This window comes from Candidatus Blochmannia sayi (nom. nud.), from assembly GCF_059935855.1.
The window spans coordinates 57672-519044 of record NZ_CP011796.1; the positions used below are offsets into that span (position 1 = coordinate 57672).

Genomic DNA, 461373 nt, shown 5'->3' on the forward strand with positions numbered 1-461373 from the left:
AAAATTATTAGTATATTAGTCGTATATTAGCTAGTTACAAAATAGTAATCATATGCATTGTAATTATTTTTTTTTGCTAAATTTACATTTACTATTTATATATATAGTAGTAATTAACGGAGTAATAAGAATATATTAGTATCTCCGCGTACAATATTAAGTGCTATAACTGATGGTTTTTCGTTGAGTATTTTACGTAGTTGAGATACACTATGCACTTTTGTACGATTTAGTCCAATGATTACATCGCCTTTTTGTAGTCCAATGGAGTAGGCTGGAGAATCTTTAATGACTTCTTCAACTTGAACCCCTTTTGTTCCATCTTTTAAATATCCGTTACTTAATGAAGCTCCTTGTAAAGCAGGAGTTAATACTTCTTCAGTACTACTGATAGAGGCGCTATCATCTAGCAATACTGATACTATTCGTATTTTTCCGTCTCGCAATAATCCTAGTTTTATAATTTTTCCTGGGTTAGTTGTGCCCACTTTTACTCTTAATTCTGCAAAACTTTTTATTGGTTTTCCTTCTATAGATACGATAATATCTCCTGCTTGTATATTTGCTTTAGCGGCTGCAGATCCTGGTAGAACTTCGCTGACGAATGCTCCGCGTTGTGTATCTATATTAAATGCTTTAGCAATATCAGCAGTTAATTCTGTTCCTTTTATCCCTAATTGTCCTCGTTTAACTTCTCCAAATTCAATCAATTGTTGACTTAGATTTTTTACGATATTACTAGGAATAGCAAAACCAATGCCGATATTTCCTCCTCCAGGTGCTAATATAGCAGTATTAATACCAATTAGTTCTCCCTGTAAGTTTACTAGTGCTCCTCCAGAATTTCCTCTATTTATAGAAGCATCGGTTTGAATAAAATTTTCTAATCCTTCAAGATTTAAACCGCTTCTTCCTAATGCCGATATAATACCAGAGGTTGCTGTTTGGCCTAATCCAAAGGGATTACCTATTGCAACAGCGAAATCGCCGACTTTTAAAGTATCGGAATCAGCTATTTTTATTTCAGAGAGATTTTTAAATTTTAGTAGTTGAAGTAATGCTAAGTCAGTTTGTTCATCATGGCCTATTAATTTTGCGTTAAATTCTCGTCCGTCGTTAAGTTGTATTTTAATTTTATCTGCTCCATTGACAACATGATTATTGGTGATAATATAGCCTTTGTTAGCATTAATAATTACTCCTGATCCTAATCCTTCAAATTGTCTAGATCCAAAATTTCCTCCGCCAGGGATGTCTGGTCCAAAAAAATATTTAAATTCTTTAGGTAGGGTTAGTTTTTTTGCAGGTTGAATGCCTTCTACGTGTACGCTTACTACCGTGGGAAGTACTGTATCTAACATAGGAGCCAAACTTGGCATAAATCTTGAAGTTTCTGTAGAAAAAGTTGCGTGATTAGTAGAAGATTCAGAATATGAAATTCCTAGTATAAATACTATACTTAATATATTAAGTAAATGAGTTATTTTCATAAATGGTAACTTAATTAATTAACTTTTTGGTAAGAATAATTTTCTTACTAAAATACTTGTAAAACTTCAATGTCAAATTGCATATATTTACATATTTAGAGTCAATTTTTAGTTGATTCTATGATTTTAATGTTGGAAGTGTTGTATCATATATATGCGGCATGAAGTGTAAAAATAATTTATGTGATTTTTTTGAATTTTTTTATTATTTATTATCATAATGTTTTAGAGTATTTTCTGTATTATCGGAGTAATCTAATGGTGCTTTTATTGGTAATTGTTCGTCGTTCATTTTTGTTTTTTTTACATTAAATGTATACATATTATCTTTAATGTCTGTACCTGGTAAAAAAAAGTTAGCACTTTTTTTGACATTCTGATACAGACAACGGTAGTCGTCTGCCATTTTGTTCAATAATTCTATGGTATAGCTAAAATGATTGTTTAACTCTTTTTGGTATTCATTTAATTTAATTTTATTACCTTGTAATTCGTTATGTAAAATTTTTCGGTCGTTCAATAAGTAACGTGCTCTGTAATACATCATGGTAGCGCCTATAAGAACGCCAATTACCAAACTTACAAGCATATATATACATATCATGATAGAAACTCCTGAATGTATTTAAGTGAGTATATTTAAATTTGTGTTAATTGATTATGTAATATTTATTATACAATATACTTGATTTAATATGTATTTCGTTTACTGTAATTTTATTCTACTTAGTTTTCTTTATCAATAAATAAGTATTACATAGAATAGTGTTAAATTAATAAAATTAATAGTTTGATTATAATTGATGTTTTAGATAAAAATTTTAATGATTGTAAAAATGAAAATGGTGTTTGAAAAATTTATTTCTAAATAAATTTGGTTATTTTTTAAGGGAATGATATGTAATATATATTTATTCAACATCAAAAATTAACATAATAACACTTTTATCTATTTATTTTTGTAAGTAGTAATATGTAGATTATTAAGATGTTTATAAGATCAATATTAATATATATGCGTTTTAAATTTAAATAACATTGAAAAATTTTACTTTATTAATAGTAGTATTACATGGTAATATTTATTATATGGATAGATGTGTGTTTTGTAGTATTATTTTTTAGTTGATAGGATTATTTTTGTATTGGTTGAATTTTATTTATATGAAAAATTTTATGATTAAATCAAATATATTAAAGCGGACATGGTATATAGTTGACGCAAAGAATCAAATACTTGGTCGTTTATCTACTGTAATAACTAAATATTTAATTGGAAAACATAAAGTAGAATATGCTCCGCATATGGATATTGGAGATTATGTAATTGTTTTAAATGCAAAAGAAGTTTTTGTAAGTGGGCGCAAGCGTGATAATAAGATTTATTATCATCATACTGGATATATTGGAGGCATTAAACAGTCTTCCTTTAACATGATGATGCATAAATGTCCGGAGAGAGTGATTGAAATAGCGGTAAAGGGCATGCTACCTAAAGGTTCTTTAGGTAGAATGATGTATCGCAGACTTAAAGTATATTCAGGGGATACTCATATGCATTCTGCGCAAGTACCTCAGTTTATATATTTATGATAAATAAAAAAATAAAATGGGTAAATTAGGTATGACCGATAATCAATATTATGGAACTGGGAGAAGAAAGAGTGCTTCTGCTCGAGTATTTATTCAGTCCGGAAATGGGAAAATTATTATAAATAAGCGTATTTTAAATCAATATTTTTCTAAAGATAGTATGCAAGTAATTATTAAAAGGCCTTTAAAGATAACTAATTTATTTGATAAATTAAATGCATGTATTACTGTAAGAGGAGGAGGAGTATCTGGACAAGCTGGAGCAATATGTCACGGGATGACTCGTGCTCTTTTGCAGTATGATAGTAAATTGCGTGGTATATTACGTTCGGCTGGATTAGTAACTAGGGATTCTAGGGTAGTGGAGAGAAAAAAGGTTGGTTTACGTAAAGCACGAAGGCGTCCTCAATTTTCTAAACGTTGATATTTGTTTCAGTAAATATAAATTGTGTGCATATATATTCATATATATGAAGTATATGTATATTGTTTAATATTTAATACTGGTGGGCTGGATTTAGATATAAAGTATTTATTGGTTTTTTTGAAGATGAAAAGACAATGTTATTTAATTGGTTTTAAATAATAATTTTTAGAGTGTTATGTAATAGATGCATGTTAGTTAATTTTAATAAAGTATATTGTTGTTTTATTAATTGGTAGTTAATTAGTTATTGTACAATGTTTAAAAAATTAGTGTTATGGTTTTTTAGGTAATATCTAAATTATATAGTGTTTTGTGATACTGCTATACGGTGGGATATGCATGTAGTAGTAAGTCAGTAGTGTAGTTAATTTTGCGGTTAATACACATATATTTGTTACGATTTATCTTATGATCGATAAGAGCTGTGATTGGATAATAAAGGTATATGTATATATTGTAATATAATATGCGATAAAGTGTTATTTTTATCAGCTTGGGTTTATTATGTTTATATATGACGTGATAATATAAGTTAATAAAATTATATTAGTAGAAGTATTTAAGATTATAAAAAATAAAAAATATTTAGAGTAGGATGCATGTTTTATATGTATTATAACTGTTTTGTTTTGTTATTTATTAATTTTTAGTTTGAGCTTAACTCGATATGCATGAATTGGGTATTAATTATAAAAAAATAATTTGTTAGTGTCAGTATTAATAGTGTAAATTATAGGTAAATATTAAGATAATTTTTTTAAATATATTTGTTTAATAACGAAATAGGTTTTTTGTTTCATAAAATGAAGTATATAATACAATATAGGTTTTAATTATATTTTAGGTTGTTTTTGCATAAAGTATAAGAATAAATATTAAAGTTATTATATATTGTATATTTTCATGTGAGAATTTTGATAAAAAATGGTAGATTTTCATGGATATTGTATTAATTAATGAGAATTGTTTTGTTTTTCGATGAATAAATAGCGAATTGTAAATAAAAGGTAATAATTTTAATATTTTATAATTTTACTATATAATTTGTTTTGTGATATTTTATAAATAGGTCTATGATTTTTTAATAAATATTTATATGTATACATATAAATATTTATTTTTTTATGATTCTGTTGTGACTAATTGCAGTATAATTGTTTACATATGAAGTTGTGTTTTGGAAATTTATTAATATTTTTATTGATTTTTATTTAATAATAAAAATAAAAATTTTTAGTTCATATTGATTAATAGTAATAAATTTGTGTGATTTTTCTTAGACTGCAAGTAAGTAGGTATTATATATGCACATGATTATATGTCTTTTTTTGTGTGTTATGTTGTATATGTGTTTATTTTATTTAAAGGTATTTGAGTTTGTATTTGAATGATATTTGCTTATATAAATATTCAATATGGAATGAATTGAATAATTTTAGTGATTTAGAATGTATGGAGATGAAAATATACCTCATAGTTTATTGTTGATTTTAAAATTTAATAAAAGTTTTAGAATTGTAGGTTTTATAAAACTTGTGAGTGTGTATATGTTGGTTATGTTTTGTAATTTAAAACAATTTAGTGTTTGTTTTATACATCGTGCATATATAATATTTGAATTAAAAATAATTATAAAACAGTAATAGAAATGAAATTTATTGTTAAATATAAGTGTTATGGTTTAAGTGTTTATATAAATAGTAGATATGATTGATTATTTTTTATTTATGAAAATAAGTAAAAAAGAACGAATAAAAATATAATAATTATTTGTGAGCAGTATGTATATTTTATGTGTGATGAAATACAGTAAATACGTTTTTTACTCCATTTATTGAATAAGCAATTTTTTCTAAGTATCTGCTTTCTGCATGGGTGATTTTACCTATGAGAAATACTTCTTTATTTTCTGTAATTATTTTAATACAAGAGGTTTTTAGATTTCTTGTAAAAAACAGATTTAAGTATATTTGACTACTAATCCAGAAATCTTGAAAAACAGATTGTAAAGATATTGGTTGGTCTTGACGGATTGCATTATAAATGTTTCTTGTTCCGTTAATTTTCATGACTATTTTTACAGCATCTTCTGATAAGGAAATAGAAGGTGCTTGACCAGTTAATAATACATTACCTTGATATACAGTATTTTTTATTCTTGTCGATTGTTTTATATATTGGTGTTTGTTGAGAGCATGAGCAATATGAATTTTTAAAATGTTATCATCTAATTGAGTGCCTATTGTACGAGAATCATTCCATGTGGTGGTTATAAATGCAGCAGTTCCAACGGTTAACATACTAGAACAACAGGCTTGTAATATTAATATAGAAAAGAATATCAATAGTATTTGAATAATATAATTTTTAGTGTTCATTTATATTTTTTATACGTGTTTATGAATGTGAGAATTTTGAAACACAGTTTTTGTGTATGTATGTATTGAATGAATTAATAGCAGTTATTTTTACCGATATATTTACTTGTATATAAACATGTATATACTGACAGTCAGATTATAGCATGTCATTATTAAATAATCTTAATATTTTGGTTGTATTTTTTAATTTACTTTAAAATATGTAATATAAATTGAGTATTCATTTTTGTGAATGAATTTTTTATCATATAGTGATTTATTATTGTTTGATATTTTTGTATAATCTGTAACAGATTTTATTGTTGATAACAGATTGTATTGTTGTAGATATATTTTCTACTTTTAGAAGAGACAAAGCAATTATATTAATTAATTTTTTTTAATTTGTAGTATTGATTATTGTATTAATAGTGTAATTTTTTTTATTATGTGAATTGTGTATCGCATATAATTTTTAATTGGGTATATAAAGAGATTAATTTTGATTTGGTACTATAAATGTTGTAGAAAAGAATGTAGAACTCATTTTTTGATAATTAAGAAGATTTCGAGATGATTTTTAGTTGAAGTAGGTTTTTAATATTTATTTCTATATTCTATAGATATATTGTTAGAGATAATTAATTGAGTATTTGTGTTATATATAGTTCCCACTCCTATTGGAAATTTACAAGATATTACATATCGAGCATTGTCAGTACTACGTCAAGTAGATTGTATAGCTGCAGAAGATACGCGTCGTACTCGTGTGTTACTAAACTTTTTTTCTATTCGTACAGATTTGTGCGTATTACATGAATACAATGAATTAGAAAAAATACCGATATTAATTTCAAAGTTACAAGCAGGATTGAGTGTGGCTTTAGTTTCTGATGCAGGCACTCCATTGATTAGTGATCCAGGGTATCATTTAGTTCGGTTTTGTCATAAATTAAAAATTAGAGTTATTCCGTTGCCTGGTCCGTGCGCTGCTATTACCGCGTTGTGTGCTTCTGGAATGCCAACGGATAGGTTTTGTTTTGAGGGGTTTTTACCACATAAGCGCAATTTGCGTATAAGTCGTTTACGAATTTTATCCGAAGAATCACGTACATTAATTTTCTATGATTCAAAACATCGTATAATAAATACTTTAAAAGATATGGTGAATGTTTTTGGATTAAAACGCCATGTTGTATTGGTCCGAGAATTAACTAAAATATGGGAATCTATTTATGGAGCTCCTATTGGTGAATTGTTGTCTTGGGTTCAGAAAGATAAGTTTCGTATTCAAGGGGAGATGGTTTTAATTGTATCAGGTAATTGTTTAAACAATAATGAATTATCGCCTAAAATACTGAATGTTATGAAATTGTTGACATCAGAATTATCTGTAAAAAAAGCTGCAATTTTGGTAAAATATATATATGGCGTAAAAAAAAATAAACTTTATGAGAATTATTTGAGTGAAGAACAAGCTAAAAAAATCTAATAATAAAATATTGATTAATTGATGATATAATGTTAATTATGTAGATCTAATGTTTTGTTTTAGGAGTTGACTAGACAATCGCTGCTTCTTTGTATATATAGTGATTAATTAAAAGGTATTGTATGTTTTAGTTAGTTTAATTACAAATGGAGGGGAGGAAAGTCCGGGCTCCATAGGGCGGGGTGCCAGGTAACACCTGGGAGATATTTGTAAATCTACGACAAGTGCAACAGAAAGTAAACCGCCGATAATTGTTATTACAACTTATATTTTTTTATATATATATGTAATAAATATATCAGGTAAGGGTGAAAAGGTGTGGTAAGAGCACACCATATGAATTGGTAACAGTTTATATCATGTAAACTCCACTCGGAGCAAGGCTAAATAAAAGTTCTATAGTATAGCCCGTACTGAACTGGGTAAGCCGCTAAAGCTAATGTGTGAATATTAGTTTAGATGAATGATTGTCCAAGACAGAACCCGGCTTAACGGTCAATTCTTGTTAAAATGAATAATGTAGTAAATAAAAAATGAAATATAGAGTAATTTATTTATGATGCTTGATATATTTTATCCCTGTATCATGTATTATATGAGGTTATTTAATTAGTTAATTATTGAAAATTATTTTTATGATATCTTAATGGACATAGTTTTCATTTATTATAAAAGTAATTTACATAAATGATGATCCTTACTTGAAGGAGATGTTGTGATTTATTTAGAATAGATAAGTATTTATATTTGTGTGCTATATTATTGTGGTACTTTATTGAAAGTGTTTGTATATAAACATTATTTGGATATGTTATGTTATATTCATCATTACAAATATAACATTCAGAATATGTATTCGATTGGAAAGTATAAAAAAAATCTGATCTGTCTGTAGAATTTATTCAAAAATTTAGATTAATGATATTTTAATTTTTGTTATTAACAACAGTAACTGATATTATGTATCATTTTTTTTAATAAAATAAATAATATTTTTATTTTTATAGATAAGTTGATTTATTTAAATTGAATTTATTTGCCACAGAGATCAATATGATTTTTAAATTTTTTGATCATACATATTGTATATGCTGTAGAATTAGGTAAATTATGAGTATTTTAAGAGAATTAGTAAATATAATATGGCAAGATAATACTACATTTTTTCCTAATGTAAGATTGGTTTTAGTTATTTATTTATTAGTCTTTTTTATTCTTTTTTTAGAAAATGCTATTCTTCCGGCAGTTTTTTTACCCGGGGATACCTTGTTAATTATGTTAGGAGTTTTGATTGCCAAGGGTGTTTTAAATTTTATTATGACTTTAGGAATTTTAACTATAGCAGCAAGTTTAGGTAGTTGGATAAGTTATTTACAAGGTAAGTTTTTAGAGAATAATAAAAGTATAAAACATTGGTTATCTCTTTTGCCTAATAAATCTTATCAAAAGGCATATCATATGTTCAATAAACATGGATTATCTGCACTTTTTGTGGGTCGTTTCATAACACTTGTACGGACGGTACTGCCTATTATTGCAGGAGTATCTGGATTAAATTCTTGTCGGTTTCAATTATTTAATTGGATTAGTTCATTTTTATGGGTTTTAATACTTATCGTGATAGGTTTCTTATTAGAGCGATCAGAAATTATATGTTTATTTTCATATAAATGAATAAATTTAGTTTGTGATAATTAGTTATGTAGTAGTTTTGATAGTGAAAATTAAAATTAAAATATAAGTTTTGTATGTATATTGTCGTATATTTATATATATTATTAATATTTAAATATTATTATTTTCATGAGATACTACGAAAATAATACTTAATGTGCATCGTAGGTTTTATTTATATATATTGTGCGTTATTGTTATTATGTGCGATGTGTGATTGATGACCCCTGCTGGATTCGAACCAGCGACCAAGCGATTATGAGTCGCCTGCTCTAACCAATCTGAGCTAAGGGGCCATGTTTGTTTTGTTTCTGAATCACGTGCAGTAATACGTTTTGATGTCTTGATTCATATGAATTTTGTTTTTCCATTCAAGGAATTTATTCTGTATAATTTTTGTTAGTTTTATTGATGTTTATATCTAGTTACATTTTTAAATATTTTTTATTTCCGTAGTGTACAATAAATTATATATAATTAATAGAAAATTATTGTTTAGATATATATTATTTGCATAATACATTGTAAATTAGCATATGATCTTTAATTATAACGAGAACAGATTATATAATTTTTGTATTTATAAAACATAACATTCTTATTTATTTAATCATCTAGGAAGCTTCTTAAGATTTCAGAACGACTAGGATGACGTAATTTTCTTAAAGCTTTTGCTTCTATTTGGCGAATGCGTTCACGGGTTACGTCAAATTGTTTTCCCACCTCTTCTAGAGTGTGATCAGTATTCATGTCAATACCAAAACGCATACGTAATACTTTGGCTTCTCTTGGAGTTAATCCAGCAAGTACATCATGAGTAGCAGCTCGTAAATTGTCTGAGGTCGCTGAATCTAAAGGTAAATCAAGATTAGTATCTTCGATAAAATCTCCAAGATGAGAGTCGTCATCATCTCCTATAGGTGTTTCCATAGAAATAGGTTCTTTAGCAATTTTTAGTACTTTTCTAATTTTATCTTCTGACATAAACATGCGTTTTGCTAATTCTTCTGGTGTAGGTTCATGCCCTATTTCTTGCAACATTTGTCGAGATACTCGATTAAGTTTATTAATAGTTTCTATCATATGTACTGGAATACGTATGGTGCGTGCTTGATCTGCTATTGATCTAGTAATTGCTTGGCGAATCCACCAAGTAGCATAAGTAGAAAATTTGTAACCACGACGATATTCAAATTTATCTACAGCTTTCATTAACCCAATGTTACCTTCTTGGATTAAATCTAAAAATTGTAATCCTCTATTTGTATATTTTTTAGCGATAGATATAACTAAACGAAGATTAGCTTCGATCATTTCTTTTTTAGCTCTGCGAGCTTTAGCTTCTCCTATTGACATACGGCGATTAATATCTTTCACTTGTTCTATTGTTAGTCCTGTTTCTTTTTCAATTTGATGTAGTTTTAATAAACTATGTTGTACTTTTTCATTAACTTTATGTAATTTTTCTGACCATGGAGTGCGCATGGATAAAGCTGTATTAAACCAAGCTTTATTGGTTGCATTACCTGAAGAAAATAATTCTATAAAGTTTTTTTTTGGCATTTTACTAATTTCAACACATAATTTCATAATTAATCGTTCTTGTGTGCGCACTTGTTCCATTATAGATCGCATGTTATTAACTAAGTAATCAAATTGTTTTGGTACTAATCTGAATTGTTTAAACACTGTAGAAAGTTTCAGGATTTCTTTTGATGCTTGAACATTGTTGCGTCCATTATATTTAATTATTTTTCGTGTTATTTCGTGTTGTTCACGTAGTGCTATAAATTTTTTACGAGCTATTTCAGGATCAATATTATTATCATCGTTATTTTCTTCTTCAGATATTGTATCGGTAGTAGATTCAGAAGTGATATGAGTGATATGTGTGTGTGTAGTATGATGTACTGGTGTATTTTCATTTATATCAGTATCTACAAAACCTGTAATTAATTCTGAAAGACGTGTTTCACCGGTTTCTACACGTTTGTATTGTTCTAAAAGATAAGTGATTGCTTCTGGATATTCAGCAACTGAACATTGCACTTGATTTATTCCATCTTCAATTCTTTTAGCAATATCTATTTCACCTTCTCGGGTTAATAATTCTACTGTGCCCATTTCCCGCATATACATCCGTACTGGATCGGTTGTTCTAATTAAGTCTGATTCAACATTAGCTAATGCTTGTACTGCTGCTTCTGTCGCATCGTCTTCATCATTATTAGAGTTAGTATGTTCAATTAATAGAAATTCATCGGCATTGGGAGCTTCTTCCATAACTTGAATACCCATATCATTCATCATTTGGATTATGTTTTCGATTTGACTAGGGTCTATAATATCTTCTGGTAAATGATCGTTGACCTCAGAAAAGGTTAAATATCCCTGTTCTTTCCCGCGTGTGACAAGTAATTTAAGTTGTAATTGTGGGTTATGTTCCATAAAAATACTTCCACGTTTTTGAAGTAATATCTAAGGGTTTAATAGATAATGTAATACCATCTATCAATGATATGTAAAAATAAAAATTATTTAAAAGTAATTCATTCAGGAGGTATTTTCATGATTGTTTTCATTAGTAAAATTGAGTCCAAAAAAGTTTATAATTTTTTTATATTAATGTTTCGATAGTGTTTGGTTTAATAGCCATAATTCTTGACGTTCTTTCATTGTCAGGCCAGATACACGATCCCGAGCAATAAGTATTTCTTGATGTCGTTCAAGCGTTAAATTATATAATTTAGTTAGCGCATCAATAAAAGCGGTTTCTATCATATCATTTGTAATCAAGTGGTTCCAATATGCTAGTGTTTCAATTTTAGAAAAAAATTTATTCCCACGATAGTGTTCTAATAGTTGGACAGTGGTTAATTCTGGATATATTTGACATATTTGAACGAGATCGATAAATATTGATATATTGTCTTGATTTAATTGTTCTAATCCTTGTACATTCGGTACTAATTTTACAAGCCATGGATTTTGTATTAATAATCCTATCAATGTTTCTTCTATACTATGATTGATATGATGTTTTTTTGTTTTATTGGTTGGTATAATATTTTTTTTTGTGAGTAATTGGTTTAATTTGTTATCATCTAAAATTCCTATTTTGTTGCCTAATTTTTGAAGCAAGCATAACCTTAGTGTTTTTCCTGGGATTTTGTTGATCATGGGTAATATTAAGTTGCTTAATTTAATTCGTCCGTTTAATGTTTGTAAATTTATTTTTTGTGATGACGTTTCAAACAAAAAATTTGATAAATCTTGTGTTTGTGTTAATTTATTTAAGAAGTTATTTTTTCCTATTTTACGTATTAATGTATCAGGATCTTCTCCATTAGGCAAAAATGTAAAGTTTATTTGACGACCATCAGTAAGGTACGGTAGCGCAGTGTTTAATGTACGCCAGGCAGCTTTTTTGCCGGCATCGTCACCATCGTAACAACAAGTAATTTGATCGGTAATACTATATAATAATCGAAGATGATGAGTAGTAATAGAGGTTCCCAAAGAAGCAACTGCGTAATTAATTCCAAATTGTGTCAATGTGATAACATCAATATAGCCTTCCACTAAAATTACACAGGAAATATTTTTACGTTGTATATTTATTTCGTATAAACCATACAAATGATGACTTTTTTTAAAAATTTCGGTGTCTGGAGAATTTAAATATTTGGGAATTTGGTTATTCGTAACGACGCGTCCTCCAAATGCTACAATGTTTCCTGCCATATCCCGTATAGGGAACATGAGACGAGCTCGGAATCGATCGTATTTGTATTTTGAGTTTTTATTAATTAACATTCCTGATTGATCAAGTAATATTTGATCGTGTTTTGTAAGACTAAATTTTTGTATTATGTTATTCCATCCTGGCGGAGCAAATCCAATGTTAAATTTCTCAATGGTTTCTTCATTTAATCCACGGTTTTGCAAATATTTGTAAGCATACAAGTATTTTTTTTGAGTTAATATATTTTTATAGTATTCGCACAACTCATTCATTAATTTATATAATTTATTTTTTTGACAATTATTGTTTTTGTAAATGTTAGAATGTAATTGAATTGGAATTCCGTGCATGTTTGATAGTTCTTTGATAGTTTCGATAAAAGTGAGTCGGTCGTAATTCATCAAAAAATCTATTACATTGCCATGTGCTCCGCAACTAAAACAATAATAGAATTGTTTTTCTATATTGACAGTAAACGATGGGTGCTTTTCAACATGAAATGGGCAACAGGCCAGAAAATTTTTCCCTTGTTTTTTTAAAGAAATACGTTGACTGATTACATGAACTATGTCAGTGCACGATATCAACTCATTGATTATTGTTTTTGGAATACGAGTAATTGTATCTCCTTAGTGTTTTATTATTGAAGTTGTACGTTGCATTAATCCAATCTTCTCTTTTGTGATGATATGTGTATATATGACACATGCATTTAAATTTGTATTAATTATAAAAATCAATAATAAAAAATTTTCTACATATTATTAAAAGTAAAAAATATTATTTAATACAAGCGAATGCGTCGCAAGTTTTCTCGGGCTAATTTTTTAGTATGACGTTTTATTGCTGATGCCTTGGCTCGTTTGCGTTCTGTAGTTGGTTTTTCATAAAATTCTCTACGACGTACTTCGGATAAAATTCCTGATTTTTCACAAGATCTTTTAAACCGACGTAGCGCTATATCGAATGATTCATTTTCGCGTACTTTAATTATTGGCATATACCTCTCTCTACGAGTATTATATTATAATCGAATATAGTTATTTTTTGTAATGAAATAGTGTACCTTTAAAAACTATATGACATAATATCAGTTATTATGATTAAAATATAGAATTAATATGTAGCATTTTATGTTTTTTAAGTAAAATATGGAAGTGTATATGCGTGTTTTAGGTATTGAGACATCATGTGATGAAACCGGTGTAGCGATTTATGATCAACATCAAGGATTATTAGCTAATCAGCTATACAGTCAGAATGTATTACATGCTAATTATGGAGGAGTTGTGCCTGAATTGGCTGCTCGAGATCATGTACGGAAAATAGTTCCTTTAATTTTATCTGCGTTAGAAGAAGCCAATTTAGATGCTGAAGATATTGATGGAATTGCGTATACTGCTGGACCTGGTTTAATTAGTGCGTTATTAGTTGGAGCAACCGTTGCTAGAACACTTGCTTATGCTTGGAAAATACCCGCCATTGATATTCATCATATGGAAGCTCATTTATTGGCACCAATGTTAGAAAAAAACCCCCCTAAATTTCCGTTTGTAGCATTGTTGGTATCTGGCGGGCATACTCAACTTATATTGGCAACTAATGTAGGAGAATATCAAATATTGGGGACATCTGTTGATGACGCTGTTGGAGAGGTGTTTGATAAGATCGCTGTATTATTGGGTTTAAAATATCCTGGAGGTGCTTTGTTATCAAAAATGGCTCGACAAGGTGTTTCAAATAAATATGTATTTCCGCGTCCTATGATTAATCGACCAGGTTTAAATTTTAGTTTTTCTGGATTAAAAACTTTTGCGGTGAATACTATTATGTCAAATTCTAGCGATATGCAAACTCGAGCTGATATCGCGCGTGCATTTGAAGATGCAATTATCCAAACATTGGTAATTAAGTGTCGTCGTGCATTAAATCAAACTGGGTTAAAATCTTTAGTAATATCAGGGGGTGTTAGTGCTAATTATGTGTTGAGAGCGCATCTTTCTAAGATGATCCATATCTTAAAAGGAACGTTGTTTTGCTCTAGACCAGAGTTTTGTACAGATAATGGGGCTATGGTAGCTTATACTGGGTTGATTAGATTGCAAGCTGGACTGTTTAGCGATTTATCAATTTTAGTGAGACCACGTTGGTCTTTAGAAATTCTGCCTCGGATAAAATAATAAGTGTTATAACTGTTATGAAAAATATTTTTTTATATTAACTATGCCAAATATTGTGTTCTTTACGATTCCATAATCGTTTTATGTTTTCGGTGTGTTTTATTAGAATTAAACAGGATATTATGATTGTTGTAAATAGGTATTGTGATTTAAAATACCAAGCATAACAAGGTATAATTACCGCAGTAATGATAGCACCTAATGAAGAGTATCCAAATGATAGAACGGTAAATGTCCAAGTACATATCATAACGATAAAAAGATCAAAATTTATTGTAGTAAGTGCTCCAAATGCGGTGGCTACTCCTTTTCCTCCATAAAATTGAAAAAATATAGGGTACATATGACCTATGCAGGCTAAAATAGCCGTTGTTCCTAAAAAAATAGGTGGAATTTTTAGGTAATATCCCAACCATACTGGAATGGAACCTTTGAGTATATCAAATAATATTACACTAGTTGCTATTTTATAACCTGCGATTCGTAAGATATTAGTAGCACCTGGATTTTTAGAACCAAAATATCTTGGATCTGGCAAATTAAATGTTTTACAGATCAAAATAGCACTAGATATTGATCCTAAAAAATAAGCAAATATTATTGTTATAATAGAAAAAATAATCATAATTTGTTTTATTGAAAATTAAAATGTTTATTATTACATATATTTTATATTTAGTGTGTATAAAATAGTTAATATTAGTTTAATTTAAAGCTTATTAGTTTAAAATACTATCATATACTGTTATGGATATTTTATTTATCGAACGGTTAATCGTAATGGCATTTATAGGTATACATAATTGGGAAAAAAGATGTTTACAAAAATTAATTTTTGATTTGAAATTGGCATATAATGCTACATTTATTTTGGACAGTAAAAGCATGGCGTCTTATATAGATTATACTCAAGTAAGCAAGGTTATATTTGATTTAGTGAGCGAGAAGCATTTTTTATTGATAGAAGATGTTGCTAATATAACGGCAAATGTGCTAATGCAAAATTTTTCTACTTCTTGGGTTCGTATCAAGGTGAGCAAGCCTGGCGCAATTCATAGTGCTTCTAACGTTGGCGTATGCATTGAACGTGAACGGGAAAGATAAAAGAAATTTTATAATTTTTTGTGAGTGAATCAGTTTGTTAGAATCTATGTCAATAGACATATATAACGAAGTTTTTAAATAAATACAGTTATTTTATATGAATTGTGAGGTATGATAAATGTTTTGTATGCACCGAAATTGTATTTGGTTTAGTGCATTTGTATTGTTCATGTTAGGTTGTCAATGTTAGATATTCATAAATTAGTTGTTTCATTGATTTTGGGGATAGTAGAGGGTTTGACAGAATTTTTACCTGTTTCTTCAACAGGACATGTGATAATAATGGAAAATATTTTAGGTTATACGGATGATTCAGTTAAAACTTTTGCTATAATCATTCAATTGGGGGCTGTTTTATCTATAATCATGATGTTTTGGAATAGATTATATAGAATGTGTGTTGTTTGTATAAAAAAAATATTTATCAAACAACATTATGAAAATAGTCACTTATGTATTCATCATATATTATTAGGAATATTTCCTGGGATAGTTTTAGGTTTTATTTTTTATGAAAAAATTAGATTTATTTTAGAGTTGACATGCATTATGTATGGATTGGTAATTGGAGGTATATTTTTATTGATTGGAGAGTTATGTTTAACTAAAAAATCTAATGTGTCAAATATAGATCATATAACTTGTTTACAGGCGTTTTTAATAGGATGTTTTCAATGTTTATCTTTTTGGCCAGGGTTTTCTCGCTCTGGAGCTACTATAGGGGGTGGTTTATTAGTTGGATTGAATAGACGTACAGCGTCAGAATTTTCATTTTTTTTAGCTATTCCTACTGTAGTTGGTTCTGTAGTGTTGACTGTGTATCATTGTGGATCTCGTATTAGTATCATAGATGATGGGTTGCTGTTAATCAATGGTTGCGTTGTAGCATTTATTATAGCCTTGTGTACTATAGGGTATTTTTTAAAAATAGTTCAAAATATTTCTTTGATTCCCTTTGCTATATATCGATTTTTATTGGCTGGAGGTATTTATTGGGGGTTGATTGTGTAATGAAAATTGATGTTGCGATTATTTAATGTGATTTTAACTTAATACATTGAGTGATAATTAGTGTGTTTGTGTTAGATAGGAAATAATACTATTATTTTAATGTGTATGTGTGGATCATATGATAATAAGAATTGGTTCATCGTTGTTTATGTGTTTTGATAAGTAAATTTAATGAATCATTGTTAAATCGTGGTAATTTATTGCTATCGTGATGTTGTGTAATTTTTTATTTCTAAATTGGAGTATGTATTATAGATTAATATATTATTTGTAATATTTATTTAGAATTTGTTACATGTGAATGTAATTTTTTATTTTTTAATTTTCCATGTATTTAAAGCATGTAATCGTCTGACGTATAATTCTTTGCTTATATTTGATCCAGTAAATCCGTCTTTGATAATGTCTGTAGTAGAAATTTTTTTTGTAATAATAAAGGCTGTTCGTATAAAATTTTCTTGATCAGATGAGCTGTTTTTATATTTTGTATATTTCGATATATTGGATTTACTAACTAAAATTATTTGATTTATTCTTTCTGGTCGTCTCCAGCAATCAAAAACCTTGAATAAGGTCATTAACATTTCAGATGATAATACTTTGGTATTATATAAATAATGATGATATTTAGAAACAATTTTCGTAAAATTACGTATTTCATGTGGTATTTTTAGTCTATTGCATAAATTTTCAATTAGAGAAGAGGTTTCTAGTGTTTTATGATCGTGATATTTGGTATATTTATTTGTTTTGTTATGGATAGTTTTTGTTTTTAAGTTACGACATAAAATAGAAAAACGTATGCTTAGATCATCTGTTAAGCGAGCGGTTTGAGCAAGTGTCGTCATAGTGTGGTAACCAACAGTATTAATTTTTGAATTATGTTGATGAACTGAAGCAGGAATTTTAAATAATTTATCTAATTCAGGAAATAGAATTTTTAGGGCTCCGCAACGACGTAATACTTGAAAATATACTTGTGGACTTTTTGTGATTAGAGCTTTTTTTGTTTCCATCCATATACGTTCTGGAGATAGTAATAGTAATTCATGAATCATTTGTTTCATTAGTATTAATGTTTCTGGAGCTATAGTAAAATGCATATGTGCAAATCGCGCGGCAAATCGAGCTACTCTTAATACTCGTAAAGGATCTTCATTAAACGTATGGGAAACGTGTCGTAATATTCGTAATTTCATATCTTGTTGTCCATGGTATGGATCTACAAGATTTCCATGTGAGTCGTATGCCATAGCATTGATAGTTAAATCTCTACGATATAGATCTTCTTCAATAGTAATTGAAGGCGCGGTATAACAAGTAAATCCAGTGTATCCTTGTCCAGATTTTCGTTCAGTACGTGCTAATGCGTATTCTTCATGATTTTCTGGATGTAAGAATACTGGAAAATCTTTTCCGACTTGAGCATAACCTATATTCAACATTTCTTGAGGACTAGATCCAACTATCACCCAGTCTTTTTCTTTAACTGGTAGTTTTAACAACGTATCTCGTACAGCACCACCTACTAAATATTTTTTCATTATATATTCTTAAATAAAAATAATTTTTTGTTAAAAATAAATTATTTAGACATAAATACAATATTATGTAATGCATTCAATTTAAAAAAAATAATACTGTCCTATATGATATATAATAATTTTTGAGAAATATATGGTTTTATGTTTTTGTTAATTACGTTAGAATAAAAAAATCAAAGTAGTTATTTCGATAGAAATAATAGAAAAGTATATAATATACGTATGAAATATGTTGTTATAATTTTTTTTGTTAAAGATACATAAATTATCGCATTTTTTATCATAAGATATGATTATATCAATGTATGTTTACATTGTATATTTTAATTATTTAATTAAATAAATTTGGTATATTATTTTTGTTGTGAATTTAATGTACAATTGGCTATTTTTATTTATTTTAAAGATATTTTTTTTGGATAAATTATGACTGTGGTTTTTCCAGATTTTTCTAAATCTAGTGTATTGATTGTAGGAGATATTATGTTAGATCGATATTGGTATGGATCTACCGATAAAATTTCTTCGGAAGCGCCTGTTCCTATAGTTAATGTGAATCAAGTTATAGATAGACCAGGTGGAGCTGCGAATGTTGCAATGAATATTGCTGCATTAGGAGCTCGATCAAGATTATTAGGATTAATTGGAATGGATGAAACAGCTCAAATATTAGAAAGACAACTTAATGCATCGAATATAGAATGGAATTTCATTTCAAGTAGTGTATGTCCTACTATAGTTAAATTACGAGTAATGTCTCGTAATCAACAACTTATTCGACTAGATTTTGAGCAAAATTTTAAAGATATTGATACTACCCAATTAATTAGAAACATTGAATTATACCTACCTAAATATAAAGTATTAGTATTATCTGATTATGCTAAAGGAGCTTTAAATCGTATAGAAGAAATTATTAAATTAGCGCGTTGTGACAACATACCTATTATAATAGATCCCAAAGGAATTCAATTTTCTCGTTATAAAGGCGCTACTTTATTAACTCCTAATATATCGGAATTTGAAGCGGTAGCGGGATTATGTTGTAGTGAAACTGTTTTAATTAGTCGCGCACAAGAAATGATTATTGATTATAACTTATCAGCTTTGTTAATTACGCGTTCTGAGCAGGGTATGACTTTATTTACGCGAGATACAGATCCATTATATTTTCCGGCTCAGACAAAAAAAGTATGTGATGTAACTGGAGCGGGGGATACAGTAGTGGGCGTGTTATCTGCGGCATTGTCTTCTGGAAAAAGTTTAGAAAAATCGTGTTTTTTGGCGAGTGTAGCAGCTGGGGCGGTAATAGGGAAATTGGGTACTTCTACTGCTAGTGCAATGGAAGTAAAAAATATGATAAGTAACAGTGTATATACTCATCATATACCATTTGGGATTTTAGATATAAAAACACTGAAGCGAGCAATATCTTTAGTTCGTAATAGAGGAGAAAAAATAGTCATGACTAATGGGGTATTTGATATTTTGCACTCTGGTCATGTAAGTTATTTGGAGAATGCTAAAAAACTTGGAGATAGATTAGTTGTTGCGGTAAATAGTGATGGGTCAACGAAGCGCTTGAAAGGAATAACAAGACCTGTAAATGTTTTAGAAAAACGTATGTCTGTATTAGCTGCTTTATCAATGGTAGATTGGGTGGTGCCTTTTTACGAGGATACGCCTAAAAAACTAATTACGGATTTGTCGCCAGATTTTTTGGTGAAGGGTGGTGATTATCATGTTTGTGATATTGATGGAAGTCAAGAAGTATGGAACAACGGAGGAGAAGTACGTGCATTAAATTTTCAAGCTGGTTGTTCTAGTAGTAATATTATTGATGCTATTAAATTTAAGAATAAAAAAGGTGGTATAAATTAATTAAAATAATATGTGTTTTAATATATATATATATATATATATATAAAATTATGAGTGTTTAAAAAAAATGATATGTTATGTGTTATGGTAGTATGTGTGTAGATAAAAGATGTTAATCATATGTTGTATATGTAATAATTTTATTTATATATTATTTGTTTTGATATTATAAATATAAAGTATGTATATTAAAGGTTGTCTTGTTTGTGATTCAAGTTAATGTTATTTTGATTTCTTATTGGATTAAGAGATTTAAATTGATTTTTTATATTTTTATAATTGACGTATTTTTCATGATATTAATGGAAGTTTGTAATGATATGTTTAGTTTTAACTGATTAATATAGTTTCTGTTTTATTGGTTGATGTTGTAATCATTTTCGGGTTTTATTATCTGAATTGTATGTGAAATTTCGAATGTTTTAGAAATTGATTAATCATGTAGGTTATGAGTAATGTTTTAATATTTATATAGTTAATATTTTTATTATTTTTTTAGTTATTATGTGTACTAAATATAGTGATCAATGTTTATTATGATATAAAGGTTTTTTGATAATTTTTATGCGTAGCATGAAGTACATATAATGTTAAAGTGTGATGTTTTTGACTTATTTTTAAAAGGTAAAAAAATATAGTATTTGTATTTCAAGATAATTTATTATATATAGATTATATTTTTATAATGAAAGTCCCAAAAATATGTATGATTATTAGCTCAGATTTTTTTTTAAATAATAAATAGATTGAGCTGATTTTGGGATTAATGGTAGTCGTGCAAAATAAGAATATGACAATGAACAACTGTATTTATTATATGTATATTTTATTTTTTAATTATATTTTTATTTATGATAAATTTTGTCATCATTTCGGTAAGTTATAGTATTTGATAGAGTATAAATTATCATGCATCAAGATTTTTTATCTGAATTTGGGACTCCTATGGAACGTGTGCGCAATGCGTTAGATGCGTTACGTAATGGTCGTGGCGTTTTAGTTATGGATAACGAAAATCGTGAGAATGAAGGTGATATGATATTTGCCGCAGAAAATATGACGGTTGAACAAATGGCTTTAGCCATTCGTTATGGGAGCGGAATAGTTTGTTTATGTTTGACGGAAGACAGGTGCAATCAGTTAAATTTACCAATGATGGTAAAGAATAATAGTAATCGTTATAGAACTGCTTTTACCGTTACTATAGAAGCAGCGGTAGGTGTAACTACTGGCGTTTCTGCAGCAGATAGACTGACTACTATTAAAGCATCTATAAAAGAGCATGCGAAACCTTCTGATTTGAATAGACCTGGTCATGTGTTTCCTTTGCGTGCTCGAAATGGAGGGGTGTTGGTTCGTTTCGGTCATACAGAGGCAGCTATTGATTTGACTTTATTGGCTGGATTAGGTCCGTTTGGGGTATTATGTGAAGTAATAAATGAGGATGGTAGTATGGCTCGTATATTAGAAATAATTTCATTTTCACATAAATACACAATGCCAGTATTGACCATTTCGGATTTGATAACCTATCGAATTGCTGTATCTTCTTGATAATAATATTTTTATCTATTTTATTAAAATAGTTAGTTGTATGAAAAAAATAGTTTTAAATATATCATAGTATAGTTATATAAATATATGTTATTGAACATTAACAAATAATGAATGAATGATATGTTTTAATTTAAGTATTTCAGATGCGTAATGGTATGATTTTTATAACAATATTTTATGTATATAATATATATGTGTCCTATAGGTAGGAATAATTTTAGTAGTTAAATTGTTTTTGCAGGTATATTGTTATTCGTATTATTATGAATGATGAGAAAATTATGTAGATGTATTTAAACGAGTAAATTGTGAAATTAATTGTACAAATTATTAAAATAGAGAGTTTTAATTAAGGATTTAAGGGAAAGATGTGCTCGCCATTATACGTATTATTTTAGTTTTGACGTTGTCAGTGATTATTTGTATATTTGGAATCGTTTATTGTTTATTTAGACCTCGTCAACCGTATTATACTGCTTTTTTTAGTCATTTATTTGGCAGTATGGCGCCTATTTTTGGTGTTCGTATTGAAATACGGAATTCATTAGCCAATAAATTGCCAAAGCATTGTATATATGTCGCTAATCATCAAAATAATTATGATATGATAACAGTGGCGTGTGTTGTACAGCCGCGTACTATAATGGTGGGTAAAAAAAGTTTATTATGGATTCCGTTATTTGGACAATTGTATTGGTTATGTGGAAATATATTAATTAATCGCGGTCATGGTGTTAGGTCTTATAATACCTTAATTAAAATGGCTAAGACTATCAAATCGAATAATATTTCTATTTGGGTATTTCCGGAGGGTACACGCAGCTCTGGAAAGGGATTGTTGCCATTTAAAACTGGTGCTTTTCATGCCGCAATTTCAGCTGGAGTACCTGTTGTCCCTATTTGTGTTTCCAATATTTCTAATAATAAAATAAAATTAAATCGTTGGTCTAATGGTTTGGTGATCATTGAGATCATGTCTCCTATAGCAACTGGGCAATATGCACCAAATCGAGTGCGTAATATGACTAGGTATTGTTATGAAATTATGACAGTAAAGATAGATGCGTTAAATAGAGAAGTAATTGAACGTGAAATGCAGATAATTAGATGATTTTACTATTAAAATTATATTTTGTAAAATAATTTTCAATATATAATAATTAATATTGATATTTATGCATAAACATAAGATTGATTTTATAGGGTGGTTATGGAGAATAGTTATGATAGTTATATTGAATAAAATAGAATTATTTATAGAAAGTAAAAATATGTTTGTTTGTGTTATTAAATCATCATAGATTTATACGATCAAGACCGTCTGATAAATCCTGAATTAGATCAGTAGGATGTTCTAATCCTATGTGTACTCGTACTAGAGTGCCTGTGAAATCTAGAGTTCCTATAGGGCGAATAGAACGAAGCTCTTCTACTTGATTTGTTAAAATTAAAGATTCAAATCCGCCCCAAGAATATGCAATTTTAAAATATTTAAAGTGATTAAGAAAATTAGATAATTGCAAATTATTTAAACGTTTTTTTAAAATAAATGAAAATAACCCACTAGATCCACTAAAGTCTCTCATAAAGTATTGATGGCCCTTACATGTAGTTAAAGCTGGGTGATTTACTCGTTCTATTTCCGGATGTTGAGATAACCAATGAGCAACATGTAATCCGTTTTCTTCATGTTGTTTTAATCTAACATACAGAGTACGTAATCCACGTGATGCCATGTAAGCGGTATCAGCATCTACCATTTGACCCATTAAGCAAGATTGTTCACGTAACTGATCCCAGCAACGTGAGTTAGACACTGCTGTTCCTATCATAGCATCGGAATGTCCTATAATATATTTAGTGCCTGATTGCAGAGAAATATCTACTCCCATGTCTAATGCTTTAAAAAAAACTCCTGCTGACCAAGTGTTATCCAACAAGATAATGATATCTGATTTTTTTTTACGAACTGTTTTGACAATATCAGGGATATTTTGTACTTCCATGGTGATTGATCCAGGTGATTCTAATATAATTAATCGGGTGTTATGTTGAATTAAATCATAAATATCATTTCCAATTAATGGATCAAACCAGGTGGTGCTAATGCTCATATTTTTTAATATACATCGACAAAATTTTTGAGTAGGTTCATAGGCAGATCCTGTCATCAATACGTGGTCTCCTGGACGTACAAAAGAAAGTATCGTATGTGTGATAGCTGCTGTACCACATGGGTATAACATACAACCTGCTCCATGCTCTAGTTCAGTCATAGATTGGCGTAAAGAAAAATGGGTGATAGTTCCGTATCTGCCATAAAATAGGTGATTAGTTGAGTTATGGTTTTGAGCTGTTTGTTTTTGTTGTTTAAAAGAGTTAAATACCACTGAAGATGTTCGTTGAATGATAGGATTAATGGCTCCATGTGTGTATTTTTTATTTCTTCCGGAAGTAATTAATTCAGTCTCAATTTTTTTCATGATTATTGTGTTAAACAAATAAATTATAGAATTGAATTGTAATTAGTAGCTATTGTACTATTTAATAACAACTAATTATATAACAAATTTTTATAATAAATTATAGTTTTATAATTTTTATATTATTTTAGATATTTAAATGCATTTTAATGAAATTTTAAAATTAATAGTAGTTAATTATTGGCATAGTGTTATGAACAAACGTATATAAGTATAATTATGTTGTTTATTGGGATAATTTACAATAAGAATATCTCTTATATAAGATGTATATTTTTGTATTTAGTAAAAAATTATTTTTTTGTTTTTAAAAATAATCTAACACTATTTATTTAAGAAAGAGGAATAATAATGTTGTAAATATTAAGAGATTTAAGATTTTGTAAGTTAGGATATGGTTTAATTTATTTTTTTTTAAAAAGAATGTTTTTAACTAAATAATTTTTTTTAAATGGTTAAGTGATTGTTAAATTAATGTGAAACATATTTCATTTTTATAGTTTCTAGATGATTTTCATATGGAATTTATTTTGAATGTTTCGTGTATTTATGATGAAATATAATTGTTATTTTAATCTTTTTATGGAAAATGGCGATTATTATAAGTTTTATAAGTATGTATGTGAGGTAAAATGTTGTGTTTATTTATATAAGTATGTGGAAGATTTAGTAAGATATATAGATGAATGTTATTGGGTAAAGAATTGATTAATTTATTTTTATTAAAGTTAGTATATTATGGCTGATTGGTTTTGATTTTGTGAGGGTGTTTAAAACACAATTATTTAGTAGTATGAATAATATGTTGTATTAAGTAAATATAAGAATTTAATAAAAATAAAAACTATATACGCATATACTTATAATTAAGTAACTATTGAATTGATTGTTTTAAATAGTATTTATCTTTATACAATTTTTAATAAGAATTTGGTATATTGATAAATTAGTATGTTTGTGTATTCATAAAATTAAATGTAATATTTTTTATTTTTTAATATGATTTTATGTGTGAATGATGATAATTTTTATGATTTTGACTCATTTATTTAAAAAATCATATTATATTATATAAATAATATAATAAATTTGCATATAAAACTGGTGTTTATAATTATTCAAGTATATTTACTATAATGTATTTACATAAATCGTTTGTAAAGTTTTTTGTTAATATGTGTTTTAGTGTTAATAATTAATTAGATAGTGTTTTTGTGTGTTAAGAAGTAACATTATATCATTTATTGATAAAATCAATAAATGATGGTGTTTTGTTATGTGTACAATTGATTTTATTGTGAGTGAGTGATGTTGTAATAAATAATATTATGAGTAGATGTTTGTTATGTTATTTTTTTTGTAGGAAATGATTAATTTTAGTGATTTCGAATTCTTTCATAATATTTGTTTGGTTTTTATGTTTTTGTAAGTGGGGTGTGTGTTATGGTATGTGAGCATGTATGAGTATAAAAATACTAGTTTTATTTGTTTGTTTAGAATTAAGTGTTGAAAATTTGTTAATAATTTTTTAATTTTAATACTTATGTATATGCCCGGACTTGGAATTGAACCAAGGACACGAGGATCTTCAGTCCTCTGCTCTACCAACTGAGCTATCCGGGCTTTGTTAGTTTTTGTATATAAAGATAATATAAGGGTATATGTTATATATAACAACAAAAGCTTTGTTGTATTATCTGTATTCTTTTAAATTCGTCAATATATTCATTTGTTAATTATAAAATTATTTGTTTAAATTTTTCAAGTAATATCTACACTTCGGGTATAGTGTTTAGTTGAGTAGGTAGTTTTAGAGTTATATTATTTATCTGCACAGATAAATAATATAGAATTTAGTTTTTTTATTGTCATTATAATTATTGTTCATGGTAATTTAAATTATGATTTGTGTTGTCTATGACGTTGGGTATCTCATTTTGGTAAAATTAGACAGTATGCAAATTTGATTTAATTATCATTATGATAATTTTCGAGTAATTTCCTTATATTATAAATTATTAATCGTTGGTGTAAAATATTAATTTGTGTTTAAAAATGTTAGCACTGTTTCAGTACAGTAGATTGAATCCATGATAGATAGTTTGAGTCTCCATCTACAATAGGTATTACTAATAATTCTGGGACTTTATAAGGATGTAATTTTTTAATTGTATTTAATACTGGATCTTTTAAAAATCTTTGTGTTTTTATCAATAACTGTAGTTCAGTATGGTCTTTAAGAGTATTTTCCCAGTAGTAGAATGAGCGCACTTCGTGTAATAAAGTTATACATGCCGCTAATTTAGTATGTAGTAATTTTTTTGTTAAATTTAAAACGAAAGACATATCGTTTGGAGTGGTGCATAGAATGATTATCATTTTTTATAATTAATCCAAGAGTGATTCGTATTTTACAAAAATAAAAAATACTGTTTTTAATTTTTGAGTATTTGGTTGATCATGTTTCTAAATATGTATTTGAGTTATGTAACATATTATGTCTACATCATTTTATGTATTTATTATATCAACGTGCGTTGATATAATAAATACTAAGTTATATAAATATCAGTTGTTGTTTGTGGTAAATAAGTGTACTTATAGGAATTAAAATACCCTGTACGTAAAAAAAGTTCTCACTTCCCCTTGAAGCAATCTTGAATGCCCCCATTTTAAGTATTGTCCTAAGGCGATAATTTTAATGAAGTTTGCATCTAATATCCAGTGTGAAAAATTATTAGTGTAGAATACAAGTAGTTAGATAATATAATTAGGGAGCGTTAAATGAAAATTCGTCCATTGCATGATCGTGTAATTGTTAAACGTAAAGAGGTTGAATCAAAATCTGCGGGAGGTATTGTATTGACTGGATCTGCAGCGGGAAAATCTACTCGTGGCGAGGTGTTGGCTGTTGGTCATGGCCGTGTTTTGGAAAACGGAGGATTAAAGGCGTTAGATGTGCGTGTTGGTGATACCGTAATTTTCAATGACGGATATGGTGTAAAAGTGGAGAAAATTGATAATGAAGAAGTATTAATTATGTCTGAAAGCGATATCCTTGCTATCGTTGAAAAATAATTCACGACTTACTTATTAATTGAACTAAAAATTTTTAAGGAAAATGAAATGGCAGCTAAAGATGTGAAATTTGGTAATGATGCTCGCGTTAAGATGTTACGTGGTGTTAATGTTTTAGCCGACGCAGTGAAGGTTACTCTCGGTCCTAAGGGAAGAAATGTAGTGTTAGATAAGTCTTTCGGGGCTCCGGTTATTACAAAAGACGGTGTGTCTGTAGCGCGAGAAATTGAACTAGAAGATAAATTCGAAAATATGGGCGCTCAAATGGTTAAGGAGGTTGCTTCTAAGGCAAATGATTCCGCGGGTGATGGAACGACCACTGCTACTGTGCTAGCTCAATCTATAGTTAATGAAGGATTAAAAGCTGTAGCTGCTGGGATGAATCCTATGGATTTGAAGCGTGGTATAGATAAAGCAGTAGTTGCGGCGGTAGAAGAATTGAAAAAATTATCTGTTCCTTGTTCAGATCCTAAGGCTATTGCACAAGTAGGAACTATTTCTGCGAATTCTGATGAAACTGTGGGAAAGCTTATTGCTCAAGCGATGGATAAAGTGGGAAAAGAGGGGGTTATTACTGTAGAAGAAGGATCTGGTTTGCAGGATGAGTTAGATGTAGTTGAAGGTATGCAATTTGACCGTGGTTATCTTTCTCCTTATTTTGTTAATAAGCCTGAAAGTGGTACAGTGGAACTTGAGCATCCTTTCATTTTATTAGCCGATAAGAAGATATCTAATATTAGGGAAATGTTACCTATATTAGAATCTGTGGCAAAAGCAGGGAAACCATTGCTTATTATCGCTGAAGATGTCGAAGGAGAGGCTTTAGCTACTTTGGTAGTAAATAATATGAGAGGTATAGTTAAGGTAACCGCTGTAAAAGCTCCAGGGTTTGGTGATAGGCGTAAAGCTATGTTACAAGATATAGCTATATTAACCGCAGGAACTGTAATTTCTGAAGAAATTGGGTTAGAGTTAGAAAAATCAACATTAGAAGATATGGGTCAAGCTAAGCGCGTAGTTATAACTAAAGATGCTACAACTATCATAGATGGAGTAGGTAATAAATCAGCTATAAATAGTCGTATAGCTCAAATTAATCAACAACGTGATGAAGCTACTTCTGATTATGATCGTGAGAAATTGCAAGAACGTGTTGCTAAATTAGCTGGTGGAGTAGCAGTGATTAAGGTTGGAGCGGCTACTGAGGTCGAAATGAAGGAAAAGAAAGCACGAGTAGAGGATGCATTACATGCAACCCGAGCTGCTGTGGAAGAAGGTGTAGTCGCTGGTGGTGGTGTGGCTTTGATTCGTGTGGCGAATGCTATTAGGGATTTATGTGGTGATAATGAAGATCAAAATGTTGGTATAAAGGTTGCTCGTCGAGCAATGGAAGCTCCGTTACGTCAGATAATGGCTAATGCTGGGGAAGAACCTTCGGTGATCGCTAATAATGTAAGATCGGGAGAAGGAAATACTGGATATAATGCTGCTACTGAGAAGTATGGTAATATGATTGAGTTGGGCATTTTAGATCCTACTAAGGTCACTCGTTCTGCTTTGCAATATGCAGCATCTATTGCTGGTTTGATGATTACTACTGAATGCATGGTTACTGAGTTGCCTAAAGAAGATAAACCAGATTTAGGAAATGCAGGAGCTGGCGGAAATATGGGTGGTATGATGTAGTTTGTAATTATATTATTAATTATTGTTGTTTTTAATCAAACAAACCCCGATACTGTTGAACTAATTAGTGGTCTGGGGTTTGTTTGATTTTGTATTTCAACATGCAATAATTTTTAATTAATAAAGAATAATGAGTTTTTATACATTTTATTAAAAATTAATTTATTATGGTACTATATAATATTAATGAATTTAAAGCTGGACTTAAGATTATCCACGATGGGGAACCATGTGTTATACTAAATAGTGAATCTATAAAACCTGGTAAGGGACAATCTTTTAGTCGAGTACGTTTTAGGCAGATAATATCTGGTAAAAATTTAGAAAAGACTTTCAAATCTGGAGATTTTTTAGAGTCGGCTGATATTATAGAGATTGATTTAACTTACGTATATCGTGATAAGGGATATTGGTACTTTATAGACAAAAATAATTTTGAAGAGACTGCTGTTGATACAAAAATAATTGGAGACAATGCCAAGTGGATTACAGTGCAATTGGATTGTGTAGTAATTTTATGGAATACAATTCCAATTCGAGTAATTCCCCCTAATTATGTAGAATTAAAAATAACAAAGACCACTCTTGTTAAAAAGAGTAATGCTGGATCGTCTGGAATTAAATTTGCTACTGTAAGCACGGGTGCTATAGTTAAAGTTCCATGTTTTATTCACACAGGAGAGTTGATTAAAGTTAATACTCGTTCAGGTATGTATGTATCTCGAATAAAATAATGGGTTTGATTATATCATATATTTATTTTGTTGTGTAACAATTTGATTGGGAGTAGTTATAGTCAGAGTTATTTATAGATAATTGATTATTGTAAAAACATATGGGTATATACGGTAATGTTAATTTATTGTTTTGATAATATTCTATAATTAACATATGTATTTGGTGACATAAAGGCATACGAAGCTTTGTATCTGCTATGTGTATTCGTATTTCAAATACAGGAAACCCATGTTGTAGATCTACTAAATATACTTCTGGAGACGGAGTGTGTAAAGCAAAAGAGGAATCTTTTACTATTTGTAGTAAAACTTGCATCATTTTATTTATATCTATTTGTGACGGAGCAGGTACTCGTAGTACTACACGTGTTATCGTGTCTGATAAAGACCAATTAATGAATTGTTTTGTGATAAATTCTTTATTTGGAATAATAATTTCTTTGTGATTCCAGTCAGTGATAATAGTTGCGCGAGTATTAATTCGGGAAACATTTCCAGTGAGATTACGGATAGTTATGGTATCACCAATACGAATTGGTTTTTCGAACAGTATCATTAACCCAGAGATAAAATTAGCAAAAATTTCTTGCAATCCAAAGCCTAATCCTACGCCTAGTGCTGCTATTAACCATTGTATTTTAGCCCATTCTATACCTATTAATGAGCATCCTACTATACTGCCAAGTAACATTAATATATATTTAGTTAACGTAGTAATAGCATAACTCGTTCCTGGTGCAAGATCTAAATGTTGTAAAAAAGTTAATTCTAAAAATGCTGGTAAATTTCGTACTGTCTTAGTTGTGATAATAATAACTAATATAGCAATGAGAAATGAATTTAATGTTATAGGCTGAATGTTATCTACTCCTTTTATAGTAGATGTGACATCCCATAACGTAACATTTTCTAAAAAAGAAAATGCTGAATGTAGTTCGGACCATAATAAAGTCATTAATAAAAGAGCAATAAGAGTGAGAATGGATCGTATTAATTGTAATGATTGTGTGCTGATAGTATCTAAATCTAAAGTTTTTCTATTGTTTTCGCCGATAGATACCAAGTTTTTAGTTTGTAGTTGAAAAGGATTTGATTCACTGTGAGTTCTTAAAGCTAAGAGTGTAGCTCTTCTATGTTTTGCTCGTTCAAAAGCAATGCGACGTCTTTGAATGGACATCCATCTGCGAATAATATGATATATAATTAATAACATGATCCAAATAAGTAATGAAACTTCTAATCGAGCTAGTAATGCTTGAGCAGCAAATAAATAACCTAAAATACAAGAAATAGCTGCTATTATTGGCGCGCATATCATTATATTCCATAAAAAATTATTAATGATATTGTCAGAAGAATCGCTTTTGTTTAAATACAAAGGCAAATTGGAACATTTTAGATTATTGGTGATAAATGCTAAATGAACGCATAATAAAATAAAACATAAACGTCCTAGAGTATTAGAAAATTCTCTATCGTTGTAGTTATTAAACACTATGAATGTTATCATTAAAAAAATAACTATGCTAACTGACCAGATATAATGATGGGAAAAAACTTCTTGAACTCTTTTCTTTGGCCAATTAAAATGAGCGATAAATAATCCTTTTTCGGATGCAAAGTAAGCACTTACTATAAATATCCATAATATAATAGTTGTGGAATTTATTCCATCCCCGATGGCAACGGCAATAGGGTATAACCAGGCATGACTTAAACTATATCCTATTATCGTCCATAATGCTGGAATTGGTAAAGCTATTAATATTGAGTACCATACATTATGAAAAGTAAGTAAAAAATTATCTTTATTTACTTTGCCTATTTTTTCGCTGGATCGTTCCAAAAATTCTTGATAATGATAACGTATGCTAAAATAAAATCCAGTTGATGTAATGATACCTAATATTATTAATATTAGGTTTTTTTTTTCAGAGCAAACCATTTGTAATGCTGATATTATTTGATGATTAATCTTATCTTCGGTTAATAATCTGTATGCATCTTGGTAAACGTCTAATGGATAAGATATGGTAATTGGACGAACATCAGCTACCCAAAATAAGTAGCGATATGTAGCTTTTTGTACATCTTGTAACGCTTCTTTCAGTTGTTCATAGGCAATTTTTAATTTTGTTAATTCAAGAATGTGTGTATCGTAAAGATTTAGTAGCGATGTAATTAGACCACGTTGCGTGGTAAGTTGTGTTTCAAAGATATATTTTTGCTGTGGTGTGAGTGGAGTGCCGTCGTCTTGTTTGCTTTGTGATAACAACAGTGCCGATTTATTTAATTGGTTTTCGTATTGTAAGCGCTTAGCTCTTAATTGAGCCATATCATGATCTAATTGTTGAGATTTAGGCATTTTTGGTAATTTGGAAACTTGAGCGCGTAATGTTTCTCCGAGAGCTGGGGATTTATCCAACCACTGTGCTTGTTCTAGTAAATTAGTAAAGGTTTGTCTTACTTGCAACGTATGTAATGCCACTTCTTGTTTTTTTGATGCAATGTTATTTATGTAGTGTGCTTGTTGATTTAAAATAATTGAAAGATCATGATTGGTTTGTAATTGTTTTTTTATAGATTTCGGTAATGTATTATTCTGTTTGATTAATATTTTGTCAGTCTGTTCAATAGTGTCGTTAGTTTCTTTTTGATATAAATGATGTAATTGTTCTCTTAATATTTGTGACGTATTATCTAGATGATCATATTTTTTTTTAAGTAACAGTATACGAAGTCGAGATAATTCTTTGAGATTATTGGCACTCAGTTGAGCAAATTCGAGTTCGGTTATTTTTAATTGTTTAGCTGCTTGTTCTGATTGTAATGCAACGAGTTTGGTTCGTTCCAATGAAGTATTTGCATTTGCATATAACATTTGTTGTTGTTCTAAATTATTTAATATATTTTTAGTTGTGGCTTGTTGTTGTGGCAATAGTATCAATGATTCATTGATAGAACGGGTTTGATCTTGTTCTTGTTTTAGTTTTTCTGATAAATCTATTAATTGATTATGGATTTGAAATAGTTTTTGTTTTAGTTCGTAGACAGAAAGATTTTGGCGTATATCAATAATGTTATTGGATGTATTGTTATATTCATTGTGTAATTGAAGAGCTACATGTGAGAAATTTTCTATAATTTTTTGATATTCTTTGATTTTAATGTTGGAAGACTTTTTTTCAGAAATAAAATGCAATGTAGATTGGAGGTTATTTATAATAGTTTTTTGATGCGTGCTATTAATATGTTCTTCTTGTTGCGCACTTTGTAAGTCTTGTTTGATTTTGTGTTCATCTAAAAAATTAGAAGAAAGTGTTATTAGTGGAAACAACCACGCTATTGGCCATACTAGTATATATCTTAAAAAAAGATAATATTCCAAAGATATAGTTTGTTTTTGGATAATAGTCATTTAGTACAATATTATTGATATTATTATATATAATACTTACTTCTTGTGATTATAATATCCTTGCGCTAAAGGCATTCCAATGCGTACAGTATCGCGTGGTTGTAATGTTTTGTTTAAAATAACTTGTTTGTTATCAAATAAATTAATCACAGTAGATCCTAATTTAAATAGCCCCATTTCATGTCCTTTTTGTAATATAATGGAGTCTTTAGATTTTTTTGTGTTATTATTAATAATAGGAGAAGAAGGGTAATGCCAATGTTTGACAACTCCTTCTCGTGGTGGAGTAATAGTTCCTAGCCATGTAGTTTCGATGCTTCCTACGATTATAGCTCCTACTAAAATTTGAGCCATATAACCAAAATCTGTTTCGAATAAACATATTACTCTTTCATTGCGAGAAAAGATATTGGGTATGTGTTTTGTGATTTTTGGGTGTACTGAAAATAAATCACCTGGTATATATAATACTTCTCGGAGTGTTCCTGTACAAGGCATATAGATTCGGTGGCAATTTTGTGGAGGAATATAAATAATTATGAAATTTCCGTCATTAAAGTAATTAATTATATTATCATGACCTGCTAATAATCCATCTAGATGATAAGGAATTCCTTTGACTTGAAAAATATTAGTCTGGTTTATCTTGCCTATTTGGGAAACGATTCCATCCGCTGGGATGATTAATGTAGATGGATTGGTATCGATAGGTCGGGCATTGTCGCGTAATTTTCGAGTAAAAAATGAATTAAATGTTGTATAATCGGTTAAATTGGGTTTGTCGGATTCTTTTATATTTATTTTGTAGATATGAATAAATAGCATAATAGCATAACGTGTTACCCACCCTCCTTTCCATGATGCTCCTAGCCCTATTAAATAAGTAATCCAATATTTTGGTAGTAGATATTGCAATAAAATTTGTATTTTTTTCAACATAATGTGCGCTCAATTTAGATGATTAATACTTAGTTGATTATTGTTAATAACAAATTATGTATTTTATTATTAGTTTTTTTGTTACGAAATTTATGTTATTTTAAATCATAATATAACATATAATACGTTGTTAATTGTATAAAAAATATGTTTTAGTTATATTTCTAAAATGGAGTTAATTTTATTGTATGTTAGAAATTATGAAATTAAATCCTAATTTTGGTGATTGTAGAGTTATATTTAATCAGTATTTTTATGTTGTTAATTATATAACACTATACTATATAGTTTGAGGGGTATTTATTTATTATTAAAATTAAGATTAACAAGTAATGATTAATTTCGATTATGTTGCATGAAAACTATAGTTGAGTATTTTTATAGATTTGTTAGTGTTTAATTTTTATTATTTGTATAAAATTGTAAAAAATGAAATTTATGTAGTTATTAGAATACTGATGAATTATTAAAATGATATTGTGATTTATTTTTAACATTTGATGTGTATTTGTTAAATGTATTAATATTTGCGATCGTTTGATTGATTATCATTAAATGGAAGTGGTGTTTTGTGCGAGGTTTAATATAAAATGGTGTTTGTGAATTTATTTATATTTTAATATATATGAGCATGAGCAGTATTTGAATGCAGAATAATAATAATTTTTATTGGTAATTGAGTTAAATTTTTAATAATATGTTTCTGTTATATGAGTATGGTTTATATGTTTGATAACAATCTAATATGGATTGATTTAGAAATGACTGGATTAAATCCAGAACGGGATCGTATTTTAGAAATGGCTACTTTGGTTACTGATAGTAAATTAAATATTTTGTCGGAAGGGCCAGTTTTAACGATACATCAATCTGAGTCTCAATTGTTATTAATGGATGATTGGAACAAACGTACTCATGGTATTACTGGATTGTTAAAAAAAGTAAGACATAGTCGATTAGATGAGACTAGCGCATCCGATTTGACAATAGAATTTTTAAAAAATTGGGTTTCTTTTAAAAAATCCCCGATATGTGGAAATAGTGTTGCTCAGGATCGTAGATTTTTATTTAGATATATGCCAAAGTTGGAATCATATTTTAATCATCGTTATTTAGATGTTAGTACAATTAAAGAATTAATGATTCGTTGGAGACCAGACTTGATACCTGGATTACAATTGCGTAATACTCATCGTGCGTTAGAGGATATTCGTGAGTCTGTTGCAGAATTAGCTTATTATCGAGAGTATTTTATAAAATTATAATTATCATATAATAAAAACTTTTATGATATAAATGTTTTAGCTGTTTTTTTGACGTTATTGAATTAAATATATTATATTAATATATAAATTTCAGTGTTTAGTGGTAAAATGTAAGTACACTTTGATAAGTGAATAGTGTATTTTTGTGTTTGTATTTTAAATAAGCGGGAATAGCTCAGTTGGAAGAGTACAACCTTGCCAAGGTTGGGGTCGCGAGTTCGAGCCTCGTTTCCCGCTGTATTTTAGTTAGCTGATTTTTATCATTGAAATGTGTTATTTGTTGACGTGAATAAAGTTAATAAGGGTGTAAAATATTGGTGTGTTTTGAGATGATAGAGTTAAGTGCGAGTAGCAAGTTGTTTATTTTAAAATTTTATGTATTTGGTAATGATTTATATTATTAATTTTTTAAAATTTTTAGTTTTATTTCATATATCCATAATGGGTTATTTTGTATTAATGATGAGTTATATTTAATAATTTGAGAAAACGATATTTTTTGATTATTTAGTATGTCGGTTTTTTTTGCTTATGTTATTAATATTATAGGTATTTGTATAATTGTAAAGATTAAATATTGTAGGATATGTAATTTCAAAGAAAAAATGTAATTTTTATACATAATCAGTATCTGTTTGTTTGGAGTTTTGTTAATTTATTTGTTAAATTTTATAAATTTATTTTATTTCCAATGTAATAGTATATTGCGTTATTTTGTTTTGTATAAAATTTTATATATACTACATTAACTTTATTACATAAGTATTATTTGTATCATATTAATGATGAAAAGATACACAAAAGTGTTATCTAGTGAATCAAAAACTTTGTTATTAGGAGCGGCATTAGCGTCTGTTTGCGTTCAAGGTTGTGTGGTTTATTTATATGGTCATGTAGGATCAGGTAAGTCTATTTTTTGTAAAGGATTTTTGCGTGAGTTAGGATATGTGGGGCATATAAATAGTCCAACTTATACTTTGGTTGAATCTTATGTTTTGAAGCATCGACATGTGTGTCATTTTGATTTTTATAGATTAATTTCTTCAGAAGAACTTGAATATATGGGAATTAGAGATTATTTTGATGGTTGTACTATATGTTTGGTAGAGTGGCCGAGACAAGAACTGGAGATTTTACCAACAGAAGATATTTCAGTGACAATGCATTATCATGATCATCAGAATTCTAGAAGAGTAACAATGGAGTCTTGTAGTAATTTAGGTTATAAAATGCTAAGTTCTTTATTGTTAATTGGAAATTGCATACATGAAGTTAAAATATGAAATAATTTTAGCGGTGATGATCTTATCAAAATATTTGTGTATTGATTCAGTTATAGCTTCAACTCTTAATGCTATTTCTGTAAAAAATAATGAAAACCAAGCTACAGTAATACTAAATTGTGCTGTTGCTCCCGTATATATAGTGTTTTCTTTACATGATCCAGAGCGGATTGTGATTGATCTTCTTAGAACGTCCAATGTTTATTATGATAAAAATACATTTCCAATGTATTTCAATGGTGTAAATTTAGTTAAATGTATTCGGACAAATATGTCTGTTAATCATAAAAGTGTACGTATAGTACTAGATTTAATTTATTCCGCAGAAATAGGGACAGTAACACAAAAAAAAATGGGAGAAAGTTATTATGTTATATTAACAATTTTAAAAAAAAGAACACCCACTATATCTAACGTAAACATAGGTATAAAGTCAACTGTCTCTTATAACAATAAGACCAGTTTTAAAATTAATCAAGTTAAAAACAATCAAAAGAGAACAGTAGATTCGCAATTTAATATCAAACAGAATCAAGAAGATAAGAAGGTGTTATCCCCTATAGTTGTAGCTATAGATGCTGGACATGGAGGACAAGATCCAGGAGCTACAGGGAGTAATGGAATATATGAGAAAAATATTACGATTAATATAGCAAAAAAATTAAAAGTATTATTGGATTTAGATCCTAGATTTAAAGCCGTTATGACTCGTGATGGAGATTATTTTTTATCGGTTATGGAGCGTTCTAATGTAGCTAGAAAAAGAAGAGCAAATGTATTAATTTCAATTCATGCAGATTCTACTTTAAATGCTAAAGTTAAAGGAGCGTCGGTTTGGGTGCTATCTAATCGTCGTGTTAAAAGTGAAATGACACATTGGTTGCAACAATGTAGTGAAAAACATTCGGAGTTGTTAGGAGGGCTAGGAGATATACTTACTAGCTATCGTAGTGAACCATATATTAGGCATTTAGTTTTAGATTTGCAGTTTTGTTACGCTCAACGGGTAGGATACGATATTGCATTGAATGTTTTACATCAGTTAAAAAATATTACTACTCTGCATAAAAACATGCCTGAGTATTCTAGTTTTGGTGTATTACGATCTCCAGATATTCCGTCTATTTTAGTAGAGACTGGTTTTATTAGTAATATAAAAGAAGAACATCTGCTTGCTAGTAATGACTATCAAGAGAAAATGGCTAATGCATTGTATAAAGGTTTGTGTGATTATTTTATAAATTCACACAAAACATTTTTAGGTTGTGTACAGAACAAACAGGCGTACATTACTGCAAGTTAATTAGTCAATTAATATTATAAAAATTGTGTAGATTTTAAATATAGTTTTTATTTGTTCTAAGGTAAATTATTGTAAATATTTATTTGTGTATGTTTATGTGTAAAAATTACATATGTTATACTATATTGGGTGGTTGAATATTTTGATAGTTTATTAAAATAGTTTTAAAGCAGTAACACTGCAAAATTTTTGAATGAATTGAGGAATTATAGTATAAAAGATAGTAAGCCGTTAGTTATATTTTTAATGGGTCCTACAGCTTCTGGAAAAACAAGTTTAGCTATAGCTTTAAAAAAACAGAATCTAAAAATAGACATTATTAGTGTTGATTCAGCTTTGGTGTATCGTGGAATGAATATCGGAACAGCTAAACCTGTTCCTTCAGAATTAACATTAGCTCCACATAAATTAATAGATATTCGTGATCCGGTTGAACGTTATTCAGCAGCAGATTTTTATTATGATGCAAATAATGAGATGGAGAATATTATAAGATCCGGACATATACCTTTTTTAGTTGGTGGAACGATGTTATATTTTAAAGTTCTATTAGAAGGATTGTGTTATTTACCAGCTACTGATCAGGTAATGCGCGATGATTTGGAATATGAAGCACAAAAAATAGGATGGATAAATATGCATGGTTTATTAAAACATATTGATCCTGTTTCGGCCAGTAGAATTCATGTAAATGATCATCAAAGAATAATACGAGCACTAGAAATTTTTTTTATCTCGGGAAAAACTTGGACGGAATTAAAGTTAATTGCTACTCAAAAATTAAGATATAAGGTATATCAATTTGCTATTGCACCATCAAGTCGCGAAATATTGAGTAATCGTATTGAACGCCGTTTTTATAAGATGTTAGAAATTGGATTTGAACATGAGGTTGGCGTGTTATTCAGTCGATCTGACTTGCATAAAAAAGGGGGTAAGTCATCATCTATTTCTTGCGTAGGTTATCGTCAAATGTGGGAATATTTATCTGGTGATATTACTTATAATCAGATGATATTTAAAGGAATTTGTGCAACTAAGCGACTTGCTAAACATCAATTAACTTGGTTACGTAGATGGCCAAATTTGTATTGGTTAAATGGTGATTGCTTATCAATTGCGATCGATAGTATATCAAAGATTTTAATAAAATGTTCATATGATATATAAATTAAAAAATTAAGATATAAAAATTATTTAATTTTTTAAACTATTTAGTGTATTGTATAAAGTTAGTTTTAAGGAAATTGATAAATGAGTAAAGGTCAATCGTTACAGGATCCTTTTTTAAATGTGTTACGTAGAGAACGTATTCCGGTTTTTGTTTATTTAATAAATGGTATTAAATTGCAAGGAGAAATTGAATCTTTTGACAAATTTGTAATTTTATTAAGAAATACTGTCAATCAAATGATTTATAAACATGCTGTATCTACTATTGTGCCCTCTCGTGTTGTCTCATATTATGTTAATCGTATTAGTGATAAAGGTTCTTTTTAATAATTATTTTAAAAAAATTATTATATATATTTTGCATATGATTACGAAATACAATTCTGATAATATAAAGTATTATTATATAGTGTATATATAATATAGAATGTTTAGTGGTTTTTTTTGATATATTATGCATTAAATACAATTTATTATGGGATTATCATTTTTAAGTAGTTTAGGTTGTTCTGATAAACAAGCTATATTAGTTCATGTTTGTTTACATAGAAAAAAAGAAGATGTAAATTTTGATTTACAAGAATTTTTATCTTTAGCATCTACTGCTGGAATACAAGTATTAGACACAATTACTAGTAATTGCCAGGTTTGTAGTGCCAAATATTTTATTGGGATAGGAAAAGCGTTAGAGCTCAAAGGAATGATTGAAAATAATTCTGTATCTATTGTATTATTTAATTGTATTTTGTCTGCTTGTCAAGAACGTAATCTTACACATTTATTGAAATGTAAGATAATTGATAGGAATCAGCTGATTCTTAGTATTTTTGCGCAACATGCACGTACATATGAAGGTAAATTACAAATTAAATTGGCTCAGTTGCGTTATTTAAATTCTCGTTTGGTACATGAATGGAGTCATCTTGAACGCCAAAGAGGTGGTATTGGATTACGCGGAGGATCAGGGGAAATGCAATTAGAAACTGATCGTCGTTTGTTACGTAAAGAGATTACTCAAGTCCTATTGCGTTTAAAAAAAATAGAAAATCAGCGAGAACAGAGTAGACGGCATCGTTTGAGAATTGGAGTTAATACTGTTTCTGTGGTAGGATATACAAATGTTGGAAAATCTACTTTATTTAATGTAATGACTAATTCACATGTGTATACGGCAAAAAAACTGTTCGCCACTCTTGATCCTACGTGTAGGAGTATTGTATCTCAAAAGGGATACTCTAATATTGTGTTAGTAGATACAGTAGGTTTTATTAAAAATTTACCACGAGGTTTGATATCTTCTTTTAAGGCAACTTTACAAGAAACGATACAAGCGACATTATTGCTACATGTTGTAGATGTTACTGATGAAAGGTTTGAACAAAATATTGATACAGTACGTTATATTTTGAACAGTATGAATATTCGTAATATTCCAATGCTTTTGGTTATGAATAAGATAGATCGATTAAAAAAAATAGTGCCACGTATTGATCGAGATAATAATGGATGTCCAAATCGGGTATGGATATCTGCTCGAGATAATTTGGGTATTTCTTTATTAATACAATCTCTTAATGAGTTATTATCCAAGAATATGATTTCTTATGAATTACGTATACCTATCAATAACGATTTATGTCAGAAGTTACATAATTTACAGGCTGTAAAACAATATTGGGTTGAAGACGATCATTATATTAGATTAAAGATATCTTTATCTTCTATAGATTGGAATCGTTTATTAAAAAATAATAAGTTATTAATAGATTATGTTGTGTAATGTTTTTTAATAAAAGAAATAATGTGGATCGCTCATGCAACATGAGAGGTAAAATATGATTTGTAATTATTTTCGAAACTATAAGTATATTTATGATCTGTGGAGATATCATGATGAAAATGAGAAGATGAGTTCTTCGTCTAACGATAAGAAGAGATCCGCATTTAATATGTTAAATGCGGATAAATATTTAAATAAAATTAATAATAAAATAAATATATTTGGTGATTATAATAAAAATATAGAGAAATTTCCAGAGAACAGAAATATTTTAATAGTTTTAATGTTAATTATAATTTTTTTTGTGTGGATTATAAGTGGTTTATATACTATTAAAGAAGCAGAGCGTGGGGTAGTGTTAAGATTTGGTAAATATCATCATTTAGTACAGCCAGGTTTAAATTGGAAACCTACTTTTTTTGATGTTGTCATTCCTGTAAATGTAGAGTCAGTACGTGAGTTAGCAGCTTCTGGGATGATGCTAACTTCCGATGAAAATGTAGTTCGAGTAGAGATGAATATACAGTATCGTGTAACTGACCCAAGAAATTATTTATTTAATGTTACTGATGCTGACGATAGTCTACGTCAGGCTACTGATAGCGCTTTACGTGGAGTCATCGGAAAATATAATATGGATCGTATTTTAACTGAAGGACGCACAGTGGTTCGTACTGATACTAGACAGATTTTGGAAAAAACTATATATCCTTATAATATGGGTATTACTTTATTAGATGTAAATTTTCAAACAGCTCGTCCTCCAGAAGAAGTGAAAGCTGCGTTTGATGATGCTATAGCGGCTCGTGAGAATGAACAACAATATATTCGTGAAGCTGAAGCTTATGCTAATGAAGTACAACCTCGCGCAAATGGTCAGGCACAACGTATTTTGGAAGAAGGTCGCGCATATAAAGCACGTACTGTATTAGAAGCACAGGGTGAAGTGCAACGATTTTCTAAAATTTTACCAGAATATAAAGCAGCGCCTGAAATTACTCGTGAGCGATTATATATAAATTCTATGGAGCGCGTGTTAAGTAATACTAGAAAAATATTTATAAATTCAAAAAATACTCAGAATCTATTGTTATTGCCTTCAGGTCAAGTAAAACAAGTAAAAAATGATGATGAAAAAGTTAGATTCTACAATGATAGGATGGACGATGATAATAGTATGAGTGATATTTTAAAATCAGACCATATATGTGCTGCGAGTGATTTTAATAACAATCGTTCAAAGAATTTGATGTCGAAAAAAAATAATCAATTGTCTAATCATATAAATACAAATACCATCATACCTGAAGACAAAACACTAAATCAACGACAAGCTAATACACAACGTGTTGATATTGTGCGTAGAGGGAGAGAGTAATAAATGATACGAAATATTTTTTTATGTGTTGTATGTATATTAGCGGTAGTATTGTTTTTTTCTTTGTTTACGATAGAAGAGGGCCATAAAGGAATTATACTGCGTTTTGGTAAAGTATTACGTGATTCGGATAATAATCCATTAATTTATAATCCTGGATTGCATATAAAGATTCCATTCATTGAAACAATAAAGGTGTTAGATACACGTATCCAAACTATGGATAATCAAGCAGATCGTTTTGTGACTATGGAAAAAAAGGATTTAATTATTGATTCTTATGTTAAATGGCGTATTAGTAATTTAAGTCGTTATTATTTAGCAACAGGAGGGGGAGATGTTTCTCAAGCAGAAGTGTTGATAAAACGAAAATTTTCTGATCGGTTGCGTTCAGAATTAGGGAGATTAAATGTTCAAGGCATTGTTACAGATTCACGAAATAAGTTAATGACTGATGTGCGTGCATCGTTAAATCATGGAACTTCAGGAGAAGGGACTCTGGAATGTCATTCAAATGATATAAAAACATTTAATTTTAATTCAACAAAACCTGATATCTTGAAGAGAGAGGGTTATTGTGGTTCGTATGATTTAGTTAATCCAAATAGCATGGCTGCTTTGGGCATTGAAATAGTAGATGTGCGAATTAAACAAATTAATTTGCCAACAGAAGTATCAGATGCAATTTATCAACGTATGCGCGCAGAGCGCGATGCTGTAGCCAGACGTCATAGATCTCAAGGACGAGAAGAAGCTGAAAAATTACGTGCTACAGCAGATTATGAAGTAACACGTACTTTAGCTGAGGCTAAGAGAGAGTCTTTAATTATTCGAGGTGAAGCAGATTCGGAAACCGCGAAACTATATGCCACTACTTTTAGTGAAGATCCGTCATTTTATGCCTTAATACGTACTTTACGTGCATACGAAAATAGTTTTGATAAAAAAAACGATGATCTTATGGTATTAAGCTCAGAAACTGATTTTTTACGTTTTATGAAGTCACCAAAAAATATCACTTCACATTAATCATTACGTTAGTAAAATTGATTATTGTATTGATGTAAATAATTATAATCGTGTTATTTGATTTGGTATATGTATATGTTGTATTATCTATCATAGATAGATGTTCAAATTAATGGGTGATTCTAAGAAATGGTTAGAGGTTTTGTTGTATTAGGAGCGCAATGGGGTGATGAAGGTAAAGGAAAAATAGTGGATTTTTTAGCTCCACAAGTTCGATATGTGGTTCGTTATCAAGGAGGGCATAATGCTGGTCATACTATTATAGTGAATCATAAAAAAATTACTTTACATTTGATTCCTTCGGGGATATTACATAATCATGTCACTACTGTTATTGGTAATGGTGTTGTTTTATCACCGGTTTCTTTAATAAAAGAAATGGAAATGTTGCGGAAATTAGGGGTGTCAATATACAAACGTATATTTATTTCTGAATGTTGTCCTCTGATACTATCTTATCATACAGCAATGGATTTAGTGAGAGAAAAAGTCCAGGTGTCTAAAGATAAAGTTATTGGAACTACTGGATGTGGTATTGGACCGGCTTACGAGGATAAAGTTTCAAGACGTGCATTACGAGTAAGTGATCTTTATAATCTAAAAAATTTTGAAAATAAATTAAAAGATGTGGTAGATTATTACAATTTTCAGCTAGTTCATTATTATAAATCAGAATCTATTAATTATCAGATGGTATTGAATGAAATTATTTCAATATCTGATGTGTTAATTGATATGGTTGTTGATGTGCCCAAGTTGTTGAGTGATGCTTGGAAACAAGGAGATGTAGTGTTATTTGAAGGAGCTCAGGGTAGTTTGTTAGATATAGATCATGGGACGTATCCTTATGTTACAGCCACTAATACTATTGCTGGAAGTGCGAGTATTGGTACAGGAGTTGGATTAAGTTGTATTGATTATGTTTTAGGTGTTGTAAAAGCATATTCTACTCGTGTGGGATTTGGCCCGTTTCCTACAGAATTATCAAATGATGTGGGGCATTGGTTACGTATGCGCGGAAATGAATTTGGTTCGACGACTGGACGTCGTCGTCGTACTGGTTGGTTTGATGCAGTAGCGGTACGATATTCTGTAAAAATTAATTCTTTTTTTTCGTGTTGTTTAACAAAAATTGATGTTTTAGATGGTTTAGAGGAAGTAAAAATTTGTGTTGCATATCGTAAAGAAGGTGGTCAATTAATATACAATTTTCCATCTTCCATAGAAGTGTTGAAAAATTTAGAACCCATATATGAAACATTACCTGGATGGAAGGAAAATACTGCGGGTATTACTGTATTTAATCAGTTACCCACGGAGGCTCAATATTATATTAAACGTATAGAAGAAATTATTGGTGTTCCTATAAATATTATTTCTACTGGTGAAGAACGTTCTGCAATTATAGTGTTACACGACCTGTTTTAGTTCTTAACTAATAAAATAAGAGCGTATGTCCTCCTATTTTGAATAAAATATTATTATTTTTATAATAATTTTATATTTGTAATAAATAAATTAACAAAATTTTAGGTGTAATTGTTGAATCATGACGAATCGTCTTTGTAGTATGTAAATGTTTCAGACAATATATGTAGAGATAGTTATTGCAGTATGTATGTAATAACTATGTGTTTTATTTAATAGAATAGATAACATGTAATTATTTTGAAAATTAGTTAATTGTAGACAACAAGATAGTGTTTATGAATAAAATCAGTGAATCAGTGTATGGTATACATGCTGTAAAATCTGTTTTAAATAATAATCCAAGACGAATTTTATCTGTATATATTGCGCGTAAATCTAAAGATTTACGTTTGAAATTATTAATTGATCAAATAACAAAATATAATATTAGTATTCAAGAATGTGATAATCGTAGATTAGATGCTGAATCTCGGGGTGGATTACATCAAGGTATTGTTGCGACGATAACCAGACAGCAGTATTGTATGCAAGAAAATGATTTGCCATTTTTTTTAATAGGATGTAAATCAACTCCATTATTAGTGATATTAGATGGGATTACTGATCCACATAATTTAGGCGCATGTTTACGATCAGCAGATGCGGCTGGAGCTCATTTAGTAATTGCGCCACGTAATCGTTCAGCTTGTTTAAACGGGACAGTTAGGAAAGTATCATCTGGATCTGCAGATAATATACCTTTTGTACAAGTAACTAATTTAACCAGAACATTACGATTACTTCAGGAACATAATATTTGGATTATTGGTACTGTGTTAGGATCTAAACATTTTATTTTTGACAGCAAACTAATTGGTCCTTTAGCTTTCGTAATGGGTTCTGAAGAAAATGGGATTCGTCGTTTAACGAAAGAAAATTGTAATGAATTAGTTACTATCCCTATGTTGGGGAGTGTTGCTTCACTTAATGTATCAGTGGCTACAGGCATATGTTTATTTGAGGCGTTAAGACAACGTAATAGGTATAAATGAAAATAAAGAATGATTATTGATTATATTATTGCTGTATATAATATAATTTATTATTTAATGTTTTGGTTCTAAAATTGGTGTATTATTATATATTATGTACACTATATACAGTGTGGCATAGTTGTCTTATTAATAAGGGAAAGATTGAATATATAGTTTTGTAAAAAAATAGATAATTATTATAATTTTTATGTTTTTAGTAATATTGTTGGAGTTTCAATTAATAAAAAATATTTTGTAATAAAAGGAATAAATCATGCGTCACTATGAAATAGTTTTTATGATACATCCCGATTGTAACGATCAAATATCTAATATAATTAATCATTGCACAGAAGTAATTTCTAATGTTCAAGGAAAAATTCATCGTATAGAACACTGGGGTAGTCGTCAATTAGCATATTCAATTAAAAAATTAAATAAAGCCTATTATGTGTTGCTGAATATAGAAGTACCTCAAGATACTATGAGAGAATTGAATGATTCTTTTCGTTTTAATGGTTCTATATTACGTAATATGGTTATACGTACTAAATATGCGATAACTGATCCATCTCCTATGATGAAAAAGAAAGAAGAAAATCAAGAGTGTCATGTGGTTACTACATAATAATAATAATAATAATAAAATCATTGAAATATATAAGTGACGAAATTAAGATATGTAATGTATTAGAGTTAAAGTTGTTTTAGGTATTAAATGTATTTAATTGATTATTTATGAGTTTTTAATCATATTATATAATAGTAAAAAATAAAAATATAAAATATAAAATATAAAACATAAAATATATTTATTTTATGTTTGTATTGAAGAAGTATAATATAAAATAATCATAATTGGTTAATTGTGATTTTGTGTAAAATTACATAATAATGAATGGAGTTTTGTTATGGGGACGCGTTTTGTACGTAACCGTAAATTTTGTAGATTTACAGCAGAGAAATGCACTGATATTGATTATAAAGATCTTGTTACAATACAGCATTTTATTATAGAGAGTGGAAAGATTATTCCAAGTAGAATTACTGGAACCAAATCAAAGTATCAAAGACAACTGGCTCGCGCCATCAAGAGAGCGCGTTATTTATCTTTATTACCATATACTGATCGGCATAAATAATTTCTATTTTTGATTGAAATGATATGTTATATCATAAGGGGATATACTATGAAGGTTATTTTACTTAAAAATGTGGACAAACTTGGAAATATGGGATCAGAAGTGACTGTGAGATCAGGTTATGCTCGTAATTTTTTAATACCAAAATCTCAAGCAATATCAGCTACAAAAAAGAATGTTGAAATTTTTAAAACACAACAACTTGAATTACAAGCTAAGGTTATGGAGGTTCGGAATAAAGCTAAATTTTATGCAGAAACAATTAATAAATTGGGTAGTGTTACTATTAGAGCGAAATCAGGTATTGAAGGGAAATTATTTGGTTCCATTGGTGCGCGTGATATCGCAGTTGCGATCACAACGGCATCTGGTTTGAAAATTTCTAAATCTCAGATTAGATTACCTGATAATAGTTTATTGAGAACTGTTGGTACATATAATGTAAAGATTCATATTTATAGTGAAATATTTGCTGAATTAAATGTCATTGTTGTTGATTCAATATCTAAAAATAAATGAATTATAATTAATATTGTTATGGTTTATGGTACGTATTTTCATTTTAAGAATAAATTCAACAAAGGTTCATGTTTTTGTTTTTACTAATAATCGTAGGGTATATTCAGTTATCTAAACTCTAGAGTATAAGTGTAATATTGTATATTTAAATTTGATTAAATTTTTTAATTTGTGTCGTATTTTTATAAGTAATAAAAAACCAGTAGGATGTACATGATAATATTTCATTATGAAATGATTGAAAAAGTGAGTGATATTGCTCGATCAGCCGGAGCAGAAATTATGAAAATTTATAATGGGGATTTTAAATTAAATATGTCCCAGAAGTCAGATAAATCTCCTGTAACTAATGCTGATTTGTTTTCTCATGAGGTTATTGTGTATTTATTGCAAAATTTAACACCCGGAGTTCCGATTTTATCAGAAGAAGATATTACTAGATGGCAAGAATGTAGAGATAAGAGTTGTTTTTGGTTAATTGATCCTTTAGACGGAACTAAAGAATTTTTATTACGTAATGGTGAATTTACTGTAAATATTGCCTTGGTAGAATATGGGCAACCTGTTATGGGAGTGGTGTATGTTCCTGTATATAATATTTTATATGCCGCAGATAATGGAAAAGTATGGAAAGTTAATGTTCGGGGAGAACGTATAAATATTTCAGTACGTACATCTCATTCTCCAATTGTAGTAATAAGTCGTAATCATTGTAATAAGAGTAAATTGCATGATTATTTAATGAAATTAAAAAATTATAAAATCGTCAATATTGGATCGTCATTTAAATTTTGTTTAGTAGCGGAAGGTAGTGCGCAATTTTATCCGAGATTTTCTAGTACTAAAATTTGGGATACAGCTGCTGGACATATTATAGCTAAGTCTGCTGGTGCTGTAATTAGTGATTGGAATGGTAATCCTTTACATTACAAGGATATTGATCAATCTTTTTTAAATCCAGGTTTTCAAGTTTCGTTATACCAATCGTAATCGATTGTGTATTTATATTTTAAATGTTTATGTTTCAACTTACATTAATTATCGTTAATACTTAATTTAACACATGATATTTGTTTGCTTGTAGTATTTATATTATCAAGGAATATTATGAATAATTTGTGTAAAGAATATACAAACATTGATGTTTTTTATATTTTTAATGTTTGTTATTTTTATACTAATAGAAACTTAATATTTTAATTATTTTTTGATATAGTCGCTAATTAAAATTTATAAAGATGAACATACGTAATTTGAGTTTTTGAACTATTAATAATATATTATTGTGTTAAACGTATTGTGTTTTAAAAAAAATTATGTTTATGTATAAAAAATATATAATACATAATATGTAATGTATGTTTTATTTGTATATAATAATATATTATTCATAATATATTGAAATTGTTGTATTTAAAGTTTTTAGTGTATTCAAGGAATGTGCATATGTTTAAGGATTTTAAAGAGCATATTATAGTTATATTACATTTGATAATTTATTTTTTTATACCGTTATTATGTTATGCTAATCTTAGTTTAAGAATAGAGGGTTTAGATGATGAATTAGATTATAACGTGCGTAGAAAATTACATGACTTACATATTAGTACAAAAAATATTATAGATTATTCAGAGTTAAAAAAAAATTTCTGATATAGTTAGATCTGGATTACGTCCATTAGGTTATTATAATCCTACATTATCTTTTTTGTCGTTCAAATCTTTTAATAAAGAGTCTGATGATTTATTAGTTGTTAAAGTTACACCTGGAATACCAGTTATAATTACAGAGGTAAATATTTTTGTACATGGCGACGGTGAAAAAGACTCTGATTACCGAGATATGATAAAAGAAGGTAAATCTTTTGTCGGAAAACAATTAAATCATAATGATTATGAAAAATTTAAAAGTAAACTTTATAATTTAGCTTTATTTAAGGGATATTTTGATGCTAAATTTCAAAAAAGTCAACTTATTGTGATACCTTCTCGTTGTCAGAGTATTTGGAATATAGATTTTGATAGCGGACAACGTTATATTTTTGAAAAAGTTAAGTTTAAAGGCAGTCAAATTAAAGAAGATTATTTAAAGAATATATCTAATATACGTTTAGGAGAATATTATAGTACTAAATCTATAATAGAATTAAATCGTCGACTCTTTTCGACCAATTGGTTTGAATCAATATCGATATTTCCAGATTATATATGTTTTAAACAAAAAAAAAATTAATATTAGATGTTTTGCTCTATCCTCGTCCTAAAAATAGTTTTGAAATTGGATCTGGTTATACTATTGATACAGGTCTTCGAGCTAAAATTATTTGGAAAAAACCGTGGATTAATACATACGGTCATAGTTTAGAAAATAATTTTAGTTTATCTACATTGGAGCAAATTATCGATTTAAGTTATAAAATTCCACTTCTTCATAGTCCATTAGAACAATATTATTTATTACAAGGCGGATTAATACGCGAAGATACACATAATACTCAATCTAGTGTTACTACTATAAATGTAGCTCGGTACTGGAATTACTCCCATAATTGGCAACGTGCAATTCATATGCATTGGCGTTTTAATCATTGCACCCAAAATTATGTCACTAAAAACACAATGTTAATTTATCCTGGGGTAAGTATGTATCGTATTCGGAAACGTGGTGAAGTAATACCATATTGGGGAGATAGTCAGCGTTATTCAGTACATGTTTCTAATAATCGTTGGAAATCAAATATCAATTTTTTGGCTATACAAGCTCAAAATATTTGGATTCGAACATTGTTTGAAAGCCATCGTTTTTTAATCCGTGGAAATTTAAGTTGGATAGAAACTGATGATTTCTTATCTGTTGCTTCAATATTACGATTTTTTTCTAATGTAGATAGTGGTATTCGTGGATATAAATATAAATCTTTATATTTTTATGATAATTCTGAATGTTTTATAAGTTCTGCTATTAAATTGATTACTGGTACGTTTGAATATCAATACAATATAATTAATAAATGGTGGGGAGTGATTTTTATTGATACAGGAGAGATTACTCACAATATTCAATGGAATAATTTTAAATCTAGTATGGGTATAGGAGTTCGTTGGCAGTTGCCGATAGGTACTATAAAGTTAGATGTCGCGACTCCGTTGATATATCGAGGCAAAATAAATCATCAGTTTTTGTATATGTACATTAATGTAGGGCCAGATTTATGATTTTTGTAAAGAAAATCTGTCTGATTTTCTTGTTATGGGTATTAATAATGTGTGGATTTGTTATATTTTTGTTGGGTACCAATACGGGGGCATATATGACTTTTACAGGCGTTACATATATTATTCCTGGATTAACATTTGACGCAGTTTCTGGTAGTTGGGGTAATTTTAGAGTAATACATCTAGTATATCGAACACCTATAGGTATGATTGATATTGATAGGTGTAATATTTCATTAGACCTAAAATCTATATGGCATAAGCAATTGCACGTCGATCGTCTTTGTTTGCAAGATGTTGTTATGAAAATAAAAAATACCGATGTTATAAACAGAAAAAACAAAAGCTACGAAAATATAAAAATAGATAATATCCCTTTTTTCACCTCCTTTCCTGTAATACTGAAAAACGTAGTATTATACAATACCCATATTGTTTCAAAAACCATTTCAGTTGAATTAAAAAAAATAAATGTTAGTTTAATATTTCAGAATAATTCATTAATGGTTTTTCCTATGCATATTAAAGGAGCAATTTTAAAGATTCCTGACATAAATATGTCACGTATAAAAATTAATGTTATAGATATGTATAAATACGGTAATCAATGGAATATAAAGTATATATTAAATTTACTATCCAACAAATTATCAACAGTATTGCCTGTTTGTGATGCTTCTTTAAATGTCACATTCAAAGATGTGAAAGGAGAAAATTTCCATATAATTGATAGTTATCATAATTATTATACGATTAATAATTTTTATTTACAGACTCGTTTATATAATCAATCTGCAAATGTAAAATTGAATATTAGATTACCATATGGATATGTCGATATAATGGGTAACATAATATTCAAAGAATATTACCCAATGAATATAACAGTTACGTATATTTCGTGTAAGTATGATATGAATGGAGATTTTGATAATCTAAGAAAGAAGAACATAGATAATATACACTTAGTTATTACGGGGGAATTGTATAATGAAATATGTTGTCGTTGTGACTTGATAGGTGTTATTTCTGCGGTATATTTGTCATTAAAAATTAATTTAACACAATTTGGTATGCCTATAAGTATATCTATATTTGGTAGAAAGATACCACTTGGTTTTTTGGGAAAGGATGATTATTTAATAGAAGAAATTAATGTTCGTTTTAGCGGTGAGATACAAAATTATCGTATTCGAGTAAGATCACAATTGAGTAGTGTTAATTTTTCATCAGCACATATAGTTATGAATGCTAAAGGAGATCTTAATAGTTGTGTTGTTTCTAAATTAAGGGTAACAATGTTAGATAGATACTTAGATATGCAAGGGATTATTAATTGGGGTAATGTGATTAGTTGGCATAATGTATTTGTATTGAACAAAGTCAATTTTTTTCATGAATGGTTGAAACATCCAATAGAATTATCAGGTAATATTGTGACTCAAGGGCATTTAAGCTCTAATTATTGGGAAATAACAATATCTCATCTGGATATTAATGGACAAATAAAGAGTAACCATATCTTGTGTACGGGTGTATTATATAGTAATTCAATGGGTGCATGGAAAATACCTACTTTTTTAATAAAATGGGGATCTAATGTATTAGAAATTCAAGGAGAATTAAAACAAAATTTTGATTGTAACATTATACTCAAAGTATCAGATTGTAGTGTTGTAGTACCTGGTTTAAGTGGTAGTGTATTTGGAGAGTTTAAATTACGCGGGCCTGTTAGATGTCCTAAATTATCATCTCATGTTGATATGTGTTTTTTATATTGGCATGATAAAAATATTAGTTTTGATAAGGTAATAATGAATAGTGATATTTACTGTAATGATTCTATGAAAAGTAATTTTTTTTTACAAGCAGATAATATAAAACATGGAGATTTATCGTTACGTCAAGTAATTGTAGAAGGACAAGGTAATATAAATCAACATCATTTAAATTTAATAGCTCATGGTGATATATTATCAGGACAAGTGAAATTTGTTGGGGATTTAGATTTATTTCATAAAGTTTGGCGCGGTAAAATTGATAAAACAAGCATTGTTACTCCGATAGGAACATGGAAATTAATGCAGGACATTGTTTTTACTTATCAACATTTAACGCGAAAAATTATTATTAATACGCATTATTGGGATATTTTTAATTGTACAATTCCTATTCCTAATTTTTTAAAAAAAAATGTATTAATTAAATCAGAGGCAGTGTTGAAAAATTTTAATACAGTGCCTATGAGGGTGTTATTGCCAGAATTTATACATATACGTGATGTTCGTTTATATTGTGCAAATTGTTTTTGGATACTAGGAACGCCGTTGCCTCAAGGTACAATCTCATTTTCAGGAACACAGTTAAATATTCAGTCTTCTTTTGAAAAGTTGAAGCCTGTTTTAATTAAAATAAATAATCTAAAAATAACCGCTATGTTCAACCCGACTGTTTTAGACATGGTATGGTCTATAGATATTAAAGATAACGATCAAAGTCATGGGTTATTGAAAATCGCTATATCACATGATACATCTGAAATGGTAGGAAATATACAAGTCAAGGGTATTTCATTAGCATTTTTTTGGGATTTATTGGTATTGTCAAAAGAATCGATGGATGGATTATTAAATTTAAATATTCGTTTCCATAAATACGCACATGATCTAAAAATTTATGGGTCTGCTCAATTACAGCATGTTAATTTTAATAAACCTAATATACCTTTTTTCATGAAACATGGTCAACTATTTATTGGATTTTTTGGAGATCATGCAGTATTAGATGGAACTGTAGATACAGATTATGGGTGTAGATTATATTTAAATGGTGATATTATTAATTTTAATTCTATTCATAATGTACGCGCATCTTTTAAAATACGAGGAAATCAAGTAAATTTTTATATATCTCCAGAGATAAAAGTTAGAATGTCTCCTAACATTACTTGTATGATTACTTCGAAAAACATTTATATGAAAGGTAATATAGAAATTCCTTGGGCTCGTATTGAAATTAAAGAATCTTCAAAGAATATAATAGGAGTGTCTTCTGAAGAGATTTTATTAGATGAGAATATTGAGTCTTTTTTGAACAATTCTAAAAATTTACCTATTTCTATTTCTTGTAATATTGCTGTGTATTTTGGTAATGATGTTAATTTAGATGGATTAGGTTTGCATACTAAATTAAGAGGTAATTTGGAAATTGGATATAATAAGGGTAATGTGGTTTTAACAGGGAATATTGATATGCCTTCTGGTTATTTTCAAATATATGGACATAATTTAATAATAAAAAAAGGACAATTGTTATTTTCTGGCACATTAAATCAACCGTACCTTGATATTGAAGCAATTTGTGGTCCATCTCGTATTAAAGATAACATCATAGTTGGTTTGAGAATTACTGGTATGTTTAATCAGCCGAGAGTAGAGATTTTTTCTAATTCATCATCATTTTCTTCACAAGAAATGACGTATTATTTATTAGGTAATAAAAGTTTAATACTTACTAATGCGGATACTAATATAATTACATCTTTATTAATCGGAGCAAGTGTCAAGAATAGTGAAAAATTTATAAACAAGATAGGTAAAATATTTGGTGTGAGAAACTTAGAGTTAAATGCGCAAGATATTGGTGAAACACCATTGATAGCATTGAGTGGATATATTGCTCCTGGTTTGCAAATTGAATATGGAGTTAGCATTTTTGATTTATTAACAACAATAACCGCGCGTTATTGTTTATGTCCACAACTTTATTTGGAAGTTACATCTGGCAGCAGTCAAGCGTTCGATATATTGTATAAATTCGATTTTTGATTTATATAAAAACAATCACTTAAATATCTATATATATATATTTTGTAAAAATACAAATTAACAGATTATGTATTTTCCGTAAAACGTTTAAAAGCGTTTAAAATTTCTGTTTTAGCAGCTTGAATATTTTCCCAGTTTTTTATTTTTACCCATTTTTCAGAATCTAGACTTTTATAATTTTTAAAAAAATAACTTATTTGGTTACGTAATAAACTTGGCAAGTCATTTATATCTTTTATTAATGAGTATTGTTTTGATATGTTGTGATGGGGTACTGCTATTATTTTGCTATCTTCTCCAGATTCATCTATCATGTTAAGCATACCTATTGGCCGACAATGTATTACACAACCCGATTTTAAGGGATATGGAGTTGGTACTAATACGTCTATTGGGTCTCCATCCAATGATAAGGTATAATTAATATAACCGTAATTACAGGGATAGAACATAGGTGTTAATAAAAATCGATCAACAAATATTGTTCCTGTTTTTTTATCAATTTCATATTTAATTGGATCGGAATTAGCTGGAATTTCAATAATAACATATATATCTTCTGGAACATTTTTACCTGCTGGAACTTGGTTCAAGTGCATTTATATTACCTTATGTGTATAATCATAAAATAAAAATATGATAAAAATATATGTTTTATTTTAACGTATTAATTAATATCATGCCGTATATTATCTTTAATAATATAAAATATACTTATTTTAATGAAACAAAGCATATCAATTTTGACATATAATGACAACTAAAATTTTTTATGTTTTAAGTATTTTATTTTTGATATATATAAATATATTCGTTATTTTATGAAAATAATAATTAATAAATTCTTTGGATTGTAAGAGCAGCTAAACTTGCTAGTGCTTGTCGGTAAGGCGAAAGAGGTAAGACGTTTAGACAAGAGATGGCTTTGTCAATTTTTATTTCAGCGCATTGTCGAGTGTATTCTAATGATCCGTGTTGATGCATTGTATCTAGAATCAGATCTAATAAATGATGGGTATTACCTTTTTTAATGGCTTGACGTATAAATGATGCTTGTTTTGGAGTGCTATGATGGATGGCGTGTAGCAAAGGAAGAGTAGGTTTTCCCTCATTTAGATCATTCCCAACATTTTTTCCAAACGTTTTTTCTGATGCATTATAGTCTAATAAATCGTCGATTAATTGAAAAGCAATTCCTACGTATCGCCCGTAATTACGTAATGCTTTTTCTTGATAGGTATTAGCATTAGCGAGAATAGCAGGTGCTTGGGAAGCTACTTCAAATAAACGGGCAGTTTTGCTGTAAATAGTTTTCATATAATTATCTATAGTTATAGTCGGATTATTGCAATTCATTAATTGTAATATTTCTCCTTGTGCAATTATGTTCACGGCATCTGCCATTAGAGATAATATTCGTAAAGATTTTAATTCTATCATCATTTGAAAGGCTCGTGTATATATAAAATCCCCTACTAACACACTTGCAGCGTTTCCAAAGATTATGTTAGTAGTGAGTTTACCGCGTCTCATCTGTGATTTGTCTACTACATCATCATGCAATAAAGTAGCGGTATGGATAAATTCTATTAACGCAGCAATGGTAACATGTTGTGTTTTTTTGTAGTGTAATGCTCTTGCAGTTAACAAAGTGATCATTGGTCTAATTCGTTTGCCTCCGCTATTGATAATATATTGGATAAGTTCATTTATTAAGGTAACTTCGGATTTTAATCGTGTACGAATTTCTAAATTTACATTTGTCATATCTTGTTTTGTTAACTCAATTATTTGATCAATATTCATTGAAATTATTATAATTAGTAAATATTAAGTGTAGTATAATATGTGTATTATTTATGTATACTAAAATAATTCGTATTAAATTAAATTACAACTATAAACAATATATGTGATAATTTAATAATTATTATGTTGAGAAACGTTCTTCTTTAATGTATAAGAAGATGTATGGAGATAATATCAGATTATAAACAAGAGATGGATTATTATTTATGTACGCAGTTTTTCAGTCCGGTAGTAAGCAATATCGTGTTGTTGAAGGCCAAGTGATTAATATGGAACGAATGGATATTGATGTTGGGGATCAGGTTGAATTTAGTCAAGTGTTGCTGATTAAAGACGATAAATGCCTTATAATAGGCAGTCCTTTTATAAAAAATGGAAAGATTATAGCAAAGGTTATTACCCAAAACCTGAATCGAAAAATAAAAATTATTAAATTTCGTCGTCGTAAACATTTTCGTAAATGTCAAGGACATCGTCAGCATTTTATGAGAATAAAAATAATCAATATTAATAGTTGTGATCTTAATCAATTAGAATAGGGAGTAAAATAAATGGCACATAAAAAAGCTGGAGGTTCTACACGTAATGGACGAGATTCTCATGGTAAGCGCTTAGGGATTAAATGTTTTGGAGGTGAATTTGTATCTTCTGGAACTATTATTGTACGTCAACGTGGTAATACGTTTCATTCGGGGAATTATGTGGGTTGTGGAAGAGATTACACGCTTTTTGCGTTGCGATCTGGAAAGGTTTTATTCGAAAAAAAAGGAGCGTCTCGTCGTAGATTTGTTAGTATAGTTTCTAATGAATAGAACATAAACAAGGTATTAATTGTAATGTGATATATTATATATTTAGAGCGACAAATTGAAATTGTCTAATTTATATAAGTGATGAGAATTAATTACGATAAATTTGCCTTATTGATTTTTTGTGATTATAGTAGCTGATTTATATTGTTATTTTGTCGTGTATTATATGTTTTTGTATGATACTTAAAATAAAAGAAATAGTTTAAATCAAGCACTTGAATGAATATTGATTTAGTATAGAGTATATTGTTGTGTTTTGTATATATAAAATAATTTTAGTATTAATTGAATAAACTCAGATTTTATTAAGTTATATGCGTAATTATTTTGATAGTTTGTGTATGTATTAGATTATATATAAGATTGTATTTGGGTAAGATTCTGATAATTTTTATTATTTTTTAGATTATGTTTTATTTTATTTTAATAAAAATAAAATAAAATGATAGAAATGTTGATTTTTTGTAATAAAAATATGATTAAGTAATGTAAATAAATAATTTATATATAACTTGTTTAAGTAACAGATATTATTTTTATGTCTCAAGATATGAGTTGTGATAGGTGTTTTATGACGTTTGTTGATATAATAAGCATTACAGTAATTGCAGGAGACGGTGGGCGTGGATGTGTTTCTTTTCAAAGAAGAGGAAGAAAAGGTATCCTTTTGAAAAAACCTAATGGCAGTAATGGAGGAGATGGTGGTAATGTTTGGTTGTTAGCGGATTCTAATATAAATACTTTAAATTATTTTTATTCTAATCGTATTTTTAGAGCTGGTCATGGACAGAGTGGTTATGGGCGCGGTTGTACTGGTAAGAATGGTAAGGATATCATTGTGAAAGTTCCATGGGGAACCAGGGTGAGTTGTCAGAAAACAAATAGATTATTAGGAGATATGGGCAGACATAAAAAATGGTTAATGGTAGCTAAGGGAGGACGTCATGGTTTAGGGAATAAGTATTTAAAATCTTTTTTATGTCATAAAACACATTATAATACGTTCGGAAAAATAGGAGAAACCCAACATCTATTATTAGAATTACTTTTGATAGCAGATGTTGGGGTATTTGGATTGCCTAATTCTGGAAAATCTAGTTTTATTCGTATAGTGTCAGCAGCTAAACCAAAAGTAGCAGATTACCCGTTTACTACGTTAGTACCATATTTAGGTGTTGTTCAGGTTAACGCGCATGATAAGTTTGTCATAGCAGATGTTCCTGGTATTATTAAGGGTGCTTCTGATGGGTCGGGATTAGGAATGCGTTTTTTAAGGCATTTAGAACATTGTCGAATTTTATTGCATTTTGTTGATATTGCTCCGTTGGATAATTCCGATCCACTGACAAATATTATAGTTATTAAATATGAATTAGATAACTATAGTAAGGAATTAAGTTCTAAACCTTGTTGGTTAGTGTTTAATAAAATAGATTTGTTAGATGATTATGTTGTGAAAAAGAAGATTGATTATATTATTAATTCTTTACAATGGAAAAGTCATTATTATTCTATATCTTCTACACACAACATAAATATATCGTTGTTGTGCAATGATATTATGAAATTCATTATTCATTGCGCCAAAAGGTGAGATAAGTTTTTATATATATGATAATAGAAGTAGAAAATGTTGATTATTTTTATATTTAAAACAACATATGTAATGTATTATTTGTATTATTAGAGTTTTATTTAGTGATAGTGAATATATTTCTGCGTAATGCGTGAAAAATGTTATTTGTAAAATATGTAAATATATTATAAATGATTTATTTGATTAAAAAATTTTAAAATTAGATATAGTGATCTTTATTTTTTTTAAATTAAAATACATCATATTCGATAAATGATAAAATTCTGTATAGATAGTTGTTTTATTTTTTTTGAAATATATGCAATATGATAAAGGTAAAAAAATGAAGCACATACCCATGACTATACGTGGCGCTGAAAAATTAAGAGAGGAACTAGATTATTTAAAAAATATTCGTCGCCCAGAAATTATAAGAAATATTTCTGAAGCTCGCGAGCATGGTGATTTAAAGGAAAATGCTGAGTATCATGCTGCTCGCGAGCAACAAGGTTTTTGTGAAGGTCGAATTCAAGAAATAGAATTTAAGCTTTCTAATGCGTATGTTATTGATATTACGAAAGTAACTACCAGAAATGGAGTGATTTTTGGTGCTACAGTCGAGATTGAAAATTTGGATACAAAATATAGCAAAACGTATAGAATTGTAGGAGATGATGAAGCAAATCTTAAGGAAAACATGATCTCTATTAATTCTCCTATTGCTAGGGGTTTGATTGGTCATAAAGAAGGAGATATTGTCAGTATTGATACTCCAAAAGGCAAGATAACATACAAAATAGTTCGGATTAAATATTATTGATAATAAATATATTTTAGTGCAATTTTTTGAGAAAAAAAAATTAGTCATAATAGTGATTTAGATTTTTTTTAAGTTTGGTTTTGTTATGTAAATCGTCTTACATGTTAAATCTGATTTATGAGTATATAATTTAGTATTATTGTTAGTGGTTATATTTTTATTTTTGTATGTTTGGGGTGATTGTTGTATCTATTGTAGATATGTTTTTTTGTCTGAGTATGATTTTTAAATCAAGGTATAAACTGAATATATATAGTGAAATATTGGTTGTGTTATTTATGTAAAATTTTTTTGTTTTTTTATTTTTAATAAAATAAAGTTGAAGTAAATATAAATTATTATCATGAATATGAGTTTTATTGATTAAAAATGCACAATTGAGAGTTGTATAAAATAATTTAATATGAAAAATAGAAAGTCTGCTGCATGTTCCTCTGTACGGTGGGTTCAAAAATATTTTAAAGATCGGTATTCAAGAGAAGCGCGAAGACAGAAATTGCGATCACGATCTTGGTTTAAACTTGACGCGATAAATCGCACAGATAAATTGTTTGATACGGGTATGAGAGTAATTGATTTAGGATCGGCGCCTGGAGGCTGGGCACTGTATATAAAGAATAAAATAGGTAATACAGGGTATATCGTCGCGTGTGACGTACTGCCCATGCAAAAAATTTGCGGAGTAAATTTTTTGCAAGGAGATTGTGCTGATTCTAATATTTTGGAAATATTGTATACGTTGACAAGAAAACAAAAGGTTAATGTTGTTTCGTCTGATATGTCTCCTAATATAACTGGTATATCAATAGTTGATGTAAGTCAAACTATATATCTTGGAAACGTAGCGTTAGATATATGTCGAAATGTTTTAATACGCGGAGGTTCTTTTTTAGTAAAAGTGTTTCAGGGTAAGGATTTAGATAAATACTTGTGTGATGTACGCTCTTTATTTAACATAGTGAAAATTCGCAAGCCAGATGCTTCTCGAACTTGTTCTCGTGAAGTTTATATTGTAGCAAAAGAGCATAAGTATAATTAATATGTAGATGTAGACATGTCAAAGTTATTACGAATTTTGTTATAGCGCGAGGTTAATCTTTTGAGTGATATGGCAAAAAACCTGGGTCTCTGGTTGGTAATTGCAATAGTATTAATGTCTTTATTTCAGAGTTTCGGGCCTAACGACTCAAGTAGTCGTAAAGTAGATTATTCTACTTTTATGTATGAATTAAACCAAGATCAAATTAAAGAAGCTCGTATTAATGGTCGTGAAATTATAGTTATAAAAAAGGATAGTAATCGTTATACTACTTATATTCCGGTAAATGATCCTAAGTTACTTGATATTCTTTTAACTAAAAAAGTGAAAGTTGTTGGAGAGCCTCCAGAAGAACCTAGTTTGATTACATCTATTTTTATTTCTTGGTTTCCGATGCTACTATTAATTGGTGTTTGGATCTTTTTTATGCGTCAAATGCAAGGGGGTGGTAAAGGGGCCATGTCTTTTGGAAAAAGTAAAGCACGTATGTTAACGGAAGATCAAATCAAAACTACTTTTGCAGATGTAGCAGGATGTGATGAAGCAAAAGAAGAGGTAAAAGAATTAGTAGATTATTTACGTGAACCCAGTAGATTTCAAAAGTTAGGTGGAAAGATACCAAAAGGGGTATTAATGGTAGGACCGCCTGGTACTGGAAAAACGCTTTTAGCAAAAGCAATTGCTGGAGAGGCAAAAGTTCCGTTTTTTACTATTTCAGGTTCTGATTTTGTAGAAATGTTTGTTGGAGTTGGAGCGTCTCGAGTGAGAGATATGTTTGAACAAGCCAAAAAATCGGCACCGTGTATTATTTTCATAGATGAGATCGACGCTGTTGGCCGTCAAAGAGGAGCGGGATTAGGAGGAGGTCATGATGAACGTGAACAAACTTTGAATCAGATGTTAGTAGAAATGGATGGGTTTGAGGGAAACGAAGGTATTATAGTTATAGCTGCAACTAATCGCCCAGATGTACTTGACCCAGCTTTATTGAGGCCAGGTAGATTTGATCGTCAGGTAGTTGTAGGATTGCCAGACATTAGAGGACGAGAACAAATATTAAAAGTGCATATTCGTTATGTTCCGTTATCATCAGATGTAGATATATTAGTGATAGCTCGAGGAACTCCAGGGTTTTCGGGGGCAGATTTGGCTAATCTTGTGAATGAAGCTGCTTTGTTTGCAGCACGTAGTGATAAACATACAGTATCGATGATAGAATTTGAAAAAGCCAAAGATAAAATTGTAATGGGTGCTGAGCGTCGTTCTTTAGTTATGACGGAAGCTCAGAAAGAATCTACAGCTTATCATGAAGCTGGTCATGCGATAATAGGAAGATTAGTTCCAGAACATGACCCGGTGCATAAAGTAACTATAATTCCTAGGGGACGTGCTTTAGGTGTAACATTTTTTTTACCAGAAGGCGATGCAATTAGTACGAGTCGACAAAAACTGGAGAGTCAAATTTCTACATTATACGGTGGTCGATTAGCTGAAGAAATAATTTATGGACCTAATAAAGTATCTACTGGCGCATCTAATGATATTAAAGTAGCCACTTCTATTGCTAGGAATATGGTAACTCAATGGGGGTTTTCTGAAAAACTTGGTCCGTTATTGTATGCAGAAGAAGAAGGGGAGATTTTTCTTGGTCGTTCAGTAGCTAAAGCAAAGCATATGTCTGATGAAACTGCTCGTATTATTGATCAGGAAATTAAATTTCTTATTGAGAAAAATTATATTCGTGCTCATAAGCTTTTAACAGAAAACGTGGATATTCTTCATTCTATGAAAGATGCGTTGATAAAATATGAAACGATTAATGCATCTCAGATAAATGATTTAATGGCTCGAAAATCAGTCCAGCCTCCGTCTGGATGGAAAAACAATATATCTGATACTACTACTAATAATGATATAGATTCTTGTGTTTCCTCTGAAAAAGAAACTAAATCATCAGACAGTGAATCGTATAGAGATAACCCTGATGCTGCGTCATGATAATGTATGAATATACTATATATATATTTATTTATGTATTAAAAAAATAAAACATTATTTGTTATAATAATAATAATAATAGGTGAGATATTGTTTTCATATTTTATATGAATTAAAGAAGATAGATTATTTTTTTAAGTAGTATTTAGAGATGGTTTTTAGTTTATGAAATTGATTATAAATAATCGTATTTTAGATTTTTCTAAAACTCAAATTATGGGAATTTTAAATGTTACTCCTGATTCTTTTTTTGATGGAGGTAAGTATTACACTTGTTCTAAAGCGGTTGATCATGCGTCTAATATGATAGCGCATGGTGCTAGTTTTATTGATATTGGAGGAGAATCGACGCGACCTGGAGCTGACATTATCAATGATGAAGAGGAAGCAGATCGCATACTTCCTGTAGTTCGTGCGATAATACAGCGTTTTGATATTTTTGTTTCAGTAAATACATCCTCTGCTTTAATAATAAATGAAAGTGTTGCAATGGGTGCTCATTTAATTAATGATGTTCGCTCCCTTACTGCTAAGGGAGCCATTCAAGCTGCGGCATCTTGCAAATTAGCAGTGTGTTTAATGCATATGCAGGGAGAGCCTCAAACAATGCAAAATTCTCCTGTATATTCTAATGTTATAAGTGAAGTAAATGATTATTTTGTCAATCAAATTGCTCGTGTTGAATCATTTGGTATTAGCAGAAATAGATTATTACTTGATCCTGGTTTTGGTTTCGGAAAAAATTTGTCGCACAATTATCAATTATTAGCTAATTTAAAATATTTTAATCATTTTGGTTTACCGTTATTAGTAGGCATGTCACGTAAATCGATGCTTAGTGATAATAGTAGATATGCCCCTAAACAGAGATTAATAGGTAGCGTTACTTGTGCGGTCATTGCAGCTATGCAAGGCGTGCAAATTATTCGCGTTCATGATGTGAAGGAAACAGCAGAGGCTTTGCAAGTAGTGCAGAAGACTTTGTTGTCACAACAACAAAGTAAGGAAAAAAAATAGTATAGTGATGACGCGCCACAAATATTTTGGTACTGATGGTATTAGAGGTAGGGTTGGATATGTTCCAATCACTCCAGATTTTGTTTTAAAACTTGGTTGGGCTGCAGGAAAGGTGTTAAGTGGTTATGGGAGCGGAAAATTTAATCAGGTTATTATTGGTAAAGATACTCGCATTTCTGGATATATGTTAGAATCAGCATTAGAATCAGGTTTAGCTGCCGCTGGTTTGTCTGCAGCGTTAACTGGTCCTATGCCTACTCCAGCTATTGCATATTTAACTCGTACTTTTAGAGCCGAGGCTGGTATTGTTATTTCTGCTTCACATAATCCATTTTATGATAATGGTATTAAATTTTTTTCCGTTGAAGGTACTAAATTAGTTAATGAAGTAGAACGTTCTATAGAAATAGAATTGGATAAATGTTTAACATGTGTTTCTCCAAAAGAATTGGGCAAAGCTAATCGTATTGTTGATGCAGCTGGTCGTTACATAGAGTTTTGTAAGGGAACTTTTCCAGCTCACCTTAGTTTAAGAAAATTGAAAATAATTGTAGATTGTGCTAATGGAGCTACTTATCACATTGCTCCAAGTGTATTTCGTGAGTTAGGAGCTAATGTTTCAACAATCGCGTGTCGTCCAAATGGTGTAAATATTAATAAAGAATGTGGTGCTACAGATATTAGACAATTACGTGCTCAAGTATTAGCAAAAAAAGCTGATTTAGGTATCGCTTACGATGGAGATGGCGATAGAGTAGTGATGGTTGATCATTTTGGAAATAAAGTTGATGGCGATCAAATATTGTATATTATTGCGCGAGAAAAATTATATACAAAACAGTTAATTGGGGGTGTAGTAGGAACTGTTATGAGTAATATGGGGCTCGTCTTAGCATTAAAACAGTTAAATATTCCTTTTGTACGTACAAAAGTGGGTGATCGTTGTGTACTTGCAATGTTAAAAAAAAAGGGTTGGTATATCGGTGGTGAAAACTCAGGGCATGTAATACTTTTGGATAAGACTACTACGGGAGATGGTATCATTGTCGCTCTTCAAGTATTGTCTGCAATGGTGAATAATTGTGTAAGTTTATATGAATTATGTAATAATATTTATTTATTTCCTCAAATACTCATTAATATATATTGTTCTAATATTCAGCGTCCTTTAGAGTCTGATTTAATTAGACAAGAAATTAAGGTGGTACAACAAGAATTATCTGATCAAGGACGTATATTATTACGTCAGTCTGGTACTGAACCATATATTCGTATTATGGTTGAAGGAAAGCATTATGGTAAAATATTATGTTTAGCAAATAGAATGGCTTCTGTGATAAGATCAGAAATAAAGTCAATACAGTAGTAGTAGTAATTAATTTTTAAAGGTTGTTATTTGAATTGTGATTATAGTGTAGGGTGGTTGGTATTGTTTTGTTATAGAGTAAAAACTGTATTATATATAGTATGTACGATAGAGATATCGTGTGGTTGTAATCACATATGTTTATGTAACAAGGACTACAAATATTATGTATAAAACTTTTTTAGTGATATTTTTAATAATAGCAGTTGTTTTAATTATATTAATAATGCTGCAACAGAATAAAGGTAATGAGTCAGGAGGTATATTTAGTAATCGTTCTTTAAGTGATATGTTGAATCCAGGAAATTTTGATGATGGTATAACTCGTTTGATAGTAATTTTAGCTATATTATTTTTTTTGTTTAGTTTATTGTTAGGTAACATGAATAGCAAGCACAATCAACAACAGTATACTCGAAATGGTATACAAGATAGTCGATTGCAAGATAAATTAAATCATTTAAATTTTTAATTGTAGCGGTATTAAAATAATATATTGAATAAAATGTATGTGTATGTAAGAATTATACAGAAATATATAAAGTTAATAAGTAGTAATGTGGTTAAGACTGAAATTTCCAATGGAGCGCACAACAATTATGTTATACGATGGTGTAGTGTTACTTGTGATGTATATGTGACCGAGGTGGTGGAATAGGTAGACACGCTACTTTGAGGTGGTAGTTCTCTGTATTTGAGATTACGGGTTCGAATCCCGTCCTCGGTATTGTTTATGGTATAAATGGTTGCTTTTTTAGCTGTATATGATGTACAATTCCCTTTTCTTGTTAGTTTTTTATTAGTAATACAAAAGCGGGGTGGAGCAGTATGGTAGCTCGTCGGGCTCATAACCCGAAGGTCGTTGGTTCAAATCCGACCCCCGCAACCGAATTAAAGAATTTTTAAATTTGTGTTATTGAATATAGTGATACAAATAATAATAATGATAATAAAATATATTAACGTTTGTTACTGAAATAGTTATTTTTTTTGTGTTTGTCGGTTATTGTTATGATTTCTTTTGAAGGAATGTTGCTAGGTTTATCATAAAGTTTGATTATTTATTTGTTAGATAGATACGTTGTTAGTTGTTTATATAAAAATTTTCAAGATTTATGTCGAATCTATACAACATAGAATAGTTTTGATATGGATTTAATGGCAATATTTAATATTAATATGATAGTGGCTTTATTGAGATTATTAATTGTGGTGATTTTGAGTTTTAAATGAGAATAGTAATGCTAATGCATTGTTATCTACATGCATTACGTGTTTTGTTATTGTGTAACGGCTACTAATATAAATGAGATGTAGGTAGATTTGGACAACTAGATGAATAAAGAGATTCTGGCTATTATAGAGGCAGTTTCTAATGAAAAGGCTGTGCCACAAGAAAAAATTTTTGAGGCTTTAGAAGCGGCTTTAGCTGCTGCCACAAGAAAGAAATATGAACAAGATATTGAAGTGCGTGTTGTGATTGATCGTAAATCAGGGCGTATAAAAACATTTAGAAGATGGATCGTGGTGGAGAAAGTCAACCAACCTACTAGAGAAATTACCTTAGATGCTGCTCGGTTTGAAAATCCAAAAGCTCAAGTTTATGATTATATTGAAGATGTTATTGAATCTATTAGTTTTGATCGTATTACTACTCAGACTGCAAAACAAGTTATTGTTCAAAAGGTGCGCGAAGCTGAGCGAGCGATTATTATAGAACAATTTTTAAGTCGACAAGGTAATATCATTACCGGTATAGTAAAAAAGATTAATAGAGATAGTATTAATATAGATTTAGGAAATAACGCGGAAGGAATGATTAGTAGAGAAGAAATGTTACCGCGTGAAAATTTTAGATTGGGGGATAGAATTCGTGGGATTCTTTATTTGGTGCGGCCAGATTTTAAAGGTCCTCAATTATTTATAAGCCGTGCTCGTACTGAAATGTTGATTGAGTTATTTCGAATTGAAGTACCTGAAATTGGAGAAGAGTTAATTACGATTAAAGCCGCTGCTCGAGATCCTGGTTCACGATCAAAAATAGCTGTTAAAACAAATGATAAACGAATTGATCCGGTAGGGGCATGTGTAGGTATGCGAGGAGCACGTGTTCAAGCTGTTTCTAGTGAGTTAGGAGGAGAACGTGTTGATGTTGTATTATGGGATGATAATCCTGTGCAATTTGTCATTAATGCTATGTCTCCTGCTGATGTAGCGTCTATTGTTATAGATGAAGATAAACATACAATGGATATTTCGGTAGAAGAATCTAATTTAGCTCAGGCTATTGGTCGAAATGGACAAAATATTCGTTTGGTGTCTCAGTTAAGTGGTTGGGAATTAAATATTATGACAGTAGATGAATTAGAAAAAAAACGTCAAATTGAAATGCGTGCCATTATCAATATTTTTGTTAATACTTTAAATATTAGTGAAAAGTCTGCAAAAATTTTGATTGATGCGGGTTTTTCTTCTCTTGAAGAATTAGCTTACGTACCTATAACAGAGTTGTTGTCGATAAAAGAATTTGATAGACAAACAGTAGAGTTACTTAGGGATAAATCGAAAATTGCTTTAAGAAATTTTTCTATGGTTAATAATAAAGATACTAATAATAATCATCATGCTGTTATTAATCCTCTTGAGGGATTGCTAAGGTTATCTAATATTGAATATAAAATAGCATTGAAATTAGTTGAACGTGGTATTTATACATTAGAAGAGTTAGCTGAAAAGGACATTTCAGATCTTTCTGATATTGAGGGATTAACCCAAGAGCAAACTGGAGAATTGATTATGGAAGCTCGTAATATTTGTTGGTTTAAAAATGACAGTAAATAATAATGTTATCAGTAAGTAATAATAATCAAGGGATATCTATAATAGATAGGACCATGTTGTAATTTTGGTGAGAATGAAAATATCAGTAGATAGGTGAATACAACAATGACAATGATTTTAGTATATTGGAGTGTTTAGAGTTAAAATTGGTATTACGATTTAAATACAAAGGTAAATTTTATTTAAGCATATGAATGATAATGGGAATAGCGTGTCTAATAAATTAACATTGCAACGTAAAAAACACAGCACTTTACACATATCTAGCGCTGGAGGTAAAAGTAAGCGAGTACATGTAGAAATAAGAAAAAAGCTTACTTATGTACAATGTACTTTACAAAATGCAGCAGAGCTTGTTGATCTAAAAAACAAGGTGGTATCTGATTTAATTATAGAAGACAAGTCAGCAAATAAAAAAATAGATAATATTGACAATTCGCTATCATCGACGCAAATTTCTAAAAAAGATAATAAGGATTTTGGTGTAGTAAAATGTATAGTAAAAGCACCAGAGCAAATACATCATAAAGAAGTTAGAGGAGGATTGTCGCAAGTACAAGTATCAGATGCAGTGAGCCCGATTAAAAAACAGTCTGAAGATTATTGTTGGGATGTCGCTCTAAATAAAGATACAACACATGCTAAATTAGAGGATCATCATGATGATGTTGATCATAAAAAATTGAATAATGAACGATTAAATCGTTCCCGCGCACGTACCCGATATCGGAGTGGTGGAAAATCAATTAAGCAGCGTAAAAGAAATAATAGTCATCGTTTGTACGAAATCATGCCCGATGAATCCGGTAGAGAGGAAGAGTTTTATATTCAGAATCGTATAAGTAAAAATAAACGTAAACAGAGTGCATTATTACAGAGTTTTAACAAACCGATTAAAACAATTGTTCGTGATATTGTTATTGGTGAAACTATAAGTGTATCTGAACTAGCTAATAAGATGTCAATAAAAAGTTCAAGTGTTATTAAGGTAATGATGCAATTGGGTATAGTGGCGACTATTAATCAAATTATTGATCAAGAAACGGCTCAATTAGTTGTAGAGGAAATGGGTCATAGGGTTCTTTTGCGCCGTACAAACGAATTAGAAGAATTTATTATGAATGATCGTAATGCTGATACGAATTGTATCTCTGTTGAAAATAGAGCCCCAATAGTTACTATTATGGGTCATGTAGATCATGGTAAAACTTCTTTGCTTGATCGGATTCGTTCAACTAAAATAGCTTCTTCTGAAGTAGGTGGCATTACTCAAAGTATAGGAGCATATCACGTAAGAACTGATAACGGTGTGATTACTTTTCTAGATACTCCTGGTCATTCGGCGTTTACAGCAATGCGTGCTCGTGGAGCACAAGTAACGGATATTGTAGTATTAGTGGTAGCTGCTGATGATGGGGTTATGCCTCAAACTATTGAAGCAATACAACATGTGAAGGTTGCTAATGTTCCTGTAGTGGTAGCAATAAATAAAATTGACAAATCAGATGCTGATCCTGAAAGAATAAAGAGTGATCTTAATAATCATGGTTTTGTTCCAGAAGAGTGGGGTGGCGATACACAATTTGTAAATGTTTCTGCTACTTCAGGAGAAGGAATAGATAATTTGCTTGATGCTATTCTATTACAATCAGAAATGTTAGAATTAAAAGTAGCACGTCATGGTATGGCAAGTGCTATAGTTATTGAATCATTTGTAGATAAAAGACGAGGTCCTGTAGTTTCTATTTTAGTTCGGGAAGGTACACTAAAGTGTGGTGATATTGTTTTGTGCGGTACAGCATATGGACGTGTGCGTGCTATGCGTAATGAGTTAGGTCGTGATATTACTTCAGCTGGTCCGTCAATTCCGGTGGAATTATTGGGTTTGTCAGAAGCGCCTGATTCTGGAGAAATAGCAATTGTGGTTCGTGATGAAAAAAAAGCACGGGAAGTAGCGTTATATAGGCAAGGAAAATTTCGTGAAGTAAAATTAGCGCGTCAAAAAGAGTCTAATATAGAAAATATTTTTGCTAATATTAAAAATATTGATTCGGTTCCTGAATTAAATTTAATTATTAAAGCTGATACACAAGGTTCTTCTGAAGCCATTCGTGAATCTTTAGAAAATTTGTCAACTGATAACATAACGATAAAAATTTTGTATTCGTCAATTGGTGGTATTACCGAAACTGATGCTGCGTTAGCAACAGCTTCTAATGCAATGATTTTAGGATTTAATGTTAGAGCAGATTCTTCTGCTCAACGTCTTATTGAAACAGATCGATTAGATGTGCGTTATTATTCGGTGATTTATGATTTGATAAATGAAGTTAAACAAGCTATGCACGGTATGTTAGCGCCGCAATATAAACATGAAATTGTTGGTTTAGCAGAAGTAAGAAATGTATTTCGTTCTCCAAAATACGGAAATATTGCTGGTTGTATAGTTACTGAAGGGATAGTAAAGCGTCATAAAAAAATCAGAGTTATACGGAATAATGTAGTTATTTATGAAAGTGAATTAGAATCTTTACGTCGTTTTAAAAGTGATGTTAACGAAGTAAGAAACGGTATAGAATGTGGTATTGGTATAAAAAATTATAGTGATATTCACTCTGGAGACATAATTGAGGTATTTGATATCATAAAAGTACCTTATGTATAATTTTAGTATAAATAACAATTAATTATTAGATTATTCCATTAAAATGCATTTGTATATTAATAGATGGATGTTTGTTTTTGCATAAGAAAGAAAGGTAATGGAAATGTATGCTCAATGTAGTTATCGTGCGCAACGTGTTTCTCAAGAAGTGCATAGAAAAATTTCTATTATTTTACAGAATAAGATAGATGATGTACGTATAGGCAAGCCCACAATTTCTGGAGTAAAAGTTTCTAATGATTTAAAAAATGCTAATATTTTCGTTACTTTTATTGATAAAGATAAAAAAGAAGAAGTAGATACTGCTATGTTGATATTGCAACGTGCTTCGCGATTTATTCGGTTTTTATTGGCCAACACTATGTGTTTACGCGTAGTTCCTATTTTATTATTTAAATATGATTATTCATTTATGCAAGGCATAAAAATATGTAATTTGATTGCTTTATCAAAAGAGAGAAAGTTACGATAGGAAAATTAAATTAGAAATTTTTTTTGTATAAGAGATATGAGTGAAACGGTATATAGATATTTCAGGTAGAGATATTAATGGTGTTTTATTGTTAGACAAACCAAAAGGTATGTCTTCTGGTTTTTTGTCGAATAAAATAAAAAAATTGTTTTGTGCAAATAAGGTGGGACATGCTGGGACGTTAGATCCTTTAGCAACGGGAATGTTGCCTATATGTTTCGGAAAAGCAACTAAACTTTCTAAATATTTGTTAAATTCTGATAAGAGATACGAAGTAATTGCTAAATTAGGAGAAAGTACTGATACTTTCGATGCCTATGGAGTTGTTAAAAGTACGTCTTCTGTACAATTAAGTAACAGTACATTGGAAGAGTGCTTGCAATATTTTAGAGGAATACAAAATCAGATTCCTCCCATGTTTTCATCATTGAAATACCGTGGGTTACCTTTATATAAATATGCTAGAAGAGGGATAAATGTTCCCAGGCAGTCTAGAAAAATTAACATATATAGCTTAAATGTCCTTGACAGGACAGAAAATTTTATTAAATTAAGCATTCATTGTTCCAAAGGAACGTATATTCGTAGTGTGATAAATGACCTTGGAGAGCGTTTAGGTTGTGGGGCTCATGTTGTAGCATTACGTCGTTTGTCAGTGGGGCAATATATTTATACATCTATGATAAGTATTACTATTTTAGAAACTATTTTTTATAATGATTTTTTTGATGATTTTGAGGTATTTCTTAAATTAGATAAACTATTACTGCCAATGGATGCAATTAAATGTGAATACACGAATGTAATTACTGTATAACAGAACAGTTAAGACTATATAATATTATGAGTAATTATAATAAGGTTAGGTTTTACGTTGTTTTATATGGTGAATGAAATTGTAATGAGTACATATATGTTATGTATATGTTTAGTATTATGTATTGTTAAGTTTTACTGAATAGGACTATAAGGTATTGATGATTATTAATTAATAGTGTTGCCGTGTAATAAAAGTATATTTTAGGAGCTATCTCTAATTTATTTATTTCAAATTAGATAGAGTTTGAAAGAATATCGGGGTTAGTTTTTTTTTGATTTTTTGGTTTAGTTTTTAAATATTATTTTTAAATATAGGTTTTTAAAAAAAGGTGTTTATATGTCTTGGAGTGCTGCAAAAAAAATAGAAATAATTTCTAAATTTGGTCGTGATATAAAAGATACTGGTTCTACTGAAGTTCAAGTTGCTTTGTTGACTGCGCGTATTGATTATTTAAAATATCATTTTTTGAAACACAAAAAAGATTACCATAGTCGTCGTGGATTGTTGAAAATGGTTGCTCATAGACGAAGATTGTTGAGATATTTGAAAATAAGCAATGTATTGCGATATACTAATTTAATAGAAAATTTAGGGTTACGTCATTAAATTAAAATCTAAAAAATCGTAGGTTGGTAGAATATTTCGTATAGTCTTTTTTATTTGGAAGATGATAATTATAAATTTTTAAATAATGATTTTTTGATCTTATATATAGAATTATAAAATATTTTGTGGTGTATTACATGTAAATAATTTTCTGATACAAATGTAGATTTTTTATAGATTAGTTACATATGGTCATGTAAATGTATTGAAAAATTACTTGTTAAATATTAAAAAGGATATTATTTTGTCAAACCCGATGATTCATGAATTTAAATATGGGCAATATATTGTAAGATTAGATGTTGGCACTGTAGCGCGTCAAGCTAATGCTGCAGTTATGGTAAGTATGGGTGATACTACAGTGCTTGTTACTGTGGTTGGTTCTAGTCTACCAAAATTAGAACAAGATTTTTTTCCTCTTATCGTAAATTATCAAGAACGTACTTATTCTGTTGGAAAATTTCCAGGAGGCTTTTTTCGTCGAGAAGGTCGTCCTAGCGAAAATGAAACATTGACATCACGCTTAATTGATCGTGCTATTCGACCTTTATTTCCTAAAGGGTTTATTTATGAGGTACAAGTAGTTGCTACGGTAGTATCAGTAAATCCTCAGGTACATCCGGATGTTGTGTCAATAATAGGCACATCTGCTGCATTAAGTTTATCTGATATTCCGTTTTTTGGACCGATTGGAGTAGCTAGAGTAGGTTATGTAAAGAATAAATATATATTAAATCCAACTACTACAGAATTATCTAATAGCAAATTAGATTTAATTGTTTCAGGTACTAAATCTAACGTTTTAATGGTAGAATCAGAGGCGTGTTTATTAAGTGAAAAGGAAATGTTGAATGCTATTGTGTTTGGTCATGAACAACAACAAATAGTCATTAATAATATTGATAAATTAGTAAAAAAAGTTGGGAAGATCAAGTGTTCTTGGCAAGAAAAAGAAGTTAATGAATCTTTGAGAGCGTATTTATTTTCATTATATGAGTCTCGTGTAAAGAACATATGTTGTTCTCTGAATAAAAAGGAGCGTCATATTCAAATTGATGGCATGTATCAAGATATAGTAAAAACTGTTCTTAATAATTGTGATTTTAGCGCTGTAGCAGAGAAAGAAATAATATTTATTTTAAATGATTTGGAAATTAAAACGATTCGTCATCGTATTTTAAAAGACAATTTACGTGTTGATGGACGTTCAACAGATATAATTCGCGCAATAGATGCACAAGTAAGTGTGTTACCTCGTACTCATGGTTCGGCATTATTTACTAGAGGGGATACTCAAGCGTTAGTAACTGTTACACTTGGAACAGAACGTGATGCGCAGAATATTGATGAATTAACTGGAGCACGTATTGATAGATTTTTGCTGCACTATAATTTTCCACCATATTGTGTAGGAGAAATAGGTATGATGGGAGCTCCAAAAAGAAGAGAAATTGGTCATGGTCGTTTGGCTAAACGTGGTATGTTAGCGGTTATGCCTCATGCTGATGAATTTCCCTATACAATACGTGTAGTTTCAGAAATTACTGAATCTAATGGATCATCTTCTATGGCGTCTGTTTGTGGAACATCTTTGGCGTTAATGGATGCCGGGGTGCCAATTAAAGCAGCAGTCGCGGGTGTTGCGATGGGATTAATTAAAGAAGGAGATGATTTTGTGGTATTGTCTGATATCATCAGTAATGAAGATCATATTGGGGATATGGATTTTAAAATTTCTGGTAGTCGTCACGGTATAACGGCATTGCAAATGGATATAAAAATACACGGCATTACTTATGATATAATAGATATTGCTTTAAAAAAAGCGATGTATGCTAGATTAGAAATATTAGATATTATGGAACGAGTTATTGAGTTTCCTAGGAAGGAAATTTCTAAATTTGCTCCAAGAATATATAGTATTAAAGTAAATCCAGAAAAGATTAAAGATATTATAGGGAAAGGCGGTTCAATTATTAGGTCATTGACCGAAGAGACTAATACCATTATTGATATTGAAGATGATGGTACTATCAAGATAGTTGCTTTAGATTCTGATAACGCAAAACAAGCTATTCGTAGAATTAATGATATTACTGCAAATATTGAAATAGGAGTAATTTATACTGGAAAAGTTACTCACATTGTTGAATTTGGAGCGTTTGTTACCATTGTTTCTGGCAAAGAAGGATTAGTACATATTTCCCAGATTTCTGAAAAAAGAATAAATAAAATAACTGATCATTTGAAATTAGGACAAGAAGTATTAGTAAGAGTATTAGAAATAGATCGTCAAGGGAGAATTCGTCTGAGTATGAAAGGAATAAATTTATCATAGTATTATTTTACTATGATTATAGTTTTTATAATGGATGTATTTATGTATGATAGTGTGTGATTTATCATAATTAGTTTATATTAATTGATGATTGTTCATAATAATCATGAAGATGTAAATACAGAGTGTATATAGTAATAATATATATAGTTGTGCGTTGTTAATTAATATTAATGATCATAATGTATATAATGTATTTATTATATAAATAATATTAACGGTAGTAATTTATGCTGCAAGTTAAGTATGTAATTTTAAGGAAATAAATAAATTTGAATGATATAACATAGTAGTGTATACAATATATTATTGTTTAGGTGCATTATTTTATAGTACTTCAATAATTAACGTTTTTCCTTCATAAAATGGTATGTATATTTACATTAGTAAGATGATTTTCAAGAATGTTACTTAGTTTTTTATTTTTGTTTGTGGTTGCTATAGTTGATCGGATACATGTTTATATGTATGAAGAGGTTGTATTCCTTAATAATCTTAATCGTATATGCGTATATTTTTTGAAAGAATATTTTTGTAAAAATGTTTTATATAAAACTCATATAGTGGATTATTTTGTTAAACGGGAGTAACTGCAAATGTCTAAAATAGAATATTCTTTTGTAGATTTAGGATTGAATAATCATATAATAAATGTTTTGAATGATATTGGATATCAAAAACCTTTACCTATTCAAGTTCAGTGTATTCCGCATTTATTAGCTGGAAATGACGTGTTAGGTATGGCGCATACAGGTAGTGGTAAAACTGCTGCATTTGTTTTACCATTATTGCATAATATTGATATTAATAATTACTTTTCTCAAGGTTTAATTATAACACCTACTAGAGAGTTGGCGATCCAAATTGGAAAGGTGTGTTCTAATTTTACGAAATATATGAAGGAAGTAAATATTGTTACTTTATACGGAGGGCAAAGTTATGATATTCAATTACGTGCTTTGAAAAGAAGACCGCATATTATCGTAAGTACTCCAGGTAGATTAATAGATCATCTAAATCGTGGTACTGCTGATTTGTCTGCTTTAAAAACTTTAGTGATAGATGAAGCTGATGAAATGTTACGTATGGGATTTATTGAAGATGTAGAATATATTATTAAAAATATTCCAATTAAGCGTCAAACAGCATTATTTTCTGCCACTTTTCCTATGGTTATTCGTCGTATAAGTCGTAGATTTATGAGTAATCCAAAGGAAATATGTATTCGTTCTGATGTTGATATATGTACTGATATTAGACAAAGTTATTGGTTAGTAAAAGGAATAGCTAAACACGAAGCATTGATGCGTTTTTTAGAAACAGAAAATTTTGATGCGGCCATTGTATTTGTTCGTACTAAGGATGCGACATTAGAAGTTTCTAAAATATTGGAACAATTTGGTTATAATAGTGCAGCTTTAAATGGAGATATGAATCAAATAGTACGTCAACGGACGTTGGATAGATTACGAAACGGAAGTTTGGATATTCTTATAGCTACTGATGTTGCTGCACGAGGATTAGATATACATCGTATTAGTTTAGTGGTAAATTATGATGTGCCAATAAATTCTGATGACTATATACATCGTATAGGTAGAACTGGGAGAGCGGGGCGTATTGGTAAATCTTTGTTGTTTGTAGATCGTAAAGAATATCGGTTATTACGTAATATTGAGCGCAGAATTAATTCAAATATTTTAAAGGTAAATTATCCTGATTCTAAAATTTTATTTTCTTGTCGGCTTGCTAAATTTGTAAATAAAATAGAACAGCAATTGCATATTGATAGTGATTTAAATATGTATCGATCTTTATTACCCCAAATTAAACCAAAGAAAGATGTAACAATGGAAGATTTGGCAGCTGTGTTATTAAAGATAGCACAGGGAAATCGCCCATTAGTTTTACCTCCAGATCCAATAATTAAAGACAGATTAATTCGTAAAGTGCGCGGAAAAAGAAATCGTCGAAATCATCATTATCATGGTGTTGTTGGTGGTGATAATAAAATTTTAAAAACTAGGTCACAGCCTAAAATTGCGGATAATGTAGATATTTATCAAATATCAGTGGGATTGAATGATGGAATTAAAATACGTCATATCATTGAAGTGCTTTCAAATAAAATTAATAATATTCGTTATCATGAAATAGGTAATATTCGGTTATTTTCTTCTCATGCTATTATTGAATTGTCCAAAGGACTATCTAGCAGTAAAATATTGAATCAGTTATCACGTGTGCGTATTTTAAATAAACCAATAAATGTGAAGTTTTTGGGTAGTAGTGTATCTTCATAGTGTTAATGTATTTCATGATTAAAACCTTATTTATTATAGTAAGATATATGTTTTAAAAATAAATTATATTAATTCAATGAGTTTGAGTGTGCACGCAATATGTAAATGTTGTGATTAATACAAATTATTGACACTGAGTATTTCAATATCATGCTTTCAAAATAAATAAATATTACTTATTAATAATGAAAGAAAAAGACCGTAATTGTGTTTTGCAAAAATTAGGTATTACACTATGGAAGTTACGATATCCTGTTTTTTTAGATGATGAACAATCAATTAAGTTGTGGGTTCATCTTAGGTTATTATTGATATCAGATGTATTAATATCACTAAATGATCCTTTTGTTAAAGATGTTGTACGGGCTATGGGGATGAATTGTAAAGAAGTGTACGCATTGACTATTGATCAAATTAAAACTGTGATTTTCCCAATGGGATTTTCTTGTTATTGTTGGTGGATCGGGACCGAAGAAGTATCAATAGATTTCCATGGTATGTGTTTAAGTACTCCGTCGTTATCAATATTAAAGCGTGATTTTAAAGCCAAGTATAATTTATGGCAACAAATCAATAAAGTGATGCACTATGCTTAAATTATTCATAAATATCATCAACGAATAATATATAAATTATATTGAGTATAAACCATCAATTATCATTGTTATCCTAATTATTAATATCGTTAATTTTTTGTTTTATTTTGATTAATAATTATTTTAAAACATAAGAACAATTATTTTATATAATATATGTATACTTTATTAATTTAATAGTATTATTGTTTCTATCTTTTTTAAAAATGTGGTATTGTGTGGTATTTGTGTTGTAAATGTAATAAGTGTTCAGATCTGTAAGTATTGCTTTATATTTGATTTATTTTTATTGAAAAATTTTTATATATATAAATTTGAGTGAATGTTTATTTTTTGTAAAAATTAGAGATATGTATATTTGGTAATGTTTCTTATATTTACTAAATAATAATGAATGGTCTATTAAAATTTTTTATTATAAGATGGTGTTATATTAGTGTGTATAATGATATTATTAATTAAAATTTGTGCTTATTCTAATTTTTAACTATTTATTATAATGATTACTCTGAAAAGTATAGTAATAATATGAATAAATATTACTCGATATTTATATGTCTATTTTGTTGATAAAAATTTCAAATGTTCGAAAGTTATATTTAGGAGATGAAACATGCGAGTGTTGAAATTTGGAGGAACTTCGCTTTCTAATGCAAATCAGTTTATTCGTGTAGCTAATATTCTTGAAAAAAATGCTCAAGAAGAACAAATAGCAGCAGTATTATCAGCACCTGCAACGATTACTAATTATTTAGTATCGATCATTGACCACGCGTTAAATGACAATTCTATATTAAAACATATTCACAGTATAGAGACTATTTTTAAGAATTTATCAGAAGATATAGCTCAAATTCAGTCAAAATTTAATCATATAACGTTAAACGTTATATTAGAAAAAGAGTTTGTTAGTTTAAAAAATTTATTACACGGAATTTCATTACTAAAATTTTGCCCAGATAATGTAAATGCTAATATTATTTGTTTGGGAGAAAAATTGTCTATTATTTTGATGGAAAACCTACTAGTTGCAAGAGATCTTAAAATAAGTATTATTAATCCAGTAGATAATCTTGTAGCTCAAGGAGGGGGGTATTTTGATTCTATGGTAAACATTGAAGAATCTGCTAAACGTATTCATAATATGCCTGTTTCTCGTGCGAATATCATGTTAATGGCTGGGTTTACAGCAGGTAATGAACAAGGTGAATTAGTTGCTTTAGGACGAAATGGTTCTGATTATTCAGCTGCAATTTTAGCGGCGTGTTTAGGCGCAAGTCGTTGTGAAATTTGGACAGATGTGGATGGAATTTATACATGTGATCCTCATCAAGTACCTAATGCGAAATTATTACATTCATTATCTTATCAAGAGGCTATGGAGCTTTCTTATTTTGGAGCTAAAATTTTGCACCCACGTACTATTGTACCAATTGCGCAATTTCATATACCTTGTTTAATAAAAAATGTTTTTAAACCTAATGCCCCTGGAACATTAATTGGCGCAGCTCATAATGATACTATTAATATAGTCAAAGGAATTACTCATTTAAATAACATGGTAATGTTGAATATTTCCGGTCCTGGTATGAAAGGTATGGTTGGAATGGCTGCTCGTGTATTTTCTGCGATGTCTAGGGCTATATGTTCGGTGGTGTTAATCACTCAATCATCTTCTGAATATAGTATAAGTTTTTGTGTGCCGTATCAAGAATTATCAAAAGCTTGCGCAATGTTAAATGAAGAATTTCATTTGGAGTTAAAGAATGGACTTTTAGAACCAATAGATGTGACACGTGATCTTGCAATTATTTCAGTTGTAGGTGATGGTATGCGTACGCAACTTGGCTTATCTAGCAAATTATTTGGAGCGTTAGCTCGCGCTAGTATTAATATTATTGCAATTGCTCAAGGATCTTCAGAACGCTCTATTTCGGTAGTTGTAAAAAACAATGTTACTGCTATTGGTATTAGAGTAGCTCATCAAATGTTATTTAGTTCTGATCAATTGGTAGAAGTGTTTATTATTGGATCCGGAGGTGTTGGTGCTACTTTAATAGAACAAATTAGACGTCAACAGCATTGGCTAAAAAATAAATGTATTGATTTAAGAATATGTGGTATTACTAACTCACGAGTAATGTGTATCGATATAAATGGTATGGACTTGAATAATTGGAAATCTTCGTTAGAAAAAACACATGAAGTTTGCAATTTGAAAAAACTAATAGAGATTATTAAAAAAAATCATTTATTGAATCCAGTTATTGTTGATTGTACTAGCAGTGTTGATGTAGCTGATTCTTATGTAGATTTTTTATTAAATGGTTGTCATGTGGTTGCTCCGAATAAAAAGGCTAATACTGGATCTATGAAACAGTATCGGGAAATCAGGGAAGCCGTAACAGTATCACACAAAAAATTTTTATACGATACTAATGTAGGAGCTGGATTACCGGTTATAGAGAATTTACAAAATTTATTAAGCGCTGGAGATGAATTAATGAGTTTTTCAGGCGTTTTATCTGGATCTTTGTCGTTTATTTTTGGAAAATTAGATGAGGGATTATCGTTGTCCGCAGCAACTTTTTTAGCTCAAGAAAAGGGCTATACTGAACCAGATCCTAGAGATGATCTTTCCGGTTTAGATGTAGCTCGAAAATTATTGATTTTAGCACGAGAAGTTGGTTATGAATTAGAGTTACATGATATTCAAATTGATCCAATTATACCAAGTAATTTCATAACTGATAATGATTCAAATAGTTTTTTGAAAAAATTGCCTTTATTGGATGATGTTATTTTTAGTAAAGTTCAAAGAGCGTATAAATTAGGACGTGTATTACGTTATGTTGGAAATATACAACAAGGGCGATGCCGTGTGCAAATTGAGTCGATAGATGATAATCACCCTTTATTCAAAGTAAAAGATGGTGAAAATGCACTTGCGTTTTTTACACGATATTATCAACCATTACCATTAGTTTTACGTGGTTATGGCGCAGGAAATAATGTTACAGCAGCAGGAGTGTTTGCAGATTTATTACGTATTTTATCTTAAAATATCAAAAGGATGAGTGAATATGACCAAAGTTTATGCCCCAGCATCTATTGGTAATATTGGAGTGGGGTTTGATACATTAGGTATGGCAGTTGCTCCAATAAATGGTAGTTTATTTGGAGATTGTGTAATTGTTGAAGATTCTAATGTTTTTAGTTTAAAAAACACAGGATCTTTTTATAATCAATTACCAATTCAATCAGAAGAAAACATTGTATTCCAATGTTGGAAGAAATTTTGTAAAATTTTAGGAAAAACATATCCTTTAAGTATTCGGTTGGAGAAAAATATTCCTGTTTCTTCTGGTTTAGGATCTAGTGCTTCTTCTATAGTAGCTTCGTTGGTGGCAATGAATTGTCATTGCGGATATCCATTGAATAACAATCAATTGCTTACATTAATGGGAGAAATGGAAGGTAAAATTTCAGGTTCAATTCATTTTGATAATGTATTACCTTGTTTTTTGGGAGGTATGCATTTGATTTTACAAAATTGTGAGATTATTAGTCAGATTATTCCTAGTTTTAATAATTGGTTATGGATTTTAGCATATCCAGGTGTTACAATGTCCACTGCAATGTCTCGATCAGTATTACCTGATCAATATCGTCGTGAAGATTGTATTAATCACGGTCGGTATTTGTCTGGATTTATACATGCTTGTCATACTCAACAAGAATCTTTAGCAATTAGATGTATGCAGGATATTATAGCAGAGCCTTATCGGTCGCGATTGTTTCCGGTTGAATTGTCTTATATACGTCATGTTATTATGAAAAAAGGTGCTATGTCTTGTGGTATTTCAGGATCTGGATTAACGATTTTTATATTATGTAATACTCACGATGTCGTGGAAGATATTTCTGACTGGTTATCGTGTTTTTATTTACAAAATAATTCAGGTTTTGTTCAAATTTGTTCTATAGATAAATGTGGCGCACGTATTGTGGTGGAATAGTTAATGAAGTTATATAACATTAAGCAACATAGTGATCAGGTTACGTTTTCTCAAGCTCTTTGTCAGGGATTGGGAAAGAATCAGGGGTTGTTTTTTCCAGTATATCTTCCAAAATTTTCTACGTTTGAAGTTAATTCTTTGTTAGAAATGAATTTTATAGAGCGTAGTGTATATATTTTGTCTGCATATATTGGTACTGAATTATCAAAAAATAGTATTTTAAATTGTGTAAAAAATGCTTTTAATTTTCCAGTGCCATTAATCTTTATAAACAATAATATTGCAATTTTGGAACTTTTTCATGGTCCAACTTTAGCTTTCAAAGATTTTGGAAGCCGATTAATGGCTCAAATGTTGAATGAAGCGCGTTATTTACATGATAAGCCTATGGTAATTCTGACTGCTACTTCTGGAGATACGGGGGCAGCTGTAGCTCATGCTTTTTTTGAACAAAGTAATATACGAGTTATAATACTTTATCCTAGAGGTAAAATTAGTGTATTACAGGAAAAATTGTTTTGTACTTTAGGAAGTAACATTTCTACTGTATCAGTAGATGGAGATTTTGATGTATGTCAATGTTTAGTTAAACAGGCTTTTGAAGATATAAGATTAAGACAAAAATTATATTTAAATTCTGCTAATTCCATTAATATTGGTCGATTGTTAGCGCAAATTTGTTATTATTTTGAGGCAGTATCACAATTGCCGCATAAACTGCGTAATAGATTAGTGATTGCAGTTCCAAGTGGGAATTTTGGAAATTTAACTGCAGGATTATTAGCTCAATCTTGCGGATTACCAGTAAAAAAGTTTATTGCTGCTACTAATATTAATGATACGGTACCTAGATTTTTGAAATATGGTTATTGGGAGCCTCGTGTTACTGTATCGACCTTTTCTAATGCAATGGATGTGAGCTGTCCGAATAACTGGCCTAGAATAGAGGAATTATTCCGTCGAGACAATAGATCTATTAAAGAATTAAAATATGGTTGTGTTAATGATGTGTCTACTAAAAAAACAGTGCAAGAAATGGCAGAGTTGGGATATCTTTCTGAACCTCATACTGCTGTAGCATATCGCTTGTTGTTTGATCAATTGGAGTCTGATGAATTTGGTATATGTCTTGGCACTGCCCATCCTATCAAATTTAAAGAATTAGTAGAGAGTTTTTTTCAAAAGAGACTACAAATTATATTACCATTAGAATTAAAAAAACGTATGAAACTGCCTATTTTATCGTATACGATACCTAAATGTTTTTCTTCGTTACGTAATTTAATTTTAAAAATAACATCTTAAATTTTATATGAAAGATTGTATTTTCATTTATAATTTAAATGTATTTAAACTTTGTCTGTGTATTTAATTGGTATATTCATTTGTTTAATGTGTGATTAATTTAAGTAGAGAATTATATGAATATGTTTTTGATTGAAATATTTAAATGAGATAACGTAATGCAATATGTTTGTTAAAAATGGGGACTAAGATTAACTTGTTGTATAAGTGAAAGTTTGTTGTGTATTGGGTATATATAGTACTATATTTTGTAATTTATTAATGATTATTATAATAAAATATTAGGTTTGATCAAAATTTATATAATGTTATTGAAAAGTTTTTTAAACAAACTTGTTTTTAAGGTTGAAAAGTACAGTTTAGACCGCATATCAAATGCATAGTATTATAAAAAATTGATTTTCAGTGGAGATGTTTAGATGGGAAAAATTATTGGTATCGATTTGGGCACGACCAATTCTTGTGTTGCTTTTATTGAAGGTAATAAGCCTCGTGTGTTAGAAAATAGTGAAGGTGATCGTACAACGCCATCTATTATAGCTTATACGCAAGATGGTGAGATTTTGGTTGGTCAACCAGCCAAACGGCAATCTGTTACCAATCCCAAAAATACTTTGTTTGCTATTAAGCGATTGATTGGTCGTCGATTCCAAGATAGAGAAGTGCAACGTGATGTTAATATTATGCCATATAAGATAATTTCTGCTAACAATGGAGACGCCTGGTTAGAAGTGAAAGGGCAGAAAATGGCTCCTCCTCAAGTTTCCGCTGAAATTTTAAAAAAGATGAAAAAAACGGCAGAAGATTATATTGGTGAACAAGTTTCTGAGGCAGTTATTACAGTTCCGGCATATTTTAATGACGCTCAGCGTCAGGCCACTAAAGATGCTGGACGTATAGCTGGATTGGAAGTTAAGCGTATTATAAATGAACCAACTGCTGCAGCATTAGCTTATGGTTTAGACAAAGAAACTAAAGGTAATCGTACTATTGCGGTATATGATTTGGGAGGGGGGACTTTTGATATTTCTATTATTGAAATTGATGAAGTTGATGGAGAAAAAACTTTTGAGGTGTTGTCTACTAATGGAGATACTCATTTAGGAGGAGAGGATTTTGATAGTCTTTTGATAAATTATTTGGCAGATGAGTTCAAAAAAGATCAACATATTAATTTATATAATGATCCTTTAGCAATGCAACGATTAAAAGAAGCTTCAGAAAAAGCAAAAATAGAGTTGTCTTCTTCACATCAGACTGATGTAAATTTACCATATATTACTGCAGATAATACTGGTCCGAAACATATGAATTTAAGGGTGACGCGTGCAAAATTGGAATCTCTTGTAGAAGATTTAGTGAATCGTACTATGAATCCTCTTAAGGTAGCTTTAAAAGATGCTAATTTGTCTATATCTGATATAAATGATGTGATTTTAGTAGGCGGTCAAACTCGTATGCCGTTAGTTCAGAAAAAGGTGTCTGAGTTCTTTCAAAAAGAACCGCGTAGAGACGTTAATCCTGATGAAGCGGTTGCAATAGGAGCAGCAGTACAAGGGGGAGTTCTATCTGGAGATGTAAAAGACGTGTTATTATTGGATGTGACTCCGTTATCTTTGGGAATTGAAACGATGGGTGGTGTGATGACTCCATTAATCGCCAAGAATACTACCATTCCTACTAAACATAGTCAAGTGTTTTCTACTGCTGAAGATAATCAGTCTGCTGTGACAATTCATGTATTACAAGGCGAAAGAAAAAGAGCAAGTGATAATAAATCGCTAGGACAATTTAATTTAGATGGTATTGCTCCAGCAATGCGTGGTATACCTCAAATTGAAGTAACTTTTGATATTGATGCTGATGGTATTTTGCATGTATCTGCTAAAGATAAGAATAGTGGGCGTGAACAAAAAATTACTATTAAGGCTTCTTCGGGTCTAAAAGAAGAAGAAATTAAAAAAATGGTTCAAGAAGCAGAAGCTAACGCTGAATCTGATCGTAAATTTGAAGAATTAGTTCAAATTCGTAATCAAGCTGATCATTTGTTGCATAGTACTAAAAAACAATTGAAAGAAGTTGGAGACAGTATACCATTGGATGATAAAAGTTCTGTTGAAAATGCATTAAAAGAGTTGGAATCAGTCATAAAAAATGAAGATAAAGATGAAATTGAATCTAAAATTCAATCTTTGATTAAAGTATCTGGAAAATTGTTAGAAGCAAGTCAAAAAAATCAAGAGCAATCTAAATCTCAGTCTTCCAATAGCACTTCTGATCCAAATGGAGAAGTAGTGGATGCAGAATTTGAAGAAATAAAAAATAAAAAATAATGGTTTAAAAATTAAAATTTAGGATAAACAGATAGCGTTTTTGAATTATAGCACATAATATATTATTTATATGAATAAATGTATTGTTTGCTTAACGAATAGGTAAAGTAAGGGATAAAAATAAAACCATGGCTAAATCAGACTATTATGAGATTTTAGGCATTTCCAGAAATGCGGATGAGCGTGAAATCAAAAAGTCCTATAAACGCCTGGCAATGAAGTTTCATCCAGATCGTAATCCAGGAAGTATTGCTGCTGAAGCAAAGTTTAAGGAAATTAAAGAGGCATATGAAGTGCTAAGTAATTCAGAGAAACGCGCAGCCTATGATCAGTATGGTCATTCAGCATTTGAACAAGGGAATATGGGATCAACGGTAAATTCGGGGGGAGCGGATTTTAGCGATATTTTTGGTGATGTGTTTGGAGATATTTTTGGAGGAAATAGGCGGAGTCGTGCAGGTAAAGGTGCTGACTTGCGTTACAATATGGAGTTAAGTTTAGAAGATGCTGTGCGTGGAGTTATCAGAGAGATATGTATACCAACTTTATTAACATGCGATAAGTGTCATGGGAGTGGAGCAAGATCTAGTGCTTCGATAGTCACTTGTATGACGTGTCATGGTCAAGGTCAGGTTCAAATACGTCAAGGTTTTTTTTCTGTACAACAATCTTGTCCTGCGTGTCATGGGCATGGCAAGATTATAAAAGAAACTTGCAACAAGTGTCATGGACATGGGCGAATAGAACGATCTAAAACTCTTTCTGTTAAGATCCCTGCAGGTGTAAATACGGGGGATCGTATACGTTTGTCTGGGGAAGGTGAATCTGGAAAAAACGGAGCACCGCCAGGAGATTTATATGTTCAAGTACAAGTTAGAAAACATCCTATTTTTGATAGAGAAGAAAAAAATCTTTATTGCGAGGTTCCTATTAGTTTTTCTATGGCAGCTTTAGGGGGTGAGATTGAAGTACCTACCTTAGATGGTAGAGTGAAATTAAAAATTCCTCCTGAAACTCAAACTGGAAAATTATTTCGTATGAGAGGAAAGGGGGTTAAATCTGTTCGGAGCGGAGGAAATGGAGATTTGTTATGCAGAGTAGTAGTAGAAACTCCGGTTAAATTAAATAGTGCTCAAAAACAATTACTGCAAGATTTATCAGATAGTTTTGGAGCTCCTCATGGTAATCGTAACAGCCCTAGATCTAAAAGTTTTTTTGATGGTGTGAAAAAATTTTTTGATGATCTTACCCACTAATTAAGTAAAAATAATTTTCAATCCAATTTGTAGCAAATAACGTTTCTTTTTTATTTATTTCTGGTTGAATTAAGCATAGATTTAATATGTGTATATATGTTTGATTTATATCGAGCAGCTTTATTTTTATGGATCAGTCCCTTACAAGCTTGTCGATCTATTATTTTTTGCATAGAAATAAACGCAGTAATTGCAGCCATTTTATTTTTGGACTCGATTGCTGCATATGTTTTTTTTATAAAAGTACGTAACATAGATCGGCGACTTACATTAAATTTACGTTGATTTTTTGATTTTATTAAAAATTTTTTAGCAGATTTAGTATTAGCCAATATTTTATTCCCAAATGTTAAATTTTTTATTGTATCATATATTTTATATTATATTGTTGTAATTTTACATTATAATTATCATTTGTTATTTTTTTGTTTTATAGATTTATTTTAAATCTATACTGTTTGTCTTTAATTTTTATAAAATTAAACTATAGAATAAATTAATAATTTTGCATATTATACAATATACGGTATAAATGTTATCTAAGAATTCGTTTAAACTTGTTATGGAATTTGTTAGAGGACTACACAATATAAAATCTCATCATAAAGGTTGTATACTTACTATTGGTAATTTTGATGGATTTCATCGTGGACATCAAGCATTAATTTCGATATTACGAAAAAAAAGGAGAAATCTGAATTTACCCGTTGTAGTTATGATTTTTGAACCACAACCTAGAGAATATTTATCTAATATAATAGCCATACGACTAACTAGATTACGGGATAAAGTTAATTATTTATTTACTGCAGGCGTAGATGTTATTTTATGTATTGCGTTTAATAAAAAATTTGCTTCTATTGAGCCACGTAATTTTGTTAAAAATATATTGATATATAAATTAGGAGTGCAGTTTGTCTATGTGGGAGATGATTTTAGATTTGGTGCTTTTAGGAAAGGAGATTTTATTTTGTTAAAAAAAATAGGTAAAAACCAAGGTTTTAAAGTGACACGTGTTGCTACTTATTTTGATAAAAACGGACAAAGAGTAAGTAGTACTGCGGTGCGATCAGCTTTAATAGAAAATAGAATTGTAGATGCTGAACTATTGCTTGGGCATTCTTATTGTATTTCTGGTCGCGTAATACATGGAAAGGAAGTGGGTCGTAAAATTGGATTTCCTACTGCTAATATATCATTACAGGGTAAGCAATTACCTATTCATGGTGTATACGCAGTAGAGGTATATGGTTTATCTAATTTTCCGCTACCAGGTATAGCCAATATAGGGATGAGACCAACGATTACTGGAAAAAATCAACAACAATTAGAAGTACATTTGTTAAATATATCTACTAATTTATACTATTATCACATTAAAGTGGTTTTTCTCGCTAAAATACGTGATGAAAGATGTTTTGATTCTATAAAAAAATTACAATATCAAATTAAAAACGATATAGTACAGGTGAGGAACTATTTTAATAATAAGATAGTTTAAACAACAACGAAATTTATAAAATTGGAATAATTTATAAATGATTGATTATAAAAATACTTTAAATTTACCACATACAATGTTCCCAATGCGTGCTAATTTATCTGTGTGCGAGCCTGCTGCGTTGGAACGCTGGTATAAAGATGATATATATAAAATGATTCGTTATAAAAAAAGCAATAAAGAATTTTTTCTATTACATGATGGACCCCCTTATGTAAACGGAAATATTCATTTAGGTCATGCTGTAAATAAGGTTCTTAAGGATATTATTATTAAATATAAAGGATTGATGGGTTATAACGCTCCTTATATTCCTGGTTGGGATTGTCACGGATTACCTATAGAACTACAAGTAGAACGATTAATAGGTAAGCCTGGAATTGATATTGATCCAAATGAATTTCGTAATATTTGTCGTAATTATGCTTTAGAACAAATAGAAATACAGAAAAAAGATTTCATTAGATTAGGTGTGTTAGGGGATTGGACGTGTCCTTATTTGACAATGAATTTTAAGACCGAAGCAAATATTATTCGTACTTTGAGTAAAATTATATCTAATGGTTATTTTTATAAAGGAATTAAACCTGTGCATTGGTGTTTTCAATGTTGTTCTGTACTGGCTGAATCAGAAGTAGAATATAATAATCATTTTTCTCCTGCTATTGATGTTGTTTTTTCTGCTGTAGATAGCGTTCGAATTTCTGAAATATTTAATGTTAATTTATATAAACAAACGATTGAATTAATAATTTGGACTACCACTCCTTGGACATTGCCAGCTAATCAAGCTCTTTCTGTTAATCCTGATTATAGTTATCAATTAATTATGATAAATAATAATAGGTATGTAATTATTGCGGCTAATTTAGTCAACTCGGTGATGAAACGTATAAAATGTTTTTCTTGGGAGATTTTAGGAGAAACATCAGGTATCTTTTTAGAATTTTTAAGATTCACTCATCCATTTATGCTTTATGATGTTCCTGTTGTGTTGAGTTATCATGTATCGTTGGATTCTGGAACGGGAGTAGTGCATGTAGCTCCGAATCATGGTGTTGATGATTATATTATAGCGAAAAAATATAATTTTAAAACTATCGATGTAATAAACAACAAAGGTTACTATATATCTGGTACACATATTATGTTGGATGGCGTGCAAGTGTTTCAAGCGAATAATATAATAATAGATTTATTAAGTCAATCAGGTGCTTTATTAGATGTCAATATGAATTATAAGCATAGTTATCCATATTGTTGGCGTCATGCTGCTCCTGTTATTTTTAAAGCTACACCACAGTGGTTTTTAAATATGGACAAGCATAATTTTCGTAATAAATTGTTGAAAATGATACATAAAGTACGTTGGATTCCGGAAAAAGGCAAAGATTGCATTAAAACAATGATTACGAATAGGCCTGATTGGTGTCTTTCTAGACAGCGTATTTGGGGTGTTCCAATACCTATTTTCATACATAAACAAACTGAAGTTTTACATCCTAATACTATTGAATTAATGGAAATGGTTGCACAACGTGTAGAAGAACGCGGAATACAAGCGTGGTGGGATTTAAAATCAGAGGATATTCTAGGAAATGAATCAGATCAATATGAAAAGGTATTAGATACGCTTGATGTGTGGTTTGACTCTGGGTCTACTCATTGTTCAGTAATGCCAGAAAGATTGAAATCTTCTGATAAATTGTCAGATTTATGTTTGGAAGGATCAGATCAGTATCGAGGCTGGTTTATGTCATCTTTAATTATATCAACAGCAATTCAGGGTAGAGCGCCTTATAAAGAGGTATTAAGTCATGGATTTACTGTAGATGCTCAGGGACGTAAGATGTCTAAGTCTTTTGGCAATGTCATTAGTCCTCAGGAAGTAGTAAATAAATTCGGGGCAGATATATTACGGTTATGGGTTGCTTCTTCTGATTATTCTAAAGAAATGACTATTTCTGATTGTATTTTAAAACATACAGTTGATATATATAGACGTATTCGTAATACTGCCAGGTTTTGTTTGGCTAACCTTAGTGATTTTGATCCAAAACATGATTTTGTAAGTCCAGAAAATATGGTTGAGCTAGATCGTTGGGCGATAGATCGTGCTTTATCTGTGCAGTTAAACGTGATATCTGATTATAATGAGTACAATTTTCATAGCGTAATACAACGCATTATGCAATTTTGTTCAGTAGAAATGGGTTCATTTTATTTAGATGTGATTAAGGATAGACAATATACTACAAAAAAAAACAGTTTAGCACGTCGTAGTTGTCAAACTGCGCTATATCATATTATTGAGTCAATGGTGCGTTGGGTAGCTCCAATTTTATCTTTTACTGCTGATGAAATTTGGAAATATATTCCAGGTGATAGATCAAAGTATGTGTTTACTGAAGAGTGGTATGATGGGTTATTCAGTATAGATTCAACACGGATAATGAATAGTAATTATTGGAATGTTTTTTTAAGTATTAGAAACGAAGTAAATAAGATAGTTGAGCAAGCACGTCTTAGTAAAATTATTGGAGGATCGTTGGATGCTAGCATAATTTTATATGCCACTCCGGAACTAGCTGATCAGTTACGTATTTTGGACAAAGAACTATCTTTTGGATTAATGACGTCGTCAGCTATAGTTTTAGATTATCATGAATTTGATATGACTCAATATAAACCGGAAGTAATACCAGGATTACAAATTATTTTAGAGAAAGCTAAAGGAAAAAAATGTTTGCGTTGTTGGCATTATAGATTAGATGTTGATAAATATGAGAATTATAAAAATATTTGTACACGTTGTATTAATAATATAATTGGCCCAGGGGAAAGTCGTAGGTTTTTTTAATGAATAAAAAATATAATTATAAAAATTTAAAATGGTTATGGTTATCTGTATTGTTAATGTTGTTAGATATAGGAACTAAACGTTGGATAAAAATGCATTTTTTGATTGGGGAGTTATTTCCAGTGTTTCCTAATGTTAATTGTTATTATGTTTGTAATTCGGGGTTAGCTTTTGGATTGTTTACTAATGTTAATTTATATTGGCGTTACTTATTTATGTGTGTCACAATATTTGTGATTATTGTATTTATTCTAATTTTATGTAAATCAGTTGATTATTCTAAATATCATAATATGGCTTATTCTATGATTATTGGAGGAGCTTTGGGTAATTTATCTGATCGTATACTGTATGGTATGGTAGTTGATTTTATTGATGTATATGTAAAAGATTGGCATTGGCCAGTTTTTAATGTTGCAGATATAGTTATTTGTATGGGTATAACTATTTTAATAATAGAGTATTATTATGGTTTTTTTAAAAAGAATGTAAATTGAAAATATTGCTATATGTTAATAATAAGGTCTATCTATATTATAGAGAAGTGTGTTTATCGGTGTGGATTGTGTAAGTTTTTTTAAAATTAATTATTTATAAGCAGATAGATATTAAATATTTAATAATTGTTTATTTAGATATATATATTTTATAATAAGGGGTATAGATATTAAAGTTGTGTTGGCTAATCCACGTGGTTTTTGCGCGGGAGTGAATAGAGCAATAAACATTGTAGAACAAGCTATACAAATATATGGTACGCCTATTTATGTGCGACATGAATTAGTACATAATAATTATGTAATCACTCAATTATCTAAGAATGGTGTTGTTTTTGTTGAACAAATAGATGAAGTGCCAGATGGATCGGTTTTAATTTTTTCTGCGCATGGAGTGTCAAAAAAAATACGGAAGCAAGCTAAAGATAGAGATTTAATAATATTTGATGCTACTTGCCCATTAGTAAGTAAGGTACATATGGAAGTTGTACGAGCTAATCGCAATAATATGGAAGTTATTTTAATAGGTCATTCTGGTCATCCAGAGGTAATAGGAACGATGGGGCAATATGTAGCTACAAGTTCTCAAGGAGGAATATATTTAGTTGAATCTCAAGAGGATGCTCAGTCACTAGAAGTGAATAATCCAACAAATTTGTGTTTTGTTACACAGACAACTTTATCAGTAGATGATACTTCAGAAATCATTAAAATTTTATATAAAAGATTTCCTAATATCATTGGTCCTAGAAAGAGTGATATTTGTTATGCAACTTTTAATAGACAAAATGCTCTTAAAGATTTAGCTCTAATGGTTGATATAATATTTGTTGTGGGGTCTATAATGTCATCTAATTCTATGAGATTAGTGGAATTAGCACAGCACATTGGTAAGACTGCATATTTAATTGAAAATGCCAACAATATTAAAGAATATTGGTTGCGTGGTATAAATAATGTTGGAATCACTGCTGGGGCATCAGCTCCAGACGTTCTAGTACGTCAAGTTATTGAGACGTTACGTATGTTGAGTACAGATCATTTTATTATTGAAGAAATGATTGGTCAGAAAGAAAATATATTTTTTAATACACCTGAATTTTAATATTTAAAATAGTAAAGTTTTTTGTTTTATTGTGGCGGCAATCAGGTGGAATAAGAATGGGACGTAGAGAGGGAAATATATAGGGTATTATGAAAAATCATATAATAACACTGTTTTGCGTGTTATTTATTATTATGTTTTTGTCACGTAATAAGTTTTTGTCTATAAACAGGTACAGGTGTGAAGGTTTTAAATATTTGTTTTATTTATGTGTTATTTAAAAATAAATAGCGTAAATTTGTAGATATATAGTATATATTTTATGTAGGGTATGCATGAAAATTATGAGTAATGACGTGTGTCTTCGTGTAGCCGTTACAGGAGTAACGGGTCGAATGGGTAAAGAGATCATAAAATATATTATTACTGATTCGGGGGGGGTAAATCAATTTAATAAAGAAATTGTTTTGGGAGCGGCTATAGCACGTTTAAATTCTAATATTTGTGGTATAGATACTGGAATTTTAATGAAAAACGATACTTTAGGTATTACTGTGACTGATGATCTAAAGTCAATTAGAGATGATTTCGATGTATTAATTGATTTTACCGTTCCTGATATGTCTGTAGAATATTTAAAATTTTGTGTTGATAATCATAAAAATATAGTTATTGGTACTACTGGATTTAACAAGATCCAAAGAGGACTGATTAAAAGTGCATCCGAAAAAATAGGGATTGTTTTTTCTCCCAATTTTAGTATAGGAATAGCGTTGCTATCGAGGTTGTTACACAAAATTACTCAGATTATGGGTGATAATTCAGATATCAGTATTGTTGAGACTCATCATAATAAAAAACGTGATGTTCCTTCTGGCACTTCTTTAATGATGAGAGAAGTTATTACGAATACATTACGAAGTAGTGTTTCTAGTGAACTTATAGATTATAATGTTAATCATAAGACAATGTGTACACCGCTGGTGTGTTCTTGTGGTGACCTATCAATTCACTCAATACGAGCAGGAGATATTGTTGGAGAACATACTGTTTTATTTGCAAGTCCCGGGGAGCGTATAGAAATCACACATAAAGCATCAGATCGTATAATATTTGCTCGTGGTGCATTACGTTCTGCTGCTTGGTTAGGGTGTGATAAAATAGGGTTATTTGATATAAGTGATACTTTAGAAATAAATACATTACTATAATAATGTAATGGTAGAATTATAATATATTACAATTAAATATAATTGATATGTGTTAAAAGATTTTAGAGATCAATTATATTCAAATAAAATATGCGTAAGTGGAATTTACGCATATTTTATTTGAATATATACTAATGATAGTAGTAATTTTTATTATAATTCATCAATTTCCCTTAATACATTAAATATGAGTATGTATATTAAATAATTAATTTAATTTTTAAATATAGAGATGCTTTAATGAGATCAGCATTATTAGTGTTAGAAGATGGCAATCAATTTTATGGTCATTCAATAGGAGCTAAAGGAGAGGTGGTTGGAGAAATAGTATTTAATACGTCAATGACTGGTTATCAAGAAATCATCACCGATCCTTCTTATGCATATCAAATTGTAGTTTTAACTTACCCCCATATTGGAAACGTTGGTACTAATGAATTTGATAATGAATCTTCCTGTATTCAAATCAAAGGACTTATTGTACGTAATGCAACAACTATTGTTAGTAATTTCCGTCACACATTGACTCTTTCTGAGTATTTAATACAACAGAATGTTGTTGCAATTGCTGATGTGGATACGCGTAAATTAACTCGACTGATACGAGAAAGAGGAATTCAATATGGTTGTATTATTGATCATGACATACTTGATGCTGCATTAGCATTACGTAAAATTCGTGAATTTTCTGGGTTACATCATACACTGAATTTTATTCACAACAACAATACAATAAGTACTAATCAAAAATATACTTGGAATCAAGGAACCTGGAATATTAAATCTGGGATATTTATTACTCCGACAGATTTGCCTTATCATGTTATAGTATATGACTTTGGTATTAAACGAAATATAATGCGTATATTGGTAGATTATGGTTGTTTGTTAACTGTAGTGCCAGCATGTACTACCGCCCAAGAAGTAATTAATATGCAACCAGATGGTATCTTTTTATCGAATGGCCCTGGAGATCCAAATACATATGATTATGCAATTAGTACTATTCAAATTTTTTTAAATACAACTAAAATTCCATTATTTGGAATCTGCTTAGGTCATCAATTATTAGCATTAGCTAGTGGAGCTAAAACGATAAAAATGAAATTTGGTCATCACGGTTCTAATCACCCAGTTAAGGATCTAAAAACAAATAAAGTTATGATCACTGCTCAGAATCATAATTTTGTAATAGACAGAAAAACTTTGCCCAATACATTAAAAATAACTCATATTTCATTATTTGATGATACTTTACAGGGTATTCATCATATTAGTAAACCTGCTTTTAGTTTTCAAGGACATCCTGAAGCTAGTCCTGGACCTCACGATGCTACATCATCGTTGTTTAGTCATTTTATTAAATTAATTAAAAAATACCGTAATATATAATAAATCTAAGAGAACTGTAATATGCCAAGAAGAACTGATATACGGAGTATTTTATTATTAGGGGCTGGACCAATTGTTATCGGTCAAGCTTGTGAATTTGATTATTCTGGTGCACAAGCTTGTAAAGCATTGCGTGAAGAAGGATATCGTCTTATTTTAGTAAATTCTAATCCCGCTACAATTATGACAGATCCTGATATGGCCGATGCTACTTATATTGAAACAATTCAATGGGAAACAATATGTAAAATTATTGAAAAAGAACGTCCAGATGCATTGTTATCAACTATGGGTGGACAAACTGCTTTAAATTGTACTTTAGATTTGGAACGTCATGGAATTTTAAAAAAATTTAATGTAATAACAATTGGAACAACAATACATTCTATTTATAGAGCAGAAAATCGTCAAAAATTTCGAGAATCTATGAAAAAAATTGGTTTAGAAACGGCGCGATCTGGTATTGCGCGCGATATAGATACAGCCATGATGATTTTAAAAAAAATTGGACTACCTTGTATTATTCGTCCTTCTTTTACTTTAGGGGGAAGTGGAGGTGGTATTGCTACTACTACAGAGGAATTTAAAAAAATTTGCAGATATGGATTAAATTTATCTCCTAATCATGAACTTCTAATTGATGAATCTTTAATTGGTTGGAAGGAGTATGAAATGGAGGTAATACGTGATATTAAAGACAATTGTATAATTGTTTGTTCTATAGAAAATGTTGATCCCATGGGTATTCATACCGGAGATTCCATTACTGTGTCTCCAGCTCAAACTTTAACTGATAAGGAATACCAAATCATGAGAAATGCTGCAATAATGGTGTTGCGAGAAATTGGGGTAAATACTGGCGGTGCCAATGTACAATTTGCAGTAAATCCAAGTAATGGGAGACTTGTTGTTGTTGAAATGAATCCGAGAGTATCACGATCATCGGCATTAGCTTCTAAAGCAACTGGATTTCCTATAGCAAAAATAGCTGCTAAATTAGCGATAGGATACACTTTAGATGAATTATCAAACGATATTACAAATGGTCGCATTCCCGCGTCTTTCGAACCATCTATAGATTATGTAGTGACTAAAATTCCGCGCTTTGATTTTGAAAAATTTCCAGGACGACATAACAGATTGACAACACAAATGAAGTCAATAGGCGAAGTTATGGCAATTGGCCGTAGTCAACAAGAATCTTTACAAAAAGCAATACGAGCGTTAGAAATAATAGGATTAACAGGATTTAATCCTAAAATCAAGTTAGATCACCCTCAAGCGCTGAATATTATTACATACGAATTAAAAAATGCTAGTAATGATCGAATATGGTATATAGCTGATGCCTTTCGTTATGGTCTTTCTTTAAAGCAAGTGTATCATTTAACTAATATAGATTGTTGGTTTTTAAGTCAAATTGAAGAATTAATACGATTAGAAAATAATTTAATATCTATAGGTATATCATGTCTTGATAAAGATAAATTGTATTTTCTTAAAAAGAAAGGGTTCTCTGATGCAAGATTAGGACAATTGACAAGAGTTTCAGAATATCAAATTCGTGCATTGAGATTTAAGTATAATATACATCCTGTATATAAACATGTAGATGCTTGTGCAGCGGAGTTTTCTACTGATACTTCTTATATGTATTCTACTTATGATGGCGAATGTGAGTGTAAATTTAACAATAAAAATAAGACTGTTATGGTGTTGGGAGGAGGACCTAATCGTATCGGTCAAGGCATCGAGTTTGATTATTGTTGTGTCCACGCAGCATTGGCATTGCGTGAGAGCGGATATTCTGTAATTATGGTAAATTGTAATCCTGAAACTGTTTCTACTGATTATGATATATCAGATATTCTTTATTTTGAGCCAATTACATTAGAAGATATTTTAGAAATTATACGTGTTAGCAAACCAACAGGCGTAATTGTTCAATATGGAGGTCAAACTCCATTGAAATTAGCCAAAGAGATAGAAGCCTCTGGAGTGCCTATTATAGGTACTAGTTCTGATTCGATTGATCAAGCAGAAAATAGAGAGCGATTTCAATATTTAATAAAATGCTTAGGATTTCAACAACCTGACAATGTTACTGTTACATCTATAGAATTAGCTTTAAAAAAGGCTGAAGAAATAGGATACCCTATAGTGGTTAGACCTTCTTATGTTTTAGGAGGTAGAGCTATGCATATAGTATATAATAAAAAAGAATTGTTATATTGTTTCAACAATGCTATTAAAGTATCTAATAATGCACCGATCTTGTTAGATCATTTTTTAGAAAATGCAATAGAAGTAGATGTAGATGCTATTTGTGATGGAAAACAGGTGTTTATTGGGGGAATCATGGAACATATTGAACATGCAGGAGTGCATTCTGGAGATTCGGCGTGTTCTCTTCCGGCTTATACGTTAAATAAGAATATTCAAGATAAAATACGTTATCAGGTGAAAGAATTAGCATTTAAATTTTGCATAAAGGGATTAGTAAACATACAATTTGCAATCCAAAAAAATAAAATTTATATAATTGAGATCAATCCAAGAGCATCACGTACAGTGCCTTTTGTATCTAAAGCCATCGGTATAGCATTAGCAAAAATTGGGACTCGAGTAATGCTTGGACAGTCTTTATCTGATCAAGGTATCATACGGGAGATAATACCTCCTTATTTTTCAGTAAAAGAGGTAGTGTTGCCATTTAATAAATTTGCTGATATTGATCCAAAATTGGGACCGGAAATGAGATCTACAGGAGAGGTAATGGGAATAGGACGTACTTTTGAAGAAGCTTTTGCTAAAACGTTAAGCAATCGATTTTATGTGAAAAAAAATAGTTGTGTGTTATTATCATTGTCTGAAAAAGATTCAGATAGAGCGGTAGATTTAATTAACAAATTTCTTCAGAATGGTTTTATGTTAGATGTTACAGGTAGAACAGCTAAGATATTGAAGAAAATTGGTATTATTTCTCAAATGATTAGGTCGGTACATATCACTAGTCCAGAAATTAATAATAAGATTAAAAACGGTATATATAGTTATATTATTGATACCACTTTAACAAATAAAATGAATAATCATGATGATACTGCTACGTTTTTGTGTCGTGCTGCATTACAGTATAATATTAATTATAGCACTACAATGAATGGGAGTTTTGCTGCGGCTCTATCTATGACTGTTGATACTACGGAATATATAGTACCAATTCAAAGTATGTATTCTAAGATAATAAGTCAATTATAGTTGAATTATATATTATTGATATTATTTGATGATTGTTGTGAGTTTTTATTAAGTTGTACTAGTTGTTTGTATGATTAAACGTTATTTAAAAATTGTTTTATGTGATTCGGTGTATATAAAATAGTATAATAATGATTGTTAGTTTGATTTCTGCATTGACTGTAGATCGTGTGATTGGAATGGAAAATGTTATTCCTTGGTATTTGCCTGTAGATATGCAGTGGTTTAAGTATCATACTTTGTATAAACCAATTATTATGGGACGTAACACATTTGAATCTATGGGTAGAAAGCCATTGTTAAATAGATTAAATATCGTTTTAAGTCGTCGTAATTTACTAAATTATCATAATAATGATGATATTGTTGTAGTAAATAATCTAAGTCAGGTTTTGTCTTTAATAAACGATGATTTATATGAAGAAGAAGTCATGGTTATTGGAGGAGGTGCCATATATAGAGTTTTCTTGCCTTATGCACGACGTTTATATTTGACATATGTTTATAGTATTGTAAAAATTAACGGTGATACTTGGTTTCCTGATTACAATGTAAGTGAATGGAAACTTATTTTTAATAGTTATTGTAAAATCAAGGAACATGTCGTGTATTGTTTAAACTTTAAAATTCTTGAGCGTTTGTAACTAATTATGAGATTATTTAGTTTGTAATCTTTATTGATTGAATTAATTATGACAGATATTGATCTTTTGGTTTGATGAAGTTATAGTTCATTTAAAGGAATGATAATCGTCAATTATAATTATAAATTATAACAAGATGTTAATTATCTCTTATATTTTATAGACATTTAAGAAATAGAGAATAATTTTTAATATTATTTTTTAAATAAAAGTAATTAAGTGGGTGGATTACAGGGAACATATATAAATTTTTTATCTTCCCATCTTAATGTGGTAAGAGTTCCTCCCCAGCAACAACCAGAGTCTAAGTTATAGATGCCAGATGAGATTTTTATATTTTTTAATGATGCCCAATGACCAAAAATTATACTATATTCGGAGAAATTAATTTCTTTTGTTAAAGAAAACCATGGGTATATATTTTTTGGAGCGCATTTAGGAGGTCCCTTATATTTGAAATTTAATTCGCCATTTCTATAAACATAACGCATCCGAGTGAAAATATTAATATTTTCTTGTATTTGTTTTAATTTTTTAATATTTATATTATTTGTAAGAGTTATATTTGTATTGTTTATATCTTTAAAAAGCAGGTAAGAGTGATCACTTGATAGAATTTTTTCTATTTCTTGAGCATATTTCTTAGCATTATAAATGTTCCAATTTGGGTGAATTCCTGCGTGGGCCATCAAGAATTTCTTATTTTTATCTATGTACATCATAGGTCGAGTGCATAACCAGTGAATTAATTCGTCTAGATCTGGTGCATTTAATATAGAATCAAAATAATGTGTATGTTTTTTATTATTTATTTCGAAATATGTTTTTAACAGATGTAACTCATGATTACCTAATACTAGATTAGCGCTTGTATTCAACGAATAGATTAATCGTAATACTTCTAATGAACTCGGTCCTCTAGCAATTAAATCTCCAGTTAGGTATAGGAGATCAGTATTAGGATTAAAATGTATGAGGTCCAACATGGTTATTAGATTTTTATAACATCCATGAACGTCCCCGATAAAGTAAGTAGACATTTGTGATTATATATTTTTTATTTTTGAAAATTAATCAAATATACATATTTTATAATAAAAAATGTAATTTAAAAGAGTAGATATATCACATAAAATACACTTTTTATTTAATAGGATCGTTGTTGTCATATTATGTAATTATATGTTTATTTGCATTAAAATATAAAATAAATTCATTATAACATTTAGAGAGTTGAAATACAATTATAAGTAATATATGAATTATACATATAAATATATTATTATCTATTTAAGTTTTTATTGTTTAATATATTTGTCAGTATGCAATATTGGTCAATAGTAATGTTTTCTGCTCGTAATGTCGGATCAATTCCTTGTTGAATTATTTCTGTTTCATCAAAAAATGGAGATAAACTATTACGAATAATTTTACGTCTTTGATTAAACGCTAATTTTGTAAGTAAAGATAGTTGTTTGATATTAATCATTGGATATGGTGTGGTGATATGTGGAAGTAATTGTACTACCATAGATTGTACTTTTGGAATAGGAATGAATGAAGTTGTCGGTATTTCTAATAGCGGAATAACTTTATAATGATATTGAGTTATTATGCTCAATCTTCCATATTCTTTTTTATTAGGACTTGCAAGAAGTCGTTTTGCTACTTCTTTTTGAAACATAAAGTGCATATCGTAAATTACATTAACATATTTAAATAAATAAATAATTAATTCTGTGGCTATATTATAAGGTAAATTTCCTATTAATCGTAGTTTGTGTCCAACTTGACGTGATAGATTGAAAAAATTGATCGTCATTACATCTTGATTTAAAATCATCAGCTTTTTTTTGTTGAATATTTGAAGTAATCGATGAACTAAATTAAGATCACGCTCTATTAAAATTAGAGAATCAATATCGATGACATCTAAAATGTGTTTAGTTAAAGCACCTAATCCTGGTCCGATTTCTATTATTTTTTGATTCTTTTTAGGGTTAATAGCTTTGATTATAGCATATATAATATTTTTATCTTTAAGAAATACTTGACCCCATTTTTTTTGTATACGATGGTTTTTATAGTATATATTTTTCATGAATATTGTTTATCATGTTAATTGCAGTTGTGATAGCCAGTATCATGCTGTTAGGTAGCGCTTTTCCTGTTCCAGATAGTTCTAAGGCAGTCCCATGGTCTACGGAAGTGCGAATGAAAGGCAATCCAAAAGTAATATTTATCGATTGACTAAATCCAGAATATTTTAATACAGGTAATCCTTGGTCATGATACATAGCTAATATTACATCAGCATGCTGAATATATTTCGGTTGAAATATTGTATCTGCTGGTAAAGGTCCTATTATTTTATGAGCAATATTTTTTTTTAAAACATCTAAAGTAGGAATAATAATTTTAGTTTCTTCCTGTCCTATATATCCAGATTCTCCAGCATGGGGATTTAAACCACATACATAAATTTTAGGGCATAAAATATTAAAATATTTTTTTAATCCTTGAGTAAGAATAGATATGGTATCGCAAAGAGATTTTTGAGTAATTGCTTTTGGAACAGCTGATATAGGTATATGGGTGGTTACTAAAGCAACACGTAATTTGTTATTACTCAACATCATTACAGTTTTATTGGATTTGCTAATCTTGGATAAAAACTCAGTGTGCCCGCAGAATGATATATTTCCTTTATTGAGAATGGCTTTATGTATGGGACCGGTAACTAATGCTGCAAATTCTCCATTTAAACATCCTTGTGATGCCCGTTTTAAAGTATTTATAATGTAACTATTATTCTCAATATTTAATTGACCGGGAACAGATTTTTTTGGAAGTGGTATTTTTAGTATAGACAATTCTCCGGGTGCGCAAGGGGATGCTATTTTTTTAGAATGATAAGTACGTAATTTTAAAGGTAAATTTATTTTATTAGCTCTGTCTAGTAGTAAATTGGGATCTGCGCATGCAACTAATTCTGTAGGCCATATTTTTTGTGCGCTCATGATGAGTATATCAGGACCTATTCCGGCGGGTTCTCCTGTGGTGATAATAATTCGTTTTAGTAGTTTTTTGTTAGTCATTTTAATTAATAATCTTAATGTAAGATGTATGTTTTAACTCTTGAATCCAATTTTTCATAATTTCGTCAAATTTTTTATTTAGTAAATATAAATAGGCGCGTTCATGCATGACTTCAGTGTAATTTAATATATTAATATCTGTTAATTGGATCAAATAACATCCGTAAGAAGTATGTATTGGTGTGCTAATTTCATTTCTTTTTAAAGAAAGCAAAGTTTTTTGTATTGCTGGTTCAAGAGCATCTAAATCTTTCCATATCATATCTTCTTCATAATAATTAAAACACGCATCTTTTGATTTGTCTTTGATAAGCATATTAAATGTTGTGTTATTTTGTTCAATGCATTCTTTAATTTGTGATAATTGTTTTATTATATTTGCATTTGCATATGGATTTGTTGTGCCAAACATTTTTAATTTAATTTTAGTTACAGGAAATATGAATTCTTTATGACGTATATCTTGTACTTCTACAATATATATTCCATCGTAGGATAAAATTGGACCAATAATATCGCCTTTTTTTATTTGTTGTAAGTATTTATCGAAAATAATTGGTATTTCTTTCCATGAAAGCCATTCTGTTTCTTGTACTTTAATGATTTGAATAATATTTTTATTAGAATATGTATGTAATAATTTTTTAATATTATTATTACATTGTTTTTCTTTAATTAATAATTTTGCAAAGCATTCTATTTGATTTATTTGTTTTTGAGTCGGTTGCATTGGTAGTGAGAGTGTAATATATCTTAATTTAAATTGTTTGTTAAAATTGATAACATCAAATTCTTTAGTAATACTATTGATTTCATGTGTTAATATATTGGCTCTGTGATAGGCAACATTATCACATATAATTTTTTTGATAATATCTTGGTATTGTTGTAAATAATATTTTTCTTTATTTAAACCGATATTGTGTAAATATATATAAAATTGATCTGTTGTCATTCCACATAAATCTACAATACAATTAATCATATGATTAATTGTATTGTAGTTTATATTAATATTTTGTTGAGTAGCTATTTGAATAATGAGTTTATCTGTGATTAATTGGTCTAAAATTTTTTGATACCATCTGATATTTTCTAATACATCGGTGTTAGAGTAAATACTGTTATTATGAGTCATATAAACATTATTTTTGACGTCGCTATCTAAAATAATGTGATGATTAACTATAGCTACAATTTTATCTGTTATTTTTAACGTTCCAAAAATAGTACTAGTTTTGAATATACAAATTAAGATCAATATGTTCCAAACTTTCATAAGTTATTAATAGTATTATAATTTAAGAATTAAATAATCATTATCATTATATGATATATGAATTTAGAATATGTACTGATATGGTAGCATACCGGTATTTAATATTTTATATGGATCTGGTTTAGAATCCATTATAGAATTATATATTTTAATATCTAATCGTATCTTATTGTCATATATATTACTGTTTGATTGATTATTCCAATCGATGATTTTTCGTTCACAAATTACGTTAATTCCCCAGCATGAAGTACAATATTGTATCCCTATTATTTGATCAATAGGTTGATTGGTTTTTATATTATGATGGTATGAGCAATTTATTTTTAAGTTTTTAATTAATGGGTAATATGCGAGAATACCTAGTTGAGAAATGGATTTATGGTAGATCGGTGCATTAATATTTGGTAATATTTTTTTAAGATATTTATCGTTAAAATATCGGTAGTGTGTTTGTAAAACTTGATTATTTTTTCCTATATGTTCTAACATTGCAGTTCCAAATGATAGTATATGGTCTTGTGTGCTGTATTGAATGTCAGTATTTATATGCCAATAATCATTAATATTCCAATTAATTGTTCCTGAAAACAGTGTAATGTTGGGATTTATATTGTTATTTTTAATTGTTTTTGTTGTATCTTTAGAGTTGAATTGTTGAGTAAAACTCAAGATTTGACCTATAGATGCATAAAGTAATTCATTTTTTTTATCAAAACATCGTATAGTTATATTCCCTGTAATTTGATTCGCAGGTGCGATGCGATCTAAACCACTGTATATAGAGTCGTGAAATAAATTTTTGTGATCTATATGAATCAGATTAGTATCATACATACCGATTTTTTCTTGAAAACGATATGGTACATATAAATACTGTAGTCTTGGTTCTAATAAATGTTTATATTTTTTTGAGATATATTTTTTTCTTTTAAGAATTGTTTGTCCATTAATTTTAAATTGAGGAATAACACGATTGACTATATTTTGTAGAGGATAGTTTTTGTAGTGTGTTGTATTATAATGACTTATATTATTTTGTTGATAATGTGTGATGTTTAATTTTAATTCAGTATCAAAATTATTTCCATGATCATGTATCGAGAAATTTAAAGTTGGTTCTGTATGTATTCTAATTGTTTTTGGAAAGTAATAGTTTGTAGGTAAAAATTGTGTAAATTGACTAAATAGTTTTAAATTAAATGGTTTTTGATTAATATTAGTATAGTATGTATTTAGTTCTAATTGAGGTGCTGCGCTATAATCGCAATGTTTTTGTGTCGTTGTAGCGTTGTTAGTATTTGCTGTACTAAGATAAACCAAACTAGTGTTCCAATTTTCATTACTGTAGTTACACAAAAGTTTTTGGTTTACACTGGTGTTTTCAGAATACATAGATATTGGTATGTTAGTATCTTTGAAAAAATTACCATTTTGATTTATATCCGAGCAATAATTAGAATAGAAGTGCCATTTTTTCTGCATGATACCGCTATGTTTCCAATATAATTTCCAATATTTGTCATAATAATTATTAGGAGATTTTTTTTTGTGTGTTTTGTTATCTTCTATTATATCTAAAATCAATACTCCGGTCCCTGGTTGAATTGAATAATGTATTTCTGTTTCTAATTTTAATCCTAAATCAGATGTATAATATGGAGAAATACTTCCTGAAAAATTTTTTGAAAAATTAATAGGACAGGGGATTTTACATTTTAACCCATGTTTATTACTATATTTAATGCTAGGTATGTAATGTTTTAAAAAAATATTGTTTTGATGAAGAGATAGTGATAAATAAGGACTGTAGAATATTGGTATTTTTTTAATTTTAAGACAAGCGTTCCAAATATCTATGTTATGTTTATGATGATCGTAAATCATTTCTGATCCCATTATATTCCAATAATTATCACCTGCAACACAAGAAGTAAATTTTCCTTGTTTGATAATAGTGTAACGATTTTTTTCTCGTTGCATTATGGTATTTGCTGTGCCGTGAATATGTGGTTTTGATAAGTAATACGTACCTTTATGAATATCTATATTTTTGTTATTTAAATTAATCCAAGCATGAGTTCCTGTTAGTGTGATGTAGTCGTTGTTATAGTAAACATGACCGATAGCATGTAGTGTGTTATATGATAATTCATTATTCATATTATGTGATACGATTAATTTATCAGATATTAGAGTATTATTATTTTGTCTAATTTTCACATGCCCAGTAAACTGGATTTTATGAGGATAATATATTTCTAATGTGTCGGATTGTACATTGATAGATTGGTCATTAGGACAAATATTATTATTAATAATGATATTTGTATTGTTTGATGCATAAGTTAAGCAATCAAATTGAGCCTGCAATATTAACAAAATTATATTAATGATAATGTTTTTATAAAAAAAATTAATTTTATTAATATAAACTATTTTAATATGTATTTCATCAAAAAATAATAAAGTTTTTATAATTATATTAAAAATTGTTTTATATGTTGAATATATAGTTATTGTTAAATGTTATATGTTATCAGATAGTATTGTTTTAATGTTTTTATCATAAATTGATAAGTATGTATTTGTTAATTGTTTTTGTTTAATTTACTTTTATTGAAAATAGTAATGTTATATATCTGTATATATAGATATATAGAAATTTGAATATATATTTATTGTTATGTCATTAATGGTTTTAATTAATTTGTTTTATAATTTTTATTTCGTATAAAATATTAACATTTACTATTAATTTTTAGATTAATAGACAATATGCATTTAAGTAATTTAAGTAATTTAATTTTTAAATCAGCAAGATAAAAGGAAAAAACAGTAAGAAACAATTGTATTAATGGTTACTATTATTATTATTATTAATTTTTTGCTTTAATATTTATTTAAATTTACATAAAACGGCATATATTATGTCATGTAATTCTATATAAGTTATTATAGCAATTGTTGAGTAATAATAATATGAATTTTAATTGTTTTTAATTTTATCATAATTTTTATTTCATAAATATTATTTTTTTGTTATTGTGTTTATTTCAAATATGACGGTTGATTATCTTCATATTTTTTAATAGCCGCATCATGTTGCAAAGTTAAATTGACATCATCTAAGTCATTCAACATACAATGTCTATAAAAATCACTTATTTCAAATCGGTATTTTTTATAATTCGTATAAATAATTTTTTTATATAAATCTACAGTGAAGGATGAGCCTTTTTTTTGTACTGCAATTTCTTTAAATAAATTGTTTATCTGTGTTTCTGATAAAGTTATAAGTAATAAACGATTATTAAAACTATTTTTATGAAAAATATCAGCAAAACTTGTAGCTATAATAACTTTAAATCCATAATCCATGAGCGCCCATACTGCATGTTCTCGAGAAGATCCGCATCCAAAATTTTTTTGACTTAGTAAAATGCTAGCGTTTTTATAGTAGGGTGAATTCAATATAAAATTTGGATTTGGTGTTTTGTGTTCATTTTCAAGAAAACGCCAATTATAAAATAAGTATGATCCAAAATTAATTCTAGTAGTTGTTTTTAAAAATTGTTTTGGAATGATATTATCAGTATCAACATTAGCTATGTTCAATGGTAATACAACACCAGAATATTGAATAAGTTGAAACATATATTATTTCCTTATTATATTGTTATTGCAAATTTTCTAATATCTATAAAATGTCCAGCAATAGCGGCAGCTGCTGCCATTGACGGGCTTAATAAATGGGTACGACTACCGCGACCTTGACGACCTTCAAAATTACGATTACTAGTAGAAGCGCAACGTTCGCCTGAATTAAGTCTATCGTTGTTCATAGCTAAACACATGGAACAACCGGGTAATCGCCACTCGAATCCCGCTTGTATAAAAATTTTATCTAATCCTTCTTTTTCCGCTTGATCTTTCACTAATTTGGATCCAGGTACTACTATTGCTTGTGTATTATTAGCAATATGATGTCCTTTAATTACTCTTGCAGCTATGCGTAAATCTTCAATACGTGAATTGGTACATGATCCTATAAATACTTTATCAATAGGAACATTTGTCAAATAAGTATTAGATTGGAGCTGCATATAATTTAAAGCGCGTTTAGCAGCATCGCGTTCTATAGGATCTGTGAAAGATTCTGGAGACGGGATAGGTTGGTCAATAGATATTACTTGGCTAGGATTTGTACCCCAGGTTACTTGTGGTTTAACATTAGATACATTGAAATTAAATACTTGATCAAAATAAGCATTACTTTCGGAATGTAAAGTTTTCCAATATAATAGCGCTTGTTCCCAATGTTTCCCTGTTGGTACAAATTTGCGATTTTTCAGGTAATCATAGGTAATGCTATCCGGCGCTATTAAAGCAGAAGTTGCTCCCATTTCAACAGCCATGTTGCAAAGGGTCATTCGCCCTTCCATAGTTAATAAACTGATAATATCTCCGCAGAATTCTACTACATATCCAGATGCGCCTCCATGGCCGATTTTTCCAATAATTGCAAGAATTATGTCTTTGGCTGTAATTTGAGGAGCAATAACACCTGATAAATTTATTTGCATAGATTTATATCGGATTTGTTTTAAGGTTTGTGTTGCTAATACATGTTCTATTTCTGATGTTCCAATTCCGAAAGCTAAAGCACCAAAAGCTCCATGAGTAGCAGTATGAGAATCTCCACATACAATGGTCATGCCAGGTAGTGTTATGCCTTGTTCTGGGGCTAAAACATGAACTATTCCTTGATAAGGATGATTTAAATCAAACAATGTAATTCCAAAATCCTTACAATTTTTTGTTAGTGTATCTAATTGGACTTTTGCTGTATTTCCAGCGGCATTTATATTTTGTGTTGTAGTAGGAACATTATGATCCATAGTTGCAAATGTTTTATTAGGTTGTCTGACTAGACGTTTTTTTAAACGCAGTGATTCAAAAGCCTGTGGTGATGTAACTTCATGTAATAAATGTCGATCAATATATAGTATTGGAATATCATCTTTGTTATCGTATACTATATGTGAATCGTATAATTTTTGATACAAGGATTTGTCCATATTATTTTTCTCTTTTGTTTTGAATGAGCGAAGCTATAATATCGCCCATTTCATCAGTTTTAATGCTTTTTGAGTGTTCTGTCGCTATATCACAAGTCCTATATCCTAATCTTAATGTTTCAGAAACTGCTTTTTCAATCGCAATTGCAATATGATTTAATTTTAAGCTATATCTAAATAATAATGCGGCGGAGAGAATATGAGCGATAGGATTGGCAATGTTTTTTCCTGCAATATCTGGAGCGGATCCTCCAGCTGGTTCATAGAGTCCAAAGTCATGTTCGTTAAGACTGGCAGAGGGTAAAGTGCCAATTGATCCGCTAATCATAGCGCATTCATCAGATAGAATATCTCCAAATAAATTTGAACATAAAATAACATCAAATTTAGATGGGTTTTTTATTAATTGCATGCTAGCATTGTCAATGTATAGGTGTTCTAATTTAATGTCTGGATAATTGTTTGAAACCTCTGATACCACTTCTCTCCATAACATAGAAGTGTAGAGCACATTAGCTTTATCTATAGAAGATACGCATTTACGTCTTTTTTGAGCTAATTTAAAAGCAACGTGAGCGATACGTTCGATTTCAAAGCGATGATAAATTGCAGTATCAAAAGCATATTCATTTAGATTGGTGCCTGAACGTCCTTGTGGTTTGCCAAAATATATACCTCCGGTTAATTCGCGTACACATATAATATCTATTCCATTTGAAATTATTTTTGTATTTAGAGGAGATAATTTTTTTAATGTTTCAGCAAGATATATAGGTCTTAAATTAGCGAATAAATTAAAGTGTTTTCGTAAAGTTAATAATGCGCCTTGCTCTGGGTTTGATGATCCTTTCAAATGCGCCCATTGAGGCCCTCCTACAGCCCCAAGTAGTATAGCATCTGATTGTTCGCAATGTTTTAATGTACTGTCAGGTAAAGGGGTTCCTTCGCTATTAATTGCATCTCCTCCTATTTTGCATTCTGTGGTGATAATATTTATTTTAAATTGTTTTTTTATCACATTTAAAATTTTATAAACTTGTTTTGTAGTTTCTGATCCAATTCCATCTCCTGGGAGTATTGCAATATGATAATTTTTATTCATAAATATTTAAGATTTCCAAATTGTTTTAGTTATTATTTTTTTGTATACATTTTCGCTGAATTATTACTTGTTTTGCGCGCCAAATATTGTTTAAAACATGAATCATAGCTTTGACTGAAGATTCTATGACGTCTGTAGCTAATCCAACTCCATGAAAATTACGTCCTTTATATGACACAACAATGTCTACTTGTCCCAATGCATTGCGCCCATGTCCCTTTGCATTAAGTTGATATTTTTCTAAATTTATAGATAATTGTGCAATGCGAGCTAATGCTTCGTAAATTGCATCTATTGGGCCATTACCGGTTGCTGAATAAGCACATGTGTTTTCTTTGCCGCAGTATAATTTTACTGAAGCAGTAGCAATACCAAAAGAACTAGAATGTATACGAAAACATTTTAATTTAAAAAAATCTGATTGTTCTTGTTGGTTATTAATGAATGCTAATGCTTCTAAATCGTAGTCAAACACTTGTCCTTTTTTATCTGCTAATTCTAAAAAAACATCATATAATATGTCCATATCATAATCACTTTCTTGATAACCCATTTCTTTCATGTGGTATTTAACCGCTGCCCTTCCAGATCGAGATGTAAGGTTTAATTTAACTCCTTTTAACCCAATACTTTCTGGTATTAGAATTTCGTAATTTTCTCTATTTTTTAATACACCATCCTGATGAATACCTGAAGAATGAGAAAAAGCATTCGAACCAACTATTGCTTTGTTAATTGGAATAGGCATATTACATAATTGACTGACTATTTGACTGGTCCTGTAAATTTCTTGACAATGAATATTGGTATGTACATTCAATAGATTCTTTCGTACTTTAATGGCCATGATGATTTCTTCTAGTGCAGCATTTCCTGCTCGTTCACCAATACCGTTTATGGTTCCTTCAATTTGTCGTGCTCCTGCTTGTATTGCTGAAATAGAGTTTCCGACTGCCATTCCCAAATCATTATGACAGTGTACTGAAATTACAGCTTTATCAATGATAGGAACTCGATCATATAATGAAGCAATAATTTGACCAAATTCATATGGAGTAGTATAACCTACTGTATCAGGAATATTAATGGTACTTGCGCCAGATTTAATGGCAATTTCAACAATGCGACATAAATTATCGGTAGTAGTACGTCCAGCGTCTTCGCACGAAAATTCTATATCATCAGTGTATCTTCTTGCATAACGTATCGAATGAACGGTCATTTCTATGATTTGATCAAAGTTTTTTTTCAGCTTGGATTTGATATGTATTGTTGAAGTAGGTAAGAATATATGAATTCGAAAATTTTTAGCGATTTTTAAAGCTTCTGCGGCTGCATCAATGTCTTTGTCAACACATCTGGCTAAGGCACACACTAAGCTATTTTTTATATGCGTAGCTATTGTATGTACTGATTCAAAGTCGCCCGGAGAAGAGATTGGAAATCCAACTTCCATAATATCTACTCCTAATCGTTCCAGAGCAAAAGCAATTTGTAATTTTTCTTTGACATTTAAACTTGCTTGTAGAGCTTGTTCGCCGTCTCGTAGAGTTGTATCAAAAATAATGACTTGTTGACTCATAGATTATCCATATATCATATTATGAATGTTAAGAGTAAATGTGTGTAACATATATTGTGAATAGCATATTAATATTATCTAAAATACCAGATCTAATAATAATTTACTACATTAAATTTAATTTAAGTTTATTAAATATTATTTGTTAATCACTAATTCTATAAAAGTAAAATGTATTCTAAGAATAGAATTTTAATATTTTAAAATTTAAATTTTGTGTTATGCATTAAACAATGGTAGAATACTTGCGGTCTTTTAAGTTATAACAAATTATTTCTAACTATTACAAGAATATATATACATTATATCATGATATTTTGAGTATTTATGCAAATATTGAACATAGTGACATATAAAATGTTAATATTTAGTGATTTCTATTATTGGGAGTTTAATATTTGTTAACATACACATAGAATGTGTATGTATTTGTTAATTCGTTCATATTTTTAATTATTATGTATGTTTTACACACATCATAACCATCAAAGTGTTTTGTTGCATGAGGCTGTACACGCGTTGAACATTGATTCATCAGGAGTATATATTGATGGTACATTTGGTTTGGGGGGTCATTCTAAGTTGATTTTGTCTAAATTAACTAAACAAGGGCGTTTATTAGCAATTGACAAAGATTGGGCAGCTGTAAAAATTGGTAAATCCATTGCCGATCAGGATAGTAGATTTACTATTATACATAGTTCTTTTTCTGAAATAAATAAACATGTTAGAAACATGGGATTGATTGGGTCGATAAATGGTATTTTATTAGATTTGGGTATAAGTACATGTCAAATTAATGATTGTAGTAGAGGCTTTTCATTTATGCGAGATGGACCGTTAGATATGCGCATGGATATTAGTAATGGTCAATCTGCTGCCGAATGGTTATCAAGAGAAAGTCAGAAAAATATTGCTTGGGTGCTTAAAAATTTTGGAGAAGAACGATTTGCTAAAGACATTGCTAAAGTTATAGTATCTTCAAGAAAACATACGCCTATTGTGCGTTCGTTAGTTTTGTCTAAATTAATTTGTAGTACTATTCCGTATCGCAGTACTCGTAAACATCCCGCAACTAAAAGTTTTTTGGCAATTAGAATATATATTAATAATGAATTAGAAGAAATAGTAAAAATACTGAAAGATTCTTTATTCCTTTTATCTCCAAGAGGAAGATTGGTAGTAATTAGTTTTAATTCTTTAGAAGATCGATTGGTAAAGAATTTTATTCGTGATCACAGTTGTGTTTCGTATATACCTCCTAAATTTCCGTTAACAGATTATCAAATATTTAATAAATATATAAATAAATGTCAATTAATAAATATGGGAAAATTAATACCTTCAAAGCAAGAAATTGAAAAGAATATATGTGCTCGTAGCGCGGTATTACGTTGTGCTGAAAAATTAATTGTCTGAATATGAATAAAAAAAAGCGATATAATCTTGTTAGTATTATTTTTAATGATTTAAAGTCGCATGGTAAATGGCAGTTGATTTTGTTGTTATTAATATTAATGTCGGCAATGTTAATTATATTAGTAACTTATCATACTAGATATATGATAATGTATCGTGAAAGTCTTGTGTTGGAAAAAAATGTTTTGGATACTGAATGGAGAAATTTGATTCTTGAGGAGAAAATATTATCTGATCACGCGCGTATTGAGCGTATTGCTATAGATAAATTAAAAATGCATTATGTAGATTTAACTCAAAATAATATGTTGCGCTGATTCAAAAATTTGTATAACAAATAAAAGTATTATTTATATTACAATTTAGTTCATGTGGTAGCATAGTTTATATGATATGAAGTTTCAATATTATAATTTACAAATAATTTTAAGTAATAAGCGTTTTAATTTATTATACGGTTTTATTTTTTTTATATTGATTATTCTGTTATTGAGAGTAACTTATTTACAAATTATTTATTCTGATAAATTAATTAATGAAGGTAATACACGTTCATTGCGTGTACAACGCATTTCATCAACTCGTGGTATTATTACTGATAGATTAGGTCATTTATTAGCAATTAGTATCCCAGTCGATTCTGTTTGGGTTGATCCTCAAGAAATTAACAAACATGGTGGTATAATTGCTGACATAAGCCGATGGTCGGCGTTGTCTGAAATATTATCTATATCATTGGATAAACTACTGTTTCTGATTAATGATAGAACTACAGGACGTTTTTTATATTTAGCTCGACAGATTGATCCTACTGTATCTGAATATGTCAATCAACTTAAATTACCAGGAGTGTATTTACGAAAAGAATCAAAACGATGTTATCCGGCTGGTCAATCTGCTGCTCATTTAGTAGGCGTGACAAACATAGACAGTCAAGGTGTTGAAGGAATAGAAAAAAGTTTTGATACTTGGTTAGCTGGTCAACCTAGAATAAGAGTGGTACGAAAAGATAGATTTGGTCGAATAGTCGAAGAGGTGATTTTAGATGACGGTCAAGATGCTCAAAATATTATTCTTAGCATAGATGAACGCTTGCAATATCTAGCTTATAATGAATTGAATCGCGCTGTACATATAAATAAAGCAGAATCCGGTAGTATAGTATTGATAGATATTAATACTGGTGAAATATTAGCTATGACAAATAGCCCATCATATAATCCGAATAATCTGACTTTTTCTAATAAATCTATTATGCGTAATCGTGCTATTACTGATGCATTTGAACCAGGCTCGACAGTGAAACCTGTTGTCATCATGGCTGCATTAGAAAATAATATAATAACGGAAGATACTATTATAAATACATCACCTTATATGATAAGCGGACATCTAATTAAAGATGTAATATATCATAGTAAATTAACTGTTAGAGAGATATTACAGAAATCTAGCAATGTTGGTGTGTCTAGATTAGCCTTATCCATGCCTGCAACGGTTTTATTAAATGCGTATTCAAATTTTGGTATGGGAGAAGCAACCGATGTAGGTTTAATAGGAGAGAGTAGCGGAGTGTACCCATACAATAAAAAACGTTGGTCAGATATAGAACGTGCCACTTTTTCTTATGGATATGGCTTCATGATTACTCCATTACAATTAGCTAAGGTTTATGCTACTATTGGTGGGATGGGATTGTCTCGGCCTCTTTCTATAATACGAGTTGATTCTCCTTCATCAATATTAGGAAATCAAATTTTTCCAAAATCATTAGCGCGTGTTGTTTTAGGTATGATGGAAAGTGTATCATTACCAGGTAGTAGTGGTTGTCAAGCGGCTATTAAAGGATATCGAGTTGCAGTGAAAACTGGTACTGTTAAGAAAGTTGGGTCTCATGGGAAATATATGAGTAAGTATATTGCATGTACTGCTGGAGTAGCTCCAGCAAGCAATCCTAGATTTGCTTTAGCAGTGATAATAAATGATCCTAAGGATGGTCGTTATTATGGAGGCGTTGTGTCTGCGCCGGTGTTTAGTGCGGTTATGGGTAATGCATTGAGAATAATGAATGTACCGCCAGATTTGTAACAGTAATTTGAAAATAAAAATAATTTTTGATAATGTTATATGTGTGAATTACATAATTTATATAAGTTACTCATACTATGTGTTTCTGATGGGTCCGTTTGTCCTGTATTGACGGGAATACAATTAGATAGTCGTGATATTGTGTTAGGAAATTTATTTGTAGCAATCAAAGGTTATAAGACTGATGGAAGATTGTACGTTGGTAGTGCCATAAAAAAAGGCGCTTCTGTAGTTTTATCAGAATATTTCGATAAATCGGTAGAGTTTCAAAAATGTAGTTATAGCGTGAATGAAGTACCTGTTATTTATGTGAATAAATTACCGCAATATTTATCTAGTGTAGCAGGTATGTTTTATAATCATCCATCTCGTTTCTTAAATTTAATTGGTGTCACTGGTACAAACGGAAAAACTACTATAACACACTTGTTGGCGCGTTGGGTGCAGTTATTGGGGGAAAGAAGCGCTGTAATGGGGACTTTAGGTAATGGAATATTAGACAATGTAAGTTTATCTTATAATACAACATGTTCTGCTATTGACACTCAAAAAATACTAGCTCAATTTGTTCAAAATGGAATTAAATTTGTTGCAATGGAAGTTTCATCGCACGGATTAGCTCAGTATCGTGTGGATGCTTTATATTTTAAAGTTGCTATATTTACTAATTTAAGTCATGATCATTTGGATTATCATGGCAGTATCATGCGGTATTCGATGTCTAAGTGGAGGTTATTTGGCGAATTAAATGTAGAAAAATATATCATTAATGCTGATGATTTTATTGGTTGTAGATGGTTAGATCGTTTGCCTCAGGCAGTTGCAGTGACGGTATCAGGTAATTTGCCATGTTTTTGGAAAGGTAGATGGATATGTGTGATAAAAATAGATTATTATTTTTATGGCACAGATATTATTTTTAATTCAAGTTGGGGAGGAGGAGTAATTCATAGTAAATTGTTGGGAGAATTTAATGTTAGTAATTTACTGTTAGCTTTAGGCGCGCTATTAGTATTAGGATATCCTTTGTCGTTATTAGTTCATACATCATCTCAACTACAACCTGTAAGTGGTAGAATGGAAGTATTTCGTTCTGATGAAAGTCCTACAGTTATAGTAGATTATGCACATACTCCGGATGCGTTAAAGAAAATATTGATTGCAATTAGACGGCATTGTTACGGGCGGTTATGGTGTGTGTTTGGTTGTGGAGGTGACAGAGATCAAGCTAAGCGTGCTGTAATGGGTTATGTGGCAGAACGATACTCTGATTATGTGATAATTACTAATGATAATCCACGCACTGAAGAACCGCAGTCGATCGTAAATGACATTATGTGTGGTATAACATATGCAGCAAAAAACATTAAAATTATTATGAATCGTGGTAATGCTATACAAGTTGCTATGTCAAAGGCACGTTCAAAAGATATAATATTGGTTTTGGGTAAAGGTCATGAGAGATATCAAATAATTGGAAATGATTATGTATATCATTCTGATCAAGATGTAGTAAAAGAGATATTAAAGAGTAGGGCATTATCGTGATTTCGTTTAGTTTGCGTAAAATAGCACCAATTTTAAATGCTAAACATATTGGTATAGATTTAGTGATTAATGAAATTACTGTTAATTCAAATATTATTTATAAACAGTGTATGTTTATAGCATTAATAGGTAAGCGTTTTGACGGTCATGATTTTGCAATTCAAGCAGTGTTTGCGGGTGCTAAATCATTATTAGTCAATCGTCATATATTATTAGATGTTCCTCAATTAATAGTTTCTGATACTCATTGTGCTTTGATAACTTTAGCACACTGGGTACGTTTGCAAGTTTCAGCAAAAATTATTGCTATAACTGGATCAAGCGGTAAAACATCAGTAAAAGAAATGACCGCGTCCATATTAAAAAGTTGTGGATATACAACGTCAACGCAGGATAATTTTAATAATATAGTTGGAGTTCCGATTACTTTATTACGTTTGACAAAACAAAATAATTTTGCGGTTATTGAATTAGGCGCAAGTTATCCAGGAGAAATTTCTCGATTAAGTAAAATTGTCGCTGCTAATGTGGCTTTAGTAAATAATATTTATCCATCCCATTTATCGGGTTTTGGATCATTAACTAAAATAGGAGAAGAGAAAGGGAGAATTTTTTCTGATTTGGGTGTTCATGGAAAAGGTATTATAAATGCTGACAGCCATGCTTTGTGTCTATGGAGTAAAGTATTACGAGGAAAATCTGTATGGAGGTTTTCTGTATGTACTGATGTGGGTGTAGATTTTTTTGCGAGTAATATTATTTCTGAAAAAAATGGAATACGATTTATTTTAAATAGCCCATATGGAACGGCTCCGGTATTTTTATCAATGTTGGGAAAACATAATGTAGCTAATGCTTTAGCTGCTAGTGCTCTTGCGTTTTCTGTAGGAGCTGAGCTGTCAGAAGTGGTATTTGGATTAGAAAGTACAAAAAGGTTATCTGGTAGATTATTTCCAATTATTTTATCTAAAGGTAAATTATTGTTAGACGATACTTATAATTCTAATGTCGGATCTATGGTATCTGCAATTCATGTGTTAACTACAATGCCGGGTTATCGTGTATTAGTGGTGAGTGATATGTTGGAATTAGGAAAATATAAAGAAATTGAATATCATTGTTATATTGGGAAATTAGTTGCAGCGACAAATATTAATGAGATTCTTACTATAGGTAAGGTTAGTTATTTTGTTTCTAAAATGTGTAGTAAAGGAAAGCATTTTCAACATAAAAAAAAATTAATTATTTATATAAAAAAGATGTTATATAGTCATAAATTAATTAGCGTGTTAGTAAAAGGATCTCGTAATTTTGAGATGGAGAAAATAGTAACTGCTATTCAGGATGGATTTTAATGTTATTTTGGTTGGTAAAAAGCACTTTAATATTATATTCATCTAAATTTGATGTTATTAATTGTTTAATGTTTCGAGTTATTGTTAGTTTTTTATCAGCATTATTTATTTCTTTGGGAATGGGTTATTATCTAATTACACAGTTTCGGGCTTTGCGTTATTTTCAAATAGTACGGAATGATGGTCCAAAAACACATTTTAATAAAAAAGCTACACCTACTATGGGTGGGATCATAATACTTTTTTCGATTATTATTTCAGTAATAATATGGGCTGATTTATCTAATTTATATGTATGGTATGTATTATTTATACTAATGACATATGGAGTGTTAGGTTTAATTGATGATGTATTAAAAATACGAAGAAAAAATACTGTAGGTTTAAGTGTAGCATATAAATATTTTTGGCAATCATTAATCGCTTTAATATTAATAGTGATTATCTTTATATGGAGTAGAAGCATTATATCTATGCAATTAGTAGTACCATTCTTTAAAAATTTTATACCACAATTAGGTATTTGGTATATTATATTGATGTATTTTGTTATTGTTGGTGCAAGTAATGCGGTCAATTTATCTGATGGTTTGGATGGATTAGTGATTGTTCCTATAATATTGATTTCTACCGGATTGGCTATAGTTGCATGGGTGACAAGTAATATACATTTTTCTGATTATTTACATATTCCTTATATTTGTTTTGCCAGAGAATTAGTAATAATATGTGTTACTATTATTGGGGCTAGTATCGGATTTTTATGGTTTAATACTTATCCGGCTCAGATATTTATGGGAGATGTTGGTTCTTTGTCTCTTGGAGGGGCGCTTGGAGTGATTGCAGTGTTATTACATCAAGAGTGTTTATTATTGATTATGGGTGGTATGTTTGTAATAGAAACTTTATCTGTGATCTTACAAGTAAGTTGTTTTAAATTATTTGGACAACGTATATTTAAAATGGCTCCAATACATCATCATTTCGAATTAAAAGGTTATCCAGAGCCTCGAATTATAGTGCGATTTTGGATTATATCATTGATATTAGTTTTGTTTGGGTTAATTACTTTAAAAATACGATAATAAAATATGATCAATTACCGTGGATCACGAGTTGTAATTATTGGTATGGGAGTGACAGGTTTGTCTTGTGTTAATTTTTTTTTAGCTCGTGGTGTGACACCGAAAGTAATAGATACTTTTTGCACGCATCCTTCAAGAATAAATCAATTGCCGTATACTGTACAGTATTATTTAGGTGGATTTCATGACATATGGTTATTGAATGCTACGTTAATTGTAGTAAGTCCTGGAGTACGATTAGATCATCCAATTTTAATTGAAGCTTTAAAATTAGGAGTAGAAATTGTTAGTGATATTGAATTATTTGTGCGTGAAGTAACTGTTCCTATGATAGCGATCACTGGGTCTAATGGTAAAAGCACAGTAACTCAATTAGTTGCTAATATGGCTCGGAGTGCAGGTTGGAGTGTAGGTGTTGGAGGGAATATAGGTGTTCCCGTGCTTTCTCTATTAAATAAAGCATATCAATTGTATGTACTGGAGATTTCAAGTTTTCAACTAGATTCAACTTATAGTTTGCGTGCAACAGTGGCTGTAATTTTAAATATTAGTGAAGATCATATGGATCATTATCCTGGTGGATTGAAGCAATATTATCTTGCTAAACAAAAGATTTATAAAAATGCTACAATTTGTTTAATGAACGCTTTAGACCCTTTAACAGTACCTGTATCCAATGGTTGTAATTATTGTGTAAGTTTTGGAGCGCATGAGGGTTCTGCAGATTATCATTTGAAATATTATAAAGGACATAATTGGATAGTAGCGCGTAATGAATGTATATTTAATTGTTCTTTAATGAGAATTAATAATCGTATTAGTTGTTTAAATGCATTATCTGCTTTAGCATTATCAGAAATGGTTAATGTTCCTCGTTCTGCTGCTTTAAAAGCATTGTGTCAATTTTCTGGATTAATGCATCGTTGTCAACTAGTTTATAAAAATAATGAAGTAAGTTGGATTAATGATTCTAAAGCTACTAATGTTGGTGCTACTAAAGAAGCTATATGCAATTTAAGATTACTTACCGGTACATTACATTTAATGTTAGGAGGTGATAGTAAATCGGCTAATTTTTCTTTGTTGAAATATTTGATTAGACAACACGATATACATCTTTATTGTTTTGGAAAAGATGGTTTGTTGTTGACAGAATTAGGATATAGTAACATTATTTTAACATATACAATGATAGACGCAATACGTATTGTTAGTCGTCGTACGAAGAAAAAAGATATCGTTTTATTATCTCCGGCTTGTTCAAGTTTAGATCAATTTAAATCATTTAAAATGCGTGGATTAGTATTTACTTATTTTGCTCGAGAATTTGGATAATGAGTGTCTTGCAAATAAAAATTATTAATCAATTATTAGAATTATTTAAAAAAAGATCATCAAATATTGGTGTGTTATATGATCGTGTGTTTTTTTGGTTGCTGTTAGGATTGATATGTGTTGGTTTTGTTATTATTAGTTCAGGATCTATCTCTATTGGAATACGTTTAACAAATGATCCATGTTATTTTATAAAACGTATAATTTTTTATTATGGTATAACATTCTTGGTATCTGTAATTGTGTTGAGAATACCTATGATAATTTGGCAACGTTATAGTTCTATTATGTTGTTATGTAGTTTTATAATGTTAACAGTAACATTAATTTTCAATAATTCTACCAATGGAGCGTCACGTTGGATAATATGGGGTTCGTTGTGCGCGCAGCCTTCAGAATTATCAAAGTTGTCTTTTATTTGTTATCTTGCTAATTATTTAGTACGTAAATCAAAGGAAGTCTATACTACTTTTTGGGGTATATGTAAACCTATGTTAATAATGATAGTATTAGATATGTTATTGTTAGCACAACCTGACTTTGGGAGTATTATTATTCTTTTTATTACCACTTTATCTATATTATTTCTTTTTGGCGCTAAATTATGGCAGTTGGCATTTATTTTTGTGTTTAATATATTTTTAATTACGTCGTCAATTATAGTTAAACCTTATCGTATACAGCGTGTACTTACTTTTTGGAATCCATGGAAAGATCCATTTGGTAATGGTTATCAATTAACTCAATCATTGATGGCTTTTGGTCGCGGGAAATTTTTTGGAGAGGGATTAGGAAATTCTGTATTAAAATTGGAGTATTTACCTGAAGCTCATACTGATTTTATTTTTGCTATCCTTGCAGAAGAATTGGGATATTTTGGAGCAATCTTAGTATTATGTATATTATTTATTATTGTATTTCGTGCCATGGCTATTGGTTATCGTGCTTTAAATATTAATCATAGATTTTCTGGTATTTTAGCTTGTTCTATTGGCATTTGGTTTGGATTACAAATATTTATTAATATAGGAACTGTTAGTGGGATATTACCCACAAAAGGATTAACATTACCATTTATTAGTTATGGAGGATCTAGTTTTTTAATAACAGTAATGGCAAGCGTATTGTTATTAAGAATAGATTTCGAGACACGTTTAGCTAAAAATCAAGCTTTTTTGAAGAATGCGAAAAAATGAATCAAAAAAGAGAATCATGATAGTAGCAGGTGGTAGCGGAGGGCACGTATTTCCGGGATTATCGGTGGCCCATTATTTAAAAAATAATGGATATCAAGTTTTTTGGTTAGGTACTGCAGATCGCATTGAAGCTAAGTTAGTTCCTAGATATGGGATTGATATTAAATTTATTCATATTAAAAAATGGCATGGTCAGAAACTGCATGTAAAGCTTATTATGCCATTGTTTATTTTTTTTGCAATATATCAAGCATTGAAAATTATAAAATATTGGAAACCTGATGTGGTATTAGGTATGGGTGGATATGTTTCTGGACCTGGTGGAATAGCAGCGTGGATATGTGGAATTCCACTGATAATACATGAACAAAATAGAATAATTGGTTTAACTAATCGCTATTTATCTATTTTTGCCAAAAAAGTATTACAGGGATTTCCCGGTACTTTTCCTAATGCTAAAACAGTAGGTAATCCAATACGGAATACCATATTATTTGTGCCAAGCCCAATTAAACGATGGAAAGGACGTGTTGGACCCATTCGTGTTTTAGTTATTGGAGGTAGTCAGGGAGCTCGTATATTAAATGATATCATTCCACATATAGCAGTAAAATTATTTAGTAAATTGATTATATGGCATCAAGTTGGAGAACGAGATTTTGAAAAAGTAATGTGGGCTTATCAAAAAATTAAACAAAATAATCACAAGATTGTAAAATTTATTGATGACATAGACCGTGCGTATGCTTGGGCAGATATATTAATATCTCGTGCTGGAGCATTAACAGTAAGTGAGGTATCTATTGTAGGATTGCCGGCGATATTTATACCTTTTATGCATCATAAAGATCATCAGCAGCATTGGAATGCTATACCGCTGGTACAAGCAGGCGCAGCAAAAATTATTGAACAACACAATTTTACAAGTGATTATGTTAGCACGGTGATAGAGTCCTGGGATCGCAAGAAATTATTTAATATGGCGCAGCGTGCTAGGAGTATAGCTATTCCTAATGCAACTCAACAAGTTTCTCAAATAATAATTGAATACCTAAAAAAATAAATATGTGAATAATTTAATTCTTTGTTTATTTATAATAAATATAAACGAATATATTAAATAGATATGTCAAATGCGAAATTAGCTAAATTGAGAGACATAATACTAATAATGAATCGTGTCAAACAAATACATTTTATTGGTATAGGCGGAACTGGTATGTGCGGCATTGCAGAAGTGTTGGTACATGAAGGTTATTATGTTACTGGTTCTGATATTGTGCATAATGATATTATACGTCACTTACTGAAACTAGGGGTGAAAGTTTATTTTGGTCATCGATCTAATAATATAAATAAGGCCAGTGTTGTGGTTATATCTAGCGCTATTCCTTCAAATAATCCTGAGATTTTAGCTGCCAAACAGGCTAGAATTCCTATTATTCAACGTGCAGAAATGTTATCTGAGCTAATGAGATTTAGATATGGAATAGCTATTTCAGGAACTCACGGTAAAACTACTACTACAACAATGATAGCTAATATTTACGTTGAAGCAGGTTTGGATCCAACTTTTATAAATGGTGGTATAGTAAAATCAGAAGGTGCACATGCTCGTTTTGGATGTAGTCGTTATTTAATAGTAGAAGCAGATGAGAGCGATAGTTCATTTTTATATTTACGTCCTATAGTAGAAGTGATTACTAATATTGATACTGATCATATAAATGCTTATCAAAGAAATTTTGAATATCTTAAAAAAGCGTTTATTAATTTTATACATAATTTGCCGTTTTATGGATATGTCATAGTATGTATTGATGATCCGGTAATTTATAAGATTTTACCTAAAATTAATAGAAAAATAATTACTTATGGTTTTAGTAAAAATGCTGATTTGCATATTTTTAATTATCATCAATATACAGAGAAAAGTAATTTTACCGTATCACGGTTAAATAAAACAGAATTACAAGTAATCTTGAATATTCCTGGTCGTCATAATGTGCTTAATGCTACAGCTGCTATTGCTGTAGCAACTGAAGAAGGAATTAGTGATAAAAGCATATTAAGAACTATGTTAAATTTTCAAGGAACACGTCGTCGTTTTGAGAATTTAGGTCATTATTCTCTAAGTAAAATAAATGGCAAGCCAGGAAAAATTATGTTAATAGATGATTATGGGCATCATCCTGTCGAGCTACGTGTAACTATTGAAACAATCCGAAATGGATGGCCTGGTAGACGATTAATTATGGTGTTTCAACCGCATAGGTATACACGCATAAAAGAGTTATATGATAATTTTATTGATGTGCTTTCAAATGTAGATCTTCTTTTAGTATTAGATGTTTATTCTGCTGGCGAAAAACCTATTTTAGGTGCAGATAGTCAATCCTTATGTAAGTCAATTCAAAAATATGGAAAGATTAATCCAGTGTTTATATCAAATACGGAAACATTGTTAATAAAATTAGCTCAATTCTTAAAAAGTAACGATTTGCTCTTGATTCAAGGTGCTGGTACAATTGGAGAAGTTGTTCGTGGATGTATTGTTAAAAATGGTGACGATAGATCTTGTAAAGAATCATAATGACAAGTCACTTAAAATGGTGATAAATTTTAAGCATGAATAATATAATAATAAGTTCTTGTGAAAAGAAGAATAATCAAGGGATGGATTTCTTACGCGTCTCAAAAAATTATTAAATATGTATGATTATACTATATTTAAATGTTTCTTAAAATCAAGACACTATTGTAATCATCAATTATTTAATTGGATATTATCATCGATAGTTATAATTAGCATTATTTGGGGTGCTTATAGGGTAAGAAAATGGATTTATGATTTCTGTTGTTATCCTATGTCTTATGTAATAGTAACTGGACAGCGTTATTATACTACTGATGCTGATATTAATCAGGCAATAATACAATTAGGCACATTAGAAACATTTCTAACACAAGACGTTAATAGTATTCAAAAACAAATTGAATGTTTACCATGGATTCAACAAGTCAGTGTACGAAAACAATGGCCAGATACTTTGAAGATTCATATAGTAGAGCATATCCCGTTGGCGTATTGGAATGATTCACAGATAATTAGTGTAACAGGCATTATCTTTTCTACGTCAAAAGAAAATCAAGATCATTATATAAAACCAATACCAGTTTTGTATGGACCAGAAGGTAGTGAGCAAATCGTATTAGCTAATTATTATGTGTTTAATGAAATATTAAAATCTAGTAAATTTCAAATAAAATCAATAAAAATGGATGTACGTTGTTCATGGCAACTTGTTTTACAAAATAATATTCATCTAAAATTAGGTAGAAGCAATATAATTGAACGATTATATTGCTTTATTAAAAATTATCCTATTCTTCTTCAAAAAATTAATGAACAAGACAAACATATTGATTATATAGATTTACGTTATCATTCGGGTTTTGCGGTAAAATGGGTTTCTAATTCGATGACGTCTATATTTTGTGATAAATAAATAAAGGCAATCACGAAAATGATTAAAGCTTCAGATAAAAAATTGTTGGTAGGATTAGAAATTGGTACAGCTAAAGTTGCTACTATGGTAGGTGAAATCTTACCTGATGGTATCGTGAATATTATTGGATTAGGACATTGTCCATCGCGCGGTATGGATAAAGGAGGAGTAAATAATTTAGAATCAGTAATAAAATGTGTGCAATATTCTATTAATCAAGCAGAATTAATGGCAGGTTGTCAAATTTCATCTGTTTATCTTTCTTTATCTGGAAAACATATTAGTTGTAAAAATGAAATAGGTATGTTACCTATTTCTGAAGAAGAAGTAACACAGTCAGATGTAAATAATGTAGTACATATAGCTAAATCAGTTAAAGTCAACGATGAACATCGCATATTACATGTGATACCACAAGATTACGTGATTGATTATCAAGAAGGTATAAGAAATCCAATTGGATTATCTGGAGTAAGAATGCAAGCTAAAGTTCATTTGATTACTTGTCATAATGATATGGCCAAGAACATTGTAAAAGCAGTAGAACGATGTGGTCTAAAAGTGGATCAATTAATTTTTTCTGGATTGGCTTCCAGCTACGCTGTGTTAACAGAAGATGAACGTGAACTGGGTGTTTGTGTAGTAGATATTGGAGGGGGTACGATGGATATGGCAATATATACTGCTGGGGCTTTACGTCATACCAAGGTTATTCCATATGCCGGTAATGTAGTAACTAGTGATATAGCTTATGCTTTTGGCACGCCATTATCTGATGCAGAAGTGATTAAGATACATTATGGCTGTGCTTTGGAATCTTTAATTAATAAAGGAGAAAATATAGAAGTTCCAAGTGTTGGAGGGAGACCACCTCGAATTTTGCAACGTCATACGTTGGCTGAAATCATTGAGCCTCGATATATCGAGTTGATGATGCTAATTAATAAAGAAATATTACGATTACAATCACAATTACGTCAACTTAATATTAAACATCATCTTGCAGCAGGTATCGTATTAACTGGAGGGGCTTCTCTTATAGATGGATTGATAGATTGTGCGCAAAAAGTATTTCACACTCAAGTTCGTATTGCTTCTTCAATAAATATAAGTGGAATAATAAATGACATAAAAAGCCCACAGTATTCTACTGTTATTGGATTATTGCATTATGGAAAGGAATCTCATTTAAATAATGAAATAGATATAGAAAAAGAAATAACAATAAAAAATTGGATAAGAAAAATAAACAATTGGCTAAAAAAAGAATTTTAAGATTTTCATTGGTATATTAAAAATGAATGAAATCTATATAAAAAATTAATTTTTATAAAATAAATGAAGATTATTATGTGGAGAAAACTATGTTTGAACCGATGGAATTGACTAGTGATGCAGTAATTAAAGTAGTTGGTATTGGCGGTGGTGGTAGTAATGCGGTAGAACATATGTTGCGTGAACGTATCGAAGGCGTAGATTTTTTTGCTGTTAATACTGACGCCCAAGCTTTAAGAAAAATGACAGTAGGTCAAACTATTCAAATTGGGAGTTCTATTACTAAAGGATTAGGAGCGGGTGCAAATCCGGAAATTGGTCGTAATTCTGCAGAAGAAGATCGTGATGTATTGAAGGCTACCATAGAAGGTGCAGATATGGTATTTATTGCCGCGGGAATGGGTGGTGGGACTGGGACAGGGGCTGCCCCAGTTATAGCGGAAGTGGCCAAGGATTTGGGAATTTTAACTGTAGCTGTGGTTACTAAGCCTTTTAGTTTTGAAGGCAAAAAACGCATGGCATTTGCTGAACAAGGAATTTCTGAGTTGTCTAAATATGTAGATTCATTAATAACTATTCCAAATGACAAGTTATTAAAAGTTTTAGGACGTGGTATTTCATTGTTAGATGCTTTTAGCGCCGCTAATGATGTACTAAAAGGAGCGGTACAAGGCATTGCAGAATTGATTACTAGACCGGGTTTGATGAATGTAGATTTTGCAGATGTACGCACAGTAATGTCAGAAATGGGATATGCTATGATGGGTGCTGGAGTAGGATGCGGAGACAGTAGAGCAGAAGAAGCATCTAAATTAGCTATTGCCAGTCCTTTATTAGAAGACATTGATTTGTCTGGTGCTCGTGGTGTGTTAGTGAATATTACTTCTGGTTTAGATTTACGATTAGATGAGTTTGAAACCGTAGGAAATACCATACGTTCTTTTGCTTCAGATAATGCGACAGTAGTTATAGGTACTGCTTTAGATCCAGATATAAATAATGAATTACGTGTTACTGTAGTTGCAACAGGAATTGGTATTGATACACACTCAAATATTATGTTATCTAATACTAAAGAGGAAAAAAGAATGATACAAGGAAAGAATCATTATCATAATCAATCTTCTCAAGGAGTATCCACCTTTTTTAAAGAACCAAGATGTTCAGCGTCTGATACAGTAGATCAACAAAACACGGTTCTTGATAAAGATATAGATTATTTAGATATTCCTGCTTTTTTAAGAAAACCAGCAGATTGAAAAAGCTTATTTAAAATAATAATTAATTAATGCAAAATGTAATATATATTTATAAAATTTATTTTTCGAAGTAAATAGTAAGTATAATAGTCATGTGAATAAGATATCATAATTATGATAAAACAACGAACATTAAAACGCGCTGTACAAACTACTGGTGTTGGTTTGCATACTGGTAAAAAAGTAACATTAACCTTGCGACCTAATTTAGCAAATACTGGTATTATTTACCGTCGTATTGATTTATATCCCCCTGTGGATTTTCCAGTTAATGTTAAATCGGTAGGAAATACAGCATTATGTACATGTTTAATTAATAAATGTGGTGTGCAGATTTTTACTGTTGAACATTTAAATGCTGCTCAAGCAGGATTAGGTATAGACAATATTATTATAGAACTTAATGCTCCTGAAGTACCAATAATGGATGGTAGTGCTAGTCCTTTTGTATATTTATTGTTGGATGCAGGTATAGAAGAACTTAATAGTGCAAAAAAATTCCTTAGATTAAAACAAAGTGTACGTGTTGAGGATGGAGATAAATGGGCCGAATTAAGACCATTTGATGGGTTTACACTTGATTTTACTATTGATTTTAATCATCCCGCGATTAATGTTAATACACAACATTATTTTTTTAATTTTTCTTCAGAATCTTTTGTGCATAATATTAGCAGTGCACGTACTTTTGGTTTTATGCGTGACATAAAAGACTTGCAATCTCGTGGTTTTGCTTTAGGTGGAAGTTTTAATTCCGCGATAATAGTTGATGATTATCGTGTACTTAATCAAGGTGGTTTGCGTTTTAATAATGAATTTGTCCGTCATAAAATGCTTGATGCTATTGGTGATTTGTTTATGTGTGGGTATAACATCATTGGCTCTTTTATTGCTTTCAAATCTGGACATACTTTGAATAACAAATTATTAAAAACTGTTTTATCACGAAAAGATGCATGGGAAATTACCACTTTTTATAAAACATCAGATTTGCCTGTATTATTTTAATATCTATCATTTATTTTAATTAAAATACAGTAATGTTTCAATAGATTTTTAGTTATGTAATTGTGGATATATATTATTTATAACTAGGTTTGTGTATTATTATGAATTTGTAAAAGTGTATTTATAAATATATAAAGTATATATGTTAAAAAATGTTCTTAACATCAATGTCAATGAAACTTAAAAAGCATTAAAGTATGTAAATATCTTTATAATTTGTAGTAATAGATATAATAAAAATTTATATTTTAATTTATTTATCATGTGGATCGTATAGAACTATAAAACATATATAAACACTTTTTAAATATATTAGATTTGTTATATTTATAAATAATATTAATCAATAACTATCATCATATAATGGTGTTAACAATACTGATATTTATATGTACATAACATTCTTTATAAAAAAGTAAAGTTAACTAATATATAATAATATCCTGTTATTTATAATTTGCGTTTATGTAAATACTCGGTATTATCAAATTAATATATTAATATATGATAATTTTTGTTTTTATTAAGAAATTGATTTAAAAATTTTGGATGAATTTTAGATATTCTTATACTTAGTCTAGTGTACTTAAAATCTTCAATTAATGATTAAATATTATATGATATGTTTAGTAAAAGATATACACTTATATTTTATATAAGTTAGTAACCTATATTTGTTTATATTTTTAATTTTTTAGTTTGTATTATAAAAATATTTATTTTCTTATAATATATTTATTGTATAAGTGAAATGTGTGTAATATATATTATTAAATTAAGATATATAATATAACTTATGAGTATTATTAAAATGCGTGTGATATGTACATATCGCATATAATCAATAAATGTACAACAATATAATTGTTGTATTATTTATCAAATAACACATAGTGATTGTAATGAGATATAAACTACCATGATAGGACCGTTTAAGTTATTTTCTAAAATTTTTAAAAATAGAAACGAACGTGTACTACGTCGCATGGAAAGGGTAGTAGATGTTATAAACAATATGGAGAAGGATATAGAAAAATTAAGTGATAGTCAAATTTTTTATAAAACCAATGAGTTTCGTGAATCTATAAAATTAGGTGTAAGCCTTGAAGAGTTATTACCGCATGCATTTGCTGTAGTACGCGAAGCTATTAAAAGAGTATTTAACATACGTCTTTTTGATGTTCAATTGTTAGGAGGAATAGTTCTTAATAATTGCTGTATTGCAGAAATGAAAACTGGAGAAGGTAAAACTTTAACTGCCACGTTACCTGCTTACCTGAATGCATTAAGTGGAAAAGGAGTGCATATTGTTACGGTTAATAATTATTTAGCACATAGAGATGCAATAAATAATAGACCGTTATTTGAATTTTTAGGATTGACCGTAGGAATTAATTTACCAGGACAATCAATTGCTATGAAACGTGCTGCGTATGCAGCAGATATTACTTACGCTACGAACAATGAATATGGTTTTGATTATTTGCGTGATAATATGGTTTTTGTTCCGGAAGAACGAGTGCAACGTGGATTATATTACGCGTTAATAGACGAAGTAGATTCTATTTTAATTGACGAAGCTCGTACTCCATTAGTTATTTCTGGTCCATCAGATGATACTTCTTTACTATATTCAAAAATTAATGAATTAGTTTTTAGTATAATTCAACAAAATAAAAAAAGAATTAATGATTTAAAAAAAGAGGAATATTTTACGGTTGATGAAAAATCTAGGCAAGTTATATTAACTGAACGTGGATTAGTGTTAATAGAAGAGTTACTAATTAAATCTGAGATCATGAGTAAAGGTGAATCATTATATTCATCAGATAACATCATATTAATGCATCATGTAAATGCAGCATTGCGTGCTCATATTTTGTTTATGTGTGAAGTAGATTATATTGTTAAAGATGGTGAGATACTTATTATTGACGAGCATACAGGACGAGTGATGCCTGGTCGTCGTTGGTCGGATGGCTTACATCAAGCAATAGAAGCTAAAGAACGTGTAACCATTCAAAATGAAAATCAAACATTAGCTTCAATTACATTTCAAAATTATTTTCGATTATATGAAAAATTATCTGGTATGACAGGTACTGCGAATACTGAGGCATTTGAATTTCGATCTATTTATAAGTTAGATACTGTTGTGATACCTACTAATTGTCCTATGATTCGTAATGATCTTCCTGACGTGATTTATATGACGGAAAATGAAAAAATTAATGCTATTATTAATGATATTAAAGATTGCGTTAAACGTGGTCAGCCAGTATTAGTAGGAACTATATCAATTGATAAATCTGAAATTATTTCTCGTGCCTTGAATACAATTGGAATTGCTCATAAAGTCTTGAATGCTAAGTTTCATGCTGCAGAAGCGGATATTATAGCACAAGCGGGGTATCCTGGAGCAGTAACCATTGCTACAAATATGGCTGGACGTGGCACTGATATTGTATTAGGAGGAAATTGGCGCGCAGAAATAGCTGCGCTGCGTAAATCAAATGCATTTAAAATTTTACAGATTAAATCTTCTTGGGAAAAACGTCATAATGCAGTGTTAAAATCTGGGGGATTACATGTAATTGGCACTGAACGGCACGAATCTCGTCGTATCGATAATCAACTTCGTGGACGATCTGGACGACAAGGAGATGTAGGTTCATCTAGATTTTATTTGTCAATGGAAGATTCGTTAATACGTATTTTTGCTTCTGATAGGTTAGTAAGTATGATGAAAAAATTAGGTATAAGACCAGGTGAGGCTATTGAACATCCGTGGATTACTAAAGCTATTGCACGTGCTCAAAAGAAAGTAGAAAATCGTAATTTTGATATTAGAAAACAATTGTTAGAATATGATGATGTAGCGAATGATCAACGTCGTGTTATTTATGAGCAACGTGATAAATTATTGAATATGTCAAATATTAGTGATGTTATAAGCAATATTCGTTGTGATGTTGTTGATAAATTATTTAATATTTATGTTCCTTTGCAAATTGTAGAGAATAAAAGAGATCTAATAAAATTAGAAGAATGTTTAAAGAATGATTTTTATTTAGAATTGTCTATTGTGAAATGGGTAGAGATAGATCCTAAATTATATGAAGACAAAGCAAGATTATATCAGCGTATATTAAAAAAAATGATTCAACAGCACGAATATATTAAAAAAATAATTGGGACGAATACTATGTATTCTGTTGAAAAAGGAATTATGCTGAGGATGTTTGATTTACTCTGGAAAGAACACTTAGCATCAATGGATTATTTACGTCAAGGTATTCATTTAAGAGGGTATGCACAAAAAGATCCTAAGCAGGAATATAAAAGAGAATCATTTGCTATGTTTACTAAAATGTTGGACCATTTAAAATATGAAGTAATACGAGGAATTAGTGAATTATCAACAGAATCTTTTAATAAGAAAGAATCTACTTCGATTAAAAATAACGAACATTGTTACATGCAATCTACGAATTTAAAAGGAATTAATACTGAATCATCATTGATAAGTCAAATTATGTATAAAAATACACTGATTAAAAATAGAGTGATGGGTCGCAATGATTTTTGTCCTTGTGGATCTAATAAAAAATTCAAAGAATGTCATGGTAAACTTTCGTATAAATGTCATTAGTATATGAAAATAATTTAATTTTATATATTAGTTTAATAAATATAAAATTATAGGTCATTTGGTTATTGTGTTGATATTTAAAATGCTAAGGGTTTTAATTTTTGTTAAAACAAATTAATGATTATATGTTAATCAATTATTATTTTTTAAAAACTCACGTATGTGTTTACAATGATTAAAATGATATAGATTGTTTTTATTTGGTTGATTAAAAATGGTATTTTCGGGAGTTTTTATTATTTTTCATGTTCAGATAAGATTGGTGTAGTATAGAAACATATTGGTTGACTTCATTAATATTTTTATTATTTTCAATAACATCATCGGCAAAGGAAAGTCTATGTTGACGGGATGTTTGTGATAACAGAATGTTTGTGATATGCTGTTTGTTGATGTTATCTCTATTAACAATACGATTAAATTGGATATTGGTGTGAGCATCAATTACTAATATGCGATCTGCGTATTTTTGTAAGTTATTTTCTATCAGTAGAGGAACGATCCATAAAATGTAAGATGATTTATTAAGCAATAGGTTTATTGTCTTTTGAGTTTCTTTCCTAATAAGCGGGTGTAGTAGTGTTTCTAACCATCTTTTATTTTTATAATTAAAGAAAATTTTTTTTTTAAGCATAGATCTGTTTAATGATCCATTAGGAAGGAGTATATTAGAGCCAAAATATTTAGTTATAGCAATCAAAGCAATGCTACCAGGTTGTGTAACTTTTCTGGAAATTATATCAGCATCTATGACAGATACTTTTCCTTTTGATAAATTAGAAAATTTTTTAGCTATAGTGCTTTTTCCTGAACAAATACCACCAGTAAGCGCAACAATATAAGACATAATGTATTCTCGCTATAAAAATTATTTTGATAAAGCAAGATATTATATATAAATACAATCAAATTGGTATCTGAAATTTATTCATTTAATATTTATGAAATTAAGATGTAATATGTATATTATTAATTAATAGTAGTCAAGTGTTTTAATTCATAATATTTTAAATGGTTTTTTATTATATTGTATTGGTAGTGTAGTAATTAATAATATTTTTGTTTGTTAAAAACAAAAACTATTATTATGAACAGTGATAATTTTTATGTAATTATATGGGTTTTTTAAAAGTGTTATAGGTGACTTATATGTATAATTAAATTATTATTAAATTTAAGTATATTTAAGATTAAAAGTTATTATAATTTATGTATAAATCTATTTATAGGTTTTGTTATAAATATGTGTGATTATTAATCGAGTAATATTTATGTCAGATACATATAATGTTTATGTATGCATAATATATATGGTAGTTGTATATGTATAGATGTTATTGATATTGTAGATATGGGATGTTTATATGTTATTATATTGATTTAAATAAAAATTATTTTAAAAAATTAAAATTGTAGTCTAGTTGTATTTAATTAAAATTTAAATTTTATAAAGATATTGACATGAGTTGCTTTTAATATTTAGAACGGGAGCAAGTATATGCCAACAAATCCGTCAGGCAGTCGTAAAAATTCTTCTTTGAATGTATTAATCATTGCTGGAGTGACACCATATCAGCTCAAACCTGATGAAGAGTATATGAGTGTGGATCAACTTTTACATTTTAAATGTATTTTAGAGTCGTGGAGGGATCAATTGAAAAACGATTTAGGATACTCTATTTTGTGCAGTCAAAATGAAGGATCTGTTAACTTTCCAGATCCAGTAGATAGAGCGGCACAAGAAGAAGAATTTAATATTAAATTACGTAATCGCGATCGAGAACGTAGACTTATTGAAAAAATTGAAAAAACCTTAAAAAAAATAGATACAAATGAATTTGGATTTTGTACTTCATGTGGCGTAGAAATAGGTATACGGAGACTGGAAGCTCGTCCAACAGCTGATTTGTGTATTGATTGTAAAACTTTGGAAGAAATTAAAGAAAAACAAATGACTGGATAATTTATTTTAATAAAGAATCTTATATGTGTTGTTAATATACAACATATAAGATTCTTTAAATGCTATGAATATAATTTAATACAAAAATAACAGTTGATTTGTATCAGTATTGACATAATGTTATGTCTTGATTGTTATTTAGATTTTGTAATAAACGTATATAGATTAATAATTAATAGAAATGAATAATAAACTGGAACGAGTTTGGATAGGGCTAGGTAGTAATATGTTGAATCCTAAAAAACAAGCGGATCGAGCAATATGGTCACTTTCTAAGCTTCCAATGACTAGACTTATAACTTTTTCTTCTTATTATTGTAGTAAACCATTAGGACAGAAGGATCAACCTTATTTTTTAAATTCAATAGTGATACTGGATACTTATTTATCTCCAACATCTTTATTAAGTTATATGCAATATATTGAGAAAATGCAAGGACGTATACGTATAATTGGCTCTCCTTCTTGGCAGTCACGTACGTTAGATTTAGATATTTTATTATTTGGAAGACATATTATACGTAATTCAATATTAACTATACCACATTATGATATATTTAATCGAGAATTTGTAATTTACCCATTAATTGAATTAGACAGTTATTTAACATTTCCCAATGGAGAGATAATACAAGATATTGCTCAAACTGTACCTAAAAATGGTTTAATTTTTTGGAAAAATAATAATGTTAGGAATATACCTTGATAGGGTGCGCTTATTTTTGAATGAATTATTATTTTTAATAAAAATAAATTATGTAGTATAGTTTCTGTAATTGAGCATATATATAAATAATATATATGTCGTTATGTGTATTGTGTTTGTTAACGGAATAAATGTGTTTTAAGAGTTTGTTATAGATCTATTTGAAAATATGTATTTTTATTCAAGATATGTAGATATTACTGCAATTATAGTAATTACTTATAATATTGATCACAGTTTTAGTTGTTATTCTGAAACAATTATAAAAATTTAGTGTTAATATTAATTGTGTTTTATGTGCAAGAAGTAGTTGTTTTGGTATAAATATTGTATTTTAATTAGCGAATGTATATGATTATAGTTTTTCTATATTTAGTTTATATCAATACTAATACTTAGTAGAGTAATTTATGTTATAATAATTTTGAAAATTATTAATTAAGGAGCATAAATTATTTTATAATAATTATTGCTTAATTTTATTGTTGTAAAAGTTTAACAAATTAAAGAATATATCTAAATATTAGTTTTTTGGTTTACTATTTAAATTTAATGGTTTATTAATTTTTTTATCATTTTAATAAATAAAAATTTAAATTTTTAGATGTTTTCTATAGATTTAATTGATTTTTCAATTATATATATTACAAAAGTAATTTAAGTAATGAATAATATAAAGGATTTTATGTGTTTATATATATATAATAAATATTTTTATATAAAAATTTAATATGAATTATCTTAACAATAAGAAGAACTGTTTTTCTATTAAAAATTAATATTGAAGGGTTAATTCAGATAATATGTAAATGTTTGTATAAGTAATTGGTAATATTAAAAAAATTGTGTCACAACAATAGTGGCACGATATCATTGAAAATAATGGTAGTTTTAAAAAATATGATAATATTCGTGTTTGGAAAGTATGATAGATCTGATTATCGTTTGAGTAAATATATTATTATTCAATAGAATTTCTAAAAAACATTTGATTTCTCTTTAGTTGAGAGAAGATTGATGGGTTATTATAGTATATAGTATCTATTGTATAGTTTGATTTATTATTTTAACTTCAATGAAAATGTAATTCGTAATTTTGCGTTTTAGATTAATTCATTAAAAAATTGTGTATAACAAGTACTTCTATTTTTTTTATTAGAATATATTAGAATAAATATTATCTTTTATAAATTTAGATGGGTACTTTCAAACAGTACGATAAACAGAAATCATAAGTCTATTATATAAATATTATATTTATATGTATGTTATAAAATTGGGTGAATGCTGTTGATTATATATAACGAACAAATAATAAATTTAAATTTATACACATATTATACTGATTGTATTTTATATTAAGTTGATTTTGTGTCATTGTATTATTTTATAATATGAATGTATATATGTAATAAATGCTTAAATTTTGATGTTTTTAAATAAATAACGACCATGTATCAATTAAATAATCATATATTTATTTGAATATAACTGTATTAATAATATATTTTACAAATTATTATCACTATGTAGTAATGAGTATTACTTCGATGTTTATATATTTAAAAAATTAAAAATTATATGAAATTTATTCATATTCGTTTTTTTGTATTAGGTAAATCAGTAATTGATCCGTCATAGATAGATGATGCTAAAGCTATTGATTCGTATAAAGTTGGATGAGCGTGCATGGTTAAAGTGATGTCTTCTACATCGCAGCCCATTTCTATAGCCAATGCAATTTCTCCTAATATTTCACCAGCGTGTGTACCCAAAATTGTACCTCCAATAATTCTGTTTGTTTTTTTATTAAAGATTAATTTAGTCATACCTTCTGTACAATCTGCAGAAATTGCTCGACCTGAAGCTATCCAAGGAAAAATGGCAGCTTCGTAATCTATATTTTTTTCTTGAGCATCTTTTTCTGTATAACCAACCCATGCTATTTCTGGATCGGTATATACAATAGATGGAATTATTTTTGTGTCAAAATAACGTTTTTTTCCAGAAATGACTTCTGCGGCTATATGTCCTTCGTAAATACTTTTATGAGCTAGCATTGGGTGTCCAATAATATCGCCAATAGCAAAAATATGTTGTACATTAGTACGCATTTGTTGATTTACAGGAATAAATCCATGTTTGTCCACTTTTACTCCTGCATGTTCAATGTTTAATGTATTACCATTTGATGCACGTCCAATTGCTACAAGTAATGCATCATAACGATGAGTATTTTTTGATAAATTTTCTGTATTTTCCATAGTTACATAGATACCATCTTTTTTGGGTTCTACTATATTAATTTTAGTATTTAGAATTACATTAATATTTTTACTAATTATTTTGGTGAAATAATTAGTAATATCTTTATCTAGTACTGGCATAATTTGATTATATATTTCTACTATATCAATTTCTGATCCAAAAGCATGATATATTGTTGCCATTTCTAATCCTATAGCTCCAGAACCTATAATTAATAAGCGTTTGGGTATTGATTGTAAAGATAAAGCATCAGTTGAATTCCAAATACGTTTATCATTAGGAATAAATGGTAAAGATATAGAATGTGATCCTGCTGCTACAATAACGTAATTGAATGTGATGTTCAAAGTTACTTGATTGTTTTCAACTTGAATAGTATGGTCGTCAATAAATTTTCCAACTCCGTCAATGACTTGAATATTTCGCTTTTTTGCCATAGAACTCAAGCTATTTGATAGTTGAGTGATAATTTGATTTTTCCAAGAACGCGTTTTATCAAGGTCAATATGAGTTTCTCCTGGAAGTATGCCATATTTATGCAAATGTTTTTCTGTTTTAATTAATTTAGCAATATGCAATAATGTTTTAGAAGGAATACAACCAACGTTAAGGCATACTCCACCTAGATCAGGATAACGTTCTACTATTATAGTATCCATTCCTAAATCAGCGCAGCGAAAAGCCGCAGAATAACCCCCTGGTCCTGCACCTAAAACGAGAATATGAGTTTTTATTTGCATATGCATAATTTTGGCCTCTTAGATTTTAATGAAAATATTAATTATTTCATATAGTTTAATCAAATACATATAAATTTTTGTATTATTTATATAAATCTATCCTTGACAACAATCTATTATATATCTTCAGATGGATAGATTGTTGTCTATATAGTTTATAGTATAAAATTACAAATTTTCATAAAAATTTTTTTTCCAGAAATTTATTTTTATATGATTAATAATTTTACATAGATAATAGTCTGATATCAGAAATTATTTTATTAATAAGCGTTATGAATCGAGCGCCATCAGCTCCATCAATAACTCGATGATCATATGATAATGATAAAGGTAACATTAACCGTGGAGTAAACTTTTTTCCAGTCCAAATTGGTTTGATGCAGGATTTAGACATTCCTAAAATAGCGACCTCTGGGGCATTGACAATTGGAGTAAAAGCTGTTCCTCCTATTCCTCCTAAATTAGATATAGTAAAATTTCCTCCTTGTATATTAGTAGGATTCAATTGATTCTTAGAACGAGCTTTCTGTGAAAGTTCTATCAATTCTTGCGATAATGAAATAATATTTTTTTTATTTACATCTCGTAGAACAGGTACTAATAAACCTTTAGGGGTATCTACTGCTATGCCAATATTAATATATTTTTTTAAAATTAATGTTTGACCATCTTGAGATAAAGAACTATTAAATCGCGGTAATTCTTCTAGTGCTTTTGCAACTGCTTTTATAACGAAGACTAGAAGTGTAATTTTACAATTTATTTTTTTCTTTTCAATTTCAAGATTTTGTTGTTTTCTGAAAATTTCTAAATCAGTGATATCAACTTCATCAAATTGTGTTACATGAGGAATGATTATCCGATTTCTTTGTAAATTTGTGCCAGAAATTTTTTGTATTTTATTTAAAATTACAGTTTTGGTCTCGCCAAATTTATTGAAATCTACTTTTGGCCAAGATAATGTAGGTAGTAATTTTTTATTATATTGAATAGATGATGATGTCGTATCTATATGATGTGTCAAAATACTGTTTATATAATTTTGAATATCTTCTTTGAGAATACGACCTTTACGTCCACTACCTGTTATTTTAGATAAATCCACTCCAAATTCTCGAGCCATCTGACGTATTAACGGTGTAGCATGAATATGTGGCATCATGATATTAACTTTAGTATGATTATTATGATTGCTTATATTATGATGAGTATATACTATATTTTCGATGTCATTGCTTGTTACAGGGTCAGAAGAAGGAGGGGTAATATTTTTGATATCATTAGGGGATGGAAGATTGGTATGATGATTTTGAGTATTGATTAGTAAAATCAAAGATCCTGTATGCACTTTGTCTCCTACATGGACGCAAATTTTGGAGATAGTACCAGAGCAGGGAGCTGGGATTTCCATAGATGATTTATCACCTTCTATTACAATGAGAGGTTGATTAATATTGATATTATCTCCAGTTTGCACCATTACTTCCGTGACCTCTAATTCATCCTCACCAATATTTGGTATGTTAATTTCCATTGTCATCGTGTTACTACCTCTCTTATAAAAGGCGTGGATCAATTTTGTCAGGATTAATATCAAACGTTTTAATAGCTTTTATAACTATATCAGTATCAATACGACCTTGTTTTAATAATTGAGATAATGCTGTGATAACTATATAACCTGTATCTACTTCGAAATGATGTCTTAAGTTTTTTCTACTATCAGAACGACCAAATCCATCCGTACCTAAGACAAAAAAATGATTACTTGGGATAAAACCTCTAATTTGTTCTGCGAATAACTTCATATAATCGGTAGCAGCTATAGTAGGGAAATTATTTAATACAGTAGTAACATATGGTATTTTAGGAGTATCTGCGGGATGTAGTAGATTCCAACGTTTGCAATCTTGTCCATCTCGTGCCAATTCAGTGAAAGAAGTAACACTATATACATCAGAACTTATATTGTATTCTTTAGATAATATTTGAGCTGCTTCTCGGACGAGACGTAAAATAGCGCCAGATCCCATTAGTTGAATTTTTCCATTTGATCCTGATAAGGACTCTAATTTGTAAATTCCTTTCTTAATACCTTCCTCAACTCCTGTTGGCATGGTTGGCATATGATATTTTTCATTTAATGTGGTTATGTAATAATATATGTTCTCTGGATTATTGCCATACATACGTACTAGACCATCCTGTATAATAACAGCTATTTCATATGCATATGCCGGATCATAAGAAATACAACTAGGAATTGTTAATGATTGAATATGACTATGTCCATCAGCATGTTGTAATCCTTCTCCGTTTAAAGTAGTTCGTCCAGATGTTCCCCCAATTAAAAATCCTCGAGCTAGCTGATCAGCGGCGGCCCAAAAAAAATCGCCTATTCTTTGAAATCCAAATATTGAGTAATAAACGTAGAATGGGATCATAGGGAAATTATTAGTACTATATGAAGTAGCAGCTGCTAACCAAGAAGCTGCGGCGCCTAGTTCATTGATACCTTCTTGCAAAATTTGACCTTGTTTGTCTTCACGATAGTATGCGAGTAACCCGTAATCTTGTGGAGTATATTGTTGTCCCATAGGATTATAAATGCCTATTTGATGAAATAATCCTTCTATCCCAAAAGTTCGAGCTTCATCGGCAACTATAGGAACTAATCTGTTTTTAATAGGTGTATATTTTAGTAAGATATTTAATATACGTACAAATGCCAGAGTGGTAGAGATATCTTTATTTTGTTGTGTTAATAAAGGATAGAAATGATCTAATGTTGGTAATTCTAATGAATAAGTAGAATCTTTCAATCTGTTAGGAATATATCCGAATAATGTTTTACGTCGTTCATGTAAATATATATATTCTTTAGAATTTTTTTTAAACCTTAGATAGGGTAGGGATTCGATTTGGTTGTCTTTAATGAGATTTAATTCAAATCTATCTCTGACATAACGTATTCCTTGTATATTAATTTTTTTTATTTGATGTGCAATATTCATTCCTTCTATATTAGAACCCATTCCATAACCTTTAACAGTATGTGCTAGTATCACAACGGGTTTTTCAGAGCTGGTTTTAGCTTTTTTTAAAGCGGCGAATATTTTTTTAGGATCGTGTCCTCCGCGATCTAATGCCCAAATTTCAGAGTCGCTCATATCATCTACTAATGCTTTGGTTTCCGGGTATTTACCAAAGAAATGTTTACGTATATATGCGCCATCTTTAGATTTAAATGTTTGATAGTCTCCGTCAATAGTTTCATTCATCAGTTGAATTAATTTGCCACTAGTATCTTTGTCTAATAATGCATCCCATTTGCTTCCCCAAATAACTTTAATTACTTCCCAGCCTGATCCTTTAAATATATTTTCTAAATCATTGATAATTTTCCCATTTCCTATTACCGGGCCGTCTAATCGTTGCAAATTACAATTAATAATAAAAATTAAATTATTTAATTTTTCTCTAGAAGCAATATTAAGCACTCCTTTAGATTCAGGTTCATCCATTTCTCCATCTCCTAAAAAGGCATATACTGTTTGCAAATCAGTATTTTTTAAATTTCTATTTTTTAAGTATTTTAAAAACTTTGCTTGATAAATTGCACTAACTGAAGCAAGACCCATAGAAACTGTTGGAAATTGCCAAAATTCTGGCATAAGTTTTGGATGGGGGTATGAGGGAAGTCCCAAATTTTTTGATTCTTGACGAAAGTTGTTTAATTGTTCTTCACGTAACCGTCCTTCAAGAAAAGCACGTGCGTATATTCCAGGTGAAATATGACCTTGAAAATATACTAGATCACCTTCATCTTGATCGTTACGTCCTCGAAAAAAATGGTTAAAACATACTTCATATAATGTAGCTGCAGATTGAAAAGAAGCGATATGTCCTCCTAATTCTAAGTTTTTTTTCGATGCATGTAGTACCATCATAATGGCATTCCAACGAATAACAGCGCATATATGTTGTTCTATTTCTAAATCTCCAGGATATTTCGGCTCATCTTGGACTGAAATAGTGTTTATGTAATTATTTTTTATTTCGTTATTAGAAACAATTACACCATGATTGCGAGCTTCATGTATAATTTGATTTATTAAAAATTGAGCACGCTCAGTACCTTCTTTGTGAATAACTGAAGAAATAGATTGTAACCAATCTTGTGTTTCTATTGGATCTATATCATTGGATAGATAGTTTGACATTTAGTATTTCCTTTTAATTTATTTAGAATATGTAATTTATTTATATTTTTATTATATAAATATTTATACACGTCTGTGGTTACAATAAACAAAATGATTAAAATATATTGATTATATTGTTTTAGTAATTATATATATTTTTAATAAGACTATTATGTGTTGATTCGAATAAAATCATATGGTTTTTCTGTAATATTATTGTAATGATATTTTTATAAGAGCGATTCATGATGAAGTAAATAAATAAAACATAATATTCAAAAGACATTATTTGTATTTTTCTATAAACAACACTTTATAAAGTGTTGTTTATAGAAATATTAACAATAATAATAGTACAATATATGAATAAATTTTAATTTATGATTAATATTTTAATTTTGTGTATTATTTTTGTAAATATAAGATAATTAATGTTATGTTAAATATGTAATTAGCAACATATAATCATAAGATATAATTATATTTTTAGATTTTAGTAATAATATTTTAAAAAATATCATTTATTTTTAGTCATATTGTTTTTAATAGTAAAATAATTTGTGTATTATGTTAATATTTTAAATTATAATTTTAAATGCAATAAATAATTATTTATATACATTTGAGATATTTGTTAATGATAAGTTATTTATTAAATTATTATTATTATTATTATTATGTTATTATCTATTATATTCGTTAAATAATAATTTTATTAATAAATGTCATGCAATTACAATGATGTACTTATTACGGATTGTTATTTAAATGTTATTTGTTTATATTGTAAGTGTATTATACAAACAAATGGATATGTATATATCACGCGACATACAGGTATGAATAAAAAAGTAATCTATAAAATAATGTACATTATATTTTTCATATCGTAAATTTCGTTTTATATAATAATAAAATTGGATTTGATAAAATTTTTATTTTTGTATCGTGTAACAAAATAATTAAATGATTAATAATATATAGATTATATCTTAGCAAATTATAATGATAGGAACTTTGAAAGAATTATAGTTTTAATTACTGGCTTAAATACAAAATGTATTAGTTTTTGTGATGTGAGATGTGTTATATAATGTTGTAGTACATTATATGTTGTAATGTACTACATATAAGCATATGTATGAGATTTTGGTTGTTTGTAATTTATTTGATATGGATATTATATAAAATTGTTTGACTCCCTCATGGGAGTGTTTCTATTCATAAAAATATAATTTTTGTATTATTAGATCTAACAAATTATTCTTGTAACAGTCAAAAACATTACTGTTGTATTTTTTTTAAAAAATTAAAATTTTATGGGTATAAAGATATTGTTTTTGTTTTATTTTATTTACTTGATATTGATCAAGTATTTTACGCGATATTCTTGTAGATTTATATTAAAAAAATTTGTATTTTGACTTACATTTGTTTATATGTTAGTTATGGAACTTAAAATAATATCTATATGTCTCTTAAATAAATTTAATGCGTAGAATTAATATAAATTTATATGTCATATGATAGTATATTATTGTTGTATACAATGGAGAATTATATCATATATTCCAAAGTAATAATTATTTTGTTTTGATTTTGTAATGTATGTCAAAAAACAAAATTTTACAAAAAAAATCGTTATATAAGCATCGTTTTTTGACTGTGCAAAGAACTTTGTATTTTTTGTATACTGTAGTGTGTATTTTTTTATGTATTATAATTTTAATTATAATGTATGGGATTTTTTTAGATAATAAGATTAAGAGTCGTATAAATGGAAAAATTTGGAAATTACCTGCTGTTATTTATAGTCGTATGATTAATGTAGAACCCAATACAGTGTATAGTAAGCATGATATGATTCATTTATTAAAAACATTACAGTATCGTCAAGTTTCTGAGATTACTCGTTCGGGAGAGTTTACTGTTCATAATAATAATATTGAATTATTTCGCAGATCCTTTAATTTTCCAAATGGAGAGGAAAGGGAAATTCGTGTATCCTTTTTTTTTAATCAGGAAAAATTACTACGTATTTATAATCAAGATACAAAAAATAACTTTGGTCTATTTAGACTTGATCCGAAAATAATCTCTATTTTATATACTCCTAATGGACAACAAAGATTATTTTTACCAAGATCTGGGTTTCCGGATCTATTAATAGATATGTTATTGGCTGTTGAAGATCGTTATTTTTATCAGCATGATGGCATTAAGATATCTTCTATTGGACGCGCTTTTTTCATTAATATCATTTCTAGGCGTACTGTACAGGGCGGAAGTACTTTAACGCAACAATTGGTCAAAAATTTATTTTTAAATAATACACGATCATTATGGCGTAAATTTAACGAAGTTTATATGGCTATAATTTTTGACCATAGATATAGTAAAGATCATATTCTTGAATTATATTTAAATGAAATATATTTTGGTCAAAACGGTAATGATCAGATTCGTGGATTCCCTCTAGCTAGTTTTTATTATTTTGGTCGACCAGTTAATGAATTAAGTTTAGATCAACAAGCAATGTTGGTAGGAATGATAAAAGGCGCGTCTTTATATAATCCCTGGAAAAATCCACAAATAACATTAGAACGTCGTAATCTAATATTGAAATTATTAGAACATAGAAATGTTATTGATAACAGGTTATACTCTATTCTCAGCGCTCGTTCTTTGGGAGTACAATCAAAAGATGAAGTGTTAATTTTACAACCTGCTTTTACACAAATAGTACATGAAGAAATTCAAAATATTAATCAAATTCATGATTTTTCTGGAATAAAAATATTTACTACATTAGATCCTATGTCTCAAAAGTCGGCGGAAAAAGCGATGGCATTAGGTATCCGTAAATTAAGAAATTATTCTGGTATAAAAGATTTAGAAGGAGCTATAGTTATAGTAGATAGATTTAACGGGAAAATACGTGCTGTGGTGGGTGGATCAGATCCTCATTTTTATGGGTTTAATCGTGCTATATATGCTCGTCGTTCTATTGGTTCGTTAGCAAAACCAGCCATTTATTTAGCAGCTTTGAGTGATCCAAAAAAATATCACCTTAATACGTGGATTGCTGACGAACCTATTAATTTGAAACAACCAGATGGGATAATTTGGTCTCCTAAAAATTATGATCGAAAATTTCGAGGTAAAGTGACACTTATTGATGCTTTTGTTAAATCTCTTAATGTACCTACTGTTAATTTAGGATTGATACTAGGGTTGGATATTATTTCTGATATTTTGATAAAGTTGGGTGTTTCATCTGATTATATTTCTTCTTTTCCGTCTATCTTATTAGGATCTATTAATTTAACACCTATAGAAGTAGCACAAAAATTTCAAACTATTGCTAATGGAGGTCAATTTTCTGGTTTATCGTCTATTCGTTATATTGTAAATGAAGAAGGTGTAATTTTATATCAAAATTTTCCTAAGATAGAACGCGTAATTTTTCCTCAAGCAGCTTATTTAACATTATATGCAATGCAACAAGTAGTAACACGAGGAACCTCTTATATTTTATCTTCAAAATTTCCTGATGCTCACTTGGCTGCTAAAACTGGAACTACTAATAATTTTCGTGATAGTTGGATTGTTGGTATCGATGGGAAAGAAGTTACTGTTATTTGGGTAGGGCGTGATAATAATGGGAAAACTAAATTAACAGGTACTCATGGTGCGTTAACTTTGTATAGTTTTTATTTGGAACATCGCAATCCTGATCCTTTATATTTAAAACCACCTAACGGTATTAAATATGTTCCTGTAGATAATTATGGCAATTATACATTAGACGACAGTAAAAAAAAATGTTGTCAATTATTACCAATGTGGATAAATGATTGGGAAGAATTGTATCAACTACCTAAACAATCAAAGATTCTCTCATATGATACAAAATCAATGAATTCTTTAAAAAAGATGGATACATATAATACAAATAAATGGGTTGATAATATTGTTAATGAGTAAAATATTTTTATTTGCTCGTTATCTAAATATAGAATATATTTTCAGATAGTAATATATGATTTTATCAATTTATGTCACTTGTATTTTAAACAATTTTTTATTTTATTTTTTGAAACTGATTTTGTTGATAGTATAAAGTTAAATATCTATTAGTAACAGTTATAAATATTTGTATAATATATATACACAAGACATAATCAGTGTATTTGTAAAAATATATATTTGTGGTTTTTATCGCTGTTATATTAGTTAATTAAATTTTTAGATAAGTTTATACATGTCAAAAGAATAATAATTTTAATTAATTGTTTACTACTGATTAGTATATATAATGATATTTGATGTACAAGGTTGATAATTATGAGTAATGATTCAAATTTTCCTATTCAACTGACTGATATTGCGGCCAGAAAAGTAAATTTTTTTATTAAAAATAAAATGACGAAGAATACAGATTTAAAGTTGCGTATATATATTACAGGAGGAGGTTGTAGCGGGTTTCAATATGGATTTATTTTAGATGATAAAGTTTCTAATGATGATTGTATCATAAAAAATAATGGAGCTACTTTAGTGATAGATCCAGTTAGTTTGCAGTATTTATTTGGGGGTATTGTGGATTATTATGAAGGACTAGAGGGGTCTCGATTTGTTGTGATTAATCCAAATGCTAAGATTACCTGTAGTTGTGGCTCATCTTTCAGTATATAAATGATAATATATCTATAAAAGTAGGTAAAATAGTTGTGTATATTTTAAATTATATTTATACATATAAACTTTTTATTTGAAGTTGTATCGATTTTAAGAATAAAAATTTATATAATTATAATGTATAATTATATATATGTTATATACATAATAAATTATATGTATTTATGATATATGATCAAAATGTTATATTCGGTTTTAATGTACTAATGATTGGACAATCAGATATTTACTGTATTAAATGTTAATTTAATATATGAAATATTCTTTTTAAGAATAATTGTTTATTATTTTTTATCTTGAAAATATAGATACATATATAATAATGATCTATTTAGATGAATAGTTCATAGTGATTAATGGAATGGTTTAAATTATGAAAATCAAATAAAATTTGGATTGACGTGTGAGAATTAATTATATTTTTGTAACTGGTGGGGTAGTTTCGTCTGTAGGTAAGGGTATTGCGACAGCATCATTAGCTGCGGTTTTGGAAGCACGTGGTCTTAGTGTGACTATAATAAAATTAGATCCTTATATAAATGTTGATTCAGGGACGATTAGTCCTGTACAACATGGAGAGGTATTTATTACTGAAGATGGAGCAGAAACTGATTTAGATCTAGGGCATTATGAACGTTTTATTCGTACTAAAATGAGACAGCATAATAATTTTACTGCTGGTAAAATTTATGCTGATGTACTACGGAAAGAGCGTCGTGGTGATTTTTTAGGTGCTACAATACAGATTATCCCGCATGTTACTGATACTATAAAAAAATGGCTTATAGCAGGTGCTTCTGGTTATGATGTTTTGTTAGTAGAAATAGGAGGAACGGTTGGTGATATTGAGTCATTGCCTTTTTTAGAAGCTATTAGACAAATGGCAATAGAAGTGAGCAGAGAACAAATTTTATATATACATCTAACATTAGTACCTTTTATCACAGTATCTGGAGAATTAAAAACTAAACCAACACAGCATTCAGTAAAAGAATTGTTGTCTATCGGTATACAACCTGATATTTTAATTTGTAGATCTAATAAAGTCATAAGTAATAATGAACGAAAGAAGATTTCTCTATTTTGCAATGTACCTGAACGGGCGATAATTTCTCTTAAAGATGTAGATTCTATTTATAAAATACCTGCTTTGTTTAAAGCTCAAAGATTAGATGACTATATTTGTAAGCGTTTTAGCTTAAATTGTCCTGAAGCAAATTTATCTGATTGGGAAGAAGTGATTTATCGTCAAGAACATCCAATAGGGGAAGTTACTATAGGGGTGGTAGGAAAATATGTTGAGTTGATAGATGCTTATAAATCAGTGACAGAAGCTTTAAAACACGCTGGAATAAAAAATCGTTTTATTATTAATGTTCGTTTTATCAATTCTCAAGATGTGGAAGAATTAGGCATAGAAAAAACTCTAAAAGGATTGGATGGTATTTTAGTTCCCGGGGGATTTGGTTATCGTGGAGTGGAGGGAAAAATTTTATCTGCACAATATGCTAGGGAAAATAATATACCATATTTTGGTATTTGCTTAGGTATGCAAGTAGCGCTGATTGAATTTGCTCGTCATGTTGCTGGAATGCCAGACGCTAATTCCACAGAGTTCATAACTAATTGTAAATATCCAGTTATAGCTCTGATAACTGAATGTAAGGATGAAAATGGTATCGCTATTATGTGTAATAATGATAATTATGTTGATTTAGGAGGTACTATGCGTTTAGGTAATCAAGCATGTTATTTACTTCAAGGAAGTTTAACGCGTCAAATGTATGGTAAAAGTGTTGTATTGGAACGTCATAGACATCGTTACGAAGTAAATAATATGTTATTAAAAAATATAAAACATGCAGGATTAAATTGTGTTGGTTTTTCTGAAAAAAATCATTTAGTAGAAGTAATTGAATATTCAAATCACCCATGGTTTATAGGTAGTCAATTTCATCCTGAGTTTAATTCTACGCCACGTGAAGGGCATCCTTTATTTATAGGTTTTATAAAAGCTGCAATAGAGTATCAAAATCGTTATAATAAATTGATTTAATGAAATGATGTATATAATTAGTATTTATGATACTATTTTTTGTGTTGAATCAGAAAGTATGAATTAATAAGATAAAGGAAGTATGCATGTCTAAAATTTTAAATATTATTGGACGCGAAGTTATTGATTCTCGTGGAAATCCAACGGTGGAAGCTGAAGTATATATTAAAGGTGGCTCTAAATTAGCGTCGGTACCATCTGGAGCGTCTGTTGGTTCTCAAGAAGCATTAGAGCTGCGAGATAACGATAAAAATCGTTTTTTCGGTAAAGGGGTAACGAAGGCAGTTAATGCTATAAATGGACCCATTAATAAGGCATTAATCGGTGTAGATGTAATGCAACAACGTGATATAGATACTATCATGATTGATTTAGATGGCACTAATAATAAATCAAAATTTGGTGCTAATGCTATATTAAGTGTTTCTTTAGCAGCGGCGAAGGTTGCTGCGAAATTTAAAAGTGTTCCATTATATCAACACATAGCTGATTTGTATGGAAATTCAACGGATGAATTTATTATGCCACTTCCTATGATGAATATTATTAATGGCGGTAGGCATGCTGATAATAATTTAGATTTCCAAGAGTTTATGATCATTCCGGTTGGAGCGCAAACAATTAGAGAAGCAATTCAAATGGGGTCTGAAATATCATATACTTTAGGTATGATTTTAAAAAATAAGAAAATGTCTGCACAATTAGGAGATGAAGGTGGATATGCTCCTGTTGTTAATTCTCATGCTGTTGCATTAGATTTAATCAAAGAATCTGTAGATCGATCTAAATATATTTTAGGAAAGGACATTAGTTTAGCAATAGATTGTGCTGCTTCTGAGTTATTTGATACCTGTATTTCTAAATATAATATAAAAAGTGAAAAAATGTTTTTTACTTCTAAAGAATTCACTCATTATTTATTGTCATTAACACAAAAATATCCAATAATTTCTATAGAGGATGGACAAAGTGAATATGATTGGGATGGATTTGATTACCAAACAAAGGTACTTGGTGATAAAATTCAATTGGTAGGAGATGATTTGTTTGCAACAAATATAAATTTATTACAAAAAGGTATTAATAAAAATATTGCAAATTCTATTTTAATTAAATGCAATCAAATAGGATCATTAACTGAAACATTAGAGACAGTTAGGATGGCTAAAAATGCTGGGTATGGTACTATTATTTCACATCGTTCCGGTGAAACTGAAGATACAAGTATTTCTGATATAGCAGTAGGTGTTTCTGCGGGGCAGATAAAAGCCGGACCTATTCGTTGTTCTGAGCGTGTTGCAAAATATAACCAATTAATTCGTATAGAAGAAATTTTAGATAAACAGGGAAAATTCTGTAGATTTAAGAATATAACGTCTATATAACATATTTATGAGTGATTGTGTATATGTTGTAAGTGTATTTCAATACGATAGATGCTCGGTTTTTTGTTTTGTATAATATTCATAGAAATGAGTTTTTATGATTAATACTCAAAATGTTGCGGGTGAGTGGTATGTTTTGCATCGTAGTAATGATACCATAATAATAATAGTTTTCCTACAGAGAATTTGAGGATGTTTATGGTTTAAATTTAATTAATCTTTTTGTTATATGATGAGGGATTCATAGCATAGTTGGTGATGTTGTGTGTTTTTTATTTTAATTTAAATGGGTAGAGTTTTTTGTTGTTTATTGTATGTTTTTGAATTATACGATATCGTATAATGATGCTATTTTTATTTAATTGTTGTATAATATATACAAAACACAATGGTGTGTTATATACTGTGTTTTGTTTAAATAGATAAAATTCAGAGCCATAGCGCTATGTATCTCAATTAATATAATTTGAAATGTTAATAAATAATTTTAAAAATGTTATTAATCATATTTTAATAAAGAAATTGATTAGACTAAAATTTGTTAAAATTAATTATGTGATACGTATTACTTAAAATTTAAATGCAATTAAATTATATGTAAAAGTTTAAGCATATAAATGTTTATTTATGTATGCATAATAATTATAAATAGTTTTATTATCTCTGGGGTATAGGTTAGTTTAATTTTAGTGATGAAAAAAGTTATACATGACACAATAACACCGTTAACTTCAGAACAATTAGATCATATTCAATCAGTATTTGTTACTTTGTCTCATGCTCAATTGATTTGGGTATCAGGCTATTTATGGGGATTAGCAAATGTTGCACGATCCAATGTAGTAACCAATATTTCAAAAAAAAATACAATAATAGATTTTTGTACTAATAAAAAAATTACTCTTATATCTGCTTCTCAAACTGGTAATGCACGTAAGTTAGCCGAGCAATTACGTGATGATATGAATGCGGCCAATTTGAATGCTGTATTATTTAATGCTGGAAATTATAAATTTAAACAAATTGCTAAAGAAAAATTGTTAATTATCATTACTTCTACATATGGGGAAGGAGAACCTCCAGAGGAAGCAATTGCTTTATATAGATATTTATTTTCTGATAAAGCGCTTAAAATGGAAAGCACTTATTTTGCGGTATTTAGTTTTGGAGATCGATCATATAAATATTTTGCTAAAGCTGGAAAAGATTTTGATTATCGATTAGAAGCGCTTGGAGCGCATCGATTGCATGATCGAGTTGATGTTGATATTGATTTTGAAGAAGAAGCTAATATATGGAGAAAAAAAATAGTCTCGTTAATCAAGAAAAAAATGGTAGATGGTTTTATATTCAATCAAAATGATAATATTTATAGAACTGAACAGATTAAGAGTATTGTTTATAATAAAGAATCTCCATTAATTGCTTATTTGTCGGAACGACAAAAAATTACTAGTTGTAATTCACTGAAAGATGTGCATCATTTGGAAATTGATGTTACCGATTCTAATCTATATTATCAACCAGGTGATGCGTTAGGAATATGGTATGAAAACGATCCAGATCTTATTAATGAACTATTAGAATTACTGAATTTGAAAGGGACCGAGCTAGTACAAGTCAAAGGAAAATCAATGTTACTTAATGAAGCGTTAAAAAAATATTATGAATTGACACATAATACATCTATTGTTGTGAAAAATATTGCTAATATTACTCATAATAAAGAATTGATTAATTTATTAGATCATCAAAAAAATTTGAGTACGTTTATTTTAACTACTCCTATTGTTGAAATGATGCGTCGTATATCGATTAGACTGAGCCCTCAGGAGTTATTAAAAGTATTAAGTCCCATGAAACCTCGATTTTATTCTATTTCTTCTGCTCAATCAGAAGTGGAAACAGAGGTACATATTACTGTAAGTGTGATACGTTATAAGATTAATGGGCGCTTTAGAACAGGTGCTGCTAGTGGTTATTTGGTGGATCGTATAAAAGAAAACGATAAAATACGTATTTTTGTTGAACCTAATAATAATTTTAGATTACCGAAGAATTTCGATATTCCAGTGATTATGATTGGAGCCGGGACAGGTATTGCTCCATTTCGTGCTTTTATGCAGCAACGGGCTGCAGATGGTGCATCGGGAAAAAATTGGCTATTTTTTGGAAATTTACGGTTTATAGATGATTTTCTTTATCAAGTTGAATGGCAACGTTATTTTAAAGATGGGTTATTAACGAAAATTGATACTGCTTGGTCTAGGGATCAGGATTTCAAGGTCTATATACAAGATAAATTACTTAAAAATGGTGTTGAACTTTGGGCATGGATTCAAGAGGGAGCGCATATTTATGTATGTGGTGATGCTAAGTGTATGGCTCCAGATGTGGATAAAGCTTTAATTATGTTAACGTCTAAACATGGAGGAATGAATGTAGATAAGGCAAATGATTTTTGGAACGAGATGCGTATAAATAATCGTTATCAGAGAGATATTTATTGATGAATAAAAAACATAATAATAATGATGATAAAAATGTAATGTTATTATCTGACAATGAACGAATAAAACAAGTCAGTAATTTTCTAAGAGGTACCATTGCACAAAATTTAGACAATAACTTAACTGGTGGTTTTAATGCAGATGACGCTCAATTAATTAGATTTCACGGTATGTATCAACAAGATGATCGTGATGTGCGTATAGAAAGATTAAATCAAAAATTGGAACCATTAATTAATATGATGTTACGTTGTCGTTTACCAGGTGGTGTGATTACACCAAAACAATGGTTAGCTATAGATGATTTTTCAGAAAAATATACTCTATATGGAACAATACGTCTTACTACTCGGCAAACTTTTCAATTGCATGGTTTGTTAAAACCTAACCTAAAAAGTGCGCATCGTTTATTGAATAAATTAGGATTAGATTCTATAGCTACTGCTGGGGATGTGAATCGTAATGTAATATGTACTGCTAATCCAATGGAATCAGCATTACATTATCAGGTGTGGGAGTTAGCAAAAAATATTTCTGAACATTTATTGCCAAAATCTCGTGCGTATGCAGAAATTTGGTTGGATGAAAAAAAAACAGAATTTACGGATTCAGAGCCAATATTAAGTGCTACTTATTTACCTCGTAAATTTAAAATAGCAATTGCAATACCACCAATTAATGATGTAGATGTACATGCGAATGATCTTAGCTTTGTTGCTATCAAGAATGATAAATCTGACCAGATAATTGGCTTTAACGTATTAGTTGGAGGAGGATTAGCAATGACTTATGGAGATAATACTACATATCCTCGTAAAGCTAGTGAATTTGGATATATTGTTCCTCAGGATATTGTGAAGATTACAGAATCAGTGGTTATGACACAGAGAGATTGGGGAGATCGGTCTGATCGTAAACATGCTAAAACAAAATATACTTTAGATCGAGTTGGAGTGACCGTATTTAAAAAAGAAGTTGAACGTCGTTCTGGAATAAAATTTAGTTCAAGTCGTCCTTATATATTTACAGATAGGGGAGATCAGTTTAAATGGATAAAGGGTATCGATAATAACTGGCATATTACTTTATTTATTGAAAACGGGAGAATATCAAATAACGGCGGTCCTTATAAGTTGTTAAAAAGCGGGATAGCAGAAGTTGCTAGAATACATTCAGGTTATTTCAGATTAACTGCGAACCAAAATTTAATTATTTCTAGAGTATCTGATAGTAATAAATTAGTGATTGAAAATTTATTGAATAAATATGGTATTATAAATAATAATGTTACATTGCAACGAAAAGCGTCTATGGCATGCGTATCCTTTCCTACCTGCCCTTTGGCAATGGCAGAATCAGAACGATTTTTACCAGAATTTATTACTAAAATAGAGAGTATCATGTTGAAGTATAAGTTAGAGAAAGATTCTATTATCTTGCGAGTAACGGGTTGTCCAAATGGTTGTGCTCGTGCAATGTTATCAGAAATTGGGTTAACAGGAAGATCGATAGGACGTTATAATCTTTATTTGGGAGGTGATAAAGTAGGTACACGTATTCCTCGATTATATAAGGAAAATATTACTGAAAGTGATATTTTAGATATTCTTAATGTGACTATTGGACAGTGGGCTAGAGAAAGGATTGATAAGGAATCTTATGGAGATTATGTCATAAGATCTGGAATAGTTAAGGCTGTTGTAAATTCTGAAAAAGATTTTTATGAATAAATTATTAAATATTATTAATCATCGTTGGACTTTTACAGAATTTGATTCATTACATATAAATGAACAGAAAATGATATTAGTTGAAATAAATCAGTATTTAAACGCTCTAAGGGCAGAAGATAGATTCGAGTGGGCTGTAGAATATTTACCTAGACCAGCAATATTATCTTCTAGTTTTGGTATTCAGTCGTCGGTAAGTTTGCATTTAACTAATCGTTATTATCCTAACATTCCAGTTGTTTTAATTGATACTGGTTATTTATTTCCAGAAACATACAGATTTATTGATCGACTGACAGAAAAAATGCAATTAAATTTACATATATTTTCTCCGAAGCAATCTGCAGCGTGGCAAGAAGCACGATATGGTAAATTATGGGAAAAAGGAATAAAGGGTATAAAGCAATATAATGCTATTAATAAAGTCGAGCCTATGTATCGTGCTCTAAAAACACTAAGAGTAAAAACATGGTTTGCGGGGTTACGACGAGATCAATCAGATAGTCGCAAAAATCTACCAGTAATAACAATTAAAAATGGTATTTTTAAGTTATTACCTATTGTTGATTGGAATAATCTTCAAATTCATAAATATATTAAAAAACATGCTTTGGAATATAATCCATTATGGGAACAAGGATATATATCAATAGGGGATGTACATACGAGTAGAAAATGGGAGCCTGGAATGAGAGAAGAAGATACACGTTTTTTTGGTTTACAGCGTGAATGTGGTTTGCATCTTATTGATTAAGATTTATGTTTTTGTTTATATATGTTATATAGCATTTGTGAATATATAAAATTTAAATTTATAAAGTTAATATATCTTAAATATAAGAGAATATATGCGAGAATATGACTGTATTTTCTATATTTATTATTTTTGTAATGGTCATTATTTATATATTAATCGTTTTGGTATTTATTAAATTTAGTTATAAGTACAATTTTGTGGAATATTTACCGTTATTTATTGATCTAAAAAATAGGCCGGTTTTAGTGATTGGAGGAGGTAGTGTTGCTGTACGTAAAATACAGATGTTACAGAGAGCGAATGCTATTATTACTATAATAGCTCGAAGTATTTGTTCAGAGTTAAAAAAAATTATACTTATTAATCAAAACATTAACTGGATTAGCGAGAATTTTGAACCTACAATGTTAGATAAGGCAATTTTGGTAATTGTAGCAACTAATAATACTAGATTAAATACTTTAATATATCAAAATGCTGAAAAACGTCATATTTTAATTAATACTGTAGATGATAAGAAAAAATGTTCGTGTATTTTTCCTGCTATTATTGATCGAGATCCTATTATAATAGGAATTTCTTCTTGCGGAAAAGCGCCTACATTGGTACGTATTTTACGTGAGAAACTTGAATCGTTGTTACCCAAGTCTGTGAGTTTTATAGCAGAATTTGCTGGAAAGTGGCGTAATCAAGTAAAACAACATATCGTCAGTACAGTATGTAGGCGTCGGTTTTGGGAAAAAATATTTTATGATGGTTATGTTACCGCATTACTCGAACAAGGATGTTCTAAAGAAGCCAACAAGTTTTTTAAGCGTGTTCTTGAGACAGGGGATTATAATAATAAAAAAGGTCATGTAACATTAGTAGGAGCAGGACCTGGAGATTCGGGATTATTGACTATTAGAGGTTTACAGGTTATGCAGCAAGCAGATGTAGTATTATATGACCATTTAGTAAGTTCAGATGTGTTAGATTTAGCGCGACGAGATTCTAATAAAATTTATGTTGGCAAACGTGTTGGAAATCATTCAATTTCTCAGACAGAACTGAATCAATTTATGGTGCAATTAGCACAACAAGGAAATAAGGTTGTCAGACTTAAGGGAGGAGATCCATTTATTTTCGGTCGTGGAGGAGAAGAGTTGCAGGCAGTAATAAAAGCGGGCATTCCTATTCAAATAGTTCCGGGTATTACAGCGGGTATAGGAGCTGCAGCTTATACTGGTATTCCATTAACTCATAGAAAGTATGCTCATAGTGTTACTTTTATTACAGGACATAATATTAGTAATGATAACTATCAATTTAATTGGAATGCTTTGTCAATTACTCAACAAACATTAGTAGTTTACATGGGTAAATTAAATGTTAAAAGTATTAGTAATAATTTAATCGCTCATGGATTAAGTATACATACTCCGGTAGCTGTCATCAGTCGAGGAACGTATCAGAATCAAAAAAAAATAATTGGCACTTTAGTTGAGTTAGAAAAATTGGTACAAATAGCTGATCACCCTGTTTTGTTGATTATTGGAGATGTAGTGTCATTGCATGATAAAATGAATTGGTTTGATCAAGAACCGTTGGATTATTATCGAATTAATTCGATTATTCGTTTGATGTAAATTGAAAAGGATAATATATGATTCAAACCCAACAATGTATCACTTGTTTAGATAAATTGGAGTCAGAAAGCATTTATATTATTCGTGAAGTAGCTGCCGAGTTCCATAAACCAGTGATGTTGTATTCTATTGGTAAAGATTCTTCGGTAATGTTACATTTAGCACGAAAAGCATTTTATCCTAGTACGTTGCCTTTTCCTGTATTACATATTGATACTGGGTGGAAATTTCAAGAAATGTATATGTTTCGCGATAATACTGCTAAATCGTATGGTTTTGAGTTGTTGGTGTACAAAAATTTAGAAGGGATGTCTATGGGTATTAATCCATTTATTCATGGTAGTGCTAAATTTACAGATATTATGAAAACAGAGGGATTAAAACAAGCATTGAATAAATATGGGTTTGATGCAGCTTTTGGAGGTGCGCGTCGTGATGAAGAAAAGATTAGAGCCAAAGAACGTATTTATTCATTTCGAGATAAATTTCATTGCTGGAATCCTAGAAGACAGCGTCCAGAATTATGGTATAATTACAATGGGAGAATTAACAAAGGGGAAAGTATTCGTGTATTTCCATTATCTAATTGGACAGAATTAGATATTTGGCAATATATTTTTATGGAAAAAATTGATATAGTACCATTATATTTGGCTAAAAGTCGCCCTGTAGTGTATAGAGACGGAAATTTAATTATGGTAGATGATGATCGTATTAATCTTCAGCCTCATGAAGTTGTAGAAAAACGTATGATACGATTTCGTACATTAGGGTGTTGGCCATTGACTGGAGCGGTAGAATCTCAAGCAGAAACATTACCTAAAATGATTGAAGAGATGTTAATATCTAATACAAGTGAGCGTCAAGGACGTATTATTGATTTTGATCAATCTGGTTCGATGGAAAGCAAAAAACGTCAAGGTTATTTTTAAGGAATCGTTGTGACCAGCTCTATAGAAGAAGAAATTATTAATCACAGAGGTATTGAAAATTATTTATATGCACAACAACATAAAACGTTGTTGCGTTTTCTTACATGTGGTAGCGTAGATGATGGAAAAAGCACTTTAATAGGGCGATTGTTGTACGATTCTTATCAAATTTATGATGATCAATTATCTATTCTTCATGTAGATAGTAAAAAAAATAGCACTCAAAAAAATAAATTAGACTTAGCTTTGTTGGTAGATGGATTGCAATCAGAACGTACTCAAGGTATTACTATTGATGTTGCTTATCGTTATTTTTTTACTAAAAAACGTAAATTTATTATTGCTGATACACCAGGACATACAGAATATACGAAAAATATGATTACTGGTGCTTCTACTAGTGAATTGGCTATTTTATTAGTTGATTCTCGTAAAGGAATACAAAGTCAGACTAGACGGCATTGGTTTATAAGTGTACTTTTGGGTATTCGATATATTATAGTCGCAGTAAATAAGATGGATTTAGTGCATTACAATGAAGAGGTATTTCGAAAAATTAGCAAGGAATATTTAGAATTTACTAAAAATTTTTCTACTAATATATATACTAAATTTATTCCAATATCTGCTTTAGAGGGAGATAATATCACGGAATCGTCAAAAAATATGAGGTGGTATTCTGGGTCCACTTTATTAGGGATATTAGAAAACATTGATATTAATAGAATTAAAAGTAATGCTACTATGATGTGTACCAAAGAACAGGAATTGCGCTTTCCTATACAATACGTGATTCGTCATAATTTAGATTTTAGAGGTTATTCTGGTACTATCGCTTCTGGCAGTATGCATACTGGACAACATATTAATGTTTTTCCGTCAAATATTACTTCTGATATTCAACGTATTATTGTATCTGATAAAGATCAATCACATGCTTGTGCTGGAGACGCGGTGACTATTACCTTAAAAGATAATCTTGATGTCAGTCGAGGAGATATGATTACTGATACTCTTGCAATTATTACACCCGCGCAATCTGCATTAGTAGATATAGTATGGATGAGAAAAGAGGCGTTGAAAGAAGGTCAATATTTTGATATAAAGATCACCACTAAGATTATAAGAGTACAGGTAAAAGATATAAAATATCAAATTAATATATGTACTTTAAAGTCTCAAAAAACGAACTCAATTCCGCTTAATGGAATTGGATTGGTTGAATTGTTGTTTGATGAACCGTTGTTATTAGATCGGTATTCTTGTTGTCCAGTAACTGGGAGTATGATATTTATTGATTTATTGACTAACGAAACTGTAGGGGCTGGCATGGTTCGAATGCCTATAAATTGCCCGAAATCTGAACATGATAAAAATTATAGTGAATTCGAATTAGCTCTGCATGCATTAATTCGTATTCATTTTCCCCATTGGAATATTCAAGATTTATCATGATTATTACATACACTGATTCATAAGAATACTAACTATAATATGTCCAGAAATATCTTTTGGCATCCTTATCGTATTAATCGAAAGGACCGAGAATTGTTACATAAACATCGTGCTATGTTGTTATGGTTTACAGGGTTATCGGGATCTGGTAAATCGATTTTAGCTAATGTTTTAGAGGAAAAATTATATCATCAAAATATTAGTACATATATATTAGATGGGGATAATATACGACATGGATTATGTAGTGATTTAGGATTTAGTGATCATGATAGATATGAAAATATACGTCGAGCAGGAGAAACAGCTCGGTTAATGGTGGATTCTGGTATAGTAGTGCTGGCTACTTTTATTGCTCCTTATCATGCTGAACGGGAAATGGTGCGCAATATGTTTTCTATTGATCATTTTATTGAAATATTTGTTGATACGCCTTTATATATTTGTGAACAGAGAGATCCAAAGGGTTTGTATAAAAAAGCTAGATCTGGTGAAATAGAAAATTTTACCGGTATAAGCTCTCCTTATGAACATCCAAAACGACCAGATATATATTTAGATGGTCGGAAACCGATATTAGAATTAATTAATCAAATATTGCAATCATCATATTTATCTCGCATTGTTATTTAAAATGAATAATCATGTTAAGTAATATATGTAACATAGATTTATGTACGTAATGTTGTTTTTGTGAATATTGTGGTTCTTTGATAAAGTAAGTAGTATAATATTAATCATAATAAAACTATTTAGTTGTATTATCAGAAACTGTTTGTATAGTTAACTTGTAAGAAACATCTCTAAAAAATAGAAATTTTAACAATAAAAATAAATTATTACTTTAATTTAGATTTCTTTATTTTAGTATGTATAAATAGTCATATTTATGATTTAAATATTATTTATTTGGGGTAAATGTGGTTATATTTTGCTATAAGTTAAACTTATTTTTAACGAGAATAGATAATTGGAGTATATAATTAAAGTATTATGTGTTGACCTACATATCAAGTGTGATGGATTATAGTGTAGATATGAATAAACTAAGTTATTTATTATTAATGTTATTTACTTGGTTGCAATATTCATTTTGGTTGGGTAAAAATGGTGTTTTTGATTTAATATATATGCATAATACAATTAAATTATATACAAGTATGAATAACTTTGATGAAATGAAAGTTCGTAATAATAAATTGTTGCATGAAATTTATGATTTAATTCATGGATATGAATCTGTTGAAGAGCGTTCGAGATATGAACTTGGTATGATTAAATGCGATGAAACTTTTTATCAGATAGAACTACGGGAGCAATATTGATTTAATATAATAGTATTGATAATAATTTAATGATATTGTTTATTATGTAAATATGGTATTTTGCGCTAAACATGTTAGTAAAAGTAATATATCTGACATAACTGCCATTATTTTAGCAGCAGGAATTGGAAAGCGGATGAGGAGTGTGTTGCCTAAACAATATTGTACAATTGGGAATAAAACTTTGTTAGAACATTCTATTACTGCTTTGTTATGTCAACCACGTATACATCAGTATATAGTGGTGATTAATGCGCACGATCGTTGGTTTAGTCAATTATCTATTTCTTATGATCCTAGAATTAGTGTAGTTGTGGGAGGTAAAACACGAGCTGATTCGGTTATGGCTGGATTGCAACATGTGAAAAACTCAGAGTGGGTTATTGTGCATGATGCAGTACGTCCTTGTTTGCATCATGAAGATTTATTAAGATTATTTGAAATTACAAAATTTTCTCAAATAGGGGGAATTTTAGCAATACCAATTTTCAATACTGTTAAACGAACTTATTGGGGTACTAATCTTATAAAATATACTTTAAATCGTGATAATTTGTGGCACGCTTTGACACCACAGTTATTTAACTATAGTCTCTTGAAACGTTGCCTTAAGAAATCTTTAAAAAATAAAGTCATTGTTACTGATGAAGCATCAGCTATAGAATATTGTGGATATACATCGATTTTGATACACGGTCGAACAGATAATATCAAAGTTACTAATCAAGATGATTTAAAATTGGCTAGTTTTTATTTATCTGTATTAAATAAAAAAGAATAATGGAATTGTATACAATATGTTGCGTATTGGTTATGGTTTTGATGTTCATAAATTTGGAGGGTGTAGACCGCTTGTCATTGGTGGTGTAAATATTCCTTATATGCAAGGGATCATAGCGCATTCTGATGGAGATGTTATGATGCATGCATTAATTGATGCATTGTTAGGAGCTGCTTGTTCTGGTGACATTGGATCAATGTTTCCAGATACTGATGCTCAATATAATAACGTAAGTAGTCGTAAATTATTGAGAATTTCCTGGAATAAAATTATATCACAAGGATATTCGTTAGGAAATATAGATATTACTACAGTTTTGCAAACTCCCAAGATAAATATGTATATTTATCAAATGCGTCTTCATATTTCTAAAGATTTAAATTGCTCAATAACTAGTGTGAATATTAAAGCAACTACTACTGATACATTAGGGTATATTGGTCGATCTGAAGGTATTGCGTGTGTAGCAGTGGTATTATTGATGCGTTGACATTGATTTATGTAAATTATATGCTTAATAGTTTTTATGAAAAAAATGACTTATACGTTTTATAAACGTGAAGTAGTATTTATTCAAAAAGTTGATTATTTTCTTATAGTTTAGTTTTAATTGTTGGTATGAAATTATCTAATAACACACAACAAATGTGTCAATATTCATCGTTATATATGTTAGCTATTTTTTAAATTTGAAAAAATTGTTGACTTGGTGTACACACATCATGTATATGATTATAAATTGTTTTATCTTCGTATATATGAATATGAAGATACAATATAAGTGATTTTTGTAAATAAGTAAGTACTAAATCATCAGAATTTTTATAGCAAAATATTGTTTATTTATTTAATGGAAATTGATTATAATATTAGTGTGTAATAATTGTAAATATTATATGAACACTCAAAGTGTTATATCAAAATAATTATATTATTACCCCCATTTAATATAAGTATTGCATATTAATACAGGGTATCTATAAGATGTTATATGTACTTAATATAAATCTCGTAATTATATAATTTCATATATATAGTTGTAATGATTTAAATAAATCAGTTATCAATAAAATCAGTAGGGAACATAGGAGTTCCATGCATCTATGATGCTATGTAGCACATCGATAATTTACGTGGTAACTATTCTTATATTCTTAGGAGAATGTTTTAACAACAATATCCACAGATGTAGTAGCCAAGGTGTATCACATTATATGAATTCTGATGCCATTATTTATGTATCATCTCAGGATAAAAAAATAAATACGTGGCATGAAGAAGAAAAAATGTCAATTACTTCAACCCATAAATATAATAGTATTAATTATTGTTCATATCACAAACCTATCTATATAGTAAAATCTGGTGATACTCTGTTTTATATCGCTTGGATCACAGGAAATAATTGCTTGGATTTGTCAAAAATAAATAATATTAAAGATATAAATGTGTTAAAAGTAGGTCAGGTATTAAAAGTGAAGAATCGCTCGACATTATTGTGTTTTGAAAATTTTTTTAAAAAATCTTTTATTTTTTTTTGTAAAAATAGTCTTTTTTTCAAAAGAGTATTTTTTTTTATAAAAAAACAATTAGTGTTCTCATGTATACACCATAATAATAATAATATTTATTGCGATATGGATAAATTTTATCAGGGTATGCCTAATGACTCAAAAAAATCAAAATTGGTAGCATTTAAAAGTTGGTATTGGCCAGCAAATGGCGCAATTATTAATACTTTTTCTGATACTGAAAGAGGTAATAAAGGAATTGATATCTCTGGAATTTTAGGTCAACCTGTATTAGCCACTGCTAGTGGAAAGGTGGTGTATGTTGGTAATACCTTGAAAGGATACGGTAATTTGATTATTATCAAACATGATAAAAATTATCTTAGTGCTTATGCACACAATGACATAATATTAGTTACTGAACAACAAAATGTTAGAATGGGTGATAAAATTGCCACTATGGGTAGTAGCGGAACTAATGAAGTAAAATTGCATTTCGAAATAAGATACAAAGGTAAATCGGTAAATCCTTTATCTTATTTGCAAAGATAGTTAATTCGACTTTATTGTTAAATTTAAGTAGATAGCATTAAATATAAAAATTGAATATATACAATGTAATTTATATGTTTTTTAGAGTATTTTAATTATAGATAAAATATTTTTAATTTTAGTACTTGAATAATCAGGTTTATCGATATGATAAAGAATCATGTATTATTATATATTTTGTTTAATTATGGAAAATTTGTTCAATGAGTACCTAACATCGTAGATAGAATCTATAGTGTTAGATAAGTTATAAATTATGTTATATTTGTGTTATGTTTAAAAATAATTAAAAAATAAATTTTTATAAATTACAGATATGTATTGTTTAATATGTAACAAAATATTAATCAGACTGTTTGTATTATTGGCAATGGGAATTTTTAGTGCAGTTTTTATTTTTGTAAGTAAAGAATTGGAATAAATTTTAAGTATATATTCCAATCAAATGCTATGATGAGTTGAACTTAAACAAAGCGGCATACGGATTTTATAAAATAATGATCAAAATATAGTAACACATGTATTTTGAATTATAAATAATTCCGTTGGAATATTCGATGTTGAATATACATATAATATATATTATCTATATATTTTTATGTATCGTATTGTATCAATTAATGGAAACTGATTATAAATTATTGTATTTATGGTACAAGTATAAATTTTAATGATATTAAATGTGAATAAGTTTAATTTTCAAATTATTTTTTTAATCTGTCATATTTAAATATCCATTAAGTATAAATAAGTATAAAAATTATTAAATTTTATAAATTTTTATTTTTAATTTTTATTTATTTTGTAAATGAAAAGTTATTTCATTTTATTGTTATGAAAGTGAATAAATTTACATATAAATTATAAGAAATAATATTTGTGATTGTGATTTTCTATCTTTTAAAAAATTGTTATAATGCATTGGTTGTGCAGTTATATGTATAACCTTTTTATATGATGGAATTTATATGTACAAAGGTATTAATAACATTCGTCAAGAGTTTCTGAATTTTTTTAAAAAAAAGGAACATAAAATTATTTCAAGTAGCACTTTAGTTCCTGATAATGATCAAACTTTATTATTTACTAATTCTGGTATGAATCAGTTTAAAAATATATTTTTAGGTATTGATAAACCATTATTTAAGCGTGTTGTTACTATACAACGTTGTTTACGTGCTGGAGGTAAACACAATGATTTGGATAATGTTGGATACACTGATAGGCATTTGACATTTTTTGAGATGTTAGGTAATTTTAGTTTTGGGGATTATTTTAAATATGAAGCTATACAGTTTGCTTGGGAGTTATTAACTGATAAAAATTGGTTTAATTTACCTAAAAATCGATTGTGGGCAACAGTACATATTTGTGATGACGAGTCTTATGGTATCTGGAAAAAACAAATAGATATACCCAATACACATATTGTGCAGATTGGAACTGATACAAAAAATAATTTTTGTTGTGATTCTGAGAATTTTTGGCAAATGGGTCCCATTGGCCCTTGTGGGCCTTGTTCAGAAATATTTTATGATCGTGGTGATCATTTTCAAGGATCCCCTCCTGGTAGTTTACAGACATTAGGAGATAGATATATTGAAATTTGGAATTTAGTATTTATGCAATTTAATCGTCAAAGAGATGGTCGTCTTTTGTCGCTTCCCATGTTATCAGTAGATACTGGAATGGGGTTAGAACGTATTGCTGCAATATTACAGGGAGTGTGTAGTAATTATTCCATTGATATATTTGAGAATTTAATATCTTCTATATACAGAATTATTAATGTTAATGATATACCTACTACAGATAGATCTGTATATGTCATAGCTGACCATATTCGTGCGTGTGTGTTTTTGATTAAAGACGGAGTTATTCCTTCTAATGAAGGACGTGGTTATGTATTGCGTCGTATTATTCGTAGAGCTATTCTTCATGGAAAAAAATTAGGTATAAATGATGTTTTTTTTTATAAATTGGTATCTCCGCTTATTAAATATATGCAACATATAGTTGCTAAGTTATATACAAAGAAAGATTTTATAGAGAAAATTTTATTTAATGAAGAAAAGTTATTCGAAAACACTTTAAAAAAAGGATTGGCGTTGTTAAAGAAACAATTGACACAATTAGACGGAAATATTTTAGATGGAGAGATAGCGTTTTATTTATATGATACTTATGGTTTTCCATTAGAACTAACTAAAGATGTGTGTTTAGAACATGCAATATATATAGATCAGGTGGGATTTGATCAAGCTATGTTAAAACAAAAAAAATACTCAAAGGAATCAAATAAATTTTGCATAACTTTTGAAAATATGTCATTTTCAAATTTATCAAGTGTATTTGTCGGATACAATCAACTTGTTTGTAAAGCTCAAATAATAGCGTTATTTCAACAGAACAAACCAGTCGATAAAATTTATGCAGAAGAAGAAGGAATAGTGGTTTTAAATAATACTCCATTTTATGGTGAATCTGGAGGGCAAATAGGTGATTGCGGTCAATTAAAAACTATATCTGGATTTTTTAAAGTTATAAATACAAAAAAATATGGACAAGCAATAGGTCATTTAGGAACAGTTAGTAGTGGTACTATTAGCGTAGGAGAAGAAATAATAGCGAAAGTGGATCAAGGTATAAGAAAGGATATTTCTTTAAATCATTCTGCTACACATTTGTTGCGTGCTGCATTATCTCAAGTTCTTGGATTTCAAGTAATACAAAGAGGTTCATTAGTAAATAATAAATATTTACGTTTTGATTTTTCTCATCATGAAGCAATGACGGAGATACAAATTAATACAGTAGAAAATATTGTAAATTATAAAATTTGGAATAACATGCCTATCTCGGTCAAAACTATGTCAATAGAAACTGCTAAAGATAGAGGCGTGGTTATGCTCTTAAATACACAATATGATAAAATGGTTCGTGTTGTAAGCATGGATCATTTTTCTGTTGAATTATGCGGAGGAACTCATGCTACATATACTGGAGAGATTGGTATATTTATAATTACTAAAGAATCCAGTATCGCTTCTGGTGTTAGGCGTATTGAAGCAGTAACTAATAATTCAGCGTTATCTGTAATATATCGACATAAAACATTGCTTAGAAATATGTTTCAATTAACACAAAGTGATGATAAGAATATTTTAAATAAAATACATGAACTTAAATTATACTGTAAAAGATTAGAAAAAGAAATCAAACATTTAAGAAACACACAAGATATACAACAAAGTTTATCTTTAGTTCAGGACATTTATTATGTTAAAGACGTGCAAGTATTAACAAAACAAGTTACGAATTTAGCGCAAAAAACATTACTTAATATGGTAAATAATCTTAAAAATCAATTACAATCGGGAGTAGTTGTTCTTATTAATGTGAATAAGAATAACAAAATTAATTTAGTCGTAACTGTGACTAGAGATTTATTGGAATACAATCGAATAAATGCTTTAGATTTAGTGCATTATATTGTAAATAATTTTGGTGGAAAGGGTGGAGGTAAATCTGATATTGCTCAAGTTGGCATCAGCAATATAATGACTACTCGTCAGGTGTCTGTTGAAATAAACTCATTGTTGCATAAAATACTGTAATGAATTGAATAATATATTAAAATAGTTTAAAACAAAGTAATTTTGATATTTGATCAAAGTAGTACATTAATAAAAAATATAAAAAAATTTACAATATCATATAAAGTATTTATTTAGTGTTTTTATAATATAAAACATGAAATTTTAGAATTTCGGTTATTCGAATTTTTCAAGGAGTAAAGAATGCTTATTCTGACTCGACGAGTTGGTGAAACTCTTATTATTGGGGATGAAGTTACAGTAACTGTGTTAGGTATTAAAGGGAATCAAGTTCGTATTGGTGTAAATGCTCCTAAAGAGATATCTATACACCGAGAAGAGATTTATCAACGTATTAAGGCTGAAAAATCACAACAAACGTTATGTTAAATTTTGTTATTTTTAAATAATTTTTTATGTAAATCAATTGGTATTAATTAGAAATAAAAATTTAGTTGTAAACTCTATAGAAATAACGTAGTGTGATCAAAGGATTTGTTAATTGTAAAAAAAACAAAAAATTAGATAAATAGCTAAATTTATACAGTCAAGATGGAATTGTTATAATTATTCAGTGAGGTGGCCGAGTGGCTGAAGGCACTCCCCTGCTAAGGGAGTATATAGTGTAAAAAACTGTATCGAGGGTTCGAATCTCTCCCTCACTGCTAATCAAACGATGCACCCGTAGCTCAATTGGATAGAGCACTCGGCTACGAACTGAGCGATTGGAGGTTCAAGTCCTCTCGGGTGTGTTGTATATTTCGTTTAGTTATTTTTTATATAAGAAAATAATCCATACAATATTGTTTTTACAATTATGATCTTTATTTTTAGTAGAAAATTTTTATATGATTATTTAAAGGTTTTTAATTAAAAGGCAAAATATATATACTATATTGGAGATTGTCGTCAATAATTCAACTAATATAGTTTTGTATAAATTTGTTTATAACATTCACTTTTATTTTGAGCGATAGAGATGTTTGAAAAGATATCTAATAAAATATCACAATCAATACGTAAGATTATGAGTTCTGGACGTTTGACAGAAAAAAACATTAAAGATACTTTGGATACGGTTAAAGTTTCTTTATTAGAAGGGGATGTAGCATTACCCGTGATACAGAGTTTTATTAATCAAGTGAAAGAAAGTATTATTGGAAAAAATGTAAATAATAATTTAACGCCAGGTCAAGAGTTTATTAAAATAATTCATGCTTCTTTAGCAAAGACCATGGGAGAAGGGTTTAATGACTTAAATTTGAATGCTCAAATACCGGCAATAATATTAATAGTGGGCACACAAGGTGTTGGTAAGACTACTACTGTAGGTAAACTTGCGAAATTTTTAAAAGCAAAAAAAAATAAAAAAGTATTGGTAGTATCCATTGATATATATAGGCCAGCAGGCGTGCAACAGTTAAAAAACTTAATAAGATCTGAAGATATTAGTTTTTTTTCAGATTATAATATTAGCGACAAACCAATTGATATAGTTAAATCAGCAATGGTTTCATCGCAATCATTATTTTATGATGTTTTGTTGATAGACACTGCTGGTTGTTTAGATACAGATCATTCTTTACTTTCAGAGTTGACTGAGGTTCATAGAGTCATTAATCCGATAGAGACTTTATTTGTTATAGATTCTATGACGGGACAAGTAGCTGTTAATAGCGTAAATGTATTTAATAAATCTTTTTCATTGACTGGCGTTATTCTTACTAAATTAGATGGAGATTCGCGTGGAGGTGCAGCTTTATCTGTGAAGTATCTAACTGGAAAACCCATAAAATTTATAGGAACGGGGGAAAAAATTGATGATCTAGAATCCTTTAATGCTCATAGAATAGCTGGACGGATACTTGGAATGGGCGATATACTTTCATTGATTGAAGAGCTTGATAATCAATCAGAGTGGGTTAAAGAAAAAAAATATGTAAAAAAAGGTAGTATGGACTTTAATTTATGTGATTTTTTAGGTTATATAAAACAAATACGAAGTATGGGTGGAATTCATAAAATAATAGGTAGATTACCTAATTTAGGGATGAATTTAGATAGCGTTCAATCATATTTACATGATGCTACATTTATACGTATGGAAGCTATAATAAATTCTATGACTATTGAAGAACGTAGTAATCCAGACATAATCAAAGGATCTAGGAAAAAGCGTATCGCTGCTGGATCTGGAGTACATGTACATGATGTGACTAAACTATTGGATAGATTTAAGCATATGCGTACTATAATACAAAGAATAAATAAAAATGAAATATTCCGTATGATACGTACATTAAAAAATAAAATATCGTCTAAGTTTCCAATTAATTAAAATTTATAAGATATATGTATATGTGAAAATTAGTGCGTATATATACGCATTTGTGTAATTTATCATTACTCTATTTGTTTTATTGAGGTTTTAAATAAAAGGTGCAGATTTATGGTGAGAATTAGATTAGCGCGAGGAGGGCATAAGAAAGCTCCTTTTTATCACATAGTTGTTACTGATAGTAGAAATGCACGGGATTGTAGCTTTATTGAACGAGTTGGGTTTTTTAATCCAATTGAGCGTGATAATCATATGGCGCTACATATAAATACAGAACGAATAAAATATTGGTTACATAAGGGAGCTAGTCCTTCTGTACGTGTCTTAATGTTAATAAAGAAAAATATAAAAAATAAGTAAATATGCAACGTGATACAAAAGATGGATTAACGGTACCTGTTAATCCTGTAACAATAGGAAAAATTACAGGTGCATATGGTATATTAGGATGGATACGTATAATTTCATTTACTGAACAACGTGATAGTATTTTTAATTATCATCCGTGTTTTGTTATCATGGAATCTAAATGGAAATCAATTTATTTAGATAAGTGGAAATTTGTTGGAAAGTGTTATATTGCTAAAATCCGAGGAATATCAAATAGAGATTCTGCTCAACTATTGACTCATTGCGAAATTATTATAGATTCAGAATTATTATCGCATATAAATGATGACGAATATTATTGGAAAGATTTAATAGGATGTAAAGTAATAACGGTAAAAGGTATTTTTTTAGGGAATATTATTAATATAATAGACACTACTGCAAATGACGTTTTAGTCATAAGAAAGCATAAAGAAGATTCTATTAAAATAAAAGATTGTCTTGTTCCTTTTCTTTTGAAGAAAGTTGTAAAAAATATTGATCTTTCCATGCGTACTGTTATTGTAGATTGGGATCCTGATTTTTAATCATTTATTAAAAATAAAATTATTTAAAATATATGCAGTTAGGTGTAATTACTTTATTTCCAGAAATGTTTGACGCTATTATTTGTCATGGGGTAGTAGGTCGATCTGTTAGGAACAATATCATTTCTGTAAAACTATGGAATCCACGTGTATTTACATACGACTTACATCATAGTGTGGATGATCGTCCTTATGGAGGAGGACCAGGCATGGTAATGATGATTCAACCATTAAAAGATGCAATTAATCAAGCAAAAAATGAATTAGAGGGTAATGTTAAGGTAATTTATCTTTCCCCTCAAGGGAAAAAGCTCAATCAAAAACATGTACGTACATTAGCACATGATAATCAAAAACTAATTTTAGTCTGTGGTAGATATCAAGGTGTTGATGAAAGATTTATCCAAACAGAAATTGATGAAGAATGGTCTATAGGGGATTATATACTTAGCGGAGGGGAATTAGCAGCGATGGTATTAATAGATGCGATATCCAGAATACTTCCTGGTGTATTAGGTAACCGACATTCAAAGGATTCGGATTCTTTTTCTAAAGGAAAATTGGATTGTCCACATTATACACGTCCAAAAATTTTTGCAGGTATAAAAGTACCGTCAGTATTGTTATCAGGAAATCACAAGAATATTGATCGTTGGAAACAAAAACAAGCGCTGGGTCGTACTTGGATAAAAAGACCAGATTTACTTAGTGATATGCAATTAACTGATGAAGAAAAAGAATTGCTTGTTGAATTTAAAAATGAATACTTTTATTGTTTAAACAAAGATTAAGGAAATAATGTATATGCATGCATTAATAAATGATTTTGAAATAAAACAAATTAAAAAGAATGTACCACATTTACATTCAGGTTATTCAGTAGAAGTGAAGGCTTGGATAATTGAAGGTAGCAAAAAACGTTTACAGATTTTTGATGGTATAATTATTTCTGTTAAAAATCGTGGATTACATTCTGCGTTTACTGTAAGGAAGATTTCTAGTGGTGAAGGGGTAGAACGAGTATTTCAAACACATTCTCCTGTTATTGAAGAAATTAAGATTAAACGATTTGGAATTGTTCGTCGTGCCAAGTTATATTATTTACGAAACCTTAGTGGAAAATCTGCGCGTATTAGAACAAAGCACATATGATCTGATATTTCAGATAAGATTCTGTTGTTAACATTATCAGGTTACTAATTTATTTTTTTGTATATATACATATATGTATATATTGTGTTTGAGTTTTTGTGTATGTTTTGAAATCGTCCGTAATAGTATTGATTTTAAATATAATTAAAATTTTTTATATATGTCATCGATTGTCTTGACATATGGATTATCTCATGATTTTTTTTCAAACATCTATTCAATGTAAAATGTAATATTAAAAAAATAAACACAGTCTTTTATTGTAAGTATAATGTATAGATTTTTAATTATTAATTCAATATGTATATGTTTTGTATTTAATGTATCTAGTATATAGATAGAGTTCGTATTTTGAATGATAAAAATTTTAAAATAATCTATTGTCATTAGAACTTATTTTTTTATAAATCAAAAATTAAATATAGTCTAATTAATCAATTTATAATAATTTATTAACAATTATAAGTAAAAACTATATTTACATTAGTTTTATATGTGTATCATAATATGATTATATATTATCATTTTTTAATAATCATTTTAGTATTTATAGTTTAAAATACTATAAATACCTTATTATATTAAGGCTAATAATATGCAAAAAAATGAGCAAAATAACATTCATATTTACAATATACATCCAATGATTACTCCTGATCAATTAAAAAGTCAATTTCCTATAACACGTTCAGAACAACAAACTATTGCTGATTCTCGAAATGTTATTATGAATATTATTCATAGAAGAGATCCACGTTTATTAGTAATATGTGGTCCTTGTTCTATTCATGATGTTGATTCTACTGTTGATTACGCTAATAAATTGAAAATTTTATCATCAGAATTACAAGATCAATTATATATTGTTATGCGTGTATATCTAGAAAAACCTCGTACTACTATTGGTTGGAAAGGCTTAATTAATGATCCACATATGAATGGTTCTTATGATATTGAATTAGGTTTAAGAACCTCTCGAAATCTATTGATACAATTAACAAAAATTGGATTACCACTTGCCACTGAAGTGTTAAATCCAAATATTCCACAATATATTGGAGAGCTCTTTAGTTGGTCATCTATTGGAGCTCGTACTACAGAATCTCAAATACATCGAGAAATTGCTTCTGGGCTATGTACGCCTATAGGTTTTAAAAATAGTACTAATGGCAATCTTTCTAATGCAATTAATGCAATACGAACTGCTATGATATCTCATCGATATATTAGTATTAATCAGTTAGGTCAAGTATCTTTAGTGCATACTAAAGGCAATCTTAATACTCATATAATTTTACGTGGGGGGGAAAATCCCAATTATTATCCAGAAGATATTATTTATTGCGAAAAAAGAATAATAGAAGCAGGATTACCATTAGCATTAATGATAGATTGTAGTCATGGTAATTCTAATAAGAATTATCGTTATCAAATTGATGTAGCGCGATCTGTTTTGAATCAAATTAAATGTGGAAATCGTTCTATTATTGGTTTGATGTTGGAAAGTTATATTCATTCTGGTAACCAACCTGTAAATTTATCATGTTCTACAACAATACAATATGGAGTATCAGTGACTGATGCTTGTATAGATTGGGAAACGACTGAACATTTGTTACATTCTTTATATAAAGAATTAAAACCATTTCTTATTAACCGTATATCAGGAGCCGAAATGGCATGATAGAGGAATTAAATATTTTACGAAATAAAATCGATAAAATAGATCAAGATTTATTAAGGTTATTATCTAAACGACTCTCTTTAGTTTCTGAAATAGGAAAAATAAAAAACCGTTACGGATTGTTTATCTATGTACCAGATAGAGAAGAAATGATAATCGATTGCCGCAGACAAGAAGCAGTAAAATTAGGTATTTCTCCAGATTTAGTCGAAGATATATTACGTCTCGTTATGAATGAATCTTATTGTAATGAAAATGAGCAAGGATTTAAGACACTACGCCCGAATTTAGGTCCAATTGTTATAATTGGGGGTCAAGGACAAATGGGTCAGTTTTTTTTCAAAATGTTAATTTTATCAGGATATAATGTACGAATTTTAGATAAAGATGATTGGATGAATGCAAAATCAATATTGAAAGATGTTGGCATGGTGATAATTAGCGTCCCTATTCATTCAGTTGTTGATGTTGTTGATAAATTACCATGTTTATCTAACAATTGTATTATAGTAGATTTATCGTCTATAAAAGAAATATCTTTAAACGCTATATTAGCTAATCATACTGGCCCGGTATTAGGATTGCACCCTATGTTTAATCCGGATCATGGAAGTATGGTAAAACAAGTAGTAATTTATTGTGAAGGACGTCATCCAGAAGCGTATCAATGGTTATTAGAACAAATAAAACTTTGGGGTGCAAAATTATATTTGTGTGACGCAACAGAGCATGATCAATATATGAGTTTCATTCAAGGATTATTTCATTTTATTACTTTTGTAGTTGGATATCATTTGTCAAAAGAAAATATTGATTTAGAAAAAATGTTATCTTTTTCTTCGCCAATATTTCGATTAAGGTTAATAACAATAGGGCGATTATTTGCTCAAGATCCTCAATTATATGCAGATATAATTATGAATTCTAAAAATAGTCTTATGTTGATCAGACGGTATTATAAAAGGCTAGGTGGGATTTTAACATTATTGGAACGAAATAAGAAACAAGAATTTATTAATCAATTTCAAAAAATTCAAGATTGGTTTGGTATATATACTGATCTTTTTTATAAAGAAAGTCGAAAAATATTGCGTCAAATTAATCATATACAAAAATAAAGAAATGGTTTTGATAATTACTTACATAAATGATTATTATTTTTAATTTTTTAGATTGTTTTGCATTAAAATTGAAACATATATATGTTTGATAACAAAATTTGTTATTGTAAAATTAATTTTTAATTAAAAATGCTGTTTTGTATATTTGACCGCATGTTTGTATTTTTAGATATTATATTATCATGTATTGCGCGGTTATTTGTTTATTATTCATTATTGCGTGTGTTTTTTATAAATAAAACGTTTTACATGATATAAAAATATCTGAATATGATACTTTCTGAAAGGTTGTTTATACTATTTTTTCGTTGTAATTGTTAATTATATTTATGTCAGATGTAATTGGATAGCAACCTAGTATTTTTAATGAATGAGAAATTTTATTTAATTCTATGAAAATTTGTTGCACGTATATGTTGTGTATATGCGCCATTACTTCAATAATAACTATATTTTTTGATGTGTTGTGTAATAATAAACGTGATTTAAAGTAGGTTTTCTTAATATTGTAATATTGCAATATTTTTGAAATTTCGTCTAATTTTTTATATTGTTGTTCAATGGAGATAATTAGTATAGTTTTTGTAGCTATAAATTCATCGAATATTTTAATATTTGCTTTTTTTAAGATAATAAATCTAGTTATATTTTTTTGAGAATTAGATAAATTATATGTTGATAATGCACGTAATCCATAAAATTTTCCTCCTTGTATACTGCCTAAAGCTGCCAAGTTAGATTGATTGAGTGCTGCTACTGTTTTCATAGCAGTTGCGCTGCTTTCACAGAATATGATTTTCCATGTCGAGAAATGTTTTAAAAATTTACTGCATTGTTGAACAGGTTGTGGGTGACTATATATGATTTGAATTTTATTTATATTATTAGTACAGTTTTTTGTTAAAATACAATGTTTTATAGGAATAACAATTTCGTCCACTAATAGTATTTGAGTATCTAGCAATAAATCACATACTTCATCAATTAATCCAGAGTTAGAATTTTCAATAGGTACTACACCATATTCTACGTAGTTACATTCCACTAATGAAAAAATATCATTAAAATTTTTACAACTACACTCTATTATTTTATCAAAATAACGATTCGCATATTGTATGGCAGCAATATGGGAATATGAACCTTTAGGGCCCAAAAAAGCTATATGTGTTGTAGATTTATAAATCATGATTTGACTCATTTTTTTTGTGATGTTCTAATATTAGTATATTATTTGTATAATAATTGCAGTGATCGTAATAATAATAGCGCGTGTTAAAGTTAAATATTGATTTATGTAGTTTAAATAGTCGTTATTTATTCATAAATATAAGATTATACTTCATTATGCTACATAACTTTAAATATTGGTTTGATTGTACGATTGAAATAATTATAGTTAATACATTTATAAAATAATTGTTTGTTGAGAGTTAGTATATTGGATTGATAGCGATAATTTTTGCTACTTTATCAGCTTGATCAGATAAGTATATATTTTGATAAGCACGTTGCATATAATACAGTGCTTTACGGGTTGCTTGAGTATCTGGAAAATAATATAACATTTTTTTTGCACGGGTTATTACTGATATATGAGCATTTCTTTTAGAATAAAACTTTATAATAGAGAGTTCATATTCAGCTATCCTGTTTTTCAAAAATATTAAACGTTTATGTGCATCTGCAGAGTATTGACTATCGGGATATTTGCGAATAAGTTCTACAAAACTATAGAATGCTGTGTGTGCATATGTAGGATCGCGATCAAACCAATTTATATGTAAGTATTTTATTAATGTTTTATTTTTAGAATCTAAGGACATATTAACTAAACCATGCATATATAATACATAATCATAATATTTATGATTGGGATACGATTTTAGAAAATACTTAGTATAATTATTTGCTGACTTTAAATCATGTAATTTATAATAAGCGTAAATTAAATCCAAATAAATTTGCTGAGGACAGGGATCGAACAAATGTAAATTTTTTAGATTTTCTAAATTTTGTATAGCTTCTGTATAGTTAGCATTATATAATTTGTCTTGAGCGGACTTATAAATATTGTAAGTAGAATAATTTATATTATGAACAGCCGCAGTTGCATGGGAAATAACGATGATACTAATACTTGATATAATTACTGTTATGTAGAGTTTAATTCGTGTCATGATATTTTTTATTAGTATTTTATAAAAAGTATTCAAATGTTCATAAATAATATTTTACAAAACATTCATTTTAATAAACGTATTATATAACAATTTAGCTAAATTTAATATTCGATTGATGTATTGGTGATGATAAAGTTACCTGAATATTATGTTATAAAACCTGTAATAGTACACGCATCTCAATCTGGTCAGCGATTAGATTGTGTGCTTTCTGAGTTATTGCCAAATTATTCTCGTTCTCAAATAAAACGTTGGATTCTTTCTGAGAAAGTGAGCGTCAATAATAGAGTAGTTATTATGCCTAAAAAAAAAATGATGGGTGGTGAGCTTATTGAAATAAAAAATATTGTTAACATTCAAAATAATGTTGTTCCTCAAGATATACCTCTTGAAATTGTATATGAAGACGATGATATTATAGTGATAAATAAAGAGAAGAATATGGTAGTTCATCCTGGAGCTGGTAATTATTCGGGTACTGTATTAAATGCGCTGTTGTACAAATATCCATCTATTATAGATGTATTCAGAGCGGGTATTGTTCAGCGTTTAGATAAAGATACTACTGGTTTAATGGTTGTAGCTAAAAATGTTATTGCATATAATAATTTATTACAATTATTTAAAAAACGAAAAATTATTAGAGAGTATGAAGCGATTGTTTTTGGAAGTTTTTCCCATAATGATGGGATGATAGATAAACCAATTCGAAGACATACAATTCATCGCACTCGCATGACAGTAGATGTTGCGGGAAAACCAGCAATTACTTATTATTCAGTTATAGAAACATTCAGAATGCACACTAGAGTGCGTGTGCGTCTTGATACTGGAAGAACTCATCAAATTCGTGTACACATGGCTTATATTAATCATCCTTTGGTAGGAGATCAAAAATATGGGAAAATCACTTATTTCATTAAAGATAAGTCTAATGGATTAAATAGCTATTTATATCGTTTCCGTCGTCAAGCGTTACATGCTATCACGCTGAAATTGTGTCATCCTATTACTCAAATTAAAATGGTATGGAATATACCTTTGCCTCAAGATATAATAAATTTAATAAATATATTAAGAAAAAATGAATAATTTTTTAATGATATTGTTGTTCCTGTAATAAATACTGCAGATATTTCTGTTATAGTTTTTTTATTACATAGAGCACAGATTATTAATCTAAATTTATTAAATAAATTCAATATTATAAATTAACTATAATGAAATAATTAATATAATAATAAGGTTTATATTTTATATTTAGTGTTTAGAGAATCTCGATATATATGTTTTAATTTTTAGTAAATTTTAAATGCTTGAATTTTGGTGCTTAATCGCCATATCATCAGATAGCTGTGATCTATATTTTGATTGATTTGTTATATTATTGTACAAGGAAAAATATTATGCGATTAGATCGTTTTACTCATAATTTTCAATTGGCTCTTTCTGATGCTCAATCTATAGCGCTTAAAAAAGATAATCAATTTGTCGAACCTATACATGTTATGCTTGCTTTTTTGAATGATCGAAATGGATCGGTATATCAATTGTTAGTATGTGCTGGATCAAATATTTCTCAGTTAATTGCATCAATTGAGCAAGCATGTGATAATCTACCTAAAGTAGAAGGCATTGGTGGAGATATTCAATGTTCCTATGATTTAATCAAAATGCTAAATTTGTGTGATAAATTAGCACAAAAATATAATGATACTTTTATTGCATCAGAAATGTTTATTTTAGCGGCTATTGAATCTAGCGGAATATTAAGTGATTTATTAAAAAAATCTGGAATAATTACAGAAAATATGAAACAAGTAATAAATGATATACGTAATAATCATTCAGTTAATGATCAATCAGCAGAATTTCGACGTCAAGCATTACAAAAATTTACTGTAGATATAACTAAACTTGCAGAACGAGGCGAGCTTGATCCTGTCATTGGTAGAGATGAGGAAATTCGTCGTACTATTCAGGTGTTACAGAGGCGTACCAAGAATAATCCTGTTCTTATAGGAGAACCTGGAGTAGGAAAAACTGCTATAGTAGAGGGATTAGCTCAACGTATTGTTAATAATGAAGTGCCAGAAGGATTAAAAAATAATCGTATATTGGCTTTAGATATGGGATTATTATTGGCAGGAACGAAATATAGAGGAGAGTTTGAAGAACGCTTAAAAAGCGTGTTGAGTGATGTATCTAAAGAAGATAGTAATATAGTTTTGTTCATCGATGAACTACATGTTATGGTTGGGGCTGGTAAAGCTGATGGAGCAATGGATGCAAGTAACATGCTTAAACCAAGATTAGCTAGAGGAGAATTGCATTGTGTAGGAGCAACTACACTTAATGAATATAGCAAATATATTGAAAAAGATGCGGCTTTAGAAAGACGTTTTCAAAAAATATTTATTGCTGAACCTAGTGTTGAAGATACTATAGCTATTCTTCGTGGATTAAAAGAACGTTATGAATTACATCATAATGTTCACATTACTGATCCGGCAATAGTGGCTGCTGCAACTTTATCGTATCGATATATTTTTGATCGCCAGTTGCCGGATAAAGCTATTGATTTGATTGACGAAGCTGCTTCAAGCATTCGTATACAAATAGATTCTAAACCAGAAGAATTGGATAGATTGGAACGGCGAATAATACAGTTAAAATTAGAACAACAAGCATTAAAAAAAGAATCAGATGATTCTAGCATAAAACGCTTGGAAACATTAACTACTGAATTAGTACAAAAAGAAAATGATTATATTGTACTTGAAAAAGAATGGAAAAATGAAAAAACATCATTATCTGATGCTCAAAATATAAAATCTGATTTAGAACAGGCAAAAATTGCTATTGATCAAGCACGTCGTGTTGGTGATTTAGCGCGTATGTCTGAATTACAATATGGTAAAATTCCAGAATTAGAAAAAAAGCTATCGATAGTATTGCAATCTAATAATAAAAAAATACGTCTTTTACGAAATTGTGTTACTGATGTAGAAATTGCCGAAGTATTGTCTCGTTGGACTGGAATTCCCGTTTCTAAAATGTTGGCTAGTGAAAAAGATAAATTGTTACATATGGAGCATGTTTTGCATAAATTCGTTATTGGTCAGAATGAAGCAGTAAAAGTAGTGTCTAATGCTATTCGTAGAAGTCGTGCTGGATTGTCTGACCTTAAACGTCCGATAGGTTCTTTTATGTTTTTAGGGCCCACTGGAGTAGGTAAAACTGAATTATGTAAAGCGCTGTCTGTATTTCTTTTTGATACTAATCATGCGATGGTTCGTATTGATATGTCTGAATTTATGGAGAAACATTCTGTATCAAGGTTATTAGGTGCTCCTCCTGGTTATATTGGATATGAAGAAGGGGGATATTTAACTGAATCAGTACGTCGTAGGCCGTATTCTGTTATTTTGTTAGATGAAATAGAAAAAGCGCACGCGGAAATTTTTAATGTATTATTACAAGTGTTAGATGACGGACGATTGACAGATGGGCATGGTCGTACAGTCAATTTTAGTAATACTGTTATTATTATGACATCTAATTTAGGATCAGATATGATTCCAAAAAACTTTAGAATTACAGATTATCGAGAAGTTAAGTCTACGATGTTAAATGTGGTTCATAAATATTTCCGTCCGGAATTTGTTAACAGAATAGATGAAATAGTGGTATTTCATCCGTTAAATTCTGATCATCTTATTAAGATTGCTGATATTCAATTGAAAAATCTGTGTAATCGTTTAGAAGAGAAAGGATATCCTAATACTAGTATTACTGATGCAGTTTTAGTGTTTTTATCAAAAGTGGGATTTGACCCAAATTATGGTGCACGTCCATTAAAACGTGCTATACAACAATATATTGAAAATTCGTTATCTCAAGAAATATTGTCTGGCAACTTATTACCGGGTAAAAAAATTACCGTAGATGTTTCAAACAATACAATAGTTTTTGTTCAGTGATTTAATAATTAGATTTACAAAATCATTAAGTTATATTTATAAAATGAAAATTATTAAAGATTGCGTGGTTTAATGTAAGTTAGCGCAATTTTTGTTGTGAGAATTTTATAATAATTATTGTTTGTTGATTATAAAATGTGATAGATCGAAAAATTAATGTATTAGTTTTTGGTGTTATTTTGGTGTGAGTGTCTGATATAATTTTTGTGTTTATTTTATCATGTGTATGTGAAATGATTTTTTTTTGTAATTTTTAGGAAGATAAAATTCAACATTAAACAGTTAATATGTTTAAAATAAAAAAGTATACTTATTTATGTGAATAAGTGCGTGAATATAGTCTGAGCGTATATTTAATATTTTTATTAAATAGCAACGAATGTATGAGAAGTAAAATTAGATTAAAATCGTTAAATACTTTTTCGATTGATGTATTCGCTGAGCATGTAATTATAGTGCATAATGAATGTACATTATTAAAATTGTGGGAAAAAGCTTATAATCAAGGGAAACCTGTTCTTATTTTGGGAGAGGGTAGTAATGTTTTATTTTTAGAACATTATGCTGGTGTAATATTGTTAAATAGAATAAAAGGTGTTTTTATCACTGAAAATAAAACGACATGGAAGTTGCATGTTGGAGCTGGAGAAAAATGGAATAAATTAGTAATTTATACTTTAAATAAAAATATACCAGGTTTAGAAAATTTAGCATGTATACCAGGATATGTTGGAGCTGCTCCGATTCAAAATATTGGGGCTTATGGACTTGAGTTATCTCAAGTATGTGAATATGTAGATGTTATAGATTTGTGTAACGGAAAGAAAATTCGTTTCACTAATTCTGAATGTAATTTTGGATACAGAAATAGTATTTTTAGAATTTTTTTAAAGAAATACGCTATTGTGTTTGTGGGATTAACGTTATATAAAAAATGGAAGCCTGTATTAAATTATCATGAATTCAATCATTTGAATAAACGTAATATCACGCCTCGTCAAATGTTTAATATTATTTATATGATTAGACATACAAAATTGCCGGATCCTATTTTAGTGGGAAATGCTGGCAGTTTTTTTAAAAATCCAGTAATAGATGTTAAAAAAGTTAATGATTTACTTCAAAAGTATCCAAATATGCCTCATTATTATCAAAAAGATGGTAAAGTAAAATTATCAGCAGGATGGTTAATAGAGAGTTGTCAATTAAGAGGTTATGTATTTGGAGAAGCGGCAATTCATTCAAAGCAAGCTTTAGTATTGATTAATACTAATAAAATGGCTACTGGCACTGAAATTGCGGCGTTGGCTCTTTATGTGTATAATAAGGTTGCAGATAAATTTAATATTTATCTGCAACCTGAAGTTAGGTTAATTGGGAGTCGTGGAGAAATAAATCCTCAAAAATTATTTATATACTAAATAATAAATATTTTAATTATTTAGAAAAAATTCAAGAGTTAATGTTTAATTATATATATGTTTTAGAAAAATTATGAAATAAGTATCATATTTATTTTTAGAGATTAGAAGTTTTGATAAGATACAACAAAAACTATAATTTTGTCACCTCTGATTTTTTATTGGATAAATCTGAAATTTTATCACAATTACCTGAAGGTAATGTAATTGTGTTAGATGAAGTTGATTCAACAAATCAATATATAATGGATAATATTTTACATATGACATCAGGAGATGCCTGCGTGACAGAACATCAAACACAAGGAAGAGGAAGACGTGGCAAAATTTGGATTACATCCTTTGGGCAAGGTGTTTGTTTGTCTATTTATTGGAAAATAGAAAAAATACCGTTTTCAATAATTGCATTTAGTTTAATGATAAGTGTTGTCGTAGCGAGAATATTAAAACATTTAGGTGTATCACAGATTAAGATTAAATGGCCGAATGATTTGTACATTTATGGACGAAAATTAGCGGGAATTTTGATTGAAATTATAACAAGTACTGATCGAATTGCTCATGTAATTATAGGTATTGGTATTAATATATCCACCACGTACTTATCATATTCAACATTAGAAACTAAAATGAGTCCAAATTGGATTGGTTTGAAAGATATTGGAATTATAATTGATCGTAATATTTTAGTAATAATGTTGATTGATATATTGCGTCAGAAATTAAAAGATTTTGTTGTTTTTGGATTCACACCATTTATTTCTTATTGGAGTAATTTTGATTATTTATATAATAAATCGATTACTTTGTTAGTAGGTAAGCGCGTTATATATGGTACAGCATTTGGAATAAATGAGCACGGAGCATTAATAGTGAAACAAGCAGGTTTAATGCGACATTATTTAGGAAATAATATTTCTATTTATGTATCTTAGTAAGTATATGTGTAGCGTGAGGAATATTTTATAAATATATTTTAATTTATGAAATATTATTTATTTAAAATTTAGTGTTTTTGGATTGATAGAATTCGAGATATTAACAGTAGTTATAAAAAATAAAATTGTTACTTTGTTTAATTATTGTTATTTTTTAATTGAATATTATCAATCATATGGTTGGTGCCTTTTTTTAGAATTAAATTCGCACGTTCTTTAGTAGGCAAAATATTTTTTTGTAAATTGAGTCTATTTATTTTAGTCCATATTTGAGAAGTTATAGAAATTATTTCTTTTTTAGATAATTGAGAATAATGATAAAAATAAGAATGAGGATGAGAAAAAGTAGTGTTATTACAAAATTTTAAAAATCTATTGATATACCATGTTTGTAGTAAGTTTTCTGGAGCATCAATATAGATAGAAAAATCAATGAAGTCAGATATCAAAGTATTAGGTAAATTACAATATTTTTCATGGTAAGTTTGTAAGATATTTAATCCTTCTAAAATGAGAATATCTGGATGGTGAATTATTTGTTGAACATTAGGAATAATGTCATATTTTGTATGAGAATATATAGGAATAGTGATTGGTTTGGTGCTAGATTTAATTTTTAGAATAAAATTTATTAAATTGGCATAATCATAAGATTGTGGAAAACCTTTTTTTTTCATTAAATTCTGTTTTTTTAGTATTATATTAGAATGTAAAAACCCGTCAGTTGTCACTAGTTCTACAATGCGGTGTTTGGGCCATTTACTAAGTAATATTTGCAATATTTTTGCCGTAGTACTTTTACCTACAGCAACACTACCAGTAATACCAATAATATATGGTATACGTTTTTTTTGAGTACCTAGAAATTGTGCACAACTATTTTGTTGTGTCGTATTTGATGAACAAATATAAAAATTAAGGATGCTAGATAATGGTAAATAAATTTCTATTATTTCATTGATAGAAATATTATTATTTATTTTTTTTAAATTGAGAATTTCTCTTTTAGATAATATTAATGGTATCTTTTTTTGAAGAGATATCCATTCTTTACGAGAAAAAGTTAAAAACGGTATAGATGAAATATGTAGCATAATTATTTATATTATTACAAATAACAGATATTTATTTTATTTTGTAGAACTAAATTTTTATTTAAATTCTTGATCAAAATAAAGTATTTGACTATAATTATGCATTATAGTTGGAGCAATACGAAATGAATAATAGTTTTGTTTTTAGAATAAATAAAAATTTGTTTTTGTGCAAAATGTTTTAAAAAATTTATATATATTAAATGAAAATGAGTAAATTATCAAAAAGGTAATTTACAATATGTATGAATTTAAATAAATCAAATAATGTTTTATTTTTAAAGATAATTGATATAACGCCGGTGTAGCTCAATTGGAAGAGCAACTGATTTGTAATCAGTAGATCAAAGGTTCGAATCCTTTTACCGGCATATTTATAAAACTGTGATGGGGTTCCTGAGTGGCTAAAGGGAGCAGACTGTAAATCTGTCGTCGTAGACTTCGAAGGTTCAAATCCTTCCCCCATCATTTTAAATTATTTGGTCAAGTTTTATGGCACATTTATATTATAATATTGAAAATAGTGATTTTGTTAAGTAAGTGGGCATCGTATAATGGTTATTACCTCAACCTTCCAAGTTGATGATGTGGGTTCGATTCCCACTGTCCGCTTAGTAGTATAAACACTACTATTACAATTATGCTGATATAGCTCAGAAGGCAGAGCACACCCTTGGTAAGGGTGAGGTCAGCAGTTCGAATCTGCTTATCAGCATAATATATTGACGACTGTTAAATTTTAAGAATAAGTCTAATAAAAAAGTTAAATATGGTAAAAATCATTACTTAATTTTAACTAAGTGATGTATAAATAAAAATAAGTACAAGCCTAGATTAGGAGATCTTATGAAAGGAGATGACCATATTATTATTCATCTGAATAATTTATTAAGTGATGAATTTATTGCAATGAATCAATATTTTCTGCATTCAAAAATTTTCAAAAGTTGGGGTTTAGAACGTCTTAATAGTGTAGAATTTAAAGAATGTATGGATGAATTGGATCATGCAGATCTTTATTCACAACGTATTTTGTTTTTGGAAGGTACTCTTTCTTTAAGGAGTTTTGATTCGTTTAATATTAATAAAAATATTGAAGATATTTTGCGTGCTGATCTTAATTTAGAGTATCATAGTGTTAATAATTTACGTGAAAGTATAAAATACGCTGATTCAGTGCAAGATTATGTATCTAAAGATATAATGGTACGGGTACTTAGTGATGAAGAAAAACATATTGATTTTTTAGAAACTGAGCTAGATATCATGATGAAAATTGGTGTACATAATTATATACAATCACAGTTGAAAAAATAATTTTGTACATAATATTTTGTGTCTATATGGTTTGTACTGTTTTAATAATAAAAAGTAATCAGAAATGTTTTAATTTTTTTATTGTAAATTAGTCTTGTTTTTTATTCACTTATTGGTACACTGGGTGGTGCTCGGTACTTAGGTGTCAGAACTAAAATTAGTTAATATTTCATTAAGAGATAAAATAAAAAATTTTTTGAATTAGAACAGTAATAAAAGTGTTGTGTTATTAATTTAAATTATTAGATTATAGAATATAAAGAGTTCTACATATTAAATATTATTTAATCGATAACTCATTTGGAGTTTTAGATTCGTTTATGCAAAATCAAAGAATCCGTATTCGTTTGAAAGCATTTGATCATCGACTAATTGATAGATCAACTATAGAAATTGTTGAAACTGCTAAGCGTACTGGCGCTCAAGTGTATGGTCCTATTCCATTGCCTACTAAAAAAGAGAGATTTACTATTTTAATTTCTCCGCATGTAAATAAAGATGCAAGAGATCAATACGAAATACGCACGCACAAGCGTTTAATCGATATTGTTGAACCTACTGATAAAACAGTAGACGCTCTGATGCGGTTAGATTTAGCAGCAGGGGTAGATGTTCAAATTAGTCTTGATTAGTTAGTTTCGATAAACACAATAAAATAACAAATATATAAAAAAAATGATTGGTTAAAAATTTTTGTTTTAAAATTAGAAAAGAAGGAGTTGTTTTTATAGTTATGAAAGGTTTGATTGGTCAAAAAATAGGTATGACTCGATTATTTAATAAAGATGGTGTATCTATTCCTGTAACTATGATTAAAATAACACCTAATCGTGTAACACAAATAAGAAATATAGAAAATGATGGGTATTGTGCAATTCAAGTTACTACTGGTAATAAAAATATTAAACGTATTAATAAACCAAAAGCAGGTCATATGATAAAATCAGGGATTGATGCTGGTCGGGGTTTGTGGGAGTTTCGGTGTGAAGGTAAAACAAAAATATTGGTAGGTGATATTATTACTATACACATTTTTATAGATATTAAAAAAGTGGATGTTACGGGTATTTCTAAAGGTAAAGGATTTGCAGGCACAGTAAAACGTTGGAATTTTCATATGCAAGATGCAAGTCATGGGAACTCTTTATCACATAGAGCGCCTGGATCTATTGGTCAAAATCAAACCCCTGGTAAAGTATTTAAAGGTAAAAAGATGGCAGGACACTTAGGAAACGATAAAGTGACAGTTCAAAATTTAGATGTTATTAATGTTGATACAAAACTTAATTTGTTATTAGTTAAAGGTGCTGTTCCAGGAGTAATTGGTAGTAATTTAGTTATTAAACAATCTGTTAAACATAATGTAAAAGAGAGTATATAAATGGAATTAGAAATAAGAGATTTTGCAGAAATAGATGTATCGAATTCAACTAGACTTTCTGTATCTGATGAAATCTTTGGTTGTTCTTTTAATTCAGCATTGATACATCAGGTTATTTCTTCTTATTTAACTAATGCTCGTCAAGGCACTAGATCTCAAAAAAGTCGCTCGGAAGTTTCAGGTTCTAACAAAAAGCCTTGGCGTCAAAAAGGTACTGGTCGAGCGCGTTCTGGATCAGTGAAAAGTCCTATTTGGCGTTCTGGAGGAGTGACATTTGCAGCTACGCCTAAATTATATAATCAAAAAATAAATAAAAAAATGTATCGAGGAGCGATAAAAAGTATTTTATCTAGATTAGTTTGTGATAATCGTTTGTTTTTAATAAAAAATTTATCTATAGAAAAACCAAAAACTAAATTATTGTTAGAAAAGTTAAAAATATTAACTTCAAGAAAAAGTGTATTGATATTTACTGATTTTTTAGATAAAAATCTGATTTTAGCTTCTCGTAATCTTCATAAAGTAAAAATAAATACTATTCTACATATGGACCCAGTGAGTTTAATAAATTTTGATATTACTTTAATTACTGATACTATTGTAAAGAAAATTGAGAATCAATTAATATGATGTATCAAGAGCGTTTATTTAAAATAATACGATCCACACATATTTCTGAAAAAACTTCTACTAAATCAGAAAAGTATAGTACATTTGTTTTCAAAGTATTAAGATACTCGAATAAAATAGATATTAAAAATGCTATAAGTATGTTGTTTTCGGTGAAAGTAAATAATGTAAATACTGTGATTATAGCAGGTAAAACTAAAGGTGCAATTAATAAACGAGGAATTTGTAATACTTGGAAAAAAGCGTATGTTGTTTTAGAAAAAGGGCAAAAAATAAATTTTATTAATATGACAGAGCAATAATTACGGAAAATATTAAAAGATATGCCTATTATTAAATGCAATCCAACTTCGCCGGGTAGAAGACATGTTACTAAACTAGTTAATTTTGATTTGTATAAGGGCAATCCTTGTGCTTCATTATTATCTAGTAAGATAAATAAGTCAGGTGGACGTAATAATCGCGGTCGTATTACTGTGCGTCATATTGGAGGGGGGCATAAAAAACGTTATAGAATAATTGATTTTAAACGTAATAAGGATGATGTTCCAGCTGTAATAAAACGTTTGGAATACGATCCAAATCGTTCGGCGCATATAGCGTTACTTGTATATAAAGATGGAGAACGTCGTTATATTTTAGCGCCAAAAAATACAAAAATAGGAGATATTGTTAATTCTGGAGTAAATGTTCCAATAAAACCGGGTAATACTTTACCAATGAGTAGTATTCCTATTGGATCAGCTGTTCATAATGTAGAAATAAAAATAGGAAAAGGAGGACAATTAGCTCGTTCTGCAGGGTCTTATGTACAAATTATAGCCCGTGATGGAAAATACATGATACTTCGTTTACGATCTGGTGAAACACGTAAAATTCGTTGCGAGTGTCGAGCAACTATAGGAGAGGTTGGTAATTCTGAACATATGTTACGCATGTTGGGAAAAGCTGGATCTAATAGATGGCGTGGTATTCGCCCTACTGTACGTGGTACGGCTATGAATCCAATTGATCATCCTCATGGAGGTGGAGAAGGAAAAAATTTTGGAAAGCACCCTGTTTCTCCTTGGGGGATACAAACTAAAGGCAAAAAAACACGTAGTAACAAACGTACTAACAGATTTATATTATCTCGTCGTAATAAATAAAATTGTAGATTTAGGAAGGAAGTTTATGTCACGTTCTCTCAAGAAGGGTCCGTTTATTGATTTGCATCTTCTAAAAAAAGTAGAAAAAGCAATAGAAACAGGTGATAAAAAACCTATTAAAACTTGGTCACGACGATCAACAATATTTCCAAGGATGATTGGGTTGACTATTTCGATACATAATGGACGTCAACATATACCTATATTTATTTCAGATGAAATGGTCGGGCATAAATTAGGTGAGTTTGCTCCGACTCGTACGTATCGTGGTCATTCAATTGATAAAAAAATAAAAAATACTACTAAAAGGTAATTGTAATTTTGTTGCAATTAAAAATAAAAAAATAAATAAAGGATGTTCTAATATGGGAACAGTCGCTAGATGCCGTTATATTCGTTCTTCTGCTCAAAAAATGCGTTTAGTAGCCAATATGATACGAGGAATAAAAGTATCTCGGGCACTTGATATTTTAAAGTATACCAACAAAAAATCTGCTGAATTAGTAAAAAAGACTTTAGAGTCTGCTATTGCTAATGCAGAACATAATGATGGTGCTGATATAGATAATCTAATAGTGATTAAAATTTTTGTTGACAATGGTCCTAGTATTAAAAGGATGATGCCGCGCGCTAAAGGACGATCAGATAAAATTATAAAACGAACCAGCCATCTTACCATAGTGGTATCTAATTAAAAAAATTATATTTAACGGAGCGTTATAAATGGGTCAAAAAGTACATCCGAATGGAGTGCGTTTGGGTATTACTAAAGCATGGTATTCTACCTGGTATGCAAATAATAAAGATTTTTCTAATAATTTAGGTAATGATTTTAAAGTCCGTCAGTTTTTGACTCAAAAACTTTCGAAAGCTTTAATATCTCGTATAATTATTGAAAGACCCGCTAAAAGCATAAGAGTGACTGTGTATACAGCTAGACCTGGATTAATCATTGGGAAGAAAGGGGAAGATATTGAAAAATTACGTAGGAATGTAGCAAAAATTTCTGGTGTTCCAACACAATTAAATATTGCCGAAATTCGTAAACCGGAATTAGACGCAAAACTATTAGCTGATAATATTGCATCTCAATTAGAACGTAGAGTAATATTTAGACGAGCAATGAAACGCGTTGTACAAAGTGCTATACGTTTGGGAGCTAAAGGAATTAAGGTAGAAGTAAGTGGTAGATTGAGTGGGGCTGAAATTGCTCGTACCGAATGGTATCGAGAGGGCCGTGTTCCTTTGCATACTTTGAGGGCTGATATTGATTATAGTTTTTCAGAAGCACATACTACATATGGTGTTATTGGAGTGAAAGTATGGGTTTTTAAAGGTGAAATTTTAGGAGATCTATTGTTTGATACAGGACATCAGGATCAATCAATCAATAATGTTACTAAGCAAAAACATAAAACTCGCATATAAAGGATAATACGATGTTGTTGCAACCAAAGCGCACAAAATTCCGTAAAATGCATAAAGGGCGTAATCGAGGGGTAATAGTAAATGATAGTATTAGTTTCGGCGAATTTGCTCTAAAAGCTATTAGTCGTGGACGATTGAAAGCTTGTCAAATTGAAGCTGCACGACGTGCTATAAGTCGCGCTATAAAGCGTCAGGGAAAAATATGGATTCGCGTGTTTCCAGACAAACCTATTACTGAAAAACCTTTAGAAGTGCGTATGGGAAAAGGTAAGGGTAATGTAGAATATTGGGTGGCGCTTGTGCAACCAGGAAAGATTTTGTATGAAATCGATGGGGTATCAAAAGAGTTAGCATTTGATGCTTTTAAGTTGGGTGCGTCAAAGTTACCAGTTAAGACTATTTCAATAATAAAATCATGAATAACATAATAAAAAAATTGTTAAATCAAAATAAAGATAATACTACTACAGCGGCGTTACAAATAGAGTTAATAAATGTATTGCGTGAATATTTTAATTTACGCATACAAGCAAAATCAGGTCAATTAAAACAATTACATTTATTAAAAAAAGTGCGTCGTAATATAGCATCCATTAAACACTATTTATCTAAAAACAATGACGTATAAAAGGAGAGTATTACATGATGGATAATGTTCGTATTTTACGAGGTTATGTAATTAGTAATAGAATGGAAAAATCTATTGTTGTTTCTGTAGAAAGATTGGTTAAGCATCCAATATATGAAAAATTTATCAAACGTACTACTAAATTACATGTGCATGATCCTAATAACGAAACTAATATCGGAGATCTTGTAGAAGTACAAGAGTGTCGTCCTATTTCTAAAACAAAAGCTTGGATATTAACTTCTATTATTAAAAGATCTGATTTTTTTAAAGATAAAGTATTATAATGTGTCATGCGTGCATGGTTAAGGATAGGTTATTGGATGTAATTTAATGAATTTAAAATATATGTATTTAGTGTAATTAATGTACTTTTAAAAATTTTTAAATTAATTTTTACTATGGAGTGTCTTGTGATTCAAGAACGTACTGTTTTAAACGTTGCCGATAATTCTGGTGCTCGATTTGTAATGTGTATTAAGGTCTTAGGAGGATCTGGTCGTCGTTATGCTAATATCGGAGATATTATTAAAGTGACTATTAAAGAAGCGATACCACGTGCTAAAGTAAAAAAAGGTGATATATTAAAAGCTGTTGTGATACGCACAAAAAAGGGTGTACGTCGATCAGATGGTTCTATTATTAGATTTGATAGTAACGCTTGTGTATTATTAAACGATATTAATATTCAACCTGTAGGTACTCGGGTTTTTGGGCCAGTCACTCGTGAATTACGTGGTGAAAAATTTATGAAGATTATTTCTTTAGCTCCTGAAGTGCTTTGATGGAGATAATTGTATATGGCAGCAGCTAAAATTAAATGTAATGATGAAGTAATTGTATTAACTGGAAAATATAAAGGAAAAAAAGGTAAAGTGAAGCGTATTTTTCATGATAGAGGCAGAGCTATAGTAACAGGAATAAATTTAGTTAAAAAACATCAAAAACCTATCCCGAATAAAAATCAACCAGGAGGGGTGTTTGAAAAAGAAGCTTCTATTGATATATCCAATCTTGCGATATTTAATGTTACTTTAAATAAAGCAGATCGTGTAGGATTTAAAATACAAAACGGTAAAAAGATACGTGTATTTAAGTCTAGTGGAGGTACAGTAAAATGATTGGAATAATACATGAATAATTTATATGATTATTATAAAAATTATACAGTACAACATTTAATGCAGAAATTTCAGTATCGATCTGTTATGCAGGTTCCTAAAATTAAAAAAATTGTCATCAATATGGGAGTAGGTAAATCTATAATAAATAAAAAATTTTTGGAAAAATCGGTAGAAGAGTTAATGATTATTTCAGGGCAAAAACCCGTTATTACAAAAGCGCGAAAATCTATTTCTAGCTTTAAGATTCGTCAAGATCAACCAATAGGGTGTAAAGTAACTTTACGAGGCGCTCGAATGTGGGAATTTTTGGAAAGATTTATTTTTATTGCTATGCCACGTATTCGTGATTTTCGCGGATTGTCTGTTAAATCTTTTGATGGGCATGGTAATTATAGTATTGGAGTGCGTGAACAAATTATATTTCCAGAGATTGATTATGATACTGTTGATGATATGCGAGGAATGGATATTACGATTACTACTAGCGCAAATTCTGATAATGAAGCATATGCTTTATTGACTGCTTTTCGTTTTCCATTTAAAAAATAATCATATTGTTTAAAAATAGGAGAGTCGATAATGACCAAGGAATCCGTAAAGGCGCGTGAATTAAAACGTTGTAAGTTAGTTAATAAGTATTATGCGCAACGTATTGCCCTTAAAAAAATTATTGTTAATCAAAATGTTTCTATTGAGGAACGTTGGAATGCTGTTTTAAAGTTACAGACTTTACCACGTGATTCTAGTCCTTCTAGGCGACGTAATCGTTGTAGACATACTGGTCGGCCTCATGCTTTTTTAAGAAAATTTGGGTTGAGTCGTATGAAGGTGCGTGAATCTGCTATGCGTGGTGAAATACCTGGTTTAAGAAAAGCTAGTTGGTAAGTTTGTAATAACATAATGATCGATTATTTTAATATTGGAGCGATAATGAGCATGCAAGATCCAATTTCGGAGATGTTAACTGCTATACGTAATGGGCAGGTTTCTAAAAAAGAAAAAATTTGCATTCCGTCTTCTACGATTAAAGTGGCAATTGTTAATGTGTTGACAGAAGAAGGATTTCTATCAAAATATAATATTAAAAATAATACTAAGCCAATTTTAGAGGTATTTTTAAAATATTATCAAAAAAGAAAACCTGTTATTGATAGTATAAAACGTGTTAGTCGTCCTGGATTGCGGATCTATAAAAAGAAAAAAGATTTACCTCAAGTTATGTCTGGAATGGGTATTGTCATACTTTCCACTTCTAAGGGGATAATCACAGATAGTAAAGCTCGTCGACTTAATATAGGTGGGGAGATTATATGTTATGTGTCATAATACCAAAAATGTTTCTGAGTTGGATATATATAAAGTCATAATTCCTGTTCCTAATGTTGTAACAATAAAAATACAGGATCATTATGTTTTTATTACAGGGGCACTTGGTACGTTAACTCATATATTGCATAAATCGATTGCCGCGCAATTCAATGATAAAAAAAATATTTTGATATATACTGAAAATATTAATACTAAAAATAAAGCTTTAATAGGAACGACACGTGCATTAATTAACGGAATGATTACTGGTGTTACAATGGGGTTTATAAAAAAATTACAATTAATAGGAATAGGATATCGCGTAACTATTCAAGATAATATAGTGAACTTGATGATAGGATTGTCTCATTCTATCGACTATGTATTGCCTGTAGAAGTGACGGCGACCTGTCCCAATCAAACTGAAATTGTATTAATGAGCATAAATAAACAACTTGTTGGTCAGGTTGCTGCAGATTTAAGGGCGTTACGTCCTCCTGAGCCTTTTAAGGGGAAAGGTATTCGTTATATCAATGAAGTAGTATATACCAAGGATACTAAGAAAAGATAATTGTTTAAAATAATATAGAGAATAGTGTAATATGAATAAGAAAGACGCTCGTATTAGAAGAGCAGTAAAAATAAGGAAAAAGTTACATAAATTAGGTGTTTTTAGATTAGTAGTACATCGAACTTGTAAACATATTTATGCTCAAATAATTTCAAAAGATAATACGAACGTTTTAGTTGCAGCTTCTACAACAGAAAAATTAATTTCCAATCAATTACAAATAACTAATAATAAAAAAGCTGCAGCTATAATAGGGAAAATAATTGCAGAACGTGCTATAAAAATAGGTATTGCAAATGTTGCTTTTGATCGTTCTGGATTTAAATATCATGGGAAGATAAAAATATTAGCTGATCACGCTAGGCAAGGTGGATTAAGATTTTAAGAAGGTAAATGACATGAAATATTTTGATAAACAGCCTGGTGAATTGCAAGAAAAATTGATTACAGTGAATCGAGTATCTAAAACAGTTAAAGGTGGTCGTGTATTTAGTTTTACTGCACTTACTGTAGTAGGAGATACAAATGGTCGTGTAGGATTTGGTTATGGTAAGGCACGTGAGGTGCCATCAGCAATTCAAAAATCAATGGAGAAAGCGCGTCGTAATATGATACTGATCCCTTTGTACAAAGGGACTCTACAGCATTCAGTTAAAGGGGTATATACGGGGTCTCGTATTTATATGCAACCTGCTTCCGAGGGAACTGGTATTATTGCAGGGACTACAATGCGTGCTATTTTAGAGGTAGTTGGAATACATAATGTATTAGCAAAAGCTTATGGATCTACTAATCCTATTAATGTAGTTCGTGCAACTATGCACGCCTTGCAAAATATGAAATCTCCTGAAATGATTGCAGAAAAACGAGGTAAATCTATTAGAGAAGTTTTAGGTTATTATAGCTATGTTAAAAACTATTAAGCTTACTCAGATTAAAAGTTCTATTGGATGCCTCCCAAAACATAAGGCAACTTTAAATGGTTTGGGATTGCGTCATATAGGAAGTATCGTTGAAAGAATTGATACTCCTGCCATTCGTGGTATGATTAATTTAGTTTATTATATGGTAAAAATGGAGTAATAAGTTATGTATCTTAATACTATTTCTCCGTCTAGAGGATCTAAGCATTTACTTAAACGAGTAGGCCGAGGTATAGGCTCTGGATTAGGAAAAACAGGAGGACGAGGACATAAAGGACAAAAATCCCGTTCTGGGGGTAAAGTACGTCTTGGTTTTGAAGGAGGTCAGACTCCTTTATATCGTAGATTACCAAAATTTGGATTTGTATCTCGCAAATCTGTTCTTACTCAAGAAGTGAGATTATCTGTTTTATCTAGAATTACAAACAAAATAATAGATATAAATGTTTTAAAAGAACATAATATTATTAGGCGCAAAGTTAAGTTTGTTAAAATTATAATGTCTGGAGTAATCAAGCATCCGATTACGATACGTAATTTACGTGTAAGTAAAAGCGTGAAGACTATGATTCAAAGAATGGGTGGTACAATCATAGAATAATAGGGGAATATTTTTAATAAAATGATGATGACACTGGGTAATAAACAACGATCTGCATCTACTTTTCAAAGTATAAAAGGCGGTTTAAATGAACTAAAACGTAGAATTATATTTGTAATTGGAGCTTTAATTATTTTTCGAGCAGGGTCATTTATTCCAATTCCAGGAGTAGATTTAATTGTTTTAGCAAAAATTCTTGATCAACAACAAGGCACTATTATTGAGATGTTCAATATGTTTTCTGGAGGCTCTTTAAGTCGTGCTTCTATTTTTAGCTTAGGAATTATGCCGTATATTTCAGCATCTATTATCGTGCAACTATTAACTGCAGTACATCCCACTTTAATAGAAATTAAAAAAGAAGGAGAAAGTGGCAGAAGAATAATTAATAAATATATTCGTTATGCAACTTTGGTATTGGGAATACTACAATCAGTAGGTATTGTCACAAGCTTACCTACCGTGCCAGGTTTAGTAATTAATCCAGGTTTTTCTTTTTACTGCACAGCAATTATTAGTCTTGTATGTGGTACTGTTTTTTTAATGTGGTTAGGTGAGCAAATTACTAACAGAGGAATAGGAAATGGTATTTCAGTTATTATTTTTTCAGGAATCGTTGCTGGATTACCGATGGCCATAGGACATACCATAGAACAAGTGAGACAAAATGAGTTACATTTTTTTATATTAATTTTAGTTGTATGTTTGGTATTTAGTGTTACTTTTTTTGTTGTGTTTGTAGAAAGAGGTCAACGTCATATTTTAGTGCATTACGCTAAACGTCAACAAGGTCGTAGTATTTATTCTGCCCAATATAGTACAACGACACATTTACCACTTAAAGTAAATATGGCTGGGGTTATTCCTGCGATTTTTGCTTCTAGTGTAATATTGTTTCCAGGTACCATTGTTTCTTGGTTTGGTAGTAGTACTAGTTGGCAGTGGTTAACCGTTGTTTCTATATATTTGCAACCTGGTCAACCATTATATATTTTATTATATGCATCAGCTATTATGTTTTTTTGTTTTTTTTACACATCTTTAGTGTTTAATCCTCGTGAGACAGCCGATAATTTAAAGAAATCTGGGGCATTTGTGCCTGGAATAAGACCAGGAGAACAAACTGCAAAACATATTAACAAAATTATGATTCGTTTGACTTTTATTGGCGCTATATATGTTACATTTATTTGCTTAATACCAGAATTTATGAGAATTGCCATGAAAGTACCTTTTTATTTTGGAGGTACATCTTTATTGATTGTGGTAGTAGTGATTATGGATTTTATGACTCAAATACAAACTTTAATGATGTCTAGCCAATATGAATCTGTATTAAAAAAAGCAAATCTAAAACACTATCATCATTAATCAAAAATTTAAATAATTTTATTTTATATATAGGAAAATCATGAAAGTACGCACATCAGTAAAAAAATTATGTCGTCATTGTGAGATTGTAAGAAGACATAATATAATTCGGGTAGTTTGCCGTGTGGATCCGAAACATAAACAACGGCAAGGATAGTGATTATGAACGCTCAGAAAGAATGGTTAATTTTTTAGGAGTATATGAAAGTGGTACGTATAGCAGGTGTTAATGTTCCTGATAGAAAGCATACCGTTATTGCTTTAATGTCCATATATGGTATTGGAAAATCTCGTGCTCGTTTAATTTGTTCAAATGTAGGTATAAATGAACATATACAGCTTTATAAATTATCTGAAACTCACGTAGAAAAGTTACGTAATGCGGTTGATAAATATATTGTAGAAGGGGACTTACGTCGTGAAGTCACCTTGAATATTAAACGTTTGATGGATCTTGGTACTTATCGAGGATTACGTCATCGTCGTAATTTACCAGTACGAGGGCAGCGAACTCGAACAAATGCAAGAACCCGTAAAGGTCCTCGTAAATTGACAAATAAATAATTTAACAAATTAATAAAAATAAGAGAAGTAGAAATATAAAATGATTAAATCATCCAACCTTCGAGTACGTAAGCGACTTAAAAAACAAATTTTAGATGGTATAGCTCATATACATGCATCTTTTAATAATACTATTATAACAATTAGTGATAGGCAGGGTAATACTTTGGGGTGGGCTACAGCTGGTGGTTCTGGATTTCGTGGATCTCGAAAATCTACGCCGTTTGCTGCACAGGTAGCAGCGGAACGATGTGCTGAAATAGTTCAGGAATATGGAGTAAAAAATTTAGAGATTATGGTTAAAGGACCCGGTCCGGGGCGTGAATCTGCAGTGCGAGCATTAAATGCAGTGGGTTTTCATATTACTAGTATTACTGATGTTACTCCGATTCCTCATAATGGTTGCCGTCCTTCTAAAAAACGTCGTGTCTAAAAAATATTAACTAATTATTTTAAGGAAGTAATATGGCAAAATATTTAGGACCCAAACTTAAACTAAGTCGTCGTGAAGGAACAGATTTATTTTTGAAGTCTGGAATTCGTCCAATCGATTCTAAATGCAAACTTGAAAATCCTCCAGGGCAACATAATATGCGTAAATCCCGATTTTCAGATTACGGAATACAGCTGCGAGAGAAACAAAAAGTTAAACGTATGTATGGTATTTTAGAACGTCAGTTCTCTAACTATTATAAGCAAGCTATGCGTATCAAAGGTAATACTGGTGAAAATTTATTACAATTATTAGAATGTCGATTAGATAATGTTGTATATCGTATGGGATTTGGGGCAACACGCGCAGAAGCTCGCCAATTAGTAAGTCATAAATCTGTTATTGTTAGTAATCGTCTTGTTAATATAGCGTCATATCAAGTTATTCCTAGTACTATTATTAAAATACATAAAAAATCATATAATCAATCTAGGATTCGAGCTGCTTTGGACCTTGCTGAACAACATAGAGAAAAATTGGAATGGATTGAAGTTGATTCAATTAAATTACAGGGTGTATTTAAACGTTATCCGGAACGTAGTGAGTTATCTGCAAATATAGATGAGCACTTGATTGTCGAATTATATTCAAAGTAATTCAAGTTTGTGTGATGATAAAAGAGAGAGGTAATAATGCAGAGTTCTGTAACAGAATTTTTAAAGCCACGTTTAGTAGATATTGAACAAATTACTAAAACACGTGCTAAAGTTATTCTTGAGCCATTGGAGAGAGGGTTTGGTCATACTTTAGGAAATGCTTTGCGTCGTATTTTACTCTCGTCAATGCCTGGATATGCTATAACAGAAGTTGAAATTGATGGTGTGTTGCATGAATATAGTACAAAAGAAGGTGTGCAAGAAGATATTTTAGAAATTTTGTTGAACCTAAAGAAGTTAGCTATTAGAGTAGAAGGCAAAGAGCATGCAATCCTAATTTTAAAAAAATCAGGTATAGGTCCTGTCATTGCAAACGATATTTCATATGATAGTAGTAGCGTCAAAATTATTGCACCAGACCATGTTATATGTCATATAACTGATATACATGCATCTATTGATATGCGTATTAAAGTACAACATGGACGGGGTTATGTTCCAGCTTCTTCCAGATTTAATCCTGAGTCAGATGTTTTATCGGTTGGTAAGTTATTGTTAGATGCATGTTATAGTCCGGTAGAAAGAATTTCTTATAACGTAGAAGCCGCGCGTGTCGCGCAACGTACAGATTTAGATAAATTAATTATTGATATGGAAACGAATGGTACTATAGAACCTGAAGAAGCAATTAGACGTGCAGCAACGATTTTATCTGAACAACTTGAGGCTTTTATTGATTTACGTGATTTACATCAACAAGATCATAAAGAAGAAAAACCAGAATTTGATCCAGTTTTATTACGGCTTGTTGATGATTTAGAGCTTACTGTGCGTTCTGCGAATTGTTTAAAGGCAGAGTCTATTCATTACATTGGTGATTTAGTACAAAAAACAGAAGTAGAGTTATTGAAAACTCCTAATTTAGGAAAAAAGTCTTTAACAGAGATAAAAGATATATTAGCTTCTCGTGGATTATCTTTAGGAATGCGTTTAGAAAATTGGCCTCCAACTAATATTTCAGATAATTAATATGTACTATAATGGTAGTCTTTATATATAAATAAAGGTAATTTGTTATGAATCATCAAAAAAGTGGTTCTAAATTAAATAGAACTAATGCTCATCGTAAGGCTATGTTGAGAAACATGGTTATTTCATTAATAACTTACCAAATGATAAAAACCACTTTGTTTAAAGCTAAAGTATTGCGTCGTGTGATAGAACCATTAATTACATGCGGTAAGTCAGATACTGTTGCTAACCGGCGTTTAGTTTTTTCTAAAATAAGAAATAACAGCGTTGTTACAAAATTATTTACACAAATAAGTCCGCATTTTTTAAATCGTCCTGGAGGATATACTCGTATATTAAAATGTGGATTACGTAAAGGAGATGGTGCTCCAATGGCTTATATAGAGCTGGTGGAACGATCTAAAATAATAGAAAGTAACAATAAGAATAAATAATTAAATTATTTATTTTCATGAATAATATGAAATAATTAAAATATTTTTTAATTTGGTGTTAACTTAATATAGAGTTGGGTATAAACCAATTTCGATATGCGTTAAGAATGTCTCGTGCGGGTGTTTTTTTCTTTCCCGAAATCTGTAACATAGTAAGTATTAGTATTCCAGAACCAGTAATAACATGAATACCATATTTATTGGTTGTTAATATAGTTCCAGGTGTTATTGATGCACATGAATGTTCAGTTATATTATGTTTTGGATTACTTATTTCAGCGTCCCACACTTTAATACGACAATCTTTTACTTGAAAATAACTAATTGGCCATGGATTAAAAGCACGAATGCATCGTTCTAATTGAACTGCTGATAATTTCCAATTAATACGCGCTTCTTGTTTATTTAATTTATGTGCATATGTGTAATAAGTTGCGTTCTGAGGTGTAAATGTACATGTACCTGTCATAAGTTGTTCAATTACTTTTAATAATGATGTAGATCCAATATTTGCTAATCTGTTTGAAAGAGTATAACTAGTATCTTTAGGTAAAATTTTACAGGACATAGTACATAGAATATTACCGGTATCTATACCTGAATCCATTTGTATGATTGTTATTCCAGTAACGCAATCACCATGTTCTAATGAACGTTGAATTGGAGCCGGACCGCGCCAACGAGGTAATAATGAACCATGTACATTAATACACCCCAATCTTGGTATATTTAATATTTTTTGTGATAAAATTAACCCGTAAGATACAACTATTATTAGATCTACATTCATTTTTTTAATAATACATTCAATATCAGACATAGATAGACTGTTAGATCGAAATAATAATATATCATGTTTTTTTGCTATATCATGTAATGGTACAGGCGATGTATGTTCAAATGATTGTTGATTTTCTTGAGTAAATATTGCTATTATTTTATGTGCAGATAAATTAATTAATGCATGTAAATGTGATGCTGCAAAATTTGTAGTTCCAAAAAAAACAATGCGTAACGACTTCGTATTTATCATAATATATTTTAAATAGAAAATTATTTTTTAGGTATTTTAGATAATTTTTTTATTTTTTTATTGATCCTGTTGATTTTTAATGGAGACAAATAATCAATAAAAAGCTTACCAGATAGATGATCTACTTCATGTTGGATGCAAATTGCTAACAAATCATTTGCTTTTATTTCAAAATTTTTTCCGTGTTGATCTAACGATTGAACTGTTATTTCTTTTGCTCGGGGAATAGTTTCGTGTATTTGAGGAATAGATAAACAACTTTCAATGATTTTAATGATTCCTGTTTTTTTGGTAATAAAAGGGTTAATAAAAACTAAGGGTTGTTTATTTTTTGTATAAAGATCAATGACAATGATTTGTTGATGAATATTAACTTGTGTTGCAGCTAAACCAATTCCTTTTTTAAAATACATAGTGTCAAACATGTCATTGATAATCTGATTAGTATCACTAGATATTGTGACAACAGGATTAGCAATTTTTCTGAGTCGTTCATCTGGATAGTGTAATATTTCCAATATTGACATAAAGTATAAAGACTATTAAATTAAAACTTAACTTAAAATTGAATTATATATAATTTTATATTAATATTATATTAGTAAATTCGTTTATTTTTTTTAGATTCTATTTTTTATAAAATATTTTTTAATTTTTAAAATGTGTTATATTTTTGAATGTAAATGGATATACAAATCCATTGTAAACATTATAAAATAAAAAATTTTTAATACAAGATATTCAATTGTATTTGATGAGAAATATGTATATTTTTATTTACTCAAAGTTAAAATGCCTTATAATTTTATATATGAAAGTAAGTAATTAATTTTATTTGACGATTTTCAATTTTTGTGTAATTAAAGCATTGATTTTTTTAGATAAAGAAATATTACGTGATATTATTATCTATAATGTAATGAATAAATTATAATTATAATATATTATGTATGTATTAAGTATGAAAGATTTACTCATGCAATTATATGAAGGTAAGGTGATTGTTTATCCGACAGAATCAATGTTTGGATTAGGATGTGATCCTGATAATAAAAATGCAATTAATACTTTATTAAAGATAAAAAATAGATCATGGAAAAAAGGTTTAATTTTAATTGCTGCTAATTATGCGCAGTTACTTAAATACATTGACGATAGTCATTTAAATAAACAGCAACAATTACAGGTTTTTTCTACTTGGCCTGGTCCAGTAACATGGGTATTTCCTGCTAGAGCCAATAGCCCATATTGGTTAACGGGTCAATTTTATTCTTTGGCAGTACGAATCATTGATTTTGAACCAATTCGACGTCTTTGTTTGGCATTTGGAAAGCCCTTGGTGTCTACTAGTGCAAATTTATCTGGATATCCTCCTGCACGTACTATTATAGAAGTGCATAAGCAATTTGGCTATAGTATAGCTGTGATGCACGAAGATATACTTGGAAGAACTGAACCTTCGGAAATTAGAGATGTTATGACTGGAGAATTAATTCGTGGGTGATTTCTGTTATTTAAGAGGTGATAAATGAGTTCTTTTGCTGTTTTTGGAAATCCAATTAAGCACAGTAAATCAGCAGAAATTTATGCATTATTTGCAAAAGAAATTGGGATACCTAAGGAGTATGATTTAAAATTAATATCACGAGGTGATTTTGATCATTTATTATGTGATTTTTTTAAATTTGGCGGATTAGGAGCGAATATTACTTCTCCGTTTAAAGAACATGCATATTGCATATGTGATAAATTAACCGAACGAGCTAAAACTGCTCGTTCGGTTAATACAATAAAAAAACAAAAAAACGGAGTTTTATTGGGAGATAATACTGATGGTATAGGATTCATTAATGATTTAAAACGTCTTAATTGGATAGATACAGATAATAGTGTTGTTACTACAATAGATGAATCTGTAGTAACAAATATTTTATTAATTGGAGCTGGAGGTGCTGCAAAAGGAATTATTCCTGAGTTATTAACTGTCATAAAAAAATGTTATATAAATATAGTGAATAGAACATTTTCTCGTGCCCAAACGTTAACGTCTTTTTATCATAAGATAGGACATAAAAATATATCATGTATACCTTTGTGTGAATTAATTTATGATACTAATAAATATGATCTAATCATTAATGCTACAACTAGCAGTACATATAATAGTGTTCCTGAAATACCTTCATCTTTTATTACTTCTACAACTAAATGTTATGATTTGTTTTATCAACAGCAGGATACCTCGTTTATAACGTGGTGTAAAAAATATGGATCAAATTATTGTTCAGATGGATTGGGTATGTTAGTAGGACAAGCAGCTTATGCATTTTTTTTATGGCATAATGTATTTCCTTCTATTGATCCTGTATTGAATCATTTAAGATATGCATCTTATATATAACCGTATATTAATCGTGATAAAAATGATAATCACAATTGATTATAATTTAATAAATTTTTATTTAATTTAAATAAATTAGAATGTATCAATAAACAGTAATATAAATTATTTACTTTATAAAAATAAGATATTTAAAAATATTTAATTGATTATTTATTATTTATTTGTGATACTGAAATTGACTTGGCGGCGTTAGCGCGATAGTACCACCTGATACCATTCCGAACTCAGAAGTGAAATGTCGTAGTACCGATGGTAGTGTGGGGTTTCCCCATGCGAGAGTAGGGGGCTGCCAAGTGTTTTGTGAATAAATTTTAGTTAAAAATTAATTAAAAAAAAATCAAATTTACAACATAGTTGAATAAGCAATGTAATAAATAAAATCTCTAAATAGAGATTGAATTTAGTTATTTTAGGTGTGTTTAACAGTAAATTACAAAAATAATAAATATTTGTATAAGCGTAAAACAATGATTTTTACATAAAATATATAGTGTAATTAAATTTTTAACATTATTTATTTCGTTAAGTATTTATAAAATATAAAAAGATGATTTTTTATTTAAAAAATCCATCATATATAATAATATAACATTAAAATTATTATTTAATTTAGTTGATAATATTGATTGTACTTAAAATAGATCTTTTCTCTTACGCAATTCTAAAAAAATTTGCCATTCTTCTTTAAAAGTGCTTGATAAATTTAATGATTTTTTTATATCTAAGTTACTACAACGAAAAAAAGGATTAACTTTTAGTTCCCAATTTAGTGTGGTAGGAACGGTAGGTTGTCCTTTTTTATGTAGCTTAATAAGCTTATTACGATAATTTAAAATGAATTGATTTTGAGGTAATATAGAAATTAAAAAATTAACATTAGACAAAGTGTATTCATGTCCACTAAAAATCAAAGTGTTATGAGGGAGATACTTAATTTTTAAAAAGGATTCATACATATTTCGTTCAAGCCCCATACAAACTTTGCCACAACCTGAAGAAAATACAGTATCTCCACAAAATAACCAAGGCGCACTATAGAAACCAATATGACCTAATGTATGACCAGGTAAAGATAGTACTCTAAATTTTTTTTGTAATAATGTAAAACAATCGCCTTCTGATACTAATATATGGGCGCCACAGTCTTTAGTTTCTACAGGTCCATATATAGTTACTTTTGGAAAATGTTGAAATAATACATCTACCCCTTTAACATGATCAGCATGATTATGAGTTAACAAAATTGCTTGCAGAGTAAATTGAAATTTCTTCAAAATATCTAATATTTTTTTTGTTTCTCCAGGATCAATTACTATACATTCTTTCTTATAATTGTATATGATCCAAATATAATTAGTACTTAGAGCTGGAATTCTAATAATATTTATCATTTCGATATATTGTTAAATAATTTGAATGAAAATATTTAAAAAAAATTAGTAATATACAATACATGAACTATTATGTTTTTGATATTTGCGATTAAATTGTTAAACTTAAATATAATTATAATTTAATGTTAAAAATTTTATAATAATATAATTTTTTTTTAAAATATAAAAACAATATATGCAAATAGATCTATAAAATTTTCAATAAAAAAATAAAAATTATATATGATCGTATTCCAATACAATTTTGATTATTCTATTATATATAGAATAATATAATAATAATATTTTTATATGTTATTTATGCATATGATGTAATTATTTTGAAAAATTGTGTTTTTGTTATTAACAAATATCTTCTAAATAAGGATATTTAGCGGCTAGTCGAGCTAATTTATCACATCGTTCATTGTTCAAGTGACCAGTATGGCTTTTTAACCAGTTCCAATGTGTAATGTTGTGAGATTGTATTGCCGTATCTAATCGTTTCCATAAATCAATATTTTTCACTAATTTATCTTCAGCGGTTTTCCAATGATTTTTTTTCCATACATGAATCCATTGGGTAATACCATGTAATAAATATTGACTATCAGTATTCAAAGTAATTTGACATGGATTTTTAAGTGATTCTAATGCGATAATAGCTGCCATTAATTCCATGCGATTATTAGTAGTTAAGCGATATCCCATACTAAATTCTTTCTTATGTTGTTTATATTGTAAAATAGCGGCACAACCACCTGGTCCCGGGTTGCCAAGGCATGATCCATCAGTAAAAATTTCTATTTTTTTATACATACTGTAAAATATATTTGTAATGTTAATTAATCTAATTTAGTGTGACACAAATGAGGAATTATGAGCACTGATATTGTACGACAAATTGTTTTAGATACTGAAACTACTGGTATGAATAAATTTGGAATTCATTATGAAGGACATAGAGTAATCGAAATAGGCGCGGTAGAGATAATAAATCGTCGTTTAACTGATAAAAAATTTCATGTTTATCTCAAACCAGATCGTATGATTGATATTGAAGCTTTCCAAGTACATGGAATTAGCGATCAATTTTTAGAAAACCAACCAACTTTTTCAGAAATAGTAAATGAATTTATAATGTTTATTCGCGATAGTGAGTTAATTATTCATAATGCTTCATTCGATTTAGGTTTTCTTAATCAAGAATTACGTATATTTGACAAAAATTCAAAAAATATAGAATTTTATTGTACTATAACAGATAGTTTGAAATTAGCTCGTAAAAAGTTTCCGGGGCAACGTAATAATTTAGATGCATTATGTGAACGTTATTTTATTAATACATCTAAACAACGTAATTTACATAGTGCATTAGTTGATGCGCAGCTTTTAGCTCATGTATTTTTATCTATGAGCGGGGGGCAAACAGAAATAAAGTTTAGTGATATAACAGATCTGAATGTATCAGATAATAGAGTGTACAATATAATACGATCAAATAATATAAAAAATATTAAAATAAAATCATTAAAAGTTATCATTGCTAATAAACAGGAAAAATTAGCTCATTCGAAATATTTAGATTGTATGCAACGAATATATAAACATTGTATATGGCGAGAATGAAAGGACTAATAATAAATTAGTTAACTTTATTAAATAAATCAAATTAACAATAATTTGATAATCATGTAGGTTATGTTATTTTTATTGATAAATTGAGGTATTAGTAAATATATTATCAACAATAATTATGAAATTCATGTTTGTAGTTATTTTTTTTAAGAATAAAACATCATTATAATAGTGTTATTGTTTAATTATTTATATGTGTATTATTATATGGAGAATAATTATGTATTATAAAGTGATTTGCGATGAATTCAATGAAACTATAAAAATGTTGAAAACATTTATTCATAATAAATATAATATTAATGCGATAGAATTATCCGCAAAACTTATTGCTGATACTTTTAAAACAGGCGGAAAAGTATTGTCTTGTGGCAATGGCGGATCACATTGTAATGCTATGCATTTTGCAGAGGAATTAACTGGGCGTTATAGAAATAATCGTGTAGGCTATTCAGCAATAGCTATTTCTGATCCATCATATTTATCATGTGTTAGTAATGATTTTGGATATAAGTATGTTTTTTCGCGTTATGTTGAATCTGTTGGAAACGAAAAAGATATATTATTTGCTATTTCTACTTCTGGACAATCAACCAATATTTTATATGCAATAGAAGCAGCACATAAACGAAATATGAAGGTAATTTTTTTGACTGGAGAAAAAAAAGAAACTAAATTATGTAGTTCTACAGATATAGAAATTTGTGCTCCATATTCAAGTTATCCTGATCATATTCAAGAAATACATATTAAAATTATCCATTTACTTATTTTTATTATAGAGAAGGAGATGCAAATTACATCTTAAAATAGTAGGTATATGATATATGGGTAATACACCAAATAACTTTTTATATTTATATTGTATAATCAATAAACGCATGATACTTGATTTTTTACAAATGTTAGCTACAATTGTAAATCGTAACTAACATTTGTAGTAATTTATGTGTTGTTGTTTCGGTTTTAAATGCATAAAGTATACATAATCATAGCGTGTATAATGAAAAGGTCAATGCCGATATAGCTCATAGGTAGAGCAGCGCATTCGTAATGCGAAGGATATAGGTTCAATTCCTATTATCGGCACAAGAAAAAAGCTATTTTTGGTTGAAATATTTTAAAAGACTCCCTCAATTAATTCACAATTAATATAATACAACTAAATACTTCTTTAAAATTATAGAATATGATGCATGTTATAATTTAGAAAAATTATTAGCTAGATAATTAATTACTCCTGTTTGTGATGCCTCTAGTCCTTGTTTGTTTTTATCCCATTGAGCAGGACATAATAAACCATGATTTTCGTGAAATTCTAACGCATCTATCATACGAATTATTTCATCAAAATTTCTGCCAAACGGTAAATCATTAACCACTTGATGTCTTATTATTCCTGATTCATCTATTAAAAACGAAGCGCGTAAAGCAATTCCTTTGTCTGGATGCTCAATACCGTATTTTTTAACAATTTCATGTTTAATATCAGAAACCATAGCGTATCTCACTGCTCCAATTCCACCTTGATTAATAGGAGTTTGTCTCCAAGCATTGTGTACGAAGACAGAATCTATAGAAATTCCAATCACTTCTACATTTCGTTTCTGAAACTCAACGTAACGTTTATCACAAGCAATTAATTCTGACGGACAAACAAAAGTAAAATCCATAGGCCAAAAAAAAACTATTGCTCTTTTTTTATTAATATATTTTAATAAATTAAAATTATCTATAATCTCCCCGTTGCCTAATACAGCGGAAGAAGTAAAATCTGGAGCACAACGACTAACTAATACCATATCGATTTTTAACCCCTCTGTTAATAATAATAGATTTAATGTACTATTATAATAAATTATAAATATACGAATGATTTACTATGAGTAACTTATATTTATTTTACTGTTTAAATTATGTAGATGCAAACGATACTATGAATTTTTTTGATAAAATGATTTGTTTATTTGAGTAAGTATAACTATAAAATTTAAATTATTTTGTAAGTTGATAATTTTTTAGTGATTATCTATTTAATAAAAATAAATTACTAATTTATAGAATGAATAGTTTATTGCAATAAACTTATTAAATATATAGTTTTACATAATAAAATTATTTCAATATTGTAATCAAAATAAATATTTTTTTAAATTTTTATAAATATTTGTATATTTTACTTAAATTATTTAAATATTTGGTAGTTTTATATTTGTGTTTGAATATAAATTTTTATTAATTACTATACATAAAAATGATATCTATAATTATATATATATAATTATAATTATACACTTTAATGTTAATTAATAAATAATATTTCTGTGATGCATTATTTAAGTATATTACTTATATTTAAATAAAAACAAAGTTTGACAATTTTTGTTGGTATTTATTTTAACTAATTGTTATTTATAATCAAATTAATATTAATAAAAATATACGCACTATTATAAGGGAGAGATAGATACCTATCTATAATAATAAAAAATTATATTAAAATCTAAAAATGTGAAGTTATTATAATTATTGTTGTACTAGTTTTAGAAAGATTATTAAATATTGCATCTATATATGCCAAAATGATATAATTTGTCGAATTGTCTTTTAGGATATAAATAATCTAGCTTTATTGTGTTTAAGTAATTATGATTTTATCTTTTTGATAAAAATTGTTGTTAGTTTTATTTGTTAAAATTAATATGTATTTGTTAATAAAATTTTACTAATATCATCACACGTTCGTTGAACGTCATGAAATTACATTATATATGATATCTCTTTTTTATAAAAAGATGAGCTATATAACATTATATTTATTTTTTTATTTGATTAGGATAAGTAAATATCATGACATTTCAATTATTACAGACAGATGGTGATGCTCGTCTCGGTAGATTTGTTTTTAATAAAGGAATAGTAGATACTCCTGCTTTTATGCCAGTTGGAACCTATGGATCTATAAAAACATTAACTCCAGAAGAAATCAGAGAAAGTGGTACTCAAATTATTTTAAGTAATACTTTTCATTTATGGTTGCGACCTGGTTTAGATGTCATAAGATTACATGATGGATTGCATAAATTTATGAGTTGGATGGGTCCTATAATTACAGATTCTGGAGGGTTTCAGGTATTTAGTTTAAGTAAAATGCGTACAGTTACAAAAAAAGGAGTTTATTTTAAAAATCCTATTGATGGTCGTATTGTGTTTTTAACTCCAGAAAAATCTATAGAAATCCAACATAATTTAAAATCTGATATAGTTATGATATTTGATGAGTGTGTGTCTTATCCCAATACTTGGGATTATATAAAAAAATCAGTAGATGTGTCTTTACATTGGGCAAGACGCAGTCGTTTGCATTTCGATACATTACGTAATTCAAATATGTTATTTGCTATTATTCAAGGGGGTATGTATGAAAATCTAAGAGATATATCAATAAAGGAATTAATGAGTATTGGTTTCGATGGATATGCGATAGGAGGTTTGTCAGTAGGAGAACCAAAAAAAGAAATGTATAGAATTTTATCTCATACATGCAGAATGATTCCCGTAAACAAACCGCGTTATTTGATGGGCGCTGGTAAACCGGAAGATTTAGTGGAAGCTGTAAGACAGGGTATTGACATGTTTGATTGTGTTATACCAACGCGTAATGCTCGGAATGGATACTTATTTGTTTCTGACGGATCTATTAAAATCCGTAATACACGATACAAAACGGATACTTCTCCGGTAGATAGTTGTTGTGATTGTTATACTTGTCGATATTATAGTCGTTCATATTTACATCATTTAGACCGTTGTAGAGAAATTCTTGGAATACGTTTAAATACTATTCATAATTTAAGATATTATCAGCGTTTAATGGAAGAATTACGTCAAGCCATAAAAACGAAATCATTGAAAAATTTTATTGATGTTTTTTATCGACGTTTTAATCATATTATAAATTAAATTATAAATTCGATGTGTTTATTTATAACCAAATTGGATGATCTTATCATTTTATACAATGGGAAACATAAATGAATATGCTTACTAATACTGCTTGGGCAAATGTTAATTCTGATTCGCAAGGAAACCCATACTCTTTAATAATTATGTTAACAGTATTTGCTGGAATTTTTTATTTTATGATTTTTAGACCGCAACAAAAACGTAACAGGATCCATAAAGAGTTATTAAATTCTATTTCTAAAGGGGATGAAGTACTAACTACTGGAGGTTTAGTAGGTCGTGTTATTAAAATTACAGAAACAGGCTATCTCTTCATTACGCTCAGTGCACGAAATGACATGAGTAATGGTGGTAGTACAGTACTAATTAAACGTGATTGTATTACTGCGATTTTACCTAAAGGTACGATGAAAGCACTATAGTTATTTATATATTTGTAAATTTTGAGATGATATCTTGTGTTGAATTATTATTCCTTATGGAAAAATATTGTTATTATATTAATATTTGTAACTAGTATAGTTTATGCTCTTCCAAATTTATATGGAAAAAAACCCGTGATATACGTCACTCAACGTATTTCAGAAATAAACGATCAAAAGATTGATAATACTTTGTTATGTCAAATTCAAGAGATATTAACAAATAAAAAAGTAACTTATAAATCTATTTTATTACAAGGAGACAAAATTTTAATACAGTTTCTATATGAACAAGATCAACTTCAAGCTTATCGAGAATTATCCACTATTTTTTTTGAGAAATATCGAGTATTTTTTTGTACTATTCCAATTATGCCATATTGGTTATCTATAATAAAAGCTAGGCCGATAAAATTAGGATTAGATTTATGCGGTGGGATATATTTTATCATACATATAAACACAGAAACGATGTTAGATAAATTTCAAAATCAATACATTGATACTTTAAAAACTATTTTGTATGAAAAAAAAATCTCTTACACAAAAATGTGTAATGTTGAAAATCATGGTATTGAAATTGATTTCAAAAATTCTGATGATAGAAATCAAGCTATGATATCTCTATCTGCAATAGATCGTGATTTAATTTTATATAAAATTGGAATTGATAAATTGAATATCGTTTTTTCTGAAAGAAAAAAATATTCAATTTGTGAATATGCAATACAACAAAATTTGACTATCTTACAACACCGTATATATCAACAATTAAGTATCAATGAGCCATTGATACAGCGCCATGGTATTGATCGTATTATTATAGAATTGCCGGGTATTCAAGATATTACAAAGGTTAAAAAAATACTCAGTACAACCGCAAGTCTTGAGTTTCGTTTAGTTAATTCAGCGATAGGTGAATTTGAAATAAGTCATAATTTAATTCCAGAAGATTCTGAAGTAAAAATTAATGATAAAGGTTACTTAATACCATTATATAAACGAGTAGTCTTATCTGGAGATTATATTACTAACGCTAATGTTAGTGTAGATGAATATAATCGACCTCAAGTAAATGTTGCTTTAAATAAAACGGGTAGCACTATAATTTCGAATTTTACTAAAAATAATATTGGAAAAGTGATGGCTACTTTATTTGTAGAATATAAAGATAGTGGAAAAAAAAATTCTGAAGGTCATGTTATTTTAACTAAACATGAGAAAGTTATAAATATTGCTACTATTCAATCTCAATTGAGTAATAATTTTCGTATTGTTGGAATTAGTGATTTGAATGAAGCGCGCCATCTTGCATTGTTATTACGTATGGGAACGTTAGCTACACCTATTTATATAGAAGAAGAACGAATTATTGGACCTATGCTTGGTAAGAAAAACATTACACAAGGGTTAAGTGCATGTATTTTAGGAATGTTAACTTCTATATGTTTTATGATTTTATGGTACCATTATTTTGGATTAATAGCGAGCATCGCCCTTGTTGCTAATTTAATACTTATAATTAGTATAATGTCTATACTTCCAGGAATAATATTAACTATGCCAAGTATAGCAGGAATAATATTGACTTTGTCCGTAGCCATAGATGCAAATGTACTAATTAACGAGCGAATTAAAGAAGAAATAAAACAAGGAAGACCAATCCAATACGCGATATATACAGGATATAATAAGGCATTGATTAGTATTGTAGATGCGAATGTTACAACCATTATTACTTCTATTATATTATATCTAATTGGAACAGGATCAATTAAAGGATTTGCTATTACTACGATCATTGGAGTCGGAACGTCAATGTTTACATCTATTATTGGTACTCGTGCTATTGTTAATTTAATTTATGGAAAAAGACGTATTAATAAATTGTCTATTTAATTTCTTAGTTTTTATAACTATATAATTACAGCAATTTTTGCGATTGAATGCATTAAAATGAGTAATAGTTATTATGAAGGTTTATGATTTTCTCTCATGGAGACGTGTGATATTTTATTTATCAATAATTTTGTGTTTTATTGCATGCGTTACTATGATAATGCGTGGTTTTAATTGGGGGTTAGATTTTACTGGGGGTATGCTGCTTGAAATTACTTTAGAAGAAAATATAGATCTAGTTAACATTCAAAATGTTTTAATTAAATCGGGGCACAAAAAGATTGTAGTGCAATATTCAAATTCTTCTAAAAATATAATGATTAAATTACCACTAGATACAAATGAAAATAAGATCAATCAAAACGTTATAAATAATATTTTACATATTTTACAAGAAAATATAGCACAAAAATTTTTTGTTAAACAAGTAAACTGGATTGGTCCAAGTGTTAGTAATCAATTAATAAATACAGGAATAATAGCTTTGTTGGTTGCTTTAGCGTGTATGTTCATATATATAACATTTCGTTTTGAATGGAGGTTGGCAACTGGAATTGTTGTATCTTTAATGCATGATATAGTAATTATTTTAGGTGTGTTATCTTTGTTTTTCATTGAAGTAGATGCGACTATTATTGCGGCTCTCATGTCAGCAATTGGTTATTCTATAAACGACAAAATTGTTATTTTTGATAGAATTCGAGAAAATTTTTATCGTATATCTGCAGCAAAATCTGTCGATATATTTAATATATCATTAAGTCAAGTACTGAGTAGAACTATTATAACTTCGGTTACAACTATTATGGTATTACTTATATTACTCATTTTTGGAGGTGCTATGTTACAAGGATTTGCAATAACTTTATTGCTTGGTGCCATTATTGGCACAGTATCTTCTATATATATTGCTTCATCTTTGGCATTTAAGCTTGGTACTACACGAAATCATTTTGTAAAAAAAATAAGTCAAATAAATAACTCTTATTAATCAATACGATATTGATCTTAATTCATAAATTTTAATAATATAATAATATAATAATTAATATATTATTAATAATAAGTAATAACATTGTTGTATTCATTAATCATGAATAGTTGTAATTTAATGTATAAAGACTATATGCTCATATTTTTATATAATCTTTTATATTTATTTCAAAATAATATCATTACATTTGCATAATAAATATATAGATTTAATTTTTGATAAATATTAATATAATAATGGTGTATACAATAATATAAATATATCATTAAATTAATAATATAATTTTAATATTTATAATATAATTAAAAGATTAAAATAACATTGTTCTATCGGATTGAAATAAATAGTTGTTATTTTCAATACAAATCATGTATATGTAAATGTATTCAAATTTTACGATTTTGTGATTTTATAATAGATAAAATATATCATCATGCCACATGATAAAATATATTTGACGCGAGCATTGCAATTGGCATGGAAGGGACGGTTTACTACAATGCCTAATCCTAATGTAGGGTGTGTTATTGTTCTTAATAATAAAGTTGTAGGAGAAGGATATCATATGCGAGCTGGAGAGGACCATGCTGAAATACATGCATTACGTATTGCTGGAAATTTATCAAGAGGAGCAACTGCTTATATTACTTTGGAGCCATGTAGTCATTATGGTCGTACTCCTCCTTGTACTACTGCATTGATAAATGCGGGTATTAAACGTGTTGTTGTAGCGATGTTAGATCCGCATTTTTATGCAAAAGGACGTGGTTTATATTTATTACAACAAGCAGGAATTGAAGTACAACATAATAGTATTATGTTATCTGAAGCTGAATCGATAAATAAAGGATTTATTAAGCGTGTACGTACTGGGTTGCCGTGGGTTACATTAAAATTAGCTGCATCTTTAGATGGTAGAACCGCCATGTCTTCTGGAGAAAGTAAATGGATTACCTCTATTCAGTCACGTCAAGATGTGCAACATTTTCGTGCAGAAAGTGATGTTATTCTTTCTACAGCTGGAACTGTTTTAGCGGATGATCCTAAATTAAATGTTCGTTGGACCTGTTTTTCAGAAGATATGAAATATGTTTATGCAAATAATCAAATTAGGCAGCCATTACGAGTGATTGTAGATAGCTCAAATAGAGTGCTTCCAACACATCGTGTTATTCAAAATGAAGGAAAAATTTTACTTGTTCATTTAAAAAAAGATCACCGAAATTGGCCCCCATCCGTAGAACAATTATTATTATCGTCAATGAACTATAATGGTCATCGTTATGTAAATTTAACAGAGCTCATGCAGTATTTAGCATATCGCGAAATTAATAATATTTGGGTGGAAGCAGGGGCTACTTTTTCGGGAGCTCTTTTAGATATTGGATTGGTAGATGAACTTATTTTGTATCAAGCTACAAAATTTTTAGGATCTGATGCACGACCTTTATGCTTATTACCAAATATTAAATGTCTTAACGATATTAAGTCTTTTAAATTAGTGAATATAAAAAATATTGGACCAGATATTCGTTTAACATTAACACCAACAAATGTAATATGACATATTTTTATATGTTAGATTATTTAAATAATCATGTTATAATTTATTTGGTTATAAATATGAAGAGTTAATTTCTGTGATAGTTTAGTTTGAATAATAATAAGGTTTGTTATGAATGTTATTGAAAGCGATACTGTTGTGGCAAATGAGGCTAAGATTGCTATCGCCATTGCTCGATTTAATCGTTTTATTAATAATAATTTACTTGAAGGAGCTCTAGATGTTTTAAAACGAATAGGGCATGTTGAAGACAAGAATATAACTGTAGTTTGGGTTCCAGGAGCTTATGAATTACCGTTAGTCGCACAAGCATTGGCTATTAGTTATAAATATGATGCAATAATAGCTTTAGGAACAATTATTCGTGGATTTACTATGCATTTCGAGTTTATTGCGAAAGAATGTAGTTCTGGACTATCGAATATTTCTATAAACAATACGTTACCTGTTGGGTTTGGATTATTGACTACAGACAGTATTAGCCAAGCTATAGAACGTTCAGGTATTAAATCTAATAATAAAGGATCGGAAGCTGCTTTAGCTGTATTAGAAATGATTAATATATTAAAAATAATTAAAAAATAACTTTCTTATATCTTAAGTTATTTTAAAGGATTATGATGTGAGAATAATTAGCCGAAGACGTGCTCGAGTATGTGCATTACAAGCGTTGTATTCTTGGAAATTATCTAAAAACGATACTCAAGACATAGAACGTTATGTTATAAACGAACAAGATGTGCAAGATTTTAATATTTCTTATTTTCACAAATTATACATTGGAGTAATTAATTATGCTGAAGAACTTGATAAATTGATGATACCATATTTATCTAGAAATTTAGAAAAATTAGGTTATATTGAACATTTAGTTTTACGTATTGCATTGTTTGAGCTTACACACTGTCAAGATATGCCATATAAAGTTGCTATTAATGAAGCTATTGAGCTTGTTAAAATCTTTGGAGCTGAAAAAAGTCATAAGTTTATTAATGGCGTGTTAGATAAAATAACCACGCAGCTCTGTATGAATAAAAAATAATTATGTTATTACGTATAGATAGATATATTGTGTATGAAATAAAAATTAAATTTAAAACGACAATGTTTATTTTTTTTATTAGAAAAGGGTGAATAATTATTATTATATAAATATGATGCACAATAATATTCAATTGTCTAAAAAAATGTGGTATTTGATTGCTACTGGTTTTGGTTTAGGTGAAATTTATTGGATCCCTGTGGGAACTGTAGCATCGTTATTAGCAATACCAATATGGTGGATATTGATATATTTATTTCCTTATCAGTTTTATTTTTTATTCTTAATAATTGGAACAGGATTGGGTATATATGTTTGTGATAAAACTACCAAACTAATTGGAATACATGATCCTAAATTAATCGTTTGGGATGAATTTATTGGTATGTGGTTTACATTAATTGTAATTCCAAGAAATAGTTGGTTTTGGACAATTATTGCATTTGTGCTATTTAGAGTGTTAGATATTATAAAACCTTGGCCAATTTCTTGGTTTGATCGTAAAATAAAAGGTGGATTCGGAATTATTATTGATGATATTTTGGCGAGTTTTGTTGCTGTATGTATAATTTTATTGTTGATGAGTTTGTGTAATTAAAATGTTTGAATGATGTATGTGTTGTATGGCAGTTGGATTATAGAATGACTTAATTAAGTGTCAATATTTGTATTTATACAATATAATTTAATATATCCATTCTGTAATTTTTTTATAAATACCGGTGCTATCTAATCCAAGTTCAGAAAGTATTTCTGATTGTGAACCTTGTGAGATAAAAAAATCGGGCAAACCAATATTTAAAACTGGAATTGATAGTTTATGTTGCATAACAAACTCATTTACTCCACTTCCTGCGCCGCCTACTATTGTATTTTCTTCTAATGTTATAAAAGCTTGATGGGTTTTAGCAAGTGTTAATATTAATATCTTATCTAACGGTTTAACGAATCTCATATCTACTAATGTTGCATTTAACCTATATGCAACATCATAAGCTGATTGCAATAATGTTCCAAAATTAAGGATAGCGATATACTTACCTTGATGCCGTATTATACCTTTACTTAGCGGTAAAGTATATAATGTTGTATTTAAGTTACCAAGAACAGCATGTCCCTTAGGATAACGTACAACGCTAGGTCCATATCTATAACGATACCCTGTATACAACATTAATTTACATTCATATGCGTCACTTGGGGTCATTATTATCATATTGGGAATACAACGTAAATATGATAAATCGAAAGCACCTTGATGAGTTTGTCCGTCTGCTCCAACAATACCTCCTCTATCAACAGCAAATAATACAGGTAAATTTTGAATTGCTACATCATGAATCACTTGATCATATGCACGTTGTAAAAATGTTGAGTAAATAGCAACAACCGGTTTATAACCTGCTATAGCTAGTCCAGCAGCAAATGTTACAGCATGTTGTTCAGCGATCGCGACGTCAAAATATTGTTTAGGGTATTTCTGAGAAAATAAATTCATTCCAGAACCTTCTCTCATAGCAGGTGTAATCCCTATAATTTTATTGTCATAAGCCGCTATCTGACATAGCCAATCTCCAAAAATTGTCGAATAAGTTGTATTTTTAGGATTTTCTATAGGCAATGAGCCGCTTTTTAGATCGAATTTTGGTACTGCATGCCATTTAACAGGATCTTTTTCTGCTGGTTTATAACCAAATCCTTTTTTAGTAATAATATGTAAAAATTGAGGTCCTTTCATATTACGTATGTTTCTTAAAGTACATACTAATTCTAATATATTATGCCCGTTGACAGGTCCAAGATAATTAAAACCAAGTTGCGAAAATAATGAATTTGATGTGTTTAGATTTTTAATTTCATTGTCAATATTTTTAATTAATTTTTCAGTTGAAAAAGTATCAAATAATAATTTTTTATTGTTTGATTCTAAAATAGAATATATGTTTTTTGACAAAACACGATGGGTATGATAATCATTTAATGCACCTACATTTTTTGAAATAGACATTTCATTATCATTTAATATAATTAATAAATCAGGTTTTATAGATCCAGCATGATTCATTGCTTCAAAAGCCATTCCAGCGGTTATTGCCCCATCTCCAATAACACATACTGTGCGACGTCCTAACATTTCTCGTTCTGCAGCTATCGCTAATCCTAGTCCTGCGCTGATAGAAGTAGAAGAATGTCCTACTGACAGGACATCATATTCACTTTCATCGCGACAAGGAAACGGATGTAATCCATTTCGTTTTCTAATACTAAAAATACGTTCACGTCGACCTGTAAGAATTTTATGTGGATATGCTTGATGCCCAACATCCCATATCAAATAATCAAATGGAGTATTATATACATAATGCAATGCTACAGTAAGTTCTATCATACCTAATCCAGATGCAAAATGCCCACTAGATTTACTAACACTATCTAAAAGAAATTGACGTAACTCATTACACAATTTTATTAAATCATTTTCAGATAACTGACGTAATTCTTTAGGAGTATTTATTAAATTTAATATAGAATACTTAATTAAATTATAGTTCATATACAATTTATTTAATAATTATACATGCAATATTAGTTGTGACGTTTTATGATATAATGTGCAAGCGCGGATAAAATTTCAATGTCATAACCTAGTTTTTTAATATATTTTAAATATCTTAATGATTGGTAATACAAATCTTGAGCTTTATTTCGTGCCGTATTTAATCCCAAAATATTTGGATAGGTATTTTTATTATAATATTTTGATCGCGCATGTTTTTTTTTACATTTTTCATTATCATTTAAAATATCTATAATGTCGTCTTGTACTTGAAACGCTAAACCTATAGTCATAGCATAATGATCCAACAGTGTTAATATATTGTTATTTTTATTGCCTGCCGCTAAAGCTCCTATGCGAACGGCAGCGCGAATTAGTGATCCAGTTTTATATTGACATATAGTTTCTAGTTGTGTGGTTGATATATTTTTATTATTATTCTTAGCAATTAAATCTAAAGATTGTCCTAAACATATTCCGTTAGCACCGCTGGCGGAAGCTAACGTAGCAATCATTTTTAAACGATCTTGATGTGTAATAGTTGGAATATGTGCTTCAGAAAGAATAGTAAATGCTAATGTATGTAACGCATCTCCTGCTAAAATCGCAGTGGCTTCGCCAAATTTAATATGACAGGATGGGTATCCTCTACGTAATGAATCATTATCCATAATAGGTAAATCATCATGGATTAAAGAATAAGCATGCATACATTCAATAGCTGCTGCTGGAGCATCAAGATTTGATGGTCTGATGCCAAATAATTTTCCTGTTTGATATACCAAAAAAGGACGTAACCGTTTGCCTCCTAATAAAATACTGTAACGTATCGCTCGTATAAGTAGAGACATATCGTGTTTTAGAAATATACATAGATAACGTTTAATAGCAGCATCCACTTGCTGATGGTTATCATGTAGCTTATTTATAAGATCAGTTGTGGGCATAGTATTTAAATATAACCATAACAAATACAGCCTATATAAACTATATATTTAAAAATAACTATACATATATTATAACATATAATAAGGATATTTTGTGTTATTATTAATCATAGTTATTTCATAATAATATGTAATATTTATAACGTATCTTATGAGGAAAACAAGAAGTACTGATTATAATTTTTATATAATAAAATCTAATATAGATTAATGATGTATTTGAATAATTAATATTTGGATTTATTATAAAAAATTATATATTGTACGTATGTGATAATTGCAGTATGTTTTGAATTTAAAATATTTACATGAAAATAATTGTTAAATTTTCACCAGAAATTACAATAAAAAGTAAATCTGTAAGGATTTTTTTTGTAAAAGTTCTTATTACAAATATTAAAACTATTTTTAAAAAAAATAATGAGTCAATTTTAATTATAAGATATTGGGATTATCTTGAAATAAGATCTAATAATACTTTGAAAATATGTACTATATTAATTAATATTCCTGGCATTCATCATGTTTTATTAGTAAAAGAAAATATGTTCAATTCTTTACACGATATTTATGAAAAAACCATATTTAGTCTTAGTTATCATAACATGCAATTATCAAAGAAAACTTTTTGCGTACGAGTCAAGCGTAATGGGAAACACTATTTTACTTCTCAAGAAGCTGAACGTTATATAGGGGGTAAGTTGTGTCAAAATATAAATGATGTTGCAGTTAATTTGACAAGACCTGATAAAATTATATTTTTAGAAATTAAAGACAATAAGTTTTTTATAATTTTAAAACGTTACGAAGGATTAGGTGGGTTACCAATAGGTACGCAGCAAGAACTTTTATCATTAATTTCGGGAGGATTTGATTCGACTGTAGCTAGTTACATGTTAATACGTCGGGGATGTAAAGTTCACTATTGTTTTTTTAATTTCGGTGGAGTTACACATTCTATTGAAGTATGCAAAGTAATACATTATCTTTGGGAAAACTTTAGTAGTTCTCATAAAGTGAAATTTGTTTCTATTGATTTTTCAGAAGTAATTAAAGAAATTATTTCTAAAATAAAGGATAACACAATAGGAATAGTTTTAAAACGGATGATGATACGTGCCGCATCATTAATAGCAACTCGATGGAAAATTTCTGCATTGATAACAGGAGAAGTATTAGGACAGGTATCTAGTCAAACTTTGAATAATTTAACTATCATTGATAAAGTATCTGATTATACAATACTGCGTCCTTTAATTTCTTATGATAAAGAAAAGATTGTTAATTTAGCTCGAAAAATAGGTACGGAAATACTTTCAAAGAAAGTTCCAGAATATTGTTCAATAGTATCAAAAAAATCCACTACGAATACAACAAAACAAAGTGTTGAGTTTGAGGAAAATAATTTTGATTTTTCTATATTAGATCGTATAGTATCTAAATCTTACATAATAGATGTACAAAACATTCCTAGCCAAATAATAAATCAACATTTTTTTGAGATAGAAACTAAACAAGTATTGAATCATAATGATGTAATATTGGATATACGTACTGAATCTGAACAATTAAAAAATCCTCTGCATCTGACGACTGATATAGAAATAAAAAAGATACCTTTTTATCAATTAATCGATCAATTTTCTAAATTGGATCCAAATAAGATATATTTATTATATTGTGATCATGGCATAATGAGTCGATTACAGGCGACGCATTTGTACAAACAAGGTTTTCATAATGTGAAGATCTATCGACCAATTTGTAAATTGTGATCGTAACGAATGTATTTTTAAGATTTTAAGAAGATATTTTAATTTTATAATGCGAATAATCATTTAATTAATAATTATATTTCTTAAAATATTGGATTTATTATTTATAGTATTATAATACTATCTTTTTAAATGATTTAAAACATCAAAACCAGTTTTTAATTAATGATATTCTAGATCAGGATGATATAATTTTTGATAATTTCATTTTAAAGAGAGAATTATAATATATTCTATATTCGGGTAAATATAAAAATTTTTATATTTATTATAATCAATTTAACGTATTATTTACTTAGTATGACGCATAATATAGATGTAATTAAAGCAAAACATAATACTAACCATATTCCTTGTATTTCTAGTAAGAAACCACCTAAAATACCTCCAAATCCTATACCTAAAAATTGCCCAATAGAATAAATACTCATGGTGGTTCCTTTATATTTTTTGGGTGATTCTTTACTTATTAAAGTAGGTAGTATGGTTTCTATTAAGTTAAATGCTACAAAAAATAATTGTATACCACATAAAAATACTCGGTAATGATATATGTTTGTCAACATAATTAGTTCAGATATAAATAAAACATGCATACAAATAGTCAGTGTTTTTTTTATATTATCCTGATCTTCAAAATAAATAATATATGTTAATATTACTAATGCGGATATTAACATAACAATACTATAAATTTTCCAATGCATATTAGGAGCGAAGCCTAAGTTTATCATTGCTTTAGGCAAAGCAATGAAATTTAATATTAATATAGTATGTATGTAGAATATACTAATGTTTAATTTTATTAATTGTAAATGAGTTAAAATTTGTTTAACATTATTGAATGTGATATCAAAATTTTTGTTATTTTTTATAAAATTAGAATGATTTGGAGCTAATATGACATGAGCTAGTGCTATAGCTATTATAGTTAATATAGTAATGCTGTGAAACAGACCATGTAATCCAAGTATATCAGCGATGATTGGACCACAAATCATAGAAATGGCAAAAGTTATACCGAATCCCGTTCCAACTAAAGCCATAGCTTTTGTTTTATTCTGTTCTTGAACCGATTCTAATAATAGCGCTATAAGTGAACTACCAATAGCTCCTGTTCCCTGTAATGCACGCCCGATTATAAGTCCCCAAATATTATTAGTAATAGCTGCTATTTCACTACCAAGAGCAAACAAAATTAATCCTGCTATGATAACAGGTTTATGGCCAATTTTGTCAGACATTAATCCAAAAGGTAATTGAAATACTACTTGTATTACACCATATATTCCAATAGCGATACCTATTAGATGTCCGTTTGATCCTTGTAAAGAAACAGCATGAATGGTTAAAACAGGTAGAATCATAAATATTCCTGACATACGGAGTGCTAATATTATACTTACTCCTAGTGTGGTATGTAGTTCTTTTTTAGTCATTTTAATTTTATTTTATGTAATGAAAATTTTGATTATAAAATACTCAAATATATTTGCATATACGAATATTAAAAAATAAAAGTTTGTAAAACGAATAAAAATTTAATGTTTGTTATCGTTTTAAAATAATGTACATGACGAGCTTAGTATATTTTAATTCTCTATTGGATAATTGAAGATAAGAGTCAATAATATTGAATATAACATTTACTTCAATGAATAAATGTTTATATAGAAAATAAGATAAAATCTAAAGATAAAAATAAATTTATAGATACTATGGCGACAATAGAAAGTAAAAACATTTTTTTTGCCCACAAATTATCGTTATTAATTGGTTTATGGCCACATAGCCCAATACATAACCACCATAAATTTATAATGCTAATTACAATCAAAAATACATAACTAGTATATCCCATGATAGTGAACAATATAGTTGATATAATATATCCAATAATATAAAAAATTATATGATTTTTGGTTAACTCTGTTCCCTTTTTGATGGGAAAAGTTGGAATTGAAGCTATTTTGTAGTCATTGAATCGTAATATAGCAATAGAATAAGAATGTGGAATTTGCCATAAACTAAAAATCATTAATAATAATACAGCTCCCATATCAAAATTATTTGTAACAGCACAATAACCAATGACCGGTGGCATTGCTCCTGATATACTACCTACGATTGTACTATAAATAGATTTGCGTTTCATCCATAAACTATACACGCCAACATATATAAACATACCTGTTGCTGCTAAATATATTAGCAATGGTTTTTTTGTAAAACTTAAACATAAAAATCCAAATACACTTAAAGTCACTGCATATAGTATACTTTGATTTAGAAAAGTGTCGCTATGTTGTGCTAATACTCTATTTTTGGTTCTTTCCATAATGGCGTCGATATCTCTATCAATAATATTATTTAATATACAGCTAGCAGCTACAACCAGCGATATTCCTATGATTGTATTGATAAATATAGAATAATATATGTGTTCTTGTGATGCTATTAAAAAACCTCCTATAGATGACATTATATTACTGAGGACAATCCTTGGTTTTATTAAGTAAAAATAATATTTAATTATCATATCTAAAATAGATTGTTTTGTTTAAATCATCAAATTATGATGAAGATGTGTCATAATCCATATACTACCTAATACAAAAATAATAACTATAAATATTGTAAATATTAAAGATATTAAATTCCATAGTTGACGAGATATGCTTACTAAATGTAAAAAGAAAATTAAATGAACAAAAATTTGAATGATCGCACAAGATATAATTATTATTGTTGATATTTTTTTGCTTATTACATCATGTATAACTACATAGAATGGAATAATTGTTAAAATTACAGATAATACAAATCCAAATAAGTATGAATTACATGTATAACCATGTTTCATTAATTATAATACTCCCATTAAATATACTTCAGTGAATACACAGATCCATATAATATCAAGAAAATGCCAAAATATACTTAAACATTGTAATCGAATATGATTGGTAGGTGTTAGTCCTTGATGCGTAATATGTAAAATCATTACTATTATCCAGATAAGACCTGCAATTACATGCAGTCCATGTGTTCCTACTAAGGTGAAAAAAGAAGAAAAAAACGCATTTTGACATGGACTATATCCTGATTTAAGTAAATGATAAAATTCATAAATCTCCATATTAATAAAACATAATCCTAATAAAAAAGTTATTCCCATCCAAGTATTTATCTGTTTGATATTATTTGTTTTTGAATATATTGTAACTTTTCCGTAAGCTAGACTACTTAATAATAAACAACAAGTTTCTATAAACACAAAAGATAATTTAAAAGTATCTTTACCTAATGAAAAATATGCTGTGTTGTTAATTAATACTGAATATGTTGCAAATAAACTGGCAAACAAAACACAATCACTCATTATATATAACCAAAAACCAAATGTTATTTTTGTATTTGTATCATTATGTTGATGCATTGTTGGTGTGCTCAATTTCTTTAATTTTATTTGGTGATACATAGTATTCTGTATCATCATGGAATGTATGAATAACCCAAGTTGCTATTGTTCCTAATACACCTAAAATAACAAGCCACCATATATACCAAATCATACCAAATCCAAATGCTAAACTAAAAAAAGACATCAAAATACCAGAATGAGTATTTTTAGGCATATGTATAGGTTGGTATTGATCGGTATAAGAACAAATATTTCTGTTGTTTTGTACGTACCAAAAAACGTCATGATCGTTGTCTATGATGGGAGTAACTGCAAAATTATAAAATGGTGGCGGAGAAGTAGTAGCCCATTCCAAAGTAGATCCATTCCATGGATTTCCGCTTAAATCTTTATATTTATTACGGTTTAAAATACTGACTGTTATTTGTATACATTGACACATAATACCTAACCCAATTAATATAGTACCTATTGAGGCCATAATTAACATTGGTGAAAATATTGGATCAATATTTTGACTTAATCGACGAGTCATTCCCATAAATCCTAAAATATATAATGGCATAAATGCTATGTAAAATCCAATAATCCAAAACCAAAAAGCTCGTTTTCCCCATTTTTCATTTAAAGTGTAGCCAAAGGCTTTAGGAAACCAATAGGTAACTCCAGCAAAACAACCAAATAATACACCTCCAATGATGACATTATGAAAATGAGCTACTAAAAATAAACTATTGTGTAATATAAAATCAGCTCCAGGTACAGCTAACAATACACCGGTCATTCCTCCTATGGAAAACGTAATGATGAATCCAATAGTCCATAACATAGGAGAAATCAAGATAATTTTTCCGCGACACATAGTAAACAACCAATTAAAAACCTTGACTCCAGTTGGAATAGCTATCACCATAGTCATGATGCCAAAAAAAGCATTAACATTAGCTCCTGCTCCCATAGTAAAAAAATGGTGCAACCATACGCAGAAAGATAACACGGTAATAGCAACAGTTGCCCATACCAATGAAGTGTATCCAAATAGCTTTTTTTGAGAAAAGGTAGAAACAACTTCTGAAAATACACCAAATGCAGGCAATACTAAAATATATACTTCTGGATGTCCCCATGCCCAAAACAAATTGACATACATCATCATATTTCCGCCGAAATCATTGGTGAAAAAATGAGTTCCAAGATAACGATCTAAAGTTAATAATGCAATAGTAGCAGTTAATATTGGAAAAGCTACAATAATTAAAGTATTTGTACATAACGCAGTCCAAGTAAAAACTGGCATTTTCATCATTGATAGCCCTGGAGCTCGCATGTATAAAATTGTGGTGAATAAATTTATACCAGTTAGAGTTGTACCTATTCCGGAGATCTGTATGCTCCATATCCAGTAATCAACACCAACATCAGGGCTATATTCTTTGCTTGATAATGGTGGGTATGCAGCCCATCCTGTTTGAGCAAATTCTCCTATCCCTAAAGAAAGGTTTATTAAAATCACGCCTACCATGAACAACCAAAAACTTAAGGAATTTAAGAAAGGAAAAGCAACATCTCTTGCTCCGATTTGTAATGGAACTACTAAATTCATTAATCCTATTACAAACGGAGTTGCCATAAATATAATCATGATTACGCCGTGCGCGGTAATTACTTGGTTATAATGATGAGCCGAAAGAAATTCATGTGCTCCAGAAGAAGATAAAACTTGTTGTGTTCTCATCATAATAGCATCAGCAAAACCACGTATGAACATAATACATGATATTATAATATACATTATCCCAATTTTTTTATGATCTACAGAAGTAAACCATTCATTCCAAAGATATTCCCATTTTTTATAATAAGTAATGGTACCAATAAGCATTACTCCAATAAAAAAAATTATGATTATTGTAAACATAATAATTGGATCTTCGTATGGAATAGAATGTGTTTTTAATTTTCCAAACATTATCTTTGTTATCCTTATGCATTCATAGTATTGTTAAAAATATACCAATTTTATATTTTGAATATAGTTTCAATTAAACATTAAAAATATCTTGCCTATCAGTGTGTAAATTTATTAATGACGTTGTCAAACAAATCAGGTTGTACATTAGAAAAATATATTACTGGGTGGCATTTACTAGGTTGTGCTAATTTTTCATAAACTGACATGTTATTAATTTGATAGGATGATTTTTTAATTTCTTGTATCCACTGATCAAATTCAATTTTAGTTTTTGTAGCAATCGCAGTAAATTTCATTCCAGAAAAACCCTGACCGCTAAAATTTGATGAAATACCTTTATATTGCCCTGCTTCGTTGGCTATTAAATGTAATTCTGTGCGCATTCCAGCCATTGCATAAATTTGTCCTCCTAACTGAGGAATAAAAAAAGAATTCATAACCGAATTAGAAGTTACATTAAATTTTATTGGCACATATGCAGGAAAAACAACTTCATTAATAGTTGCGATATTTTGTTCGGGATAAATAAAAAGCCATTTCCAATCTAACGAGACAACGTCAATGACTATTGGTTGTTCAAAAGAAGATGAGATGGGTTTTTTAGGATCTAATTTATGAGTAGATTTCCACGTTACAGTTCCTAATAAAATAATTATTAAAATTGGTATGGACCATATTATATATTCTATTTTTTTAGAATGAATCCAATTGGGATCATATTTTGTGTGGTTAGGATTTGATGCTCGATATTTTATGGTAAAAAATATTGTCATTGTAATTACTGGTATTACTATAGTAAGCATTAATATAAATGCTATTAGTATTAATGAACGCTCTTCTATTCCAATTTGTCCTTTGGGATTTAATAAAACTAAATTGCTGCATCCATTTAATATTATTATGAGACTACATAGTAATAATGGCATATATATATTTTTGTATTTGTTTATATTGAATTTCATGTGGCACGCCTTATTTATATATAGGCATGATGTCTATAATCTTTTATCATTCTAAATTAAGTCAATATTAATGTAAATAAATTTATATACAGATACAAATTTATTTACATTAATATTGAAATAAATTTTAGATTTATGATATCAATATAAAAATTAAATAATTTAAGTATTCGAAATAATTGACTGAAATATTCATATTGTAAATTTGCAATTAGTTTTTAATCATTTCTTTATTAGTTTATTTAAAAATTAATTAAGGTAAGATTTTGTTTATCTGGGTAGTTGTTTATTCTAACAAAATAGTATTTTAATACTAATGGCATAATACTTTTAAAAATTTAGTATACGGATAAATTTTAAGAAATATCAATTATTTATTAAATATGATTTTTACATAAAATATATATATGAATATAATTTGTGTATGTTATATTTATTCTGTAACAGACAGACATGCTTTATTTTTTGATCTATAAAATCTAAAAGGTATTTATTAAATAAATGTCAGTCAAGGAACTAGCTCAAAATCAATGAAATTTAATTTCATTGATTTCATAGTAAAAAGAAATACATTTAAATTAATAATCTTACCATATTATAGTATATGGTTTTTTATAATGATACTAGAATTTTTATATTCACTATTATAGCAAAAATATATTTAAATATAAATTGATGAAGATTAAATAATATTATGATTTGAAAAATCATTTATAAAGAAAATCACTAAAATGATATTGGTATGAGTAAAACTATACGTAGTGGCTTATTATATAAATTAATAAAAATAATATTACTCTAATTAATGTTGGAGATTACATGTTTTGAACATTAGTATGATAATGAATAGTGATAATAAATTTTTTTTAGTTTAGAAGAAGATACTTAAATATAATACGAGGAAAGAATATCTTGATTATAAATGTTGATGTTTTAAAATGATCATTATTTAGAACATCTTAAAATGAAATATGTAACTTTTATTGTAATTTGATATAAGTAGGATCCTAAAATCTAAAACACTAGATCTAATTTCCATTTAAAAATTTCAATTCATGTGAAAACAAATAAGTGTAAATTTGCACAAAAATCTGAAAGCTCATTGCATATTATAATAAATAATATTTTTAGATGATATATTGCGTGCTCAAAGAGTAAATAATAAATGGTATGTTGTATTTTGACGACGTTAAGTGTCTTACATGAATAAAACTATGGGTTTATTAATAGTTTTGAATGATAATTAAAAGAGTGTATATAATACAGATAAAAAAATTAAAGTAAAGTCATTATATGGTTTTTATTTATTAAAAAATTTGATTTCGGATTTCAATTTGAGCGTTATGTATAAGTAGCGTTGTTATGTACACGTAACATTAACCAATTAAATTTAATACTGATTAAATTCCTACTTTAATCATTATTAATCATTATGTTAAATATATTTCCATATGATTTTTTTATAAAAAATAACTTAATTTATATATATATTAATGAGTTAATATGTTCTAATTATATCAATATTTATTAAAACATGGGTTATAGAATATTCCAATTTGAAAAACCAGTACTTTATTTTCTTTAAATTTATAACATTAAATCAGTAAATTAAACATTACTAGTTGACAATATTTTGCATTATATTTCATATAATATATACTAATAGTTTAGTATATGTAGTATAACAAAATATTAATAATAAATATTATTTAGTATAAAATGAGTGAATATAATTTTTTATCATGATCTTTTAATATTTTATAATTAAGAATTATCTAAGAACTGTAACTCAAAATGATGTTTATAATTAAGAATAATGTGATTATTAAATTTCAGCTTGAAATTTATAACAGACTGTATTGTATCTAAATTTTAAGAATATGTTATATAACATACATAATAACAGGAAGAATATGACGTATACTATGCAATATTCAAATAATTTTAAAACACTTGATTATCATCGTATGATAGTGATTCCAACAGTGATAGAACAAAGTATTCGTGGTGATCGCGTATACGATATTTTTTCTTTATTACTAAAAGAAAGAATTATTTTTATGACAGGAATGATAGAAGATAATATAGCTAATTTAGTTGTTGCTCAAATGATGTTTTTAGAGTCGGAGAATTCAGAAAAAGACATTCATTTGTATATTAATTCTCCAGGAGGATTAATTACTGCAGGAATGTCAATATATGACACTATGCAATTTATTAAACCTGATGTCAGTACATTTTGCATGGGACAGGCTGCATCTATGAGTGCGTTTTTATTAGCTTCTGGTACTAAAGGCAAACGATTTTGTTTGCCAAATGCTAGAATTATGATTCATCAACCGTTAGGATGTTTTCAAGGACAAGCTACTGACATTGCTATTCACACTCAAGAAATATTAAAAATTAAAAATAATATGAATGAACTTATGGCAAAACATACAGGGCAATCCATTGAGATAATAAATAAAGACACTGAACGAGATTGTTTTTTATCTGCTAATGAGGCTATGAATTATGGGTTAGTAGATTGTGTATTATCTCAACGAGTATAAAGTTTTATATGTAGTGGTAATTAGTTGTCGTTTGAATTGCATTATTCTTATTCTTAAGTTTCATTTACAAGAATAAGTTATTATTTAAATTTTAATTAATTCATGGGTCGTTTTTTTATTTTTATTGAAACAGTAAAGAAAGGATAATTCAGTTGTGAATGATAATCATAAAGAAAATGCTAAAAATACGTTGTATTGTTCGTTTTGCGGAAAAGATCAAAATCAAGTATTAAAGTTGATTGCCGGATTATCAGCTCATATTTGTGATACATGTGTTAGTTTTTGTGAGTATGTAATTCATCAGGAACTTAAAGAAAAAATAGTAAGTGAAAAATTACTTAAATTTCCTACACCTTATGAAATTAAAAATCATTTAGATGATTATGTTGTTGGACAAGAACATACTAAGAAAGTACTCGCAGTCGCAGTATACAATCATTACAAACGTTTACGTAACGAAAATATTTATATAAAAAACAGTAATAATATAAATTTATTTAAAAGTAATATTTTATTAGTCGGCCCTACAGGTAGTGGTAAAACATTATTAGCAGAAACATTGGCTCGTTTTCTTAACGTACCATTTGCTATATCAGATGCTACTACGTTAACGGAAGCTGGGTATGTAGGAGAAGACGTGGAAAACGTTGTACAAAAACTGTTACAGCGATGTAATTATGACATTAAGAAAGCACAACAAGGTATTATTTATATCGATGAAATAGACAAAATTTCTAGAAAATCAGAAAATCCTTCTATTACTCGAGATGTTTCAGGAGAAGGAGTACAGCAAGCTTTATTAAAATTAATTGAAGGAACTATAACTGCAGTACCGCCACAAGGGGGTCGTAAACATCCACAGCAAGAATTTGTACAGGTGGATACTACTAATATTCTTTTTATTTGTGGAGGTGCTTTTTTTGGTTTAGATAAAATTATACAACAACGTACTATCGGTAAACGTACAATTGGATTTTGTGTGGTAGAAGATCACGATACATCAAAACGTATAAAACGTTCATTATTAAGACAAATTGAGCCGGAAGATTTAATTAAATTTGGTCTTATTCCAGAATTTGTTGGTCGGCTTCCTATAATTTCTGTTTTAGATGAATTAGGTGAGCAAGAGTTAATTAAAATTTTAAAAGAACCAAAAAATGCATTGATAAGACAATATCAAATACTATTCCATATGGACGGAGTGAAATTAGAATTTTTAGAAACAGCATTGGTTGCTATTGCTAAAAATGCTATGAAAAGAAAAATTGGAGCACGTGGACTTAGAGCTATTTTAGAGGATATATTACTAAATACAATGTACGAGTTACCTTCCCAAAATAACATAGATCGAGTAGTGATTGATGAATCAGTGGTATTTGGAAATTCAAAACCATTACTAATACGCGGTAACCACAAATCAGATTATAATATTGAGTAAAATTTCAGTGAATTGTGTTGTTATTATGATTAAAAATTTTAGGATAGATAATATATATATATATTAATTTAAATTATAAAGTCTACAGTAATTTTGAATATAAAATTTAAAAAAAAGAATATACAAAAAAAAGACTATTTAATTATTATCGTGTAATTATTCTTTTATTATTAAATAATAATTATAACTATATGATCAAATAATCGGTTCTGTTTTGTTTATTAATTAAATATTTTTATCAAAAAATTTTTCCAAACAAAAAAAGTTGCATTTCTTTTTCCAGTATTGTTCTGTCGGATATATTCATCATATTTAGTTTGTTTTCATTTATTAAAATAGTCTGTTTGTTTTTCCATTTAGTCCATGCTTCTTTAGAGATATACTCATAAATATGTTTTCCTAATACCCCCGGATAACATGGCATATCTAATCCTTTAGCGTATTTTTTTAAATATACACAATAAATTATTCTAGACATTATTAAAATTCTCTTATTATAAGGATATTAAAAATTTAAATCTTTAAAATTATATGATTACTATATTATATTTATAATTTTTGTAATATTGTAGAAATTGGTTTAGGTAATCCAATATGTGGAGGATTAATTAAATCATACCAGATACCATCTTTCTTATAATTTAATTTTTTGTTTGTGCTAATCAGTATTGGTTTAATTTCTAAATCAATATTACTTAATTTATGTTTTAAAACGGGTAGATTTACATATTGATTCTTATGGATATTGTAATGTAATAACCATATATTTAACATATCAAGATTAGAAAATTCAGGGCAACAAAATAATCCTTCCCATATTTTTTGATGTAATCGTTTTTCAAGCCATATCATTTTTTCTTTTTGATATTGTAATAATAGTAGTAATAACCAAATGGTTTTTTTTAATAATTTTTTTTGAGGTTTTTTCTTTGGATATTTATTAACATTTTGAGTCACAAAAGCTTGGCAATTTCTTTGAAGAGGACAAGTATTACAAATTGGACGCGTATTAGTACATATCAAACGACCAAGGTTCATCATAGCTTGATTAAATGCTGCTACTTCCGTCGTAGGGAGTAGTTGTGTAATTAAAGACCATAATTTATTATTGATTTTAGATTTTTCTCTTGATAAAGAATAATCAAGAGCATAATACCTAATTAGTATTCGCTTTATATTACCATCAAGAATAGGATAACGTTGATTTAATGTTAAAGATAGTATAGCACCTGCAGTAGATTTACCTATGCCAGGCAAAGAAACAAGAATATTAAAATCTTTTGGAAAACTCCCGTAATAATGGTTTACGATAATTTTAGCTGTTTTATGTAAATTTCTAGCTCGAGCATAATATCCTAATCCGCTCCATAAGAATAATACTTCATCTAATTCTGCTGTTGCTAATTGTATAACTGTTGGAAATTTTGAAATAAATCGCTCATAGTAGTGAATTACGGTTTTTACTTGAGTTTGTTGTAACATAATTTCAGACAACCATATTGTATACATCGTTTTATTTGATTGCCATGGTAAGTTCTGTATTTTGACATTCTGATACCAAAGTAATATTTTTCTTGAAAAAATAAAATTTTGAGTCATTATATAGTAAATAGTATTGTATTGTATTGAGTTAGTTTGTTTTAAATAAAATTTAAACGTTTTGTGTATTTAGATGACATATGTGGAAAATATTTCAACAATTTTATTGTAATAAATATACCATATAGTGGTAATTAGTCTAATTTTATAAATAGAACATAAATTTTATGGATTAAAAATAAAAGCATAATTTACGATTAAATAGCAATTTGTAGATGTTTGTTTTTTTTACAAATGTAATAGTGTTAACATTTATTTAATCAAAACCATTGTCAATTAATCTAATACAACATAATTGTGCTTATATGTAAAATACATGTTGTTATGTTCATTATATCAAAGCTTTTTGTAAAAGCTAGTTTACTTTTTTATTATTAATTTTTTTGTTAATAACGAATGTTATTATATATATATATATAAAATCTTTTAATAGAATTAAATGTATGTGATTTATGTTTAATTAATAATATAAAGTATTTAATTTAAGGGTTTTATTCTTTTTATAACACTGTTTATTTTATAAAATAACGTTGATCTGCACAAGGTTTTGTAAATATTTTTAGATATTGATTATTTAATTAATAAATTTATCTAAAATATTTCAAAATTATTAAAATCAATAAGTTATATTTTATAATTCTATCAATCTTGTTAGATATATAAAATGAATAATTAAAATTTTAAAATCCTATATTAATCGTTTTTATAAATCAATGTATTTATTTAGATTTGTAAGATATAGTTGATTTCGAGATAAGATCTCATGTCAAATGATTATTGTTTTTAGTATAATATTATAATATGCTTATTTTTATAACTTCAATAAATAAGACATCTTGAAAACAATAAAATAATATTACTATTATTTTCAGTAAATCTTATATGCAAAATAAGATTTTTTAATAACTATTTATATTTTATATGTATTTAGATAAATCTAATGCGATCTATGTAAAATGAATTATTTTTTATTTTCGTATATTATCGTCTCATCTTGTAATATTACTAAAAATCTTTTAAAATACGATGATAAAAAATAAATTTTTATATTTTATTATTTTGCTATAGAATATTTCTAATAGAATTCTAATCATTATCATGATAGTAATTTAATATTTTATAATAAATAACATTTAATGTTTTTAAATTTAATTATTATTTAGCCAACTTTTTAAAATAATTCCAGCTGCGAGTGCATTAATATTAATATTTTTACAATTTCTCAAACGAGAATAATACAAGTATTTAGAAAAACAATCTACTCGTGCTTCAATTGTACTAAAACGTTCATCATGCATTTTTACTGTAATACGAAATCGATTTTTCAATTGTGTTGCAAATCTTTTTGCTAGAACGGTAATAGGTTGTTCATTTCCATCTGCTTTTAAAGGTAATCCTACTATCAATATTCCTGGTTGCCATGCATTATAAATGTTTTTTATATGATTCCAATCAGGAACTCCAGATTTTGATTGTAGTACAGTAAGAGGTCGTACTGTACGAGTTAATTTTTGACCAATAGCTACTCCTATATTTTTGATACCGAAATCAAACCCCATGATTATATCCATATTAATTTTCACGCATGACCTGTTTGACCGGTAATGCTACAAATATCAATACCTAATATTTTTGCAGCTGCACGCCAACGAGCAATAATGGGAGTGTGAAATAAAATTGTTTCATTAGCTGGAACAGTAAGCCACGTATTTTCCATCAATTCGTGTTCTAATTGACCTCTAGACCAGCCGGAGTATCCAAGAGCTACCAATATATCTTTTGGTTGATTAGGTGTACCCAAAGTTTCTAAAATATCCTTAGATGTAGTAATCATAGCATTCGAAGAAATGTTTACACTAGATCCAAAACCTTTTTTAGGAGTGTGTAAAATAAAACCTCGATCATCTAATAATGGTCCTCCAGAAAACACTGGATTGTCCAATCGAATAGATGGATCTCGAGGAGAAACAACCTTTAGATTTTTTAATATAGTTTCTATTGTACATCGTTCAACCGGTTTATTAATTACAATGCCCATTGCACCTGAATCGTTATGTTCACAAATATATACTACCGATTGTTTGAATAATGGATCTTGTAGTGTAGGCATAGCAATTAAAAAATAATTTTGTAAATTTGTTATTTCGTGTGTTAGCATAAATCACTCTACAAATGCTTTTGTTAAACATGTGAGATTAAAATGATTGTTAGTTTTTTTTAAAAAAACAGTTTATGGTTTCACTAAAAATTAGTTTATTGGTTTTATACTATATGACTTATCATTCAGTTAGTGCAAGTATTAAAATAATTTTTACAAATCCCTTACAGAAGGATAAGCTATATTTTTTATTAATACAATACTATTCATGATGAAAGTTGACAAATCAAAATAATTAATTTCATAATATTTAAAAGTTAAAAAGATTTAACCAATTAACAATAAAAATTTATCAGCATATAAGTTTTTTAAATAATGGTAATTTTTTATTTACTGTTATTGGTTTTTAATTAAAATTATCTTAATTAATTAAATTATATTATGTATTCAAAATATTTAAACTGCTAGTATAAATATCTTTTTAAGATTAAATGATTATAATAATTATTAATGTATTTTTTGATATAAAGTATGCAAATATTTTAAATTTATCATTAAATTCCTTTATTGCAAAAAAGTATATTTTCTTTTTAAGTACAAAAAGTTACATAAAAATAAATTTCGGCTAGCCATTAATTTTGATCATATAAAGCAAAAGTGTTATTCTTAGTATAAAACTATAAATTTTTATTCGTGTAAATAATTGTATAAATAAATATAAATTAATACTATTGATATAGTAATTATTTTTTCAAAAATCTAATCTGTATACAATAAATTTTTATCAATTCTATAAAAGTATGTAATACGTTGATTATTAAACTTTTTGTTTTATATAAAAAGATAATCATTACAAATGATTTACAAATAAACTATATAATATATAATAGAACATCATGAAGATGTATATTTTAAGCCTGCTGCATCACGAAGAAGTTCTGCTTTATCAACTTTTTCCCAACTAAATAGTTCACGGCCAAAATGTCCATAAACAGCTGTTTTTTTATAAATCGGCTTTAGTAAATCTAACGTAGTGATTAAAGAATATGGACGAAAATCGAAAAAATTGTTTACTAATTTGACTAAAAGTTCATGTGAAGTTTTTTCTGTACCGAAAGTTTCAATACTAATAGAAATAGGATTTGGTATACCAATTGCATAAGATACTTGAAGTTCACAACGATCTGCTAATCCAGCTGCTACAATATTTTTAGCAGCATATCTTGCTCCATAAGCTGCCGAACGATCTACTTTTGATGGATCTTTTCCAGAAAATGATCCCCCTCCATGTCGGGCCATTCCGCCATAAGTGTCCACAATAATTTTTCTTCCAGTTAAACCACAATCACTAATAGGCCCACCAACAATAAAACGACCACCAGGATTAATAAAAAATTTAGTGCTATCAGACAACCATTTTTTAGGTAATACTGGTTTGATAATTTCTTCCATAGCAGCTTCTTGTACATCTGTTAACCTTGTATCGTAATCATGTTGCATAGATAACACGACCGCGGTGATACCAATTATTTTTCCGTTTTCATAAGCAAAAGTTACTTGACTCTTAGCGTCTAATCCTAACCATGGTAATATCCCGTTTTTTCGAACTTGTGATTTTCTTGCAATTAAACGATGCGCATATGTTATTGGAGCGGGCATTAAAACATTAGTTTCATTAGTAGCGTATCCAAACATAAATCCTTGATCACCTGCTGCTTGTTCCATAATATTATCACTGTGATCTATACTATGTTGGATTTCTGAAGATTGTTTATTAATTGCGCTTAATATTACACAGGAATTTGCGTCAAAACCCATGTCTGCATTAACATAACCAATATCGCGAATAGTATTTCGCGCAATTTCTTCCATATTTATGCAAGCAGTAGTGGTAATTTCCCCGCCCATTAATACTATACCTGATTTAATATATGTTTCACACGCAACACGAGCCTTTAGATCTTGCTCTAAAATAGAATCTAATACAGCATCAGAAATTTGATCTGCAACTTTATCTGGATGTCCTTCTGATACAGATTCAGATGTAAATAAACGTTGCGTCATTTGCTGCGCGTTCCTTGAATTTAAAATTCAATAAATTTACTGTTAATAATGTTTAAATTATAATATAGTAAATATATATAAGCTCAACTTATATAAAGATTAAAAACTTTTCATGAATGTCTATGTTTGATATGATATCTTTTTTGTAATATCTTTGTTTGATTATTCAAATAAATGAATATCACTAAATTGACTTAATTATATCAATTTATTTTTATGAAAATGCTTGTTTTAGTCAGTTTGTTAAAAGTTACAAGTAATTATTTATTTGAATAATATTACGGAAATATTAAATTATCAACCTAATAAATATCAATTTTATAAAAAAATTATTCTTATTTGTTTGTATTACATACAATAAAATATTCATGTTTATAGATTTAAATTTAATTTAATTAAAAGATAAATAACATCATACTTTATTTTTACAGTCAATTATTGTAAACAAGATTAAGTTTTCAAGTTTTAAGTAATAATTCAATATATCATTAAATTATAAAAAAAAATCACATATTTTTATAAAAAAATTAGTTTTAGTTATAAATGTATTTTTTATAATTTTTTATATGAAGTTGGTTTCAATATTTTATTTTATAAATAAATGAATTATATAAAAAAATCTAGAGATACTAAATTTTATATAAATACTCCATTTTATTTGACTGAAATTATATTTCATACGTAATAAAATTATTTATCCAGTTAATCAAAATAAGGAAAATATATGTATACTTTGAATGATAAAAATGATTATTCTTTATTTTCAAATGCTTTTAGTTTTTTACGATTTCCATTGGAATTTAATCCTTATGATAGCAACAGCGATTGGGTAATAATCGGAGTTCCTTGTGACATGGCTACTTCTGGGCGTGCTGGAAGTAGGTTTGGTCCTATTGCCATTCGACAAGCATCTATTAATTTGGCATGGGAGCGTTGTCGTTGGCCTTGGAATTTTAACATACGCGAGAATTTACATATAATTGATTGTGGGGATTTAATATATAAATTTGGAGATATGCATGATTTTACAAATTCTTTACAAAATCATGCTGAACGTTTGTTAATTTCTGGAAAAAAAATGTTATCACTCGGAGGTGATCATTACATTACATTGCCTATACTACGTGCGTATGCAAAAATTTTTGGAAAAATGTCGATTATACATTTTGACGCGCATGTAGATTATTATGATAACAATAATAAATATGATCACGGAGCTATTATGTTGCATGCGCTTCGTGAAGAATTAATTGATCCCGTATATTCAGTGCAAATTGGTATTCGCACTGAATATAATAAACACGTTGGATTTACAGTATTAGACATGGAATATATTACTAGCACTAGCACAGACGTCGTTATAAATAAAATAAAATCAATTGTTAAATCTTCTTCTTTACCAATATATTTAACTTTTGATATTGATTGTCTAGATCCATCTGTAGCACCTGGTACTGGTACTCCAGTGATTGGAGGTCTAACGAGTTACTGTGCTCTAAAATTAATACGAGGTTTGCGCAACTTAAATATTATAGGTATTGATTTGGTAGAAGTAGCACCAGCTTATGATTGCGCTCAAATTACTGCTTTAGCTGCCGCTACATTAGGATTAGAAATGTTGTACACTCTCAGCCAAAATCAGAAAAAATAAAAATTAATTAAATAATATTATTTTTTTTGGATTAAATTATTATTTAATGATCTACAAAAAATAACAGCTTTAAATCGTCAAATTATGATATATCTTTAATATATGACAATAACATACAATTATTAATATCACAATATTTGATTAATTATATGAATACTTTATTAATATAACATTATAACGCTAAACACATAATTAATTATTAAATTGTCTATTTAAGTAAATCGAAACAATTATGTTTTTGTAAAATATTACGTGTATATATTTTTATATACATGGAAATTACTGTGAGTATATTATAAACTATTTGTAGCGTGTTAATTTGTAGAGACTTTATAATATGAATTAATGCATTACGGTTTAGTTTTATTCTTTGATTTTACGTATTATTATTTTTTAATTATTAAATAACAACTTAAAGTAATTGAATTATTATATAGTAAAAGAAAATATCGTCCCATATAATATATAATTATTTATATGCTTTATACATACAAGGTTGTCCATCATGACTATGATTAAAATAAATGATTTAAACCTAACGGATAAGCGTGTTTTGATTCGTGCTGATTTAAACGTACCTATTAAAAATGGAATTGTTACTTCTAATAGAAAAATTTACGCATCATTGCCTACTATTAAATTAGCTTTAAATCAAAGCAAATATGTTATGGTAACTTCTCATTTAGGTCGTCCAATAGAAGGAAATTATAATACACAATTTTCTTTACAACCTGTGGTTGAGTGTTTGAAAGAGCATTTGGTCGATCAAAATATCAAAGAAGTTCGGTTAATTAAAGATTATTTAGAAGGAGTAAATTTTACAGAAGGAGAGCTTTTAGTATTAGAAAATGTACGTTTTAATAAAGGAGAAAAGAAAGATGATGATCTTTTATCAAAGAAATATGCTATGTTATGCGATATATTTGTCATGGATGCTTTTGGAAGCGCTCATCGCACGCAAGCTTCTACACATGGTATAGGTAAATTTGTTTCTGTAGCTTGTGCTGGATTGTTATTAGAAAAAGAATTGGAAGCTTTAAGCAAAGCATTATACAATCCTGTCAGACCGATGGTTGCGATAGTTGGAGGATCTAAAGTGTCTACTAAATTGACTGTTTTAGATTCTTTGTCAAGAATCGCAGATTCTCTTATAGTAGGAGGGGGCATTGCAAATACTTTTTTAGCAGCTCAAGGAAAAAAAGTAGGCAAATCTCTGTACGAAGAAGAACTTATACCTACAGCTAAAAGGATTTTAGAAAATTGTGATATACCTATCCCTACTGATGTAAAAGTAAGTACAGAATTTTCTGAAACTGCTCAGGTCACTATGAAAGCTGTGATGGATATTAAAGATGATGAACAGATTCTTGATTTGGGTGATGAGTCTATTGCTCGAATATTAAATATTTTGAGTTATGCTAATACTATTCTTTGGAATGGTCCTATTGGGGTATTTGAATTTCCAAACTTTAGAAAAGGCACAGAAATGATATCTCATACCATCGCCAAGAGTAATGCTTTTTCCATTGTTGGAGGCGGTGATACTTTAATGGCTATTGATTTATTCGGTATTTCTGATCAAATTTCTTATATTTCTACTGGGGGTGGTGCCTTTTTGGAATTTATTGAAGGAAAAACATTCCCATCGATAAAAATGCTCGAAGAGCATGTTGTTAAGTATTAAACATATCATGTGACCATACAATAAGTAATTATATATTAATACAGGATGTTATTATGCGCGTATAAAGAGATATGACTTGTATTTGAGTAATTTCATATATATTTTTAATAAAAAAACAGAAGAGATTAAATGATTAATGTTCTTGATTCTATAAAACCAGGTGTAGTTACCGGAAAAGATGCACAAAAAATATTTGATTTTGCAAAAAAAAAGAATTTTGCTTTACCAGCAGTGAATTGCATAGGAATGGATTCAATTAATGCTGCATTAGAAGCTGCGTCTAATATGCGATCTCCGATTATTTTACAGTTTTCTAATAGAGGTTCTGCTTTTATGGCAGGATATGCTTTAGACAATAATAAAAATAGTGATTGTTCCGCGGCAGTGTTAGGAGCCATTTCTGGAAGTTTGCACGTACATCATATTTCTAATCATTATGGTGTTCCAGTTGTTTTGCATACTGATCATTGCACTAAAAAAAATTTGCCTTGGATAGATGCTTTGTTGGATTTAGGTGAGCAGCACTTTTCTAAAACTGGTAATCCATTATTTTCATCCCATATGATTGATTTATCCGAGGAGCCTTTACAAGAAAATATAAAAATTAGTTCAAAATATTTAGATCGTATGGATAAATTAGATATGATTTTAGAGATAGAACTTGGTTGTACCGGTGGGGAAGAAGATGGAATGGATCATAATTATTTAGATAATTCATTTTTATATACAAATCCGAAGGATATAGCTTACGCTTATGAAAAACTGCATATTATTAGTCCGCGATTTATTATAGCCGCATCATTTGGAAATGTACATGGTGTATATAAATCTGGTAATGTGCGATTAGATCCAAAAATTTTACAAAAATCACAAAAATATGTTTCTGAAAAATTTGGATTACCTAACAACTTTTTAAGTTTGGTATTTCATGGAGGATCTGGATCTACAGAAGAAGAAATCAAAGAAGCTATAAATTATGGTATTGTCAAAATGAATATCGATACTGATATACAGTGGGCTACTTGGGAAGGAATTTTGAAATATTATAAAGACAATAAAAAATTTCTTCAAACTCAGTTGGGTAATCCATACGGATTCGATCAGCCAAATAAAAAGTTTTATGATCCACGTGTTTGGATTCGATCAGGACAAAAATCAATGGTCAAATACTTAGAAAAAATGTTTTGTACTTTAAATGCCGTTAACCTTTTATCGTAGTAATATTGTTATATAAAGAAATTTGTAATAAATTATATTTAGTGTTGTTGTATCAATAAAATAAGAAAAATATAGCATTTGATTTCATAGAGAATATTTATTTAATAATATTTAATTTAAATGTTCAGATGAAACGCATGTATCCTATGTGTAATTAATTATATAATGTGCGGTTGTGTTTGCGTATTAAATATTATTATGATTTATATGGAAAGACTATTTGTTTGGAATCAGATACTATGAATCAAACTGGTATGCACTCAATATATGATATGATATACATTACGTATAGGCGCACAATATGACAAAAGATAAACTAAAAAAATCAGTAGGTTGGGCAGCTTTAGAATATATTCGGTCTAGCAAAATTATTGGAGTAGGAACAGGTTCTACTGTTACATATTTTATCGAAGCGTTAAACAGTATGAAAGAAAAAATAGAAGGTGTAGTTTCCAGTTCAAATCATTCATCTAATCAATTAAAAAAAATAGGTATTCCTTTATGTAATCTTAACAATTTGAATGAATTAGATGTATATGTTGACAGCGCGGATGAAATTGATATGAATATGCAAATGATTAAAGGTGGAGGTGGAGCTTTAACCAAAGAAAAGATTATTGCTGCTGTAGCTAAGAAATTTATTTGTATTGTTGATAGTAGTAAACAAGTAAGTATATTGGGACGTGGACCGTTACCAGTAGAAGTTATTCCTATGGCACGATCATTAGTAGCAAGAGAATTAGTACGTTTGGGTGGTTTACCTGAATATAGATATAATGTAATTACTGATAATGGTAATAATATTTTAGATGTGTATAATCTGAACATTACGAATGCTGTATTATTAGAAACAACTATTAATAATATTCCAGGGGTAGTAAGCGTTGGTATATTTGCGCAAAGACGAGCTGATATCGCATTAATTAGCACAAAAGAAGGTATAAAAATTATTATGTAAATCTTTTGTATTAATAAAAAAATTAATTGTTTGTATTAACTAGTATTAATTTATATTAAATTATTTACTGATAATTAAAACACACAGTATCTTTATAAAATTAAAGTATTATAAATGGTGCTCGATATTTTTGTTTAAAATATATGATATGTATCACTTGTTTAATCGATATTTAATGCCAAATGATAAGATGGGGTAATAATTTTTGGTAATTTTATGTCCCATGTCTCTACAGGAAGTAATTGGTTAGGTATTTTTTGAAAATTATATGCTAATCCTATAGGAACGTAATTGCTTTGATGTTTCCAATTTTGTAAAGTTCTGTCGTAAAAACCACCACCCATACCTAAACGATTTCCCCAATTATCAAATGCAACTAATGGAACAAATATGGTATTTATTTTTTCTATCGGCACGACAGAACTAGCATTCCATTTAGGTTCATATATATTTAGGCGGTTACGTACAAGAGGGGTAGATAATGTATATCGTAAGAACAACAGAGGTTCAGATTGTGAATGAGGTAAAACCGGTAGATATATTTTTTTGTGTGCAAATAGCAAAGTTCTGATTAGTAAAGAAGTGTCTATTTCTCCGTCGTTAGCAATGAATATTGCTATATGCGTTGATTTAGATATATAATCCATAGTCATAATTTTATTAGTTATTAATTGTGCCGCTATATATCTTTCTTCAAATGTTAGGGAACGACGTATAGCACGTATATAAGCACGAATAGATTGACGGAATAGTACTTTTTTATTAGCATGCATACATATAATTGCCACATAAATATAATATATTTGTATGTTACTGATGTTGAAACGTGAATTTTAAATAAAATATCATACGCGTGTTACACCAACAGTTCATTTATTTGAATATAAAAAATGTGAAATAATACACATTATATATATTAGTTAGAATACTCTAATGAACTACTGGAATTTTTAGCAATATGAACGTGAGCAACTAAAGCTTTTTCGATCGTTTGTTGTAATAACAATATATGTTGTTCAATGTTAGTTGCATATTTATGTGTTTTTAATTTTTCTTGATCCAACTCATAACATATATTTAGTGCTGCTATAAATACTAATTGTTCAGCATTAGTTACTTTTGTTTTAATTTTCAAATCTTGCAAACGTTTAGTTAAATCTTTTACTGCTTTATTTAATGCATCTTTTTGTTGAGATGGGCAATTAATACGCAGTGTTCGACCAAAAATTTGAATATCTATTGGTTGTTCCGACATATTTTATCCTTGGTCTCTTAGTTATATGTATTTTAATCGATCTTAAAATATAACAGTAATTGTACATATATTACATATATATGCAAATTTTTTATTTAAAAAAAATAAAAGTTCAATTAAACGTCAATAAATAATAATTTATCTTTTATTTATGAGTCAATTAATAATTATGAATGAATAAAATTTATCTTTTATAATAACATAATTTTAATATATAATTTAAAAACATATCAATATTAATACATATGAAAACTAATTATATAGTTAATTATTTATATAAAATAATAATTATGATTAATAATCAATTATCATTAAACCTAAATGGTATTGATTTATATATCATATATATGATTGTCTATATTATAGACACAATAAGATCTACAAAAAATTTGAATGTTTTAAAATTTTTATCAATATAGTGTATATAAATTATTTATATAGATAGACATCATATTTAGAACATACAACAAAATTTATTTAAATAAATTGACTTCAATAAATATATTTATATTTATATAAATTTGCAATATGTTTAAAACATATGAATTTATTCTTCTGTAAAAATGAATGTCATAATAATGATATTTTATCAACATGTTTGATAATTCAAGAGCAATGATTCTTATAATAAAATTATTTTTGTATATGTTATTATAATTGATAATGAAGTGTTGTTAAAAGTTTCAATATAAAAATTAGTTTGTTTTTTAATTATAAGAATGATTTGTTTTATTACAAAATGATATCTTTAGTTAGATAAATAATTTTTTGAATAATGAATTATTTATGTTAGTTGATATAAAATATCGATATGAATATAATTTTTGATTTTGTACTAAAAATAGTTTATATTACATTGAGTTTAATTACATTTAGTGTATATAAATTATACTTTTTACTTAATGTTGAAATTTTTAATATTGATATATTAGATGATAATGGTTTATGTCTATTGTTATAAATGGCGGAGGAATAACGGGCGCAATATTGGCATTAATATTATCTAAATTAACTAGAGGAAATTTAGAAATATCTTTAATAGAACAAAATAATCCCTATTATCATACTTCTCAAGTACCCTTAAGTATATGTTCTCCTCGTGTGATAGCTTTATCTCGAGGGGCTTATTCTGAATTAATACGAATGAATATAGGTCCAATTTTACTACCGTGTTCAACTGTTATAAAACAAGTAGAAATTAGTGAATATAATAGATTAAATAAAGTATTTATTAATGCTCAAGATTATAAATTATCAGAATTGGGTTATGTTGTTGAATTGAATGTTTTTAGAAAGAAGTTATTTGATTTGTTACATAAAAAATTAACTGTGAATCTACATTGTCCAGCTACTTTAAAACAAATTAGACGTGAAAAAAAAAATAATATAATTACATTAAACAATGGACATCAAATAATTTCAAAATTGATAATAGCCGCAGATGGAGCTTATTCAACGTTAGCTACTCATTGTGGTATACGACAGTTTAGAAGGAATTACCATCAAATTGCTGTAGTTTCTAAAATTATTACTGAAATACCTAATTTTGGACGAGCTTTTGAAAAATTTACAGAGTACGGACCGTTAGCTGTATTACCTATGTCTAATAATATTAGTTTTTTAATTTGGTGTATATCTAATAATCAATATAAAGAAGTAGTATTATGGAATAAAAATAAATTTTCTCAAGAACTACAGAGTATATTTGGATGGAAATTAGGAAAAATTTTAAATATAGGAAAACGATATTTTCATGATCTCTGGTTAATGTATTCTAAAAATCATGTTAGTCATAGATTGGCATTAGTCGGGAATGCAGCACAAACTTTACATCCTATTGCTGGTCAAGGATTGAATCTTGGATTACGTGACGTTATAGTATTATCAAAAATAATTACACAAGCATTATATGAAAACATAGATATTGGAGATTATTCTGTATTAAATGCATATCAGAAACATAGGTATTTAGATCAATATCGGACTATTAAAATTACTGATGGATTAGTACATTTATTTAGTAATCATCATTTGCCATTAGTGATTACTCGAAATTTAGGTTTATTTTTTGTAAGCTATAGTACTTTTTTGAAACGTCTTTTAGTAAACGAGATATTAAATTGGAAAACAGATTAATTTTTATTGAAATCACTGTAATGTGGAAAGTTTTGATATTTTAATTGTGAATAAAGGAGTTGCTGGGTTGGCATTAGCTTGCGGACTAAGTGAGTGTTTTAGTGTTGCAATTATAGAAAACGATCCGTCAGGATTAAATATGTTTGAAATGAATCAATGGGATGAAACAACGTCTTTAATTAATATAACCAGTGCAAAAATACTTCAATATTTAAAAATTTGGAATAAAGATATAGTACATTATTCTAGTTTGTTGGATAAACTAGAAATACTTAAAAGTGGTAATATAAAAAATATTGTTTTTAATTCTGGATACTTAGGATATCTTGAATTAGGATATGTTATTGATAAAAAAATTATATATAAAGCTTTAATTGATCGAGCGAAACAATCAAAAAACATTACTTTTATAGATTCAAATTTACTTGATGTGATAGATTACTATGAAGATTCGGTGCTTATTACGTTATATAATCATGATACATTTCGAACGAAATTGGTGATCGGTGCAGATGGAATTAATTCTCGAGTAAGAGAGAATGCAAATATTTCGTTAATATTCAGAGACACTAAATATTATGGATTAACTCGTATTATTCATACCGAACGGCCCCACAATAATGTTCTTCGATCTATTATTCATGATGATGGTTTATTAATATTATTGCCATTAAAAAACGCATACCTTTCTGTTGTTTTTTGGTTATTACCACCGAATGGGCTTAAAAAGTACCTATATGTCTCTACTTACACTCAATCTATTAATGACGATTTAATTAAAATTTGTAATGTACTAGGTAATTGTGTTGTACATAATAGTAATGATAAAAAAAAAATTTCAATGTTACGAATGCAGTACACACATAATTTTGTAAATCACCGATTAGTTTTATTAGGACCGGCAGCATATAGTATATGTCCTTTATTGTTTCAAAATATTAATTTAGATCTTGCAGACACAGCAGTACTATTAAATTATCTAAAACAACTAAGAAAAAATAATAAAGATATTGGATATTATGATTATTTAAAATATTATGAACGCAACAGAAAGTGTAGAATAATTAAAAATTTCATGTATATTCCGTATATTCATGTGTTGCTTCGCAATAAAAATAATATCCTGAAACACACACAATATCTTATTTTTTATCTAATAAATATAGTCCCTAATTTCAAGATGCGTTTATTACATTACATTATGGGTTTAGATGATATGCCAAAATGGTTATTACAAAAAAATCATTATGATTAAAAATATTATAATGTTTAAACCAAATTATTTGGCGCATTTATGATTATTTATTATGAATAATGGAAAGCATAAAATATTCGTTAGTTTGTGTGTTTGTAATTTTTAGTTCCGAATTTTCTAAAATTGGTATATTTAAGACTGCTTGTACTAAGATGGTGTTATTTGTTTTAATTTGACAAGATTGTAAAACAGTTCCGATATTTTTCCAGTATTGATTATTTGTTTTTGATTCTATTTGATCACCAGCTGTTGGTAATTTGTAGTGATTTTTACAATCAATAATTCCAAAAAAGCAGTATAATTTTTGTTTATTACGACCACGATATTTAATACGAGCAATGGATTCTTGACCCATATAACAACCTTTATTAAAACTAACACCTTGTAATACATCTATATTAATAGATTGAGGTAAAAATAATCCGCTAGTTATAGGTTCAATGATCGGATAACCTGCTTCTATATCTAATAACACCCATTGACGACTATCATTTAACTGTATGAAAGGTTGTGATTTATTCAAAAAATAATCTAATGTTGATTTTTTATTAATAATTAGCAGAAATCGTTCTATTGGATTGCTAAAATGCAACAAAATAACATCTTTATGATGCACCACTGTGTTCGTTTCATTTGGAAGAACTGAAAAAAATACACTTAAATGTTTTCTTGCGTTTATTCCAGCTATGCCTATAAGTATTGCGTTATCATCGGGAATGATAGTGACATCAGAAAATACTGAATATTTTTTCATTTCTGTAATTTGTTGTTTGGATATATTCAAACGTTCAATAAATGCCATTTCTTGACTTCTAAGATGAAAAACATACATATTACTAAAAGTTTTTCCTTGTGGACTACAATGCGCAGAAATACTATATTTATGTTTGTTTAAATTTTTAATATCACAAGTAAATTGGCTGTGTAGATATTGTATAACATCTCGTCCATATAATTTTACCAATGTCCATTCTTCTAAAGATATGCATGTTAATGGTAAATCTTTTGAGAGTATAGGATATCGATTTGGAAAAATTATAGGAAGTGACATCTATCTTTCCTTATAAAATACATAGAAAATAAAAAATAAACACACGCAACATATATCATATATAAATATGATTCAAATTACATTTGATATTTAGACATGATGTAATAATAATTACCACGAATATTAATTGCAATAAATATTATAATTAAATAATTTATTAATTTGTAATTTTGGGTGATTATTATAAATAATAATTACGTTATTTTATGTTAATAGGTATGTTCCTATAATTAATTAAAATATTAACTAATTTATGAGATATATTATTGTTTTGTAATTATAATTTTGTATTTATATTAAAATATAAATACAAAATAGAATATCATGTGATATAAAGTATTACTAAAATATTAGTAGTTGTTATTGTGATCTAATTGTATTTATTTAAATTAGTGGCATAATAACGTATATTATATTTCATGTTTTATATGAACATGATCGTTCATACTGAAATATCAATCGTGTACAACATAATACATCAAATAATGTGAATAAAATATATAAATTAAGGAATAAAAGTTATTATGATAATAGATATGGACCTTACTAAACAGCATATACAAAATATGTTAAATCGAGTGTTTAAATTTAAGGATGATTTTTGAATATGACCTTAAAAAAAAACATCTAAAAATAATCAAGACCAAATTAAAATCACCCGATATTTGGAAAAATCCAGATACAGTAAGGATGTTAAGTAAAAAATCTTCTTCTTTAAAAGTTTCTATTAATATTGTTGATCAGCTTTATAAAAATTTAGTGGATCTAAATGATTTAATCGAATTAACAGAAAAATATGATAACATTTTACTTTCTGAAATTCATGAGCAATTAATTGATGCAGAACATACATTATCTCAATTAGAAATAAGTCGTATGTTTTCGGGAAAACATGATAACTCTAATTGTTATGTTGATATTCAATCAGGATCTGGTGGCATAGAAGCTCAAGATTGGGCAAGTATGTTATTACGTATGTATTTGCGTTGGATGGAGCGTAAAAAATTTATAACTGAAATTATTGAAGAATCAGCTGGAGAAGTTACTGGCATAAAATCTGTAACCATTCAAGTTATCGGGTCTTATGCTTATGGTTGGTTGAACACCGAATGTGGTATACATAGATTAGTACGTAAAAGTCCCTTTGATTCTAGTGGCAAACGTCATACTTCATTTGCTTCAGTGTTTGTATACCCAGAATTAGATAATAATATAAATATTCATATTCGTCCAGAAGATTTACGTTTCGATGTTTATCGAGCTTCTGGGGCAGGAGGCCAGCATGTTAATCGTACGGAATCTGCAGTACGTATTACACATATACCTACAAATATAGTTACTCAATGTCAAAGTGATCGTTCGCAACATAAAAATAAGAATCAAGCAATGAAACAGCTTAAAGCTAAATTATATGAACTTGAGTTGCAAAAAAAAAATTATGAAAAAAAAATAAGAGAAAACAGTAAATCTGATATTACTTGGGGTAACCAAATACGATCTTATATTTTAGATAATGCGAGAGTGAAAGATTTGCGCACTGGTTTTGAAACGCGTGATGTAAAAGCTGTTTTAGATGGAGATTTAGATGATTTTATAAGAGTTAGTATTAAACAATATTCTAAGAGAGTTTTATAATGTCCAAATACATATACTCAAAAGATCGATTTCATCAGAAATTGCATATAAACGAGGATGACAACGAATTAAGTGTTCGTCAAAAAAAATTGTCACAACTTCGTAAAAAAGGTATTGCATTTCCAAATGATTTTCGCCGTGATTTTACTTCTGATCAATTGCGTAAAAAATATGCACATAAATCTAATACAGAATTGATACAATTAAATATTGAAGTAAGTATAGCAGGACGCATAATAAGTCAACGTATTATGGGAAAAGCGTCTTTTATAACTTTAAGAGATGTTAATGGTTGCATGCAGCTATATATTACCGCTAATTCATTAACTATGAGTTTTTATGAAACAGATATAAAACAATGGGATTTAGGAGATATTTTAGGAGCACGTGGTATTTTATTTAAAACACGTACTGGAGAATTATCAATAAATTGCAAAGAAATTCGATTATTAACTAAATCATTACGTCCATTACCAGATAAATTTCATGGTTTAAATAATCAAGAAATAAAATATCGTCAAAGATATTTAGATTTAATTATTAACGAACACACAAGAGAAACGTTTAAAACACGTTCTTTAATTATTTCTGAAATACGTCAATTTATGGAAAAAAATCATTTTATAGAAGTAGAAACACCTATGATGCATACAATTGCGGGAGGAGCTGTAGCAAAGCCTTTTGTTACATATCATAATAAATTGGGTATAAATATGTATTTACGTATTGCCCCGGAGCTGTATTTGAAAAAATTAGTAGTAGGTGGTTTTGAGAAAATATTTGAAATAAATCGTAATTTTCGCAATGAAGGCATGTCTTCTTATCATAATCCTGAGTTTACAATGATGGAAGTATATATGGCTTATGCTGATTATCGTGATATAATAATCTTAGTACAAAATTTATTGCGCTCAGTAACATGGCGAGTATTAGGCAGCAGCATTGTGTGTTATGGAAATTATAAATTGGATTTTAAACATCCTTTTACTCAAATGACTATAAAGGAAGCTATTTTTTATTATATACCAGAAATTAAACATAAAAATATAGACAATATATATACTGCAGTTTCCGTTGCAAAATCGCTTGGAATTGAAGTGAGTGATTGTTGGGAATTAAACAAAATACAAATGGTTATTTTTGAAGAAATAGTAGAAAAAAAAATAATTCAACCAACTTGTATAACTTCTTATCCAATAGAAATATCTCCATTGGCACGTCGTAATGATAATAATCCAAAGTTTACTGATCGTTTTGAACTTTTTGTTGCGGGGCGAGAAATAGGAAATGGTTTTTCAGAATTGAATGATCCTGAAGATCAAAAAGAGCGTTTCTTAAAGCAAGTACAAGAAAAATTGGATAATCAAAAGAATAATCTTCATACAGAAAATATGATAGAGTACGACGAAGATTATTTAACTGCTTTAGAATACGGCTTACCTCCTACGGCAGGTGTTGGAATAGGAATAGATCGTTTGATAATGCTGCTGACTAACCAACACACCATTCGTGATGTTATTTTATTTCCTACTCTTCGTCCAAAATAATATTTAATATTTTCGAATATATCTTTGAAAATCATTATAATCTTGAGTGATGAATTCAATTTCAGTTTTAATTATAAGATTATTTAGTAACAAGAATCGATATTTTAATATTTTATTGATAGATTTAAACAACATATGCATCAAGAGATATTTTATGTTAAAATGGTCTCATTAGTGAAATGCAATAAAAAAATAATATGTTATATAACATTTTTACTAAAAAGAATATTTTCAATTACTACGATAACTTAAAAAAAATACATCGAAAATATAAAGGTCCAGTATGGGCGTACGACGCATCAATTATAATTAATCGTATTGAGCAATTGAAACAATTTGACGTCATACGATTTGCTCAAAAATCTTGTTCTAATATTCATATTTTACGACTGATGTATAATAATGGAGTGAAAGTAGATGCTGTTTCTCTAGGAGAAATTGAACGTGCATTATTAGCTGGTTTCCAAACAGGAAAACAAAATGATGGAATAATTTTCACTGCTGATCTTCTGGAAGAAGAAACGTTATTCAGAATATTAGAATTAGACATTCCTGTTAATGCGGGTTCAATGGATATGTTAAAACAATTGGGTTCTTGTTCTCCTGGACATAAAATATGGTTGCGTATTAATCCTGGATTTGGACATGGCCACAATAAAAAAACTAATACTGGCGGGGAAAATAGTAAACATGGTATTTGGCATGAAGATATACCAATAGCTTTATCCTATGTCCATCAGTACAATTTTCAGTTAATAGGGCTTCACATGCATATTGGCTCTGGAGTTAATTATAATTATTTATCTAAAGTATGTGATGTTATGGTCAAACAAATTTTGAAACACAAAATAGATGTTCAGATTATTTCAGCTGGTGGAGGATTAACAATACCGTATCGGTGTAATGATATAATTTTAAATGTAAATCACTATTTTCAATTATGGAATGATGCAAGACAACAAATTAGTCAATATTTAGGCCATATGGTTAAGTTAGAAATAGAACCTGGTCGTTTTCTTGTTGCTGAATCAGGAATATTAATTACACAAATTAGAGCAGTAAAAAAAATGGGTCGTCGTCATTTTGTGTTAATAGACGCAGGATATAACGATTTAATGCGTCCAGTAATGTATGGTAGTTATCATCATATTTCTCTAATTCCGGGAGATAATAGAAGTATTGTTTCAGAAGAATTGCGTGATACTGTTGTTGGTGGTCCATTATGTGAATCTGGAGATGTTTTTACACAAAATTCAAATGGGATGATATTAGCACGTAAATTACCTTGTTCTGCAAAAGTGGGAGATTATTTAATATTTCATGATGCTGGAGCATATGGGGCTTCCATGTCTTCTAATTACAATACTCGTCCATTATTACCAGAAGTCCTATTTGAAAATGGACAAATTCGTCAAATTCGTCGAAAACAAAAGTTAGAAGATTTATTTAGGTTAGAAATAATGGAGTAATTTATTATAAATAAAATCAACTACAAAATTATTAAATATTATTTAATCAGTATAAACTAATAAACTTATATAAGTTATTTTTAATAAAATAATTTATATAAAAACCTCAAAAAATTACCGCATTATTTTATTAAATAATTGTAAAACTGTATAAATAATACTATATATCAAATATATTTCTTTATTTTTAGTTAAAACATGAGTTGGTTATTATTAATAATCTATATAAAGATTGCTATAAATTAATCATATATATACATCTACTAAAAAGTGCTTACATTAAAATGTAACTACATATATAATTTATAACAATGTATATTTTTTGCCAAATGACTCATAAGTGAGCAAATAAAAAAATTAAATGCATGCTACCATTGTATATAATTTTATAAAAAAATCTTAATAAAATTAATAAAATGCAATAACTTAATTAATAACAACTATTGAACTAATTGCAGAAATTATATTATGTGATTTTTTTTAAATAAAAAATATCAAAATATTATTTAAATAAGTAAGATTAAATCATCAGGATATATGTATGATCGGTTATTAACATGAACTAAATACATGATAATTGATCTCAATGATTTAATTTCTTTCGAAAGATAGACTAATTTTATTATTTAGAAAAGTGGTTTGTTGGATTTTTTTTATTTAAGTATATATTAAATTAATATGATAATAATTTATCCATATAATAACTGAAGATAAATTAATTTATAATGTTTTATATTGTCAAATTTTATTCTTAAAAATATGTATATAAAATATATATTAATTTACTCATTTAATAATATTATCATGACATCAAATAATATAGAATACAAAATAACAATTAAATAATATTAAGTGATTAAAAAAATTGGATTAATCTATAAAATTAGACATATATATATTATAATAAGTAAAATTTTTGTTGATTTTTTCAGTTGATTATTGATTGTTATAATTAAATATTTGGTTTGTAACTAATCAAATAATTTTCAAATAATATGTAATATGCATAATCTTTATTATCACACATTTGATCCGATAATTTTTACAATAGGACCTTTTTCATTTTATTGGTATGGTATAATGTATGGATTGGGTTTTATGTATGCTATGTGGTCGTTTTTGTATCGTATACACTATTCTAATGATATTTTATGGACTCGTAAAGACATAGAATATTTATTATGTTTATGTATTTTAGGAGTGTTGTTAGGCGGGCGTATTGGATATGTATTGTTTTATCAATGGTCTTTTTTCTCTCAAAATGTACTATGGATTTTTAATATCTGGGAAGGAGGCATGTCTTTTCATGGTGGTTTATTAGGGGTAATAATATCAATAAAATGGTTTTCTTGCAAAAAGTGTCAATCTTTTTTTAAAGTATCAGATTTTGTGATTCCAGCGGTTCCATTTGGATTAGGACTCGGAAGATTGGGGAATTTTATTAATGGAGAATTGTGGGGCAGAGTTGCCATTGATATTCCTTGGGCTATGTTGTTTCCTAATTCTGTATATCAAGATTTGTTAATATTGAAGAATCATCCTGAATGGCAATCATTATTTGATTATTATGGAATGTTACCTCGTCATCCATCTCAATTGTATGAAATGTTTTTGGAAGGAATAATTTTATTTATTATTATAAATAAATTTAATTGTAAAGCACGTCCTATAGGTAGTATATCTGGTTTATTTCTTATTTGTTATGGTATATTTCGTATTATTGTAGAATTTTTTCGTCAACCTGATGATCATTTAGGGTTGGTTCATGGGATAGTTACTATGGGTCAAATATTGTCATTTCCTATGATCATATTTGGAATTATTCTTATATATATTGTTTATAAATAATTTAAAATTTGTTATGTGTTTATGTTTATTTATTATAGTTTCTATATTTATACTTATATGTTTACATATACACAGTATACAGCGCGAAATATTTACTAGAGACTATCTGGTCTTGTCAGAATAAGTAAGTTATTTATCTGTACACTATTTTCGAAGATCCATTTATAAACAAAATGTTTTATTTGATATTATATTGCGTAATATAAGTATTTAATACGTAAATGTATAATAATCATTTTGTTTCATAAAACTTTATATTTTGATTGTTATTGCGGTAAGAATCAAAATCATGTATGCATAATATATACACATGCAATTTTATTATATATATAATTATATTATCATTGATTAATTAAAAGAAAAATATATTTTTATTTAATTAAATATTTCAATAAGATTATGTTTACTATTTATCATTCTAATAGCGCAGAATTATTTAAAGAACTATTGATAAATACGATGTCGGATAAATTATTATCTGATCCAATACAATCTGAAATAATATTAACAGAACATAGTAATATTATAGATCAATGGATACAAATAGAGTTAGCTAAACATTTTGGTATTGTATTTAATACTAAATTTATGACTTTAACGTCTTTTATACAAAATGTATTGTGTAAAATATTACTCAATAAATCTGTTGTACAAGATTTTTCCCGCTCTACTATGTATTGGAAATTTATGGAAATATTATCTCGCGAGTATATAACGAAAGAATTTTCTGTGATTAAGAAATATTTACACAATGATATTGATCAACGAAAAATCAGTCAATTTTCTGAACAACTTGCTGAATTATTTAATCAATATTTAATATATCGTCCAGATTGGTTAGATGCTTGGCAATTTAATCGAACAATAGATTATTTAGATAACGTGCATCAAATTTGGCAATCAAAAATATGGCGTATTTTTTTAAAAAGTACATCATTCAGTAATAATCAGGAATTGGATAATAGCGTAAACCCTTTGAAATGTTGTATATCTTATTTAGAACATGCTCAAAATATAAACTGTGATATTCCAAATAGAATATTTATTTTTGGCATGACATTTATACCTCCTATATATTGGGAAATATTGAAACTTTTAAGTTGTCATATTGATATTTATTTATGGTTTATAAATCCCTGTTCTTATAACTGGATAAATATGTCTAATCAAGATCTATGTGATTGCGATATAACACAAAAAATAAATCCGCATAATCAGCATTTATTGAATTTATCTTCGAATATTTTTCAGCATCGTTCCGGTTACAATAGTGATCATGTTCGTATTATTCATCCTTTATTAAATGCATGGGGTAATTTTGGTCGCGATACTTTATCTGTTTTAAATCAATTTAAAAACAAAATTGAGTTAAAATCCTTTAAAATTCCTGAAAAAGATTCTTTACTTCATATTATACAAAAAGATATTCTTGAATCTTATAGTTACATAAAAAACACACATATGCGACACAATACTACTTTATCAAATTATCATAAAAAACATACATTGTTGACTTCAGAAGATCAGTCAATTACTTATCATGTATGTCATAGTATTCAACGAGAAGTAGAAGTATTACATGATAATTTATTATCAATGATTACAAATGACTCGTTATTGTCTCCGGGAGATATAGTAGTTATGGCCGCAGATATAAATTGTTATATATCAGCTATTCAAACTGTATTTAACACACAAGATCGTCATTTACCGTTTGTTATCGCGCATAATTATAAGGACACAATACACCCCATTGTATCAACTTTTCTTAGCATACTTGATTTACCACATAGTAGATTTACTTCTGAAGATATTTTATCATTTTTAACAATATCTTCTATTGCATCTCGATTTAATATAACTAAAGAAGAGTATAAATTATTACGTCAATGGACTATTGAATCAGGTATTAGATGGGGTCTTGATGACATCACTATGAATCATTTAAATTTGCCTATTACCGATAAAAATACTTGGTATTTTGGACTAACTAGGATGTTATTGGGTTATGCTATAAGAAACCAATATGAAATTTGGAAGAAAATCTTACCATATGATTGTTTAAATGAAGAGCATGCTAATGTTATTGGTCAATTAGGAAAATTTTTAAAAACATTAAAAAAATGGAGAAATCGATTTATCTATTCTTATACACTAACAGAATGGATACCTTATTTTAAGGAAATAATTGATGATTTTTTTCATTATGACCACACAGATATGAAAGATAATAAAATTATACTTTTTTTAAAAAATTGTTGTTTAGATACATTGGAAGCAGGGATACAAGCAAATTATACCCAAACCATAAGTATAACAGCGTTACGTAATATCTTACATACTAAATTAACCCAAAATGTTGCGATATATCAATTTTTACCAAATGCAATCAATTTTTGTAATATTAACCCAATATGTTTTATTCCCTATAAAGTAGTATGTTTTTTAGGCATGAATTATGACAAATTTCCTCGTAGTAAAATATTACCAGATTTTAATTTAATAGCTAAAAATCCACGTAAAAATGATGATAATTTATATGATAGAGATTGTTACGTGTTTTTATTGGCATTTTTATTGGCTCAGGAACGAATATATATTAGTTTTATTGGTTGTTCAATTCATGATAATACTATTAACTATCCTTCTGCGTTAATTGATGAACTTTTTGAGTATATTGTTCAAAATTTTTGTTTAGTAGAACACGAAAATGTAGATATAGATGTTAATGCAAAATATATACGTCAAAAATTATATCAATGGCATGATCCATTCCCGTTTTCTCCCAAAAATTTTAATACTAACGATAGTAACCAAAGTTTTGCTAACGAATGGTTACCTGCGGCAAATATTGTTAATGCAAATGTTTATCCATTAATGTGTTCAAATTTTAATACTCCACTCTCTTGTTTTACTGCTAAAACAATAATATTTCAAGATTTATATAATTTTTATCGTCATCCAATACGGATATGGTTTCAAAAACGTTTGAATGTATATTTTGATCAAAAAATATCAAAATTATTAAATGATGAACCTTTCGATGTAGATGGATTGGATCATTATGAATTAAATGTAAAACTAATTGATTATATAATTCATAATAAAGATGTCGATAAATTATATCATATAATTCGTGCTTCTGGGATTTTACCTCATGGTGCATTTGGGGAATTATATTGGATTAAACAACATAAAAAAATGACAATATTGTCAAATCAAATCAAAACATATCATTTGATTGAAAAATATAGCTTAGATATTTCTTTAGAATTTGATGCAATAAAATTAGTTGGAGAATTAACAATGGTTCAAAAAAATGGATTGATTCGTTGGGTACCCAAACATCTTTCTATGAAAGATGTATTATTATTATGGCTTGAACATGTAACATATTGTGCTATGGGTGGGCAAGGAGATAGTCGATTATTTGGTATAAATGATATATGGCATTTTCCTACTTTCTCTGTGCTGCAAGCAAAAAAACTATTACTAATTTTAATATTAGGTTACTGTACTGGTATAAACACACCGTTGTTTTTGTTATATCAATCTGGAGGAGCTTGGATAAATCATATATTTAATTGGGATACTAGAACAATATCTGTAAATCAAACTTGTCAAAAAGAAGCGCTTAAAAAACTAATACAATCTTGGAAAGGTACTAAATATTCTTTTTTTAGAGAGAGTAATGACCCTTATTTACGTAAAGTTATTCCATTTGATTTGAGTGAAGAAAATATTGTAAAAATTACTAAAACTGCAGAACATTATTTTTTTAATGTTATGAAATACAGAGTAATATAATAATTTTTCATATTGTTTGTTATTTATAATATACATTACTATAGTAAAAATTATAAATTACTTATATTTGCGAGATATAAGAATATGGAGTATGTTAAGGATATAGTAAATATAAAGTATAAAATTTAATTCATTGAGTTATATCTCCGTCCATGTGATGTGGTGATGTGATGTGTGTTTTTATTCTTTCATATAGTCCGCTGTAACGTTGTGTAATAGAATTAATACTACTTATAACTACATGATCCGTTGCGTATAAAGAAAGATGCTGACGAGCTCTAGTAACAGCAGTATATAATAATTCTCGAGTTAGTATTGGTATATGCTGATTAGGCAATACTATTGCTATATGTTGAAATTCAGATCCTTGACTTTTGTGTATGGTCATGGCGAAACAAGTTTCATATTCTGGTAGTTGATATATTTGCACGTTTTTAACATTATCTTCTGGTGAAATAAAATAAGCGGAAAGTTTTTTTTGATTGTTTAATAAAAATATTCCAATATCTCCATTATATAGATCTAATGATGGTTTATTGCGTAATATAATAATGGGTTTACCAACATAATTGCCAAAATTATGTAATTGGATTAATCCTTTTTCGTGTAGCATTTGCTCAACATAATAATTAAGTCTTACTACTCCGAATGGTCCGTCACGTAACGCGCATAATATTCGATAATTATTAAAAATTTTTAAAATGTTTATTATATCTATTTTAGTATGTTGTAATTTTTTTAGATAATTAAAATACATCATTGCACAATTGTTAATCATAGTTATATAGCTTTTTTCTTTTATAAGACGAATATATAATAAATCTTTGTATATGTTTGAAGTTAATAATGACATTGCGCGATTATGATTTCCTAAATTTATAGCATTAGCTAATTGATAAATTCCAGAGCTTTCACTAAATCGGTAATTTTTATTTAGTACACATGTGCCATCAACAATACTGTTATAGTTGTGATTTATGATTTTTTTTAAAGAATATACAGTGGTGGGTAATGTATAACCTGTAAGATCCATCAGTTCCTGACGACGTTTAACAGAATAACAAATATTAGAAAACTGACATACATCTTTAAATATAGATCCTGGTTCTATTGAACATAATTGGTGGTGATCACCAAAAAAAATAACTTTTGTTTGAGGTGAAATTGCTAAGGCTAATTGAGCTAAAATAGATAAACTGACCATAGATGCTTCATCAATGATCAAAATATCCAAATTTATAGGGTTGAAATAATTATATTGAATGTTTCTTCTATATAATTTTGTTCCAATCAAGCTATGTAAAGTAATAGCTTTTTCTGGTAAATTGACTGGATAAAATTTATTTAATTGTGGAATATTTTTTATTGTTGCTGTAAAAGATTTAGTTAAAAGTACAGTTGCTTTTCCAGTTGGAGCGGTCATCTTGATATTTAAATTATCATTATTACTATATAATAATAGAGCTGCTATTATTTTAGCTGCGGTAGATGTTTTTCCAGTACCAGGTCCTCCAGAAATTAATACTCTTTGATGTGTCATTGCAATAGCAGTAGCTATTTTATGCCAATCAGTTTGTGTATGAGAAACAGGAAATAATTGATTTAATACATAAATTATTTTTTCTTTCTGAAAAACATTTGATTGGTTTTTGTAATTAAAAAATTGCGCAACTATGCATTCATCTTTCCACATATGATATAAATATAAACGCTTATTATCTAGTACTAATGGAGTAACTTGTGATCCATCACTCACTGCAGGACAAGAAAGTAATAATTCTTGCCAATCATCTATTGATGGGCTTCCCAATTTTTTATACGTTTTACAGGCTAACTCGGTATAATATCCTTGAAATAATTTATTGGAGGTAAGTAAGTATAAAGGCAAACAAACATGCCCAGATCTAACATTGGAACTTAATATTATGCTGGCTAAAATTAATGCTTCTTTTGTATTGTGTTGATAATTATTCGAGATAGATGAAATTAATATATTAGCAAATTCTATGTCTAATGAATGCCATATTTCAAATTTTAAAATTTTTTGAATAATATCTTCCATAAAAATATTAGTTATAATATTACAATATTGTTAATTTATTTAAACAATAAAAACATTATATAATATTTTTAATTAAAAATAAAAATAACCATTAAATGTTGTGGTTTTCATCATGAAAGAGCATAAACATATATATCCTCGTAACCAAAGGAAATATATTTCCTTATATATGCAAAATATGTGTAGTTTATTTAACAATTAACTTTTTTATAGTTTATAAATAAGAAGTATTAGTTTTCCAATGAAGTTTATATCTTATTTATGTGATGGGAGTGTAAGTGGAGATTTTTTTTGTTTTCAAAGAATAAATTCAAGTATTATTTATTTAATGGATATTTGAATTATAATGTTCCGGAAAATAAATTATCTAATTTATCAATAAATCTTAATAATGGACGAAAAAAGCAAATACCGTTACTAAACGGTGTTCCATCCATGCCTCGTATAAATAAGTAATATACTCCTCCGAAATCTTTTTCGTAATTGTAAGATACTAGTCTGTTACGCAAAAACCGGTGTAATGCTAATGTATAAAGTTGATATTGCAATGCATAATTATATTTAATCATTTCTTGTTCCATTTTAGAATGAATATAAGAATTGTTGTTTTTTCCTAGCCAATTAGTTTTATAATCTAATAAATAATATTGGTTATTCCAACGAAAAATTAAATCAATAAATCCATGTAACATACCTTTTATTTCTAAAAAAGTAAGCGATGGAGATCGATGTGATAGAGGATCATAATATTTGCACAAGTAATCTAATTTTTGTGATGTTAAATGTGTATTAATAGGTAAATGAAATTTTAATTCAGTTTTTTTATTTTTAGGAGTTATCTGTGCAAGAGTTAAATATTCATTATTAAGTGGTGTATTGATGATTATATATATCCACCGTTGAATAGTGAATGCCCAAATAGGGTCAATATTATATCTTTCCATACGCATATATAACCATTTTATATCTGTAACTTTTTCAAAATTTAATATTTCAAAAATATGGTGAAAAAAACTACCACATACTTTTCCTTTTGGAAAAGTATGTTGAGTTAATAAAATACTATTTTTTTTAAGCTGAATATCTGCGTTGATTTCTAATTGTTTTTGTAGATCTAAATATGTATCAGAAACATTGTTATGTTTTAATGCACTAAAACTTGTTACATTCCACGAAGTAATGTGTTTTGGTGTTTTCCAGTTTTTTGTGCATAAAGATTGATTTAAATTAGTTATAGATAAATTAGGTATTTTTTTTTGAGACTGTGAAATAACACGAAAAGAAATATCTTCATTTGAACAGATATTCAACATTTTTAAGTGTTGTTTTAACTTTTCTGCATTACCAAAAGTTTTTTTCTGAATTAAATATCCCAAAGCACTATAATGTAAATCATTAATATTAGATTGTTTTTTGTATCTACGCACTATTGGACCAATTCCTATAGAACAATGATAAATACTTCGAGTTATTGCTACGTATAATAATCTCAAGTCTTCTGATAAACGCTCTTCATCTGCCAATATTAAATTTGATTTTGACATGGAAGTATCTAAATAAATTTCATATGATTTTCTATCATGAAAAAATAGATTTTTTTTGTAACTAAAATCTGCCATGAATGGTAAAAATGTTAATGGAAATTCTAATCCCTTAGATTTGTGTATTGTACTAATTTTTATTAATTTATGATTACTACTTAATCGCAAAGTTTGATCGTATAGTTTTCTATTTTGCGGTTGTGTGATTTTTACCGTTAACCATTCTGTTAGAGCATATCTATCTTGTAGTTGTTTTGAAATATTTTGCAGTAATTCACCTAAATGTAAAATATTTATTAAACTAGTTTCACCGTTTTTTATAAATAATAATTTTTCTGGTACTTTATAGTTAAAAATTATTTTTTGTATCATTAATAATATGCCGTGTTTTTTCCAAATAGAATGATATTCAAAAAAATCTTCAAGTATTCGTTCCCATTTAGATTCATTATTGTTAATATTTTCAATGTCAGCTGCGTTTAATCCAAAAAAGACAGTTGTTAGAGCGGTGCAAATCGTACGACGTTCTGGGAATAAAATAGCCTGTAACAATAATAATAATTCGTAGGACTCTATCGTTTCGAAAATATTTTTATGATTAGATAAAAATATTGTTGATATGTTTACGTTAGATAGAGAGGATTTGATAAGTGATGCTTCTTCATGATTTCGTACTAGTATAGTTATATCTGATATTTGTAATTTTCTTTTATGTTCTGAATCTTCTAACCATGCTGTGCCATTATGTATTTCGTATAATAAATTATGCAAATTAGTGGCACATTCTTTCGCCATTGTTTGTTTATATTCATCTATTGTTATTGTTTCCCCAGGATGCAACCAAAAACACATCGCCGATTGTAGTTTGTTATTTATTAAAAATTTATACATATTATTTCTGTTTGTAGTTACTGTGGGAACAAAAGGAATATCTTTAAAAATGAATGGATTAGATACAAATTGAAATAATTTATTAATAGCGTTAACTATATTTGATGATGAACGCCAATTGATATTAAGGGTATATTTATTACATATTGTTCGACGTATATTCATATAAGCAAATATGTCAGCTCTGCGAAAAGCATAAATTGATTGTTTAGGGTCTCCTATTAAAATAAGACCATTTTTTAAACGATTGAAATATAGTATATGAAAAATTTTATATTGTTGCTGATCTGTGTCTTGAAATTCATCAATAATTGCTATTGGGTAACGTGTGCGTATGATATGTGCTAATTTGTTTTCTTTATCTTTAATTAAGCTATTCACTAGTATATCAACAATATCATTAAAAGTGATTTTTGATCTCAAATGTTGAGTGTCATTTAAATTTTTGCGTACTTCATTTATTGCGATATCTAATATTAGTGCTTTAAAAAACAATAATTTTTGATATAATTTTTCTATTATATTAAACAAGTCGTTGACGTAATTAATATTGCTATAGTTGTTATTAACTTTTAATTCTGTTGCTCTAAAATGTTTTAATGCATCAGGTGTGGTATGGTCAATTGTTGGTTGTTTAATCCATTGATTAATTATATCTATCCAGTATGTTAAATTTTTTTTACTATATTTTTTAGGATTAATATTGTAAGAATTGATGATAGTAATCATATTATGTTTGTTTTCGTGCCATTTTTTTTTAATATTATTTATATAAATAATTATTTCTTCATAATAAGTGATGACATTTTTTTTATCTCCATATATATTAGAGTAAAAAATATTGGGTTTTGATCCGTATATGTAAGGAAGAATGTCATTTAAAAGAGCGTTTGGGTTCTTCCAGTATTTTTCAATTAAACTTATTATATTTAATGGAAGCGAATAAAAATTTCGTCTCCAAAAATCGGCACATATTTGCCGATATAATACTATGTCATCATCAATGATGGTTGTATCAAACAACATGTTTAATTCAACTGTATTATGTTTTAGAATGCTGTGGCAAAAACCATGAATAGTAAATATGGATGCTTGATCTATTTTTTTTTCTGCTTCAAACAATCGGTGAATAGCTAAATTTATATTATGAATTTGTAGTAATAATTTGGAAAATAAAACATTATTACTATATCCGCGCATACAATCTAATCGAAATTGGTGAATATTTTTTCTTATACGATAACGCAGAGTTTGCGCTGCAGATTTAGTAAAAGTTACTACAAGTATCTCTTGTACTGTTAAGGGGCGGAAAAAATCTGATTTATTGCCTAGACACAATAATAATCTAATATAAATTATTATAAGATTATATGTCTTGCCAGTTCCTGCTGAAGCTTCAATTAACTTAGTTCCATGTAAAGGTAATTTTAAAATATCTAGAAGACTGTACATGGATTTATATTATTTAATTATGTTTAAAAGAATAAAAAACAAATTTTATTAAAACAATATATGCAACAACATCTATAACAATATTAAACAACAATAATGAAACCTACTTTCTTCATATACAAAGAAAGATACACTAAATGAGTGTGTAAACATCTTTGGTTTAATCTATATTGCGTAATAATTCGTTGATTTTAACCTTATTCCTAGTTTGAGAATCAACTGTTTTTACTATTACTACGCAATAAGTGCTTACACGACCATCTTTAGAAGGTAAATTTCCAGGAATTACAACAGAGCCAGCCGGAATACGCCCATAAAATATATTTCCGCTATTTCGGTCATATATTTTAGTGCTTTGACCTATAAATACTCCCATAGAAATTACAGAATTTTTTTCAATTATTACTCCTTCTACAATTTCGGAACGAGATCCAATAAAACAATTATCTTCAATGATAGTTGGATTATTTTGTATAGGCTCTAAAACGCCACCAATACCAGCACCTCCAGATAAATGTACATATTTACCAATTTGTGCGCAAGACCCAACTGTAGCCCAAGTATCAATCATTGTTCCTACATCGATATAAGCGCCAACATTTATATAAGAGGGCATAATAACTGTATTAGCAGCAATATAAGCTCCATAGCGCACGGTAGCTGGTGGAATAACGCGTATCTTTTTATTTTGAAACGATTCAGTATTCCATTCGGAAAATTTTATAGGAAATTTATCAAAAAAACGAGCATGTCCCCAAGTGATTAATTTATTATCCATAACGTAAAATGACAACAAAATTGCTTTTTTTAACCATTGATGAGTAATCCACATATTATTAACTTTTTCTGATACACGTAATGTACCATCATCTAGTTTATCTATTACCTCTTGAATAGCATTTTTGATAGTAGAGTCAAAGTAATTTTTTGAAATATTGTCTTTTTTTTCAAAAGCACATTCTATTATTGTTTGTAATTGCTGCATTCGTTTCATATTCATAATAATTAATTTGATTAAAATTTTTATTGTTGTTAATTTCTATATACAATTTATTTATTAAAACAAATCACGACAAATAAACATATAAACATTATATAATTGAATTATTTCTTTTGTATTATGAAAATTTATAAAAATTATTATTTTGATAGATGCATTAACCAAGAAACAATATGTTGTGTTGAAATATGTATGTTATAGTTAAACTCATTTTATTTATCGAGAGATCTAAAAACTTGTACTATAAATACGTATATGTTAATTACAATCTTAAATAATTTCTGATAAAGATTCCTCGGCACGCAACGTTAATACTTCACATCCATTTTGTGTAATAACAACAGTATGTTCATATTGTGCAGATAAACTTTGATCTTTTGTTTTTACCGTCCATCCGTCATTATCAGTATAAATATGGCGACCACCTGCATTTATCATAGGTTCAATTGTTAATGTCATTCCGGGTTTTAACACAACACCACCGTCATCAGCGTTATAATGTAATACATAGGGAGCTTCATGAAAAAATTTTCCAATCCCATGCCCACAATATTCCCGGACTATTGAAAAATTTTGTTTTTCAACAAATTTTTGAATAGATTGACCTATTCTTTTCAACCGCATTCCTGGTTTAATTGTACGAATTGCTAAATAAAGACTTTCTTGAGTAATTTGACATAATCGATGTCCTAAATTTGTTGATTGACCAACAATAAACATTTTAGAAGTATCAGCGTATAACCCGTCTTTAATTACCGTAATGTCAATGTTGACGATATCTCCTTCTTTTAAGGTGTCTAAGTTATTTGGAATTCCGTGACAAACTACATCATTGATTGAAGTACAAATAGATTTTGGAAATCCATTATAACCGAGAGGAGCGGAGATAGCATGTTGTATTTGTGTAATATAATTATGACAGATAGTATCTAATTTTCCAGTACTCATTCCAGGTTGAATATAAGATTCAATCATTTCTAATACTTCTGCGGCTAATTTTCCCGCAATGCGCATTTTTGCTATATCCGCAGGTGTTTTAATAATAATATTCATAATATTTATATTAGATGTATAATTAATAAAATCACAATATTATAATATTTAAACTATACGATATAATAAATATACCAACAATTTTTTAAATTAAAATGAAATACGTAACTATAAATTCTATCATGTATACTTGAAGTACGTAAACGGACGTATTTTGTTTCAAAACATGTATTAACTATTTGTCTTTTTAGTTTATTTTAGAACGATGTTCGACATCCAAATTACTAGATCTAGTATAACATGTATTATGTAATCTATCTATATTTGGATGTTAATAATTATTAACATTGTAAGCAACATATTTTTATATTTAACTGAGAGGTGTATGATGGAAAAACTTTCTATGCGTGACATGCTTAAAGCCGGTGTTCATTTTGGTCATCAAACTCGTTATTGGAATCCAAAAATGAAGCCTTTTATTTTCGGCGTACGTAATAAAATACATATTATTAATTTAGAAATAACTATTACAATGTTTAAAAAAGCTTTAATTGAGTTAAGTAAAATTGTTTCGTTAAAGGGAAAAATTTTATTTGTAGGCACTAAACGCGCAGCTAGTGAATCAGTAAAAAAAACAGCGATTATCTGTAATCAATTTTTTGTTAATCATCGTTGGTTAGGCGGGATGTTAACTAATTGGAAAACAGTACGTCAATCTATAAAACGTCTAAAGGATTTAGAAGTTCAATCTAAAGATGGTACGTTTAAAAAATTAACTAAAAAAGAAGTGTTAATTTTAAATCGTGAACTAACTAACCTAGAAAATAGTTTGGGAGGTATTAAAAATATGGGTGGACTTCCAGATGCAATTTTTGCTATAGGATCAGCGCACGAACATATTGCTATAAAAGAAGCAAATAGCTTGGGTATTCCGGTTTTTGCGATAGTTGATACTAATTCTAATCCGGACGGAATAGATTTTATTATTCCAGGTAATGATGACGCCACGAGATCTATTAATTTATACTTGGATACAATATGTAACACAATATGCACAAATTGTATTCAGTAATTTGTATAAATGATTGCAGCTGCATGTATTATACAATAATTATTAAATATATATAGGATTGTACATATTATAAATATTAATACAACGATATGATTTATGAGAAAATGACTAATATTAACAATGATTTAATTAAAGAATTGCGTAAACGTACCGGTATTGGCATTGTAGAATGTAAACAAGCTTTAGTTCAGGCTAATGGAGATATTGAGTTAGCTATAGATATAATAAGAAAATCCGGTTTAGAGACTGTTTTAAAAAAATCTAGTCGCGTGACACCATCAGGTTTAATTGTAGTAGAAATCACATCTAATAACCAACGTGGTATTATGATAGAAATAAATTGCGAAACTGATTTTGTAGCCAAAGATAATAATTTTCAAGCATTTGCTAAAACTGTTACCATGACAGCATTAAACGAAGAGATTAATGATATTAATATATTGAAAGCTAAACTGTCAAAACAACTTTCTAATGTAATTGCAAGATTTGGTGAGAATATTAATATTCGTAGATTTATTGTATTAAAAGGCGATTTGTTAGGGTGCTATGTGCATCATGGTGCAAAAATTGGTGTAATAGTAACTGCTGTTGGAAAATCAACTACAAAATTCATCAAACATATTGCTATGCATATTGCAGCCAAAAACCCTAAGTACATTAATGTGAATAATATACCAAAAAATGTAATGGCTCGTGAATATAACATTCAAATGGATATTGTTATGAAATCTTCAAAATCACACAAAATTTCAGAAAAAATAATTGAAGGGCGTATGAATAAATTTATAAATGAAATTGTATTAACAAAACAAACCTTTATAATGGATACAAACAAAACAGTAGGACAGTTATTAACTGAACATCATGTCATAATTAATAATTTTGCTCGTTTTGAATTAGGTGAAGACGTATAATTTATGTTATATATTTCTATATGTATAAATTATTTAATTATTTAAAAAAAATGATCTTTAATTTTTATAGTAATATCTTTAATTTTTCAACAATAATTTGTATTCATCGAATTAGTAAATTTAGAACAATTGTTGACATATATATTCTACTTTAATACTTTAATTAAGTTAGTGCTTGATTTTGTTTATGCTATTTTTGTGAGGAATATAATTCATGGTAACTCACACAAAACCAATTTATCGGCGCATCGTGCTTAAAGTGAGCGGAGAGGCTTTGCAAGGCGCAGAAGGTTTTGGGATAGATGCCACTGTATTGAATCGTATGGTTATAGAAGTTAAAGAATTAGTTAACATCGGTGTACAAATAGGTATAGTGATGGGAGGCGGTAATTTATTTCGTGGAGCCGGATTGGTGAAAGTTGGTATTAATCGTGTTGTTGGAGATCATATAGGTATGTTAGCAACTATAATGAATGGATTGGCTATGAGAAGTGCATTACATAATGCTTATATTCATTCTCGTTTAATGTCAGCTATTCCATTACATGGAGTGTGTGACCATTATAATTGGATAAAAGCTATTCATTTGTTGTCGAACAAATGGGTTGTAATTTTTGCGGCTGGAACTGGAAATCCTTTGTTCACAACTGATTCTGCTGCTTGTTTGCGTGGTATTGAAGTTAAGGCAGATGCAGTACTTAAAGGAACTAAAGTAGATGGTGTATTTTCTACTGATCCAATTAAACATCCTGATGCTACATTATATGAACAATTAAGTTATCAAGATGTATTAGAACGTGAATTAAAAGTTATGGATTTAACAGCGTTTACTTTAGCACGAGACCATAATTTACCAATACGTATTTTTAATATCAATAAGTTTGGGGCATTAAAAAGAATATTAATGGGGTATAAAGAAGGAACTTTGATAACTAAATCATCATAAATTTGAACTAAAAGAAATAATTGTGCTAATTTTTTATAAATTATTTTAAAATAAAAGAATTTAAATTAAAGGTATATGATGTGATGAATAAAATTAATAATATTCAAGTAGATTCAGAGATACACATGAAAAATTGTGTTAAAAACTTTAAAATAAATATAAATAATATTCATATGGGACGTATTTCTACAAATATATTAAATAATATTCAAGTAGACTACCATGGAGTATCAACTTCATTATATCGATTAGCAAGTGTTATAGTAGAAAATTCGCGTACATTGGCTATTACTGTTTTTGATGATAAAACTATTAAATTAATAGAAAAAGCTATTTTTATGTCTAATTTAGGATTAATCCCTATTTCTTATGGCAACATTATTCGAGTTACGTTACCTCCGTTAACTGAAGAACGTCGTCATACTTTAATAAAAATGATACGTGCTGAAGCAGAAAAAAGTAAGATTTCTATACGAAATATACGTCGCATTGCTAATGACAAATCCAAAATTTTACTTAAAAATAAAGAAATCAATGAAGACAAAGAGCATTTTTATCAAAATGAAATTCAAAAATTAACTAACGTTTGGATTAAGAAAATTGATGGTATTTTAACAGAAAAAGAATTAGAATTAATGAAATTTTAAATTATGACTGTGTGACAATACATACGAGTATTATTGTGTATAATGCATAATAAAAAGTAAATTAATTTATACAATTTAATACACATCGGCTACACATATGAAATCCATCACAATTTTAGGTAGCACTGGATCTATTGGAAAAGCTACTATTTCTGTAATACAGCAACATGTTGATAAATTTTTTGTATTTGCATTAGTAGCTAAAAGTAATGTTGCTGTAATGACAGAACAGTGCTTGCAAATGAATCCAAAATATGTATGTATGATACATTCAGATGCTGCGAAAATGTTGAAAAACAATTTAATCTCAGCTGGAAAATGTGATATTCAAGTATTATCTGGAGCAATAAACGCCTGCGAATTAGCTGCAATAGATGACGTTGATATCGTTATGTCTGCTATAGTTGGAATTGCTGGATTGAAACCTACTTTTTCCGCATTACGTGCTGGCAAGAAGATATTGTTAGCAAATAAAGAAACTTTAGTTACTTGTGGGCAATTCTTTATGAAAGCAGCCAGACAATATCATGCTTGTATATTACCTATAGATAGTGAACATAATGCAATTTTTCAAAATTTGCCAATGGCATGCCAGAATAATTTAGGACATATTCCTTTGTCTGAATATGGTGTTTCTCGTATTGTGTTAACAGCATCTGGAGGAATTTTTCTTAAAATGCCAAAGGAAAAATTGTCTGCAGTAACACCAGAGCAAGCCTGTGTGCATCCTAATTGGATTATGGGTCGTAAAATATCAGTAGATTCTGCCACCATGATGAATAAAGGATTGGAATATATAGAAGCGCGCTATTTATTCAATGCTACACCTGATGAGATAGAAATATTATTGCATCCTCAGTCTGTTGTTCATGCTATGGTATACTATAAAGATGGAAATGTACTAGCACATTTCGCTCCTCCAGATATGAGGATTCCCATTGCTTATGCAATGGCTTATCCTGATAGGATTCAATTAAAGATGTTATCTAATGATGTAAATATACATTGTTTTAATAAATTATATTTTGAAAAATTAAACAATAAACATTATCCTTGTTTACAATTAGCAATAGATGCTAGCAATTGTAGTCAAGCTGCAATTATTGTCTTAAATGCAGCAAATGAAGTTGCAGTAGACGCGTTTTTACGTAGAGTAATTTCTTTTACCACAATTCCTGATATTATTAGTCGTGTTCTGAATGCAATAAATTTCAAAAATCCTAGTGATATAGAAGAAGTATTATATATTGATCAAAAGGCTCGTGAAAAAGCGATATCGATATGTATGTTATAAATTAACAAATATTATTTTTTATTAAAGAAATTATTATTTATTCACATGATTTGTATATATAGTATATAATATGGTCGTTGTGTTGCTAATTATATCATATAAAAGTTGCGAAAAATTTTAATAATCTGACAATTACAGTAACTAACTGTCAATTATATATTTTTTAATTAATATAAGCAAAGTATTTAGTTTGGGAAATAAATAAGTGTGATATTATCTCAACATAATCAAGATCTTAGTACTTTTTCATCTAATTTATTGCCACGCCATGTAGCTATTATCATGGATGGCAATGGTCGTTGGGCAAGAACACGAGGAAAATTGCGTATTGTTGGACATCAAGCTGGATTTAACGCGGTCCGACGCGCTGTCCATTTCGCTGTAAATTACAGATTTGATGCATTGACATTATATGCGTTTAGCAGTGAAAACTGGAAACGTCCTGATAAAGAAATAGATTCCTTGATGCAATTATTCTCTCATGCACTAAATAATGAAATAGATGTTCTTCATAAAAATAATATAAAACTACGAATTATAGGAGATATTGATAGGTTTACTGTTGAATTACAAAAAAATATACACCGTTCCGAAAAATTAACTTCTAATAATAGCGGTCTTACACTTAATATTGCTGCAAATTATGGAGGTCGATGGGATATTATTCAAGGAGTAAAACAACTTGCTACACAGGTAAAAGAAGGCATATTGAATCCTAACCAAATTAATGAAGACTCTTTGTGTAAATGTGTTTGTATGAACGAGTTAGCTCCAGTAGATTTAGTTATTCGAACAGGAGGTGAGCATCGTATTAGTAATTTTTTGCTTTGGCAAATTGCGTATGCTGAATTATTTTTTACAGATGTATTGTGGCCTGATTTTAATGATGTCATTTTTAAAAGAGCATTAAATACTTTTATGAGACGAGAACGTCGATTTGGTAATAGTACATCTACTTAATATAATTTAAATAAAAGATACAGATTTGGAGAAAATATGTGTTCAAAAATCGTTTAGTTAGTATGTTAATATTGATTCCTGTTACAGTTTCTATGTTGTTTTTATTATCTGTTATGCAATTCTTAATTTTTATATTTATCGTTTGTTTAGTCGGGGCATGGGAATGGAGTAAAATGATGCATTTTTCTATTTATGTGCATCGTATGTGGATGTGTGTTATGTTTGGGTTATTGTGTATCGCGATGATGATGACAACGTCTCAAAGTTATTTGTGTTGCGATAACTGGAATATTTTTCGGCATATTTATATTATCATGACTATGGTATGGTGGATATTAGCGTTTTTATTAACATTATTTTATCCTAGTTCTGCTATTTTTTGGATAAAATCTAATGTATTACGTTTTTGCTTTGGAATATTAACAATATTACCATTTTTTTTAGGAGTATCAACATTACGTCAATTTCATTATATAAATGATAATTTCATTGGAACGTGGTGGTTGCTATATATTATAACATTGGTTTGGATTAATGATTCTAGTGCGTATATTGTTGGTAAAACATTAGGACGGAATAAATTATTAAAAATTGTATCTCCGCAGAAAACGTGGGAAGGATTCATCGGAGGTATGTTAGCATCAACAATAACCGCGTATTTACTCAGTAAATATGTTTCAATAAGTATTATTATACATTCATCTATTACATTGATTTATTCCATAGTAGCAATTATAGCTGCGATAATAGGAGATTTAACTGAGAGTATGTTTAAACGAGAAGCTGGGGTTAAAAATAGTGGAAATTTAATTCCTGGACATGGAGGCGTTTTAGATCGTATAGACAGTTTAGTTGCTGCAGTATCTGTTTTTACTTGTCTCTTGTTATTGAATCTATGTTGATTTTTTTATTAAAAGTAGAGAATTGATAATAGTTATGTTATTGCATTTTATCTGGAACTTAATTGCATTTATTTTTGCATTGGGGATATTAATTACAGTGCATGAGTATGGTCATTTTTTGGCAGCGCGTTTTTTTAAAGTAAAAGTAGAACGTTTTTCTATAGGATTTGGTCCTGTTTTGTGGAAATGGCAAGATTCAAATAATACTGAATATGTGATTTCCGCTATTCTTTTCGGTGGATATGTTAAATTATGTCATACACAAAAAACAATGACATCTTGTAATAAAGAATATAATAATGCATTTAACTATAAGCGTAGTTGGGAAAAAAGTATTATTGTAATCTCTGGGCCTATTTTTAATTTTATTTTTTCTGTTTTATCGTATACCATAGTTTTTATGATAGGCGTTCCTATCCACAAACCAATTATCCATTCTGTTATACCTAATTCTATTATTGCTCAATCAAATATACCATCTGGAGTAGAAATTAAATCAATTAATCATATTAAGGTTTATGATTGGGATGCAATATGTTTAGAAATTTTTAATAGTATAGGTAAAAAAGAAATTACTATTTCTACAGGATCAATGAATAGCGCGTGTACTAATCAAACCTATATTATTCATTTACCTAATGACTGGTTTAATAATTTTACTAATACTAAAGATCCTATAACTTCATTAGGAATTATTCCTTTTAATACACATATAGTACCAATATTATCAGAAATCAAACCTGATTCCGCTGCTCAACGAGCTGGATTACAAATCGGAGATAAAATTCTGTATATTAACGAACATCCAATATATAATTGGGAAGCATTTATTATATTTATTAAAAATAATTCAGAAAAAAAATTTAAAATTACTGTAGAACGAAATAATAAAATATTTAACTTAAATTTAATATTAAATAAAAAAAACTTGATACATTATTTTGATCAAGTAGAAGACCTGATAGGTATTGTACCAAAGACTATAATTGTTCCGTCAGAATATCATACAGTTACTCAATACGGATTAATTGTATCGATCCTAAAAGCATGTGAAAAAACTTGGAAATTGATATACTTAACAACTAATACATTATTCAAATTAGTTACTGGGAATATTAAAATAAGTAATCTCGGTGGGCCAATTTCGATAGCACAAGGAGCAGGAAGATCAGCTCAATCTGGAGTAATCTATTATCTTATGTTTTTATCTTTAATCAGTATTAATTTGGGAATTATTAATTTATTACCTCTCCCAGCATTAGATGGAGGGCATCTTCTTTTTTTAATAATAGAAAAAATAAAAGGTAAATCAATATCTAAAACAATACAAAACTTTGGTTATATTATAGGATCTATAATACTCATGTTGATTATGTGTTTAGCTCTTTTTAATGACATATCTAGATTGTGGTATCATCAATGCATTTAAATCTTAAAAAAAGTTAAGATAATAATTATATGATGAAAAAAATATTTATGTCATTATTATTATTGACAGTTAGTAGCATAACATACAGTGCTGATACTGTAGTAAATAAAATTTTTTTCAACGGATTAAAAAGAATTTCTTTAGATACAGTGTTATCTAGGCTATCTTTACAAGCTGGAACTATTGTTGATGATGAAGGTATCGCTAATAACATTAAAGTATTATTTGATACAGGATATTTTTCAGAAGTTACCATATCTAGTGATGAAACAGGGATTATTATAATATCGGTAAAAGAACGCCCAGTAATTGATAGTATTAGCTTTCGTGGAAATAAAATAATTAAAGAAGATGTAATAAAAAAAATATTAAGTGTAAAAAAAATACAATCGGGTGAAATATTTAATGAATGCTCTATTTTTGAAGCAAAACAAGAATTGGAGAACTTATATCATGATTTTGGTAAATTCACTAATACTATTAAAATAGTAGTTAAACCTTTATCTAGGAACCGTGTTAATTTGCAGATAATATTTACTGAAGGTAAGACAGCTAAAATGCGACAAATCAATATTTTTGGTAATAGTGTGTTTCCTGAAAAAACATTATTATCACAATTCAAATTATATAAAAAAAATAAATGGTGGAATATACTATCTAACAAACAATATCAAAAACAAAAATTATTTCATGATTTAGATGTATTACGTAATTTTTATTTCAATCATGGTTACATAAAGTTTCATGTAAATGAAACACAAATTGATTTAACGCGAGATAAAAAAAATGTTGATCTTTCTTTATACATTACTGAAGGCATGCAATATGTATTTGATTCCTTAATATTACACGGAAACGTACTAAATTATTTTCCTAATATTAAAGAATATATCCAGATTTCTCCTGGAGAATTATATAGCAATAATAAAATTCAAGAGGTAGAATATAACATACGATGTATGTTAAGCGAAAATGGTTATATTAAACCTATAATATCGATTGAACCTGATATTAATGAACAAAATAAAACAGTCAAGTTACATATATATGTTGACACAGGGCATCATTTTTACGTACGTGAAATACGTTTTGAAGGTAATAATATCACTAAAGATGAAGTAATGCGAAGAGAAGTTAATCAAATAGAACGAACACAATTAAATTATATTTGTGTCATGAAAGATCAAGAACGATTAAAACGCCTTAGTTACTTCAAAAGTATAAATACTCATATTAAACACGTTCCAGATACATTAAATCAAGTGGATGTTATTTATAAAGTGGAAGAACGTAATACTGGTAATTTAAATTTAAGTATGGGAGTAGGAACAGAAAGCGGGATAAACGTACAGTTCGGAATGTATCAAGATAATATTTTAGGTTCGGGGAATTCTGTATCTATTTCAGGTGCTAATAATTATTATCAGACTTATGCTGAGATATCAGCTTTGAAAACTTATTGTAATATCAATAATATTAACGTAGGTGGAAAATTATTCTATAATGATTTAAATACTAATAATACAAGTTTGTCAAGTTATAGTCTAAAAGATTATGGTGTTAATATCAATTGTTCATACCCACTTGTTGAATACAATAGATTCAATGTAGGATTAAATTATATATCTAATCATCTAAATAACATCGTCCCTCAAATAGCGATATTGCGTTATTTAAAATCTATAGGTATTTATTCGCAGTTATTAATGAATAATAACTCTTGTAAAAATTATATTAATTTTCATACAAATGATTTTCTGATCATCTCAAGTTGGACATTTAATAATTCTAATCATGCCTATTTTCCTACGATTGGGTCTCGAACTAATATATCAAGTACGTTAGCATTACCAGGATCTTATAATAAATACTATAAAGTATTAATTGATAGTAACAATTATATACCTTTAGATCGACATGACAATTGGATATTAATGAGTTCTATACATGTTGGTTATGCTGGAAGCATACATAAAAAAGAGAGTCCTTTTTATGATAACTTTTATGCCGGTGGTATTGAAACAATACGTGGATTTAGATCAAATAGTATAGGTCCAAAGGCCGTTTATTACAATTGTGATTGTTGTTTTGAGACAAATTGTATCGCATGTCCCATAGAACAATCTCAGGATGTGATTGGTGGAAATGCAATGGCTCTGTTCAAAACTGAATTAATTGTTCCTATTGCATATTTAAATACAGAATACTCTGATGTTGCACGCATTTCTCTTTTTTTAGATACAGGAACTATATGGGATACTTTTTGGAAAAATACAGAAGCAACGCGAACAGCAGGTATTGCAGATTATAGTATCCCAAATAATATTCGTGTGTCTGGAGGAGTAGCGTTAAAGTGGATGTCTCCAATTGGACCAATAATTTTTTCTTATTCAAAATTAATAAAAAAATATACAGGAGATATAGAAGAGCCATTTCAATTCAGTATTGGAAAAATATGGTAAATTTGAATATGTAATACACGAATAGCAAAATATATATAAAAATATAATAAAAAAGAATTTACATTTTAATGAGCCAAGAGGTTTACAGTGAAAAAATGGGCATATATATTAAGTATAATTATTTGGACAACACAAATCAATTCTATTGGTGCTGCAGATAAAATAGCGGTAGTCAATATTTCTAATGTTTTTCAACAATCTTCACAACGTGCCAAAGTAATTAAGCAACTTGAATATGAATTCAAAGATCGCGCTGCTGAATTAGAAAGAATGGAACATGATTTACAAATGAAAATACAGGTATTACAACGAGATGGTGTTACTATGAAAACAACAGAACGTAATGAATTAGAAAAATCGTTAATAAATCAACGTGAAATTTTTTCTAATAAGGCTAAAGAATTCCAACAAGATAATCATTTACGCCAAACAGAGGAAAGAGATAAGATTCTCAATATAATACAGAATATAGTTGAAAGTATTGCAAAAAAAGAAAATTACGACATAGTAATTGATACTAATGCTGTAGTATATTGTGGCGCTCATGTTGCAGATATTACCAATTTTGTAATGAAGCAAATTGGGTAAATTATGATTGCAATGCGACTAGCTGATTTAGCACAACAGTTAGATGCTCAGTTATATGGAGACAAAAATACTATCATTACTGGTGTTGCTTCTATACATAATGCTCAATCGGGTCATATTACTTTTTTAAAAGATCAACGTTTTTTAGCTCAACTAAGTTCTTGTCGAGCTTCAGCAGTAATATTATCTAAAAATCATTTAATTTTCTGTAGAGTAGCTGCATTGGTAGTGAAAGATCCGTATCTTGCATATATTAAAGTAGCACAATTAATGGATGCTACTCCTCAACCAGAAAAAAATATTGCATCTGAAGCTGTAATAGCTCCAGATGCAATATTAGGCAAAAGAATAGGAATTGGGGCTAATGTAGTTATAGAATCCGGAGTAATATTAGGCGATGATGTCATCATTGGACCAGGTAGTTTTATAGGAAAAAAATCAAAAATAGGAACAGGTACACGTTTGTGGGCTAATGTTACTATACATCATGAAGTAGAAATTGGCGAGTGTTGTTTAATCCAGTCTGGAGCGATAATTGGTTCTGATGGATTTGGATATATTAATGATCATGATGTTTGGATTAAAATACCTCATTTAGGTAAAGTGAAAATTGGAAATAATGTAGAAATAGGATCCTGTACTACCATTGACCGTGGAACGTTGGATGATACTAAAATTGAAAATGGAGTAATTATTGATAATCAGTGCCAAGTTGCACATAATGTTGTAATTGGGGCGCACACAGCAATAGCTGGTGGTGTTATTATGGCTGGCAGTTTAACTATAGGACAATATTGTATGATAGGTGGGGCCAGTGTGATTAATGGTCATATAAATATTTGTGATAGAGTTACAGTGACGGGAATGGGTATGGTCATAAAATCAATAACCCAACCCGGTGTTTATTCATCAGGCATTCCTGTTCAATCAAATACAGTATGGTGGAAAACTGCGGCATTAATTATGCGGATTAGTAGTATAAATAAACGTATGAAAAATATAGAGCAAAAATTAAAAAAATTATTGTGTCTATAATAAAATTTTTTTTGAGATAGTAGCGGGGTAATTTAGTTTTTATTTTGTTAGGATAAACAGGATCTATTCTGTTAGCATGACTTTCGTTTTAAACGGGAATAAAATATTGATTACTGATACTTGTATTTTACATATTGAGGAAGTTTTAGATCTTTTGCCACATCGATTTCCATTTTTATTAGTTGATCGCGTATTAAATTTTGAGAAAGGAAAATTTTTAAGAGCAGTAAAAAATGTCTCTTTTAATGAACCATTTTTTCAAGGTCATTTTCCCGGAAAACCTATCTTTCCTGGAGTACTAATTTTAGAAGCTATGGCTCAAGCTACAGGAATTTTAGCTTTTAAGAGTACAGGTAAATTAGCACCAGGAGAATTATATTATTTTGCCGCTATCGATTCAGCTCGGTTTAAGCGCCCAGTACAACCTGGGGATCAAATGATACTTAACGTTGAATTTATTAAAGAAAGAAGAGGTATTGCCCGTTTTAAAGGAGTTGCTACAGTAGATAAAGAAATGGCTTGTGAAGCATCAATGATGTGTGCTCGTAGAAAGGACATTTAAACTGATGATTGATCAATCTGCCATTATACATCCTAGCTCTGTAATAGAAAAAGGAGCTATTATTCATAATGATGTATATATTGGTCCATTTTGTTTTATTGGAGCGCAAGTTGAAATAGGAGCGCGAACTTTATTAAAATCTCATATTGTGATTAACGGTATTACTCAAATCGGTAAAGATAATCAAATTTATCAATTTGCTTCCCTTGGTGAGGTAAATCAAGATCTAAAATACGCAAAAGAACCTACTCGTATAGAAATTGGAGATTCTAATCAAATTAGAGAAAGCGTTACTATTCATCGTGGCACTATACAAGGAAAACAAGTTACCAAAATAGGGAATAGTAATTTATTTATGATTAACGTACATATTGCTCATGATTGTATAATAGGAGATCATTGTGTTATGGCTAATAATGTCACATTGGGTGGACATGTAAAAGTAGATGATCATACTATTATTGGAGGAATGACTGCAGTTCATCAATTTTGTCTTATTGGATCACATGTTATGATTGGAGGTTGTTCTGGGGTAGTACAAGATATTCCACCGTTTATAATAGCTCAAGGAAATCATGCTACACCTTTTGGATTAAACATTGAAGGCTTAAAAAGACGAGGGTTTAGTCGAACCGCTGTACATGCTATTCGAAATGCTTATAAAATATTATATCGTAGTAATAACACTGTTGAAGGTGCTAAGATGGCATTAAAAATATTAGCAATGGAACATCCAATTATTAATGAATTTGTAGATTTTTTAACACGTTCTCAAAGAGGAATTATTCGTTGAATATGTCTATACAACATCATCGAACCATTATTATAGGTATAGTAGCAGGAGAAGTTTCTGGAGATATTTTGGGAGCAAGATTAATTCGAACATTAAAAAAATATTTAAAAAAAGTATGTTTTTACGGGATTGGTGGTCCTTATATGTTATCTGAAAATATGGAGTCTTGGTATGATATAGAAGAGTTATCAGTTATGGGTATTGTTGAAATAGTCATGAAGTTACCACGATTATTATACATTCGTAAAAATTTGACTCATAAATTTTTTAACTTAAAACCTGATGTTTTTGTTGGTATTGACTCTCCAGATTTTAATATTACATTAGAAAATCGTTTAAAAAAACATGGAATTCGCACTATTCATTATGTTAGTCCATCAGTGTGGGCATGGAGAAAAAAACGAATTTTCAAACTTAAAAAAGCTACCGATAATATTTTAGTTCTTTTGCCATTCGAAAAGAAAATATACGATCATTTTAATATACCATGTCAATTTATTGGGCATTCATTAGCTGATCAAATACCACTTTATCCAGATAAAATCTCTGCTCGTCAAAAATTAGGTATTTCTCGTGACGCATATTGTTTGGCATTACTACCAGGCAGTCGAATAAGAGAAATTAAAATGTTAACTCGTGATTTTTTAACATGTGCTGAATTATTAAAAAATCGTTTTCCTAATCTTGAAATTTTAATACCATTAACCAATCGTACATCTGTCAAACAATTTCTTAATATAGCATCAACATCGGTACAATATCGTATATTAAATCATCAAAAAACATGGGAGATAATGATAGCTGCAGATGTTGCTTTGATGACTGCTGGTACGGCAACTTTAGAGTGCATGTTAGCAAAATGTCCAATGGTTGTAGCTTACCGTATGAATCCTTTGACATATATATTGTTGAAGTACTTAATAAACGTTTCTTGGATATCATTACCTAATTTATTAGCAAACTATGAATTGGTGAAAGAATTTATTCAAAAAGACTGTTGTCCTGAAAATTTAGCCCAAACATTAATTAATTTGTTAAATTATAATGATACCCAACGTATGGCATTACAAAAAAAATTTAGACAACTACATTACAGTATCAGATGCAACGCAGATGAACAAGCAGCTCACGCTATTTTGAAATTAATTAAATAATAATAAATAATGTATTTTTATGGAAGAAAAAATTAATGAAGTATCAAAAATGCTATTTGTCAAAAAAAATACAACTAATCGCAGGTGTGGATGAAGCAGGATGTGGAGCATTGGTTGGATCAGTAGTAGCTGCAGCAGTTATATTAAACCCAATAAGACCAATTTTTGGATTAGCCGATTCTAAAGTACTAAATAAAAATAAGCGAATTAATTTATATAAAAATATTATACAATATGCATTAGCCTGGAGTATTGGATGTGCTGATGCCGCAGAAATTGATTATTTTAATGTTTTACAAGCTCGCTTGCTGGCAATGACACGTGCAATACATAATTTGTCTATGAAACCAGATTTGATTTTAGTAGATGGAAATCGTTCTCCGGCGTTTAAAAAAATACCTTATCAATGTTTTAATAAAGGAGATGCGTTGATACCAAGTATAAGCGCGGCTTCTATTATCGCTAAAGTTACTCGTGATAAAGACATGATTATATTAGATAAGCAGTATCCACAATATGGATTCGCTCAAAATAAAGGATATCCAACCACTTTTCATTTAAAACAACTAACATTATATGGCCCTATACCGTGTCATCGAAAAAGTTTCATGCCAATAAAAAATATAACTTAGTATGTTAGTAATTAAGTTAGTAATTAAATTTGTACTTGGTGTAATTAAACATAATATATATACATAAATTATAATGATTGTTTAACTATGATAGAACCACGTTTTGTTCATTTACATGTACATAGCGACTATTCTATGATTGATGGATTAGCCACGATAAATAAATTGATTGAAAAAGCAGTATCTCTTAAAATGCCTGCTCTAGCTCTTACTGATTTTAATAACCTATTTGGATTAATTAAATTTTATGATTACGCCCGTCAATCGGGCATCAAACCAATTATTGGTGTTGACTTTTTAATACAAGATAAAGACATCATTATCAATCATGAATTCAGTTCATTAACTTGCTTAGCTTCCGATAAACAGGGTTATTATAATTTAATTATGCTCATTTCAAAAGCATATAAAAATAAATATAACAATACTACTATTCCTACAATTCAACGTCATTGGTTGATAGAACATAATAAAGGTTTAATTATACTCTCTGGTGGACGCAATGGAGATATTGGTAAACATTTGTTAAGAAATGAAAAATCAAAAATAGAACGATGTTTATATTTTTATGGAAAATATTTTCCAGATAGATACTATTTAGAATTGATACGCACTGGTCGTCAACACGAAGAATATTATATACAATTAGCAATAGAATTATCAGTAATTAAAGGATTACCGGTAGTAGCTACCAACGATGTGCGATTTATGAATGAACAGGATTTTTTAGCACATAATATTCGTGTAGCTATTCACGATGGGACTACGTTAAATAATACTAAAAAATTTTGTAAATATAGTGCGCAACAATTTATGAAAAGTGAACAAGAAATGTGCGCTTTATTTAATGATATACCAGAATCTTTAACAAATAGTATAGAAATTGCTTATAGATGTAATGTTACTATTGATGTAGGAGGATCTTTTTTACCAAAATTTCCTACTGGTTCTATGTCCACTCAAGATTTTCTTATTACACATGCAAAAAGAGGGTTAGAAGAACGCTTAACTTTTTTATTTCCAAAAACAGAGGAACGTTTCGTTAAACGAAAACCATATGATTTGCGATTAGAGCATGAATTACAAGTAATTAATGATATGGGTTTTCCCGGTTACTTTTTGATCGTCATGGAATTTATTAAATGGGCAAAAAGTAATAACATTCCGGTAGGACCTGGAAGAGGTTCTGGTGCTAGTTCACTAGTGGCTTATGTTTTAAAAATTACAGAAATTGATCCATTAAAATTTGATTTGTTATTTGAAAGATTTCTTAATCCAGAACGTATATCTATGCCTGACTTAGATGTTGATTTTTGTATGGAATGTCGTGATTTAGTAATAGACCATGTTTCAAAGATTTACGGACCAGATGCTGTATCTCAAATTATTACATTCGGAACCATGACTGCTAAAGCAGTTATTCGTGATGTAGGACGTGTACTAGGCCATTCTTATACATTTATTAATCGACTCGCTAAATTAATTCCACTAGAACCAGGAATAACTTTGAAAAAAGCTTTTTCTATTGAACCGCAACTTAAATTACTTTATAAAAACGATGAAGACATTAGAACATTGATAGATATGTCTTGTCAATTAGAAGGAATTGTTAGAAATGTGAGTAAACATGCAGGAGGAGTAGTTATTACTCCTACAAAAATTACAGATTTTTCTCCCTTGTATTATGATCACGATAACATTCGTTCAATGACTCAATTTGATAAAAATGATATAGAACGTATTGGTTTAATAAAATTTGATTTTCTTGGTTTACGTACTTTAACAATTATTAATCATGCATTAAAACTAATTAACAATACGCGCTTTAAACATGATCTTCCTGCTATCAATATATATTCAATTTCATTGAACGATCAAAAAAGTTTTTACATGCTTCAATCTGCAAAAACTACTGCAGTGTTTCAATTAGAATCACATGGTATACAAGAATTAATTAAACGTTTAAAACCGGACCGCTTTGAAGATTTGATAGCGTTAATTGCGTTATTTCGTCCTGGTCCATTGCAATCAGGCATGGTAGATAATTTTATAAACAGAAAGCATGGTTATGAAATTATTTCTTATCCAGACAGTACATGGCAACACGAATCTTTACGTCCAGTATTAGAATCAACTTATGGAATTATTTTGTATCAAGAGCAAGTAATGCAAATAGCGCAAATATTGGCAGGTTATACTCTTGGTCATGCGGATATATTGAGACGTGCTATTGGTAAAAAAAAGCCGAAAGAGATGGCTAAACAACGTTATTTTTTTAATTTAGGTGCTACAAAAAATGGCATTGATAGTACGTTATCAATGAAGATTTTTGATCTTGTAGAAAAATTCGCCGGATATGGCTTTAACAAAGCCCATTCTACTGCTTATTCATTAATATCTTATCAAACATTATGGTTAAAAACACATTATCCTTCTGAATTTATGGCAGCAGCATTGAGTTCCGATATGGATAATTTAAATAAAGTGATACATCTAATAGGTGAGTGTCAAAAAATGAAACTTACAGTATTACCACCAAATATTAATATTAGTCAATATTGTTTTTGCGTTAATGAAAATAAAGAAATTGTTTATGGTATGGGGGCTATAAAAGGAATAGGAAAAAATTCCATAGAAGCTATAATAACATCTCGTAACCAATACGGTAATTTTAAAGAACTATTTGATTTCTGCGTTCGAGTTGATAATACAAAAATAAATTATCGTATGATTGAAAAGTTAATTTTTGCAGGAGCCTTTGATTCTTTTGGAATACATCGTTCAGAATTAATATCATCGCTTGATGACGCTCTAAAGCATGCTCATCAATACAATAAAAGAAGATATAGTAAACAAACAGATATGTTCGGAATACATTCAAAATATACCACTATTGTATCATATGATAGTAATCAAATTATACCGCAATGGTCTGATCAGATGTTATTGGAAAAAGAAAAAGAAACTCTTGGATTATATTTAACTAATCACCCTACTATCCAATATATAAAAACAATAAAACATTATATACCCAATGTTATAAACATCGAAGATATTATTTCGAAACAAAATAATGATACTATATATGTCTTTGGTTTACTTATATCAATACGGATAAAATTAAATAAACAGGGTAATCATATGATGTTTTGTGTTTTAGAGGATTATTCTGGTAAATTAGAGATAATAATATTTAAAAAAATTATTAATAAATATCAATATTGCTTAAAAGAAAACAACTTATTACTTGTTACGGGAATACTTAGGAATTTCGATAAAAGGAATGGTCATTGTAAACTAATCGTGCAAGAATTAAAAGATATAAACGATATTCACCAAAAATATGCGCGTAGTCTGTCAATTGAGTTAAATAATGAACAAATAAACAATAGGTTATTAAATACTCTTCGTTGTTTTTTAGAAAAAAATAAATTTGGAATTTTACCAGTATGTTTTTATTATAAAAAAAATGGAATACGAATAAAATTATATTGTGGAAAGCAATGGTATGTCACTCCAACTAATCAGTTGCTAGTTAATCTACGTAATCTTATTGGGGACAAACAAATTGAATTAGAATTATATTAATTAATTAAATAAATAGGAACGTTATGGGTCTAAATTTTCTTGATTTTGAACAACCTATTTTAGATTTAGAAGAAAAAATTCATTCTTTAACTTCTATCACACACCCAGACAAAAAATTAGAAAAAAACATTAGTAAAGAAATTGATTATCTTCATTCAAAAAGGATTAATCTTATAAAAAAAATTTTTTCTAATTTAAATTCTTGGCAGATTGCTCAGTTAGCACGACATCCTAAACGACCGCATACTTTAGACTATATAGAACGTATTTTTAACGATTTCGATGAATTATCTGGTGATCGAGTGTATGCTGATGATAAAGCGATTGTCGGAGGAATAGCTAGATTAGATTCTCGTCCAGTTATGATTATTGGACATCAAAAAGGTCGAAACACTAAAGAAAAAATTAAACGGAATTTTGGTATGCCTGCTCCAGAGGGGTATCGAAAGACATTGCGCCTCATGAAAATGGCAGAGAGATTTAAAATGCCTCTTATTACGTTTATAGATACTCCAGGAGCTTATCCAGGGATAGGTGCTGAAGAACGTGGACAATCTGCTGCAATTGCTGAAAATTTACGTATGATGTCAATATTGAAAATACCAATCATTTGTACTGTAATCGGAGAAGGTGGTTCTGGAGGAGCTTTAGCCATTAGTATTGGAGATAAAGTTAATATGTTGGAGCATAGCATATATTCTGTGATATCCCCAGAGGGATGCGCATCAATTTTATGGAAAAACGTTAAAAAGGCACCTGTAGCTGCTGAAGCAATGTGTATTACTGCTCATCGATTAAAAAATCTTAAATTGATTGATAGTGTGATTCCTGAACCATTAGGAGGCGCTCATAGAGATATCTTAACCACGTCTATTTCATTAAAAACTCAGTTATTATCAGATTTGACTGAATTAGATTCTTTTGAAGAAAAAAAATTGTTAAATCGACGATATTATAGATTAATGCATTACGGATATTGCTAATGTTACACAACATATATATATATTAATTTTTTTAAAATAATTAATTTATTAGATAGATAAATTTCTCTATTAAGAGAAATTAAATAAATTTTAATATTGATTATATGAATATAGTTGTTAACTTAACATAAGTTTATATTATCTATATTAGTGAAAATATCATGATTACCATTGATACATCATCAAAATATTGGGATTTATACAATAAAGTATCGCGTTGTCTTTCTGGATATAACAATTTATTATTATCTTACAGTGGAGGATTAGATTCTACAGTACTTTTAGATGTATTAACAATTTTAAAAAAAGGTATTAATAATTTTTTACCATCACTACCATTAATTGTGCGTGCAATTCATGTACACCATGGTCTTAATGATTATGCTGATATATGGGCTAATCACTGTGCTGAACAATGCAAGATACGTAGCATACCTTTTTATACAATCTATATTAATTGTAATAATCTAAAAAATAAACAATGTAATATAGAAGCATTAGCACGAGATCTTCGTTATCAAGCATTATGTAATCAGTTAAATTCAGAAGAAATACTTTTGACTGCTCATCACATGGACGATCAAGTGGAAAGTTTATTTCTTGCATTAAAAAGAGGAAGTGGACCATCTGGATTAGCCAGTATGACTGAAAACACGCTATTTTTCAAAAAATATAAATTATTAAGGCCTTTGTTACATTGTTCTCGTAAACAGTTAGAAGTATATGCTCATCAAAAAAAATTAACTTGGATTGAAGATGATACAAATGCAGATATTCGTTTTGATCGCAATTTTTTACGTATAAAAATTTTACCGTTATTATATCAACGTTGGCCTTTTTTTAATCAAGTTGTTACACGTACTGCTCAATTGTGCAGAGATCAAGAAAATGTACTAAATGAATTTTTATCAGAACTTTTAAAAAAAATAATTGATACATCAGATTGTTCTTTATTCTTCAAACCATTATTTCAATATAGTACGGCAAAAAGACATGCTTTATTACGTTATTGGTTAGCTAATTTTTCTGTGAAAATGCCTTCTTATCAACTTATGAATCGTATTTGGCAAGAATTAGTGTTAAGTCGAAGAGATGCTGCTCCAATGCTGCAATTAGATAAATGCTTATGTCGTCGTTTTCGCGAAAAATTGTATATTTTACCGTTAAATATGAAATTTTCTTTAAAAAAAATTGAAATACCTTGGGAAATAGCACACAATAAAATATTATTGCCACATAATCTAGGAATGTTAATTTATCAATCATTAGACATGAATAAATATTCATCTGAAAATATTTTACATTCAAATTTAAATGCAGATTTAAATTTAAATTATTTTCCTAATCTTTTTGAAAAATCTATAAAAGTATTAACACATTGTTTTGTTAGATCTCCAAAATACGATGAAAAAATATCAATTACATTTGGCAATGTAGATGGATTATTATATATTTTTGGTAGAAATCATGGTCGAAAACTAAAAAAAATTTGGCAAGAATTAAATATACCTCCATGGTTAAGAAGCCGTATTCCTTTATTGTTTTATAATAAAACTTTAATTACAGCTTTAGGTGTATTCATTACTCACAACGGTAAAATTAATGACAAACATACTACATCGTGGAAGATATCTTGGTTATTACAAAATACATTATATTATAAAACATTCAAAAATAGTGTTAATTATCATCTAAAATAAATATTAAATTTTTTATTAATTATCTTTATATTACTTATTAATACTTCTTGTAATGCAAGGAATATTTATCTTTAAAAATATAAAATCTATCTGAAATGATTTTAATTAAATGTCATTCACTATGTATTCTTTTAGTCTAAGCATAAATACTTATTTTGAATATTATTATTTTGTTATTAAAATTTATAATTATTTCATGAGGAAATAATTTTTTCAGTTAGATATCGTATTAATATTTCAAGTTTAATTCTCTTTATTTTGTTATTTTTACGATATTTGTACTCTACCTCTTGACTAGCTAAACTATTGTCGCTGACTATAAGAATATGTGGTATTCCAATTAAATCTATATCCGCAAACATTGTACCTGGATATTCTTTACGATCGTCAATTAGTACATCTTTTCCTATAATAGATAAAAGTTGCTTATAAATTTTTTCTGTAACATTCTTTACCTTAACAGAACTATGCATATTAATTGGTATAATAGCTAATTTGAACGGTGCAATTGAATCTGGCCATATAATACCATTTTGGTCATGATTTTGTTCAATAATTGCAGCAACAATCCGTGTAATTCCTATACCATAACAACCCATTTCTACTATTAAATTACGTTTATTATTTTTTTGTATATAACTATAATTTGAATTTGAGTATTTTTGCCCTAATTGAAAGATGTGTCCTATTTCGATACAATTATGGATTGATAACATGCTTTTTTCATTGACATGTATATTGTTATTTGATATTTCGTGTAAATCTGCTATTTTTGGAAGTGGTATATCGCGATTCCAATTCATTCCAAAAAAATATCTACCAATTACATTGGACCCAGCGACGAAATCACTCATTTCAGCCACTTTGTAATCTATAATTAATGGTATAGATAAATTAATAGGACCTAATAAATTAGGCTGTGCTCCAGTAAATATGTAAATTTCTTCTGGGTTCAAATAAGATAAAGGAGTAGATATTTGCAGAATCATCGCAATTTTTTTGTTACTAATCTGATGATCGGCACGTACTACTAATCCCAATAAATTATAAGTGTTATGTACATGTTGATTTTTAATACGTACGATTATTGTTTTAACTATTTGACGTATAGATAAATTAAATTGTTTAATTAATGATTCTATGGATTTAATATGAGGTGCTTCTATTAATCGCATAGTTTCTATAGATTTGTTTGTTTGTATTTTCACAGGAACAACATTGTGTAATTTTTTTAAATTATTTACATTGTTATTATCTAGTATTACAGGAATAGCAACATTATCTTCACCATTTTCAGAGTATGCTTGAAATTCATGAGACAACATCCCTCCAATCCTACCAGGATCAGCTTGAACAACACAAAAATTTAATCCAATACGTCTGAAAATAGTATGGTAAGAATCGTACATATTATCATATGTAATTTTAAGAGATTCTTGATTTGGATGAAAAGAATATCCATCTTTCATAATAAATTCTCTGGCACGTATTATTCCAGCGCGAGGACGTGCTTCATCGCGATATTTAGTATTAATTTGATATACGTTTAGTGGAAATTGTTTATAAAGCATAATTTCTTTACAAATAATTTCAGCAACTATTTCTTCATGAGTAGGTCCTAATACAAATTCTTGATTATTACGGTTTTTAAAACGCAGTAATTCTGTACCATATTCTGACCAACGGCCGCTTTTTTTCCATAATTTCGCGGGTTGAACTATTGGCATGGATATTTCTATGGCATTTATTTTACTCATTTCCTCGCGAATAATATTTTCTATTTTTCGCAATACACGTAGTCCTGTTGGTAGCCAAGTATACAGACCAGATGATACTTGGCGTATCAATCCTGCTCGTAACATTAATTGATGGCTAATTGTTGTACAATTTTTAGGTGTTTCTTTAAGAGTAGCTAGTAAATACTGACTGATACGCATTATTATTACCCAAATAAAAAAAAGCCTATTAGTATAATACTAGTATAATGATTACTAATAAAACTTTTTATATATCTAATATATATTTTAAAACCAATACAGATTAAATCTATCTGTGTAGATGAATTAAACATAGAATATTTTGATTTATTTTTATAAAATATACAATTAAATAGTACGTACGGTATGCTGTTTGTTATAGAGTATTTATTAATTATTAATACATAACCTAATTAATACCGCGTTAATCATATCATATTTTTAATCAAAAAATATTAAATAATTATATTTATAAATTATAAAAATAATTATCATTAATATTGTTTGAATTATATAGATACGAGTCATACACGTGAAGAATGCTATATTTATAGATCGAGATGGTACAATCAATATTGATAATCATTATGTATATAACATTAATGATTTTTTTTTCATTGATAATGTTATACATGCGATGATAGAATTAAAAAAAATGAATTTTTTTTTAATTATCGTTACTAATCAGTCTGGAATAGCACGAGGTGTATTTACTCAACAAGATTTTATATTTTTAACAAAATGGATGATTTCTTATTTACAATTATATTGCGTACATATAGATGCAGTGTATTTTTGTCCACATCATTTGCAAGGAGTAGTAAAACAATTTAAGCAGAATTGCTTATGCCGAAAACCTGGTCCAGGGATGTTATTAGATGCTCAAAAACGTTTTAACATCAATATGACTACTTCTTATATGGTAGGAGATACTGCAAATGATATGTTGGCAGGGCAATTAGCAGGTGTTGGCACTAATGTGTTAGTATGTAGCGGAAAAAAGATAACAAAAAAAACTATGAATACAGCAAATTGGATCATTAAAAGTCTAGCATCATTACCAAATATAATTAAAAAACAGCGATATAGAAATATTTAGACATTTTAAGGTTTTGTATACTATAATTAGTAATATTTTATTTTATTTATTAATAACGTAAAAATTTGTTTTGTTGTTAATTGATTTAGTTATTTAAATATTGAGTCTATTTTTTAAATAATTAACATTAATTTTATTACCTTTTTGAAAAATTTCATCAGTTATGATTTTTCGTTGTAATTCAATATTAGTATCAATACCATCAATAATTAATTCTGACAATGCATTTTTCATACGAGCAATAGCTATGTCACGTGTTTCTCCAAAACAAATTAATTTACCTATCATTGAGTCATAATAAGGTGGTACTGAGTATCCAGAATAAATATGAGATTCCCAACGCACTCCTAATCCACCAGGAGCATGAAATCTAGTAATACGTCCCGAATTAGGTATAAAATTGTGAGAATCTTCAGCGTTAATACGACATTCTATTGCATGGCCTATCGACTGAACTGATTGTTGTGTAATATTTAATGTATATCCAGACGCAATCTTTAATTGTTCTTTAATTAAATCGATTCCGGTAATCATTTCTGTAATTGGATGTTCTACTTGAATACGGGTATTCATTTCTATAAAAAAAAATTCGTTATTTTCATACAAAAATTCAAATGTACCTACTCCACGGTATCCAATATTATAACAAGCTTTTACGCAACTCTCTCCGATATACTTCCTAATTTCAGGACTAATGCCTAATGCAGGGGTTTCTTCTACTATTTTTTGATGTCTTCTTTGTATAGAACAGTCACGTTCTGTCAAGTAAATTATGTTTCCTTTCCCATCAGATAAAACTTGTATTTCTATATGTCTTGGATTTTCTAAATATTGTTCTATATAAATTATATCATTGTTAAACATATTTTTAGCTTCTAAACGCATCATTCGTATAGAATCTTTTAAATCTGACTCTTTGCGTACCACACACATACCACGTCCTCCTGCACCATGGGCAGATTTTATAATAATTGGATAATTAATGTGTAAACTTTGATATGAACAATCATAGATGTCATTATTTATATTATTATTCAGTTCACAGTTCCAACCTGGAACAGTCATTATTCCTGACTTTTTCATAATAGCTATAGCAGATATTTTATTTCCCATTAAACGAATAGTATCTGAGCTCGGTCCAATAAAAATAAAACCAGAACGTTCAACCTGTTCTGCAAAATTAGCGTCTTCTGATAAAAATCCATAACCAGGATGAATTCCTGATGATCCAGTAATTTCTGCAGCTGAAATAATAGCTGGAATATTTAAATAACTGTGTATTGCAGGTGGGGGTCCTATACAAACGGTTTCATCAGATAAAAGTACATGTTTCAAACCACGATCTATAGTTGAATATACAGCTACTGTCTTTATTCCTAATTCTTTACATGTACGTAAAATACGTAATGCTATTTCTCCTCTATTTGCGATAACAATTTTATCTAACATTTTTCTCTCGTTATTCAATAATGACTAATGGCTGGTTAAACTCAATGGGCTGCCCATTATCAGGTAAAATAGCTTTTATTACACCTGATTTATCTGATTGGATTTGGTTCATTACTTTCATGGCTTCAACAATACATAAAGTGTCTCCAATTTCAACTGTCTGTCCTATTGATATAAAGGGATCAGAATGTGGACTAGGACTGATATAAAAAATACCTACCATTGGAGAACGCACAACATGTTCACGAGCTATATTATCACTTTTTGTAGGTATAACATTGTCTGCGTTTGAAAGATTACATGTTGATGATAGTTTCGAATCTTGTGTTGTAGGTAAACACGTCGAAGAAGACGATATTTTAAACGTAGAACGAGTAATGCGTATTATTTTATTTCCTTCAGAAATTTCTAATTTAGAGATACTAGACCCTTCAATTAATGCAATCAATTTTTTAATTTTACGAATATCCATAGTAAAACCTATGTTATATCATTATTCATTAATTTTTAGACAAATATTTATGAGCCATATGTAGAGCAAATCGGTATCCGTCTATCCCAAATCCACAAATAACACCCAGAGCGATATCAGATAAATATGAATAATGTCTAAATTTTTCTCTCGTATATATATTGGAAAGATGAATTTCAATAAAAGGAATATTAACAGCCAAAAATGCATCTCGTAATGCTATACTAGTATGGGTAAAAGCTGCAGGATTAATTATAATAAAATCCATATTATAACTTTGATGTATACGATTAATTAATTCATGTTCTGCGTTAGATTGAAAATGATCCATTTTTACACCTAAAGAATTAGATATTTTATACAAATCTGTCAAAATATCGGATAAAGTGCTACTCCCATATATATTCAATTCACGTGTTCCTAATAAATTTAAATTAGGTCCATTTATCAATACAATATGAAATATGTCTTTCATAATTCTTAAATATTCTTATTAAATTTAAATATATATAATTGATCTATATTTTTTCGATGTAAAACATCATTTTGTTATTTAAATAAAGTATGTGTCATATGATTCAAAATTAAAATTTTTTCATTGTTCTCAAAAAAAAATAATCATACATAAAAACTTATTTAAACAATGAAATAATATACATTTGTTTTAGTTTTACGATTAAACATCGACATTTTTCAAAATAATATATTATTATTGTATTTAAAAATTATTTTTTCAACATTAATATTGTAATATAATATTATAATATTTTCAATGTATATACAGATTGAAAATATTAATTATATGTTGTTGTAAATGTTGTACCATATAACTTACAATATATATATATCTGAAATTTATATTCCATAATAAATATGGATCTATATTGCTTTAGTATAACAGTGATATAGATATGAATTATTGTGCATTTTATATAAAATAAAACACATAAAAATGATTTAACAACATTCAATATATCGAATAATGATTTTAAAAATATGTGTAAGTGATATTTAGTGTAATTTTATATTTATAATTCTTCAGGAGATTCCGCATAAATGAATGCCTTAGATAAATTGAATAATATTATTACAAATTATTATGTTTAAAAAGTTTCGTGGTATATTTTCTAGTGATCTATCTATTGATCTCGGAACCGCTAACACTCTTATATATTTGAAAGGGCAAGGTATTGTTTTAAACGAACCTTCCGTTGTCGCTATTCGACAGGATCGTGGAGGAATGCCAAAAAGTGTAGCTGCTGTTGGATATGCAGCAAAACAAATGCTAGGAAGAACACCAGGTAACATAGCAGCTATTCGTCCTATGAAAGATGGAGTAATAGCTGATTTTTTTGTTACTGAAAAAATGTTACAGCATTTCATTAAACAGGTACACAGTAATAGTTTTATGCGACCAAGCCCAAGAGTATTAGTATGTGTTCCGGTAGGTGCTACACAAGTCGAACGTAGAGCTATACGTGAATCTGCACAAGGAGCAGGAGCCCGTGAAGTTTTTTTAATAGAAGAGCCTATGGCTGCGGCTATAGGAGCTGGGTTGCCAGTATCTGAAGCCACTGGTTCAATGGTAGTAGATATTGGAGGGGGGACAACTGAGGTTGCAGTGATTTCTCTAAATGGGGTAGTATATTCGTCATCCGTTAGAATTGGAGGAGATCGTTTTGATGAAGCTATTATCAGTTATGTACGGCGTCATTACGGTTCTTTAATTGGAGAAGTAACTTCAGAGAGGATAAAACACACTATAGGTTCTGCATATTTAGATGATGAACTTCGTGAAATAAAAGTACGTGGAAGAAATTTAGCAGAAGGTATACCACGAAGTTTTGTATTAAACAATAATGAAATATTAGAAGCATTACAAGAACCATTAACCGGTATAGTGAGTGCGGTTATGGCAGCTCTAGAGCAGTGTCCTCCAGAATTAGCATCTGATATTTCTGAATATGGTATGGTATTGACTGGTGGAGGAGCTCTATTAAAAAATATCGATCGTTTATTGATAAAGGAAACTAGTATCCCTGTAGTAATAGCAGATGACCCACTTACTTGTGTTGCACGAGGTGGCGGTAAAGCTCTTGATATGATCGATCTACATGGTCGAGATTTATTTAGCGAAGAATAATGTCTTTAAATAAAAAATGTTACAAATAATTTTTACATTCTATGATCTAACAAAATTGAATCAATTAAAATATGTTTTTAATACATTGAACGAGTATCAATAAGATCAAGGTACCTTTTTATGTATAGCGCTGTAAACAGTAAACTTTATTATTTAGAGTTACGCTTATTTTTAGCCATAATCGCGTCTATTGTTGTCATCATGGCTGATGGAAAATTGAATATGTTTTTACAATTCAGAAATTATATAGAAAGTTCTGTTTATTTTTTTCATTATTTATGTGATAAACCATACTACGTATTAGATTATACTTTAAAAATGTTTAAAGAACATAATAAATTAATCTTAGAAAATCATGCATTACGCCAAGAATTGTTTTTAAAAAATAGTGAATTATTATTAATAGATCAATATAAACAGGAAAATTATAAATTGCATGCATTACTTAATTCTCCCTTATGTAACAATAAACGCAAAGTAATTACTAGAATTCTCTTAGTTAACTCAGATCCATATTGTAGTAAAGTTATTATAAATCAAGGAAACAATAATAACGTATACATTGGTCAACCGGTAATTACTGATTTAGGAATAGTAGGACAAGTAATTTCTACTAACGCATTTAGCAGTCGTGTTATGTTAATTTGTGATCCAGCACATGCTTTATCCGTACAAATAAAACGCAACAACATCCGTCTTATTTTAATAGGTTGTGGATATAACATAGATTTACGCGCAAAATATCCAGGAAATTTAGATATATATATTGGTGATATCTTAGTAACATCCGGATTAGATGGTCAATTTCCAGCAGGTTATCCGGTAGCAACAGTGTCTAACATCATAAAAAACCCGGAACAAGACTTCACTACAATTTACGCTCGTCCAATAGTTAAATTACAATGTTTACGTTATGCAATGTTAATTTGGGAATAATGCATATCTTAATTTAAGTACTAAATATTTTTCATATATTTTATAAAAACGATCATAATTTATTAATTAAAAAATAATTTAACAAATGCATAAATTTTATTATTATAAACCATGGGTAGTATACAGTTCCTTTATGATTGCAATTATTTTGCAAATTACATCTTTTCTTTCAAAACCGTTGTGTTTACAACCATCCTGGATAATGATATTATTAATATATTGGGTCGTAATATTTCCAAATCAGGTGAATATAGGCACTGGTTTTGCGTTAGGATTAATTACAGATATAATTTTAGGATCTACTTTAGGAATACATTCTTTATCTTTAAGTATACTTACATATTTAACAATACGGAGAATTAATTTTTTCAGACACATGCTGATTTGGCAGCAGTCTTTTATTATCGCGTTTTTTTCTTTCATTAATCAAAGTATTATATTTTTAATAAAATTTATGATGACTAAAGTCGTATGTGCTCCAGAATTATTTTGGAGTTGTTTATTTGATGGTGGATTATGGCCATTTTTAATTTTTTTAATGCGTAAAATTTATCAAAATTAATTAATAATTTACAGTTTATTAATATATAATGTATGTCACTATAATTTAACATTAATATAATATGCCATGCTATTAAATAAATTAACAACACATTAAACTTTACAAATTAATAGTTATGATTATTATGAGTGATAGTTATAAATTTAAGTAAAATTATTATGAACATATTGTTAAAAAATTTAAATATAATTAAACACTAACATCTTAAAACATTGTATATGATAAATTATATATTTAAATCATTTTTATAATTTGTTGACATTAATTACTTAATTGATTCAATAAATTATAAAATATTGCTATAATAAATAAATTAATAAATTATATAACTTATGTATACGTTTTTTTATTCATAATAAAATAATAATATTTAAATACATTATTGAATCTATAAAGATTCTAGTATTCTTAAAATATTTGTTAATAACAACTAGACACTCATTCATATATAGTTGACGTGTTTTCGTTAGAAAAATAATTAAATAAATTAAATTCAAAGATTGTAATATTTAAAAAAGGTACATCAATAGAAATTCTACTTTTTTTAGCAAAAAGAGTATATAATAATTTGAAAAAATATTTGATTTATGAATCAACGGATGGTATGTATTTGATTATATTAATAGAATGATGATAATAGGAATGGTATGAACTTAAATTTTGTGAGTGAACAATTGCTTACACCTAATAAACTACAACACAGCGATCTTTTATGCTTATTAGATCTAACAAAAAAATTTCAAATAGATTATGCTGATATTTATTTTCAATCATGTACTCATGAAACATGGACTTTAGAAGATAGCATTATAAAGTCTGGATCTTATACTATAGATCAAGGTGCTGGCGTTCGAGTAATTACAGGTGAAAAAACTGGATTTTCTTACACTGATCAATTAACTTTAGATGCATTAATGCGTAGCGTTAATGCATCTATCAGCGTGACAAATGAACGTCATTGCAGCAGTAATACTTTACTTGCTTCCAAAAATCAACAATTTTCTTATAATACATCTCAATGTTCTCCTGTATATTCTTGTTCAAATCCCTTGTCTAGTGTATCTAAAGAAGAAAAAATTGATTTATTGATGAGAATAGATAAAACAGCACGGATTACAGATTCTAGAGTACAAAAAGTTACTGCCAATCTGTCCGGTATATACGAACAAATTTTAATAGTAGCTACAGATGGAACGTTAGCTGCAGATATAAGACCATTAGTACGCTTGTCTATATCAGTACAAGTGGAGCAACGCGGAAAAAGAGAGCAAGGGACAAGCGGTGGCGGAGGACGATGTGGATACGATTTTTTTTTAGATACTACTACAGAAGGAGATATCATAGCTGATTGTTGGGCTAAAGATGCTGTACGTATGGGTTTAACTAACCTTGAATCTATAGCAGCGCCAGCTGGAACTATGACAGTGGTGTTAGGATCTGGTTGGCCTGGTATTTTATTACACGAAGCAGTGGGACATGGATTAGAAGGCGATTTTAATAGGAGAGGTAGCTCAATGTTTTCTAAAAAAATTGGAGAACTAGTAACATCTGAGTTATGCACGATAGTGGATGATGCTACACTAAAAGGATTACGCGGATCATTAACTATTGATGATGAAGGTACTCCTGGTCAATATAATATTTTAATCAAAAATGGAATTTTGAAAAAATATATGCAAGATAAATTAAATGCTAGACTTATGGAGACCATTTCAACAGGTAATGGCAGACGAGAATCTTATGCTACTTTACCCATGCCAAGAATGACTAATACCTATATGTTAGCAGGGCAATCAACACCAGAAGAAATTATCAATAGTGTAAATTACGGAGTGTATGCTTCAAATTTTGCTGGCGGACAAGTAGATATCACATCAGGTAAGTTTGTATTTTCTGCATCTGAAGCATTCTTAATAGAAAAAGGTTGTATCACTAAATCGATAAAAGGAGTTACCTTAATAGGATCAGGTATTGAAATCATGCAAAATATTTCAATGGTTGGAGATGATTTATCTTTAGATAAAGGTGTAGGTTTATGTGCAAAAAATGGACAAAATATACCAGTTGGTGTAGGTCAACCGACAATAAAATTAGAGAAAATTATTGTTGGGGGAACGAATTAACCAGTATGTGCGTGTTACATGGTAATAATTAAGCATTGAGATAAAGTTTTTCATTACGATGTAATAAAATTGTTATTTGGTTTACATATAATTTATTAACATTCGATAAATATTTATCATCATTATGATTGGTAGTATTAATCATATCAATGTCCAAATTAAATAATAATAAATACAATTATATATTATTTTAGAATGATTTTAATTTTAATATCAGAGATATGTTGTTGTTTAATTATTTTTATATTATTCGTATTGTTAATTATATCAAATAAATACATCCATACAGTTTTGCAAATCAAAACTCATAATTTGTTAAAACAAATATTTTTATTAAATATAATATTCATATATAAATATGAACCAGAATTATGTTAATCGTATAATTTATATTTTTAATAAATCTATTATAATCAAAAATTATTATTATTATTATAGGAGGTAATATGCATGTAACTAATGATATGATACAACAACATAATTTTCTAGAAAATATAGTAGATCAAGTATTAAATTTAGCACATACATATTCTAATGAGGTAGAAGTTTCAATAACCAAGACCACGGGGATTACTGTAAGTACTCGTTATGGAAAACTTGAAAATGTAGAATTTAATAATAATAGTATCTTGGGTATAACTATATTTCGTCAAAAAAGAAAAGGGAATGCTTTTTCGAATGATTTGCAAAATCAATCATTAACTCGTACTGTTGAAGCTGCAGTAAATATAACACATTATACTTCACCAGATTCATATGCCGGTATTGCTGATAAAGAATTGTTGGCATTTAGTGCTATAAATCTTGATTTATTCCACCCTATAAACTTAGATACTAAATTCGGCGTAAATTTAGCATCTAGAGCAGAACAAACAGCATTACAATATGATAAACGTATAATTTGCACTGAAGGAGGTAAATTTAATAGTTGTTTTACTACTAGAGTATTTGGAAATAGTCATGGTATGTTACAAAGTTATACTAGTAGTCAACATTCTTTATTTTGTAGTGTAGTTGCTGCAAGTGATGGAATGATGGAACAAAATTATGCATATACATTAAGTCGTTCATTTAATGATTTACGTTCACCAGAATGGGTTGGAAAAGAATGTGCCCGTAGAACATTAGAACGTTTAAATCCCAAAAAATTAAAAACAATGGAGTCCCCAATACTATTTGTCGCGGAAGTAGCTACAAGTTTATTTCATCATTTAGCAAACGCGATTCATGGAGATAACGTATGTCGTAAATCTACTTTTTTGCTTAATGATTTGAAAAAACAAATATTTCCTTCTTGGATATCAATACAAGAACATCCCCATATATTAAAAGGATGGGGATCTGCTCCATTTGACAGTGAAGGCGTACGAACGTTAGATCGCATTATTATAGAAAATGGTATGTTAAATAGTTGGCTTTTAAATAGTTATTCTGCACGTAAAATAGGACTAAAAAATACTGGACACGCTGATGGAATTTACAATTGGAATATCAGTTATAAAGATATTAGTTTTACGGAATTAGTAAAAAATATGCATTGTGGACTTGTTGTGACTGGTATTATGGGACAAGGAATTAACATGATCTCTGGGGATTATTCGCGCGGAATATCTGGTTTTTGGGTAGAAAACGGTAGAATTCAATATCCAGTAAATGAGATCACTATAGCTGGAAATTTAAAAGAAATGTTTAGCAATATTGTTGCTATTGGAAATGACATTGAAACACGAGGTTGTATTCACTGTGGGTCTGTTTTAATTTCTTCTATGAAAATAGCAGGAACTTAAAATATTAAATAATTAAAAAATTTTTATTGACAAATGATAATTTTTCAAACTGAAACAGTTGCTATCTAATAAAAGATAATTATTATTATTATTATTATTATTGTATATTAATAATGTATTTATTTTATATTTAATATTATAGTATATAAATACTGATACAGTTTTTATTATCGACTGTATTTAAAAATTTATATGTATACGCATGCTTTTCTGTTAAAAGCATATTTATAAAATACAATTTTATATAAAAAATATAAATTTATAAACAACATTTATACGTAACTTATATTATTTGGAATATTTTTAATATCTATTAAAGGATTTAGTTAATAAATAACTCAGGTGTTAATGATTTAACTAATTTAGATACAGCTAATAATATTAAATATAACGTTAATATTAATTTTAATCAATTAATTAATTCTGGTATTATTTGTTATATATTAAATTATACAATGTATTGTATCATTAAGAATTACAAATGTTAAAGTATTACAAAATACGAAAGAATTATTAATTTTTTATGAAATTTATTGATAAAAACTTTAATAAAATTAAACTAAAATTAGTTAGTAATTCAGTACTTCTTATATAATCATATAATAAATATATTTTTTAAAAGATAGAATAAATAATATTTTACGATACTATATATTACATGGTTATTAATATTATAAATTAAAATTGCTGATAAATTGATTATCATATAAATTTAAAATATAGTATAATTATGCGTGTATAATGTGCTATATGTTATAATCATTTATAAAAATATTGGAATATAGTTTGGATATATAATTTATACTTGTACAATTAGATGATTTCTATAAAAAATACGTTTAAAAAATTTTAAATAATTTTTATTATATTATTAATTTTTATTAAATTTATATAAATAAAAAATTTTTGCAGTATCATTGATATTATTGTATGAATATATCACATTTTAAAATAAATAATAAAATTTATAAATTTAAATAGTTAATAATTTTATTTAAATAAAAAACAAACATTAAATATACAAAAAAATTTAAAAAATATATTTATTTAAAAATGATTTTTAAAAATCATTAAAATTTAATTGAATATTAATTAATAAATAATTTTTTAACTAAAATTGTTTATTTTTCTTTTCATAATACTCAATGTTGAATATAATTGATTCGTCCCCATATATATCGGATATCTGGTTATCAAAAAATAGTGTAACTGAGTATTTAAAAATTGTGGTAATGATGTGTTAAGCTATAACCAAGAGAGATGGCTCTATGAATACTGAGCAACTTGAGCGCATAGAAATTCCTGTATTGCCTTTACGTGATGTGGTAGTATACCCACATATGGTGATTCCATTATTTGTAGGCCGAGATAAATCAATTAGATGTCTTGAATCTGCTATGAGTGGTGATAAAAAAATAATGTTGATAGCTCAAAAAGAAGCGTCTACTGATGAGCCGAGTATTAATGATCTTTTTTCAGTCGGGACAATATCTACGATATTGCAAATGTTGAAGTTACCGGATGGCACGGTTAAAGTATTAGTGGAAGGACTAATGAGAGCTAGAATAATCGAGTTAACGGATACTGGGAATCATTTTCAAGCTAATGCAACTTCTTTTCATCCTAAAGAATTGAACGAACATGAAAAAAAAATATTAATTCGAGCTGTTATTAATCAATTTGAAGGATATCTTAAACTTAATAAAAAAATACCTCCTGAGGTTCTAACATCGTTGAATAACATTGATAGTGCAGATCGTCTTGCTGACACTATTGCTGCTCATATGCCACTAAAATTAAATGATAAACAATCTATATTGGAAATGTCGGATATTACAGAACGATTAGAATATTTAATAGCAATGATAGAATCTGAAATTGAATTGCTACAAATTGAAAAACGTATCCGTAATCGCGTAAAAAAACAAATGGAAAAGAGTCAACGAGAATATTATTTAAATGAACAAATGAAAGCTATACAAAAAGAACTAGGAGAACTGGACGATATTATCGACGAAAATGAATCTCTTAGACGTAAAATAGAAGCAGCTAAAATGCCTAAAGAAGCAAGAACCAAAATAGAATCAGAATGGCAAAAGTTAAAAATGATGTCTCCTATGTCAGCCGAAGCCACTGTAGTTCGTGGATATATTGATTGGATATTATCAGTACCTTGGCACGCAAGAAGTAAAATGAAAAAAAATCTTATTAAAGCTCAAGAAAGCTTAGATAAAGATCATTATGGATTAGAACGTGTTAAAGATCGTATTTTAGAATATTTAGCAGTACAAAATAGAATAAATAAAATTAAAGGTCCTATTTTATGTTTAGTGGGTCCACCAGGAGTAGGTAAGACATCTCTTGGACAATCTATTGCTAAAGCAACTGGTCGTAAATATATACGTATGGCTTTAGGTGGCATGCGCGATGAAGCAGAAATCAGAGGACACCGTCGTACATACATTGGCTCTATGCCAGGTAAACTTATACAAAAAATGTCTAAAGTTGGTGTAAAAAATCCTCTATTTCTTTTAGATGAAATAGATAAGATGTCTTTGGACATGCGTGGAGATCCAGCTGCTGCCTTGTTAGAAGTGTTAGATCCCGAACAAAATACTACTTTTAATGATCATTATTTAGAAATAGACTATGATTTATCTGATGTTATGTTTGTTGCTACTTCTAATTCAATGGATATCCCAAGCCCATTACTTGACAGAATGGAGGTAATTCGTTTATCTGGTTATACCGAAGACGAAAAATTAAATATAGCACGACGACATTTATTAACTAAACAAGTAGAACGTAATGCTTTAAAACCAGGAGAATTAACAATACAAGATAATGCTTTAATAGGTATTATTCGATATTATACACGTGAAGCTGGAGTACGTAATTTAGAACGCGAAATTTCTAAATTGTGCCGCAAAACGGTAAAAATATTATTAATGAATAAAAAAATTAGATGTATAACTATTGATGAAAATAATTTAAAGGATTTTCTTGGGGTACAACGTTATGATTGTACTCATGCAGATCAAGAAAATCGAGTTGGACAAGTCACTGGATTAGCCTGGACCGAAGTTGGTGGAGATCTTTTGACTATTGAAACTGCTTGTGTTCCTGGAAAAGGAAAATTAACTTATACTGGTTCCTTAGGTGAAGTTATGCAAGAATCTATTCAAGCTGCATTAACTGTAGTAAGAGCACGTGCTGATAAATTAGGTATTAATATAGATTTTTATGAGAAAAAAGATATTCATGTACATGTACCAGAAGGAGCTACTCCAAAAGATGGTCCAAGCGCTGGGATTGCTATGTGTACTGCGTTAGTTTCTTGTTTGACAGGAAATTCTGTTAAGTCAAGCGTAGCTATGACAGGAGAAATAACTCTACGAGGACAAATATTACCTATTGGTGGACTAAAAGAAAAATTGTTAGCAGCGCACCGGGGAGGTATTAAAACAGTACTAATACCATATGAAAATAAACGAGACTTAGAAGATATGCCCTCCGTTGTAGTAAATAATTTAGATATTTATCCAGTGAAACAAATAGACGAAGTATTAATTTTAGCGTTGCAAAATGCCCCATTTAATTCCAAAATAACACCTAACATATCATTAGTATAAATACGTATACGTGTATTTTATATATTTGAAAAGCTTATAATTAAATATAATTAATAAAAATGTTCGTATATATATATTACATTTATGATACGCAAATATTTGTTGTGTTTATAAAAAAATCAATTATAAATGTTTATCGCTAAGATGACTAAGTAAAATACATAAAACATATAATAATTAATTAATAAGGATAGTGCAGGTCTTTATTGTAAAGAATAATAATAACTATAATATTAATTTTGTGATTGATTCAGTTACTTAAATTGTAAAAAAAATAAGAAATAATGTCAGTAAAACTGATGTTTTCATATATATTTAATATCGAAAAATTATTTTTGTATTTACAAATTTGTTACCACATCATGGATAAATTGATTGTATTAATATAATTAGAATTGTTATAAGAGTATATATATTATTAATTCTATAAATAGAACAGAGGTAGTAACGCACCGATAAATCAATTTAAATATTTAATTATTACTTGAAAATATTAAAATAATCATGGATAATACCCCAAAGGGATGTTATTTTAATTTACTTATAATAATTTTTGTAAAAACCGGTCAGGTCTGGAAAGAAGCAGCCGTAACAAAAATTGTTTAATATGTTGATTTAGCATCCCGATCAAATCTGTTTAGATTTTATAATATTTTATTATTTTGCCAAAAATTATAATACACGTTTTTAACGTTAGGTAGGTTTATGTCTAAAACAATAAACATTAGTATTGTTATTTAACATGAAAATGGTTTTTTATAAATTTTACGTATAAATAATTGATTGTTAAATTTATGATTATTTAATTTTATCAAAATGTTTATTTTGAATTATTCATAATATATAATCTTTCGATAGTGTTGTTGTTCATGGTTGATTAATTGTATAATAAATAATTAATTTGAAGAACCAAACAATAATTAAAAGATTAAAATAATTACAATTTTTAATTTTCGTATATTATTTTTTGTATAATTCTTATTATTTGCGGGTATATAATAGTGTATAATTTTTTCTTTAATTATTATTCGATAAATATGAAAGATACAAGTGTTTAGGTGAAAAATATTTAAGTATTATATGATATATAAGTATTTGTAAATAAATCTATTGTAGTTGTTTTTATTATTTTATTAATGAAATTAAATTAATCATTAACCACCAGATTATTTAATTTATTAAACAGTATTGTGTAACTAATTCAAATGAATATAAAATATTTATATATACAAAACGTTAAAAAACGTAAATACAATTTAATATATTTTAACTTAGAATTAGAATATTCATATTGTTATTGAATATTCAGTATTTGATACTTGTTTTTTTATTATATTCAATAATTTAAAATAAAATAATTAGCTGTTATCAATTTATAATAAATTGTATTCCAAAAATTTTTTAATTAACATGGATAGTACCATTATTAACTTAAAATATTAAATTTGCATAAACTCATACTCATAAAAATCATAATAATTAGTATTGCCGATGTTCATTGTTTTTATAATAGAACTCACGTGAGGTATATTTAACTAGGTTATGTGTATATTTATTTTCAAATAAATACTTGAAATTTTCATTAAAAATATATATGTACTATATTACAATGATAAAGTTGTTGATTATGTCGATTAACTGTAAAATTTGATATATATATATATCAAATCACAGTCTATATATAGAATAATTTTATGTTGAAATTAAAACAATTTTAACATATACGAATGTTTTCAAATTATACTATGGCTTGTACAAAATATAGTATTCATATTTTTATATGAGTATACTTATAAAAATTTATGCAGTTTAATAAAAAACTTATTTTTATATTTAAATATATCAAATTAAGTAACTGTTTATATTTTGGAAAAAATATGATAAATGTTATGGATCAACAGTTAAAATTGATCAAAAAAAGTATTAGATTTGTACCTAATTATCCAAAACAAGGTATTTTGTTTCGCGATATCACCGAATTACTCAAAAATCCTCAAGCATATGCAGCAAGTATTACCCTTTTAGCTAATCATTACAAAAATTACAAATTGACTAAAGTGATAGGTATAGAAGCTAGAGGATTTTTATTTAGCGCTCCATTAGCATTAATACTAAAGTTAGGTTTTGTTCCTGCTCGTAAAGCAAGAAGATTACCACGCACTACTATCAGTGAACCATATATTTTAGAATATGATAGTGGATATTTAGAAATACACTCTGATGCTATTATTCCAGGTGATAAAGTTTTAATTATAGATGATTTATTAGCAACAGGCGGAACGATCGAAGCAGTAGTAAAATTAATTAGACGTTTAGGGGGAGAAGTCAATCATGCTGGATTTGTAATAGCTTTAAAAAATTTAGGAGGTGAATCATTATTAAAAAAAATAGAAATAAATTCTTATAATTTAGTGACATTTTCTGATGATTAAAATATATTCATTAAATCAATTAAATTTTTTTATTATTCTATTTACAACGATTAATTATATGAGTTATATTTTATGAGCTATAAGGTACTTGCCCGTAAATGGCGTCCAAAAAAATTTTCTGATATTGTAGGTCAAAAACATATCATTCAAGCGATCACACATAGTTTTTCATTAAATAAAATTCATCATGCTTACATATTAACTGGTACTAGAGGTATAGGAAAAACGACTATCGCTCGATTATTGGCAAAAGGGTTGAACTGTGAACAAGGCATAACATCTATTATGTGTGAAGAATGCAATAGCTGTAAAGATTTTGAATCAGGTTATTTTATTGATCTTATTGAAATAGATGCAGCTTCACGTACCAAGGTAGAAGATACTCGAGAATTTTTAGATAATGCACAATATATGCCAGTTAAAGGACGTTTCAAAATATATCTTATAGATGAAGTACATATGTTATCACGTTACAGTTTTAATGCTTTATTAAAAATATTAGAAGAGCCACCTGAACATGTCAAATTTATTTTGATTACTACTGAGTATCAAAAATTACCAGAAACTATATTATCTAGATGTTTACAATTTTATTTAAAACCACTCAGTATTTCTCAAATTATAACTCAATTAACATATATCTTTAATGAAGAAAAAATAAAGACAGAGTCTTCTGCTTTAGAAGCATTAGCATATGCTGCAAAGGGGAGCATGCGTGATGCTTTGAATTTAGCAGAACAAGCTATCGTTTTAGGAAATAACAATATAACTAACGACGTTATCAATAATATGTTTGGTCTATTAAATATAGCACATCCATTATGTTTAATTGAAAGCTTAGTCGATGGAAATATACACAATGTGATGCAACAAATAAATGATTACTCTATTTTAGGGGTGAATTGGGACTATTTTTTGAGTGAAATGCTTATTATTTTACAAAAAATAGCTATGAATCATTTTTCATTAAATTCTATAAAAAAATCAAATAATAATATAATGAAAGATCAAGATATCAATCAACGTCTGCTCACGTTGAGTAATCGTATTAATCCAGAAAATGTACAATTATATTATCAAATACTATTATTAGGTCGTCGAGAATTACCTTATGCACCTAACCATCGCGTGGGAATAGAAATGACCATGTTACGAGCATTAGCTTTTCGTCCTGATGTAAATATAACAAATCAAAATAATAATATATCTTCAGATTTAGCAAATTCAAATAATAATTATAAATGTAATACAAATGATACACAATATACTGTCGATCACATTGATTTTGAATTGAAACATTTCAAGGAAAATGATAGTACATCGAATATAAAAAAATTAAAAGAAATAAATAATACATTACAATTAAATTCGAACAAATCTAAATGTAATCTTGATGATACTAAATCAAAAATTTTAATACCTATATCTGATGTTGATCCCAAAAATACTACTTCTAAAATATTAGAAGCTCGTTCAAAGCTCTTGCAGTATAAAGAAAACAACAAATTAAATACAACAGAAAAAATATCAAATTTAACCTTAGAATTCAAAAAAACAACAAAAAATATACTAGATCGATTCTCTAATATCAATAAAAATGTATCAAAACATGTAGAACTTAATAACGATATTAATATAGAGAATTTTTATAAACATGATATAAATATATCTGATTGTATAAAACAAATAATTCAAGAAGCAACAAAAAATGATCCATGGATATTACAAATATATCAATTATCATTGCCAAAATTAGCAAAAAAATTAGTTATGAATTCTTGGAAAGAAAAAATTTCTTCAAATGAGATTTGCTTGCATATTCGTTCTGATTGTCAACATTTAAATTCGTTAACATTACACAACATAATACAAGAATCACTTAGTAACAATATGGGCATCCCAATTAAATTATATATTAAACCAAGCAACAATTATGAGATGAAAACACCAATAGAATATATCCATATTTTATATAAAGAAAAAATATTAAAAGTAAAACAAGAATTTTCACAAGATCCATGTATTGAAATGATAAAAAAATTTTTTGACGCTGAACTTGATATAAATAGTATTGAAATACTTTAGTATTAAAATTGAATTATGCTAAACTAGTTAATGAAACATACAATAATATTTATTGTGCACTATACTAATAATAATATGATAAAAAATCACATTGATAATGAATATATTAAATGATATATCTTTATTAGATAAAAATGAATATTAAAATAAATAATAATCAGTAATACAGCTATGTTAATAGCTAGTTAACTTTACTGATTTAATTATTGAGGTGATTGTATAGCAATATGTATATTATTACATAATTTTATATTATGTAATATGTAAAATAAAGTACTTATATTTATTACCATTATTTTAAATTTATCGATTGATTAAAAGTAATGTTACGTAATTTTTTATTATGAATATCAATACACATAATAATTATATTTATCAGCTATATAATATACGTGTGTATTTGATATTCAGAACATTATTTAATGAAATTTAATATAGTTTAAGTTGAGAATTAAATTTGATACGAATTATATTTTTAGGGCCTCCTGGATCCGGAAAAGGCACACAAGCTCATCTTATTTCTAAAAAATATAATATTCCTAATATTTCTACAGGTTTGATGTTACGTCAAACTTTCTCTGAAAATCCATCTACATATCATGATAAAACTCAACAAAATATGATCAATATCATAAATTCTGGTGACTTAATAAATGATACGTTTATGGTTCAGTTAATTAATACGCGTATTAATAAAAATGATTGTTGTAATGGATTTTTGTTAGATGGGTTTCCTAGAACAATTAGGCAAGCATTATTTATGGAACAATATAAAATTTTTGTAGATTACATTATAGAATTTGTTATTCCAGATGATGTATTAATTAATCGTATTACAGGTAGACGAATACATATTAAATCTGGTAGAACGTATCATATTAAATTTAATCCGCCTCAAAATTATGGGTTAGATGATGTTACTGGAGAAAATTTAACTATCCGACAAGACGATTGCGAAGAAACTATACGTAAACGATTAAATAATTACTATCAATATACTAAACCATTATTAAATTATTATCAAAAACAATCTAAACACAAAAAATTACGATACTTTTCTATTAACGGAAACCGTCAAATTTCTGAAATTTATAAAGAATTAATTAACATTATTCATTAAAAAATCGCATCATTTAAATAATAAATACTATTTAAAATAACCATATTTAATAATTTTTTTATCTAAATTAATTAATATAAACATAAATAAAGTAATATACACAACACACTATATATATACCTATCGTATAGGTACAACCAATAATTAATTGTAACATAATCATAAATTGATTATATGACATCATATATACTTTTGTTGACCAAATTAAAAATTAAAAAATTTGGTGATATAACATAAATTAATTAAAAAATTTTTTCTATTTTTTATGGATTTAACGATAATATTTTTTATTTATCCAATAAATAAAAATGAACACTAATTACAATATTTGTTTTAATTTATATTAGATTTTATTTCTGATCTATCTACAAGTTCCTTAAAAATTCACATTTTAACCTATTATCAGACTGTGTATTTTATTATCGATAATTTAAAATAAAATATCTAATATATAAAGATTTTCTTTTTATTTTAAAAAAATTATTTCATCAAAATTTATCTGCTAAAAAATAAAAAAATTATATAATTTAAGATATTTATATTTTATATCTAAAATACTATTTATTAAAAAATCTATAATTTTATATAATGCAATATAAAATAAATTGATTATAGATAAAACTATTAATTAAATATTAGCTTTTAATAAGAAAACAATGTATGATATATTGATGTATGTTATATATTATATACAATATAAATAAATATGGAAATTTCATTATATTTGTACACATAAAATATGTATAAAACACTGTTTTTAATATGAAGTTAAATAACATTATATTTAAAATAGTAACACATATGAATTATTTAGTATTTTATTATTTTATTTAATGGAAATTCTATAAATGTAATGTTATTATTTTCTTCATTTATTTTTATCATTGAACCATATTCCTTCCAATGCCCCAATACCATTATTTTAAAAAATTCTTTTTTTGATTTATAAAGCTTGTGAATGGCTGGTCGATGAATATGTCCATGAATCATAATTTCTGCATTATTCTGAATTAATATATCTGTAATCATCTTGAAGTTAGTATTTAATTTTTTAGACTTATATTGTTTAAATTTCATACAACAAGTACGTACAAAATTAAATATACGAAGACGCACAAATAACGGTAATGACAAAAAAACATGTTGCGTTACAATATGATTTAAGTATTTTCGAAATAATTGATAAGAATCATCATTCGTGCACAGAGTATCTCCGTGCAAAATCACTATTTTTTTACCTGATTTCAATTTTAATACTTGTTTAGAAGGCAACAAGGTCATGCCACAAGAATTAGCATACTTTTTCCCTAATAAAAAATCATGATTTCCATGAATAAAATAACACGAAATATTTTTTTGATTTAAAGTTTTTAATGCTTTAGCGATATTAATATGTAACGAATTATGATCGTCATCTCCTAACCATATTTCAAATAAATCCCCTAATATATAAAGAGCTCGAGCACGCATTGCATAATAATTTAAAAAATACAAAAACCCATCAGTAACATCCGGAGTTTTCATACATAAATGAACATCTGAAATAATCAAAATAGACATACATTTATATATTTAAATAGAATAATAATTCCATAATATTTTTTAAAATTTATATTAGAGCGATTTAATTAAATTATTTTATCTATATAATAATCAATCATATAATGATAATATTTAGTATACAATAAATATTATTATACATTTAGTTTAATGTAAAATACACGGTATTTATTTCCAATAAAATAAAAATATTAACACTATACCAAGTTATATTGTTATTTAACGTTATTAAAAATCCTGCAAATCTATACATCCCTATTTAAAGACTGTATTTTACATCATATATACGTTACGGAATAAATTAAAATGCTCAAAATTTTTAATAGTTTAACAAAAAAAAAAGAAGAATTTAAATCTATTACTGCTGGAAAAATTAAAATGTATATTTGTGGCGTTACTGTTTACGATTTGTGTCATCTTGGGCACGCTAGAACATTTATAGTATTTGATAGTATTGTTCGTTATTTAAGTTACTGTGGATATCAAGTAAATTACGTACGCAATATTACAGATATAGATGATAAAATTATAAAAAGAGCCTACGAAAATAACGAAACTATCACACAATTAACCAATCGTATGATTCAAGAAATGCACTTAGATTTAGATGCATTAAATATAATACGTCCAAATTATGAACCAAAAGCAACCGAGTATATTGATGTTATTATTAAATTTATTTGTCTATTAATTAAAAAAAAACATGCATATATAGCTTCCAACGGAGATATAATGTTTTCTGTAAAAACTATGCACAATTATGGTGTATTATCCAATCGAAAAAAAACATCTAAAATACAGCGTAATATATTAAAAATATCAAACACAAAAATAAATCCTATAGATTTTGTTCTTTGGAAGAGAACAAAACCAGGGGAACCTTTTTGGTTATCTCCATGGGGGGCAGGGCGTCCAGGATGGCATATTGAATGTTCTGCTATGGGTTATTCCATTTTTGGCAATCAACTAGATATTCATGGTGGAGGATCAGATTTAATTTTTCCCCATCATGATAATGAAATTGCTCAATCTATTTGCGCCTATAATACTACTTGTGCAAATATATGGATGCATTCTGGTCTGTTGTTATTGAATCACGAAAAAATGTCAAAATCATCAAATAATTTTTTCACTATACGTGATACTTTAGCACGTTATGATCCCGAAACAATAAGATATTTTTTAATGTCTGCTCATTACCGCAGTCAATTAAAATATAATAATGATAATCTTAAAAATGCACAAGCTTCTTTAAAAAGGCTTTATATTGCTTTAAGAGATACTAATCCCACAATCAAACCTAACGGGGGAGAACATTTTATATCAAAATTTGAATCCAAAATGAATGATGATTTCAATACACCAGCAGCATATTCAGTATTATTTGATATAGCGCATAAATTAAATTATCTAAAAATCAAACATCATTCACTTACTAACGGTATAGCAGCTACTCTGAAATATTTAGCAAATATTATTGGTTTACTATACCAACATCCAGAAATATTTTTAAAAAAACTAACATCAAAAAATAATAAGAATTATTATCATACTGATGAAATTCAAAAATTAATTCAGTATCGCGAAGAAGCACGTAGAAACAATAAATGGGAATTGGCTGATAAGATACGATCAAAGCTAAATTCTATGGGAATAACAGTAGAAGATGACTCTACAGGCACGACAAAGTGGCATTACAATTGATATAGATGTCTATCTGATAATTTTATTAAATTAAACTAAAATAAAATATAAAAAACTATAATAAGTAATAATTAATTTGTCTTAATATAAATGATTGTAATAAGCCTTTAAGGTATTTTGAACAAGCGTAGCTACTGTCATTGGACCTACTCCACCCGGAACAGGTGTAATATATGCAGCTCGTTCATAAGCGCTAGGAAAATGCACATCACCTACTATATCTCCGTTATTTAATCGATTAATTCCAACATCGATTACTATAGACCCTTGTTTTATCCAATCTCCAGGAATAAAATTTGCTCTTCCGACCGCTACAATTAATAAATCAGCATTTTCAACATATATTTTTAAATTTTGGGTAAAGCGATGAGTTACAGACACAGTACAGCCAGCTAATAATAATTCCATTGTCATAGGACGACCAACAATATTCGATGCCCCAACTATAACTGCATGCAATACAAACATGTCTACATGATACCATTCTAATAAAGTGATAATACCTCGAGAAGTACAAGGACGTAACATAGGAGATCTTTGGCATAAACGTCCTATATTATATGGATGAAAACCGTCTACATCTTTATCAGGAGATATATGCTCTAAAATCTTTATTTTATTTAACTTAATTGGCAACGGTAATTGAATTAAAATACCATCTACACGATTATCTTTATTAAGATTTTCAATTAATTGTAAAATTTCTCTTTCAGTTACTGTAATAGGTAAAGTATAAAGAAATGAAATAAAACCAACTTGTGCACATGCCTTTTTTTTATTAGTTACGTATATTTTGGAAATGGGATTATGTCCTACTAGAATCATAGCTAATCCAGGGGCACGTTTCCCAGAATTTGTATTTTTATGTACTTGAATAGCTATTTCTTCCTGTATTTTATTAGAAACATACTTACCATCAATTACTTTAGCAACCATTTTGATAATATATCCATATCATATATTCATGTAATAATGTCATTTTTTTAAAAAATATACTATTATTATTTTCAAATTATATTATTGTTTTAATATTTATTTTATTATAAAGAAATTATTTAAATTTTTTTAATTATATTTTATCGAAACAATGTTATTTTAATATAACACCGTATAAACAAATAATGCACCCTTAACTCAATTGGATAGAGTAACAGCCTTCTAAGCTGTAAGTTATAGGTTCGAATCCTATAGGGTGTACTACTTATTAAGTATTAATATTTATTAATATTTATATATATAATGTAGTATATAATAACTTACTTAATAAGTATACATAAACAAGGTCGTAATTAAATAATCAAATAACAACCCTATTTATCTTAAAGAAATATACATACAATAATGTATACTATATTTATAGAAATAAATTTTCTATTAAATAATAGTATTAAAATACATTTATTCATTAGTATAGTAAAAATTATTATGATATTAGGAATTATTTTTGCTGTAACCTCGGGACTACTATGGGGATTAATTTTTGTTGGTCCTTTATTGATACCAGAATATCCTAGCATATTACAAGCCTCTGGTCGTTATATTGCATTCGGTTTAATTTCATTACCATTGTCATGGTATGACAGAGTACGTTTGCGTAAGTTACTATTAAAAGATTGGTTGGAAGCAATAAAATTAGTTCTAATGGGACATTTGATATATTATACATGTTTAACAAGTGCCATTCAGCGTGTGGGTGCACCAATTTCAACAGCTATTATTGGCACTTTACCTATAATGTTAACTATAACAACTCATGTTATTTCTCGTAATGAACAAAAATTACCAAATCATATTTTATTAACATCACTGTGTTTGATGGGAATGGGTTTATTATGTGTGAATATTTCCGAATGGAACTCTGAATTCTCTATATTTGGTATATGGCAATATGTAAGTGGAATATTTTTAGCAATTATTTCTGTCATATGTTGGGCATGGTACGCTTTAAGAAATGCACATTGGTTAAAAACACATCCGTATAATAAACCTATGACTTGGGCTACTGCTCAAGGAGTAGTAACATTGCCATTATCATGTCTAGTTTATTGTTTTGTGTGTATCTGCTGTTCAGGTTTTATTCAAGACGAATTCAAACTGCCTTTTGGTCCCAGACCAGTTTTTTTTGTCGTATTAATGATTTTAATTGGATTTTGTTGTTCTTGGTTAGGCACATTATTTTGGAACGAAGCTAGTCAAAGATTACCAACTACACTTATCGGTCCATTGATTGTATTTGAAACAATAGCAGGTTTAATATATTCATTTATACATAGACAATTATGGCCATCTCCATTAATTTTAATTGGAATATTCTTATTAATTTCCGGAGTAACATGTATAATGCAAATTCGTAAGAATTCACATTAAAAAACTTTGCAAGTTAGTTATATCAAATTATTTTAAATAAAAAAAATGAATAAAACAATGTTTTAAGAATGTTACTAAATTATCTATTAGTTTCACAGTTTAAAAATTAACATAATCTAATGCGTAATTATACCATTCACTCAGTATTTTTTACTTATTATTTTTATAAAGTATGCAATTTTTATTAAAATATAATCATTTTATCTTTATAAGATTCTTATTATTCATATTAAAATACTAATTATATGGATACAATATTAAATTTAATTATATATAAATGATAACTATTATTGTGTATAATAATAGTTATTACAGCCTATCATAATTTTTTTTAAAAAAAATAATGAAAACTGTTGTTATATAATTGGCAATATTAATTATTAATCATATTTTTACTAATTTTATAAATTTTTAGAAATCATTTTTTTATGTCCATTTATCGACATAACTATACCAAACCCCGCCATCAGTACTAATAGAGATGAACCACCATAACTTATTAGTGGCAACGGAATTCCTACAACCGGCAATAATCCGCTAACCATACCAATATTTACAAAAATATACATAAATAACGTTAACATCAAACTACCAATAATTACTCGTCCGAACATATGTTGTATTTTAACAGCAATAAAAAATCCACGTAATATAATTCCCAGATACAGCAACAACAATACCGATATTCCAAAAAATCCTAATTCTTCTCCTATTACGGAAAAAATAAAATCAGTATGACGTTCTGGTAAAAATTCTAGTTGCGACTGAGTGCCCTGCAGCCATCCCTTTCCAGTTAAGCCACCTGAACCTATAGCAATCTTTGATTGAATAATATGATACCCAGAACCTAATGGATCAACTTCTGGATGTAATAACATTATTATTCGAGATCGTTGATATTCATGCATACAAAAAAACCAAAATACAGGAATAAATAAAATCATTAAAAATAAAGTAAACATAATTAATTTCCAACTAATTCCGGATAAAAATAACACAAACAATCCAGAACTAACTGTCAAAATTGCTGTTCCTAAATCTGGTTGTAATAACATAAGTATAGTAGGAATCATGATTAATAATAATGCTATTCCAACATTTTTAAATGATGGAGGATGTTGTTCTCTATTAAGATAATATGCTACCATCAATAGAACAGAAATTTTAACTATTTCTGATGGTTGAAACCTTATTATCCCAAAATCTAACCAACGTTGAGCTCCTTTGCTGATTTGACCAATATTATTAACTAGTATTAATAATATAATACATAAGCAATATGTATAAGGAGCCCAAAATTCATAAATTCTAGGTGGCACTTGTGCGAATAAAAACATAATCAATAATCCTAATATAATTTGGAATACTTTTAGTCGTATCATTTCACAATTTTGACCGCATGCACTCCACATTATGAAAATTCCGTATAATAATAAAACGATAATAAATAGAAATAATATTAAATCAATATGACATTTATTCCATAATGAATTTTGTTGAATAATTTGATTCATGAGTGTATTATGATCATCAAGTTAGATTGACTAATAAAGACAATAGAAAATTATTTATTTATCGTAATAATATATAATCCAATATTTTTCTTGTCATTGTTCCTATTGATATTCCAACTCCACCGTTTTCTAAAATAATTACTACAGCGACAGTAGGATTTTCATATGGCGCAAAAGCAGTCATCAATTTATGATCTCTAAGATATTCAGAAATTTTACTCGGATCATAATTTTGATTATCTTTTAAACTAAACAATTGCGCTGTCCCAGATTTCGCTGCCGCTTTATATGAAGCATTAGAAAAACTACTACTTATCGTACCGTTCGGTCGATTAGCTGCACCAAACATCCCATCTTTAGCAATTTTCCAAACATCTGATTTTGGATCTCCCACTTGATCACATTTAGTTTGATGATATGGGATATGATCCTTTTCCATTAAAATACTATTTAGTAAATGTGGAATTCGTACATTACCATCGTTAATTAAAGTGATTAAAGCCTTAGACATCTGTACAGGAGTAGCGGTCCAATATCCCTGTCCTATACCTACTGGTATAGTATCACCTTGATACCATGGTTTTTTAAAACGCTGAATTTTCCATGATTTTGTAGGCATAACACCAGTCAATTCTTCTAACAAATCAATACCGGTATATTTACCATACCCAAATTTTTTCATCCATTCTGACAAATTATCTATTCCCATCTTATAAGCTATTTGATAGAAAAAAGTGTCAGAAGATTCCTCAAGAGCTTTTGTAACATTTAACTCTCCATGTCCCCATTTCTTCCAATCCCTAAAACGTTTTTCCGAACCAGGTAATTGCCACCAACCAGGATCAAAAAACAAGAAATTTTGATTAATCACTCCTAATATTAAAGCTGATACTGAAATATAAGGTTTTACTGTAGATGCAGGAGGGTATACTCCTTGAGTAGCACGATTAAGTAAAGGATAATTATTATCTTTTAGTAACATACGAAACTCTCTATTAGAAATACCATCAACGAATAAATTTGGATCATAACTAGGATGAGAAATTAAAGCTTGGATTCCACCATCTCTCGGATCAATAACTATTACAGAAGAACGACTTCCTGATAATAATTTTGTAATATATCGCTGTAAATTAAGATCTAATGTTAGAACGATATTTTTACCTGGTATTGGTGATTTTTTATATAATTTTCTAATGATTTTACCACGATTATTTATTTCTATAGCTCCATAACCTGGTGTACCATGTAAAATATTTTCATAATAACGTTCAATTCCCAATTTTCCTATATCATCATGAGTTATAACATATCGACTTAAAATACCCTGATTACTTAACCGCTTGATCTCCTCCCCATTAATTTTAGAAACATATCCAATAACGTGAGTTAAATCAGATCCATAAGGGTAATAACGACGTTGATAACCTTTTATTGTCACTCCAGAAAACCTAAATTTATTAACAGCAAATTTGGCTTGTTGTTCTTCCGTTAAACCAATCTTAATAGGCAATGATACAAATTGAGAAGAACGTTTTCGTAATTTTTCAAAACATTTTATATCACATTCACTCAAATTTAATAACAATTTCAATTCATGAATTGTTCTATTTATATTAATTGTATCTTTCGGTATTATTTCTAATTGGTAAATAGTGCGATTTAATGCTAAAGCTATGCCGTTACGATCATAAATAATACCTCTTTTAGATGGAATAGGAATAATTTTAATACGATTTTCATTAGAACGAGTGGTATACATACGAAAATGAATTGTTTGTAAGCGATATAAATGAATAAATAGTATACTAGTGATTAATACAACAAAAACACACGCTATCGTTATACGACGTGTAAACAGTAACGATTCAGTTGAATAATTACGAAAAATTTGAAAACCATTTTTTTTCATTTAAAACTCACTCATATCTAAATATTAGATATAAGCGATCATGTATTTTATTTAAATAAATGAATTTTATTATTATCACGTAAATACATATAATCTAAATAAATATTATATTTTATATTAACTCCAAATTTTTTCCAATTCGTACAATTTACGCATTTCTTTCTTCATTATGTGTGTCACTACATCACCTAAATCTACTAAAACCCACTCACCTTCTATCATACCTTCTATACTATAAGGTTTAAAACCTATAAGACGAGATTTATATAATATATCTTGAGAAATAGAAATCACATGACGATTAGATACACCAGTACAAATAATTATAATATCTGTAATATTAGATTTGTCGCGCACATCGCAACATACAATATCTTGACCCTGTAATTTATTGATAACATCAACTATAATTTCTTTTAGAATACTAGATTGCACAGTTTTATAGCCCAAATATATATATTACGTGTATTTTTAATCATTGTATTAATAGAATATTTTATTTATAATCACGTATGCTTACATAATGATAATAATTGTTTTGTTAGTATTAATTTTTAAATAAACATAAAAATTATTGTAAACTAATATTTAATAATATATACCTATATCCTATTATAAAAGAACACTATTATGTAAAAGTAAAAAACTATTTATTCTAACGTCAAAACATTAATTCAATTAATATCAACCATATAAGTAGCTGTATTAATAAAATGCAACCTAACATTTCATTTTCTAATTATTAGTATATTATACATTAGCTATATTATACAGCTGTAAAGTTTAAATGTCATAATAAAGTTATAAATGCTATTATATAATAATATTGATCATTAATGATAATTATAATCTGTAAATTTAATATAACTCTTAATAACACATCAATTTATAAACATTATATGATAGAAACTATATTCTAATTACAACACAATATTTCCGATAATAATTCAAAATTCAATCGTGATAAATAAGTATAATTTTTATTATAATTTAACTCTATTTGTACCAATAACTCAACTGCCTGATATAATTGACGTATATTTAATCTATTTATTGCTCTAGATAATAATATGCAGTTATATTTTTTGAATATTTTATATTGTTTTAACAAACTAAATAATGATTTTTGTTGTTTTATTCCATATTTGATATTAATTATCATTAATATTTCGTATTTAATTTTACTTAATAATACTTCTAAATCAACACCTATATCTTCTAATTTGTATAAAATGCGGTTAGCACGCTGTTTATTACCCACTAAAACTGCTTCTATCCAATGATTTACATTAAAACATGCTGAATCAGTTACTATTTTTTTAACACGCATAAAATTTAGATTACCATCAGGATAAATTAAAGACAAATGTTGTAGTATTTGCTTTAATACAATTAAATTACCTTCATAATAGTGACATAATAATTGACAAGCTAAGTTTTCTATAACTAGTTTCATATTTTTAGCTTGATTTTTTATCCATATTATTAAGCGCGCATGTGTAAGTCTAGTACAATCAACAAATACTCCTTTTCCATTAAAATTTTGCAACCAAATACTATTTCTATTAATTTGATTTGATTCATTAACATGCAAAATTAACACTAAATCTTCACGAAGAAACGGAAATAATAAAGAGATATTTTTTTTTAAATAAACGATAGGATAATTTTGAGAAAAATTTAATGATAATATTTTTTGTTTCTTAAACAAACTAGATATTTTAAATAAATTAAATATATCTTTCCAATTGGAATACACATCCACTTCTATAGAAACATGCTCATCGAAATTAAATAACTTAGCCATCTTAATAATAGCAAGATGACTGTCTTGTAATAAATAAGAATCATTTCCTAATAATATATAAATAGGCTTAATTTTTTTTTTTAATTCTATAAATAATTGTTCTGGATATATCCAAATCATAACATTGTTTTATATAATGAGATTGTATATGTATGATATAAATTATATAATACATCTTAATGAAAATCTTCATATCTCATAAATACTTGAGATATAAGTTGTCGAGCCGCATCTTGATACATTTCTTTGCGCATATCATTTTCTTGCACATCATTATGTAAACATTGGGAAGGATTTTTTAAAAATGCACGACACACGCGAATACGAATAGGATAAGAATCTTTATTTGGTATAAATAAATTAGCTTGAATATGCAATATTAATTGATATCCAGCTTTTTGTCCATTATTAAACACAGAATTAGTTATATAATTTTCCAAGGTATTAATAATATATAAACAAGGAATCTGTGTTTCTTGTTGATATGAAAAATCATTTAAATTATTAAAAACATTGATTCTATTCGAATATAATTCATTTCTTATAGTACGAGTGATTAATCCAAATGGATCATAACTACATAATATTATAGAATTCATATAACCTGTTGTTTGTGGTTTATCTTTTGTTATATCTGTGCACAATTGATAACCACAACTCGAAAACATGAATGCACATACAATATTTGTAATGATTACAAAGTAATTGTTTTTATATAAAAAGTCTGTGTTGTTCACTTGACAAGAATATTAATTACTCTATTCGGAACATAGATAACCTTATTTATTCTTTTTTTAATAATATATTTATTTATAATACCTTCTATTTCTAATAATTTATATACTACATCCTTATTACTATTTAATGGTACATAAATTTTATGTCTCATTTTTCCATTAATTTGAACTATAATGAGTTTTCTTTCATTTTGAATTGCTTGCCAATCTATAATTGGCCACGTAACATTATCGATATCCTCTAATTCTCCTAAGGCTTTCCACAAAACAAAACTAATATGAGGAGTAAATGGATATAACAATCGCACAACTACTGACAAAGATTCCTGTAAAACCGCTCTATCTTGTACGCTTGTTTTTGGCGCATCGTATAATTTATTGACTAACTTCATAATAGCAGCTAAAGCAGTATTAAATGACTGTCGACGATCAATATCATCGGTAACTTTTTCTATAGTTTTATGTGTATTATATCGAATCATTCTTTGTGTATGAGTAAGCATAACAACATGTAACGTATCGACAGGTCCATCTTGAATGTGTTGATATACTAGATTCCAAATACGTTTCAGAAAACGCTGAGCGCCTTCTAACCCAGATTCTTTCCATTCTAATGCTGTCTCGATTGGAGCAGAAAACATTATAAAAAAACGTACTACATCTGCACCATATTGTTTTATAATTAAATTTGGATCAATACCATTGTTTTTTGACTTTGACATCTTACACATTCCAGCGTGAATCAAATTATTCCCATTTGTATCAATAGCTTTAATAACGCGTCCCATTTTGTCACGTGTCGTTGTTACATTAGTTGGATCCACCCATACGCGTTGACCATCACAAGAAAAATAATAAAATGAATCTGCTAATACCATACCTTGACATAATAAGCGTATTACAGGTTCATTAGAATTGACTAATCCTTCATCACGCATTAATTTATGATAAAAACGAAAATACAATAAATGCATGATCGCATGCTCAATTCCACCTATATATTGATCAACAGGTAACCAATAATTGGCAGCATGTATATCCAACATGGCTTTATTATAGTTAGGGCAAGTATAACGCGCATAATACCAAGAAGATTCCATAAAAGTATCAAAAGTTTCAGTATCACGTGTAGCTGATTGTCCCTCATAAGTAGTACAGATCCAATTAGAACGTATTTTTAAATCATTATTAATATCTCTGTTATTCTTTTTATTCCATACTTGCATAGATGATACACTTTCTGGCAGAACTACTGGCAATTGATCAAAAGACACTGGTTTAATGACACCATTGTTTAATGTTATCATAGGAATAGGTACACCCCAATAACGCTGACGAGAAATGCACCAATCTTTTAAACGATAATTTACTTTATATTGAGCTACACCGTGTTTGATTAACGCTTTAGCAATTATACTAGAAGCTTTAGAAGAACTTAATCCATTAAATTCTCCAGAATTGAATAATACTCCATTACTAATCATTGGTTTTATTGTAATATTTGGTTCGGGCTCATCTGGATTTTTTATCACAGGTTTAATTAATAAATTATACTTACGAGCAAACTCCCAATCCTGTTGGTTATGAGCTGGAACTGATGCAGCTGCTCCTACTCCGTCACACTCGATAGGTATTACAAAATTAGTTACCCAAATTGGTAATCTGCTATTATTGATTGGATGTATCGCATAAATATTAGTGAACATTCCTTTTTTTTCAAAAGAAAAAATATTATTTTTACTGAATTTAGTATTAAAATTACTATACTTTCGAATAAAATGAGCTAAATTTGGATTATTTTCTGCTGCTTGTAATGCTATTGGATGATCAATAGATACTACTAAATAAGTAATGCCCATAAAAATATCTAGTTGTGTTGTATATATTATCAACGTATTTGTATTGTTATTGTAATTAGTAGTTTTGAAAGTAATATTCATTCCTTCTGAACGTCCTATCCAATTACGTTGCATTTTTTTCACTTGTTTAGGCCAATATTTTAACGTATCCAGCCCATATAACAGTTGATCAGCATAATGAGTAATTTTTATAAACCATTGCGGAACTTTTTTATAAGTTATACGAGTATTGCAACGCCAACAACAATGGTTAATAACCTGTTCATTTGCTAAAACTGTTTTATGATATGAACACCAATTAACTAATGCAGTTTTTTTATATACCAAACCTTTCCTATACAAAACGGTAAAAAACCATTGTTCCCATCGATAATATTCTGGTTGACAAGTTATAAGTTCTCTATTCCAATCATAAGCAAAACCTAATGATTGCAATTGACTTTTCATATAACTAATATTAGAATACGTCCAATTTTCTGGATCAGTGTTATTAGTAATTGCAGCATGCTCTGCAGGTAATCCAAAAGCGTCCCAACCTATAGGTTGTAACACGTTCTTACCAAGCATGCGTTGATATCTAGAAATGACATCTCCAATCGTGTAATTACGAACATGGCCCATATGTAAATTTCCAGAGGGATATGGCATCATAGATAAACAATAATACTTTTTTTTATCGCTATTTTCCGTTACTGAAAATGTCTTATGTTGATACCAATAATTTTGAACAGTGCTTTCAATTTCACTTGGAGAATATGATTTATGCATAATAATTTCACTGAAAATAAAAGAATATCGGTTAATAACTAAAAATTTTTGAATTAATTTTAATTAATTAAATGATTTAAAAAATAAAATTATTTTTTTTACAAAAAAAAATCGTTATCATAATGTAATAATAATTATTAAATATTTAATGGATTTTATATATTTATATAAAATATTCATTTGTATTATTAAATAAAAATAAATTCAAAGTTAATTTTTAAAACTTTGCATAATTGTACATTATAATCTTTAAAGATTTAACAATAAATTTGTGTTAGAATTACATACAGTATCTATATCTACAAACTAGAACCGTGTGCATATAAAATACAACAATTATCCAAAATAACCAAGATCCAAATTTTGCATATGGTGTTAAACCTGTAGTTGGGACAACCTCAGCATTGAGTACCTCGGAAATAAATTGAGGTAATTTCGCTTGAATAGAACCATTTGCATTAATAATTGCAGTGATTCCATTATTTGTGCCACATAACAAAGGCCTACCTAATTCTAAAGCACGCATACGAACCATTTGAAAATACTGCCACGGTTCTAAAGAATGACCAAACCATGCATTATTTGCAATAGTTAATAAAAAATCAGTATCAGGTTTAAAATTATCACGTATTTGTTTACCAAAAATTATTTCATAGCAAATAACAGCAGTCATTTTTACATGTGCTACGGTCAATTGTGGTTGAAAATAACAACCTTCTTGTATACAAGAAACAGGAATGTTAAAAAAATTTAGTAATGGCTCAAAAATACCTTGTAATGGAAATCTTTCAGACCATAATACCAGATGATGTTTATCATATCGATTATTACTTGGATATTGATAAGGTTTGGATTCTCCAATTACTATAATACTATTATAATAATGACAACTATCTTGAGTGTAACGAATACCAATGATTCCAGTGATCAAATTTGTTTGATATTGTCTTAATTGATTATCTAATAACGTTAAAATTTTATTATGATCAACTTCATTTCCTGGAATTGCAGATTCTGGCCAAATAATTACTTTAGTTTTTCCAAGTAAAGGTAAAGTATGGTTTAAATATATTTGAATTATCTTTTCTATATAATTAGAATCCCATTTAATATGTTGATCAATATTGCCTTGCACTAAAGAAATATTAGTAGTACGTTGTGGTTGAAAATCATACCATTGTATCCATTGTAAGGGCCACAAAAATGATAATATTCCTAAAGATACAATCATTGGTAATAGATGGATTTCTTTGATTGATACCGTCAATAACCCACTAATTAAAATTAGAATAAATGTAATACCTTCTACTCCTAAAATGGGAGCAATACCTTTGAGTGGGCCATCCACTTGACTATAACCAAATTGTAACCATGGAAATCCAGTAAATATATGTCCTCTAATATATTCAATTACTGACCATAACACTGGTGCAATAATAACTACATACCATATATTTTTATAATATGACTGCACTATTATTAATACAATAGAAAATAATACAGGAAATAATATCAGATATGATATAAAGAAAATCATTAATAAAATGTTAATGCAGTTACACATATTACTAAATTGATCTATACTAATATAAATCCATTGCAATCCACTACCAAAAAACCCAATACCCCAAAAAAATGCGTGCTGTACAGATTTTTTCCATGTAGAATCTAAAATCATTACTAATAAACCAGTTAAAGAAATAATACTAGCTGGCCAAAAATTATATGGAGAAAAACCTAAAATCCCAAATAATCCAAACAATAATGTAGTACATAACCAAAAATATTGTTGATATCTATAATATATAGGAATAATAGCAATCATGCTTATAAATTACTTTTTTTTGAGAGTATATAGTGAATTTTTAGGAATTTGTACAAGCAATTGTACAATACGATGACTATCTGCAAGAGTAACTTTAAAATTATAACCTAAAATATTAATAGATTCTCCATTAACAGGTAAATGTCCAAAAGATTGCATAATAAAACCACCAATAGTATCTATTTCTTCATTATAAAAACAAGTATTAAACATTTTGTTAAAATCTACAACAGGAGTTAATGCATTAACAACAAAATTATATTGACTTATTTGACAAATATTACAATTATCTTCATTATCATATTCATCTTCGATTTCACCCACAATCAATTCTAATATATCTTCTATCGTAATGAGTCCTGACATTCCACCAAATTCATCAATTACAATAGCCATATGACAACGCTGTAATCGAAATTCTTGCAACATTCTATCTACACCTTTGTGTTCGGGTACTACCATTGCTGGGCGTAAAATTTTATCAATACTACATGGTTTAGATTTTTTTAATATAAATGGTAATAAATCTTTGGCAATCAAAAGACCTTTAATTCTATCTTGATTACCATGTAAAACCGGAAACCTTGAATGAGCAGACTCTATAATAATCTTAAGCTGCTCATCCCAAGATTGAGTATTTTTTAAAAAAATAATCTGAGCTCTAGGCACCATAATATCTCTGACTTTTTGTTCAACAATGTCCATAACTCCTTCTAACATATCTTTAGTATCTGAATCTATCAAAGCATTTTGTTCAAAATCACGTATTAAATTTAACAAATCATTGCGATTCTTAGGACTGCTATGAAAAAGATGATGTAATATAAAGGTAAAAAAACTTTTTTTACGAATAGAATTAAAATTCTCCTCGAAATTATTATTATTCATAATATTATTTACGATTTCTTATAGAAATTTAAATTCACTATATATGTGTAATATAACAACATGGCTTGTATCCGCATCGTTGGATCATGTTTATTTCTATATATTTCATTAGAGCAGCGTCTTTATCGTAAGTATGATCATATCCTAACAGATGTAATGAACCATGAATAATCATATGCGCCCAGTGCACAGTAGAAGATATATTTCTTTGTTTAGATTCATACTCTATAATTTGGCGACAAATTACTATATCTCCAAGTAATAGTGATTTAATACCTAACGGAGGCTTAAAGGGAAACGACAAAACATTAGTAGGATAATTTTTTCCTAAGTAATACCAGTTTAAATAACGCATCTCTTTTATGTCTACTATGCGAATGGTCAATTCTATTTCTTTTTTATACACAGAGAATATATTGCATAACCATTTCTGAAACAACGCGCGAGCAGGCAATCCATATAAATTTTTACATGCTAACTGCAAATCAAGAATCACCCGATTATTTACCATCAATAAATCCTTAAATTAAAAATTATCATTATTATTACTTTACTATTTATAATTTTATAATTTTTTATTTATCATCATGTTTACATTTATTTTTATATATACTTAAATATCTAAAACACTTTTTTATTTTTATCCCATATTTCATATGCATCTAGTATGCGAGTTACAACTGAATGACGTACTGAGTCTTCTTTAGTAAAAAAATTAAAACTAATATCTTTAATCATAGATAGTACTTTAATAGCGTGTGTTAATCCAGATGTTTGATTAATTGGTAAGTCAATTTGAGTAATATCTCCAGTAATCACAACTGTGGAATGAAATCCGATGCGTGTTAAAAACATTTTCATTTGTGTAATAGTCGTGTTTTGACTTTCATCAAGAATAATGATAGCTTCGTTAAGAGTACGTCCGCGCATATAAGCTAACGGAGCTACCTCTATTATGTTTTTTTGAATCAAATGCTCTACTTTTTCACGTCCAAGTATATCAAATAAAGCATCATATAACGGGCGTACATAAGGATCTGCTTTTTGATTAAGATCTCCTGGTAAAAATCCTAACTTTTCTCCAGCTTCAATAGCAGGACGAGTTAAAATGATATGTTTAATTTTTTGACGTTCTAATAAATCTATCGCCACGGCTATTGCTAAATATGTTTTTCCAGTTCCTGCGGGTCCGATACCAAAAGTAACATCATGATTTAAAATATTAAAAATATACCGTGCCTGATTTGGTGTACGAGGTTTTACTATTCCATATTTTGTCTCTATGCTAATCTTAGAATTACAAATATTTTCTGCAATTTTTGATTTATTTTTTAAGATTTGTATTTGTTTAATAGTCAAATATACTTGTTTTGGATTAATATCATTAATAACCCCGTTTTTTGACTCTGTATCTGCATACAAAGATACTAAGGCATGAGTGGCTATATCAATAGATAACGAAGTGCCCGTCAACTTAAAAAAATTATCATTTCTATTAATGATGATTCCTAATTGGCATTCTAATTGTTTTAAATTATCGTCAAAAGGTCCACATAGGCTTATTAAACGTTTATTATTTGCTGGTTGTAATCTAATTTTTTTGATTTTTATACTCAAATATTAACTCCCAGCTTTTCGGAAGTAAAGATAATAATACTACTACTATTACGCATATAAGCATAAATAATGACGAAAATACACAAAAAATAAATGGAATGTATATTTGTACAATAATTTAAAACAATAATATTTTTACACAAACTTTTATTTAAAATAAAAAAAATATGACATTAAATATCATATACGTACTGAGAATATAATTATTATTTAAAATTAATTCAATCATTTACTTAACCTACATAAAATTTAACTTTTTTAAAAAAAAATCAAATGTCCTCCAATAGTATATTAAAGATACTATTTTTTCAATTAAATCTATACATATTTTAAACATCTATTGTATTATAATATTTTTTATATATCATACACTTATATTTAATAATATTTACTGGTGTGAAGTATTAAGACTATTAATTATAGCACGTATCATATGGTGTTTCATTGTATACTTTATATAATCTTGTAAGATATTATGAATAAGTTATTCTGCGATGTGTTAATATTTGGCGCTGGAATCGTAGGAGCTTCTTTGGCATTACGTCTTTCTCAATCTGGCATTAAAATAATTATAGTAGATCATCAATATCCTACACCAATTAAAAAAACAACAAAACCGCATATTAGAGTAGCAGCTATTAATCACGCTTCAGTAGAATTTTTAAAAAAAATTGATACATGGCAAAAAATTCCTTCCAATTTTTGCACTGCATATCATCGTTTGGAAATATGGGAGTGGCCATTATCAAAAATAGTTTTTCATGCCATGTCTGTAGGTTTATCCAAAATGGGATACATCGTTGAAAATAACCGTTTACAATCGGCGCTGTGGGAAAATCTCATAAAATTAAAAACTATAAAATTATATTGTCCATCTATATTTACTTCTATATATTATGATGGTTTTTATTGGAGATGTATTCTTGACAACAATATTATAGTCATCAGTCGTTTGTTAATAGGAGCTGATGGAATGTATTCCCAAATTCGAAAAAAATTAGGAATAGGAATAATTGGATGGAAGTATCGCCAATATTGTATGTTACTTACTATCAAAACAGAGAAATACGAACGCGGAACAATCTGGCAAATATTTACTCCTTATGGACCTATAGGATTTTTACCTCTATATAGTCACTGGGGGGCATTAATGTGGTACGATACTCCTGAGCATGTTCAGGAGTTCCAACAATTACCTCTAGTAGCATTAGAAGAAAAAATAAAAAATAATTTTAAAAAAAAACTGGGTGATATTAAATTACATAATATGACTGTAATTCCTTTAATTGGTCAACGCGCGCATTATTATGCAACTCCAGGAGGAGCATTGATTGGAGATGCTGCACATTCTTTACATCCCTTAGCGGGGCAAGGAATAAATTTAGGACTTCGTGATGTTTCAAGTTTATCAAAATTATTAATTAATTCTCGTGTTTTTGATGAACATGCGAGCATTTCAGAAATTTTAAGAGTATACCAAAATGACCGAAAATATGATGTCTTTCTTATGCAATCTAGTATAGATTTATTGTATGTTCTTTTTCACAATGATTTTACACCACTAAAAATAGCAAGAAATATTGCATTTATGATAATCGAACGTTCTTTTGTTTTAAAAAAACAAATATTAAAATATGCTCTAGGTATATGAATGAAAAATGTGATTATTAATCAAAATTCTTGTATCAGCTTTACATGAATCTCTATTGTATACATAAAGATCATAATTATATAACGCAGAATATTTATTAATTTTTATCATATTAATAATTGTGAACTAGTCATAGGATCAAATCTTTTTCATTTTTATTTGACGTAATTGTTTATTTTTTACTGGGGCACCAGGATTCGAACCTAGACATGGCGGGATCAAAACCCGCTGCCTTACCGTTTGGCTATGCCCCACCACCACGTTCTTTATTATAAATAAAAGATATTGATTGATTTACTATACTATTACATTATATTTTTAATATATATTTAATTAACAAATAACATGCGGGAGGCGAGATTTGAACTCGCATACTTTGCAGTATCAGAACCTAACTCTGACGCGTCTACCTATTTCGCCACTCCCGCATGTTATATTTATTCAAATAATACAAATAATAATATAATATAGCTACGACAGGAATTGAACCTGTGACCTCAGCATTATGAGTGCTGTGCTCTAACCAACTGAGCTACGTAGCCAAATTTCAATTAATATAATTATATATCATTCTGTTACAAATAATTATCAAATATTTTTTTAATTTCTTTCATACTTATTTCAATAATAATATGAATACAATTTATCCATATAACTTTATAAAAAGTATCACAAGAAATTATTAAAAATCGCGCAACATAACCTTATATTTCATTTTTCAAAAAAAATTTTATAATTTAAAAAATCATACCAAATAATAGCTATCTCTTTAATTTTTACTTGACTTGTATGAATAAAACTATAATTTAAGATATCTCATAAATAATAAAGCGACAAATAATTTATACAGTAATAAAAAAATTAAAAAACACTAACTATTTTTATAGTTTATTAAAAATCATAAAACACCTCTTAACACATAAATAAGAATATATTATGGTTATTAACATATTAAATTACGTAAATAATGTATTCGTTATTTTACCATTAACGATCGTTTTTTTTATTTGATAAGCTTGATCAAAAACGGTTAAATTAGCAATTTTATTAGCTTCCAAACTACCTAAACAATGATCCACTCCGATAGCTTGTGCAGGGTATAAAGTAGCCATGCGTAAGGCTTCATCTAACGGTATCCCAACGTGTTCAACGCTATTTTTTATTGCTTGTATCATTGTTAAAGCCGATCCGCTCAATATACCTTCATCATTCACACACATATGATTATTATAATGTATAATTCTATTAGAAAAAATAAAATCAGATATTGCCTTATTCGTGCCTACAGGACTAGTAGCATCAGTTACTAAGATTAAACGATCTCCTTTAATTTTTTTAGCATATCTAATATTAGCCCAATGAACATGCAAACCATCTGCTATAATACTACAATATATTTCTGGAAAATCAAAAATAGCACCTATCACACCTGGCTCACGAGCAATTAATGGAGGCATAGCATTGAATAAATGAGTTCCGAAACTAACACCATGTAAAAAACTAGACTGTGTTTGTTTATAAGTAGCATTAGAATGTCCGATAGCAATACAAATTCCTGATTTTTGTAACTTTTGAATAAAATTCATATCTAATTGTTCAGGAGCAAGGGTTATTTGTCTAATGACATCACTGTTATCACACAAATAATCTATCATTTTTTCTGTTGGAAAACGGATTAAACCAGAATCGTGTATACCTTTTTTTATGGGATTTAAAAATGGACCTTCTAAATGTAATCCTAAAGCCTGATTTTTATTTTTAGATAAAAAAATCCGCATAACTTTAACAGCTTGTTTCATCAACATATCACTACTAGTAATTAAAGTCGGAAGAAAACTAGTACAACCTGAAAATTGATTGGTTATCTGCATAGTTTCTAATGTAGATACTGATATCGCACTCATGTGATCATTAAATTGTACACCACCGCATCCGTTAATTTGTAAATCTATAAATCCAGGTGCTAATATAGTTCCTGATAAATCATATATATATATATTTTTAGGTAATGTGTCAATTAAACAAACATCCCTAATAACACCCTTAGAAATTACAAGAGCATGACCATTAAGAATCTTTTTACCAGTGAAAATTCTACCATTAATTAAAGCATACATATTTTAAACAATTATTTTGTAATTATTTGACTATTTAATTCTAATTCTCTAAAATATCTAATAGTTTTCATTTTTAATTCCATAGTTGACAATTCATCACATACTAATATTGATTTAGGATGCAACTGCAAACAACTAACAGTCCACATATGGTTAACATTTCCTTCAATTGCCGCTTGTACTGCTGCAGCCTTACTTAATCCAGTTGCAATGATAATTATTTCTTGTGATTCTAACAATGTAGCGATGCCAATAGTTAATGCAAACTTAGGAACCAACTCAATATCATCATTGAAAAATCTAGCGTTTGACAAACGAGTTTCTTTACTTAAATTTTTAACTCTAGTACGCGATGTTAAAGAAGATCCTGGTTCATTAAAAGCAAGATGCCCATCATTCCCGACCCCACCCATAAACAAGTGAATATTTCCATATGATTTGATCCGATTTTCATATCGTTGACATTCAGCGTTTATGTCATCAGTATTTCCATTTAAAACATAAACATTTTCTTTCGGAATATCAATATAATCAATAAAATTTGTATGTATAAAAGCATGATAACTCTTCGGATCTTCATAAGATAAACCTAGATATTCGTCCATAGTAAATATCACGACATGCTTAAAACTTATTTGTTTGGATTGATATATTTTTATTATATTTTTATACGTTTGTATCGGTGTTCTACCAGCCGGTAACCCAAGTACAAATGGATTATTAACAGTAGGGTTAAAAGAATTAATACGACAAACAACATAATGAGCAACCCACTTAGCAACGTGATCAGCAGTGTCTAAAAATACAACCCTCATACGGAAATCCTTACCTCTTTACGTCACTAATAAATTAATTTTTGATTGTTTAAAACATTTAGGCATAACTAAAATTATCGTACATATATAATTAATTTATTTGTAATATTTTATATTAAATTTTTAAAATAAATTTTTTCGTTTCAATACCATTGGTTGCAGCGTATGTTAACGAAACATAATGAAATGTAATTTATTAAAATCTTAAATTTATTAATTCATATAAATTTTATTAAATAATGCAAGATTAATTTTAAAAATTACTTTAATAATTATTTCAGTTATAATTTAACATACTTACATTACTCATATATTATCAATTTCAATATAAGCACACATACCAATTTTTATATAATTGCACTGCATAAAACTCCATATTTACAACGTGTATACAAGTACTTTATTAATAAAAGAACTAGACAAAATACATTATATCAAATATAATGAAAATTGCAACGACGGAATAAAATTTAGACATATTCCAATTTCATAAGTAACACATTTCTATACTCCAATTCTTACTATTTTTGAATGCATAATAATTATTATGCTATTGTTACAGATAGCCTACGTAAACTATTACATAAATGCTGATATACTATATAAATTAGTGTTTTTATAAAAAACCACAAATTTATAAAAATAGATATTATTCTAATTTTAGAAATAATTTAAATGATCATTAAAATGACATAATTTACATATGTTATTTACCATAACAATTATTGCAGTTTTCATGTATCTTGAAAATAATAATATTTATCAAACTACTGTAAAAAATATTATAGTAGATAGTATACAATTTAATAATTTTCAGAAATTAATTTAAATATTTCTATATAAACAATTAAAATAAAAAAATTATCATTCTCAACAATAAAATATATTGTCTACATACTAAAAAATATACCAATATATCTTAAAAAATAAACAAAGTGAAAATATTTATGAATTACAGATCTAATTTTATTTACCATATTATTAATAAAGATTTAAAATCAAAAAAATATACTAACATACGGACACGTTTTCCTCCAGAACCTAATGGATATCTACATATTGGACATGCTAAAGCTATTTGTTTAAATTTTGGTATTGCTCAATACTATAATGGTCAGTGCAACTTACGATTCGACGACACTAATCCTGAAAAAGAACACAAAAAATATATTGAAGCTATTAAATATGATATTAAATGGCTTGGTTTTACATGGTATGGAAACGTACATTACTCATCAGATTATGTTGAAGAATTATATAAATATGCCATTAAATTAATTAAAAAAGGGCTAGCATACGTAGATGAATTATCTACAAATGAAATTAGAAAATACAGAGGAACGCTAATACATGCCGGAAAAAATAGTCCATACCGATCCCGCAGTATTCAAGAAAATTTGACTTGTTTTTATAAAATGAAAAACGGAGATTTTCCAGAGGGCGGTGCTTGTTTACGCGCTAAGATTGATATGTCTTCTTCTTATATGGTGATGAGGGATCCAGTATTGTATCGTATTAAATATACCCCACATCATCGTATTGGAAACAGTTGGTGCATTTATCCAACATATGATTTTAGTCATTGCATTTCAGATGCAATAGAAGGTATTACCCATTCTTTATGCACTTTAGAATTCCAAGATAATCGTATTTTATATAACTGGATACTAAATCATATTGATATTAATATACACCCTGTGCAATATGAATTTTCTCGTCTTAACTTAAAATATGTAATAACATCTAAACGTACACTCAAAATATTGGTTACAAAAAATATAGTCAACGGATGGAATGACCCTCGTATGCCTACAATTTCTGGATTACGACATAGAGGATATACAGCTGAATCAATTCGAGAATTTTGTCATCGCATCGGAATCAGTAAACAAGAAAGTCGAATAGAATTATCACTCTTGGAAGAGTGTATTCGTTCAGGCTTAAATAAACACACACCACGACTTATGGCTGTAATTAATCCAATAAAAATCATTATTAACAATTTACCTTCAGGATATGAAGAAAAAATTCAGATACCAAATCACCCTAATGATCCCAATATGGGAATGCGGTATATTTTTTTTAGTAAAGAAATTTTTATTGATAGTTTTGACTTTTATGAAACATTAAATAGTGATAAATGTCGTAAATTAGCATTAGGAAAAGAAATACGACTAAGATACGCATATGTAATAAAAGCGGAATATATAGAAAAAGATGATCATGGAAACATTATTTGCATTTATTGTAGTTATGACGCACATACTTTAAACAAGCACCCAACAGACGGTAGAAAAATTATTGGAGTAATTCATTGGGTATCAGCCACAAAAAACATACAAGCAGAATTCCATTTATACAATAAACTATTTAATCATCCTAATCCTTCAAACACAGCAAACTTATTGGAACATGTAAACCCTCAATCTTTAGTGATTTCCCATGGAGTTGTTGAAAAAACCATCGTCCAAATTGATGATTGCGGCCCATATCAGATAGAACGTGAAGGTTATTTCATTATAGATCGTAAACTGTCAAAAGAATCTCGTTTAGTATTCAGTAGAATAGTAACTTTAAAAAATTCCAAACCTTATTAAAAAATAATTAATACATCCCATATGTACTTACTTTCAAATAATCCACTATTTGATTAAATACATCACAATATAACACAATATTATTTAATAACGATAAAATATTAAATATTAGTTAATTCATGAACAATCAATATTCATCTCGTTACGAATTTGTTCAACCCAATGTTTCACTCGCGTCTCCGTCATTTCAGGTTGACGGTCTTCATCAATAACCAATCCAACAAACTTATCTTCATCAATTACACTTTTTGACATATTGAAATGATAACCAGATATAGGCCATGATCCTGTAACTATAGCGCCATTTTTCAAAATAATATCATATAAAATACTCATTGCATCACAAAAATATTCTGAATAATCTTCTTGATCTCCACATCCAAAAATTGCTACTTTTTTATTAGAAAAATCAATATTCCTAAGTATCGGTAAAAAAGAATCCCAATCACACTGAGGTTCACCATAATACCAAGTAGGAATGCCAAATAATAACTTGTCATAACTTTCTATATCTTCTTTAGAACTTACAGCTATGTCAAAGACATCGACAATATTCTTTCCTAAATTCTCTCGAATCATGTTGGCAATTTTTTCAGTGTTACCTGTATCACTACTAAAAAAAATACCTACAGATGCTGTTCTCATAATTTTAAAACCCCATATTTATATGATTACAAGTCTATTTTTATTATTTCCTCGAAAAACATTATTTTCATAATGACATTTAAATATTAATTACTAATATGGTTTTATTATACATCTATGTAATATTTAATATCAATCAAAATAATCATCAAGACTATTGCTAGTATTAACTTTTAAAATTTAAAATAATAAATAAAACTTTACACAACATCAAGCATAACATAATTAATGAACAATAAATTTATTAATTATGCTAAATACACGCGAGGGATTATCTCGATGTACCCAATGTCCTGCGTTAGGTATAGTACATATATGTGTATTCGGAAATTGATGGTAAACATCATGCATATAATGATCTGAAAGATATGAAGATAATGCGCCTTTAATAAATAATGCTGGCCCCCACCAAGTGTGGTATGTACTCCAATCACTAATAAAAATATAATTATTTTTAATAAATGAAAAATTAAAATCCCAAAATCCTCGATGAAAAGATTTTAATAAAAATAAAATTAAATCCTGATCAATAAGATCTTGTCGCATGAAATATATCGCTTCACTCCTATTTTTTACTCCAGATGAATTAACACGTTCAATTGCACGAAAAACATTATCGTGCTGATGTATGTTATATTTTATTGGAGCTATATCAATAATAACTATCTTACTCACACGTAGAGCCGCCAACATACACAATTTCATGGCAACTTTACCTCCCATTGAGTAACCAATAATTATGCATTTTTTTATAAATAATTTATCCAATAAATCTAAAATATCTGTTGCCATTACGGTATAATTCATGGATTGCGCGTGAGGAGAATTCCCATGATTGCGCAAATCAACTTGCACAACACAATAACGACGCGCTAAACTTTCAGCAAGCATTCCAAGATTACTAAGACTGCCAAATAACCCATGAATCATTATTATTGGAGTTGTTTTATATATAGTTTTAGATATTCGTAATCTATAATTGAGTTCCATATTATAATTACAACATAAAAATACATAATTTATCAATAAACAATTCAGAAAACGTGATCACAATATTCTTGCCATAAACCGAATTACTTTATCTGAATCAAAATAACACCAATGTATATCTATAAATCCATTTATTTTTGAAAAAATAATGCAACGTATTTTTAAAAACATATTCTAATATTTTAAAATATAATAAAAAAAATTGTAAAAATCAATACGTTAATTAATACTAATTAATATTACAACGTTTATCAAATTACAAAAAAATTATTCAAGGAAATTCTATATGAAAAACCATATTCGCTCTGGACAACTTGCATTACGCAATGAAATTATTAATACATCCCAATTAATAACAAAATACTATACTTTATCTCCAGATCCAAATGTTAAAGCTCATAGTGTTGTATTCGGAACATCTGGACATCGTGGAAGCTCTCAACGACGTAGTTTTAATGAAGCGCATGTATTAGCAATTAGCCAATCAATTGCGCAAATACGTATACAACAAGGTATAACCGGGCCATGTTATATTGGAAAAGATACACATGCCTTGTCTGAATCAGCTTTTATATCTGTACTTGAAGTATTAACAGCTAATTCCATCAATATTATTATACAAAAAGATAATGGTTATACTCCTACTCCTGTCATTTCTCATGCTATTATTCAATATAATAAAAATTACAGTAATCATGCAAAAAAAGCTGATGGTATTATTATTACATCTTCTCATAACCCACCTGAAGATGGTGGAATCAAATATAATTCAATATTTGGAGGACCAGCGCCTACTCATGTAACTCGCATAATCGAACGAACTGCCAATGAATTTTTAATAAATAATTTAAAAAATATAAATCGTATAACATTAAATAACGCTTGGAAAAGTGGTTATATACATACACAAGATTTGATTTTAAATTATGTTAAAAAATTATCTACAATAATTAATATTCAAGCCATAAAAACATCTGGTTTAAAATTAGGAGTTAATCCTTTAAGTGGGGCAGGTATAGCTTATTGGCAAAATATTGCTCAATATTATCAATTAGATTTAAATTTAATTAATGAAAAAGTCGACAAAACTTTCAGTTTTATGCATCTTGATTATGATGGTTGCATTCGCATAGATTGTTCTTCTGAATTTGCAATGACTGGAATGTTGAAATTAAACAATAATTTAGATTTACTTTTCGTTAATGATCCTGATTGCGATAGACATGGAATCATCACTTCTTTTGGTTTAATGAAACCCAATCATTACCTTGCCATTGCAGCAAATTATCTTTTTCACAATCGTCCACTATGGTATGATCATCCATTAGTTATAGGCAAAACTTATGTATCTAGTATGATGATAAATCGTCTAGCATATAGATTCAATCGTAAATTATTAGAAGTTCCAGTAGGTTTTAAATGGTTTACACAAGGATTATTTAATAGTTGTTTAGGTTTTGCAAGTGAAGAAAGTGCAGGGGCATCTTTTTTAGATTTTTACTGTTCTCCATGGTCTACTGATAAAGATGGGTTTATTATGTGTCTATTGGCGGCTGAAATAATGGCTGTTAGTGGTAAATCACTACAAAATTACTACAGTCAATTGGTTCAGAATTTTGGAATATGTAGTTACAATCGCATTCAATTGCCTATTAGTTACGCGCAACAATCTCTTATCTCAAAAGCATCCTTCAATCAAATAAATATAACAGAATTAGCAAATGATCCTATCATTAAAATAATAAATATAATTCCATCAAAAAATAAAATATCTATGGATAACATAAAAATAATCACACCTAATGGTTGGGTAGCGTGTCGCCTATCAGGCACTGAACTAGTATACAAAATTTATTGTGAAAGTTTTTTAGATACGTCTCATAGAAAAAAAATTGAAAAAGAAATAATAGACATGATCCACCCTATCGCTAATTTTATTTTTTAACAAAAAGATTAATAACAAAAAATCAAAAAAATTAAATAATTATTAATATTGTTGATTTTTTGTTATTATCCGACAATTATTTCAACTAAAAATATCAGATACACGTGTATCGTATATACACGTTATGTGATATTTAATACTAAATACCTTAAATAAAAGTTCAAATTATTTGAATGATCGTTGATATTAATAATTAACTTTATAAATTCAAATATTATAAAATTAATGTTCACACTCATTTAAATAATAATATATATGTTATTGACATAACAGTGTATTTAGATTTAAATGCACTCTATTACCTTAGAACACATACCGTATGAAAATATTATAACGAATATTATAATATTATGAAATTTATATTCAATCTTTAAAAATTATTATTTGTGTAGACAATATAAATATATTGTTAAACAAAACTATATATCAACATAATATTAAATTATAGTAACAATATATCTTGATTTTATAACCATTTTTAAAAAATCGTTAAAATACTTAATTTTTAATATTCTGCAACACATCTTATACGTATCAAAAAATACACACCATTATCGTAACCTTATATGTTAATTGTATAGATTTCGTCGCACGATAACAACATTATCATTATATCTATATAACACTTATGAAGATAAAAACATTTATACTTCTATCAATTATATTTTATATATAAACATAATTAATATATACACATATATTAAAGGTTCAATTTGTTATTAGTACTCGCATTAAGTATATATATCATCCATTTCATAAGAACGAATACAACACATACTTAATAATAATTTGTAGTTAAATTATTTTAAAATAAATAAAATTTAGTTCCTAACCAGTTTATACACACAACAATATACATATTATTCAGTATGTTAAAAATATATTGAACATATAGTAAGTTATAATATACGATAACTAATATCATCATTTTAATACCAAAATTAATACTACATACAACGTATACAAATTTTGTCCTAATTCTACAAGCATCATTTATTAATTTTTATTCGAAAAAATTTTTCAAAATAATAATAAATATATTATAAAAAATATATAGTTTTTATACCATTCCCTAATTACGAGATAACGTCACCGAGCACAGTTTTGATTATAATTAATAATGACATAATTTAAACAATAAAAACTAGAGATATGTGAAAAGATCACATCAAAAGTAAATGTAAATAACATAAATATTCTATTATAGAAGATATCTTCTTTTCAGAAAACATATCATAAATATTCAGACTCATTGTTATATAAATTACTTTTTAACTAAAAATATGATTTAAATAATCCCATTACAAACATAAATTACTCCATTAAAATATTTTACAATATAAAAATATAATTTATAATTTAAATTATTATTATATGTTCGTAAAAATATTCTTCCTAAACATCAAATCAAAATAAAAATAATTTCTAATTTTATAATATTATTAAATTGTTAATAATATACAAGATACTGTATTACATATAATGTAATTATTTGTTATAATGTTTTCGAATATTGATATAATTTGAAGATATCAGATTAAAAATGACAAATATAAAATATCTATGCTACTCAAATAAAATATTAGATTAATTATTAGTCTGTTTAATTTTAATTATTTTTTTATTTACTAATATTTTAAATATAAAAGCATAATCATAACATGTGGTTGCTATCATGTAACTTAAGAGTGTTTATATGATTAAAAAAAATGAAAATCCAACAAATTTAAATATACAAACCATACGATTTCCCATAACCGCTGTGGCTTCGATTCTACATAGAATATCTGGAATATTATTGTTTGTAACAATCGGCCCGATTCTTTGGATATTAAAATTATCTTTATCCTCTAGTGATTCTTTTTTTTACATTTATCATTTTTTACTAACGAATAATTATGTTTTCAAATTATTATTTTGGATAATTACAATAATACTTAGTTATCATATAATAGCTGGTGTTCGTCATATTTTAATGGATTTCGGATATTTAGATCAAACATTACTGATAGGAAAAATTAGCGTAAAAATTGTATTTATACTAACTATTTTATTATCTATTTTCAGTGGAATTTTGATATGGGGTCCATTAAATCTATTTTAAAATATCATGGAGTATATGAATGGCTGTTGGTACGGTGTTCTGCTGTAGCAATGTTGTTATATATTATATATATATCTTATTTTATTGCTTCTGTTAACACTTTATCTTACGATAAATGGTATGATTTTTTCAGCGAAAATATTACGAAAACATTCAGTATCATAGCTTTACTTTCTGCTTTAAGTCATACTTGGATTGGGATGCGCCATGTATTGGAAGATTATATAAAACTATCTGCATTAAGACAAGTAGGGATATGGATGATTAGTACCATATTATTCATATATTTATTATGCGGAATAATTATCATTTGGAGTATATAGATGCATCATTTACCAGTTAAAGAATTTTTTTCTGTTGTCGTTGGAGCTGGCGGCGCAGGTATGCGTGTTGCATTACAAATTTCTAAAATGGGATTCTCTTGTGCTTTAATTTCTAAAGTGTTTCCTACACGGTCACACACAGTCTCAGCTCAAGGTGGCATTACAGTTGCTCTTGGTAATAATCACGAAGATGATTGGCAATGGCATATGTATGATACCGTCAAAGGATCAGATTATATAGGTGATCAAAACGCTATTGAATATATGTGCAAAACAGGACCTAAAGCAGTCTTAGAATTGGAACATATGGGATTGCCATTTTCCAGATTAAAAAATGGTCGTATTTATCAACGCCCATTTGGAGGTCAAACATTATATTATGGAAAAAAACAAGCAGCACGTACTGCCGCGGCTGCTGATCGAACTGGTCATGCATTACTACATACCTTATATCAACAAAATTTAAATACTAAAACAACTATATTTTCAGAATGGTACGCACTAGATCTAGTAAAAAATCAAGACGGAAGAATACTTGGCTGTATTGCGTTTTCCATTGAAACAGGAGAATTAGTATACTTTAAAGCTCGAGCTACGGTGCTTGCGACCGGAGGAGGAGGTCGTATTTATCAATCAACTACTAATGCTCATATAAATACCGGTGATGGAATTGGTATGGTATTGCGCGCAGGTATTCCTGCCCAAGATATGGAAATGTGGCAATTTCATCCAACTGGTATCGCTGGTGTTGGGATCTTAGTAAGTGAAGGGTGTCGTGGAGAAGGAGGTTATCTTTTAAATATTATGGGAGAAAGATTCATGGAACGATATGCTCCCAATGTCAAAGATTTAGCTGGAAGAGATGTAGTAGCTCGTGCAATTATGTTAGAAATTCAAGAAGGACGAGGTTATTCAGGATCATGTGGTCCTCATGTTAAACTAAAAATAGATCATTTGGGGAAAGAATTATTAGAATTACGATTACCTGGAATTTTAGAATTAGTGCGTACTTTTTCCTGTATAGACCCTGTGAAAGAATTGATCCCAGTATTTCCTACATGTCATTATATGATGGGCGGGATTCCTACTACAATATATGGAGAAGTAATCAATATAAACAATATGGGCGTAGATGTAATAGTTCCAGGTTTATTTGCAGTTGGAGAAACTGCTTGTGTATCAGTACACGGAGCTAATAGACTTGGTGGAAATTCTTTATTAGATTTAATAGTATTTGGATATGCTACTGGAACACACATACAAACATATTTATCAGAAGAAGAATGGCCAGTTCGTGGCCCCACTAATTCCGATATAGAAGCATCATTGGCACGATATATGCGTTGGAATAATAATCGATCAAATTCAAAAGAAGACCCAACAACAATACGTCAAGACTTACAATCATGTATGCAAAAAAATTTTTCTGTTTTTAGAGAAAAACAAAAAATGATTCAAGGTTTGAAAGAACTAAAAGAAATACGTAATCGATTGAATTATGCTACCTTATCAGATAAATCTCATACGTTTAATACACAACGTATTGAATGCTTAGAATTAGATAATTTGTTAGAAACTGCCTATGTAACTGCTATGGCAGCAATTTTTAGAACCGAAAGCAGAGGGGCTCATAGTCGTTATGACTTTCCCATGCGTGACGATAAAAATTGGTTATGTCATACATTATATTTACCAAAAAATGACACTATGGTTCGCCGTAATGTGAATATGAATCCAAAATTTAGACCACCTTTTCCTCCAAAAGCTCGAGTATATTAAAAATGGAGTTTAAATATGAAAATTAAATTTTCCATTTATCGTTATCATCCTGAAATTAATAAGAAAGCTTATATGCAAAATTATACGCTTAATCTGTTAAATGAAAAAAATCTAACATTATTAGATGCTTTAATTAAATTAAAAGAACAAGATCCAACTTTAACATTTCGACGATCTTGTAGAGAGGGCGTATGTGGTTCTGATGGAATGAATGTTAACGGTATAAATAACTTAGCATGTATTACTTCGTTAAAAAAATTATGTAATAATAATTATAATAATATCATTGTAGTTCGTCCATTGATTGGATTTCCAATAATTCGCGATCTAGTAGTGAATATGAATCAATTTTATCGTCAATATGAAAAAGTCAAGCCATTCTTAATGCATGATCAGCACAATCAACAATCGCAACAACCATCTCATGAATATTTGCAATCTCCAGAAGAACGTTCTAAATTAGATGGATCTTATGAATGCATATTATGCGCATGTTGCTCTAGCTCTTGTCCTTCTTTTTGGTGGAATCCGGATAAATTCATCGGACCTGCTGGATTATTAACCTTATACCGTTTTTTAATGGATAGTCGCGACACTAATCATGAAGAACGACTAAAGCATTTTCAAGATTCTTTTAGTGTTTTTCGTTGTCATAATATTATGAATTGCGTTAGTGTATGCCCCAAAAAATTAAATCCAGCTAAAGCTATAGGTCACATTAAACGAATGTTAGTGAAAAATATGATAAGAATAATTAATGTTTAAACATTAATTATTCTGACTAAATATAATTTAAAAAACATAGAGATATCAACTCTATAACATTTAATATACATCTGTGTATAAATAATAATAATCAACAACTTAGAAAAAGATTAATTATTTTATTAAAAATTAAATGTTAGAAATTTAAAGATATAATGAAATATAAGGATACATTATCATGTATAATGCAACGCTTAAAAATTGGCTAGATTCTTCTTATTTATCAAAAAATAATCAATCTTACATAGAACAAATTTATGAGGATTTTTTAAAAAAACCTGATTCTATAGATTCTAGTTGGTTTGAAATTTTCAGACAATTATCTCTTGAAAAAAACTCTGAAAACAAATCTTTTGTTAATTTAACAAATAACATACATTCTCAGTCAAAAAAAAATACTGGATATAACGAATTATATATACAAACTAATGCTTATGATCATATTACTTATACACAGATATTACAATTAATAAATTCTTTTAGAGCATATGGTCACCAATATGCTACGCTAGATCCATTAAAACTACATGAAAAAAAACCTAAAAACTATCTTTTAGAATTAGACCATTATCGCTCCATTTTTCAAAATGTTCAAAAAAAAATTGACGTAGTTCCTTTTGGCATAAAAAAAGATCCAATGACTCCGTTAGAAATATATAAATTCCTTAAAATAACTTATTGCGGATCTATCGGAGTCGAATACACACATATTCTTGATATAAACACAACGCTGTGGATTCAAAATTATTTTGAATCCACAGCGGGGATGTTTGATTTTCATGATAAAGAAAAAAAACAATTCCTCGAAGAAATAATAGCGGCAGAAGGAATAGAACGTTATTTAGGAACAAAATTTCCAGGAGTTAAAAGATTTTCATTAGAAGGAGGCGACGCTTTAATTCCTATGCTAAAAGAAATAATACGTTATTCTGTTTATCATCACAATATTAAAGAAATATTTTTAGGAATGGCTCACCGTGGGCGTTTAAATGTTTTAGTTAATATCTTAGGTAAAAATACTCAAGATTTATTTAATGAATTTTCTGGTAAACACCAAAGTCCCTTTGGTAGCGGTGATGTAAAATATCATCAAGGATTTTATTCAGACATTACAGTTAATGGACAAATAGTGCATTTATCTTTACTATGCAATCCTTCTCATCTTGAAATTATTAGCCCAGTAGTTATGGGGTCCACTCGAGCTCGTATTGACAAATTACTAAAAAACTCAATTTATCACCATAATAGTGCAGCAATAAAACATAATGTAGTATTACCTATAACAATACACGGAGATGCAGCTGTTAGTGCTCAAGGAATAGTCCAAGAAACCTTTAATATGTCTCAAACTCATGCTTACGATGTAGGAGGTACAGTTCATATTGTTATAAATAATCAAATAGGATTTACTACGTCAAATATACATGATATTCGTTCTACACAATATTGCACAGATATCGCGAAAATGATACAAGCTCCCATATTGCACGTTAACGCAGACGATGTAGAAGCAGTCATATATGTTACTCGCATTGCATTAAATTTTCGCAATACATTCAAACGCGATATAATAATTGACTTAATATGTTATCGTAGACATGGACATAACGAAGCTGATGAACCAAGCGTCACTCAACCTGTAATGTATAAAAAAATTCGTAATCATCCAACATTACTTAATATTTATTCCGATAAATTAATAAAAAATAAAACTATAAATATAGATGACAGTTTTAAAATAATTAATGCGTACCGCGAAAAACTAAACAAACAACACTGTGTGCTACAACAATGGCAACCGATCCATATTCGAACTGCATTACATACAAATAATAATTTAAACAAAAATAAAAAAACATTAAATTTTGATAAAATAAGCAATCAATATTTAAAGAATTTAGCATATTGTATCAATGATATTCCATCAAGTATAACCATGCATTCTAGAGTAAAAAAAATTTATAACGACAGGATAGAGATGGCATTAGGCAACAAACTATTTGATTGGGGAGCAGCAGAAGTTTTAGCATACGCAACATTATTAGATCAAGGAATCTCTATTCGATTATCCGGAGAAGATGTTGCTCGTGGAACATTTTTTCATAGACATGTTGCAATATATGATCAAAATAATGGTACAAAATACATCCCTTTAACACACATTAATAACGAAAAAAATAAACAACAAGGATTTTTCTCAATTTGGGATTCAGTATTATCTGAAGAAGCAGCTTTAGCATTTGAATATGGTTATGCCAGTGTATCAAACGATATGTTAGTAATTTGGGAAGCACAATTTGGAGATTTTTCTAACGGCGCTCAAATTGTCATAGATCAATTTATCAGTTCTAGTGAACAAAAATGGAATCAACTATGTGGTTTGGTAATGCTTCTACCTCATGGATATGAGGGGCAAGGTCCAGAACATTCTTCCGCACGTATAGAACGATATTTGCAACTATGTTCTGAAGACAATATTCGCGTCTGCATACCCTCCACTCCGGGCCAGTTGTACCATGTATTACGCCAACAAGCAAGATATGCTATTAAAAAACCACTAATCATTATATCACCAAAATCTTTATTGAGGCATCCGATGGTAACTACTTCATTAGAAAATCTAGTAAATGGATCGTTTAAAACGATATTTAATGAAATAGACAATAATATCACTTCAAATCAAATAGCTCGTGTGGTATTATGCACTGGAAAAATATATTATGATTTATTGAGTCAACGACGTAAAAATAAGCAATATAACATAGTCATCATTCGTATTGAACAACTATATCCTTTTCCCTATGCAGATACACAAATTATTCTTTCCTCCTATTCAAATGTACAAGATTTCGTTTGGTGTCAGGAGGAACCTAAAAATCAAGGAGCTTGGAATTACATACAGCATTGTCTTCATAGTATAATACCAAAAAATGGTATATTAAACTATATAGGGCGTCCCGATTCTGCTGCGCCTGCGGTAGGATATTTATCAGTACATCAACAACAACAAAAAAAATTAATTGACGATGCATTAAACATAAACATCAGTTAATTTTTTCAAAAGGATATAAAATGAGCAGCAGTATAATAGATATTTTGGTGCCAAACTTACCCGAATCAGTTTCAGATGCTACTGTGGCAGCATGGCATAAAAAACCAGGAGATAAAATTCAACAAGATGATATTTTACTTGAAATTGAAACCGATAAAATAATGTTAGAAGTTCCTGCTCCAAACACAGGAATATTAGAAGTAATCTTAGAACAAGAAGGAGCAATAGTTACATCTGGACAAATTTTAGGACGTATAAACCTAAATTATATAGTTTCTAAAACAGACACAAAAGAATCGATTCAAAACCAAGAATTTAAAAAATCAATACTGCCTCAACCAGAACATATTATCACTCAAAATAATGAAAATCACAAAATATTAACTCCATCCATTCGAAAATTAATAGCAGAACATAATTTGCAACCAAAAAACATTCAAAGTAGCGGAGTAAAAGGGCGTTTAACTCGTCAAGACATAGAAGAACATATGCATCTTACAAAAAAAACACACTATATTGATCAAAAAAATGACACAAATATAGATCATCATCAAATAAAAAAGATAAAAAACGATCGCAAAGAAACACGTATTTTAATGAATCGTTTACGAAAAAAAATTGCAGAACGTTTGCTAGCTGTAACTAATACTACAGCAATGTTAACTACCTTTAATGAAGTAAACATGCAACCCATCATGATATTACGAAAAAAATATGGAGAATTGTTTGAAAAACGTTATGGAATTAAATTGGGTTTAATGTCTTTTTATGTAAAAGCAGTTTTAGAAGGTTTACGAAGTTTTCCTGAAATTAATGCGTCCATTGATGGGGAAGAAATAGTGTACTACAATTATTTCGACATAAGTATTGCAGTGTCTACGATACGTGGTTTAATTACACCAGTATTACGAGACGTTAATATGTTAAGTATAGCCGATATAGAAAAAAATATAAAATCTTTAGCTGAAAGAGGGAAAACTGGAAAACTAACAATTGAAGAATTAAGTGGAGGTAATTTTACTATTACTAATGGCGGAATTTTTGGTTCATTGATGTCTACTCCCATCATTAACCCTCCACAAAGCGCAATTCTTGGCATGCATGCAATAAAAGATCGACCAGTAGCATTAGATGGTCAAGTAGTAATATTACCCATGATGTATTTGGCATTATCGTATGATCATAGATTAATCGACGGAAAAGACTCAGTAAGTTTTTTAGTATATATTAAAGAATTGTTAGAAGATCCAATGCGTTTACTTTTAGAAATTTAGTAAAATACACAGAAATATACATTAAACACAATACAATAACTTATTAGCATTAACATTACATAATGTATACAAATAGACACATCAAAAATACTACAATACATACGGTCACATATCATGAATTTATATGAATATCAAGCAAAAAATATGTTATTAAAATATGATTTACCTGTTTTAAAAGGTTATGTATGTACTACTTTAAATGAGGTAAATCACTATATCTCGTCAAATAATATAGGGAATGGTCCATGGGCAGTAAAATGTCAAGTGCAAGCAGGAGGACGTGGAAAATCTGGAGGAATTTGTATTGCACACGATACAACTGATATATTGTCATTTTCTAATAAATGGCTTAATAATAAATTAATCACACATCAAACTACTGATACTGGAGAATTAGTAAATTCTATTTTAATAGAACCAGCTGTTGAAATTATTAAAGAATTTTATTTAAGCATATTAATTGATAGAGACGAATCCCTAATAATATGTATGGCCTCTACACACGGCGGTATTAATATTGAAAACATAGGAAAAAAGGAACCTAATTTCATTCATAAGATCACAATAAATCCTTTAATTGGAATATATCCCTATCAAGGGAGATTGTTGGCATGTAAATTAGGATTATTTGGATCCAAAATTAATCAATTTTCAGAAATTATTGTTAAAATAACACATATGTTGCTGAAAAAAGATTTAATGTTAATTGAAATCAATCCATTGGTTATAACCAATGACAATGATTTTATTTGTTTAGATGCTAAAATTATTGGTGATGATAATGCGATATTTAGACAACCAGAATTGCTAAACATATATCATACAAATCAAACAAATAATATGTTATCTAGTCAATTAAGTTCTATAAACTATGTTCCTCTGGAAGGAAACATCGGTTGTATGGTAAACGGAGCTGGATTAGCAATGGCTACTATGGATATGATTACATCATTAGGAGGAATGCCTGCTAACTTTCTAGATATCGGAGGAGGAGTCAATAAAGAATGTATAGTATCAGCTTTTCATATGATGTTAAATGATACTAAAATACAAGCAATACTTGTAAATATTTTTGGTGGCATTGTATGTTGTCATTTAGTTGCTAATAGCATTATAACAGCATTATCAACACATAATACAAAAAACAAAAAACACATCCCTATTGTGATCCGATTAGAAGGAAACAATGCTAAATTAGGCTCTAAAAAATTAATTGATAGTCCCTTCGATATTATAGTTACTGATAATTTAATCCATGCAATCCAGACAATTTTAAAAATGGTAAATAAAAATGTCAATTTTGATTAATAAAAATACAAAAATAATTTGTCAAGGATTTACTGGTAAAAATGCTAGTTTTCACTCTCAACAAGCATTAAACTATGGCACAAAAATAGTAGGTGGAGTTACTCCAGGAAAAGGAGGATCCATCCACCTTGGATTGCCAGTATTTAATACCGTCAATGAATCGGTAAATAGCACCAACGCAAATACTTCTATTATTTATGTACCTGCTCCTTTTTGCAAAGATGCGATTTTAGAATCAATCCATTCAGGTATCGAATTAATTATTTGTATTACTGAAGGCATTCCAATATTAGATATGTTATTTATAAAACAACAATTAAAAAAACATAATACACGTATGATTGGTCCAAATTGTCCGGGACTCATCGTTCCGGATCAATGTAAACTTGGTATAATGCCGAGTTCTATTCATAAACCAGGTTGTATAGGGATTGTATCTAGATCAGGCACTCTAACATACGAAGTAGTGAAACAAATAACTGATCTTGGATTAGGTCAATCTACATGTGTTGGTATTGGAGGAGATCCAATACTTGGTTCTGATTTTATCGATATATTAACATTATTTGAACAAGATCCTCAAACCTCATTAATAGTAATGATTGGTGAAATCGGAGGTAAATCTGAAGAAAAAGCAGCTGACTATATTAATAAACATATAAAAAAAACAGTAGTCGCATATATAGCTGGAGACACTGCTCCTCAAGGGAAACGTATGGGACATGCAGGTGCCATCATTTCTGGCTCAGGAAGCACAGCGCGTGAAAAATGTTCAATTTTATCTAAATCAGGAGTACATGTTGTAAAAAATTTTATTAAAATCGGTCAACACGTGAAATTTATTCTAACACAACAACAAAAAGTAAATATACAGTGAGTAAAACGAACAGCATATGTAAAAATTGTATGATATTAACATATAATAAATATAAAATAACGATGATGCGCTAATGATAATTAATGTGCTATTTTGCTGTATTTAGTGTAGGTAAGTAAATAGATTATTTTTCTGTATTATTTTAAATTTTTTAAGTAAATACATAATTACATTTTATTCATATATCTTCTTAGAAACTAAGGCTTCTATATAGATAATTGTTTTTATAGAAAATTTTTTAGAATACTGTACATAATAAATAATTAAATTTAAAGAATCAAATTGCTTTCAGTAATTATAAGTTTTTTATATAAATTATATAATCCACTTTTGATATAAACATATAATTAATATTAATATGGATATTTTTGATTTATTTTTAAAAGCTGATATTTTAGTACAAATTAGTGTATTCATACTAATTGTATTTTCTATATTATCTTGGAGTATTATTTTTAATCGCATCTTCATACTTAAAATTGCGCATAGCAAATTAAAAGCATTTGAAAAAAAGTTTTGGTCTGGAATAGACTTATCTGATTTGTATCAAAAAATTTCAATTCAACGCAACGAATTAAATGGAGTCGAACAAATATTTTATTTGGGTTTTAAAGAATTTTCTAAATTATGTCAAATAAAATATTTATCTCCTAGAATGATAATATCTAGAACATTTCATGCTATGGATGTCGCAATAAACACAGAACTAAAAATATTAGAAGATTATATTCCATTGATAGGTACAATTGGATCTATTAGCCCATATCTTGGATTATTTGGAACTGTATTAGGCATTATACATGTTTTTGTTGAATTAGGAAAAATAACCGACGACACCGCTATTACTCAAACGATTCATATACAAATTATCGCGCCAGGAATCGCTGAATCATTAATTTCTACAGCTCTTGGCTTGTTTGTAGCTATTCCTGCGGTCATGGCATTTAATTATTTAAGTGCACAAGTAAATAACATAGATCAAAATTATAATAACTTTATAGAAGAATTTATTTCAGTTCTGTATCGACAAATTTTTTATAATATTGATCCTACACTAAATAAGGAAAATAAATATGAAGAGACCGCGTACAAGACATATGATTAAATCTGAAATTAACATTATACCATTTTTAGATATTTTATTAGTTCTTTTAATGATTTTAATGATGACACCATCTAAATTGATGCAAAGTTTTGAAGTAAATCTTCCAAATAGTAAAATAGCAACAAATATCATCAATAATGAAAAATTGATAATTACCATTGAAATTTTAGGAATGGGACTTTACAATCTTGTCATTAATAATAAATATGTGGGACAAATACACTTGAATCAACTTTCGTCAAATATCAAATATCAACAAACACATACAACTCCCAATATAACATGTCTAATAGCTGCCTCTAAAACTATAGAATACGACGAAGTTATTAAAGTTTTAAATTTATTAAACAATATAGGTATACATTCAATTGGAATGCTGACAAATCCTTCTAATTAAATATACAGTAAATATTTTTATAAAAATTAAATGATATTACATTTGTTAAAAATACATAACAAAAAATTTAAATTTTATATTGGAATATCAATTATTTTACATATTTTCATCTGTTTGTTGTTGTACCAACACATCATCACAAAAAAACAAAAATATACTAACAATATCATTAATCATAAAAAAACAATTAATACATTCGTTGATGTTCCTAATATACAAATAGAACAAAACAACACGCAAGACCAACCAAAACGTTTCAAAATAACAGAACCACAACATCAATTAAAAGAAGAAACAACATCTAACACTCCTAAAAAGAAACAGAATCAAGACCAACCAAAACGTTTCAAAATAACAGAACCACAACATCAATTAAAAGAAGAAACAACATCTAACACTCCTAAAAAGAAACAGAATCAAGACCAACCAAAACGTTTCAAAATAACAGAACCACAACATCAATTAAAAGAAGAAACAACATCTAACACTCCTAAAAAGAAACAGAATCAAGACCAACCAAAACGTTTCAAAATAACAGAACCACAACATCAATTAAAAGAAGAAACAACATCTAACACTCCTAAAAAGAAACAGAATCAAGACCAACCAAAACGTTTCAAAATAACAGAACCACAACATCAATTAAAAGAAGAAACAACATCTAACACTCCTAAAAAGAAACAGAATCAAGACCAACCAAAACGTTTCAAAATAACAGAACCACAACATCAATTAAAAGAAGAAACAACATCTAACACTCCTAAAAAGAAACAGAATCAAGACCAACCAAAACGTTTCAAAATAACAGAACCACAACATCAATTAAAAGAAGAAACAACATCTAACACTCCTAAAAAGAAACAGAATCAAGACCAACCAAAACGTTTCAAAATAACAGAACCACAACATCAATTAAAAGAAGAAACAACATCTAACACTCCTAAAAAGAAACAGAATCAAGACCAACCAAAACGTTTCAAAATAACAGAACCACAACATCAATTAAAAGAAGAAACAACATCTAACACTCCTAAAAAGAAACAGAATCAAGACACAACGAAAAAAAATACATTAACTCATAGTAACAATGTACAAGATATGACTATTAACTTGAAAGAATTCAACGACTTACTAAATACGTTAGTTAATCAAAAAAATTCTACAGAAAACAACAAAAAAATTGAATTGAATCTCACAACAAAAAAAGATAATAAAAACAATTATATTGTAAATAATATGACTGAAAATAATAACATTAACACATATAAACGTATGATCAGTGAATCCATACAACTTAAATTTTATAATGCTTCTAATTATTCCGGTAAGACATGTAAACTATGTATTAGATTGGCACCTGATGGAACATTACTATCAATAACTAATGTATCCGGAGATGCTGATCTATGTCAAGCAGCAATTGTGGCTACCAAATTAGCAAAAATTCCCACACCACCAAACACAAACACATATGAAATCTTTAAAAACATAACATTAAATTTTTCTCCGCAATAAACTAAATATTTACACATTCATAAAATAAGAATATATTGATCCATTAAGTAGTCTAATTTTTTTATACAGAATTTTTAATATATTTAATAAAAAATTAATAAACTATAAATATAGGAGATTTTATTGAAACAAATATTTCTATTAATAATATTGAAATTATTTATTTTATGCTTTTGGCAATCTTCATTGCTTGCAGATATGAATATTAAAATCACACAGGGAGTAAATACCACACATCCCATTGCTGTAATACCTTTTAAATATATTGATAATAAATATGACAAATTTACACCCGTTGAAGATATAGCATCGATCATAGCTTCCGACTTACGTAATAGTGGTAAGTTTAATACAGTGCCCGTAGAATATTTACCACATAAACCTACTAAAATATCCGACGTAATTCCAATGTTTTGGGAAAAATTAGGCGTCAGTATCATTGTATTAGGAACAATACACACAACAAACCACGATGACAACTATATTGTCTCATATAACTTAATAGATACTTCTAGTAATCCTGCACTGATAATTTTAGAAAATCAATATTCAGTAGAAAAAAAATGGCTACGTTACATAGCTCACACTATAAGTGATGAAATTTTTGAAAAATTAACTGGTATACAAGGTGTATTTTGTACACGTATTGCTTATATATTACGTGCGAATAATAATCATCAATATCCTTATGAATTATATATTTCTGATTACGATGGATATAACCAAACTTCAATTTGTCGATCACCAGAGCCTTTGATGTCTCCAGCTTGGTCTCCAGATGGAAAAAAAATTTCTTACGTCACTTTTGCTTCCGGGCATTCAGAATTAGTCATACAAACATTAAATACTGGACTAGTTAATAATATTGTTGATTTTCCACAACATAATGGTGCACCTGCCTTTTCACCTGATTCTAAGAAACTAGCTTTCTCTTCATCAAAAACAGGTAGTTTAAATTTATATATTATGGATTTAACATCCGGAACAGTTAAACAATTAACCAACAACAGAAATAATAATACCGAACCTAGTTGGTTTCCAGACAACGCAAATATAGCTTATACTTCTGATCGGGGAGGAAATCCGCAAATATACAAAATTAATATTAATACTTTTGACGTCCAGAGACTATCTTGGATGCATACTAGTAATCACAATCCAAATGTCAGTTCAGATGGAACATTTATAATTATGGTAAACAGACTGCAGGGAAAACAAAATATTGCTAAGTTGAATTTATTAACTGGAAAAGAAGAAATATTAACAGATACCTTTTTAGCTGATACACCCAGTATAGCACCTAATAATACCATGGTAATATACAGTAATATCAAGAATTTGAAAATATCTAATTTAGAAGTAATGTCTATTGATGGGAAATTTAAAACCCATTTAAAAAGAAATGAAGGTGATATGAGATTTCCAAAATGGGCATCATTATATTCACATTCGCAATAAATATGCAATTATTTTGATATAATTGTTAAATTGATAAATAAAAATAATGGATATATAAATGAAATTAAATAATGTTTTTAAACAACTGATATTATCAATAAGTATAGGCTCAACTCTAACTGCATGCTCTTTGTCAAGTAAATACACTCATAATACCTATGATCAAAAAAACACTAAACCAAATTATTTTAACAATATTAACACACAAAATAATAAACAACCTAATAAACAAGTACAACTAAAAATACAAGAGTTAAAAGCTGTTAATATCATTTATTTTCCTCTAGATCAATATGACATTCCTTCTCATTTTTTTTGTGCGCTAAATATCCATGCTGATTTTTTATGTCATAATCCACTGTATCACATTAAAATTGAAGGGCATACAGACGAACGTGGCACACCAGAATACAATATTGCACTAGGTGAGCGTCGAGCTAATTCTGTAAAATTATATCTACAAAGTAAAGGCGTATTATCTGAACAAATCTTCACTGTTTCTTATGGCAAAGAAAAACCCGCTGTATTAGGTCATAATGAAGAAGCTTATTCTAAAAATAGACGCGTTACATTAATATATAAATAATTCTACATATGATGAAATTTATACTATTTTTATTTAAAACATACATAATCATAATCATGGCTATTAAATACTCTGAAAATATTACCAATCACATTGCATACGCTAAAGATTTTAATAACAAATTAGATAATAATGATCAACGTATCATGCGGTTACATCAAATATCTGATGCACACAGTCAATGCCTTATTAAAATACAACAACAATTATCTGAAAATCAACAAGATATTGATACATTGCGTGGGCACATTCAGGATATTCAACATCACATCTCAAAAATTATAAATAATCAAACAGAATCATGTCACAAAACAAATAATACTTCGCACACAGATAATAACGACACATCATATCATTCTAATAATATTTCTGATAAATTATCTGTTAATTCAAATGTTAAAAATTATAAAGAAATCAATAACGAAATAATAGCTGAAGTAGATACTGCTTATAAAAAAGCGGTAGCGTTAGTACTAGAAAAAAAACAATATAACCAAGCAATAGAATCCTTTCAAAACTTCATAAAAAATTATCCTAAATCAATCTATCAATCTAATTCTCATTATTGGTTAGGACAACTTTATTATAATCAAGGTAACAAAGATAATGCCTCTCACCATTTTGCTATAGTTGTAAAAAACTATCCCAAATCATTAAAAGCACCAGACGCATTATTAAAAATTGGAATTATCATGCAAGAAACAGAACAAAAAGATAAAGCTAAAACAATATATCGACAAGTAGGCAAATTATACCCTAACAGCAATGCATCTAAAGAAGCACAAAAGCGATTAATACATTTAAAATAAATTACAACAAACAAATAATAATAAACAAATAAATAAAATATAACTTACAACTAATTTCTTTTTGATTAACATAATGTAACACACAAATACTACCATTTATAAAAATACAACACACGAAACTATATTTTAATAATATAGTACATAATAATTTTTTTTAATTAACTACTTTGTCATATAATTAATCCGATAAATATTGGATTAATCTTAATATTAAGATTAAAGATATGTGTATATTCATAAAATAATACATTATAAAACATTATAGATTAATTATTAAAACTAAACACTTATAATAAGTAGAATTAAATATTTGCAATCTAACAAACAATATTCATTATATTAAGTCAAAAGTATGTGTTTAAAATTCTATCGCTGTCTGTATTCAAACTTATTGCAAATATTCTATATACTAAAACAACCGTAAGTTACAATCACAAATAAATCACACTGATACTAATTAATTGCTAAAACATATAATACCCAAAATCGTAAAATCAAATAAAAATCATATACAATAATCACCTTATCATAATAAAAACATTCAAAAAACTTGTTATGATATAAAAATAAAAAATTATGTATAACATAAGATTACAAAATATTATATAGATCATGATCTTAAGACTATTAAACACATAATACATACATTTATTTTTTATCATACGTAAATTATAAAAAATAAAAGTTATACATTCAATTACAAAAATATACGTAACTATTAGCTGTCTACGTTATACACAGCACATTTACTGATATATAAAATTTAAACGAAATCATTATTTTAACTTTGTTACTAATACTGTCGTCATCAATACATCTGTATATATTATCGCCCCTTTTTATTTATACTCATAATAAAATGACACTATAGTAACCCACATAGGACCTTTTCCTGATGAATAACGAGATAACATAGTTAACTTTCCACTATTTTTATCAATACTATATAAAGAAATATAATTTGATTTTTGACCCGCAACAACTAAAAATTTTCCTTGACTATCAATCGCAAACCCACGCGGTTGAGCTTCAGTTAATTGATAACTAATAAATTTTAATTGCTTTGTATTCTTAAACACCTCAAAACAACTAATAATACTAGCAACTCTATCAGAACAATATAACCAACGCTTATTGGGAGTAATATGTATATCAGCTGCCCAACACTGTCTAATATTCATACTTTTAGGAATTATATCTAATGTTTGTACGATACGTGGTACTTTTTGACAATCATCATATTTTATAACATCAACAGTACTCGTTAATTCGTTAATTACATACGCATAGTAACCGAAATCGTAAAAAGTCATATGCCGCGGACCTGAATTAACATTAGATTTAATAAAACATGGATCCCATTTTGTTAAAAATCCAGCTGTACTCATTTTAAACAATCTAATAGAATGTTCTTTTAAACAAGGAACCCAAATCAATTCTTTACTCTTATCTACATTCGCAGAATGACAACCTAGCAAATCTTCTATAATTTGTATAGGCTTTCCAAGCGCACCTGATATACTTATAGGTATCACACTAATCATATTATTTCTATAAGACGTACAGTACAAAAATGTACCCTTTATATCACTGGATAAATGGGTGGGACTGCTAATAATCTTCATCGTTCCAATATCCGTCAATAATCCCGATTCATTAATTTGATAAGTAGTAATTCCAAAATCAGGACGCACTCCAACATATAAAAACTGTTTGTTAGGATGAACGATTATAGGTTGTGCTTGGCCAGGGGTATTTACTACTTGAACTAATTCTAATGCACTAGAAATATTATTTAATTTCCAAACATAAATTTGTTGACTATCTGGACTTGCTACATAAACAATTTGTTTCATATATTTACTCATTTTATAGTAGCGTATCAAATATAAACTATGATACAGTAATCTCTAAACTTTGTTTATTAACAAAACATAAACTCCAAAAATTGTGACTATTCGTGTTATGATTGATTAAATTTATATTAATTCAAAGTCATCTATATACATACTATATAGCAAAAAATAAATAACATATAATAATTTATCTAAAATATATTACAGCAAAAAAATGCTACCTCGATAAAATTGTATAACCCGTATACTCAATTTAAACGTTTATAAACAAAAATAAGAGAAAAATAAACATCATGAACATAACTAAACTGGTTCTTATAAGACATGGAGAAAGTCAATGGAATAAAGAAAATAGATTTACTGGATGGGTCGATGTAGATTTATCAGATAAAGGATGCACTGAAGCTCAACATGCTGCCCAAACATTAAAAAAAAATGGTTACATTTTTCATTACGGATATACTTCAGTATTAAAACGAGCAATTCGTACTTTATGGATCATATTAGATCAATTAGATCAAATGTGGTTACCAATAGAAAAATCTTGGAGACTTAATGAGCGACATTATGGTATTCTACAAGGATTAAATAAAGATGAAGCCGTAAAAAAATATGGTTACGAAACAGTCCAGCAATGGCGTCGTAGTTTTAATGCTATTCCTCCAATGATTTCTGAAAATAATAAATTTATTGCAACAAATGATAATCGTTATAATATTCGCTCTAATGAATTACCTAATGGTGAAAGTTTAGCGTTAACATTAAAAAGAATAATTCCTTATTGGAATAAATCTATACTACCTCATATTAAAAATAATAAAAATGTCATCATTGTTGCTCACGGAAACTCTATACGTGCTATAATAAAATTTATAAATGAATTAAATGAATCAGAAATATTTCAAATTAATATACCTACTGGTATTCCGTTAATATATGAATTTGATCAAAATGGATGTCCCATTCAACATTATTTTTTAAACAACGTTACGTAACATTTTGTTGATCACATGCTGGGCTTACGATATAATATGTAGAAAAATTTTATATTCTAATTATTTTTAGGTGATGATTATGGATCGGTTTCCTCGTTTTCAAAATACAATATCAGAGAGAGCTAATAATATAATTCAGCCATATATATTACAAGTATTTGGTTGGATGTCTTGCGGATTATTACTTACTGCATTTGTTGCTTGGTACGCTTCTAGAACTCCAGCGATACTTCAATTATTATTTGCTAATCAACTGATATTTTTTAGTTTAGTTATTGGTCAATTGGCATTAGTATTCGTTTTATCTGGAATGGTTACGCGATTAAGTGGATCTTTGGCGACTACATTATTTATGTTATATTCAATGCTAACAGGTTTAACTTTATCTAGCATATTTATATTATATACTACATCCTCGATATCTAGTGCTTTCGTAGTGACATCTGGTATGTTCGGTGCTATGACATTATATGGATATACTACCAAACGAGATTTAAGTAGTTTTGGTAATTTATTATTTATGGCATTAATTGGAATAGTATTAGCTTCAATCGTTAATCTATTGTTAAAAAATACAGCTTTAATGTGGTTAATTACATATATTGGTGTTATTATATTCGTCGGGTTAACCGCATATGACACTCAAAAATTAAAATCTATAGGAGCATCTTTATCTGTAGATAATCCAGATCAATTTCGTAAATATTCGATTATAGGTGCGTTAACCTTATATTTAGATTTTATTAATTTATTTTTAATGATGATCCGTATTTTTGGAAATCGCCGTTGATTATAATACATAAACAGACAGATCAAATATATTTCTGAACATATTTGATCTGTCTGTTTATGTATACAAAAATATCAATCTAAATTTGAACTAAATGCAATTTAATGCAATTGAAGGTTAAATTTGAAATAAAAATTTCAATATGTCGCCATCTTGTATACAATAGCTTTTGCCCTCATAGCGAACTTTTCCGGCTTTTTTTACACCCAACTCTCCTTTGTATATAATAAAATCATTAAAATTAATAACTTGAACGCGAATAAAACCTCTTTTAAAATCACTATGTACTTTTTTAGCTGCCTCCAATGCAGTAGTTCCAATCACATATGTCCAAGCGCGAGTCATATTTAAATTTACAGTAAAAAAAGTACGCAAATTCAATACAAAAAAAATAGCATTAACTATATCATACAATACTTTTTCCTGTTGTTTTTGAATAACTTCAATATTATCATATCTATTTTTCGATAAATATGATAAAGCACAATACGAAATTAACGGGGCATGTTCGCTAGATGTAAGTGTACGTAATTTATCAAAATAAACATTATTCAAGACAGATTCTTCATCGACATTAGCAATATAAATAATTGGTTTAACCGTTAAAAAATTAAATTTCTGAATATTTATTTCTTTTATTTTAAAACATTGTATGTCACGCAGACAAATACCGTCATACAAATAATTTAAACATTTTTCTAATGCAAATAGTTGCATTTCAATATTTCTATTAACAACATTATTGTATTGTTTCTTCAACATATAAATACTTTGTTCACACCGCAAAATATCAAACAATAAAAATTCAGCATTAACGCTATTAACATCTCTACAAGGATCTATATCATCAAAAACATGTACAATTTCATTGCTACCAAAACAACGCACCATATGACATAATACTTTTGTTGTACAGATATAATTTAAAATTTGACTGCCCATCCCGACACCTTGAGCAGCTCCTTTAATTAAACCTGCAACATCAACAAATCCAATTGTACCGTGTACTATTTTATGTGACTGAACAATATCTGTTAACTGATATATACGTAAATCAGGTACATGTATTACAGCTATGTTAGGTTGAATCGTACAAAAAGGAAAATTAGCTACTTTCACAGATGCATTAGTCAGAGTATTAAATAAAGTTGATTTACCTACATTAGGTAATCCGATAATGCTACAATCAATTTTCATAATATTTTAAATAATTAAAACAAAAATAAACAAGATATCATAATAACCTAATAATTTTTATAAACAAAAATTTTAAATAAAAATTCTTTAAATTAATTTTTTAAAAAATTGGATTTACAAGCATGCAAATAATTCATAGTTGTAATAAAATTGCCAATAACTATATTTTTAGTACATGATATTGCTTGATTAATTGCATTATTAATTTTTTTTTGATCATAAACAGACGGTTCACTTAAAACAAAATCAATTACTTTATTTTTATTACCAGGATGACCTATTCCAATACGTAAGCGATAAAAATCAAATTTATTCTTCAATTTAACCACAATATCTCTTATACCACGATGACCATTATTAATTTTATCACCTAATTTTATACGTATTATCCCTGGTAATAAATCAAGATCATCATGTGCGATCAATATTTCTTTTGAATATAATTGATAAAAATCAACACATTTAGATACTGATAATCCACTATAATTCATATATGAATTTGGTATTAACAGATGTACAATATTATTTTCTAATTTTAATTGCCCAGTATACCCACATAAGATATCACTTTTACTCAAAGTCACTTTATAATATTTTGCCAATAACTCAACATATCTAGCGCCAAAATTATGCCTAGTATTAAAATAATTGACTCCAATATTACCTAATCCTACAATAAGCTTAATAGTCATTTTTATACGTAAAAATTATTTAAATTTTATAAATTAATACTTTTAATATTATTAAAGAATTTAAAACATAATTTACAGATATTTATTGAAATAATTTAAATTATTTTAATAAATATCTCAACAAAAAGATGTAGAACACGTAATTTTAAACACACTAATATTATTTAATATATTTACTCAATAATATTTTTAATACTCAAACATAGCGGAAATTGATTCCTCATTACTGATGCGTCGAATTGTCTCCGCGAGCATTCCCGACAAAGTTAATACACGTACATTAGGTAAAGATTTTATTTTTGATTTTAATGGAATAGTATCGCACACAATAATTTCATCTATCATAGAATTTTGAATATTCTCGTAAGCATTGCCAGAAAAAATTGGATGAGTAATATAAGCAAATACCCGGCACGCTCCTTTTTCTTTGAGAATATCTGCAGCTTTACATAAAGTTCCTCCAGTATCAATCATATCGTCTATTAATATGCAATCACGATTGCATACATCTCCTATAACATGCATAATTTGAGCAATATTCGCACGAGATCTTCGTTTATCTATAATTGCCATATCAGTATCATCAAGTAATTTTGCTATAGCACGAGCACGTACTACTCCTCCAATATCTGGAGATACTACAATAGGGTTATTAAAATTTTGTTGCATCATATCCTCTAATAAAATTGGACTTCCAAAAACATTATCTACTGGTACATCAAAAAAACCCTGTATTTGTTCAGCATGTAAATCTACCGTCAAAATACGATCTACTCCTACGCTCGATAAAAAATTAGCTACAACTCTAGAAGTAATAGGCACTCTGGCAGAACGTACTCTTCTGTCTTGACGAGCATAACCAAAATAAGGAATTACCGCAGTAATTCTAGTAGCCGATGCACGTCTTAACGCATCAACCATAACAATTAACTCCATTAAATTATCATTTGTTGGTGCACAAGTAGATTGAATAATAAACACATCATCACCACGAACATTTTCATTAATTTGAACACTTACTTCACCATCACTAAAACGACCAACAGAAGCCCTACCAAGATTAATATATAATCTATTTGCAATATGCCGAGCTAACTCTGGCACAGCATTACCAGTAAAAAGTTTCATGTTAGAAACATCTCATAGTTTTACATTTAATAACGTTATAAATACATATACTACACATAATAAATAATAATGACACATTAGTTTGTTAGAAACAATCATGTCGATGATATTATATTTATTATATTTTTAGTAACTTTCGATATAATGGAGATATATTTGTTCCACGTGTTACAACACTCTTGATCCATGATGGCAAATAACTTTGTGCTTGATAAGCAAGACACTCAGTATTGAATTCGGAAAAAATACAAGAACCAGTTCCTGTAAGTTTAGGTAATGCATATTGTGATAAATACGAAAAGTATACCTTTATTTCAGGACAAATCAATTTAACAATTTCTTCAAAATCATTACGAAAAGATACAGATAATAACTTTTTCATTGGACGATATGGAGAATAACGACAATTTCCTATTAATTTATACATTTGAAAAACCCACGAAGTTCTCATACTAATTGGTGGCACAATAATAAGATACCACTTCTCAGGTATACGAATCGACGTAAACACATCACCCACTCCTTCAGCAAAAGCTGAATGCCCATAAATAAACACTGGCACATCAGCTCCTAGCATCAAACCCAATCTCATTAAAACACTTTTTTTTAAATAACAACGCCATTGTTGATTAAGTATCATTAATACAGTTGCAGCATTAGAAGAAGCACCTCCTAAACCAGAACCTAAAGGTAATACTTTATCAAGAAAAATATCTGCACCAGGTACTAATTTTTTATTTGGCCAACAATAATACTGTAATAATTTTGCTGCTCGTATAATTAAATTATCACAATATATTAAATTACTCATTGCACTGAATAATCTAATTTTGCCACTATTTGTCACAAATATCTCGATACTATCACTATAATCAATAAATTGAAATAAAGTCTGTAAACAATGATAACCACTTGTATAACGTCCAATGACATATAAAAATAAATTTATTTTTCCTGGGGAAGGCCATTGATAATTCATCGTATAACCCAATTGTCTATCACTAACTTAATATAATATTGATTATAATATATTTCTAATATTTTAGGCAATATTGGTATAGTATTAGTATTATAATAACGATAATATATGTATATATTATCGTTATTATAAGAAAAATTAATATGAGACAACAAATAACCCATAGAATTTAGATTATATTCTGTATTGATTCCAGGTAACCCCAAAATCCATTGTTGCACTTGTTTCGAAAAATATTTCATATCATCCATGAACCACTTTTGAATTTTGTTTTCAAAATCACTGTTCCGATATATTATACCATTTGCAATACGAACCGCTCCATTCTCTACAGATATAGAAATTATAATCAATCCAAAAACATTTAGTAACTTTATGTTATAATCATTATTGTTATTTTGAGTCCAAATGAATCTAACATGACTCCTATTGTGATTATCAATTGTATAAGTAATAGTGCCTTGTGCTTGATAATAAGATATTCGAGATATTAACTTTTTATGATTATTCCATGTAGATTTTAATTTATTTTCACATACATACAAATCCTGATGAAAAACACAAGATACACAAATAAACACGACTATACTCAGTAATCTAAAATATACAAAAATGAAACATTTAAATAATAAATTAAGAAAATTATCTAAAATACAAATTATATTCATAATAATTTTTATTAAAATTTTAGTTCATTAATTACTGTCATTAATCTAAAAAATAATTTTTTAACTATATTAAATGATTACTGACTTTAATATACAAAAAAATTTAACACTAGTAATAGTATTACTGATTTATTTAACGTCAAAAAAAAATAAATATTTTAAATTTTTCATTATTTTTTTTAGAATAAACCGTATGTTATAAATACAACATTAATTTAATAATTAATTATTATTGAATTAAGCATTGTAAGTTAATATTTATTTTATTAATGTATATAATACACACATATTGACTACATATTTGAATGTCAACTAATAAATATATTCATTGCCAAATTTTAAACACTTGAAAATAAAAAAAAATAACCATTTTATAAATATAAATAATATGATACAGTCCAATTGTTGATTACTTTTAATATTATCTTAATAAATACTAAACTAACATTTATTTAATTTTATATTTTAGTATGATTAAAGAAAAATATTAATAATGAAGACGCGACAAAATAAATGTTTATTAAAAAATCAAATTAATAACTATAAACTATTAATTTTTATCAAGTTGAATTCTATTTTAAGCTTAAAAATAATAACATTATAAATATAATATGTATGAATCCTGTTATCATAAAAAAACTCATAACATTACAGGAACGTTTTGATATATTAGAACAAACACTCATTAAACCTAACATTATTCACGACAAAAAACGTTTTTGTGTTTTATCTAAAGAACATGCAAGATTATCTGAAATAGTTATATGCTTTAAGCGATGGTTAACCATAAAACAAGAAATAATCAATATAAAAGAAATGTTAACAGATATAGATATGCACGACATAGCGCAAAATGAATTAAAAAAAATTTATTCCAACAAACATGATCTTGAAAAAAATATAAAAATATTATTACTTCCTGAAGATCCTAATGACAAACACGGTTGTTTTATGGAACTGCGGGCTGGTACTGGTGGAAGAGAAGCGGCAGTTTTTACAGGAGAATTATTTCGAATGTATGCTCGTTATTCAGAAATACATCGATGGAAAATGGAGATAATCAATGTCACTTATGGAGAATGCGGTGGATATAAAGAAATTATCACTAAAATACCTTACAAAGGAGCATATAATAAATTAAAATTTGAATCTGGAGGACATCGCGTCCAAAGAGTACCGCACACTGAATCTCAAGGACGTATTCATACTTCTACGTGTACTGTAGCTGTAATCCCAAAAATACCAGACATTGAATTACCTGCTATCAACCCCAATGACCTAAGGATTGATACATTTAAATCCTCCGGAGCAGGAGGACAACATGTTAATACTACTGATTCAGCAATACGCATTACCCATATACCAAGTGGACTAGTTGTAGAATGCCAAGATGAGCGTTCGCAACATAAAAATAAAGCTAAAGCGCTATCAGTATTAAGTTCTAGATTACATGCCATCACAATACAACGTCAACAACAAAAAGCATCCTGTACTCGACGCAATTTATTAGGAACAGGAGATCGATCTGATCGCATTCGTACATATAACTTCCAACAAGGTCGTGTTACTGATCATCGTATTTCTTTTACATCATATAAATTAAATGATATAATGAATGGGAATTTAGATATTTTAATACAACCTATAATTAACAAATATCAATCTGATCAGCTTGATAAATTATTAGAATTAAAATAGTGACGTGGGATCAATGGTTGTGTTGGGCCAGTTTAAAATTAAAAAATTCTATGAGCCCAAAAAGAGATGCAGAAATTATTTTGGGAAATATTACTAAAAAATCTCGTACCCAATTATTGGCATTTGGCGAAACATCATTAGAATATGATACCATAATACAACTAAAATCTTTAATTTCTCGTAGAGAAAAAGGAGAACCTGTAGCTTATCTAATCGGTTCAAAAGAATTTTGGTCCTTAAATTTTAAAGTATCACCAGGAGTGTTTATTCCAAGACCGGATACTGAATGTCTGATAAGACAAATATTTAGTTTATTATGCACACCTCATCTAAGTGTCTTAGATTTAGGAACTGGAGTTGGAACCATAGCTTTAACTCTTGCCTCAGAAAGACCAAAATGGAAAATTACAGGTATAGACTGTCAAAAACAAGCATTATGTCTAGCACGTGAAAATAAGATTTTATTCAATTGCAAAAATGTAGAGTTTATATATGGAAATTGGTTTAAATACTTAACAGGAAAAACATTTAATCTTATTGTCAGTAATCCACCATATATTGACAAACATGATTCATGCTTGAAAGATAATGATATAATCTTTGAACCTAAGAGCGCGTTAATATCAGAACAATCAGGTCTATCGGACTTAACAATAATTTGTAAATATTCTACTCAACATCTAAGTAAAAATGGATGGTTATTTTTAGAACATGGATGGAATCAGGGAAGATATGTGCGCGCACTATTTTATAAATTTGGATTTACTAATATCCACACAGTACGTGATTATCATTATTATGAACGTGTAACATACGGAAAATGGGTATCTCATAAAACATTTTTATCATGAGTAATATATATCTTTGAGATATTATAATTTTATAAATAAAATATAAAAAAAAATAACACGAGTTGTGATTCATGTTACCATTACAAAAATAAAAATTTAGTCACATACAAACAGTTATATTATAAATATTATATAATTATAATGATACTTATATTTAGATACTTTTAAATTATAGTTATCAACCCCAAACATTTAATTTTATGGTCAACTATGATTAATTCTAACAAATATAATTGTTTATTGCTTATGAAAATTCATAAAATTTATTTTATACATTATTCATCATACAAATATTTGGATTTACAAATACATGCAACAGTTAATAGTTAATGTCAAGGATATAAAAATATCAAATCATTTACCATTCGTATTATTTGGAGGTATGAACGTTTTAGAATCACAAGATATAATCATGAAGGTATGCGAACATTATGTCAATGTGACACAAAAATTAAATATACCCTATATATTTAAAGCATCTTTTGACAAAGCAAATCGTTCGTCAATTGATTCATATCGGGGACCAGGATTAGAAGAAGGTTTAAGATTACTTCAAGAACTACAAAAAATATTTGAAGTAAAACTCATGACCGATGTTCATGAAATTTACCAAATAAGTATTGTATCAAAAGTAGTAGATGTACTGCAAGTTCCCGCATTTTTGGCTCGTCAAACTGATTTAATTACATCTATAGCTCAGACTGGTATGGTTATGAATATAAAAAAACCACAATATATGAATCCAGCACAAGTAATACATATCGTCAATAAATGTCGTGCATTTAAAAACAACCAGATAATTTTGTGTGAACGAGGAACTGTATTTGGTTATGATAACTTGGTAGTGGATATGCTAGGACTTAATGTTATGCATCATATTTCTAAAGGATGTCCAGTAATAATGGATGTTACACACGCTTTACAAACACGTGACCCACTGTCTCCTATTTCTGGAGGGAGACGATCACAAATTTATGATCTTGCTAGAGCCAGTATAGCAATAGGAATTGCTGGATTATTTATCGAATCACACCCAAATCCAGATAACGCTAAGTGCGACGGATATTCTGCTCTACCCTTAAATCAATTAGAACCTTTCTTAAGTCAAATAAAAGCCATCGATGATTTGATCAAATCCTTCTAAAAAATTAAACATTTAAATTTTGTTAATACAACCAAACCAAATATTATAAAAAATAACTTAATAAAATTATAATTTATACTATTTATTAATTATTACAAACACCTTAACCTATAATGTTTGATATGAAATTAAAATATTATAGGTTAAGATTATAAATTAATAATAACATCTATTTCAATATTAAACATAAAATACTCAAAAAATAATATTCTTTATACTTGTAAACAACAAAAAATCATAAAACCACAATAAAACAAATATGTTGAATATTATAATATAATGTTGTTTATTAATCACAATACTTTAGTACAATACAAAGTAATATCATTATTATTATTAATTAATTTAAAAAACCAAATTAAGTCTAATTTAAGTAATTTATATTTTTCACAGATAACAATATTATGATAGAATTATTCTATATCGTAATACTTAGACAAAGTATTGCAATTATTAATGAATTTAACAACATTACGGTGAGAATACTTCGTTATTTATCTTAAAATATACACTATGCATGTAAATATAAAATATATCTAGTATAAATATATCAAACATTAATAGTGTATTATAAAATATAAATTTTTAAAAAAATCTATATAAACAACAAACAAAGGGATAATTCGAATATTTATATAATTTTCTTATTATTGTAAATATAATTAACAATTTTAAAGATAATGTAAATAAAAAATTATAGTTTAGAATAAAAAAATAATACATATAGTATATCAATAAATATAAAGGAATCATTAATGCCTGTTATCACTTTAAGTGATGGAAATCAATGTCAATATACTCATCCCGTATCTCCTTTGCAAATCTCTAAAGATATAGATCCTACGTTATATAAACACTGCGTAGTTGCTCAAGTCAATAATAAACTCATTGATATAGTCGACTTAATTTATCATGATTCAACACTAAAATTCATTACTGCAGAAGATGATGCGGGATTGCATGTCATTCGCCATTCTTGCGCACATTTATTAGGACACGCAATGAAACAATTATGGCCCAATACTAAAATGGTAATTGGTCCAGTAATAAACACAGGATTCTATTATGATATAGATCTTGATCATCATCTTACAAAAAATGATCTGACAATTCTAGAATCACGAATGTTATTGCTTGCTAATAAGGGTTACAATATTGTAAAAAAATACGTTACTTGGGAACAAGCTAAAAAAATTTTTTTATCAATTGGCGAAACATATAAAGTATCAATTTTAGAAGAAGATATAAATCCTACTGAACATATTGCTTTATATTATCATGAAGAATATATAGATATGTGCCGCGGACCACATGTCCCTAATATAAATTTTTGTCGATATTTTAAATTATATAAAATTTCTACATCTTACTGGCGTGGAAACTCTAAAAATAAAATATTACAACGTATCTATGGTTTTGCTTGGGCCAATGAACGACAATATATAACTTATACTCACAGTACATCGCAAAAACCAAAAAAAAATGATCATCGTAACCTTGCAAAACAATTAAATCTATATCATACACAAAGAGACGCCCCAGGTATGATTTTTTGGAACGAGAATGGATGGATTTTATTCCAAGAACTAAAAAAATTTATACGAACACGACTTAAAATGTATCAATACCAAGAAGTTAGAAGTCCTATGATGATTAACCACGTATTATGGGAAAAAACAGGTCACTGGGAAAATTATCATAAACATATATTTACTACTTCTTCCGAAAATCATGAATATTGCATAAAACCAATGAATTGTCCAGGACATATTCAAATTTTCAAGCAAGGTATAAAATCTTATAAAGATTTACCTTATCGTATAGCTGAATTTGGTAACTGTTACAGAAACGAACCATCTGGATCCTTACACGGACTAATGAGAACACGAGAATTTACTCAAGATGATGGGCACATTTTTTGCACAAGAACACAAATACTTGATGAATTAAATCACTGTATTCAAATGATGTATGAAATATATAATATATTTGGTTTTAAAACAATATTAGTAAAGCTGTCAACTCGCCCAAAAAAACGAATTGGCACAGATCTAATATGGGATTTAGCAGAACAATATTTATCTACCGCATTGAAATGCAACAATATATCATTTCAATATCAACCCAATGACGGTGCATTCTATGGTCCTAAAATAGAATTCATTTTACTTGATTCTTTAAATAAAAGTTGGCAATGTGGTACGATACAATTAGACTTTTCTTTACCAAATTTATTAAATGCACGTTATATCGACAATAGCAATAATTATGTAGCTCCTGTAATGATTCACAGAGCAATTCTTGGTTCTATAGAACGATTTATTGGTTTAATTACAGAAGAATACATAGGATTTTTCCCAACATGGTTGGCCCCAATACAAGTTGTTGTTATGAACGTTACCGATAAACAATCCGAATATATTTCTATTATAGAAAAAAAGCTAACAAATGAAAAAATAAGAACAAAAGTAGACTTAAGAAACGAAAAAATAGGATTTAAAATTCGCCACCACACCCTACAACGAGTGCCTTATATGATAATTTGTGGAAACAAAGAATCAAAAGAAAATACAGTAGCTATACGTACTTATCGTGGTAAAAAATTAAAAAACTACAATATTGATGTATTCATAAGAAAATTAATACACGAAATCAATAATTATAATTTTTGCCAAATGGAGGATTAACATATTATTAGATTCGGAAAGAAAACACAATCAATACGGTTACATCGTATTAACAGAGAAATTGTCGCTAAAAAAATTCGTTTAACTGGAGTAGACGGAAAGCAAATTGGTGTAGTTAGCTTATATGAAGCTCTTAAACAATCTGAAGATATTGGTCTTGATTTAGTTGAAGTTAATCCGAATTCCGATCCGCCTGTGTGCAAAGTTATGAACTATGGCAAATTTCTATATGAAAAAAATAAATCCACAAAAGAACAAAAGAAAAAACAAAAAATAATTCATATTAAAGAAATAAAATTTAGACCAGGCACTGATGAAGGAGACTATCAAATTAAATTACGTAATTTAATCAGATTTATTAATGAAGGAAATAAAGTTAAAATAACCTTACGCTTTAGAGGCGGAGAGGTAGTTCATCACCAACTTGGCGCAAAAATGTTGCACCGTATACGTCATGAATTACATGAATTAACAACTGTAGAATTTTTTCCTAATAAAATTGAAGGACGTCAGATGACCATGATTTTAGCACCAAAAAAAAAATAAATAGCTACACAATTTAATAAAAATTAAATAAACAATCACAACATAATATAATTAAAAAATTATTGAGACTAGTGTATGCCTAAAATTAAAACACTTCAAGCGGCCAACAAACGATTCAAAATAACGGCTTCAGGAAAATATAAATACAAGCACGCTTATATGCGACATATTTTGACTAAAAAATCTACAAAACATAAACGTCATTTACGTCACAAATCTGTACTTCCTCAAATTTATTTGAACGCAATTATGAAATAATTTACATACATGTAAACGAATTTTTATTAAATTTAATACAACGATCTGATCACAAATATACTATATATATCTATATAATGAGGAGAAAATATATATATGACTCGTGTAAAAAACAGTGTAGTGGCACATGCTCGTCATAAAAAAATACTAAAACAAGCATCAGGTTATTATGGTGCTCGATCTCGCACGTACCGCGTTGCCTATCAATCAGTTACAAAATCTGGACAATACTCTTATCGCGATCGTCGCCAAAAAAAACGTTTATTTCGTAAATTATGGATTAGTCGCATTAACGCTGCATCACGTCAATATGGTATGTCTTATAATTACTTCATTAACAGATTAAATAAATCTAATATTAAAATTAATAGAAAAACACTTGCTGAAATAGCTCTTTTCGACAAAAAAACTTTCTCTATATTAGCAAATAAAGTAAACATTGATATTAAACATCCATAGATACGTTACAATGTGCGTATATCTTATGTAAATATCTAATTTCGAATGCTTACAAAAGTAAGCACCTATAATAATTAATAAAATACTAACAATAATAAATTAATTAATATATAAAAATAATTAATCAATAACATACAACACCAAATACATAATCATGAACAACACAAAAACATTTATATCATTAGATCTTATAAATAATTTAGTTATACAAGCAAAATCAGCCATAATACGATCTAATAATATAAATGATTTAGAAACAATACGTATAAAATTCTTAGGTAAACAAGGACACATCAGCAAACAAATTAAAATTCTCAATCATATTCCATTAAACATAAGACCCAAATTAGGAAATGTTATTAATCAAGCTAAAAAAGATATATATATATCATTCAAAAAACAACGAAATCTTTTAAAATTGAAAAACATAAAAAACAATACAACAATTGACGCGCTAGACATTACTTTACCAGGACGTTTCTCAGAAACAGGTACACAACATCCAATAACAAGTACTATAGAACGTATGAAATCTTTTTTCAAAACCTTAGGATTTTCCATAGTACACGGTCCAGAAATTGAGAATGATTATTTTAATTTCGATGCTTTAAATATCTCGAAATATCACCCTTCGCGAGATAATCACGATACTTTTTGGTTCGATGAAAAACGTTTACTTCGTACACATACTTCTGGTATTCAAATACGAATCATGATGAATAAAACCCCTCCAATTCGCACCATTTCTTTTGGACGAGTATATCGCAAAGACTATGATCGAAGTCACACCCCTATGTTTCATCAGATGGAAGGTTTAGTAATAGATTCTAATGTCAGTTGGAGTCATTTAAAAAAAATATTATATGATTTTTTATATAATTTTTTTGAAAAAAAAATTATTTTACGTTTTAGAGCATCTTATTTCCCATTTACAGAGCCTTCTGCAGAAATAGACATAATAGAACAACAAACCAAAAATTGGTTAGAAATTTTAGGATGCGGTATGGTACATCCTCAAGTGTTACATCATGTTGGTATTAATCCAGAAAAATTTTCGGGATTTGCTTTTGGAATAGGAATAGAACGACTCACGATGTTACTTTACAATATCAATGATATACGAATATTTTTTAAAAATGATTTAAAATTTCTTGATCAATTCAAATAATATAAGGATATTAAAATGAAATTTAGTGAAATGTGGATACGGGAATGGGCAAACCCATCTATCGATAGCATTAAATTAATTGATCAACTAACTATGGCTGGATTTAAAGTCAATGAATTAAAACCTGTGTCCAAAATTTTTTATGGAGTAGTTATTGGCGAAATAGTAGACTGTAAAATACATCCCAATTTCCATAACATACAAATAGTAAAAGTAAATAACGGTACCGACAAATTATTAAATATAGTTTGTGATGCCGCCAATTGCCGAAAAAATATTCGAGTCGCAGTTGCTACTATAGGAGCAATATTACCAAATAAACATAAAATTGAATTAACCACCATACACGATCAATACTCAGAAGGAATATTATGTGATTTTTTAACATTAGGTATAACTAATAATACAAAAGGCATAATAGAACTACCCATAGACGCTCCTATTGGTCAAAACTTTTATGATTATTTACATTTAAATGATAACACTATTGAAATGAACATTACTCCTAATCGAGGAGATTGTCTCAATATCATCGGTATGGCTAGAGAAATAGCAGCGATTAACCGTTTAAAATTAAAAAAATTAAAAATATGTTCAATTAAACCAAAAATTAATGATACTATTCCCGTTGTTATTGAAGTTCCTGACGCATGCCCACAGTTCTTGGGGAGAATATTAAAAAATATTAACATTGATGTCTCTACTCCCTTATGGATAACAGAGAAATTACGTCGTTGTGGGATTTGTTCAATCAATGTAGTTATAGACATTATAAACTATGTATTATTAGAACTAGGACATCCCATTAACATCATTGATTATGAAAAAGTTGATGGTAATATAATACGCATACGTTTTTCTCAAAAAGGAGAAATACTAACATTACCTAATAATAGTAATTTAGAACTTTTTCCTAATACAGTGATCATTGCTGATAACAAAAAACCATTATCAATTGCTGGAATAACTACGTCAAATCAACATTATATTTTTGCTAACACTCAAAATATTATCTTACAATCTGTTTTTTTTACTCCATCCACTATCGTAAAACAATCTAAACAATATCGCATGATGCATGAAAATGACCTTGCCTCGTTTCGTTATGTACGAAGAGGAATAGATCCAAGCATATCTAAATTAGCTTTAGATCGTGTTACGTCATTACTATTAAAAAGCTGTGGGGGTTATCCTGGACCAATAACAAGCGTTATCAACACCACTGCATTACCACAACCTACTAGTATTGTACTACATCGTTCTAAATTAGATAAAGTCATCGGATTTCATATTTTAAACCAAGACGTCACACATATTTTAAAAAGTCTTGGTTTTCAAACGAAATTTGAAAATAATCATTGGACGGTACTCACTCCAACTTGGCGTTTCGATATTTCTATAGAAGAAAATTTAATAGCAGAAATTATACGTATTCATGGATGTAACAACATTTCACGTGTTTCGATCGATGCAAAATTAACAACAAATCATGCTCAAAAAAAAGATAATACTATATCTTTATCAAGAACAAAAGCATTACTAATAGATCGTGGATATCAAGAAGTAATAACATATGGCTTTGTAGATCCTAATATTCAAAAACTATTACATCCACAGCAGACTCCATTAATTTTAAAAAACCCAATTACGTTAGATATGTCTGTTATGAGATTGTCTTTATGGCCAGGATTAATTCAATCAACAGTATATAATCAAAATAGACAACAAAAACAAATTAAATTATTTGAAAGCGGCATATGTTTTATTCCAGATAAAACAATTGAAAACCAAGTACATCAAAAATTTATGATCGCTGGCATACGATCCGGATTTAGATTTAATACACATTGGGATGTGGCGACACATCCAGTAGATTTCTATGACATAAAAGGAGATGTAGAAGCATTATTGAACATCACCAATAAATTAAATCATATTAAATTTAAAAAATACACACATCCTGCGTTACATTTAGGTCAAAGCGCAGCAATTTATTTAGACAATATGTGCATTGGATATGTTGGAACGATTCATCCTGCTATACAAATAAAATTAAATTTGCGTTCATACGCGTTAATCTTCGAATTATCATGGAGTGCCATTTCTCAGTCTAAATTATCTAAAATTACTGCTATTTCCAAATTTCCTAAAAATTGTCGCGATATTTCTGTAATAGTCCCGGATAATATATCAGCAGAATCCATTATTACTGAATGTGAAAAACTTGCCAATACAGATCAATTAATCGAAATAAAATTATTTGATGTATATAAAGGACAAGGCATTGCAAAAGGATTTAAAAGCTTTACTATTAGATTATTTTTACAAAGTAAAACTCATACTTTAAAGGAAGAAGAAATTTCTGATATTATTAATCAATGCTCAATTATCTTAAAACAACGTTTTCATGGGATTTTACGATAAAAATACTCATTATGTATCATTTAATACTAGTAAAAATAAATATTATGTATTATTACTAGTATTAAAATATCAAAAATATAAACTATCTCAAATAAAATCTATTATTAATAATAAAAACATAAATAAAATATCTAATTCCTTTAATTACATAACATCCATATAAATATAACATTCGTACATATTATCAGTAAACAATCACATATACTTAACTATATAATAATAAATAACACTTTAAAACACATACAAAATTTTATTTATTATACTGATAATTCAATAAAAAATAATTTTAAAAATTATTATATTCATGATAGTATAACTTTCTATTTCATAAATAGAGTTTGTATCTCACAAACTAAAATTTAAACAAAAAATTACAAGTAAATACAGTATACACCAAATACTAGTAAAAAAGGAGAAAATACATGTGTTCTTTGCGACTATTATTATCTAACTCTTATGATCCCTGGTTTAATTTATCGATTGAAGAATATATTTTTAAAAATATACCTAAAAAACAATCTATATTATTTCTATGGAGAAACCAAAACACAGTAGTTATAGGACGCGCTCAAAATGCATGGAAAGAATGCAATACTCGCCGTATGGAACGAGATGGAATTAAATTAGCTAGAAGAAGTAGTGGAGGTGGAGCTGTATTTCATGATTTAGGTAATACTTGTTTTACCTTTATGTCTACTCAAAAATATTATGATAAAAAATTGTCTACAAATATAGTTTTAAATGGATTAAATCATATAGGAATTAACGCCATTATTTCCGGACGTAATGATCTAGTAATACGTACATCAGAAGGAGAACGTAAAATCAGTGGCTCTGCATATCGTGAAACATCTGAACGCAAGTTTCATCACGGAACATTACTCTTGCACGTTGATATTGATAAACTTACTTATTATCTTAATCCAGATTCAAAAAAACTAGAAACTAAAGGAATCACTTCTATACGATCTCGAGTTGCTAATTTGAATGAATTAAAACCTAATATTAATCATGAAGAAGTTTGTCAAGGATTAACAGAAGCATTCTTTCAATATCATGGAATGAGAGTAAAACCAGAAATATTATCCATAGATGATATTTATAAAATGCCAGGGTTTTCTGAACAATTTAACAAACAACGGGATTGGAACTGGAATTTTGGTAGCGCTCCTGCATTTACACATCAATTAGATACTCGTTTTGATTGGGCTAGCATAACATTACATTTTGATATAGAACGTGGAATAATTAATCGTAGTCGTATTTTTACTGACAGCTTAGAACCAGAACCCTTAGAAGAATTATCAAAAAGACTAATAGGTGTACCATATAATACTAAAAATATTCTATATTGTTGTGAGCAATGGATAAAAGATTGGTCTAAATATAAAAAAGAGTTAACAGAAGTCTCTGACTGGTTAATTGAAAAATTATCTTAGTTCATTGTAAACTTAAGTACTAATATTTTTATATACTTAAATACGTAAAGTTTGTTTTATCAACCGTAATAACTATAATCGATAAAATAAGACAAAAAAATTAACACAAAAGTTACAATGTAATTGTAACTAAACATAATGTAAAATTTACAATAATAAGTAAATAAATTGTACCTTTAAAGCAAAATAAATTGCCTTTCATACTATTTAAAAGTAGTATTATTGAATGTATGTGTTATATTTACCGTATTAAAGTGATATATAATATTGATCCTATCTTTAATTTATACCTATTTATAATAATAGACACACTGAATTTTAATAATCAACTACACATAAAAAATTTTTATACAATCTACTTCCATTAGAATATAATACCTACTAAATTTTAGTTTAATTTGTATAAATTAATGTATAAATGATAGATCATAGCATCTATGACATAATAAGATAATATTCTCATACAATATTTTATGTAATATTTCGCATATTTTTTATAACTACATACACTTAAATAGAAAATAATAAGTAGTATATTTACTTAAACAGAAATACTGTAAAATAATTTTTTCAAGGAAATTTATCATGAAAAACAATATAACAAAACATACACATTGTATACCAAAAAAAAATACATCTTGGAATGGATTAACCTTAACTGATTCAGCAGTACGACAAATTATTCATTTAGTAAACAAAAATCCTGATATATTAGGATTAAAAGTAACGATAAAAAAATCAGGATGTGCAGGATTTACATATATTATGGATACAGTAGACTCATTAGATCATGATAACTTAATGTATGAGCGTAATGGAGCTAAACTATTTGTACCACCAGATATTATGCCATTTATTGATGGAACTGAATTAGATTATGTACAAGAAGGATTAAATTATATGTTTAAATTTAATAATCCTCAAGCGCAATATTTCTGTGGATGCGGTGAAAGCTTTGGAATCTAAATAGGTATTATTATGACACGTGATAGATCTAACATATACAATTTTAATAAAAATTCAACTCAAAATGACAATTCATATTACAAAGAAGGATTTTTTACCAAATTAAACAACGAAGAATTAAGTCAAGGTATTAATGAAAATGTAATACATGAAATTTCTAAAAAAAGATTAGAACCAAAATGGATGTTAAAATTCAGACTATCAGGTTATCATGCCTGGTCAAATATGAAAGAACCACATTGGCTCCAAGGAAATTATCAAAAACTAAACTACAATTCCTACAGTTATTTTTCCGCCCCAGCATGTACCACAGAAAAAACAAAACATATAACACAAAAAGATACAAATACTACTTTATCAAACAAATCAAAATATTTAACTAAAGAAGTAGAAAAAACCTTCAACAAACTAGGCATACCAGTACAAGAAGAAGGAAATGTAGCAGTCGACGCTATCTTCGATTCCGTTTCCGTATCCACTACGTTTCGTAATACTTTATCAAAAAAAGGCATTATTTTTTGTTCATTTCATGATGCTATTCGTGATTATCCAGATCTAGTACGTCAATATTTAGGAACTGTAGTATCTTTCAAAGATAATTTTTTTGCAGCACTTAACGCTGCAGTTGTATCTGATGGAACATTTGTATATATTCCAAAAAATGTACGTTGTCCTATGGAACTCTCCACTTATTTTCGAATGAATTCTAAAAAAACTGGACAATTTGAACGCACTATCCTAATTGCCGATGCAGACAGTTATGTAAGCTATATTGAAGGATGTTCAGCGCCAATACACAACAATTATCAACTCCACGCAGCAGTTGTAGAAGTTATCGTATTAAAAAATGCCCAAGTAAAATACTCAACAGTACAAAATTGGTTTTCTGGCAATCAACACTCTCAAGGTGGTATTTTAAATTTTGTTACTAAACGAGCGCTATGTATTGGAGAAAATTCTAAAATGTCTTGGACCCAGTCTGAATCTGGTTCTGCTATAACTTGGAAATACCCAAGTGTAATATTGAAAGGAAAAAATTCTATTGGAGAATTTTTTTCAGTCGCTATTACTAACGGTATACAACAAGCAGATACTGGAACAAAAATGATTCACATCGGAGAAAATACACATTCAACTATTATTTCAAAAGGTATTGCTCTAGGCAATAGTCAAAACACTTACCGAGGGCTAGTTAAAATTACACAAACTGCTTCAAATTCACGTAACTTCACACAATGTGATTCAATGTTAATAGGTAATAAGTGTGGCTCTCATACATTTCCTACGATCGAAGTACATAACAATAACTCGCAATTAGAACATGAAGCTACAACTTCACGAATCAGTGATACCCAACTCTTTTATTGTCTACAACGAGGTATTAACGAAGATGACGCTATTTCCATGATTGTAAATGGATTTTGTAAAGACATATTTTCTAAATTACCTTTAGAGTTTTCTGTAGAAGCACAAAAATTACTAGCAATTACTTTAGAACACAGCGTGGGATAACATTCTACATCTTAAATCTAAATACTTTTTTAGATATAAGCATTCAAAAAAATAAACAGGAGAAACCCTGATGCTATCAATAAAAAATTTAAATGTCAGCGTAAAAGGAGTGTCCATTTTAAAAAAATTAAATTTAGAAATTAATCCTGGAGAAATACATGTTATCATGGGTCCGAATGGTTCAGGAAAAAGTACATTGTCTGCTACACTATCTGGTCAAAAAGATTATATTGTTACTGATGGACAAATTTTATTTAAAAATAAAAATCTATTATCTTTGAAACCAGAGGAACGCGCGGGTGAAGGAATTTTTGTAGCATTTCAACATCCAGTAGATATCCCAGGTATTAGCAATCAATTATTTCTGCACAGCGCCGTTAACGCTGTACGCAAATATAAACATCAACCACTTATTGATCAATTTGATTTTATCCAACTCGTTCAAAAAAAAATGACGTTATTAAAGATGCCCTCCGATCTTTTAACTCGATCAGTAAATGTTGGATTTTCTGGAGGTGAAAAAAAACGCAATGATATCCTTCAAATGATGATATTAGAACCATTACTATGTATTCTTGACGAAACAGATTCTGGACTAGATATTGATGCAGTAAAAACTGTTTATAATAGTCTTAATATATTACACAACAAAATACGTTCATTTATTATCATTACGCATTATCAAAGAATCTTTGAATATATTCAACCAAATTATGTACATGTATTACATAAAGGTAGTATTGTAAAATCTGGCGACACATCTTTAGTAAAAAAAATTGAGGAAAAAGGTTATGGTTGGTTATATTGATAATAATAATAATAATCAAATTTTAAATAAATGGTATCAATTATTTAAACAAAAAAATAATGTTCATTCGAACACAACACATAAATGCTGGGAACGTATTAAAATACTAGGATTTCCTAATATTCAAAAAGATAACTGGCAATACACCTCTTTTAAGGAATTTTTAGCACACAATTTTGACTTTGCCGAAAATAGCAATTTGAATATATCTCAATATAAAAAATTAGGATTTACTATAGACGCTCATCGTTTAACGTTTATTAACGGTCGATTTTCACCAGAATTAAGTGATAAATATATTAATCCATGGATACTCAAAATTAACCATAACCCCAGTCGTCATGAAACAACTAACCCCATTCAACCAGAAATATTTTTATACTTAACTGAATACTTAAGCGATGCTACAATACATATAAATTTACCCACAAAAGAAACAACAAAAAAACCATTATATTTATTATACATTAATGAAGGATCTGACATAAAAAACAAACTGATTACATCACATTATCATAATCATCTTGAAATAGAACATGATTCTAACGCATATGTCATAGAACATTTTATTAATGTGAATAAAAATAGCCACTTTAGTGGTGCACGTATGTCTATGAAAATAGGAGATCGTTCTAACTTACATCATATTAAATTAATATTTGAAAACCGAACAAGTTATCATATAGCACATAACGATATTGACATAGGAGAATCTTCATACGTAAATAGTAATGTCTTTGTTATTCTTGGACCTAAACTAACACGTCACCAAACTAGTGCTAAACTGAATAGTTCAGGATCATCTTTATTACTAAACAGCTTAACTTTTCTATCAGAAAAAGATATTGGAGATATACGAACCTATTTAGAACATAATAATAAAGGACATGCTTTCAGTAGACAATTACATAAGATAATTGCATGTGATTGCAGTACCGGTTCATTTAATGGATTAATAAAAGTTCATCCAAATTCTATCAAAACTGATGGAAAAATGATAAACAATAATTTGTTATTACACCGCAATGCAACAATTCATAGCATGCCTAAACTTGAGATTTACTGCGAAGATGTAAAATGCAGTCATGGAACAACAATAGGACAAATTGATACTGAACACCTATTCTACTTAAGTACACGAGGCATCCCGAAGCAAGATGCTATAAAGATGCTTATTCACGCTTTTACTATTGAAATTATAAAATCACTTGAGAACACTCTTGTACAAGAAAAGATATTAACAAAAATAAATCAAGCTTTAACAGGAATTATACTATGACAGTTTATCCTATAAAAAAAATCCGATCAGATTTTCCCATATTAAATAGTATTATAAATACGTACCCTATTACCTATCTTGATAACGCTGCAACCGCTCAAAAACCTAACATCGTCATAGACTCACAAGCTCATTATTATCGTAATAAATATGCTGCTGTACATCGAGGTGTTCACACATTAAGTACTGAATCTACTGAGCAAATGGAAACAGTTCGTCTACATATAGCCCAATTTATCAATGCATCCAAAGAAGAAATTGTTTTTATCAAAGGAACTACTGAGGCTATCAACCTAATTGCTAATAGTTGGGGAGATACTTTCACAAATAGCGGAGATAATATCATCATTAGTGAAATGGAACACCATGCTAATATTATTCCTTGGATAGCATTAGCAAAACGCAAAAAAATTATGTTACGTTACATACCATTAACTCCTAATGGCACATTAGATATATCTAGTTTATTAAAACTTGTAGATCATCGTAGTCGACTCTTATCAATATCACATATGTCTAATGTTTTAGGAACGGTAAATCCATTAACAGAAATAATCAAAATAATACGAGAAAAAAGCGATGCTCTTGTATTAATAGATGGTGCTCAAGGAATTGCACATCAAATAGTAGACGTGAAAAAATTAGATTGTGATTTTTATGTGTTTTCTGGACACAAACTATATGGACCTTCTGGAATCGGTATTATGTACGGAAAAAAAAAGCTACTTCAAAAAATGCCTCCGTGGATAGTAGGAGGTGGTATAGTTAAAAATGTAAATTTAGTAATGCAAGACGTAACATTTATAGATTCGCCTTGGAAATTTGAGTCAGGTTCTCCCAATATTAGCGGTATAATAGGTCTAGGGACTGCTATAAAATATATCAATCAAATCGGAGGTATCGATAAAATTTGTGCACATGAAAATCAATTAATGTATTACGCTGTAAATTTACTAAAAAAAATTCCAAATTTGATATTATATGGCCCAAATACACGAATCAGCATCATTGCTTTTAATTTAGGAACACACCATTCATATGATGTTGGAACCTTATTAAATCAATATGGCATTGCCATCCGCACAGGACATCATTGTGCTATACCAACTATGAATTATTTTAAAGTATCAGGAATGTGTCGTGCATCGTTAGCAATGTACACAAACAAAGAAGATATTGATCGCTTAACGTATGGACTAACACAAATACAACATTTACTAAATCAATAATATACTAACACTATAGTAAGATATAAAATGATAAATCTTCCAACAAAAGCTCAACTACTACAAAACTTTTTACACTGTGCTAATTGGGAAGAAAAATATACATATATCATTTATCTTGGAAAATTACTACCTGAATTTCCAAAAAATATGAGGGTTCAAAAATACTTAATTACCGGATGTCAAAGTCAAACATGGATTGTGTTAACTACTGTTTCTATAACACACGCCCTCCTCAATAATTATTTAATAGAATTACACGGAGACAGCGATTCTTCTATTGTAAAAGGAATCGTTGCCATAATATTCAGTTTATATCAAGGATTAACGTTACAAGAAGCTGCTAATATTGATATTAAACCCTTTCTAATAAATCAATTACAATTGAAACAAAACTTAACTGCATCCCGATCTCAAGGAATATATTTAATTTTAGATTCTATACACACGCAAGCCAATAACGCTTTACACAATCTGTAATAGTAATAAATATTTATTATATATATAATGTGCTTATTACATGGATACAATTATAACAAATAATTGTATTGGTTATTTTATATATTGAAAATATTGTATAATTTTTCTATGCGTTTTATTTTTTAATTTTTTAGTAACCACTAAAATTATATCATTGATATATATAAAAGTATAATATTCTTGTAGACATTATTTATCTACATGTTAGATATTAAACTTAATTACTTATGATAAAAAGTAATTTGATTATCGATACGTTGATTTGCTCGTATTGCTTCATTTTTAATTTGTTCCATTTCAGGGCGTAAAGCATCAACATCATTACTTATCTGATCAATTTTTTCATTTAAATCGTGCATTTCAGAAGATAACTTTTTTATCTTAGTTGCGCTTGTACAACTAACTAACGCAAAGGAACTCAAAACAATTATAGAACACATTAACCAATTACGATTCATCTTGAATATTCTCCTAAACTAAAAATATATATATATATATGTAATCTATACAATATACCCATCTTAATAAACCACCAATTATTTACGTCTTTCATAAATAATTAATCGCATTGTATCTATTGTAATAGTTCACAAATTATATTAACAATGCTTTTTATTAATTTCTACTTATCACAATAAATATTATAAATAATCCCATTGTATAAAACAATAAGTACAATCTTCTATAAACACAAAATCATTGGTAATTCTATGCTATGTAATATATGCACTATCGTAGATAGTATAAAATCACTCAAACTTTACTTGATCAACTTCACTGAAACAACTAATGCGTTCTAATGGATTTGAACCATCGACCTCTACCATGTCAAAGTAGTGCTCTAACCAATCTGAGCTAAGAACGCACAATAACTAAAAATACTAATGCATTCTTACTTAAAATCAAGTATATTCTATAGTGTTAATTCATATATTTTTTTTGAAAACTTTAAAACACTAACATAGTTTACATAAGTAAAAACTAAACAACACACAACGCAAATTTCAGGATACACATGATTTTATCATGCGTCAAACACTTTGAAATATCTTATTTATAACAAAATAATATATTTTTTTATAATTTAAATTTTTAGTTATATTGAACACGAGAAAAGTATATGTTATATTTATAGTAGATATAAACCAAAATTATATATAATAGTATTTGAAAAATATGTTTTCAGGTATTATACAAGCTGTTGTTCCTGTTTATTCAATTAATGAATCAATCAATTTTAAAACATATACTGTTATATTACCCACGCATTTGCTTTCAAATCTGAAAATTGGTTCCTCTATATCAAATAATGGATGTTGTCTAACAGTTATTTCTATTAAACTTAATTTAATTAGTTTTAATTTAATACATGAAACCTTGAAATTAACTAATATGAATATATTAAAAGTAGGAGACTTAATTAATATAGAAAAATCTTTAAACTACAATTCTGAAATTGGCGGGCATTTAATGACCGGGCACATTGATTGTGTCGGGAAAATTAAAAAAATAATTACCTCAAAAAATAATAGAATAATATGGTTTAGTATAAAAAGTAAATATTTTCAAAAATATGTTCTACCACAAGGATCAATTGGTGTAGATGGCGTGAGTCTAACAGTAAGTAGAATAATCAACAATCATATACGTGTTTGTTTAACACCATATACTGCAAAAAAAACAACACTTAGTAAAAAAAAAATAGGTAATATAGTGAATATTGAATTTGACATTATTATTAAATCTGTTATAAATAGTACTGAGAGAATTCTGTCGACTATTAATTTAAAAAAGTAACGCACTTTTATTATAAATTCAACCCAAACCTTAAAACAAAAAACATGAACGATGCAATAAAAAAAATAAAAAATCAAATAGAAAACAATTCCGTGGTCTTATACATGAAAGGTACTCCCAGTGACCCTAAATGTGGTTTTTCTTCAAAAGCTGTAAAAATACTATCTAATATCACAAAGGCTTTCATTTATATTGATGTGTTAACACATTCAGACATCAGATATGCCTTACCAATATTCTCCAATTGGCCTACCTTTCCACAACTATGGATAGAAGGTAATTTAATAGGCGGTTCCGATATAATGATTGATATGTATAATAAAGGTGAGTTAAAAATTTTAATTGATCAAATAAAAAACAAAAAAACAAACCATAAAAACAAATCAAATTAATTTGATTCTATAAATATTACAACTATAATTTAGTTGTAATATAAAATATATATAATTCATTATAATATGATGCATTATATATAGTGATACTATCCGTGAGAATTTGAACAACTAGAAGTTAACGGCCAACCACCGAATCTTTTCCATCTATTTACTAATTCACAAAATAACACTGCAGTCCTTTCAGTATCATATAATGCAGAATGTGCCTTATTTTTGTCAAAAAACACACCTGCACGAGCACATGCTTTAGCTAATACGGTCTGACCAAACACTAATCCACTCAAAGAAGCAGTATCAAATGTAACAAAAGGATGAAATGGATTATCTTTCATAAAACTCGCACGTTCTATGGCTGCCATTAAAAAACTATGATCGAAAGAAGCATTATGTGCTACTATAATAGCACGACTACATTCTTGGGTTTCAATACCTTGATGTACCATTTCAAAAATTTCATGTAATGCTTCTTGCTCTGTTACTGCAGCCCGTAAAGGACTATTTGGGTCAATTCCATTAAATGCTAACGATTCTGGCTGAATGATAGCTCCAGGAAACGTTTTAATGTTAAAATGAAGAGAATCATCAATGCATAACCAACCATCTTCATCCATTTTAAGTGTAACAACAGCTATCTCTAATAAAGCATCGGTAATAGCATTCAAACCTGCTGTTTCTACATCAATTACAACCGGATAAAATCCTCTAAATCGTGCTCTAAGAGTGTTTTGATCACCTTTATACATCATATTTGTTATTATAAGATATATTTTTTAATACAAACAGTCAACATTATACAATAAGATTACATAATTACATAATTTATTATACAATAATTATTGTTAAGTAATTACTTCAAACAATAAATAAATTTGATTAAAAAAAACAAAATCTATTCATATAATATGACATAATTCAATATATATACATATACACCTTCATTTAAGTATCTATTAATATTTGAAGAATCATTTATATCAATATTTAAAAAATATACGAATTTATTAAACCCAAAACATTAAATAATACTAATTCATTTACTCATAAAAAACTATACCAATTTTGACAATAAATTAATAAAACTTAAAATGCTTATTATTCCAATCCGAATCATCCAATACAGAAAAATTTTTTATATAATTATTAATAATTATATACCTTGCATTTAATATATAAAATAATCATTATTAATTTTTAATATATATTGACTATTTAAAAATACTTACATAAAACAATAAATATATGTTATAATTTGATGGATTAAATTAATATATAATACATATTATTATACCATATACTAAACAATATAGTTAAACAATTATCTACAATATAAATACAATTTTTTTTATAGATATATGCTTATATATTATGATATACTTATATACAACAAACGCGTTATACAAATAAGAAAAGTTAAACTATAAGGAAAAAAAATTGGAATTACCATTAGGATCAGATTTAACACGTCTTGTAAGAGTATGGCGTGCTTTAATTGATCATCGTTTAAAACCCTTAAAACTTACACAAACACATTGGATTACATTGCATAATATTTATCAATTACCTCCGGAACAATCTCAAATTCAATTAGCAAAAGCCATAGGAATAGAACAACCCTCTTTAGTGCGCACATTAGATCAACTTGAAGAAAAATCATTAATTTCACGACATACTTGCACTAACGACCGAAGAGCTAAACGAATTAAATTAACTGATAATGCTGAACCTGTAATTCAAGAAGTTAACCGTATCATTGTTTCCACTAAAAATGAAATTTTTAGTGGAATTAGTAACGAAGAAATCATTTTTTTAAATAACATTGTTTATAAATTAGAAAAAAACATTATAAACTTATATAACAAAAACTCAAAAACTACATAATTAAAAATACTTCCCTATAAATAAAATACAATAAATTTACATACACGCTTTAAGGATATCACATACAAATATAAAAATCATATAAATAATTGTATTACAAATAAGCAACGACTAAAATATACTAACTTTCATCGTTAACACTCATGCTATTAAGCATAAACAAAATATCTTAATATCAAAGATAGAGTATATTTACTCTGCTATAAATAAATAGTGTAATATTATATTTATGCTAATAAATAAAACAAATATTGCTAATATCAGACGAGAATACATATCCGGGCAATTACGTCGTTCGGATTTAACTACTCAACCTATTCAATTATTTTCAATATGGCTAAATCAAGCTTTTTCTGCTCAAGTACCTGACCCTACAGCAATGTGTCTAGCCACAGTAGATAATACTGGACAACCTTATCAACGTATAGTATTATTAAAAAATTTTACCGATAAATCTATGATATTTTATACTAACCTTAATAGTCGTAAGGCTATACATTTAATTGATAATCCAAAGGTTAGTTTATGTTTTCCTTGGAATACTATAGATAAACAAGTAATAGTAATAGGAAAGGTTTGTAAAATTTCAAAAAAAGACGCATTAAAACAATTTTATAAGCGCCCAAAAAACAATCAAGTAAGTACATGTATATCTCAACAATCCAAAATTATCTCTTCTAGAAACATACTCGAAAAAAAATTTCTAGAATTCAAACGCAAACATTTTTATAAAAAAATACCATTTCCTAAATTTTGGGGCGGATATGCAATTAATATAAATAGCATGGAATTCTGGCAAGGGAGAAAAAATCGATTACATGATCGATTTATATATCAACGACATAAACATACATGGTGTATATATCGTCTATCTCCTTAAAAAAGTATAATTAAAAATTAATTTTTACAAGATATCACAATATGATTATACTAGTTATAATAATATAACTTTTATATAATAAAAACTTTTATTTATTTTACTAAAATCATAATTATATGAATAATAATAACAATATAATACAACATTTATATTCACGTGATTTAATAGCACAAATTACAAATAAAGAAAAATTGATTAAAATATTGCAATCAAAATCAATAACTCTATATTGCGGATTTGATCCAACATCTGATAGTTTACATATAGGACACTTAGTACCTCTATTATGTCTCAGAAAATTTCAAATATCTGGACACAAACCTTTAATTTTATTGGGGGGAGCAACTGGATTAATTGGAGATCCAAGTTTTAAAGAATCAGAACGAAAACTTAATTTGATTGATACAGTACAAAAATGGGTAGAAAAAATAAAACACCAAGTTTCTTTATTTGTTGATTGTTCCTGCGCTCAACACCCACAAGCACATATAGTTAATAACTATGAATGGCTATCTTCTATGTCTCTTGTACCATTTTTAAGAGATATTGGTAAATTTTTTTCTGTAAATAAAATGATAAATAGAGACTCTATAAAAAAACGATTAAAAAAAAATAATTGTGGAATTTCTTACACCGAATTCTCTTATAACTTATTACAGAGCTATGATTTTGCTTATTTAAATAAAAACTATGGTGCAATACTACAAATTGGAGGTTCCGATCAATGGGGCAATATTATTTCTGGAATCGACCTAATACGTCGTATATATAAAAAAACAACCTACGGGATTACTATGCCTTTAATTACCAAATCCAACAAAATTAAATTTGGAAAAACAGAAAAACACACAATATGGTTAGATGCAAAAAAAACTAGTCCTTATAAATTTTATCAATATTGGATCAATTCTTCCGATGAGGAAGTATATCATTTTCTTAAATTCTTTACCAATATAGATATAAATACAATTAACATTTTAAAAAAAGAAAATCACTCTGGCAATACTAAACCACAAGCTCAAACTATCTTAGCAGAAGAAATCACTAAATTAGTACATGGACAAGAAGAATTAAAAACTATTAAGAATATTAGTAACAACCTTTTTACAGGACAAGTACATAAATTGACTTTAAACGATTTTAAACAACTATCTCAAGATGGTGGAATACCTACGATAAAACTCAAACCAGGTATCACATTGCAACAAGCATTAGTAGAATCTAAACTGACATCTTCTCGAACACAAGCACGACAATTAATCACATCCAATAGCATTACTATAAATTCAAAAAAACAATCACAAACAAAATATGTTTTCTGTGACACTGACAGAATATATAATCACTATACACTATTAAAACGCGGGAAAAAACAACATTGTTTAATCAAATGGGAATCTTGAATAACTAGATAAGACAAATACACTCATAAATAATTGCTTACGTATTATATAACTAAACACATATACAATGCAACAATTAATAATATAACCTTATTAAATATACTAATTTTATTTAAACTCACATAAATTTTTAATTACACAAATATGACAATATGGATGTTTAGCTCGACAAACATTTCTACCATGTACCAACAACAATCGATGACAATTATTTTTAAATTTTTTTGGTACCACCGATAATAACTTTCTTTCTACTGATGCAACATTCTTTCCGATTGCAAAACGACTACGATTACAAAATCTAAATACATGTGTATCCACTGCTATTGTAGGCCAACCAAAAACTAAATTTAAAACAACATTAGCAGTCTTACGCCCGACTCCAGGTAAAGATTCTAATGCAATACGACTTTCCGGTAACGAACTATTATAATGCTCTACTAATAAACGACAAGTTTCTATAATATTTTTAGCTTTAGTGTTAAACAATCCAATATATCTAATATAATGTTTAACTCCGTCTACACCAAGACGCAACATGCTTTCTGGTGTATTAGCTGCTTTAAATAAAGCCTTAGTTACTTTATTCACCTGAACATCACTGGTTCGAGCCGAAAGTAATACTGCAATTAATAGTTCAAATTCCGATTTATAAACTAATTCAATGACTGGATTTGTATCATGATCTTGTAATTTACACAAAATACGATAGCGTTTATCATTATTCATCGATATACAATTACATGTTTTACTATTTTATAAAATAATTTATAACACTTTCTATTAATTACTATTAACATGCGTATTTGATTCTTTAATTTATAATAAAATTTATAATATTTCAATAAAACCAATCATATTTTCTGGACGTACCCACGTATCAAACTCTTTTTCACTTACATAACCTAATTGTAATGCTGCTTCTTTTAAACTTAATCCTTCTAAATGTGCTTTTCTAGCAATTTCAGAGGATTTATCATAACCAATATGAGGGCTTAACGCTGTAACTAACATAAGCGAACTATCCAGAAATTCCTTAATCCGTCGACGATTTGGTTGAATCCCCATAACACAATATTTATGAAAACTTTCTATGCCATCCGATAATAAACGTATTGACTGTAAAAAATTATATATGATTAATGGCCTATATACATTCAATTCAAAATGTCCAGATGAACCACCAATATTAATACTGACATCATTCCCAATAACTTGAGCACATAACATAGTCATAGATTCGCACTGAGTCGGATTAACTTTTCCAGGCATAATTGAACTACCTGGTTCATTTTCAGGAATACTTAATTCTCCTATACCACATCTAGGTCCAGAAGATAATAAACGTATATCATTGGCAATTTTCATCATAGAAACCGCCAAACCTTTCAAAGATCCATGACTATGCACTAATGCATCACACGTTGATAACGATTCAAACTTATTTGGAGCATTAATAAAACTGTATTTAGTAATATATGACAATATGTTAATAATACGTTCAGAATATTCTGGATGAGTATTAAGACCAGTACCTACGGCTGTCCCACCTAATGCTAATTCACATAAATGAGGAATAGTAACTTTTATATGATCTATGCTATGTTGTAACATACAAACCCAAGCAGAAATTTCCTGCCCTAAAGTCAATGGAGTAGCATCCTGAAGATGAGTACGCCCTATTTTAATGATATTGTTAAATTCATCAGATTTATCAATTAACGTTTTTTGAAAAATTTTAATTTTAGGTATTAATCGTTCATTTAAATTAATCACTGCCGCTATATGCATCGCGCTAGAAAATACATCATTTGAACTTTGACCCTTATTGACATGATCATTTGGGTGAACTAATTTATTATTTGAGATACCTTTGATTCTCAATAATTCATTAGATCTATTCGCCAAAACTTCATTCATATTCATATTACTTTGAGTACCAGATCCAGTTTGCCAAACTGATATTGGAAAATTGTCTTTATGTATTCTTCCATATAACACTTCATCCGCAGCTTGAATAATCGCCTGAGCTTGTTCACGATCCAATAATCCCAAATCACAATTTACTTGCGCTGCTGCACGCTTAATTTGCGCTAACGCTTTGATTAATGAAAAGGGAATTTTTTCATTAGAAATTTTAAAAAATTTCAATGCACGTTGTGTCTGAGCCCCCCATAACCGATCACTTGGTACTGACACCGTTCCCATAGCATCTTTTTCAGTACGCATTGTCATAATAACAACCTTAAATTTTTTTCTATTAAATATCGATTTTCTACATTAATTAAAATAGAATATATAATTTGTTATAATAAATATTGATATTAATATCATAATTATATATTAAATTCTGCAAAAATTACCTTTATAATATAATATATATATATATAATCAATTCTACTAACACAAAACAATAACTCAATAAAGAGACATTTATATATCATATTTGTATAATTAACATAAATTAAAATTATAAAAAATATGCTAACATATATCGTATTAGGAATAATATATCAAATGCTTATCATATATAACGATACTGTTTTATGTGAAACAACTTTATGTGACGAAACATATACAAATCGCATCAAATTTAATTCTAATAATAATAACAACATACTTCACCATTATTCATTTCAACCAAAAATAGAATTATATAATCATCGTCACAACTATATACCTCATAAATTTAGTCTTCATCCTCATGAAACTACTAAACTAAATACATATACACATTATAATTATAAATCTCCATTTTCTTTCTTTAATACATCAAAAATACAACTACAAAATGATTCTATTAATATGTTTCATTCATTTTATAAACAATATGATACAGATCAAACAAAATTATCCTTTATCCAACTAAATGTACACAATATTTTATCAAAACAAATTATCAATTTTGGAATAGGCAATAGATACATGCCTAATAATATGTCTATTATTGGATATAACATTTTTTATTGCTGCCCTATTTATTCTGATTATCAGTTCAAAAATAAACCATGTTTAATTAATTTAGGTATAGAATATTGGTTTTATAACACACTACTCACATTAAATAACTATTATAATTTGAGCAATGTTTTTTATCCCCAAAATCCATTACAAAACTGCAGTGCACATAATCTCAAAAGTAATTATCAAATATATATACAGAACAAATTTTCATATTTTCCAAAAATTACTGGAAAAATAAAATTAGAATATTTTTTCTTCACTAAAAAATACCAAAAAACTTTTAATAAAAAAAATAATAATAATTATTGTTTATCATTAGGAATAAATTACCAACCCATTCCTATATTAGGTTTTGATATAAACAATATTTTTATAAATAACACATTCAATTCTATTTATCAAATATCAATAAATTATCAATTTGGAATACCAATTAATCAGCAAATAAATTGTGTAAATAAACAAAACAAATCCATATTAAAGAATCTAAATACTATAGCTCAACCGTTTATACCTACTGTAATTCAATATCATAATTACATAACACCTAATAGCACTCACACTCATGAAATACAACCGACACAATATACTCAAACAATCATAGGATATCCCGGTGAAATTAAAATTATTAAAACCAACGAAAATCACCATAAAACTCAAAAATGGAATGCTCAATTACTGAACAATACAGGAGGTCAGATTATTTCAATATCAGATGATACTTATGCAATCCGCTTACCCCATCATCCTATTAAAAAAGAAGATGAAATTTTTATTTCATATAATCTCAATACAATACATACTACTGAAAATCATAAAAAACAAAAAATAGATATTTTAGTACATGATATTTCGAGAAAACAATCATTAAATATTCAAAAACACAACGATTATACTATCAACAACAATTCTGGAATTAATACTACAGAAAATACAACTATTCCTACACTAATTTCTAATAATGATTGTCATCATCAACAAATGAATAATATATTGATTTTTGATCCCACTACGCAACATAATACTGACGATGCTAGTACGACAAAAAATAACCACATATTCCTACCAGAACCACCACCTCTTCCAATATTTTCTATTGTTTCAGAAAAAGAAGAATCACCACCATCATTTACTGAAAAATCAACGTTAAATAGTATGTTGTCATCAACCTATTTCATTTTTGATGACAAAAGTAATCAAACTGATTTTTCTAAAAATGAAAACATAGATAAACCCAATACTGAACCCATTGAACATTCAACGACAGAATTATCGAATCAAAACGACAACTTATCATATCGATTATCTAAACATAAACAATCTAAATTTTCTACAATAGGAACAGAAGAACATATAAATAAACTTGAACACACCATAACAGAACGAAAAAAGACCAAACACTCTACTAGTGATATAGAAAAAATATTTTCTCGATTAAAGATCACTCAATCTTCATCATCTATTAACAAAGATTATAATACAGACGACAGTAATGATAGTTTTAATTCTGATAACAATAAATTAATTGATGAATTTTAAATTACTACATCAATTAATTTATTTAAAACATATAAATATTGTAAATCTACAAAAATGAAATCAATGATATTCTAATTTAATTTAAAAAAATATCATTGTTTTGGTGTTTTATTCCTGACCAAATAAAAGAAATATTAGAATCAATGCCAAATAAATTAAAAGCTCTCATTACAGTATAACAAATAATATCATCTATAGTTTTTGGATGTGTATAATACGCTGGAATAGGAGGCATAATTATCGCTCCAAATTCTGCTAACTTAACCATTGTACGCAAATGACCTAAATGTAAAGGAGTTTCTCTAATCATTAACACTAATCTACGTTTTTCTTTTAACATTACATCTGCAACTCGACCAATTAACGACGATGTCATACCTGAACTGATTTCCGACATAGTCTTAATAGAACATGGAGCAATTAACATACCTAAAGTTGGATATGATCCACTCGCGACTGACGCTCCAATATCCTGTGGAAAATGCACAACATCCGCTAACTTATATACAGCTTGTTTAGTCATATTTAATTCTTGTTGCAATGTAACCAGTGCATTTCGAGTAACAATAAGATGAGATTCTATATTAGGATTACATTGTTTTAATATAGTCAATGCACGAACCCCATAAATACCTCCAGATGCTCCTGATATTCCTACTACTAAACGCAACTGTTTCTGCATAACCTGTATTCCCAATCTCTTTTCCGTATTTTGCCATATCATACATACTAACATAAAAAATAAATACATTTATAACTACTCATACAAGCTTTTAATAACCAATTATGATATGCAAATACTTAAAAAATTTATTACGCAATATAACAATACTGATTGATTGTACAAAAATTTATCTATATAATCTCATCAAACTTGTGATACTCATATCTTCAAAATACACACCACCATACTACCACTATACGAAATAATAATATTTAATAATAAATAAAAACTGGTAATATGGACACTATAAATAATATTTAAAAATCATTCGAATTTATTATGTATTCCTTCAAAAACCATCTAATAAAAATATCCTATAATTAATCCTAATGCTATATATCAACGCAAAACACACAACAAAGTACAATATATTATCCTTTCTTTCTAAATAATACATTGATAAAATCCAATGATTCTGGAGTGTCAACACTAGCATGAACCTCATCGTTCATTATAGATACATATATCGATTCACCATGCCATAATACTCTAAGCTGTTCAAGTCGCTCAAATTGTTCCAATGGGCTTTTAATCCACTTAACATAACTATGCAAAAATTTAGCTCGATAAGAATAAATACCAATATGACGCAATAATATCCCAGATAATTTATTATTATCTTGATGACTTGTACGACATTTACGATACCATGGAATCATGGAACGAGAAAAATAAAGAGCATTATTATGCTTATCTACAACAACTTTGACTACATTATCATCACACGCTTCTTTAAAAAAATTTAGCGGTGTTGCTAATGTTACCATGCTAGTAGTAACATTAATTGTACTCAAAGTATTCACTATATGACGAATCATAATAGATGAAACTAAAGGCTCATCACCTTGTAGATGAACGATAATTTGGTCATCTGTAAATTTATATTTAACAGCCACTTCTGCAAGGCGCTCTGTACCTGACTGATGATCAGATCGTGTTAAACATACTTCACCACCACCTATAGACTGCTCTGATTCAATTGTTTGTGCTATATGTACACTGTCAGTTGCAACTATTACTCTATTAGCTCCAGAATCTAAAGCGTTTTCCATAACACGAACAATCATAGGTTTTCCATGAATATCTGCTAAAGCTTTCCCTGGAAAACGCACTGAAAAAAACCGTATAGGTATAATTACTATAAAATTCATATATTATCTTCCTATGATAGGACATTACGAGCTTCCTGCTTCAAAAGAACTGGAATCCCTTTTCTTATAGGAAAAGCCAAATTATCAATATTACAAATTAATTCTTCTTGTTTCACATCAAAAAATAATTTTTTGTAACATACAGGACAGACAATAATTAACAATAACCGATCTATCATTATCATATAATTAACTGAAAATATTAATCTTATATATATAAACAAAAATAACTACTGTATTTAAGTCACCAATATTTTTATATAAATAATTATATTAAAATTAATAACATTAATATATTAATATTATTTAAATACATAAAATAATCATGCTATGATTACATCTTAATAGACATATCCTTATAATATTTAATTTTATCCTCTACCATACACAATAAATTCTTCGTATCCATTCTATTGATTTTGACTTCTATGTGTACATACCACCAATTATCATGAGCAAAATCCATACATTTAACTGCATCTTTTTCAGTCATCAATAATATTTCATCTTTATTAGTAAGAGATGTTAACATTTTTTCAGAATATCTGTGATGATCAGAAAATGAAACTACTCTGACAGGATTAAGACCATAATTACGTAAAGTCATAAAAAATTGTTCAGGATATCCAATTCCTGCTATAGCCACAACATTACTTAAAAGTTTGAGAGATCTACGTTCTCCCGTGAACATATTTATTACAACGCTAGGATATAATTGCATCAATACTTCTCCAGATCGCACCCCCTTTTCCGATCCGTTTGCAATAATTGCTTGCACTGTATTAATTCTATTCATTCGTTCACGCATAGGACCTGCTGGCAACCAACAACCATTACCAAATCGAAGTGAATTATTAACTATTACCCATTCTATATCCCTAAAAAGCGCATAATGCTGTAATCCATCATCGCTTATAATAACATCTAATTCTTGAATCCTCAAAAGAGCAGAAACAGCATCAGCACGTCTCGGAGATACTGCTACCAACACCCCAGTGCGTCTCCAAATTAATATAGGTTCATCACCACATTCCTTACTATGACTTCGCGTATTAATAACAATTGGATATTCACTAGATTTACCTTTATACCCCCTAGAAATTACTCCAACTTTCCAACCACGACATTTTAATTGATCTACTAACCATAACACCATTGGAGTCTTTCCATTACCTCCAACTGTTAAATTACCTATAATAACTATTGGCACTGAAAACCTATACACCTTACGCCATCCGTACTGATAACTAATGCGATTAAGTGTACTTACAAAGCCATATAACCAAGAAAATGGCAACAAAAATAAGTAACATAATGATGATCTAAACCAAATTCGATCAAACATTAAGAAAATTGTAATTTATGTAGCTGCGCATACACTCCCTGAAGACGTATCAATACTTTATGCACCCCACGTTCTATAATATAACCATTTTCAATTACCAATATTTCATCTGAGTTTTCAACAGTAGATAATCGATGAGCTACAATCAAAGATGTTCTATTTCTCTTTAACGATTCAAGCGATTTTTGAATAACATGTTCTGACTCAGAATCTAAAGCAGAAGTAGCTTCGTCAAAAATCAACACAGGGCAATTTCTTAATAACGCACGCGCAATAGCAATACGTTGACGTTGACCGCTAGATAATAATACTCCATTTTCTCCTACAACAGTATCCAATCCATTTTCCATTTTAGAAATAAAATCCATAGCACATGCCATATCAGCCGCAACTTCAATAGATTCTCTAGAATAAAAATTTCTACGTGCATACGCAATATTATTCGCAATAGTATCGTTAAACAAATGAACATTTTGTGATACTACAGCTATTTGATTACGTAAAGAAGATAATTTATATTCATTTAAATCAAAACCATCAAGCAATATACGTCCTTTATCTGGGTTATAGAAACGAGTTAACAAATTCACAATAGTGGATTTTCCAGAACCAGAACGACCTACCAAAGCAACGGTTTTTCCTGATTCAATAGTAAAAGTAATATCAGAAAGAGATGGTGTATTCTTTCCAGGATAAAAAAAAGTAACACTATCAAAAACAATATCTCCTCTCACTCGATTAATTTTAAGCGTACCCTGATCTTTTTCCGTCTCTAAATCCAATATAGAAAACAAAGTTTGACAAGCTGCCATACCACGTTGAAATTGCGCGCTAACATTAGTCAAAGACTTCAATGGCTTCATCAAAACTATCATAGATGAAAAAATAACCGTAACAGTCCCAGCCGTAAGCATTTCCATTACGCTTGGAATACTAGCTACATATAAAACAAATGCCAACGCCAACGATGCAACAAATTGAATCAGTGGATCAAAAATGGATAAAGTTTGTACCATCTTCATACTTTGTTGTCGCATACAATTACTTATGTAATTAAATCTATCTTTCTCTATGTGTTGCCCTCCAAAAATTAATACTTCTTTGTGCCCTTTAAGCATTTGTTCCGCACTACTAGTTAACTGACCCATAGCATTTTGCATTTTCTTGCTGATCGTCCTAAATTTACTTGAAACAAATTTAATGGTAACAGATAATACTGGAGCAATTAGTACCAAAACTAACGATAATTGCCAACTGTAATAAAACATCATGATACACAAACCGATAATAGATGCTCCTTCTCGAATAACAGTAATTAAAGCTCCAGAAGAAGAAGAAGCAACTTGATCAGAATCATAAGTAATTCTAGATACTAATGTACCAATAGATTGTTTTATAAAAAATGAAACTGGCATATTCATTATATGCTTGAATAATGCACGTCTCATCTGCATTACTACTTTTCCAGATACCCAAGACATACAATAAGTAGACGCAAAACCACTAAAACCACGAATACTCATTAAACCAATTAAAGCAAACGGCATCCACATAAACACAGCTCTATTAGTTCCACCAAACCCATCATCAAGCAAAGGTTTTAATAAAGCCAACATTAAAGCGTCACTAATTGCATTTAAAATTAAAGTAATAGACGCAATAATCAATCCTATTCTAAAAGGAAAAATTATTGGCCAAAAACGACGAAAAGTTTGCCAAGTAGAAGAATAATGTTTATTGTACTGTAACATCTATATCCTTGTAAATTAGAGCTTATTTCGTATAAATATACGAGTAAATCTCAATCAACACAACTACAAAAATATAATAAGAATTTAAATTTTTTTTTAAGATTTTAATATAAACTTTGCTTCCATATTTTTATAATATAAAAACAACTGAATACCACATTTACACCTATATCGGGTGTATATAGGTAATTTTTATTTATTAAAATATTTAATAATTTATGTAATGAAATACATCGAATAATTAAAAAGATTAAAACCCATCAAAAACAATTAATTGTTTTATCGTAAAAAATAATATATCACCCTTATAATTAAATACTCATTTAATTTAAATTAATTAATTAAATAGATGTTTGTTACTAAGCATCTATTTTATTTATTTGATACGAATTTAATTTCAAACTATTCTCTTTATAAATCATTAAATCATCTATCTGATGAATATACAAAATTTACTACAAATAATAATTTGTATAAAACATCACAAATCAATAATCAAATTTACCATCATACCCATTCCTTATTCCCGATAAAATATCGGGAATAAGGAATATATACTAATCTGTTCAAAAATTACCATTACGTAATCATTCATTTTTAGTCGCCGCTTTAAATGCTTCTATCATAACACTGGAAAAATTTTTATCTTTCCCTCGCGTATGATTCTTAACAACTTTTACATCTATTTTTTTATTTGGCTCGAACATATTATATTCGGATAAATTAACAATTCTATTTTTACGATCTACACCATCCAATACCGCTTGTATATCGCTACCTATGCACAACGATGAATACACTTCCTGTTCCCGAGTAATAAATTTATTACTCGACGATGTATCAGAAAAACATAAATAACCAATGACAGTATTATTATCTAATGTTACAGTTATTCCTTTTTCATCTATTGAAATGATTTTTCCAGACACCACGCTCCCTTTTTTGTGAGAATGTAAATATATATTCAAAGGATCCTCTGCTAATTGTTTTATACCTAATGAAATACGTTCACGCTCCGCGTCTACTTGAAGCACCATAGCCATAATTTCATCACCCTTCTTATAATTATTAACAGCTTCTTCATTAGATAGATACCAAGAAATGTCGGAAAGATGTACTAACCCGTCGATACCACCCTCCAATCCTATAAATATACCAAAATCAGTAATCGATTTTATCTTACCCATAACCCGATCACCTCTATTATATGTATCTGAAAATTTCTGCCACGGATTAACTTTACATTGTTTTAATCCCAAAGAAATTCTGCGACGATCTTCATCTATATCCAATATCATTACTTCAACAGATTCTCCAACTGCTACTATTTTAGAAGGATGAATATTTTTATTAGTCCAATCCATTTCAGAAACATGTACTAGCCCTTCTACTCCATCTTCAATTTCAATAAAGCACCCATAATCCGTTAAATTAGTTACTTTCCCTGTTAGTTTACTTCCTTCTTTATGACGCTGAACAATCGCCGCCCATGGATCTTCACCTAATTGCTTTAATCCTAAAGATACACGAACACGTTCTTTATCAAATTTCAAAACTTTAACAACAATCTCATCTCCAATATTTACTACATCGCTAGGATGTTTGACACGTTTCCATGCCATATCAGTAATATGTAACAATCCATCGACACCTCCTAAGTCAATAAAAGCACCGTAATCAGTTAAATTTTTAACTACCCCTCTAATCTCAGCCCCTTCATGCAATTGACTTAACAGTTGATCGCGTTCAACGCTATTTTCAGATTCAATTACAGCGCGACGAGATACTACGACATTATTACGCTTATGATCCAATTTAATTACTTTAAATTCTAATAATTTATCTTCTAATAACGAAGTATCACGTATTGGTTTAACATCTACTAAAGAACCAGGTAAAAAAGCCCGCACACCATTCAGATCAACAGTAAAGCCTCCCTTTACTTTTCCATTGATGATGCCTGTAACAGTAATCACTTGTTTATATGCTTGTTCTAATAATACCCAAGACTCATGACGTTTTGCTTTTTCACGAGATAATATAGTTTCTCCAAAACCATCTTCTACCGCATCTAATGTCACATCAATACAATCACCAACTGAAACCTCTAATTCTCCTTGAGAATTATAAAACTGATCGATAGGAATAGCAGATTCCGATTTTAATCCTGCATCCACCAATACAATATCTTTAGAAATAGAAACGACAACTCCACGAACAATAGATCCAGGACAAGTTTCTATTTTTTTTAAAGATTCTTCAAATAGCTGAGCAAATGATTCTGTCATCTTTATAATCTTCAAATTTTAATTAACTTCCACCACATATCCTTGATTGATGGGGTTGTAAAAAACATCTCATTACTATCCCTGATTATGAGCAATATTATATAGCACTCTCGATGGTAATACCAGGTTCTCTCTAATATACATAAGCACTTTAGATCTTACTTCGTCTTCAGATAAATAAGTAGAATCTAATATTAATGAACCAATAGCAGGAATCAATGGCGCTAATTTTCGTTTATAATCACGTTCATCTCGTTCTTTAAGTTTTGATAATAAATACTCAAAATTAACATTAGAACTTTTTTTTTGAAATTGATATAATCTACGACGTTCTCTTTCTTTAAAAGAAGCATAAAGAAAAACCTTTAATGATGCATCAGGAAATACTACCGTACCCATATCACGCCCGTCTGCAACGAGTCCTGGATACTTACAAAACGCACGTTGATATATTAACAAATTTTTACGTACTTTCGGAAAAATAGCAATTTTAGATGCATAGTTTCCTATAGTTTCCGTATAAATATCTTGTTGCACTTCTTGGTCATTAAAAAATACAAAAAAACTATTTTTTTTATTTACAAAAGTTATTTTCACAACCTCAGTAAGCACCGCTACTTCATCCTCATGATTCATATCTACTTTATTCTCTAAAGCGACTAAAGCCAATACTCGATAAATAACTCCTGAATCCAACAAATTCCATCCTAAAATTTTTGCCAACCTTTTAGATAACGTGCCTTTACCTACTCCACTTGGTCCATCGACAGTAACGACTGGAAATCCACTATTCACAACTAATTATCCCCTTGCAAATACATAGCTTTTATTTTTCTATAATAAACACATATAACTAAATTTTAATAAAATATAACGACTATAAACCCCATACACATAATTCATACATGTACATATACATGCTTATATCAAATCCTATCTTAATACACTAATATTGGATAATTGTATAAAAAAATCTGGAAAAGTCTTATAAGTACATCTAGGATCATGAATCATTATCGGAACATCCGATAATGCTGCTAAAGAAAAACACATTGCTATACGATGATCATTATAAGTATTTATATAAGCCGATTTTATTTTCGTCGGAGGATTAATTTGTAAATAATCATAACCTTCACGTACCTTTGCTCCTACTTTTCGTAATTCAGTTGCCATTGCAGATATTCGATCGCTTTCTTTTATTCTCCAATTATAAATATTACGTAACATTGTGGGCCCATTACTAACAAACAATGCAGTAGTCGCAAGAGTCATGGCCGCATCAGGAATATCATTAACGTCTAAATCAATAGCACTCAGATTATCTCCGCGCGTGCATTCTATATAATTATTACCCCATGAAACTTTTGCTCCCATCTTTTCCAAAATACTAGCAAAATAAACATCTCCCTGTGTACTATGCCGATCAACTCCTACAACTCGAACTGTACCACCCTTAATTGCTGACGCTGCCAAAAAATAAGAAGCACTTGAAGCATCTCCCTCCACTAAATAATTACCAGGCGATCGATATACTTCACCCCCTCTACAATAAAAAACACGATAATTTTCATGTTTTACATAAATTCCAAAAACTTTCATCAGAGATAAAGTTATATCAATATACGGTCTAGATACTAAAACACCACCAACTTTAATACAAGTATCTTGCGGTGCTAATGGTGCCATCATAAGTATAGACGATAAAAACTGACTAGAAATATTGCCTTGAATAAAAATTTCACCTCCACAATACCCCCCATACAATCGTACTGGAGGATAATAATTTCGCTCTATATAATCAATACGCGCACCTCCTTGTCTTAAAGAATCTACTAAATGCGAAACAGGTCTATCTTTCATACGAGAATGACCAGTAAGTATAACATTTTGTGATTTCACCGACAAAGCTGCAATAAGAGGTCTCATGACAGTACCAGCGTTTCCTAAAGACAAAATTAACTGATCGTTATTTTTTATTTGAAGCGCCCCTCCAATGCCGTCAATTTCGCAAATTTTTCTATTATTTGAAAGACGATATATTATCCCTAAATCACTTAAAGCGCCAAGCATACAACGCACATCATCACTGTCTAATAAATTAGTCAGCCTGGTAGTACCTGTAGATTGCGCTGCTAATAATAACGCACGATTTGATATACTTTTAGAACCAGGAAGATAGACAATTCCCTGTATTTTTTTAATAGGACTTAATTTAATAAAATTGTTCACTTTTCACCAAATTTAAAATATAAAAAACCAGAGATCCAATTTTAAAAATTAATAAAACATTTATCAGTCGAGCAACAAGACCCAACATATTATATATAGTGTATATATATAATTCCTTTATATATTTCACCACTAAACATCTCATTTAACCATATCTTTCGGAAAACAGTTTCATAAATTTAACCAATTTCTGCACACCTTCTAACGGCATAGCATTATATAAAGACGCTCTAATACCTCCAACCGCTCTATGACCTTGTAACCCATATAACCCAAAACATATTGATTCTTTTAAAAAAATATCATTTAGTTTATTATTTTTTAAAAAAAAAGGAATGTTCATACATGAACGATTAGAAAAATCAATATTATTATAATAAAAATCACTAGAATCAATGGCATTATACAAAAAATTTGATTTTTCTTGATTATATTTATTAATTTTTTTTAATCCTCCTTGTATTTTCAACCATTTAAATACTAGACTAGCAACATACCAAGATATAGTGACAGGTGTATTAAACATTGACTGATTATCAGCTAAAATTTTATAATTTAAAATAGACGGAACTTTTATATAAGGTTCTTTTAATAAATCTTTACGAATAATAACTATGGTCAATCCAGATATACCAATATTTTTTTGAGCAGCAGCATAAACTATACCAAAGCGATTAATATTAATTGGGCATGATAATAAAGTTGAAGAGCAATCCGCTATTACTACCTTATTAAAAAAATTTGGAGTATCATACACAGCTATCCCATCAATCGTCTCATTAGGACAATAATGTATATAAGTACTATTTGTAGAAATATCCCATTGATACATTGGCTGAATACTAAGTAATCCATTTTTTTTATTAGATACATTAATTATACGTGGATTGCTATATTTTTTTGCTTCAATTGCTGCACTATAAGACCAATAACCAGTATTCACATAATCAACATTTTCTGACGATGTTTTTAACAAATTCATAGGAACCGCTGAAAATTGCGCACGAGCACCACCATGACAAAATAAAACTTCATAAGTCTCCGGAATATCAAGAAGTTCACGCATATTTTGTTTTGCATTTTCTGCTAACTGTAAAAATTCTTCACTACGGTGACTTATTTCCATTACAGATATACCCAGGCACTTCCAACTATATAATTCCTCTCTCACTTCTTTCAAAACTTGTTTTGGAAGCATTGCCGGTCCTGCGCCGAAATTAAATATTTCATTCATATCATAAATTATTAAAGTAAATTTAAATTAATAAATAAAAATTTAAACAACACATTATCATTAACAACCGCAATAAAACACATAGTAATTGACATTACTATCAAACTGCAAATATAGATAATACATTTTATCTAAAAATTTATATGAAAATAATTTTTTTTATAAAAATACATGAATATAATGTATACACCTTATATTTAAATTAAACAATCTACTATCCATAAAAATAATACATTATATATAAATATTTTTTATAACCCATACAAGATCCGCACAATAACATATGATTACATAATCATAACTAATGGAAATATTAAATACACTATACAATATAACATTAAAAACACAAAACCTTTACTTAATTAATACACTGCATACCATTCATATATGAACATAACACTGACGGAATTGTTACACTTCCATCTTCTAATTGATAATTCTCAAGAACCGCTGCTAATAACCGACCCACTGCAACCCCAGAAGCATTTAATGTATGTAATAATTTTATTTTTTTATGCACTTTGCTTCTATAACGCGCTCTTATACGCCGCGCCTGAAAATCTCCAACATTCGAGCAAGAAGAAACCTCACAATAAATATTCTGTCCCGGAAGCCACACCTCCAAATCATATGTCTTGCAGGAAGTAAATCCAAGATTACCCGTGCACAATAACATTTTTCGATACGGTAATTTAAGTAATTTCAAGACTTGTTCTGCATGATTAGTCATTTTTTCTAATATCTTCATAGATTCATCTGGGTGTACCACTTGCACTATTTCAACTTTATCAAATTGATGAACCCTAATCAATCCACGCGTATTATGACCATATGATCCAGCTTCAGAACGAAAACATGGAGTATGTGCCATCATTTTAATCGGTAATTCATCTTCATTGACAATTATATCGCGCATTAAATTAATTAATGGTACTTCAGCAGTAGGTATTAATGTATAAGGAGTAGTATCAGATTCTAACTGTTGCACATGAAATAAATCTTCATGAAACTTCGGTAATTGACCGGAACCATATAAAGATTCTTTATTTACCAAATATGGTAAATAATATTCTTCATATCCATGTTGCTTAGTATGCAAATCTATCATAAACTGCGATAAAGCACGATGCAAATGTGCAATTTTTCCCTTCATTACAACAAAACGAGATCCAGTTAACTTTGTTGCATGAGAAAAATGTAAACCACCAATTAATTTTCCTAATTCTACATGATCTCGTAACGGAAAACTATACTGAATAGGTTGCCCCCAACGCATAACTTCCAAATTATCTTGATCTCTAAAGCCATAAGGAACTCGATCATCTGGAATATTTGGTAAAGATAACTCATATTGTCTAATGCTATGCTGTAATGCTTTATTTTCACATTTAAGCGCAGTTAACTTCTTGCCCAATATATATGCTTCTTTACATAAAGATTCTACGTTTTCCCCACAAGATTTGGCTATACCTATGATTTTAGCCTTAGCTCTGCGTTCAGTCTGTAAAGTTTCAGTTTTCTTTTGTAAAACTCTACGTAAATTTTCTTGTTGACGAAAGTTATTAGCATCAAGCACAAATTTTCTACGAGCAAGTTTTTTGGCAACTAAATCAATATTACTGCGTAACAGACTAGGATCAAGCATATAAAAACCATACCATTTAATTTCATTATATACACTATTATACTAATAATATATTTTAATAATCATAAAAAATCTATTATTCTTGAAAAACCTATTTCCATATTTTTACTGCATGAATCACTCAAATGACCAATAAAAACCACCCAATCCACCGCGATATATCAAATGAAATTTTTTTAATATTTCCATACACTTATCAATACAATCTATTTATTAGTTTTATATAAATTAAATATATAACATGACAATAATATGTATTTTATAGTTCTAAAATATTTTTATATTTAAAAATAATGAAACAGAAAGCTTCTCATGCACATAAGAAACACGCACTTCAAATCTAATATATTAGAAAAAATAATTAATAATTACATCAATTAAATATTAAAATAATAAAAATTATTTTAAAGTACATACATGTCATTACAGAACCAACTTATTTTTTAAAATAATAAAAAAAACCACTGTTCGCATTTGATATATGCATGCATATATATACCAATTAAATTTATTTTTATACCTTTAAAATTATACTGTTATGTATAGAGCTAACATTCAAAATATTCAACTGCAACAAACCATCTTTAAAATGCATCTATATAAACCATATACACTCTGATTAAACCTTAATAATAAAAAATTAATATTAAAAAAATATGAAAAAACACACCTATATTTAGTACAAATTATTAATTATATTCTTTTTTTTTACTCGATGTACCTAAGTTTTCATATTTAATATTTTACACAACCAAACTACACATAAATCAACGACACACCTAAAACAAATTCTTAAATCCCTTCATGTGTTGTATTCTCATAAAAATAATTAATGTCGTCCGATAAATTATTAACTTACATAATTATCTCCTTCATATACAACAACTCACACTTATAATTATATATGATTATATATATATCCATTCACTATAAAATATCATTCTCGCTGCTCATCTAACTGAATATCTTCAGAAAGGATAAAATTAAACTTCTCCAAATCTATTATATCTCTATTATAATCTAATAAACAATAATTTACATATTGTCCTTTTTCTTCAAAAATAATAAAGTTTTCTATTACACCATAATCAGTTATCTTAATTTTACACTCTACGAAATTGACATTGTTACACATAGGTTTTATAGAAAAACAATCTCCTTGTTGCAGCACATTGTAATCATCCCAGTTATATTTATTATTATCAGAAAATAACATAAAAAAAACATTATGAGAAACGTTTTGCACCCAATAAGCCGTGACCTGTTTAATAGTAGGCGTATAAAACCAAATCGTTTTTCCGTCAGAAATTACAAAATTCTCCTCAGGAGATATCATATGCCAATTAAACAAATTAGGACGTTTTACCCACAATTCCCCATAACCTTCTAATAACACAGTATTATCAAATTTAACAACTTTTTGAACAAAACGTACATAAAAATCATTTATTTTATTAAGACGATTTTGTAATACAATAACGGGTTCATCATCAGCTGTCGCTGACATAAACATAATAATAATAATAATAATATTAAAAAAAATAACATATATCGCTTGTTTAATCATAGATTAATTAACTTCTATTCATTATTACCGTTAAATTTATTTAAAACTTATAATTGATATTATAATATTTATTTATATATACATACACAATAATATGTATATAAATAGTTAATACTATATTTTATTACTATGTAACAAAAATTACAGAATTCGTTATTTACTTTTCCAAAAATTAACTACTGAACGTATTTCTTTATCCTCTACAAATGCTCCATGCACTCGAATGGGCGTAGAAGAATTAGGTCCTAAATATAACATGTCACCCATACCCAATAAAGACTCCGCTCCAGATTGCCCTAGAATAGTACGTGAATCTATTTTACTTGATACAGTAAAAGCTATACGCGCTGGAATGTTTGCTTTAATCAATCCCGTAATCACATTCACTGAAGGTCTTTGTGTTGCTAATATTATATGAATACCGGCAGCGCGAGCTTTTTGAGTCAAACGAATAACTAATTCTTCTACTCTTTTAGTTGTTGTTAACATTAAATCTGAAAATTCATCTACTATAATTACAATATAAGGTAATTTTTGTAACGCATCAGAAACACATACACCCTTATCATCAATATATTGATTTACAATATTATTTGTAATATGATTTTTAAAATTACATTGTTCTACATGATAATTATAATTTTCCAAATTTCGCGCCCCAATCATAGCCATAAGCTTATAACGATGTTCCATTTCCTTTACGCACCATTGTAAAGTCTCGTCAACTTCTTGCACATCCGTAATAACCTGTTTTAAAAGATGAGGGATTCCTGAATATACTGATAATTCTAAAATTTTAGGATCAATCATAATAAAACGTACTTCTTCTGGTGTAGCCTTGTATAAAAGACTCACAATCATAGCATTAATTCCCACAGATTTACCTGATCCAGTAGTTCCAGCAACTAATAAATGCGGCATAGATCTAAGATCTACTATTAATGGTTGTCCAGATATATCCTTTCCTAAAACCAACGTTAATGGAGTATTAAAATTCTTAAACTGTTCTGAATTTATAATATCACCTAAATAGACTGTACTGCGTTCTTTATTAGGTACTTCTAATCCAACATACGGCGTACCAGGAATTATTTCTACTACCCTAACAGAAGTCGTATACAACACACGAGCTAAATCACGCGATAAACCAGAAATTCTTGAAGATTTTATACCTGGTGATAAATTTAACTCAAACCGAGTAATTACAGGACCAGAAGTAATATTAACTACACTAACTGTAATATTGTATTCTAATAATTTAGCTTCTAATAATTGAGAAAATTTCTTCAATTCCAAGAAATCTATCGTTTTTTCAGAAGGAGACTTAATTAGCAAATTAATATCTGGAAAAATAATATCTCGATTATTACAATATAATTTCTGATGTGCCACTAAAACATTTTTACGATTCAACACAAGAGGTACGTGTCGTTTTATATTTTTATCAATAAATCCAGGAATTTTGAGTTTATGATTATCACCAACAACGCAATCCATATTCGAATTTTGCATAAATGACATATTATTTTTTAAATCTTTTTCCTTAGAAGAGCATATTTCAAAATTATTACAACTTTTTTTATCATGTTTATTAATTTTTACAGAATAATTCGATCGTTGAAAAAAAATATTTCTTATATGTATTTTGCTAAAAAAACTATAAGTTTGTTTGACTATATATAGTTTAGTACAAAATAATAAATTTTTAATAAAATTATATCCTCGAGTAAATTTGTTTACTACAAAAACACGTTTTGTCTTAATAAAATCTTTTTTTAAATAAAAATGATATTCCTCAGTACATTTATCAACATCCATAAATATATCAGGAGCTGTATATTTTTTATATACATTATTTTCTGAAATTTTTAAAAAATTATGATTCTTTACAAAAAAAACTGACGGACCAACATATCGTTCATTACATGGTTGATTATAATTAACTTGATATTTGTTTTTTTTATTATAAAAAATTCGTCCATTCAAATCACATACATAATGACATAATTGCTTTTTAATAGTTTTCAAAATCATCCAAAAAAACCGATTAAACAACACCATAACATCAATAATTCCAATTAACAAAAATAAAATAACATTGGTCTTATAAGTTATATGCCCATAAGATAAAATGAAATCATATAACATACTACCCACAACACCACCAGAAGAAAAATAAAAAAAATTATCAAAAATTAAATGAGCCAAACCGCAACATGCTATTAATAGTATTAATAATCCTATTAATTTAAATAAAAAAATAAAAACAGTAATATGATTTTTTTGTATATAAATATTCCAAAGACAAAATGAAACAAACAAAGGAATTAAATAAGCTAAACATCCAAAAATAAAAAATAAAAAATCAGAAATTCTAGCTCCCAATATACCACCAATATTATGAACTGATCCATGCCAAGTAGTCTGTAACCAACCAGGATCTTCTGGATTAAAACTAATTAATATAATAATTAAATACAACAAAACTATACTAATACTGATGCATATAAAATTAATCACTAAAATATCTCTTAATTAATTATTTGATAAAAATTTGAATATTTCATACCACTTACATTAAATATTCTCACTATATCTAATAATAGATCCTTCAACTCAAATATATTGTTATTTACAATATAATTATATTATTACATATATTGTTATAACACCATATGAATATGTTGACTGATATAAACTAAAAATAAACAACATATTTAAAAAATTCTTTTTACTACATATAAATATTTAACAAAAAACCAATATCTAAATAAATATTAAACAAACACTTTTTATTTTTTTTTGAAAAATACTTGCCACATATTATAAATTTACCGTATAATTTAGCTATTTATATATACTATATACTTTTAATTGTAACATTTTATTATACAGTTAAGCGCTTGTATTTGTTTTAATACAACTCTTGTCTTGAATTCATTCAAAAAGTTAGCACTAATCACTTGATTACATGCATTATGAAAATAAATAACTATTACTATTAAACAATAATATATATTGAGTTTATTCTTTCCTTATCGAAACAATGTTCAAACTAACAATTTCATCACAATATATATGGAGGTATATATTAATTATGGCAATAAAAAAACATTGCAAACTACTTATATTGGGCGCAGGACCCGCTGGATATACGGCAGCTATTTATGCTGCACGAGCCAATTTAAACCCAGTGCTAATTACTGGATTAGAAATAGGAGGGCAATTAAATACCACTACAGATATAGAAAACTGGCCTGGAGACCCCAAAAACCTAACAGGACCTATGTTAATGAGTCGTATGAACGCACACGCTGCGTATCTACATACAGAAATAATTTCAGATCATATTGTTCAAGTAAATTTTAAACAACATCCATTTCATCTATACGGTGAACATGAATATACGTGTGATGCACTAATAATAAGTACAGGAGGATCTGCTCGTAATCTTGGAATACCTTCTGAAGAAAAATACAAAGGGAAAGGAGTATCTTCATGTGCTACTTGCGATGGTTTTTTCTTTAATAAACAAATTGTGGCAGTTATTGGCGGTGGTAATACAGCAGTGGAAGAAAGTTTATATTTATCTAATATCGCCACTGAAGTTCACCTCGTTCACCGTCGTAATAAATTCAGTGCAGAAAAAATATTAATCGACAGACTTATGCATAAAGTACAAAACGATAATATTTTTTTACATACTAATCATATCGTTGAAGAAATACTAGGTAATGGCACAAACGTTACAGGTTTACGTCTAAAAAACACAATACAAAACAGTAAACACGTAATAACCGTGCAAGGCGTATTTATCGCTATTGGATACAATCCAAATACTTATATGTTTAACAACCAACTTGCATTAAATAACGAATATATTTGTGTACAATCCGGTTCAAACGGAAACTCAACAGCTACCTCTATTCCAGGTATATTTGCAGCAGGAGACGTGATGGATCATAATTATCGTCAAGCAATTACAGCAGCTGGATCAGGATGTATGGCCGCAATAGATGCTGAACGTTACTTATCTAGTATATATTGATTGAAAATCATTATTAAAACAATAATAAATAAATAAAATTACAAATAAGAGAATCAAACAACAAAAATAATCAAAATTTCTACTTGTTTAGTTCTTTTATGTGTAAAATAATCGTCATTATTATTATTTAACAATACTCAACCAAAACAGAAAATTGCCAAATTATCATTTAATATTAAATTAATACTTGATCAACCAATATATTATGATAGTATTGTAGTGTATTGTTTCATTTATTAGAGAATATAATGACAAAAGAAGACAATTTCGAAATGCACGGTATTGTATTAGATACCCTCCCTAACACAACATTTCGCGTTAAATTAGAAAATGGGCATGTTATTATAGCACATATTTCTGGAAAAATAAGAAAAAACTATATACGGATATTAACAGGAGATAAAGTTACTGTTGAGCTAACACCATATGATTTAAGCAAAGGAAGAATTACTTTTCGTAGTAGATAAAAATTATTAGTAATTCGCATAACTATAATTACACTTAATAATTTCTAGTATACACAAGACTACATACTATACTACTTACTACTACATAAATAATTATAAAATCTTATGCATATATTTAGTTTATTTTACATTAAGTCTTTTAATTTAAAAAAATAAATTGAAAATATTATTAACTTAATTAAATGATTATTAATTTATAATACCATTCCTAGTTTTATCCACCAAACCCTACCTGGCTCAAAAATTGGAGTGCCAGTAGGACATCCAAATCGTTTATGAGTATACAAACTCAAATATTCTCTATAAGAATGATTTAATAAATTATCTATACCAACGCTAAACTTATAATACTGAGAACCAGTCCATGATAAATATGTAGATAATACTCCAAACCCTGAAATACTGCTATCTGTGCCTATACGCAAACACCTATTGTTAATAATAGGTTTAACAGAATCTGTGCATAATAACAACGTATCACTACTATCACGATTAGATCTCGCTCTCGATGACGCCAATGCAAATCTCCATAAAGCAGCGATATTACAACGTCCTTGCGTCCATTGACACGTTACTCTACCTCCTAACGGAGGAAGTTTAGGTAATGAAGAATCGTCATCAACATTAATGCCCCAAGACCATGACATATTACTTTCAACACGCCAATGATCGTTAAATTTATAATTAAGCCCTGCTTCAGCTCCACATATTTTAGCGTTAATATTGTTTGCATAATTAATATTAATATCCTGTATTATTTCTTCATTACTATTATAATTACATAAAATAAAATCCTTAATATATCCAACATACGAGGAGACCCATCCACTTATTTGTAAGTATTGAAAAAACGTACCCATATCTATCTGTACAGTCCTTTCAGGTTTTAATTGAAACGCACTATCCATTTTAAGAATTTCATTTGATCTGTTAGTAACTAACTCCCAGTAATCAGGAAAACGAAGACTCGTTCCTATACCAATATAATACAACAAAAACGGATTTATATTATTTTCATAACGTATGAATCCAGCAGGATATATTGCACTATGTCTTCTATATTCAGAACAATTATTAAAATTTACTATACTATATTCTAATCGTGTACCTCCAATAAATCTTGTGTTTGATAATGAATCAACAACTAATTCAGCGAATATACCAGAGTCTTGAGAAACAACGTCTGTTTCCCAATGAGAATCAGATCTTATGTATTTTCTATGTTTATCAATTTGTACATCTGCACCACTATAACATCTAATATTTTCCCGCTGAGATACTGTAATACCTCTGATACCCCATACTAATCGATCAACATTATTATTAAAATAATCATCAATAAAACCACCACCACAACAACATTTTTTAGTAGATGGCTCTGTAACGCGAGACATAATAGTATCAGCCATAACATGATTTACATAATGATGCCAAACTTGTAATTCAATTTTATCTAACATTTTGCTTATATTTGTACTTTCTATTTTCATGCCATAACTTTCTCTAGCAAAACATAATCCATCCATAGACCTAGCCGCATAATTCGCATTACCATTCCCTTGTCCTAAACTTATTTCCACATTCGTATCTATACCAGAATTAAATGATAAAATAGCATCCGTATTCCATTTATACCATGCAGAATGCACTCGATATTTATTACCATCACGATAATCATCTGAATGAGAAATATTACTTATTAATCTAATGTAACCATATTTGTTTCCCATAATACTATCTATACTTTTATCCGTTTTATTACTTGAACCAATTGTTACATTACTACGTAATTGAATTTTTGACCGATCAAAACGAGGATGGTACCGTTCAAATTGTAATATACCTCCAGATATCACAGGGCCCCATAATACTGTTTGAGGGCCTTTAATAATATTTAAAATATCAAAAGTTTCTGGAGAAATATAAGCACTAGCAGGATCCATATGAGAAAAACAAGCACCAAGCATTTGACCATTATTTATTAAAATACGCATTCGAGATCCAAACATACCACGAAATACTGGTTCATTATTTATTCCACCACTACGAACAATAGTAAAACCAGCAATGTTTTTTAAATAATCAGCAGTATCAATTGCATATAACGATTGTAAAAATATTGCAGGAGCAGTAGTAAAAATCAACGGAGAATCTTTAGATGACATGACAATCATAACATCATCACTACACACTTCTTCTTGATCAGGTAATATTTGTACGACACTAGGTATCGAATTGGGAATAAAATTATTTTCGGCAGATTTGTTATTATCAATAAAAATATCATTTGAACTAACCTGAAAATTATTAAAAGTAAACATAATCAACATAAACAATATAAAAAATAACACTATATGCGTCAACACTTTAAAAATATGAAAAAAAACATATCTTGCCACATATATGGATATAGCCACAATTATTAAATAATTATTCAATATACCAACACCTAATTTTTATTAACAGTAAAAATTAATACACTGGCATACGTACACACCTCAATTAAATACCACATGTTTACTATTAGCCTAAATACGTAATTTTTTATCTTAAGTAAAAATCACAATTTATTAAAATGATATTCACATCAAACATAAAATGAATGTAAAATACGCTATATTCACATTAATACAATCAAATACTTATTACCTGTGTTTTAGATAAAACTTTAATAAAAACCAATCATTTAAACACCACGATCACTAATAATATTAATTATTATATACAATGCATACACAACAACAAATACTATGTATTATTTTTATATTACTGCCTTAATATAACTAAATGCTGCACTAATATGCTAGATTTTTACAATATATTGTTATATTATTTGAAATTATTGTAAAATAATCAATCCAAAAAAATAATATAATTAAACCACTATCAACGATAAACTTTAATAACAAACATTATTTTTATAATTTTTATATATTTCAATAACAGCAAAAACCACATTATTATATAATATTACTAAACATATCTAGTAGATAAACATTGCTTTATTCATATAGAATTCATATAGAGTAAATAAATGAAATATGTCATTCAATCAACTATAACATTTGATACAACAGAATATGTGTTAAAATCTTTATCTAATTCTAATACATCAGTAAAATTATCCAATTCTGCGGGACGCATATTAAAAGAGCTTATTGAATTACGCAATATTGATGAACTAGTAACCCGAGAGCACTTATTTTCAATTGTCTGGAGAGCTCATGGACTTGAACCATCCAATGGTAACTTAAATCAACAAATTAGTTTAATACGAAAAACATTAACTTCTTTTGGATTAGATCCTTCATCTATCATAACCATTCCTAAACGAGGCTTAAAACTAAACAACCAACTAATCGTAGAAAAAATAAATGAAGACAAAAAAACATGTTTATCTTCTCCTTTGCATCAAACAACAAATCAAAATAATGACTTACCGTCTCCTATATTATTAAATATCAAAACTCATATAAAATACATGATTACTCTCACAGTAATGACTATCATCATATTTAGTATTGGTTTCGTGTATTTATACACTAAAAAAGATAATGTCAAGCTATATTGTTGTAAAGAAATAAATTCATGTAATATTTGCACTTTACATGCAGAACCAGAATTTGATTGTAGCAATTACACTACACAACATAACGAAAACCACATAATACGCATCTAAAATTTAACAATTACTTACTACACTTACACATAAATTATTCCATCACAATAATCAATTTTACAAAATAGTAATTATTTATAGTTAATATATAACTAATAGTTCAAACTTATTAAACATTAACTAAATCCTGTCAAATTTAATAAATCATTGACAATATATTGAATAATGACACACTATATATTATCATATAATATAAGTATTATTCTGTTATTATAATTCTCTTACTTTTATTAAAATAAATTATAATATGTAATGTATTATATAATTTACATTAGACAATAACTATTATTTCTTAATTTTGAGTAAACATAATTATATACTGACATTTAACATTACTAAAAGTATAAATACTTTTATACATGTCATTTTTTTACCGAAAATACGAAAAAATATTATGTATATTCATTTGAATACAACTCACACATAACTTGTTCACAGCACTATAATTTTGACAATCATAAAATATCGGTAATATTAATCATTACCTGTACTTTCTCATTTTTTATAATAAATTTTACTTAAACCAATCAACACAATTATCTTCCTCATAAAAAATTATGCGGTATATCATGTATTGTTTTTTTATTTCAATAACTATTCATAACCTAACATGACACAAAATAACGTTACTAAAAATAACAATTACTATCAATTGCATAAAACCATAAAACTAAAAATACCCAACTAAATCTTATCATAAATACAAATTTAACTATAATTAATTCTGTAAAATATAAATAGAATTAACTTTAAACAAATAACGTTGCGCTTGTTTAGATGGATGATAGGATTGCACATATTGATAAAATTGTTCTGGATTAAGTTCATTAATTTTCTCAACAGCACGATCACGATCGACAGAAAATATTTTTAATAATGCATTCACACCGTTCACATAAGCAACAATTACAGCATAACGTCTAGTTTTAGGATTAACAATACCTTCTAACTGTTTTTGCAACATAGACAAATAAGCAGTACCTAGGTCAATATTAATAACGGCATTTTTTAGTTCATGCGCACTAGGCTGTCCTGTCCAACCTTTTAAACGATAAGCATCTTTTCCTGCAGTATCTGCTTTAAGTTGCATCAAACCAATAGCATTAGATTTACTAATGACAGTGGGATCATAATTAGATTCTACTTGGATAATAGCTTTTATCAAAGATTCATCTACCCCATAATTAATTGCACAACGATGAATAAAACTATTATACATTGATGATTTTATTTGTTCAACAGAATTAATTTTGGTGCATTCTGAACTTTTAGATAACATTGGTATAATATTTTTTCTATTATTTCGTTGAGCGCAAGTTGTTAGTAGCAAAATTACAACCAAATATATAAAATATATTTTCATAACTTCATAATTTTTATAGTTAAAGTATAAATTCATACACCTTAAAATTGAATTTTTGTTAAAAATAAATAATTATTTTTTAAAAAATTTCAACAAATATTATTATACACATAATACATATACACTTATTTAAATCAAATTTTAATTTTTATATATACAAACATATAAATTACAATATATATTATATTTAATTATTTAGTATAACGTTCAGAAAAATGACTAAATGCCAATAAAGTTTCATTGCTAACATGATGTTCAATACCCTCCGCATCTTGTTGAGCGTTTTTTTTACTAATACCTAAAGCCATTAGAAAATTTTTTACAATTTTATGTCGCATATGATTTTCATTTGCCAACTGTTTACCTTGTTCGGTTAATGACACACCACGATAACGATTATGCTCAATTAATGAAAAAGCAATCAATCTTTTCAACATTTTTGCTACCGTGGGTTGAGCTACTCCAAGTCTTAACGCTAAATCTACTTGACGCGCTTTTCCGTATTCTTGAATTAAATCTGCAATTAATTCAACATAATCATCAATAAGTTCGCGACGATGCGCTGCTCTAACCTGTGCAAATCCTTGAAAAGGATTCGTTTTTTTTATAAAAAATACTAAATTATCAGGTAATGCTTTTGTATCATTTTTAATCATAATAAAATCTCATTTTACATTATAAAAACACATTTTTTTCAACACATAAAATATATGATTGTATACATTAAATTGCAATATATATAATACATAATCACATTAATTAACACGATATACCAAATAACTTATACATACAATATACATGAACACATGTAATACATACATATAAAAATAATAAATACAACAAACTACATAAAAAAAATACAAAAAAATAAAACTAAACTTATCATACAATAATTTCACTTCTTAAATTAAAGAATTTTATTTAGATAAAAAATATGATTATTACGTATATTTCAAAATATCTTCATTATATTAAATAATAGCATTTAATAAAATAAGTCAATTTTATGATACTAAATCAATTGATTTTCATACCAAAAAATTAAAAAAATCATTGTAATACAATTAATATTATTCAAAAATACTCATACTTAATGATAAAAATAGAATATATAATTTTTATTATTAAAAATATTTTGTAATTCATATTATTTATGATATATTTGGCGTTTGATAGTTAAAAACAATAATAATTATAGATAGCTATCTTATATAAAAATGCGGAGTTGTACTACACGCTATAACTCGCAATATTATATATATAATTTGTTGCCCAAATAATTTAAACTCTATATTATTAATTATGTTATACAAACACATAAAGAAAGTAATTATTGGCATGTCTGGAGGCGTAGATTCTTCTGTGTCCGCGTGGTTATTGCAACAACAAGGGTATAAAGTAGAAGGATTATTTATGAAAAATTGGGAAGATGACGATAATAAAGAATACTGCGCATCAGCATCTGATTTATCAGATGCTGATGCTGTATGTGATGATCTAGGAATATATTTACATACTATAAATTTTTCTAAAGAATACTGGGAAAGTGTATTTCAAGTATTTTTAAAAGAATATATCCTTGGTCGTACTCCCAATCCTGATATACTCTGTAATAAAGAAATTAAATTTAAACACTTTTTAGAATTTGCACTTACAGATTTAGGAGCAGATTTTATTGCCACTGGACATTACGTACGTCGTATTAATGTGAATAAAAAAACTTATCTAATACGTGGCGCGGATGTAAATAAAGACCAAAGCTACTTTTTACATACACTTAGTCACAAACAACTAAAGCGATGTTTGTTCCCTATAGGGTCGCTAAATAAATTACAAGTTAGAAATATTGCCAAAAAGTTAAAATTAACTACAGCAAATAAAAAAGATTCAACAGGTATTTGTTTTATTGGAAAACGTAAATTTAGAGATTTTATTACTAATTATATACCAATAAAACCAGGAATTATTGTTGATGTAAATAAAAACAAAATTGGCATACACCAAGGAGTATCATTTTATACCTTAGGACAAAGAAAAGGCCTAAACATAGGCGGCATCAAAGGAGGAAATGGAAAGCCATGGTATGTCGTAGATAAAGATATAACAAATAACGTACTAATCGTAGCCCAAGGGCGCAACAACACACACCTGATGTCCACCAAGTTTATCGCCGAACAAGCACAATGGATAGAAAGGAATGCGCTTCAATCACAACTGTGTTGTACAGTTAAAACTAGATATAGACAACCAGATATTCAATGTAACGTACATCCTATTCTTAATAATGCTCTTAAAGTTATTTTAAAAACACCAGTATCATCAATCACACCCGGACAATCGGCAGTATTCTACTTAAAAGAACGTTGTTTGGGAGGTGGCATTATTACAAAAAAATATCCTTAATATATTTATTTCTACTTAAATAAATTACAAATAATAAACCAATAATTTCTAAAACGTATAGAACCTAATTATATTAAAATGAATTAAAATTATTAAATAACAAAATTATAGACCAATCGTATTATATGATAATTAATATAAAGTACCATAATTGCTGTCACAAAATTCCATCAATTAAATCATAACAATGAATTATACACTCTCTATAATTCTGAATTATACGTGATTATAAATAAATACCGCATATTATTTTTTATAATATTTTTAACAACAACGTTAGAACCACACCACTCACTATCCATGATGCATAAGAATAAAAAAATCTCTGATATAACAAACATATAAATATATATATATAAATATATTTATTCTTTCTTTAAAAAAAATAAATTTTTAAATATCATATAAATATAAATATCTTATCAATTATACAAAGAGAAAAAAATGATAAAATTATCACCATTAACTGCAATATCTCCTATTGATGGTCGTTATTATAAACAAACCAAGCCTTTACGTGATATTTTTAGTGAATTCAGCCTGATAAAATTTCGCATTCAAATAGAAATTCATTGGTTGCAAAAACTGGCTGATACAATAGCCATTAAAGAAATACCACCTTTCACTCAAATTGAATACGATTTCTTAAACAAACTAATAACTAATTTTAGTATTAAAGACGCAGAACAAATTAAAAAAATAGAACAAACTACTAATCATGATTTAAAAGCAATAGAATATTTTTTAAAGAAAAAAATAAGCATATTACCTAACTTAAAAAAAATAAGTGAATTTATTCATTTTGCTTGTACTTCAGATGATATCAATAATTTGGCATATGGATTAATGCTTTCTAAAGCTAGAAAAACAATTTTACTGCCTATTTGGAAAAAAATTATCAATGAAATTAAAAAAATGAGTATTAAATATAAAGATCTCCCTTTGTTATCTAGAACCCATGGACAACCTGCTACTCCTTCTACTATCGGGAAAGAAATGGCTAATATTGCATACCGTTTAATACGTCAATATCATCAATTAGAATCAATAAAAATTTTAGGTAAAATAAATGGAGCTGTAGGAAACTACAATGCCCACATTATAGCATACCCCGAAATAAACTGGCTCAAATTCAGTGAAGAATTTGTCATATCTTTAGGTATGATGTGGAATCCCTATACAACACAAATAGAACCGCATGATTACATTGCTGAAATATCTGATTGTGTTGCGCGTTTTAACACCATCTTAATAAATTTTAACAGAGATATATGGAGCTATATTTCTCTTAATTATTTTAAACAACATCATAATGATACTACAATTGGATCTTCTACTATGCCACATAAAACAAACCCTATAGATTTTGAAAACTCTGAAGGAAACTTGGGATTCGCAAATGCCATATTTCATCATTTTTCAATCAAATTGCCAATATCTCGTTGGCAACGTGATTTAAGTGATTCTACTGTTTTAAGGAACTTAGGGATGGCTATAGGATATGCTTTAATTGCATATTACAGCGTACTAAAAGGTATAAAAAAATTAATAATTAATAAAGAACATATATTAACTGAATTAAATAAACATTGGCCAATATTAAGCGAAGCTATTCAAACAGTAATGCGACGATATAATATACATTCATCTTATGAAGATACAAAAGAATTTATTAATAATACAACAGAGATTAATTCTAAAAAAATAAGCGAATTTATTGAATCACTACCATTGCCAAAATCAGAAAAAATACGTCTGCAAAAAATAACTCCCTCCGATTACACAGGATTAGCAGAAAAAATGGCGAATGACATTGCTGATATACTATAATAAATGATATATCAGCTTAACAAGCTTAAACATTATTACAAATCAATAATTTATTTAAGCAAACTAACTTTTAAATATTCATCAAAATAAAAATATAAATAAATTTTACAAAAAAATAAAAATATTACATGAATTTATGTGTGAAAATAAAATAAAAACGATAAGTGAATATATTTCTTATTAACACATATCAATAAATCACATTTACCAAATTAATATATACAAATCTACTAGCTTAATCAGTTTTTATTTATTTAACAGCAATAAAAAATATAAATATCAAAATTAAACAAAAAATAACATAATTTACCATATAATCATACAATACTACAAAAAAATTAAAATACGCCATATTAATAATTAATTTAACATTTGCGTCCTTCTATGCACAATTTGATATATACAATAAAATATATTATCTATAACGTAGACCTCGATCAAACAAATAATAAATTATACATTCAAGCTACTCACTTCAGTATCCAAGATAAATTAATTTGCCTCGTTTTTAATGATACATACCAACTAGTTAATAAACCAAGTAATAAAGTTATAATTAATACTAACAACATATCCCAGCCGCTAAGTTTAACAGGTAAAAAATTAATAAAATAAATACCTTCTAATAAAATTTTAGTTCCCAACAAATCATTACACATAATCACAAAATTCGTTAAATTAAAAGATACAAAAATACCTAATCCAGCACCTATAATACTAGCAACAATATAAACAATTAATCCATACCACAAAAACACATGTTGAATTAAAATATTTTGAGCTCCTAATGCATAAATTATCGCAATATCATAATTCTTATTTTTTATTGACAAAATAAGTGTAGCAATTACATTAAAACAAGCAATTCCCATTATCAATATCATTGATAAATATATAATAACACGGATCATTTGAATATCTTGATAAATATATCCATAAGTATCCATCCAACTTCGCACATAAACTTGATTATTGAATACTTTTTCAATTTTATATGCTATTCTGTTGGTAGAAAAAATATCATTAACTTTAATACTTATCCCTTCAATATCTGGTTTATTGCAATAATATTGTGCATCTAATAAAGATATTAGAGCGATATTACAATCCAGTTGACTACTTAAATTTAATATTCCAGCTACTTGAAAACGGATTTTTTTATATGACAATAATTTATTTTTTGAATAAAAATCATGAGCAATTAACACAGTAATCCAATCACCTACTTCAATTCCTAAATCATCCGATATTCCTTTTCCTAAAATAATTTGATTTGTATTTTCAGAAAAATATTTCCAAGATTTTTTTTCTATAAAATTAATTAATTTATTTTCATCTGTACTTTGTGTCAAATCTACACTTCTAATGTAAACTACATGCCATTTATTATTATATTCAATAACTCCAGAAAAATTAATATAAGGACTGGCATAAATAATATTAGGCATCTGACGAACACGTGAACAAACCGATTGCCAATTGACGAAATATGTATTTACTGACTTAATTTCTCCGTGCGGAATCACTGCTAAAATACGATTACTTAATTCATATTTAAAACCATTCATTGTATTTAGCGCAACAATAGATACAGCCACTCCTATACTAATACTAATAATAGATACTAAAGATACTAAAGATACTAAAATATTATTTTTTGGACCTCGATAAAATTTTAATGCAATTTTTAAAGATAATATCATATATAAATAATTACCTATTTGAACTATCCTGTGTTAATATTATCTTACCATTAGATATTGTTATTATTTTATGACATTGTTTGGCTAAATCTAAATCGTGGGTTGCAATTAAAAAAGTTGTTCCGTAATGTATATTTAATGTTTTTAATAATTGAAAAATATTATCTGAATTTTCTTTATCTAAATTACCAGTAGGTTCATCAGCTAATACCAAATCGGGATTATTTATTATCGCACGAGCTATAGTTACCCGTTGACTTTCTCCTCCGGATAATTCATTCGGAAAATGATAAGCACGATTTTTTAATCCAATTGATTTTAAAATAAGCAGTGCTCTATTTTTTGCTTCATTAAATTTCATACCTCCAATCAGCAATGGCATCGCCACATTTTCTAAAACATTGAAATCTAACAACAAATGATGAAATTGATAAATAAAACCTAAAAATCTATTGCGTATCGTAGCACGTACGTTATCAGACAATTTATGTAATGCATGACCTTTAAAAAATATCTCTCCATCAGTTGGTTGATCTAATCCTCCAAGCAAATGTAATAATGTACTCTTACCTGACCCAGATGCCCCAACTACAGCGATCATTTCATTATATTGTACGTTTAGAGTAATCTTATTTAAGACTTGAACTAAAGAACTAGCACGTTGATAATATTTTGTTAATTGAACGCAATATAGCAACGGAATATCAGTCATTACGTAAAACTTTAGCAGGATAAAAAGAAGTCGCACGCCAGGATGGATATAACGTAGCTAATAACACTATAATAAAAGTCATAAATATTATTCCCAATATTTGAGAATATTTTATTTCTACAGGAAACTGAAACGTATCCGGAAATATTTTAAAAAACAATAATATCGTATTTAATTTATTAGACAATAACACCCCCAATCCAGTTCCGAGTATAATACCAACAATACCATTACCTATCCCCTGAATCATAAAAATCGATACAATTTGCTGACGAGTGACACCATATGTTTGCAATATTGCAATTTCTGTTTGTTTTTCTGAAATTAACAATACTAAAAAAGAAATAATATTAAATCCTGCTACTATTACAATTAAACCCAAAAATAAAGACATAACATTTTTTTCCATTTTCACAGCCTGAAATAAAGAACCTTTATATCCTCTCCAGTCTTTCCAAATCCAATCTTTAGACAATAAGAATTTATCATAATAATAATGATGATAACTACTAATTAAAAATGGATCACTCATCCATAAACGCCATCCAGTGACGCATTTCAACGGATAGTGCATCAATGTAGACGCATCTGATTGATGTACTAACAATTGATAAGTATCCACTTCAGTAGAAGTAACAAAAATATCTAACACCGTAAATAACCGTTGACTAGGAATATAACCAATAGGAGTGAACTGCATCACAGAAGGCACAATTAAACGAATTTGATCATTTACATGTACCTCAAGTTTTTTTGCCAATTCTGATCCAATAATAATATAATATTTTCCTAAAACCAATTGATTAATGTGTTTATTGATCAAATAATCAAACAACGGCTCAAAACCACTCGGATTAACACCTAACATAACACCAAACGCCATCCTTCCAGGACTTTGCAATATCACATTAGCAGTAACCAATGGTTGTTGCATATATACCAAATCATGTAATTTATTTAATACTAATTTTGGTTCACATTCAACATGTGTATATCCTTTCGAAGTGGTAAGCAATATATGTGGTATAAAGTTTAAAACATTTTTCTTTAACTCACGTTCAAATCCATTCATGACTGACAACACGGTTATTATTGCTATCACACCTAACATAATAGCAATACTAGTAACCCAATAAACATATTTACCAAATCTATCTATCGACTTTCCCAATACATAACGCGACGCAATGAACAATACAGTTGATCGATACATCAATATTTTATTATATTACCTTATAAATATACGAATAACGTATATATAAAATTTTTCAAAACCACACATACACAATATCTGTTGCATAAACACACCTACACTACATAACAAATATTATGCCTGCATTAAACTAAATAACGATATAACTTAATTTTTATGATTTTATATTGTAAATCAATAAAAAAATTTTAAATCACATTTCAACATACTAATTATGATATTTCATTTACACAAATTACATTCATATTTTTACAGAACCATTAACAACACTTAAAATTTCTCCAGATTTAACTAATATTAACTGCAATTCTAAATTTGGTTTCTCTGCATCTCCGTAAGCAATACCATATAAGATATAATCTGCTTTTAAATAACTTGCAATTTTCATGGAAAAATTATAAGAATTCCTATTATCTTCCGGAAACACTCCTAATTCTCTATATACAGAATTCAATACTTCTATACTAATAACACTATATTTTTTAGTATTTTCTACAATACACTGAATTAATATCTTTGTGAGATTACTAGTTTGTAAAATGCCATTAGTATTATTTCTTATTAAATTTACTAACAATATGCTATCATGCTTAATTTCATCAAAAAACAAAGCATCCTGCAACATATTTAACAAAACATACTTCCAGTTAATCAAATTTATTTTTTCTGGCTCTAACAACACAGGTTCTGTATATAAAATACCTGTGTAAATACTACACAAACCAACATAACAATTAAAAAAAAACAACACAAAAAAAACAAATATATTATTTTTATTAATACTTATTATATACATAATCATCAATTACGAAAAACTATTATTTTATAATTTCATTTCATAATCTACACATTATTTAATGTAACAAATAATCTCTCTACTATTCATATATATAATTAACAAGACTTATACTTTGTATATAAATTATAAAAACCCAACTACTACAAAACATATTAAGCTGAAATTTACTTCAATACATTATAATAAAATCTATATTACCTACTTTACTTGCAATAAAGGCCCTAAAGATTTTCCTCCTAACAAATGCATATGAAGATGATAAATTTCTTGACCGGCATGATCATTGCAGTTAACTATTAAACGATAACCTGAATCATGTATATTCTTTTGTAATGCAATTTTTGATGCTACTACAAATAATCTTCCTAATGTTATTTCATCTGAAACTGTTACATGATTAACAGTAGGAATTAATATATTTGGAACAATTAATACATGCACAGGTGCTTGAGGATGCAAATCATAAAACGCAGTCACTAAATCATCTTGATATAAAATATCAGTTTTTACTTTTTTTTTAATAATATTTAGAAAAATATTATCTTTTTTCATAATTTATCCTATTGCTAAAAATATACCAATTATATTTGTATATTTTATAATACGAAAACTAATAATCTATTCTTAAATCTAAAAGACACTAACCAATTTATACCATACCACACCACATGATACCATCATTATCGTACACTTCACAGTCATTATAAAATTTAATTAATAACATTCACCAAACTATTTTCTTCCAAACACATAATATAATTATGTTGCTATTAAAGTTAATAACATAATAACAATAAAATAAATTATTTACTCAAACAAATACCTCGTCTAACATAAATATAAATATATATCTGTTAAACTAAATTATAAATTAAACAAAGTACGAAAATTAGCTGTAGTAGCCTGCGCTAATGTGTCTACATCTACATTTTTTATCAACGCTATATACTTAGCAATTTCATATATATAAGCAGGTTGATTTTCCTTTCCTCTATAAGGCTCTGGAGTTAAATAAGGAGAATCAGTTTCTAATAATATACGATCAAGAGGTATATACTTAATAACTGACTCCGTTATATGCGATTTTCTGAATGTAACCATCCCAGAAAAAGATATATAAAAATTAATATTCAATAATGCTCTTGCAGTATCTATGTCTTCACTAAAACAATGTAACACACCACCACAATCTTCTGATTTTTCTTCATATAAAAGAGAAATAGTGTCCTTGCAAGAAGCACGGCTATGTACAACAACTGGTTTTTTTGTTGCTATCGCAACACGAATATGTTCCCGAAATATCTTTTTTTGCTTACTTTTACTATCTGGTTTATGATAATAGTCCAACCCTGTTTCACCTATAGCTACTACATTTCTTTTAAAAGATAAAATATACAATTTTTTACTATCAAAATTCCTGTCATCATGCACATACGTCGGATGTACTCCACAAGAAAACATCACATCATTTCTGTATCCAATTAATTCAACCATTTTCTCATAATCTAACATAGTAGTACTAACCGATAAAAATAAATTTACTCCTCTTTGATTAGCTTTATTCAAAACATCTGAAATATCTTTATGAATATCTTGATAATTTAATTGATGCAAATGACAATGAGAATCCGCCAAACACATAATATCATATACTCCACTAATATAAACAAGATTCAACAATATCTTGTTTCCAATTTAACAAACGATAAGTTAATAATAATTCACGATCAACATTAGTAAATTCTTGAAAATAACGCAATAATATTAACCACTGCTGTAATTGATTACTTAATGATAACGCGGTGTTCCAGTACGCTGAAATCATAGTAATTAATTCCACCTGATCTAAATTTATTAAAAATTTCTTCTGTACTCCATTTTTCCATTTTAACGCATCTACGAGAACAGTGATAAACCAATACAAGTAATATACATTATTCCGATAAGTATTCAAAAACGGTACAAGTTTTAAAAAATCGCCACCTGTAATAACATCACTCACAGATTTACATAACTCCAATCGTCGCTTCCATAAACCTAACTTAAACATAGCCTCTGCTTCTATGGGCGATCCATCACATAAACGTAGTGAACATTGAGCCAATAATACATCATGTACTACTCGTTGTTGCATTAACCACTGCAACCCAAATGATTCTTTTGGAGATACAACAGACCACCGCATACACCGACTTAACAATGTTGTTGATATTCTCATATAATCTTTAGTTTTAAAAAAAAAATAAGTATTTATAGGAGGTTCATCGAGTATTTTCAATAAAACATTAACAGCCGCATCAGTTAAATATTCCACATAATTTATAAATATAATTTTTACCTTACTTCTATAAGCATGCTTATATACAGAACTAATACAAAAACGTACAACATCTACACTTATAGTTTGAGTGTAATTTTCTGGATTTAATTTATAATAATCAGGATGATGCCCTACATTCATTAATTTACAATTATGACAAACATTGCAATGTTGCAAAGCATTGGGATAAGAACAATTTAACCAACGTACAATCGCATCAATTAAAATATCTTCACCGTTATCCCGCTTGCTATTAAAAATCAATGCGTGATGTCCTTTATCTTTACAATAATAATTTAATATTTGATTATAAGTAGTATTTAACCAAGGATACCGTTTCATATAAAATATTCTTATAAATCGAACAAACACCGATCTAAATGTTCACAAACAGCAACAGATACCTCCTCTAAACTTTGAGAGGCATCAACAATAATAATATTTTTTTTTAAAGAAGCTAATTTTTTATAACAGGAACGTACTCTATCAAAAAAATTTAAAGATTCTTGCTCAATACGATCTAATGTTTTTCTATTTTTTACGCGAGATATGCTTAACTCCGGAGGAATATCAAGATATAATGTTAAATCTGGAGATAAACTACTTGTAACTTTATTGGATAAAATCTGCAACAATAATGTATCAATGCCTCTTCCGCCTCCTTGATATGCTTGTGAAGATAAATCATATCTATCTCCAATTACCCAATAACCTTTAGACAACGCTGGTTTAATAACATTTTCTACTAATTGAAATCGCGCAGCATATATCATTAATAACTCTGAAATATTATTAATAGGCTCAAGCCCCCCATGCTTAATCAACACGCGCAACACATCAGAAACGGGAGTACCCCCAGGTTCATGAGTGGTCAAGACATTAGTTATACCATACTTTTTTAAGTATTTCACGATTCCACAAACAGCGGTGGTTTTTCCGGAACCATCTAATCCCTCAATCGCGATAAACTTACTATCCACATCGTGTCCTATATAAGATGATAATATCATGCAATTTAAATTAAATTAAAATAATTAATCAAAGTAACATGAAATTATATTATCATTGTATATACAAATTTTAATAAACATATCGTTCCTAAATATACTCTATATAGATATTTATCAAAATTTATAAAATAAAATAAAAAAATAAAATCAATCTAAAACATAAAAATTAAAATTTAAATTTCATTACATGAAAATATAATCTGTAAATCATAATGATAATATTGAACAATAATTACTTATATTCAAAGTTACAATTAATAAATCAATTTGTAATAAATCTGTGTAATAAAATCCATCCGACAAAAAATATAAATACTATATGCAACTTACTTTACCTACATAAAAACTAAAATACTATAAAACAACATTATTTATAATGTGATAATTCAATAAATTGAACAATGTCCTATCCGAATAAAAACAATTATCAATTGATTTAACTGGTGCTAAAGGCAACAAAGAATTCGTAATAAAAACCTCATCTGCATTTTTTAAATGCTCAGGACCGACTACTACTTGTCGTATACAATATCCTAACTCTGGTAATACCCTCAAAACTAATTGACGTATTATCCCATTAACACCAGCATGACATAGAGATGGTGTAAATACTTGACCACCATTCCTCCAAAAAATATTAGCACTACAACATTCTATAATATTACCGTCAGTATCTAAAACTAATGCTTCATCAACTATCGTACTCTTGCTTAACCAAGCAGCAATCATAACCTGTTCCAATCTATTAAGATGTTTTATTCCCGTTAAAAAAGTATTACGCGCCAATCGAACAACACTAGTTCTCAACCTAATCCCCACATCAATCCAAGATATATAATGGTTTGGTAATGAACTAACATTAATTATACGTAACGGCTCAGTATCATTGTCATATTTATATCCATGTAATTTATCACTATTATTTCTACTTATTATCACTTTTATAACTCCATACTTATTCCCATAAGTTGCCGCTTGTAACATCTCTTGATGTAAAAGATTAAAATTAATATTATCAAACATTAATTTTTTTGCTGACACAATCAATCTATCCATATGCCAATCTAAAAGCTCTATTTTTCCATCCCGTAATTTTGCCGTTGTAAAAAAACCATCTCCAAAATGTAAAGCACGATTATTCAACGACACTGTTTTTTTATAAACTCCATTCACCCAATATGTTCCCATCCTATTTTACCAAAAAAAATAAATAACCTTATTATATGCAATCGTTCAATACAATTTATGCTAAAAATAAACATTTATCATTTGAATAACACATAATTTAAACAGATACAGTATTGTGTATACATAAATTATAAACAATATAAATCGCACGCAAACTATATACTTAGACTACAATTAGGATATACACTACAATACGTAACGATAATAAAGATTTTTAAACGCCACTTCTGTGTATACAAATTTATAATAATAATACAGCGATTATATACGTGTTATTACAACTATCTTTAAATTCTATAATTAATAATAACTATATTTAATAATAAACACCTTCAATGATGCTCAAAATCATTGATATTACTATCTTCTAATTTTATATGTAACCATTCGTTCTATTGAATAATAGAGTATCATTTCTTCATAGCAAAATAAATATAAGAATCAATAACGAACATAAAAATTAATTTATCCATGATAGAACAAATATATACAAAAACACCTAAAATTAAATCAATTCAACTTATTTTTGTAATATCAAAGTAACTCACTACAATGATATATCTATCTATAGTATTCATAACAAAATATATATATCTAAATTCTACAGTTATCGCTATTAATCATCTTTATTTCCATCACTATTACTAATAAAATCTATCGCTGCCTGCACAGTTGTAATTTTTTCAGCTTCTTCATCTGGAATTTCGATATCAAACTCCTCCTCCAATGCCATGACCAACTCAACAGTATCAAGAGAATCAGCTCCAAGATCATCAACAAACGAAGCATGATTCACAACCTCTTCTTGCTTCACCCCTAACTGTTCAGCAATAATTGTTTTTATTTTTTCTTCTATAGTACTCATATTTTTTATTTCCCTGTTAAAACGTACTTATATAATAATTTTAAAAAGACACAACACCATATTATTATCAAATATTTAATTTAATATATTATGTCATTATTAATATATTACCCCATATACATTCCACCATTAACATGTATCGTCTGCCCAGTAATATATTTTGAACTATCTGAAGCAAAAAATATTACTGCATGAGCCACATCTTTTGTATCCCCAAAACTATTTATTGGTATTTGTGACAAAATATTCTTTCTTTGTTTATCGGTTAATTTTTTCACCATATTTGTACAAATAAATCCTGGAACTACTAAATTAACTGTAATACCTCTAGAAGCAACCTCTCGAGCCAAAGACCTTGTAAATCCCACTAATCCTGACTTAGCAGCTGCATAATTTACTTGTCCAAAATTACCCGTCATACCAACTACAGATCCAATACTAATAATTCTACCATAACGTTTTTTGATCATCGGCTTTATTACTGCTTTAGACATACGATATGCAGCAGTTAAATTCACATCAATAACAGATTGCCATTCATCATCCTTCATATGTAATAAAATATTATCTTGAATAATACCGGCATTATTTATCAGTATATCAATATTACCAAATTCTTGATGCATCTTTTCTAAAAAGGCATCAATAGAATATTTTACAGTAACATTTAATTTCATTCCTTTTCCCTGTCCTTTTAAACACCTATCAATATCCTTGACACCTGACTCACTGGTTGCAGTCCCAATTACAATCGCCCCATTTATTGCAAACATTTCGATAATAGCACGTCCAATTCCACGACGAGCTCCAGTCACTAAAACAATTTTCTCATTAAAAATCATTCTACATATACTCCTTTATTAACTATATAAACACATTAATTCCAATTAATTTTCATCGCTTCCAACAATGAAACTGGATCGTTTACTGAACAACTAAATACATTATGGATAGTATTACGACGTATTAATCCAGTTAAAATTTTTCCAGGACCCATCTCTAAAAATCTTTCAATTTTTTGATGAACACAACAATACTGCACTATCTCATGCCAACGTACTGGAGTATACAACTGTCTTATCAAGGCCTTACGAATAGCTCCTGGATCCTGCTCAACATAAACGTCAGTATTATTTACTACTGGAATATTAGGGGTATAGATAGTTATTTTTTCTAATTCTTTTATAAACTTTTTAGCCATTGGCTTCATCAATGCACAATGTGATGGAACACTAATCGGAAGCATAAATACATGTTTTGCTCCTGCATTTTTACAATACAAATTAACACGATTTACTGCTTCTTTATGACCGGAAATAACTATATGACCAGGAGCGTTGAAACCAGCAGGAGAAACAATTTGGTCTTGTTCCGCTATTTTACACAATTCACAAACAACATCATTATTTAACCCAATAATTACAGACATAGCTCCCCGTTCATACGGTACTATTTCTTGCATCAACATACCACGTACCATTACTAATCTAACCGCTGAACACAAATCCATACTTTCCGCACACACTAGCGCAGAATACTCTCCTAAACTATGTCCTGCCATTATTTTAGGTATATAACCTCCCTGCTGTTTCCATAATCTCCACACAGCCACTGAAGCCGTTAAAATAGCTGGTTGTGCTCGATACGTTTTATTTAATTCTGTAATAGGTCCGCACTGCACCAACTTCCATATATCATAACCTAAAACTTCCGACGCTTCAGAAAAAGTTTCTTCCACTAAAGGATAATGCTCTGAAAGAGCTCTTAACATTCCTATATGTTGAGACGCTTGCCCTGGAAATACAACAGCTAACGTATTCATAATAACATTCCTCTTATTATACTTACATTAAAATCTTAATAACACTGAACCCCAGGTAAATCCAGCTCCAAACGCTTCTAATAATACCAATTGATCCGATTTAATACGACCATCGCGCACAGCTTCATCTAATGCTAAAGGAACAGAAGCTGCAGATGTATTACCATGCTTGTCAAGTGTAACCACTACCTTTTTCATATCTATATCTAATTGTTTAGCAGTAGCAGAAATAATTCGTAAATTAGCTTGATGCGGTACTAACCAATCCAACTCATCTTGATGTACATTATTAATATTAAGGGTTTCATCAATAACACGTGCTAACACAGAAACAGCTATTTTAAATACTTTATTGCCAGACATTGTTAAATAATTATTAGATATATCAGGATTTCTCCTGTTACAATTAGGAAGAGTCAATAAATCTCCATAATACCCATCTGCATGTAAATGAGTAGAAATAATACCTGGTTTTTCTGAACGCCCAAGTACTACTGCACCTGCCCCATCACCAAATAAAATTAATGTCCCACGATCCTTCGGATTTAGAGTATGACTTAAAGTATCTGAACCGACAACCAAAGCATAATCTACACTCCCATGTTTAATATATTGATCCGCCACTCCTAGCGCATAAACAAATCCAGAACAAGCAGCTGATAAATCAAAAGCGATAGTATCTCGTATACATAAATCACGCTGAATTTGACACGCTGAACTAGGAAACGCATGACTGGCTGAGGTAGTAGCGACAATAATAATACCTACCTCATCAGCGCGCACACAAGACATCTCTAAAGCCCGTTTAGCAGCAAAATAACCCATTCTAGCAACAGTTTCATCGATACTAGAAATACGCCGCTCTTGAATACCAGTACGCGTGACAATCCATTCATGAGACGTATCTACCATTTTTTCTAAAATAACATTAGATCGAATGTTTGTGGGTAAATAACTCCCTGTGCCAAGTATTCTAGTAAACATGTATATTCAATTATTATTTTTAGATAACACTGCACTTAATCGAGTAGAAATTTTCTCCGGAACTTTTCGTTCTACAGCATGAATCGCTTGTATAATAGCAGCAGTAAATGCACGTTGATTGGCTGCTCCATGACTTTTTATTACCGTACTACGTAAACCTACCAAATAAGCGCCATTATACCAATCAGGATTTAATTGACTAAATTGACTAAATAAATACTTACTCATCCAAAATTTAATACCTTTCGTAAACCAATTTAATTTATTTTTTCTTTCCGATGACTGAAATGTTGACAAAATAACTCTTATAACTCCTTCCATAGTTTTTAAAGTAATATTTCCAATAAATCCATCGCAAACTAAAACATCTGTTTTCCCCATTAATAAATCATTTGCTTCTATATAACCAATATAATGAATTGATGGAATAGTATGTAATATTTCTGAAGCACGACGAATATTATCTAAACCCTTGGTTTCTTCCGATCCAATATTTAATAACGCTACTCTTGGATTACTCACACCCAAAATCTGTTCTGATAACACCGAACCCATAATTGCAAACTGCACTAACATTGCCCCATCACATGCAATATTTGCACCTAAATCCAAAATAACAGTTCGACCTTTTTTTTGGTGTGGTAATAACGTTGTCAAAGCAGGACGCTCAATACCGCTTATAGATTTAAGCACTAATTTAGACAAACCCATAAGCGCGCCTGTATTACCCGCACTAACACAAGCTTGAGCACGCCCTGATTTAATAAGCTCTAAAGCTACGCGCATTGAAGTATCTCTACTTATTCTAATAGCTTGAGCAGGTCTAACGTTACTACCTATTACTGATTTTGCAGGAATAACAGTTAACCTATCAAGCAACACGGATCTCGATGTAGTTAACAAAGGAAAAATTACATCAGGATTTCCAACAAGTAACAGTTCAAGTTTTGGATATAAAGACAATGCTCGTAAAGAAGCAGGAACTGTTACAATAGGGCCAAAATCTCCACCCATTGCGTCTAATGCAAGAACTAAATTTTGTAGTTGTATATTATTTTTCAAAAATTACTTCTCAATCATCTTTCGGCCGCGATAAAAACCATTCAAAGTAATATAGTGACGTCGATGTACTTCTCCAGAAGTGCGATCCATTGATAAAATAATTGGACACAACGCATGATGAGAACGACGCATTCCTCTTGTAGAACGAGTAGATTTATTTTGTTGTACAGCCATAATACTGTGCCCCCTTTTTATAAATTTTAACGTTATTTATTAGCTAAATAACCAATATAATTCTAATTAATTCATATAAACAATTGAAATATCCATTTCTGTCATAAAATATGACATAAATTATTTTCAACTAATAACATTTAAATTATTTTGTATTTTAAATAACATTATTTTATTAATATACAAAACACACACTAATTTAATAATTAGTGTATAAACAACATACTATATCTATTTAAATTAATTATTTATATTAGTATTAAATATTTTCCATAACATTTATAAATCATCAAAAACATCACAAACAATACACAGCTACTGAATACACACACATTCACATGCATTTCAAAATGTACAAAACTAACAAAAATTAATACAATTTATCAAAAAACTATTATTGATGATATATCATTATCATCTTAAACTTTTATATATTTACTTGTTTTGTTATGATAACACTGTTATCTAATAACTAAATATATCGAACCTGATATCAATCGTCACTAACTAACACCACGCTATTTAATTAGATAAAAATTTAAATAAATAACAATGCATAAAATTCAATCTCCATAAATACTCATTGTTTTACCTTTTTCTTAAATTCTAAACAATTACATGATAAATAATATTTAATTTAAATTATAACTATTATTTACAACGAAAATCACCATCCAAACACAAAATACTTTATATTTAATAAAATAATTAAAAAAAATTTTTATTTTAATCACAAAAAACATACAAATATTATTCAAATAATATTGCTCAATATATAATTGAGCATATTTTCAGCACAAAATCCACGTTTTATAAAAACAAATTTAATTTTATTAAATAATAATACACAGTTAATTCAATTTTTTTATTAAAATCAACTGTATATTATCTATAATCAAACACCGCCACTAAATTGTTTTACAAGTAAAAATTATATACATTCATTTTTGAAATTAACACCACCAATATCGCAACACAACAGAAATACAAATAATAAAGATTATTCTTCTAATTTTATATGTTAAAACAAATCTATTTTACTTAAATTAAGTATTAATTACAAAAATTAAAACACTATCATCAAAATATTTACTCATATTTTTATTATATTTATCAATTAAAAAGAACTAATCATGATTACATTTCTCAAAAAACATAAACAATCATAAAACGATTTGTCCAATGATGCATATATATAAAAATCCTTTTTTGTATTTGGATGTATAAAACGTAACATAGAAGCGTGTAAAAATAACCGATTAAATCCAAATTTTTTAAATTTCATATTAGATATGTGACAACCATACACATGATCTCCTACAATAGGATGATTAACACATTTAGTATGTACTCTAATCTGATGTGTACGTCCAGTAATAGGTTTAATTGTAAGCAAAGTTGCTGTATTAGCAAACTGTTCTTTAATTTGAAAACAAGTTTTAGAAAATTTTCCCTTTTCTGGACTTATATAAATAATTTTATTACCATTAAATAAAGTGTTTTCTCTTAATAACGGCGCAGATATTATTTGTGTATTTATATCCCATTTCCCATGTACTAAAGCTAAATATTCTTTTTCTATATTTTGTAAACGTAATTGTTCATGTAAATACACCAAAGAAGCCCGTTGTTTAGCTATCAACAATACACCAGAAGTTTCTCGATCCAAACGATGAACTAATTCTAAAAACTGTGCTTGAGGACGCAATGCTCGTAATCCTTCAATAATGCCAAATTTTAGACCACTTCCTCCATGTACAGCAATACCAGTTGGTTTGTTAAGTGCCAATAAATAATCATCTTCGTAAATTATAATATTCTGTAAAAATGCAATTTCTTGTATACATTTAACATTAAACCTATCTGTCCTCATCCCTTTGATTGGAGGAATTCTTAAAACATCCCCCACCTTTAATTTATATTGAAATTTAATTCTCTTTTTATTAATACGTATCGCACCAGTTCGTATGATTCTATAAATCATAGATCTGGGTACTACCTTTAAATAAGTACACAAAAAATTATCAATCCTTTGCCCAGAAAAAATTGAAGAAATTTTAATAAAACGTACACGAATATCATGTTCTTTCATAAGAAACCATGGTAATTATATAATTGTTTTAATATAATAATAAAAACAGCAATAAAAAATAATAATTACAATAGACTAAACCAAATACTCCGAAAATTAAAATAATTAATCATTTAAAACCAATAACATAAATATATAATCATGTATATATGTGCATATTTACAAAAATTATTAATCCTTTTGACCCGCTACAAGCACAATTATTGATTAAGTATCATGACCATAAAATTACCTATAAATAATATTACAAAAAATATTTATAATAATTGTATATTACATTATATAAATACAATAGTTTATCAATAACAAAACTAATACTATAAATTTACATGACTATGTAACTATCAATAATCCCAAGGATTTTACAGAAACATTATACATTCAATTTATAAACTCAAATCTATTGAATATCAAACTTACAAAATGCTAAAAATAATTAAATTATTTAAATTACAAAACACATCTACATTCCAAAATATCAACATCGAGTATAAATTATAATGAAAAGAATGTTAATTAATGCCACTCAACAAGAAGAGCTACGCGTAGCATTAGTGGATGGACAACGATTATATGATCTAGATATCGAAACAATAGGTCATGAACAAAAAAAATCAAATATTTATAAAGGCAAAATTATTCGAATTGAACCTAGTTTAGAAGCAGTATTTGTAGATTATGGAGTCGAACGACACGGATTTCTCCCAATAAAAGAAATTGCTCAAGAATATTTTCTTTCCTCATCATCCCCTTATCACAAATCTAATATTAAAGAAATTTTATGTGAAGGACAAGAATTAATTGTACAAGTAGATAAAGAAGAAAGGGGAAATAAAGGTGCTGCATTAACTACTTTTATCAGTTTAGCAGGTAGCTACTTAGTTCTTATGCCAAACAACCCTAAAGCTGGTGGAATATCAAGACGTATTGAAGGCAATGATCGTATTGAGCTAAAAGAAACCCTATCTACTTTAGAATTACCTGAAGGAATGAGTCTAATTATTCGTACCGCCGGAGTAGGCAAATCTACTGAAGCATTAGCATGGGATCTGACCTCTCGCCTACAACATTGGCAAACTATTAAAAACACTGCAGCAACCCAATTAGCTCCTTTTTTAATTCATCAAGACAGTAACGTTATCGTACGCGCATTTCGCGATTATTTACGACCAGACATAGGAGAAATTTTAATTGATAACCCTAAAATCTTAAATTTAGCCAAAGAACATATCACTTCTCTAGGTCGTCCAGATTTTGCTAAAAAAATAAAATTATACAATGGTGATATTCCATTATTCAGTCACTATCAAATAGAATCTCAAATTGAATCAGCATTTCAACGAGAAGTACGATTACTATCTGGAGGATCTATTGTTATAGATACTACTGAAGCATTAACAGCAATCGATATTAATTCTGCACGTTCCACTAAAGGATTAGATATCGAAGACACAGCGTTTAATACTAACTTAGAAGCAACTGAAGAAATAGCGCGTCAATTACGTCTACGTGATGTAGGTGGTTTAATAGTCATCGATTTTATAGATATGAACTCAATTCGACACCAACGTGAAATTGAAAATAACCTTAAAATAGCAGTACATCAAGATCGCGCACGTGTCCAAATAGGACGTATTTCTAAATTTGGTTTATTAGAACTATCTAGACAACGATTAAGTTCATCGTTAGGAGAATCAAGTCATCATGTTTGTCCGCGTTGTAGTGGTACCGGCAGTATCCGTGACAATGAATCACTTTCTTTATCCATCTTACGTTTAATTGAAGAAGAAGCACTAAAAAATAATACTTATGAAGTACATGCAATTGTTCCCGTAGTCATTGCCTCATATTTACTGAATGAAAAACGAAAAGCCATCAGCGATATAGAGCAACGCCAAAAAGGAGTACGAGCTATCATAGTGCCCTACGAACAAATGCAAACTCCAAATTATGAGGTAAGACGTATACGTAAAGGCGAAATAAACAATAAACCAAGTTATCTGTTGGCAACAAATCAAAATAACGAGATCATTCATGCATCTGGAGAAATCATACCCTCAATTTACTCTTGCAACACAAAACAACCACAATCAAAAACACTTTTTCTATCACGTTCACTGCCTATTTTCAACAAAAATATATTTTATTATATAAATCATATATTACAATATAAATCCAAACACAAGATTGAATGGTTTAATAAAACAAAAAATAATTGGTACAAAATATTTCATTCATATTTTGACAGTTACAATAAAACAACTCACAAATTAATAAATAAACTTCAAACATTTGCTCATTATACATACGCTAAAATTGTAAACAAAAAAAAATTATCTCAATATTTAAATCATTACTACAAATCAAATCAGTGTTATCATTCTAAATATAACGACTACGCTGAAAAAAAATATCAACATAATATAAAAACCAACATTAACTCATACGAAGACAACAAACAAATAAACTATATTATAAGTAAATGTCATAATATTCCATCTCTGTTCGAACTTACTAAAAATACCAACAACACTATATTTAACACCAATGATACTACTAATCAAACACAATCCTTAAAACAAATAGAAAATCAAATACCTACACAAAGACACAATAGACGGAATTATAATAATATTAAATCTAAAAATTTAAAAAAAACAGACCATTCAAAATCTAATGAATGGTCAAAAAATTATCAATCTAAACATACTTTGCATATGAAAATCGATCAAAAACTATCTCCTACAGAGATTAATCCCTACAACGCACAGAACATACCAAATTCCTCTAATATTTCTACAAAAAAAATCATCGTTGACGAAATAAATTCTACTACCATTCACAACACCAACAATATTAACACTTCTGATTTACGATTCAATAATCCTAATATTTCAAAAAAAATCAATAATACCACTATACGCTATTCATATATTTCTCATAATACCGACAAGCATAATGATAATATAAATCACCAACAAGAAAACAATAAAAATTGTACACAATTTATTCGTCGTCTACGCCGTTCTTCTCGTCATTTCCGTATAAATTCTAAATACCGATTACAACAACGTAAAGAAAAAATTACATTAAAGAAAATAAAACAATATTGTCAAACAAATATAAAACAACATCTAAAATAAATTCTACAACTTTTCTCAATACAAACATCCATATAACTAAATATCCTCTAAAAGAAAAAATTAGTTTCTTTGAATTTATATAAAATTAAATAAACAATATAATATATATAAATTATCATATTGAACGTCATTACTATCCTCAACAATACAATAAACTCACACAAAAACTACACATATCAGCACATACATACAATTTATATAATTTATATTAATCAACACTTTTTAATTTTGTTAACCGTAAACAATTATATAGACAATTTAAAAATATGTTATACATTATTCAATGTATCGTACAATTTAATAAGAAATAAATTTTATATGTGCTAATATAAATAATTATAAAATTAACTATATATGAAAAAACTTCCAGTCTTTAATTATTCTTTTTTGTACCCAAAATTTTGGCTAATTTGGATCGGTATAGCTACCCTATATCTTCTAGTATTACTTCCTTATCCTTTTATATATTATCTTGGTACTAGAATCGGTCGTATTACAAAATATTTTTTATTAAATCGTATGCGTATTATTCGCAGGAATTTAGAACTTTGTTTTCCTAAATTATCAAATCAAGAAAAACAAAAATTGTTCAATAAAAATTGTGAATCTATAGGCATGGGAATCTTTGAAACTGGTATGGCTTGGTTTTGGCCAGAATATAGAATTAAACATTGGTTTAAAATTACAGGGCTAATAAATATAACTCAAACACGAAAAAAAAATAAAGGAATATTATTGATTGGAATGCATTTTCTTACCTTAGAATTAGGCGCTAGAATTTTAGGAATGATAAATCCTGGAATCGGAGTATATCGCCCTAATAATAACCCATTATTAGATTGGTTACAAACTAAGGGACGATTAAGATCTAATAAAGCAATGCTAAATCGTGCTAATGTTAAAGGCATAATTAAAGCCTTAAAAAATGGCGAAATTGTTTGGTATGCGCCAGATCATGATTATGGATATAAAAACAGTGTATTTGTTCCTTTATTCGCAGTGTCACATGCAGCAAGCACTATAGGCACCTATATATTCACAAAAATCGCCCAACCTGCAATTATCCCATTCGTAGCCCGCAGGTTACCCAATGCTCTTGGATACGAATTATTAATTCTGCCTAACAAACAAGATGAAATATCTTTAAAAACAAACATCATCGATACAATTAAATGCATGAATACAGTTATAGAACAAGTGATTTTATTAGCCCCTGACCAATATATGTGGTTACATCGTCGATTCAAAACCAGACCACCTGGAGAATCTTCTTTATATTAACCAATAAACGAACTAAAATTATCAAATAAATAATATATATTTTATAAAATAATTACTAAAACAGACATATTAAGCCTTAAAATTACTATATACAAATGTAACATTATTAAAACTTATAACATTCAATTTAATAAAAACAAAAAAATACTTCATTATTTATAACAATATTAGTAAATATTTCCATTCAACTAAAAATTATTAAAATATGTTAAATTGATCATTGTATATTAATAATAGTTCTCATAACGTTATGATACCATAAATATCGTTATATTAATTGATACTAAATTAAATAAAGATACTTTAAAAAAATTAAAAAACTTATGCAAAACACTGCATGTTTTTACACAAACACATAATATACAAGTAATATACTACTATAATAAATAAACAACACAATTTTTACTACATAACATAGAAACAAACATGAACACAAAAATATATTCGTATATACTGCTCATTAATGTGATCCTGTATTCTCATTTTTCATCTGCTATTGTCTATACATTACCTGAAAATAACAATAGATTAATCGGCAACAACATAGAAATCATCACCCCTAAAAATAATATATATCCTCTTGAATATTTTTCTGCGCAATTTCAAGTAGGTATTAGCAATATGTTAGAAGCTAATCCCAATATTGACGTATATCTTCCAGATTCAGAAAAACGACTAATAATTCCACATAAACTCATTTTACCAAATACATCCCATTTAGGTATTGTTATAAACAACGCTGAAATGCGATTATATTATTACCCAAAAAATAACAATACTGTCATTGTATTACCCATAGCTATCGGAACAATTGAAAACGCAACACCATCTCCATGGAGAACCTCAATAAAACACAAAAAAAAAACCCAATTTGGATACCTACCAAAAATATGCGAGATGAATACATAAAACACGGAAAAACATTACCTGCAATTTTTCCAGCAGGACCCAATAATCCAATGGGATCATATGCTCTATACTTAGGCAAGAATTATGCTATTCATGGTACCAACAGTAATTTTGGAATTGGACTAAGAGTAACACGCGGTTGCATTAGATTACGACCTCAAGACATAGAATACCTTTTCAATATAGTACCTGTTGGCACTATAGTACAGTTTATTAACGAACCTATAAAAAGCACTATCGAAACAGATGGAATGCAATACCTAGAAATACACAATCCACTATCTCGTGATAATGCAGAAAAAAATAACTCTAATGAATCAGTAACAACATATTTAAAAACACAAATACAATCCATACTAACAGAAAATAACCCTAATATAGATTATGAAATTGTCAATCAAGCACTGAAAGATCGTTCTGGAATACCAGTAAATATTACACGTAAATAATTATCAGCAATTAAAATACATAAATAAATACAAAAATACATGTATCTGCATACATGATTGGGAGACATAACTAACCTATCTGATAATCACTATAACGATAGAATCATGCTATATTTTTTTTAAATACAAAAATATTTGTTGTAAATATTCACATATTTCTATTATACAAAACAATACAGTCTGTTTGTCATCACAAATTTACCCGGGACGAGATTTGAACTCGTATGGCTCTAAGCCGAGGGATTTTAAGTCCCTTGTGTCTACCTATTCCACCACCCGGGCGGGTTACTATTTTTAATATAAGGCGCGTTTCGGAATTGAACCGAACTGCACGGATTTGCAATCCGCTACATAACCAATCTGCCAACGCGCCTTATCAATAAGATATATCAAACACAAAATAAAACAATCATCACAATCAAATTAATGTAATTATATAGAGAAATATACTTCTATATGTACATTCAATTTTTTTTATTCCATTCAAAATCGTAATTAAATTAACCCACAACATCAAAAACTGCAGTATAAACATATACTCATCTTAATGATACTGAAATTAAATTATTAAATTCAAAATCACATTATTTAGTTTGAAATAGCACCCAATCACACGTAAATATAAATAACAAATTAACTATTACATAATAACTTAATTATAACTACATCAACAAAACTGTGTTTATAAATATAATCTAACATCAGACTCACATAAATAATATTATATTAATTCATAAAAAACATATGTTATTACATGTAAACTTATCTCACTCCGAAAAAACTAATATTTAACATATCAATATGCATTGATATGTTAAATATTAAAACACAACCAAATTTTTAAAAAAAATTATAACTATCTATCACGACGAACTCTCTATTGATCAAAAAAAATAACACCGAATAAAATCAATAATTTAATAAATCATACCACGCATTATACAAATAAATGTACATAGACCAAAATGTCAATAATACCGACACATATAGCGCAATAATACCTACAATTATTATCCATTCATCAGGACTCCACAATAAAGCAGTCAAAGACAACATTTGTATGAATGTTTTAATTTTGCTAACCCAAGAAACAACAACACTATTACGACTACCAATCACAGCTATCCATTCACGTAATGCTAATATAATAACCTCACGAATAATCATGCTAGAAGCTGGTAATGTAATCCACCACACATGAAAATGCTCAGCAACTAAAATAAGCGCTGACACTATCATAATTTTATCTGCCACTGGATCTAAAAATCTACCAAAACTAGTGGTTTGCTTCCAACGACGCGCCAAAAATCCATCAACCCAATCTGTAATAGCCGCAACAAAAAATATAACAGTGCACACCATTGGAGCCCAATACACAGGTAAATAAAACGTCACAATGAAAAAAGGTACCATAATAACACGAAGTAAAGTCAAATACGTTGGTATATTAATGATGTTCATAATTGCAAAAAATAATCTAATATAATTATACTGTTGTAATTTTAAAAACATGCTCTCTACATAAAAATAAAAAATATGTATACGCATATACAATATATATCATAATTCACACATTATAGCTGGTGTAAATATAGCCATAATTTTTATTCAAAAACACCACACAAACTGCTATCAAATTTTAGTTTAAAATAAATGTTATTACAACTTAAGATTACAATACAGTCTAATAACTTAACTAAAATTAACAATATTACTTAAATGCTTTATAAAAAGTGAGGTTTCATCATATATATATGACGATTTAAAAAATTTAATCAAATCAACATTAATAAATAGTGAATAATATATCATCACCAATCCATCTTAATATTATTTCTTGTAAAAAATAAATAACACTATTGTGTACTAATAGTTATTAGTTATAATATATAATTCATAATAATTTAAAGACTGTAACATCATTGCAAGATATTATTTTGTAAAAGAAACGGGTCGTTAGCTCAGATGGCAGAGCGGTTGACTCTTAATCAATTAGTCGCAGGTTCGAATCCTGCACGACCCAATCAATTAAAACTTAACAAATTAGCATTATGACAAAAACAATACAAAACACATAATAAATAATCCTTAAGATCTTTAACACATATAATTAATTGATTATTCATAATGCTATTTCATATCAAGATACAAAATACTTTAACAATACCTCTTAACATTTATCAACCATCTTATCATAAAAAATAAAAAACTAATTATTAAAAATTATTCCAATAATTAATACTATTGAACATTCTTATAGCATCCTTAACAAAAGATATCATTCATACTTATGAATATAAATTATTATAATTAAACCAATTTATAAATAACACTCATTATACAACATATAAACAACAATAATTTCGGAGGAGTAGAGATTCGAACTCTAGAATGTTTACATTACCAGTTTTCAAGACTGGCGCCTTCAACCTCTCGGCCACTCCTCCAAAAAAATAATTAAAAATAATAAATTTTATTATTCTATTCATATTAATCTTTAATACATATATAAACAACATATCTTTTAAATACATGAGCTCTAACATTATAAAAAATAATAACACTGAACCTTAGTTAATATTAAATCAATTAAACCATTCCCATAAATAATAAATGACATTATATAAATTAAATAATAACTCCTCATACCGTGCATATTTCATGTAAAATTATACAAATGTATTAATCTTAAAATAAATACAACAATACATTTATGTATATATGTACTTTACATTATATTTAAATTAAATATTATTTTTATATATATATATATCAGGGTATAATAATTTTTTTATTCAAAATTTCAACTATTAAATTATTCAGGAAAAATTCATGAAATACAATCAAATAAACACAAATGCTAATTCACAAGGATATTTAATACGCATTGAAGATTGGAATGAAGAAATTGCAACAAATATCGCTAAATTAGAAGGTATTACACTAAATAAAATACACTGGGAAATTATATATTTTGTACGCGCATTCTATGCGGAATTTAACACTCTACCAAAAATCAGAATGTTAATTAATATTATAGAACTTAAACATGGTAAAGAAAAAGGAAACAGCCGATATTTTGCAAAACTATTTCAAAAGGGACCTGTAGCTCAAAAAATTGCAAAAATCTCTGGCCTGCCTAAACCCATTGGATGTGTATAACACAATAATATCATGACAATCCCATTATTATATAATAAAAATTTTTATTTATAAGAAATCCACTTAATAACAAATTTGCCCTTGATTTTATAATCTTTTCCCACATCTATTGTGCAGAACAAATGGTAATTCACAGGAGGTTTTTATGATATCTAGTAAATTTGGTATAGGGCAACAAGTTAGACATAAATTATTAGGATATTTAGGTGTAGTAATAGATGTTGATCCAGAATATTCTCTTGAAAAACCTACATTGGATGAAATCACAAAAAACGATACCTTACGAAAATCCCCGTGGTATCACGTCGTTATGGAAGATGAAGAAGGAAGACCTATACATACTTATTTAGCAGAAGTACAACTAGGATACGAAAACATTAATATACATTCAGAACAAACAACCTTAGACGAACTTTCCAAATCTATTCAGCTACAACTTAAAACACCACGATTAAGAAATTGACATTTATATGTAGTTTAAGTTTTATATACAAAAATCAAATATATTTACATTCTATAAACTGTAACCATACTCTAACTTACTAGAACTACTCAATCTATGAATACATTACAAAATAAAAACATTAATAATCATCGAAAACCTAAATACATACATCGCCTGATTTACCTTGCAACCTAATCTAAATCAATTCTATCAACTATCAACATCAGTATATAAAATCAATATAACTTTCAACCAATAATATATCAATTATCAATAATACTTTTATATCCGAATCTCTTCCATAATTTATCACAAACTCACACTCCATATAATACATAAAATTGTATATAATCTATATTATAAATATTAAATAAAGCAAGTTTAATTGCAACTTATGACTGTTCATAATACCACGTATTCATACGGTCACTAATTAATAAAAATTATAAATTTATACATAAAGATTTGTGCATTATACACCAAACATATTGAATTAACTTTTAAAATAAAATATTTAATAGTAATATTTTCATATTATCAAAAATTATAATTTTCCAAAAAAAACTAGTATCATAGTAACATTATAATTAAACACACATTATACCGTACTGTTATAGGATAACATTTATTCAAATCAACTCTATATATCTAATAAACAACAATATTTTTAGAATATAATAAGTATTATAGAATAATTTATAAAAATTAACTACCATTGTAATTCTGATTACAACATAATTATTTACACCTATGATTAAGATAAAAAATTTTTGTAATCCTATAACGCAAATTATATATATACTACAACAATTATTTTATCATATGTACTATTATGCATACACGAAAAGTATATGCCTCATTGAATAATATACTACATTTTACTATATTGATATAGACAAATATATTCACAGGACAAAATGTACTATGTTTAATAAACGCGAATCTTATACAAAAGAAGATCTATTAGCTTCCAGCAGAGGTGAATTATTTGGAAAAAAAGGACCTACACTTCCAGCTCCTAACATGCTTATGATAGACCGAGTAACAAAAATGACCAGGAACGGAGGTAACTACAATAAAGGCTTTATAGAGGCAGAATTAGATATCCTATCTGATATGTGGTTTTTCAATTGTCATTTCATCAAAGATCCAGTTATGCCAGGATGTTTAGGATTAGATGCTATGTGGCAATTAGTAGGATTTTACCTTGGCTGGATTGGAGGAGAGGGTAAAGGACGTGCTTTAGGAGTAAAAGAAGTTAAATTTACTGGACAAATCTTACCCACATCTAAAAAGGTTACTTATTTTATTCACTTTCGTAGAATCATTAATAGAAAATTAACTATGGGTATGGCCGATGGAGAAGTGTTATGTGATAGCAAAATAATTTACACTGCAACAGATTTAAAGGTTGGATTATTTAAAAATACCACAACATTTTAATATCATTGTGTACATAAATATAAAATCATTTTATATTTTAACTAAATTAAATCAATATAATTAAATTGAATTATAAATATATTTAATTTAACAACTATATATTATAATTACAATTGTGTTTTATTCTTGCATTTAATACAACACTAAAATTTAATAATTATCTACACCTGAAATATAAATATATTCTAAATAATAAACATTAAAAACATAAAACTATATACTATAATACACATCTCTGATTTTTTTAGCAAATATACTATTAACACGTAATATGAGTAACATTTAAATTTAAAAACACAACCAAAATAAAAAATATTATTAATTAAAAAATGGAGGCCCTACATGAAGACAGTATCAGTAGTAGATATATTACGTGGTTGTGTACTAAAAAATACTGAAATTACGATACAAGGTTGGATTCGAACTAAACGAGATTCTAAAGCTAAAATTTCATTCCTTGATCTATATGACGGTTCTTGTCTAACCTCATTACAAATAATTGCATGCGATAGTTTACATAACTATAAAAATGAAATATTACATCTAACTAGTGGTTGCTCAGTCATAATTACTGGTACAATCATCAAATCTATTGGCACAAAACAACACATTGAAGTAATGGCAAAAAACATTAAAGTACTAGGATGGATAGAAGATCCTAGTACCTACCCCATAACTGCTAAAAAACACACCATGGAGTATCTACGTGAAGTGCCGCACTTACGACCACGTACCAATATAATTGGTGCTGTTTCCCGTATTAGGCATACTTTATCACAGGCTATTCATACCTTCATGAATGAACAAGGATTTATATGGATTCCCACCCCTATAATTACCTCATCCGACACTGAAGGTAATGGTAAGATGTTTTGCGTATCTACTTCAAGCACTCAACCAATTACATGCAATCCAAAAGAGCAAATAAATTATTCTCATGATATTCATGATTTTTTCGGTAAACAAGCTTTTTTAACAGTATCAGGACAATTAAACGCAGAAACTTATGCTTGTGCGTTATCAAAAGTATATACTTTTGGTCCAACTTTTAGAGCAGAAAATTCTAATACTAATCGTCATTTAGCCGAATTTTGGATGATAGAACCAGAAGCAGCATTTGTAACGTTAGAAGGCATTATCATTTTAGCAGAATCTCTACTTAAAAATATCATCAAGATACTTCTTGAAAAATGTTTTGATGATATAAAATACTTTGCCGATAAAATAGACAAAAACATCATAACTCGATTAAAAAATTTTATTTATACTAAATTTGTACACATAGAATATACCGAAGCAATAAAATTACTAAAAACATGTAAAAAACATTTTAATAATTCAATACATTGGGGCACAGATTTATTCTCTGAACATGAAAAATATCTATCAGAAGAATATTTCAAATCTCCCGTAGTAATAAAGAATTATCCAAAAAACATTAAAGCCTTTTACATGCGTTTAAATGACGACAATAAAACCGTAGCATCCATGGATATTTTACTACCTGGCATTGGTGAAATAATCGGAGGTTCACAACGAGAAGAAAGACTATCAGAATTAGATCAAAGATTTCAAGAAAATAATTTAATACAAAACAATTATTGGTGGTATCGTGATTTGAGACGCTATGGTACAGTACCTCATTCAGGATTTGGATTGGGTTTCGAAAGACTAATAATATATGTTACAGGAATAAAAAATATTAGAGATGTCACTCCTTTTCCCAGATCTGCAAAAAATATTAATTTTTAATAACACCATTTATCTATATAAATATTTTATGTTTAATCTTTTAAATAAAAAAAATTATTCTTATAAATATATTTTTCTATTAAATATTACTTTTAATATATTTAACATTTAAATTAAAAAATTAAATATAAATAGTTGGCAAAAAATAACAATTGTGATATATACAAAGCATCCTTTTATATAATCAAAAAATAAATATGGACGTGTTATGTTTGAATCTATTAAAATGGCACCTGCTGATCCAATTCTTGGTTTATCGGAAATTTACGATAACGATACACGAAAAAATAAAATCAATCTTGGCATAGGAGTATATATAGATAAATTTAAAAATACTCCTATTTTAACGAGCGTGAAACAAGCAGAAGAATGGATCCTAAAAAATGAGACTAGTAAAAATTATCTTAACATAGAAGGTATGAATTCTTTCAATACTGCTACGCAATGTTTGTTATTTAAAATAAATGACAAGTTCATTATCCCAAAAAAACACATAAAAACGGTTCAAGCTCCTGGCGGAACTGGTGCATTACGCGTAGCAACTGAGTTCATCGTGAAGAATACTAAATCCAGGCGTATATGGATTAGTGATCCTAGTTGGGTAAATCATAAAAACATTTTTATTTCTTCAGGATTAGAAGTATGTAATTACCCTTATTACAATAAAATAACTAATACACTAAATTTTGACGAATTATATTCAAATTTACAAAAAAACATCCAACCTAATGACATAGTGTTATTCCATTGTTGTTGTCATAATCCTACTGGTGTTGATCCCAACACTGAACAATGGCATGTCTTGTCAGAATTATTAGAAAAAAATCAATGCTTACCTTTATTTGATTTAGCTTATCAAGGATTTGCTCAAGGATTAGAAGAAGATCTTAAAGGACTTCATATTTTTTGTAAAAAACATGCAGAATTGATAGTATGCAATTCTTATTCAAAAAATTTCGGATTATATAATGAACGAGTAGGAGCATGTACTGTAACAACTAATACTAACGACGATGCAGAACATGTATTGAGTCAATTGCGTGTTATTATTCGAGCTAATTACTCTAATCCACCAGCACATGGAGCATCTATTGTCTCGTTGATATTGAATGATAAAATTTTAAGATCCACATGGGAAATGGAACTAAAAAATATGCGTGAGCACATTAATCATATGCGAAAATTACTCATGTATACTTTACAAGCTAGCAGTAAAAACATAAATTTCAGTTTTATCGGAAAACAATGTGGTATGTTTTCTTTTATGGGATTAAACCAAAATCAGGTCATGAAATTGCGCGATCAGTTTGGCATATACTTAGTAAGTTCTGGTAGAATTAATTTAGCTGGACTATCAGATAATAACATTAATCAAATATGTAGCGCTATTGTTAAAATTTTAAAATAAACTACATTTCAATCAATAAAAATAGACTTAAAATTAAAAATTTATAGTTCAAAGAACGTCATGATCTTAATTATTGAATTTATCTCTTATTACGGATTTAATCAGTTACCATTACTTGATCATTAAGCTAAAAACACATTATTTACACTCTCATAACCGAGAGTGGACATACCTCCATGTCCTGGTAAAAATTTAATCTCGTTTCCCAATGGACACAACTTAGTCTTTATAGAATAAACTAAATCTGTAATATTCCCCCCCGGAAAATCTGTTCGACCAATACTTTTTCTAAATAACACATCGCCCATCAGTATAAACTTTTTTAGTTTATTCCAATATACCACATGACCTGGAGAATGCCCTGGACAATGCAATACTTTAAAAACTTCACATCCCACTTCCACTTCATCCCCATCTTCTAACCAAACGTTTGGAATCACTGGATTGCTGTTAAATAACACGTCAGAAACACCCAATATTTTGCATTGCAAAGATAAATTATTTAACAATGATTGATCAGCTTTATTTGGGCCTATTATAGGAACATCATAATATCGCTTCAATTCTAAGGCTCCACCAACATGATCTATATGACCATGAGTTAATAAAATTTTGACTATCTTTACTTCTAATTTAGCTATTTCTAATTGTAATTTATCTACATCTCCTCCAGGATCCACCAAAACCGCCTCACGCGTCATTTCACACCAAACTATTGAACAATTTTGATTAAAACAAGTAACTGGCACAATGTGATATTGCATATTTATCTCACTATCTTTTATATTTTCAACTCTAAAAATACTCTATACCTTAAAAATCATTTCTTATAACACAAAGCCCACGATATAATCGTATGTATAAAAACAACACTACGACAAAAATTATCAAAAACTTTATACTAAAATAGCTTAGAGCTTAGGCATTTATTTATGTTCAATCATTCTAAAATTTAAAATATTATGAAAGCATAATTAAATAATAATAATATAACACATACTTAAATTATTTTTTCTCACATAAAAATACAGAATATTGACTTTTATACCATTTAAATTAGAATGATACAATTTCATACAACAACCCTAATTAAATTAAAATTATATAATACAAATGCATAATCAAAATCATACGAATTAAACTACATTATCTGTATTTGTTACTACATTAAATCCACCATCAACATAAATTACTTCACCAGTAATTCCAGAAGATAAATTAGAACATAAAAATGCAGCAACATTTCCAACTTCTTCAATGGAAATATTGCGACGAATAGGAGATTGTTTTTCACAATATGACAACATTTTTTTAAAATCCTTAATGCCAGAAGATGCTAAAGTACGAATAGGTCCGCAAGAAATTGCATTAACACGAATGCCTTCCGGTCCCATAGAATTAGCCATATAACGAGTATTAGCTTCTAATGAAGCCTTAGCTAATCCCATCACATTATAATTAGGTATAACACGTGTAGAGCCCAAATAAGTTAACGTAATTAAAGCCGATTGATTATTCAACATATTCCTACATACTTTCGCCATTCCAACAAAACTATAAGAACTAATAACATGAGCTAATGCAAAACTCTCACGAGTGACGCTATCTACATAATCACCTGTCAATTGATCAGTAGAAACAAAAGCGATCGAATGAACAAATCCATCAAAAGTCAACCACCTTTTTTTTAATTCAATAAATAAATTCTCTATGCTAGCATCTTGAGACACATCACATGGTAACACAATATCAGAATTGAAATTTTTAGATAAAGTTTGTACTCTTAACTTTAACCTATCAGTATAATAAGTAAAGGCTAACTCTGCGCCTTCTCTATGAAAAACCTGAGCTATACCATAAGCTATTGACTTATTATTAGCCATTCCAGTAATTAAAATCCGCTTATTACTAAGCAATGCCATTGTTTGCTCTCCACAACATGATGCTTCTGTTTTATGATTTAAATTAAAATACACTCAATACAAAAAATATTCAATATCAAACTATCACAATTATTATTGTAATCAGTAGATATATTATAAATTTTATTAAAAAATAACCACACTTATAACTATGCAATAGTATAAAAATATTTTTAGTTTTAAAAATTTACTATTAATTACATTAATAACATCATATTAACCCTACTTTCTATTCTTACAAAAAGAAATGAAAATCAACTTTTAAATGAATTACATAACATATTTACATGCGTCATAATTTACATTATATATAGAGTACCAATTATTAAAACATCAATATATACACTTTTTTTTGTGAGCTATATTTATATAACTGTTTTTCATAAATATCACATATCAATAATTATATTCACTTCGATGTGCTTAAAGTTCATATCTAATATGGTACTTAAATAATAATAACAATAAAAATACTGATATAATTATATGTAATGAACCAACCAAATTACTTTATTATAATAAATAACAACATTTTATAATAAATAATTAATTATAATAAACATTAAAAAATTTTACTCAACATATATTCATATACATAATTATACTATTTATATTAATTTTAATTTAATTAAAAATTTAACATTTTGTCCAAATAAATTTTTTTTAAATAAAAAATTTTCATTTAATTTACTGGGTTAATAATAATTAATACTACAATTCTTTTAAATGAATCCATTTATATAGATATCATATATCCTATCAAATCTTAATTAATATTTTAATAAGAATAACTATTAAGTTTCAAAACTAATATCTATAAATATTACAGACTAATTTACAAAATACATATGTTTAAACATTATCACATTTTTACAAAAAATTAATTCATATCAATTCTGTATAACTTTCTCCATACCTTATAATATTGTTTTGCAATAATTTTTAATATCTATTTATACGATAAAATTTACAATAAATTATCCTAAATCAAATATGCTATATATAACCAATACCAGTGCAATTTTTTAATATAAAAACATGTTCAATACCTCATTTGATTATCTCAACCACCTCTAAGGTAAAAAATAAAAATCTTCTTATTTATGTTCGTATTTACATATATTCGTATACTGACAACAAAAAAATAAAAGAAATATAAAACACAAAATTCATAAAACTATAACAATCCTTATAAACAAAACAATATTATATTCAAATATAATAACATAAATTTTTAATCATAAATTATATTATCTGTACTTTTGTAAGATATATACGTACAATATATAACACATTGTATTTTACAAACCCAAAATTATTAATTCTTTATAAATCAATTAAACAATCATGATTTATAATTAATATAATCATCATATAAATAACTTAAAACACCATTTGTTTTAGAAATTATTATCATATTAATTTGAAATTAAAATAACATCCAAGATACATGCGGCACATTTAGTATTATAACTATCCATCATTAAAACAATATTTATATAATTAAATATTAGAATATTTACTCCTACCTAAAAATTATTCAACATAATTAAAATAAAAATAAATTCCACTATACATGTGTTCTCTTGTACACTTGACAAATATACCTAAATTAATAAATTTATAATAAACATCCACAATGTTTATACCACATATAATACATTGTAATAACTCTGTAATTCACAAATAATATCAATATCAATAATTATATAAAAAATTTTACTATTTAATTAATATTAATTTTTTTTATTTTTACATGTAATTTTTATAAATTTTACTTAAAATACTCAAAATACCTATCGGATTCACAGTATATATTTTATACAAATAAAATATATACTATTTTAGTAAAAATTTTTGGTTATTAACAATATCATTGATATCATTATTAAATATTTTAAATAAATAATTATCAACTAATAAAATTATTTTATGAAAATAATAACAATACATATCATTTAATATGGATGGAAATATTCATAATAATATATTTGAATACCTTAACTCAAATGTTAAGGATATAGATTTTTAACATAAATAACAATAATCCCTAGGGTTACATTTCTCAAGAGGTAATAATAATGCGACTTAAGCGCGTAACAGAAGCAAAATTACCAACATTTTGGGGTAATTTTTTATTAGTAGGATTTGAAGAAAACTTTACTGGACATAATCATATTGCGCTAATATACGGAAATATCGCCGGATCAGATCCCATACTAACACGAATACATTCTGAATGTTTAACAGGAGACGCTTTATTTAGTTCACGCTGTGATTGTGGATTTCAATTAAAAACAGCACTACACTTTATTACAGAAGAAGGACGTGGCATTTTAATCTATCATCGCCAAGAAGGACGTAACATCGGACTATTAAATAAAATCCGTGCTTATGCATTACAAGATAATGGAGCTGATACTGTCGAAGCAAATCAATGTCTTGGCTTTGCTCCCGATGAACGCGACTTTACTATTTGCGTTGACATTTTAAAATTATTACACGTCAAAAAAATACGTATTTTAACTAACAATCCAAAAAAAGTAGAAATTTTAAACAAATCATGTATTAAAATTACAGAAAGAGTTCCATTAATAGTAGGAAGAAATCCAGAAAATTCTAAATACTTAGACACCAAAGCATCTAAATTGGGACATCTATTTTGTAACTATAATAAATAAAATTTAACATAAAATATATATATTTATATAATCTCGATAAATAATAAGCGCACACTCTTTACTCAAAAAATTACTTTTATAGTTAATTCATAAACAAAACGATAATTACAAAAATACCATAAAACCATACAAATAGCACATCATATATACAACTATCTAAATACATAATCTATCATAAAATATATTTTTGAATAAAATAAAAACTATAATAACTTCCTATATTACATTATATCTTTCACATAATTTCTAAATAAAAATTTAGATATAAAAAATAGCAATATAAAGTAAGAATATAAATTAACACTCAACAATTTTTAATTCTTAAATTACATTAAATTAATGTTGAAAAACATTACAAACATTTATGATAATAACGTTAATATAATTTAAATACATACAATTTTATTTGACTTATACAAACAATAATCTCACTAAATTCTTTCATTTTTTAATCAAATACCATCGTTATAACTTATCTATCTTCCTTTATTAAATTAAAAACCTTTTTATTATAAACGACTATTCAATTTCTATAATAAACATCAAAATAAAACATAATATTTTAATAAATTAATCTCTAAACAACGAAATTATATAAAATATAAAATTATAAAATATCTCTATATATGATCTAAATATGTCAAAAAAAAATAAATAAATATTACAACAAAACCTTAATAATTTAATATAAACTAAACAAAAAATCCACCCATCAAAATTCAAAATATAATACTTAGTATTTCAAAAAAATTACACTACTTAGATCAATAAATATATGCTTGCAATTATATAATTAGATTATATCTATTGCATTAAATAGCAATTTAATGTTAAATCGCATTAACAAAAAATATTAAAACCTTAACAAATTTTGTACTCCTATATATAAAAACACTAGTTGTAATTCTATTTTAAATCAAAAAAAACCACATCTAACTGTTCCTACCAAAATAAAACTCTATAAATTTAATCATCAATCACTTATGTACAATATCAAAATCATATACACACAACATTCTCTACACTTTTATTAATTTAAAATCTTATCAATTTAATTAATAATATTTTTGAAAGCAATAATTTTCGTTAAAAAACTCTTATTATCTAAAAAAAAATACCAAAAAAACTATAGGCTATACTCATCTTGAATAAAATAAAACTTACTATCTTGATTTATTTATAAGATTTTCATGATTTTATTATTATTAAATTTTCATCCTTTCCAACAAATTACCACTATTAAAAACATATATAATACTAACAATATACTTTGACAACATAAACCATTTTTTCATATTGTAATACATTATTTAAAAAAATAAAATTATAATAAATATATAAATAAATAAAAAAAATTAAGTTAAAGATCATTTAATAATATCGATCTATTTACTGCATTAAAGAGTGTTTATTACATATCACACTATTATATTACTGACTATTCATTGTAATTTTTATATTTCACTAAAATATATAAATATATTGATAACATATACAATCTCATTTAGATATATAATATAATCTATTAAAAATTATATTTTTAAAACTATACATGAAAACGAAAACAAAAAATCATTTAAATTCTATTTAAATAGACACAAATAATTCATATTTCTCATACACAATATTTATTTTTTTATAACATCATTTAAAACCACAAAACACATTATACGTATCATTTAATACTAAATCATATATGAATAATATACGCTTACTACAATCTTTATAGTATCTTTTTAAATTTTTCACTAAATCTAATGTAAAATTTGCTCAACAAAATAACCATACTAATTATTTTAATAATCAGTTATCGACACAACATATAACAAACTATTTTAAAAATAGTATTTTCCATTTCAACTAAAACACTTTAAAATTTACAATATCACGATATAAGTAAATTTTTGTTAATATAAAAATATATAATTTATCACAAACATACTAATGTTCAATCTCTTAAAACCTACAAAAAATCTCTAATCATTTATTTCTATATAAAATACATCAATAATATACCTTTTATATTTATAATATTAACATATTTATTACATACACTATATCTACAAGACAGATCACACAATAATTAAATGCAAAAATACTTTTTTATATTAAATAAATAAAACTTTTTTAAAATACATTCATACATAAATAAAACAAACACATATTAATTCGTTACAATCTTTTACTCATATTCTAAATTAATCATTTTAAATATTATGCTTGAGTACATGCATATATAAAAATAAATATTTAAATTTCTACAAAAATGTCAAAAACAATAACAATTTATTTATTAAATATTGTATCATGTGCTATGATACATGATTAATTTTTTTTTGAGTACACTCACTTAGTGAGTGTATGTACATACTATTTCTAGATCAACCTTAATGAAACACCATAACTCAATTAGTAAATTAATACCAAATATAATACAAAACATAATCGTTAAATATATACATTTTTATAAATTTATATAACTATAAAACAAAAACTACAAAATAAATACATATTATATATACTTATCATGTTTTAAATTATATCTATCCATAATTAATTATAATAATAACATTTTAAAAAAATTACATAAAACAATATATAAGCTAATAAAATAAATCTATAGCAAACAATTATTAATATATATTCATCAAAAATAATCCAAGTATAATTTATGCTTATTAAATCAGTTATTCTTTAAATGCACTACAACATATTATTCACTAATAACTACTCCAAACTATACCAATAAAATATTTTTTACTATTTCTGCAATTATTGTTATTTGACATTTCTAAAAAAAACTAGTATTACTGATACAATTAGTATTCATATCTTTATAAAAAAAAGACACAACCATATCACGATCGAAGTAAATATTTCTGTAAAATTTAAAGCATTTCAATACTTGAAAAAATGTTTAAAACATATTGCATACTTAAAAATATTCCAATTAAACCACTAATATCAATAAAATATTTTATTTAAACAAATAATGGAAAAAAATAAACAATGGGATTTAAAAAAAATCAAATAGAATGTTTAAATATTCAAGTGCGCTATCATTCTAATCCTACAGAAGTTTTTCATCAATTATGTAGTAAACGTAACGCAACATTATTATTAGAATCATCGGAGATCAATAAAAAACATAATATAGAAAGCATGATGATCATTGATAGTGCCTTACGTATTACTGCTCATGGTACGATCGTTACTATACAACCTTTAACCAAAAATGGAGCGAGTTTGCTACCATTATTAGCACAAATGTTTCCTATAAAAGTAAAAATTAAAAAAAATTTTAACGAAATGAAATTAATATTTCCTATAACAAGAACAATGATTGATGAAGATACGCGTCTGAAATCAATTTCAATATTTGACTGTCTACGTTCATTGCTCAACATAAATAAACCTCCCAAAAATATTCCTAAAGCTATATTCTTGGGAGGTTTATTTTCTTATGATTTAATATCATGTTTTGAATCCTTTCCAAAATTAATCAATACTTATAAATTTCCGGACTATTGTTTCTATTTAGCTGAAACATTACTAATTTTTGATCATCAACGATATACTGCGCTACTACAAAGTACTTTATTTACTTCAAACTCCTTAGAAAAAGCACGACTACAAACCAGAATGAATCAATTGAAAAAACAACTTAATCAAACTCCTAAAACTATTCCATGCACAAAAATAAACAACATGACACTTCGCTGTGATCCAAACAACGAAAAATATGAACAAATTATTCATAAAATACAACAAGCCATACGTCAAGGAGAAATTTTTCAAGCTGTTCCTTCACGACGCTTCTTTCTTCCATGTCCTTCTCCATTAGCAGCATATCACGTATTAAAAACTAATAATCCCAGTCCTTACATGTTTTTTATGCAAGACATAATGTTCACACTTTTTGGAGCTTCTCCTGAAAGCTCTCTAAAATATAATGCAAATACTCGACAAATCGAGATCTATCCTATTGCTGGTACTCGAGCTAGAACTTATCATCCCAACGGATCGTTAGATACAGATTCAGACAATCGTGTAGAATTAGAAATGCGCTTAAACCATAAAGAACTATCAGAACACCTAATGTTAGTGGATTTAGCAAGAAATGATTTAGCACGCGTCTGTAAAGCAGGCAGTCGTTATGTAGCAGATTTATTAAAAGTAGATAAATATTCTTTTGTTATGCATTTAGTATCTAGAGTTGTAGGAGAATTGCGTCATGATCTCGATGCGCTACATGCGTATCGCGCATGCATGAATATGGGTACATTAACTGGAGCCCCTAAAATTAGAGCTACACAACTCATTTATGAAGTAGAAGGTATGCGTCGTCGTAATGCTTATGGAGGAGCTATTGGATACCTAACTGGCACTGGAAATCTAGATACATGCATTGTTATACGATCAGCATATGTCACTAATAAAATAGCTACAATACAAGCAGGAGCTGGCGTCGTAATAGATTCTATCCCTCAATTAGAATCCGATGAAAGCCTAAATAAAGCACGTGCGGTCTTACACGCTATTGTTACAGCTCATTCTTCCAAAGAGATATTTTAAATAATGGCTCATATAATATTGTTAGATAACGTTGATTCATTCACATATAATTTAGTAGATCAATTACGCAACAATGGACATCAAGTATTGATATACACCAATCAACT

The 461373-nt window shown here is 28.3% G+C and carries 366 protein-coding genes, 21 tRNA genes, 1 rRNA gene, 2 other RNA genes and 2 pseudogenes (1 of these 392 cut by a window edge); 263 read left to right on the plus strand and 129 right to left on the minus strand.

What is annotated here, in order from left to right:
* Positions 1–113: 113 nt before the first annotated feature.
* Complete coding sequence (locus Bsayi582_RS00235; protein WP_500815819.1) at positions 114–1490, minus strand: Do family serine endopeptidase; 1377 nt, start codon at positions 1488–1490, stop codon at positions 114–116.
* A gap of 205 nt (positions 1491–1695) precedes the next feature.
* A complete protein-coding gene (locus Bsayi582_RS00240) occupies positions 1696–2094 on the minus strand; it encodes a Z-ring associated ZapG family protein (protein WP_500815820.1) in 399 nt (132 codons plus the stop codon).
* Between the two features lie 560 nt (positions 2095–2654).
* On the opposite strand from Bsayi582_RS00240, the gene rplM reads away from it, so the two are divergent.
* Together rplM and rpsI are read left to right on the plus strand one after the other, a co-directional pair.
* Complete coding sequence (gene rplM / locus Bsayi582_RS00245) at positions 2655–3083, plus strand: 50S ribosomal protein L13 (RefSeq protein ID WP_500815821.1); 429 nt, start codon at positions 2655–2657, stop codon at positions 3081–3083.
* Positions 3084–3114: 31 nt separating this feature from the next.
* On the plus strand, positions 3115–3507 hold the full coding sequence (gene rpsI, locus Bsayi582_RS00250; RefSeq protein ID WP_500815822.1) for a 30S ribosomal protein S9: 393 nt from the start codon (positions 3115–3117) through the stop codon (positions 3505–3507).
* 1793 nt (positions 3508–5300) lie between these two features.
* Here the strand turns inward: rpsI and dolP are convergent.
* On the minus strand, positions 5301–5888 hold the full coding sequence (gene dolP, locus Bsayi582_RS00255; RefSeq protein WP_500815823.1) for a division/outer membrane stress-associated lipid-binding lipoprotein: 588 nt from the start codon (positions 5886–5888) through the stop codon (positions 5301–5303).
* 637 nt (positions 5889–6525) lie between these two features.
* Between dolP and rsmI the strand changes: the two genes are divergently transcribed.
* The 3 genes from rsmI (at position 6526) to Bsayi582_RS00270 (ending at position 9036) form a co-directional block, all read left to right on the plus strand.
* On the plus strand, positions 6526–7362 hold the full coding sequence (gene rsmI, locus Bsayi582_RS00260; protein ID WP_500815824.1) for a 16S rRNA (cytidine(1402)-2'-O)-methyltransferase: 837 nt from the start codon (positions 6526–6528) through the stop codon (positions 7360–7362).
* Between the two features lie 62 nt (positions 7363–7424).
* Positions 7425–7869, plus strand: an RNA gene (gene rnpB / locus Bsayi582_RS00265) — RNase P RNA component class A.
* A gap of 603 nt (positions 7870–8472) precedes the next feature.
* Positions 8473–9036, plus strand: a complete 564-nt coding sequence (locus Bsayi582_RS00270) for a DedA family protein (protein WP_500815825.1) — start codon at positions 8473–8475, stop codon at positions 9034–9036.
* Positions 9037–9257: 221 nt separating this feature from the next.
* On the opposite strand, the gene Bsayi582_RS00275 is transcribed toward Bsayi582_RS00270, so the two are convergent.
* The 4 genes from Bsayi582_RS00275 to rpsU all read right to left on the minus strand — a co-directional run bounded on the left by Bsayi582_RS00275 (position 9258) and on the right by rpsU (position 13781).
* Positions 9258–9332, minus strand: a tRNA-Ile gene (locus Bsayi582_RS00275).
* Positions 9333–9642: 310 nt separating this feature from the next.
* Positions 9643–11484 carry an RNA polymerase sigma factor RpoD gene (gene rpoD / locus Bsayi582_RS00280; protein WP_500815826.1) on the minus strand — a complete coding sequence of 614 codons (1842 nt, stop codon included), beginning with the start codon at positions 11482–11484 and terminating at the stop codon, positions 9643–9645.
* Positions 11485–11658: 174 nt separating this feature from the next.
* Entirely contained in the window at positions 11659–13401 is a 1743-nt protein-coding gene (dnaG, locus tag Bsayi582_RS00285) for a DNA primase (RefSeq protein WP_500816072.1), read from the minus strand.
* A 164-nt stretch (positions 13402–13565) separates the two neighbouring features.
* Positions 13566–13781 carry a 30S ribosomal protein S21 gene (rpsU, locus tag Bsayi582_RS00290; RefSeq protein WP_500815827.1) on the minus strand — a complete coding sequence of 72 codons (216 nt, stop codon included), beginning with the start codon at positions 13779–13781 and terminating at the stop codon, positions 13566–13568.
* A gap of 163 nt (positions 13782–13944) precedes the next feature.
* Here rpsU and tsaD point away from each other — a divergent pair, with 163 nt between their 5' ends.
* Entirely contained in the window at positions 13945–14961 is a 1017-nt protein-coding gene (tsaD, locus tag Bsayi582_RS00295) for a tRNA (adenosine(37)-N6)-threonylcarbamoyltransferase complex transferase subunit TsaD (RefSeq protein WP_500815828.1), read from the plus strand.
* Between the two features lie 37 nt (positions 14962–14998).
* Here the strand turns inward: tsaD and plsY are convergent, their stop codons facing one another.
* Complete coding sequence (gene plsY, locus Bsayi582_RS00300) at positions 14999–15586, minus strand: glycerol-3-phosphate 1-O-acyltransferase PlsY (protein WP_500815829.1); 588 nt, start codon at positions 15584–15586, stop codon at positions 14999–15001.
* 122 nt (positions 15587–15708) lie between these two features.
* Here plsY and Bsayi582_RS00305 point away from each other — a divergent pair, with 122 nt between their 5' ends.
* Both Bsayi582_RS00305 and Bsayi582_RS00310 read left to right on the plus strand, forming a co-directional pair.
* A complete protein-coding gene (locus tag Bsayi582_RS00305) occupies positions 15709–16065 on the plus strand; it encodes a dihydroneopterin aldolase (protein ID WP_500815830.1) in 357 nt (118 codons plus the stop codon).
* A 183-nt stretch (positions 16066–16248) separates the two neighbouring features.
* A complete protein-coding gene (locus Bsayi582_RS00310) occupies positions 16249–17076 on the plus strand; it encodes an undecaprenyl-diphosphate phosphatase (RefSeq protein ID WP_500815831.1) in 828 nt (275 codons plus the stop codon).
* Between the two features lie 311 nt (positions 17077–17387).
* On the opposite strand, the gene Bsayi582_RS00315 is transcribed toward Bsayi582_RS00310, so the two are convergent.
* Positions 17388–18620 carry a tRNA CCA-pyrophosphorylase gene (locus Bsayi582_RS00315; RefSeq protein ID WP_500815832.1) on the minus strand — a complete coding sequence of 411 codons (1233 nt, stop codon included), beginning with the start codon at positions 18618–18620 and terminating at the stop codon, positions 17388–17390.
* A gap of 426 nt (positions 18621–19046) precedes the next feature.
* On the opposite strand from Bsayi582_RS00315, the gene hldE reads away from it, so the two are divergent.
* The 3 genes from hldE to Bsayi582_RS00330 all read left to right on the plus strand — a co-directional run bounded on the left by hldE (position 19047) and on the right by Bsayi582_RS00330 (position 23169).
* Entirely contained in the window at positions 19047–20501 is a 1455-nt protein-coding gene (hldE, locus tag Bsayi582_RS00320) for a bifunctional D-glycero-beta-D-manno-heptose-7-phosphate kinase/D-glycero-beta-D-manno-heptose 1-phosphate adenylyltransferase HldE (RefSeq protein ID WP_500815833.1), read from the plus strand.
* 909 nt (positions 20502–21410) lie between these two features.
* Entirely contained in the window at positions 21411–22055 is a 645-nt protein-coding gene (gene ribB, locus Bsayi582_RS00325; RefSeq protein WP_500815834.1) for a 3,4-dihydroxy-2-butanone-4-phosphate synthase, read from the plus strand.
* A gap of 373 nt (positions 22056–22428) precedes the next feature.
* Positions 22429–23169, plus strand: a complete 741-nt coding sequence (locus Bsayi582_RS00330; protein WP_500815835.1) for a 1-acylglycerol-3-phosphate O-acyltransferase — start codon at positions 22429–22431, stop codon at positions 23167–23169.
* A gap of 184 nt (positions 23170–23353) precedes the next feature.
* On the opposite strand, the gene metC is transcribed toward Bsayi582_RS00330, so the two are convergent.
* The 3 genes from metC to cutA all read right to left on the minus strand — a co-directional run bounded on the left by metC (position 23354) and on the right by cutA (position 26920).
* The gene (gene metC / locus Bsayi582_RS00335; protein WP_500815836.1) at positions 23354–24541 is read right to left on the minus strand and encodes a cystathionine beta-lyase; all 1188 of its coding nucleotides are present in this window, start codon (positions 24539–24541) and stop codon (positions 23354–23356) included.
* A 1550-nt stretch (positions 24542–26091) separates the two neighbouring features.
* Positions 26092–26164: transfer RNA gene (locus tag Bsayi582_RS00340), tRNA-Phe, on the minus strand.
* 435 nt (positions 26165–26599) lie between these two features.
* The gene (cutA, locus tag Bsayi582_RS00345; RefSeq protein WP_500815837.1) at positions 26600–26920 is read right to left on the minus strand and encodes a divalent-cation tolerance protein CutA; all 321 of its coding nucleotides are present in this window, start codon (positions 26918–26920) and stop codon (positions 26600–26602) included.
* Between the two features lie 405 nt (positions 26921–27325).
* Between cutA and Bsayi582_RS00350 the strand changes: the two genes are divergently transcribed.
* From Bsayi582_RS00350 to efp, 3 genes are all read left to right on the plus strand, one after another.
* Positions 27326–27619 carry a co-chaperone GroES gene (locus Bsayi582_RS00350; RefSeq protein WP_500815839.1) on the plus strand — a complete coding sequence of 98 codons (294 nt, stop codon included), beginning with the start codon at positions 27326–27328 and terminating at the stop codon, positions 27617–27619.
* A gap of 48 nt (positions 27620–27667) precedes the next feature.
* The gene (groL, locus tag Bsayi582_RS00355) at positions 27668–29305 is read left to right on the plus strand and encodes a chaperonin GroEL (RefSeq protein WP_500815840.1); all 1638 of its coding nucleotides are present in this window, start codon (positions 27668–27670) and stop codon (positions 29303–29305) included.
* Between the two features lie 167 nt (positions 29306–29472).
* The gene (efp, locus tag Bsayi582_RS00360) at positions 29473–30039 is read left to right on the plus strand and encodes an elongation factor P (protein WP_500815841.1); all 567 of its coding nucleotides are present in this window, start codon (positions 29473–29475) and stop codon (positions 30037–30039) included.
* 22 nt (positions 30040–30061) lie between these two features.
* Here efp and mscM read toward each other — a convergent pair whose 3' ends face one another.
* Positions 30062–33460 (minus strand): miniconductance mechanosensitive channel MscM, encoded by a 3399-nt coding sequence (mscM, locus tag Bsayi582_RS00365; protein ID WP_500815842.1) that lies wholly within the window; start codon positions 33458–33460, stop codon positions 30062–30064.
* A 36-nt stretch (positions 33461–33496) separates the two neighbouring features.
* Entirely contained in the window at positions 33497–34399 is a 903-nt protein-coding gene (gene asd, locus Bsayi582_RS00370) for an archaetidylserine decarboxylase (RefSeq protein ID WP_500815843.1), read from the minus strand.
* Positions 34400–35124: 725 nt separating this feature from the next.
* Between asd and orn the strand changes: the two genes are divergently transcribed.
* The 19 genes from orn to tamB all read left to right on the plus strand — a co-directional run bounded on the left by orn (position 35125) and on the right by tamB (position 54758).
* Positions 35125–35664 (plus strand): oligoribonuclease, encoded by a 540-nt coding sequence (orn, locus tag Bsayi582_RS00375; RefSeq protein WP_500815844.1) that lies wholly within the window; start codon positions 35125–35127, stop codon positions 35662–35664.
* Between the two features lie 164 nt (positions 35665–35828).
* Positions 35829–35901 (plus strand) — tRNA-Gly (locus Bsayi582_RS00380).
* Between the two features lie 548 nt (positions 35902–36449).
* Positions 36450–36947 carry a tRNA (adenosine(37)-N6)-threonylcarbamoyltransferase complex ATPase subunit type 1 TsaE gene (tsaE, locus tag Bsayi582_RS00385; RefSeq protein WP_500815845.1) on the plus strand — a complete coding sequence of 166 codons (498 nt, stop codon included), beginning with the start codon at positions 36450–36452 and terminating at the stop codon, positions 36945–36947.
* Positions 36931–38250: an N-acetylmuramoyl-L-alanine amidase gene (locus tag Bsayi582_RS00390; protein WP_500815846.1), complete on the plus strand. Its 1320-nt coding sequence runs from the start codon at positions 36931–36933 to the stop codon at positions 38248–38250. The genes tsaE and Bsayi582_RS00390 overlap by 17 nt, the downstream gene beginning before the upstream one ends.
* A 189-nt stretch (positions 38251–38439) precedes the next feature.
* Positions 38440–39420: a tRNA (adenosine(37)-N6)-dimethylallyltransferase MiaA gene (gene miaA, locus Bsayi582_RS00395; protein WP_500815847.1), complete on the plus strand. Its 981-nt coding sequence runs from the start codon at positions 38440–38442 to the stop codon at positions 39418–39420.
* A gap of 84 nt (positions 39421–39504) precedes the next feature.
* Positions 39505–39750, plus strand: coding sequence for an RNA chaperone Hfq (gene hfq, locus Bsayi582_RS00400; RefSeq protein WP_500815848.1), 246 nt, complete (start codon positions 39505–39507; stop codon positions 39748–39750).
* A 148-nt stretch (positions 39751–39898) separates the two neighbouring features.
* Complete coding sequence (gene hflX, locus Bsayi582_RS00405; protein ID WP_500815849.1) at positions 39899–41203, plus strand: ribosome rescue GTPase HflX; 1305 nt, start codon at positions 39899–39901, stop codon at positions 41201–41203.
* Between the two features lie 55 nt (positions 41204–41258).
* The gene (gene hflK, locus Bsayi582_RS00410) at positions 41259–42581 is read left to right on the plus strand and encodes an FtsH protease activity modulator HflK (RefSeq protein WP_500815850.1); all 1323 of its coding nucleotides are present in this window, start codon (positions 41259–41261) and stop codon (positions 42579–42581) included.
* 3 nt (positions 42582–42584) lie between these two features.
* Positions 42585–43610 carry a protease modulator HflC gene (gene hflC, locus Bsayi582_RS00415; RefSeq protein WP_500815851.1) on the plus strand — a complete coding sequence of 342 codons (1026 nt, stop codon included), beginning with the start codon at positions 42585–42587 and terminating at the stop codon, positions 43608–43610.
* 129 nt (positions 43611–43739) lie between these two features.
* Positions 43740–45038, plus strand: a complete 1299-nt coding sequence (locus Bsayi582_RS00420; RefSeq protein ID WP_500815852.1) for an adenylosuccinate synthase — start codon at positions 43740–43742, stop codon at positions 45036–45038.
* Between the two features lie 287 nt (positions 45039–45325).
* Entirely contained in the window at positions 45326–46072 is a 747-nt protein-coding gene (gene rlmB, locus Bsayi582_RS00425; RefSeq protein ID WP_500816073.1) for a 23S rRNA (guanosine(2251)-2'-O)-methyltransferase RlmB, read from the plus strand.
* Positions 46073–46328: 256 nt separating this feature from the next.
* Positions 46329–46682: a 30S ribosomal protein S6 gene (gene rpsF, locus Bsayi582_RS00430; RefSeq protein WP_500815853.1), complete on the plus strand. Its 354-nt coding sequence runs from the start codon at positions 46329–46331 to the stop codon at positions 46680–46682.
* 283 nt (positions 46683–46965) lie between these two features.
* On the plus strand, positions 46966–47196 hold the full coding sequence (gene rpsR, locus Bsayi582_RS00435) for a 30S ribosomal protein S18 (protein WP_500815854.1): 231 nt from the start codon (positions 46966–46968) through the stop codon (positions 47194–47196).
* Between the two features lie 48 nt (positions 47197–47244).
* Positions 47245–47715 (plus strand): 50S ribosomal protein L9, encoded by a 471-nt coding sequence (gene rplI / locus Bsayi582_RS00440; RefSeq protein ID WP_500815855.1) that lies wholly within the window; start codon positions 47245–47247, stop codon positions 47713–47715.
* 234 nt (positions 47716–47949) lie between these two features.
* On the plus strand, positions 47950–48705 hold the full coding sequence (gene cysQ / locus Bsayi582_RS00445; RefSeq protein ID WP_500816074.1) for a 3'(2'),5'-bisphosphate nucleotidase CysQ: 756 nt from the start codon (positions 47950–47952) through the stop codon (positions 48703–48705).
* A 456-nt stretch (positions 48706–49161) separates the two neighbouring features.
* Positions 49162–49368, plus strand: coding sequence for a hypothetical protein (locus Bsayi582_RS00450; RefSeq protein WP_500815856.1), 207 nt, complete (start codon positions 49162–49164; stop codon positions 49366–49368).
* A gap of 55 nt (positions 49369–49423) precedes the next feature.
* Positions 49424–49948: a POTRA domain-containing protein gene (locus tag Bsayi582_RS00455; RefSeq protein WP_500815857.1), complete on the plus strand. Its 525-nt coding sequence runs from the start codon at positions 49424–49426 to the stop codon at positions 49946–49948.
* Positions 49949–49959: 11 nt separating this feature from the next.
* The gene (locus Bsayi582_RS00460; RefSeq protein ID WP_500815858.1) at positions 49960–50931 is read left to right on the plus strand and encodes an autotransporter assembly complex protein TamA; all 972 of its coding nucleotides are present in this window, start codon (positions 49960–49962) and stop codon (positions 50929–50931) included.
* Positions 50928–54758, plus strand: coding sequence for an autotransporter assembly complex protein TamB (gene tamB / locus Bsayi582_RS00465; RefSeq protein ID WP_500815859.1), 3831 nt, complete (start codon positions 50928–50930; stop codon positions 54756–54758). Before Bsayi582_RS00460 ends, tamB begins: the two co-directional genes overlap by 4 nt.
* Before the next feature lie 65 nt (positions 54759–54823).
* On the opposite strand, the gene ppa is transcribed toward tamB, so the two are convergent.
* Positions 54824–55357 carry an inorganic diphosphatase gene (gene ppa, locus Bsayi582_RS00470; protein WP_500815860.1) on the minus strand — a complete coding sequence of 178 codons (534 nt, stop codon included), beginning with the start codon at positions 55355–55357 and terminating at the stop codon, positions 54824–54826.
* Positions 55358–55592: 235 nt separating this feature from the next.
* Positions 55593–56564, minus strand: coding sequence for an octaprenyl diphosphate synthase (ispB, locus tag Bsayi582_RS00475; RefSeq protein ID WP_500815861.1), 972 nt, complete (start codon positions 56562–56564; stop codon positions 55593–55595).
* A 209-nt stretch (positions 56565–56773) separates the two neighbouring features.
* Between ispB and rplU the strand changes: the two genes are divergently transcribed.
* The 24 genes and pseudogenes from rplU (at position 56774) to dnaJ (ending at position 86749) form a co-directional block, all read left to right on the plus strand.
* Complete coding sequence (gene rplU / locus Bsayi582_RS00480) at positions 56774–57106, plus strand: 50S ribosomal protein L21 (RefSeq protein WP_500815862.1); 333 nt, start codon at positions 56774–56776, stop codon at positions 57104–57106.
* 12 nt (positions 57107–57118) lie between these two features.
* A complete protein-coding gene (gene rpmA / locus Bsayi582_RS00485; RefSeq protein WP_500815863.1) occupies positions 57119–57379 on the plus strand; it encodes a 50S ribosomal protein L27 in 261 nt (86 codons plus the stop codon).
* Positions 57380–57950: 571 nt separating this feature from the next.
* Positions 57951–58973, plus strand: coding sequence for an Obg family GTPase CgtA (cgtA, locus tag Bsayi582_RS00490; protein WP_500815864.1), 1023 nt, complete (start codon positions 57951–57953; stop codon positions 58971–58973).
* A 325-nt stretch (positions 58974–59298) separates the two neighbouring features.
* The gene (gene greA, locus Bsayi582_RS00495; RefSeq protein ID WP_500816075.1) at positions 59299–59775 is read left to right on the plus strand and encodes a transcription elongation factor GreA; all 477 of its coding nucleotides are present in this window, start codon (positions 59299–59301) and stop codon (positions 59773–59775) included.
* Positions 59776–60178: 403 nt separating this feature from the next.
* Positions 60179–60814, plus strand: coding sequence for a 23S rRNA (uridine(2552)-2'-O)-methyltransferase RlmE (gene rlmE, locus Bsayi582_RS00500; protein WP_500815865.1), 636 nt, complete (start codon positions 60179–60181; stop codon positions 60812–60814).
* Between the two features lie 60 nt (positions 60815–60874).
* On the plus strand, positions 60875–62812 hold the full coding sequence (gene ftsH / locus Bsayi582_RS00505) for an ATP-dependent zinc metalloprotease FtsH (protein ID WP_500815866.1): 1938 nt from the start codon (positions 60875–60877) through the stop codon (positions 62810–62812).
* Positions 62813–62977: 165 nt separating this feature from the next.
* On the plus strand, positions 62978–63829 hold the full coding sequence (folP, locus tag Bsayi582_RS00510; protein WP_500815867.1) for a dihydropteroate synthase: 852 nt from the start codon (positions 62978–62980) through the stop codon (positions 63827–63829).
* Between the two features lie 7 nt (positions 63830–63836).
* Positions 63837–65195, plus strand: a complete 1359-nt coding sequence (gene glmM, locus Bsayi582_RS00515; protein ID WP_500815868.1) for a phosphoglucosamine mutase — start codon at positions 63837–63839, stop codon at positions 65193–65195.
* Between the two features lie 166 nt (positions 65196–65361).
* The gene (secG, locus tag Bsayi582_RS00520; protein ID WP_500815869.1) at positions 65362–65667 is read left to right on the plus strand and encodes a preprotein translocase subunit SecG; all 306 of its coding nucleotides are present in this window, start codon (positions 65362–65364) and stop codon (positions 65665–65667) included.
* Positions 65668–65835: 168 nt separating this feature from the next.
* Positions 65836–65922: transfer RNA gene (locus Bsayi582_RS00525), tRNA-Leu, on the plus strand.
* Positions 65923–66007: 85 nt separating this feature from the next.
* Positions 66008–66081: transfer RNA gene (locus tag Bsayi582_RS00530), tRNA-Met, on the plus strand.
* 449 nt (positions 66082–66530) lie between these two features.
* Positions 66531–68036 carry a transcription termination factor NusA gene (gene nusA, locus Bsayi582_RS00535; RefSeq protein WP_500815870.1) on the plus strand — a complete coding sequence of 502 codons (1506 nt, stop codon included), beginning with the start codon at positions 66531–66533 and terminating at the stop codon, positions 68034–68036.
* A 214-nt stretch (positions 68037–68250) separates the two neighbouring features.
* Positions 68251–70701, plus strand: a pseudogene (gene infB / locus Bsayi582_RS00540) (translation initiation factor IF-2); the annotation flags it as partial.
* Between the two features lie 103 nt (positions 70702–70804).
* The gene (gene rbfA / locus Bsayi582_RS00545; protein WP_500815871.1) at positions 70805–71173 is read left to right on the plus strand and encodes a 30S ribosome-binding factor RbfA; all 369 of its coding nucleotides are present in this window, start codon (positions 70805–70807) and stop codon (positions 71171–71173) included.
* A 40-nt stretch (positions 71174–71213) separates the two neighbouring features.
* Entirely contained in the window at positions 71214–71990 is a 777-nt protein-coding gene (gene truB / locus Bsayi582_RS00550; RefSeq protein WP_500815872.1) for a tRNA pseudouridine(55) synthase TruB, read from the plus strand.
* A gap of 339 nt (positions 71991–72329) precedes the next feature.
* Positions 72330–72599 (plus strand): 30S ribosomal protein S15, encoded by a 270-nt coding sequence (gene rpsO / locus Bsayi582_RS00555; RefSeq protein ID WP_500815873.1) that lies wholly within the window; start codon positions 72330–72332, stop codon positions 72597–72599.
* A 244-nt stretch (positions 72600–72843) separates the two neighbouring features.
* A complete protein-coding gene (gene pnp / locus Bsayi582_RS00560) occupies positions 72844–74937 on the plus strand; it encodes a polyribonucleotide nucleotidyltransferase (RefSeq protein ID WP_500815874.1) in 2094 nt (697 codons plus the stop codon).
* Positions 74938–75533: 596 nt separating this feature from the next.
* A complete protein-coding gene (locus Bsayi582_RS00565) occupies positions 75534–77240 on the plus strand; it encodes a DEAD/DEAH box helicase (protein ID WP_500815875.1) in 1707 nt (568 codons plus the stop codon).
* 185 nt (positions 77241–77425) lie between these two features.
* Positions 77426–77836 carry a DNA polymerase III subunit psi gene (locus tag Bsayi582_RS00570; protein WP_500815876.1) on the plus strand — a complete coding sequence of 137 codons (411 nt, stop codon included), beginning with the start codon at positions 77426–77428 and terminating at the stop codon, positions 77834–77836.
* Between the two features lie 613 nt (positions 77837–78449).
* The gene (gene thrA / locus Bsayi582_RS00575; RefSeq protein ID WP_500815877.1) at positions 78450–80897 is read left to right on the plus strand and encodes a bifunctional aspartate kinase/homoserine dehydrogenase I; all 2448 of its coding nucleotides are present in this window, start codon (positions 78450–78452) and stop codon (positions 80895–80897) included.
* Between the two features lie 22 nt (positions 80898–80919).
* On the plus strand, positions 80920–81855 hold the full coding sequence (gene thrB, locus Bsayi582_RS00580; RefSeq protein WP_500815878.1) for a homoserine kinase: 936 nt from the start codon (positions 80920–80922) through the stop codon (positions 81853–81855).
* A 3-nt stretch (positions 81856–81858) separates the two neighbouring features.
* Positions 81859–83160 (plus strand): threonine synthase, encoded by a 1302-nt coding sequence (gene thrC / locus Bsayi582_RS00585; RefSeq protein WP_500815879.1) that lies wholly within the window; start codon positions 81859–81861, stop codon positions 83158–83160.
* A gap of 419 nt (positions 83161–83579) precedes the next feature.
* On the plus strand, positions 83580–85493 hold the full coding sequence (gene dnaK / locus Bsayi582_RS00590) for a molecular chaperone DnaK (protein ID WP_500815880.1): 1914 nt from the start codon (positions 83580–83582) through the stop codon (positions 85491–85493).
* Between the two features lie 128 nt (positions 85494–85621).
* Positions 85622–86749: a molecular chaperone DnaJ gene (dnaJ, locus tag Bsayi582_RS00595; RefSeq protein WP_500815881.1), complete on the plus strand. Its 1128-nt coding sequence runs from the start codon at positions 85622–85624 to the stop codon at positions 86747–86749.
* A 50-nt stretch (positions 86750–86799) separates the two neighbouring features.
* On the opposite strand, the gene rpsT is transcribed toward dnaJ, so the two are convergent.
* Positions 86800–87081, minus strand: a complete 282-nt coding sequence (gene rpsT, locus Bsayi582_RS00600) for a 30S ribosomal protein S20 (RefSeq protein ID WP_500815882.1) — start codon at positions 87079–87081, stop codon at positions 86800–86802.
* Between the two features lie 230 nt (positions 87082–87311).
* Between rpsT and ribF the strand changes: the two genes are divergently transcribed.
* The 8 genes from ribF to Bsayi582_RS00640 all read left to right on the plus strand — a co-directional run bounded on the left by ribF (position 87312) and on the right by Bsayi582_RS00640 (position 99160).
* Positions 87312–88250 carry a bifunctional riboflavin kinase/FAD synthetase gene (gene ribF, locus Bsayi582_RS00605; RefSeq protein ID WP_500816076.1) on the plus strand — a complete coding sequence of 313 codons (939 nt, stop codon included), beginning with the start codon at positions 87312–87314 and terminating at the stop codon, positions 88248–88250.
* 37 nt (positions 88251–88287) lie between these two features.
* The gene (gene ileS, locus Bsayi582_RS00610; protein WP_500815883.1) at positions 88288–91110 is read left to right on the plus strand and encodes an isoleucine--tRNA ligase; all 2823 of its coding nucleotides are present in this window, start codon (positions 88288–88290) and stop codon (positions 91108–91110) included.
* Positions 91110–91607: a signal peptidase II gene (gene lspA, locus Bsayi582_RS00615; RefSeq protein WP_500815884.1), complete on the plus strand. Its 498-nt coding sequence runs from the start codon at positions 91110–91112 to the stop codon at positions 91605–91607. Before ileS ends, lspA begins: the two co-directional genes overlap by 1 nt.
* Positions 91608–91776: 169 nt before the next feature.
* Positions 91777–92712 carry a 4-hydroxy-3-methylbut-2-enyl diphosphate reductase gene (gene ispH, locus Bsayi582_RS00620; protein ID WP_500816077.1) on the plus strand — a complete coding sequence of 312 codons (936 nt, stop codon included), beginning with the start codon at positions 91777–91779 and terminating at the stop codon, positions 92710–92712.
* Positions 92713–92987: 275 nt separating this feature from the next.
* Positions 92988–93863: a 4-hydroxy-tetrahydrodipicolinate reductase gene (gene dapB / locus Bsayi582_RS00625; RefSeq protein WP_500815885.1), complete on the plus strand. Its 876-nt coding sequence runs from the start codon at positions 92988–92990 to the stop codon at positions 93861–93863.
* Positions 93864–94103: 240 nt separating this feature from the next.
* Positions 94104–95255 (plus strand): glutamine-hydrolyzing carbamoyl-phosphate synthase small subunit, encoded by a 1152-nt coding sequence (gene carA / locus Bsayi582_RS00630; RefSeq protein WP_500815886.1) that lies wholly within the window; start codon positions 94104–94106, stop codon positions 95253–95255.
* 21 nt (positions 95256–95276) lie between these two features.
* Entirely contained in the window at positions 95277–98516 is a 3240-nt protein-coding gene (gene carB / locus Bsayi582_RS00635; protein WP_500815887.1) for a carbamoyl-phosphate synthase large subunit, read from the plus strand.
* A 131-nt stretch (positions 98517–98647) separates the two neighbouring features.
* Positions 98648–99160, plus strand: coding sequence for a dihydrofolate reductase (locus Bsayi582_RS00640; RefSeq protein ID WP_500815888.1), 513 nt, complete (start codon positions 98648–98650; stop codon positions 99158–99160).
* Between the two features lie 215 nt (positions 99161–99375).
* Here Bsayi582_RS00640 and Bsayi582_RS00645 read toward each other — a convergent pair whose 3' ends face one another.
* The 9 genes from Bsayi582_RS00645 to leuA form a co-directional block, all read right to left on the minus strand.
* Entirely contained in the window at positions 99376–100200 is an 825-nt protein-coding gene (locus Bsayi582_RS00645; RefSeq protein WP_500815889.1) for a symmetrical bis(5'-nucleosyl)-tetraphosphatase, read from the minus strand.
* A 242-nt stretch (positions 100201–100442) separates the two neighbouring features.
* On the minus strand, positions 100443–101261 hold the full coding sequence (gene rsmA, locus Bsayi582_RS00650) for a 16S rRNA (adenine(1518)-N(6)/adenine(1519)-N(6))-dimethyltransferase RsmA (protein WP_500815890.1): 819 nt from the start codon (positions 101259–101261) through the stop codon (positions 100443–100445).
* Complete coding sequence (gene pdxA / locus Bsayi582_RS00655) at positions 101242–102258, minus strand: 4-hydroxythreonine-4-phosphate dehydrogenase PdxA (protein ID WP_500815891.1); 1017 nt, start codon at positions 102256–102258, stop codon at positions 101242–101244. Before pdxA ends, rsmA begins: the two co-directional genes overlap by 20 nt.
* A gap of 1 nt (position 102259) precedes the next feature.
* Positions 102260–103537, minus strand: a complete 1278-nt coding sequence (locus tag Bsayi582_RS00660; RefSeq protein WP_500815892.1) for a peptidylprolyl isomerase — start codon at positions 103535–103537, stop codon at positions 102260–102262.
* 63 nt (positions 103538–103600) lie between these two features.
* A complete protein-coding gene (gene lptD, locus Bsayi582_RS00665; protein WP_500815893.1) occupies positions 103601–105919 on the minus strand; it encodes an LPS assembly protein LptD in 2319 nt (772 codons plus the stop codon).
* Between the two features lie 669 nt (positions 105920–106588).
* Positions 106589–107194 carry a 3-isopropylmalate dehydratase small subunit gene (gene leuD / locus Bsayi582_RS00670; protein ID WP_500815894.1) on the minus strand — a complete coding sequence of 202 codons (606 nt, stop codon included), beginning with the start codon at positions 107192–107194 and terminating at the stop codon, positions 106589–106591.
* Positions 107195–107208: 14 nt separating this feature from the next.
* Positions 107209–108618, minus strand: coding sequence for a 3-isopropylmalate dehydratase large subunit (gene leuC, locus Bsayi582_RS00675; RefSeq protein ID WP_500815895.1), 1410 nt, complete (start codon positions 108616–108618; stop codon positions 107209–107211).
* Between the two features lies 1 nt (position 108619).
* Positions 108620–109720, minus strand: coding sequence for a 3-isopropylmalate dehydrogenase (leuB, locus tag Bsayi582_RS00680; protein ID WP_500815896.1), 1101 nt, complete (start codon positions 109718–109720; stop codon positions 108620–108622).
* 25 nt (positions 109721–109745) lie between these two features.
* A complete protein-coding gene (gene leuA, locus Bsayi582_RS00685; RefSeq protein WP_500815897.1) occupies positions 109746–111302 on the minus strand; it encodes a 2-isopropylmalate synthase in 1557 nt (518 codons plus the stop codon).
* Between the two features lie 462 nt (positions 111303–111764).
* On the opposite strand from leuA, the gene rsmH reads away from it, so the two are divergent.
* The 15 genes from rsmH to secA all read left to right on the plus strand — a co-directional run bounded on the left by rsmH (position 111765) and on the right by secA (position 132031).
* Positions 111765–112721: a 16S rRNA (cytosine(1402)-N(4))-methyltransferase RsmH gene (rsmH, locus tag Bsayi582_RS00690; RefSeq protein ID WP_500815898.1), complete on the plus strand. Its 957-nt coding sequence runs from the start codon at positions 111765–111767 to the stop codon at positions 112719–112721.
* 2 nt (positions 112722–112723) lie between these two features.
* Positions 112724–113038 (plus strand): cell division protein FtsL, encoded by a 315-nt coding sequence (gene ftsL / locus Bsayi582_RS00695; protein WP_500815899.1) that lies wholly within the window; start codon positions 112724–112726, stop codon positions 113036–113038.
* Between the two features lie 76 nt (positions 113039–113114).
* Positions 113115–114809, plus strand: a complete 1695-nt coding sequence (gene ftsI, locus Bsayi582_RS00700) for a peptidoglycan glycosyltransferase FtsI (RefSeq protein WP_500815900.1) — start codon at positions 113115–113117, stop codon at positions 114807–114809.
* Between the two features lie 39 nt (positions 114810–114848).
* Positions 114849–116357 carry a UDP-N-acetylmuramoyl-L-alanyl-D-glutamate--2,6-diaminopimelate ligase gene (murE, locus tag Bsayi582_RS00705; protein ID WP_500815901.1) on the plus strand — a complete coding sequence of 503 codons (1509 nt, stop codon included), beginning with the start codon at positions 114849–114851 and terminating at the stop codon, positions 116355–116357.
* Entirely contained in the window at positions 116354–117712 is a 1359-nt protein-coding gene (murF, locus tag Bsayi582_RS00710) for a UDP-N-acetylmuramoyl-tripeptide--D-alanyl-D-alanine ligase (protein ID WP_500815902.1), read from the plus strand. The genes murE and murF overlap by 4 nt, the downstream gene beginning before the upstream one ends.
* A complete protein-coding gene (gene mraY, locus Bsayi582_RS00715) occupies positions 117712–118797 on the plus strand; it encodes a phospho-N-acetylmuramoyl-pentapeptide-transferase (RefSeq protein WP_500815903.1) in 1086 nt (361 codons plus the stop codon). Before murF ends, mraY begins: the two co-directional genes overlap by 1 nt.
* A gap of 6 nt (positions 118798–118803) precedes the next feature.
* Complete coding sequence (gene murD / locus Bsayi582_RS00720; protein WP_500815904.1) at positions 118804–120132, plus strand: UDP-N-acetylmuramoyl-L-alanine--D-glutamate ligase; 1329 nt, start codon at positions 118804–118806, stop codon at positions 120130–120132.
* Positions 120132–121328, plus strand: a complete 1197-nt coding sequence (gene ftsW, locus Bsayi582_RS00725; protein WP_500815905.1) for a cell division protein FtsW — start codon at positions 120132–120134, stop codon at positions 121326–121328. Before murD ends, ftsW begins: the two co-directional genes overlap by 1 nt.
* Entirely contained in the window at positions 121315–122391 is a 1077-nt protein-coding gene (murG, locus tag Bsayi582_RS00730) for an undecaprenyldiphospho-muramoylpentapeptide beta-N-acetylglucosaminyltransferase (protein ID WP_500815906.1), read from the plus strand. Before ftsW ends, murG begins: the two co-directional genes overlap by 14 nt.
* Positions 122392–122454: 63 nt before the next feature.
* The gene (gene murC, locus Bsayi582_RS00735; RefSeq protein ID WP_500815907.1) at positions 122455–123921 is read left to right on the plus strand and encodes a UDP-N-acetylmuramate--L-alanine ligase; all 1467 of its coding nucleotides are present in this window, start codon (positions 122455–122457) and stop codon (positions 123919–123921) included.
* 274 nt (positions 123922–124195) lie between these two features.
* Positions 124196–124837 carry a cell division protein FtsQ/DivIB gene (locus Bsayi582_RS00740; RefSeq protein WP_500815908.1) on the plus strand — a complete coding sequence of 214 codons (642 nt, stop codon included), beginning with the start codon at positions 124196–124198 and terminating at the stop codon, positions 124835–124837.
* Between the two features lie 18 nt (positions 124838–124855).
* Positions 124856–126112: a cell division protein FtsA gene (gene ftsA / locus Bsayi582_RS00745; protein WP_500815909.1), complete on the plus strand. Its 1257-nt coding sequence runs from the start codon at positions 124856–124858 to the stop codon at positions 126110–126112.
* 89 nt (positions 126113–126201) lie between these two features.
* Positions 126202–127371 (plus strand): cell division protein FtsZ, encoded by a 1170-nt coding sequence (ftsZ, locus tag Bsayi582_RS00750; RefSeq protein ID WP_500815910.1) that lies wholly within the window; start codon positions 126202–126204, stop codon positions 127369–127371.
* A 114-nt stretch (positions 127372–127485) separates the two neighbouring features.
* Positions 127486–128379, plus strand: coding sequence for a UDP-3-O-acyl-N-acetylglucosamine deacetylase (gene lpxC / locus Bsayi582_RS00755; protein ID WP_500815911.1), 894 nt, complete (start codon positions 127486–127488; stop codon positions 128377–128379).
* A gap of 919 nt (positions 128380–129298) precedes the next feature.
* On the plus strand, positions 129299–132031 hold the full coding sequence (gene secA / locus Bsayi582_RS00760) for a preprotein translocase subunit SecA (protein ID WP_500815912.1): 2733 nt from the start codon (positions 129299–129301) through the stop codon (positions 132029–132031).
* Positions 132032–132239: 208 nt separating this feature from the next.
* Here secA and coaE read toward each other — a convergent pair whose 3' ends face one another.
* Positions 132240–132878, minus strand: a complete 639-nt coding sequence (coaE, locus tag Bsayi582_RS00765; RefSeq protein WP_500815913.1) for a dephospho-CoA kinase — start codon at positions 132876–132878, stop codon at positions 132240–132242.
* Between the two features lie 651 nt (positions 132879–133529).
* Between coaE and dksA the strand changes: the two genes are divergently transcribed.
* Positions 133530–133994, plus strand: coding sequence for an RNA polymerase-binding protein DksA (gene dksA / locus Bsayi582_RS00770; RefSeq protein ID WP_500815914.1), 465 nt, complete (start codon positions 133530–133532; stop codon positions 133992–133994).
* A 181-nt stretch (positions 133995–134175) separates the two neighbouring features.
* The gene (folK, locus tag Bsayi582_RS00775) at positions 134176–134700 is read left to right on the plus strand and encodes a 2-amino-4-hydroxy-6-hydroxymethyldihydropteridine diphosphokinase (RefSeq protein WP_500815915.1); all 525 of its coding nucleotides are present in this window, start codon (positions 134176–134178) and stop codon (positions 134698–134700) included.
* Positions 134701–136292: 1592 nt separating this feature from the next.
* Here the strand turns inward: folK and lpdA are convergent.
* From lpdA to aceE, 3 genes are all read right to left on the minus strand, one after another.
* Entirely contained in the window at positions 136293–137717 is a 1425-nt protein-coding gene (gene lpdA / locus Bsayi582_RS00780) for a dihydrolipoyl dehydrogenase (protein ID WP_500816078.1), read from the minus strand.
* A gap of 217 nt (positions 137718–137934) precedes the next feature.
* Positions 137935–139251: a dihydrolipoyllysine-residue acetyltransferase gene (gene aceF, locus Bsayi582_RS00785; protein ID WP_500815916.1), complete on the minus strand. Its 1317-nt coding sequence runs from the start codon at positions 139249–139251 to the stop codon at positions 137935–137937.
* Positions 139252–139267: 16 nt separating this feature from the next.
* Positions 139268–141934, minus strand: coding sequence for a pyruvate dehydrogenase (acetyl-transferring), homodimeric type (gene aceE / locus Bsayi582_RS00790; protein ID WP_500815917.1), 2667 nt, complete (start codon positions 141932–141934; stop codon positions 139268–139270).
* Positions 141935–143524: 1590 nt separating this feature from the next.
* On the opposite strand from aceE, the gene mrcB reads away from it, so the two are divergent.
* The 26 genes from mrcB to tyrA all read left to right on the plus strand — a co-directional run bounded on the left by mrcB (position 143525) and on the right by tyrA (position 174044).
* On the plus strand, positions 143525–145903 hold the full coding sequence (gene mrcB, locus Bsayi582_RS00795) for a bifunctional glycosyl transferase/transpeptidase (protein WP_500815918.1): 2379 nt from the start codon (positions 143525–143527) through the stop codon (positions 145901–145903).
* 360 nt (positions 145904–146263) lie between these two features.
* Positions 146264–146614 carry an iron-sulfur cluster insertion protein ErpA gene (erpA, locus tag Bsayi582_RS00800; RefSeq protein WP_500815919.1) on the plus strand — a complete coding sequence of 117 codons (351 nt, stop codon included), beginning with the start codon at positions 146264–146266 and terminating at the stop codon, positions 146612–146614.
* A 406-nt stretch (positions 146615–147020) separates the two neighbouring features.
* Positions 147021–148673 (plus strand): CTP synthase, encoded by a 1653-nt coding sequence (pyrG, locus tag Bsayi582_RS00805; RefSeq protein WP_500815920.1) that lies wholly within the window; start codon positions 147021–147023, stop codon positions 148671–148673.
* An 86-nt stretch (positions 148674–148759) separates the two neighbouring features.
* Complete coding sequence (eno, locus tag Bsayi582_RS00810; protein ID WP_500815921.1) at positions 148760–150058, plus strand: phosphopyruvate hydratase; 1299 nt, start codon at positions 148760–148762, stop codon at positions 150056–150058.
* Between the two features lie 692 nt (positions 150059–150750).
* Entirely contained in the window at positions 150751–152568 is a 1818-nt protein-coding gene (gene cysJ, locus Bsayi582_RS00815) for an NADPH-dependent assimilatory sulfite reductase flavoprotein subunit (protein WP_500815922.1), read from the plus strand.
* Positions 152568–154298 carry an assimilatory sulfite reductase (NADPH) hemoprotein subunit gene (gene cysI, locus Bsayi582_RS00820; RefSeq protein WP_500815923.1) on the plus strand — a complete coding sequence of 577 codons (1731 nt, stop codon included), beginning with the start codon at positions 152568–152570 and terminating at the stop codon, positions 154296–154298. Before cysJ ends, cysI begins: the two co-directional genes overlap by 1 nt.
* A complete protein-coding gene (locus Bsayi582_RS00825) occupies positions 154291–155052 on the plus strand; it encodes a phosphoadenylyl-sulfate reductase (RefSeq protein ID WP_500815924.1) in 762 nt (253 codons plus the stop codon). Before cysI ends, Bsayi582_RS00825 begins: the two co-directional genes overlap by 8 nt.
* Positions 155053–155252: 200 nt before the next feature.
* Complete coding sequence (gene cysG, locus Bsayi582_RS00830) at positions 155253–156683, plus strand: siroheme synthase CysG (protein WP_500815925.1); 1431 nt, start codon at positions 155253–155255, stop codon at positions 156681–156683.
* Between the two features lie 17 nt (positions 156684–156700).
* Positions 156701–157615, plus strand: a complete 915-nt coding sequence (gene cysD / locus Bsayi582_RS00835) for a sulfate adenylyltransferase subunit CysD (RefSeq protein WP_500815926.1) — start codon at positions 156701–156703, stop codon at positions 157613–157615.
* Positions 157616–157624: 9 nt separating this feature from the next.
* Entirely contained in the window at positions 157625–159070 is a 1446-nt protein-coding gene (gene cysN / locus Bsayi582_RS00840; protein WP_500815927.1) for a sulfate adenylyltransferase subunit CysN, read from the plus strand.
* Between the two features lie 39 nt (positions 159071–159109).
* On the plus strand, positions 159110–159703 hold the full coding sequence (gene cysC, locus Bsayi582_RS00845) for an adenylyl-sulfate kinase (protein WP_500815928.1): 594 nt from the start codon (positions 159110–159112) through the stop codon (positions 159701–159703).
* Positions 159704–160107: 404 nt separating this feature from the next.
* On the plus strand, positions 160108–160395 hold the full coding sequence (locus Bsayi582_RS00850) for a septum formation initiator family protein (protein WP_500815929.1): 288 nt from the start codon (positions 160108–160110) through the stop codon (positions 160393–160395).
* Positions 160396–160447: 52 nt separating this feature from the next.
* Positions 160448–161176 carry a 2-C-methyl-D-erythritol 4-phosphate cytidylyltransferase gene (ispD, locus tag Bsayi582_RS00855; RefSeq protein ID WP_500815930.1) on the plus strand — a complete coding sequence of 243 codons (729 nt, stop codon included), beginning with the start codon at positions 160448–160450 and terminating at the stop codon, positions 161174–161176.
* Positions 161177–161192: 16 nt separating this feature from the next.
* The gene (gene ispF / locus Bsayi582_RS00860; RefSeq protein ID WP_500815931.1) at positions 161193–161666 is read left to right on the plus strand and encodes a 2-C-methyl-D-erythritol 2,4-cyclodiphosphate synthase; all 474 of its coding nucleotides are present in this window, start codon (positions 161193–161195) and stop codon (positions 161664–161666) included.
* Between the two features lie 613 nt (positions 161667–162279).
* Positions 162280–163239, plus strand: coding sequence for a peptidoglycan DD-metalloendopeptidase family protein (locus Bsayi582_RS00865; protein ID WP_500815932.1), 960 nt, complete (start codon positions 162280–162282; stop codon positions 163237–163239).
* A gap of 968 nt (positions 163240–164207) precedes the next feature.
* On the plus strand, positions 164208–166856 hold the full coding sequence (alaS, locus tag Bsayi582_RS00870; RefSeq protein ID WP_500815933.1) for an alanine--tRNA ligase: 2649 nt from the start codon (positions 164208–164210) through the stop codon (positions 166854–166856).
* A gap of 183 nt (positions 166857–167039) precedes the next feature.
* On the plus strand, positions 167040–167225 hold the full coding sequence (gene csrA / locus Bsayi582_RS00875) for a carbon storage regulator CsrA (protein WP_500815934.1): 186 nt from the start codon (positions 167040–167042) through the stop codon (positions 167223–167225).
* Positions 167226–167408: 183 nt separating this feature from the next.
* A tRNA-Ser gene (locus Bsayi582_RS00880) sits at positions 167409–167500 on the plus strand.
* A gap of 13 nt (positions 167501–167513) precedes the next feature.
* Positions 167514–167587, plus strand: a tRNA-Arg gene (locus Bsayi582_RS00885).
* Positions 167588–167814: 227 nt separating this feature from the next.
* Complete coding sequence (ffh, locus tag Bsayi582_RS00890; protein ID WP_500815935.1) at positions 167815–169173, plus strand: signal recognition particle protein; 1359 nt, start codon at positions 167815–167817, stop codon at positions 169171–169173.
* Positions 169174–169284: 111 nt separating this feature from the next.
* A complete protein-coding gene (gene rpsP / locus Bsayi582_RS00895; RefSeq protein WP_500815936.1) occupies positions 169285–169533 on the plus strand; it encodes a 30S ribosomal protein S16 in 249 nt (82 codons plus the stop codon).
* Positions 169534–169535: 2 nt separating this feature from the next.
* Complete coding sequence (gene rimM / locus Bsayi582_RS00900; protein ID WP_500815937.1) at positions 169536–170090, plus strand: ribosome maturation factor RimM; 555 nt, start codon at positions 169536–169538, stop codon at positions 170088–170090.
* 32 nt (positions 170091–170122) lie between these two features.
* Positions 170123–170881, plus strand: coding sequence for a tRNA (guanosine(37)-N1)-methyltransferase TrmD (trmD, locus tag Bsayi582_RS00905; RefSeq protein WP_500815938.1), 759 nt, complete (start codon positions 170123–170125; stop codon positions 170879–170881).
* A 13-nt stretch (positions 170882–170894) separates the two neighbouring features.
* On the plus strand, positions 170895–171242 hold the full coding sequence (rplS, locus tag Bsayi582_RS00910; RefSeq protein ID WP_500815939.1) for a 50S ribosomal protein L19: 348 nt from the start codon (positions 170895–170897) through the stop codon (positions 171240–171242).
* 595 nt (positions 171243–171837) lie between these two features.
* Positions 171838–172926: a 3-deoxy-7-phosphoheptulonate synthase gene (locus Bsayi582_RS00915; protein WP_500815940.1), complete on the plus strand. Its 1089-nt coding sequence runs from the start codon at positions 171838–171840 to the stop codon at positions 172924–172926.
* Positions 172923–174044, plus strand: a complete 1122-nt coding sequence (gene tyrA / locus Bsayi582_RS00920) for a bifunctional chorismate mutase/prephenate dehydrogenase (RefSeq protein WP_500815941.1) — start codon at positions 172923–172925, stop codon at positions 174042–174044. Before Bsayi582_RS00915 ends, tyrA begins: the two co-directional genes overlap by 4 nt.
* Before the next feature lie 295 nt (positions 174045–174339).
* On the opposite strand, the gene Bsayi582_RS00925 is transcribed toward tyrA, so the two are convergent.
* Positions 174340–175236, minus strand: coding sequence for a prephenate dehydratase domain-containing protein (locus tag Bsayi582_RS00925; protein ID WP_500815942.1), 897 nt, complete (start codon positions 175234–175236; stop codon positions 174340–174342).
* Positions 175237–175480: 244 nt separating this feature from the next.
* Entirely contained in the window at positions 175481–176227 is a 747-nt protein-coding gene (gene bamD, locus Bsayi582_RS00930) for an outer membrane protein assembly factor BamD (protein WP_500815943.1), read from the minus strand.
* Between the two features lie 129 nt (positions 176228–176356).
* On the opposite strand from bamD, the gene rluD reads away from it, so the two are divergent.
* The 4 genes from rluD (at position 176357) to Bsayi582_RS00950 (ending at position 182569) form a co-directional block, all read left to right on the plus strand.
* Positions 176357–177322 (plus strand): 23S rRNA pseudouridine(1911/1915/1917) synthase RluD, encoded by a 966-nt coding sequence (gene rluD / locus Bsayi582_RS00935; RefSeq protein WP_500815944.1) that lies wholly within the window; start codon positions 176357–176359, stop codon positions 177320–177322.
* A gap of 314 nt (positions 177323–177636) precedes the next feature.
* A complete protein-coding gene (gene clpB / locus Bsayi582_RS00940) occupies positions 177637–180213 on the plus strand; it encodes an ATP-dependent chaperone ClpB (protein WP_500815945.1) in 2577 nt (858 codons plus the stop codon).
* A gap of 383 nt (positions 180214–180596) precedes the next feature.
* On the plus strand, positions 180597–181634 hold the full coding sequence (gene murB, locus Bsayi582_RS00945; RefSeq protein WP_500815946.1) for a UDP-N-acetylmuramate dehydrogenase: 1038 nt from the start codon (positions 180597–180599) through the stop codon (positions 181632–181634).
* 113 nt (positions 181635–181747) lie between these two features.
* The gene (locus Bsayi582_RS00950) at positions 181748–182569 is read left to right on the plus strand and encodes a biotin--[acetyl-CoA-carboxylase] ligase (protein WP_500815947.1); all 822 of its coding nucleotides are present in this window, start codon (positions 181748–181750) and stop codon (positions 182567–182569) included.
* 140 nt (positions 182570–182709) lie between these two features.
* On the opposite strand, the gene coaA is transcribed toward Bsayi582_RS00950, so the two are convergent.
* The gene (gene coaA, locus Bsayi582_RS00955; RefSeq protein ID WP_500815948.1) at positions 182710–183666 is read right to left on the minus strand and encodes a type I pantothenate kinase; all 957 of its coding nucleotides are present in this window, start codon (positions 183664–183666) and stop codon (positions 182710–182712) included.
* Positions 183667–183964: 298 nt separating this feature from the next.
* Here coaA and Bsayi582_RS00960 point away from each other — a divergent pair.
* From Bsayi582_RS00960 to rplQ, 33 genes are all read left to right on the plus strand, one after another.
* Positions 183965–184037: transfer RNA gene (locus tag Bsayi582_RS00960), tRNA-Thr, on the plus strand.
* Positions 184038–184052: 15 nt separating this feature from the next.
* A tRNA-Tyr gene (locus Bsayi582_RS00965) sits at positions 184053–184134 on the plus strand.
* 72 nt (positions 184135–184206) lie between these two features.
* A tRNA-Gly gene (locus tag Bsayi582_RS00970) sits at positions 184207–184278 on the plus strand.
* Positions 184279–184308: 30 nt separating this feature from the next.
* A tRNA-Thr gene (locus tag Bsayi582_RS00975) sits at positions 184309–184381 on the plus strand.
* A 131-nt stretch (positions 184382–184512) separates the two neighbouring features.
* Positions 184513–184983 (plus strand): bacterioferritin, encoded by a 471-nt coding sequence (gene bfr, locus Bsayi582_RS00980; protein WP_500815949.1) that lies wholly within the window; start codon positions 184513–184515, stop codon positions 184981–184983.
* A gap of 320 nt (positions 184984–185303) precedes the next feature.
* Positions 185304–185615: a 30S ribosomal protein S10 gene (gene rpsJ, locus Bsayi582_RS00985; protein WP_500815950.1), complete on the plus strand. Its 312-nt coding sequence runs from the start codon at positions 185304–185306 to the stop codon at positions 185613–185615.
* A 101-nt stretch (positions 185616–185716) separates the two neighbouring features.
* A complete protein-coding gene (gene rplC, locus Bsayi582_RS00990; RefSeq protein ID WP_500815951.1) occupies positions 185717–186364 on the plus strand; it encodes a 50S ribosomal protein L3 in 648 nt (215 codons plus the stop codon).
* Positions 186365–186994 carry a 50S ribosomal protein L4 gene (rplD, locus tag Bsayi582_RS00995; protein WP_500815952.1) on the plus strand — a complete coding sequence of 210 codons (630 nt, stop codon included), beginning with the start codon at positions 186365–186367 and terminating at the stop codon, positions 186992–186994. It abuts the gene before it with no gap.
* Positions 186991–187296: a 50S ribosomal protein L23 gene (rplW, locus tag Bsayi582_RS01000; protein ID WP_500815953.1), complete on the plus strand. Its 306-nt coding sequence runs from the start codon at positions 186991–186993 to the stop codon at positions 187294–187296. Before rplD ends, rplW begins: the two co-directional genes overlap by 4 nt.
* Before the next feature lie 21 nt (positions 187297–187317).
* Positions 187318–188142 (plus strand): 50S ribosomal protein L2, encoded by an 825-nt coding sequence (rplB, locus tag Bsayi582_RS01005; RefSeq protein WP_500815954.1) that lies wholly within the window; start codon positions 187318–187320, stop codon positions 188140–188142.
* A 25-nt stretch (positions 188143–188167) separates the two neighbouring features.
* Complete coding sequence (gene rpsS / locus Bsayi582_RS01010; RefSeq protein WP_500815955.1) at positions 188168–188455, plus strand: 30S ribosomal protein S19; 288 nt, start codon at positions 188168–188170, stop codon at positions 188453–188455.
* 52 nt (positions 188456–188507) lie between these two features.
* Complete coding sequence (rplV, locus tag Bsayi582_RS01015; RefSeq protein ID WP_500815956.1) at positions 188508–188837, plus strand: 50S ribosomal protein L22; 330 nt, start codon at positions 188508–188510, stop codon at positions 188835–188837.
* A gap of 28 nt (positions 188838–188865) precedes the next feature.
* Positions 188866–189570 carry a 30S ribosomal protein S3 gene (gene rpsC, locus Bsayi582_RS01020; RefSeq protein ID WP_500815957.1) on the plus strand — a complete coding sequence of 235 codons (705 nt, stop codon included), beginning with the start codon at positions 188866–188868 and terminating at the stop codon, positions 189568–189570.
* Between the two features lie 14 nt (positions 189571–189584).
* Positions 189585–189989 (plus strand): 50S ribosomal protein L16, encoded by a 405-nt coding sequence (rplP, locus tag Bsayi582_RS01025; RefSeq protein WP_500816079.1) that lies wholly within the window; start codon positions 189585–189587, stop codon positions 189987–189989.
* A gap of 8 nt (positions 189990–189997) precedes the next feature.
* Positions 189998–190198, plus strand: coding sequence for a 50S ribosomal protein L29 (gene rpmC / locus Bsayi582_RS01030; RefSeq protein ID WP_500816080.1), 201 nt, complete (start codon positions 189998–190000; stop codon positions 190196–190198).
* Positions 190199–190212: 14 nt separating this feature from the next.
* Positions 190213–190485, plus strand: coding sequence for a 30S ribosomal protein S17 (rpsQ, locus tag Bsayi582_RS01035; RefSeq protein ID WP_500815958.1), 273 nt, complete (start codon positions 190213–190215; stop codon positions 190483–190485).
* A 126-nt stretch (positions 190486–190611) separates the two neighbouring features.
* Positions 190612–190983, plus strand: coding sequence for a 50S ribosomal protein L14 (gene rplN, locus Bsayi582_RS01040; protein ID WP_500815959.1), 372 nt, complete (start codon positions 190612–190614; stop codon positions 190981–190983).
* 15 nt (positions 190984–190998) lie between these two features.
* On the plus strand, positions 190999–191319 hold the full coding sequence (rplX, locus tag Bsayi582_RS01045) for a 50S ribosomal protein L24 (protein WP_500815960.1): 321 nt from the start codon (positions 190999–191001) through the stop codon (positions 191317–191319).
* Between the two features lie 12 nt (positions 191320–191331).
* A complete protein-coding gene (gene rplE, locus Bsayi582_RS01050; protein ID WP_500815961.1) occupies positions 191332–191871 on the plus strand; it encodes a 50S ribosomal protein L5 in 540 nt (179 codons plus the stop codon).
* Between the two features lie 30 nt (positions 191872–191901).
* On the plus strand, positions 191902–192207 hold the full coding sequence (rpsN, locus tag Bsayi582_RS01055; RefSeq protein ID WP_500815962.1) for a 30S ribosomal protein S14: 306 nt from the start codon (positions 191902–191904) through the stop codon (positions 192205–192207).
* Between the two features lie 45 nt (positions 192208–192252).
* Positions 192253–192648 (plus strand): 30S ribosomal protein S8, encoded by a 396-nt coding sequence (rpsH, locus tag Bsayi582_RS01060; protein WP_500815963.1) that lies wholly within the window; start codon positions 192253–192255, stop codon positions 192646–192648.
* Complete coding sequence (gene rplF, locus Bsayi582_RS01065; RefSeq protein ID WP_500815964.1) at positions 192638–193201, plus strand: 50S ribosomal protein L6; 564 nt, start codon at positions 192638–192640, stop codon at positions 193199–193201. Before rpsH ends, rplF begins: the two co-directional genes overlap by 11 nt.
* Positions 193202–193232: 31 nt before the next feature.
* Positions 193233–193586, plus strand: coding sequence for a 50S ribosomal protein L18 (gene rplR, locus Bsayi582_RS01070; RefSeq protein ID WP_500815965.1), 354 nt, complete (start codon positions 193233–193235; stop codon positions 193584–193586).
* A 13-nt stretch (positions 193587–193599) separates the two neighbouring features.
* Entirely contained in the window at positions 193600–194124 is a 525-nt protein-coding gene (rpsE, locus tag Bsayi582_RS01075) for a 30S ribosomal protein S5 (protein WP_500815966.1), read from the plus strand.
* Complete coding sequence (gene rpmD, locus Bsayi582_RS01080) at positions 194108–194284, plus strand: 50S ribosomal protein L30 (protein WP_500815967.1); 177 nt, start codon at positions 194108–194110, stop codon at positions 194282–194284. The genes rpsE and rpmD overlap by 17 nt, the downstream gene beginning before the upstream one ends.
* A 6-nt stretch (positions 194285–194290) precedes the next feature.
* Positions 194291–194725, plus strand: a complete 435-nt coding sequence (gene rplO, locus Bsayi582_RS01085; RefSeq protein ID WP_500815968.1) for a 50S ribosomal protein L15 — start codon at positions 194291–194293, stop codon at positions 194723–194725.
* Positions 194726–194752: 27 nt separating this feature from the next.
* Positions 194753–196096, plus strand: coding sequence for a preprotein translocase subunit SecY (gene secY / locus Bsayi582_RS01090; RefSeq protein WP_500816081.1), 1344 nt, complete (start codon positions 194753–194755; stop codon positions 196094–196096).
* 40 nt (positions 196097–196136) lie between these two features.
* The gene (gene rpmJ, locus Bsayi582_RS01095) at positions 196137–196253 is read left to right on the plus strand and encodes a 50S ribosomal protein L36 (RefSeq protein WP_500815969.1); all 117 of its coding nucleotides are present in this window, start codon (positions 196137–196139) and stop codon (positions 196251–196253) included.
* Between the two features lie 50 nt (positions 196254–196303).
* Entirely contained in the window at positions 196304–196660 is a 357-nt protein-coding gene (gene rpsM / locus Bsayi582_RS01100) for a 30S ribosomal protein S13 (protein WP_500816082.1), read from the plus strand.
* Between the two features lie 40 nt (positions 196661–196700).
* Positions 196701–197093, plus strand: a complete 393-nt coding sequence (gene rpsK / locus Bsayi582_RS01105; protein ID WP_500815970.1) for a 30S ribosomal protein S11 — start codon at positions 196701–196703, stop codon at positions 197091–197093.
* 32 nt (positions 197094–197125) lie between these two features.
* The gene (rpsD, locus tag Bsayi582_RS01110) at positions 197126–197749 is read left to right on the plus strand and encodes a 30S ribosomal protein S4 (RefSeq protein ID WP_500815971.1); all 624 of its coding nucleotides are present in this window, start codon (positions 197126–197128) and stop codon (positions 197747–197749) included.
* A gap of 36 nt (positions 197750–197785) precedes the next feature.
* Complete coding sequence (locus Bsayi582_RS01115) at positions 197786–198778, plus strand: DNA-directed RNA polymerase subunit alpha (protein ID WP_500815972.1); 993 nt, start codon at positions 197786–197788, stop codon at positions 198776–198778.
* A gap of 47 nt (positions 198779–198825) precedes the next feature.
* The gene (gene rplQ, locus Bsayi582_RS01120) at positions 198826–199215 is read left to right on the plus strand and encodes a 50S ribosomal protein L17 (RefSeq protein ID WP_500815973.1); all 390 of its coding nucleotides are present in this window, start codon (positions 198826–198828) and stop codon (positions 199213–199215) included.
* 58 nt (positions 199216–199273) lie between these two features.
* Here rplQ and fmt read toward each other — a convergent pair whose 3' ends face one another.
* Positions 199274–200248, minus strand: a complete 975-nt coding sequence (gene fmt / locus Bsayi582_RS01125) for a methionyl-tRNA formyltransferase (RefSeq protein WP_500815974.1) — start codon at positions 200246–200248, stop codon at positions 199274–199276.
* A 20-nt stretch (positions 200249–200268) separates the two neighbouring features.
* Positions 200269–200775: a peptide deformylase gene (def, locus tag Bsayi582_RS01130; protein WP_500815975.1), complete on the minus strand. Its 507-nt coding sequence runs from the start codon at positions 200773–200775 to the stop codon at positions 200269–200271.
* 434 nt (positions 200776–201209) lie between these two features.
* Between def and tsaC the strand changes: the two genes are divergently transcribed.
* From tsaC to rrf, 3 genes are all read left to right on the plus strand, one after another.
* The gene (gene tsaC, locus Bsayi582_RS01135) at positions 201210–201752 is read left to right on the plus strand and encodes an L-threonylcarbamoyladenylate synthase type 1 TsaC (protein ID WP_500815976.1); all 543 of its coding nucleotides are present in this window, start codon (positions 201210–201212) and stop codon (positions 201750–201752) included.
* 24 nt (positions 201753–201776) lie between these two features.
* Positions 201777–202649, plus strand: a complete 873-nt coding sequence (gene aroE, locus Bsayi582_RS01140) for a shikimate dehydrogenase (RefSeq protein WP_500815977.1) — start codon at positions 201777–201779, stop codon at positions 202647–202649.
* A gap of 182 nt (positions 202650–202831) precedes the next feature.
* A 5S ribosomal RNA gene (gene rrf, locus Bsayi582_RS01145) occupies positions 202832–202947 on the plus strand.
* Between the two features lie 337 nt (positions 202948–203284).
* On the opposite strand, the gene gloB is transcribed toward rrf, so the two are convergent.
* On the minus strand, positions 203285–204040 hold the full coding sequence (gloB, locus tag Bsayi582_RS01150; RefSeq protein WP_500816083.1) for a hydroxyacylglutathione hydrolase: 756 nt from the start codon (positions 204038–204040) through the stop codon (positions 203285–203287).
* A 348-nt stretch (positions 204041–204388) separates the two neighbouring features.
* Positions 204389–204844, minus strand: a complete 456-nt coding sequence (rnhA, locus tag Bsayi582_RS01155) for a ribonuclease HI (RefSeq protein ID WP_500815978.1) — start codon at positions 204842–204844, stop codon at positions 204389–204391.
* A gap of 60 nt (positions 204845–204904) precedes the next feature.
* Between rnhA and dnaQ the strand changes: the two genes are divergently transcribed.
* The 3 genes from dnaQ to Bsayi582_RS01170 all read left to right on the plus strand — a co-directional run bounded on the left by dnaQ (position 204905) and on the right by Bsayi582_RS01170 (position 206752).
* The gene (dnaQ, locus tag Bsayi582_RS01160; RefSeq protein WP_500815979.1) at positions 204905–205654 is read left to right on the plus strand and encodes a DNA polymerase III subunit epsilon; all 750 of its coding nucleotides are present in this window, start codon (positions 204905–204907) and stop codon (positions 205652–205654) included.
* A gap of 229 nt (positions 205655–205883) precedes the next feature.
* Entirely contained in the window at positions 205884–206471 is a 588-nt protein-coding gene (gene lpcA, locus Bsayi582_RS01165; RefSeq protein ID WP_500815980.1) for a D-sedoheptulose 7-phosphate isomerase, read from the plus strand.
* Between the two features lie 209 nt (positions 206472–206680).
* A tRNA-Thr gene (locus tag Bsayi582_RS01170) sits at positions 206681–206752 on the plus strand.
* A 110-nt stretch (positions 206753–206862) separates the two neighbouring features.
* Here the strand turns inward: Bsayi582_RS01170 and Bsayi582_RS01175 are convergent.
* Complete coding sequence (locus Bsayi582_RS01175) at positions 206863–207465, minus strand: peroxiredoxin C (protein ID WP_500815981.1); 603 nt, start codon at positions 207463–207465, stop codon at positions 206863–206865.
* A gap of 1048 nt (positions 207466–208513) precedes the next feature.
* Here Bsayi582_RS01175 and tgt point away from each other — a divergent pair.
* The 8 genes from tgt to Bsayi582_RS01215 all read left to right on the plus strand — a co-directional run bounded on the left by tgt (position 208514) and on the right by Bsayi582_RS01215 (position 216148).
* Positions 208514–209626, plus strand: a complete 1113-nt coding sequence (gene tgt, locus Bsayi582_RS01180) for a tRNA guanosine(34) transglycosylase Tgt (protein WP_500815982.1) — start codon at positions 208514–208516, stop codon at positions 209624–209626.
* Positions 209627–209697: 71 nt separating this feature from the next.
* Positions 209698–210051 carry a preprotein translocase subunit YajC gene (gene yajC / locus Bsayi582_RS01185; protein WP_500815983.1) on the plus strand — a complete coding sequence of 118 codons (354 nt, stop codon included), beginning with the start codon at positions 209698–209700 and terminating at the stop codon, positions 210049–210051.
* Positions 210052–210087: 36 nt separating this feature from the next.
* A complete protein-coding gene (secD, locus tag Bsayi582_RS01190) occupies positions 210088–211950 on the plus strand; it encodes a protein translocase subunit SecD (RefSeq protein WP_500815984.1) in 1863 nt (620 codons plus the stop codon).
* 73 nt (positions 211951–212023) lie between these two features.
* Positions 212024–212941 carry a protein translocase subunit SecF gene (gene secF / locus Bsayi582_RS01195; RefSeq protein ID WP_500815985.1) on the plus strand — a complete coding sequence of 306 codons (918 nt, stop codon included), beginning with the start codon at positions 212024–212026 and terminating at the stop codon, positions 212939–212941.
* Positions 212942–213377: 436 nt separating this feature from the next.
* Entirely contained in the window at positions 213378–214508 is a 1131-nt protein-coding gene (gene ribD / locus Bsayi582_RS01200; protein ID WP_500815986.1) for a bifunctional diaminohydroxyphosphoribosylaminopyrimidine deaminase/5-amino-6-(5-phosphoribosylamino)uracil reductase RibD, read from the plus strand.
* Between the two features lie 111 nt (positions 214509–214619).
* Positions 214620–215093, plus strand: a complete 474-nt coding sequence (gene ribH / locus Bsayi582_RS01205) for a 6,7-dimethyl-8-ribityllumazine synthase (RefSeq protein WP_500815987.1) — start codon at positions 214620–214622, stop codon at positions 215091–215093.
* A 37-nt stretch (positions 215094–215130) separates the two neighbouring features.
* Complete coding sequence (nusB, locus tag Bsayi582_RS01210) at positions 215131–215550, plus strand: transcription antitermination factor NusB (protein ID WP_500815988.1); 420 nt, start codon at positions 215131–215133, stop codon at positions 215548–215550.
* Positions 215551–215665: 115 nt separating this feature from the next.
* Complete coding sequence (locus Bsayi582_RS01215; RefSeq protein ID WP_500816084.1) at positions 215666–216148, plus strand: phosphatidylglycerophosphatase A family protein; 483 nt, start codon at positions 215666–215668, stop codon at positions 216146–216148.
* Positions 216149–216235: 87 nt separating this feature from the next.
* Here the strand turns inward: Bsayi582_RS01215 and dxs are convergent, their stop codons facing one another.
* Together dxs and ispA are read right to left on the minus strand one after the other, a co-directional pair.
* Complete coding sequence (gene dxs, locus Bsayi582_RS01220; protein WP_500815989.1) at positions 216236–218104, minus strand: 1-deoxy-D-xylulose-5-phosphate synthase; 1869 nt, start codon at positions 218102–218104, stop codon at positions 216236–216238.
* A 32-nt stretch (positions 218105–218136) separates the two neighbouring features.
* On the minus strand, positions 218137–219054 hold the full coding sequence (ispA, locus tag Bsayi582_RS01225; protein ID WP_500815990.1) for a (2E,6E)-farnesyl diphosphate synthase: 918 nt from the start codon (positions 219052–219054) through the stop codon (positions 218137–218139).
* Positions 219055–219362: 308 nt separating this feature from the next.
* Between ispA and thiI the strand changes: the two genes are divergently transcribed.
* Positions 219363–220829, plus strand: coding sequence for a tRNA uracil 4-sulfurtransferase ThiI (gene thiI / locus Bsayi582_RS01230; RefSeq protein ID WP_500815991.1), 1467 nt, complete (start codon positions 219363–219365; stop codon positions 220827–220829).
* 287 nt (positions 220830–221116) lie between these two features.
* On the opposite strand, the gene Bsayi582_RS01235 is transcribed toward thiI, so the two are convergent.
* The 6 genes from Bsayi582_RS01235 to cyoA all read right to left on the minus strand — a co-directional run bounded on the left by Bsayi582_RS01235 (position 221117) and on the right by cyoA (position 227187).
* On the minus strand, positions 221117–222268 hold the full coding sequence (locus Bsayi582_RS01235; protein ID WP_500815992.1) for an MFS transporter: 1152 nt from the start codon (positions 222266–222268) through the stop codon (positions 221117–221119).
* Between the two features lie 227 nt (positions 222269–222495).
* Positions 222496–223368 (minus strand): heme o synthase, encoded by an 873-nt coding sequence (cyoE, locus tag Bsayi582_RS01240; RefSeq protein WP_500815993.1) that lies wholly within the window; start codon positions 223366–223368, stop codon positions 222496–222498.
* A 21-nt stretch (positions 223369–223389) separates the two neighbouring features.
* The gene (cyoD, locus tag Bsayi582_RS01245) at positions 223390–223692 is read right to left on the minus strand and encodes a cytochrome o ubiquinol oxidase subunit IV (RefSeq protein ID WP_500815994.1); all 303 of its coding nucleotides are present in this window, start codon (positions 223690–223692) and stop codon (positions 223390–223392) included.
* 3 nt (positions 223693–223695) lie between these two features.
* Entirely contained in the window at positions 223696–224283 is a 588-nt protein-coding gene (gene cyoC / locus Bsayi582_RS01250) for a cytochrome o ubiquinol oxidase subunit III (protein WP_500815995.1), read from the minus strand.
* Complete coding sequence (gene cyoB, locus Bsayi582_RS01255; protein ID WP_500815996.1) at positions 224255–226222, minus strand: cytochrome o ubiquinol oxidase subunit I; 1968 nt, start codon at positions 226220–226222, stop codon at positions 224255–224257. Before cyoB ends, cyoC begins: the two co-directional genes overlap by 29 nt.
* A 98-nt stretch (positions 226223–226320) precedes the next feature.
* Positions 226321–227187, minus strand: a complete 867-nt coding sequence (gene cyoA / locus Bsayi582_RS01260; protein ID WP_500815997.1) for a ubiquinol oxidase subunit II — start codon at positions 227185–227187, stop codon at positions 226321–226323.
* A gap of 1925 nt (positions 227188–229112) precedes the next feature.
* On the opposite strand from cyoA, the gene clpP reads away from it, so the two are divergent.
* Positions 229113–229739 carry an ATP-dependent Clp endopeptidase proteolytic subunit ClpP gene (gene clpP / locus Bsayi582_RS01265; protein ID WP_500816085.1) on the plus strand — a complete coding sequence of 209 codons (627 nt, stop codon included), beginning with the start codon at positions 229113–229115 and terminating at the stop codon, positions 229737–229739.
* 154 nt (positions 229740–229893) lie between these two features.
* Complete coding sequence (clpX, locus tag Bsayi582_RS01270; RefSeq protein ID WP_500815998.1) at positions 229894–231177, plus strand: ATP-dependent Clp protease ATP-binding subunit ClpX; 1284 nt, start codon at positions 229894–229896, stop codon at positions 231175–231177.
* Positions 231178–231415: 238 nt separating this feature from the next.
* Here clpX and Bsayi582_RS01275 read toward each other — a convergent pair whose 3' ends face one another.
* From Bsayi582_RS01275 to metK, 5 genes are all read right to left on the minus strand, one after another.
* Complete coding sequence (locus tag Bsayi582_RS01275; RefSeq protein ID WP_500815999.1) at positions 231416–231655, minus strand: oxidative damage protection protein; 240 nt, start codon at positions 231653–231655, stop codon at positions 231416–231418.
* Between the two features lie 71 nt (positions 231656–231726).
* Positions 231727–232776 (minus strand): A/G-specific adenine glycosylase, encoded by a 1050-nt coding sequence (gene mutY, locus Bsayi582_RS01280; protein WP_500816000.1) that lies wholly within the window; start codon positions 232774–232776, stop codon positions 231727–231729.
* A gap of 1148 nt (positions 232777–233924) precedes the next feature.
* Positions 233925–234335 carry a Holliday junction resolvase RuvX gene (gene ruvX, locus Bsayi582_RS01285; protein ID WP_500816001.1) on the minus strand — a complete coding sequence of 137 codons (411 nt, stop codon included), beginning with the start codon at positions 234333–234335 and terminating at the stop codon, positions 233925–233927.
* A 20-nt stretch (positions 234336–234355) separates the two neighbouring features.
* On the minus strand, positions 234356–234934 hold the full coding sequence (locus tag Bsayi582_RS01290) for a YqgE/AlgH family protein (RefSeq protein ID WP_500816002.1): 579 nt from the start codon (positions 234932–234934) through the stop codon (positions 234356–234358).
* Positions 234935–235768: 834 nt separating this feature from the next.
* Positions 235769–236938: a methionine adenosyltransferase gene (gene metK, locus Bsayi582_RS01295; RefSeq protein ID WP_500816003.1), complete on the minus strand. Its 1170-nt coding sequence runs from the start codon at positions 236936–236938 to the stop codon at positions 235769–235771.
* A 724-nt stretch (positions 236939–237662) separates the two neighbouring features.
* Between metK and speB the strand changes: the two genes are divergently transcribed.
* From speB to rpiA, 4 genes are all read left to right on the plus strand, one after another.
* Entirely contained in the window at positions 237663–238589 is a 927-nt protein-coding gene (gene speB, locus Bsayi582_RS01300; RefSeq protein WP_500816004.1) for an agmatinase, read from the plus strand.
* A 505-nt stretch (positions 238590–239094) separates the two neighbouring features.
* A complete protein-coding gene (locus Bsayi582_RS01305; protein ID WP_500816005.1) occupies positions 239095–240273 on the plus strand; it encodes a phosphoglycerate kinase in 1179 nt (392 codons plus the stop codon).
* A 129-nt stretch (positions 240274–240402) separates the two neighbouring features.
* The gene (fbaA, locus tag Bsayi582_RS01310) at positions 240403–241491 is read left to right on the plus strand and encodes a class II fructose-bisphosphate aldolase (RefSeq protein WP_500816006.1); all 1089 of its coding nucleotides are present in this window, start codon (positions 240403–240405) and stop codon (positions 241489–241491) included.
* 301 nt (positions 241492–241792) lie between these two features.
* The gene (gene rpiA / locus Bsayi582_RS01315) at positions 241793–242449 is read left to right on the plus strand and encodes a ribose-5-phosphate isomerase RpiA (RefSeq protein WP_500816007.1); all 657 of its coding nucleotides are present in this window, start codon (positions 241793–241795) and stop codon (positions 242447–242449) included.
* 161 nt (positions 242450–242610) lie between these two features.
* On the opposite strand, the gene Bsayi582_RS01320 is transcribed toward rpiA, so the two are convergent.
* On the minus strand, positions 242611–243222 hold the full coding sequence (locus tag Bsayi582_RS01320; RefSeq protein ID WP_500816008.1) for a 5-formyltetrahydrofolate cyclo-ligase: 612 nt from the start codon (positions 243220–243222) through the stop codon (positions 242611–242613).
* Positions 243223–243365: 143 nt separating this feature from the next.
* Positions 243366–243704, minus strand: a complete 339-nt coding sequence (gene zapA, locus Bsayi582_RS01325; RefSeq protein WP_500816009.1) for a cell division protein ZapA — start codon at positions 243702–243704, stop codon at positions 243366–243368.
* Between the two features lie 945 nt (positions 243705–244649).
* Here zapA and ubiH point away from each other — a divergent pair.
* Both ubiH and Bsayi582_RS01335 read left to right on the plus strand, forming a co-directional pair.
* Positions 244650–245840: a 2-octaprenyl-6-methoxyphenyl hydroxylase gene (gene ubiH, locus Bsayi582_RS01330; protein WP_500816010.1), complete on the plus strand. Its 1191-nt coding sequence runs from the start codon at positions 244650–244652 to the stop codon at positions 245838–245840.
* Between the two features lie 22 nt (positions 245841–245862).
* The gene (locus Bsayi582_RS01335; protein WP_500816011.1) at positions 245863–247095 is read left to right on the plus strand and encodes an FAD-dependent monooxygenase; all 1233 of its coding nucleotides are present in this window, start codon (positions 245863–245865) and stop codon (positions 247093–247095) included.
* A 43-nt stretch (positions 247096–247138) separates the two neighbouring features.
* Here the strand turns inward: Bsayi582_RS01335 and ygfZ are convergent, their stop codons facing one another.
* Complete coding sequence (gene ygfZ / locus Bsayi582_RS01340) at positions 247139–248146, minus strand: tRNA-modifying protein YgfZ (RefSeq protein ID WP_500816012.1); 1008 nt, start codon at positions 248144–248146, stop codon at positions 247139–247141.
* A 536-nt stretch (positions 248147–248682) separates the two neighbouring features.
* Here ygfZ and prfB point away from each other — a divergent pair.
* From prfB to recC, 5 genes are all read left to right on the plus strand, one after another.
* A protein-coding gene (prfB, locus tag Bsayi582_RS01345; protein ID WP_500816086.1) for a peptide chain release factor 2 occupies positions 248683–249781 on the plus strand; the annotation gives its coding sequence in 2 pieces (ribosomal slippage) (positions 248683–248727 and positions 248729–249781; 1098 coding nt in all).
* Positions 249781–251328, plus strand: a complete 1548-nt coding sequence (gene lysS, locus Bsayi582_RS01350; protein WP_500816013.1) for a lysine--tRNA ligase — start codon at positions 249781–249783, stop codon at positions 251326–251328. The genes prfB and lysS overlap by 1 nt, the downstream gene beginning before the upstream one ends.
* A 197-nt stretch (positions 251329–251525) precedes the next feature.
* Positions 251526–252797, plus strand: a complete 1272-nt coding sequence (gene lysA / locus Bsayi582_RS01355; protein ID WP_500816014.1) for a diaminopimelate decarboxylase — start codon at positions 251526–251528, stop codon at positions 252795–252797.
* Between the two features lie 1002 nt (positions 252798–253799).
* A complete protein-coding gene (gene lgt, locus Bsayi582_RS01360) occupies positions 253800–254645 on the plus strand; it encodes a prolipoprotein diacylglyceryl transferase (protein ID WP_500816015.1) in 846 nt (281 codons plus the stop codon).
* 399 nt (positions 254646–255044) lie between these two features.
* Positions 255045–258452: an exodeoxyribonuclease V subunit gamma gene (gene recC / locus Bsayi582_RS01365; RefSeq protein ID WP_500816016.1), complete on the plus strand. Its 3408-nt coding sequence runs from the start codon at positions 255045–255047 to the stop codon at positions 258450–258452.
* 130 nt (positions 258453–258582) lie between these two features.
* Here recC and recD read toward each other — a convergent pair whose 3' ends face one another.
* The 4 genes from recD to map form a co-directional block, all read right to left on the minus strand.
* Positions 258583–260514, minus strand: a complete 1932-nt coding sequence (recD, locus tag Bsayi582_RS01370) for an exodeoxyribonuclease V subunit alpha (protein ID WP_500816017.1) — start codon at positions 260512–260514, stop codon at positions 258583–258585.
* Between the two features lie 341 nt (positions 260515–260855).
* Positions 260856–264398 (minus strand): exodeoxyribonuclease V subunit beta, encoded by a 3543-nt coding sequence (gene recB / locus Bsayi582_RS01375; protein ID WP_500816018.1) that lies wholly within the window; start codon positions 264396–264398, stop codon positions 260856–260858.
* Between the two features lie 160 nt (positions 264399–264558).
* The gene (dapD, locus tag Bsayi582_RS01380; RefSeq protein WP_500816087.1) at positions 264559–265383 is read right to left on the minus strand and encodes a 2,3,4,5-tetrahydropyridine-2,6-dicarboxylate N-succinyltransferase; all 825 of its coding nucleotides are present in this window, start codon (positions 265381–265383) and stop codon (positions 264559–264561) included.
* A 285-nt stretch (positions 265384–265668) separates the two neighbouring features.
* Positions 265669–266451, minus strand: coding sequence for a type I methionyl aminopeptidase (gene map / locus Bsayi582_RS01385; protein WP_500816019.1), 783 nt, complete (start codon positions 266449–266451; stop codon positions 265669–265671).
* Positions 266452–266779: 328 nt separating this feature from the next.
* On the opposite strand from map, the gene rpsB reads away from it, so the two are divergent.
* The 18 genes from rpsB to tilS all read left to right on the plus strand — a co-directional run bounded on the left by rpsB (position 266780) and on the right by tilS (position 288052).
* Positions 266780–267463 (plus strand): 30S ribosomal protein S2, encoded by a 684-nt coding sequence (rpsB, locus tag Bsayi582_RS01390; RefSeq protein WP_500816020.1) that lies wholly within the window; start codon positions 266780–266782, stop codon positions 267461–267463.
* A 104-nt stretch (positions 267464–267567) separates the two neighbouring features.
* On the plus strand, positions 267568–268377 hold the full coding sequence (gene tsf / locus Bsayi582_RS01395; protein ID WP_500816088.1) for a translation elongation factor Ts: 810 nt from the start codon (positions 267568–267570) through the stop codon (positions 268375–268377).
* Between the two features lie 214 nt (positions 268378–268591).
* Positions 268592–269323: a UMP kinase gene (gene pyrH / locus Bsayi582_RS01400; RefSeq protein ID WP_500816021.1), complete on the plus strand. Its 732-nt coding sequence runs from the start codon at positions 268592–268594 to the stop codon at positions 269321–269323.
* An 80-nt stretch (positions 269324–269403) separates the two neighbouring features.
* Positions 269404–269970 carry a ribosome recycling factor gene (gene frr / locus Bsayi582_RS01405; protein ID WP_500816022.1) on the plus strand — a complete coding sequence of 189 codons (567 nt, stop codon included), beginning with the start codon at positions 269404–269406 and terminating at the stop codon, positions 269968–269970.
* A 97-nt stretch (positions 269971–270067) separates the two neighbouring features.
* Entirely contained in the window at positions 270068–271264 is a 1197-nt protein-coding gene (gene ispC, locus Bsayi582_RS01410) for a 1-deoxy-D-xylulose-5-phosphate reductoisomerase (protein WP_500816023.1), read from the plus strand.
* A gap of 207 nt (positions 271265–271471) precedes the next feature.
* Positions 271472–272224 (plus strand): polyprenyl diphosphate synthase, encoded by a 753-nt coding sequence (gene uppS / locus Bsayi582_RS01415; RefSeq protein ID WP_500816024.1) that lies wholly within the window; start codon positions 271472–271474, stop codon positions 272222–272224.
* Positions 272225–272262: 38 nt separating this feature from the next.
* Complete coding sequence (locus Bsayi582_RS01420; RefSeq protein WP_500816025.1) at positions 272263–273126, plus strand: phosphatidate cytidylyltransferase; 864 nt, start codon at positions 272263–272265, stop codon at positions 273124–273126.
* 34 nt (positions 273127–273160) lie between these two features.
* Positions 273161–274555 (plus strand): sigma E protease regulator RseP, encoded by a 1395-nt coding sequence (rseP, locus tag Bsayi582_RS01425; RefSeq protein WP_500816026.1) that lies wholly within the window; start codon positions 273161–273163, stop codon positions 274553–274555.
* A gap of 47 nt (positions 274556–274602) precedes the next feature.
* Positions 274603–277017 carry an outer membrane protein assembly factor BamA gene (bamA, locus tag Bsayi582_RS01430; protein WP_500816027.1) on the plus strand — a complete coding sequence of 805 codons (2415 nt, stop codon included), beginning with the start codon at positions 274603–274605 and terminating at the stop codon, positions 277015–277017.
* An 87-nt stretch (positions 277018–277104) separates the two neighbouring features.
* Complete coding sequence (locus tag Bsayi582_RS01435) at positions 277105–277605, plus strand: OmpH family outer membrane protein (RefSeq protein ID WP_500816028.1); 501 nt, start codon at positions 277105–277107, stop codon at positions 277603–277605.
* A 3-nt stretch (positions 277606–277608) separates the two neighbouring features.
* Positions 277609–278640, plus strand: coding sequence for a UDP-3-O-(3-hydroxymyristoyl)glucosamine N-acyltransferase (lpxD, locus tag Bsayi582_RS01440; protein WP_500816029.1), 1032 nt, complete (start codon positions 277609–277611; stop codon positions 278638–278640).
* Positions 278641–278716: 76 nt separating this feature from the next.
* A complete protein-coding gene (gene fabZ, locus Bsayi582_RS01445; protein WP_500816030.1) occupies positions 278717–279202 on the plus strand; it encodes a 3-hydroxyacyl-ACP dehydratase FabZ in 486 nt (161 codons plus the stop codon).
* Positions 279203–279206: 4 nt separating this feature from the next.
* Positions 279207–279995, plus strand: a complete 789-nt coding sequence (gene lpxA, locus Bsayi582_RS01450; protein WP_500816031.1) for an acyl-ACP--UDP-N-acetylglucosamine O-acyltransferase — start codon at positions 279207–279209, stop codon at positions 279993–279995.
* A 2-nt stretch (positions 279996–279997) separates the two neighbouring features.
* A complete protein-coding gene (gene lpxB / locus Bsayi582_RS01455; RefSeq protein WP_500816032.1) occupies positions 279998–281149 on the plus strand; it encodes a lipid-A-disaccharide synthase in 1152 nt (383 codons plus the stop codon).
* A 35-nt stretch (positions 281150–281184) separates the two neighbouring features.
* Positions 281185–281781, plus strand: coding sequence for a ribonuclease HII (gene rnhB, locus Bsayi582_RS01460; RefSeq protein ID WP_500816033.1), 597 nt, complete (start codon positions 281185–281187; stop codon positions 281779–281781).
* A gap of 87 nt (positions 281782–281868) precedes the next feature.
* Positions 281869–285369 (plus strand): DNA polymerase III subunit alpha, encoded by a 3501-nt coding sequence (gene dnaE / locus Bsayi582_RS01465; RefSeq protein WP_500816034.1) that lies wholly within the window; start codon positions 281869–281871, stop codon positions 285367–285369.
* Positions 285370–285392: 23 nt separating this feature from the next.
* Positions 285393–286352, plus strand: coding sequence for an acetyl-CoA carboxylase carboxyl transferase subunit alpha (accA, locus tag Bsayi582_RS01470; RefSeq protein ID WP_500816035.1), 960 nt, complete (start codon positions 285393–285395; stop codon positions 286350–286352).
* A 161-nt stretch (positions 286353–286513) separates the two neighbouring features.
* Positions 286514–288052: a tRNA lysidine(34) synthetase TilS gene (gene tilS / locus Bsayi582_RS01475; RefSeq protein ID WP_500816036.1), complete on the plus strand. Its 1539-nt coding sequence runs from the start codon at positions 286514–286516 to the stop codon at positions 288050–288052.
* 194 nt (positions 288053–288246) lie between these two features.
* Here tilS and Bsayi582_RS01480 read toward each other — a convergent pair whose 3' ends face one another.
* Entirely contained in the window at positions 288247–289989 is a 1743-nt protein-coding gene (locus Bsayi582_RS01480) for a proline--tRNA ligase (protein ID WP_500816037.1), read from the minus strand.
* A 352-nt stretch (positions 289990–290341) separates the two neighbouring features.
* Here Bsayi582_RS01480 and gmhB point away from each other — a divergent pair, with 352 nt between their 5' ends.
* Positions 290342–290908 carry a D-glycero-beta-D-manno-heptose 1,7-bisphosphate 7-phosphatase gene (gene gmhB, locus Bsayi582_RS01485; protein ID WP_500816038.1) on the plus strand — a complete coding sequence of 189 codons (567 nt, stop codon included), beginning with the start codon at positions 290342–290344 and terminating at the stop codon, positions 290906–290908.
* Between the two features lie 93 nt (positions 290909–291001).
* Here the strand turns inward: gmhB and accC are convergent, their stop codons facing one another.
* The 3 genes from accC to aroQ are packed head-to-tail and all read right to left on the minus strand — an operon-like array spanning position 291002 to position 293304.
* A complete protein-coding gene (gene accC / locus Bsayi582_RS01490) occupies positions 291002–292357 on the minus strand; it encodes an acetyl-CoA carboxylase biotin carboxylase subunit (RefSeq protein ID WP_500816039.1) in 1356 nt (451 codons plus the stop codon).
* Between the two features lie 10 nt (positions 292358–292367).
* Positions 292368–292829 carry an acetyl-CoA carboxylase biotin carboxyl carrier protein gene (accB, locus tag Bsayi582_RS01495; RefSeq protein ID WP_500816040.1) on the minus strand — a complete coding sequence of 154 codons (462 nt, stop codon included), beginning with the start codon at positions 292827–292829 and terminating at the stop codon, positions 292368–292370.
* Between the two features lie 28 nt (positions 292830–292857).
* Positions 292858–293304, minus strand: a complete 447-nt coding sequence (aroQ, locus tag Bsayi582_RS01500) for a type II 3-dehydroquinate dehydratase (protein ID WP_500816041.1) — start codon at positions 293302–293304, stop codon at positions 292858–292860.
* A 624-nt stretch (positions 293305–293928) separates the two neighbouring features.
* Between aroQ and Bsayi582_RS01505 the strand changes: the two genes are divergently transcribed.
* The 10 genes from Bsayi582_RS01505 (at position 293929) to adk (ending at position 309649) form a co-directional block, all read left to right on the plus strand.
* A complete protein-coding gene (locus Bsayi582_RS01505) occupies positions 293929–294972 on the plus strand; it encodes a rod shape-determining protein (protein WP_500816042.1) in 1044 nt (347 codons plus the stop codon).
* 120 nt (positions 294973–295092) lie between these two features.
* Positions 295093–295908 (plus strand): rod shape-determining protein MreC, encoded by an 816-nt coding sequence (gene mreC, locus Bsayi582_RS01510; RefSeq protein ID WP_500816043.1) that lies wholly within the window; start codon positions 295093–295095, stop codon positions 295906–295908.
* Between the two features lie 85 nt (positions 295909–295993).
* Positions 295994–296470, plus strand: a complete 477-nt coding sequence (gene mreD / locus Bsayi582_RS01515) for a rod shape-determining protein MreD (RefSeq protein ID WP_500816044.1) — start codon at positions 295994–295996, stop codon at positions 296468–296470.
* A gap of 647 nt (positions 296471–297117) precedes the next feature.
* Positions 297118–298593, plus strand: coding sequence for a metalloprotease TldD (tldD, locus tag Bsayi582_RS01520; RefSeq protein WP_500816045.1), 1476 nt, complete (start codon positions 297118–297120; stop codon positions 298591–298593).
* A gap of 446 nt (positions 298594–299039) precedes the next feature.
* Positions 299040–300380 carry a metalloprotease PmbA gene (gene pmbA / locus Bsayi582_RS01525; protein WP_500816046.1) on the plus strand — a complete coding sequence of 447 codons (1341 nt, stop codon included), beginning with the start codon at positions 299040–299042 and terminating at the stop codon, positions 300378–300380.
* A 1268-nt stretch (positions 300381–301648) separates the two neighbouring features.
* Positions 301649–304012, plus strand: coding sequence for an endopeptidase La (lon, locus tag Bsayi582_RS01530; protein ID WP_500816047.1), 2364 nt, complete (start codon positions 301649–301651; stop codon positions 304010–304012).
* A gap of 530 nt (positions 304013–304542) precedes the next feature.
* Positions 304543–304636: signal recognition particle sRNA small type (gene ffs, locus Bsayi582_RS01535), an RNA gene on the plus strand.
* Positions 304637–305889: 1253 nt separating this feature from the next.
* Positions 305890–306444 carry an adenine phosphoribosyltransferase gene (apt, locus tag Bsayi582_RS01540; RefSeq protein WP_500816048.1) on the plus strand — a complete coding sequence of 185 codons (555 nt, stop codon included), beginning with the start codon at positions 305890–305892 and terminating at the stop codon, positions 306442–306444.
* A 72-nt stretch (positions 306445–306516) separates the two neighbouring features.
* Complete coding sequence (gene dnaX / locus Bsayi582_RS01545; protein WP_500816049.1) at positions 306517–308529, plus strand: DNA polymerase III subunit gamma/tau; 2013 nt, start codon at positions 306517–306519, stop codon at positions 308527–308529.
* A gap of 457 nt (positions 308530–308986) precedes the next feature.
* Complete coding sequence (gene adk / locus Bsayi582_RS01550; RefSeq protein ID WP_500816050.1) at positions 308987–309649, plus strand: adenylate kinase; 663 nt, start codon at positions 308987–308989, stop codon at positions 309647–309649.
* Between the two features lie 810 nt (positions 309650–310459).
* On the opposite strand, the gene Bsayi582_RS01555 is transcribed toward adk, so the two are convergent.
* Positions 310460–311209 (minus strand): UDP-2,3-diacylglucosamine diphosphatase, encoded by a 750-nt coding sequence (locus Bsayi582_RS01555; protein ID WP_500816051.1) that lies wholly within the window; start codon positions 311207–311209, stop codon positions 310460–310462.
* Between the two features lie 306 nt (positions 311210–311515).
* On the opposite strand from Bsayi582_RS01555, the gene cysS reads away from it, so the two are divergent.
* Positions 311516–312913 (plus strand): cysteine--tRNA ligase, encoded by a 1398-nt coding sequence (cysS, locus tag Bsayi582_RS01560; RefSeq protein WP_500816052.1) that lies wholly within the window; start codon positions 311516–311518, stop codon positions 312911–312913.
* 81 nt (positions 312914–312994) lie between these two features.
* Here the strand turns inward: cysS and folD are convergent, their stop codons facing one another.
* Complete coding sequence (folD, locus tag Bsayi582_RS01565; protein ID WP_500816053.1) at positions 312995–313849, minus strand: bifunctional methylenetetrahydrofolate dehydrogenase/methenyltetrahydrofolate cyclohydrolase FolD; 855 nt, start codon at positions 313847–313849, stop codon at positions 312995–312997.
* Positions 313850–314036: 187 nt separating this feature from the next.
* Here folD and Bsayi582_RS01570 point away from each other — a divergent pair.
* Positions 314037–314110, plus strand: a tRNA-Arg gene (locus tag Bsayi582_RS01570).
* A gap of 228 nt (positions 314111–314338) precedes the next feature.
* Positions 314339–315280: a DMT family transporter gene (locus tag Bsayi582_RS01575; protein ID WP_500816054.1), complete on the plus strand. Its 942-nt coding sequence runs from the start codon at positions 314339–314341 to the stop codon at positions 315278–315280.
* A 401-nt stretch (positions 315281–315681) separates the two neighbouring features.
* Here the strand turns inward: Bsayi582_RS01575 and mrdB are convergent, their stop codons facing one another.
* The 10 genes from mrdB to Bsayi582_RS01625 form a co-directional block, all read right to left on the minus strand.
* On the minus strand, positions 315682–316794 hold the full coding sequence (gene mrdB / locus Bsayi582_RS01580; RefSeq protein ID WP_500816055.1) for a peptidoglycan glycosyltransferase MrdB: 1113 nt from the start codon (positions 316792–316794) through the stop codon (positions 315682–315684).
* A gap of 58 nt (positions 316795–316852) precedes the next feature.
* Entirely contained in the window at positions 316853–318706 is a 1854-nt protein-coding gene (gene mrdA, locus Bsayi582_RS01585) for a peptidoglycan DD-transpeptidase MrdA (RefSeq protein ID WP_500816056.1), read from the minus strand.
* A 117-nt stretch (positions 318707–318823) separates the two neighbouring features.
* Positions 318824–319141, minus strand: a complete 318-nt coding sequence (rsfS, locus tag Bsayi582_RS01590; protein WP_500816057.1) for a ribosome silencing factor — start codon at positions 319139–319141, stop codon at positions 318824–318826.
* Positions 319142–319622: 481 nt separating this feature from the next.
* The gene (gene holA, locus Bsayi582_RS01595) at positions 319623–320633 is read right to left on the minus strand and encodes a DNA polymerase III subunit delta (protein WP_500816058.1); all 1011 of its coding nucleotides are present in this window, start codon (positions 320631–320633) and stop codon (positions 319623–319625) included.
* Positions 320634–320689: 56 nt separating this feature from the next.
* The gene (lptE, locus tag Bsayi582_RS01600; protein WP_500816059.1) at positions 320690–321181 is read right to left on the minus strand and encodes an LPS assembly lipoprotein LptE; all 492 of its coding nucleotides are present in this window, start codon (positions 321179–321181) and stop codon (positions 320690–320692) included.
* A gap of 65 nt (positions 321182–321246) precedes the next feature.
* Positions 321247–323877, minus strand: coding sequence for a leucine--tRNA ligase (gene leuS, locus Bsayi582_RS01605; RefSeq protein ID WP_500816060.1), 2631 nt, complete (start codon positions 323875–323877; stop codon positions 321247–321249).
* Positions 323878–324157: 280 nt separating this feature from the next.
* Positions 324158–325702 carry an apolipoprotein N-acyltransferase gene (gene lnt / locus Bsayi582_RS01610; protein WP_500816061.1) on the minus strand — a complete coding sequence of 515 codons (1545 nt, stop codon included), beginning with the start codon at positions 325700–325702 and terminating at the stop codon, positions 324158–324160.
* A 9-nt stretch (positions 325703–325711) separates the two neighbouring features.
* Complete coding sequence (corC, locus tag Bsayi582_RS01615) at positions 325712–326590, minus strand: CNNM family magnesium/cobalt transport protein CorC (RefSeq protein WP_500816062.1); 879 nt, start codon at positions 326588–326590, stop codon at positions 325712–325714.
* 37 nt (positions 326591–326627) lie between these two features.
* The gene (ybeY, locus tag Bsayi582_RS01620; protein ID WP_500816063.1) at positions 326628–327101 is read right to left on the minus strand and encodes an rRNA maturation RNase YbeY; all 474 of its coding nucleotides are present in this window, start codon (positions 327099–327101) and stop codon (positions 326628–326630) included.
* Between the two features lie 110 nt (positions 327102–327211).
* Positions 327212–328207 carry a PhoH family protein gene (locus Bsayi582_RS01625; protein WP_500816064.1) on the minus strand — a complete coding sequence of 332 codons (996 nt, stop codon included), beginning with the start codon at positions 328205–328207 and terminating at the stop codon, positions 327212–327214.
* Between the two features lie 475 nt (positions 328208–328682).
* Between Bsayi582_RS01625 and Bsayi582_RS01630 the strand changes: the two genes are divergently transcribed.
* Positions 328683–329858 carry an FAD-dependent monooxygenase gene (locus tag Bsayi582_RS01630; protein ID WP_500816065.1) on the plus strand — a complete coding sequence of 392 codons (1176 nt, stop codon included), beginning with the start codon at positions 328683–328685 and terminating at the stop codon, positions 329856–329858.
* 182 nt (positions 329859–330040) lie between these two features.
* Here Bsayi582_RS01630 and Bsayi582_RS01635 read toward each other — a convergent pair.
* The 5 genes from Bsayi582_RS01635 to nagB form a co-directional block, all read right to left on the minus strand.
* A tRNA-Gln gene (locus Bsayi582_RS01635) sits at positions 330041–330112 on the minus strand.
* 92 nt (positions 330113–330204) lie between these two features.
* Positions 330205–330286 (minus strand) — tRNA-Leu (locus tag Bsayi582_RS01640).
* 40 nt (positions 330287–330326) lie between these two features.
* Positions 330327–330400: transfer RNA gene (locus Bsayi582_RS01645), tRNA-Met, on the minus strand.
* A 414-nt stretch (positions 330401–330814) separates the two neighbouring features.
* Entirely contained in the window at positions 330815–331975 is a 1161-nt protein-coding gene (nagA, locus tag Bsayi582_RS01650; protein WP_500816066.1) for an N-acetylglucosamine-6-phosphate deacetylase, read from the minus strand.
* A gap of 11 nt (positions 331976–331986) precedes the next feature.
* Positions 331987–332790: a glucosamine-6-phosphate deaminase gene (gene nagB / locus Bsayi582_RS01655; RefSeq protein ID WP_500816067.1), complete on the minus strand. Its 804-nt coding sequence runs from the start codon at positions 332788–332790 to the stop codon at positions 331987–331989.
* A 947-nt stretch (positions 332791–333737) separates the two neighbouring features.
* Here nagB and glnS point away from each other — a divergent pair.
* Entirely contained in the window at positions 333738–335387 is a 1650-nt protein-coding gene (gene glnS, locus Bsayi582_RS01660; protein ID WP_500816068.1) for a glutamine--tRNA ligase, read from the plus strand.
* Between the two features lie 117 nt (positions 335388–335504).
* Here glnS and fldA read toward each other — a convergent pair whose 3' ends face one another.
* A complete protein-coding gene (fldA, locus tag Bsayi582_RS01665; RefSeq protein WP_500816069.1) occupies positions 335505–336032 on the minus strand; it encodes a flavodoxin FldA in 528 nt (175 codons plus the stop codon).
* 225 nt (positions 336033–336257) lie between these two features.
* Positions 336258–337022: an alpha/beta fold hydrolase gene (locus tag Bsayi582_RS01670; RefSeq protein WP_500816070.1), complete on the minus strand. Its 765-nt coding sequence runs from the start codon at positions 337020–337022 to the stop codon at positions 336258–336260.
* Positions 337023–337308: 286 nt separating this feature from the next.
* On the opposite strand from Bsayi582_RS01670, the gene Bsayi582_RS01675 reads away from it, so the two are divergent.
* From Bsayi582_RS01675 to ybgF, 15 genes are all read left to right on the plus strand, one after another.
* Complete coding sequence (locus Bsayi582_RS01675; protein WP_500816071.1) at positions 337309–338967, plus strand: phosphohexomutase domain-containing protein; 1659 nt, start codon at positions 337309–337311, stop codon at positions 338965–338967.
* A 1696-nt stretch (positions 338968–340663) separates the two neighbouring features.
* Positions 340664–341071 (plus strand): succinate dehydrogenase, cytochrome b556 subunit, encoded by a 408-nt coding sequence (gene sdhC, locus Bsayi582_RS01680; protein ID WP_500815514.1) that lies wholly within the window; start codon positions 340664–340666, stop codon positions 341069–341071.
* Positions 341047–341394: a succinate dehydrogenase, hydrophobic membrane anchor protein gene (gene sdhD, locus Bsayi582_RS01685; RefSeq protein WP_500815515.1), complete on the plus strand. Its 348-nt coding sequence runs from the start codon at positions 341047–341049 to the stop codon at positions 341392–341394. Before sdhC ends, sdhD begins: the two co-directional genes overlap by 25 nt.
* Positions 341395–343173, plus strand: coding sequence for a succinate dehydrogenase flavoprotein subunit (sdhA, locus tag Bsayi582_RS01690; protein ID WP_500815516.1), 1779 nt, complete (start codon positions 341395–341397; stop codon positions 343171–343173). It abuts the gene before it with no gap.
* 15 nt (positions 343174–343188) lie between these two features.
* Positions 343189–343938, plus strand: coding sequence for a succinate dehydrogenase iron-sulfur subunit (locus Bsayi582_RS01695; protein WP_500815517.1), 750 nt, complete (start codon positions 343189–343191; stop codon positions 343936–343938).
* 178 nt (positions 343939–344116) lie between these two features.
* A complete protein-coding gene (locus tag Bsayi582_RS01700; RefSeq protein ID WP_500815518.1) occupies positions 344117–346990 on the plus strand; it encodes a 2-oxoglutarate dehydrogenase E1 component in 2874 nt (957 codons plus the stop codon).
* Positions 346991–347010: 20 nt separating this feature from the next.
* On the plus strand, positions 347011–348264 hold the full coding sequence (gene odhB / locus Bsayi582_RS01705) for a 2-oxoglutarate dehydrogenase complex dihydrolipoyllysine-residue succinyltransferase (protein ID WP_500815519.1): 1254 nt from the start codon (positions 347011–347013) through the stop codon (positions 348262–348264).
* Between the two features lie 114 nt (positions 348265–348378).
* The gene (gene sucC / locus Bsayi582_RS01710; protein ID WP_500815520.1) at positions 348379–349572 is read left to right on the plus strand and encodes an ADP-forming succinate--CoA ligase subunit beta; all 1194 of its coding nucleotides are present in this window, start codon (positions 348379–348381) and stop codon (positions 349570–349572) included.
* Positions 349556–350449, plus strand: a complete 894-nt coding sequence (gene sucD, locus Bsayi582_RS01715; protein WP_500815521.1) for a succinate--CoA ligase subunit alpha — start codon at positions 349556–349558, stop codon at positions 350447–350449. Before sucC ends, sucD begins: the two co-directional genes overlap by 17 nt.
* Positions 350450–350807: 358 nt before the next feature.
* On the plus strand, positions 350808–351554 hold the full coding sequence (gene tolQ, locus Bsayi582_RS01720) for a protein TolQ (RefSeq protein ID WP_500815522.1): 747 nt from the start codon (positions 350808–350810) through the stop codon (positions 351552–351554).
* Positions 351523–351951 (plus strand): biopolymer transporter ExbD, encoded by a 429-nt coding sequence (locus Bsayi582_RS01725; protein ID WP_500815523.1) that lies wholly within the window; start codon positions 351523–351525, stop codon positions 351949–351951. Before tolQ ends, Bsayi582_RS01725 begins: the two co-directional genes overlap by 32 nt.
* Positions 351952–352065: 114 nt before the next feature.
* Complete coding sequence (gene tolA, locus Bsayi582_RS01730; protein ID WP_500815524.1) at positions 352066–353466, plus strand: cell envelope integrity protein TolA; 1401 nt, start codon at positions 352066–352068, stop codon at positions 353464–353466.
* A 123-nt stretch (positions 353467–353589) separates the two neighbouring features.
* Positions 353590–354924, plus strand: coding sequence for a Tol-Pal system beta propeller repeat protein TolB (tolB, locus tag Bsayi582_RS01735; RefSeq protein ID WP_500815525.1), 1335 nt, complete (start codon positions 353590–353592; stop codon positions 354922–354924).
* Between the two features lie 58 nt (positions 354925–354982).
* The gene (gene pal, locus Bsayi582_RS01740; RefSeq protein WP_500815526.1) at positions 354983–355510 is read left to right on the plus strand and encodes a peptidoglycan-associated lipoprotein Pal; all 528 of its coding nucleotides are present in this window, start codon (positions 354983–354985) and stop codon (positions 355508–355510) included.
* Between the two features lie 56 nt (positions 355511–355566).
* Positions 355567–356319 carry a tol-pal system protein YbgF gene (gene ybgF, locus Bsayi582_RS01745; protein WP_500815527.1) on the plus strand — a complete coding sequence of 251 codons (753 nt, stop codon included), beginning with the start codon at positions 355567–355569 and terminating at the stop codon, positions 356317–356319.
* Between the two features lie 839 nt (positions 356320–357158).
* Here the strand turns inward: ybgF and pgl are convergent.
* Positions 357159–358175, minus strand: a complete 1017-nt coding sequence (gene pgl, locus Bsayi582_RS01750) for a 6-phosphogluconolactonase (RefSeq protein WP_500815528.1) — start codon at positions 358173–358175, stop codon at positions 357159–357161.
* Between the two features lie 293 nt (positions 358176–358468).
* On the opposite strand from pgl, the gene gpmA reads away from it, so the two are divergent.
* Together gpmA and Bsayi582_RS01760 are read left to right on the plus strand one after the other, a co-directional pair.
* Complete coding sequence (gene gpmA, locus Bsayi582_RS01755) at positions 358469–359170, plus strand: 2,3-diphosphoglycerate-dependent phosphoglycerate mutase (RefSeq protein WP_500815529.1); 702 nt, start codon at positions 358469–358471, stop codon at positions 359168–359170.
* A 79-nt stretch (positions 359171–359249) separates the two neighbouring features.
* Positions 359250–359960 (plus strand): Bax inhibitor-1/YccA family protein, encoded by a 711-nt coding sequence (locus tag Bsayi582_RS01760; RefSeq protein WP_500816089.1) that lies wholly within the window; start codon positions 359250–359252, stop codon positions 359958–359960.
* 117 nt (positions 359961–360077) lie between these two features.
* Here Bsayi582_RS01760 and ychF read toward each other — a convergent pair whose 3' ends face one another.
* The 5 genes from ychF to lolB form a co-directional block, all read right to left on the minus strand.
* Positions 360078–361157 carry a redox-regulated ATPase YchF gene (gene ychF / locus Bsayi582_RS01765; RefSeq protein ID WP_500815530.1) on the minus strand — a complete coding sequence of 360 codons (1080 nt, stop codon included), beginning with the start codon at positions 361155–361157 and terminating at the stop codon, positions 360078–360080.
* 92 nt (positions 361158–361249) lie between these two features.
* A complete protein-coding gene (pth, locus tag Bsayi582_RS01770) occupies positions 361250–361849 on the minus strand; it encodes an aminoacyl-tRNA hydrolase (RefSeq protein ID WP_500815531.1) in 600 nt (199 codons plus the stop codon).
* 189 nt (positions 361850–362038) lie between these two features.
* Positions 362039–362977: a ribose-phosphate pyrophosphokinase gene (locus Bsayi582_RS01775; protein WP_500815532.1), complete on the minus strand. Its 939-nt coding sequence runs from the start codon at positions 362975–362977 to the stop codon at positions 362039–362041.
* Positions 362978–363095: 118 nt separating this feature from the next.
* A complete protein-coding gene (ispE, locus tag Bsayi582_RS01780; protein ID WP_500815533.1) occupies positions 363096–363956 on the minus strand; it encodes a 4-(cytidine 5'-diphospho)-2-C-methyl-D-erythritol kinase in 861 nt (286 codons plus the stop codon).
* On the minus strand, positions 363953–364618 hold the full coding sequence (lolB, locus tag Bsayi582_RS01785) for a lipoprotein insertase outer membrane protein LolB (protein ID WP_500816090.1): 666 nt from the start codon (positions 364616–364618) through the stop codon (positions 363953–363955). The genes ispE and lolB overlap by 4 nt, the downstream gene beginning before the upstream one ends.
* A gap of 621 nt (positions 364619–365239) precedes the next feature.
* On the opposite strand from lolB, the gene prfA reads away from it, so the two are divergent.
* From prfA to Bsayi582_RS01865, 16 genes are all read left to right on the plus strand, one after another.
* Positions 365240–366322: a peptide chain release factor 1 gene (gene prfA, locus Bsayi582_RS01790; RefSeq protein ID WP_500815534.1), complete on the plus strand. Its 1083-nt coding sequence runs from the start codon at positions 365240–365242 to the stop codon at positions 366320–366322.
* Positions 366322–367173, plus strand: a complete 852-nt coding sequence (gene prmC, locus Bsayi582_RS01795) for a peptide chain release factor N(5)-glutamine methyltransferase (RefSeq protein WP_500815535.1) — start codon at positions 366322–366324, stop codon at positions 367171–367173. The genes prfA and prmC overlap by 1 nt, the downstream gene beginning before the upstream one ends.
* Positions 367174–367483: 310 nt before the next feature.
* Positions 367484–368317, plus strand: coding sequence for a 3-deoxy-8-phosphooctulonate synthase (gene kdsA / locus Bsayi582_RS01800; RefSeq protein ID WP_500815536.1), 834 nt, complete (start codon positions 367484–367486; stop codon positions 368315–368317).
* A 755-nt stretch (positions 368318–369072) separates the two neighbouring features.
* Positions 369073–371004: a threonine--tRNA ligase gene (gene thrS / locus Bsayi582_RS01805; protein WP_500815537.1), complete on the plus strand. Its 1932-nt coding sequence runs from the start codon at positions 369073–369075 to the stop codon at positions 371002–371004.
* 6 nt (positions 371005–371010) lie between these two features.
* Entirely contained in the window at positions 371011–371550 is a 540-nt protein-coding gene (gene infC, locus Bsayi582_RS01810; protein WP_500816091.1) for a translation initiation factor IF-3, read from the plus strand.
* 75 nt (positions 371551–371625) lie between these two features.
* Positions 371626–371808 (plus strand): 50S ribosomal protein L35, encoded by a 183-nt coding sequence (gene rpmI / locus Bsayi582_RS01815; RefSeq protein WP_500815538.1) that lies wholly within the window; start codon positions 371626–371628, stop codon positions 371806–371808.
* A gap of 96 nt (positions 371809–371904) precedes the next feature.
* Entirely contained in the window at positions 371905–372267 is a 363-nt protein-coding gene (gene rplT / locus Bsayi582_RS01820) for a 50S ribosomal protein L20 (protein WP_500815539.1), read from the plus strand.
* A gap of 175 nt (positions 372268–372442) precedes the next feature.
* Positions 372443–373435, plus strand: a complete 993-nt coding sequence (gene pheS, locus Bsayi582_RS01825) for a phenylalanine--tRNA ligase subunit alpha (protein ID WP_500816092.1) — start codon at positions 372443–372445, stop codon at positions 373433–373435.
* Positions 373436–373450: 15 nt separating this feature from the next.
* Positions 373451–375859: a phenylalanine--tRNA ligase subunit beta gene (pheT, locus tag Bsayi582_RS01830; RefSeq protein ID WP_500815540.1), complete on the plus strand. Its 2409-nt coding sequence runs from the start codon at positions 373451–373453 to the stop codon at positions 375857–375859.
* A gap of 422 nt (positions 375860–376281) precedes the next feature.
* Positions 376282–377298, plus strand: a complete 1017-nt coding sequence (gene lplA / locus Bsayi582_RS01835; protein WP_500815541.1) for a lipoate--protein ligase — start codon at positions 376282–376284, stop codon at positions 377296–377298.
* Between the two features lie 585 nt (positions 377299–377883).
* A complete protein-coding gene (gene sufA / locus Bsayi582_RS01840) occupies positions 377884–378264 on the plus strand; it encodes a Fe-S cluster assembly scaffold SufA (protein ID WP_500815542.1) in 381 nt (126 codons plus the stop codon).
* A 12-nt stretch (positions 378265–378276) separates the two neighbouring features.
* The gene (sufB, locus tag Bsayi582_RS01845; RefSeq protein WP_500815543.1) at positions 378277–379776 is read left to right on the plus strand and encodes a Fe-S cluster assembly protein SufB; all 1500 of its coding nucleotides are present in this window, start codon (positions 378277–378279) and stop codon (positions 379774–379776) included.
* Positions 379777–379846: 70 nt separating this feature from the next.
* Positions 379847–380584: a Fe-S cluster assembly ATPase SufC gene (gene sufC / locus Bsayi582_RS01850; RefSeq protein WP_500815544.1), complete on the plus strand. Its 738-nt coding sequence runs from the start codon at positions 379847–379849 to the stop codon at positions 380582–380584.
* Complete coding sequence (gene sufD, locus Bsayi582_RS01855) at positions 380568–381863, plus strand: Fe-S cluster assembly protein SufD (protein WP_500815545.1); 1296 nt, start codon at positions 380568–380570, stop codon at positions 381861–381863. Before sufC ends, sufD begins: the two co-directional genes overlap by 17 nt.
* Positions 381860–383092, plus strand: a complete 1233-nt coding sequence (locus Bsayi582_RS01860) for a SufS family cysteine desulfurase (RefSeq protein WP_500815546.1) — start codon at positions 381860–381862, stop codon at positions 383090–383092. The genes sufD and Bsayi582_RS01860 overlap by 4 nt, the downstream gene beginning before the upstream one ends.
* Positions 383093–383119: 27 nt before the next feature.
* Positions 383120–383569 (plus strand): SufE family protein, encoded by a 450-nt coding sequence (locus Bsayi582_RS01865; protein WP_500815547.1) that lies wholly within the window; start codon positions 383120–383122, stop codon positions 383567–383569.
* Between the two features lie 221 nt (positions 383570–383790).
* Here the strand turns inward: Bsayi582_RS01865 and Bsayi582_RS01870 are convergent, their stop codons facing one another.
* Both Bsayi582_RS01870 and Bsayi582_RS01875 read right to left on the minus strand, forming a co-directional pair.
* The gene (locus Bsayi582_RS01870) at positions 383791–384027 is read right to left on the minus strand and encodes an LPP leucine zipper domain-containing protein (protein WP_500815548.1); all 237 of its coding nucleotides are present in this window, start codon (positions 384025–384027) and stop codon (positions 383791–383793) included.
* 332 nt (positions 384028–384359) lie between these two features.
* A tRNA-Val gene (locus Bsayi582_RS01875) sits at positions 384360–384434 on the minus strand.
* Between the two features lie 311 nt (positions 384435–384745).
* Between Bsayi582_RS01875 and Bsayi582_RS01880 the strand changes: the two genes are divergently transcribed.
* Entirely contained in the window at positions 384746–385366 is a 621-nt protein-coding gene (locus tag Bsayi582_RS01880) for a riboflavin synthase subunit alpha (protein WP_500815549.1), read from the plus strand.
* Between the two features lie 44 nt (positions 385367–385410).
* Complete coding sequence (grxD, locus tag Bsayi582_RS01885) at positions 385411–385758, plus strand: Grx4 family monothiol glutaredoxin (RefSeq protein ID WP_500815550.1); 348 nt, start codon at positions 385411–385413, stop codon at positions 385756–385758.
* Positions 385759–385847: 89 nt separating this feature from the next.
* On the opposite strand, the gene rnt is transcribed toward grxD, so the two are convergent.
* Positions 385848–386507: a ribonuclease T gene (gene rnt, locus Bsayi582_RS01890; protein WP_500815551.1), complete on the minus strand. Its 660-nt coding sequence runs from the start codon at positions 386505–386507 to the stop codon at positions 385848–385850.
* A 685-nt stretch (positions 386508–387192) separates the two neighbouring features.
* Here rnt and slyA point away from each other — a divergent pair.
* From slyA to tyrS, 3 genes are all read left to right on the plus strand, one after another.
* Positions 387193–387639, plus strand: coding sequence for a transcriptional regulator SlyA (gene slyA, locus Bsayi582_RS01895; protein ID WP_500815552.1), 447 nt, complete (start codon positions 387193–387195; stop codon positions 387637–387639).
* A 229-nt stretch (positions 387640–387868) separates the two neighbouring features.
* Entirely contained in the window at positions 387869–388519 is a 651-nt protein-coding gene (gene pdxH, locus Bsayi582_RS01900; protein ID WP_500815553.1) for a pyridoxamine 5'-phosphate oxidase, read from the plus strand.
* Positions 388520–388635: 116 nt separating this feature from the next.
* Complete coding sequence (tyrS, locus tag Bsayi582_RS01905) at positions 388636–389922, plus strand: tyrosine--tRNA ligase (protein WP_500815554.1); 1287 nt, start codon at positions 388636–388638, stop codon at positions 389920–389922.
* A 108-nt stretch (positions 389923–390030) separates the two neighbouring features.
* Here tyrS and nth read toward each other — a convergent pair whose 3' ends face one another.
* Positions 390031–390651 carry an endonuclease III gene (gene nth, locus Bsayi582_RS01910; RefSeq protein WP_500815555.1) on the minus strand — a complete coding sequence of 207 codons (621 nt, stop codon included), beginning with the start codon at positions 390649–390651 and terminating at the stop codon, positions 390031–390033.
* 102 nt (positions 390652–390753) lie between these two features.
* Positions 390754–392160, minus strand: a complete 1407-nt coding sequence (fumC, locus tag Bsayi582_RS01915; RefSeq protein WP_500816093.1) for a class II fumarate hydratase — start codon at positions 392158–392160, stop codon at positions 390754–390756.
* A 279-nt stretch (positions 392161–392439) separates the two neighbouring features.
* Here fumC and Bsayi582_RS01920 point away from each other — a divergent pair, with 279 nt between their 5' ends.
* On the plus strand, positions 392440–394425 hold the full coding sequence (locus Bsayi582_RS01920; protein WP_500815556.1) for an inverse autotransporter beta domain-containing protein: 1986 nt from the start codon (positions 392440–392442) through the stop codon (positions 394423–394425).
* 76 nt (positions 394426–394501) lie between these two features.
* Here the strand turns inward: Bsayi582_RS01920 and Bsayi582_RS01925 are convergent, their stop codons facing one another.
* The 12 genes from Bsayi582_RS01925 to Bsayi582_RS01980 all read right to left on the minus strand — a co-directional run bounded on the left by Bsayi582_RS01925 (position 394502) and on the right by Bsayi582_RS01980 (position 410882).
* On the minus strand, positions 394502–395107 hold the full coding sequence (locus Bsayi582_RS01925) for a UbiX family flavin prenyltransferase (protein WP_500816094.1): 606 nt from the start codon (positions 395105–395107) through the stop codon (positions 394502–394504).
* Positions 395108–395520: 413 nt separating this feature from the next.
* On the minus strand, positions 395521–396300 hold the full coding sequence (gene kdsB, locus Bsayi582_RS01930) for a 3-deoxy-manno-octulosonate cytidylyltransferase (protein ID WP_500815557.1): 780 nt from the start codon (positions 396298–396300) through the stop codon (positions 395521–395523).
* Between the two features lie 11 nt (positions 396301–396311).
* Positions 396312–396479 carry a Trm112 family protein gene (locus tag Bsayi582_RS01935; RefSeq protein WP_500815558.1) on the minus strand — a complete coding sequence of 56 codons (168 nt, stop codon included), beginning with the start codon at positions 396477–396479 and terminating at the stop codon, positions 396312–396314.
* A 155-nt stretch (positions 396480–396634) separates the two neighbouring features.
* Positions 396635–397645 (minus strand): tetraacyldisaccharide 4'-kinase, encoded by a 1011-nt coding sequence (gene lpxK, locus Bsayi582_RS01940; RefSeq protein ID WP_500815559.1) that lies wholly within the window; start codon positions 397643–397645, stop codon positions 396635–396637.
* Complete coding sequence (gene msbA, locus Bsayi582_RS01945; RefSeq protein WP_500815560.1) at positions 397645–399396, minus strand: lipid A ABC transporter ATP-binding protein/permease MsbA; 1752 nt, start codon at positions 399394–399396, stop codon at positions 397645–397647. The genes lpxK and msbA overlap by 1 nt, the downstream gene beginning before the upstream one ends.
* Positions 399397–399983: 587 nt before the next feature.
* Positions 399984–401684 (minus strand): 30S ribosomal protein S1, encoded by a 1701-nt coding sequence (gene rpsA, locus Bsayi582_RS01950; protein WP_500815561.1) that lies wholly within the window; start codon positions 401682–401684, stop codon positions 399984–399986.
* 75 nt (positions 401685–401759) lie between these two features.
* Entirely contained in the window at positions 401760–402479 is a 720-nt protein-coding gene (cmk, locus tag Bsayi582_RS01955) for a (d)CMP kinase (protein ID WP_500815562.1), read from the minus strand.
* Positions 402480–402617: 138 nt separating this feature from the next.
* Positions 402618–403916 (minus strand): 3-phosphoshikimate 1-carboxyvinyltransferase, encoded by a 1299-nt coding sequence (gene aroA, locus Bsayi582_RS01960; protein ID WP_500815563.1) that lies wholly within the window; start codon positions 403914–403916, stop codon positions 402618–402620.
* 145 nt (positions 403917–404061) lie between these two features.
* A complete protein-coding gene (gene serC, locus Bsayi582_RS01965) occupies positions 404062–405150 on the minus strand; it encodes a 3-phosphoserine/phosphohydroxythreonine transaminase (RefSeq protein ID WP_500815564.1) in 1089 nt (362 codons plus the stop codon).
* Positions 405151–405508: 358 nt separating this feature from the next.
* Entirely contained in the window at positions 405509–406795 is a 1287-nt protein-coding gene (serS, locus tag Bsayi582_RS01970; protein WP_500815565.1) for a serine--tRNA ligase, read from the minus strand.
* 937 nt (positions 406796–407732) lie between these two features.
* Entirely contained in the window at positions 407733–408362 is a 630-nt protein-coding gene (lolA, locus tag Bsayi582_RS01975; RefSeq protein WP_500815566.1) for an outer membrane lipoprotein periplasmic chaperone LolA, read from the minus strand.
* Between the two features lie 153 nt (positions 408363–408515).
* Positions 408516–410882, minus strand: coding sequence for a DNA translocase FtsK (locus Bsayi582_RS01980; RefSeq protein WP_500815567.1), 2367 nt, complete (start codon positions 410880–410882; stop codon positions 408516–408518).
* Between the two features lie 577 nt (positions 410883–411459).
* Between Bsayi582_RS01980 and trxB the strand changes: the two genes are divergently transcribed.
* Both trxB and infA read left to right on the plus strand, forming a co-directional pair.
* Positions 411460–412410: a thioredoxin-disulfide reductase gene (gene trxB / locus Bsayi582_RS01985; RefSeq protein WP_500815568.1), complete on the plus strand. Its 951-nt coding sequence runs from the start codon at positions 411460–411462 to the stop codon at positions 412408–412410.
* Positions 412411–412658: 248 nt separating this feature from the next.
* Positions 412659–412877, plus strand: coding sequence for a translation initiation factor IF-1 (gene infA, locus Bsayi582_RS01990; RefSeq protein ID WP_500815569.1), 219 nt, complete (start codon positions 412659–412661; stop codon positions 412875–412877).
* Positions 412878–413071: 194 nt separating this feature from the next.
* Here the strand turns inward: infA and Bsayi582_RS01995 are convergent, their stop codons facing one another.
* Positions 413072–415207, minus strand: a complete 2136-nt coding sequence (locus tag Bsayi582_RS01995; RefSeq protein ID WP_500815570.1) for a TonB-dependent receptor domain-containing protein — start codon at positions 415205–415207, stop codon at positions 413072–413074.
* A gap of 704 nt (positions 415208–415911) precedes the next feature.
* Here Bsayi582_RS01995 and Bsayi582_RS02000 point away from each other — a divergent pair.
* Entirely contained in the window at positions 415912–416556 is a 645-nt protein-coding gene (locus Bsayi582_RS02000; protein WP_500815571.1) for a winged helix-turn-helix domain-containing protein, read from the plus strand.
* Between the two features lie 718 nt (positions 416557–417274).
* On the opposite strand, the gene Bsayi582_RS02005 is transcribed toward Bsayi582_RS02000, so the two are convergent.
* Entirely contained in the window at positions 417275–417919 is a 645-nt protein-coding gene (locus Bsayi582_RS02005) for a transglycosylase SLT domain-containing protein (RefSeq protein WP_500815572.1), read from the minus strand.
* Between the two features lie 191 nt (positions 417920–418110).
* Positions 418111–418575, minus strand: a complete 465-nt coding sequence (mntR, locus tag Bsayi582_RS02010; RefSeq protein WP_500815573.1) for a manganese-binding transcriptional regulator MntR — start codon at positions 418573–418575, stop codon at positions 418111–418113.
* 646 nt (positions 418576–419221) lie between these two features.
* On the opposite strand from mntR, the gene mnmA reads away from it, so the two are divergent.
* Both mnmA and purB read left to right on the plus strand, forming a co-directional pair.
* Positions 419222–420322, plus strand: a complete 1101-nt coding sequence (mnmA, locus tag Bsayi582_RS02015) for a tRNA 2-thiouridine(34) synthase MnmA (RefSeq protein WP_500815574.1) — start codon at positions 419222–419224, stop codon at positions 420320–420322.
* 447 nt (positions 420323–420769) lie between these two features.
* Positions 420770–422152 carry an adenylosuccinate lyase gene (purB, locus tag Bsayi582_RS02020; RefSeq protein ID WP_500816095.1) on the plus strand — a complete coding sequence of 461 codons (1383 nt, stop codon included), beginning with the start codon at positions 420770–420772 and terminating at the stop codon, positions 422150–422152.
* Positions 422153–422622: 470 nt separating this feature from the next.
* On the opposite strand, the gene lolE is transcribed toward purB, so the two are convergent.
* From lolE to rluC, 16 genes are all read right to left on the minus strand, one after another.
* Positions 422623–423855 carry a lipoprotein-releasing ABC transporter permease subunit LolE gene (gene lolE, locus Bsayi582_RS02025; RefSeq protein WP_500815575.1) on the minus strand — a complete coding sequence of 411 codons (1233 nt, stop codon included), beginning with the start codon at positions 423853–423855 and terminating at the stop codon, positions 422623–422625.
* Between the two features lie 10 nt (positions 423856–423865).
* On the minus strand, positions 423866–424567 hold the full coding sequence (gene lolD / locus Bsayi582_RS02030; protein WP_500816096.1) for a lipoprotein-releasing ABC transporter ATP-binding protein LolD: 702 nt from the start codon (positions 424565–424567) through the stop codon (positions 423866–423868).
* Positions 424560–425780, minus strand: a complete 1221-nt coding sequence (lolC, locus tag Bsayi582_RS02035; RefSeq protein ID WP_500815576.1) for a lipoprotein-releasing ABC transporter permease subunit LolC — start codon at positions 425778–425780, stop codon at positions 424560–424562. Before lolC ends, lolD begins: the two co-directional genes overlap by 8 nt.
* A 241-nt stretch (positions 425781–426021) precedes the next feature.
* Positions 426022–426531, minus strand: coding sequence for an LpoB-related protein (locus tag Bsayi582_RS02040; protein WP_500815577.1), 510 nt, complete (start codon positions 426529–426531; stop codon positions 426022–426024).
* Between the two features lie 246 nt (positions 426532–426777).
* Positions 426778–427131 (minus strand): HIT domain-containing protein, encoded by a 354-nt coding sequence (locus tag Bsayi582_RS02045; RefSeq protein ID WP_500815578.1) that lies wholly within the window; start codon positions 427129–427131, stop codon positions 426778–426780.
* A gap of 312 nt (positions 427132–427443) precedes the next feature.
* Positions 427444–428220 (minus strand): YchF/TatD family DNA exonuclease, encoded by a 777-nt coding sequence (locus Bsayi582_RS02050; protein ID WP_500815579.1) that lies wholly within the window; start codon positions 428218–428220, stop codon positions 427444–427446.
* 16 nt (positions 428221–428236) lie between these two features.
* The gene (locus Bsayi582_RS02055) at positions 428237–429241 is read right to left on the minus strand and encodes a DNA polymerase III delta subunit-related protein (protein WP_500815580.1); all 1005 of its coding nucleotides are present in this window, start codon (positions 429239–429241) and stop codon (positions 428237–428239) included.
* 11 nt (positions 429242–429252) lie between these two features.
* Positions 429253–429879 carry a dTMP kinase gene (gene tmk, locus Bsayi582_RS02060; RefSeq protein ID WP_500816097.1) on the minus strand — a complete coding sequence of 209 codons (627 nt, stop codon included), beginning with the start codon at positions 429877–429879 and terminating at the stop codon, positions 429253–429255.
* Between the two features lie 384 nt (positions 429880–430263).
* Positions 430264–431082 (minus strand): aminodeoxychorismate lyase, encoded by an 819-nt coding sequence (pabC, locus tag Bsayi582_RS02065; protein WP_500815581.1) that lies wholly within the window; start codon positions 431080–431082, stop codon positions 430264–430266.
* Positions 431083–431713: 631 nt separating this feature from the next.
* Entirely contained in the window at positions 431714–431962 is a 249-nt protein-coding gene (acpP, locus tag Bsayi582_RS02070; protein WP_500815582.1) for an acyl carrier protein, read from the minus strand.
* A 107-nt stretch (positions 431963–432069) separates the two neighbouring features.
* Positions 432070–432804, minus strand: coding sequence for a 3-oxoacyl-ACP reductase FabG (fabG, locus tag Bsayi582_RS02075; RefSeq protein WP_500815583.1), 735 nt, complete (start codon positions 432802–432804; stop codon positions 432070–432072).
* 35 nt (positions 432805–432839) lie between these two features.
* Positions 432840–433784: an ACP S-malonyltransferase gene (gene fabD / locus Bsayi582_RS02080; RefSeq protein ID WP_500815584.1), complete on the minus strand. Its 945-nt coding sequence runs from the start codon at positions 433782–433784 to the stop codon at positions 432840–432842.
* A 27-nt stretch (positions 433785–433811) separates the two neighbouring features.
* A complete protein-coding gene (locus tag Bsayi582_RS02085; RefSeq protein WP_500815585.1) occupies positions 433812–434768 on the minus strand; it encodes a beta-ketoacyl-ACP synthase III in 957 nt (318 codons plus the stop codon).
* 6 nt (positions 434769–434774) lie between these two features.
* Positions 434775–435782 carry a phosphate acyltransferase PlsX gene (gene plsX / locus Bsayi582_RS02090; RefSeq protein ID WP_500816098.1) on the minus strand — a complete coding sequence of 336 codons (1008 nt, stop codon included), beginning with the start codon at positions 435780–435782 and terminating at the stop codon, positions 434775–434777.
* A 51-nt stretch (positions 435783–435833) separates the two neighbouring features.
* Positions 435834–436004, minus strand: a complete 171-nt coding sequence (rpmF, locus tag Bsayi582_RS02095; RefSeq protein ID WP_500815586.1) for a 50S ribosomal protein L32 — start codon at positions 436002–436004, stop codon at positions 435834–435836.
* Between the two features lie 1117 nt (positions 436005–437121).
* On the minus strand, positions 437122–438096 hold the full coding sequence (rluC, locus tag Bsayi582_RS02100) for a 23S rRNA pseudouridine(955/2504/2580) synthase RluC (RefSeq protein ID WP_500815587.1): 975 nt from the start codon (positions 438094–438096) through the stop codon (positions 437122–437124).
* 500 nt (positions 438097–438596) lie between these two features.
* Between rluC and rne the strand changes: the two genes are divergently transcribed.
* From rne to Bsayi582_RS02115, 3 genes and pseudogenes are all read left to right on the plus strand, one after another.
* Positions 438597–441239: a ribonuclease E gene (gene rne, locus Bsayi582_RS02105; protein WP_500815588.1), complete on the plus strand. Its 2643-nt coding sequence runs from the start codon at positions 438597–438599 to the stop codon at positions 441237–441239.
* Positions 441240–441593: 354 nt separating this feature from the next.
* Positions 441594–442520 (plus strand): LpxL/LpxP family Kdo(2)-lipid IV(A) lauroyl/palmitoleoyl acyltransferase, encoded by a 927-nt coding sequence (lpxL, locus tag Bsayi582_RS02110; protein WP_500815589.1) that lies wholly within the window; start codon positions 441594–441596, stop codon positions 442518–442520.
* Between the two features lie 426 nt (positions 442521–442946).
* Positions 442947–443878 (plus strand): annotated as a pseudogene (locus tag Bsayi582_RS02115) (L,D-transpeptidase family protein).
* A 199-nt stretch (positions 443879–444077) separates the two neighbouring features.
* Here Bsayi582_RS02115 and Bsayi582_RS02120 read toward each other — a convergent pair.
* The 3 genes from Bsayi582_RS02120 to pgsA all read right to left on the minus strand — a co-directional run bounded on the left by Bsayi582_RS02120 (position 444078) and on the right by pgsA (position 445339).
* Positions 444078–444160, minus strand: a tRNA-Leu gene (locus Bsayi582_RS02120).
* A 20-nt stretch (positions 444161–444180) separates the two neighbouring features.
* A tRNA-Cys gene (locus Bsayi582_RS02125) sits at positions 444181–444251 on the minus strand.
* 536 nt (positions 444252–444787) lie between these two features.
* Positions 444788–445339, minus strand: coding sequence for a CDP-diacylglycerol--glycerol-3-phosphate 3-phosphatidyltransferase (gene pgsA / locus Bsayi582_RS02130; RefSeq protein WP_500815590.1), 552 nt, complete (start codon positions 445337–445339; stop codon positions 444788–444790).
* 489 nt (positions 445340–445828) lie between these two features.
* Between pgsA and Bsayi582_RS02135 the strand changes: the two genes are divergently transcribed.
* A tRNA-Lys gene (locus Bsayi582_RS02135) sits at positions 445829–445901 on the plus strand.
* 341 nt (positions 445902–446242) lie between these two features.
* Here Bsayi582_RS02135 and Bsayi582_RS02140 read toward each other — a convergent pair.
* Positions 446243–446325 (minus strand) — tRNA-Ser (locus Bsayi582_RS02140).
* Positions 446326–446710: 385 nt separating this feature from the next.
* On the opposite strand from Bsayi582_RS02140, the gene Bsayi582_RS02145 reads away from it, so the two are divergent.
* The 5 genes from Bsayi582_RS02145 to Bsayi582_RS02165 all read left to right on the plus strand — a co-directional run bounded on the left by Bsayi582_RS02145 (position 446711) and on the right by Bsayi582_RS02165 (position 452088).
* Positions 446711–447040, plus strand: a complete 330-nt coding sequence (locus tag Bsayi582_RS02145) for a TusE/DsrC/DsvC family sulfur relay protein (protein ID WP_500815591.1) — start codon at positions 446711–446713, stop codon at positions 447038–447040.
* Positions 447041–447185: 145 nt separating this feature from the next.
* Positions 447186–447503, plus strand: coding sequence for a heat shock protein HspQ (hspQ, locus tag Bsayi582_RS02150; protein ID WP_500815592.1), 318 nt, complete (start codon positions 447186–447188; stop codon positions 447501–447503).
* Between the two features lie 906 nt (positions 447504–448409).
* Positions 448410–448928 carry a bifunctional 3-hydroxydecanoyl-ACP dehydratase/trans-2-decenoyl-ACP isomerase gene (gene fabA / locus Bsayi582_RS02155; protein WP_500815593.1) on the plus strand — a complete coding sequence of 173 codons (519 nt, stop codon included), beginning with the start codon at positions 448410–448412 and terminating at the stop codon, positions 448926–448928.
* A 342-nt stretch (positions 448929–449270) separates the two neighbouring features.
* Entirely contained in the window at positions 449271–450680 is a 1410-nt protein-coding gene (gene asnS, locus Bsayi582_RS02160) for an asparagine--tRNA ligase (RefSeq protein WP_500815594.1), read from the plus strand.
* A 208-nt stretch (positions 450681–450888) separates the two neighbouring features.
* Positions 450889–452088: an amino acid aminotransferase gene (locus Bsayi582_RS02165; RefSeq protein WP_500815595.1), complete on the plus strand. Its 1200-nt coding sequence runs from the start codon at positions 450889–450891 to the stop codon at positions 452086–452088.
* A gap of 122 nt (positions 452089–452210) precedes the next feature.
* Here the strand turns inward: Bsayi582_RS02165 and Bsayi582_RS02170 are convergent, their stop codons facing one another.
* Positions 452211–452852 (minus strand): MBL fold metallo-hydrolase, encoded by a 642-nt coding sequence (locus tag Bsayi582_RS02170; protein ID WP_500815596.1) that lies wholly within the window; start codon positions 452850–452852, stop codon positions 452211–452213.
* Positions 452853–453224: 372 nt separating this feature from the next.
* Positions 453225–454010 (minus strand): enoyl-ACP reductase FabI, encoded by a 786-nt coding sequence (locus Bsayi582_RS02175; protein ID WP_500815597.1) that lies wholly within the window; start codon positions 454008–454010, stop codon positions 453225–453227.
* 2081 nt (positions 454011–456091) lie between these two features.
* On the opposite strand from Bsayi582_RS02175, the gene ribA reads away from it, so the two are divergent.
* From ribA to Bsayi582_RS02190, 3 genes are all read left to right on the plus strand, one after another.
* Complete coding sequence (ribA, locus tag Bsayi582_RS02180; RefSeq protein WP_500815598.1) at positions 456092–456691, plus strand: GTP cyclohydrolase II; 600 nt, start codon at positions 456092–456094, stop codon at positions 456689–456691.
* 3009 nt (positions 456692–459700) lie between these two features.
* Positions 459701–461266: an anthranilate synthase component 1 gene (locus Bsayi582_RS02185; RefSeq protein WP_500815599.1), complete on the plus strand. Its 1566-nt coding sequence runs from the start codon at positions 459701–459703 to the stop codon at positions 461264–461266.
* Positions 461267–461269: 3 nt separating this feature from the next.
* On the plus strand, positions 461270–461373 hold the 5' end (the start) of the coding sequence (locus tag Bsayi582_RS02190; RefSeq protein ID WP_500815600.1) for an aminodeoxychorismate/anthranilate synthase component II. 496 nt of this gene lie beyond the right edge of the window; the window shows 104 of its 600 coding nt (coding positions 1–104); it begins with the start codon at positions 461270–461272; its stop codon lies off the right edge, out of view.

Bases quoted from the DNA above. Each gene is read 5' to 3' on its own strand.
- folD (WP_500816053.1), bottom strand. From the start codon at position 313,849: ATGGTTGCTAAAGTAATTGATGGTAAGTATGTTTCTAATAAAATACAG.
- plsX (WP_500816098.1), bottom strand. From the start codon at position 435,782: ATGGGTGGAGATTTTGGCCCTATTGTAACAGTTCCTGCTTCTTTACGA.
- sdhD (WP_500815515.1), top strand. From the start codon at position 341,047: ATGGGGTCCATTAAATCTATTTTAAAATATCATGGAGTATATGAATGG.
- Bsayi582_RS00565 (WP_500815875.1), top strand. From the start codon at position 75,534: ATGTCTAAAATAGAATATTCTTTTGTAGATTTAGGATTGAATAATCAT.
- rpsQ (WP_500815958.1), top strand. From the start codon at position 190,213: ATGATGGATAATGTTCGTATTTTACGAGGTTATGTAATTAGTAATAGA.
- hflK (WP_500815850.1), top strand. From the start codon at position 41,259: ATGATTTGTAATTATTTTCGAAACTATAAGTATATTTATGATCTGTGG.
- tsaD (WP_500815828.1), top strand. From the start codon at position 13,945: ATGCGTGTTTTAGGTATTGAGACATCATGTGATGAAACCGGTGTAGCG.
- ispB (WP_500815861.1), bottom strand. From the start codon at position 56,564: ATGAATATTGATCAAATAATTGAGTTAACAAAACAAGATATGACAAAT.
- secF (WP_500815985.1), top strand. From the start codon at position 212,024: ATGAAGGTTTATGATTTTCTCTCATGGAGACGTGTGATATTTTATTTA.
- rpsH (WP_500815963.1), top strand. From the start codon at position 192,253: ATGAGCATGCAAGATCCAATTTCGGAGATGTTAACTGCTATACGTAAT.
- ftsI (WP_500815900.1), top strand. From the start codon at position 113,115: ATGAAGTTTCAATATTATAATTTACAAATAATTTTAAGTAATAAGCGT.
- rluC (WP_500815587.1), bottom strand. From the start codon at position 438,096: ATGAAAGAACATGATATTCGTGTACGTTTTATTAAAATTTCTTCAATT.
- Bsayi582_RS01700 (WP_500815518.1), top strand. From the start codon at position 344,117: ATGTATAATGCAACGCTTAAAAATTGGCTAGATTCTTCTTATTTATCA.
- rplE (WP_500815961.1), top strand. From the start codon at position 191,332: ATGAATAATTTATATGATTATTATAAAAATTATACAGTACAACATTTA.
- ribD (WP_500815986.1), top strand. From the start codon at position 213,378: ATGCCACATGATAAAATATATTTGACGCGAGCATTGCAATTGGCATGG.
- Bsayi582_RS00850 (WP_500815929.1), top strand. From the start codon at position 160,108: ATGAATAAACTAAGTTATTTATTATTAATGTTATTTACTTGGTTGCAA.
- Bsayi582_RS01290 (WP_500816002.1), bottom strand. From the start codon at position 234,934: ATGCTAACACACGAAATAACAAATTTACAAAATTATTTTTTAATTGCT.
- mreC (WP_500816043.1), top strand. From the start codon at position 295,093: ATGTATAGCGCTGTAAACAGTAAACTTTATTATTTAGAGTTACGCTTA.
- cgtA (WP_500815864.1), top strand. From the start codon at position 57,951: ATGACGTTTGTTGATATAATAAGCATTACAGTAATTGCAGGAGACGGT.
- rpsA (WP_500815561.1), bottom strand. From the start codon at position 401,684: ATGACAGAATCATTTGCTCAGCTATTTGAAGAATCTTTAAAAAAAATA.
- ispF (WP_500815931.1), top strand. From the start codon at position 161,193: ATGTTGCGTATTGGTTATGGTTTTGATGTTCATAAATTTGGAGGGTGT.
- lnt (WP_500816061.1), bottom strand. From the start codon at position 325,702: ATGATTGCTATTATTCCTATATATTATAGATATCAACAATATTTTTGG.
- sdhC (WP_500815514.1), top strand. From the start codon at position 340,664: ATGATTAAAAAAAATGAAAATCCAACAAATTTAAATATACAAACCATA.
- carB (WP_500815887.1), top strand. From the start codon at position 95,277: ATGCCAAGAAGAACTGATATACGGAGTATTTTATTATTAGGGGCTGGA.
- Bsayi582_RS02145 (WP_500815591.1), top strand. From the start codon at position 446,711: ATGAAATACAATCAAATAAACACAAATGCTAATTCACAAGGATATTTA.
- Bsayi582_RS00640 (WP_500815888.1), top strand. From the start codon at position 98,648: ATGATTGTTAGTTTGATTTCTGCATTGACTGTAGATCGTGTGATTGGA.
- rpiA (WP_500816007.1), top strand. From the start codon at position 241,793: ATGACAAAAGATAAACTAAAAAAATCAGTAGGTTGGGCAGCTTTAGAA.
- Bsayi582_RS02085 (WP_500815585.1), bottom strand. From the start codon at position 434,768: ATGTTTACTAGAATACTTGGCACAGGGAGTTATTTACCCACAAACATT.
- Bsayi582_RS01670 (WP_500816070.1), bottom strand. From the start codon at position 337,022: ATGGAACTCAATTATAGATTACGAATATCTAAAACTATATATAAAACA.
- Bsayi582_RS02170 (WP_500815596.1), bottom strand. From the start codon at position 452,852: ATGCAATATCACATTGTGCCAGTTACTTGTTTTAATCAAAATTGTTCA.
- Bsayi582_RS02185 (WP_500815599.1), top strand. From the start codon at position 459,701: ATGGGATTTAAAAAAAATCAAATAGAATGTTTAAATATTCAAGTGCGC.
- Bsayi582_RS00825 (WP_500815924.1), top strand. From the start codon at position 154,291: ATGAATAAATTATTAAATATTATTAATCATCGTTGGACTTTTACAGAA.
- recB (WP_500816018.1), bottom strand. From the start codon at position 264,398: ATGTACAGTCTTCTAGATATTTTAAAATTACCTTTACATGGAACTAAG.
- rpmA (WP_500815863.1), top strand. From the start codon at position 57,119: ATGGCACATAAAAAAGCTGGAGGTTCTACACGTAATGGACGAGATTCT.
- mreD (WP_500816044.1), top strand. From the start codon at position 295,994: ATGCATAAATTTTATTATTATAAACCATGGGTAGTATACAGTTCCTTT.
- Bsayi582_RS01870 (WP_500815548.1), bottom strand. From the start codon at position 384,027: ATGAATCGTAATTGGTTAATGTGTTCTATAATTGTTTTGAGTTCCTTT.
- hflC (WP_500815851.1), top strand. From the start codon at position 42,585: ATGATACGAAATATTTTTTTATGTGTTGTATGTATATTAGCGGTAGTA.
- Bsayi582_RS01215 (WP_500816084.1), top strand. From the start codon at position 215,666: ATGCACAATAATATTCAATTGTCTAAAAAAATGTGGTATTTGATTGCT.
- fldA (WP_500816069.1), bottom strand. From the start codon at position 336,032: ATGAGAACAGCATCTGTAGGTATTTTTTTTAGTAGTGATACAGGTAAC.
- dksA (WP_500815914.1), top strand. From the start codon at position 133,530: ATGCCAACAAATCCGTCAGGCAGTCGTAAAAATTCTTCTTTGAATGTA.
- ispC (WP_500816023.1), top strand. From the start codon at position 270,068: ATGAAATCCATCACAATTTTAGGTAGCACTGGATCTATTGGAAAAGCT.
- rne (WP_500815588.1), top strand. From the start codon at position 438,597: ATGAAAAGAATGTTAATTAATGCCACTCAACAAGAAGAGCTACGCGTA.
- rplS (WP_500815939.1), top strand. From the start codon at position 170,895: ATGCATGCATTAATAAATGATTTTGAAATAAAACAAATTAAAAAGAAT.
- lpxC (WP_500815911.1), top strand. From the start codon at position 127,486: ATGATAAAACAACGAACATTAAAACGCGCTGTACAAACTACTGGTGTT.
- Bsayi582_RS00740 (WP_500815908.1), top strand. From the start codon at position 124,196: ATGTCTTATGTAATAGTAACTGGACAGCGTTATTATACTACTGATGCT.
- Bsayi582_RS01775 (WP_500815532.1), bottom strand. From the start codon at position 362,977: ATGAAACTTTTTACTGGTAATGCTGTGCCAGAGTTAGCTCGGCATATT.
- Bsayi582_RS01920 (WP_500815556.1), top strand. From the start codon at position 392,440: ATGCTTATCATATATAACGATACTGTTTTATGTGAAACAACTTTATGT.
- lpcA (WP_500815980.1), top strand. From the start codon at position 205,884: ATGTATTATAAAGTGATTTGCGATGAATTCAATGAAACTATAAAAATG.
- acpP (WP_500815582.1), bottom strand. From the start codon at position 431,962: ATGAGTACTATAGAAGAAAAAATAAAAACAATTATTGCTGAACAGTTA.
- rnhA (WP_500815978.1), bottom strand. From the start codon at position 204,844: ATGTATAAAAAAATAGAAATTTTTACTGATGGATCATGCCTTGGCAAC.
- rnt (WP_500815551.1), bottom strand. From the start codon at position 386,507: ATGATGTATAAAGGTGATCAAAACACTCTTAGAGCACGATTTAGAGGA.
- tldD (WP_500816045.1), top strand. From the start codon at position 297,118: ATGAACTTAAATTTTGTGAGTGAACAATTGCTTACACCTAATAAACTA.
- thrC (WP_500815879.1), top strand. From the start codon at position 81,859: ATGAAGTTATATAACATTAAGCAACATAGTGATCAGGTTACGTTTTCT.
- map (WP_500816019.1), bottom strand. From the start codon at position 266,451: ATGAATATTATTATTAAAACACCTGCGGATATAGCAAAAATGCGCATT.
- sufC (WP_500815544.1), top strand. From the start codon at position 379,847: ATGCTATCAATAAAAAATTTAAATGTCAGCGTAAAAGGAGTGTCCATT.
- pyrH (WP_500816021.1), top strand. From the start codon at position 268,592: ATGGTAACTCACACAAAACCAATTTATCGGCGCATCGTGCTTAAAGTG.
- thrB (WP_500815878.1), top strand. From the start codon at position 80,920: ATGACCAAAGTTTATGCCCCAGCATCTATTGGTAATATTGGAGTGGGG.
- yajC (WP_500815983.1), top strand. From the start codon at position 209,698: ATGAATATGCTTACTAATACTGCTTGGGCAAATGTTAATTCTGATTCG.
- mrcB (WP_500815918.1), top strand. From the start codon at position 143,525: ATGTCAAAAAACAAAATTTTACAAAAAAAATCGTTATATAAGCATCGT.
- rluD (WP_500815944.1), top strand. From the start codon at position 176,357: ATGATAAAGTTACCTGAATATTATGTTATAAAACCTGTAATAGTACAC.
- mntR (WP_500815573.1), bottom strand. From the start codon at position 418,575: ATGATTAAAAATGATACAAAAGCATTACCTGATAATTTAGTATTTTTT.
- ribH (WP_500815987.1), top strand. From the start codon at position 214,620: ATGAATGTTATTGAAAGCGATACTGTTGTGGCAAATGAGGCTAAGATT.
- nth (WP_500815555.1), bottom strand. From the start codon at position 390,651: ATGAATAATGATAAACGCTATCGTATTTTGTGTAAATTACAAGATCAT.
- Bsayi582_RS01235 (WP_500815992.1), bottom strand. From the start codon at position 222,268: ATGACTAAAAAAGAACTACATACCACACTAGGAGTAAGTATAATATTA.
- thrA (WP_500815877.1), top strand. From the start codon at position 78,450: ATGCGAGTGTTGAAATTTGGAGGAACTTCGCTTTCTAATGCAAATCAG.
- tsaC (WP_500815976.1), top strand. From the start codon at position 201,210: ATGAAAGATTTACTCATGCAATTATATGAAGGTAAGGTGATTGTTTAT.
- nagA (WP_500816066.1), bottom strand. From the start codon at position 331,975: ATGTATGCTTTAATTAATGGTAGAATTTTCACTGGTAAAAAGATTCTT.
- Bsayi582_RS01675 (WP_500816071.1), top strand. From the start codon at position 337,309: ATGAAAAACCATATTCGCTCTGGACAACTTGCATTACGCAATGAAATT.
- pth (WP_500815531.1), bottom strand. From the start codon at position 361,849: ATGACTATTAAGCTTATTGTAGGATTAGGTAATATTGGAGTCAATTAT.
- lysA (WP_500816014.1), top strand. From the start codon at position 251,526: ATGTTATATAACATTTTTACTAAAAAGAATATTTTCAATTACTACGAT.
- mscM (WP_500815842.1), bottom strand. From the start codon at position 33,460: ATGACTATTATCCAAAAACAAACTATATCTTTGGAATATTATCTTTTT.
- rpsK (WP_500815970.1), top strand. From the start codon at position 196,701: ATGATTAAATCATCCAACCTTCGAGTACGTAAGCGACTTAAAAAACAA.
- cyoE (WP_500815993.1), bottom strand. From the start codon at position 223,368: ATGATAATTAAATATTATTTTTACTTAATAAAACCAAGGATTGTCCTC.
- cysD (WP_500815926.1), top strand. From the start codon at position 156,701: ATGATTCAAACCCAACAATGTATCACTTGTTTAGATAAATTGGAGTCA.
- pmbA (WP_500816046.1), top strand. From the start codon at position 299,040: ATGCATGTAACTAATGATATGATACAACAACATAATTTTCTAGAAAAT.
- Bsayi582_RS02050 (WP_500815579.1), bottom strand. From the start codon at position 428,220: ATGTGTTTGGCGGATTCTCATTGTCATTTGCATCAATTAAATTATCAA.
- dapD (WP_500816087.1), bottom strand. From the start codon at position 265,383: ATGCAGCAATTACAAACAATAATAGAATGTGCTTTTGAAAAAAAAGAC.
- ftsW (WP_500815905.1), top strand. From the start codon at position 120,132: ATGAGTGTCTTGCAAATAAAAATTATTAATCAATTATTAGAATTATTT.
- Bsayi582_RS02000 (WP_500815571.1), top strand. From the start codon at position 415,912: ATGAAATATGTCATTCAATCAACTATAACATTTGATACAACAGAATAT.
- rpsR (WP_500815854.1), top strand. From the start codon at position 46,966: ATGGGGACGCGTTTTGTACGTAACCGTAAATTTTGTAGATTTACAGCA.
- sucD (WP_500815521.1), top strand. From the start codon at position 349,556: ATGTCAATTTTGATTAATAAAAATACAAAAATAATTTGTCAAGGATTT.
- mrdB (WP_500816055.1), bottom strand. From the start codon at position 316,794: ATGAATCAAATTATTCAACAAAATTCATTATGGAATAAATGTCATATT.
- trmD (WP_500815938.1), top strand. From the start codon at position 170,123: ATGCAGTTAGGTGTAATTACTTTATTTCCAGAAATGTTTGACGCTATT.
- accC (WP_500816039.1), bottom strand. From the start codon at position 292,357: ATGTTAGATAAAATTGTTATCGCAAATAGAGGAGAAATAGCATTACGT.
- secG (WP_500815869.1), top strand. From the start codon at position 65,362: ATGTATAAAACTTTTTTAGTGATATTTTTAATAATAGCAGTTGTTTTA.
- aroQ (WP_500816041.1), bottom strand. From the start codon at position 293,304: ATGAAAGACATATTTCATATTGTATTGATAAATGGACCTAATTTAAAT.
- leuB (WP_500815896.1), bottom strand. From the start codon at position 109,720: ATGAATAAAAATTATCATATTGCAATACTCCCAGGAGATGGAATTGGA.
- Bsayi582_RS02005 (WP_500815572.1), bottom strand. From the start codon at position 417,919: ATGAAAATATATTTTATATATTTGGTTGTAATTTTGCTACTAACAACT.
- dnaX (WP_500816049.1), top strand. From the start codon at position 306,517: ATGAGCTATAAGGTACTTGCCCGTAAATGGCGTCCAAAAAAATTTTCT.
- lolC (WP_500815576.1), bottom strand. From the start codon at position 425,780: ATGTATCGATCAACTGTATTGTTCATTGCGTCGCGTTATGTATTGGGA.
- ftsZ (WP_500815910.1), top strand. From the start codon at position 126,202: ATGTTTGAACCGATGGAATTGACTAGTGATGCAGTAATTAAAGTAGTT.
- Bsayi582_RS01575 (WP_500816054.1), top strand. From the start codon at position 314,339: ATGATATTAGGAATTATTTTTGCTGTAACCTCGGGACTACTATGGGGA.
- gpmA (WP_500815529.1), top strand. From the start codon at position 358,469: ATGAACATAACTAAACTGGTTCTTATAAGACATGGAGAAAGTCAATGG.
- ftsL (WP_500815899.1), top strand. From the start codon at position 112,724: ATGAATAAAAAAAAGCGATATAATCTTGTTAGTATTATTTTTAATGAT.
- rpmJ (WP_500815969.1), top strand. From the start codon at position 196,137: ATGAAAGTACGCACATCAGTAAAAAAATTATGTCGTCATTGTGAGATT.
- tilS (WP_500816036.1), top strand. From the start codon at position 286,514: ATGATTACCATTGATACATCATCAAAATATTGGGATTTATACAATAAA.
- nusA (WP_500815870.1), top strand. From the start codon at position 66,531: ATGAATAAAGAGATTCTGGCTATTATAGAGGCAGTTTCTAATGAAAAG.
- rpsJ (WP_500815950.1), top strand. From the start codon at position 185,304: ATGCAAAATCAAAGAATCCGTATTCGTTTGAAAGCATTTGATCATCGA.
- infA (WP_500815569.1), top strand. From the start codon at position 412,659: ATGACAAAAGAAGACAATTTCGAAATGCACGGTATTGTATTAGATACC.
- cyoA (WP_500815997.1), bottom strand. From the start codon at position 227,187: ATGAAATTCAATATAAACAAATACAAAAATATATATATGCCATTATTA.
- rplM (WP_500815821.1), top strand. From the start codon at position 2,655: ATGAAAAATTTTATGATTAAATCAAATATATTAAAGCGGACATGGTAT.
- accA (WP_500816035.1), top strand. From the start codon at position 285,393: ATGGGTCTAAATTTTCTTGATTTTGAACAACCTATTTTAGATTTAGAA.
- rplV (WP_500815956.1), top strand. From the start codon at position 188,508: ATGGGAACAGTCGCTAGATGCCGTTATATTCGTTCTTCTGCTCAAAAA.
- sucC (WP_500815520.1), top strand. From the start codon at position 348,379: ATGAATTTATATGAATATCAAGCAAAAAATATGTTATTAAAATATGAT.
- aroE (WP_500815977.1), top strand. From the start codon at position 201,777: ATGAGTTCTTTTGCTGTTTTTGGAAATCCAATTAAGCACAGTAAATCA.
- Bsayi582_RS00305 (WP_500815830.1), top strand. From the start codon at position 15,709: ATGGATATTTTATTTATCGAACGGTTAATCGTAATGGCATTTATAGGT.
- lpxK (WP_500815559.1), bottom strand. From the start codon at position 397,645: ATGTTTGATCGAATTTGGTTTAGATCATCATTATGTTACTTATTTTTG.
- Bsayi582_RS00240 (WP_500815820.1), bottom strand. From the start codon at position 2,094: ATGATATGTATATATATGCTTGTAAGTTTGGTAATTGGCGTTCTTATA.
- fbaA (WP_500816006.1), top strand. From the start codon at position 240,403: ATGATTAATGTTCTTGATTCTATAAAACCAGGTGTAGTTACCGGAAAA.
- rplC (WP_500815951.1), top strand. From the start codon at position 185,717: ATGAAAGGTTTGATTGGTCAAAAAATAGGTATGACTCGATTATTTAAT.
- rbfA (WP_500815871.1), top strand. From the start codon at position 70,805: ATGTATGCTCAATGTAGTTATCGTGCGCAACGTGTTTCTCAAGAAGTG.
- aceE (WP_500815917.1), bottom strand. From the start codon at position 141,934: ATGTCAAACTATCTATCCAATGATATAGATCCAATAGAAACACAAGAT.
- aceF (WP_500815916.1), bottom strand. From the start codon at position 139,251: ATGACAATGGAAATTAACATACCAAATATTGGTGAGGATGAATTAGAG.
- murD (WP_500815904.1), top strand. From the start codon at position 118,804: ATGATCAATTACCGTGGATCACGAGTTGTAATTATTGGTATGGGAGTG.
- Bsayi582_RS00570 (WP_500815876.1), top strand. From the start codon at position 77,426: ATGAAAGAAAAAGACCGTAATTGTGTTTTGCAAAAATTAGGTATTACA.
- ychF (WP_500815530.1), bottom strand. From the start codon at position 361,157: ATGAAAATTGATTGTAGCATTATCGGATTACCTAATGTAGGTAAATCA.
- secY (WP_500816081.1), top strand. From the start codon at position 194,753: ATGACACTGGGTAATAAACAACGATCTGCATCTACTTTTCAAAGTATA.
- coaE (WP_500815913.1), bottom strand. From the start codon at position 132,878: ATGTCTTATATTGTTGCGCTTACTGGTGGTATTTGTTCAGGAAAAAGC.
- leuD (WP_500815894.1), bottom strand. From the start codon at position 107,194: ATGTTTCAACTTATTCAATATTCTGGTGTTGTATTACCATTGAACATA.
- efp (WP_500815841.1), top strand. From the start codon at position 29,473: ATGGTACTATATAATATTAATGAATTTAAAGCTGGACTTAAGATTATC.
- Bsayi582_RS01275 (WP_500815999.1), bottom strand. From the start codon at position 231,655: ATGTCTAGAATAATTTATTGTGTATATTTAAAAAAATACGCTAAAGGA.
- tyrS (WP_500815554.1), top strand. From the start codon at position 388,636: ATGAATAATAATAACAATATAATACAACATTTATATTCACGTGATTTA.
- rpsP (WP_500815936.1), top strand. From the start codon at position 169,285: ATGGTGAGAATTAGATTAGCGCGAGGAGGGCATAAGAAAGCTCCTTTT.
- bfr (WP_500815949.1), top strand. From the start codon at position 184,513: ATGAAAGGAGATGACCATATTATTATTCATCTGAATAATTTATTAAGT.
- murC (WP_500815907.1), top strand. From the start codon at position 122,455: ATGTCAAATGCGAAATTAGCTAAATTGAGAGACATAATACTAATAATG.
- accB (WP_500816040.1), bottom strand. From the start codon at position 292,829: ATGGATATTCGTAAAATTAAAAAATTGATTGCATTAATTGAAGGGTCT.
- Bsayi582_RS02045 (WP_500815578.1), bottom strand. From the start codon at position 427,131: ATGAAAAAAGATAATATTTTTCTAAATATTATTAAAAAAAAAGTAAAA.
- Bsayi582_RS01860 (WP_500815546.1), top strand. From the start codon at position 381,860: ATGACAGTTTATCCTATAAAAAAAATCCGATCAGATTTTCCCATATTA.
- Bsayi582_RS00645 (WP_500815889.1), bottom strand. From the start codon at position 100,200: ATGTCTACTTACTTTATCGGGGACGTTCATGGATGTTATAAAAATCTA.
- Bsayi582_RS01935 (WP_500815558.1), bottom strand. From the start codon at position 396,479: ATGATAGATCGGTTATTGTTAATTATTGTCTGTCCTGTATGTTACAAA.
- cysJ (WP_500815922.1), top strand. From the start codon at position 150,751: ATGAAAAAAGTTATACATGACACAATAACACCGTTAACTTCAGAACAA.
- dnaE (WP_500816034.1), top strand. From the start codon at position 281,869: ATGATAGAACCACGTTTTGTTCATTTACATGTACATAGCGACTATTCT.
- Bsayi582_RS01505 (WP_500816042.1), top strand. From the start codon at position 293,929: ATGTTTAAAAAGTTTCGTGGTATATTTTCTAGTGATCTATCTATTGAT.
- leuA (WP_500815897.1), bottom strand. From the start codon at position 111,302: ATGAGTCAACAAGTCATTATTTTTGATACAACTCTACGAGACGGCGAA.
- Bsayi582_RS02055 (WP_500815580.1), bottom strand. From the start codon at position 429,241: ATGAAACGGTATCCTTGGTTAAATACTACTTATAATCAAATATTAAAT.
- holA (WP_500816058.1), bottom strand. From the start codon at position 320,633: ATGATTTGGATATATCCAGAACAATTATTTATAGAATTAAAAAAAAAA.
- thiI (WP_500815991.1), top strand. From the start codon at position 219,363: ATGAAAATAATTGTTAAATTTTCACCAGAAATTACAATAAAAAGTAAA.
- tolQ (WP_500815522.1), top strand. From the start codon at position 350,808: ATGGATATTTTTGATTTATTTTTAAAAGCTGATATTTTAGTACAAATT.
- rplF (WP_500815964.1), top strand. From the start codon at position 192,638: ATGTGTCATAATACCAAAAATGTTTCTGAGTTGGATATATATAAAGTC.
- Bsayi582_RS00310 (WP_500815831.1), top strand. From the start codon at position 16,249: ATGTTAGATATTCATAAATTAGTTGTTTCATTGATTTTGGGGATAGTA.
- pdxA (WP_500815891.1), bottom strand. From the start codon at position 102,258: ATGACTAACAAAAAACTACTAAAACGAATTATTATCACCACAGGAGAA.
- Bsayi582_RS00925 (WP_500815942.1), bottom strand. From the start codon at position 175,236: ATGATTTATAAATCTACAACACATATAGCTTTTTTGGGCCCTAAAGGT.
- rpsB (WP_500816020.1), top strand. From the start codon at position 266,780: ATGGAAAAACTTTCTATGCGTGACATGCTTAAAGCCGGTGTTCATTTT.
- kdsA (WP_500815536.1), top strand. From the start codon at position 367,484: ATGCAACAGTTAATAGTTAATGTCAAGGATATAAAAATATCAAATCAT.
- murE (WP_500815901.1), top strand. From the start codon at position 114,849: ATGTGTGAATTACATAATTTATATAAGTTACTCATACTATGTGTTTCT.
- metK (WP_500816003.1), bottom strand. From the start codon at position 236,938: ATGACGCAACGTTTATTTACATCTGAATCTGTATCAGAAGGACATCCA.
- Bsayi582_RS01995 (WP_500815570.1), bottom strand. From the start codon at position 415,207: ATGTTGATTATGTTTACTTTTAATAATTTTCAGGTTAGTTCAAATGAT.
- Bsayi582_RS00450 (WP_500815856.1), top strand. From the start codon at position 49,162: ATGTTTAAGGATTTTAAAGAGCATATTATAGTTATATTACATTTGATA.
- lon (WP_500816047.1), top strand. From the start codon at position 301,649: ATGAATACTGAGCAACTTGAGCGCATAGAAATTCCTGTATTGCCTTTA.
- tsaE (WP_500815845.1), top strand. From the start codon at position 36,450: ATGAAAAGATACACAAAAGTGTTATCTAGTGAATCAAAAACTTTGTTA.
- clpB (WP_500815945.1), top strand. From the start codon at position 177,637: ATGCGATTAGATCGTTTTACTCATAATTTTCAATTGGCTCTTTCTGAT.
- bamD (WP_500815943.1), bottom strand. From the start codon at position 176,227: ATGACACGAATTAAACTCTACATAACAGTAATTATATCAAGTATTAGT.
- asnS (WP_500815594.1), top strand. From the start codon at position 449,271: ATGAAGACAGTATCAGTAGTAGATATATTACGTGGTTGTGTACTAAAA.
- ispA (WP_500815990.1), bottom strand. From the start codon at position 219,054: ATGCCCACAACTGATCTTATAAATAAGCTACATGATAACCATCAGCAA.
- secA (WP_500815912.1), top strand. From the start codon at position 129,299: ATGATAGGACCGTTTAAGTTATTTTCTAAAATTTTTAAAAATAGAAAC.
- rplQ (WP_500815973.1), top strand. From the start codon at position 198,826: ATGAATCATCAAAAAAGTGGTTCTAAATTAAATAGAACTAATGCTCAT.
- murG (WP_500815906.1), top strand. From the start codon at position 121,315: ATGCGAAAAAATGAATCAAAAAAGAGAATCATGATAGTAGCAGGTGGT.
- odhB (WP_500815519.1), top strand. From the start codon at position 347,011: ATGAGCAGCAGTATAATAGATATTTTGGTGCCAAACTTACCCGAATCA.
- folK (WP_500815915.1), top strand. From the start codon at position 134,176: ATGAATAATAAACTGGAACGAGTTTGGATAGGGCTAGGTAGTAATATG.
- cysQ (WP_500816074.1), top strand. From the start codon at position 47,950: ATGATTGAAAAAGTGAGTGATATTGCTCGATCAGCCGGAGCAGAAATT.
- orn (WP_500815844.1), top strand. From the start codon at position 35,125: ATGTTTGATAACAATCTAATATGGATTGATTTAGAAATGACTGGATTA.
- lpxL (WP_500815589.1), top strand. From the start codon at position 441,594: ATGAAAAAACTTCCAGTCTTTAATTATTCTTTTTTGTACCCAAAATTT.
- glmM (WP_500815868.1), top strand. From the start codon at position 63,837: ATGACGCGCCACAAATATTTTGGTACTGATGGTATTAGAGGTAGGGTT.
- pal (WP_500815526.1), top strand. From the start codon at position 354,983: ATGAAATTAAATAATGTTTTTAAACAACTGATATTATCAATAAGTATA.
- bamA (WP_500816027.1), top strand. From the start codon at position 274,603: ATGTCATTATTATTATTGACAGTTAGTAGCATAACATACAGTGCTGAT.
- Bsayi582_RS01115 (WP_500815972.1), top strand. From the start codon at position 197,786: ATGCAGAGTTCTGTAACAGAATTTTTAAAGCCACGTTTAGTAGATATT.
- clpP (WP_500816085.1), top strand. From the start codon at position 229,113: ATGCAATATTCAAATAATTTTAAAACACTTGATTATCATCGTATGATA.
- lysS (WP_500816013.1), top strand. From the start codon at position 249,781: ATGTCCAAATACATATACTCAAAAGATCGATTTCATCAGAAATTGCAT.
- rpsF (WP_500815853.1), top strand. From the start codon at position 46,329: ATGCGTCACTATGAAATAGTTTTTATGATACATCCCGATTGTAACGAT.
- ffh (WP_500815935.1), top strand. From the start codon at position 167,815: ATGTTTGAAAAGATATCTAATAAAATATCACAATCAATACGTAAGATT.
- sufA (WP_500815542.1), top strand. From the start codon at position 377,884: ATGAAAAACAATATAACAAAACATACACATTGTATACCAAAAAAAAAT.
- serC (WP_500815564.1), bottom strand. From the start codon at position 405,150: ATGAATGAAATATTTAATTTCGGCGCAGGACCGGCAATGCTTCCAAAA.
- cysI (WP_500815923.1), top strand. From the start codon at position 152,568: ATGAATAAAAAACATAATAATAATGATGATAAAAATGTAATGTTATTA.
- ftsA (WP_500815909.1), top strand. From the start codon at position 124,856: ATGATTAAAGCTTCAGATAAAAAATTGTTGGTAGGATTAGAAATTGGT.
- metC (WP_500815836.1), bottom strand. From the start codon at position 24,541: ATGAAAAAAATTGAGACTGAATTAATTACTTCCGGAAGAAATAAAAAA.
- Bsayi582_RS02175 (WP_500815597.1), bottom strand. From the start codon at position 454,010: ATGGCATTGCTTAGTAATAAGCGGATTTTAATTACTGGAATGGCTAAT.
- nagB (WP_500816067.1), bottom strand. From the start codon at position 332,790: ATGAGGGTTGTATTTTTAGACACTGCTGATCACGTTGCTAAGTGGGTT.
- Bsayi582_RS00915 (WP_500815940.1), top strand. From the start codon at position 171,838: ATGCAAAAAAATGAGCAAAATAACATTCATATTTACAATATACATCCA.
- Bsayi582_RS01305 (WP_500816005.1), top strand. From the start codon at position 239,095: ATGACTATGATTAAAATAAATGATTTAAACCTAACGGATAAGCGTGTT.
- groL (WP_500815840.1), top strand. From the start codon at position 27,668: ATGGCAGCTAAAGATGTGAAATTTGGTAATGATGCTCGCGTTAAGATG.
- tsf (WP_500816088.1), top strand. From the start codon at position 267,568: ATGACTAATATTAACAATGATTTAATTAAAGAATTGCGTAAACGTACC.
- mrdA (WP_500816056.1), bottom strand. From the start codon at position 318,706: ATGAAAAAAAATGGTTTTCAAATTTTTCGTAATTATTCAACTGAATCG.
- hflX (WP_500815849.1), top strand. From the start codon at position 39,899: ATGGGATTATCATTTTTAAGTAGTTTAGGTTGTTCTGATAAACAAGCT.
- cutA (WP_500815837.1), bottom strand. From the start codon at position 26,920: ATGATAATCATTCTATGCACCACTCCAAACGATATGTCTTTCGTTTTA.
- rlmE (WP_500815865.1), top strand. From the start codon at position 60,179: ATGAAAAATAGAAAGTCTGCTGCATGTTCCTCTGTACGGTGGGTTCAA.
- pdxH (WP_500815553.1), top strand. From the start codon at position 387,869: ATGCTAATAAATAAAACAAATATTGCTAATATCAGACGAGAATACATA.
- tamB (WP_500815859.1), top strand. From the start codon at position 50,928: ATGATTTTTGTAAAGAAAATCTGTCTGATTTTCTTGTTATGGGTATTA.
- fabD (WP_500815584.1), bottom strand. From the start codon at position 433,784: ATGAATACGTTAGCTGTTGTATTTCCAGGGCAAGCGTCTCAACATATA.
- def (WP_500815975.1), bottom strand. From the start codon at position 200,775: ATGTCAATATTGGAAATATTACACTATCCAGATGAACGACTCAGAAAA.
- ribB (WP_500815834.1), top strand. From the start codon at position 21,411: ATGCATCAAGATTTTTTATCTGAATTTGGGACTCCTATGGAACGTGTG.
- pgsA (WP_500815590.1), bottom strand. From the start codon at position 445,339: ATGAACATCATTAATATACCAACGTATTTGACTTTACTTCGTGTTATT.
- Bsayi582_RS01865 (WP_500815547.1), top strand. From the start codon at position 383,120: ATGATAAATCTTCCAACAAAAGCTCAACTACTACAAAACTTTTTACAC.
- rpsO (WP_500815873.1), top strand. From the start codon at position 72,330: ATGTCTTGGAGTGCTGCAAAAAAAATAGAAATAATTTCTAAATTTGGT.
- serS (WP_500815565.1), bottom strand. From the start codon at position 406,795: ATGCTTGATCCTAGTCTGTTACGCAGTAATATTGATTTAGTTGCCAAA.
- sufB (WP_500815543.1), top strand. From the start codon at position 378,277: ATGACACGTGATAGATCTAACATATACAATTTTAATAAAAATTCAACT.
- leuS (WP_500816060.1), bottom strand. From the start codon at position 323,877: ATGCATAAATCATATTCTCCAAGTGAAATTGAAAGCACTGTTCAAAAT.
- Bsayi582_RS01175 (WP_500815981.1), bottom strand. From the start codon at position 207,465: ATGGTATTAGTTAGTCGTTGTGCTCCAGATTTTACTTCTTCCGCTGTA.
- mutY (WP_500816000.1), bottom strand. From the start codon at position 232,776: ATGACTCAAAATTTTATTTTTTCAAGAAAAATATTACTTTGGTATCAG.
- Bsayi582_RS00660 (WP_500815892.1), bottom strand. From the start codon at position 103,537: ATGAAAGTTTGGAACATATTGATCTTAATTTGTATATTCAAAACTAGT.
- Bsayi582_RS00420 (WP_500815852.1), top strand. From the start codon at position 43,740: ATGGTTAGAGGTTTTGTTGTATTAGGAGCGCAATGGGGTGATGAAGGT.
- dolP (WP_500815823.1), bottom strand. From the start codon at position 5,888: ATGAACACTAAAAATTATATTATTCAAATACTATTGATATTCTTTTCT.
- speB (WP_500816004.1), top strand. From the start codon at position 237,663: ATGTATACTTTGAATGATAAAAATGATTATTCTTTATTTTCAAATGCT.
- rsmA (WP_500815890.1), bottom strand. From the start codon at position 101,261: ATGAAAAATATATACTATAAAAACCATCGTATACAAAAAAAATGGGGT.
- Bsayi582_RS01880 (WP_500815549.1), top strand. From the start codon at position 384,746: ATGTTTTCAGGTATTATACAAGCTGTTGTTCCTGTTTATTCAATTAAT.
- dapB (WP_500815885.1), top strand. From the start codon at position 92,988: ATGAAAATTATGAGTAATGACGTGTGTCTTCGTGTAGCCGTTACAGGA.
- prfA (WP_500815534.1), top strand. From the start codon at position 365,240: ATGAATCCTGTTATCATAAAAAAACTCATAACATTACAGGAACGTTTT.
- carA (WP_500815886.1), top strand. From the start codon at position 94,104: ATGAGATCAGCATTATTAGTGTTAGAAGATGGCAATCAATTTTATGGT.
- murB (WP_500815946.1), top strand. From the start codon at position 180,597: ATGAGAAGTAAAATTAGATTAAAATCGTTAAATACTTTTTCGATTGAT.
- fmt (WP_500815974.1), bottom strand. From the start codon at position 200,248: ATGATAAATACGAAGTCGTTACGCATTGTTTTTTTTGGAACTACAAAT.
- cysC (WP_500815928.1), top strand. From the start codon at position 159,110: ATGTCCAGAAATATCTTTTGGCATCCTTATCGTATTAATCGAAAGGAC.
- rplW (WP_500815953.1), top strand. From the start codon at position 186,991: ATGATGTATCAAGAGCGTTTATTTAAAATAATACGATCCACACATATT.
- lpxB (WP_500816032.1), top strand. From the start codon at position 279,998: ATGTCTATACAACATCATCGAACCATTATTATAGGTATAGTAGCAGGA.
- Bsayi582_RS01630 (WP_500816065.1), top strand. From the start codon at position 328,683: ATGAATAAGTTATTCTGCGATGTGTTAATATTTGGCGCTGGAATCGTA.
- ribA (WP_500815598.1), top strand. From the start codon at position 456,092: ATGCGACTTAAGCGCGTAACAGAAGCAAAATTACCAACATTTTGGGGT.
- pheT (WP_500815540.1), top strand. From the start codon at position 373,451: ATGAAATTTAGTGAAATGTGGATACGGGAATGGGCAAACCCATCTATC.
- fabG (WP_500815583.1), bottom strand. From the start codon at position 432,804: ATGATTTTTAATGAGAAAATTGTTTTAGTGACTGGAGCTCGTCGTGGA.
- rplX (WP_500815960.1), top strand. From the start codon at position 190,999: ATGGCAGCAGCTAAAATTAAATGTAATGATGAAGTAATTGTATTAACT.
- rplD (WP_500815952.1), top strand. From the start codon at position 186,365: ATGGAATTAGAAATAAGAGATTTTGCAGAAATAGATGTATCGAATTCA.
- corC (WP_500816062.1), bottom strand. From the start codon at position 326,590: ATGAATAATAATAATTTCGAGGAGAATTTTAATTCTATTCGTAAAAAA.
- lspA (WP_500815884.1), top strand. From the start codon at position 91,110: ATGAATAAAAAATATAATTATAAAAATTTAAAATGGTTATGGTTATCT.
- grxD (WP_500815550.1), top strand. From the start codon at position 385,411: ATGAACGATGCAATAAAAAAAATAAAAAATCAAATAGAAAACAATTCC.
- trxB (WP_500815568.1), top strand. From the start codon at position 411,460: ATGGCAATAAAAAAACATTGCAAACTACTTATATTGGGCGCAGGACCC.
- Bsayi582_RS00270 (WP_500815825.1), top strand. From the start codon at position 8,473: ATGAGTATTTTAAGAGAATTAGTAAATATAATATGGCAAGATAATACT.
- cysS (WP_500816052.1), top strand. From the start codon at position 311,516: ATGCTCAAAATTTTTAATAGTTTAACAAAAAAAAAAGAAGAATTTAAA.
- plsY (WP_500815829.1), bottom strand. From the start codon at position 15,586: ATGATTATTTTTTCTATTATAACAATAATATTTGCTTATTTTTTAGGA.
- rplB (WP_500815954.1), top strand. From the start codon at position 187,318: ATGCCTATTATTAAATGCAATCCAACTTCGCCGGGTAGAAGACATGTT.
- ileS (WP_500815883.1), top strand. From the start codon at position 88,288: ATGATTGATTATAAAAATACTTTAAATTTACCACATACAATGTTCCCA.
- rimM (WP_500815937.1), top strand. From the start codon at position 169,536: ATGCAACGTGATACAAAAGATGGATTAACGGTACCTGTTAATCCTGTA.
- lptE (WP_500816059.1), bottom strand. From the start codon at position 321,181: ATGTTTTCGAGTTGTGGTTATCAATTGTGCACAGATATAACAAAAGAT.
- fabZ (WP_500816030.1), top strand. From the start codon at position 278,717: ATGACTTTCGTTTTAAACGGGAATAAAATATTGATTACTGATACTTGT.
- lpxA (WP_500816031.1), top strand. From the start codon at position 279,207: ATGATTGATCAATCTGCCATTATACATCCTAGCTCTGTAATAGAAAAA.
- mnmA (WP_500815574.1), top strand. From the start codon at position 419,222: ATGTTATACAAACACATAAAGAAAGTAATTATTGGCATGTCTGGAGGC.
- tyrA (WP_500815941.1), top strand. From the start codon at position 172,923: ATGATAGAGGAATTAAATATTTTACGAAATAAAATCGATAAAATAGAT.
- msbA (WP_500815560.1), bottom strand. From the start codon at position 399,396: ATGTTACAGTACAATAAACATTATTCTTCTACTTGGCAAACTTTTCGT.
- rpsU (WP_500815827.1), bottom strand. From the start codon at position 13,781: ATGCCAATAATTAAAGTACGCGAAAATGAATCATTCGATATAGCGCTA.
- sdhA (WP_500815516.1), top strand. From the start codon at position 341,395: ATGCATCATTTACCAGTTAAAGAATTTTTTTCTGTTGTCGTTGGAGCT.
- zapA (WP_500816009.1), bottom strand. From the start codon at position 243,704: ATGTCGGAACAACCAATAGATATTCAAATTTTTGGTCGAACACTGCGT.
- Bsayi582_RS00350 (WP_500815839.1), top strand. From the start codon at position 27,326: ATGAAAATTCGTCCATTGCATGATCGTGTAATTGTTAAACGTAAAGAG.
- rsmH (WP_500815898.1), top strand. From the start codon at position 111,765: ATGTTTTACACACATCATAACCATCAAAGTGTTTTGTTGCATGAGGCT.
- rpsD (WP_500815971.1), top strand. From the start codon at position 197,126: ATGGCAAAATATTTAGGACCCAAACTTAAACTAAGTCGTCGTGAAGGA.
- erpA (WP_500815919.1), top strand. From the start codon at position 146,264: ATGAGTAATGATTCAAATTTTCCTATTCAACTGACTGATATTGCGGCC.
- rplU (WP_500815862.1), top strand. From the start codon at position 56,774: ATGTACGCAGTTTTTCAGTCCGGTAGTAAGCAATATCGTGTTGTTGAA.
- lplA (WP_500815541.1), top strand. From the start codon at position 376,282: ATGTGTTCTTTGCGACTATTATTATCTAACTCTTATGATCCCTGGTTT.
- fabA (WP_500815593.1), top strand. From the start codon at position 448,410: ATGTTTAATAAACGCGAATCTTATACAAAAGAAGATCTATTAGCTTCC.
- rpoD (WP_500815826.1), bottom strand. From the start codon at position 11,484: ATGGAACATAACCCACAATTACAACTTAAATTACTTGTCACACGCGGG.
- rpsN (WP_500815962.1), top strand. From the start codon at position 191,902: ATGACCAAGGAATCCGTAAAGGCGCGTGAATTAAAACGTTGTAAGTTA.
- hspQ (WP_500815592.1), top strand. From the start codon at position 447,186: ATGATATCTAGTAAATTTGGTATAGGGCAACAAGTTAGACATAAATTA.
- Bsayi582_RS00865 (WP_500815932.1), top strand. From the start codon at position 162,280: ATGATGCTATGTAGCACATCGATAATTTACGTGGTAACTATTCTTATA.
- mraY (WP_500815903.1), top strand. From the start codon at position 117,712: ATGTTATTTTGGTTGGTAAAAAGCACTTTAATATTATATTCATCTAAA.
- Bsayi582_RS00235 (WP_500815819.1), bottom strand. From the start codon at position 1,490: ATGAAAATAACTCATTTACTTAATATATTAAGTATAGTATTTATACTA.
- ybeY (WP_500816063.1), bottom strand. From the start codon at position 327,101: ATGGTAAATAATCGGGTGATTCTTGATTTGCAGTTAGCATGTAAAAAT.
- ispE (WP_500815533.1), bottom strand. From the start codon at position 363,956: ATGAATTATCAATGGCCTTCCCCAGGAAAAATAAATTTATTTTTATAT.
- rpsC (WP_500815957.1), top strand. From the start codon at position 188,866: ATGGGTCAAAAAGTACATCCGAATGGAGTGCGTTTGGGTATTACTAAA.
- rplT (WP_500815539.1), top strand. From the start codon at position 371,905: ATGACTCGTGTAAAAAACAGTGTAGTGGCACATGCTCGTCATAAAAAA.
- rseP (WP_500816026.1), top strand. From the start codon at position 273,161: ATGTTATTGCATTTTATCTGGAACTTAATTGCATTTATTTTTGCATTG.
- rpsE (WP_500815966.1), top strand. From the start codon at position 193,600: ATGAAATATTTTGATAAACAGCCTGGTGAATTGCAAGAAAAATTGATT.
- lpxD (WP_500816029.1), top strand. From the start codon at position 277,609: ATGATTGCAATGCGACTAGCTGATTTAGCACAACAGTTAGATGCTCAG.
- pgl (WP_500815528.1), bottom strand. From the start codon at position 358,175: ATGAAACAAATTGTTTATGTAGCAAGTCCAGATAGTCAACAAATTTAT.
- lolD (WP_500816096.1), bottom strand. From the start codon at position 424,567: ATGACTGATATTCCGTTGCTATATTGCGTTCAATTAACAAAATATTAT.
- folP (WP_500815867.1), top strand. From the start codon at position 62,978: ATGAAATTGATTATAAATAATCGTATTTTAGATTTTTCTAAAACTCAA.
- rpsI (WP_500815822.1), top strand. From the start codon at position 3,115: ATGACCGATAATCAATATTATGGAACTGGGAGAAGAAAGAGTGCTTCT.
- recC (WP_500816016.1), top strand. From the start codon at position 255,045: ATGTTTACTATTTATCATTCTAATAGCGCAGAATTATTTAAAGAACTA.
- Bsayi582_RS01925 (WP_500816094.1), bottom strand. From the start codon at position 395,107: ATGCAGAAACAGTTGCGTTTAGTAGTAGGAATATCAGGAGCATCTGGA.
- rpmD (WP_500815967.1), top strand. From the start codon at position 194,108: ATGTTAAAAACTATTAAGCTTACTCAGATTAAAAGTTCTATTGGATGC.
- apt (WP_500816048.1), top strand. From the start codon at position 305,890: ATGATAAATGTTATGGATCAACAGTTAAAATTGATCAAAAAAAGTATT.
- kdsB (WP_500815557.1), bottom strand. From the start codon at position 396,300: ATGAATTTTATAGTAATTATACCTATACGGTTTTTTTCAGTGCGTTTT.
- rpsS (WP_500815955.1), top strand. From the start codon at position 188,168: ATGTCACGTTCTCTCAAGAAGGGTCCGTTTATTGATTTGCATCTTCTA.
- Bsayi582_RS01555 (WP_500816051.1), bottom strand. From the start codon at position 311,209: ATGTCTATTTTGATTATTTCAGATGTTCATTTATGTATGAAAACTCCG.
- rplI (WP_500815855.1), top strand. From the start codon at position 47,245: ATGAAGGTTATTTTACTTAAAAATGTGGACAAACTTGGAAATATGGGA.
- greA (WP_500816075.1), top strand. From the start codon at position 59,299: ATGAAGCACATACCCATGACTATACGTGGCGCTGAAAAATTAAGAGAG.
- rnhB (WP_500816033.1), top strand. From the start codon at position 281,185: ATGAAGTATCAAAAATGCTATTTGTCAAAAAAAATACAACTAATCGCA.
- sufD (WP_500815545.1), top strand. From the start codon at position 380,568: ATGGTTGGTTATATTGATAATAATAATAATAATCAAATTTTAAATAAA.
- ubiH (WP_500816010.1), top strand. From the start codon at position 244,650: ATGTCTATTGTTATAAATGGCGGAGGAATAACGGGCGCAATATTGGCA.
- coaA (WP_500815948.1), bottom strand. From the start codon at position 183,666: ATGCTACATATTTCATCTATACCGTTTTTAACTTTTTCTCGTAAAGAA.
- Bsayi582_RS00390 (WP_500815846.1), top strand. From the start codon at position 36,931: ATGAAGTTAAAATATGAAATAATTTTAGCGGTGATGATCTTATCAAAA.
- ybgF (WP_500815527.1), top strand. From the start codon at position 355,567: ATGGCTATTAAATACTCTGAAAATATTACCAATCACATTGCATACGCT.
- csrA (WP_500815934.1), top strand. From the start codon at position 167,040: ATGCTTATTCTGACTCGACGAGTTGGTGAAACTCTTATTATTGGGGAT.
- lolA (WP_500815566.1), bottom strand. From the start codon at position 408,362: ATGATTAAACAAGCGATATATGTTATTTTTTTTAATATTATTATTATT.
- rpmF (WP_500815586.1), bottom strand. From the start codon at position 436,004: ATGGCTGTACAACAAAATAAATCTACTCGTTCTACAAGAGGAATGCGT.
- rplO (WP_500815968.1), top strand. From the start codon at position 194,291: ATGTATCTTAATACTATTTCTCCGTCTAGAGGATCTAAGCATTTACTT.
- Bsayi582_RS01725 (WP_500815523.1), top strand. From the start codon at position 351,523: ATGAAGAGACCGCGTACAAGACATATGATTAAATCTGAAATTAACATT.
- Bsayi582_RS02165 (WP_500815595.1), top strand. From the start codon at position 450,889: ATGTTTGAATCTATTAAAATGGCACCTGCTGATCCAATTCTTGGTTTA.
- glnS (WP_500816068.1), top strand. From the start codon at position 333,738: ATGAATTACAGATCTAATTTTATTTACCATATTATTAATAAAGATTTA.
- thrS (WP_500815537.1), top strand. From the start codon at position 369,073: ATGCCTGTTATCACTTTAAGTGATGGAAATCAATGTCAATATACTCAT.
- ygfZ (WP_500816012.1), bottom strand. From the start codon at position 248,146: ATGTCACTTCCTATAATTTTTCCAAATCGATATCCTATACTCTCAAAA.
- Bsayi582_RS01760 (WP_500816089.1), top strand. From the start codon at position 359,250: ATGGATCGGTTTCCTCGTTTTCAAAATACAATATCAGAGAGAGCTAAT.
- hfq (WP_500815848.1), top strand. From the start codon at position 39,505: ATGAGTAAAGGTCAATCGTTACAGGATCCTTTTTTAAATGTGTTACGT.
- ribF (WP_500816076.1), top strand. From the start codon at position 87,312: ATGGAATTTGTTAGAGGACTACACAATATAAAATCTCATCATAAAGGT.
- dnaJ (WP_500815881.1), top strand. From the start codon at position 85,622: ATGGCTAAATCAGACTATTATGAGATTTTAGGCATTTCCAGAAATGCG.
- eno (WP_500815921.1), top strand. From the start codon at position 148,760: ATGTCTAAAATTTTAAATATTATTGGACGCGAAGTTATTGATTCTCGT.
- alaS (WP_500815933.1), top strand. From the start codon at position 164,208: ATGTACAAAGGTATTAATAACATTCGTCAAGAGTTTCTGAATTTTTTT.
- recD (WP_500816017.1), bottom strand. From the start codon at position 260,514: ATGGAAGATATTATTCAAAAAATTTTAAAATTTGAAATATGGCATTCA.
- Bsayi582_RS00315 (WP_500815832.1), bottom strand. From the start codon at position 18,620: ATGAAAAAATATTTAGTAGGTGGTGCTGTACGAGATACGTTGTTAAAA.
- rplR (WP_500815965.1), top strand. From the start codon at position 193,233: ATGAATAAGAAAGACGCTCGTATTAGAAGAGCAGTAAAAATAAGGAAA.
- tgt (WP_500815982.1), top strand. From the start codon at position 208,514: ATGACATTTCAATTATTACAGACAGATGGTGATGCTCGTCTCGGTAGA.
- rpmI (WP_500815538.1), top strand. From the start codon at position 371,626: ATGCCTAAAATTAAAACACTTCAAGCGGCCAACAAACGATTCAAAATA.
- ppa (WP_500815860.1), bottom strand. From the start codon at position 55,357: ATGCACTTGAACCAAGTTCCAGCAGGTAAAAATGTTCCAGAAGATATA.
- asd (WP_500815843.1), bottom strand. From the start codon at position 34,399: ATGTTGAAAAAAATACAAATTTTATTGCAATATCTACTACCAAAATAT.
- dxs (WP_500815989.1), bottom strand. From the start codon at position 218,104: ATGAACTATAATTTAATTAAGTATTCTATATTAAATTTAATAAATACT.
- dnaK (WP_500815880.1), top strand. From the start codon at position 83,580: ATGGGAAAAATTATTGGTATCGATTTGGGCACGACCAATTCTTGTGTT.
- ruvX (WP_500816001.1), bottom strand. From the start codon at position 234,335: ATGGGGTTTGATTTCGGTATCAAAAATATAGGAGTAGCTATTGGTCAA.
- cyoD (WP_500815994.1), bottom strand. From the start codon at position 223,692: ATGAAACATGGTTATACATGTAATTCATACTTATTTGGATTTGTATTA.
- Bsayi582_RS01480 (WP_500816037.1), bottom strand. From the start codon at position 289,989: ATGCGTATCAGTCAGTATTTACTAGCTACTCTTAAAGAAACACCTAAA.
- hldE (WP_500815833.1), top strand. From the start codon at position 19,047: ATGACTGTGGTTTTTCCAGATTTTTCTAAATCTAGTGTATTGATTGTA.
- leuC (WP_500815895.1), bottom strand. From the start codon at position 108,618: ATGGACAAATCCTTGTATCAAAAATTATACGATTCACATATAGTATAC.
- Bsayi582_RS01320 (WP_500816008.1), bottom strand. From the start codon at position 243,222: ATGCATGCTAATAAAAAAGTACTATTCCGTCAATCTATTCGTGCTTAT.
- lolE (WP_500815575.1), bottom strand. From the start codon at position 423,855: ATGATATTATCTTTAAAAATTGCATTAAAATTTTATCGAGGTCCAAAA.
- ispD (WP_500815930.1), top strand. From the start codon at position 160,448: ATGGTATTTTGCGCTAAACATGTTAGTAAAAGTAATATATCTGACATA.
- dnaQ (WP_500815979.1), top strand. From the start codon at position 204,905: ATGAGCACTGATATTGTACGACAAATTGTTTTAGATACTGAAACTACT.
- cyoB (WP_500815996.1), bottom strand. From the start codon at position 226,222: ATGTTTGGAAAATTAAAAACACATTCTATTCCATACGAAGATCCAATT.
- lgt (WP_500816015.1), top strand. From the start codon at position 253,800: ATGCATAATCTTTATTATCACACATTTGATCCGATAATTTTTACAATA.
- Bsayi582_RS01695 (WP_500815517.1), top strand. From the start codon at position 343,189: ATGAAAATTAAATTTTCCATTTATCGTTATCATCCTGAAATTAATAAG.